At 34.0% G+C, this 393,599-nt stretch carries 353 protein-coding genes, 14 tRNA genes, 2 rRNA genes, 1 other RNA gene, 8 pseudogenes, 1 CRISPR repeat array, 2 riboswitches and 1 other annotated feature (1 of these 382 running past the window's edge); of the genes and pseudogenes, 323 read left to right on the forward strand and 55 right to left on the reverse strand.

The features are described 5' to 3' along the window. From L6651_RS07290 to L6651_RS07350, 13 genes are all read left to right on the forward strand, one after another. Positions 1-401 (forward strand): 23S ribosomal RNA (locus L6651_RS07290) (it extends 2,816 nt beyond the left edge of the window). 31 nt (positions 402-432) lie between these two features. Beyond that, positions 433-549 (forward strand): 5S ribosomal RNA (gene rrf / locus L6651_RS07295). A 5-nt stretch (positions 550-554) separates the two neighbouring features. Beyond that, positions 555-629: transfer RNA gene (locus L6651_RS07300), tRNA-Asn, on the forward strand. Positions 630-634: 5 nt separating this feature from the next. Then, a tRNA-Leu gene (locus L6651_RS07305) sits at positions 635-724 on the forward strand. A gap of 11 nt (positions 725-735) precedes the next feature. After that, positions 736-812 (forward strand) — tRNA-Met (locus L6651_RS07310). A gap of 201 nt (positions 813-1,013) precedes the next feature. Then, positions 1,014-1,090: transfer RNA gene (locus L6651_RS07315), tRNA-Asp, on the forward strand. 494 nt (positions 1,091-1,584) lie between these two features. Beyond that, positions 1,585-1,660, forward strand: a tRNA-Thr gene (locus L6651_RS07320). Between the two features lie 3 nt (positions 1,661-1,663). Continuing rightward, positions 1,664-1,740: transfer RNA gene (locus L6651_RS07325), tRNA-Met, on the forward strand. 397 nt (positions 1,741-2,137) lie between these two features. Next, a tRNA-Glu gene (locus L6651_RS07330) sits at positions 2,138-2,212 on the forward strand. A gap of 8 nt (positions 2,213-2,220) precedes the next feature. Further along, positions 2,221-2,296, forward strand: a tRNA-Val gene (locus tag L6651_RS07335). Between the two features lie 23 nt (positions 2,297-2,319). Further along, a tRNA-Gly gene (locus tag L6651_RS07340) sits at positions 2,320-2,394 on the forward strand. Positions 2,395-2,429: 35 nt separating this feature from the next. Then, positions 2,430-2,506: transfer RNA gene (locus tag L6651_RS07345), tRNA-Arg, on the forward strand. A 110-nt stretch (positions 2,507-2,616) separates the two neighbouring features. Beyond that, entirely contained in the window at positions 2,617-3,813 is a 1,197-nt protein-coding gene (locus L6651_RS07350) for a cation:proton antiporter (RefSeq protein WP_237037297.1), read from the forward strand. A gap of 49 nt (positions 3,814-3,862) precedes the next feature. Here L6651_RS07350 and L6651_RS07355 read toward each other — a convergent pair whose 3' ends face one another. Then, entirely contained in the window at positions 3,863-6,520 is a 2,658-nt protein-coding gene (locus tag L6651_RS07355; protein ID WP_237037298.1) for a cell wall-binding repeat-containing protein, read from the reverse strand. A gap of 218 nt (positions 6,521-6,738) precedes the next feature. Between L6651_RS07355 and argF the strand changes: the two genes are divergently transcribed. From argF to L6651_RS07495, 28 genes and pseudogenes are all read left to right on the forward strand, one after another. After that, entirely contained in the window at positions 6,739-7,731 is a 993-nt protein-coding gene (argF, locus tag L6651_RS07360; RefSeq protein WP_237037138.1) for an ornithine carbamoyltransferase, read from the forward strand. A 103-nt stretch (positions 7,732-7,834) separates the two neighbouring features. After that, positions 7,835-8,959 carry a glycosyltransferase gene (locus tag L6651_RS07365; RefSeq protein WP_237037299.1) on the forward strand — a complete coding sequence of 375 codons (1,125 nt, stop codon included), beginning with the start codon at positions 7,835-7,837 and terminating at the stop codon, positions 8,957-8,959. Next, complete coding sequence (locus L6651_RS07370) at positions 8,956-10,176, forward strand: nucleotide sugar dehydrogenase (RefSeq protein WP_237037300.1); 1,221 nt, start codon at positions 8,956-8,958, stop codon at positions 10,174-10,176. Before L6651_RS07365 ends, L6651_RS07370 begins: the two co-directional genes overlap by 4 nt. A 4-nt stretch (positions 10,177-10,180) precedes the next feature. Next, positions 10,181-11,281, forward strand: coding sequence for a non-hydrolyzing UDP-N-acetylglucosamine 2-epimerase (gene wecB, locus L6651_RS07375; RefSeq protein WP_237037301.1), 1,101 nt, complete (start codon positions 10,181-10,183; stop codon positions 11,279-11,281). Positions 11,282-11,315: 34 nt separating this feature from the next. Continuing rightward, on the forward strand, positions 11,316-12,662 hold the full coding sequence (locus L6651_RS07380; protein WP_237037302.1) for an MATE family efflux transporter: 1,347 nt from the start codon (positions 11,316-11,318) through the stop codon (positions 12,660-12,662). Between the two features lie 8 nt (positions 12,663-12,670). Continuing rightward, positions 12,671-13,633, forward strand: coding sequence for a dipeptidase (locus tag L6651_RS07385; protein ID WP_237037303.1), 963 nt, complete (start codon positions 12,671-12,673; stop codon positions 13,631-13,633). Then, on the forward strand, positions 13,633-13,950 hold the full coding sequence (locus tag L6651_RS07390) for a hypothetical protein (RefSeq protein ID WP_237037304.1): 318 nt from the start codon (positions 13,633-13,635) through the stop codon (positions 13,948-13,950). Before L6651_RS07385 ends, L6651_RS07390 begins: the two co-directional genes overlap by 1 nt. Positions 13,951-14,003: 53 nt before the next feature. Beyond that, entirely contained in the window at positions 14,004-14,918 is a 915-nt protein-coding gene (locus L6651_RS07395; RefSeq protein WP_237037305.1) for an ABC transporter ATP-binding protein, read from the forward strand. Position 14,919: 1 nt separating this feature from the next. Further along, on the forward strand, positions 14,920-15,687 hold the full coding sequence (locus tag L6651_RS07400; RefSeq protein WP_237037306.1) for an ABC-2 family transporter protein: 768 nt from the start codon (positions 14,920-14,922) through the stop codon (positions 15,685-15,687). Between the two features lies 1 nt (position 15,688). Then, complete coding sequence (locus L6651_RS07405) at positions 15,689-16,453, forward strand: ABC-2 family transporter protein (RefSeq protein WP_237037307.1); 765 nt, start codon at positions 15,689-15,691, stop codon at positions 16,451-16,453. Between the two features lie 180 nt (positions 16,454-16,633). Then, entirely contained in the window at positions 16,634-17,044 is a 411-nt protein-coding gene (gene rpsL, locus L6651_RS07410) for a 30S ribosomal protein S12 (RefSeq protein WP_055078613.1), read from the forward strand. A gap of 136 nt (positions 17,045-17,180) precedes the next feature. Beyond that, the gene (gene rpsG, locus L6651_RS07415) at positions 17,181-17,651 is read left to right on the forward strand and encodes a 30S ribosomal protein S7 (RefSeq protein ID WP_237037308.1); all 471 of its coding nucleotides are present in this window, start codon (positions 17,181-17,183) and stop codon (positions 17,649-17,651) included. Between the two features lie 26 nt (positions 17,652-17,677). Continuing rightward, the gene (gene fusA, locus L6651_RS07420; protein WP_237037309.1) at positions 17,678-19,756 is read left to right on the forward strand and encodes an elongation factor G; all 2,079 of its coding nucleotides are present in this window, start codon (positions 17,678-17,680) and stop codon (positions 19,754-19,756) included. A 21-nt stretch (positions 19,757-19,777) separates the two neighbouring features. After that, positions 19,778-20,971 (forward strand): elongation factor Tu, encoded by a 1,194-nt coding sequence (gene tuf / locus L6651_RS07425; protein WP_237037310.1) that lies wholly within the window; start codon positions 19,778-19,780, stop codon positions 20,969-20,971. A gap of 695 nt (positions 20,972-21,666) precedes the next feature. Continuing rightward, a complete protein-coding gene (locus tag L6651_RS07430) occupies positions 21,667-22,878 on the forward strand; it encodes a DUF819 family protein (protein ID WP_237037311.1) in 1,212 nt (403 codons plus the stop codon). Positions 22,879-22,958: 80 nt separating this feature from the next. Next, positions 22,959-24,374, forward strand: coding sequence for a beta-Ala-His dipeptidase (gene pepD, locus L6651_RS07435; RefSeq protein ID WP_237037312.1), 1,416 nt, complete (start codon positions 22,959-22,961; stop codon positions 24,372-24,374). A gap of 13 nt (positions 24,375-24,387) precedes the next feature. Next, positions 24,388-24,483: pseudogene (locus L6651_RS07440) on the forward strand (EF-Tu C-terminal domain-related protein); the annotation flags it as partial. Positions 24,484-24,958: 475 nt separating this feature from the next. Beyond that, positions 24,959-25,390 (forward strand): hypothetical protein, encoded by a 432-nt coding sequence (locus L6651_RS07445; protein ID WP_237037313.1) that lies wholly within the window; start codon positions 24,959-24,961, stop codon positions 25,388-25,390. 22 nt (positions 25,391-25,412) lie between these two features. Next, positions 25,413-25,655 carry a hypothetical protein gene (locus tag L6651_RS07450; protein ID WP_237037314.1) on the forward strand — a complete coding sequence of 81 codons (243 nt, stop codon included), beginning with the start codon at positions 25,413-25,415 and terminating at the stop codon, positions 25,653-25,655. 236 nt (positions 25,656-25,891) lie between these two features. After that, positions 25,892-26,275, forward strand: coding sequence for an ATP cone domain-containing protein (locus tag L6651_RS07455; RefSeq protein ID WP_237037315.1), 384 nt, complete (start codon positions 25,892-25,894; stop codon positions 26,273-26,275). A gap of 154 nt (positions 26,276-26,429) precedes the next feature. Continuing rightward, positions 26,430-27,383, forward strand: a complete 954-nt coding sequence (locus L6651_RS07460) for an NAD(P)-dependent oxidoreductase (protein WP_237037316.1) — start codon at positions 26,430-26,432, stop codon at positions 27,381-27,383. 19 nt (positions 27,384-27,402) lie between these two features. After that, positions 27,403-28,065 carry a hypothetical protein gene (locus tag L6651_RS07465; protein WP_237037317.1) on the forward strand — a complete coding sequence of 221 codons (663 nt, stop codon included), beginning with the start codon at positions 27,403-27,405 and terminating at the stop codon, positions 28,063-28,065. Beyond that, on the forward strand, positions 28,055-28,717 hold the full coding sequence (locus L6651_RS07470) for a hypothetical protein (protein WP_237037318.1): 663 nt from the start codon (positions 28,055-28,057) through the stop codon (positions 28,715-28,717). The genes L6651_RS07465 and L6651_RS07470 overlap by 11 nt, the downstream gene beginning before the upstream one ends. Positions 28,718-28,733: 16 nt before the next feature. Beyond that, on the forward strand, positions 28,734-29,504 hold the full coding sequence (locus tag L6651_RS07475) for a hypothetical protein (RefSeq protein WP_237037319.1): 771 nt from the start codon (positions 28,734-28,736) through the stop codon (positions 29,502-29,504). After that, positions 29,501-30,127, forward strand: a complete 627-nt coding sequence (locus L6651_RS07480) for an ABC transporter ATP-binding protein (RefSeq protein ID WP_237037320.1) — start codon at positions 29,501-29,503, stop codon at positions 30,125-30,127. The genes L6651_RS07475 and L6651_RS07480 overlap by 4 nt, the downstream gene beginning before the upstream one ends. Continuing rightward, positions 30,124-30,672 (forward strand): hypothetical protein, encoded by a 549-nt coding sequence (locus L6651_RS07485; protein WP_237037321.1) that lies wholly within the window; start codon positions 30,124-30,126, stop codon positions 30,670-30,672. The genes L6651_RS07480 and L6651_RS07485 overlap by 4 nt, the downstream gene beginning before the upstream one ends. A 1-nt stretch (position 30,673) precedes the next feature. Further along, on the forward strand, positions 30,674-31,510 hold the full coding sequence (locus L6651_RS07490; protein ID WP_237037322.1) for an ABC transporter permease: 837 nt from the start codon (positions 30,674-30,676) through the stop codon (positions 31,508-31,510). After that, positions 31,500-32,273 (forward strand): hypothetical protein, encoded by a 774-nt coding sequence (locus L6651_RS07495; RefSeq protein ID WP_237037323.1) that lies wholly within the window; start codon positions 31,500-31,502, stop codon positions 32,271-32,273. The genes L6651_RS07490 and L6651_RS07495 overlap by 11 nt, the downstream gene beginning before the upstream one ends. A gap of 25 nt (positions 32,274-32,298) precedes the next feature. Here the strand turns inward: L6651_RS07495 and L6651_RS07500 are convergent, their stop codons facing one another. Beyond that, positions 32,299-33,879 carry an ABC transporter transmembrane domain-containing protein gene (locus tag L6651_RS07500; protein WP_237037324.1) on the reverse strand — a complete coding sequence of 527 codons (1,581 nt, stop codon included), beginning with the start codon at positions 33,877-33,879 and terminating at the stop codon, positions 32,299-32,301. Between the two features lie 191 nt (positions 33,880-34,070). Here L6651_RS07500 and L6651_RS07505 point away from each other — a divergent pair, with 191 nt between their 5' ends. From L6651_RS07505 to L6651_RS07525, 5 genes are all read left to right on the forward strand, one after another. Further along, positions 34,071-34,838: an SDR family NAD(P)-dependent oxidoreductase gene (locus L6651_RS07505; protein WP_237037325.1), complete on the forward strand. Its 768-nt coding sequence runs from the start codon at positions 34,071-34,073 to the stop codon at positions 34,836-34,838. A gap of 6 nt (positions 34,839-34,844) precedes the next feature. Then, positions 34,845-35,498 carry a Crp/Fnr family transcriptional regulator gene (locus L6651_RS07510; protein WP_237037326.1) on the forward strand — a complete coding sequence of 218 codons (654 nt, stop codon included), beginning with the start codon at positions 34,845-34,847 and terminating at the stop codon, positions 35,496-35,498. A gap of 64 nt (positions 35,499-35,562) precedes the next feature. After that, the gene (gene hcp, locus L6651_RS07515; RefSeq protein WP_255784744.1) at positions 35,563-37,194 is read left to right on the forward strand and encodes a hydroxylamine reductase; all 1,632 of its coding nucleotides are present in this window, start codon (positions 35,563-35,565) and stop codon (positions 37,192-37,194) included. Between the two features lie 82 nt (positions 37,195-37,276). Next, entirely contained in the window at positions 37,277-37,477 is a 201-nt protein-coding gene (locus L6651_RS07520) for a DUF1858 domain-containing protein (protein WP_237037327.1), read from the forward strand. A gap of 1 nt (position 37,478) precedes the next feature. Next, complete coding sequence (locus tag L6651_RS07525; protein WP_237037328.1) at positions 37,479-38,021, forward strand: hemerythrin domain-containing protein; 543 nt, start codon at positions 37,479-37,481, stop codon at positions 38,019-38,021. 188 nt (positions 38,022-38,209) lie between these two features. Here the strand turns inward: L6651_RS07525 and L6651_RS07530 are convergent, their stop codons facing one another. The 3 genes from L6651_RS07530 to L6651_RS07540 all read right to left on the reverse strand — a co-directional run bounded on the left by L6651_RS07530 (position 38,210) and on the right by L6651_RS07540 (position 41,228). Then, a complete protein-coding gene (locus L6651_RS07530) occupies positions 38,210-39,241 on the reverse strand; it encodes a M42 family metallopeptidase (RefSeq protein ID WP_237037329.1) in 1,032 nt (343 codons plus the stop codon). A 94-nt stretch (positions 39,242-39,335) separates the two neighbouring features. Next, positions 39,336-40,016, reverse strand: coding sequence for a YitT family protein (locus L6651_RS07535; protein ID WP_237037330.1), 681 nt, complete (start codon positions 40,014-40,016; stop codon positions 39,336-39,338). A gap of 129 nt (positions 40,017-40,145) precedes the next feature. Further along, complete coding sequence (locus L6651_RS07540; protein ID WP_237037331.1) at positions 40,146-41,228, reverse strand: DNA polymerase IV; 1,083 nt, start codon at positions 41,226-41,228, stop codon at positions 40,146-40,148. 159 nt (positions 41,229-41,387) lie between these two features. On the opposite strand from L6651_RS07540, the gene L6651_RS07545 reads away from it, so the two are divergent. Then, positions 41,388-42,263 (forward strand): YitT family protein, encoded by an 876-nt coding sequence (locus tag L6651_RS07545; RefSeq protein WP_237037332.1) that lies wholly within the window; start codon positions 41,388-41,390, stop codon positions 42,261-42,263. A gap of 39 nt (positions 42,264-42,302) precedes the next feature. Here L6651_RS07545 and L6651_RS07550 read toward each other — a convergent pair whose 3' ends face one another. After that, positions 42,303-43,217, reverse strand: coding sequence for a GH25 family lysozyme (locus L6651_RS07550; protein WP_237037333.1), 915 nt, complete (start codon positions 43,215-43,217; stop codon positions 42,303-42,305). A gap of 393 nt (positions 43,218-43,610) precedes the next feature. Between L6651_RS07550 and L6651_RS07555 the strand changes: the two genes are divergently transcribed. The 5 genes from L6651_RS07555 (at position 43,611) to L6651_RS07575 (ending at position 49,886) form a co-directional block, all read left to right on the forward strand. Next, the gene (locus L6651_RS07555) at positions 43,611-44,054 is read left to right on the forward strand and encodes a MarR family winged helix-turn-helix transcriptional regulator (protein WP_237037334.1); all 444 of its coding nucleotides are present in this window, start codon (positions 43,611-43,613) and stop codon (positions 44,052-44,054) included. A gap of 68 nt (positions 44,055-44,122) precedes the next feature. Beyond that, positions 44,123-45,973 carry an ATP-dependent zinc metalloprotease FtsH gene (gene ftsH / locus L6651_RS07560; RefSeq protein WP_416389103.1) on the forward strand — a complete coding sequence of 617 codons (1,851 nt, stop codon included), beginning with the start codon at positions 44,123-44,125 and terminating at the stop codon, positions 45,971-45,973. A 75-nt stretch (positions 45,974-46,048) separates the two neighbouring features. After that, positions 46,049-46,438, forward strand: a complete 390-nt coding sequence (locus tag L6651_RS07565; RefSeq protein ID WP_237037336.1) for a hotdog domain-containing protein — start codon at positions 46,049-46,051, stop codon at positions 46,436-46,438. Next, positions 46,425-48,218, forward strand: coding sequence for an ABC transporter ATP-binding protein (locus tag L6651_RS07570; protein ID WP_237037337.1), 1,794 nt, complete (start codon positions 46,425-46,427; stop codon positions 48,216-48,218). Before L6651_RS07565 ends, L6651_RS07570 begins: the two co-directional genes overlap by 14 nt. Positions 48,219-48,527: 309 nt before the next feature. Further along, positions 48,528-49,886, forward strand: coding sequence for a sodium-dependent transporter (locus L6651_RS07575; RefSeq protein ID WP_237037338.1), 1,359 nt, complete (start codon positions 48,528-48,530; stop codon positions 49,884-49,886). Between the two features lie 23 nt (positions 49,887-49,909). On the opposite strand, the gene L6651_RS07580 is transcribed toward L6651_RS07575, so the two are convergent. Together L6651_RS07580 and L6651_RS07585 are read right to left on the reverse strand one after the other, a co-directional pair. Then, entirely contained in the window at positions 49,910-50,773 is an 864-nt protein-coding gene (locus L6651_RS07580) for a DMT family transporter (protein ID WP_237037339.1), read from the reverse strand. A gap of 3 nt (positions 50,774-50,776) precedes the next feature. Then, positions 50,777-51,046, reverse strand: coding sequence for a DUF1294 domain-containing protein (locus tag L6651_RS07585; RefSeq protein ID WP_237037340.1), 270 nt, complete (start codon positions 51,044-51,046; stop codon positions 50,777-50,779). A gap of 67 nt (positions 51,047-51,113) precedes the next feature. Here L6651_RS07585 and L6651_RS07590 point away from each other — a divergent pair, with 67 nt between their 5' ends. The 7 genes from L6651_RS07590 to L6651_RS07620 all read left to right on the forward strand — a co-directional run bounded on the left by L6651_RS07590 (position 51,114) and on the right by L6651_RS07620 (position 58,552). Continuing rightward, positions 51,114-51,665 (forward strand): DNA-3-methyladenine glycosylase I, encoded by a 552-nt coding sequence (locus L6651_RS07590; RefSeq protein ID WP_237037341.1) that lies wholly within the window; start codon positions 51,114-51,116, stop codon positions 51,663-51,665. Then, a complete protein-coding gene (locus tag L6651_RS07595) occupies positions 51,662-52,408 on the forward strand; it encodes a glycerophosphodiester phosphodiesterase family protein (RefSeq protein ID WP_237037342.1) in 747 nt (248 codons plus the stop codon). Before L6651_RS07590 ends, L6651_RS07595 begins: the two co-directional genes overlap by 4 nt. Before the next feature lie 7 nt (positions 52,409-52,415). Then, positions 52,416-54,083 carry a DEAD/DEAH box helicase gene (locus L6651_RS07600; RefSeq protein WP_237037343.1) on the forward strand — a complete coding sequence of 556 codons (1,668 nt, stop codon included), beginning with the start codon at positions 52,416-52,418 and terminating at the stop codon, positions 54,081-54,083. A gap of 10 nt (positions 54,084-54,093) precedes the next feature. Continuing rightward, positions 54,094-54,795 (forward strand): pseudouridine synthase, encoded by a 702-nt coding sequence (locus tag L6651_RS07605; protein ID WP_237037344.1) that lies wholly within the window; start codon positions 54,094-54,096, stop codon positions 54,793-54,795. A 100-nt stretch (positions 54,796-54,895) separates the two neighbouring features. Beyond that, positions 54,896-56,326 (forward strand): coproporphyrinogen dehydrogenase HemZ, encoded by a 1,431-nt coding sequence (gene hemZ / locus L6651_RS07610; protein WP_237037345.1) that lies wholly within the window; start codon positions 54,896-54,898, stop codon positions 56,324-56,326. Further along, entirely contained in the window at positions 56,304-56,729 is a 426-nt protein-coding gene (locus L6651_RS07615; RefSeq protein ID WP_237037346.1) for a hypothetical protein, read from the forward strand. The genes hemZ and L6651_RS07615 overlap by 23 nt, the downstream gene beginning before the upstream one ends. 248 nt (positions 56,730-56,977) lie before the next feature. After that, entirely contained in the window at positions 56,978-58,552 is a 1,575-nt protein-coding gene (locus L6651_RS07620; protein ID WP_305067685.1) for a cell wall-binding repeat-containing protein, read from the forward strand. Positions 58,553-58,645: 93 nt separating this feature from the next. On the opposite strand, the gene L6651_RS07630 is transcribed toward L6651_RS07620, so the two are convergent. The 3 genes from L6651_RS07630 to mnmH form a co-directional block, all read right to left on the reverse strand. After that, the gene (locus L6651_RS07630; protein ID WP_237037347.1) at positions 58,646-59,071 is read right to left on the reverse strand and encodes a flavodoxin; all 426 of its coding nucleotides are present in this window, start codon (positions 59,069-59,071) and stop codon (positions 58,646-58,648) included. Then, positions 59,013-59,639 carry a DUF3793 family protein gene (locus L6651_RS09490; RefSeq protein ID WP_416389097.1) on the reverse strand — a complete coding sequence of 209 codons (627 nt, stop codon included), beginning with the start codon at positions 59,637-59,639 and terminating at the stop codon, positions 59,013-59,015. Before L6651_RS09490 ends, L6651_RS07630 begins: the two co-directional genes overlap by 59 nt. Positions 59,640-59,748: 109 nt before the next feature. After that, positions 59,749-60,768: a tRNA 2-selenouridine(34) synthase MnmH gene (gene mnmH / locus L6651_RS07635; RefSeq protein WP_331473722.1), complete on the reverse strand. Its 1,020-nt coding sequence runs from the start codon at positions 60,766-60,768 to the stop codon at positions 59,749-59,751. A gap of 64 nt (positions 60,769-60,832) precedes the next feature. On the opposite strand from mnmH, the gene L6651_RS07640 reads away from it, so the two are divergent. Together L6651_RS07640 and L6651_RS07645 are read left to right on the forward strand one after the other, a co-directional pair. Beyond that, positions 60,833-61,534 carry an ABC transporter ATP-binding protein gene (locus L6651_RS07640; protein ID WP_237037348.1) on the forward strand — a complete coding sequence of 234 codons (702 nt, stop codon included), beginning with the start codon at positions 60,833-60,835 and terminating at the stop codon, positions 61,532-61,534. A 1-nt stretch (position 61,535) separates the two neighbouring features. Beyond that, the gene (locus tag L6651_RS07645) at positions 61,536-65,228 is read left to right on the forward strand and encodes an FtsX-like permease family protein (protein WP_237037349.1); all 3,693 of its coding nucleotides are present in this window, start codon (positions 61,536-61,538) and stop codon (positions 65,226-65,228) included. A gap of 47 nt (positions 65,229-65,275) precedes the next feature. Here the strand turns inward: L6651_RS07645 and L6651_RS07650 are convergent, their stop codons facing one another. Next, the gene (locus tag L6651_RS07650) at positions 65,276-65,608 is read right to left on the reverse strand and encodes a hypothetical protein (RefSeq protein WP_237037350.1); all 333 of its coding nucleotides are present in this window, start codon (positions 65,606-65,608) and stop codon (positions 65,276-65,278) included. Here L6651_RS07650 and L6651_RS07655 point away from each other — a divergent pair. Continuing rightward, the gene (locus L6651_RS07655; protein WP_237037351.1) at positions 65,555-66,463 is read left to right on the forward strand and encodes a radical SAM protein; all 909 of its coding nucleotides are present in this window, start codon (positions 65,555-65,557) and stop codon (positions 66,461-66,463) included. The two genes, L6651_RS07650 and L6651_RS07655, sit on opposite strands and share 54 nt — an antisense overlap. 412 nt (positions 66,464-66,875) lie before the next feature. Here the strand turns inward: L6651_RS07655 and L6651_RS07660 are convergent, their stop codons facing one another. The 3 genes from L6651_RS07660 to L6651_RS07670 are packed head-to-tail and all read right to left on the reverse strand — an operon-like array spanning position 66,876 to position 68,743. After that, positions 66,876-67,403: an NYN domain-containing protein gene (locus L6651_RS07660; RefSeq protein ID WP_237037352.1), complete on the reverse strand. Its 528-nt coding sequence runs from the start codon at positions 67,401-67,403 to the stop codon at positions 66,876-66,878. Beyond that, positions 67,396-68,127 carry a 23S rRNA (guanosine(2251)-2'-O)-methyltransferase RlmB gene (rlmB, locus tag L6651_RS07665; RefSeq protein ID WP_237037353.1) on the reverse strand — a complete coding sequence of 244 codons (732 nt, stop codon included), beginning with the start codon at positions 68,125-68,127 and terminating at the stop codon, positions 67,396-67,398. Before rlmB ends, L6651_RS07660 begins: the two co-directional genes overlap by 8 nt. 10 nt (positions 68,128-68,137) lie before the next feature. After that, positions 68,138-68,743 carry a DsbA family protein gene (locus L6651_RS07670; protein WP_237037354.1) on the reverse strand — a complete coding sequence of 202 codons (606 nt, stop codon included), beginning with the start codon at positions 68,741-68,743 and terminating at the stop codon, positions 68,138-68,140. 77 nt (positions 68,744-68,820) lie between these two features. Between L6651_RS07670 and L6651_RS07675 the strand changes: the two genes are divergently transcribed. The 5 genes from L6651_RS07675 (at position 68,821) to L6651_RS07695 (ending at position 74,090) form a co-directional block, all read left to right on the forward strand. Then, a complete protein-coding gene (locus L6651_RS07675; RefSeq protein ID WP_237037355.1) occupies positions 68,821-70,275 on the forward strand; it encodes an alpha-amylase in 1,455 nt (484 codons plus the stop codon). After that, on the forward strand, positions 70,268-70,786 hold the full coding sequence (locus L6651_RS07680; protein ID WP_237037356.1) for a phosphatidylglycerophosphatase A family protein: 519 nt from the start codon (positions 70,268-70,270) through the stop codon (positions 70,784-70,786). Before L6651_RS07675 ends, L6651_RS07680 begins: the two co-directional genes overlap by 8 nt. Further along, positions 70,773-71,387, forward strand: a complete 615-nt coding sequence (locus tag L6651_RS07685) for a ribonuclease H1 domain-containing protein (protein WP_237037357.1) — start codon at positions 70,773-70,775, stop codon at positions 71,385-71,387. The genes L6651_RS07680 and L6651_RS07685 overlap by 14 nt, the downstream gene beginning before the upstream one ends. Beyond that, complete coding sequence (trkA, locus tag L6651_RS07690; RefSeq protein ID WP_237037358.1) at positions 71,384-72,703, forward strand: Trk system potassium transporter TrkA; 1,320 nt, start codon at positions 71,384-71,386, stop codon at positions 72,701-72,703. The genes L6651_RS07685 and trkA overlap by 4 nt, the downstream gene beginning before the upstream one ends. 67 nt (positions 72,704-72,770) lie before the next feature. Then, positions 72,771-74,090, forward strand: coding sequence for an NCS2 family permease (locus L6651_RS07695; RefSeq protein ID WP_237037359.1), 1,320 nt, complete (start codon positions 72,771-72,773; stop codon positions 74,088-74,090). Between the two features lie 34 nt (positions 74,091-74,124). On the opposite strand, the gene L6651_RS07700 is transcribed toward L6651_RS07695, so the two are convergent. Continuing rightward, the gene (locus tag L6651_RS07700; protein ID WP_237037360.1) at positions 74,125-75,576 is read right to left on the reverse strand and encodes a nicotinate phosphoribosyltransferase; all 1,452 of its coding nucleotides are present in this window, start codon (positions 75,574-75,576) and stop codon (positions 74,125-74,127) included. 103 nt (positions 75,577-75,679) lie between these two features. Between L6651_RS07700 and L6651_RS07705 the strand changes: the two genes are divergently transcribed. From L6651_RS07705 to L6651_RS07750, 10 genes are all read left to right on the forward strand, one after another. Further along, positions 75,680-78,028, forward strand: a complete 2,349-nt coding sequence (locus L6651_RS07705) for a heavy metal translocating P-type ATPase (protein ID WP_237037361.1) — start codon at positions 75,680-75,682, stop codon at positions 78,026-78,028. Between the two features lie 9 nt (positions 78,029-78,037). Further along, on the forward strand, positions 78,038-78,244 hold the full coding sequence (locus L6651_RS07710) for a heavy-metal-associated domain-containing protein (protein WP_237037362.1): 207 nt from the start codon (positions 78,038-78,040) through the stop codon (positions 78,242-78,244). A gap of 124 nt (positions 78,245-78,368) precedes the next feature. Beyond that, positions 78,369-78,857, forward strand: a complete 489-nt coding sequence (locus L6651_RS07715) for a CarD family transcriptional regulator (RefSeq protein ID WP_237037363.1) — start codon at positions 78,369-78,371, stop codon at positions 78,855-78,857. Positions 78,858-78,871: 14 nt separating this feature from the next. Further along, entirely contained in the window at positions 78,872-79,954 is a 1,083-nt protein-coding gene (locus tag L6651_RS07720; protein ID WP_237037364.1) for a PIN/TRAM domain-containing protein, read from the forward strand. A gap of 36 nt (positions 79,955-79,990) precedes the next feature. Beyond that, a complete protein-coding gene (locus tag L6651_RS07725; protein WP_237037365.1) occupies positions 79,991-80,263 on the forward strand; it encodes a hypothetical protein in 273 nt (90 codons plus the stop codon). A gap of 24 nt (positions 80,264-80,287) precedes the next feature. After that, on the forward strand, positions 80,288-80,992 hold the full coding sequence (gene ispD, locus L6651_RS07730; RefSeq protein ID WP_237037366.1) for a 2-C-methyl-D-erythritol 4-phosphate cytidylyltransferase: 705 nt from the start codon (positions 80,288-80,290) through the stop codon (positions 80,990-80,992). Beyond that, the gene (gene ispF, locus L6651_RS07735) at positions 80,989-81,480 is read left to right on the forward strand and encodes a 2-C-methyl-D-erythritol 2,4-cyclodiphosphate synthase (protein WP_237037367.1); all 492 of its coding nucleotides are present in this window, start codon (positions 80,989-80,991) and stop codon (positions 81,478-81,480) included. Before ispD ends, ispF begins: the two co-directional genes overlap by 4 nt. 28 nt (positions 81,481-81,508) lie before the next feature. Beyond that, a riboswitch (SAM riboswitch) is annotated at positions 81,509-81,602 on the forward strand. Between the two features lie 47 nt (positions 81,603-81,649). After that, complete coding sequence (metK, locus tag L6651_RS07740; RefSeq protein ID WP_237037368.1) at positions 81,650-82,828, forward strand: methionine adenosyltransferase; 1,179 nt, start codon at positions 81,650-81,652, stop codon at positions 82,826-82,828. A gap of 176 nt (positions 82,829-83,004) precedes the next feature. Further along, entirely contained in the window at positions 83,005-84,855 is a 1,851-nt protein-coding gene (asnB, locus tag L6651_RS07745; RefSeq protein ID WP_237037369.1) for an asparagine synthase (glutamine-hydrolyzing), read from the forward strand. A gap of 38 nt (positions 84,856-84,893) precedes the next feature. Beyond that, positions 84,894-85,649, forward strand: coding sequence for an alpha/beta hydrolase (locus L6651_RS07750; RefSeq protein ID WP_237037370.1), 756 nt, complete (start codon positions 84,894-84,896; stop codon positions 85,647-85,649). Between the two features lie 23 nt (positions 85,650-85,672). On the opposite strand, the gene L6651_RS07755 is transcribed toward L6651_RS07750, so the two are convergent. Then, entirely contained in the window at positions 85,673-87,631 is a 1,959-nt protein-coding gene (locus L6651_RS07755) for a fructose-1,6-bisphosphatase (protein ID WP_237037371.1), read from the reverse strand. 180 nt (positions 87,632-87,811) lie between these two features. Between L6651_RS07755 and L6651_RS07760 the strand changes: the two genes are divergently transcribed. After that, the gene (locus L6651_RS07760) at positions 87,812-89,452 is read left to right on the forward strand and encodes an ABC transporter ATP-binding protein (protein ID WP_237037372.1); all 1,641 of its coding nucleotides are present in this window, start codon (positions 87,812-87,814) and stop codon (positions 89,450-89,452) included. A gap of 40 nt (positions 89,453-89,492) precedes the next feature. On the opposite strand, the gene L6651_RS07765 is transcribed toward L6651_RS07760, so the two are convergent. Then, positions 89,493-90,503: an aldo/keto reductase gene (locus L6651_RS07765; RefSeq protein ID WP_237037373.1), complete on the reverse strand. Its 1,011-nt coding sequence runs from the start codon at positions 90,501-90,503 to the stop codon at positions 89,493-89,495. Between the two features lie 193 nt (positions 90,504-90,696). On the opposite strand from L6651_RS07765, the gene L6651_RS07770 reads away from it, so the two are divergent. The 14 genes from L6651_RS07770 (at position 90,697) to L6651_RS07835 (ending at position 106,677) form a co-directional block, all read left to right on the forward strand. Next, positions 90,697-93,213, forward strand: coding sequence for a ribonucleoside-diphosphate reductase subunit alpha (locus L6651_RS07770; RefSeq protein ID WP_237037374.1), 2,517 nt, complete (start codon positions 90,697-90,699; stop codon positions 93,211-93,213). Between the two features lie 10 nt (positions 93,214-93,223). Further along, a complete protein-coding gene (locus L6651_RS07775; protein WP_237037375.1) occupies positions 93,224-94,267 on the forward strand; it encodes a ribonucleotide-diphosphate reductase subunit beta in 1,044 nt (347 codons plus the stop codon). 113 nt (positions 94,268-94,380) lie between these two features. Continuing rightward, entirely contained in the window at positions 94,381-95,991 is a 1,611-nt protein-coding gene (locus tag L6651_RS07780) for a hypothetical protein (protein WP_237037376.1), read from the forward strand. A gap of 73 nt (positions 95,992-96,064) precedes the next feature. After that, complete coding sequence (dnaX, locus tag L6651_RS07785; RefSeq protein ID WP_237037377.1) at positions 96,065-97,747, forward strand: DNA polymerase III subunit gamma/tau; 1,683 nt, start codon at positions 96,065-96,067, stop codon at positions 97,745-97,747. 10 nt (positions 97,748-97,757) lie between these two features. Beyond that, positions 97,758-98,102, forward strand: a complete 345-nt coding sequence (locus L6651_RS07790; protein WP_237037378.1) for a YbaB/EbfC family nucleoid-associated protein — start codon at positions 97,758-97,760, stop codon at positions 98,100-98,102. A gap of 8 nt (positions 98,103-98,110) precedes the next feature. Next, complete coding sequence (gene recR, locus L6651_RS07795) at positions 98,111-98,710, forward strand: recombination mediator RecR (RefSeq protein WP_237037379.1); 600 nt, start codon at positions 98,111-98,113, stop codon at positions 98,708-98,710. Between the two features lie 396 nt (positions 98,711-99,106). Continuing rightward, on the forward strand, positions 99,107-99,400 hold the full coding sequence (locus L6651_RS07800) for a transposase (protein ID WP_237036857.1): 294 nt from the start codon (positions 99,107-99,109) through the stop codon (positions 99,398-99,400). 11 nt (positions 99,401-99,411) lie between these two features. Continuing rightward, on the forward strand, positions 99,412-100,257 hold the full coding sequence (locus tag L6651_RS07805; RefSeq protein WP_237036856.1) for an IS3 family transposase: 846 nt from the start codon (positions 99,412-99,414) through the stop codon (positions 100,255-100,257). A gap of 252 nt (positions 100,258-100,509) precedes the next feature. Then, on the forward strand, positions 100,510-101,511 hold the full coding sequence (locus tag L6651_RS07810; RefSeq protein WP_237037380.1) for a hypothetical protein: 1,002 nt from the start codon (positions 100,510-100,512) through the stop codon (positions 101,509-101,511). Between the two features lie 884 nt (positions 101,512-102,395). Beyond that, a complete protein-coding gene (serS, locus tag L6651_RS07815; protein ID WP_237037381.1) occupies positions 102,396-103,667 on the forward strand; it encodes a serine--tRNA ligase in 1,272 nt (423 codons plus the stop codon). Positions 103,668-103,754: 87 nt separating this feature from the next. After that, positions 103,755-104,939, forward strand: coding sequence for a D-alanyl-D-alanine carboxypeptidase family protein (locus L6651_RS07820; RefSeq protein ID WP_237037382.1), 1,185 nt, complete (start codon positions 103,755-103,757; stop codon positions 104,937-104,939). Next, positions 104,939-105,014 (forward strand) — tRNA-Arg (locus L6651_RS07825). The genes L6651_RS07820 and L6651_RS07825 overlap by 1 nt, the downstream gene beginning before the upstream one ends. A 512-nt stretch (positions 105,015-105,526) precedes the next feature. Next, complete coding sequence (locus L6651_RS07830; protein WP_237036857.1) at positions 105,527-105,820, forward strand: transposase; 294 nt, start codon at positions 105,527-105,529, stop codon at positions 105,818-105,820. 11 nt (positions 105,821-105,831) lie between these two features. After that, the gene (locus tag L6651_RS07835; RefSeq protein WP_237036856.1) at positions 105,832-106,677 is read left to right on the forward strand and encodes an IS3 family transposase; all 846 of its coding nucleotides are present in this window, start codon (positions 105,832-105,834) and stop codon (positions 106,675-106,677) included. A 152-nt stretch (positions 106,678-106,829) separates the two neighbouring features. Here the strand turns inward: L6651_RS07835 and L6651_RS07840 are convergent, their stop codons facing one another. Both L6651_RS07840 and L6651_RS07845 read right to left on the reverse strand, forming a co-directional pair. After that, positions 106,830-108,596, reverse strand: coding sequence for an ABC transporter ATP-binding protein (locus tag L6651_RS07840; RefSeq protein WP_237037383.1), 1,767 nt, complete (start codon positions 108,594-108,596; stop codon positions 106,830-106,832). After that, positions 108,586-110,307: an ABC transporter ATP-binding protein gene (locus L6651_RS07845; RefSeq protein ID WP_237037384.1), complete on the reverse strand. Its 1,722-nt coding sequence runs from the start codon at positions 110,305-110,307 to the stop codon at positions 108,586-108,588. Before L6651_RS07845 ends, L6651_RS07840 begins: the two co-directional genes overlap by 11 nt. A gap of 247 nt (positions 110,308-110,554) precedes the next feature. On the opposite strand from L6651_RS07845, the gene L6651_RS07850 reads away from it, so the two are divergent. The 3 genes from L6651_RS07850 (at position 110,555) to mscL (ending at position 111,707) form a co-directional block, all read left to right on the forward strand. Next, positions 110,555-110,860 carry a hypothetical protein gene (locus L6651_RS07850; protein WP_237037385.1) on the forward strand — a complete coding sequence of 102 codons (306 nt, stop codon included), beginning with the start codon at positions 110,555-110,557 and terminating at the stop codon, positions 110,858-110,860. After that, a complete protein-coding gene (locus tag L6651_RS07855; protein WP_237037386.1) occupies positions 110,850-111,188 on the forward strand; it encodes a hypothetical protein in 339 nt (112 codons plus the stop codon). The genes L6651_RS07850 and L6651_RS07855 overlap by 11 nt, the downstream gene beginning before the upstream one ends. Before the next feature lie 111 nt (positions 111,189-111,299). Further along, positions 111,300-111,707: a large conductance mechanosensitive channel protein MscL gene (mscL, locus tag L6651_RS07860; RefSeq protein WP_237037387.1), complete on the forward strand. Its 408-nt coding sequence runs from the start codon at positions 111,300-111,302 to the stop codon at positions 111,705-111,707. 32 nt (positions 111,708-111,739) lie between these two features. On the opposite strand, the gene L6651_RS07865 is transcribed toward mscL, so the two are convergent. Continuing rightward, entirely contained in the window at positions 111,740-112,699 is a 960-nt protein-coding gene (locus L6651_RS07865; RefSeq protein ID WP_237037388.1) for a YihY/virulence factor BrkB family protein, read from the reverse strand. Between the two features lie 350 nt (positions 112,700-113,049). Here L6651_RS07865 and hpf point away from each other — a divergent pair, with 350 nt between their 5' ends. From hpf to L6651_RS07895, 6 genes are all read left to right on the forward strand, one after another. Then, positions 113,050-113,580 carry a ribosome hibernation-promoting factor, HPF/YfiA family gene (gene hpf, locus L6651_RS07870; RefSeq protein WP_237037389.1) on the forward strand — a complete coding sequence of 177 codons (531 nt, stop codon included), beginning with the start codon at positions 113,050-113,052 and terminating at the stop codon, positions 113,578-113,580. A gap of 104 nt (positions 113,581-113,684) precedes the next feature. Next, positions 113,685-114,209 (forward strand): hypothetical protein, encoded by a 525-nt coding sequence (locus L6651_RS07875; protein ID WP_237037390.1) that lies wholly within the window; start codon positions 113,685-113,687, stop codon positions 114,207-114,209. Further along, positions 114,210-115,619 carry an alanine/glycine:cation symporter family protein gene (locus tag L6651_RS07880; protein ID WP_237037391.1) on the forward strand — a complete coding sequence of 470 codons (1,410 nt, stop codon included), beginning with the start codon at positions 114,210-114,212 and terminating at the stop codon, positions 115,617-115,619. It abuts the gene before it with no gap. A gap of 158 nt (positions 115,620-115,777) precedes the next feature. Then, positions 115,778-116,671, forward strand: coding sequence for a hypothetical protein (locus tag L6651_RS07885; protein ID WP_237037392.1), 894 nt, complete (start codon positions 115,778-115,780; stop codon positions 116,669-116,671). 389 nt (positions 116,672-117,060) lie between these two features. Further along, the gene (locus L6651_RS07890; RefSeq protein WP_237036857.1) at positions 117,061-117,354 is read left to right on the forward strand and encodes a transposase; all 294 of its coding nucleotides are present in this window, start codon (positions 117,061-117,063) and stop codon (positions 117,352-117,354) included. An 11-nt stretch (positions 117,355-117,365) separates the two neighbouring features. Beyond that, positions 117,366-118,211 (forward strand): IS3 family transposase, encoded by an 846-nt coding sequence (locus L6651_RS07895; RefSeq protein ID WP_237037393.1) that lies wholly within the window; start codon positions 117,366-117,368, stop codon positions 118,209-118,211. Positions 118,212-118,597: 386 nt separating this feature from the next. Here L6651_RS07895 and L6651_RS07900 read toward each other — a convergent pair whose 3' ends face one another. From L6651_RS07900 to L6651_RS07910, 3 genes are read right to left on the reverse strand one after another with little or no spacing between them, the layout of a single operon-like run. Continuing rightward, positions 118,598-118,753: a hypothetical protein gene (locus tag L6651_RS07900; RefSeq protein ID WP_237037394.1), complete on the reverse strand. Its 156-nt coding sequence runs from the start codon at positions 118,751-118,753 to the stop codon at positions 118,598-118,600. 18 nt (positions 118,754-118,771) lie between these two features. Beyond that, positions 118,772-119,374, reverse strand: coding sequence for a methyltransferase domain-containing protein (locus L6651_RS07905; RefSeq protein WP_237037395.1), 603 nt, complete (start codon positions 119,372-119,374; stop codon positions 118,772-118,774). 9 nt (positions 119,375-119,383) lie between these two features. Then, positions 119,384-119,677: an ArsR/SmtB family transcription factor gene (locus L6651_RS07910; protein WP_237037396.1), complete on the reverse strand. Its 294-nt coding sequence runs from the start codon at positions 119,675-119,677 to the stop codon at positions 119,384-119,386. Between the two features lie 106 nt (positions 119,678-119,783). On the opposite strand from L6651_RS07910, the gene L6651_RS07915 reads away from it, so the two are divergent. The 18 genes from L6651_RS07915 (at position 119,784) to L6651_RS08000 (ending at position 138,836) form a co-directional block, all read left to right on the forward strand. Next, on the forward strand, positions 119,784-120,161 hold the full coding sequence (locus tag L6651_RS07915; protein ID WP_237037397.1) for a hypothetical protein: 378 nt from the start codon (positions 119,784-119,786) through the stop codon (positions 120,159-120,161). A 294-nt stretch (positions 120,162-120,455) separates the two neighbouring features. Continuing rightward, a complete protein-coding gene (cysK, locus tag L6651_RS07920; RefSeq protein WP_237037398.1) occupies positions 120,456-121,346 on the forward strand; it encodes a cysteine synthase A in 891 nt (296 codons plus the stop codon). Then, positions 121,339-121,890 (forward strand): serine O-acetyltransferase EpsC, encoded by a 552-nt coding sequence (gene epsC / locus L6651_RS07925; protein WP_237037399.1) that lies wholly within the window; start codon positions 121,339-121,341, stop codon positions 121,888-121,890. The genes cysK and epsC overlap by 8 nt, the downstream gene beginning before the upstream one ends. 709 nt (positions 121,891-122,599) lie before the next feature. After that, on the forward strand, positions 122,600-122,914 hold the full coding sequence (locus L6651_RS07930) for a PadR family transcriptional regulator (protein ID WP_237037400.1): 315 nt from the start codon (positions 122,600-122,602) through the stop codon (positions 122,912-122,914). Beyond that, on the forward strand, positions 122,911-123,531 hold the full coding sequence (locus tag L6651_RS07935; RefSeq protein ID WP_237037401.1) for a DUF1700 domain-containing protein: 621 nt from the start codon (positions 122,911-122,913) through the stop codon (positions 123,529-123,531). Before L6651_RS07930 ends, L6651_RS07935 begins: the two co-directional genes overlap by 4 nt. Then, positions 123,528-124,301 carry a hypothetical protein gene (locus tag L6651_RS07940; protein ID WP_237037402.1) on the forward strand — a complete coding sequence of 258 codons (774 nt, stop codon included), beginning with the start codon at positions 123,528-123,530 and terminating at the stop codon, positions 124,299-124,301. Before L6651_RS07935 ends, L6651_RS07940 begins: the two co-directional genes overlap by 4 nt. Before the next feature lie 116 nt (positions 124,302-124,417). Further along, positions 124,418-125,473: a rod shape-determining protein gene (gene mreB, locus L6651_RS07945; protein ID WP_237037403.1), complete on the forward strand. Its 1,056-nt coding sequence runs from the start codon at positions 124,418-124,420 to the stop codon at positions 125,471-125,473. Between the two features lie 191 nt (positions 125,474-125,664). Then, positions 125,665-126,210, forward strand: a complete 546-nt coding sequence (locus tag L6651_RS07950) for a rubrerythrin family protein (RefSeq protein ID WP_237037404.1) — start codon at positions 125,665-125,667, stop codon at positions 126,208-126,210. Between the two features lie 51 nt (positions 126,211-126,261). Further along, positions 126,262-126,516, forward strand: a complete 255-nt coding sequence (locus tag L6651_RS07955; RefSeq protein WP_237037405.1) for an HPr family phosphocarrier protein — start codon at positions 126,262-126,264, stop codon at positions 126,514-126,516. 114 nt (positions 126,517-126,630) lie between these two features. After that, positions 126,631-127,254, forward strand: coding sequence for a hypothetical protein (locus L6651_RS07960; RefSeq protein ID WP_237037406.1), 624 nt, complete (start codon positions 126,631-126,633; stop codon positions 127,252-127,254). Between the two features lie 82 nt (positions 127,255-127,336). Next, positions 127,337-127,903 (forward strand): O-acetyl-ADP-ribose deacetylase, encoded by a 567-nt coding sequence (locus L6651_RS07965; RefSeq protein ID WP_255784790.1) that lies wholly within the window; start codon positions 127,337-127,339, stop codon positions 127,901-127,903. Beyond that, positions 127,903-129,381 (forward strand): hypothetical protein, encoded by a 1,479-nt coding sequence (locus L6651_RS07970; protein ID WP_237037407.1) that lies wholly within the window; start codon positions 127,903-127,905, stop codon positions 129,379-129,381. The genes L6651_RS07965 and L6651_RS07970 overlap by 1 nt, the downstream gene beginning before the upstream one ends. Before the next feature lie 210 nt (positions 129,382-129,591). Further along, a complete protein-coding gene (locus L6651_RS07975) occupies positions 129,592-131,100 on the forward strand; it encodes an LTA synthase family protein (protein ID WP_237037408.1) in 1,509 nt (502 codons plus the stop codon). Between the two features lie 81 nt (positions 131,101-131,181). Then, positions 131,182-131,610: a hypothetical protein gene (locus L6651_RS07980; RefSeq protein ID WP_237037409.1), complete on the forward strand. Its 429-nt coding sequence runs from the start codon at positions 131,182-131,184 to the stop codon at positions 131,608-131,610. A 349-nt stretch (positions 131,611-131,959) separates the two neighbouring features. Then, on the forward strand, positions 131,960-133,624 hold the full coding sequence (locus L6651_RS07985) for a DNA methyltransferase (protein ID WP_237037410.1): 1,665 nt from the start codon (positions 131,960-131,962) through the stop codon (positions 133,622-133,624). Positions 133,625-133,627: 3 nt separating this feature from the next. After that, the gene (locus L6651_RS07990; RefSeq protein WP_237037411.1) at positions 133,628-136,222 is read left to right on the forward strand and encodes a DEAD/DEAH box helicase family protein; all 2,595 of its coding nucleotides are present in this window, start codon (positions 133,628-133,630) and stop codon (positions 136,220-136,222) included. 9 nt (positions 136,223-136,231) lie between these two features. Continuing rightward, complete coding sequence (locus L6651_RS07995) at positions 136,232-137,947, forward strand: AAA family ATPase (RefSeq protein ID WP_237037412.1); 1,716 nt, start codon at positions 136,232-136,234, stop codon at positions 137,945-137,947. Positions 137,948-137,963: 16 nt separating this feature from the next. Beyond that, a complete protein-coding gene (locus L6651_RS08000) occupies positions 137,964-138,836 on the forward strand; it encodes a DNA adenine methylase (protein ID WP_237037413.1) in 873 nt (290 codons plus the stop codon). 157 nt (positions 138,837-138,993) lie between these two features. On the opposite strand, the gene L6651_RS08005 is transcribed toward L6651_RS08000, so the two are convergent. Beyond that, on the reverse strand, positions 138,994-140,064 hold the full coding sequence (locus L6651_RS08005) for a virulence RhuM family protein (protein WP_237037414.1): 1,071 nt from the start codon (positions 140,062-140,064) through the stop codon (positions 138,994-138,996). A 233-nt stretch (positions 140,065-140,297) separates the two neighbouring features. Here L6651_RS08005 and L6651_RS08010 point away from each other — a divergent pair, with 233 nt between their 5' ends. The 6 genes and pseudogenes from L6651_RS08010 (at position 140,298) to L6651_RS08035 (ending at position 143,716) form a co-directional block, all read left to right on the forward strand. After that, positions 140,298-141,005, forward strand: a complete 708-nt coding sequence (locus L6651_RS08010; RefSeq protein ID WP_237037415.1) for an AzlC family ABC transporter permease — start codon at positions 140,298-140,300, stop codon at positions 141,003-141,005. After that, positions 140,998-141,321 (forward strand): branched-chain amino acid transporter permease, encoded by a 324-nt coding sequence (locus L6651_RS08015; RefSeq protein WP_237037416.1) that lies wholly within the window; start codon positions 140,998-141,000, stop codon positions 141,319-141,321. Before L6651_RS08010 ends, L6651_RS08015 begins: the two co-directional genes overlap by 8 nt. A 317-nt stretch (positions 141,322-141,638) precedes the next feature. Continuing rightward, positions 141,639-142,127: a hypothetical protein gene (locus tag L6651_RS08020; protein ID WP_237037417.1), complete on the forward strand. Its 489-nt coding sequence runs from the start codon at positions 141,639-141,641 to the stop codon at positions 142,125-142,127. 49 nt (positions 142,128-142,176) lie between these two features. After that, positions 142,177-142,347 (forward strand): hypothetical protein, encoded by a 171-nt coding sequence (locus L6651_RS08025; protein WP_004829918.1) that lies wholly within the window; start codon positions 142,177-142,179, stop codon positions 142,345-142,347. 197 nt (positions 142,348-142,544) lie between these two features. Next, a pseudogene (locus L6651_RS08030) lies at positions 142,545-143,030 on the forward strand (PcfB family protein). Beyond that, the gene (locus L6651_RS08035; RefSeq protein WP_331473711.1) at positions 143,027-143,716 is read left to right on the forward strand and encodes a BRO-N domain-containing protein; all 690 of its coding nucleotides are present in this window, start codon (positions 143,027-143,029) and stop codon (positions 143,714-143,716) included. The pseudogene L6651_RS08030 and the gene L6651_RS08035 overlap by 4 nt, the downstream one beginning before the upstream one ends. Here the strand turns inward: L6651_RS08035 and L6651_RS08040 are convergent. The 3 genes from L6651_RS08040 to L6651_RS08050 all read right to left on the reverse strand — a co-directional run bounded on the left by L6651_RS08040 (position 143,625) and on the right by L6651_RS08050 (position 146,193). Continuing rightward, positions 143,625-144,470, reverse strand: coding sequence for an IS3 family transposase (locus L6651_RS08040; RefSeq protein WP_237037393.1), 846 nt, complete (start codon positions 144,468-144,470; stop codon positions 143,625-143,627). The two genes, L6651_RS08035 and L6651_RS08040, sit on opposite strands and share 92 nt — an antisense overlap. Before the next feature lie 11 nt (positions 144,471-144,481). Next, complete coding sequence (locus L6651_RS08045; protein ID WP_237036857.1) at positions 144,482-144,775, reverse strand: transposase; 294 nt, start codon at positions 144,773-144,775, stop codon at positions 144,482-144,484. A gap of 344 nt (positions 144,776-145,119) precedes the next feature. Next, positions 145,120-146,193 (reverse strand): M42 family metallopeptidase, encoded by a 1,074-nt coding sequence (locus L6651_RS08050; RefSeq protein WP_237037418.1) that lies wholly within the window; start codon positions 146,191-146,193, stop codon positions 145,120-145,122. A gap of 395 nt (positions 146,194-146,588) precedes the next feature. On the opposite strand from L6651_RS08050, the gene L6651_RS08055 reads away from it, so the two are divergent. From L6651_RS08055 to L6651_RS08075, 5 genes are read left to right on the forward strand one after another with little or no spacing between them, the layout of a single operon-like run. Continuing rightward, complete coding sequence (locus L6651_RS08055) at positions 146,589-147,128, forward strand: helix-turn-helix domain-containing protein (RefSeq protein ID WP_237037419.1); 540 nt, start codon at positions 146,589-146,591, stop codon at positions 147,126-147,128. Positions 147,129-147,137: 9 nt separating this feature from the next. Beyond that, positions 147,138-148,187, forward strand: a complete 1,050-nt coding sequence (gene potA, locus L6651_RS08060; RefSeq protein WP_255784973.1) for a spermidine/putrescine ABC transporter ATP-binding protein — start codon at positions 147,138-147,140, stop codon at positions 148,185-148,187. After that, complete coding sequence (locus L6651_RS08065) at positions 148,177-149,001, forward strand: ABC transporter permease (protein WP_237037421.1); 825 nt, start codon at positions 148,177-148,179, stop codon at positions 148,999-149,001. The genes potA and L6651_RS08065 overlap by 11 nt, the downstream gene beginning before the upstream one ends. Next, complete coding sequence (locus tag L6651_RS08070; protein WP_237037422.1) at positions 148,995-149,771, forward strand: ABC transporter permease; 777 nt, start codon at positions 148,995-148,997, stop codon at positions 149,769-149,771. Before L6651_RS08065 ends, L6651_RS08070 begins: the two co-directional genes overlap by 7 nt. Further along, positions 149,772-150,818, forward strand: a complete 1,047-nt coding sequence (locus L6651_RS08075) for an ABC transporter substrate-binding protein (protein WP_237037423.1) — start codon at positions 149,772-149,774, stop codon at positions 150,816-150,818. Between the two features lie 902 nt (positions 150,819-151,720). Here the strand turns inward: L6651_RS08075 and yaaA are convergent. Beyond that, entirely contained in the window at positions 151,721-152,434 is a 714-nt protein-coding gene (yaaA, locus tag L6651_RS08080) for a peroxide stress protein YaaA (RefSeq protein WP_237037424.1), read from the reverse strand. Positions 152,435-152,583: 149 nt separating this feature from the next. Between yaaA and L6651_RS08085 the strand changes: the two genes are divergently transcribed. The 9 genes from L6651_RS08085 to tenA all read left to right on the forward strand — a co-directional run bounded on the left by L6651_RS08085 (position 152,584) and on the right by tenA (position 159,169). Continuing rightward, positions 152,584-152,808 (forward strand): FeoA family protein, encoded by a 225-nt coding sequence (locus tag L6651_RS08085; RefSeq protein WP_237037425.1) that lies wholly within the window; start codon positions 152,584-152,586, stop codon positions 152,806-152,808. A 9-nt stretch (positions 152,809-152,817) separates the two neighbouring features. After that, positions 152,818-153,054 (forward strand): FeoA family protein, encoded by a 237-nt coding sequence (locus L6651_RS08090; protein ID WP_237037426.1) that lies wholly within the window; start codon positions 152,818-152,820, stop codon positions 153,052-153,054. Between the two features lie 13 nt (positions 153,055-153,067). After that, positions 153,068-155,212 (forward strand): ferrous iron transport protein B, encoded by a 2,145-nt coding sequence (gene feoB, locus L6651_RS08095; protein WP_237037427.1) that lies wholly within the window; start codon positions 153,068-153,070, stop codon positions 155,210-155,212. Between the two features lie 17 nt (positions 155,213-155,229). After that, positions 155,230-155,379, forward strand: coding sequence for a FeoB-associated Cys-rich membrane protein (locus tag L6651_RS08100; RefSeq protein WP_237037428.1), 150 nt, complete (start codon positions 155,230-155,232; stop codon positions 155,377-155,379). Between the two features lie 70 nt (positions 155,380-155,449). Next, a riboswitch (TPP riboswitch) is annotated at positions 155,450-155,553 on the forward strand. A gap of 49 nt (positions 155,554-155,602) precedes the next feature. Continuing rightward, complete coding sequence (gene thiM, locus L6651_RS08105; protein ID WP_237037429.1) at positions 155,603-156,424, forward strand: hydroxyethylthiazole kinase; 822 nt, start codon at positions 155,603-155,605, stop codon at positions 156,422-156,424. Continuing rightward, positions 156,411-157,052, forward strand: coding sequence for a thiamine phosphate synthase (thiE, locus tag L6651_RS08110; RefSeq protein ID WP_237037430.1), 642 nt, complete (start codon positions 156,411-156,413; stop codon positions 157,050-157,052). The genes thiM and thiE overlap by 14 nt, the downstream gene beginning before the upstream one ends. Continuing rightward, positions 157,049-157,705, forward strand: coding sequence for an HAD family hydrolase (locus tag L6651_RS08115; protein ID WP_237037431.1), 657 nt, complete (start codon positions 157,049-157,051; stop codon positions 157,703-157,705). Before thiE ends, L6651_RS08115 begins: the two co-directional genes overlap by 4 nt. Continuing rightward, on the forward strand, positions 157,706-158,509 hold the full coding sequence (thiD, locus tag L6651_RS08120) for a bifunctional hydroxymethylpyrimidine kinase/phosphomethylpyrimidine kinase (protein ID WP_237037432.1): 804 nt from the start codon (positions 157,706-157,708) through the stop codon (positions 158,507-158,509). Continuing rightward, a complete protein-coding gene (gene tenA / locus L6651_RS08125; RefSeq protein ID WP_237037433.1) occupies positions 158,510-159,169 on the forward strand; it encodes a thiaminase II in 660 nt (219 codons plus the stop codon). Positions 159,170-159,204: 35 nt separating this feature from the next. Here tenA and L6651_RS08130 read toward each other — a convergent pair whose 3' ends face one another. Further along, positions 159,205-159,552, reverse strand: a complete 348-nt coding sequence (locus L6651_RS08130) for a phage holin family protein (protein ID WP_237037434.1) — start codon at positions 159,550-159,552, stop codon at positions 159,205-159,207. Positions 159,553-159,692: 140 nt separating this feature from the next. On the opposite strand from L6651_RS08130, the gene L6651_RS08135 reads away from it, so the two are divergent. From L6651_RS08135 to L6651_RS08235, 19 genes are all read left to right on the forward strand, one after another. After that, positions 159,693-160,379: a tetratricopeptide repeat protein gene (locus L6651_RS08135; protein WP_237037435.1), complete on the forward strand. Its 687-nt coding sequence runs from the start codon at positions 159,693-159,695 to the stop codon at positions 160,377-160,379. 334 nt (positions 160,380-160,713) lie between these two features. After that, a complete protein-coding gene (locus L6651_RS08140) occupies positions 160,714-161,358 on the forward strand; it encodes a hypothetical protein (RefSeq protein ID WP_237037436.1) in 645 nt (214 codons plus the stop codon). 393 nt (positions 161,359-161,751) lie between these two features. Next, entirely contained in the window at positions 161,752-162,297 is a 546-nt protein-coding gene (gene amaP, locus L6651_RS08145; RefSeq protein ID WP_237037437.1) for an alkaline shock response membrane anchor protein AmaP, read from the forward strand. Positions 162,298-162,305: 8 nt separating this feature from the next. After that, positions 162,306-162,611: a DUF2273 domain-containing protein gene (locus L6651_RS09385; protein ID WP_255784815.1), complete on the forward strand. Its 306-nt coding sequence runs from the start codon at positions 162,306-162,308 to the stop codon at positions 162,609-162,611. A gap of 27 nt (positions 162,612-162,638) precedes the next feature. After that, positions 162,639-163,181 (forward strand): Asp23/Gls24 family envelope stress response protein, encoded by a 543-nt coding sequence (locus L6651_RS08155; protein ID WP_237037438.1) that lies wholly within the window; start codon positions 162,639-162,641, stop codon positions 163,179-163,181. 101 nt (positions 163,182-163,282) lie between these two features. Then, positions 163,283-163,846, forward strand: a complete 564-nt coding sequence (locus L6651_RS08160) for a hypothetical protein (protein WP_237037439.1) — start codon at positions 163,283-163,285, stop codon at positions 163,844-163,846. A gap of 72 nt (positions 163,847-163,918) precedes the next feature. Next, positions 163,919-165,148 (forward strand): BaiN/RdsA family NAD(P)/FAD-dependent oxidoreductase, encoded by a 1,230-nt coding sequence (locus L6651_RS08165; protein WP_237037440.1) that lies wholly within the window; start codon positions 163,919-163,921, stop codon positions 165,146-165,148. Then, positions 165,141-166,433 (forward strand): NAD(P)H-dependent oxidoreductase, encoded by a 1,293-nt coding sequence (locus tag L6651_RS08170; protein WP_237037441.1) that lies wholly within the window; start codon positions 165,141-165,143, stop codon positions 166,431-166,433. Before L6651_RS08165 ends, L6651_RS08170 begins: the two co-directional genes overlap by 8 nt. 9 nt (positions 166,434-166,442) lie before the next feature. Beyond that, the gene (locus L6651_RS08175; RefSeq protein WP_237037442.1) at positions 166,443-166,907 is read left to right on the forward strand and encodes a GAF domain-containing protein; all 465 of its coding nucleotides are present in this window, start codon (positions 166,443-166,445) and stop codon (positions 166,905-166,907) included. A 29-nt stretch (positions 166,908-166,936) separates the two neighbouring features. Then, positions 166,937-167,141, forward strand: a binding site (T-box leader). A 66-nt stretch (positions 167,142-167,207) separates the two neighbouring features. Further along, the gene (gene ileS, locus L6651_RS08180; protein WP_237037443.1) at positions 167,208-170,306 is read left to right on the forward strand and encodes an isoleucine--tRNA ligase; all 3,099 of its coding nucleotides are present in this window, start codon (positions 167,208-167,210) and stop codon (positions 170,304-170,306) included. Positions 170,307-170,608: 302 nt separating this feature from the next. Then, positions 170,609-171,031 (forward strand): DUF4418 family protein, encoded by a 423-nt coding sequence (locus L6651_RS08185; RefSeq protein ID WP_237037444.1) that lies wholly within the window; start codon positions 170,609-170,611, stop codon positions 171,029-171,031. Next, positions 171,031-172,221 carry an ABC transporter permease gene (locus L6651_RS08190; protein ID WP_237037445.1) on the forward strand — a complete coding sequence of 397 codons (1,191 nt, stop codon included), beginning with the start codon at positions 171,031-171,033 and terminating at the stop codon, positions 172,219-172,221. The genes L6651_RS08185 and L6651_RS08190 overlap by 1 nt, the downstream gene beginning before the upstream one ends. Then, positions 172,221-172,877, forward strand: coding sequence for an ABC transporter ATP-binding protein (locus tag L6651_RS08195; protein WP_237037446.1), 657 nt, complete (start codon positions 172,221-172,223; stop codon positions 172,875-172,877). Before L6651_RS08190 ends, L6651_RS08195 begins: the two co-directional genes overlap by 1 nt. Before the next feature lie 147 nt (positions 172,878-173,024). Next, a complete protein-coding gene (locus L6651_RS09400) occupies positions 173,025-178,136 on the forward strand; it encodes a cell wall-binding repeat-containing protein (protein WP_305067686.1) in 5,112 nt (1,703 codons plus the stop codon). Between the two features lie 67 nt (positions 178,137-178,203). Further along, positions 178,204-179,919 (forward strand): peptide-binding protein, encoded by a 1,716-nt coding sequence (locus tag L6651_RS08215; RefSeq protein WP_237037447.1) that lies wholly within the window; start codon positions 178,204-178,206, stop codon positions 179,917-179,919. Positions 179,920-179,965: 46 nt separating this feature from the next. Then, on the forward strand, positions 179,966-180,922 hold the full coding sequence (locus tag L6651_RS08220; RefSeq protein WP_237037448.1) for an ABC transporter permease: 957 nt from the start codon (positions 179,966-179,968) through the stop codon (positions 180,920-180,922). Next, the gene (locus tag L6651_RS08225; RefSeq protein ID WP_237037449.1) at positions 180,919-181,695 is read left to right on the forward strand and encodes an ABC transporter permease; all 777 of its coding nucleotides are present in this window, start codon (positions 180,919-180,921) and stop codon (positions 181,693-181,695) included. Before L6651_RS08220 ends, L6651_RS08225 begins: the two co-directional genes overlap by 4 nt. Next, positions 181,682-182,425, forward strand: coding sequence for an ABC transporter ATP-binding protein (locus L6651_RS08230; RefSeq protein WP_237037450.1), 744 nt, complete (start codon positions 181,682-181,684; stop codon positions 182,423-182,425). The genes L6651_RS08225 and L6651_RS08230 overlap by 14 nt, the downstream gene beginning before the upstream one ends. Before the next feature lie 9 nt (positions 182,426-182,434). Then, positions 182,435-183,058: an ABC transporter ATP-binding protein gene (locus L6651_RS08235; RefSeq protein WP_237037451.1), complete on the forward strand. Its 624-nt coding sequence runs from the start codon at positions 182,435-182,437 to the stop codon at positions 183,056-183,058. 84 nt (positions 183,059-183,142) lie between these two features. Here L6651_RS08235 and L6651_RS08240 read toward each other — a convergent pair. After that, positions 183,143-183,229: transfer RNA gene (locus L6651_RS08240), tRNA-Leu, on the reverse strand. Between the two features lie 94 nt (positions 183,230-183,323). On the opposite strand from L6651_RS08240, the gene L6651_RS08245 reads away from it, so the two are divergent. The 22 genes from L6651_RS08245 to L6651_RS08350 all read left to right on the forward strand — a co-directional run bounded on the left by L6651_RS08245 (position 183,324) and on the right by L6651_RS08350 (position 213,023). Beyond that, entirely contained in the window at positions 183,324-184,259 is a 936-nt protein-coding gene (locus L6651_RS08245) for a cation diffusion facilitator family transporter (RefSeq protein ID WP_237037452.1), read from the forward strand. Beyond that, positions 184,240-185,268 carry an L-threonylcarbamoyladenylate synthase gene (locus L6651_RS08250; protein ID WP_237037453.1) on the forward strand — a complete coding sequence of 343 codons (1,029 nt, stop codon included), beginning with the start codon at positions 184,240-184,242 and terminating at the stop codon, positions 185,266-185,268. Before L6651_RS08245 ends, L6651_RS08250 begins: the two co-directional genes overlap by 20 nt. Before the next feature lie 57 nt (positions 185,269-185,325). Then, on the forward strand, positions 185,326-185,955 hold the full coding sequence (gene upp, locus L6651_RS08255; protein ID WP_237037454.1) for a uracil phosphoribosyltransferase: 630 nt from the start codon (positions 185,326-185,328) through the stop codon (positions 185,953-185,955). A 164-nt stretch (positions 185,956-186,119) separates the two neighbouring features. Next, positions 186,120-186,446 (forward strand): hypothetical protein, encoded by a 327-nt coding sequence (locus L6651_RS08260; RefSeq protein ID WP_237037455.1) that lies wholly within the window; start codon positions 186,120-186,122, stop codon positions 186,444-186,446. Further along, positions 186,433-188,412 carry a V-type ATP synthase subunit I gene (locus L6651_RS08265; protein WP_237037456.1) on the forward strand — a complete coding sequence of 660 codons (1,980 nt, stop codon included), beginning with the start codon at positions 186,433-186,435 and terminating at the stop codon, positions 188,410-188,412. Before L6651_RS08260 ends, L6651_RS08265 begins: the two co-directional genes overlap by 14 nt. Positions 188,413-188,422: 10 nt before the next feature. Beyond that, the gene (locus L6651_RS08270) at positions 188,423-188,890 is read left to right on the forward strand and encodes a V-type ATP synthase subunit K (RefSeq protein ID WP_237037457.1); all 468 of its coding nucleotides are present in this window, start codon (positions 188,423-188,425) and stop codon (positions 188,888-188,890) included. A gap of 25 nt (positions 188,891-188,915) precedes the next feature. Continuing rightward, on the forward strand, positions 188,916-189,470 hold the full coding sequence (locus L6651_RS08275) for a V-type ATP synthase subunit E (protein WP_237037458.1): 555 nt from the start codon (positions 188,916-188,918) through the stop codon (positions 189,468-189,470). Between the two features lie 8 nt (positions 189,471-189,478). After that, positions 189,479-190,480, forward strand: coding sequence for a V-type ATP synthase subunit C (locus tag L6651_RS08280; protein WP_237037459.1), 1,002 nt, complete (start codon positions 189,479-189,481; stop codon positions 190,478-190,480). Continuing rightward, positions 190,473-190,781 carry a V-type ATP synthase subunit F gene (locus L6651_RS08285; protein WP_237037460.1) on the forward strand — a complete coding sequence of 103 codons (309 nt, stop codon included), beginning with the start codon at positions 190,473-190,475 and terminating at the stop codon, positions 190,779-190,781. The genes L6651_RS08280 and L6651_RS08285 overlap by 8 nt, the downstream gene beginning before the upstream one ends. 13 nt (positions 190,782-190,794) lie before the next feature. Further along, the gene (locus L6651_RS08290) at positions 190,795-192,567 is read left to right on the forward strand and encodes a V-type ATP synthase subunit A (RefSeq protein ID WP_237037461.1); all 1,773 of its coding nucleotides are present in this window, start codon (positions 190,795-190,797) and stop codon (positions 192,565-192,567) included. Beyond that, positions 192,560-193,942, forward strand: coding sequence for a V-type ATP synthase subunit B (locus L6651_RS08295; RefSeq protein ID WP_237037462.1), 1,383 nt, complete (start codon positions 192,560-192,562; stop codon positions 193,940-193,942). The genes L6651_RS08290 and L6651_RS08295 overlap by 8 nt, the downstream gene beginning before the upstream one ends. Continuing rightward, positions 193,943-194,581, forward strand: coding sequence for a V-type ATP synthase subunit D (locus tag L6651_RS08300; protein ID WP_237037463.1), 639 nt, complete (start codon positions 193,943-193,945; stop codon positions 194,579-194,581). 63 nt (positions 194,582-194,644) lie between these two features. After that, positions 194,645-195,331, forward strand: a complete 687-nt coding sequence (gpmA, locus tag L6651_RS08305) for a 2,3-diphosphoglycerate-dependent phosphoglycerate mutase (protein WP_237037464.1) — start codon at positions 194,645-194,647, stop codon at positions 195,329-195,331. A gap of 189 nt (positions 195,332-195,520) precedes the next feature. Continuing rightward, positions 195,521-195,871, forward strand: a complete 351-nt coding sequence (locus L6651_RS08310) for a DUF6110 family protein (RefSeq protein ID WP_237037465.1) — start codon at positions 195,521-195,523, stop codon at positions 195,869-195,871. Position 195,872: 1 nt separating this feature from the next. Then, positions 195,873-197,945: a heavy metal translocating P-type ATPase gene (locus tag L6651_RS08315; protein ID WP_237037466.1), complete on the forward strand. Its 2,073-nt coding sequence runs from the start codon at positions 195,873-195,875 to the stop codon at positions 197,943-197,945. 108 nt (positions 197,946-198,053) lie between these two features. Beyond that, complete coding sequence (locus L6651_RS08320) at positions 198,054-198,944, forward strand: Ppx/GppA phosphatase family protein (protein WP_237037467.1); 891 nt, start codon at positions 198,054-198,056, stop codon at positions 198,942-198,944. 12 nt (positions 198,945-198,956) lie between these two features. After that, positions 198,957-201,113: a polyphosphate kinase 1 gene (gene ppk1 / locus L6651_RS08325; protein WP_237037468.1), complete on the forward strand. Its 2,157-nt coding sequence runs from the start codon at positions 198,957-198,959 to the stop codon at positions 201,111-201,113. A 310-nt stretch (positions 201,114-201,423) separates the two neighbouring features. Next, the gene (locus tag L6651_RS08330; protein WP_237036857.1) at positions 201,424-201,717 is read left to right on the forward strand and encodes a transposase; all 294 of its coding nucleotides are present in this window, start codon (positions 201,424-201,426) and stop codon (positions 201,715-201,717) included. 11 nt (positions 201,718-201,728) lie between these two features. After that, complete coding sequence (locus L6651_RS08335) at positions 201,729-202,574, forward strand: IS3 family transposase (RefSeq protein WP_237036856.1); 846 nt, start codon at positions 201,729-201,731, stop codon at positions 202,572-202,574. A gap of 1,321 nt (positions 202,575-203,895) precedes the next feature. Continuing rightward, entirely contained in the window at positions 203,896-211,869 is a 7,974-nt protein-coding gene (locus L6651_RS08340; protein WP_237037469.1) for a cell wall-binding repeat-containing protein, read from the forward strand. A gap of 778 nt (positions 211,870-212,647) precedes the next feature. Beyond that, on the forward strand, positions 212,648-212,920 hold the full coding sequence (locus L6651_RS08345; protein ID WP_237037470.1) for a type II toxin-antitoxin system RelB/DinJ family antitoxin: 273 nt from the start codon (positions 212,648-212,650) through the stop codon (positions 212,918-212,920). Continuing rightward, on the forward strand, positions 212,910-213,023 hold the full coding sequence (locus tag L6651_RS08350) for a type II toxin-antitoxin system YafQ family toxin (RefSeq protein ID WP_237037471.1): 114 nt from the start codon (positions 212,910-212,912) through the stop codon (positions 213,021-213,023). The genes L6651_RS08345 and L6651_RS08350 overlap by 11 nt, the downstream gene beginning before the upstream one ends. A gap of 408 nt (positions 213,024-213,431) precedes the next feature. Here the strand turns inward: L6651_RS08350 and L6651_RS08355 are convergent, their stop codons facing one another. Next, positions 213,432-214,529 carry an Mbeg1-like protein gene (locus L6651_RS08355; RefSeq protein ID WP_237037472.1) on the reverse strand — a complete coding sequence of 366 codons (1,098 nt, stop codon included), beginning with the start codon at positions 214,527-214,529 and terminating at the stop codon, positions 213,432-213,434. Further along, the gene (locus L6651_RS08360) at positions 214,529-215,050 is read right to left on the reverse strand and encodes a hypothetical protein (RefSeq protein ID WP_237037473.1); all 522 of its coding nucleotides are present in this window, start codon (positions 215,048-215,050) and stop codon (positions 214,529-214,531) included. The genes L6651_RS08355 and L6651_RS08360 overlap by 1 nt, the downstream gene beginning before the upstream one ends. Before the next feature lie 42 nt (positions 215,051-215,092). Between L6651_RS08360 and L6651_RS08365 the strand changes: the two genes are divergently transcribed. After that, on the forward strand, positions 215,093-215,293 hold the full coding sequence (locus L6651_RS08365) for a hypothetical protein (protein ID WP_237037474.1): 201 nt from the start codon (positions 215,093-215,095) through the stop codon (positions 215,291-215,293). Here the strand turns inward: L6651_RS08365 and mnmA are convergent. Continuing rightward, positions 215,283-216,377, reverse strand: a complete 1,095-nt coding sequence (mnmA, locus tag L6651_RS08370) for a tRNA 2-thiouridine(34) synthase MnmA (RefSeq protein ID WP_255784978.1) — start codon at positions 216,375-216,377, stop codon at positions 215,283-215,285. The two genes, L6651_RS08365 and mnmA, sit on opposite strands and share 11 nt — an antisense overlap. Continuing rightward, complete coding sequence (locus L6651_RS08375; protein ID WP_237037475.1) at positions 216,373-217,461, reverse strand: cysteine desulfurase family protein; 1,089 nt, start codon at positions 217,459-217,461, stop codon at positions 216,373-216,375. The genes mnmA and L6651_RS08375 overlap by 5 nt, the downstream gene beginning before the upstream one ends. Positions 217,462-217,558: 97 nt before the next feature. Between L6651_RS08375 and gloA the strand changes: the two genes are divergently transcribed. Then, complete coding sequence (gene gloA / locus L6651_RS08380) at positions 217,559-217,939, forward strand: lactoylglutathione lyase (RefSeq protein ID WP_237037476.1); 381 nt, start codon at positions 217,559-217,561, stop codon at positions 217,937-217,939. Between the two features lie 788 nt (positions 217,940-218,727). Here the strand turns inward: gloA and L6651_RS08385 are convergent. After that, positions 218,728-218,803: transfer RNA gene (locus L6651_RS08385), tRNA-Thr, on the reverse strand. Positions 218,804-219,042: 239 nt separating this feature from the next. Here L6651_RS08385 and L6651_RS09405 point away from each other — a divergent pair. Next, positions 219,043-223,920 carry a cell wall-binding repeat-containing protein gene (locus L6651_RS09405; protein WP_305067688.1) on the forward strand — a complete coding sequence of 1,626 codons (4,878 nt, stop codon included), beginning with the start codon at positions 219,043-219,045 and terminating at the stop codon, positions 223,918-223,920. Positions 223,921-224,314: 394 nt separating this feature from the next. On the opposite strand, the gene L6651_RS08405 is transcribed toward L6651_RS09405, so the two are convergent. Further along, on the reverse strand, positions 224,315-225,169 hold the full coding sequence (locus tag L6651_RS08405; protein ID WP_237037477.1) for a ribonuclease H-like domain-containing protein: 855 nt from the start codon (positions 225,167-225,169) through the stop codon (positions 224,315-224,317). Between the two features lie 58 nt (positions 225,170-225,227). Between L6651_RS08405 and L6651_RS08410 the strand changes: the two genes are divergently transcribed. From L6651_RS08410 to L6651_RS08425, 4 genes are all read left to right on the forward strand, one after another. Next, positions 225,228-226,355 (forward strand): cysteine desulfurase family protein, encoded by a 1,128-nt coding sequence (locus L6651_RS08410; protein ID WP_237037478.1) that lies wholly within the window; start codon positions 225,228-225,230, stop codon positions 226,353-226,355. Further along, positions 226,355-227,527 (forward strand): tRNA uracil 4-sulfurtransferase ThiI, encoded by a 1,173-nt coding sequence (gene thiI / locus L6651_RS08415; protein ID WP_237037479.1) that lies wholly within the window; start codon positions 226,355-226,357, stop codon positions 227,525-227,527. Before L6651_RS08410 ends, thiI begins: the two co-directional genes overlap by 1 nt. 74 nt (positions 227,528-227,601) lie before the next feature. After that, on the forward strand, positions 227,602-228,192 hold the full coding sequence (locus tag L6651_RS08420; RefSeq protein ID WP_237037480.1) for a LemA family protein: 591 nt from the start codon (positions 227,602-227,604) through the stop codon (positions 228,190-228,192). A 4-nt stretch (positions 228,193-228,196) separates the two neighbouring features. After that, positions 228,197-229,003, forward strand: coding sequence for a TPM domain-containing protein (locus L6651_RS08425; RefSeq protein ID WP_237037481.1), 807 nt, complete (start codon positions 228,197-228,199; stop codon positions 229,001-229,003). Between the two features lie 78 nt (positions 229,004-229,081). Here L6651_RS08425 and L6651_RS08430 read toward each other — a convergent pair whose 3' ends face one another. Beyond that, positions 229,082-229,891, reverse strand: coding sequence for an NAD(+)/NADH kinase (locus tag L6651_RS08430; RefSeq protein WP_237037482.1), 810 nt, complete (start codon positions 229,889-229,891; stop codon positions 229,082-229,084). A gap of 344 nt (positions 229,892-230,235) precedes the next feature. Here L6651_RS08430 and L6651_RS08435 point away from each other — a divergent pair, with 344 nt between their 5' ends. The 8 genes from L6651_RS08435 (at position 230,236) to L6651_RS08470 (ending at position 237,929) form a co-directional block, all read left to right on the forward strand. Beyond that, positions 230,236-230,802 (forward strand): YtxH domain-containing protein, encoded by a 567-nt coding sequence (locus L6651_RS08435; RefSeq protein ID WP_237037483.1) that lies wholly within the window; start codon positions 230,236-230,238, stop codon positions 230,800-230,802. Between the two features lie 27 nt (positions 230,803-230,829). Then, positions 230,830-231,270 (forward strand): hypothetical protein, encoded by a 441-nt coding sequence (locus tag L6651_RS08440; protein WP_237037484.1) that lies wholly within the window; start codon positions 230,830-230,832, stop codon positions 231,268-231,270. Positions 231,271-231,361: 91 nt separating this feature from the next. Then, complete coding sequence (locus L6651_RS08445; protein WP_237037485.1) at positions 231,362-232,261, forward strand: diacylglycerol/lipid kinase family protein; 900 nt, start codon at positions 231,362-231,364, stop codon at positions 232,259-232,261. Between the two features lie 5 nt (positions 232,262-232,266). Continuing rightward, positions 232,267-233,274 carry a LacI family DNA-binding transcriptional regulator gene (locus tag L6651_RS08450; protein ID WP_237037486.1) on the forward strand — a complete coding sequence of 336 codons (1,008 nt, stop codon included), beginning with the start codon at positions 232,267-232,269 and terminating at the stop codon, positions 233,272-233,274. Positions 233,275-233,339: 65 nt separating this feature from the next. Further along, positions 233,340-233,600, forward strand: a complete 261-nt coding sequence (locus L6651_RS08455; protein ID WP_237037487.1) for an HPr family phosphocarrier protein — start codon at positions 233,340-233,342, stop codon at positions 233,598-233,600. A 72-nt stretch (positions 233,601-233,672) separates the two neighbouring features. Continuing rightward, entirely contained in the window at positions 233,673-235,379 is a 1,707-nt protein-coding gene (ptsP, locus tag L6651_RS08460) for a phosphoenolpyruvate--protein phosphotransferase (protein ID WP_237037488.1), read from the forward strand. Between the two features lie 240 nt (positions 235,380-235,619). After that, a complete protein-coding gene (locus tag L6651_RS08465) occupies positions 235,620-236,966 on the forward strand; it encodes a radical SAM protein (RefSeq protein WP_237037489.1) in 1,347 nt (448 codons plus the stop codon). A gap of 117 nt (positions 236,967-237,083) precedes the next feature. Then, a complete protein-coding gene (locus L6651_RS08470) occupies positions 237,084-237,929 on the forward strand; it encodes an aminoglycoside phosphotransferase family protein (RefSeq protein WP_237037490.1) in 846 nt (281 codons plus the stop codon). A gap of 191 nt (positions 237,930-238,120) precedes the next feature. Here the strand turns inward: L6651_RS08470 and ssrA are convergent. Next, positions 238,121-238,469: a transfer-messenger RNA gene (gene ssrA / locus L6651_RS08475) on the reverse strand. Between the two features lie 99 nt (positions 238,470-238,568). On the opposite strand from ssrA, the gene polA reads away from it, so the two are divergent. The 4 genes from polA to L6651_RS08495 all read left to right on the forward strand — a co-directional run bounded on the left by polA (position 238,569) and on the right by L6651_RS08495 (position 242,544). Next, a complete protein-coding gene (gene polA, locus L6651_RS08480; RefSeq protein WP_237037491.1) occupies positions 238,569-241,217 on the forward strand; it encodes a DNA polymerase I in 2,649 nt (882 codons plus the stop codon). Further along, positions 241,204-241,812, forward strand: a complete 609-nt coding sequence (coaE, locus tag L6651_RS08485) for a dephospho-CoA kinase (RefSeq protein WP_237037492.1) — start codon at positions 241,204-241,206, stop codon at positions 241,810-241,812. Before polA ends, coaE begins: the two co-directional genes overlap by 14 nt. Continuing rightward, positions 241,809-242,453 (forward strand): lytic transglycosylase domain-containing protein, encoded by a 645-nt coding sequence (locus L6651_RS08490; RefSeq protein ID WP_237037493.1) that lies wholly within the window; start codon positions 241,809-241,811, stop codon positions 242,451-242,453. Before coaE ends, L6651_RS08490 begins: the two co-directional genes overlap by 4 nt. A 5-nt stretch (positions 242,454-242,458) precedes the next feature. Continuing rightward, a tRNA-Leu gene (locus L6651_RS08495) sits at positions 242,459-242,544 on the forward strand. Between the two features lie 268 nt (positions 242,545-242,812). Here L6651_RS08495 and L6651_RS08500 read toward each other — a convergent pair. Next, positions 242,813-243,757 (reverse strand): Abi family protein, encoded by a 945-nt coding sequence (locus tag L6651_RS08500; protein WP_237037494.1) that lies wholly within the window; start codon positions 243,755-243,757, stop codon positions 242,813-242,815. A 477-nt stretch (positions 243,758-244,234) separates the two neighbouring features. After that, complete coding sequence (locus L6651_RS08505; RefSeq protein ID WP_237037495.1) at positions 244,235-244,435, reverse strand: YozE family protein; 201 nt, start codon at positions 244,433-244,435, stop codon at positions 244,235-244,237. A gap of 145 nt (positions 244,436-244,580) precedes the next feature. Between L6651_RS08505 and L6651_RS08510 the strand changes: the two genes are divergently transcribed. Continuing rightward, entirely contained in the window at positions 244,581-246,044 is a 1,464-nt protein-coding gene (locus L6651_RS08510; RefSeq protein ID WP_237037496.1) for a C69 family dipeptidase, read from the forward strand. A 22-nt stretch (positions 246,045-246,066) separates the two neighbouring features. Here L6651_RS08510 and fic read toward each other — a convergent pair whose 3' ends face one another. Together fic and L6651_RS08520 are read right to left on the reverse strand one after the other, a co-directional pair. Continuing rightward, positions 246,067-246,630, reverse strand: coding sequence for a protein adenylyltransferase Fic (gene fic / locus L6651_RS08515; protein WP_237037497.1), 564 nt, complete (start codon positions 246,628-246,630; stop codon positions 246,067-246,069). A 16-nt stretch (positions 246,631-246,646) separates the two neighbouring features. After that, positions 246,647-247,288 carry a DUF4352 domain-containing protein gene (locus L6651_RS08520; RefSeq protein WP_237037498.1) on the reverse strand — a complete coding sequence of 214 codons (642 nt, stop codon included), beginning with the start codon at positions 247,286-247,288 and terminating at the stop codon, positions 246,647-246,649. A 136-nt stretch (positions 247,289-247,424) separates the two neighbouring features. Between L6651_RS08520 and L6651_RS08525 the strand changes: the two genes are divergently transcribed. The 28 genes from L6651_RS08525 to L6651_RS08660 all read left to right on the forward strand — a co-directional run bounded on the left by L6651_RS08525 (position 247,425) and on the right by L6651_RS08660 (position 280,815). After that, a complete protein-coding gene (locus L6651_RS08525; RefSeq protein ID WP_237037499.1) occupies positions 247,425-248,600 on the forward strand; it encodes an NAD(P)-dependent malic enzyme in 1,176 nt (391 codons plus the stop codon). Further along, positions 248,600-249,778, forward strand: coding sequence for an AI-2E family transporter (locus L6651_RS08530; protein WP_237037500.1), 1,179 nt, complete (start codon positions 248,600-248,602; stop codon positions 249,776-249,778). The genes L6651_RS08525 and L6651_RS08530 overlap by 1 nt, the downstream gene beginning before the upstream one ends. 153 nt (positions 249,779-249,931) lie before the next feature. Beyond that, positions 249,932-251,992 carry an elongation factor G gene (gene fusA / locus L6651_RS08535; RefSeq protein ID WP_237037501.1) on the forward strand — a complete coding sequence of 687 codons (2,061 nt, stop codon included), beginning with the start codon at positions 249,932-249,934 and terminating at the stop codon, positions 251,990-251,992. A 148-nt stretch (positions 251,993-252,140) separates the two neighbouring features. Continuing rightward, positions 252,141-252,602 (forward strand): CtsR family transcriptional regulator, encoded by a 462-nt coding sequence (locus L6651_RS08540; RefSeq protein WP_237037502.1) that lies wholly within the window; start codon positions 252,141-252,143, stop codon positions 252,600-252,602. Between the two features lie 10 nt (positions 252,603-252,612). Further along, positions 252,613-253,188 carry a UvrB/UvrC motif-containing protein gene (locus L6651_RS08545; RefSeq protein ID WP_237037503.1) on the forward strand — a complete coding sequence of 192 codons (576 nt, stop codon included), beginning with the start codon at positions 252,613-252,615 and terminating at the stop codon, positions 253,186-253,188. A gap of 18 nt (positions 253,189-253,206) precedes the next feature. Beyond that, positions 253,207-255,660, forward strand: coding sequence for an ATP-dependent Clp protease ATP-binding subunit (locus tag L6651_RS08550; RefSeq protein WP_237037504.1), 2,454 nt, complete (start codon positions 253,207-253,209; stop codon positions 255,658-255,660). Positions 255,661-256,116: 456 nt separating this feature from the next. Further along, entirely contained in the window at positions 256,117-257,790 is a 1,674-nt protein-coding gene (locus L6651_RS08555; protein ID WP_237037505.1) for an ATP-binding cassette domain-containing protein, read from the forward strand. Further along, positions 257,774-259,399 (forward strand): ABC transporter ATP-binding protein, encoded by a 1,626-nt coding sequence (locus L6651_RS08560; RefSeq protein ID WP_237037506.1) that lies wholly within the window; start codon positions 257,774-257,776, stop codon positions 259,397-259,399. Before L6651_RS08555 ends, L6651_RS08560 begins: the two co-directional genes overlap by 17 nt. A 132-nt stretch (positions 259,400-259,531) precedes the next feature. Then, the gene (radA, locus tag L6651_RS08565; RefSeq protein WP_237037507.1) at positions 259,532-260,896 is read left to right on the forward strand and encodes a DNA repair protein RadA; all 1,365 of its coding nucleotides are present in this window, start codon (positions 259,532-259,534) and stop codon (positions 260,894-260,896) included. A gap of 319 nt (positions 260,897-261,215) precedes the next feature. Further along, a complete protein-coding gene (locus L6651_RS08570; RefSeq protein ID WP_237037508.1) occupies positions 261,216-262,196 on the forward strand; it encodes an ABC transporter substrate-binding protein in 981 nt (326 codons plus the stop codon). A 7-nt stretch (positions 262,197-262,203) separates the two neighbouring features. Then, on the forward strand, positions 262,204-263,073 hold the full coding sequence (locus L6651_RS08575; protein ID WP_237037509.1) for an ABC transporter permease: 870 nt from the start codon (positions 262,204-262,206) through the stop codon (positions 263,071-263,073). Continuing rightward, positions 263,060-263,833, forward strand: a complete 774-nt coding sequence (locus tag L6651_RS08580) for an ABC transporter ATP-binding protein (protein ID WP_237037510.1) — start codon at positions 263,060-263,062, stop codon at positions 263,831-263,833. The genes L6651_RS08575 and L6651_RS08580 overlap by 14 nt, the downstream gene beginning before the upstream one ends. Before the next feature lie 100 nt (positions 263,834-263,933). Continuing rightward, positions 263,934-265,127 (forward strand): elongation factor Tu, encoded by a 1,194-nt coding sequence (gene tuf / locus L6651_RS08585; RefSeq protein WP_237037511.1) that lies wholly within the window; start codon positions 263,934-263,936, stop codon positions 265,125-265,127. Between the two features lie 684 nt (positions 265,128-265,811). Further along, the gene (locus L6651_RS08590; protein WP_237037512.1) at positions 265,812-266,756 is read left to right on the forward strand and encodes a DUF2232 domain-containing protein; all 945 of its coding nucleotides are present in this window, start codon (positions 265,812-265,814) and stop codon (positions 266,754-266,756) included. Beyond that, positions 266,743-268,755: a DHH family phosphoesterase gene (locus L6651_RS08595; protein WP_237037513.1), complete on the forward strand. Its 2,013-nt coding sequence runs from the start codon at positions 266,743-266,745 to the stop codon at positions 268,753-268,755. Before L6651_RS08590 ends, L6651_RS08595 begins: the two co-directional genes overlap by 14 nt. Further along, positions 268,733-269,179 carry a 50S ribosomal protein L9 gene (gene rplI, locus L6651_RS08600; RefSeq protein ID WP_237037514.1) on the forward strand — a complete coding sequence of 149 codons (447 nt, stop codon included), beginning with the start codon at positions 268,733-268,735 and terminating at the stop codon, positions 269,177-269,179. The genes L6651_RS08595 and rplI overlap by 23 nt, the downstream gene beginning before the upstream one ends. Beyond that, positions 269,180-270,541 (forward strand): replicative DNA helicase, encoded by a 1,362-nt coding sequence (gene dnaB, locus L6651_RS08605; protein WP_237037515.1) that lies wholly within the window; start codon positions 269,180-269,182, stop codon positions 270,539-270,541. Further along, the gene (locus L6651_RS08610; protein ID WP_237037516.1) at positions 270,528-271,142 is read left to right on the forward strand and encodes a GNAT family N-acetyltransferase; all 615 of its coding nucleotides are present in this window, start codon (positions 270,528-270,530) and stop codon (positions 271,140-271,142) included. Before dnaB ends, L6651_RS08610 begins: the two co-directional genes overlap by 14 nt. Next, positions 271,132-271,902, forward strand: coding sequence for a DnaD domain protein (locus L6651_RS08615; RefSeq protein ID WP_237037517.1), 771 nt, complete (start codon positions 271,132-271,134; stop codon positions 271,900-271,902). The genes L6651_RS08610 and L6651_RS08615 overlap by 11 nt, the downstream gene beginning before the upstream one ends. Then, positions 271,895-272,860: an ATP-binding protein gene (locus L6651_RS08620; RefSeq protein WP_237037518.1), complete on the forward strand. Its 966-nt coding sequence runs from the start codon at positions 271,895-271,897 to the stop codon at positions 272,858-272,860. Before L6651_RS08615 ends, L6651_RS08620 begins: the two co-directional genes overlap by 8 nt. 15 nt (positions 272,861-272,875) lie before the next feature. Next, the gene (rlmD, locus tag L6651_RS08625) at positions 272,876-274,207 is read left to right on the forward strand and encodes a 23S rRNA (uracil(1939)-C(5))-methyltransferase RlmD (protein WP_237037519.1); all 1,332 of its coding nucleotides are present in this window, start codon (positions 272,876-272,878) and stop codon (positions 274,205-274,207) included. Between the two features lie 287 nt (positions 274,208-274,494). Beyond that, entirely contained in the window at positions 274,495-275,337 is an 843-nt protein-coding gene (locus L6651_RS08630) for an acyltransferase domain-containing protein (RefSeq protein WP_237037520.1), read from the forward strand. A 509-nt stretch (positions 275,338-275,846) separates the two neighbouring features. Then, entirely contained in the window at positions 275,847-276,005 is a 159-nt protein-coding gene (locus L6651_RS08635) for a hypothetical protein (protein ID WP_237037521.1), read from the forward strand. A 280-nt stretch (positions 276,006-276,285) separates the two neighbouring features. Beyond that, the gene (locus tag L6651_RS08640) at positions 276,286-276,744 is read left to right on the forward strand and encodes a GNAT family N-acetyltransferase (RefSeq protein WP_237037522.1); all 459 of its coding nucleotides are present in this window, start codon (positions 276,286-276,288) and stop codon (positions 276,742-276,744) included. Positions 276,745-277,145: 401 nt separating this feature from the next. Further along, a complete protein-coding gene (locus L6651_RS08645) occupies positions 277,146-278,444 on the forward strand; it encodes an ATP-binding protein (RefSeq protein WP_237037523.1) in 1,299 nt (432 codons plus the stop codon). 288 nt (positions 278,445-278,732) lie between these two features. Beyond that, entirely contained in the window at positions 278,733-279,200 is a 468-nt protein-coding gene (locus tag L6651_RS08650; protein ID WP_237037524.1) for a GNAT family N-acetyltransferase, read from the forward strand. Positions 279,201-279,332: 132 nt separating this feature from the next. After that, positions 279,333-279,512 (forward strand): hypothetical protein, encoded by a 180-nt coding sequence (locus L6651_RS08655; RefSeq protein WP_237037525.1) that lies wholly within the window; start codon positions 279,333-279,335, stop codon positions 279,510-279,512. A gap of 553 nt (positions 279,513-280,065) precedes the next feature. Next, entirely contained in the window at positions 280,066-280,815 is a 750-nt protein-coding gene (locus tag L6651_RS08660; protein WP_237037526.1) for a nucleoside phosphorylase, read from the forward strand. Positions 280,816-280,930: 115 nt separating this feature from the next. On the opposite strand, the gene L6651_RS08665 is transcribed toward L6651_RS08660, so the two are convergent. From L6651_RS08665 to L6651_RS08675, 3 genes are read right to left on the reverse strand one after another with little or no spacing between them, the layout of a single operon-like run. Then, positions 280,931-281,635 carry an ABC transporter permease gene (locus L6651_RS08665; protein WP_237037527.1) on the reverse strand — a complete coding sequence of 235 codons (705 nt, stop codon included), beginning with the start codon at positions 281,633-281,635 and terminating at the stop codon, positions 280,931-280,933. Positions 281,636-281,643: 8 nt separating this feature from the next. Continuing rightward, positions 281,644-282,396 (reverse strand): hypothetical protein, encoded by a 753-nt coding sequence (locus tag L6651_RS08670; protein WP_237037528.1) that lies wholly within the window; start codon positions 282,394-282,396, stop codon positions 281,644-281,646. A 1-nt stretch (position 282,397) separates the two neighbouring features. Further along, complete coding sequence (locus tag L6651_RS08675; RefSeq protein WP_237037529.1) at positions 282,398-283,291, reverse strand: ABC transporter ATP-binding protein; 894 nt, start codon at positions 283,289-283,291, stop codon at positions 282,398-282,400. A gap of 126 nt (positions 283,292-283,417) precedes the next feature. On the opposite strand from L6651_RS08675, the gene L6651_RS08680 reads away from it, so the two are divergent. Together L6651_RS08680 and L6651_RS08685 are read left to right on the forward strand one after the other, a co-directional pair. Further along, on the forward strand, positions 283,418-284,113 hold the full coding sequence (locus L6651_RS08680) for a response regulator transcription factor (protein WP_237037530.1): 696 nt from the start codon (positions 283,418-283,420) through the stop codon (positions 284,111-284,113). Between the two features lie 2 nt (positions 284,114-284,115). Next, positions 284,116-285,411: a sensor histidine kinase gene (locus L6651_RS08685; protein ID WP_237037531.1), complete on the forward strand. Its 1,296-nt coding sequence runs from the start codon at positions 284,116-284,118 to the stop codon at positions 285,409-285,411. A gap of 139 nt (positions 285,412-285,550) precedes the next feature. On the opposite strand, the gene L6651_RS08690 is transcribed toward L6651_RS08685, so the two are convergent. Together L6651_RS08690 and L6651_RS08695 are read right to left on the reverse strand one after the other, a co-directional pair. Next, positions 285,551-285,958: a DUF5684 domain-containing protein gene (locus L6651_RS08690; RefSeq protein WP_237037532.1), complete on the reverse strand. Its 408-nt coding sequence runs from the start codon at positions 285,956-285,958 to the stop codon at positions 285,551-285,553. Between the two features lie 285 nt (positions 285,959-286,243). Further along, complete coding sequence (locus L6651_RS08695; RefSeq protein WP_237037533.1) at positions 286,244-287,245, reverse strand: hypothetical protein; 1,002 nt, start codon at positions 287,243-287,245, stop codon at positions 286,244-286,246. A 639-nt stretch (positions 287,246-287,884) separates the two neighbouring features. Here L6651_RS08695 and L6651_RS08700 point away from each other — a divergent pair. The 11 genes from L6651_RS08700 (at position 287,885) to L6651_RS08750 (ending at position 300,558) form a co-directional block, all read left to right on the forward strand. After that, on the forward strand, positions 287,885-288,970 hold the full coding sequence (locus L6651_RS08700; RefSeq protein WP_237037534.1) for an alpha/beta hydrolase: 1,086 nt from the start codon (positions 287,885-287,887) through the stop codon (positions 288,968-288,970). An 83-nt stretch (positions 288,971-289,053) separates the two neighbouring features. After that, complete coding sequence (locus L6651_RS08705) at positions 289,054-290,847, forward strand: serine hydrolase domain-containing protein (protein ID WP_237037535.1); 1,794 nt, start codon at positions 289,054-289,056, stop codon at positions 290,845-290,847. A gap of 459 nt (positions 290,848-291,306) precedes the next feature. Continuing rightward, entirely contained in the window at positions 291,307-291,927 is a 621-nt protein-coding gene (locus L6651_RS08710; RefSeq protein ID WP_237037536.1) for an ECF transporter S component, read from the forward strand. Beyond that, positions 291,927-292,658 (forward strand): energy-coupling factor transporter transmembrane component T family protein, encoded by a 732-nt coding sequence (locus tag L6651_RS08715; RefSeq protein ID WP_237037537.1) that lies wholly within the window; start codon positions 291,927-291,929, stop codon positions 292,656-292,658. Before L6651_RS08710 ends, L6651_RS08715 begins: the two co-directional genes overlap by 1 nt. Next, a complete protein-coding gene (locus L6651_RS08720; protein WP_237037538.1) occupies positions 292,658-293,494 on the forward strand; it encodes an energy-coupling factor ABC transporter ATP-binding protein in 837 nt (278 codons plus the stop codon). Before L6651_RS08715 ends, L6651_RS08720 begins: the two co-directional genes overlap by 1 nt. Continuing rightward, complete coding sequence (locus L6651_RS08725) at positions 293,494-294,309, forward strand: energy-coupling factor ABC transporter ATP-binding protein (RefSeq protein ID WP_237037539.1); 816 nt, start codon at positions 293,494-293,496, stop codon at positions 294,307-294,309. Before L6651_RS08720 ends, L6651_RS08725 begins: the two co-directional genes overlap by 1 nt. Beyond that, the gene (locus tag L6651_RS08730; RefSeq protein WP_237037540.1) at positions 294,306-295,208 is read left to right on the forward strand and encodes a nucleoside hydrolase; all 903 of its coding nucleotides are present in this window, start codon (positions 294,306-294,308) and stop codon (positions 295,206-295,208) included. The genes L6651_RS08725 and L6651_RS08730 overlap by 4 nt, the downstream gene beginning before the upstream one ends. A gap of 125 nt (positions 295,209-295,333) precedes the next feature. Then, a complete protein-coding gene (locus L6651_RS08735) occupies positions 295,334-295,861 on the forward strand; it encodes a GNAT family N-acetyltransferase (protein WP_237037541.1) in 528 nt (175 codons plus the stop codon). Between the two features lie 72 nt (positions 295,862-295,933). Continuing rightward, on the forward strand, positions 295,934-297,409 hold the full coding sequence (locus L6651_RS08740) for a hypothetical protein (RefSeq protein WP_237037542.1): 1,476 nt from the start codon (positions 295,934-295,936) through the stop codon (positions 297,407-297,409). A 209-nt stretch (positions 297,410-297,618) separates the two neighbouring features. Next, complete coding sequence (locus tag L6651_RS08745; RefSeq protein WP_237037543.1) at positions 297,619-298,314, forward strand: ABC transporter ATP-binding protein; 696 nt, start codon at positions 297,619-297,621, stop codon at positions 298,312-298,314. Further along, on the forward strand, positions 298,315-300,558 hold the full coding sequence (locus tag L6651_RS08750) for an FtsX-like permease family protein (RefSeq protein WP_237037544.1): 2,244 nt from the start codon (positions 298,315-298,317) through the stop codon (positions 300,556-300,558). Between the two features lie 169 nt (positions 300,559-300,727). Here L6651_RS08750 and L6651_RS08755 read toward each other — a convergent pair whose 3' ends face one another. Continuing rightward, on the reverse strand, positions 300,728-302,032 hold the full coding sequence (locus L6651_RS08755) for a S41 family peptidase (RefSeq protein WP_237037545.1): 1,305 nt from the start codon (positions 302,030-302,032) through the stop codon (positions 300,728-300,730). Between the two features lie 263 nt (positions 302,033-302,295). Between L6651_RS08755 and L6651_RS08760 the strand changes: the two genes are divergently transcribed. From L6651_RS08760 to L6651_RS08775, 4 genes are all read left to right on the forward strand, one after another. After that, a complete protein-coding gene (locus L6651_RS08760; RefSeq protein WP_237037546.1) occupies positions 302,296-303,027 on the forward strand; it encodes a TraX family protein in 732 nt (243 codons plus the stop codon). A gap of 261 nt (positions 303,028-303,288) precedes the next feature. Then, positions 303,289-304,512, forward strand: a complete 1,224-nt coding sequence (locus tag L6651_RS08765) for an IS110 family RNA-guided transposase (RefSeq protein ID WP_237036510.1) — start codon at positions 303,289-303,291, stop codon at positions 304,510-304,512. A 190-nt stretch (positions 304,513-304,702) separates the two neighbouring features. Then, on the forward strand, positions 304,703-305,182 hold the full coding sequence (locus tag L6651_RS08770) for an NADH-quinone oxidoreductase subunit NuoE family protein (RefSeq protein ID WP_237037547.1): 480 nt from the start codon (positions 304,703-304,705) through the stop codon (positions 305,180-305,182). A gap of 28 nt (positions 305,183-305,210) precedes the next feature. Then, entirely contained in the window at positions 305,211-306,125 is a 915-nt protein-coding gene (locus tag L6651_RS08775) for an alpha/beta fold hydrolase (protein ID WP_237037548.1), read from the forward strand. 29 nt (positions 306,126-306,154) lie between these two features. On the opposite strand, the gene L6651_RS08780 is transcribed toward L6651_RS08775, so the two are convergent. Next, positions 306,155-307,162 (reverse strand): potassium channel family protein, encoded by a 1,008-nt coding sequence (locus tag L6651_RS08780; RefSeq protein ID WP_237037549.1) that lies wholly within the window; start codon positions 307,160-307,162, stop codon positions 306,155-306,157. 359 nt (positions 307,163-307,521) lie between these two features. On the opposite strand from L6651_RS08780, the gene L6651_RS08785 reads away from it, so the two are divergent. The 10 genes from L6651_RS08785 (at position 307,522) to L6651_RS08830 (ending at position 319,742) form a co-directional block, all read left to right on the forward strand. Next, on the forward strand, positions 307,522-308,928 hold the full coding sequence (locus L6651_RS08785; RefSeq protein WP_237037550.1) for a phospholipase D family protein: 1,407 nt from the start codon (positions 307,522-307,524) through the stop codon (positions 308,926-308,928). Positions 308,929-308,944: 16 nt separating this feature from the next. After that, on the forward strand, positions 308,945-310,102 hold the full coding sequence (locus L6651_RS08790; protein ID WP_237037551.1) for a M1 aminopeptidase family protein: 1,158 nt from the start codon (positions 308,945-308,947) through the stop codon (positions 310,100-310,102). A 92-nt stretch (positions 310,103-310,194) separates the two neighbouring features. Further along, complete coding sequence (locus L6651_RS08795) at positions 310,195-311,436, forward strand: DUF2812 domain-containing protein (RefSeq protein WP_237037552.1); 1,242 nt, start codon at positions 310,195-310,197, stop codon at positions 311,434-311,436. Continuing rightward, a complete protein-coding gene (locus tag L6651_RS08800) occupies positions 311,423-311,734 on the forward strand; it encodes a PadR family transcriptional regulator (protein ID WP_237037553.1) in 312 nt (103 codons plus the stop codon). The genes L6651_RS08795 and L6651_RS08800 overlap by 14 nt, the downstream gene beginning before the upstream one ends. A gap of 58 nt (positions 311,735-311,792) precedes the next feature. After that, the gene (locus L6651_RS08805; protein WP_237037554.1) at positions 311,793-312,965 is read left to right on the forward strand and encodes an iron-containing alcohol dehydrogenase; all 1,173 of its coding nucleotides are present in this window, start codon (positions 311,793-311,795) and stop codon (positions 312,963-312,965) included. A 200-nt stretch (positions 312,966-313,165) separates the two neighbouring features. Next, positions 313,166-313,753, forward strand: a complete 588-nt coding sequence (locus tag L6651_RS08810; protein WP_237037555.1) for a TetR/AcrR family transcriptional regulator — start codon at positions 313,166-313,168, stop codon at positions 313,751-313,753. Positions 313,754-313,762: 9 nt separating this feature from the next. Then, positions 313,763-315,832 carry an efflux RND transporter permease subunit gene (locus L6651_RS08815; RefSeq protein ID WP_237037556.1) on the forward strand — a complete coding sequence of 690 codons (2,070 nt, stop codon included), beginning with the start codon at positions 313,763-313,765 and terminating at the stop codon, positions 315,830-315,832. Beyond that, positions 315,825-318,275, forward strand: coding sequence for a hypothetical protein (locus L6651_RS08820; protein ID WP_237037557.1), 2,451 nt, complete (start codon positions 315,825-315,827; stop codon positions 318,273-318,275). The genes L6651_RS08815 and L6651_RS08820 overlap by 8 nt, the downstream gene beginning before the upstream one ends. Positions 318,276-318,379: 104 nt before the next feature. Beyond that, positions 318,380-318,910 carry a DUF1836 domain-containing protein gene (locus L6651_RS08825; RefSeq protein WP_237037558.1) on the forward strand — a complete coding sequence of 177 codons (531 nt, stop codon included), beginning with the start codon at positions 318,380-318,382 and terminating at the stop codon, positions 318,908-318,910. Continuing rightward, positions 318,903-319,742, forward strand: coding sequence for a DegV family protein (locus tag L6651_RS08830; protein WP_237037559.1), 840 nt, complete (start codon positions 318,903-318,905; stop codon positions 319,740-319,742). The genes L6651_RS08825 and L6651_RS08830 overlap by 8 nt, the downstream gene beginning before the upstream one ends. Before the next feature lie 29 nt (positions 319,743-319,771). On the opposite strand, the gene L6651_RS08835 is transcribed toward L6651_RS08830, so the two are convergent. Next, positions 319,772-321,004 carry an MFS transporter gene (locus L6651_RS08835; RefSeq protein WP_416389104.1) on the reverse strand — a complete coding sequence of 411 codons (1,233 nt, stop codon included), beginning with the start codon at positions 321,002-321,004 and terminating at the stop codon, positions 319,772-319,774. Between the two features lie 118 nt (positions 321,005-321,122). Here L6651_RS08835 and L6651_RS08840 point away from each other — a divergent pair, with 118 nt between their 5' ends. The 28 genes from L6651_RS08840 (at position 321,123) to truA (ending at position 353,839) form a co-directional block, all read left to right on the forward strand. Next, on the forward strand, positions 321,123-321,422 hold the full coding sequence (locus tag L6651_RS08840) for a hypothetical protein (RefSeq protein WP_237037561.1): 300 nt from the start codon (positions 321,123-321,125) through the stop codon (positions 321,420-321,422). A 10-nt stretch (positions 321,423-321,432) separates the two neighbouring features. Beyond that, positions 321,433-322,464, forward strand: a complete 1,032-nt coding sequence (locus L6651_RS08845; RefSeq protein ID WP_237037562.1) for a S66 family peptidase — start codon at positions 321,433-321,435, stop codon at positions 322,462-322,464. A 6-nt stretch (positions 322,465-322,470) separates the two neighbouring features. Continuing rightward, positions 322,471-322,986: a DNA-deoxyinosine glycosylase gene (locus L6651_RS08850; protein WP_237037563.1), complete on the forward strand. Its 516-nt coding sequence runs from the start codon at positions 322,471-322,473 to the stop codon at positions 322,984-322,986. A gap of 1 nt (position 322,987) precedes the next feature. Continuing rightward, positions 322,988-323,995, forward strand: a complete 1,008-nt coding sequence (locus L6651_RS08855) for an NADH:flavin oxidoreductase/NADH oxidase (RefSeq protein WP_237037564.1) — start codon at positions 322,988-322,990, stop codon at positions 323,993-323,995. A gap of 30 nt (positions 323,996-324,025) precedes the next feature. Beyond that, positions 324,026-324,793 carry a plasmid pRiA4b ORF-3 family protein gene (locus tag L6651_RS08860; protein WP_237037565.1) on the forward strand — a complete coding sequence of 256 codons (768 nt, stop codon included), beginning with the start codon at positions 324,026-324,028 and terminating at the stop codon, positions 324,791-324,793. A gap of 169 nt (positions 324,794-324,962) precedes the next feature. Then, positions 324,963-326,603, forward strand: a complete 1,641-nt coding sequence (abc-f, locus tag L6651_RS08865) for a ribosomal protection-like ABC-F family protein (protein WP_237037566.1) — start codon at positions 324,963-324,965, stop codon at positions 326,601-326,603. A 13-nt stretch (positions 326,604-326,616) separates the two neighbouring features. Continuing rightward, positions 326,617-327,177 carry a hypothetical protein gene (locus L6651_RS08870; protein WP_237037567.1) on the forward strand — a complete coding sequence of 187 codons (561 nt, stop codon included), beginning with the start codon at positions 326,617-326,619 and terminating at the stop codon, positions 327,175-327,177. Positions 327,178-327,186: 9 nt separating this feature from the next. Beyond that, entirely contained in the window at positions 327,187-328,047 is an 861-nt protein-coding gene (locus tag L6651_RS08875; RefSeq protein ID WP_237037568.1) for an alpha/beta fold hydrolase, read from the forward strand. Between the two features lie 94 nt (positions 328,048-328,141). Next, a complete protein-coding gene (locus L6651_RS08880) occupies positions 328,142-328,573 on the forward strand; it encodes a hypothetical protein (protein ID WP_237037569.1) in 432 nt (143 codons plus the stop codon). Next, positions 328,551-329,117: a TetR/AcrR family transcriptional regulator gene (locus tag L6651_RS08885; protein ID WP_237037570.1), complete on the forward strand. Its 567-nt coding sequence runs from the start codon at positions 328,551-328,553 to the stop codon at positions 329,115-329,117. Before L6651_RS08880 ends, L6651_RS08885 begins: the two co-directional genes overlap by 23 nt. Then, on the forward strand, positions 329,117-330,175 hold the full coding sequence (locus L6651_RS08890; RefSeq protein WP_237037571.1) for a DUF2871 domain-containing protein: 1,059 nt from the start codon (positions 329,117-329,119) through the stop codon (positions 330,173-330,175). The genes L6651_RS08885 and L6651_RS08890 overlap by 1 nt, the downstream gene beginning before the upstream one ends. A 65-nt stretch (positions 330,176-330,240) precedes the next feature. Continuing rightward, on the forward strand, positions 330,241-330,729 hold the full coding sequence (locus tag L6651_RS08895) for an AI-2E family transporter (RefSeq protein WP_237037572.1): 489 nt from the start codon (positions 330,241-330,243) through the stop codon (positions 330,727-330,729). A gap of 178 nt (positions 330,730-330,907) precedes the next feature. Then, positions 330,908-333,670: a CRISPR-associated helicase Cas3' gene (gene cas3 / locus L6651_RS08900; RefSeq protein WP_237037573.1), complete on the forward strand. Its 2,763-nt coding sequence runs from the start codon at positions 330,908-330,910 to the stop codon at positions 333,668-333,670. Positions 333,671-333,673: 3 nt separating this feature from the next. Then, the gene (locus L6651_RS08905) at positions 333,674-335,377 is read left to right on the forward strand and encodes a type I-E CRISPR-associated protein Cse1/CasA (protein ID WP_237037574.1); all 1,704 of its coding nucleotides are present in this window, start codon (positions 333,674-333,676) and stop codon (positions 335,375-335,377) included. Further along, entirely contained in the window at positions 335,358-335,960 is a 603-nt protein-coding gene (gene casB, locus L6651_RS08910; protein ID WP_237037575.1) for a type I-E CRISPR-associated protein Cse2/CasB, read from the forward strand. Before L6651_RS08905 ends, casB begins: the two co-directional genes overlap by 20 nt. Beyond that, positions 335,950-337,029, forward strand: a complete 1,080-nt coding sequence (gene cas7e / locus L6651_RS08915; protein WP_237037576.1) for a type I-E CRISPR-associated protein Cas7/Cse4/CasC — start codon at positions 335,950-335,952, stop codon at positions 337,027-337,029. The genes casB and cas7e overlap by 11 nt, the downstream gene beginning before the upstream one ends. Position 337,030: 1 nt before the next feature. Beyond that, a complete protein-coding gene (gene cas5e, locus L6651_RS08920) occupies positions 337,031-337,720 on the forward strand; it encodes a type I-E CRISPR-associated protein Cas5/CasD (RefSeq protein ID WP_255784856.1) in 690 nt (229 codons plus the stop codon). Between the two features lie 9 nt (positions 337,721-337,729). Then, the gene (gene cas6e, locus L6651_RS08925; RefSeq protein ID WP_237037578.1) at positions 337,730-338,362 is read left to right on the forward strand and encodes a type I-E CRISPR-associated protein Cas6/Cse3/CasE; all 633 of its coding nucleotides are present in this window, start codon (positions 337,730-337,732) and stop codon (positions 338,360-338,362) included. A 1-nt stretch (position 338,363) separates the two neighbouring features. After that, on the forward strand, positions 338,364-339,311 hold the full coding sequence (cas1e, locus tag L6651_RS08930; protein ID WP_237037579.1) for a type I-E CRISPR-associated endonuclease Cas1e: 948 nt from the start codon (positions 338,364-338,366) through the stop codon (positions 339,309-339,311). Further along, the gene (gene cas2e, locus L6651_RS08935; RefSeq protein WP_237037580.1) at positions 339,312-340,199 is read left to right on the forward strand and encodes a type I-E CRISPR-associated endoribonuclease Cas2e; all 888 of its coding nucleotides are present in this window, start codon (positions 339,312-339,314) and stop codon (positions 340,197-340,199) included. A gap of 20 nt (positions 340,200-340,219) precedes the next feature. After that, positions 340,220-341,347: direct repeats of the CRISPR family, unit length 28 nt; unit sequence GTTGTTCCTGCATGCGCAGGGGTGATCC. Positions 341,348-342,257: 910 nt separating this feature from the next. Continuing rightward, positions 342,258-342,383 (forward strand): hypothetical protein, encoded by a 126-nt coding sequence (locus L6651_RS09390; protein ID WP_255784857.1) that lies wholly within the window; start codon positions 342,258-342,260, stop codon positions 342,381-342,383. Positions 342,384-342,804: 421 nt separating this feature from the next. After that, positions 342,805-346,437 carry a DNA-directed RNA polymerase subunit beta gene (gene rpoB / locus L6651_RS08940; RefSeq protein WP_237037581.1) on the forward strand — a complete coding sequence of 1,211 codons (3,633 nt, stop codon included), beginning with the start codon at positions 342,805-342,807 and terminating at the stop codon, positions 346,435-346,437. A 26-nt stretch (positions 346,438-346,463) separates the two neighbouring features. Further along, the gene (gene rpoC, locus L6651_RS08945; RefSeq protein WP_255784858.1) at positions 346,464-350,015 is read left to right on the forward strand and encodes a DNA-directed RNA polymerase subunit beta'; all 3,552 of its coding nucleotides are present in this window, start codon (positions 346,464-346,466) and stop codon (positions 350,013-350,015) included. A 67-nt stretch (positions 350,016-350,082) separates the two neighbouring features. After that, entirely contained in the window at positions 350,083-350,619 is a 537-nt protein-coding gene (locus L6651_RS08950) for a TIGR01440 family protein (protein ID WP_237037582.1), read from the forward strand. Between the two features lie 10 nt (positions 350,620-350,629). Further along, positions 350,630-351,457 (forward strand): energy-coupling factor transporter ATPase, encoded by an 828-nt coding sequence (locus L6651_RS08955; protein WP_237037583.1) that lies wholly within the window; start codon positions 350,630-350,632, stop codon positions 351,455-351,457. Then, positions 351,448-352,308 carry an energy-coupling factor transporter ATPase gene (locus L6651_RS08960; protein WP_237037584.1) on the forward strand — a complete coding sequence of 287 codons (861 nt, stop codon included), beginning with the start codon at positions 351,448-351,450 and terminating at the stop codon, positions 352,306-352,308. The genes L6651_RS08955 and L6651_RS08960 overlap by 10 nt, the downstream gene beginning before the upstream one ends. After that, a complete protein-coding gene (locus L6651_RS08965) occupies positions 352,302-353,102 on the forward strand; it encodes an energy-coupling factor transporter transmembrane component T family protein (RefSeq protein ID WP_237037585.1) in 801 nt (266 codons plus the stop codon). The genes L6651_RS08960 and L6651_RS08965 overlap by 7 nt, the downstream gene beginning before the upstream one ends. Continuing rightward, positions 353,099-353,839 (forward strand): tRNA pseudouridine(38-40) synthase TruA, encoded by a 741-nt coding sequence (gene truA, locus L6651_RS08970; protein WP_237037586.1) that lies wholly within the window; start codon positions 353,099-353,101, stop codon positions 353,837-353,839. The genes L6651_RS08965 and truA overlap by 4 nt, the downstream gene beginning before the upstream one ends. A gap of 17 nt (positions 353,840-353,856) precedes the next feature. Here the strand turns inward: truA and L6651_RS08975 are convergent, their stop codons facing one another. The 3 genes from L6651_RS08975 to L6651_RS08985 are packed head-to-tail and all read right to left on the reverse strand — an operon-like array spanning position 353,857 to position 356,826. Further along, positions 353,857-354,498, reverse strand: coding sequence for an HAD hydrolase-like protein (locus L6651_RS08975; protein WP_237037587.1), 642 nt, complete (start codon positions 354,496-354,498; stop codon positions 353,857-353,859). Between the two features lie 7 nt (positions 354,499-354,505). Then, a complete protein-coding gene (locus tag L6651_RS08980; RefSeq protein ID WP_305067689.1) occupies positions 354,506-355,240 on the reverse strand; it encodes an amino acid ABC transporter ATP-binding protein in 735 nt (244 codons plus the stop codon). Next, entirely contained in the window at positions 355,240-356,826 is a 1,587-nt protein-coding gene (locus L6651_RS08985) for an ABC transporter permease subunit (protein WP_237037588.1), read from the reverse strand. The genes L6651_RS08980 and L6651_RS08985 overlap by 1 nt, the downstream gene beginning before the upstream one ends. Before the next feature lie 174 nt (positions 356,827-357,000). On the opposite strand from L6651_RS08985, the gene L6651_RS08990 reads away from it, so the two are divergent. The 9 genes and pseudogenes from L6651_RS08990 to L6651_RS09030 all read left to right on the forward strand — a co-directional run bounded on the left by L6651_RS08990 (position 357,001) and on the right by L6651_RS09030 (position 365,348). Next, a complete protein-coding gene (locus L6651_RS08990; RefSeq protein WP_237037589.1) occupies positions 357,001-357,549 on the forward strand; it encodes a CD3073 family putative ECF transporter S component in 549 nt (182 codons plus the stop codon). Beyond that, complete coding sequence (locus tag L6651_RS08995) at positions 357,549-358,046, forward strand: CD3072 family TudS-related putative desulfidase (protein WP_237037590.1); 498 nt, start codon at positions 357,549-357,551, stop codon at positions 358,044-358,046. The genes L6651_RS08990 and L6651_RS08995 overlap by 1 nt, the downstream gene beginning before the upstream one ends. 107 nt (positions 358,047-358,153) lie before the next feature. Continuing rightward, a complete protein-coding gene (locus L6651_RS09000) occupies positions 358,154-359,005 on the forward strand; it encodes an aminoglycoside 6-adenylyltransferase (RefSeq protein ID WP_237037591.1) in 852 nt (283 codons plus the stop codon). A 45-nt stretch (positions 359,006-359,050) separates the two neighbouring features. Beyond that, positions 359,051-361,351: an ATP-dependent DNA helicase gene (locus L6651_RS09005; protein ID WP_237037592.1), complete on the forward strand. Its 2,301-nt coding sequence runs from the start codon at positions 359,051-359,053 to the stop codon at positions 361,349-361,351. Between the two features lie 10 nt (positions 361,352-361,361). Continuing rightward, positions 361,362-362,738 (forward strand): MATE family efflux transporter, encoded by a 1,377-nt coding sequence (locus L6651_RS09010; protein ID WP_237037593.1) that lies wholly within the window; start codon positions 361,362-361,364, stop codon positions 362,736-362,738. Then, the gene (gene rlmD, locus L6651_RS09015; RefSeq protein ID WP_237037594.1) at positions 362,735-364,357 is read left to right on the forward strand and encodes a 23S rRNA (uracil(1939)-C(5))-methyltransferase RlmD; all 1,623 of its coding nucleotides are present in this window, start codon (positions 362,735-362,737) and stop codon (positions 364,355-364,357) included. Before L6651_RS09010 ends, rlmD (L6651_RS09015) begins: the two co-directional genes overlap by 4 nt. A 68-nt stretch (positions 364,358-364,425) precedes the next feature. Further along, entirely contained in the window at positions 364,426-364,617 is a 192-nt protein-coding gene (locus L6651_RS09020) for a CD1845 family protein (RefSeq protein WP_465221311.1), read from the forward strand. Positions 364,618-364,687: 70 nt separating this feature from the next. After that, positions 364,688-364,833 (forward strand): annotated as a pseudogene (locus L6651_RS09025) (DUF3847 domain-containing protein); the annotation flags it as partial. A 20-nt stretch (positions 364,834-364,853) separates the two neighbouring features. Next, positions 364,854-365,348 carry a hypothetical protein gene (locus L6651_RS09030; protein WP_072537648.1) on the forward strand — a complete coding sequence of 165 codons (495 nt, stop codon included), beginning with the start codon at positions 364,854-364,856 and terminating at the stop codon, positions 365,346-365,348. Between the two features lie 343 nt (positions 365,349-365,691). On the opposite strand, the gene L6651_RS09035 is transcribed toward L6651_RS09030, so the two are convergent. Then, a complete protein-coding gene (locus tag L6651_RS09035) occupies positions 365,692-366,120 on the reverse strand; it encodes a Dps family protein (RefSeq protein ID WP_072537647.1) in 429 nt (142 codons plus the stop codon). A 319-nt stretch (positions 366,121-366,439) separates the two neighbouring features. Between L6651_RS09035 and L6651_RS09040 the strand changes: the two genes are divergently transcribed. From L6651_RS09040 to L6651_RS09190, 31 genes and pseudogenes are all read left to right on the forward strand, one after another. Beyond that, positions 366,440-366,730: a DUF3847 domain-containing protein gene (locus L6651_RS09040; protein ID WP_072537646.1), complete on the forward strand. Its 291-nt coding sequence runs from the start codon at positions 366,440-366,442 to the stop codon at positions 366,728-366,730. A gap of 334 nt (positions 366,731-367,064) precedes the next feature. Continuing rightward, positions 367,065-368,699 carry a MobQ family relaxase gene (gene mobQ / locus L6651_RS09045; RefSeq protein WP_237037595.1) on the forward strand — a complete coding sequence of 545 codons (1,635 nt, stop codon included), beginning with the start codon at positions 367,065-367,067 and terminating at the stop codon, positions 368,697-368,699. 73 nt (positions 368,700-368,772) lie between these two features. Then, positions 368,773-368,946, forward strand: a complete 174-nt coding sequence (locus tag L6651_RS09050; RefSeq protein WP_180339346.1) for a hypothetical protein — start codon at positions 368,773-368,775, stop codon at positions 368,944-368,946. 325 nt (positions 368,947-369,271) lie between these two features. Then, positions 369,272-369,634 carry a DUF4368 domain-containing protein gene (locus L6651_RS09060; protein WP_237037596.1) on the forward strand — a complete coding sequence of 121 codons (363 nt, stop codon included), beginning with the start codon at positions 369,272-369,274 and terminating at the stop codon, positions 369,632-369,634. Between the two features lie 307 nt (positions 369,635-369,941). After that, positions 369,942-370,568: a TetR/AcrR family transcriptional regulator gene (locus tag L6651_RS09065; protein ID WP_237037597.1), complete on the forward strand. Its 627-nt coding sequence runs from the start codon at positions 369,942-369,944 to the stop codon at positions 370,566-370,568. Positions 370,569-370,572: 4 nt separating this feature from the next. Further along, complete coding sequence (locus tag L6651_RS09070) at positions 370,573-370,842, forward strand: hypothetical protein (RefSeq protein ID WP_002838947.1); 270 nt, start codon at positions 370,573-370,575, stop codon at positions 370,840-370,842. A 43-nt stretch (positions 370,843-370,885) separates the two neighbouring features. Beyond that, positions 370,886-371,176, forward strand: a complete 291-nt coding sequence (locus L6651_RS09075) for a CD1845 family protein (protein WP_237037598.1) — start codon at positions 370,886-370,888, stop codon at positions 371,174-371,176. A gap of 86 nt (positions 371,177-371,262) precedes the next feature. Beyond that, entirely contained in the window at positions 371,263-372,240 is a 978-nt protein-coding gene (locus tag L6651_RS09080; protein WP_048949729.1) for a replication initiator protein A, read from the forward strand. 14 nt (positions 372,241-372,254) lie between these two features. Then, a complete protein-coding gene (locus tag L6651_RS09085) occupies positions 372,255-373,112 on the forward strand; it encodes an ATP-binding protein (RefSeq protein ID WP_202502806.1) in 858 nt (285 codons plus the stop codon). A 14-nt stretch (positions 373,113-373,126) separates the two neighbouring features. After that, positions 373,127-373,618 (forward strand): PcfB family protein, encoded by a 492-nt coding sequence (locus L6651_RS09090; protein ID WP_004829707.1) that lies wholly within the window; start codon positions 373,127-373,129, stop codon positions 373,616-373,618. A gap of 188 nt (positions 373,619-373,806) precedes the next feature. Further along, positions 373,807-374,010 (forward strand): hypothetical protein, encoded by a 204-nt coding sequence (locus L6651_RS09095; protein ID WP_019107276.1) that lies wholly within the window; start codon positions 373,807-373,809, stop codon positions 374,008-374,010. A 44-nt stretch (positions 374,011-374,054) separates the two neighbouring features. After that, positions 374,055-375,056 (forward strand): annotated as a pseudogene (locus L6651_RS09100) (VirD4-like conjugal transfer protein, CD1115 family); the annotation flags it as partial. A gap of 96 nt (positions 375,057-375,152) precedes the next feature. After that, positions 375,153-376,994 carry a recombinase family protein gene (locus L6651_RS09105; RefSeq protein ID WP_237037600.1) on the forward strand — a complete coding sequence of 614 codons (1,842 nt, stop codon included), beginning with the start codon at positions 375,153-375,155 and terminating at the stop codon, positions 376,992-376,994. Between the two features lie 127 nt (positions 376,995-377,121). Beyond that, positions 377,122-377,718 carry a TetR/AcrR family transcriptional regulator gene (locus tag L6651_RS09110; protein WP_237037601.1) on the forward strand — a complete coding sequence of 199 codons (597 nt, stop codon included), beginning with the start codon at positions 377,122-377,124 and terminating at the stop codon, positions 377,716-377,718. A 23-nt stretch (positions 377,719-377,741) separates the two neighbouring features. Then, positions 377,742-380,216, forward strand: a complete 2,475-nt coding sequence (locus L6651_RS09115; RefSeq protein ID WP_237037602.1) for a PEP/pyruvate-binding domain-containing protein — start codon at positions 377,742-377,744, stop codon at positions 380,214-380,216. A 1-nt stretch (position 380,217) separates the two neighbouring features. Then, entirely contained in the window at positions 380,218-381,594 is a 1,377-nt protein-coding gene (locus L6651_RS09120) for an MATE family efflux transporter (protein ID WP_224217993.1), read from the forward strand. A 283-nt stretch (positions 381,595-381,877) separates the two neighbouring features. Next, positions 381,878-382,294, forward strand: coding sequence for a sigma-70 RNA polymerase sigma factor region 4 domain-containing protein (locus L6651_RS09125; RefSeq protein ID WP_002416386.1), 417 nt, complete (start codon positions 381,878-381,880; stop codon positions 382,292-382,294). Between the two features lie 86 nt (positions 382,295-382,380). Then, entirely contained in the window at positions 382,381-382,755 is a 375-nt protein-coding gene (locus L6651_RS09130; RefSeq protein WP_002416385.1) for a hypothetical protein, read from the forward strand. A 315-nt stretch (positions 382,756-383,070) separates the two neighbouring features. Then, entirely contained in the window at positions 383,071-384,711 is a 1,641-nt protein-coding gene (gene mobQ, locus L6651_RS09135; RefSeq protein WP_237037603.1) for a MobQ family relaxase, read from the forward strand. A gap of 73 nt (positions 384,712-384,784) precedes the next feature. Beyond that, entirely contained in the window at positions 384,785-384,958 is a 174-nt protein-coding gene (locus tag L6651_RS09140) for a hypothetical protein (RefSeq protein ID WP_002841910.1), read from the forward strand. A 187-nt stretch (positions 384,959-385,145) separates the two neighbouring features. After that, positions 385,146-385,673, forward strand: a complete 528-nt coding sequence (locus tag L6651_RS09145) for a PcfB family protein (RefSeq protein ID WP_237037604.1) — start codon at positions 385,146-385,148, stop codon at positions 385,671-385,673. A 435-nt stretch (positions 385,674-386,108) separates the two neighbouring features. Continuing rightward, positions 386,109-387,104: an ORF6N domain-containing protein gene (locus tag L6651_RS09150; RefSeq protein ID WP_144398887.1), complete on the forward strand. Its 996-nt coding sequence runs from the start codon at positions 386,109-386,111 to the stop codon at positions 387,102-387,104. Positions 387,105-387,191: 87 nt separating this feature from the next. Further along, entirely contained in the window at positions 387,192-387,905 is a 714-nt protein-coding gene (locus tag L6651_RS09155; RefSeq protein ID WP_237037605.1) for a replisome organizer, read from the forward strand. A gap of 157 nt (positions 387,906-388,062) precedes the next feature. Continuing rightward, positions 388,063-388,248: a transposon-encoded TnpW family protein gene (locus tag L6651_RS09160; RefSeq protein WP_016648552.1), complete on the forward strand. Its 186-nt coding sequence runs from the start codon at positions 388,063-388,065 to the stop codon at positions 388,246-388,248. Positions 388,249-388,259: 11 nt separating this feature from the next. Continuing rightward, a pseudogene (locus L6651_RS09165) lies at positions 388,260-389,075 on the forward strand (VirD4-like conjugal transfer protein, CD1115 family); the annotation flags it as partial. A 151-nt stretch (positions 389,076-389,226) separates the two neighbouring features. Further along, positions 389,227-390,093, forward strand: coding sequence for an Abi family protein (locus tag L6651_RS09170; RefSeq protein ID WP_150867908.1), 867 nt, complete (start codon positions 389,227-389,229; stop codon positions 390,091-390,093). 190 nt (positions 390,094-390,283) lie between these two features. Beyond that, positions 390,284-390,607: a single-stranded DNA-binding protein gene (locus tag L6651_RS09175; protein ID WP_111890497.1), complete on the forward strand. Its 324-nt coding sequence runs from the start codon at positions 390,284-390,286 to the stop codon at positions 390,605-390,607. After that, positions 390,608-390,736, forward strand: a pseudogene (locus L6651_RS09180) (Maff2 family mobile element protein); the annotation flags it as partial. It lies immediately after the preceding gene. A 916-nt stretch (positions 390,737-391,652) separates the two neighbouring features. Next, positions 391,653-392,762 (forward strand): annotated as a pseudogene (ltrA, locus tag L6651_RS09520) (group II intron reverse transcriptase/maturase); the annotation flags it as partial. A 240-nt stretch (positions 392,763-393,002) separates the two neighbouring features. Continuing rightward, positions 393,003-393,323, forward strand: a complete 321-nt coding sequence (locus L6651_RS09525; protein ID WP_465221316.1) for an HNH endonuclease signature motif containing protein — start codon at positions 393,003-393,005, stop codon at positions 393,321-393,323. Positions 393,324-393,474: 151 nt separating this feature from the next. After that, positions 393,475-393,573, forward strand: a pseudogene (locus L6651_RS09190) (Maff2 family mobile element protein); the annotation flags it as partial. Between the last annotated feature and the right edge of the window lie 26 nt (positions 393,574-393,599).

Consider the following 393,599-nt stretch of genomic DNA (forward strand, 5'->3'; position numbering starts at 1 on the left):
ACCTCGATGTCGGCTCGTCTCATCCTGGAGCTGGAGAAGGTTCCAAGGGTTGGGCTGTTCGCCCATTAAAGAGGCACGCGAGCTGGGTTCAGAACGTCGTGAGACAGTTCGGTCCCTATCCACCGTGGGCGTAAGAAATTTGAGAGGAGCTGCTCCTAGTACGAGAGGACCGGAGTGGACAGACCGCTGGTGTATGAGTTGTACCGCCAGGTGCACAGCTCAGTAGCTACGTCTGGAATGAATAAGCGCTGAAGGCATCTAAGCACGAAGTCAACCTCAAGATGAGATTTCTTTGTAGAAATACGAGAGAAACCAGGAAGAAAATCTGGTAGATAGGTCAGAGGTGTAAGAGTAGTAATACTTTAAGCTAACTGATACTAATATATCGAAAGCTTGACCGGGAATATTGTTACTTTTCAAAAGTTGCAAAAAATGGGCGAAGATAGCGGAAGGGATACACCTGTTCCCATCTCGAACACAGAAGTTAAGTCTTCTAGCGCCGATGGTACTATGGGGGAGAGCCCATGGGAGAGTAGGTATTCGCCCGTCTATAATCCTAGGTAGCTCAATGGTGGAGCACCCGGCTGTTAACCGGTAGGTTGTGGGTTCGAGTCCCACCCTGGGAGCCAACCATGCCGGAGTGGCGGAACTGGCAGACGCACAGGACTTAAAATCCTGCGATCCTTAAAAGATCGTACCGGTTCGATTCCGGTCTCCGGCACCAAGGCAATATGACGCGGGATGGAGCAGTTCGGTAGCTCGTCGGGCTCATAACCCGAAGGTCGTAGGTTCAAATCCTGCTCCCGCAACCAAAAATTCAATAAAGTATTAATAGTATATGGCCTTGTAGTTCAGCAGACTGTTTCAGCCAATCGGCTACGCCTCTTGGGAAACAGGTTGCATCAGTCCTACTAAAGCTCACTACGTTCGCTAAGTTAGGTCTAGAAGTTGGTTCCCAACATCTAATCCAAACAGCTTACAATTCAATAATGTTTAATAAAGTATAGATATATGGCCTTGTAGTTCAGTTGGTTAGAATGCCAGCCTGTCACGCTGGAGGTCGTCGGTTCGAGCCCGATCAAGGTCGCCAAAATACTTTATTAAAATAAGACAGATAGGGCAAGCGTGCCAGGCGAGCCTTTACAGACTGTTTCAACCAATCGGCTACCGCCTCTTGGGAAACAGGTTGTATGTGACCTACTAAAGCTCACAAAGTTCGCAAAGTTAGGTCAAAAACGCTTAAGGTCGTCGGTTCGAACCCGATCAAGGTCGCCAATTACTTTATTAAAATAAGACAGATAGCGCAAGCGTGCCAGGCGAGCCTTTACAGACTGTTTCAGGGGGTCGGCTATCGCCTCTTGGGAAACAGGTTGTATGTGACCTACTAAAGCTCACAAAGTTCGCAAAGTTAGGTCAAAAACGCTTAAGGTCGTCGGTTCGAGCCCGATCAAGGTCGCCATTTTATTTTTTTTTGAAATAGATTAAGCTAAATATTAAAAAAATACTATTATTTTGTTAAATTTTATGCTATAATCTAATAGTAACTTTTAGGTTGGTGTAGGAGTACCCTAACTAAATAAATATGCTGATGTAGCTCAATTGGTAGAGCAACTGACTTGTAATCAGTAGGTTGGGGGTTCAAGTCCTCTCATCAGCTCCATGTGGCGGAGTAGCTCAGGTGGCTAGAGCATGCGGTTCATACCCGCAGTGTCAGCGGTTCAAATCCGTTCTCCGCTACCAAATCAAATTGGAAAGTTTGAAGTGATATCGCTTCAACTTTCTAATTTATATGGCCCTATGGTCTGTGGTTCTTGATCCTAACCCAAATCACGAAGTGATTTGTAGGTAGGTCAAATGTCGCGAAATAGAAATCTTTGATTTCGTTATGAAGCGACTAAGACATTTGCAGCGAAGCTGCAATCTTAGAAATACGAATTTATATAATATAATAAACTGTAATAATATGGCCCTATGGTCAGCAGACTGTTTCTACCAATCGGCTTCGTCTCTTGGGAAACAGGTTGCATCAGACCTACTAAAGCTCACTATGTTCGCTAAGTTAGGTCTAGAAAGCGGTAACCGCTATAAAAAACAAAATCTGACAAATCAATAAACATAAATTATGTATATATTTTATGGCCCTATGGTCAAGCGGTTAAGACATCGCCCTTTCACGGCGGTATCCCGGGTTCGAATCCCGGTAGGGTCACCATACAATATGGGCGGTTAGCTCAGCTGGGAGAGCATCTGCCTTACAAGCAGGGGGTCACAGGTTCGAGCCCTGTACCGCCCACCATATTGATTGTACAAATAAAATATGCGGAAGTGGCTCAGTGGTAGAGCATCGCCTTGCCAAGGCGAGGGTCGCGAGTTCGAGTCTCGTCTTCCGCTCCATTAAGACTCAGAATATTTCTGAGTTTTACTTATATGCGTCATTAGCTCAGCTGGATAGAGCGTTCGGCTACGGACCGAAAGGCCAGGGGTTCGAATCCTCTATGACGCGCCATAATGGGAATGAAGTTCTCCCTTGTTAATCTAAACCGCAATTTTGCTGATGACTTCTGCTTAGCGCAGGAGTTGTCGGCTTTTTTTATTGCGAATAATCATGGAGGAAATATGATTTTATCTTTATCACTTGCTCTAATTATGAGCCTTATTGCTGGAAGTATTTGTGAAAAAATAAAACTTCCAAAAAATGTTGGAATGATACTTACGGGAATTCTCTTAGGCCCCTTTGTATTGAATTTATTTGATGAAAAACTTTTAAGTATTTCAGGTGAATTAAGAAAGATTGCACTAATAGTTATACTTTTAAAAGCTGGACTTGCCCTAGATTTAAAGGACTTAATTAAAGTTGGTAGGCCCGCCATACTACTTTCCTTTTTGCCTGCAACTTTTGAGATTATAGGCTATAGTATCTTTGCAAAGTTTATATTTGATATACCACTAGTTGAAGCGGCTCTTATGGGTACAGTGCTTTCTGCGGTGTCTCCTGCAGTTGTAGTTCCTAGAATGGTAAATCTAATTGAAAATAAAATTGGTACTGAAAAAGCAATTCCTCAGATGATACTTGCTGGGGCATCCATGGACGATATTTTTGTAATAGTTTTATTTTCCACATTCTTAGGTCTTGCACAAAATAATTCTTTTAACTACATGGAGCTTTTAAAAATTCCCGTTTCAATAATCATGGGAATAGTCGTTGGAGTTATTTTTGGAATTGTACTTTGCAATATTTTTGAGTATAAATTTAAAAATTCCAATTATATTAGAAACACAACTAAAGTAATAATAATTCTTGCCACATCTTTCTTTTTAGTTTCCTTGGAAGATATTGTTAAAGATTACATTGCCATATCAGGTTTACTGGCGGTTTTAAGCATGGCCATTACAATTAGAATAAAAAGTCCCGACATTGTAGTAGGTAGGCTTTCTGAAAAGTTTGGAAAGATATGGATTGGGGCAGAGTTAATTTTATTTGTACTAGTTGGTGCAGCTGTGGATATTAGATTTACTTTTAACTCTGGCATTGGAGTTGTTATAGTTATTGCCATAGCCTTGGTGTTTAGAACCCTTGGTGTAATTCTATCCACTGCAAACACAGGACTTACACTACAGGAGAGAATATTTTGTACCTACTCATATCTACCTAAGGCAACTGTTCAAGCGGCCATTGGAACAGTTCCACTTTCCATGGGAATTAATTCGGGAGATATAATTCTTTCTGTTGCAGTTGTAGGAATACTTTTAACAGCGCCTATTGGAGCATTTTTAATCGATAGAACTGCAATGAAAGTGTTGGAACAAAGTTAATAAATAAAACCCGGTGGGAGATTCCCGCCGGGTTAATTTTATTTTCTTATTATTTTAACTTTGATACAGATCCATTACCACCAACAACTGAGATATTTTCAATATCTTTTCCTCTAACAAATGTGTTTACAGAGTCTTTGCTATTGTTCTTGTTGGTTAGAATAATATTAGCATCTTCTTTTTGAAGCATTCCAGCAGATACTAAAGCATCTGGATAAACCTCTCCTGAAACTAAGATTATATTCTTAGAATCGCTGTTAAATGTTTTTCCAACATTTAATGAAGTTTCATATCTGTCCTTGCCAGAAGTTCTATCGACTTTAGCTATTTTACCTGCTTCTTTTTCAGTTTCCGCAGTAACAGAGTCTTTACCACCGATTATGTGGATATTTTCAATTTTAGCATCTTTTAATGTCTTTTCAGTTAAATCGTCAATTCCCTTTGTAGAAGCGTATAGTATTGGAGCGTCTTTCTTGAATGAAGCAACACCAGCAGATAGAGCATCTGCAAATCCATTTCCATCTACAAGAACGGCGTTTTTAGATTTTGTTTCTCCAAGAACATACTTTGCAACTTCAGCAGCGGTTTCAAATCTAGTCTTACCTGAAAGTCTGTTTACAGAGTAGCCTTTCAATTGTTCTTCAGCTTTTTTAGATACTGATGAATCTCCACCAAGAATAAATATGTTCTTAGCACCTAGTCTATTAAGTTCAGCAAGTACTTCTTGTGATATTTCGGAAGCCTTAGTCAATAGTACAGGAGCATCTTTCAAATCTGATATAGATGCAGCTACAAGTGAGTCAGCAAAAACTTCACCGCTTGCAATTACAACATTTTCAGCTTTATCATAGTGGTTTCTTGAAACATCAAGTGCAGTTTCATATCTGTCCTTGCCATAGTAGTAACTAGTTGGTGCAAAACCCTTAGCGTTAGTATCAACTTCTTTTTCAATTACAAATGAGTCTACAAGTTTTAGCTCTCTGTCTTCATTTAAGTCTCCACTGATTTGATATAATTCAGTAGTTAATTTTCCTTCGCTTACAATGTATCTTGCAAAGTTTTGAACCTTAGAGTCTCTGTTATTGCTATGGGAGTTTTCGAATTCCTTAGGTTGGGATGGTTGTCCACCATAAGCAAAGAGATTATTGTATTCATCAAGGGTTTCTTGAGTTAACCAGTTTAATTTTTTTCTAACCTTCTTAACATGATCAAGACCCTTGTCATAGATTGCATCATAGGCCTTAGTACCACCAGTGTTTGGAAGAACGAAAGTAGTTCCAGTAGGTGACTTCAAATAGTCTACATTATCAACCTTTTGAGCTTCTTCAGCCACATAGGCATTGAATACGGATTTTGATTTTGGAGCGTATTTCAAAGACTTAGTTCTTGAAATAACATGGTCATGGCCTTGAAGAGCAATATCTACATCAAATTCGTCAATTATCTTCATAAACTCATCTTTAACATTTTGTACGTCTGCATCTTGTAGAGAGTGATAAGACTTAGAGAAGATTGGTTTGTGATATTGTAACACAACCCATTGAGCGCCATTTGCCCTTGCAGCTTTAATATCTGCTTTTATCCAAGCTTGTTGTTCATCTCCAATAGATTTGTTTTCTTTGTTCTTGTAGTCATTTGTATTTAGCACAACGAAGTGAACTCCGTTATAATCATAGGAATAATAAGTTCCACCATCATCTTTTCCATCGGAAGGAACGTTGAAGTGATCAGTATATTTATGAACAAATCTCTCGTCATAGGAAAGACCATACTCATCGTGGTTACCAGAGTTTCCAGCAATTGTAGTCTTCAAGAAAGATTTTTCAGATTGACCCATTAAATCCACCCATTCATCTTCCACTTCAGAAGTTTCCACAAAGTCTCCAGTATGGATTACAAAATTTGTGTTAGGGAACTTTGTAAGAGCTTTGTCAATAGTATCTGCCGCATATGCCGCTTCATCTATAATATTTTCATTCCAGTAAGCGTTTTGAGTATCAGTGTATTGAATGAACTCAAAACCTTCTTGCTTTACAGAAGAAGTTTTAAAAGTACCAACATTTGACTTTCCACCCTTTTCAGAACCGACTTGGTAGAAGTAGGTAGTGCCAGGTTTTAAGCCCTTAACAGTAGATTTATAAGAAAATTCCTTAACGCTTTGAACCTTAACATCATACTCTTCTTTTTCGCTAAGTTCGTCAGATGCGTTCCATCCTTCAGCTCTGTCCTTGTCTGTGAAATATCTTGTCACCATTTTCTTTTCAGTGTCGTAAACACTATAGATGATATAACCTTCTTCGTCCTTTTCTAAGTAGTGAGAGTCCTTTTCGGAAAAGTTTGCCTTAAAAGCCTTTGCGTTAGACATGTCTTCACTTTCAGAAACCCAAACATAAGAATCAAATTTGTCGGTAGTGTACCAGTTGAAACCCATTGAAGTTCTAGTATCATCAACAAAAGTTGCCACAATTCTATTTGGTTTATTTTTAACTTCAACTTTTCCAACCTTTGGTTTTACAGCTTCTACTGAAGTCTTAGTATCAGCGGATAACATTGCAGGGGAATCCTGTCTATGAATCAGTGCGTCAACATGAGCCTTTTCTTTTTCGATTTCTGTAACTTCAGCAGCAAAGGAAACAAAAGGTGCTGCTACAATTTGACTTGCCAGTAAAACAGACATACCAGCGAATAATATTTTTTTCTTTGACATATAGTCCTCCTCTATTTTTTATCAATATCATATTAGCAGAAAAGGTGTAAAACAAAACAAAATCTATATTAATAAAATGTTAAATAATAATGGATATCAAAATATTTTACGCTGATTTTTTTACATCAAAATATAAAATTCAATATTCTATTAGACATTAAATTAATGTATAATAAAATAAGCCTATAGCATAAGCTATAAATAAAAAGGAGGAAGAAATGGGAGTAAACTTAAGAGGAAGAAGCTTTTTAAAATTATTGGATTACACAACAGAAGAAATTGAATATCTAATGAGTTTATCAGAAAACTTCAAAGACTTAAAACGTGCGGGAACACCACACAAGTACTTAGAAGGAAAGAACATAGTACTTCTATTCGAAAAGACTTCAACAAGAACAAGATGTTCATTTGAAGTAGCAGGATACGACCTAGGAATGGGAGTTACTTATCTAGATCCAGGCAGCTCTCAAATGGGACATAAAGAAAGTATCAAAGATACAGCAAGAGTTCTTGGAAGAATGTATGATGGAATCGAATACAGAGGATTCTCACAAGAATTAGTAGAAGACCTTGCAAAATACTCAGGAGTGCCAGTATGGAACGGACTTACAGATATGTTCCACCCAACACAAATGATTGCAGACTTCTTAACAGTAAAAGAAAACTTTGGACAATTAAAAGGACTTAAATTCGTATACCTTGGAGACGCAAGAAACAACGTAGCAAACTCACTAATGATAGCATCAGCAAAACTCGGAGTAAACTTCGTAGGATGCTGTCCAGACGAATTAAAACCAGAAGAAAGTTTAATAGAAGAAGCTAAGAAAATAGCAAAAGAAAATAGATGTACAATCGAATTTGAATCAGATGTTATGAAGGCGACAAAAGACGCACATGTACTATACACAGACATCTGGGTATCAATGGGAGAACCTGCTGAAATTTGGGAACAAAGAATAAAACAACTTAAAGCTTACCAAGTTAACAAAGAAGTTATGGATAACGCAGACGAAGACGCAATCTTCTTACACTGCTTACCATCATTCCATAACCTAGAAACAACAACAGCAGTAGAAGTAAACGACAAATTCAACATTCCAGAAATGGAAGTAACAGACGAAGTATTTGAATCAGCTAAATCTAAAGTTATGGATCAAGCTGAAAACAGAATGCATACTATAAAAGCAGTTATGTATGCAACATTAAAATAAAACTCAAGCCCGGTTCGCCGGGTTTATTTTTTTATTTAGACGACCTTTTATCAAAGCCACTTATTTGTGATATAATTTTATCTATGATACAAGAGAGGATAGAATGAAATACTGTTTTTTACTTAACTTTACACCTCACCCAAGAATTATAAAAAGAATTGATCTCGTTAGGGATTACTACGATACTTTTGCCATATATTGGGATAAGGGTGAAGACAATTTTGATTTTAAAAATGACATAAAAAAAATAAAAATATCTGTAAAGGCCAATAGAAATAATCCTATTAAGAGAATTATTCCTACTTTTAAATTTTCAAGCCTTGCATATGAAAAGCTAAGGGAAGAAATGCCTGACTTTATTCATCTGCAGAGCTTCGACATGCTTAGGATTGCATACAAGTATAAGAAAAAAGTAAATCCTAATTGTAAGATAATATACGAAGTTCCAGACATTCACAAGTACTTAACCGACGACAAAAAGGTTTTTTTAGAAAGCATTATATCATCCTACATCAAAAGTAGCGAGAAGAAGATGCTCGAAAGTGTGGATATTTTAATCCTTACGTCCATGAAGTTTTGGGAGCACTTTGAAGGCAAGTTCGATAAAAATAATATGATATTTATGCCAAACATTCCAAACCCAGAACTTTTTAAAGACTACGAGGTCCTTAGGGAAGAAAATTCTAATAGGAAGTTTACCATAGGCTACATTGGAGGACTAAGATACCTTGAAGAATTAAAATGTCTCGTATCTGCCATAGAGGACTTGGACATTAGACTATTAATGGCGGGCTTTGAAGATGGAGATTATTTTAAAAGGCTTGCAGAAGAAAAGGACTTTATAGAGTATCATGGTAAGTTTTATTACGATGACGATATTGCAAGACTTTACTCCAATTGTGACATAATCTTTTCTGTATACAATTCGGATATGAAAAATGTAAGGATTGCACTGCCAAATAAGCTCTATGAATCCATTATTGCAAGGCTTCCAATAATTGTTTCCACTAACACCTACTTACAGGAGCTGGTGGAACAGTGGAAGGTTGGTTTTGCAGTAAATCATCTTTCATCAGAGGAGATGAGGGAAGTTGTTATAAGGCTAATGGAAGAAAAGGAGCTTTATAAAGAAATTCAAAGAAATGAAGAAATAGCATGGAAGGAACTAAACCCTGCTAGGAATAACGAAAGATTATTAAATCTCATAAGAGAGAAGGAGAATATATGATAAATGTAATTGGATTGGGATATATAGGACTTCCCACCGCTTTAATGCTAGCGAAGGCGGGCAACAAGGTATATGGAACAGATATAAAAGAATCTACTGTAAAGAAGCTTCAAGAAAGGAAACTTACCTTTGAAGAAAAGGGAATGGACGAGCTATTTAAAGAAGCTTTAGACAAAGACATACATTTTGGCGTTAAGCCTATTGAAACAGATATGTACATTATCACAGCTCCAACACCTTATGATAAATATACAAAGAAACTGGACTGCTCCTATGTTGTAAAGGCTGTAGAGTCTGTTTTAGACTATGCACTGGAAGATTCCATTATAGTTGTGGAATCCACAGTGTCTCCTGGAGCTATCGACAAATATATTAGACCAGTTGTGGAAAGCTACTGTAGCGAAAATAAAAAAACAATTCATCTATGCCATGCACCGGAGAGAATAATTCCTGGAAATATGGTATATGAACTTATAAATAACTCAAGAACCATTGGCGCAGACAACGAAAAGGTAGCAAAAAAAGTTAGTGATGTGTATAAGACATTTTGTAAGGGAGAGATAAACTTTACAAATATTCCAACTGCGGAGATGACAAAGGTAATAGAAAACACCTTTAGAGACGTGAACATCGCCTTTGCTAACGAGCTTGCGAAAATTTGCAAACAAGGTGGCCTTGATGTAAATGAAGTTATAAGGATTGCAAACAAACATCCAAGGGTAAACATTTTAAAACCAGGTCCTGGAATTGGTGGTCACTGTATTCCTGTGGATCCATGGTTCTTAGTGGGAGACTACCCACTAACAACAGAACTAATCTACAAAGCAAGACAGATTAACGACTCTATGCCAAACTTTGTATTAAACGAAGTTTACGAAATAATGCAAAAAGAGGGCATAAAAGATTCTTCAAGAGTTGGACTATATGGACTTACTTACAAAGAAAACATAGACGACATAAGGGAGTCACCAACACTACAGATTTTGGAACTACAAAAAAGACATCTTGGAAATCCACTAAAAACCTACGATCCATGGGTTAAGGAAAAGATTACAGAAAATCAAGTCTTTGACATCCATGAGTTTTTAGACTCCGTTGACATGGTGGTAGTATTAGTTGCCCATGATGAAATTGTAAAACACCAAGAACTTTTAAAAGATAAAGTTGTGTATGACACTAGAAATGTAATAGAAGGGGATAAAGTTTACAGACTGTGATTATATGAAGAAAATAATGGTAGTATTTGGCACAAGACCAGAGGCCATAAAGATGTGCCCCCTGGTGCTTGAACTAAAAAAGAGAAAAAAATTTGAAACTGTAGTTGCGCTTACGGGACAGCATAACGAAATGTTAAGCCAGGTTATGGAAGTTTTTAATATAAAAGAGGACTACAACCTTAAGGTCATGAAAAAAAACCAAAGCCTTACAGATATTACGGTAAATATAATGAAGGGCATGGAGGACATCTTAAAAAAAGAAAAACCAGACCTAGTACTTGTTCATGGAGACACTTCCACGAGCTTTGTAGTTGCCCTAACTTCCTTTTATAACCATATTCCCGTGGGACATGTGGAAGCGGGCCTTAGAACATATAATAAATATAGCCCATATCCAGAGGAGTTCAACAGACAGTCCATTTCGTCACTTTCAGATTTACACTTTGCACCAACACAAAAGGCGAAGGAAAATCTTATTAATGAACAAAAGGACCCAAAGAGTATATTTGTAACGGGAAATACCGTTATTGACGCTTTAAAAACTACCATAAAAGATGATTATTACAACAGTGAGCTAGACTTTGCAAAGGGTAAGAAGCTAATACTTTTAACTATGCATAGAAGAGAGAACTTGGGAGAAAAAATGATGTCTTCATTTAAAGCCATAAAGAGAGTGGTGGATGAAAATGAAGACATCGCCGTACTATATCCCATACATCTAAATCCAAAAGTAAGACAGATTGCAAGAGAAGTCTTTAAAGACAACGAAAATATAAAACTTATTGAGCCAGTGGACGTGTTCGACTTTCATAATATTATGAAAAACTCGTACTTAATTTTAACCGACAGCGGTGGTATTCAAGAAGAGGCGCCGGCAATTGGAAAACCAGTTCTAGTTCTAAGAGACACCACGGAAAGACCCGAGGGAATCAAGGCAGGCACGTTAAAACTAATTGGTACAGAAGAAGACAAAGTGTACAAAGAGCTAACGCATATCCTTTCAGATAAAGAAGAGTATGAAAAGATGACAAAGGCACAAAATCCATATGGAGATGGGAGAGCAAGCATTTATATAACAGACATAATAGAAGATTATTTTAAGTAGAGTATCCTTATATAAGGTTAGATAGGAAGATTTAATGATAAAAGAAAAGAAAATTTATTATAGACACGCATTTGAAATGGCCTGGCCATCGGTGTTGGAAAGTTTTTTCATAGCCATGGCGGGGCTAATAGACACCTACATGGTGTCTTCCCTGGGAAGCTTTGCAGTTGCAGCAGTTGGACTGACAAACCAACCAAAGTTTATTGGCTTTACAATATTCTTTGCAATAAACGTTGCAGTTTCTGCCCTAGTTGCAAGGCGTAAGGGCGAAAGGGACAAGTATAGGGCAAACGAAGCCCTACTTACGGCCTTTTTAATTACCATGATATGTGTAGTGTTTATAACAATAATAATGGTGAAATTTGCATCACCATTACTAAAATTTTCAGGAAGTAACAAGGACACCCACGCCCCAGCAATGATGTATTTTAGAATAATCATGGGGGGAATGGTATTTTCAACCATAAGCATGGTTATTAACGCCGCACAAAGGGGAAGTGGAAACACCCAAATTGCATTTACTACAAACCTTGTATCAAGCGTTGTAAATATAATATTTAACTACCTTCTAATAGGAGGGAATTTAGGATTTCCAAAACTAGGTATCGCAGGTGCAGCAATAGCAACGGTGCTTGGAACTGTGGTTGCAACAATAATGAGTATAAGATCTCTATTTAAGAGAGATTCATTTGTACAAATTAGGTACATGATAAAAGAAAAGATAAAACCGGGAGTAGAAACTGCTATAAGTATTGCAAAACTTGGAGTAAACCTACTGGCAGAAAACCTTGCAGTTAGAGTGGGTTTTATGACTACGGCGATGATGGCGGCAAAACTTGGCACCGACGCCTTTGCATCCCATAACGTAGGAATGAGTTTACTAAGCCTTGGCTTTGCATTTGCGGACGGAATGCAAGTGGCAGCAGTTGCACTTACAGGTTCTGCCCTAGGTGCTGGTAAAAAAGAAGAGGCAAAAAACTATGGAAAGACCTGTCAGACAATTGGACTTGCTATATCCATAGTACTTTCCATAATACTCTTCGTATTTGGAGAATCCATCTTTAGACTTTACTTTAAAGAAGAACATATTATAAAAATGGGAGTAATGATATCAGAGTTTTTAATGATAATAATACTTCTTCAAATTTCCCAAATAATATACGGTGGCTGTTTAAGAGCCGCAGGAGATGTAAAGTACACATTATTTGCATCAATAATATCCGTAACCATAATAAGAACCTTCGCAACCTACTTTTTAGTAGTTGTAATGGACCTTGGACTAAAGGGAATATGGCTTGGAATACTTTCAGACCAATTTACAAGATACATCCTAATGTCCTTTAGATTTAGAAGAGGCAAGTGGGTGGATATAAAAATATAGGAGGACCTATGTATATAGATTTACACTGTGACACGGTTTTAAAATATATAGAAAAGGGAGACCCAGAAGAGATATACCAGGGAAAAAAGTCACATCTTGGACTAAAAGAGCTACATGACCTAGAAGTAAAGGCGCAGTTTATGGCGATTTTTCTTCCAAGCGAAGAAGAATTTGAAAAAGTAAAACTTAAAGGCATATCCGACTGGGACTATGTGGAAAAATGTTTAGACTTCTACAAGCACATTGAAGAGACATACCCTGACAAATTCAAAGTCACAAAAGATTACAACGAATATACAGAAAATAGAAAAAATAATATAGTAAGCCTATTCCCAACTATAGAAGACGGAAGGCTAATTTCAAAAGTAGAAGATGTAAAGACTTTAAGACAAAAGGGCCTCACACTTATAACACTACTTTGGAACAACGAAAACTCTCTAGGTTTTCCACATAAACTAGAAGGCTATGACAATGACTATGGATTAAAAAAATTAGGCATTGAAGTTATTAAAGAGATGGAAGAACAAAAAATAATTATAGACGTGTCCCATCTAAACGAACATGGCATAGAAGATGTTTTAAAAAATACCACAAAACCATTTATGGCAAGCCATTCAAACGCAAGGGCTATTACAGACGTAACTAGAAACCTCTCCGACAAACAACTAAAAGACCTAGGAGAAAGGGGATGCGTGGCAGGCCTTAACCTCTGTCCACGCTTTGCGACAGAAGAAAGGGCGGCAATCTTCAGTGACTACGAAAAACACATTAGACATATGTTAAACCTTGGAGGAGAAGACCTAGTTGCAATAGGAAGCGACTTTGACGGCATAGGCGGCGAGTTTGAAATCAAAAATCCACATAAGATGATTGATTTTTTAAACTACCTTAATATGAATGGGGTGTCTGCTGATGTGGTGGACAAAATAGCCTATAAGAACGTAGAAAGATTTTTCAAAGAATATTACTAATGAAATTTTTTTATATAATCTGGGGAATTAACTTAATTGTTTGGATTATATCTATAACAATGGGTTACTACCTTGAAAACATAAAGACAAATGAAGAAGAATTTAAAAAGTTGGACCAGATGTTTGGGGCTTACCTTAGCAGATTTTCCTTGGCGCTACTGCCCATAATAATCTTGTCCATCTTTTTATCTAGGGGAAAGAGTGATATTGTAGTTGCGATTGTGGGAGCTTTTATTTTGCTTTTACAAATTGCACTGCCATCAATGCTTATACTTTTGTTTTTGAAATCTGATAGTAAAGATGATAGAAAGTCTTGATTTAAATGATGATAGATTTTGAAAAAAAGTTTAAGATAAAATAGGAGAAGCTAATGATAGAACTACAGAATGTATCAAAGACCTATGATTATAAAAAATCCATAGGCTTTCTAAAAAAGGAACATGTAAAAGTTAAAGCGGTGGAAGACATAAGCTTTAAAGTAGATGAAGGAGAAAAGCTGGGATTAATAGGACTTAACGGAGCTGGAAAGTCTACTACAATTAAGATGATGACAGGGATACTTGAAAGAGACTCAGGAAATATATCTATAAATGGTTACGATCCATCAAAGAGAGAAAGAGATTTACTGAATAACATCGGTGTCTCCATGGGACAAAAGTCAACTCTATTCTTTGATATAAGTCCGTTGGACTCCTTTAAATATTACAAGGAAGTTTATAGAGTTTCTGATAGTGACTTTGAAGATAGAATGGAGAAATTTTCAAAAATTTTAAAACTTGAAGAAATATTACATACGCCAGTTCGAAAGTTATCCCTGGGACAAAAGAGAAGATGTGAAATAGTTTCATCCCTTATTCATATGCCAAAAGTATTGTTTTTAGACGAGCCAACCCTTGGCCTTGATGTGGTGACACAGGGAAATATTATGGACTTTCTGGATGAGATTAATAGAGAGTTTAATATAACAATAATCCTAACAACCCACGAGATAAAAAACATAGAGAGATTTTGCAAGAGGATTATCATATTAGAAAAGGGGAAAATTATCTATGATGGTGATCCTAATAAATTTGCTGATAGAAATAATTTTAGAAAAGTCAGAATACCTATAGAAATGATGAAAGAGTTTCCAATTGAGCCAGATAAGATTATTCTAGACAAGGTAGAATATGTTATTGATTTAAACCAACTTGAAAAAATGGATTTGAGCAGATTTAAATTTTCAGAGTATACCATAGAGGAACTATCCTTGGAAGATGTTATATGTATGAAGTATGGTAACTAATATGAAACTAATACTAACATCAATAAAAATTCAAATTAAAAAGATAAGAGCATATCCAAACGAGGCAAAGATGCTATTTTTGTATGCTTTGTTCAACGTCTATTCCATAATGTTTTTCTGGAGCATGATATTTTTAGTTACAGGAGTAAACAATAAAGATAGAAATCTCATATATTTGTTAGTAATGATGGGGACTTTGTCCCTTGGCATAGGAGAAATATTCTTTGGGCTTAGAGATTTTGAATATATGGTTCAGGACGGAAGTCTCGACAAGTATCTATATAGACCTAGGAATATGCTAATGATGATACTCATGGAAAAAGTACCATTTACAAACATGGTTCAGCAGATAATAATAGGTGGATTTGGAATTCACTATATAATAACAAAATTTGACATTGACGTACAAACAGTAAATGTATTTAAAAGCATGGGATTACTTTTATTTGGAAATATATATTATCATTTGATTTATGGGATGATTACAATGTTAAGCATTTGGATAGAAAAAATATCAACTTTAAGAGATTTAATATTTAATTTTTCAATTGCAAAAAACTATCCTTTAAAAATATTTCCTAAAACCTTACAAAATCTATTGACCTATGTAGTGCCAATAGCACTTACAACATATTATCCAACAGTAGTACTTATGGGCGGAAGAGTTAAGGAGTTTAAATACATTATAATTTCTTTCTTTTTCTTATGCTTCCTATTTACAAAGGTCTACAGAAATTGTATTAAGAAGTACAGTTCAAATGGAGGTTAAAATGCAAAGATATTTAAATAGATCCAAGATAGAAATATTAAAAGCAAGAGAATATGCTCTAACTTTTTTTACATCTATGCTATACGCTCCAATAAGCATATTGATACCGTTTTTTCTATGGAAATATATTTATAAATTTCAAAATGATTTGTCAGGAATGGAACTTAGAGAAATTCTATTTTATTTGATAACCATTGAAATTGTTCAGCTATCCTATTCAGATTTGATGGCGGAAGTTTATTATATTTTTCAAGATATAAACACAGGTGCTTTAGACATTGCAATTACAAAACCTATAAATTACTTATTAAGTAGATATTTTTCTGCTGTCGGAAGAGTTACAATAACATTACCCATGGGACTTATAAGCTTTATAGCTGTAGGGATATTTTTTAAAGCTTTAAATATAAATAATATAATATTTTTTACGCTATCACTGTTTTTAGGATTCACAATATTTTTTACAGTCCTTGGAATCTTAGGAATCTCTACCTTTTGGCTCAAGTCAGTACTAACATTAAGAGATATATTTTGGTTTATACTCGCAATATTTTCGGGACAGATATTTCCCTTAAAGATAATTGGAGATGGATTTTTCAAACATAATCCACTTGCTGGAATCTACTATATACCAAGTATAATAGTTCAAGAAAAAGACAAGATTTCACTTCTATTAGAACAGTTAATGTACTTAGGGATTTTTGTTGCTATACTTATGATAATGTGGAAAATTGGAATAAAAAAATATGAAAGCCAAGGCGGCTAAAATAAAAAAATAGAAATGTCACACAAATTTTTGTTTACTTTGAAAAAATAAGTGAAAACCATGTAAAAAACATTGAAAAACTTGACAATCACAAGCTTCGATGTTAAAATGTACTGGTGCAAAAGTGAAATGTTAGACATTTCTATTTTTTTGCTAAATAATTACACGGAGGTGAAAAATTTGCCAACAATTAATCAATTAGTTAGAAAAGGTAGACAAAGTAAGACTTACAAGTCAAAATCACCGGCTTTATCTGTTAATTTCAACACTTTGAAGAAAAGAAATACAACAGTTAACTCTCCACAAAAAAGAGGAGTATGTACTGCCGTTAGAACTGTAACACCTAAGAAACCTAACTCAGCCCTACGTAAGGTTGCGAGAGTTCGTTTAACAAATGGTATGGAAGTTGCTTCCTACATTCCAGGTATCGGACACAACCTACAAGAGCACAGCGTTGTTCTTATAAGAGGAGGAAGAGTAAAGGACTTACCAGGGGTTCGTTACCACATCGTTCGTGGTGCACTAGACACTGCTGGAGTTTCAGGTAGAATGCAAGGACGTTCTAAATACGGAGCTAAAAAGCCTAAATAAGAGATGGAAAAAAGATGCTTCAATGTTAAAATTTTAAGATAAATTCAGTTTATACTTTAATATACATTTGAGCACAGCGACAATGACAAATATGTCGAGTACCAATGAAATACTATATAGTAAGGAGGGAAGCGAAGTGCCAAGAAAAGGACATGTACCAAAGAGAGATGTAATGCCTGATCCAGTCTACAATGACAAAGTGGTTACAAAGCTAATCAACAACATTATGTTAGATGGAAAGAAGGGTGTAGCACAATCAATTGTTTATGGTGCTTTTGAAAAAGTAGCAGAAACTACTGGAGAAGACGCTTTAGAAGTATTCTACAAAGCATTAAACAACATTATGCCTGTTCTTGAAGTTAAATCAAGAAGAATAGGTGGTGCGAACTACCAAGTTCCTCTAGAAGTTAGACCAGAAAGAAGACAAACACTAGGTCTTAGATGGTTAACAACTTACTCTAGAAAAAGAGGAGAAAGAACTATGGTGGAAAGACTTTCAAAAGAAATCTTAGACGCGGCTAATAACACTGGTGGTAGTGTTAAGAAGAGAGAAGACGTTCATAAGATGGCAGAAGCAAATAAAGCATTTGCACATTATAGATTCTAATTACTGGGAAGGAGTAATAAGTTTTTATGGCAAGAGATTATTCTTTAAAAGATACTAGAAACATCGGAATAATGGCTCATATTGACGCTGGAAAGACTACAGTTACAGAACGTATTCTATACTATACGGGAAAAATCCATAAAATCGGTGATACTCATGACGGTGCAGCTCAAATGGACTGGATGGTCCAAGAGCAAGAAAAGGGTATTACTATTACTTCAGCTGCTACAACATGTATTTGGAAAAATAATAGAATTAATATTATTGATACACCGGGACACGTTGACTTTACAGTTGAAGTTGAGAGATCGCTTAGAGTATTGGACTCAGCAATAGCTTTATTTGATGCTAAGAGCGGTGTAGAACCTCAATCAGAAACCGTATGGAGACAAGCGGACAAATATGGCGTTCCAAGAATTTGCTTCATCAACAAGATGGATGCAACAGGAGCCGATTATTTCGAATCAATCAAGACAATAAAAGATAAATTAGGAGCTAATCCAGTTCCTCTAGAAATACCTATAGGAGCAGAACAAGATTTTGTAGGTTGTGTAGACCTTATTAGAATGAAAGCTATAATCTACAAAAACGACCTTGGAACAGAAATTGAAGAAACAGACGTTCCAGAAGATCTTAAGGAATTAGCAGAAGAATATAGAGCAAATCTGCTTGAAAACATAGCAGATCATGACGAAGATTTAATGATGAAGTACCTTGAAGGTGAAGAAATCACAGAAGAAGAGATTAAAAGAGCAATCAAAACTGCAACAGTTAATCTTTCAATGAACCCTGTATTCTGTGGTTCAGCATATAAGAACAAGGGTGTTCAACCACTACTTGACGCAATCATTGACTATATGCCATCACCATTAGACGTACCAGCAATTAAGGGAATTGACCCAGATACTGAAGAAGAAGCAGAAAGACATTCTTCAGACGAAGAACCATTCTCAGCACTTGCATTTAAAGTAGTTACAGACCCATATGTAGGAAAGCTAACATACTTCAGAGTTTACTCAGGGGTATTAGAAGCAGGATCATATGTATATAACTCATCAAAGGGCAAGAGAGAAAGAATGGGTCGTATCCTAATGATGCACGCAAACAAGAGAGAAGAAGTTGACGCAGTTTACGCAGGAGATATTGCTGCAGCTGTAGGACTTAAAGACACAGGTACAGGAGACACACTATGTGACGGGGACAATGAAATCGTACTTGAAAAGATGGAATTCCCAGAACCTGTAATCTCAGTTGCAATCGAACCAAAGACAAAAGCATCACAAGAAAAGATGAGTGTTGCACTTTCTAAACTAGCAGAAGAAGACCCAACATTCACAACACATACAAACGAAGAAACAGGTCAAACAATAATCTCAGGTATGGGAGAGCTGCACCTTGAAATTATCGTAGACAGACTACTAAGAGAATTCAAAGTAGAAGCTAACATCGGTAATCCACAAGTAGCTTACAGAGAATCTATCACAAAAGAAGCTGAAGCTGAAGGTAAATACATTAAGCAATCAGGTGGTAGAGGACAATACGGACATGCTAAGATTAAGATTGAACCACAAGAGCCAGGCGCAGGATTTGAATTTGTTAACGCAATCGTTGGAGGGGTTATCCCTAAAGAATATATCGGTTCCGTACAACAAGGTATCGAAGAAGCAGCTCAATCAGGTATACTTGGTGGATACCCAGTACTTGATATCAAAGTTACACTTTACGATGGTTCATACCACGACGTTGACTCTTCAGAAATGGCCTTCAAGATTGCAGGATCAATGGCTCTTAGAGCAGCGCTTGCAAAGGCAGGCCCAACACTACTTGAACCAATGGAAAAAGTAGAAATTACAACTCCAGACGAATACCTAGGAGACGTAATGGGAGATATCAACTCAAGAAGAGGTAAGATTCAAGGAATGAACCCTAAGAATGGAGTTCACATACTTGATGCATATGTACCACTTTCAGAAATGTTTGGATATGCAACAGACCTACGTTCAAACACACAAGGTCGTGCAACATATTCAATGATGTTTGATCACTACGAAAAAGTACCAAATACAATCGCAGAAAAAGTATTAGGCGATAAAGATAAAGAATAACTTCAATTTAGGAGGATTAAAATGGGAAAAGAAAAATTTGAGAGAACCAAACCGCATGTTAACATAGGAACAATAGGCCACGTTGACCACGGTAAAACAACATTAACAGCAGCAATCACATACGTATTAAACAAGAGATTCGGATCAGGAGAATTCGTTGACTATGCAAACATAGACAAGGCTCCAGAAGAAAGAGAAAGAGGAATCACAATCTCAACATCTCACGTAGAATACGAAACAGACGCTAGACACTATGCACACGTTGACTGTCCAGGTCACGCTGACTACGTAAAGAACATGATTACAGGAGCAGCACAAATGGACGGAGCAATACTAGTAGTATCAGCAGCAGACGGTCCAATGCCACAAACAAGAGAACACATTCTACTAGGAAGACAAGTAGGAATTCCAAAGATAATAGTATTCCTAAACAAAGAAGACCAAGTAGATGACCCAGAACTAATCGAATTAGTAGAAATGGAAGTTAGAGACCTACTAAACGAATACGACTACGACGGAGACAACACACCAATCGTAGTAGGATCAGCACTAAAAGCATTAGAAGAACCAGACGGAGAATGGGGAGATAAGATCGTTGAACTAATGAAAGAAGTAGACGAATACATCCCACAACCAGAAAGAGACACAGACCTACCATTCCTAATGCCAGTAGAAGACATCTTCTCAATCACAGGAAGAGGAACAGTAGCAACAGGAAGAATCGAAAGAGGAACCCTAAAAGTTGGAGACAACGTAGAAATCGTAGGACTAACAGAAGAAAAGAGAACAGTAGTAGTAACAGGAGTAGAAATGTTCAAGAAGCTTCTAGAACAAGCAGAAGCAGGAGATAACATCGGAGCACTACTAAGAGGAGTTCAAAGAGAAGAAATCGAAAGAGGACAAGTATTAGCAGCTCCAGGAACAATTCACCCACACACAAAGTTCGAAGCAGAAGTGTACGTATTAACAAAAGATGAAGGTGGAAGACATACACCATTCTTCTCAGGATACAGACCACAATTCTTCTTCAGAACAACAGACGTAACAGGAGATATTCAATTAGAAGAAGGCGTAGAAATGGTAATGCCAGGAGATAACGCAAAATTCACAATCGAATTAATCACACCTATCGCTATAGAAGAAGGACTACGTTTTGCAATCAGAGAAGGTGGTAGAACAGTAGGAGCAGGTGTTGTTACAAAAATTCTTGGATAATTAAATTTAGAGAGAGTCCCTATGGGGCTCTTTTTTTCGTTAGCTTTAGAGATCGAGCACTCAGCCCACTTATTGATTTAAGATTCTTAATAGAATTAAATTATAAAAGTAAGATAAACTTTGATTTTAAAACTGAGTGCTTGGTTTTCTGTCAAGCACTCAAATTGTTATACTAAAATTTTTTATTACCACAATGCTTGCTTAATTGAAATATTTATTTTCAAATAGTGGGTTGAGTGCTCGATGAATGGAATTCAGCCCCTGATTGATTTAACATTCCGTATATAATTAAAATTTGAAAGTATGATAAACTTTGATTTCAAAACTGAGTGCTTGGTTAAACAACAAATAAAAACTATCATAAAGAAATATTATAAGAAAGTGGACCAGTTTTCAATTATAAGAGTGGACTATTTTTCAGTTGACATTTACATGTTTTTACTGCGTAATATCTTGTTTGCAATGTGTTTGGTAAATATCAGTGTTTTTTTGGTACAATATTATTCATAGAGAGTATCCTTTCTTTTGTTTTTTGATTACTTCAATTATAAAGGATATCTCTCTATTTTTTATTTAATTGGTCTCACATCAATTGTAACGCTACATTAAAAAAATTAATTCAAGGAAAACACTTGCACGATTTATTTATTTGTATTACAATTTAATTAAATAAAATATTTTGAAGGAGGATTCTTATGGGATCATTTATTAGTGCCGAAAGTACTTGGATACTTTGGGCTGTGTTGGCATCATGTGCTGCTCTTGCAATATTCTTGGAACAAAAATATACATGGGCAAGCAAGGTTACAGGATGTATTTTGGCTTTGACTTTTACTTTAATTTTGTCAAACCTTAAAATTATTCCAACAGAAGCACCTGTTTACGATGCTGTTTGGGATTATATAGTTCCTTTGGCTGTACCAATGTTGTTATTTAACGCTGATATCAAAAAAATTGGTAGAGATTCAGGAAGAGTTTTAATTATTTATTTATTTAGTGGTATTGGAACTGTTTTAGGTGGATTTGTTGCATACTTTGCTTTGAAGAATGCAATTCCTGCTTTGAACAACATCGTTCCAATGTTTGTGGGTACTTATACTGGTGGTTCAGTAAACTTCGTTGCAATGAGTCAACAGTACGAGGTTCCTGGAGCTACTGTATCAGCTGCATTAGTTGCAGATAACTTACTTATGGCTTTATATTTCTTCACATTGATGGCGCTTCCAACAATGGCTGTTATCAAAAAACATTACAAGATGCCTCTTGTTAACGCTTTGGAAGAACAGTCAGAATCTGACAAGGAAGCTAATAAAACTATGGCTGCAAAATATTGGGGAGCAAAAGAAATCTCCCTTAAAGATATTGCTTTCACAGTAGCATTATCATTTGTTATCGTAGCTATTTCTGACAAATTAGCCACTGTTTTTGGAAACTTATTCTCAGGCGAAGGAGCTGGAAGTGCAATTTTAGGTGGATTATTGGGAAATAAATACTTGTTAATGACTACATTTACTATGATAATTGCATCAGTATTCCCTAAACAAATTTCATCTATCAGAGGTAGCCAAGAAATTGGTACTTTCTTGATTTATTTGTTCTTTGCAGTTATTGGAGCTCCAGCTTCAATAGGATTGATTTTGAGAGAATCTCCATTGTTATTAATATTCGCATTAATCGTTGTATTAATCAACTTAATAGTTTCATTGATATTTGGAAAACTTTTCAAATTCAACATCGAAGAAATCATTATCGCATCAAATGCGAATGTCGGTGGACCAACTACTGCAGCAGCAATGGCTGTATCAAAAGGTTGGACAGAACTTATCGTTCCTGCACTTCTGGTAGGTACTTTAGGTTATGTAATTGGTAACTATTACGGTGTTCTTTCGGGAATATTGTTACATTAATTTAGAAATATGAACACATTCTTTGGGTTAACCTCAAAGAATGTGTTTGTTTGAAGAGTAATTTGAAAAAAGGAGAAAATATGTTAGAAAATTTAAAACCAGAAAGAGTGTTTCATTATTTTGAAGAATTGACTAAAATTCCTAGAGAATCTGGAAATGAACAAGCAGTGAGTGATTTCTTGTACAAGACTGGTAAAGAACTAAGACTTGAAACAATCCAAGACGAAAGCAACAATATTATTATTAGAAAACCAGCTCATCCAGACTATGTGGATCATCCTTCAGTTGTAATTCAAGGCCACATGGATATGGTCGCAGAAAAAGCTGACGGAGTTGAACATGACTTTTCAACAGATCCTATTCCTCTTGTTGTAGATGGTGACTGGGTTAAAACAGAAGGTACTACTTTGGGAGCAGATGATGGTATTGCAAGTGCTATTGGACTTGCAATCATGGAAGATAAAAATGCTAAGCACCCTGCACTTGAGTTGTTGGTTACAACTAATGAAGAAACTACAATGGTCGGTGCGAGAGCTTTGAAGAGAGAAAATATCAAAGGCAGAAAACTTTTGAATATTGACGCCGAAGTAGAAGGAATTTTGTTGTCTGGTTGTTCCGGTGGACACAATATAATTGGTACGAAAAAACTAAATTATGTGGACAATAAAATGAAAAACACTTTTGTGATGAACATCAACAACATGCTTGGTGGTCACTCAGGAATGGAAATTCACCAACAAAGAGGTAACTCCATCAAATTTGCACGTGAAGCTTTGAAATTGGTAGAAGAAAAATCTCCTGTAGCACTTGTTAGCATCGAAGGCGGAACAAAACACAACGCTATTCCAAGAGATGCGAAGGTTGTGTTCAGTTCTAACGAAGACGATTACGATATTGATTTTTCTGATTTGATTGCAAAATATCCATTGGATAAGGATATGAGAGTTAAAATCGAAAAATGTGAAAATGCCGAAAAAGTTTTGGATGAAAATGACAAAAAAGATATCTTATCTTTCATAGAAGATGTTCCTCACGGAGTTTACAGCATGATGAAGGAATACCCAGATATCGTTGAATGCTCAAATAACTTGGCGATTTTCGAAATAAAAGATTATGTGTTGAAGGTAACCATTTCTCTTAGAAGTTCAAACCCAGAAACTTTCGATGCACACACTGAAGATGTGTCAAAAGTTTATGAAAAATACGGATTTGAAGTTAAAAAGGAAGATTATTACAAACCATGGGCATTTGCAAAAGATTCTGAATTGAGAAACTTGGCGCTTGAAACATATAAAGATTTGTTTGGAAAAGAAATGAAGGTTGAAGTAGTTCACGCAGCATTGGAACCAGCAGTATTTATCGACACATTCCCAGACATGGAAATGATATCAATAGGACCTACAATGAAAGACGTTCACAGCCCTAAAGAAAGACTTTCGGTAGAATCAACACAAAGAACTTACGAATTTGTGAAATCACTTTTAGAAAGACTTTAATATTTGATAATAAATCACACCAATCGCTATAGAAGAAGGACTACGTTTTGCAATCAGAGAAGGTGGTAGAACAGTAGGAGCAGGTGTTGTTACAAAAATTCTTGGATAATTAAATTTAGAGAGAGTCCCTATGGGGCTCTTTTTTTTAACCTACAACTCAAGATTGATTAATTTTATATCTTGAGTTGTAGATTAATCGAGCACTCAGCCCCCTGATTGATTTAAGATTCTTAATAGAATTAAATTTTAAAAGTATGATAAACTTTGATTTCAAAACTGAGTGCTTGATGTTTTTAATTTTATCAAGCACTCAAATTGTTATACTAAAATTTTTTATTACCACAATGCTTGCTTAATTGGAACATTTATTTTTAAATAGTGGGTTGAGTGCTCGAAGTGCTCGACTTGGTTTTTTGCGAACACACAAATTTCCAACCTCTAATTTCTTATTTCTCACTTCTGTACAACAGCCCAGCACGAGAAAATATTTACAAACTTACAAGACAATCAATGAAAACGTTTTGTAAAAAAACAAAGCTATGATATAATAATATAAATTTAAATAAAACATAAAGGAGGCTACTATGAAAAAACAAAACAGAATAATTGTAATACTGCTATGCTTTGTTTCAATATTCCTAGTATCATGCGGAAAAGACGGTGGTTACAAAAAGAACTTTGCAAACAAAGACTATGTGCATCTCTTTACACCGGAAGACAAAGAATACTTTAGTGGATCCATAGCAAACGCCATTATGCTTAAAGAAGACAAATTAATAATAAGTGAAATGGTTGAAAATGAAATGTATAAGCAAAAGAAAAGCAAATCAGAATCAGGGCCGGAATTTTTTTTAAACGAAAGAGAGTACTTAAACCCAGTTTACGACAAAGAAAATAATCAAATAAAAGCAGATGAACTAGAAGAGATAATCAAAGTAAACGAAAAGGGCGAAATAGAATATAAAGGAAAAATTTATATAAACGACCCAGGAGTAAAAGAAACAGAAAATAAATAACTATATTTAAATAGGAGAAGCTATGAAAAAGTCAAAAATATTATTTCATTTACTGTCAATACTGCTTTCGGTATTGCTACTACTTAACTACTATAAGGTTTTTTACAAAGCATTCCCTACTCGTGCAGGAATGGAAGAGTTAGTAATAGCACTGTTCACAATATATGCTATGGAAAAAATCTTAAACTTTATTAAATACTTAATTGAAGGAAAAGAAGAAAATGTAGAAAGTTTTTTAGATTCCTTAAAAGGAGAAGACGTATAATTAAGTAAAATGAAGACCAAACACTAAAACTTTGATGGTGTTTGGTCATTTTATTTCTCGAGTCTAGTTAAGTGAGTCAAGTCGAGTCGAGCACTCAGCCCACTGTAAATGAATTTATAATTATCATTAGAGCAAATATTATAGGAACAATAAACTTTAGTCAAAAACTGAGTGCTTGAAGTGCTCGACTTGATTAAAATTGAAATAGCGTGGTATATATAAATAAGGAGGAGAGTATGAAAGACTTAACAAAAATATTATTAGAATACTTCGAAGGAAACAAAGTTAGCCCAAACGAAGTTTCATCCATACTAGAAGAATTAAAAATAGACGTTCTAGACAAGATGTTTGGCGATGAAGGAGAATGGGTTCTAAAAAAACAAGGTAATGTAGAAGCCTTCGACAAAGAAAAGATTTATAATTCCATTGCATCCACATCAGATGAAGCGGGAGCAGGAATGACAAAAGGAGATATTTCACTTATTACAGAAGATGTTCTTAAAAAAATGAAATCCATAAGGAGAAATGTCTACCCAACAAAAGAAATTAGAGGCTATGTGAAAGAGGCTCTAGAAGAAAACGGATATAATAAAGTACTTAATCAATATAATAAAAAGTAAAAAAGTCTTCAAATGAAGGCTTTTTTCTTTTTCTAGGTAATTTCTACAGTTAATCCAAAATCAACAACATTTCAACAATTAATTTTTGCCCATTTTTTCAAATAAAAATATGATACTATTATTATAACGATAGAAAAATTTTCAAGGAGGCATTATGAAGATAACAATTTTAGAACCTCTTGCTGTTAAAGAGGATATATTAAAAGATATTTTTAAAAAGCTTACTGAAAGTGGACATACATTAGAAATTTATGATCATCTTGCAAAAGACGAAAAGGAACAAATTGAAAGGGTAAAGGACACTGACATCCTAGTTATTGCAAATAGCCCTCTTAGGGAAGATGTTATAAAAAGTGCGAAGAATTTAAAGATGATTGCAGTTGCATTTACTGGCTTTGACCATGTGGATATGGAAGCTTGTAAGGAAAAAAACATTCTTGTTTCAAATGCTTCCGGATATGCAAATACTGCCGTGGCGGAACTTTCCGTTGGGATGGCCCTTGAACTATATAGAAATATAATTGCAATGGATGAAAAAACAAGGGACCTTAAGACAAAAGCTGGATATAGATTTAGAGAGCTTAAGGGAAAAGTTGTTGGTGTTATAGGAACTGGGGCAATTGGTTCTGAAACTGCAAAACTATTTCATGCCTTTGGTTGTGATATTCTTGCATATTCAAATAGTGAAAACAAAGAGGTTTTAGATTTAGGCGGAAAGTATGTAAGTCTTGAAGAACTTTTAAAAAGTTCAGATGTTGTAACGGTTCACCTACCTTATAATAAAACCACGGAAAGACTTATTGGGGAAAAGGAATTTAATTTAATGAAGGAAGACGCAGTCTTCATTAACTGTGCAAGGGGTCAAGTTGTGGAAAACGAAGCGTTAAAAAATGCACTTAATAATGATGTGATTGCAGGAGCTGGAATAGATGTGTTTGATAAAGAGCCACCTCTTTTAGAAAATGATCCAGTAATAAATTCCAAAAATGTTTTGGTAACTCCACATATAGGTTACTTTACAGAAGAGGCCATGATAAGTAGAGCAGAGATTACTGTAGACAATATTGTTGGATTCTTGAATAATAATCCAATGAATGTGGTTTCATAGGTAATGGAGAAAAAGACTTATGAAAAGAGAAGAGGCTAGAGATTTTTTATTTTGGATTCTTTTTATTATCATTTGCTTTTTCTATATTAAGACTGAAGGTTCATTTATGTTTAAAAAGATTCACATCGGAGATGAAACTTTAACTTATAACGAAGTTCAGGGTAATTCCGTATTCTCTACAGGAAAAAAGTTTGGTATTGGAGAAAAAATTACAGGTAGATACTTGGATGTAACACTACAAGATGTTTCGGTTACATCAGATATTTCCAATCTAAAAGTTCCTGGAGGAGAGATGGACCATGTTATAGATGGAAGACTTGAAGAAGGATATAAGGTGATTAAGTTACGCTTTAAGGTTGATAGTAAGAGTGATGTGACTGAAGAAATATACTTCAGTGATGAGTTAAAGCTAAGAGATAAATTAAAATTAAAAGGGGCTAACTCATACTTGGTTTTACAAAGTGAAGTAAATAAAGAATTACCCAATCAACCAGCTTTAATAAAATTTCCGCCTAATGAAAGTAAAGACTACTATATGGCATATATATTTCCAGAATCAGAAATAAACAAGTTTTATGGTTCAAATGCGACTTTTAATTTATATTTGCCATTAGAGGAAAAATATAAATATGACCAAGGTGAGAAAATAGTTTTTAAATTGGAGGAAAATTATGTTAAATAAAAAGAAAACACTAATTCTTATAACCATATTAATTTTAGTAATACTATCACTTGCGTATATATTAACTGGAGGAGGAACTTCTCTTAACAAGGTTGAAGTAGGTGGAAAAACTTTGAAAATCAAGGACAATGAAGGTCTATCTGGATTTACAAGTGGAGAAAAATATGGGATTAAAAATACAATAGTTGGAAGATATTTAGATGTAACTTTAGACGGTGTTGAAGTTACAAAGGATTTGTCCAATATGAAAAGTCCCAATAAAGATGATGAAGAATTTTTAGAAAACGGGAACTTAAAAGATGGATATAATATTATTCGCATGGATTTTACTATTAAAAACAAAGGGGATCAAGAAGAAGAGTTAAATTTATTCAGCTATTTAAAAGGAGAAGAATATTCTGAGTGGAAAAAGGTTGCAACTGAGCTAAATGAAGAAGATTTAATTCACAGTCCATTTTTGTATAAAATGAAACCAGGAGAAGTTAAAGATATATCCATAGGATTTGTATCTTCTGATGAAGATTTTGAAAAAGCAAAGAATAGTGAATTAAGTTATCAGATTCGACTACCTCTAAGGGAAAAAGTTAAAGATAAGGAAGAAGATCAAGTAGAATATCAAGTAGAATATTTTTATTTTAATATAGACAAATAATTGTCGGGAATAAGAGATGAAGCAATTACTAAAAAATAATTTAAAAAACAATTTAAAACAATTTATGCCCTTAGTAATTCTTGCCATAGTAATAGTTTTGAAATTTTCTTCTATAAGTGGTGGAGAGTTAAGGGACTATTACTTTTATTTTTATGAGGGAATGGATTTGTTCGAACCAGGTGGTTCTCAAATTTTTGAGTTGCCATATATATGGTTTTTGTTACACTCATATATACTTTTTCTTGTAGGCCGAGACTGTAGTGACGAACTTAATGTACTTGAGACAAAATTATTATTTGAAAAGGGAAAGTTTAAGTTTCAAATTATGAAATTTGTATCGTTATTACTTAAAGTGCTATTTTCTATGATTTTATTTTTAGGATGTATTTTTATTTTTAAAGAAACCATAGGAAGATTTATACAAAACTTTGAAGAGATAAATTATTTTAGTGAAGAATATTTTCCTGTGGAGCTATATAAGGATGTTGTTCTATATAAAACAATTATGTGTTCAGTTCTTGGCATATTGATATTTGGATCTTTATTACAGATTTTATCCTATTTCACAGATAGCAAGATAGCATTTTTAATAATAAATCTTATTATGATAACAGGTCTATTTACTGGAAAATCTTTTTTACTGATAAATGGAATGATGATAAGGAGATATTTTTACTCTTTATCCACAGGGGTATATTTATTGTTATTTGTAGCTATTTGTTTAATAGCCACTTTGACAATTAAATTTAAAGAAAAACATAGAGACTATTTGGGAGTGTTTAGATGATTAAAATAGTAAATGTAACAAAAAAGTTTGGAGAAAACAAAGTTCTTGATGATGTGAACTTAATATTTGAACCAGGCAAGATATATGGAATACAAGGGAAAAATGGTTCAGGAAAAACTATGCTTATGAGAGCAATTTCAGGATTGCTATCATTAAATGAAGGCGAGGTTGAAGTCTTTGGAGAAGTTATTGGTGTTGACAGAGATTTTCCTAAGAGTGCAGGCATACTGATTGAACACCCAGGGCTTCTACCGGAAATTTCTGGTTTTGAAAATTTAAAGACGGTAATGAGTATAAATAAAATTGTAAGTGATGAGGAAATTAAGAAGGCTATGTCTAACTTTGATCTTGATCCAAACTCTAACTTAAAAGTAAAAAAATATTCCCTTGGTATGAAACAAAAAGTTGGAATCTTGATGGCTATTTTGGAAAGACCACAGGTTGTTATTTTAGATGAACCTACCAATGGGTTGGATGAAGCTTCTGTTGAAAAGTTTAAGGATATGATTTTAAATTTAAAAGATGACTCAAGAGTTATTATTGTGGCTTCCCATGACAGGGAAGGGCTTGAAGAGATTAGCGATGAAATAATAAAAATGGAACTTGGGAGGGTTATAAGTTGAAAAAGAGGCACTTAAAATTAACTCTTCTGATTGTAATATCGCTTTTTCTTTTATATGTAATTATTGGAGCTTATAGGATAAACAAAAAATATCCAGATTATATAAATGAAAACTACAAAATAGGAGATGTTTTTCCTTTTGGTTTAAATGAGGATATTATAATCAAGACTACAGACATGAGGTTTGAAGATTATCCTGAAGAGATGAAAGAAAATGAAGATTTTGAAAAAGTGTTATTGGTGGATTTTGAACTAGAGAACAAGAGTGACAAGGAACTTGGATTTACGCCATTATTATGTTCTTTTAGAAATGATAGAGGTTATGTAAACGGTGTAAACTATGAACTTTTTTTTTACTATAATTCAGAGGAAGAATATAGCAAATTCGAAAAGCAACAATTTAAGGGCAAAGCAAAAGCAAAAATTACTCTGGCATTTACTACGGACTACCATGAGAGCAGGGAGTTATCAGAAGAAGAGCTTGAAAAATATTATATTGTAGTGGCAAAATATCCCAAGTATCAAAGAATTTTTTTAAGGAGATAGTATGGAAATTTTTAAGATTGAATTAAAAAGAGCATTTAATAATAAAAAGTTTTGGATTGCCATAGGGATTGGTTTTTTGCTATCAATATATAACTTTTATTCTAATTTTGGGCTTAATGAGTTCTATGAGTTTGGTGTAGAGTATCAAAAATATACTTTGGAAGCACCAAACAACTTATTCGTTTCAAATATAATAAGTTCTCCATTGGAACTTCCAATTACACTTTTTTTATATTCTGTAGTTATACTTGGAGCTTTACCATTTGCAGATTCCTATGTGGAAGACAAGGTCACAGGTTATAGTAAAAATCTTTTAAGTCGTTCAAATAGAAGAGATTATTTTGTTTCAAAGTGGATTAATGTATTTATAACTGGTTTTGTAGTTTCAATGACAATAATCATCTTTAACTTCATGTTAAATATTACAATAATGCCACTGCTACATCCATTTATTGAAGGTGCAGGAAATAGTTACGATCAAGAAACATCAGAGTTTTTAAAGTTTCTATTTGTTGAACATCCAGTGTTACATCACTTTTTATTTGCAACCTTATTAAGCCTATATGTGGGAACTTTTTCAAGCTTTGGACTACTTACATCTGCTTTTAGTGACAACAGATTTATTGCTATACTTACACCATTTTTGTTAACTCAAGCCATATCAGTTATTCAAAATTCATTAAGAATAGCAAATCTTTATACACCTAAGGATATAAACACTGGAAATGGTCAGATAAATTTGAAGTTTGCAATACTTGAAGTGGTAGTGCTTTCCATTATCTCTTTTGTAGTTTTTACATTTGTTGAAAACAAAAGGAGGCTTAAACTTGGAGTTTAGATTTAAAATGAAATATTTTCTTTCCACCTGTATATTACTATTTGTTGTAATATTCATATTGAGCTATTTAAAATACACAACAATGATACTTCCTTATTCAAATCCAGGAACACCCCATTGCTATATGGACCTTGTAAACTTTATTTATAATGAATCAACATTTTTTGGATTTTTTATGCTCTTTCCAATTTTTCTGGAAGAGATACTTGAAAGACGTGAACTATATAGTGAATCTATGATAGTAAGACATAAAAGTTTTAAAGAGATTTTTGGAAGGGAAATAAAAAATATTTTTCTAAAGAACTGCGTATATATGCTAATTATAATTATTTCTATTTTTTTAGTTGTAAAGTTATTAGGAGAGTCGCCTAATATTATTAACTGGAATGTGGAAGAGTCTTTTTTTGTGAAAAGTGGAAACCCATCTACAAATAATTTGGGCTTAACAGTGACATTATTTTTCACTGCAATATTTTTAATCAACTTTCTAGTGAGTTTTATTACAAAGCTTGGATATTTTTATAATAGAAACTTTTATCAGGGATTTGTTTTTTGCTTTATGATGATGGTTCTTGATATTTTAGGTTCGAACTTTTTGAAAAAAATGATTTTCCCAGTACTTGGATTTAGTAAAGGTTTTGTAGTTTCAATAATAAGTCAATTGATTTTACTACTCTTGATAATAGTAGTAACAAAATTATTTGAAAGAAAAGGTAAGGAAAGATATTTGAACAATATAATAAAAGATAAAAACATGGATTAAAAAAGACATCTCGTGAGAGATGTCTCTATTTAAGTTTATTAAAGTCAATAACTTCATCAAAGCTATTTAAGTATTCGTCAGTGTAGTGGTGGGTGATTACAATTTTTATTGGAACTTCGATGTCTGCGATAAGTTTTGTAATTCCCTCCACATTTACAGGGTCCAGGTTTGCAGTGGGTTCATCCAGTATTAGGCAGTATGGATTGTCCAAAAGTGCCCTTGCTATTGCAATTCTTTGGTACTCTCCCGATGAAATATATTTTCCTTCGTTTCCAAGGCTTTCTTTTTCTATAAATGAGTCATCAAAGCCAACGAGTTTAGCAACTCTCCTAACCTCGCTCTCTGGAATATCTCGATACATTCTGATATTTTCTTTTATGTTATCGTTTAGGATAAAGCTATTTGTTCCAATATAACGAACGTATTCGTTTAAACTTGACGGCTTTATATCTCTCTTTTCGGTGCCGTTATAATAAATATCTCCCAAGTAGTTTTCGTAATAGCCAGCCAGTGATTTTGCCAGTACCGACTTTCCTGATCCAGATGGACCTATAATTGCATAGGATTTATTTGGTTCGAATTTAAAATTTAAATCCTTCAAAACTTCCTTTTCATCAAAGCTTATACCATAATCTTTTAGAATAATTTCGCCCTTGCTCATTTCGGTTCCCTTTTCATCAATGTCAACTAAAAATGGTTCAAGCTTATCTCTAATAACTTTATTTGACTTCATAAGATTACGATATTGTGCAATTTCACTAATGGGGCTAAAGACAAAGTTTAAGATTTGAACAGCTGCAATAAGCATTCCAGTTGTGATTTCACCTTTCATAGTAAAGATTGCACCAATCATCATGCAGCCTATATGTGAAAGAAATGAAATTCCTGAAATTGCGTATAGGGTTCCATAGTCTGCAAGCTTTTTATTCATTCTTGCATTTTCCATCTTAGCGTCTTTAGATAAAATTTTGTTGTAAATTGCCTTTGTAATATTAAGTAGTTTGATTGACTCAAAGCCAGAAAGAATATTGTCCAGCTCCTCAACATAGCTTTCGTACTCATTTGAAAAGTTTTCTGCTGCTCTAGTTTGTATTCCAACAAAGAGCTTAGGGACTAGGGATACTATAAACATCATGGCTAAGAATAACAGTGACATTTTTATGTTTATATAAAAAAGAGCTGCCAAACTTACAATTAGTCCACCAAGGGAAACTATTATCTCATATGTGAAAGAAAGGTAGTTTGTGTTAATCTGTTCCAGGTCTTGAGTCAAGGTGTTGTAATAATACGAAACCTTTTTCTCTTGAAACTTGTAGATTGGACTTGTGAAGATATTTTTAAAAAACTTTTCCTTTGTGTCAGTAAGTATCTTTTCGCTAAACTTTCCACCAAGGTATGAATACAATATACCAAGAACAATAATTGAAACTAATATGACGACTGCATATATACCGATACTTTTTAAATCCTTTGCAGTGCCCTTGGTAATGGTGTCAATAATTGATGCCAATATGTAAGCTACGCCTATGTTTGCTGCTTTAAGTAAAATTCCCACAAAGATTGTAAGAAGCCATAGGGCTCTGTGTTTTTTAATTATATTTTTCATTGCGCCTCCTTTTGTAAAAAAACGATTACATATGTAATTGTAAACTAATAGCTATAAAAAGGCAAAGACATCTGTGTTTTATTTAAAATTATTTAACTTTTAATTTCTTATATCTAACTTCTCACCTCTCATTATTTGGGTATAAAAATAATAGTTGGAAAATAAGTAAAGAAAAAATAAAGGAGGATATTATGGCATTTTCAATGAAGGACAAGAACGTAGTCATTACTGGTGGTAATAAGGGAATCGGTGCAGGTATTACAGAAGTTTTCTTGAAAGAGGGAGCAAATGTAGTCTTCACTGGAAGAGATGAAGAAGGTGGAAAGAGCTTTGAAGATGAGTTAAAAGAAAAAGGTTATAATGCAAAGTTTTTTAAGGCTGATGTAACAAGTGAAGAAGATACTAAGAAACTATATGAATATGCTGAAAAGGAAATGGGAAGTATTGATATAATTCTTCTTAATGCGGGATATTTTCCAGAAATATCTTTAGAGGAAATGTCTGTAGAAGATTGGGATAATGTAATTGGTATAAATTTAAAGGGAGTATTTTTAAATACTAAAGAAGGTGTTAAATATCTTAAGGATGGCGGAAGAATTGTCGTAACATCATCCATAACTGGAAATAGAGTTGGAAACTCTTCGCTAGTTCACTATGCTTCTGCAAAGGCTGGTGTAAATGGATTTATAAAATCAGTTGCCCTTGATCTTGCTAAGAAAAACATTACAATAAATGGAGTGGAACCTGGAAATATTATGACTCCGGGAATGGAAAATGTACTTGGAGAAAGATATATTGAAAACCAAGAGAGGGTTATTCCAATGGGATACCTTGGAGAACCTGAAGACATTGCCTATGCAATAATGTTTTTAGCATCTGATGAAGCGAAGTATATTACTGGACAAACTATTGTTGTTGATGGTGGACAAATCCTTCCAGAGTCACCACTTGAAATGTAAATAAATATGCCAAATATTTCGGATCTTTTTAAAAATTTAACAAAAGAAGAAATTGATTCTTTTATAAAAGAAAATAAGGGTCTTAGAATAAGTCTTAAAAGAGGGGAAGAGGTTTTTTCTCAAGGAAAGATTCCAAACTATTTATTTATACTAGAAGAGGGTTCTGTTGTTGTAGAAAATATATCTGAAAATGGCAACAGATCCATTGTAAATAGGTTTTCAAATCCGGGAACTGTTTTTGGGGAAGTCTACCTTTATCTTCCAGAAAGGCCCTATGACTACAGCTGCGTTTGTGATGTTGATTCAACAATACTAGCCATTCCAAAAACTGCATTTGTTATGAACAGTGACAATTTTAAGAATAGCAAAGTGGTTAACAATATGCTCTTGATTTTGTCACAGAAAGCTTTTTACTTAAACCAAAAGCTTCTTATACAATCGGGAAAGACTTTACGGGAAAAGCTGTCTCGTTTCTTTTTAAGTAATTCAAAGGAGTCCTCTTTGGAACTTGAGTTTAATAGGGAAGAGCTTGCAGATTTTTTGGGTGTCACTAGACCATCTATTTCTAGAGAGATTATGAATATGAAAAGGGATGGTCTTATTGATGTGGTTGGAAATAAGGTAATCCTTAATAAAGAAAAATTAGAAAATCTTTTTTAATGTAACAATTGTTACAGAACTTGCCTTCTTATAATTGATAAAATCAATAACAGGAGGGGAGAATATGAATAATATGTTTTGTTATCAATGTCAAGAAACTTTTTGTAATGAAGGATGTGTAAAATCTGGAGTGTGTGGAAAGAAGCCAGAAGTAGCTAATAAGCAAGACTTACTTATATGGCTTACTAAGGGACTTTCTCAAGTAACCACAGCTCTTAGGGCTGAAGGTAAGAAGGTATCTCAAGAGATTAACTCCCTTGTTACTCACAATCTTTTTACAACTATTACAAATGCGAATTTTAATGAAGATGCAATCGATGAAAGAATTGAAAAGACTATTAAGACTACAAAGACTCTTAAGAGTGAGTTAAGTGAAGAAGTATTTAGTGAAGCTTCAAACTATGAAGATTTAAACAGGGATAATTGGGCTGAAATTTCCAAAAAAGTTGGAGTTTTAAGCACAGAAGATGAAGATGAAAGATCACTTAGAGAGCTAGTAATCTATGGATTAAAGGGGCTTTGTGCATATACTGTACACGCAGAAGTTCTAGGAAAGACAAATGAAGAGATAGATTCATTTATTCAAAGAGCGCTAAGTGAAACTCTAGAAGAAAAAAGTATTGATGAATTATTTAACCTCGTTGTTGAAACTGGAGAATATGGAGTTAAGGGAATGGCTCTATTAGATGAAGCCAACACTTCAAGTTATGGAAATCCAGAAATAAGCAAGGTAAATATCGGCGTTAGAAATAACCCAGCCATACTTATATCAGGACATGATTTAAAGGATATGGAAATGCTTTTGGAACAAACTGAAGGCACAGGTGTTGACGTATATACTCATAGCGAGATGTTACCAGCTAACTACTATCCTAAGTTTAAAAAATATGATCATTTTGTTGGAAACTATGGTTCATCATGGTGGAATCAAAGGGAAGAATTCAAATCCTTTAATGGACCAGTGCTATTTACAACAAATTGTATAGTGCCACCACTTGATGAATATAAAGATAGAATCTACACTACTGGAGCTGCGGGCTTTAAGGGCTGTAAACACATTGAAGGTGGTGTTGGAGAGAAAAAGGACTTTAGCGAAATAATAGAACATGCAAAGAGATGTGAACCTCCAAAGGAAATAGAAAAGGGAGAAATAGTTGGTGGATTTGCTCATAACCAAGTTATGGAGCTTGAAGACAAGGTTGTTGAAGCTGTTAAGAGTGGAGCCATTAAGAAGTTTGTCGTAATGGCAGGATGTGACGGTAGACAAAAGGGAAGAAACTACTATACAGAGTTTGCAAAGGCCCTACCAAAGGACACTGTAATACTTACTGCTGGATGTGCCAAGTACAGATACAATAAATTAAACCTTGGTGATATTGGAGGCATACCAAGAGTTCTTGATGCGGGACAATGTAACGACTCATATTCTCTTGCGGTAATTGCACTAAGACTAAAAGAGGTATTTGGCCTAGATGATATAAATGACCTTCCAATTGTATATAATATTGCATGGTATGAGCAAAAGGCAGTAATAGTTCTTCTAGCGTTATTATCACTGGGAGTAAAAAATATACATTTAGGACCTACACTACCGGCGTTTTTATCAGAAAATGTAACTAAGGTGTTGGTGGATAAGTTTAATTTAGCACCGATAAGTAATGTTGAAGATGATTTAGCCCTACTTGGGGTAAATTAATAGAGATGAGAAGTTGGAAAAGTTTATAAATCTCACAAACAATGATATAATAATGGTGAATTATTAATAAAGGAGGCAAAAAATGAGCAAAATAGATAAAGATATGTTAATAGGTCAACTTGTTGCAGAATATCCACAAGTGGCACCAGTTCTAATGGAAATTGGAATGCACTGCCTAGGATGTCCAGCATCTCAATCTGAATCAATTGCTGAAGCAGCTATGGTTCACGGAGTTGATGCTGACGCATTAGTTAAAGCTTTAAACGAAGCGGCACAAATGTAATATGAAAAGTATAGATGTGCTTGTCAAGGAGCATGAAGAGATTTCAAAACTTCTTGACAGGCTTGAAGTAGAGTGTATAAAAATACTTGAAGGTTCTTCTATTGACTATCCTTTTTTTGAAGCTTCAATAGAGTTTATAAGGGACTATGCAGACAAGGTCCACCATAAAAAGGAAGAGGATATTCTCTTTAAGTATATGGTGGAGGAGCTTGGAGGAGCTGCGCAAAAGCTTATTCAACATGGTATGCTTGTGGAGCACCAACTGGGCAGACATTATATTACAGAACTTGAAAAGCATTTAAATGAATATGAATCAAATGGGGATGTGCATGACAGGTTACAGATTATTTCGTACACCATGGCCTATGTAAATATTTTAAGAATGCATATTGAAAAGGAAAATTCTGTAGTATATCCATTTGGAGAAAATAATTTAGCATGTGGAACAAAGGAACTTATTGAAGAGGAAACTAAAGAAAGACTTAGTGAAGATGAAAAAATTTCCGAAAGGAAGGAAGAACTTTTAAAGATAATATTTAAATAATTGGACCGAGGATTACCTTGGTCCTTTTTTTGCAAATAAAAAAGATGCTATTTTATTTCAATGGCATCTTTTTGTTGGAGGCAAATAAAATTATCTTACATATATATTAGCACATATTTTTGCTTTTGCAAACCTTTTCTCGTAAAATTTGCGTAAAAAAACACTCACCAAATGATGAGTGTATATTTTTATTTTGTTTCAATGTATTTTAAACAAAGGTCAATTGTTGCTTGAATACCTTCCATGTGGGTTCTTTCCATGGCATGTGAAGCGTCAACTCCCGGTCCAATCAGTGCAACTCTTACATCTTCTCCTGATCTAAGTGCCGCTGAACCGTCTGATCCATAGTATGGATAGATGTCGATTCTATATTCGATGTCATTGTCCCTTGCAAGTTTAACAAGTCTATTTTTTAGTTCTAAATCGTATGGGCCACTGGAGTCTTTAGGGCATACTGTACATGCAAATTCTGAAGAAGTTTGTCCCATGCCAGGAGCTGCCATATCCACAACTATAAATTCGTCTGTTTCCTTTGGTAGTCCTGCACAAGCTCCATGACCTATCTCTTCGTAGTTAGAGATAAAGAAGTTCATTGTGTGTTTTGGCTTAATATTGTTTTCTACTAAGTGCTGTGCAACTTTATAAAGTATAAATACACATGCCTTGTCGTCTAAGTGTCTTGACTTAACGAAGCCTGATTCTGTTATTTCAGTTCTTGAATCAAGATAGATAAAGTCTCCAACGTTTATTCCTAAATTTTCAGTTTCTTCACGGGAGCTTGTAACTTCGTCAATTCTTATTTCCATTGTGTCTTTATTTCTATCTGCTGTAGCTGCGTCTCTATAAACGTGGCAGGAAGCGTGCTCATGTAGACAAGTTCCTGTGTATTTCTTTCCGTCTATAGTTGAAATTGTAACGTACTCGCCCTCTACTGCAGGGTAGCCATAACCGCCAATTAAAGTTGTCTTAAGTCTACCATTGTCTTTAATCTCTTTAACCATTAGACCTAAAGTGTCCACATGGGCTGCAAAGGTAGATTGTTTTTCGTCACTTTCTCCCCTTAATGTAGCAATCATTGCTCCCTTGTTTGAAAAGTTGATTTCAAGTCCCAAGTCTTCAAATTTTTTTCTTACGATTTCCATAACTGCTTTGGTATCGCCACTTGGTGATGGGGTGTTTAAGATTTCTTCTAAAAATTCAATGTCTTTAATTTTTTCCATATTTCCCTCCTATATTATCAAGTATATTATACCCTAAAATATTAGAATACACATTTTGATATAAAAAAACCGTTAGCTAGTAACGGTTAATTGACTATATTTTTTCTGAAAGTCTTCTATGAGAAACGAAGTCCTCTTTCATTTCCTTTTCTTTTTTATGTTGAACTTTGTATTCTTGCTTAACTGACTTTTGAGTAAGTCCTACAAAGCCCTGCATAAATAATAATGAGATTAGTGAATATATTCCTGTCATTAAATCAAATGTAAAAAATCCGGCTAATATAATTGATCCATCAATCAGTAAAACAGAAATATTTAGTGGTATGTTTGTATAGTTTGTAAGTGACTGTTCAAGTATTGCAGTTCCTCCTGTGGAGCTTCCTGCTCTAAACACAAATCCAAGTCCAAGGCCTGCCATTATACCACCAAGTACTGCCGCCATTAGTTTTGATCCAGCAAATGGAGCCATTCCATTTGTTGCCTTAACCAAAGCTGGAAGTAAAAATGAACAATAGATTGTGTTTATTGTATATTTTTTTCCAAGTAAGATTAGGCTAATGGCCATTAGTGGGAAAGTGGTCCAAAAGATTGTTGATTCAGCTGTAAAACCAAAAAAATGTTTTAATATAACTGCAACTCCCGTCACTCCACCGGATACTAGGTTAAAGGGAACATAGAATAAATTTACGCTCATTGCGAAAAGTAAAGTTCCCAGTGACATCAGTATAAAGTTTTTAATAAAATGTTTAAAGTCGTTTTTCTCTCTGAATTTCATGACATACCTCTCATAAGAAATGTTCTAGAAAACATTGTATCATATTTGACAAAAAATGTGAATATTTTAAAAACTTCGTTAATTTACCACACAATAGCGAATTGCTATTTAAATGTATTATTATTTTCTCTATTTATCATAGGGAGAGTTTAATTCATTAAAATCCCAAAGGCTAATCTGAACTATATCATCATCGGTAAGGTTTGAAGCGGTCAGTCCAAGTAGACGAACTGGCCTTTGTATATCCACTGTTCTTAAGAGGTAGTAGCCTCTTAAGTAGATTTCTTTAAATTCATTTGTGGGATTATCTAATGTCATGGATCTTGTTATGGTTTCAAAATTATTAAATTTTATTTTCAAGGTGATGGTGTGGCCAAGAATATTTCTCTTTTTCAAATCGAAAGAAAGCTCCTCTGCAAAACTCTTTAAAAGTTTTACAAGCTCCGAAGCCCTGTCTATGTCCTTAGGAAAAGTTCTTTCTATACCAAGGGACTTTCTCACTCTAGTGGTTTCAACGGCTCTTTCGTCTACGCCGCGAATTCTATTATAGATTACCTCTCCCTGCTTACCGAAGTTTTTCTTTAAAAAGGGAAGGGACAGCTGTAAAAGTTCACTAACCTTATAAACTCCAAAGGCATTTAATTTTTCCTTGGTCTTTGTACCAATTCCTGCAATTTTTTCAATGGGCAGGTCCTCCAGTATCCTTGGGACCATATTTTTTCTTATTACAAAGACGCCTTTTGGCTTATTCCAGTCCGATGCGAGTTTTGCCAGGGACTTGTTGTAGCTTATTCCAATGGAAAGGGTCAGGCCGGTTTCTTTATACACATCCCTTTGAATATACCTTGCAAGTTTAACTGGATCTTCATCAATGTGGCTAATGTCGAGACAGGCTTCATCAATGGACATCTTTTCAATTGTATTAGAATATTTCTCCATGACCTTGAAAACCTGGTCGCTCTTCTTTCTGTACTTTTGATGATTTGTTGGAACGATAATCACATGGGGGCAAAGTTCTTTTGCCATAAAAATGGGCATGGCAGAATGGAGGCCATATTTTCTCGCCTCATAATTTGCAGTGGTTATTATACCTCGTCCACTTTTTCCGCCAACCACCATGGGGTGACCCTTTAGCTTTGGATTGTCTAGTTCTTCCACGGAAGCGAAGAATGCATCCAGGTCCATATGTAAAAAATTTAAATCATCTCTCATGAAATCACCAATATCATTATATCATTGAAAAAATATTATTTACCTTTGTGAATAAACTTTGTTTAAATCTTTAAAAATTTCATTAAATAAGTTATTATATATCTAAGAGATGCTAAGGAGGTTACATCACGAATCCAAATGGAGAACAATTCTAATCAATTGAATGAAAAGGTTGCTGAGTTTCTTGGAAGTAAAAGAGAGTTTGCAAGAACCATAACCGCAACCATTATAGGAGATTTTATTTGTGCGTTTGCAATGACGTACTTTTTCCAACAAAAAGGTTTTTTGAGTGGAGGAGTAGGAGGTATAGGCCTATTACTTAAGTTTTTATATGACATACCAACAGGTATTACGGTGTTTGTACTAAATGTTCCACTTGTAATATTGGGATATTTTTTAATAAATAAAAAGTTTACCACATATGCCATGGTATCAGCATTTGTTTTATCCGGCGCACTTCTATTCTTTGACCAATTCAACAATCCTTTTTTGCTTGATGACAGTTTCTTAGTGGCTGTAATCGGTGGAGCTATAAATGGAATTGGAATGGGAATGCTATTTAAAAATGGAAGCTCTCAAGGTGGTCTTGACATAGTGGCTGCCATATTTAAACAACGTTTTAATGTAAATATAGGAAATGCACTTTTTGGCATGAACATGGTCATAGTGTCCATGGGATGTATTGCATTCTCACTTGATAGGGGACTATATACAGTTATAGCTATGTATGTTGGCTACAATTTGTTAGATAGAATTCAGATGGGCCTTGGCGAAAGAAAACAAGTTATGATAATTTCGTCCCAATATGAAGAAATAAAAAGACAGATTATACAAAAGGTTAATAGAGGAGTTACCTTCCTTGACGGATCCGGTGGCTACAAGCACACCAATTACAAAGTAATCTATACCGTTGTGGGAAGAAGACAGCTTGCTCAAGTAAAAGAGATAGTTGCCCATGCAGATGGAAATGCATTTATGGCAGTTACCGATGCATATGAAGTAAGGGGCAAGGGCTTTAATACTTCAGAATTATAAATAAAAAAGGTAGTAAGAGAATTCTCCTACTACCTTTTTTTAATATTTACTTTTTAGTTTTTCTAAAACTTCCATGTCATTTCCACCGTAAAACTCATTTACATAGGAGCTGTGACTGCTCTTACTTCCACCAAGGGCAATTATTTTATAATTTTTAAACTTGGAGTAGTCGAAGTAACCGGACATGGTCTCCACTAGATAAAAATTATTTTTTGTCACATCCCTCAAGTATTCTATGGACTTTGACACATCCACAGACTTAAGCTTTGAAATAAGAACAATCTCCTTTGGTTTTGAAGCGGGCTTTGCGGTGTTAAGATTTTTACTTCTTATTATTTTAGGATAATCTCTAAAACACACATTCATATCAAGTTCTCGTCCCGCCATGCCTATGCCTACAAAACTTCCCTTATTTGTATACTGCCACATTCCAGTATTTGAATTTACATATCTGGAAGTGGAATTTTTATTGTGGGTCCAGTGGGCAACCCAAAAGTCAAAGTCATTTAAAGTTTTGCCTTTGTAGCGGTGGTTTAATAAAAACTTTTCTCTAAACCACGACCCCATGGAATAAAGTCCCACATAGTGGCCACTACTTTCAACCTTTAGCAAAAACTCAATTGCAATTTCAGTTAAAGTAACCCTGGAAAGTTTTGACTGTGATGGATCTTCAAGGTCAAGATAAAGAGGATATTCAAAAGTTTTTCCAGAAACTGCATTTAAAAACTTGTCTGCTTCATACCTTGCCCCACTAACATCTCTCGCATAAAGATACCAATAGGCTCCCTTTGCAAGTCCCGCACTAACGCAGCCGTTATAGTTTCTTTCAAAGGAAGGATCTTTTACAGTTTTGCCACTTCCCGCCCTAAGAATTGCAAAATCAAGGCCATTTGCCTTAGCCTTTGCAAAGTTCGATGGACTATTCCACATGGATAAATCAACGCCTAATTTCATATAATCACCTCCAGGTATAGATGTAAAAAAAGATATTTATTTACTATAAAAAGATTTTAATTATTAAGATTTCGCGTTATAATATATTTATGGATTAAAAACTTATCCTCGCAAGTTGAAAGTAAAGGCTATATACATTTTAACTTAAAGAAACTGCAAATATTATTTAATTAATAAAATCTTGTGCTTACAATTAGGAAATAAAAATTAAGACTTTTTTCAGTTTTGTTATGTAAAATCTTAATTGATGGAATAGATGTTAATTGATTAAGTAATATTATGACGGGTATATATCATTTATAGTATAGTGTGTTAAAGGTTGAGAAAATATATCTGTTTTATCTTAATTGAAAGCCACTACATTAATAAATTTTTCAAATGGAAGGTGATTTTATGGAATGGAAAGATTATGGAACAGAAACTGCTCAGTTAGTTAGAGAAGCAGCAAGAAAAATAGATGCTATACTTCTTCCAATAGCTGCGGCAAATGGATTGACTAATATGAAACTTAAAGTACTTATTGAAGTTTCAAGATTAGAAAATGCAACAATAGGAGAACTTGGTAACTCTTTAGGCGTTGCAGGCGGAAATATTTCTAATATGTGTAAGGGACTTGAAAAAGAAGGTTTCTTACAAAGAACAAGATCTTTGGAAGACGAAAGAGTTGTTCATGTTGAAACAAGTAAAAAGGGAAATGAAATAATAAAAGAAATTGGAGATGAATTAAGAAGCAAACTTCATGACAAATTAGGTTCTATGAATGAAGCTAAGTACAAAGAACTTGTAGAAGTGCTAACAGAACTTAATGATAGTTTAGATCTTCTTAGTAGAAACTAGAGGAAGGTGAGTGGATGAAAAAAGGGAATTCAAAATTTCCTAACGATTTTAGACCCAATTCCATCACTATGATTTTACTTGGACTTATTGTATGGAGCTTGATATTTTCTGCAATACTTCCTATGTTTTCAAAAGGCGCAGTAAGTGAAGTGACCTACGATAAGTTTTGGACCATGCTTGAAAAGGGACAGGTAAGCTATGTGGAGTTAAGTGACCCACTGGAGTTTACTGCAAAGGACAAGGATGGTACTGAAAGAAGATATAGGACGCCATACACAAACTTCGGATACGATAAAGATCTTATCCCTAAGATGAAGGAAGTGGGAGGAGTCTCTTGGAAATCAGAAGGTTCAAATATATTTACTAAGGTTATCATACCTTATATATTACAAATTTTAGTGTTCTTGGGGCTTATTATGCTCTTCTCAAGGTTCTTGACCAAGAAGATGGGCGGAAACTCCATGAGCTTTGGAAAGAGTAATGCAAAAATTTACGTTCAGTCCAAGCCGGGAAAGAGATTTACAGACGTGGCAGGACAGGACGAGGCGAAGGAAGATCTTTTAGAGATAGTAGACTTTTTGCATGATCCAAAAAAATATACTGAAATCGGGGCGGTGCTTCCAAAGGGGGTACTACTTGTAGGACCTCCAGGGACAGGTAAGACTTTACTTGCCCAAGCGGTGGCAGGAGAAGCTAATGTGCCATTTTTCTCCATGTCCGGTTCAGAGTTTGTAGAATTATTTGTTGGGATGGGTGCTTCAAAAGTTAGAGATCTTTTTAAGCAAGCAAAGGAAAAAGCACCTTGTATTGTATTTATAGATGAAATTGACGCCATTGGTAAGAGAAGGGACACCCATGGAGTTGGTGGTAATGATGAAAGGGAACAAACCCTTAATCAGTTACTAAACGAAATGGACGGTTTTGAAGGAAACACTGGAGTGGTAATTTTAGCTGCCACAAATAGGCCAGAGATACTTGACCCTGCCCTTACAAGACCGGGACGTTTTGACAGACGTGTTCCAGTGGAACTTCCAGACCTTGCAGGACGTGAAGCCATATTAAAGGTTCACGCAAGAAAGATTAAGGCAGAAGAGGATGTGGATTATAGACAAATCGCCCTAATGACTGCCGGAGCATCTGGTGCACAGCTTGCCAATATTATAAATGAATCTGCACTACTTGCAGTTAAACATAGCAAAGCTAAGGTTTCTCAAGTGGAACTTACAGAATCTGTAGAAGTTGTAATAGCGGGACAGCAAAAGAAGGGCATGGTTATATCACCACGAGAAAAGGAACTTATTGCATATCACGAAGTTGGTCATGCACTGGTTGCTGCAACTCAGACCCATCAAGCGCCGGTTACAAAGATAACCATTATTCCGAGAACTTCGGGAGCACTTGGTTACACTATGCAAGTTGAACAGGAAGAAAAATTCCTAATGTCAAAGGAAGATATATTTAACGAAATAGTTACACTAACAGGTGGTCGTTCTGCAGAGGAAGTGGTGTTTAATACAAAGACAACGGGAGCTTCAAACGACATTGAAAGAGCTACAAAACTTGCCCGTGCCATGATAACACAATATGGTATGACTGAAGAGTTTGGTATGGTTGCACTTGAAACTAGAACAAACCAATACTTGGATGGAACAACTTCAAGTACAGCATCACCTGAAAAGGCGGCACAGGTTGACAATATGATTGAAAAGATTATAAAGGATGCCCAAGCTAAGGCTATTTCAATTCTTGAAGAAAATATAGACAAGCTTCATGAGATATCTAAGTATCTATTGAAAAAGGAAACCATAACTGGAGAAGAGTTTATGGAAATCTTAAATAGAAAAGATGGCGAAGCAGAAGAAGTTCAAAATGAAAATGAAGTAGAAAAAGATTTTGAACAAGAAAATAATGAAGAGTAAAGAAGAGGGGCGACCCTCTTTTTTGTTGCTTTGCTATAAAATAACAAAAGTGATATTATTAATTGTGGTGATTTTATGACTTATAGAGAAACTTATGAAGTAGAAGTAACAAAAGAAATGTTAAACTATTATGACTTTCTCCATGGTGGAGAAGGTTTTAAAATTATGGATCAAACTGCGGGCTATGTTTCAAAACACTATATTGACGGTGAGACGGTTACAGTTGCCTGTAAGGAAGTGGTCTTTAAAAACTCCGCTTATCATGGCGAACACATTGTCTCTACGGGAACTATTTTGAAGATAGGAAACAGTTCCATTACCGTTGAAGTTACAAATGTAATTAAGGAGAGAGGAGTAACCGCATCTACAGGTGTTTTTACAATGGTAAGTGTTGACGAAAACTTTAGACCAAAGAAGATTGATAAAGACAAATTAAAATTAGGAGGTAATATTGAGGAAGAATAATAAAGTTCATTCAAATAGAGAACTAATAAGTATATTCGCTCCATACTTCAAACCTTATAGAAATATTTTATTTTTTGACTTGTTTTGTGCATCCCTTACTACGGTAAGTGAAATTGTACTACCACTTATACTAAGGTACATGACAAATATGGGGCTTGAAGATAGGGCTTCCCTAACCATGGGAATTTTATTAAAATTAGGATTTTTATTTTTGGTTATTAAGACCATCGAAGTCTTTGCTGGCTACTACATGCAAAGAACGGGACATATTATGGGTGCAAGAATTGAAACTGACATGAGAAAGGATCTCTTTGATCATCTTCACAAATTGTCCGACTCATACTTTAATGATGCAAAAATCGGACAAATTATGGCGAGGATTACAAATGACCTCTTTGATGTTACGGAGTTTGCCCACCACTGTCCTGAAGAGTACTTTATAGCCGCAATAAAGATGATAATTTCATTTATTATCTTAGTTAGGATAAATGTTCCTCTTACAATTATTATCTTTGCGCTTATTCCAATAATGATAGTTGCCACAACCACCTTTAGAAAGAAGATGAGAAAGGCCTTTAAAGCACAGAGAAATCATATTGGAGAAATAAACTCACAAGTGGAAGATAGTTTACTTGGAGTAAGAGTTGTAAAATCATTTACGAATGAAGAGGAAGAAACTAGAAAGTTCGATAAGGGTAATAGAGAGTTCTTACAAATCAAGAAAGAGTCCTACAAACAGATGGCAGGCTTTAATGCAGTTACAAGAATATTTGAAGGGCTAATGTACCTAACGGTTTTAATCCTTGGTGGATACCTAATGATGAAAGGTTCAATCGATCCAGGGGACCTTGTGGCATATGTACTATTTGTAACTACTCTGCTTACTACAGTTAGAAGAATAATAGAGTTTACGGAACAATTCCAAAGAGGAATGACTGGAATCGAAAGATTTTCAGAACTTATGCAAACTGACATCGAAATATTTGACGAGGAAGGAGCCGTTGAACTTAAAGAAGTTAATGGCGACATAGTACTTGATGATGTATCTTTTAAATATCACGACAATGATGAATACATTTTAAAGGACTTAAATATGACAGTGGAACATCACACCAATGTTGCGCTGGTAGGCCCTTCCGGTGGAGGAAAGACCACCATATGTAATCTTATTCCAAGGTTCTATGATGTAACCGATGGCAAGATAACCCTTGATGGCCGAAATATAAAAGACTTTACACTTAAGAGCCTTAGAGAAAAGATTGGAATGGTACAACAGGATGTGTATCTATTCTCTGGAACAGTGTTTGACAACATTGAATACGGAGCGCCAGGTTCATCAAAGGAAGAGGTAATAGAAGCTGCAAAACTTGCAGGAGCCTATGACTTTATAATGGAACTTCCTGAAGGTTTTGAAACCTATGTAGGTGAAAGGGGAGTTAAACTTTCCGGTGGACAAAAGCAAAGAATTTCAATTGCAAGGGTGTTTTTGAAAAACCCACCAATTCTAATACTGGACGAGGCAACTTCTGCCTTAGACAACAAGAGTGAAAAGATTATACAGGACTCACTGGAGAAGTTGTCAAAGGGAAGAACCACACTAACCATTGCCCACAGACTTACTACTGTTCAAAATGCAGATAAGATTATTGTGCTTACAGAAGATGGCATTGTGGAACAGGGAAATCACAGTGAACTTATGGAGAAGAAGGGTTATTACTACAATCTCTATACACAGGGTGGAAAGTCACTTGATACAATGGACTTGGAAAATTTCAAATAGAAAAAGGCTGGCCCAAAGGGTCAGTTTTTTATTTTAAAAGAAAAAGTCAAAGATGTATAAATGGTGAATAAATACTCAAAAAAAGAATAGAAAAGCAACTTGATGAAAACGATGGCTAAGGGTGGGTTTTAATATAATATGCAATTAAGGATAATGTATAAAATAATGGATATTAAAGACTTTGTGACAAAGCGGCAGAGGAAAAAAGGATAAATATTAATTAAAATTAGAAAATTTACGGAAAAAGACTTGCAAAATAATAAAAAATAGTTTAAAATTATTCGTAATTATTATTATGAGGAGAAAGCTATGAAAAAGAGACAGGGATTTAGTTCATCCGTAGGGATGATGATGGCAACCGCTGGCTCCGCGGTTGGAGTTGGAAATATATGGAGATTCCCCTATATACTGGGAGAATATGGTGGAGCGGCGTTTTTGATTGTCTACCTACTAATGGTTATGCTAATAGGTATTCCACTAATGGTTACAGAGATGGCCATAGGTAGAAGAGGTGGAGAGGATGCATCAAAGAGTTTTAAAAAGATTGCGCCAAATACAAAGTGGTATTTGTCAGGGCTTCTTGGAATAATTGCAGCCTTTATAATACTTGGATACTATAGTGTTGTTGCGGGGTGGACTTTAAAATACATCGTAAATTCAGCCACAAATGTATTTACCAGTTCAATTACACCACAGCAGACAACATCTCTATTCCAAAATTTTGTTTCAGCAGGCCTTGAACCAATTGTGTACACATTTATATTTATGGCTGCCACAATGTTTATTGTTTACAAGGGAGTTGAAGAGGGAATTGAAAGAGCGTCAAAGATATTACTGCCAATACTTGCATGTATTTTAGTTATACTTGCTGTAAGATCTCTAACATTACCTGGAGCATATAAGGGAATAGAATTTCTTATAAAGCCTGATTTTAATTTATTTTTTGAAAAGAAAGACGCAATACTTGTTGCAATGGGCCATGCCTTTTATTCACTTAGCCTAGGTATGGGAATAGTTATTACATTTGGTTCATATACACCAAAGGATGAAAATCTTAGCAAGATAGCTTTGAAGATTGCAGCTATGGACACTGTAATAGCAATACTTTCAGGACTTGTAATATTCCCGGCGGTATTTTCCTTTGGACTTGAGCCATCTCAAGGGCCAGGACTTGTGTTCATTTCATTACCAAATGTGTTTGGTGGAATGGTTGGAGGAAGAGTGTTTGGAACATTATTCTTTATGTTACTTTCCTTTGCAGCACTTACATCAACAATTTCACTACTTGAAGTTGTAGTTTCCTATTTAATTGATAGCAAGGGCCTTAAGAGATCCACAGCAACCCTATTATCAGGAGGATTAATATGTATAATCTGTGTGCTATCAAGTCTTTCAATGGGAAGTCACCTTGGAGATTTTACACTATTTGGTAAAAATATTTTTGACTTCCTTGACTATATAACTGCAAATATATTCCTTCTAATATCTGCGTTTTTAGAAGTGCTATTTATAGGATGGTTTTACAAGAAGGGCGACTTTGTTGACGAGATTACTGAATTTGGCGTTGACAAGTCAAAACTTACAGACTTTATATACTTTTCAGTAAGATTTGTAATACCTGTAATGATTGTAGTTTTATTCATTGCAAACAATGGATTAATAAAATAAAAAACTCGAAGCAAGTCTTCGAGTTATTTTTTTACCCTTCTTGACCTTCTGTATTGAAGGTATGAGGAAGTGAAGATTATTAAGATTCCAATAAGTGAAAATATATTTATAACTTCTCCGAATAGGACAAAGCCTAGAATGGTCGTAAAGACAACAGTGAAATAGTTGAATATACTAACCTCCGAAGCTTCTCCAACCCTGTAAGAAAGGGTTATGAAAATTTGTCCAAGGCCAGCGCATATGCCTATGCCAAGTAGGAGTAAAAGTTCTTTTGTCGTTGGAACTACAAAGGAGTTCACCATCAGTGGAATAGACACTAAAAAAGAAAACAGCGAAAAATAAAATATGATTGTATTTGGCTTTTCGTGTTTATTCAAATGTGCCAACACCGTATAGGCTCCACCAGCAAATACTGCAGATAGCATACCAACTACTGCAGGACCAAAGTCCATATGAAAAGAAGGCCTTATTACAAACAACGCTCCTATAAAGCAGAGTATTAGATTAACTAGCTTTCCCTTTGTCATCTTTTCCTTTAAAAATAAAACTGCAAAAATAGTTACAAATATAGGTGATGACTTTTGTAAAATTGTAGCGTCCGCAGAGTCCAAATGGTTAATTGCATAAAAGTATGTTACCATTCCTAAATAGCCTAATGCGGAACGAGCAATCAACTTGAATTGATTTTCCTTTTTACCAAGTAATGGATCACCGTTTTTTAAACATAGATACCCACATAAAAAAAGTGTTACTAAATTTCTGAAAAATACCTGTTCAAAAAGTGGAATTGTCCCTCCAGTTAGTTTCACAAAAATTTGCATAAGGGCAAACCAAACGCAGGACAACACCATGTAAATAATTCCTTTTCTTCTATTTTCTATTTCCAAAACTTACCTCCCGTTAATATAATAAAAAAGAGCAGAGTATATGAGAACTGAAAGTATAATCACCAATTTAAAATAAACTTTTTTAGTCTTATGGTGAAAGTGCTTCATGCCAAGGCTACTTCCCACAAATCCTCCCAGTAGGGAAAGGGAAAGTAGATATGCCTCGCTAATTCTATATCTATTCTTTATTGCACGCCTTTTGTCGATGCCATATGAAAAATATGCAACGACATTGATGATTAAAAAATAAGCATAAATAATTTTATTATCCATAAATTTCTCCTTTGAACCATTCAGTGTTATTATAGCAGATAGATAAGTATATGCAATGAGGTGAGTTATGGAAAAAGTTTGTCCATGGGCTTTAAAGACTAAAGAGCTTAAAAAATACCATGATGAAGAGTGGGGTAAAATTTCTACAAGTGAAAATTATCTCTTTGAGATGCTTGTGCTTGAGTCGGCGCAGGCGGGGCTTAATTGGGATACGATTTTAAAGAAGAGAGAAGGCTATAGAAAATCATATAAAGGCTTTGACCCGTCTAAGGTGGCTAAGTTCGGCGAAGTAGAGTATAATAGATTAGTTAGTGACAAATCTATTATAAGGAATAAGAGAAAGATTGAATCATCAATTAACAATGCCAAGGCCTTTTTGAAGGTACAAGAAGAGTTTGGAAGTTTTTATAATTACATTTGGAGCTTTACAGATGGAAAACAGATTGTAAATGAATTTGAAAGGGAAGATGAAATTCCAGCAGAAAGTGAACTTTCAAGATGCATTTCAAAGGACATGAAAAAAAGGGGCTTTACATTTGTTGGGCCCATAATAATATATTCCTATCTACAGGCTATTGGGGTTATAGATGATCATATAAAAGGATGTGTTTCAAAATGAGTTTAGTTTTTGCTCACAGAGGAAGTCGGGGAAACACTCCCGAAAACACGCTGGCTGCTTTTAAAGAAGCTGTGAGGGCCCTAAGTGACGGCATCGAGCTTGATGTAAGACAGACCGTGGATAAAGAGATTGTAGTTATTCACGACGAAACAATTGACAGAACCACCACAGGAACGGGGCTTGTGGAGAAGATGACTTTAAAAGAAATTCAAAGCTATGACGCAGGTGTGTATTTTGACGAAAAATTTAGAGGGCAGTCCATTCCTACTTTAAAGCAGGTACTAGAACTTCTTGAAGAATTAAATTTCAAAGGTATTTTAAATATCGAGATTAAAACTGAAAAGTATTTCCATAGGGGCCTTGAAAAAAGAGTTGCAAAAATCGTAAATGAAAGGCCGCTGCCATTTAAAATAGTCTACTCTTCCTTTAATAAAAAGAGTCTAAAGTTAATTCGAAAGTACGACAGAAAAAATGAAATATATCTTTTATTAAAGGATGTTCCTAAAAATAAAAAGATTATTCTAAAGGCCCAGAGAAAGAATCTTTATAATGGAGTTCATTCAAGCTTGGGCAAGAGTATAAGAAATATAAATTTCTTGCCTAATTTAAAGAAACCCACAAGACTTTGGACCATAAATAAAGAAAAGGATATGATTTATTGCTTTAAACAAGATTTTGACATTATAACCGACTACCCACATATGGCAATAGAACTAAGAAAAAAGCTTAATAAAGGAGAATAAAAAATTAATGATAGAACTAAATGATATGAAGCTGTCAAAAGAAGTTATAAAGGCGGTTTCAGACATGGGATTTGAGGAGTTTAGCCCAATACAAAAAAGCTCCATACCACTACTTTTAGAAGGTCGTGACGTAATCGGACAGGCTCAAACAGGCACGGGAAAAACTGCCGCATTTGGCATACCGATTATTGAAAAAGTAAATCCAAGGTTAAATAAAGTGCAGGCCCTTGTGCTATGCCCAACAAGAGAACTTTCCATACAGGTTTCGGAAGAAATATCAAACCTTTCAAAATACAAGAAAAACATTAGAGTTATGCCAATATATGGTGGCCAACCAATAGAAAGACAACTTCGCGGACTAAAACAGGGAGTTCAAATAGTTATAGGAACACCGGGACGTGTTATGGACCATATGAGAAGGGGCTCTTTGAAACTTGATAACCTTAACTTCTTTGTGCTTGATGAAGCGGACGAGATGTTCGACATGGGCTTTAGACAAGATATTGAACTTATATTACAAGATGTTCCAGAAGAGAGACAATCATTATTTTTCTCTGCCACCATGGCAAAGGAGATTATGAACTTTGCTAAAAAGTACCAAAACAATCCTGAAGTTGTAAAGGTTGTAAACAAAGAACTTACAGTGCCAAAGGTTAAACAAGTGTACTTGGAACTTAGAAATGATATTAAGACAGAGATACTATCAAGGCTTTTAGATATAAAAAATCCAAGACTAACTGTAGTTTTCTGTAATACAAAGAAAAAAGTTGACGAGCTTACTTCAGAACTTCAGTCCCGTGGTTATTTTGCCGATGGTCTTCATGGTGACTTGAAACAAAATCAAAGGGACACTGTAATGGACAAGTTTAGAAATAACACCATCGACATCTTAGTTGCCACAGATGTTGCCGCAAGGGGAATTGACGTGGATGATGTGGATATGGTGATAAATTACGACATGCCACAAGATAATGAGTACTATGTGCATAGAATAGGACGAACTGCAAGGGCAGGACGTACAGGTACTGCAATTTCCTTTGTAACTTCAAGGGAGTATGGAAACCTAAGACAAATCGAAAAGTATACTAAGACAAAAATAGAAAAAATATCCATTCCAACGATAAAAGATTTGGAAAAAAATAGAAGTTCCATACTTTTAGATAAGATTAGACTTATTCTTGATGGAGATAATTTTGAAAAAGAACTAAAATTCTTATCCCTACTTGAAGAAGAGGAATATTCTCAAAACCATATTGCAGCGGCGGTACTAAAGATGTTTTTAAATGAACAAAAGTCATCTAAATATAAAGAGATAGACTCTGTGGACAACAACAAGAGGGCAAGGTTTGGAAACAAGAGAGATAGAAATAAAAATACTGGAAGGGATAGAAATAATAGGCAAAGGGACAAGAGAAATAAAAGAACTGGTGGACCAAATAGCACGAGAATTTTCATAAGCACTGGAAAAAAGACTGGGGTTTCTGCAAATCATATTCTGGCAGCTCTATGTAACGAAGGAAAAATTCGTGGAAAAGATGTTGGTCAAATAGATATCTTTAATGACTTCTCCTTTGTAAATGTGGATTCAAAAGTTGCGGCAAAGGCAGTGAAAAATTTAAACAATAAGCATATTAGAGGAAAGAGAGTAACTGTGGAGATAGCAAAAGATAAATAGTGGTGAGAAGATGAAAATCAGAGTGGACAAACTTATAGCAAACATGGGCTTTGCTACAAGATCTGAAATAAAAAAGGCGTCAAAGAAGGGCGCTGTCTTAGTAAATGACGAAGTTGAAAAGAACTTTGGCAGAATTGTAGACACTGATATAGATAGGGTTTCCTACTTTGGAGACCCTGTGGAATATAAGGAGTTTATATATCTTCTTATGAATAAGCCAAAGGGAGTTATCTCCGCAACGGAAGATTTCTACGACAAAACCGTAATAGACCTTCTTTTAGAGGAACATACTACATTTAATCCATTTCCAGTGGGAAGGCTGGACAAGGACACCACAGGGCTTTTATTAATAACAAATGATGGAGAGTTAAACCACAACCTGACATCACCAAAAAGAGAAGTTCCAAAGACCTACAAAGTCACCCTGGAAAGTGATATAGAAGAAGAGGATTATAATTCTACTTTTGAAAAGGGAATTAAACTTATGCCAGAAAATATAATAACAAAGCCAGCCACCATGGAAGTCATAGATAATAGACATTGCTACCTTACGATAAAAGAAGGAAAGTATCATCAAGTGAAGAGAATGTTTGAAAAGGTTGGAAATAAAGTTATAGAACTGGAAAGGGTAAAGTTTGGTGCCTTAGAACTCCCAAGTGATTTAGAACTTGGTGAGTACATTGAAATAACAAAAGAAGATATAATAGATTAAGAGAGCGTGTTGCTCTCTTTTTTTATGGTTACATCCCTTCGATTTAAAATACAAATCCATTTAAAAGTGTTTTTGGTATAATTAAGAAAAGGCGGTAGATATGAAAATAAAATTATTAAGCGAAAAAAATAGACTTGAAATATATGAAACACTAAGCATTTTTATGGCAACTGAAGACATCGAAATAACCTTTGATGATATTGATGAGGGACTTGTCATAGATACTGAAGGTGAAATTAATATATCCTATTTAGAAGAAGGAAAAGTAAAATATAATTTAATTAAAAGAGAGGAAGACTTGAAACTTGACAGTCACTTCGGTTTCAAAATGGCCGTGAAGTATTCTATTATAAAGTTTTTCGAAAAATATTTTAAAAAAGAAGCTCCATGGGGTGTGCTAACTGGCATAAGGCCTGTTAAAGTTGTAAGAAGCCTTATGGAAGAAAAAAGTGAAATTGGAACAATGGAGTACTTGAAAGAAAAATTACTTATTAATAATGAGAATATTAAACTGTTATTGGAAATTTCAAAAATCCAAGATGAAATCATTAGAGATATTAAAAAAGATTCCTATAGCCTCTATGTGAACATTCCATTTTGCACAGGAAGATGTTCCTACTGCTCCTATTCCACATTGATTTTGGAAAAGAATGGAGAAAAGGTAAAGCCATATATTGAAGCGCTAATAAAGGAAATGAAAATTTTAAAGAGATCCTATGGTTATAATCCTACTTCTATATATATAGGAGGAGGCACTCCAACTTCGTTAAAAGAAAATGACCTTAGAAGGCTTTTAACTGAAATGGGTAAAATTTTTGATTTTAAGTCCTTGCAGGAGTTTACCGTGGAAGCGGGCAGGGAGGACTCATTAACGAAAGAAAAGCTTGAAATTTTAAAAGATAATCATGTTTCAAGGCTATCACTAAATCCACAGAGCTTTAAAGCGGAGACTTTAGAAAAAATTGGTAGAAAGCAGGACAATGACAATCTAATAAAGATGTATAACGTTGCAAGGGATATGGATTTTTCATGTATCAATATGGATTTAATCATTGGACTACCAGGGGAAGACTTAAATGACTTCAACAATACCTTAGATGTTATAAAGAAACTAAACCCAGACAACTTAACAGTTCATACCCTGGCCATTAAAAAGGGATCAAAGATAATGCAAGAAAATTCCATGAAAGAAGAATACCTGGAAGCGGAGAAGATGATGCAGCGTGCTTTGGAATTTGCAAAGAAAGAAAATTATCTTCCTTATTATCTATATAGGCAAAAGAGAATTTTGGGCAATCTTGAAAACATAGGTTTTGCAAAGAAGGATAAAATATGTAAGTACAATATCTACATGATGGAAGAAGTTCAAGATGTGCTTGGCGTAGGCATGGGCTCAGCGTCAAAGTTTTTAAAAAGCAATGGCCTTATAGAAAATCATAGAAATTATTTAAATATGAGGGACTATTTAGGAAAGCTTGATGAAATAATAGAGGAAAAGGAGAATTTAATTGAAAAAGGAAGCAGAAGTTAAAAAAATAATAAAGTATCCCATTGACAAAGTTTATGAAATTTTCACAAATAGGGAGGACTACTCTTGGCGAAATGAAATTTCCGAATTTAAAAAGACAGGAGAGGACAGTTTTGAAGAGACAAATCACAATGATTTAACGACAAGATACAAGATAATTGAAAAAAGACCACTGGAGTATTTTAAAATTGAAATGGAAAATAAAATTATTGATGGATTCTTTGATGTGAGCTTCAAAAAGATAGATGACAACTCTACGGAAGTTTCGCTTCATCAAGTTAATATATACAAAAACTTCCTTTCATACTTGGCAAATTCTATTTTTCTAAGTCTTGATAAAGTGCTAAATCTCTACATTTATGAGGTGGAAAGGGAGCTAAAGAACAGAAATATTACAGAAATGTAATAAAAACCTTAAGAATTTTGTAATAATTTTGTAACTCTTTTGTAACCTTTAAAAAATCAACCAAAAGGTTACAAAAAGTGTTACGTTTTTGTAATAATCATGTGAAAACTTCGAGGAAAACAGCTAAAAAACCTTTATTTTTCAGCTTTAGAGGCGTTTTTGTTGACATGAAAACCTCCTTGGGCTAAAATATCCACGTAATGAAAAAAGGTTACAGAATAGTTACAAGATATTAAGGAGTGTTTTATTTGAAAATAAAAAATAAAATTGCTGGAGGGTTATTGGCTTTAGCAGTGACTATAAGTCCTATGACAACAACTTTGGCAAATGAAAATTTAGATTTAATAAGTGTTAATTCAAAGGAGCTGTCGGAAGTTTCTGAAATGATTACTAACTCAATAGAAGGATTGGAAAATGTATATATTTTAAATTCTGACAAGTTAGTAGATGGAATTTCAGGGGGAGTTCTAGCAGGTGAAAACAATGGAACAATTGTACTTTTAGAAAATGGAAAACTTTCTGAAAAGTCAATGAACATTGTAAATAGTGCAAAAAATGTTTATGCAATAGGTGGAGATCAAACAGTTCCTGAAGATGTTGTAAAAGGCTTAAACAACTACAGAGGAAGAATTTCAGGATTTTCAAGATTTGATACAGCTGCAGAGCTTGCAAAAAAACTTGATAGCCACAGAAACATAATGATAGCTGACGGAGAAGCATTAGCAGACTCACTTTCAGCAACTGCATTCGCTGTTAAGAATGATATGAATATACTTTTAACAAGTGGAGAAAATGTTCCGGAAGCTACTGAAAAGTACTTAAAGGAAAACAGTGTTCAAGAAATCTACTTTGTTGGTGGAGAATCTTCACTTCCAAGAGCAGCGAAAGAAAAAGTTTATGAAATAGCTGGTAAAGATAAATCAAGAATTGATGACAATACCATTTATGGAAAAGACAGATATGAAACTTCACTTGCTCTAATGAATAGATTTGGAGAATTTAACAACATTGTTATAGCAAATGGTAACAACTATGCAGATACAATCTTAGCTACAGTAGTTGGATCAAACAAGCAATCACCAATGTTACTTGTTAATAACAACAATGTTTTAGAAGGTGTTAAGAATTTAAATGTAGATAAAATCTATTCAGTATCTACAAATAACATCTCAAACAACTATTTAAAAAACTTTGTTGAAAAAGTACTTGATAAGTCAGGCGTAGAAATGCCAATAAAGGACTTAGAAGGAAATGTTATAGATAAGATTGAAAAAGAAGTTCAAAGAACTGGTTGGGTTTCACAAAACTTAAATGTAAGAACAAGCCCAAGCACAAATTCAAAGGTACTTGGAACATTAGCTAAGGGAGAAAAAATCTCAGGCTTTATCCAAGGAGACTGGTTAAGAATTTCTTACAACAATGGAACAGCTTATATTTCAAACAAATTCATTTCAGATACAGAAGTTAAGAAAGAAGAACCTAAAGAAGTAGAAGTTGCAGGATCAAACGAAAATAATGACGGCAAAGACTTCAGCTATAGTAAGGTAATGACAGTTAAAGCAACTGCATACTCAATGCACGAAGCTGGACTTAGCTGGCAAACAGCTTCAGGTATCGACCTTAGAAAGAACCCTAAAGTTATTGCAGTAGATAGAAGAGTTATCCCTCTAGGAACAAAAGTTTATGTAGAAGGATATGGATATGCAATCGCTGGCGATACAGGTGGAGCAATAAAGGGAAATAAGATTGATGTTCATATGAACTCAGTTGGAGAATGCTACAATTGGGGAGTAAGAACAGTAAAATTATATATCTTAAAGTAATTGAGTCGGAGATTAATTCTCCGATTTTTTTATTTTAATACGCAAAAAAGAACCCGAAGGTTCTTTTGCGAGATTTGGTTAAGATATTAAACTCTACTCAGCTAATGCCTTTCCGAGTTCTTTACATTTTTCAATTGCTTCTGCATCTGGATCGTCATAGGCAGGAAGAGGTGGATAAACTAGTTTTGCACCTTTACCATTTACTCTGCTTTCCCAGTCTACCATCCACTCACCATTGTTCCACTCGTAGGAACCAAATATGGCAATCTCTTTTCCAGATAATTTTTCTTCACAAGCTGTAAACATAGGCTCAAAGCTTTCTTCTTCAAGCACTTCGTCTCCCATTGCTGGACAGCCGAAAGCGACCCTGTCAAATTCGTCCATTTTTTCGGCGCCAAAGTCATCTGATTCAAATAGACTTACATCTGCTCCGTTTTCCTTTGCTGAATCAACTATGGCATTAGCCATTTTTTCTGTATTGCCCGTTCCTGACCAATACACTACTGCTATTTTCTTCATAAGTACCTCCATTATAGTTTTTTATAATGTCCATTGTCTCATAGCCTTTGTTATACAAATCCATAAAACAACTTTTGCAATTACAATAAGATTCAAAAATTTTTTTAGAAGACTTTGCATCTCCATACACTTTCCAAAGTCCCGTCACGATAAAATTATTTCCCTTATTGTTAATAAATCCTTCGACATCACATAGGGGGTAGTCTAAAAATATCCCTATTTCATGTGGAAATTCATCTTCAGTAGAAAGCCTTTCTTTAAGTTTTTCAAGTAGGCTGTCCTTATGAAAATCCGAATAGCCGAAGGTATGTAAAAATGCTCTAATTTTCGGACAATTCATCTTTTGTTCTAGTAGCTTTTCGTTGTAGACATAGATTAAAAAGTTTTCTTTTCGCTTCCGCACTATTTCGATTTGAATATCAATTGACCTAAGCTTTAAATTCAAATCTTTTATTTCCCTTTGTACTACAAACTCTTTTTTTATGCTGAACAGACTCCCAAGTTTTATTCCCGCCAGGGTAGGAGCGCAGCATTGGATTAAAAGTTTTTGAAAAATTTTCCTCACCACCTTAAATAACGATAATCATTATCGTTAAATTAATAATACCTATTTAAAATAAGAATGTCAAGGGAAAAGTAAAAAAATTTAGAAAAATAAAAAAAGAGGCCTAGCCTCTTTAATTTTTTGCCTCATAGATAGCAATAAGTTTTTTTACCGATTCTTCTTCGTCAATGTTTAAAATATTAATGTCCACATCTCTTTTTTTATATTTTTTGTCATAATAGTTTTCGCAAAGTTTTGTTGCAACAATTTTCAAATTGCCGTCAATAATATGTCTTTGAAATTCTTCGATATTTTCTTTTGATATATAACCTTGCAGAAGTCGTAGGGAGTCGAGCAATTCTTTTTTATAATCCAACTTTCCATATTCTTCTACTAAGTTTGAAACTCTATGATCCAGTGGTGAGTCTACGCCAATGCAATAGGATTTTTTCATGTTTTGTATTAATTGCTTAGGTAAATACACATCACCTATTTTTGAAGATTCCCCTTCTATAAAAATCTTTTTGCCATCATATTTTAAAAATTCTTCCAGTAATAATGATTCAAACATCTTTTGTGAAGGCTGGGGCATTAACCCTACATGACCCAGATTTGATCCTCTGTGTCTAGCGAGGCCTTCAAGGTCTACAACTGGGTAGCCTTTATCCCTAAGTGAGTGTAATATTTTTGTTTTTCCACATCCTGTATTTCCCGTAAGAACTATTAGGGAACAAGCTTCACAAATTTTATTTAAATTTTCCCTAACATACTTCCTATAGCCCTTGTATCCACTTTCAAGTCGGTGGACTTTTATATCCATGGCATTTAAAAGACTTGCAAATGACTTCGATCTGTAGCCGCCCCTTTGGCAGTATAGCACGAGGTTGTTGTATTCGTGCTCATACTTTAAAATTTCTTCAACAAGGAAAGGAAGCCTTTTTGAAACATAGGACACAGCCTTTGACTTAGCAAGTTCCTTTGAATGTTTCACATAGGTTTCTCCAACTACGCTTCTCTCTTCATCATTTAATAGATATAGATTTACTGACCCAGGTATATGTTCACTTTCATATTCAATTGGTGAACGCAGGTCTATATAAATTGTATTTTCAAGTCTTCTACTGTCTTCATAACTAATATCCCAATTCGTAATACCACCTCCTCATGTGGTAAAATATAATTATAAGACTAAATTAGAAAAATGTACAGGTGATTAGATGAGTTATGTTGAAATGATAAATAATGTGAAGACCTATCAGGTAGGTAGCAATAAAATATATGCAAATAACGAGATAAGTTTTTCCATAGAGAAGGGAGAGTTTGCCATAATCGTTGGGCCTTCCGGAGCAGGAAAGTCCACGGTATTAAACATCCTTGGAGGCATGGACACCAATGACTCGGGACAAATTCTAATAGACGGAAAAGATATTTCAAAGTATGATCAAACTGAACTCACCCAGTATAGAAGAGATGATGTGGGTTTTGTTTTTCAATTTTATAATCTAATTCCAAACCTGACTACAAAGGAAAATGTGGAATTGGCATCACAAATTGTTTCTGATGCAGAGGATGCGGTGGAGGTTTTAAAGCAAGTTGGTCTAGAACATAGAATGGACAACTTCCCGGCACAGCTTTCTGGTGGAGAACAACAGAGGGTTGCAATTGCAAGGGCCCTTGCTAAAAAGCCGAAGTTACTTCTATGTGACGAGCCTACAGGGGCTCTAGACTATAGGACTGGAAAGTCCGTACTAAAGCTATTACAAAACACCTGTATCGAAACGGGAACAACCGTAATTTTAATTACTCACAATCAAGCCATAACTCCAATTGCGGATAGAGTTATAGAGATTAATGATGCGAAGGTTAGAGATATTATTATAAATGAAAATCCAAAATCCATAGATGAAATAGAGTGGTAGTATGAAAGCGATAAATAAAGACATTTTAAAAGAGGTTAAAGGGTCTAAGGGACGTTTTTTATCCATTTTAATTATGGTGACCATTGGTGTTTTAGTGTTTGTGGGCCTTAAGGTCACAGGGCCCATAATGATAAGACGTGGAGACCAGTTTCTAGAAGACACCAACATGGCGGATATAGTTGTAAAATCCAGCCTTGATATGGATAATGAGGATTTGGACATTATCAAGGGCTACGAAAACACCAAGGACTATGAAAAGACATTTGAAAAGGACTTTTATAACGGCAAAAAGGTTATGAGAGTTTCTTCTTTGAATGAAAAAATATCTAAGCCACTTCTTGTTGAAGGTAATTTACCCACAAAAGATGACGAAATTGTGCTAAATATAACCTCTAGAGAAAAATATAAAATTGGCGACAAGATAAAATTAAAAAAAGAAGAGTTAAACCCCTATGGATTTGAAGAGGGTGGAGAAGAATATATTCTTAAGAACTATGAGTACACAGTCACAGGTTTTGTTAAAACTCCAAAATACGTTGATACTGTGGATCTAGGTTCCACAAACCTTGGCGCCGGTGCAGTGGAGGAACTAGGTTTTATTTTAAGGGACAATTTTAACACTGACGAGTTTACATCGGTGGACATTGTTTTAAAGAATATTAATGATAGAGGGTTTGAAAGCGAAAGTTATAGCAACATATTAAAGAAGTCTCGAGCAGACCTGGAAAATCTTTTTATAGATAGACGTGCAGAGGTATACGAAAAACAGCGTACTGAAATAACTGACAAGATTAAAGACGGTGAAAAAGAGATACAGGACGCCAGGGACAAGATTAAAGAGGGCAGAGACAAGATAAATGACGGCTATAAAAAGCTTAACGAAGGTTACGACACATATGAAAAGCAAAAGGAAAAGTATGACAATGCCCTGGTTGAAAATAAAAAACAACTTGACGAAGCAAAGGAAAAATTAAATTCTGAAAGGCCAAAGCTTAGTAAGGGTAAGAAAGAACTTGACGATGCAAAGAAGAAGCTTGACGACGCAAAGGGTGAAATCGACAAGGGAAGGGCAGAACTTGGCAAGGCAAAGGCAGAATATGATGCAAATGTAAAAAAGGTTGAAGACGGATTTGCTCAAATAAATAGCAAAGAGAGCGAGATAAATAACGGCATTGCTCAAATAGACAGTGGAATATCGCAAATTCAAGAAGGGAAGAGCAAACTTCCAGAACTACAGTCAAAGCTTAGTCAGTCCAAGCAGTGGAAGAAGGACCTTGAAACGGGAATTGCAAATTTGAAAGCTGGTATATTACAGGTTACTCAGGAAATAGCAGAAGTTGATGCAAAAATAAATGCACTAGAGGCTAGCCTTGACCCAGAAAACCCTGATGAAGGGGTTAAAGCAAAAATTGAAGACCTTAAAGGGCAAAGAGATGCACTTGTGAAGCAAAAGGCTGACCTAGAGTCACAACTTCCAGGACTTGAAGCAAGACTTACTGAATTAAATAATGGAATTACACAGTTAGAATCTGCCATTTCAATGATTAGTGGTGGAGATGCAAAGATTGAAGAATTAAAATCAAAAAGAGCCCAAGCCGCCCTAGGACTTGAAAGGCTTAGGGAAGAGAGAGGAAAGCTTCAAAATGCAAAGGAAGAACTAGCTAAAGGGAAAAGTACTCTAGATGAAAAAGAGGCTGAGTTTAAAAAGGGCCTAAAGGAATATGAAGACAATCTAGCAAAATGGGAAAAAGAAAAGAAAAAATTTGATGATGGATACGGAAAATTTGAATCATCAGAAAAGATTTTAAACGACAATATAGCTCTTTATGAAAAGGGAAAGGCTGAAGGAAAAGCCCAGCTCGACGATGCACTAAGAAAGTTACAGTCTTCAGAAAAAGAGATTAAAGAAAATGAAAGAACTTTAGACGACAAAGAGAAAGAGGCTGAAGAAGAAATTTCAAAGGCACAAACAAAACTTGATGATGCCAGAAGATTTTTAAAAATACTTCTTGAACCACAGTTTAGTGTTGTAAGTAGAGATAGCGACGCTGTGCTTTACAACTTCTTTGACGAAGCCAGTCGCCTAGAGATTATAAGTAATGTATTTCCTGTGTTTTTCTTCTTTATTGCAATTTTGGTTTCCCTTACAACAATGACCAGAATGGTGGAAGAAGAGAGAATTCAAATTGGTACACTAAAGGCCCTTGGATATAGCAACCTAGACATCATAAAAAAATATTTCATATATGGTGGTCTAGCATCATTAGCAGGGTCCATACTTGGTGTTATTCTAGGCCATAAATTAATCTCGCCTATAATATTTTCTGCATATGCATCACATTATATCTTTGAAAGCGGAAACATTCCATACAATTTAAAATACTCCATGCTCTCAATTGCAATAGGAGTGCTATGTACCACATTTGCAGGAGTAATCGTCACTACAAATTCACTTAGGGAGAACGCGGCGTCACTACTTAGACCAAAACCTCCTAAGTCAGGAGTGAGAATACTTCTTGAAAGAGTTGGCTTTATATGGAAGAGACTTTCATTTATGCAAAAGGTTACAATGAGAAATCTTTTCCGTTATAAGAGAAGGATGTTAATGACCATAATAGGCATATCTGGATGTACGGGACTTATATTTATGGGATTTGGCATAAGGGATTCACTATCATCCGTTCTTGAAAAGCAATACAGTGAAATCTACAAATACGACACCATTGCAGTTTATAATGAGGACCTTAGTCCAAATGCATTTAAAGAATATAAAGAGCTTTTAAAAGATGACAAGAAGATAAAGAATTCCAAGTCAATCTATATCGACAACTTGTCAAGTGAAGCGAAAAAGGGTCCTGATCAACAGATAACCCTTATAGTTCCAGAAAATACAACGGACTTAAAGGACTTTATAAAACTTAGAGAGAGAAAGGGTGGAAACACCGTAAATCTAAAAAAAGACTCCGTTGTAATAAATGAAAAGCTTGCAAAGCTATACGACCTAAAAATTGGCGACGAAATAGATGTAAAGACAGAAAAGAATAAACATTATACGCTAAAGGTTGGAGGAATATCAGAACTTTACGCCGGCCACAATATGTATATGCCGAAGGACTATTACGAAAAGGTATTTGGGGAAGAGTTTGAAACCAATGCAGACCTTATAATTCTTCAAAGAGATAAAGATGGAAAATCCTCGGACTTAATTAGACAGATTAACGACAACAAGTCGGTGGTCTCCATTATAAATATAGAAAAGCACTCAAATATTTTTGATGCCCTAATCGGCTCACTGGACATGATAGTGTTCGTTATTATAACCTTCGCCTGCATACTTGCATTTGTGGTGTTATATAACTTGACCAATATAAATGTATCAGAGAGACTACGAGAGCTTTCCACCATAAAAGTTCTAGGCTTTTACGACAAAGAGGTCACAGCCTATATCTATAGAGAGACATTTCTTCTAACCATCCTTGGAATACTCCTTGGATATTTAATAGGCTATTTAATGCACAAAATTATAATAGAAAGACTTATTCCAGATAGCGCAATGCTAGATCCGAAATTACAAATATCAAACTTCCTATTGTCAGGAGCCATTACACTTCTATTTGCAGTAGTTGTAATGTTTGTAATCCACAATAAACTTAAGAAAGTTGATATGGTAGAGGCGTTAAAGGCAATAGAATAATTAAAATTTAATAGAAATAAAAGCCACTCCGCGGAGTGGCTTTTAATCTAGAAGCCTATTTCTTTTCCTTCATAGATGTATTCTAATATTTTCTTCATGTCTTCAAATTCAGTTTTTCTTGGATTAGATGATGTACAAGCGTCAGCTACAGCTTCCTTTGCAATTCCATCTAATTTTTCTCTAAATTCTTCTTCGATTATACCGAAGTCTTTTAAATTATTTTTAATATCGAATTTAACAGCGTTTATCTTTAAAATTTTTAGTTTTCTACTTCCTGGACAGTAAGTCCATTCTACATTAAAATAATAAATAGAAAGGAAATAGAAATGATAAAAGGTTTTTACGACAAATACATGTATACTCCAATGCCTGAGATGCATAATGAAATGATTCCAGTAACCGACGGATGTTCCTATGGCAAATGCATTTATTGTGACTTGAATATGGGCAAAAAGTTTCGCGTATTTGATTTAGAAGATATAAAAAAATATATAAGGAAAAGAGCGAGGTTCTACGAAGATAAGAGATTTACTCCAAATAAATTTACCCTTCTTGAAGGAAATCCACTTTGCCTTAAAACAGAATTTCTTGCAGAGATTTTGAAGGAGATAAAAGTGAATTTTCCAAATATGAAATATGTCTCCTGCTTTGCCCGTTCTGAAGATGTACTTAGAAAAACTAAAGAAGATTTAAAGTATTTAAAGAGCTTGGGACTGGATAGACTTTGCCTTGGCATAGAATCGGGAGATGATGAAGTTTTAAAATTTCACCATAAGGGAGTTACCACAGAGGAACAACTAAAGGCCATTAGAATGCTTGAAGAAGTGGGTATAGACTATTCATGCTATATTATGCTTGGCCTGGGAGGAAAAGAACGTTCAAGGGAACATATACTAAACACTGCAAAATTTTTAAATAAGACAAATCCATTTGAAATAGTAGTGGTAAACTTAGTGATTTTTTCAGGAGCAAATTTAGTTGATTATGTTAAAAGTGGAGAGTTTAAAAGAATTTCATTAAAAGAGCAGATAGAAGAGGAGATACTACTTCTAGAAAATTTAAAAATTCATACAATTTACAATGGAACCCATAAGACAAAAATACTTCCCCTTACAACGATGATTCCAGATAGAAAAGATGATTTGTTGAAACTATTAAGAGAGGAAGACAAAAAGACAAATAGAGAATTGTTAAAGGAAGAAAAAAAGAAATGGGGAGTATGGGATAAAGAATAGTGGAAAGTGAAACGAGATCGACATTTGACCTACTACGAAGACTTCGTCTTCTGTTAGGTCAAGAATACTTCGACTACAATTTTTACTTCGTAAAAATTTTCGCTCAAGATGACATAAGAGTGGATAATATTCCTAGGAAGAAGGAGTACAAAATACACTATGTGCCGTAGGCACAAGCAGGAAAGCCTTAGCTTTCCAACAACTTTTTAAAAGGGGTCTTGGGGATATCCCCAAGTCGTTGGGAGGTAAAGGGGGTTCTCAAGGGGGATAGGAACCGTACGAAACGGTGCCTTTTCCCCCTTGGTAGAATAAAAAGAAAACATATATTAGAAATAAATAGGTAGTAGGGCAAAGCCCTACAAAACAAACCCTGAAAGTTAAACTTTCGCAATTAAAAAGTGAGGGCATTCCCTCACTTCTTTAATTGCTTTGCTATTTCGTCTAGGATATTTTTTGTTTTTTCATCTAATGTTACCATGTTCTTTTGTTGATACTCTGGTTCTTTTACCTTCATTCTGGTCATTTGGTTTTTCAAATTGTTGTATTCTACCAACAGCTCTCTTGATGAAAGTCTTGTTCCACCACGACTAAGTATGGTCTGTTGTATAAGGCTGTCGTCGGTGGCAACTCTAATAACATCTCTTTTTCCTGTAAGATCCAATACTCTTTCTATGTATTGGTCGGCGGTTTCTTTTTGTTTTGTAAAGTAGACTGTAATGTTTTTACAAACTCTTTCGCCGATTGTTCTCTCTCCTGTGGCAAGGTAGGCGTCGAATACGAGATATACTTTTTCTTCCCCTAGGGACTGATATTCTGAAAGTATATTTATAAGCTCTTCTCTGGAAGCGTCAAGGCTAATATTGTCTTTTATGGCAATTAGTTTTGGCCATGCGTTTATAATGTTATATCCATCCACAAAGATGATTTTCTTTTTAGACATCTCTTTGCCTTAGGACTTCGTAGCAAACCACTGCACATGCATTTGATGCATTCAGTGAAGTTATCTTTCCACGCATAGGTATCTTGATTAAATCGTCGCAGTTTTTCTTTATCTGCATTGAAATTCCCTTGCCCTCGTTGCCGATAACTATTGCAATTGGTCCTGTTAAATTGGTTTTATTGTAATAACTTTTCGCATCGCCATCTGTTCCATAGACAAATATATTTTTTTCTTTTAGTTCATCAATGGTTCTATTTATATTTGTCACTTTGGCAACTTTCAAGTAGTTGCATGCTCCCGCTGATGATTTATAAACCGTAGAGTTGATGCTTGCAGATCTTCTCTTTGGAATAATCACACCATGCACTCCTGCGGTTTCACAGCTTCTTATTATTGCACCAAGGTTATGTGGGTCTTCGATTTCGTCCAGTATGACGATGAAGGGGTCTTCTTCTCTATTCTTTGCCTCGTTTAAAATATCTTCAACTGATGAGTATTCAAAAGAAGATATTGAAGCGATAACTCCTTGGTGAACTTCGCCTTTTGCCATATTGTCCAAGGTCTTTTTATCTACGGTCTTTATTATTACATTTTTATTTTTTGCCCTGCCAATTACTTTTTCAATTGAGCCTTTTAAATTGCCCTTTTGGATGTATAGCTCTTCAACTTTTCCTGTGTTCAAAGCTTCCAAACAGGCATTTCTTCCATATATTAATTCGTCCATTTTCTCTTCCTTACTTAGCTTCAAAATTCATTATCTCTAAATAGTTTTCGGTACTTTGTGAACCTTCAATTTTTTCTCCCGAACTAAGAACTATTGTTGGGATAAGATTTATTCCTTCTGATTTTGCTATTTTGCTATCTTCTAAAACTTTTTCTAAAAGTGTATCGTTTTTTAAAATATTTTCAACATCGCCGTTTAATTCTAATTTATTTAAAACTTCTTGTAGTACCTTTTCATCGTTTATATTTTTTGCTTCCACAAAGTAAGCTGTAAATATTTCGTATGCAAGGTCTAGATATTTTTCGTCATTTTCAAAGTTTTTCAAAAGCATATGTGCCTTTGTGGTGTTTAATTCATCTATTTTTAAAAAATCCACATCAAGTCCTTCACTCTTTAATGTATTTGTTGGTCCCATGGTCATTTGCATCGCTTTTTCCATGTTGACATTGTACTTTTTACTTAAACTTTCTATATAGTTAACATTTTCTTTTAATTTAGGACTTAATCTAAAGGATGAAAGTTTAAAACCTCCTAATTTACTGTCCTTTAAAGCCTCTTTCATTCTCTTGAGCCCGATTAAACAAAAAGGGCATGTAAAATCCATCCAAACTTTCATTTCTACCTCCTAATGTTCCTATTATATCATTCTTTTATTATTTTAAGGCATATTATACAATTATGTTGGAGGTAATTATGGAAAACGCAGTTATTTTACAAGGATTTGAATGGTACTTGCCGGACGATGGCAACCATTATAATAAATTAAAGGAAATGGCGGAACATCTTGCTGAAGTTGGATTTAATGCAATATGGCTTCCACCATTTTGCAAGGCCACTGGAACAAACGACGTAGGTTATGGAATTTACGATTTATATGACCTTGGTGAGTTCGACCAAAAGGGCAGTGTTAGGACCAAGTATGGCACTAAGGAAGAATTAAAGTCTTTAATAGACACTCTTCATGAAAAAGGCATTTTAGTTTATGGAGATATTATTTTAAATCACAAGGCAGCGGCGGACGAAGAGGAAGTCTTTAAAGCTATTCAAGTTGACGAAAACGATAGAAATAAAGAGATTGGAGAAGTACATGACATCAAAGCCTGGACCAAGTTTACATTTCCTGGACGAAAGGGAAAGTATTCTGAATTCACATGGTTTTTTGAACACTTTACCGGCGTGGACTACGACTCTTTAAATGATGTTAAGGGAGTTTTTAAAATTGTCGGCGATGGTAAGGGATGGGACTGGGGTGTGTCCAATGAAAAGGGCAACTTCGACTATCTTATGTTTGCAGATATTGACCACAATCATCCGGATGTTAGGAAAGAACTTTTCAATTGGGGCTATTGGATTATTGACGAACTGGGCCTTGATGGAATGAGGTTTGACGCCTTAAAACATATTGGAGACCAGTTTATTTTAGATTTTTGCAATCATATTAAGGCGAAGGAAGATTTAAAGGAAGGCTTTTATCTATTTGGCGAGTACTGGCTAAGTGACCCGGGCACGGTGAATGGGTATCTATATGACACCAAGTACGATATAGATTTATTTGACGTTGGGCTTCACTACAATATGGTGGAGGCATCAAAGAACGGCGACTACGATATTAGGCGTATCTTTGACAACAGCTTGGTAAAGGAACATCCTGGCCTCGCCGTTACATTTGTGGACAACCACGACTCACAACCGGGACAGGCACTGGAGTCCTTTGTGGATGATTGGTTCAAAAAGATTGCCTATGGAATAATTTTATTACAGAAGGATGGTTATCCTACAGTGTTTTGGGGCGACTACATGGGCATGGGAGAGCCTGTAAATTCAAATGGCCACAAAGACATGATTGAAAACCTTATGTATATTAGGCGAGAGTTTGCATATGGAGAGCAAGATATGTACTATGAGTCAGACAAGCTACTTGGCTTTGTAAGACATGGGGACGAAGAGCACAATAAGAAGCTTGCGGTACTAATATCCACTGGGGACATGGCCACCTTGAGGATGTTTGTAGGAGAAGAGGAAGCTGGAAAAATTTATAAGGAATATACTGGGGACAACTTAAATGAAGTAACCATTGACGACGAGGGCTTTGGTGAATTTGAAGTTGGCCCGGGAACTATAACTTGTTGGAGTGAGAAAGATGAATAAAAATAAAACTAGAAATATTACACATTACACCATGGAGGAGCTTCGTGAAGCAACACATAAGAAGCTTCATGACAGAGATGTTCATGTACAGGACATTGCAGACATCGTGTTTGAATTGCAAAAGGATTACTTTGAAGACCTAACACCGGAAGTTTGTAGGGAAAATGTTATGGCGGTGCTTTCAAAGAGGGAAGTTTGCCACGCCATATTAACAGGCATTGCCCTAGACGAAATGGCGGAGAAGAACTTACTTGAAGACCCCCTTCTTACAATTGTAAAAAATGATGAGGGGCTTTATGGAATTGACGAAATAATTCCCCTTTCAATTGTAAATATATATGGATCCATTGGTCTAACTAACTTTGGTTATCTGGACAAGGAAAAGCTTGGAATAATAAAGGACTTGGATGAAAATAAAAATCCGAAGACTGAAGTGAACACATTTATGGACGATATTGTGGCGGCACTGGCGGCGGCTGCAGCAAGTAGGCTTGCCCATGGCAGGAAATAATTTTTATGCAGTAAAGGTTGGAAGAAACCCCGGTGTGTATAGAACTTGGGATGAATGTAAAAAAGAGACTGCAGGTTTTAGTGGCGCCGTGTATAAGAAATTTAAGACCAGGGAAGAGGCTGAAAACTTTATTAGTGGTGAAAAGCCTTTAAATAAAGAAGTGGAGTGCCACCATGTTCCTGAGGACGAATTAGTTTCATACGTGGATGGCTCATACAATGTTAAGACTGGTGTATGTGGCTACGGCGTGGTGTTTTTATTAAAGTATGGAGTTAAAGAACATTTTGGCAGGGTAGAAAGGCCTGAGTATGCACAGTATAGAAATGTTACTGGTGAAATTTATGGAACAGTCTACGCCATAAAAAGTGCTATCGACATGGGCTTTAAAAAAATCCACATCCACTACGACTACGAGGGCATCAGTGCATGGGCACTGGGAAATTGGAAGACAAACAACGAACTAACTGCCTCATATAGCAGGGAGTTTCAAAGGCTTAGTAAGAATATAGATGTAAAATTTATAAAGGTAGAGGCCCATAAGGGCGTAAAATATAATGAACTGGCAGATAAATTAGCAAAAAAAGGTGCGGGAGTTAAATGAAAATATTAATTGTCGGTGCAGGAAAGCTTGGTGTTTACCTTGCCAGCTTTCTTGAAGAAAAGGGTCATGAAGTAGATATAATCGAAAATGACAAAGATAGATTAAGTCGTGTTTTAAAATACGATACATTTAATATAAGCCTTGGAGATGCAACGGAGACCAATGTGCTTGAAGAGTCTGGTATTGAAGATACCGATGTGTTCATAAGTACAACGGCCAATGGGGAAATGAACATGATACTTTGCCTTATGGCGAAAAAACTTGGGGCGAAGAAGACAATTTGTATTTGCGACAACGACAGATACCTGGATCATGTGGAGTTTATGGGAGAAATTTTAAACATAGATTTGATTATAAATCCAAAGCTTGAAACAGCCAGGTACATTCTTCGTGAAATCTATTCCCCTGAAGTCATAAGGGTGGACACCATCGACCACGGCAGGATGCGTATGGTTGAGATGAAGGTTAAAAAAGATGACGAGATGGCGTCTAAAAGTCTTTTAGAACTTTCCAACATACTACCAAAGCACATGCTTGTAGCAGGTATATCCAGGGATTCAAAGGTAATTATCCCTCGAGGTGATGACGTAATTTTAGAAGGAGATATAATTTATCTCATTTCAAATAACGACAACTTCATTAAGTTCTTCGGTAGGAGAAATGGAATTGAACCTGGGGAGACCTTCTTTATAATTGGTGGGGGACTTTTAACCTACTTCCTTGTGGAAAGGCTTGAAAGGTTTGGCCACCAAGTGAAGGTTTTAGAGAAAAATAAAAGATTATTAAACCTTTTAAGACGTGACTTCCCAAATTGTGAAGCGATTTACGACGAAGGCTTTGACATCAATGTGCTTGAAAAGGAAGATATTACAGACTATGAAAATCTAATCTTACTTTCAAAGACGGACGAAGTCAATATGACCCTTTCACAAATTGCAAAAAATATTGGGGTTAAGAGAGTCTATGCAAATATCTACAGTAAAAAAATTTTAGAGGACATTTCACAAAATTCCATTGACCTGGCCTTTTCAGAGCAGGATGTGGTTCTAAATATAATTAAAAACTTTATTGAGACCAACCAAAGTACAAAGGATTTAACCATAGACACTTTAAAGAACATCTCTAAATCAAAAATCAAGATAGAAGAGGTAGTGGTGGAAAAGGACAGTGAATATGTAAATAAATTAATTTCCGATATTTCCATTCCAAAGGAAAAACTTATTGCATTTGTGTCAAGGAAGAATAAAATATTGATTCCAAATGGAGACAATATTTTAAAACCTAAGGACGTGTTAATAATAATTTCCAAAAGATAAAAAAATAATGCAAGAAATTTAAATATCTTGTATAATTTCTTATGTAATCAATATTAGGAGGGGAGAAATGTCAGAAAAATTAACTAAGTTTTTTAACCTTAATGAAAAAAAGACAGATGTTCGTACTGAAATCATGGCAGGTATTACTACATTTATGACTGTGTCATACATACTTGTTGTAAATCCATCCATACTTTCAGATGCTGGAATGGACAGAGGTGCAGTGTTTACAGCAACCATACTTGCGTCAGTAATTGCAATTTTACTTATGGGGCTATATGCCAACATGCCATTTGTATTGGCGCCGGGCATGGGACTAAATGCATTCTTTACCTATTCCGTTGTACTTAAGATGGGAAAGAGCTGGCAGTTTGCACTAACGGCAGTATTTTTAGAAGGATTAATATTTATACTACTATCATTTTTCAAAGTTAGAGAAGCAATCTTTAGTTCCATACCACTTTCACTAAAGAAGTCGGTGTCAGTAGGTATTGGTATGTTTATTGCCCTAGTGGGACTTACTTCAGCAAACCTTATTGTTCAAGGTGACGGAGTTATACTTGCCCTTGGGGATATTTATTCCAAAGAGGCCATAGTTTTCTTCTTTGCATTTTTAGTTATGGGAATACTTTCCACAAGAAATGTAAAGGGGTCACTATTAATCGGTATAGTTTTATCCACAGTGCTTGCACTTATACTTGGAGTAACAAAGCTTCCTGAATCTGGAAGTATCTTTTCACTACCACCAAGCCTAAGTCCAATTGCATTTAAACTTGAACTGCACAATGTATTTACATGGGAGATGTTGATGGTTGTATTCACATTCCTGTTCGTAGATATATTCGACACAGTTGGAACACTTACTGGGGTTGCGGCAAAGGCGGATATGCTGGATGAAAATGGAGATTTGCCAGGTGTATCAAGGGCATTAATGGCAGACGCCATTGGAACAACATTTGGTGCACTACTTGGAACATCTACAATTACAACCTTTGTTGAATCTGCTTCTGGAGTTGCAGAAGGAGGAAGAACAGGCCTTACATCACTATCAGCAGGGGCACTATTCCTAGTTTCACTATTTTTATTCCCACTATTTTCAATTGTGCCACCGGCAGCAACATCAGCGGCACTTGTAATAGTTGGAGTGTTTATGATGAGTCCAATTTTAGATGTGGACTTAAATGACTATTCAGAAGCAATTCCATCATTTATAACAATCATAATGATGCCTTTTGGATATTCAATAGCTGAAGGTATCTGCTTCGGTATGATATCATATGTAATTTTAAAACTTGCAGGAGGAAAGAAGAAAGATGTTTCTCCTCTAATGGTAGTACTTGCCATAGTATTTTTAATAAAATTACTTGCACCAAAGATTTTTGGATAATAAAAGGGGGTTACCAATGGGTAGCCCCTATTTTTTAAAATATTTTTGTTTTATTAATCATTTCATTTTTCATTTCCCAAAGTTTTTGAGAAAGGTCCACGATGTAGATGTGTGGAAATTCAAAACGTTGAACTTCTTCCCAAAGTGTATTTACTTCTCTTTCCTTGTTCTTTTTAATATCTTCAAGGGAAGGTAGATTATAAACTAGCTTTCCGTTTTCAAAGATTGGAACTAAAAGTTTTTTTGCGTGGAAATTTGTTAAAGTCTTTCTCTTCCATGTGTGCACTGGATGAAATATTTCGATTTCATCGTCAGTTATCTCTTCTTCATGAAGACATACAAGATCTGCGATGGCCTTGTTGTCGTCATTGTCATAAAATCTATAAACCTGTTTAAAACCAGGAGTAGTTATCTTTTCAACATTTTCACTGATTTTTATCTTTGGAGATATGTTGCCATCTTCTTCCGTTGCAACAAGTTTATAAACGCCACCAAACACTGGATGGGACATGGATGTAATAAGTCTTTCACCAACGCCAAAGGAGTCCACCTTTGCGCCTTGGTCCAGCATATCCTTTATCTTAAATTCGTCTAGAGCTGAAGATGCAACTATTTTACAGTCTTCATATCCAGCTTCGTCAAGCATCTTTCTTGCCTTCTTAGATAGGTAAGCGATGTCGCCGCTGTCAAGTCTTATTCCCACAGGTCTTTTGCCCATTGGTTTTAAAACTTCGTCAAATACCTTTATTGCATTTGGTATGCCTGACTTCAAAGTGTCGTAGGTGTCCACGAGTAATGTAGTGTCGTCAGGGAAGGTTTCGGCGTAGGCTCTAAAGGCTTCATATTCGTTTTCAAACATCATAACCCATGAGTGGGCCATTGTACCAAGGGCTGGAACGCCATATAGCTTGTCGGCATATGCATTGGCACTTCCCACAACACCACCGATATATGCGGCCCTTGCACCAATTGTGGCAGCGTCTGCACCTTGGGCCCTTCTTGAACCAAACTCCATAACAGCACGTCCATCGGCGGACTTAACAATACGATTAGTCTTTGTGGCAATTAGAGTTTGATGGTTAATTAGTATTAGTGCCATGGTTTCAATCATCTGTGCTTGAATGGCAGGGCCTCTAACTATAAGAAGTGGTTCATTTGGAAATACCACAGTTCCCTCTTCCATTGCCCACACATCACATTCAAATTTAAAATTTTTCAAATAGTCGATAAATTCATCGGAGAAGATGTCCTTGCTCTTAAAATATTCAATGTCATCCTCTTCAAAATGTAAATTTTCAATATACTTTACAAACTGTTCAAGACCTGCGAAGATTGCAAAGCCTCCCTTGTCGGGAACAGATCTAAAATATAAATCAAAATAGGTTATATGTTCATGTACTTTTTCTTTTAGGTAACCATTTGCCATTGTAAACTCGTAGAAGTCTGCAAGTAGTGACAGGTTACGCTCCTCTTTCCAATTAATCATTTCGTCCTCCTTATGGGTATAGATATATTATACCCCTTTTATTAAAAGCTGTAAGGGGTATAATATAAGTAGTAACAATTATCAATGAAGGAAGGGTGATGCTTTGAAAAAGTTAAGTATAAGAGTAGAGGGAATGACATGTGAAGCATGTTCTGCGAGAATTGAAAAGGTACTTTCAAAAATGGAAGAAGTTGAAAGTGTAAATGTAAATTCTGTCACAGGACTTGCCACAGTGGAATTAAATTCGGAAGAAAATATAAATGAAATTCCACAAAAAATTGAAAAGGCAGGGTATGAAGTGCCTATGCAAACCGTAAAGCTAGATATTACAGGTATGAGCTGTGAGGCATGTGCCGCAAGAATAACAAAATTATTAAACAAGCTTCCCATTGAAGAAGCCGTTATAAATTCAATAACAAACTCTGGCGTGGTACGTTTTAAAAACGGCCTTGTAACGGAGGAAGAAATAATAAAGCAGGTTGAAAAGGCGGGATATGGTGCTACTGTTGTTAAAGATGAAGACAATGTTATAAATCGTGATGACAAAGAGCTAAAGGGATTAAAGAGAGATTTAATTATTTCTTTAATCTTCACCATACCACTTTTTTCTGCCATGTTTTTCCACATGGCGGGCATGCATATATTTTTATTAAATGGATGGGTGCAACTTGCCCTTGCAATTCCAGTGCAGTTTTACATTGGAAGAAGATTTTATAAAGGTGCCTTCAACTCCTTAAGAGGTGGGGGAGCCAACATGGACGTACTAATAGTCATGGGGACTTCTGCGGCGTTTTTCTTTTCACTATATCACACCATTATTGGATCAAGTGAACTCTATTACGAGTCCTCTGCGGTAATTATAACTTTAATACTCCTAGGAAAGTATTTTGAAAAGAGGGCAAAGACTAGAACCACCGATGCCATTAATAAGTTAATGGAGCTACAGGCAAAGACTGCGGTGGTGGAAAGAGATGGCGAAGTTATAGAGATTCCCATAGAAGAAGTTGTTGTGGGAGATATAATTGACGTTAGACCGGGAGAAAAAGTTGCAGTAGATGGAAAAATTATTTTTGGAGAAACCTCCATTGACGAGGCCATGGTAACTGGAGAGTCCATACCAAGGGAAAAGACAGTTGGCGATGAAGTTATTGGTGGAACCATAAATAAAAATGGTTTTATAAAGTTTGAAGCCACCAAGGTTGGTAAGGACACCATGCTTTCACAAATCGTAAAGCTAGTAGAAGAGGCGCAAGAACACAAGGCGCCGGTGCAAAGACTGGCAGATAAAATTGCGGGAGTTTTCGTACCATCCGTAATTGTAATTGCAATTTTAACCTTCGCCATTACTTGGTTTGTAAAAAAATCAATTGACCCTGCCATAATGCACGCAGTGGCAGTTCTAGTAATCGCCTGCCCATGTTCACTGGGCCTTGCCACACCAACGGCCATTATGGTTGGAACGGGACGTGGAGCAAACCTTGGAATACTAATAAAGTCCGGCGAGTACCTAGAGAGGGCATGTAAAATTGACTCGGTGGTATTCGACAAGACTGGAACACTAACGGAAGGAAAGCCTGTAGTAAAGTCTGTTGAAAATTATTCGCACATGAGTGAAGAAGAAATGCTTAAAATATTTTCATCATTGGAAAATGCATCACAACATCCACTGGGAGAAGCTGTGGTGAACTATTGTAAAGAAAATAAAATCGAAATGGTGGAAGTTTCAAACTTTGATTCACTTACTGGAATGGGAGTTTCTGGGCGTATTGATGGAGTTCTTTACTTTATTGGAAATAAAAAGTTAATGAACGAAAAAAATATTCCATACTCTGCTGAAGAAATAGAAAGATTGCAAGAAAAGGGTGAGACTCCACTAATGCTCTTTGATGAAAAGAGTCTTCTTGGAATAATCTCCGTTGCAGACGAAGTTAAGGAAAGCTCCAAAGAGGCCATAGATGGGCTTCATGAAATAGGCATAGAAACCTATATGATTACAGGAGACAGCAAGAGGGCGGCAAATGCAATTGCAAAGAGCCTACACATCGAAAGAGTCTATGCAGAAGTGCTGCCACAGGACAAGTCGGACAAGATAAAGGAAATAAAGAAGGAAGACAAAGTTGTTGCCATGGTGGGAGATGGAATAAACGACGCACCAGCACTGGCACAGGCAGATATTGGATTTGCCATTGGCACAGGTACCGACGTTGCCATAGAGGCCTCAGACATAACCATAATAAATGGAGATATAAACTCAGTTGTTAAGGCGATAGAACTTTCAAAGAGAACCATGAGAACCATAAAACAAAATCTATTTTGGGCATTCTTTTATAATGTAATCGGAATACCAATTGCAGCCCTAGGATTTTTAAATCCAATGATTGCCGGGGCAGCAATGGCATTTAGTTCTGTTTCAGTTGTAACCAATTCACTTAGATTAAAATCATTTAAATAGGAGGAATATATGGAAACATTATTAATCGTTGATGGAATGACTTGTTCACACTGTGAAGCTTCAGTGACAAAGGCGCTGGAAGAAGTTAAAGGTGTGGAGAAAGTAGATGTGGATCTTTCCACAAAAGAGGTTAAAGTAACTCATAATGATGTATCAAATGAGAAACTAAAAGAGGCAGTGGAAGACATTGGCTTTGACGTTTCAGAAATAAAATAAATGTGGGGAAGTGAAATACTTCCCTATTTTTTATAAAAATACTTGACATATGCTTTAAAATTTGATGTAATATTATGTTTACCAAACTTGATTTATATATTATAATGATAGTAGAGGTGAAAAAATGTTTGAAATAGGTGACAAAATAGTCTATCCAATGCATGGTGCTGGAGTTATAGTTGAAAAGACACTTAAGACCATACTGGGCGTGGAAAAAGAATATTATATTCTTTCAATTCCTGTTGGAGAAATTAAAATATCTGTACCAATAGACAAGATTAACGACATGGGAATACGAACAATTGTAGACGAGTCTGAAATCGAAGACATTCTAAGTACGTTGAAGTTAGAAGATGTTGAAATCAATTCTAATTGGAATGCAAGATATAGAGAAAACTTAGAAAAACTTCGTCTGGGAGAACTTAAAGGCATTGCAGAAGTATTTAGAGATTTATACACTCTCGATTTGGACAGAGGACTATCAATGGCAGAAAAGAAACTTTTACACAGTTCAAAGAAGATGCTAATTTCAGAACTTTCAGTTGTGGAAGGGAAGAAGGTAGCAGAAGTTGAAAAAAATTTAGAGAACCTATTTAAAAATGAAAACAAATAGAAGGAGGTGCTACTTTGGCTAAAAGAGTAGTCAATGTACTAATGACTCTCTTAGGGGCGATTTTTGGTTTTACCATAGTCTACTTAATTGACAAGACAAAGGTTGTTTCAGGGTTACCCACCTACTGGAGAATTGGCATATATGCTATAGGAATTATACTTTTTGCTATTATTTTTTATAAATTCTTTCCAAAGATGCTACAAGGATTGGAAAAATCTGCGGAAAGAGCTTCGACATATATGAAAGGACTCTCCGTTCAGGAACTTATTAGCACAGCAGTGGGAACGATTTTAGGAATTTTCGTGGCGTTTTTAATCTCCATGTTAATTATCCAAATCAAATTACCTGTTGTTGGTAATGTTCCATTTATTATACTTTCAATAATAATTTACATTACCCTGGGCTACATTGGAATGAGACTTGGTATGCAGTGGTTCAAAGAAACGGGAAGTATTTTTGAAAAGATTAAGGCGGGCATAGACAGACCGGCAAAGGAAACGGCAGACGGCCTTATAAAAATACTTGATACCTCTGTAATCATTGACGGTAGAATCAAAGACATAATAGACACTGGATTTTTAGATGGAAAGATTGTAATACCAATATTTGTATTGGAAGAGCTACAACATATTGCAGATTCTGACAACGACTTGAGAAGAAAGAAGGGGCGAAGAGGCTTAGACATTCTTCGTATGATCCAAAACGAATCAAGTCTACCGGTGGAAGTGTCCCATAAGAGATATCGTGAAATTAAGGAAGTTGATTCAAAACTTCTACAGATGGCAATTGACGTTGGTGGAAAACTTGTAACCAACGACTACAACCTAAACAAGGTTGCAGCAGTTAGAAATGTTCAAGTATTAAACATAAACGAACTGGCAAATGCAATGAAGTCCATAGTTATACCTGGGGAACAGATGACGGTTACCATAATCAAAGACGGTAAGGAGTCCAATCAAGGTATTGCATACCTAATAGACGGCACCATGGTGGTGGTGGAAGATGGTAAGAAATACATTGGGCAAACTGTGGATGCAACTGTTACATCAGTTCTTCAAACTGCAGCGGGCAAGATGATATTTGTAAGAATTAACTAGGACCTTTTGGGTCCTTTTTAATATTGAGGAGGAGACATGTTAACAGAAAAAAATATTTCGAGATTTTTATTTCTCGTTGGAATTTTGATTTTAATTATTTCTTTTGTATTTAAAGATGCGAAACTTTCTTTTTTAGGCGGAATTAGACCCATAGGACTTGCAACGGTAATTATCTGTCCAATCCTTGGAGTAATAGGTCTATTATGTGCAAGGAGTCAAAGGGACTATGCATTTATGTTTCTAAATTTTCTACTTATAATTTCATTTTTCATAATTATGTCAATTGGATACATGATTGCGGGAGCATAGGTAGATATATGGTATAATTTTCATATGGACGATAAGATTTTAAATAAAGGCATCTCCGTTATTATTACTGCTGCCGGTAGCGGCACGAGAATGGGAACGGAGCTTCCAAAACAATTTTTAAAACTTAATAATCGAGAGATAATTCATAGAACTGTTGGAAAATTTTTCCACCTTTCCTTTGTAAGGGAAATCATAATAGTTGTTTCAGAAGGGGAAATTGAAAGATGTTCTGAAATATTGAAGGAATACTCATCAAAACTAAAATTTGCAAAGGGTGGAGACACAAGAGAAGAGTCTACCTTTAACGGGCTAAGTCAGGTGTCAAAGACTTCAGAAATCGTAATTACCCATGACGGCGTAAGGCCATTTGTAAAGACGGACACCATAATTGGTGCATTAAAAGAAGTTAAGGAAAACGAAGCTGTGGTGGTATGCGTTCCCATGAAGGACACCATAAAAAATGCAAAGGCGGGCTACATTGCATACACGCCCAATAGGGAAGAGCTTTACAACGCCCAAACGCCACAGATTTTTTATAAGGACTCCCTAGTAAAGGGATATGAAAAAGCCTTTAAAGAAAATATAAAAGTTACCGACGACTCCTCATTAATGGAAGTTATTGGACAAAAGGTAAAAATATATATTGGAGAATACGACAATATTAAGATTACAACTAAGGAAGATTTAATCATTGGAGAAATTCTTGCAAAGATGGAGGACGAAAATTGAGAATTGGATTTGGATACGATGTTCATAAACTTGTGGAAGGAAGAGACTTAATCCTTGGAGGGAAAAAAATAGAATTTGAAAAGGGACTTCTTGGCCACTCAGATGCAGATGTGTTGGTACATGCTATAATGGACGGCATACTTGGGGCGCTTTCAATGGGAGATATTGGAAAGTTATTCCCCGACACGGACATGGAGTATAAGGACATAGACTCTATGATACTTTTAAAGAGAGTATTTAAAGTTATGGACAAAGAGGGATATAAAATAGGAAATATCGACTCCACCATTGCATGCGAAATGCCAAAGATATCTCCACATACCATTAATATGAGAGAAAATATTGCGAAAGTTTTAAACACGGATGTGAAAAATATTTCCATAAAGGCAAGTACAACAGAGAAGATGGGCTTCGAAGGAAGAGGCGAAGGCATAACTTGCTATGCGGCGGTGCTATTAGAAGAAAAAGTTGAACATCAATATAAATAGTGTTATAATTTAATAACGAATTGAATATTACTTATTAAGAGTGGTGGAGGGAAAGGCCCTGTGAAACCCGGCAACCTATTAAATTAGGTGCTAAATCCTGCAGTTTATCTGAAAAATAAGATTTTAGAACCTTGCTTTTCAGCGAGGTTTTTTTTATGAAGGAGGAAAAATGACAAAAAAATTATTCACATCAGAATCAGTAACAGAAGGTCATCCAGATAAGATTTGCGATCAAATTTCAGATGCAATACTGGATTCAATATTAGAAAATGACGAAAACGCTCGTGTTGCCTGCGAAACCCTGACAACAACAGGAGCGGTAATAGTAGCTGGAGAAATTTCCACAAACACATATGTGGACATACCGTCAATAGTTAGAGAAACAGTTAGAGAAATCGGTTATGACAGAGGTAAGTATGGATTCGACTGCGATACCTGTGCAGTATTCACTTCAATAAATGAACAGTCAAAAGACATTGCCCTTGGCGTTGACAACTCCATGGAAGCAAAAGAGGGAGACGAAGACAAATTCGATAAAATCGGAGCGGGAGACCAAGGTATGGTGTTTGGTTACGCTTGTAACGAAACAAAAGAATTAATTCCACTTCCACTTTCACTTTCACACAAGCTTTGCAAAAACCTTACAAAACTTAGAAAAGACAAAGTATTAGACTATTTAAGACCAGATGGCAAGTCTCAAGTTACAGTGGAATACGAAAATGGAAAACCAACAAGAGTAGACGCAGTAGTAGTATCATCACAACATGATCCTAATGTAACAACAGAGGACTTAAGAAAAGACATTAAAGAAAAATTAATATTAAAGACAATTCCACAAGAACTTATAGATGAAAACACAAAATTCTACATCAACCCAACAGGTAGATTCGAAATCGGTGGACCAATGGGAGATGCAGGACTAACAGGAAGAAAGATTATCGTTGACACATACGGTGGCTTCTCAAAACATGGTGGTGGAGCATTCTCTGGTAAAGACCCAACAAAGGTAGATAGATCCGGTGCGTACATGGCAAGATACATCGCTAAAAACCTTGTTGCATCAGGACTATGCGAAAAGGCAGAAGTGGGCCTTGCATATGCAATTGGAGTTGCAAAACCAGTTTCAATATTTGTAGATAGCTTCGAAACAGGAAAGGTATCGGACGAAAAACTAGCAGAAATAATTAGAGATAACTTTGATACAAGACCGGCGGCAATAATAGAAAACCTAAATCTAAGAAGACCAATTTACAAAAAGACTGCAAGCTACGGCCACTTCGGCAGAGATGACGAAGGCTTCCCATGGGAAGAAGTAGACAAGGCAGAGGAATTGAAAAAATATTTATAATAGGGGTGCGAAGGCACTCCTTTTCTTGTGGTGAAACATTTTTTGTGACAGATTAAAAAATAATTCAAAATTTTTCGCAAAAACTTTTATTAAACTTCCCCTTCACCTGCTTCTTTCGTTGATTTTTATCAATTTTCACTTTATAATCAAATAAGAATAAGTATTAAGGAGATATTATGTGCGGTTACGTTGGAATATATAAAAATAATTCATATACAGAGGAAGATGATGAATTTCTAAAAGTTATGTCTCAAGAAATCGAGCACAGAGGCCCGGACTCTGATGGATATTTTTCTGATGACAGTCTTGGCTTTGGCTTTAGAAGGCTTGCCTTTTTGGATTTAACTCCAAATGGAAGGCAACCTCTATTTACTGATGACAAGAAGAAGGTAATTTGTTTTAATGGAGAAATTTATAATCATGATGAAATAAGACAAGAGCTTATTAAGGAAGGTTATACTTTCCACACCAAGACTGATACGGAAGTCCTATTAAAGGGATACGACAGATATAAAGAAGGTGTTTTAGACAAATTAAGGGGCATGTTTGCTTTTTCTGTGTGGGACTTGGAGGAGAAGGAACTTTTTATTGCAAGGGACTTCTTTGGAATTAAGCCAATGTACTATACTCAAAACACTAAGGACGGTTCCCTTTTATTTGGTTCTGAGATAAAGGCCTTTTTAAAAAATCCAAATTTTAATAAGGAATTTAATGAAAAGGCATTAAAACCTTTCTTGACCAATGAATACTCTGCCTATGAAGAAACTTTCTTTAAAGGTGTTTATAAACTTGAAGCTGGTCACTACCTAAAGATTAAGGATGGCAACATGGAAAAGGTTCAGTATTTTAAACCTGACATAAAGCCAACTAACAAGTCTTTGGACGAGTATGTGGAAGATGTTGAAAATGTGGTTAAAGAAACTGTTGAACTATATAAGAGAAGCCATTCTCCTCTTGGATGTTTCCTATCCGGTGGTGTTGACTCTTCATATATCTTTTCACTGGCTCAAACTGACGAGACTTTCAGTGTAGGATTTAAGGATTATGACAAGGACTATAACGAAACTGATTTGGCAAAGGAACTTTCTGAGATAAATGGAAAGAAAAATTACAAGGTTTTAATTGATGCGGATGACTGTTTTGATGCTCTTCCACAAATTCAATACTACATGGACGAGCCTCATGCAAATCTTTCTGCAGTTCCAATGTTCTTTTTGTCAAAACTTGCAAGGGAACATGTAAAGGGTGTGCTTTCTGGAGAAGGTGCGGACGAATTTTTCGGTGGCTACTTCAGTTATGGTGAAACTGCAAATATGCATAAGTATAGAAAATTACCATTTGGATTAAGACATTTCTTAAGAAATAGAGCCATTAATATGAAAAATGGTAGAGTTAGAAGATTTTTAATTAAAGGCGGATCTGAGTTACATGAAGAGTTTATAGGTCAAGCAAAGGTGTTTGAACCAGAACATGCAGACGCAATTTTAAAACCTGAGTACAGAGATGCTCAAAATCCATTTGATGTGGCAAAGAGATTTTACAAAAGCGTTCAAGGCAAGACTAAATTACAAAAGATGCAACTACTTGATATGAAGTATTGGCTTCCAGGAAATATTCTTTTAAAGGGAGACAAGATGAGTTCATGTTCAAGTCTTGAAGTTAGAACTCCATTCCTAGATCCAAAGGTTTATGAAGTGGCTTCGTCAATTCCTGACAAGTACAAGATAGACGGAGACGACTTTAAGATTGCACTTAGAAAAGCTGCGGAAAAAGTTATGCCACCGGACTGGTCCAATAGAAAGAAAGTTGGTTTTCCTGTACCAATTAGATATTGGTTAAGACAGGACAAGTACTACAACATGGTTAAGGAAGAGATTACTTCCGATGTGGCAAAGAAATTTTTTGACACCGACGCCCTTGTGAAGTTACTTGATGACCACTACCATGAAAGGGCAATGAACCAAAGATATATTTGGACTGTTTATGCTTTCTTGATTTGGTATAGAGAATATTTTATTAATAGATAGGGCATGTGCAAACATGCCTTTTTCATATGGAGGGCAATATGGAATATAAATTTATTGAAATCAAAAATAAAGATAATTTAAAAATTCGTGGCGTGTTAAATTATAATGGTGAAGTGGACAATAAGAAGATTATTTTAATTCTACATGGATTTACAGGCAATAAACTTGGAAATTCCTTTTTCTATGTTCGCATGAGCAGGGAGTTTGTAAAGAGGGGCTACAAGGTGTTTAGGTTTGACTTTACTGGCTCAGGAGAATCGGAAGGGGACTTTAGTGACATGACCCTTAGCTCTGAAATAGAGGACCTAGACTCTATTATGAACTATATTAATGGTCTTGACATAGCAAAGGACAATGAAATTTATATAATGGGCCATAGCATGGGTGGACTTATTGCAACACTTACTGCGTCAAAATATAATCCAGACAAGATGGTGTTACTGGCGCCGGCAAATAATATGCTGGACCTAATTGAAGATAAGATTAGGGAGTTTGATAGAAAAGAAAATAGAAAAGTGGAAAGCTATAAACATCTTGGCATGCTTGTAAAGAGAGAGTTTATGGAGGACTTAAAGAAGTATCATCCAATTGAAAAGGCGAGGGAATATAAAAATCCTGTGTTGATTATGTTGGGAGACAAAGATCCAATTATTACTAAAAAGATTTGCGAAGAAACAAAAAATTCCTTTGGAGAGGAAGCCACGTTAAAAATAATTAAAGGCGCCGACCACAGCTTTGTGGACTACGACATTAGAACTGAAATGATAAAAGATATAATAGAATTTTTCGAATAAAAAACCAAGTCGAAAGACTTGGTTTATCTATTTTCCTTTATTGTACCTTGTTTATATGCATCCAGTAAATTTGTTAGGTCATTTATCTTTTCTTCCATAATTGGTCCCTTGTCCGTATCCTTTACCAAAAGCCTTTGAGGAAATCTTTCGGTGATGTATAACTTTGGTGTATAGGCGCCGTGAACCGACTGCATAACTTCATAGTTGCTATGTTCTGCAAGGGCAAGGTAATGTGAGTTATAGATTAGGGTGTAGCCTGCAATGCCCGTAGTTGGTTGGTAGGCCTTTGAGATACCACCGTCTATTACATACATCTTTCCATTTGCAGAGATTGGTTTTTGTCCGTCTTTGTACTTAACAGGTATATGTCCATTTATAATGTGACCACATTCTGGATCTAAATCAAATTCCCTTAATATCCTATCAACATGGTCTTCTTCTTTGCTAAGTGTAAAGTAAGGGTCTGAAATCTCCTTACTAATAGGAAGCTTTCTACCGATAAAGAAGTTTTCAAATGTAGACATCTTATGCTTTCCAAATAGTGGAGAGATTGGTCCACACCACATATACCAATACAAATCCAGTACCTTTTCCCTCTCTTTGGAGTAGTATGAACGTGGTATATATGAAGCTTCCCTTGCTTTTTTATCGAAAAAGTCCATTAAACTTCTTCCTGAGTAGTATTCATTGTCATATTTTAAAACTCTAAAGGCTCCATCTTCATTCATTGGAACGCAGCCATGATAAAGAAGGTTTTTATTTGTCACCTTGTACACAGAGCCCTTGTCTAATAAAAATTTCAAATGCTCCTGCATCTTTAAACTATGTCTAAAGGATGTATTTAAAGCTTCAATAACTTCCACTTCCCCTTCCGTTAATTCGTAAGGGTTCTTAGGGTCAACTGTTGGGAAGTTTTTATCTAGCATTGGATACTCCTTGCCATCTTCAGCCTTGTAAATTCCCTTTTCAAAGTCTACAAAGTTAAAAGATTTTCTTCCTTCCATGGCAAACTCAGGGTTTCTGTCAATGGCTTGCCCTTCCAGCTTAAACTGAATTATGGAAATTGCCTTGTGCATCTTTGCAGTGGCATATTTATTTACAGAATAGAACTTGTTTTCATCTACAATCTTTGGCATAAACACTTCACAAGGATCTTCTCTATAGGTTTCCATTGCAAAAGAGTATAGAGGTCTTAGGTTTATACCATATCCATCTTCAAGGGAGTCAAAGTTATTATAGCCCAGGGCAATTCTTACAACACAGGCAACCAGTGGTCTTGACCCAAGGGCTGCACCCATCCAGATGATGTCGTGGTTACCCCATTGAATGTCCACATTTTTATGTTCCATCAATACGTCCATAATAATATCGGGACGAGGTCCTCTGTCGTAGATGTCCCCGACAATGTGTAGAGTATCTACAGAAGTGTCTTGAATGATGTGACAAAGAGTTATGATAATCTCCTTTGACGCATGGATTTCTATTATAGTGTCCACAATGGTATCAAAATATTCTTGCTTGTTTAGTTCCACATAGTCAATGTGGAGCATCTCGTCAATTAAATCCTTATAAACTGCAGGCATCTTACCACGAACCTTGGTCCTTGAGTACTTTGAAGTAACCATCTTCAAAAGGTCCAAAAGCCTTACAATGGTTGCCCTTATCCAATCGTTTGTAAACTTTCCAGACTTAATCTTCAAAGTGATAAAGTTTTCCGGTTCATAAATAAGGTTTGCCAGCTCGTTCATCTCTTCTTCAGCCATTTGGTACTTAAATTTTTGAGAAATCTTTTGTCTTAAGTTTCCAGAAGAAGACTTCAATATTCTTGTAAAAGAAGTGTACTCACCATGCAAATCTGAAAAGAAGTACTCAGTCTCTTTTGGAAGTACAGAAAGAGCCTTTAGCCTTACAATTTCACTTATGGTGTCTTCCACTGTAGGATATTCCTTTGAAAGTTGCTTTAAATATTTTTCGTAGTCCATATACTCCTCCTGCTTATATAATATATAATAATGAGAATAAAATAAAGTGCATTAATGAAGATTGGAAGAAAAATAGTGAAATTTTGCCAAGAAATATGATAAATGTTAAAATATAAGGAAGTTATATAGATGTTTTAAATATAAAAAAGTGTTTTTATTAGTTTGAAAGAGGAGAAAAAGTTGTTTAAAAAATATTTCAAGATTTTGGGCTACATAGGTCCTTACAAAAAAAGACGAACATTTATTATTATCCTAAGCTCCATTGCAATGATTGCAGGATGCTTTCTTCCATTTTTAATAGGTAAACTTGTGAATATGATAAATTCTGGTGTCGAACTGGACGAGATAATCGGCTTTGGTATTAAGGCTGGAATCGTTTCGATAGTAGCTGCCATATTGGAGTCTCTTCAGTATTACAACTGGCATATGTATGCTGTAGAGTACATAAATTATTTTAGGAGTTTGACTTTAAAAGCAGCTCTAGGAAAAGATATATCATACTATAGAGGAAAGCAAGAGGATTTTTCCACAAGAATTCTAATGGACGCTTCGATGATAGCAAATGATATAAGTGTTGGTTTTCCTGTTTTAATATTGAATGTTTTAAATCTCTTAGTTGTGTTTGGATTCATGTTCTATATGAATGCAAAGTTGACTTTGATTCCACTTTTTGTGGTCCCCATATTCATTGTCCTATTTCATTTTATAGACAAGGGGATTAGAGAGAAGTCAAAGACCGAAAGAAGACAGTTTTCTGAACTCTCCGATATGATTAAAGAGTATCTTGACGGAATTTTTGATATTAAAATTAATAAAAAAGAAGAGTACTTCATAAATAAATTTTCAGAGGATATTTCAAAATATACTTCAACGGAAAAGAAAATAAAATTGTACACAGCTCTGTCCTATGGAGTGAATATGATTGTGAAAAACCTCTTACCCATATTGGTGTTACTCTATGGTGTTATTCTTGTGAGCAGGGGAGAGCTTGAAATAGGTTATCTATTTGCATTCTATACCTACTTGGGATTTTTATATGAACCAATGTCTAATCTTGTGGATTGGTATACTTTAATAAATGTTTCTCTGGGCATGAGCGATAGAATTTTAGATTTTTTAGAAACAGAAGAAAATAATTTTGAAGGAGAAAAGATAGACAAGATAGAAAATATTAACATAAGAGATTTGAATTTTTCCTATGATGATGAAAAAACAATTTTAAATGATATAAATATAGATTTAAATAAAGGAGATGTGCTTGCTGTAGTTGGCCCTTCTGGATCGGGCAAGTCAACCTTTGTGGAAATACTTTTAAAGATTTGGAAAAATTATCATGGAAATATAAAAGTGAATGGAGTTGAACTGAAAGATATCGACAAGTCTGCATTTTATGATCAAGTAGCTGTGCTTGAGCAAGAACCTTTTATATTTTCTGGGACGATTGAAAATAATATTGCATTTGACTCTATTAATCCAAACTTAGAAAATATAATTCCAAGATCCAATTTAATAAATATAATTGAAAGCAAGGGAGGTCTTGGAGCTAAGATACTAGGAAGGGGAAAGAATCTCTCTGGTGGCGAAAAACAGAGAATAGCCTTGGCTAGGGTTTTATTTAAAGATGCAAACTTAATTTTTCTAGATGAATTTACTTCTTCATTAGACCTTGAAAGTGAGAGGGAAATTGTAGAAAATATAGAAAAGTTAAAGGCAAAAGACAAAATGATTATTCTAATAGCACATAGGGAATATCCACTCAAATTAGCAAATAAAATTTTGAAACTGGAAGATGGTATGGGTAGGGTAGAAGAAATTGTATAATAAAAGGTAGTGATTTAAATGTCACTACCTTATTTTTATTCTATCCCAAAACTGTCGCCACATTTTCAAGCATTTCTATAATCGGCAGATCATATGGACATCTCTTTTCACAGATTCCACATTTAATACAGTCGCTGGCCTTTTTTTCAAAGCCATTGTAGCGGGACATTGCCCAGTCCTTTAGGTCGTACCTTGTGTAGTAGCCTTCCATTAAAAAGTTTGTCGGGATGTCGATGCCAGCGGAACATGGGGCGCAGTAGCCACATCTTCTACAGAAGTTCTTTCCAAGGCCCTTTGTAAATGAATCCAGTTTTGAAATCTCTTCTTCGGTTAGTGGTTCTAAATTGTTTCCCACTGAACAGTTTTCTTCTATCTGTTCTATTGTATCCATTCCAGGGATGGCACAGGTTACATTTTCGTTATTCAAAACGAATTTCAAACATTCCTTTCCCATGGGGATGGCACCTCCCGCAAGGGGTTTCATAATTAAGACGCCGATATTTTTTTCCTTTGCCCTTTTAAATAATTCCTCTCCCTGTGTTTCAACAAAGTTATATGGAAATTGGATGGTGGAAAATTCATCTGTTTCTAAAAGCTCACTAAGGATGTCCACATTGTGACTTGTGATTCCAATTTCTTTTACAATGCCCTTTTTCTTCATTTCTTTTATTGCTTCTAAGGCGCCGCCTTTGCCAAGTAAAATATCCATGTCCTTCTTCTTGCTCACATTGTGAAACTGAAATAGATCTATGTAATCAACTTTTAAATTGTTCATGCTGGTGGCAAGTTCTCCTAAAACCCCTTCTGAAGTTCTTGCCATAGACTTGGTTGCAATGTAAAACTTGTCCCTTCCCACAACTTCCAGTGCTTCTCCAATACGGGTTTCGCTGTCGTTGTAGCCCCTGGCTGTGTCAATAAAGTTTATTCCCATATCTAAACATTTTTCCAAAAGTGTAGTTGCATCCTTCTTTGAAACATTTTGTATTGGTATGCCTCCAAGGCCAACAATTGAAATTTCAAATCCGGTTCTTCCTAAAACTCTTTTTTCCATAATTCCCCCTATTTTTATAAAAAATTATTAAGTTTTCTACTTATTAATATATCATAAGTGGCTAAAAAATACTTTATTTAGCCCTTGGTAAGGCTTTCAAACGAAAATAAAATAAATTTGTGTAAGTCCTACATATTGGGTATACTTTAATTATGCATTTTAAAAATATACAACATGTAGTAGGAGGGAAATTGTGAAAATAAAAAAGAGAAGCGGCGCTATTGTGGATTTTGACGTTGAAAAGATAATTGTTGCCATGAACAAGGCATTTATATCGGTGTCAAAGCCCGTTGAGAGAGAAGAGCTTGAAAAGATGGCAAATCAGGTTTGTGACAAGATTAATTCAAACTTTTCAAAAAATCATGTGGTAACTGTGGAAGAAATTCAAGATATTGTAGAGATTGTATTGATTGAAAATAAATATATAGAGGTTGTAAAGTCCTACATTCTTTATAGAGCCAGCCACCACAGGCTGAGAAAGACTTTGGAAGACTTTGCAGAATACTTTGACGAAGATGTATTAGATATTATGAAGGGAGTACAACAGGACTTTAAGGAAGATGTGTACGACCTACAGTTTTTATTTAACAAGTTCTCTTCATTTTTAACAAGGGATATGTCAGAAAGGCAACTGCTTGATGTACTTGTAAAGGCATCTTCTGAACTAACTTCAAAGGAAGCGCCTAAGTGGGAATATATTTCTGCAAGATTTTTAGCCCACAGCATCGAATTAAATATAAAAGTTGAAGAAGAAAAAATTGGAATTAATTCCTTCTATGAAAAGATAGACTACCTAACAAAGGAAGGTCTATATGGAGAATATATTTTAGAAAATTACACTAAGGAAGACATTGACGAACTTGAAAGCTATATGGACTTTTCAAGAAATTATAGATTTAACTTCTCTGGCCTTGACCTATTGAAGTCAAGATATTTAATTAAGAGTGGGGAAGGGATAATCCTTGAAAAAATCCAAGAGATGTTTATGGGAATTTCTATGCACTTAGCAATGCTTGAAAAGGAAAAAATATTTTATGCAAAGAAATTTTACGATATTTTATCAAAACTTCAAGTTACTATGGCAACGCCAACAATGTCAAATGCAAGGAAGCCATTCCATCAACTTTCATCCTGCTTTATAGACACGGTGGACGACTCCCTTGATGGAATATACCGTTCAATTACAAACTTCTCACAGGTTTCAAAACATGGTGGAGGAATGGGACTTTACTTTGGTAAGGTTAGAGCTGTTGGCTCCGACATAAGAGGATTTAAAGGAGTTGCCGGCGGTGTAATCAGATGGATTAAGCTTGCAAATGACACGGCAGTTGCAGTGGATCAGCTTGGTGTAAGACAAGGTGCATGTGCAGTTTACCTAGACGTATGGCATAGGGACATGCCAGAGTTCTTACAACTAAAGACAAATAATGGTGACGATAGGATGAAGGCCCACGACATCTTCCCTGCAGTTTGCTATCCAAATTACTTCTGGGAACTTGCCCGTGACGACATAAACGCAAATTGGTATATGTTCTGTCCACACGAAGTTAAAACCATAATGGGCTATAGCCTTGAAGACTATTACGGCGACGAGTGGGTGAGAAAGTATCACGAATGTATAAAGGAACCTCGCCTTGAAAAGCGTGTAATGACTGTAAAGGACATGGTAAGATTAATACTAAAATCTGTTATTGAAACTGGAACGCCTTTTGTGTTTAACAGAGACGCGGTTAATAAATACAATCCAAATCCTCACAAGGGCATGATATATTCATCAAATCTTTGTACGGAAATTTGCCAAAACACATCTGAAATAAAATCTGTTTCAACTGAAGTAATTGAAGTTGATGGAGAAGAGATTGTTGTTGAAAGAACTAAGCCGGGAGACTTTGTAGTATGTAATCTAGCTTCCCTTGTGCTTGGAAATATCGACCTTAAAAATGAACTGGAAGATGTTGTAAGTACAGTGGTTAGAGCTTTAGACAATGTTATAGATTTAAATTACTATCCTGTTGAATATGCAAGAATTACAAATAAAAAATATCGTTCACTAGGACTTGGTACTTCAGGGTATCACCACGCCATGGTTAAAGATGGTATAATGTTCTCAAGCGAAGAGCATATTAAATGGGCAGACAAGTTATATGAAGATATAAACTACTACGCTGTAAAGGCCTCTGCAGAAATTGCATCTGAAAAGGGATCCTACCCTTACTTTGAAGGTTCCGACTGGGATAGTGGAGACTATTTCGAAAAGAGAAACTACAAATCTGAAAGATGGAATGAACTAAGGGACTATATTGGCGAAAATGGAATGAGAAATGGATATTTAATGGCTGTTGCACCAACGGGATCAACATCAATAATCTCTGGCACAACTGCAGCTGTGGACCCAGTTATGATGAGATACTTCCTTGAAGAAAAGAAGGGACAAATCCTTCCAAGGGTGGCACCGGACTTAAGCCCACAAAACTTCTGGCTATATGAAAATGCCCACGAAGTTGATGGCCAGTGGATAATACGTTCTGCAGGAGCAAGACAAAGACATATTGACCAGGCACAGTCGGTAAATATCTATATCACTTCCGAGTACACAATGTCCATGCTCTTAAGGCTTTATATACAAGCTTGCGAAGAAGAGGTAAAGACAATTTACTATGTAAGAAACAAATCACTTGAAGTTGAAGAATGTGATTCATGTGCATCTTAAGGAGGATTAGATGGCAAAATTAATTAGAAAGGCACTATTTAACGAAAACGGCGACATAGAACTTTCAAAAAGAAGAATGATTAATGGTAACACCACCAACCTAAACGACTTTAATAATATCAAGTACCCATGGGTTAGTGACTGGTACCGTCTGGCAATGAACAACTTCTGGATTCCAGAAGAGATAAACCTAAACCAAGACGTGAAGGACTATAGAAAGCTTGACGAAAACGAAAAGAGAGCCTACGACAAGATACTTTCATTCCTTGTGTTCCTAGACTCAATCCAAACTGCAAACCTACCAAATGTTTCAGAGTTTATAACTGCAAACGAAGTGAATCTATGTTTAAACATTCAAACATACCAAGAGGCAGTTCACTCACAATCTTACTCATATATTTTGGATACTGTTTGTTCACCGGAAGAAAGGGACGAAATACTTTATCAATGGAAGGACGACCCACATCTACTTGCGAGAAATAAATTTATAGGAGACGAATACAACGACTTCTACGAAAATAGAACAAAATTCAACTTGGTTAAGACTTGCTTTGCAAACTTTATACTTGAGGGAATCTATTTCTATTCAGGATTTATGTTCTTCTACTCCCTTGGTAGAATAGGCAAGATGCCGGGAACAGTTCAAGAGATAAGATATATTAATAGAGATGAAAACTCACATCTATGGCTGTTTAGAAATATAATTCAAGAGCTAAGAAAAGAAGAGCCTGAAATTTTTACAGAAGAAAACAATGCCTTCTTTAAAGAGATGATTAAGAAGGGCGTTGAAGAAGAAATAGCTTGGGCAGAGTATGCAATTGGAGACTCAATCCAAGGGCTAACTATGGAAATGGTGTCAGGATATTTGAAATATCTTGGAAACTTGAGAAGTAAGGCGGTTGGACTTGGAAAGATTTACGATGGACATGACAAAGAACCAGAGTCAATGACATGGGTAAGCGAATATTCAGATCCAAACTTCGTAAAGACCGACTTCTTTGAAGGAAAAGTTTCAGCATATTCAAAGTCATCAGTAATAGAAGACGATTTATAGAATAAAGGAAAAAGAAAGTCTGTTGTGGTTAAACTGCAACAGGCTTTTTATTGTACTTATCTAGTTTTTAAGTTATATTAATTATAGAAATTAAAATATGGACAGGTGATTTGATGAAGGACATAGGTGAAGAAAAAAATTTAAGCATAATGAATTTGAATATTTCAAATGATTTCAATGACATATCTTCATATGACTACTGGAAGAAGTACAGGGAGTTTTATGAAGAGATTTCATCTGTCTTAAAGGACAATATTAATAAGACTTTAAAGAAGTTTGTGGTTACAAATTATTCTGCCATACCCTTGGATGTTTTAAGTTTTATTGTTGAAAACTTTCCCATATTTGAAGAGGGAAATATAAAAAGTGAAATAAAAAAACTTCCAAACTTTGAAGTCTACGACATAGCGGACTTGTCCAACAAAGAGAAGTTGGACTTTTATAAGACGAGGATGGAGATATACTTTTTACTTAAGAAGGGTTCCCTTAACTTTAATGAATATGATATTAGATTTTCCCATGGGGCAAAGCTAAACCACAAAGACAGGGATCTACTTGGACTAAAGGCGTCTTTCTTGACTTTGAAGGATATTGAAAGGGAAGAGGACTTTTCACATTTAAAGACCTTTTTAGAAAGATGGGAGTTTCCAAATTCAAAATTTTATGAAAATTATTTAAAACTCTTGGAGGAAAAGAGTACGGAAATTGATTTTGAAGATGTAAGTGTGGACCACTTGCCACTATATTTGGAAAACTTTTTAGAAGGCTATGTGTATTACAATGCAAAGGAATATGACACAGCCTACGAAATATGGCTTGAAGAAAGGGATAAAGACCCTCTTACAAAGACGAAGAAGAGATATATTTCAAGGATTTATGAGTACCTGTCAAATAATCTGGTGGACTTTTTAAGGGAAGAGGGAATTTTAAATGACTATGTGCATATTCCCGTTAAGTTTTCAGATATAAAAAGGCGCAGCGACTACGCTAGGGAGATTTCAAATTGGAAGGAAGCTCTAAACTTCAATTTGCTCTTGGAAGAACCTAGCCTAAAGGATGAGGTTTTAAATTATCTTCGTGAAAATTACAAGGTACTTCCAAAGGAAGTTGTTGAGTATATTATAAGAAAAGTTCCAATTGCTCCTTACGAAAATGTTTCAAAGGAAGAGTATGATGACATTGTGAATCTTCCAAATTTAAATTTCAAAAATCCAAATATCATCGAAGAAGTTGAAGAGGAGTTTTATAAAAAGAGATATGACTATTTTGAAAAGATTTTAAGGGGAAACTTTTCATCGGACTACGATGGTCTAATAGAATATGGCTTTGATTATTCAACGGAAGTTATTAGAGTTTCTGAGCTAATAGCAGGGGAAGTTTGGAATGAAAGGGAGTTTAACTTTAAAGACGCCAAGGGAAAAATAGAGGATATGAGATCCTTTGAAGATGGTAGCACCATAGAGTTTTATAAAATATATATTAGGGCCTATGAAGAAAATTCTATTTCAAAAGAGGATATGGATACGGTACTAAATATAAATCGTGAAGAGCTTGTGGTACCGCAGTTTCTATACGACTTTATTATGGCAAATTTATATAAGATTTATGGCGACAGGGAAGAAACTAAAAAGTATGTGGAGAAACTTCCTGATGAGTTAAAGGGCAAGTTTAAAATATCTATGCCAATTAAGAAGGGCTTTTTTAAAAATATTTTCAAAAAATAAGGGAGCAATCCCTTTTTTATTTGGAAAAAATATTTGCCCTCATATGATATAATTGTATCTATGTGGAGGGAATATGAGAAAGGCGATTTATAGAGAGTATAGACCAAAGACCTTTGACGAAGTTCTGGGACAGGAACAGGTTACGGAGGTTTTAAAAAATCAAGTTAAAAACAATTTAATATCCCATGCATATATCTTCTCCGGAACAAGGGGAACGGGAAAGACCAGCTGTGCAAAAATCTTGGCAAGGGCGGTAAACTGTCTTAACCCACATGACGGATCACCATGTAATGAATGTGAAAACTGCAAGATGATTTTAAGTGAAGAGAGTTTTGACATAGTTGAGATGGACGCGGCGTCAAATAGACGTATTGAGGACATTCGAAACCTTAGAGACAAAGTAATCTTTCCGCCGGCAAATCTTAAGTACAAGGTATATATTATAGACGAGGCCCACATGATTACAAATGAAGGATTTAATGCCCTTCTAAAGATTATGGAGGAGCCACCAAAACATCTTGTGTTTATCCTTGCAACTACAGAAATTGAAAAAATTCCTCAAACCATTCTATCCCGTTGTCAACGATTTGAGTTCAACAGGATGGATTCAAAGTATATCATTGAAAATATAAAAAAGATTACAAATGACCTTGGTGTTAAAATAGACGAGGAGTCTCTGGTAGAGCTGGCAAATGAAGCAGACGGCGCCATGAGAGATGCCCTTTCAAACTTGGATCAGGTTTTATCCTTAGGAAAAAAAGAGATTACCATAGATGACCTTGTAGTGGATCTTGGCCTTGCAGATAGAAGAAAGATTTTTTATCTGGTGGAAAAGATAATTGAAAATGACTACAAAAAGAGTCTAAAGCTGTACCGAGAAATAACAAAGGACAAGGTAATTGCAGGGGTTTTCAAAGATATACAAAATCAGTTTAGAAACCTACTTTATATTAAAGAAGGACTAGATGACTTTGTGGAAGAGACAGTTGAGTCGAAGAAGCTTTTGAAAAAGCAAAGCGAACTGATATCCACAAATAGGATTGTGGAATCTTTAAATATACTTTTGGATTACGAAGTAAAATTAAAAAACACTCAAAATCCAAATATACTTGGAGAAATCCTTATAGGAAGGCTCATTGACTACTACGAACCAAAGGAGGACTCAACAAAGATAAAGTTCTTAATGGAGAGAGTGGAAAGCCTTGAGAAAAAGTTAGAACAACTTAAGGACAGGCCGGTGTATGTGAGCAAAAGTTCTAGTGTAGAGCCTGTTGAAGATGTAAAATTACCGGTTCAAGAAGAATCTTTAGAAATTGAAGCAGAAGTAGACCCAGAACAGGAAACTGAAGAAACTTTTGACGAAGTTAATGAAGAATTAGAAAATATAGATAGTTCTGAAGTTTTAGAAGAACCAAAACAAATCCCTGACAAAAAATATAGAGAAATTGAAAACTGGGATGAACTTTTAGAAAATATCCCTGGCAAAATGCTTGCAGGTTTCGTGGACTCAGCAACCCATAAATTTATTGATGGCAAGAGGGTCTCCATATTATTTAGAAACAAAGACACAAGAATGGGCATGATAATAAATAATAGGGAGAAGGTTGAAAACGCAATAAAGAAGACATTGGGCAAGGACTTCAAACTATTTATTGGCCTTGAAGAGGACTACGAAGATCTGGCAAAGAAAAGAAGAGAAGAGAATATAGAGACGCTTAAAAATGTCTTTGGAAAAGAAAATATAGATTTTATATAGGAGGATTATTATGGCAAAAAGAGGTGGATTCCCAAGAGGCGGAATGCCAAACATGAACAATATGATGAAGCAAATGCAAAAGATGCAAAAGGATATGGAAGAGGCTCAAGAAAAGGTTGAACAAACTGAGTTTACTGCATCTGCAGGTGGTGGAAGCATAGAAGTTACCATGAATGGTAAGAGAGAAGTTGTATCTGTAAACATAGACAAAGAAGTTGTAGACCCTGATGATGTGGAAATGTTACAAGATCTATTAATGGTTGCAGTTAATGACGCACTAAACCAAGTTAATAACGCAACTGAAGAATCCATGGGTAAATTTACCGGAGGTTTAAATATTCCGGGATTATTTTAGGTGATTAAATGGCACTATATCCAAAAGATATGGAAGAGCTAATACTTAAACTTTCAGCTCTTCCTACAATAGGTAGAAAATCAGCAAGAAGACTTGCCTTTAAAATAGTTGAAATGGACGAGGCGGAGGTTCTAGACCTTGCCAAGACCTTAGTAAATGTAAAAGAAAATATAAAGCCGTGTAAGGTTTGTGGAAATATTACAGATGGCGACCTTTGCGACATCTGTAGCGACGACAGTAGAGATAAAACTACGATTATAGTTGTGGAAGATAGCTCCAATATAATCTCCCTTGAAAAAGCCAGAGAGTATAGAGGACTGTACCATGTAATAGGTGGACTATTGTCGCCAAGAAATGAAATTGGTCCAGAGAATTTAAATATAGACTCATTAGTTGAAAGAGTAAAGACGGGAGAAGTAAAAGAAGTTATACTTTCACTGTCCTCAACAACAGACGGAGAATTTACATCGGGACTGATTTCAGAAATATTAAAACCATATGGCGTAAAAGTTACAAAGATTGCCCAGGGTATACCAATAGGAGTAAGCCTGGACTACTTTGATGAAATGTCAATATTTAGAGCGATTGAAGATAGAAGAGAGATATAATCCCTCTTCTTTTTATTTCCTTATTGTTTTCAAATTTTTATAAACTTTAGGAAATAATATTCTACAACATTATTATTTCTAATTTTAGAGGCAGGAATTGGTAGTAAAGCTAAGGCTTTCCCTTTTTGTGCCTTACGGCAAATGATGTATCTCGTACATCTTCTTCATAGAAATGTTAATCTCTCCGTGATGTCATGTTGAGCGAGCGAGAATGGTATAATGAAATCATATACATCGCTAATGACAGACTAAATGATTTGCTGGCTCTTAAATTCTAGTTTTTTCAAAGAACCCGTCAAGGATCGCTTCGCTTTTCTCCTTGACAGAACCTTTAGAAAAAACTTCATAACAATTAAGAGCAAATCATTTTAATTACAAAATAGAAGGGAAAATTAAATGTCAAAATTAAAAAGAAGAACATTCTCTCAAGAATTTAAAATCAAAATAGTACAACTTAAGCTTTTAGGAAACATGAAAACATCAGAAATATGTAAAATGTATGACCTAGATAGACAAACAATCCATAGATGGGTTGATGAATATAATAAACATGCTGAAATAGGAATGTCTGGAAAAGGAGTAGTTCCAGGACGAGATCTTGAAATATATCAAAGATTAAAAGAACTTGAAATGGAGAATGAAATATTAAAAAAAGCCGAGGCATACTTTGCGAAGAAGAAGATAAGATAGTAGACTTTGCGGTGGAACATCTAACAGAATATCCAGTGCGCATAGTATGCCGAGTATTGAATATTAATGAGCAAAGATACTACTACAGAAGAAAAAACCCTAGGAAACCAAGATATACTGAAGAAGAAAAAAATCTAGTTAAAGAAATGTTCATAAAGCATAATAGAAGCTTCGGAAGAAGAATGCTTAAAGTGTGTCTACAAAGGGATAATATAGTTTTTTCAGAGAAGAAAATAAGTAACATTATGAAAGAACTAGGGCTAGTAGGTAAATATGGTAGACCTAGAATAAAGAACGTATATACATGTGAAGAAACTAGTGAAAAATACGTATCAGAAAACATATATAACGAAATGCCAGAAGAAGAACAAGATAAAGTAAATGCTTGGGCAATAGACTTTACAGAACAAAAAACAGCTGAGAAAAAGGTATATACTTGTGCAATAATAGACATAAAAAGGAAGGTGCTTGTAGGAAACAAACAATCATTTAAAATGGATGCACAGTTTGCGGTTGACACATTAGAAGAAGCGATAAGAAAGTATGGTAAGCCAGATATGATACTTTCAGATAGAGGACCACAGTTCACAAGTAAGTTGTTTCAATCAACTTTAAAAGAAAATGGGATAATTAGCAGTATGTCCAGACCATATAGACCAGTAGATAATATATTCATAGAAACATTCTTTAAGAGCATGAAAACAGAAATAGGGTCAGTGAAACATTACACTGTAGAACAATACAAGATGATAGTAGAATATTGGACTAATTATTACAATACTGAAAGACCTCATAGTTCAATAGGATATTTGACTCCGCATGAGTGTTTTTATGGGAAGCAAAGTTTTTGTCATTAATTTTAAGAGATTTATTTGAAAAAGGGGTACCATTTTCAGCGACAGCGAGTCGAAACATCTCGTGAACTTTCTAAAAGAAAGTTCACGCTAAAGTTTCTTAATATGTTATTTTATAGGTTTAATCTAACGTCGTATGAATTTCAATTTGCTTTATATTGACAAATATTCAAAACAAGGTAATTATTTTTTAATGATGGTATAATAAATTTAATTAGAATAATTCTAAAACTTATATAAAGAAAGGAAGAAAAAATGTCATACCCTAAGCCCCTATCAGAGAAGTCAATTGAAAGACTTTATAAACAATCTGGATTATCAGAAGAATCTCGAGATTATTTAAATAAATTTTTCTCAGCATGTGCAAATCTCTATGGAATAATTGAACTTAGACATGTGTGGGAAGTGTTTAAGGGTTTAAAAGATAAGCCAAATCTTCGTAGAAAAGATATAGTAGAATTTGCAAAGATAGCAAGAAGAGAGGTTAAACCATATTATATATACAAATTTTGTGAGCTATTCATCGATGAAGTTGACGAAGATCTTAATATGTTTATAGTGTCGGAAAAGCTTGTAGGTCGTGGTTATGGAAAACATGCATCAATATATATTCTTCTTGAAGAACGTCACAATAAGCCATATGCAATGCCTAAAGATTTTCTTTCGTATGCAAATCCTAAAAAGACTCAGGAAGAAATTAATCTATATAATTTTCTTTCAAATTTAAAATCTACCGCTAAAACAATAATTGTTGATTATAAAGAAGAAATTCCAAATAAAAACAAAGGAAAGAAACTTTGTAAGTTCTCCTTTTTAAATTTACATGAACGCTTTGAAATAGATTATACAAAAAGAAAAAGTGAAAAAGAGTTCTTACGCCAAAAATATTCAGGAACAGAAGCGGAAAAGATTATGAGAAAAACAAATTATAAATTAAATATTGGTCATTTCAATCCATTAGAAATATTTGAACATATTACAGATGAACTCTCTGAAGTGGGAGTTGAATTGACAGTAAAACAATTTGAAAGACTTACAGAACTTTTTCAAAAGTACAACAACAATACTCGCATGTGGTGTCAAAAAGGCTGGAAGCCATCAGAACAAAGAGCTAACCTTGACCCTAATAATCCGCCTACTATCGCCGTAGGACCGGGAATAAGAGAAGCCATTAAAAATGGTACTATAGATAAAGAAGAATTTATTAGAGGGATTAGAGAACAAGGATTTGAAGTTGACTTTGATTTGCGATATTAGAAGTAAGAAGTGAAAAGTGAGAAGTTAGAAGTAGGAAGTTGGAGATTTATATTTCGCGGGTTAAAGTACGAGATTCTTCGACTCGCTCCGCTCGCTCAGAATGACATAGCGGAGTATTTTATTCCTAATTTACAAAAGGTGTCTTAGAGATATTCTGTAATAGAAGTGAGAAGCTAGATGTGAGAGGTTGGAAAGATGTACACATTTGATAACTCAAATGTGAGGTCGCCTTCTGACACTTTCTTTCAGAAAGTGAAACGAGATCGACATTTGACCTACAACGAAGACTACGTCTTCTGTTAGGTCAAGAATGCTTCGACTCGCGGATGACAGTACCGAAGGAGTTACATCCTTATATAGAAGCATTATGTGCCGTAAGGCACAGTAAGGAAAGCCTTAGCTTTCCTACCACTTTTTAAAAGGGGTCTTGGGGATATCCCCAAGTCGTTGGGAGGTAAAGGGGGTTTCCAAGGGGGAAAGAAACGTACGAAACGGTTCCTTTTTCCCCCTTGGTGGAATAAAAAGTGAAAATATATTAGAAATAAAAAAAGTCGTAGGGTATAACCCTACAAAATAAAAACAAAACAAAAGAAAGATAGCAAGGAAAGACATTTCCTTGCTTCTTCTTCACGGCTATGATATACTAAAGTAAATTAATATTGATGTTGAAAAGAAGTAGTAGGTAGGAATGCTTTTTAGAGAGTGGCCGGGTGGTGCAAGGTCATATGCTGAACTATTGAATCCGTCTTGGAGTCAAGCCAAATTAAGTGACATTTTGTAATTAGGGTGGCAACGCGGGTAATCTCGTCCCTTGGTGGAGCGGGATTTTTTTATTCCAAAATATTAGAAATTTTTGAAAAAAATAGCTTATTTGAGGAGGAGTTATGTTAGATATTAAGAGGATTAGAAATAACAAAGAGGAAGTTGTTAAGGCGCTTTCTACAAGAAGAGGAGACTTTCCAATTGAAAAGGTAATTCTTCTTGATGAAAAGAGAAGGGAAATCATAGCTGATGTTGAAAGCAAAAAGGCGGAACAAAATCGTATTTCAAAACAAGTGCCTATGATGAAAAAGGAAGGCAAGGACACTACTGAAATCTTTGCTCAAATGAAAGAGCTTTCAAATGAAATTAAGGAAATGGATGAAGTTGTTAATGACCTTGATGAAAAAATAAAAGAGCTTCTTCTTTCAATTCCAAATACTCCTGACAAGTCTGTTCCTGTTGGTGAGGATGACAGTGAAAATGAAGAGATGAGAACTTGGGGCGAACCTACAAAATTTGATTTTGAACCTAAGGCTCACTGGGATATTGGTACTGATTTAGGTATTTTAGATTTTGAAGCAGGTTCAAAGATATCTGGAAGTAGATTTTCTGTGTTTAAGGGAATGGGTGCAAAGCTTGAAAGGGCATTAATGAACTTTATGGTCGACCTTCATGTTGAAAAGCATGGCTACAAGGAAGTTTGGGTTCCTGCACTTATAAATAGAAAGTCAATGTTTGGAACAGGTCAACTTCCTAAGTTTGAAGAGGACATGTTCTATGTACCGCAAAAGGACATGTACCTAGCTCCAACTGCAGAGGTTCCAGTGACAAATTTACTTGCTGATGAAATTATAGACGGAGAAGAACTTCCGATTTACTACACTGCATACACTCCTTGTTTCAGAGCGGAAGCGGGATCTGCAGGAAGGGACACGAGAGGTCTTATTCGTAACCATCAATTTGACAAGGTGGAAATGGTTAAGTTTGTTAAGCCAGAAGATTCCTTTGATGAACTTGAAAAATTAACTGACAACGCAGAAGAAGTATTAAGACTTTTAAAAATTCCATATAGAGTTGTAAAACTATGTAGTGGTGACTTAGGTTTTAGTTCAACCATGACCTACGACGTAGAAGTGTGGATGCCAAGCTATGGAAGATTTGTAGAAATTTCTTCATGCTCAAACTTCTTAGACTTCCAAGCAAGACGTGCCAATATAAAATATAGAGATGAAAACAAAAAGGTTCAATACCTTCACACTCTTAATGGATCAGGCCTTGCCATAGGAAGAACCTTCGCAGCCATATTAGAAAATTATCAAAATGAAGATGGCTCAGTTACAATTCCAGATGCACTAGTTCCTTACATGAGAAACTGCAAAAAAATAGAAAAATAATTATGAAATAGTCCTTATATAAGGGCTATTTTCTTTGCAAAGACCTCCTTTGTGATATAATATAATATATTGTTATTGGGAGGAAATATGAAAAAGAGGATTTTATCATTAGTCTTAGCTTTTATGTTACTTGTTCCACAAGTTGCATTTGCACAGTCTCCACTTCACTTTGGCCCAAGAACCAAGGGATATATGATCTTAGACTACGATACAGATAGCTTTATAAGTGGAAACAACATGGACGAAGAAGTGTACATTGCAAGTATCACAAAGCTTATGACATATATAATAGTAAAGGAAAAAATTTCCACAGGAGAACTAAAAGTATCCGACATTGTAAAAATTACAAAGGACATGGCACAAGTACCAGGATCTTCAATGCATTTACAACCTGACATGGAAGTAACTGTAAATGATTTACTAGAAGGACTTATAGTAGTTTCAGGAAATGACGCTGCATACACATTGGCAGTTAAAGTTTCAGGAGACGAAAAGAGTTTTGTAAATCTTATGAATGAAAAAGCAAAAGAGATTGGACTTGAAAAGGCAAACTTTATAAACTCAACTGGCCTTCCAGAAGGAGACATAGAAAACTCCATGACAGTAAGAGATGTTTATAAAATGTCCAAATACGTTCTAGACACATACCCTGAGATTATTGAACTTTCATCAATGACAAGATATGTAAATACAAAATACAAAATAGATAAACCGACCACAATTCCACTAGTTGGCATAGAACCAGGAGTGGACGGACTTAAGACAGGGACTACAGACCTTGCAAAATACTGTGTTATTTCTACATTTAGACCATTAAAAAATGAAACCTTAAAGAATGAAAGATTTTTAGCAGTTATAATGGGCGCAGGAAGTCCACAGGACAGACAGAAAATAGTTGGAGAGATAGTAGACTATATTACAAGAAACTACGTTAACGGACCAATCATAGATAACGACAAAGTGTATCAAAAGATATATGTAAACTCAATCGACCAAGGATATATAGACATCTATCCAGAAACCGACCAAAAAGCTGTTTACGACAAGAACAACAACTTTATCGTAGGACAGAAATATCAAGTGACAGAAAGCGGACCTTTCAAAGCTGGAGACAAAGTCGGGGTATTGAATATTACAGGCAATAATGGTAAAGTATATGATGTTGACCTAGTTGTTAGACAAGATTACAACAAAGCCAGCTTTTCAGTTAGACTAAAAAGACTTGGCAGAGATGTACGTCTAAGAACAAAGAGTCTACTAAATATATATTAGCCCCCATAATTAAGCTGGATATAATACTCCCCTCCTAAGGGAGATTCACTGGTTCGAGTCCGGTTGGGGGTGCCAAGAATAAAAAAGCTCTTTAAAGAGCTTTTTTTAATGCAGAATTTTATTTGTGTTATGTAGGGCTTTACCCTACGACCTTTTTATTTCTAATATGTTTTCACTTTTTATTCCACCAAGGGGGAAAAGGCACCGTTTCGTACGGTTCCTATCCCCCTTGGAGAACCCCCTTTACCTCCCAACGACTTGGGGATATCCCCAAGACCCCTTTTAGAAAGTAGTTGGAAAGCTAAGGCTTTCCTTTCTGTGCCTTCGGCACTGTAAATATGTTGAACATCTTTTTTTGTACAAAGCCAATACACCTCGCCATGTCATTCTGAGCGTAAGAGAATGGTATAATGAAATCATATACATCGCTAATGACAGACTAAATGATTTGCTGGCTCTTAAATTCTAGTTTTTTCAAAGAACCCGTCAAGGATCGCTTCGCTTTTCTCCTTGACAGAACCTTTAGAAAAAACTTCATAACAATTAAGAGCAAATCATTTTAATTACAAAATAGAAGGGAAAATTAAATGTCAAAATTAAAAAGAAGAACATTCTCTCAAGAATTTAAAATCAAAATAGTACAACTTAAGCTTTTAGGAAACATGAAAACATCAGAAATATGTAAAATGTATGACCTAGATAGACAAACAATCCATAGATGGGTTGATGAATATAATAAACATGCTGAAATAGGAATGTCTGGAAAAGGAGTAGTTCCAGGACGAGATCTTGAAATATATCAAAGATTAAAAGAACTTGAAATGGAGAATGAAATATTAAAAAAAGCCGAGGCATACTTTGCGAAGAAGAAGATAAGATAGTAGACTTTGCGGTGGAACATCTAACAGAATATCCAGTGCGCATAGTATGCCGAGTATTGAATATTAATGAGCAAAGATACTACTACAGAAGAAAAAACCCTAGGAAACCAAGATATACTGAAGAAGAAAAAAATCTAGTTAAAGAAATGTTCATAAAGCATAATAGAAGCTTCGGAAGAAGAATGCTTAAAGTGTGTCTACAAAGGGATAATATAGTTTTTTCAGAGAAGAAAATAAGTAACATTATGAAAGAACTAGGGCTAGTAGGTAAATATGGTAGACCTAGAATAAAGAACGTATATACATGTGAAGAAACTAGTGAAAAATACGTATCAGAAAACATATATAACGAAATGCCAGAAGAAGAACAAGATAAAGTAAATGCTTGGGCAATAGACTTTACAGAACAAAAAACAGCTGAGAAAAAGGTATATACTTGTGCAATAATAGACATAAAAAGGAAGGTGCTTGTAGGAAACAAACAATCATTTAAAATGGATGCACAGTTTGCGGTTGACACATTAGAAGAAGCGATAAGAAAGTATGGTAAGCCAGATATGATACTTTCAGATAGAGGACCACAGTTCACAAGTAAGTTGTTTCAATCAACTTTAAAAGAAAATGGGATAATTAGCAGTATGTCCAGACCATATAGACCAGTAGATAATATATTCATAGAAACATTCTTTAAGAGCATGAAAACAGAAATAGGGTCAGTGAAACATTACACTGTAGAACAATACAAGATGATAGTAGAATATTGGACTAATTATTACAATACTGAAAGACCTCATAGTTCAATAGGATATTTGACTCCGCATGAGTGTTTTTATGGGAAGCAAAGTTTTTGTCATTAATTTTAAGAGATTTATTTGAAAAAGGGGTACCATTTTCTAAATTTTTGCAAAGCAAAAATTGAAGTCGAAGAATCTCAGTTGCTTTTCAATGAAAAGCAACTGTAAAAGTCTCCTGAATTGTTTTGTAAGGTAACCCTACAACCTTTTTACTTCTAAACAGTTTTATCTTTCTTTTCTTTCATATTAAGTTCATAATACTTTCCACGTTTTTTCATTAACTCTTCATGTTTTCCAATTTCTACAATTTTACCTTTTTCCAACACAATAATTTGGTCACAGTCTTTTATTGTAGAAAGTCTATGGGCAATAATAAATGAAGTTCTTCCCTTCATTAGGTTTTCAAGGCCCATTTGAATAAATTTTTCTGTCTCTGAGTCAATTGAAGCCGTTGCTTCGTCAAGTACTAATATCTTTGGGTCCATTAATATGGATCTTGCAAATGTTACAATCTGTTTTTCTCCTAGGGACAGTCCAACTCCTTCGCCATTTAAGTTACTATCAAGTCCGTCATTTAACTTTGAATACATGTAACTTCCACCGGATAACTTAAGTGCTTTTAAAATTTCTTCGTCACTATGTTCATATCCAAGGGCAATATTATCTCTAAGGTTTCCTTTAAATATAAAGGGATCTTGCAACACCAATGACATATGTTTTCTAAGTTCGCTGGAACGAAAATCTTTAATATCCCTTCCATCAATTAAAATCTTGCCGCTATCCACATTATAAAATCTAAAAATTAAATTTATAATGGAGCTTTTTCCAGAGCCAGTATCTCCTACAATTCCTGTTTTAGAACCTATTGGTGCATGAAAGTTAATGTTATGAAGAACGGGAAGTCCTTCAACATAGGAAAAGTTAACATCTTTAAATTCTACATCACCACTAACATCTTTCAACTTATTTTTTCCTTCATACTCAAATTTTTCATCTAAAACTTCTGTAATATGATGGGCAGAACCAAGGGCCTTTTCAAGTATATTCATACGTCTCAATGTATTTGTGATATTTTCATAGATGCTATTATTATATTGGATTAAAAGTAGCATAAAGCCAACTGTCATTACAGGGCTATCATTTAAAATTCCCTTGCCCACCACATACACAATAACAACTGTGGAAAGCATTCTCAAAAGGTCCGACAAGTTCCAAGAAAATAGCGAGTCAAACACTTCGATTTTAAGTCCAATTTTATAGAGCTTCTCGTTTTTTTCTTTAAATTCATCATAGGCTTCATCGGTCACTCCAAATGCTCTTATAATAAAAACTCCATTTAAGTTTTCGTTTAAATCTGCAGTTATCTTAGACCTCTTTTTACGATATCCAATGTGTAACTTTGCAGAATATTTATTATAGACCACAATCAATATAATCATAATTGGTACTGGAACACATAGTATAAGCCCGGCATAAAAGTCTTTGCTCATAACATATATAATTGAACCAATTATAAAACAGACTGAGGAGAATGCAGTGGCAAATCCATAGAAAAATATTTCCTTAACCTGGTCAATATCGCTAACCACCCTAGAGGATATTTTACCAACGGGAGTCTTGTCATAAAAAGATAGGGGAAGTTTCAAAGTGTGAAAGTAAAGTCTTTCCCTAAGGCTGTGGGCAGCCTTGTTTGAAGTTCTTTTAAGTTGCAACACCTTAACATAATCGAAAACATTGGTAAATAAAATTGACCCCATATACAAAAGAGAAGTTACAATAAAAGACTTTTTATTTACTATTCCAACCTTTGGAGAAATCTCCACATCAATTAGTTTCTTTAAAATAATAGGCGATAGAAGGCCTAAAAAAGTCGCCACTAAGGACAGGACAATTCCAAGGAATAAATCAAATCGTACATTGGAAAGAGTATCCAACATAAGTCGTCCAGTACCTTTTCGAAACTTCTTTTCATTATTTTCCATTTAATACCCCCTGACTCAAGGCCTGTTCATAAAACCATTTTTTATTTTTAATTAGGGTTTCAAAATTTCCTCTTTCAACAATCTTTCCATCATCTATTACAAGAATTTCGTCAAAATCTTTAATTGCACTTATCTTATGGCTTGTCATAACAACAATCTTATTGTTGAAACTAGATGAGAGATTATTTAAAATATTTTTTTCAGTATTGTTGTCAACGGCAGAAAGTACATCATCAAGCACAAGTAAATCAACATCGGTTAAAACTGCTCGTGACAGTGAAACTCTTTGTTTTTGTCCCCCGGACAAACTAACGCCAAGTTCACCACTTAAAGTGTCGATGCCATTGGTAAGATTTTCTAAATCTTTCTCAAAGTCAGAAATTTTTATGGCCTCCATTACACCTTCGCTATCCACATCTCGAAAGAATTTTATATTGTCCCCAATGGATTTACTAAATAAAAAGTGTTCTTGAGGCACATAGCCTATTTTCTTTCTAAGAGTATCAAAGTTAATTTCTTTAACAGCAACGCCATTAATATAAATTTCGCCACTAAAATCAGGGTACTCCCTTATAATCATACGAAGAATAGAGGACTTACCACTTCCAGTTTTTCCTACAACACCATATCTTTTGCCTTTTTCGAGACAAAGGTTAATTTCAGATAGTTTGAAACTGTCATTTCCAGGATAACTAAAGGAAAGATTTTTAAATTCCACAGAATCAATATTAGAAAGTTCAATGCCTTTGTCATATTCATCTTCAATTTCAATTAAATTTTCAACCCTCTTCAAACTGTTCTTTCCCGATTTAAAAATTATAATGCAGTCACTAATGGCAAAAGCAGGCCAAGTTAAGTACATTAGATACATGGAAAAAGTTACAAGGTCCCCATAACTAATTGAACCTTCCTTAATAAGTCTTGCACCAAGCACAAAAGAAACAACCGCCGCAATTCCAGAAATAATTTCAACAATTGGCATATATAAAGTGTTTATCTTTTGTAACCTAAGTTCCTCATCCAAGTTCTTATCAACCTTCTTCATAAACATCTTGCCCATAATAGAAGACAGATTAAAAGTCTTAATCACCTTAATACCGTTATAGGTTTCAAGTGCCGACTCATGTAAAGAGTCCATGGACTTCTTCAAAGAAAGATATCTCTTGTCATAATTTTTACTAACCAAAGTTATAAAATAAACCATAATAGGTAGGGCGATAAGAGGAACCACAGTTAAAATTGGCGAAATATTAAACATATAATAAAATACGAGGATGGGAAATAAAATCCCGTCCATCAAAGTCATAAGGCCATAGCCCGCCACATCAGCAATATTAGCAGAGTCTGAAGTAGCTTTGTTAATAATATCGGAAATTGGATTTACCTTAAAAAACCCCGGACTTTGGGAAAGGGCCTTAAAAAAGATTCGAACACGAACCTCACTGTCCACATAGTAGTAGTTTCTAAAGAAAATATAATTCCAAATTCCATTTGCTATGTAATTAAAAATCCCCACAGCTAAAATAATTAATGAATATTTTTTTATAATCGCTAGACTTAAGTTTCCAGACTCAATATAGCTAGTTAATGTTCCAATGATTTTTGGCAGTAATAAAGTTGTAAAAAGAGTTAATATTCCAATAACAAATCCAAAAATGATTTGCCATTTAAAAACTTTTACAAAATTAAAATACTTTTTTAAATCAGACATTTTACACCTCCAATAAAACTAGTATAAAACAATGTTGTAAATTAAGTAAAGGCTTTTTTATTTTACAACATTAAATTAAAGAATAAGCAGATAATCTATTTTTAAAAAGCTTTGAATTAATTCTTTAGGGTATAATACTATTACCAAACAAAGGAGGGCTATTATAAAAAACAAGGAAAAGGTTTTAGGGTTACTTCTAGTAATCTCTTTAGGCTTTAATGGTTTTTTTGCATATAAGTTTATAAATTTGGAAAAGACCGTTGCGAAAATGTCCATGGAAGAGCTAATTACAAATGTGGATAAGGCACAGCCTCAAGACCACAGTGGCACGGATGATGCCATGGAAGCTCTTAAGAGTGAAGAAAATGCTACTATAACTGAAAATAAGACTAGTAAGGATGTAACTGAAGAGTACAGGGATGAGCTATTAAAGTTATATGATAACAAGGATTATGACGGAATAACAGAATTTATGATTGAAAAAGATATTTCCATAGGATATGGTCAAAAATCTGAAAATAATTTAGATCCAGGGGATCCTAATGCATTTTAAGAATAAAAAGAATTTTATCTTGTGCCTTTCTCTAATTTTAAACTTAATTTTAGGAGGAAGTCTAATTTACAAGAACATAGAGATGGAGAATGTTAGAGAGGAAGTGGCTTTAAACACTTTTCTTTCTAATAACAATGAAAACAACGAAATACTTAAAAATGTTTTAGACAGATTCGCCGATGATGAAGATGTAAAAATTTTAAACAGCCAAAGTGAAGATGTTACTTCTGTCTATAAAGAAACCTTTCTTGAACTTAGGAAGGAAGGTAGGTTTGAAAAAATACAAGAAATAATTCTTAGTGAAAATCTGTCCATAAGCTTAGATTAAAAATCTCCCTAGAAGTGGGAGGTTTTTTTATGATTATATTTTATTTTTAAAATTACAATTATGTTTTAAAACATTTTTTAGGGGTAAAATGAACTAGGAAGGAGGGATATTATGTTAAAAGAATTTAAAGAATTTGCCATGAGAGGCAATGTAATGGACATGGCTATAGGGGTTATTATAGCTGGCGCTTTTGGTAAAATTGTAGAATCAATCGTAACTATTTTAATGAATATCGTATCTGCAGCAACAGCAGGGGTTAAGTTTGAAGATTTAATGGCAACTGTGGCAGGTGTTGAAATACCATATGGTGCAGTAATTCAAGCAATTATAAACTTTATTATCATTGCATTTATATTATTCTTGATTGTAAAATCAATGAATAAATTTAAGAGAAAAGAACCAGAAGCAGATCCAACAACAAAGAACTGTCCTCATTGTGAGACAGAGATACCAATAGGAGCTACTAGATGTCCTCATTGTACTTCTAAACTTGAAGGATATCAAAATTCATTAGAATAAAAAAGAGCCTTGGAAGTCCAAGGCCTATTTTTTTATATATCTTCATGATAGTCTTTTTGTTTTGATATAAATGACGATATTTTTTTCTTCTCAATTTTTCTTTCAAGTTTTTCTGTTTCATTTATTCCATAGCCATAGATCTTGCAAAGTATTGTGGCAATAAATTCTCCCGAGATTAGTATGCTAAGGACGATGTAATTTATCCAAATCAAAAATATCATTATACCTACCAGTGGACCGTAGATGGACTGCATATTGGAAAACTTTGAAACATAAATTCCATATCCCACACTTACTAAGGAGCAAAGTGTTGTTGCTAATAGTCCTCCTAAAAGGGCTGGTTTTAAAGGTATTCTATTTTTAATTGACTCCGATGCACCAATTAAATAGACTACGGTAAATACTAAAATCATCACTCCAAGTGGAATTAAAATTCTTAGTAAGTTTATAAATTGCTCGTTTATTATTTCCCTTGGAATATTTAAAACCTTTAGTATCTTCTTTAATAGTTCTGGGCCTGAAGCCATTCCAAATATAAGTGCCACTATAACAAGTGTGAGAAGCAGTGTAAAAAACACTGACAAAGCCTGGTCCTTAATAAATGATTTGCCATAGTTATCCTTATTGAAGGACTTGTCAAAAGCCTTTCTCATTGCCTTTATACCTCTTGACGCCGTGTAGAATGCGGCTAAAACTCCGACGGAAAGTATTCCTGTGGACCTTTGGGTTATTATAAAGTCAAGAATTGAATTTAAAAAAGGCTGTACTTGTTCTGGAAGTTTGTTCACAAGTTCATTTATATAGGCTAAGTTTTCAGACATAAATGCAATAATTATATTTATAATAATAACGAAGGTCGGTATGACCGCAAGTAGGAGATTGTAGCTTACTTGATAGGACATAACCATAATATCGTCAACTTTAATTCTAGTTAATAACTCTTTGAAAAAATCTTTAGTGAAGATTATTTTATAGTCTTTCTTTTTCTCCATTAAATCACCTATCTAATATAATAAAAGTTCTCATCTATCATAACATAAGTATGAAAAATTTCATAAGAATTTATTTTATGCTGTAAAAGGGCAATTAACTTATTCATCTTTTACACAATTTGTATAATTTTTACCTCAATTTACATACTAAAATAAGTTTTCCATAGACTTATAAACATAAAAGGGGTGAAGAATAACAGTTTTCCACAAAGTTATCCACATTATCCACAAGGAAATAATCCCAAGAAAAATTTAGAGATTATTGAATAAATATAGGGTTATAAATTTTGCCTTTGGGTATAAATAAAATACAACAAATAGTTAAAAAAACTATTAGAGGAGGTATTAGTATGAAATTTACTCATGTAGGAAAAAATTATAAAGTTGGTGACAACTTAAAAGAAATGTCTGAAAAGAAAGTAAGCAAACTTGAAAAGTACTTTGCAGAAGACATTGAAGCAAGAATCACTTATAGCAAAGAGGGAAACTCAGAGAAAGCAGAGGTGACCATACTCATACCAGGTGCAGTTTTGAGAGCGGAACAAGCTTCCGATGACATAAGAAATTCTTTAGACAGAGTTGTAGATTCCCTTGAAGCTCAAATTAGAAAGCATAAGACAAAATTACAAAAGAGATATAATAGTGGAAAGACTATTAGATTTGAAAATATAGAGGAAAATGAAACAAAGGCTCAAGAAGCTAAAAAAATTGTAAAAGTTAAGAAATTTGGTCTAAAGCCAATGGACTCTGAAGAGGCAATTCTTCAAATGGAACTTATAAGCCACGACTTCTTTGTATTCCTAGATTCAGAAACCGATGTGGTTAAAGTGGTTTATAAGAGAAAAGATGGAAACTATGGACTATTGGAACCGGATTTTTAATGAAAAGGTTGACAATAAGTCAATTACAAGTTAAGGTAATAAGGTAGAAAAGAGATATTTTAATATCTCTTTTTTAGTATTAAATTAAATGAAAGGAAGTACAAATGAAAAAGCAATCACAAATAGTGCTTATGGCAAGTTTACTATCACTTCTTAACCTTTCCATAGGCGAGACAGACCTAAGAGTTTCTATGGGTATTATAGTTATGGTAGTTGGAATTTTACTTTTTGAAGACATAAATCCAATATCCCTTTCATGTGCCACAGGATTGGGCGTATTTATAATGAGACTAATAGAAGCTTCATTTATAACAGGTCTAGACGGTAAAATTATTTTATCTTACTCACTGGAAATCTTCTTCTATATTGCATATGGACTTTTATTTTATATTCTTGTTAGAAAAGAAGATCCAAAACAAAATAACCCAATTATCCTATTACTTATGATTTGTGACTTCGGTGCAAACGCAGCAGAATCACTGATTAGATTCTCAGTATCTGATTTTGGACTAGTTACTGAAAACTTTTCCGCAATATTTTTAGCAGCATTCGTAAGATCTGCAATCATATGGGTAATTTGGAGAATATCAGAAAGATATATAAAGAACAAGGAGGAAAGTACTAACTAAATGGAGTTAATCGAAAAAGTTATAAAAATTATAAACATTGCTCTTTGGGACTATATACTTTTATTTGGACTTGTAGGACTTGGTATCTACATGACAGTGCTATTGAAGTTCCCACAGTTCAAGAGAGTATTCCCTGCACTTAAGAGGATGATTAAAGATATAATAAATAAAGTTGAAGTACCAGCAGGTAGAATGACGCCATTCCAATCACTTTCAACGGCAATTGCAGCACAAGTTGGAACAGGTAACATAATTGGTGTTGCCACAGCAGTTGCATCTGGTGGACCGGGAGCAGCATTTTGGATGATGCTTTCAGCTTTCTTTGGAATGTCAACCATATTTGCGGAAGCGGTACTTGCACAAAAGTATAGAGAATTAAACAATGGAGAACTTGTTGGGGGACCAGCATATTACATTAAAAATGGTTTAAAAAATAAGACGCTTTCATATATATTTGCATTCTTCTGCGTAGTGGCCCTGGGAGTTGTAGGTATAATGGTACAATCAAACTCAGTTGCAGTATCAGTTAGTACATCATTCAACCTACCAAAAGTTTGGGTTTCACTAGGACTACTTGCAGTTGTAGCGGCAGTTCTTACAGGAGGAATGGAAAGAATTGCAGGCTTTACAGAAAAGGTAGTACCTGTAATGGCCTTTGCATATGTATTTGGAGCAATATTAATAATAATATTCTATAGATCAAACATAATACCAGCAATAAAGATGGTTTTCCAAGGAGCATTTAGCCCTAAAGCCATTAACGGTGGTATTCTTGGAATTGGAATACAAGAATCTATTAGATTTGGAGTTGCAAGAGGACTGTTCTCAAACGAAGCAGGAATGGGTTCAACACCACATTCACATGCGGTTGCAGGAGCAGACCACCCAGCAGAACAAGGTTTTATAGCCATGATAGGAGTGTTTATTTCAACTTTCCTAATCTGTATGTGTACAGTTCTAGTTTCATTAACATCAGGAAGCTATGACCCAACAATACCTGCAGCGACAATGGAAAAGACAGCGACACTTATGACACAAACTGGATTCGCTAATGGATTTGGTTCATTTGGAGAAATTTTCCTATCAGTAGCATTGTCCTTCTTCTCACTTACAACAATAGTTGGATGGTACTTCTTTGCAGAATCAAATGTAAAACTATTAGTGAACAAAAACAAAAAAGTAGTTGGAATGTTTAAATTCGTTGTACTTGCGTTCTTACTTTATGGAACAACATTACAAGAAGGTTTCGTATGGGACCTTGCAGATACAGCAATGGGACTAATGGCATTACCAAATGTTATAGCAATATTCTTCTTAGGAAAAGAAGCGAGAGATATATTAAGAGACTATGACAGACAAGTAAAATCTGGAAAGCCACTACATTTTGACTTCGAATTTGAAAAAGAATAAAACAAAACACCTGAGGATTACCTTGGGTGTTTTTTTATTGTGAGGTGAGAAATAAGAAGCGAGATGTTAGATGTTGGATGTTAGAGATTTTATATCAAATTATAAAATTATTTTTTTGATGGGGTATAATAATATTAACCACGAGATAGGAGGCAACTATGAAAACAAGAAAAAATTTGCCGGTTTTAATATTACTAATACTTTTAGTCCTTATGCCAAGCACTGCCATGGCAGATATGGGACCGAAGCCATCGGTGAATATTGAAGTAAATAATTTAAAAGAAAATCAAGAAGTATACATAACACTACTTTCAAAAGAAGAATCTACAGGACCATTCTCTAAGGACACTGAACTGCAAAGTCACGAAGATTATTTAGAAGAAGGTTTTAATAAATTTAAATCCATTAAAGACAAGGACGAGTACTACTTTTTAGGCAACTTAGACTTGCTTAAAGGTAACGGCACATACTCCTGGTCCTACTATCCACCACAAGATTTTAAAATTGCACTTTACTTTCCGGAGCAAAACCTCGCACTTATCTCAAAACCATATAGTCGCTATGCATTTAATTCGAATTTCAAGCTAAACTATAATGATATGGACTTAAAAGATGAAGTTTATTATTTTGATAATGAAATAAGTATTAAAAAGGTTAGGGATATAAATAAAGAGATAAAAAGTTTCATACTTAGACTTGTACTAACAATAATAATTGAATACCTTGTGGCCTTAGCGATGTTTAAACCGACAAAATATCAAACAAAGCTCATAATAAAGACAAATATTTTAACACAAGTTTTACTAAACCTTGCAATAAGTTTGATTTTGTATTTTTATGGCTTCCTCGCATTTGCCATAATACTTATACCATGTGAGATAGCGGTGTTTATAATAGAAGGAGTTATTTACAAGAAAAGACTTAATCAAAACTTGCCAGAAAATAAAAAACCTGCCATGCCTATGCTATATGCCTTTATAGCAAACCTAATTTCAGCAGGAGCCGGATATTATTTAGTAAGATACTTCGAATTCTTTAACAATATGTTGTAAGGCAAGAGTGTTTCAGCTTGTCTGACATAGCAGAGCTAATATTTCTAAAGAATTGTCGCTGTTAGCGACACTTTCCTAACGGAAAGTGAGATCTTTCGACTCCAAAATTTCTTCGGAATTTTTCCGCTCAAGATGACAGTAACGACATGGATTCTTTGTTATATGGCGAAAATCTTTCCTGGATGTCATTCTGAGCGGAAGAGAATGGTATAATGAAATCATATACATCGCTAATGACAGACTAAATGATTTGCTGGCTCTTAAATTCTAGTTTTTTCAAAGAACCCGTCAAGGATCGCTTCGCTTTTCTCCTTGACAGAACCTTTAGAAAAAACTTCATAACAATTAAGAGCAAATCATTTTAATTACAAAATAGAAGGGAAAATTAAATGTCAAAATTAAAAAGAAGAACATTCTCTCAAGAATTTAAAATCAAAATAGTACAACTTAAGCTTTTAGGAAACATGAAAACATCAGAAATATGTAAAATGTATGACCTAGATAGACAAACAATCCATAGATGGGTTGATGAATATAATAAACATGCTGAAATAGGAATGTCTGGAAAAGGAGTAGTTCCAGGACGAGATCTTGAAATATATCAAAGATTAAAAGAACTTGAAATGGAGAATGAAATATTAAAAAAAGCCGAGGCATACTTTGCGAAGAAGAAGATAAGATAGTAGACTTTGCGGTGGAACATCTAACAGAATATCCAGTGCGCATAGTATGCCGAGTATTGAATATTAATGAGCAAAGATACTACTACAGAAGAAAAAACCCTAGGAAACCAAGATATACTGAAGAAGAAAAAAATCTAGTTAAAGAAATGTTCATAAAGCATAATAGAAGCTTCGGAAGAAGAATGCTTAAAGTGTGTCTACAAAGGGATAATATAGTTTTTTCAGAGAAGAAAATAAGTAACATTATGAAAGAACTAGGGCTAGTAGGTAAATATGGTAGACCTAGAATAAAGAACGTATATACATGTGAAGAAACTAGTGAAAAATACGTATCAGAAAACATATATAACGAAATGCCAGAAGAAGAACAAGATAAAGTAAATGCTTGGGCAATAGACTTTACAGAACAAAAAACAGCTGAGAAAAAGGTATATACTTGTGCAATAATAGACATAAAAAGGAAGGTGCTTGTAGGAAACAAACAATCATTTAAAATGGATGCACAGTTTGCGGTTGACACATTAGAAGAAGCGATAAGAAAGTATGGTAAGCCAGATATGATACTTTCAGATAGAGGACCACAGTTCACAAGTAAGTTGTTTCAATCAACTTTAAAAGAAAATGGGATAATTAGCAGTATGTCCAGACCATATAGACCAGTAGATAATATATTCATAGAAACATTCTTTAAGAGCATGAAAACAGAAATAGGGTCAGTGAAACATTACACTGTAGAACAATACAAGATGATAGTAGAATATTGGACTAATTATTACAATACTGAAAGACCTCATAGTTCAATAGGATATTTAACTCCGCACGAGTGTTTTTATGAGAAGCAAAGTTTTTGTCATTAATTTTAAGAGATTTATTTGAAAAAGGGGTACCATTTTCGAAATTTTTTTGGAACAAAAAAATTGTAGTCGAAGAATCTCATATACAGTAAGACCTTGGTTGGAAATAAGAATCTGGTAATAATAATTTGTTGGAAACATAACTACAAAAACAAAGAAAATCCAACAAGATTTTCTTCATTTTTCACTGGGGTTTGGGGTGTCCCCAAGCGTTTTAAGGGTGTAAAAGGATGGGGTTTTAGGGGCAGGATATGAGGGGAAATCGCAATCTCCTTCATCCTGCCCCTAAAATTAGGAACGATATTGTTAATAAAACAAAATTTTTAAAAGTTAAAAAAACTTTAAGTAATAAAAAATTTTCATGGAAAGTTTTTTAAAACTTTCCACCCCTATTTGTATGCTGTTATTGTTGAACTCCTAATATAGTCCTTCAAATTAACTTCAGTAATACCCCACTTTGCGGCGTATTCATCAGTAACATCTTTAGTATCTATATCAATATTTACAAAGCCTGCATTTTTAAGAATTTCTACTAACCTATCCAAGGTTACAGATCCTGCAACTCATGTTCCATACATTCTAGGATTATCCAATACTGATTGAGGTAGCGGTTTTGCCTGTGTTATATCTGAAATTCCAATTCGTCCACCCTTTTTTAAAACTCTATGAATTTCATTGTAGACCTGTTGCTTTTGAGTGGATAGATTTATAACGCAATTTGAAATAACAATATCCAAAGTATTGTCCGCCACAGGAAGGTATTCAATTTCTCCAAGACGAAAGTCAACATTATTAAACTTTCTTTTCTTACCGATGTACCTTGCCTTTTCAACCATATCAATACTTGAGTCTACGCCGATTACATAACCTTCATCACCAACGGCCTTTGCGGCAATAAAAACATCAAAGCCCTTTCCACATCCAAGGTCAAGCACTGTTTCGCCTATGGCTGGCTTTGCCTTTTCATGAGGATTGCCACATCCAAGGCCCATGTTAGCTTCTTCAGGAACAGATTTAAGTTGTTCCTCTGAGTAGCCAAGGGCTCTATTAAGATTGTCGGAGTCAACCTTTGTCTTTTCCTTTCCAGTTGCAATATTAGTATAAAAATCTCTAACGGATTTTCTAATTTCACTTTCACCTAAAGTTTTATTTTTTTCTTTATCCATAAGACCCTCCTAACATTCACTTCTTTTTTTATCTGAGTACTTTAAATCATTTATATAATTTTTAAAATCTACAAAAACATCTTTATCAATCCTGTAGTAGGACCACTTTCCTACCTGTCTTACCTTAACAAGCCCACACTGAAGCATTATCTTCATATGATAGGACAGGGTAGACTGGGATATGTGCAAAAATTCTAACAATTCGCATGCACATAACTCTCCATCTCCAAGATAATTTAAAATTTGGAGCCTATTTGAATCGGAGAGGCATTTGAAAATTAAAAGTAGTTGTTTTTCTTTCATTTCACACCTCACATTGATATCTATCGATATATTTATTATATAACTCACATCGACAGTTGTCAATGTATCTGTGAAAATATATAATTATTTCACCAAGGAGGTAAAGATGAAGAGAAAAATTACTTTAATAATTGGAATATTGATTGTCCTTTCAGTTGCTTTTTATTTAAAAAGAGAGAACATATCAACCATAACTTTTTACAACAAAACGGAAGAAAGCATAGAAAATTTTGAAATAAAATATAGCAGTGAAGAAAACTGGAAAAAAGTTGGAGAGATAAAGGCAAAGGAGAAGTTAAAAATAAAATCAATACCACCAGAAAACTTTCAAGAAGGTACCGTGGATTTAAGATATTTTGATAAAGCAGGCAATGAAAAAATAGAAAATATAGTTGGCTACACTGAAAAATTGTTAAAATTTCATGGGAAGGTGGAAATTTTATCTGTAGACAAAGATGGAGTTTTTAAATTGGAAATAAGATAAAAAATTTAATGGGGTATTCCCTTAGGAAAATCTAAAGTTTTTTGAATTATACTTGACAAATAAAGTATAGAATAATACAATCGAAACATATTGATGAGGCGATAAAAATGAAAAACTTAAATAACTTTAAAAATTTCACAAGCCAAGCATTCTGTTGTTGTTCTATAAAAAATTTTATAGGACTTATTTGAATGTGAATCAATATTTTAAATTTTTTTAAATATTAAGAAAGATTTTAAGATTATATGATTCCATATAATCTCTTTTTTTTTAGAATTTATTGGAGGGAAGAAAATGACAAAATTATTAGATACAGTTGGAGAATCAAAGTTAGTACAATTAGAAAACATTGGTGGAGGAAAGATCTTTGTAAAAGTAGAAAAATCTAACCCAGCAGGATCAGTTAAAGACAGGGCAGCCCTTTACATGATTAAAGGTGCCATAGAAGACGGATCACTAAAAGAAGGCATGGAAATAGTTGAACCGACAAGTGGCAATACTGGCATTGCCCTTGCTATGATTGGCCGTGCACTTGGTTACAAGGTAAATATTGTAATGCCAGAATCTATGTCAATTGAAAGAAGAAGACTCATTGAAGCCTTTGGTGCCAACCTAATCCTTACAGGAGAAGGTGGAATGCAAGGGGCAGTGGATAAAGCAAAGGAACTTGTTGATACAGGAAACTACTTCATGCCAAACCAATTTGAAAATAAATACAATGCTGTGGCACACGAAGAAACAACAGGTCCAGAAATTTATGAAGACTTGAAGGACATCACAGGCTTTATGGCAGGAATTGGAACTGGAGGAACTGTAACAGGTGTTGGAAGATTTTTAAAATCAAGGGATGAAAATATAAAAATTTGGGGACTTGAACCAGATGAATCTCCACTTCTTACAAGAGGAGAAGCGGGACCTCACAAGATTCAAGGAATTGGAGCAAACTTTGTCCCAGGAGTTTTAGATACAAAATTATTAGATAAGACAATTACTGTTAAATCTGAAGAAGCAATAGAAATGGCAAGAAGACTTTCTCGTGAAGAAGGACTACTTGTTGGTATATCAGCTGGCGCTAATGTTGTAGGTGCACTAAAAATGCAAGAGGAACTTGGTGGAAATATTGTTACAGTGGCACCGGACACAGCTGAAAGATATATGTCCACTGAACTATTTAAGAATGATTAAGTATTTAAAAAAAATTAAGAAATATGGGGAATTTATATTACTAAAGGACCCAGCTTGTAAAAGTTTATTTGAAGCAATCTTTATGTATCCCACAGTTTCTTGCGTCGTGAGACACAGGATTGCCCACTACTTTTATGAAAAAAATCACACTACACTGGCAAGATGGATTTCAAAAAGAGCCAGGAAGAAAACAGGCATTGAAATCCATCCAGGAGCAAAAATTGGCAAGAACCTCTTTATTGATCACGGCATGGCTGTGGTCATTGGAGAGACTGCGGAGATTGGAGACAACTGTCACATGTACCACAACATAACCCTTGGAGGAACAGGTAATGAAAAGGAAAGGAAAAGACATCCTACGGTTGGCAACAACGTAATAATTGGAACAGGTGCAACTGTCCTTGGTCCAGTGGTAATTGGAGAAGGAGCAAAAATTGGGGCAGGTGCCTTAGTTCTCACAGACATTCCTGCCAACTCAACTGCAGTGGGAGCTCCTGCTAAGGTAGTTAAATTTCACGACCCTAGCGAGAATAAGTTCCATTAAACTTTTAGCAAGTTTTTTATATTATTAAATTTTATTTTATAGATGTAATATGTTTAAAGTAGATTTCCATCTTTCTACATCAGGGGACTACACAAATATGTGAAAAGATGGAGTTTACGAAATTGAATTAAAATATATAGAAGTAAGAAATGAGAAGTTAGAAGTTGGAGAAGCAGAACGCATTTGATAAATCAAATGCGAGCTTCTTCGACTTCAATTTTTTTACAAAAAATTTTCGTTTAGAATGACATTCATGGAAGAAAATAGCTATACTACAATGAAAATATTTCGTCATTGTCATGTTGAGCGAGCGTAGCGAGTCGAAACATCTCTGAAAAAAATTGAGATGTTAGAAGTGAGACAATAGAGAAAAAGAAAGTCTCCAAAACACAATTATAAAACTAGAAGAAAATCCAACAAGACTTTCTACTTCCTTTACTGGGGTTTGGGGTATCCCCAAGCGTTTTAAGGGTGTAAAAGGTTGGGTTTCAGGGATAGGATATGAGGGGAAATCTTAAGTCCCCTTCATCCTGTCCCTGAATGTTAAAAGAGAAATTATACTAGAAATAAAAAAAGGTAGTAGGTCCTAGACCTACAAAACAAAAAAATAAACTTTTCATAGAAAGTTTTTGAAACTTTCGCTCCTATTTTTAATTTGGTATCTTGCATTACACGGTAGCATGTATTATAATGTAATCAGGAGGTAGGGATGAATATACAATTCAAAAAAGGTGTACTTGAACTATTGGTACTTGCTCTCCTAAATGACAGGGACTGTTATGGTTATGAGCTAGTGGAAGAGATTTCCAAGTATGTGGATATTTCTGAAGGTACCATATACCCCCTTCTAAGACGGTTTAGTAATGGTGGATTGGTGGAGTCCTACTTGCAGGAGTCGGAGTCGGGGCCACCGAGAAAATATTATAGGCTTACGGAAGAGGGAAAGGAAAATTTCAAAGTACAGATTAATCAGTGGAATGACTTTATAAAAGGCGTAGAAGAATTATTGGGGAGGTTAGTATGAAAAGGGTCGAATTTATGGACCTATTAAGGTATTATTTATCAGAACTGCCTAAGACGGTGGTGGATGAAATTTTAGAAGAATACAATTTACATTTTCAAGAGGGCATGAGCCATGGCAAAACTGAAGAGGAAATTTCTAAAGATCTCGGTTCGCCAAAGACTATTGCCCATGAGTATTTAAATTATGAAAGCAGAAAACCAAAAGCTTCAAACTCTAGTACTTCTAAAAAATCAAAGGGATTTTTTAGAGATGGTGCGGGCAATTTAAACTGGGCGCTTATATTACTTTTAATTGTACTTTCACCATTTTGGGGTTCAATTGTAATTGCTCTTGCTGCTACAATTTTTGCGGTTATTGTTACTGTAGGTGCCTTAGGAATTTCAGCCATAGCGGCGGGAGTTGCAGTTTTAGTTGCAACACTATTTCCGTTTTTACCCTTTGTAGATGTAGGACCAGGGTTTACAATGTTAAGCCCGATTACAAGAACATTTTCTTCACTGGCAGCCCTTGTGCTAGGTGTGATTGTAATAAAGCTTATGATAAATTTAATTGCATTTTTAAGTAAGAAGATTAGAGACAAATACCGCACTTACAAATGGAAAAGGAGCAGAGAATGAAAAAGTTTAAAAATTTAGGCTCAAATGCAAAATTAGCCATTATATTTTTTATTTTGCTAGGCCTTTCAATAATATCCTTCTTTATTTTTGACTTTCAAAATGTAATGGCAGAAAGTTATAAGTATGATGATGGAGATGGTTTTTATATAAACTTAAAAAATAACAACGGAAAGATTAAGTATAAAGATGGAGAGTTTTCAATTAATACATCAAAGGGTTCTTCCCATGATGGAAAGACAATTGAAAAAGATTATGATTTAACTGGAATTGAAAACATAGCCCTTGATGGAAATTCCATTGATGTAGAAGTTATAAAGTCGGATAAAAACAACATGAAATTAGTGGCAAAAAATGAAAAATTCAAGGAAAATATTAGTAACAATTCCATTTCTTTAAGCACAAAGAACAATGACCTTATGGAAGTTGAAATCTACACCAATAACCCAGGCAAAGTTCACCTTATTTTAAATGGAACCAATATCAACCTAAGTAATAACATAGACTTAAGATCATTAGACATCGCTGGTACGAGTATTGATGTTGAAAGCAGTTCTGAAAACTCCTTTGACATAGACATAAATGGCACCAATGTTGATGCTGAAATCAATGTTAAAAATAATAACTTTGACATTGACATCAACGCAGTTCAATTTGATTTTGAAAGTCCACAGGGATCAAGTGATGGCATGGGTGAAATGAATAGAAAGTTTGGTACAGGGGAAAGTCGATTTGTAATTAATAGTGTAAATGTAGATTTGGAAATGAATTAAAAATAAAACACTTCGTCTATGATGGAGTGTTTTTATTTTGTAAAAAGAATTATCCTCTTATATTAATGGCCATTTTGTGATATATTTAAACTAGTATTTAGAAAGGGAAAAAAAGAATGGCAGATTTAAGAAAAAATATAGCAATAGACCTTGGGACGGCTTCCGTTTTAGTTTTTATGAGGGGAAAGGGAGTCGTAATAAACGAGCCTTCAGTTGTTGCAATGGACAGCTACACTGGCAAGGTTATATCTGTAGGTAGAGAAGCCAAGAAGATGCTTGGAAGAACTCCAGGTAACATCATAGCCACAAGGCCTATGAAGGACGGTGTTATTGCTGACTTCAACACAACTGAAAAAATGCTAAAATATTTTATCGAGAAGGCCATTGGAAAATCTTTCTTTAAACCAAATGTGGTCATATGTGTGCCTTCACAGATAACCCAGGTGCAAAGGCGTGCCGTTATTCAAGCTTCAAGATTTGCCGGCGCCAACAACACCTACCTTATAGAAGAGCCTCTGGCAGCGGCCATTGGCGCAGGGGTTGACATCTCCGACTCCGGTGGCAATATGATTATCGACATTGGTGGAGGAACCACTGACGTTGCAGTTATTGCCCTTGGTGGAATCATAATAAATAAATCTATACCAGTTGCAGGAGACGAATGTGACAAGGCAATTTCAAACTATATAAAGAAGAAATACAATATGATTATTGGCGAAAGGACCGCCGAAGACATTAAGATAAATGTGGCAAAGGCAAGCTCGCCAAATGACAACGACCTATTTGAAGTGAAGGGTAGAAATCTTATAAACGGACTTCCAATGCATGTGTTTGTAACATCCAGTGACATTGCAGAAGCACTTCACAAACCACTTAATCAAATTGTTGAAACCGTTCATTCAGTACTTGAACAGACACCACCGGAACTTGCGGCAGACCTTTTTGAAAGAGGAGCCATAATGACTGGAGGCAGTTCACTAATAAAGGGACTGGACAAGAGGATTGAAGAGAGAATCGGAATTAAGGTTCAAATAGCTGAAAACCCTGTACTAGCCGTTGTTAGGGGAACAGGCAAGTCACTTAACTGGATTGAAAAATTAGACTCCAGCGAAATGGGCGAAGAGTCCATGAGAAAAAAGGCAATTGAAGAAAGGCTTAAGAGGGACAGTTAATCAAAAATTAATAAAAAGCATATTTTAAACATAGATATTTCCCTTAATTAATGATAGAATGAAAATAGCAGTATAGAGCAATGAAGTGCAGAAGTATGTAATCATTACAAAGTTGGACTAAATACTGGCATTATAAAAAATTTTATGCTAGTATATAATTGTACAAAAATTTAATAAGGGGTGTTTTGTAAATGAAAGATATGACTCAAGCTAATTTAAGATCAGCATTTGGCGGAGAATCACAAGCAAGAAATAGATACGACATCTGGGGAGATGTTGCAACTAAAGATGGTTTTCCAAATGTAGGAAGATTATTCCACTGTACTGCTGACGCGGAAAAGGTTCACGCAGGCCTACACTTCAAAGCTATGAAGGATGTAAAAGGGGACTTCCTAGTAGCAAGCATGGCAGGATTCGGTATCGGAACAACTTCTGAAAACTTAGAAGCTGCTAAGGGTGGAGAAGTTTTTGAATATACAGAAATGTATCCAGCTTACATTGAAGTAGCAGAAATGCAAGGTGAAGAAGCAGCTGTTAGAGCAATGAGATTTGCAGTAGCAGCAGAAAAAGTTCACGCTGAGTTATTCGGAAAAGCTAAAGAAATAGTTGATTCTGGAAAAGACTTAGACGATGGAAAAATTTACTTATGTCCTGTATGTGGATTCGTATCACTAACAGGTGAAGAAGACAAATGCCCAATCTGTGGCGCAAAAAAAGAAGTATTTATTGAGTACTAAATTCTAGGGAAGCTTGGCTTCCCTCTGAATTTATTTATAGGAGGGAAGAAGTTGGTTGAGGAAAAGGTTACCTTGAAAAATGACGAGGGTTTATACGCAAGAACAGCTGCAAAGTTTTTACAAAATGCAGTTAAATTTAAATCCCAAATAACTTTAACTAAAGATGAGAAATCATATGACGGCAAAAGTATTTTATCAATACTTAGTATGGCAGGTTTTAAAGGAGATGAAATCGTTATTTCTTGTGAGGGAAACGACGAAGTGGACGCTCTCGACTGCCTTACAGCTTTTATAAACAGTATTTAAACTTAGTGATGTTACATATAGGTCTATTTCCATAGACCTTTTTTCTGTTTCCTTTGTAATTTAGAAATTTTTTATTTATAATGTAAATAGAAAAATCAAAAAATTGGAGGTTATATGAGAAAGTTAAAGTTTTTTTTAGATCCAATAAGTCAATTAGCCCCCTGGTTAAATAAATGGGAAAGTATAGGCTACACCCTAGCCAATGTAGATAAATATTCATATATATTTAAAGAAGAAGACAGAGAAGTTTTATACGAGACCATATATGTGGGAGATTATGAAATAAAAGAGCTAGACGGCTATAAAAAATATTTACAGAGTCAAGGTAAGAGATACTTTCACATTCCACTGGACCAAGGTGGTCTAATAACCGGAGACCTAGGTTTCCTACGACCTTTTACAAGACAGGCGGAGAAACTGGAAAGCACATTCTCCACAAAAAATAGAGAAGTTTTAATAATCGAGTCACCAAAGTCTAAGCCGGAAAACCCAGAAAATAACTATGCACATCTAAGCAAGGAGTATAAGTCAATAAATAAAAAATATATTGTCTCAATGTTATTTGTGTTACTTGGAATATTTTTAGTTTTAAGATCTATCTATAAAGATGGATTTAGACTCCTTGCAGGAATTGCACTAATACTTCTTGCAATATTTCTATTTGACTACCTAGTTTTAGTTATCTTTTCAAATAAAAATGCAGAAAAGTATAGAAAAAAAGCAAAGGAACAAGTTTAAGTTTTTTTAAATTCGGGTAAATTAATATTAATACTTAAGACATGAAGAGCCTAAGGGCTCTTTTTTTAGAATGGAGGTAAGTATGGAAAACTTTTTATCCGAAGAATTAAAAGAAATATTGAAGAGAGAATACTCTAAGGGAAATATTATTTTAAACCTTGGAGACATTACAAAGGTAGAAGTGGACGCCATTGTTAATGCCGCCAACGAAACATTACTGGGCGGAGGAGGAGTTGACGGAGCCATACACGCTGCTGCCGGCTCAGAGTTACTGGAAGAGTGCAAGACCCTTGGAGGCTGTAGAACTGGAGAAGCAAAGATTACAAAGGGATATAACTTGCCGGCAAAAAATGTTATTCATACCGTTGGACCAATTTATAACACCGACAAAAATGTGGAAAAGTTACTTTCCGACTGCTATACAAATAGCCTTAAGCTAATAGTAGAAAATAACTTAAATTCCATTGCATTTCCAGGAATTTCCACGGGAGTTTATGGATATCCAAAGGAAGATGCAGCTCGAATTGCCATAGAGTCAGTGCTATCTTTTCTTAAGAACCACAAAGGAGACATAAAAGTAATTTTTGTTTCATTTAGCGAAAGGGATTTTGATATATATAAGAAAATATTTGAGGAGAGCATGAAATAATGGATGGACTTAATATAAGAAATTTAAAAAAGTACAAAGACTTTAGCAAAAAAGAACTAGGCATAAGACTGGCAAGGTTAATGAGAATAGCAGAAACAGAAAAAATTCCAGTACTAGTAATCATTGACGGCTTTGAGTCCTCAGGCAAAGGCTATGTAATCAACGACTTAGTAAAAGAACTAAACCCTAAGTTCTATGACGTGGATGTGTTTGATAAGGCGTCAGAAGAAGAAAATCTATATCCATTTATTACGAGATTTTGGAAGAAAATTCCACGAAAGGGACACACAAAAGTCTTCGATAGGTCCTTCTACTTTGACGTTATGAGTGATCCAAACATGTCCAAGAAAAAGACTAGACAAAGACTTGAAAGCATTAGTGGCATCGAAAAAAATCTCTATGACGACTATACGGTTATAGTAAAAGTATTTTTAGACATATCACAAGAGACACAAAAAGAAACCATAAAAAAATATTTAGACTCAGAATATAATGCGTTTTACGTTGATAAAATCGACCTTGAACAAAACGAAAATTACGACAAGTACAAAGAACATATAAAATACGTTCTAGAACAGACCAACTTCGACTTTGCTCCGTGGAACATCGTAGACTCCACCGAAAGAAAACTTGCCTCAAAAGATGTGTTGGGACTAGTAATAGAAGAACTGGAAAAGGGAATCGAAAGAGTTTCAACAAAGAGGGAAAAAGGCATAAGGCTTAAGAGAAGTTACGAAGCAAAAAATAAGCCACTGGACGACCTGGACATGGACAAGTCACTAAGTGAAGAAGAATATGACGAAGTTTTAAAAGACTTACAAAAACAGGCAAGCTCACTATCTGCCCAGATGTATGTTAAAGGCATTCCAACCATGTTGGTGTTCGAAGGAGTGGACGCCGCAGGAAAGGACGGAGCCATAAAAAGACTTGTTAAGAGAATGGATCCTAGACTATACACAGTACACGCTATCTCAGCGCCGGACGAAACAGAAAACTCCTACAATTACCTTTGGAGATTTTACAACAAGATACCAGCCAAGGGCTACATGGGAATATTCTCCAGATCCTGGTATGGACGTGTCATGGTGGAAAGAGTGGAAGGCTTTGCACAGGACAACGAATGGGAAAGGGCCTTTGATGAGATGTTAGACATGGAAAAACAATTCCATGACTCACATGGGCTAATATTAAAATACTTTGTAGTAATAGACAAAGACACCCAATTGGAAAGATTTAAAGCAAGAGAAGAAGAACCAGATAAACAGTACAAGATAACAGAAGAAGATTGGCGAAATAGAAATAAATGGGATGAATATATAACCGCCATGAACGAAATGTTAGATAGAACCGACGTAGACTACGCTCCATGGATTGTAGTTGCAGGAAACGACAAAAAGTATGCAAGAATAAAAGTTCTAAAAGAATTTATAAAACATGCAGAAAAGAGAATTAAGGAGATAGAACAAGAAGAAAAATAAAAAAATATCATAAAAGAGTGGTTATTTAATGAAAAAAGATAAATTCGTAAGAATTTTGTAATATTTTATCGAACTATTTGGTGTATAATGGTACTAACAACAAAATGTTAATATAAAGGGAAAAATTTGTAAAATTTTCTTGAGAATATTAAAAAAACATCAAAATTGTGTTAAAATATATTTTCGTTAGAAATGAAATGAGGGGAAAGAATGAAAGAAAATAAAAATAAAAAAGCAAATTTGACATTTGTGGTTATTATTATGATGCTGTCCACCTTACTTATACTTACTACTCTTTATTTGACCTTAAACTTTAGAAACAAAGGAATTAAAGATTTAATATTTCAATTGAAAGGTGGAGTTGGCGGAACCGCACCCGTAGTGGTATGGGGTGTAATATTTGCAAACATATTACCATTTATAGGTATTATGGCGGCACTACTGGTACCAATATGGATAGTTTGGAAAAAGACAGGATTCAACACAAAAAGATCTAGAAGAATAAAAGCATTTTACCCAGCAGGAGTATTTATAGTTTCATGCTTGGCATTTTACATCTTCCTAGACGGTCCAGACTACCTAAAAGCAGTATTTCAAGAATCCACAATGATAGAAGAAAATTACGTTAGACCAGAAAATGTAAATTTAAAATTTCCAGAAAAGAAGAGAAATCTTATCCTAATCTACGCAGAGTCCATTGAAAGTACAGTTATGAACAAGGACATAGGCGGAGGATGGGAATACTCCATAATGCCAGAACTTGAAAAACTTGCATTAGAGAACACATTCTTTTCAAACACAGACAAAATGGGAGGCTTTTACCAAACAGAAGGAGCCTCATGGAGTATTGCAGGAATAACAGCAAGCCAAACAGGACTTCCAATAAAAGGATTTGTAAACAACCAATATAAATCAACAAACTTCTTAAACGGAGCCTATTCACTGGGAGAAATCCTAAGACAACAAGGCTACAACAACGAAGTAATAATGGGAAGTAAATCAGAATTTGGTGGTAAGAGACAATTCTTCAAAAACCATGGAAACTATGACATCTTTGACCTATACCATGCAATTGCAAATGGCTATATGACATACGAAGACAGAGTATGGTGGGGATACCAAGATAGCAAACTATTTAAGTGGTCAAAAGAAGAAATTACAAAACTTGCAAACAAAGACGAACCATTTAACTTTGTAATAGAAACAGTAAACACACACTTTACAGATGGTTACCTAGAACCAGGAGACGTACAAAAGTTCCCAACACAATATGAAAATGTTCACGCCCAATCATCAAAACAAATTGGAGAATTTGTAGAATGGGCTAAACAGCAAGACTTCTATGAAAATACAACCATAGTAATAGTTGGAGACCACTTGGGAATGCAAGACAAATGGTACTATGACAATATGGTTAAAGGTTACGACAGATCAGTTTATAATACATTTATAAACTCTGCAGTTCCAGCAGCAAACAATAAAAATAGAATTTCCACAACAATGGACTTGTACCCAACAATCCTAGCAAGCCTAGGAGTTGAAATAGAAGGAGATAGAATGGGGCTTGGAACAAACCTATACTCAGGAAAGAAGACGCTTGCAGAAGAAATGGGTTACAAATACTTTAACGACGAATTAAAGAAAAACTCAGCATTCTACAACGAACAAATTCTACAAGACGACGCACAAGATGCAATCACATTAAGAAAAAAGAAATAATAGCAAAAGACCATGGTAGAACTGTGGTCTTTTTTGTACACTAAACAAAGACATAACTATAATAAAATCAAGGAGATAGATATGGACAGATTAAAAGAACTACAAGAAGCAAGAGACCAAGCAGTCATAGTTATAGAAAAAATAGACAGAGCATTAGACACCCTAGACAACGCAAAGTTTTGGGGAATGTGGGACATGTTTGGAGGAGAGTTTTTCTCAAGCTGGAAAAAGAGAAATAAAATAAAAGAAGCTAACCAATACATCGAAGGCATTACAGATTCAGTAAAAGACCTGGAAAAAGAACTAAAAGACGTGGACATGGTCCTACCAGAAGAAATTAGCAACACCATGGGCGACAGAGCCCTCGACATTTGGTTCGATAATATCTTTACCGACATGAGAGTCCAAGGAGAAATAAAAAGTTCCATAAGAGAGTTGAGAGACTTTAGAGATGTGGTGGAAGACTTGGTGATAAGACTGGACCATGAGATTGAAAAGCTTGGGAAGTAAGGGATCTGTTGGGAACATAATGAGGTTTAGCATTTAGTAAAAATATGTTATTACTGTAACAAAACTTGGCAGTTGAAAAAGCCGAAACTTGGCAGTTGAAATCTTTAAATTGTGAGTTATGGAGAAAAATAAAAAATAAAAGCTGTTGAAAGGTATTGATAATGGTACTTACTTCAACAGCTTTTATTTCTATTTAAGTCTTTTAATGTGTCACTGTAGTTAATAAGCACCAGAAGTATGATAAAATATAATTGCGTCAATTTTTTTATATCGACGAGAATAATTTATAATAAAAAATACTATAATATTTGATAAATAGATGAATATTTCGAAATGTGTGAGGGAGAGTATGAAATTTTTAGACGAATTAGAAAAAGTGCTAAGTTCAGATAAACGATTTATTGGAGAAGATAATCAAATAATTAAGACAAAAGTGTCAGATGCGGCAAGAAGTAATGACGGAGAATTATTAAAGGCATTATTTAAAAATAAATTACTAAAAGAAGTCTTTTTTACAAAAGTTGATGATATTTATGTATTTGATAAAAATAAATTTGTATGGGTTTTAGAATCAAAAGAATTTCTTCCCGATTCATATACAATGTACAAAAATAAAATTGGTCTTGTAGACGCAATTAATAATATGATTAGTAAACAACAAGATGTGTCATTGGTATGGCCATATAAGGACTGTGTATTAGAAGGTGGACAAACTAAAGAAGATCAAAAGAGAGATGAAATTTTTTATAATGAAACTTTAGCACCGGACCAAGTAAATAGACTTCTTGCTCTAAAAGTTTTAGGGAATGCTAAAAGATATACAAAAGACGGTGTAGAAGAAGATATAGAGTTTAATGAACATGATAATTTAATTATTAAAGGGAATAATTTGCTTGCTTTATCTTCGCTATTGGAAAGATATGAAGGACAAGTCAAATGTATTTATATAGATCCACCTTACAATACAAGTACTGACAGTTTTGGATATAATGACAATTTCAATAGGTCTACATGGTTAACTTTTATGAAAAATAGATTAAAATTAGCTAGAAAACTATTGTCAGAAGATGGGGCTATTTATGTGCAATTAGATTATCATCAAGCGCATTATTGTAAAGTACTAATGGATGAAGTTTTTGGTGAAGACAATTTTGAAAGAGAAATAATATGGAGAATAGGCTGGATTTCAGGTTACAAATCAGTGGATAATAATTGGATTAGAAATCATGACACTATTTTATTTTATTCAAAAGATAATAAGAGACTAAGATTTATAAAAAATTATATTTTAAAAAATGAATTTAAAGAAATTGCAAAAAGTGAAGCTGAGCGTTATCCAATAGAAGATGTATGGAATGGAAATGAATATGATAATTTAAACAGTATTGCCATAACGTCGTTTTCTGGAGAAACAGTATCTAAAATGCTGGAAAAGTCAGATGAAGTTAAAGGTCAGAAGTCTGAAAAATTGATAGAAAGAATATTTAAAGCTCATACTACCAAAGGTGATTTAGTAATGGATTTTTTTCTTGGGAGTGGTACAACTGCTGCTGTTGCACACAAGATGGGATTAAGATATATAGGTATAGAACAACTTGATAAACACATAGATATTTCCTTACGAAGATTAAATAAAGTCTTATTGGGAGAACAAAGTGGAATTTCAAAAAAACATGATTGGAAAGGTGGAGGTTCATTTATTTACTGTGAACTTCTAGAAGACAATGAAAATCTTGTTAATGAACTTGAAGATGCCAAGGACTCAAAAGCCGTTAAAGAAATTTTAAATAAGGCCATAGATAATGGAAAGTTAATTCCATCTATCCTACCAAGTGATTTGAAAAACACAGAAGAAGAATTTAATAACCTTAGTCTTGATGAACAAAAAAATCTTGTTATGGAGCTTTTAAATAAGAATAAATTATATGTTAACTTATCAGATATGGATGATGAAGATTATGACGTTAATGAAGCTGATAAGAAGTTTACTAGAAGCTTTTACAATAAGGAGTAGTTTATGAGTGAACAATACTTATATCAAAAACTAGACGCTTTAAAAGAGATGGGTTTTTTAAAAGAAATACCATCATATATTGAATCAAATTTAAATCCTAATATAGTTCTTCGTGATTACCAGGAAGAAGCTTTTAAATATTTTATAACCTATGTGGAAAGTGATTTAATTAAAAACAAACAAATTCATAATCTTTTTCATATGGCAACAGGATCTGGAAAGACCGTTATAATGGCGGGATTAATTCTTTATTTATATGCGCAAGGTTATAGAAAGTTTTTGTTTTTTGTAAATCAAAATAATATTATCGAAAAAACAAAGGAAAATTTCTTAAATCCTTCTTCAATAAAGTATTTATTTACAGATAATATTGAGCTAATGGGAGAACAGGTTCAAGTTAAAGAAGTGGATAACTTTGCTTTTTATGATAAAAACGCAATTAATATTTGTTTTACCTCAACTCAAAAACTTCATTTAGATATGAATTTCCCAAAGGAAAACTCTCCTACCATTGAAGATTTTGAAGATGAAAAAATTGTTTTAATATCAGACGAGTCCCATCATATAAATACTGTGACAAAGGGACTTACAAAAACTGAAAAAACAAATATAGAAGAGAATGTTAAAAGCTGGGAGTATACTATTGAAAGAATTTTTAGGGCAAACAGGGACAATGCCCTATTAGAATTTACTGCAACGGCAGATTTGAAAGATCCAAAAGTGGAGAAAAAATATTTAGATAAGATTGTCTATGACTACACTTTGTCCAAATTTAGGGAAAGCGGATACACCAAAGACTTTAAAAATATGCAGGGAGATTATGATAGATGGACCAGAACTTTACTTGCTCTTGTTATAAGTGAATATAGGAGACATCTTTTTGGTGATAGTGGTCAAAATATTAAACCTGTTATTCTTTTAAAATCAAAAACCATTAAAGAGTCTAAAGAGTTTTATGACGAATTTTATAGTAGATTAAATAGTCTTAATCCTGATGATATATTAAGCTTTAAAGACTCTGACAATGAATATTTGAGAAATGCCATTGAGTATTTCTTAGAAAAAGATTCAAGTTTAAGATCTCTTGTTGCTGATATAAAACTTGGATTTGAAGTTGATAATTCTATAATTTTAAACTCTAAAAGTGAGTCTGAAGAAAAAGAAAAACAAGTTGCCGTTAATTCCCTTGAGGCGAAAAATAATCCTTATAGAATAATTTTTACAGTTGATATGTTAAATGAAGGCTGGGATGTGTTAAATCTTTTTGATATTGTTAGACTATATGAAACAAGGGATGGGAGAAACGGAAAGCCGGGAAAGACAACAATAAGTGAAGCTCAATTAATTGGTCGTGGGGCGAGATATTGTCCATTTAAAATTGAAGATGACCAGCCTAGAAATAAACGTAAGTATGATTTTGATGTTACAAATGAAAATAGAGTATTGGAAACTCTTTTATATCACTCAATGCAAGATTCAAGGTATATTGGTGAGCTAAGAAATGCTCTTAAGCAAACAGGTTTATTAGCTGATGCTCCAATGGAAATTGAATATATATTAAAGGACGAATTTAAACAAACGGACTTTTACAATAATGCATTTGTATTTTCTAATAGAAGAGTTGAGAAGTCGAGAAACAAGGTTATGGAAATTGATAAAAAAATCCAAAATAGTTTTTATCAGCACAAAGTATCCACGGGAAGTTCTTTTGTTTATGAGCTGTTTTTTGAGGATAAAGTTCAAAATTATGTTATGAAATACATTTCACAATTTAAATTTAAAGACATTCCATTAAATATTATTGAAGGAGCGATGGATAATTTTGAAATTTTAAAATTTAATACTCTTAAATCTTATTTTCCTAACCTAAAATCAAAAAGAGAGTTTTTGCAATCGGATAATTATTTAGGAAATATTACACTTCAAATTGAAAGTCCGTTTGATAAGGCACAGGCAAAAGATTTTTATGATGCAAGTGTAAAAATTTTAAAAGACATATCGTCATATATTCAAAAGATTGAGACAGAGTATGAGGGTACAAAGGAATTTTACTCTAATAGTATTCGTAATGTAATAAAAGATAAGAAAATTTATGTGGATAATCCTCATGGAGATGGATTGGGAATATCACAAGCTACACTTGTAAATGAGAATAGCTTGGATTTAGAGTTTGAACCTTGGTATGTTTACAATGATAATTATGGAACTAGCGAAGAAAAATCTTTTGTAAAATATTTTAAAGGAATAGTGAAAGAGTTAAGAGAAAAATATGATGAAGTTTATTTAGTGAGAAACGAAAGAATACCATCACTTGCAATTTATGAATTTGATACTGGAGAAAGATTTGAACCTGATTTTTTATTGTTTTTAAGAGATAGAGGTACAGATGGATATATTCAAGAGCAAATTTATATTGAACCTAAAGGAGGCCATTTATTAGATAAAGATAAATGGAAAGAAGAGTTTTTATTAAAAATAGAAAGTCAGGGTATTCCTGTAAAAAAATATGTAGATGATAATAAGTACAGTATATTAGGACTACCTTTCTTTAATAAGGAGCTTAGGATGGAAGAGTTTGAAAATTTTATATTAAAATAGGAGAAGAAGATGAGATTTTTAGCTAAAGAAATTCAAATTAAACATTTTCGAAAAATAGACAACCTTACTATAAATTTAGGTGATAAAATAACTGTATTATCGGGTATTAATGGAGTAGGAAAATCTAATATTATGTCTCTAATAGCGATGTCATTTGGGAAAATGGGAAGTCGAATTGCAGGAGGAAATTTTTTTCCTCATTTTGATGAATATTTTATAATAACGGAAGATGAATATAATAAACAAACTAGTAATAAGTATGAAGCTTATTTAAAGATTTCAGCAGATGATGGAGTTGTACAAAAAAGACTTGGTTTAAAAAATGACATTAAACAAGGCAGAGGGATTAGAGTATTACCAAGATCAACAAATTATTTTACAAAAGATAAAGCCTCTACTGAAGTCATTAGAGAGACAAAAGACAAATTTAATATTGGAGATTCTGCTAGAGTGCCAGTCCCCACGATTTTTATATCTCTATCTAGACTATTTCCAATGGGGGAAACAGAATTAGATGAAAAATTAATAAATAACAATAATGAAATTATAAAAGATGGAGTGGTAAATAAGTATGTAGAGTGGTATAATCGAGTGTTGCCACTATCTATAGATGTGAATAAGTATAAGACTAGCAATATAAAAAAAGTGGTTAATGCAAATGGAAGAATTCATGTAGAACTAGTTGATTCAGATGCAAGAACTGAATCGGTAGGTGAAGATAATTTGGGAACTATTATTTCTGCATTGGTTGATTTTTTCTATTTAAAAGAAAAGCAGAAAAGTGAATATGTTGGTGGGATTGTTTGTATAGATGAAGTAGATGCATCATTGCATCCTAGTGCTCAAATTAGATTGTTTGAACTATTAGAAGAATTATCAGAAGAACTTAATTTACAAATATTTATGACTACACATTCCATGACTATGCTTAATAAAATAATAAAAAAGCAGAATAGAGATAGTGAAAATTTCAAGTTAGTTTATATATTAGACCCAAGAATACCAAGAATTAAAGAGAATATCAATTCAATTGAAGATATTAAAGCAGATATGTATGATGAAAATACTTACTTTAAACCGATAATAAAAGTTTATTGTGAAGATATAGAAACGGAGTTTATTTTCAATCAACTAATAAAAATATTAAACCATGAAGAGAATCTTGCTTTGCCTGAATATAAAATATTTCCAATGGCTTTAGGACATACTCAATTAGAAAATTTAAGAGAATTTGATAAATATTTTGAATCGACAATAATTTTAGTAGACGGTGATGCTAAGAGCCGAGAAGGGGTTAATTTTCTAAACAAATATCTGGATGAAGATATTAAAGGTTTAAACCCTAGAGAGCTGAAGGAAAATGTATTGTCTCTACCATCATTCTTAGCACCAGAATCATACTATTATTATGTTTTGAGAAGACTTTTAGATGATAAACCTTTTTGGCAACAATTAGGAAGGCAAGATTTGCGAAGAGATTACACTTCACGTAATTTAAATATCATCTTAGATAAAGTGAAATTAGATAATGAAAATAACATTAAAAATGATGAACTAAAAAAAGTATTCTCAGGAGAGAATTTGAATCGAATAAAAGAATTCATAGATGAATCTCAATTGTTAACTTATTATTACAAAAAATATCCTGAAGAATTATTAGTTTTTAAAGAAGATGTAAAGAGAGTATTTGATATTATAGAAAATAAAGTTAAGGCGAATTTATAAAGAAGGAGGTTGTGCCATGCCAAGAACTTATTCGCCGTTACGATATCCTGGGGGTAAAACTCAATTATCAAGATTTGTAATGCAACTTTTGGAACTTAATAAGCTTGATGATATTGTTTATACTGAACCATTTGCAGGTGGATTTGGTGCTGGATTGGAATTATTATTTAAAAACAAAGTAAAGTCTGTAATAATAAATGATTATGATATTGCTATTTATTCAATATGGTATGCGATATTGAATGAGACTGAAAGATTTATTAATGATATAAACAATATTAAGATAACCATTCAGGAATGGGAAATTCAGAAAGATAAGTATAATAAATTATTTGAAGAGAAAAAGTACTCTTATGATTTAGCTTTAGCAACTTATTTTTTAAATAGGACTAATAGATCTGGAATCATAACTGGAGGACCAATCGGAGGGAAAAATCAAAAAAGTAATTATAAACTGGATTGTAGATTTAATAAAGATGATTTGATAAAAAAGATTTTAAAAATAAAAGAATATAAAGAGAAAATTCAATTATATAACCTAGAATCTAATGACTTTATTGAAAAAATAATTTTAAAATACAATCCAGATGACATATTTGTTTTTTTTGACCCTCCATATTATGAACAAGGCAAAAATTTATATACGAATTTCTTTAAACATGATAATCATGTAAAACTACAAAAAAAAATAAAATGTTTAACGGAATATTATTGGATAATGACTTATGATAATAAACAAGAAATTAGAAATATATACCAAGACTATAAAAAATACCTATATAGTATTAATTATTATGCTGCTAATGTTAGAAAAGCAAAGGAAATTCTAATTCATTCTGATAAGGTTGTAGTTAATAGTTGCAATGGGATTAATATGGAATCTATTTAAAATGTTGCAATCTAAAAACCATTTAACCATTTTATATTCCTAAACTTCACCAACGCATATTAAGCACAACTTAGTATGCGTCTTTTGGTTTTAAGCCTCTCTCTAAAAAATAAAAAATAGAGCATTCCATTAAGGTCTGCTCCATTTTTCAAGCGTATTATTCTTCTTCTAAATCTTTCGTATTATCTTCAAGTTCTAAGAACTTATCAAAGTCACTTTTGTAAAGTCTATCTTGTATAATTCTATATTTTTCAAACTCACTTTCTGCGTGCTTTTTTGCAAGAGCTGCAGATACTTTTCCTGCATCGTTTAAGATTTCTTTATCCCATAATTGTAAAAATCCATTTAGTCTATTTTCCCAATCTTCCATAGTCATTGGGATATGTCTTTCTGCTTGCATTTCTGCCATATCTAAATAAGCAGATACTATTCTTTGCATTTGTCTTAATTCTTTTTCGTTTAGATAATTATTTGCAACGACTACATCATATGTATGAATTTTTGAATCTGGAGAGCCTTCCCAAGTTGTAAGTCCCATATTTTTAGTTTTGTGATTGGCTCTATCTACAATTAATTCGGCTGCAGTTTTTCCATGAATTGCATAGTGCAGTTTATTTTGAATAGCAGCAAAAAATCTTTTAGTTGCCTTTGCAGATGGATCGTAGTCTAAAGATGTGGCATAAATATCTGTGATTTTTTGATAGAATCTTCTCTCGGATAATCTAATTTCACGAATTTTTACAAGTAATTTTTCGAAATAATCTTTGGTAAGTTTTGTGCCAGAATTTTTTAATCTTTCATCATCCATTGCCCAACCTTTAATTGTAAAATCTTTTACAATTTGGTTTGCCCACTTTCTAAATTGGACGGCACGTTCGTTATTTACTTTAAAACCTACTGCAATAATTGCTTGTAGGTTATAGTGTTTTGTATTATATGATTTTCCGTCGTTTGCAGTTATTAAGTATTTCTTAATAACTGAATTTTCGTCTAGCTCGTTATCGTCAAATATTTTTTTTAGATGCTGATTTATTGCAGAAACACTAACATCATAAAGAGCTGCCATCATCTTTTGAGTCAGCCAAATATTTTCATCTTCATATCTAACTTCAATAGCTTCTTTATCATCACCCTTAGCTGCAATAAAAGTCAAGTATTCAGCCGCGGAAGACCTAATTTGAAGTTCTTTTTTATTTTGGTTTTCATTTTTATCCATTTCTTTACTCACAATTATCCTCCAAGTACAACTGTAATTATAAACTTAAACTCGAATATTTTATGAAATTTAATTAAGTGTATTATAATTTGTTATATTTGTAAAGCTTGTTGAGATGAATTTGTTTTAGTGCAGTATCACAGTAAAAGTATGGTAAAATATATTTGAATTAAATTTTTAAAAGCATGGAAGCCTTTGGATTTTTCTGGGGTTTTTTTAAATCATAGATTAGAAAGGGGGTACATATGAGTAACAAAGAAAGAAATCATGGATTTAATAGACATGAGTTTAGCCTGGCCTTTAGAGATACTATTCCCATAATGGCGGGATATGTTTTTATTGGATTTGCATTTGGGATTTTGATGATTGAAGAGGGCTACCCAATATGGTGTCCAATTGTTATGAGTATTTTAATTTATTCTGCAGTGCTTGAGTTTGCGGCGGTGCCTCTACTATTACTTCCCTTTGATCCTCTAGGATTATTTTTTATTGGGGTTATGCTAAATGCAAGGCATTTATTCTATGGCATACCTCTACTTAGAAGGTATCAAAACATGGAGAAGGCAAGGCGTTTTTTAATCTTTGGTCTAACTGATGAAGTGTTTTCAATTCAATCTGCAAATATGAGTAATCCAGAAAAAAATAAACAGTATTGTATTTTTGTGACAATGTTTGGATATTTTTATTGGAATTTAGGAACTCTTTTAGGTTCTATCAGTGGGAAATTAATAACTGCAGACCTCTTTGGCCTGGACTTTGCACTAACGGCACTTTTTATAGTGATGTTAATAGAGCAATCTAAAAACAAATCGGGAAAGTTGAGTGGAATTACGGGAATAGTACTTTCTATTTTTGCACTTTTGGTGTTTGGTAAGGACAACATGGCCATTGCGTCTATGATTTTAATTTTAGTTACACTTATTTTAGGAAGGAAGGTATTTGACAATGAATAATAAAGAGATGATAATTGCAATTATTATACTGGCTATTTCCGTTCAAGTTACTAGGGCGCTGCCATTTATTATTTTCAGAGATGAAGCCAAAATGCCTCCTGTTATAAGTTATTTGGAGAAAGTTCTGCCAGCGGCAGTTATGGGAATGTTAGTTGTGTATTGCTTTAAAGATTATGACTACTCTTCCTTTCGAAATGTAGTTCCGGAAGTGTTGTCGGCGGCGGTTGTGTTTGGTGTGCACTTGTGGAAAAAGAATATGATTTTAAGTATTATATTGGGAACGACTTTGTATATGGTGTTAATTCGAGTGATATAAGTGATTAGAAATGAGATGTTGGAAGTGGGAAGTAAGGAACAAAAAAGCTTTGTTTTTTTAGAAAATTTTGTCTAAGTGTCTTAAAATGTTATGAAGGTATAGCCTCGCTTCGCTCGGAGATGTTTCGACTCGCTGTCGCTCGCTCAACATGACAATACTAGGCTTTACATTTCTAGTAAGGAAAAAGACGGGTCGCCTTCTGACACTTTTCTGTCGAAAAGTGAAACGAGATCGACATTTGACCTACAACGAAGACGCCGTCTTCTGTTAGGTCAAGAACTCGCTCACGCTAGCTCAGAATGAGGAGTAACATTTCTATGAAAGATAAGGAAGAAGTGGGAAGTGAGAAGTTAGAATTGAGAGGTGGGAAATTGCTAAAAATAATTATTTTACTATTTTTTATTACAATGTCCATATTAAATTATCGTCGTAAAAGAGAAAATATTGTAAGTGTAAAGAAACAGCCTATTATACTTCTTGGCATAGCTTTGTTTACAGTTATAACAAGCTACATTTGCTATAGATTCGACAATTCAGTTTTAGGATATATTATTGTTCTGTCAGCAGTAATCTGTGCGTGGACTTTTGCTTTTTATCCTGGAATCACAAAAGATGGAGTTAATATTTTTATGGGAAGTACACCAATTATTACATTTGCCAAATTTTCAGAGATTAAAAAAATTGATATTGTAGAAAATAAAGATAATGTTAAATTAAAAATAAATGTTTTTGGGAGTACATTTAGTCAGGTTTATAGATTAGAAGATAGAGATAAAGTAATTGAGAAAATAGAAAAGAAGAAATAGAGATTAGATGTTTTTATAAAATCAGAATTTGACAATTTGGAGGAACGAAATGTTAAAAGGAATTGGTTATCTATTATTTGGTATAGGTTTAGGTTTTATGTCTCCTAAATTTATCAAGCAATATAAAAAAGACAAAAACATTGAAAATACACTTGAAGTTATTGGAGTTTTATTATTAGCAGCTTCAAGCATTCTTTTAGGTGTTTTGGAATTTATGTAGAATTATAAATCCCAGTTTGCCAGATTAACAACTAAATAAAAATTAACAGAGTAACAGTAAATCAAAAATGGTTTACTGTTTTTTCTTTGCTCAAAAATAGAAAGAGAGGAACACAGAAAATGAAAAGCATAGAAGAAAAATCCATCAAGAGAAGTTAAGAAAATACAAAGAGTTACTTTTATATGGAGGTGGAATAGATGATTAATGAAGAAGTATCCAGGTCAAGTCTTAATCTTGAAGTAAGACTTGCAAAAGCAACAAGTAAAGCAATTCTTGATGCCTTAAAGAAAGTACACAAGCAAATAGAAGAACAAGGAGGTTTGAAAAATGTAATAAAAAATAACGGAGAAGAGGTAAAACTAAAAGATATGGTTAAAAAGGGACAGTTAGAAGAAATTAATCTAAAAGATCCTGAGTTAAAAGAACTAAAGAAAATTTTAAATAAACACGGAGTGAAGTTTTCTGTTATGAAAGATAAGGAAACTGGTAACCACTCTGTGTTTTTTCAATCTAAGGATATAAAGGTAATGGAACACGCCTTTTAAAAAGCAGTTAAGGCTTCTGAAAGAAAGGCCGATAGGAAAGATTCAATAACGAAGACTATAAATAAAATTAAGGATATGTCTAAGGACACCATCAGTAAAGATAAAGTTAAAAACAAACATAAGGAGCAAAGCTTATGATAAGTAATTTAAAAACATTTGAAAATAAGAATTTTGGAAAACTCACTGTTATAGAAAAAGACGGTGAGTTTTTCTTTATAGCAAATGAAGTAGCAACTATGCTAGGATATGTCAATCCAAGAAAAGCTGTTTATGACCATGTAGATGAGGAAGATAAGGGTGTAACGAAATGGAACACCCCTGGAGGAATACAGAATATTTCAATAATTAACGAATCAGGATTGTATTCACTTATCCTTTCATCAAAACTACCACAAGCAAAAATATTCAAAGCTTGGGTAACTAGAGAAGTCTTACCAAGTATTAGAAAAAATGGAGGATATATAGCTGGTCAAGAAAAGAAAACTAACGAAGAGCTACTTGCAGATGCAATTCTTGTAGCCAATAGAATTATTGCTGAAAGAGAGGAAGAAATTGAGGAATTAAGACCAAAGGCAGATTATTATGACAAATTAGTAGATTATAACCTACTTACAAACTTTAGAAATACTGCTGGTGACACTTTCCTGACGGAAAGAGAGATTCTTCGACTACAATTTTTACTTCGTAAAAATTTCGAAAATGGTACCCCTTTTTCAAATAAATCTCTTAAAATTAATGACAAAAACTTTGCTTCTCATAAAAACACTCGTGCGGAGTTAAATATCCTATTGAACTATGAGGTCTTTCAGTATTGTAATAATTAGTCCAATATTCTACTATCATCTTGTATTGTTCTACAGTGTAATGTTTCACTGACCCTATTTCTGTTTTCATGCTCTTAAAGAATGTTTCTATGAATATATTATCTACTGGTCTATATGGTCTGGACATACTGCTAATTATCCCATTTTCTTTTAAAGTTGATTGAAACAACTTACTTGTGAACTGTGGTCCTCTATCTGAAAGTATCATATCTGGCTTACCATACTTTCTTATCGCTTCTTCTAATGTGTCAACCGCAAACTGTGCATCCATTTTAAATGATTGTTTGTTTCCTACAAGCACCTTCCTTTTTATGTCTATTATTGCACAAGTATATACCTTTTTCTCAGCTGTTTTTTGTTCTGTAAAGTCTATTGCCCAAGCATTTACTTTATCTTGTTCTTCTTCTGGCATTTCGTTATATATGTTTTCTGATACGTATTTTTCACTAGTTTCTTCACATGTATATACGTTCTTTATTCTAGGTCTACCATATTTACCTACTAGCCCTAGTTCTTTCATAATGTTACTTATTTTCTTCTCTGAAAAAACTATATTATCCCTTTGTAGACACACTTTAAGCATTCTTCTTCCGAAGCTTCTATTATGCTTTATGAACATTTCTTTAACTAGATTTTTTTCTTCTTCAGTATATCTTGGTTTCCTAGGGTTTTTTCTTCTGTAGTAGTATCTTTGCTCATTAATATTCAATACTCGGCATACTATGCGCACTGGATATTCTGTTAGATGTTCCACCGCAAAGTCTACTATCTTATCTTCTTCTTCGCAAAGTATGCCTCGGCTTTTTTTAATATTTCATTCTCCATTTCAAGTTCTTTTAATCTTTGATATATTTCAAGATCTCGTCCTGGAACTACTCCTTTTCCAGACATTCCTATTTCAGCATGTTTATTATATTCATCAACCCATCTATGGATTGTTTGTCTATCTAGGTCATACATTTTACATATTTCTGATGTTTTCATGTTTCCTAAAAGCTTAAGTTGTACTATTTTGATTTTAAATTCTTGAGAGAATGTTCTTCTTTTTAATTTTGACATTTAATTTTCCCTTCTATTTTGTAATTAAAATGATTTGCTCTTAATTGTTATGAAGTTTTTTCTAAAGGTTCTGTCAAGGAGAAAAGCGAAGCGATCCTTGACGGGTTCTTTGAAAAAACTAGAATTTAAGAGCCAGCAAATCATTTAGTCTGTCATTAGCGATGTATATGATTTCATTATACCATTCTCTTCCGCTCAGAATGACAGAGCTGGGAGTAATATTTCTATGAAAAGGTACTCTAAGGCTAAAAAAGGAATAAAATTTTAAAAGCATTGGATATCCTCTGCTTTTTTTATTTGGAAAAAAACTTGCCAGCAAGTTAATGCCGGCAAGTTAATAAACTTTATTTTTTTAATATCTTTTTAATGTTCTCGTCGTTTAGGTTTTCAATTACTTTTACTGCCAGGTCAACTGCAGCTTCAAAGTCTGAAAGTCTGGCAAAGTTGTAGTGGCTGTGGACAAAGCGAGATGGAACGCCTAGAACTAGAACTGGAACTCCTTCATTTGATAGGTGGATGGCACCTGCGTTTGTTGAACCTGCTCGTCTAATGGCTGATTGGCAGCTAATATTATTTTCTTCCGCTAGGTCCTTGGTAAGTTTTATATATTCTGGATTTCCAATATAGGACTTGTCAAAGTGGCGGATCTGAACTCCTTTTCCCAAGACACCTTGAGCTTGTTTTTTTGAAAAGTACAAGTCGTCAGCTGGGGAACCTTCAAAGACTATGGCAAGGTCTGGTTTAACCTTTTGGCTTGTGACTTTAGCTCCTCTCATACCAACTTCTTCTTGGGCTGCAAAGGCTCCAACTAAGTTGACGTTTAAGTTTTTATCTTTAAGTCTGTTCATTGTTTCCACTATACAGGCACAGCCAAGTCTGTTGTCAAAGGCCTTGCCGCGGATTAGGTCGTGGGCCTCGTCGTATCTAAAATCTACTATTGGAGCCACCGGTGCCCCTGGCTCAATTTTAAAGTCTTCTATAACTTCTTCATAGGACATGGCTCCAATGTCTATAAACATTTTTTCAATATTTAATGGACTGTTTCTCTCCTCTTCAGTCATAAAGTGGGGAGGGGTTGATCCTGTTAACCCTTCAATTATTTTTCCGTCTCTATTTCTAATGCCAACTATGTGGGCAGGAACATTTGTAAGTACCCAGCCCCCTAGGGGAACGATTGATAAAGTTCCATTGTCTAAAATACTTTGCACCATAAAACCAACTTCGTCAGTGTGGGCGTCAAGTTGAACTGTAAAATTTTTCTTTTCTGAGTTTTTGTACTTGGCATAGACATTGTTCATTGAATCATTTTCTACGTCTAAGTCCACTAAGTTCTTCTTTAAAATTTCTACAAGGTCTTCTTCAAAGCCTGAAGGCCCAAAGGCTGTTGTAAGTTTTTCTATTAATTTTATCTTGTCCATAAGTCCCTCCATTTATAATTTCATTATAGCTTATTGGTTGTTTGCTCTCAATAGAGGAAGGGTTTTAAGTAGAAGTGAGAGGTGAGAGTAGATGAACAAAATAAGCAAAGCTTTTTTTAGAAAGTTTTGTCTAAGTGTCTTAAAATGTTATGAAGGTATAGCCTCGCTTCGCTCGGAGATGTTTCGACTCGCTGTCGCTCGCTCAACATGACAATACTAGGCTTTACTTTTCTAACTTTAATCATCTAAACTTAAACCTAAGCACATGTTTAATATCTTAAGTAAAAAAGTAAAGTTTATTAAATTTTCTATTGTAATTTTTTGCTGAGTTGCTATAATAATACTTGGGTTTAATATAGTAAACAAATTGTTTAATATCATGTGGAGGAGGAAGTATGGAAATAGGTTCAAGAATTCGAGATAGAAGGGTTTCTCTTGGTTTAACTCAGGAGGAATTGGCGGAGAGGTCTGATCTTACTAAGGGTTTTATCTCTCAGGTTGAACGTGATTTAACTTCTCCTTCTTTAATATCTCTTTGTGACATTTTGGATGCTCTTGGTACTAATTTACCGGAATTTTTTAAAGAGGAAGAGGATCCGAAACAAATTTTTTCAAAAGATGACTATGTGGTTATGGAGGACGAGGACAATGGAAGTGAAATTAAATGGCTTATTCCAAGTGCTCAAACTAAGTCCATGGAGCCGATTATTATAAAGATTAAAAAGGGTGGCTCCAGCAGAACTCTATCTCCAAGTGAAGGGGAAAACTTTGGTTATGTACTAAAGGGAGATATTAATTTATATATTGGCGACAAGAGTTACTGTCTTTCTGAAGGAGATAGTTTTTACTGTGGCTGTGAAGTTCCTAGAAGAATTTCAAATACTAAATGTAGCGAGGCGTTGGTCCTTTGGACAACGAATCCTCCAAGTTTTTAAAGGGGTGACATTATGGATTATATTTTAGAGCTTAAAAATGTTTCAAAGTCCTTTCAAGATGAATTGATTTTGGATAATTTAAATTTGAATATTAAACAAGGTGAGTTTTTAACTCTTCTTGGTCCTAGTGGTTGTGGAAAAACTACCACTTTAAGAATTATTGGAGGTTTTTTAAAGCCAGATGAGGGAGAGGTTATTTTTGATGGCAAGAATATTGCAAATCTTCCCCCTTATGAGAGAAATATTAATACGGTGTTTCAAAAATATTCTCTTTTTCCAAATATGAATATCTATGACAACATCGCCTTTGGATTAAAGATTAAGAAGATGCCAAAGGATGTTATCGATAAAAAAGTTGAAGGCGCATTGGAGCTTGTATCACTAAAGGGATATGGCAAGAGATCCATTGAGTCCCTTTCCGGTGGGCAACAACAGAGAATTGCCATAGCAAGGGCCCTTGTTAATGAACCAAAGGTACTTCTTTTAGATGAACCTCTTGGAGCCCTAGACTTAAAACTAAGACAGGTTATGCAGACGGAACTTAAAAGGATTCAAGAAGAGGTTGGCATTACATTTATCTATGTTACCCACGATCAAGAGGAAGCCCTTAGCATGAGTGACAAGATTGTTGTAATGAATGGTGGACTGGTTCAACAAATTGGCAGCCCAATCGACATTTACAATGAACCGAAGAATGCTTTTGTGGCAGACTTTATCGGCGAAAGTAATATTGTTGATGGTGTTATGTTAAAAGACTTGGAAGTTGTATTTTCAGGTCACAAATTCGTCTGTCTTGATAAGGGCTTTAAACCAAATGAAAATGTGGATGTTGTTATTCGTCCTGAAGATATCGACTTGGTTAAGCCAGAGGATGGAATGTTACAAGGTGTGGTTGAAAGTATTATCTTTAAAGGCGTTCACTACGATATTACTGTGAATGTAAAAGGGGAGAGATATTTAATTCAATCCATTTATGAAAAGCAAGTTGGTGAAGAGGTGGGAATGGTTATAATTCCTGATCATATTCACATTATGGAGAAGCAAAGAGATGAAATTTAGAAAATTATCATATCCATATTTAGTATGGATGGGAATTTTTATCTTAGTTCCACTTTTTATGATTCTTTATTACTCCCTATCAATAAAAGGTGTGGACGGATTAACTTTTGCAAACTTTAAGGAGTTCTTTGGGTCCATAAACTTGGTGGTGCTACTTCATTCAATTAAGATTGCATTTATAACTACGATTATATGCCTTTTAATTGGTTACCCAACAGCATATTTAATTTCAAAGGCGCCACTAAAGAGAAGGTCCATCATGCTTATTTTAATCGTTCTACCAATGTGGATGAACTTCCTATTAAGAACCTACGCATGGATGAATATTTTAGCGAAGAATGGAATTTTAAATAACTTTTTTAGATTTTTGGGGCTTTCTCCAAAGACCATGTTATATACACAGGGAGCAATTGTTGTTGGAATGGTTTATAACTTCCTTCCATTTATGATACTTCCAATATACACAGTGCTTGAAAAGATGGACCACTCCTTGGTGGAAGCGGCAAAGGACCTTGGGGCAAATAACTTTCAAACCTTTGTAAAAGTAATTTTTCCCATGAGTTTAACTGGTGTTATTACAGGAGTTACCATGGTGTTTATTCCAGCGATTTCAACCTTTGAAATATCGGCGTTACTAGGTGGAAACAAGGTAAACTTAATCGGTAATGTCATTGAAAACCAATTTAGAGTTATTGGAGACTGGAACTATGGGTCTGCAATTTCCATGGTGCTAATGGTTATAATCTTTGTAACAATGCTTGTGACTAACAAGTTCAATCCAGATGACGAGAAGACAGGAGGGGGACTATGGTAAAGAGATTAAAGAGATTTTATCTGTTTTTAGTTTTTGCATTTCTATATGCACCAATAGTCTTTCTTATGGTGTTTTCATTTAACGACTCAAAGTTAAAGTCATCATGGAATGGATTTACTTTAAAATGGTATGGAGAGCTATTTCAAAACTCCGAGATACTTTCATCCTTTTATAACAGTTTATTAGTTGCTGTTCTTGCCACCATAGTTGCAACAATTTTAGGCACAATTGCTGCAATTGGTATCTACTATATGAAAAATTGGCAAAAAAATATCGCCCTAAACGTAAACTATATTCCAGTTTTAAATCCAGATATTGTAACTGCCATATCACTGATGATACTTTTTAAAGTGGCAAGCATGGAGAATGGATTTTTAACTGTGTTAATATCCCATATTATGTTTACAACGCCATATGTGGTTTTGGCAGTACTACCAAAGTTAAAGCAGATGTCAAAGGCCCTGCCAGAAGCTGCCATGGACCTTGGTGCAACGCCAATGTACACACTTAGAAAGATTATTTTACCGGAAGTTAGCTCGGGTATTTTTTCAGGGGCAATACTTGCGTTCACCCTTTCCCTTGACGACTTTGTAGTGTCCTACTTTACAACTGGAAACGGCTTTACAACACTTTCGGTAACAATATTCGGCATGGCGAAAAAGGGAATAAACCCTGCCATAAATGCACTTTCAACACTTATGTTCTTGGGAATATTAATTTTATTACTAATAGTTTACAGGACCTCCAAAGATCCTGATGAGGAGAAATAAATGAAAAGATTTAAAATTTTAATCTGCCTAATCATTTCTGTAGTCCTACTTGGTGGATGCGGAAAAAACAAAGACATTGCCGGAGAAAAACTATATGTGTACAACTGGGGCGAGTACATTGACGAATCCATATTAAAAGATTTTGAAAAAGAGACGGGAATCAAAGTTATATATGAAACCTTCACCCAAAACGAAGATATGTATATGAGAATAAAGGAAGGTGGATCAAATTACGATGTGGTAGTTCCGTCGGACTATATGATTGAAAGAATGATTAGTGAAGATATGCTTATGGAAATGGATATGTCGAAGCTTTCGAACTTCAAAAACATAGGCGAGGACTATTTAAACATGGAGTACGACCCAGAGCAAAAGTATTCAGTGCCATATTTTTGGGGAACCGTAGGAATACTTTATAACAAGAAGATGGTAAAAGAAAAGCCCGAGTCATGGAGCGTACTTTGGGACAAAAAATATAAAGACAATATTATAATGATGGACTCAACAAGGGACTCCATAGGAATTGCGCTAATAAAAGACGGTTATTCAATGAATTCTAGAAATATGAAGGAACTTGAGCAAGCAAAGAATGATTTGATTGAGCAAAAGAAAATAGTTATGGCATACCTTGTGGACGAGATAAAGAGTCAAATGGTAAACGAAGAAGCAGCCCTTGCACCGGTTTATACGGGAGATGCTATAGTTGCAATGAACGAAAATGAAAACCTGGATTATGTTATACCAAAAGAGGGTTCAAATATTTGGTTTGACGCCATGGTTATACCAAAGGAAGCAAAGAATGTGGAAAATGCATATAAATTCATCGACTATGTACTGCGTCCAGAGGTTTCAGCAAAGATTGCAGAATATGTTGAGTACTCTACACCAAACACCGAAGCCTATAAGCTTTTAGAAAATGATTTGAACTTTAAAGAAGTGGCCTACCCAGACTTGTCACAGTATCCAAACTTAGAAGTATTTAAAAATCCTTCAGACTACAATAAGGTTTTTACGGATATATGGGCAGAAGTAAAAGCAGCAAGATAGGGGAGGAAAGTTTTAAAAAAACTTTCTATGAAAAATTTTGTTTTGTAGGGTTTCACCCTACTACTGCTTTATTTTTTATAAGCTGCCTTATTCTAAAAAAGGGCGAGGGACTTAGGAACGTTTCGTATGTTCCTATCCCTCGCCCTTTTAAACCCACACCCTGCACCTCCAACGATTCAGGACTGGCCGTCCTGAAAACCTGCTTAATAAGAGGAAGAAAATCTTGTTGGATTTTCTATTTGTGCCTATCGGCACATTATTCTTTTTCGTTATACGAAGTATGATAGCCCCACTTGTGTCATTCTGAACGGAAAATTTGCGTAGCAAATTTGTAGCCGAAGAATCTCGGACAGTTTTTATAAAAACTGTCCGTTTAAGTCTCCTGATTTGTTATCTAGTGTGTTACCATACAACCTTTTTATTTGCCTTCTGGCATTGTTATGAAAGTTTTATAAACTTACAGCAATATTTTTATACAATTTATTTTTTTCTAATCTCAGGGTAAGGATGAATGGGATTGCGATTTCCCCTCATATCCTTACCCTGAAACCCGAACCTTTTACACCCTTAACACGCTTGGGGATACCCCAAACCCCAATGAAAGAGGAAGAAAATCTTGTTGGATTTTCTTCTATTCTTTATTTTTGTTTTGTAGTTTTCAACCTACCTAGGAATATTATCCTCCCGCTATGTTATACTGAGCGAGCGAATGCGAGTTCTTGACCTAACAGAAGACGGAGTCTTCGTTGTAGGTCAAATGTCGATCTCGTTTCACTTTCCGACAGGAAAGTGTCAGAAGGCGACCGAAGTATCTCGAACGCTTTTTTTAAAAAGTGTTCGCTAAAGTCTCATAATATATTTTTCAAGGTATAATAAACTTATAACTTCCAACTTCCAAATTCTTATTTTACAAACACAAACTGCCCTTTATCCGACAATTCATCATCGTACTTATACCCATCCACATCAAACAACTTTATTTCTTCCAGGTTCGCAATTTTGTTTCTACAAATATAATTTAGCATTGCTCCCCTTGCTTTTTTTGATGTTGTTGAGTGTTGTTTTAATTTGCCTTCTCTTCTTTCGAAAAATTCAAAGTCATACATTTTAAATTTATTTCTATCTAATAGGCTTGAAAACTCATTTGATGCCAGGTTTAAAATCACTTCTTCTTTATTAAAGGCTTTATTGTATTCCTCTTTCCAAAAGTTTTTTAAACTTTCGCCATTTACTTTTAACTTTGTATTAAAGTCCAGGCGATATGGCCTGACTAATTTTTCAGGGCATAGAGGACCATAAAATGTGGAGAGTATTTTTAAATGTTCATCCATATATTTTCTTTCGTCTTCTTTTAAGCTTGTAACATCAAATGAACGAAAGGCCAGTCCATTATACATCTCTATTGCTCTATAGCTTTCGCTCTTTTCAAAGTCTTCTATATACATCAAAACTTCTTTTGCAACTTTATCTGAAATTTTGTAGATTTCTCTTATTTCTTCTTCTTTTAATTTTTTTAATTCATCAATTATAATTTTAGTTTTTTCATTAAATTCAGTTTTTTCTTCTATTGGTCTATTAAAAGCCATTTCTTTACTTGGGGAAAATATTATTTTCATTATCCACCTCCAAGATAATTATAACAAAGTTAAAAATTTTTTTTAATTCACGACGAAAGCATAGAAAAGTGAATAGATTTGTGTTATTATATTGATAGTGATTAAGGTTATCAATATCAGGGTATTTATTATCAATTAGAGGTGAGTGAATGAACTTATTAATGGCACCTTTGGAAAAGGAGCTAGAAATAATAAAGGTAAGAGATAAGTTTGCTGAACGCGAAGACAATGATCGCCATTTGAGTAATCTTGGGTTTGTTGAAGGAGCTAAAGTAACTATCATATCTGAACAAGGTGGTAATTTAATTGTGAAGGTAAAGGGATCAAGAGTTGCCATCGGTAAAGATATAGCAAAAAAAATTATAGTAGCTTAGGAGGTACATATGACTTTAAGAGAGGCAAAGGTTGGTTCTTATTATGTGGTCAAAAAAATTGAAGGCAAGGGACCACTAAAGAGAAGAATCATGGACATGGGAATTACAAAGGGAACAAAACTTTATGTTAGAAAGGTTGCACCTTTGGGAGATCCTGTCCAAATAAACATAAGAAATTATGAGTTAAGCATCAGACGTGACGATGCAAACATGATTATTGTTGAAGAAACTGTGGATAATGATTAAGGAGAATTGAGAAATGAACATAACAATAGCATTAGCCGGAAACCCGAATAGTGGTAAGTCAACACTATTTAATGCCCTTACTGGTTCTCATCAATATGTGGGTAACTGGCCAGGGGTAACTGTAGAAAAGAAAACCGGTATCTACAAAAAGGATAAGGAAGTAAGTATAACTGACCTTCCAGGAATTTATTCTTTGTCACCATACACTTTGGAAGAGGTTGTATCTAGAAATTACTTAATGAATGAAAAGGTAGATGTAATCATAGACGTTGTTGATGCAACTAATATTGAGCGTAACTTATACCTTGCAACACAACTTTCTGAACTTGGTATTCCTCTTGTTATAGCTTTGAACATGATGGACGTGGTTAGAAGAAATGGCGAAGTGATAGACTCAAAGGAAATCGAAAAGAAATTAAATTGTAAAGTTGTTGAGATATCAGCACTAAGAGAAGAAAACATAGATAACCTGATTTCTACTGCAAAGTCTTATGCAGGCACAAAGCACTCTGAAATTAAGACATTCGATGAAGATGTAGAAAAGTACTTAACTGAAATTGAAGAAATTGTTGCTTCAATTAAAAATCACCCTTCAAAGAGATGGATAGCAATAAAGTTATTTGAAGAGGATGAAAAAATCACCGAAGAAATTGCAATAACTCTTGATGAAAAAACAAAAGTTGACGAAGTTATTAAGAGAGCCTGTGAAGAGTTTGATGACGACGGTGAAGGTATTATCACCGATGCAAGATATGAATATGTATCTGGAGTTACAAAGGACACTGTAAAGAAGAAAAAGAAAGGCCTTTCAAGGACTGACAAGATAGACAAAATTGTTACTAATAGATTTTTGGCAATACCAATTTTTGTAGTTGTTATGACATTTATTTATTATATAGCAGTTGAACTTGTAGGTGGTCCTGTAAACGACTGGTGGGCGGACGAACTTCTTGGAGAAACAATTCCAAATGCAGTTAATGGCTTTTTAGAAAACCATGGGGCATCACCAATGGTTTCATCCCTTGTAGGTAATGGTATAATCGGTGGTGTTGGTGCAGTACTAGGTTTCTTACCTGTAATTGCAACAATATTCTTCCTTGTATCCATCTTGGAAGATGTGGGATATATGGCAAGAATTGCATTTATCCTAGACAGAGTATTTAGAAAGTTTGGACTTTCAGGAAAATCTTTCATTCCAATCCTTATAGGAACTGGATGTTCAATTCCAGGAATCATGGGAACAAGGACAATTGAAAACGACAACGACAGAAGAATGACCATAACTGTTGCTTCATTTATGCCATGTGGAGCGAAGACTGAAATCATAGCAATGTTTGGTGCGGTTTTAGGTGGAGTTTGGTGGTATGCACCTCTATGGTACTTTGCGGGAATACTTGCGGTAATAATTTCTGGAGTTATCTTAAAGAAGACAAGCAGATTCCAAGGAGACCCGGCACCATTTGTAATGGAACTTCCAGAGTACCATATGCCAAGTATGAAAAATGTATTTAAAGCAACTGGACATAGATGTAAGGCATTTATTGTTAAGGCGGGAACCCTTATCTTACTATCAGCACTTGTAATTTGGTTATTTACTAACATCTCAATTCATGGAGAGTTTATAAGCTTTGAAGATAATGGAACAGAATCAATCCTTGCATTTATAGGAAGAAAACTTTCATTTATGTTTGCACCTCTTGGATTTGGAGACTGGATGGCAACAGTTGCAACCTTCTTCGGACTTGCTGCTAAGGAAGTTGTTGTAAGTACCTATGGTGTAGTTTCAGGAATAGGCGCTGAAGCCGGTGGAGATGCTATGAGAAGAGTAATCCTTGAAAACTTCAACACCGTTTCAATGTTCTCATTCATCCTATTTAACCAACTTACCCTACCATGCTTTGGAGCACTGGGAGCGATTAAAGAAGAAATGGGATCATCAAAATGGTTTAGATTTGCCTTACTATATCAACTATTCTTCTCCTACACAATAGCTTTCATGGTTTATCAAATTGGTGCATTTGCGGTTTTAAAAACAGGATTTAATATTGCAACTGCCATTGCATTTGTAATATTAGCGCTATATCTATACCTAATATTTAGACCAAATAAATATAAGAATAGCCAAGGAGCTTTAAACTATTCAGTAAGTGAATATTAAAAGAAAGAAGTGGTAGAATGATTGACTACATTATAATTGGGCTTGTAATAATATTAGCCATATTTGCAATAAGAAGAGTTATAAAGAACAAGGGCACTTGTGACTGTGGATGTGAATGCAGCAAAGGCTGCCACGGTTGCCCAGTAAATGAAAAAAAAAAATATTAAGCGTTCGTCTTATGATGGACGCTTTTTATTTGCCAATTTATTCCATAAGATATATAATTTATGTGAATAAAATTTAATACAGGGGAGCTCGTGTGCCGGGCTGAGAGGAAGTCAGAACTTCGACCCTTATACCTGATGTGGATAATGCCGCCGTAGGAAATTGAAATTAGGAGGACCTACGTGTCCTCTTTTTTTTATAAAAATTATTTGATAAGGAGTTAATATGTTTAAAGAAATTTTTGAGAATGTTAGAGAAAATGCGCCACTAATTCATAATATTACAAATTATGTAACTGTAAATGACGTTGCCAATATGCTTATAGCCTGTGGAGCAGCTCCAATTATGGCAGATGATAAGAAAGAAGTTTGTGAGATAACATCAATCTGCACTGGATTAAATATAAATATTGGTACATTAAACGAAAGGACAATAGACTCCATGTTAATTGCAGGAAAGAAGGCAAATGAAATGGGACACCCTGTCGTACTAGATCCTGTTGGAGTGGGAGCGTCAAACTTAAGGACGGAAACAGCGATAAAACTAATTGAAGAAATTCAGTTTGATGCTATTCGTGGAAATATTTCAGAGATAAAGACCCTTGCCCTTGGTAGTGGTAGGACAAAGGGAGTTGACGCTGATGCGGCGGATGAAATAAATGAAGGCAATATGGACAGTGTAATTGAAATGGCGAAGAGTTTTTCTAAAAACACCAAGTCAATTATTACCATAACTGGCAAGGTGGATATTATAACTGATGGCGAAAGGGTTTTTAAAATAAGTAATGGCCACGAGAAGATGTCCCATGTTTCAGGAACTGGATGTCAACTGTCAGCAGTAAGCTGTGCATTTATCTGTGCAAATAGAGATAGAAAGCTTGAATCGGTTGCAGCGGCAGTTAGCGCCATGGGCCTTGCTGGAGAAATTGCATATAAAAGGCTTGGAGAGCTGGATGGTAATTTAAGTTATAGAAATTATATTATTGACGCCATGTATAATTTGACTCCATTAGCACTTGAAGAAGGAGCAAAGTATGAAATTATCTAATACACATATGTTACTCTACGCAGTTACAGACAGGAGATGGAGCGAAGGTACGACTCTTTATGAACAGGTTGAACAGGCTCTACAAGGTGGAGTTAGCACACTGCAACTTCGTGAAAAGAACTTAGGTGACGAAGAGTTTTTAAAGGAAGCCTTAGAGATAAAAGAACTTTGCAAGAAATATGATGTTCCACTGATTATAAATGACAATGTGGAAGTGGCGATTAAATGTGGTGCCGATGGTGTTCATGTTGGTCAAGAGGATATGGAAGCTTCAAAGGTTAGAGAAAAAGTTGGACCTGACATGATAATTGGAGTTTCTGCCCATAATGTGGAAGAAGCAAGAAGGGCAGTTTCAAATGGGGCAGACTACCTTGGAGTTGGTGCAGTATTTAGTACATCCACCAAGGATGACGTGGATGTGTTAAGTAAAGAGACTCTTAAAGATATCTGCTTGGCAGTTGACGTTCCAGTGGTTGCCATAGGTGGAATAAATCAAAATAACATCTTAGAACTAAAGGGAACTGGTGTGGATGGAGTTGCTGTTGTAAGTGCCATCTTCTCATCAGAAAATATTGTAGAAACCTGTAAAAAACTTCGTAAGCTTTCAGAAGAAATGGTAAGGCCATGATAAAAAATATTATATTTGACTTTGATGGAACGCTTTTTGACTCCATGATAATTTGGGAAGATCTTGGAGAGAGATTTATAAAAAAGCTTGGCAAGAAACCAAAGGAGAATTTAAGTTTTGAAATAAGAAATATGAGTATGAAAGAATCTGCCATCTACCTTCAACAAGAGTATGATATTAACATTTCAGTGGAAGAGATAATTTCAGGTATTAATAAAATGTTAGAAGATTTTTATATAAATGAAGTTTTGCCAAAGGAAGGCATTGTAGAGTTTTTAGAAGAACTTAATCAAAGAAAAGTCTCCATGTGTATAGCCACAGCTACGGACAAATACCTTATTGAAGCAGCGTTAAAAAGATGTAATATTGAAAAGTATTTCAAAGAAATCTTCACATGTGGAGAAGTTGGAGAGAGCAAATATAGCCCAAAGATATATAGGGAAGCTTTAAAGTTTTTAAATGGAAATAGAAAGGATACCTTGGTGTTTGAAGATGCGGTATATGCGGCGGCAACTGCAAAAGAAGATGGATTCAAAGTGGTTTCCGTTTATGACAAGAGCGAAGAAAAACAGGAATTATTAAAAGAGATTTCGCAATTTTATTTAAAAGACTTTTTAAGTATAGACAGTTTATTAAGACAGATGGAGGAATAGATGAAAACAGCATTAACAATAGCAGGCTCTGACAGCAGTGGAGGAGCGGGAATTCAAGCAGATATAAAGACTATGACAATGAATAATGTGTTTGCAATGAGTGCAATTACAGCCCTAACTGCGCAAAACACCCAGGGAGTGAAGGGGATTTTAGAATCAAGTCCAGAGTTTTTAAAATCACAACTTGACTGTATCTTTGAAGATATATTTCCCGATGCTGTTAAAATCGGAATGGTGTCTTCAGGTGAGTTAATAGAAGTAATTGCAGAAAGGCTTGTTCACTACGATGCAAAAAATATTGTTGTGGACCCAGTAATGGTTGCAACATCAGGATCAAATTTGATGAAAACAGATGCCGTTGAAAAACTTGCAAAGCTCCTTTTTCCAATTGCAACGGTTATAACGCCAAATATTCCAGAAGGGGAAGTGCTTTCAGAAATCAAAATAGAATCTGAAGAAGATATGCTAAAGGCGGCCCAAAAAATTGGCGAAAAATACAATGTGGCTGTGCTACTAAAGGGCGGACATAGCATAAATGATGCAAATGACCTTCTCTATGAAGATGGAGAATTTACATGGTTTAAAGGAAGTCGCATTGAAAATCCAAATACACATGGAACTGGATGCACACTATCCAGTGCAATAGCATCAAACTTAGCAAAGGGATTTGACTTGAAGGAGTCTATTAGAAGAGCAAAGGACTATATCTCAGATGCCCTTGGAGCCATGCTAGACCTTGGTAAAGGCAGTGGACCAATGGCGCATAACTTCAATTTAAATGGAAAATATTCAAAGGAGGCTTAAATGAAGACAACTGAAATTTTATTGGAAAGAACAAAACAAATATGGGATAACTACAATGAACATCCATTTGTAAAAGGCATAGAGGAAGGAAGTCTAGATAAAGAAAAATTCAAATTCTACATCGTTCAAGACTATCTCTACCTGGAAGAATTCGCAAAGGCCTTTGCCCTAGGAGTTGTAAAGGCAAAGAGTTTAAAGACTGCAAACCTATTTGCGAAATACATTCCTGTAATGAATGGAGAGCTTGATGTTCACGATGGATTTTTAAAGGACTTTGGAGTAACGGAAGAGGAAATCAAGAATACAAAGCGTTCATTAATAAACCTGTCGTACACTTCATATATGTTAAGGGTTTCCTACGAAGGCGGAGAGGGAGAAATACTTGCTGCCATACTTTCCTGCGCATATAGTTACGAAGTTATTGCAAAGAAGATGATAGAGAGAAACCCTGACTGTGTGAATCATCCTTTCTATGGGCACTGGATAAAGGGATATGCCAGCGAAGAATATGGCAGGGATAATGTGGTGCTACTTGAAACGCTGGACGAAATTACAAAAGATTATACGGAAGAAGAAATAGAACACTTAGTCGAAATATTTGAAGCATGTTCAAGATATGAAATGGAATTTTGGGAAATGTCTTGGAATATGAGTTTGTAAAAAAAATAAGCTATTGGGCGACCAATAGCTTAACTTTATTTATGAAGTTTTTCTCCTGGAATAAGTGCATCAACACCACCAAAGATGATACCACCTATAAGTGCACCAAGTATTGATACAGTAAAACCAGAAATAAGTTTACCAGTAATAAAAAGTATAAGTGCAGTTACTAAAAATCCAGAACAGCCCTTAGCACTTCTTGAAAGTCCAAAGGCGGAGTCTAAAATTTGTTGAACCACTGCAATAGCAATTGCAATAAGTGCAAGGGTTTTAAAACCTCCAGCATACTTCATTCCTGGAACGAAAAATGCAGTAACGGCTACAACGACCATTGATACTACAAGTCTTAATAATAAATCAATAATTAAATTTCTCTCTTTCATAATTTTCTCCTTTCAAATCTTTATATTAATTATACCCACATAACAATTAATTAAAACAATTGGATATTAGATAAAATAAAAATTTTTTGCAATGGAACTTTGATGGTAAAATAGAACCAAGAAAGAAAATAGGAGGAAGTATGAAAAAGAAATTTAAAATAATGATAGGACTAGGTCTTGCCCTGGGAGTTCTATTATTAATTTTACAAAATGTTTTAAAGATAGATCCATCTACATTTATGGACTACTACTTGAAATTTGGTGTAGCACTAATTTTACTTATATTAATTGTAAACACTGTTTATTTTGTAATTATGTCCGCTAAGATAAAGAAAAAACTTGTGCTTTTCCATGAAGGTAAGTACGGTGAATTTAATAGTGCGATGGAAGAGATACTTAAAAAAGCAAAGGGCGAAAACTTAAAAAACATAATAAGGATTAACCTTTCAGCAGGATATATAGAAGATAAAGAGTATGAAAAGGCAAAAGAGACTCTGGAAAATATACATCCTTTAAAACTTAGGGACGAAAGAGTTAGACTTGTGTACTATATAAATTTATGCGTGTGCAATTTTAAATTGGATAACTACGAAAAATTCAAAGAACTGTATGGGGCAAATAAAAATTTATTTAAGAATTATAAAGATGAAGAAGGCTACAGCGAGTCGCTGGCGCAATTAGAAATAACCCACTATATAGTAGAAGAAGAACTTGACAAAGCAAGAGAGCTTCTAGAAGTGACGAGAGAAAAATACAAAGACACTAAATATAAAGATGATTATAATGAGCTGGAGAAGTTGATTAATGAGAATAGAAGTGAGAAATAAGAAGTGAGAAGTTAGAGAAGAGGAAACAAAAAGCATAGCTTTTTGAGGTCGCCTTCTGACACTTTTCTTTGAAAAGTGAAACGAGATCGACATTTAACCTACAACGAAGACTTCGTCTTCTGTTAGGTCAAGAATCCTTCGACTCACTACGCTCGCTCAGGATTACAAGTATGCTATGGTTTCGTTGTAATATAGCGATTTTATCTCCTGGATGTCATTCTGAGCGGAAAAATTCCGTAGGAATTTTGGAGTCGAAGAATCTCTTAAGAGAGGTTAGAGGTTGGAGAAAATGTACGCATTTGACTGAAGAGAAGAGAGAGGTGGGAAGTAAGAAGTGAGAAGTTGGAAGTTTGAGAAGAGAAAAATCAATAAGGAAATATCGAAAAAACAAAAAATAATAAACACATTAGAAATAGTTCTATTAGGAATAGTTTTAGGAATTTTTTCAAAGTACATTGAAGTGTTGCCAATAAATGAATTTCCGAAATTTTTTGAAACATTAGACATACCAAACTTTTTATCAGATTTTCCTTTTTGGATTTGCATTGCCATATTTATTTCGGTATTTAGTACTTCGCCAAAAAGAGCATCTGTAAATGTATTTTTGTTTTTTTGCGCCATGATTATAGGGTATTATTTTTGCTATGCATATTATGGATACAACTTACCAAGATCATATATATTAATATGGACGGCGTTTACATTTCTTTCACCTATTCTTGCATATATAACATGGTATACAAAAGGAGAAGATAAAATATCACTAATAGTTTCAGTATTAATTATTACGGTTATGTTTATTGCTAGCTTTGCAATGGGAGCTTTTTATATTGATATTAAATCCCCACTTCATACCATAACATTTGTTTTAACATTAATAGCTTTATGGAGAAAGAAAATTTTAGAAAATGTAATGATGATAGGACTAGGAGTTGCCATAGGATATTCTGCAATTTTAATAATAAAATATCTATTTTGAGCTTGAATAAAATTTAATTACTAATATGGAGAAATTCTTAGCTTTAGGATTTTCTCTTTTTTTAATGAAAGTTATTGTGAAGTTCAATTAATTTGAATTTGTTTTGTTAAAAATTAGAATGAGTAAAGAAATGCAATTCGCATTTCTTTTTTTTAATATATTGTTTGAAAATTTAATCCATCGGGTAAATTTATTTTGAGTCGAAATGAAAGGACTTTACTTCTCTAGATAAAACAAAAGTAAATTTAAAAATAAATTATTTATAAAGATATAAAAGTATAACAAAAGAGAGTTATCAAAACAAGATAAATTATAAAACTTCAAAAAATATGTTTAGAATTTATTTTGTGGGATATATATAGACTAGATAGTTGAAAAACATGGAGGTGTTGAATGAGAAAGTGGAAGAAATGGTTTAATGCGATATTGTCAATTATATTACTTTTAACCTTATTCACAACCTACTTTATTATTTTTGATTATGGAAAAGTTACAACCTACTTATTGAATATAAGTACTAAAAATTGGTTTTTCTACTTTTTAACAACCATAACCATAATAAGTGGATTGATTGGACTGTTTATGCTACTAAAAGCGATAATTAGTCCAACACTTAAAAATTATATTGTAGACAAGGACGAGACGGGACAGATTTTAATAACGCAAAATGCTTTAACTTCAAATGTAGAAAGTACTCTTGAAAATTTTAGACAAGTAAAGAACTCGGAAGTAAATGTTTTGGTTAATGAATCAAAATCTAATGAAATAACTGCGGACATCTTATGTGGTGTCTATGCAGGAGAGGACTTAGCGACACTTGGAGCGGCAATACAAAGATCTGTGAAAGATGAGCTTGAAAAATTTTCTGGCTATCCTGTAGAAGCGGTGAAAGTAGAGTTTTATAATATAAAATCAGAAACTGGTAAAAGAGTTGTATAGGAGGACATATGGATAATAGATTTAATAATTACCCTGAAAACTTTAACAATCCTCCACAAAACTCGGAATTAAATAAAAAAGAAACTGTATTTTCTGAACCGGAAAAGAGGATTAAAAATTTTTTAAAGTTTCATTGGTATGAATTTAAATGTGCATTAGCGGGGTTAATCATTGCAATACTTTTTTTGACCCTAGGATTTTGGAGAACTATATTAACACTATTACTTGTGACTATAGGCAAAGCCATAGGACAAGTAAAAGATAACAACCCAAGAATATTGTTCTTTTTAAGAAGGATATTTAACAAATATTAAAATATAAAATATAAAGGAGATGTAATTATGGCAAGTCAAGAAAAATATAATGAAATAGCAGGAGTAAACAAAAAGGCAGAAGAAAAGAGAGAAGCAAAGCAAAATAGAGAAGAATTTGTTGAAAATCTTAAAGATGATGTTAAAGATTTAGGTGAAAAAGAAGAACCAAAACATGAATCAAAATTAACTTTTGATGATTCAGTAGTTGAAAAGATTGCAGCTATAGCATGTAACGAAGTACCAGGTGTACTTGACATGAAGGGTGGATTCTTCTCAGGAATTTCAGAACAATTTGGTGGATATAATCTAACAAAAGGTATTAGCGCAGAAGTTGGCGAAAAAGAAGCGGCAATTGATGCATCAATCATATTAGAATATGGTCATTCAGCACCAAAGGTATTTGAAGAACTAAAGAGAAATATCAGCCAATCTGTTGGTCAAATGACTGGCCTTAAAGTTGTAGAAGTTAATGTAAGAGTTGATGATGTAATGACAAGAAAAGAATATGCTCTTAAAAATAAAAAAGAACAAGAATCAAATAACTACAACCAAGGTTCAAATTTAAGATAATAAAATTTACCTCTATCCACTGGGATAGGGGTTTTTTATTTTAAAAAACAAAACTATCATACCATCACTGTAGCGTGGTATAATATACTTGAGGTGATAATATGAAAAGACATAGTATTTTTATTGTACTTATTGCCATGTTACTTTTTGTATCATGCCAAGGAAAAGTTAATACTCAAAAGGAAATGACCATAATGCCATATGAATTTAGCCAGGTTGATGGTGGAATATTTAAATCATTAAACCCTGATTCTGCGGTGGTAAGTTATAAGCTAGATGACAAAATCGGAAATATTAAAATAGAGTTTTGGTCTGTGAAGGACTCCAAGTTAAATAAGGAAGATGTGCTTGAAATGGGCGAACTTATGAATAAAGAAGGAATCATTGCAGTAAGTATGCGTAAATCAAACCTTGATGTTTCTGTAACAGACATGAAGGGAGGATATACAAGCACATATAAAATGGAAAATCCCTACACAGAGCTTGAAGGTGGTTTTATAACTGAAGGCGCAGAGGAAGATGAAATAAAATCTTCTAAGCCCATTGCGATTTTTAAACAATATGAAAGTAATTCTACAATAACTTTTCAAGAATTTAGTGAAGAAAGTGTCGTAAAGCAAGTTAAAAATGGAAATTTTGTAGTTATTACATTTGAAAACAAATAAAGGCAGCCATGGAGGCTGTCTTTTGCTTTATAAACGACTTCTTTTAGTTTATACTTTAATGTAGGAGGAGTTATGGCGAAAATTGGAATTATTGGAGGGGGAGCCTCCGGAGTTTTTGCATCTATTCAACTTGCAAGACTTGGTCATGAGGTTCATATATTTGAACGAAATGACAAGCTTTTAAAAAAGATTTATGCAACGGGCAATGGAAGATGCAACTTTACAAATTCAAATATTAGTATAGAAAACTTTCATGGGCAAAATGAAAAGTTTCCCATGTCAATTATAAATAATTTTACTTACGACGACTGTGTAATGTTTTTTAATGGCCTCGGTGTAAAGGAGATTGAACTGGAGGATGGAAAGGTCTATCCAATGAGTCTTCAAGCAAAGACCATAGCCCAGGCTTTAATACAGGAGGCGGAAAATCAAAATGTGGTTGTGCATTTAAATTCTTATATAAAGAAAATAGATTTTAAGAGAAATGTAAGAATTTTAAAGTATGATAACAGTGGATATACTTTTGATTATTTAATCGTTGCAGCTGGGGGCAGAGCCATGGCAAAGTCTGGCTCCGATGGAAATGGTTATGGCCTTTTGGAAGACCTGGGACATAGTATCACAAAAACTTACCCTGGCATTGTGCAGCTTAACACCAAGGAGAGTCTGTACAAGACTATTCAGGGCACGAAGGTTTTAGGTGATGTGTACCTTGTTAAGGATGGAAAGAAGATTTTAAAACAATCTTCAGATATTTTATTTACCGACTATGGAATTTCTGGGCCTGGAATATTACAGATATCGGGAAGGGCAATTGCTGATATAAAAAAGGGCGAAAGGGTTTTTGTTTCTCTCGACCTATTGTCCCATATGGAGATGGAAGAGCTTTTTAACTTCCTTATCTCGTCCATAAGTCAAAATGGTTATAAGAGCCCAAGGGATTTATTAAGCTGTATACTTCATGATAATATTTCTGATTTAATCATAAGGGATTTAAAAATATATAAAAATCATGTTAGTGAACTTACTAATGAAGAAGTAAAATCAATTTGCCATAAGTGTAAGGACCTTCGTCTTGAAGTGACTGGATATAAGTCTGAAAAGGACGGACAAATAACTTGTGGTGGAGTGGACACTAAAGAGATTGATTCAAAGACTCTAAAATCAAAAATATATGATAAACTTTACTTAATTGGTGAAATAATTGATGTGGATGGTGACTGTGGTGGTTACAATCTGCACTGGGCTTGGGCATCGGCATTTGCATGTGCCCAGGGAATAGACGAGGTGGAAAATGTTTAAAATGACAAGAAAACTACAGGAGCTTACGGATAGAGGAGAAGAATTAAAGATTGCTCTTGTAGGAAGCGGCAAGATGGGTACGGGACTGGTTAATCAAATCAGTAGAATAAAGGGAATGAAGACTTCGATTATAGTAGAAGAAAAACCTGAAAAGGCAAAGCATGCCTACCTTTCTTCTGGAGTTAAAGAAGAGGATATTATCTTTACAAATAAAAAATCTCAGGCGGAGCTTGCCATGAAGAAGGGACAGTTTGTAATCACTGAGAACTATGAACTATCATATGGGCTGGACAAGATTCAAGGAGTTGTTGATGCAACTGGAAACCCTCCCTTTGGTGCAAAGCTTGCCATAGAATCAATTGACAACTATAAAAATATAATTATGTTAAATGTAGAATGTGACGCAGTGGTTGGACCAATTATATATGAGAGAGCAAAGAAGAATAAGGTTGTGTACACAGGTTCTGCTGGAGACGAGCCAGGAGCCATAATGGAGCTTGCAAACTTTGCAGTGGGAGCGGGCTTTAAGCTACTTGCAGTGGGCAAGGGCAAGAACAATCCCCTTAACTACTATGCAACGGAAGATGACCTTAGGGAAGAGGCTTTGAAGAAGGGGCTTTATCCAAAGATGTTGACTGCCTTTGTAGATGGAACAAACACAATGATAGAGCTTACTTCAGTTGCAAATGCCCTTGGATTTACTCCAGACATTCCAGGATGTCATGGACTAACCACGGACATAAAGAGCGTGGCAAGTCAATTTACCTTAAAGGAACAAGGTGGTATTTTAAATAGCTACCGCATTGTGGACTTTTGCTTCGGCATTGCCCCGGGAGTTTTTGCAGTGGTAACCCATGATGCAAATGAAGTGCATGACCTAATGGGATATTTGTCCATGGGTGATGGACCAAACTATGTACTCTATAGGCCATATCACTTAACAAGCCTTGAAACGCCCATTACAATTTATAATGCCATAGTTGAAAAGGATCCGACAATAGTTCCTGAAAAGGGACAGATTTCTGATACTATTACGCTGGCGAAGAGGGACCTTAAGAAAGGACAAACCCTTGAGGGAATTGGTGGCAAGGATGTGTATGGACAAATTATTAGCCATATTGACCAGAGAAAGAAAAATTTACTACCTATTGGACTTATAACAAAGAAGACAAAGTTAAAGGTGGATGTTAAAAAGGACGAGCCGATAACATACGACATGGTTGAACTTGAAGAAGACCAAGTGATTATAAAACTTAGAAAAAAACAGGACGAACTGGGACTATAGGAGATGAAAATGGAAAAATATGATAAAATTTTAGAAAATTTTGTAGATGAATTACAAAAGAGAAAATCCATAGACGACAAACTTATGTGGGTTTCAGAAATACTTTTCAGTAGCATAGAAAATGTTATATGGGCAGGATTTTATCTAATGAATAGAGACGGCGATTTAATTCTTGCACCATATGTGGGAGAGCCAGCTTGTATAAAGATACCTGTGGGAGCGGGAGTTTGTGGAACTGCTGCACTACTTATGGAAACAAAAAAGGTTTATGACGTGTCAAAGTTTCCAGGACATATTGTATGTGATGAGTCTGCAAAGTCTGAACTTGTAGTGCCTCTAATAAAAAATGACGTGTGCTATGGTGTAATCGACATCGATTCAGATATTATAAATAACTTCACAGTTGAAGACCAAGACTTTGTGGAACAAATTAGAACGCTTCTTGTAAATTCAATAGACTTTACAGATAAATAACTTGACAATTATATGTACTAATTATAAAATATAATGCATTGAAGACTGAAGAGTACGTTCTTTCGTGGAGGCTATAGAGAGATTCGGGTTGGTGAAACGAATTGCCAAAGTGTTAGATGGATCAACTTGGAGTCGGGTATTCGATATGTAGAGTATCCCGTTAAACGCGTTAAGTTTTTGAGTGGTGAAAAAAATTCACAATTTGGGTGGTACCGCGGAAATTTCGTCCCTAGTTTTGACTAGGGATTTTTTTTATTTTCTAATCAACCAAATTGTAATATAGAATGAAAGGAATAGAGAATGGCAAAATTTAAAGACCTTTCCAATAAGCCAGTAAGAGAAAGAGAGATAGCTACTGCAGAGTATTGGAAAGAAATTGACTTATTACATGAGACTGTAAAGCAAAGACCAAAGGAAAAAAACTATGTATTCTTTGACGGACCTCCTACAGCAAATGGAAAACCGGGAATACATCATGTTATATCTAGAACACTAAAAGATATGAACTGTAGATATAAGACCATGAGAGGCTACAGAGTTAAGAAAAAAGCAGGTTGGGACACACATGGACTTCCTGTTGAAATTGAAGTTGAAAAGAAATTAAACTTACAAAGTAAAAAAGAAATAGAAGAGTATGGCGTTGAAGCCTTTAACAAAGAATGTAAAAATTCTGTGTTCACATATGAAAAGGCGTGGAGAGAGATGTCTCATAGAATGGCTTTTATGGCGGACATGGATGACCCATATATCACTTTAGACAATGACTACATCGAAACCGTATGGTGGTTACTTGACAATATGTTCAAGAAAGGGCTTGTATATGAAGGTGCAAAAATACTTCCATACTGCCCAAGATGTGGAACTGGCCTTGCATCCCACGAAGTTGCTCAAGGCTATAAGAATATAAAGACTGAAACCATCACCGTGGCATTTAAGAGAGTGGACCATGATGAATACTTTTTAGCATGGACAACTACACCATGGACACTGCCATCAAACGTAGCACTTACAGTTGGCCCCGACATAGACTATATATTAGCTGAGTCCAATGGAAATAAGTTCTATGTGGCAAAGGCATTGGCAGACAAAGTTCTTGGAGAAGGTTACGAAGTTATAAAAGAACTTAAGGGCAAGGACATGGAGTACATGGAGTATGAACAATTACTTCCATTTATTAAACCCGACAAGAAGGCTTTCTTTGTAACAGTGGCAGACTATGTATCCATTAGTGATGGTACAGGTATTGTACACACTGCGCCAGCTTTCGGGGAAGATGACTATCAAACAGGTAGAAGATACAACCTACCACTTATAAACCCTGTTAATGAAGAAGGAAAGTTTGATGAAACTCCTTGGAAGGGCATGTTCGTAATGGACGCTGACCCTGAAGTTATTAAATATCTTAGAGAACAGGACAAGGTGTTCAAAAAACAAAAGGTTGAACATAACTATCCACATTGCTGGAGATGTAGCACACCACTAATTTATTATTCAAAACCATCATGGTACATTGAAGTTACAAAACTTAAAGATAAATTTATAGAGGAAAATAACAAAGTAAACTGGTTCCCAGAATTCGTTGGAGAAAAGAGATTTGGAAACTGGCTTGAAAACCTAAATGACTGGGCTATTTCAAGATCCCGTTACTGGGGAACACCATTCCCTGTATGGAAGTGTCCAAATGGCCACACCACATCCGTAGGTTCAAGAAAGGAACTTAAGGAAAGAGCAATCGAAGATATATCTGAAGATATAGAACTACACAGACCATATGTTGATGATGTTCACCTAAGATGTGAAGAGTGTGGAGAGATAATGACGAGGGAAAAAGACGTTATTGACGTTTGGTTTGACTCTGGGGCAATGCCTTTTGCACAACATCACTATCCATTTGAAAACAAGGAAAACTTCTTTGAAGAACTTTTCCCTGCGGACTTTATTAACGAAGGTATCGACCAAACAAGAGGATGGTTCTATTCACTACTTGCAATATCAGTGTTAACTACAGGCAAGGCGCCTTATAAAAATGTTCTTGTAAACGACCTTATCCTAGACAAAGAGGGCAAGAAGATGTCCAAGTCAAGAGGAAATACATTGAACCCAATAGAGTTATTCGATGAATTTGGTGCAGACGTTGTAAGATTTTATTCACTATATGTGTCTCCACCATGGGTACCAACAAGATTTGACGTGGACGGCCTTAGAGAAGTTGAAAGTAAATTCTTTAGATCATTTAAAAACACCTATAACTTCTTCAAGCTATATGCAAACACAGACGACATTGACCCAAGAGAATTTTATATAGAACCAAAGGATAGACCAGAAATAGATAGATGGATTCTTTCAAGATACAACAACCTTATTAAAGAATACAAGGCAGATATGGACATATTCGAAGTAACAAAGGTTGTAAGAAAAATATCTGACTTCGTTATAGAAGACCTTTCAAACTGGTATATCAGAAGAAACAGAAGAAGATTTTGGAAGACTGAGGTTGATGACGACAAAAAAGCGGTTTACAACACAACTTACGAAATCTTACTCGGACTTACAAAGTTAATAGCTCCAATAACACCTTTTATGGCGGAAGAAATGTATAGAAACCTTACAGATAAAGAGTCTGTACATCTTGACTTCATACCAGAAGAAGACGAGTCACTTATCGACATAAAACTTGAAGAGAAGATGGATATCGTAAGAGAGCTTGTAACTCTAGGAAGGGCTTCAAGAGAAGAAGTAAATATAAAAGTAAGACAACCACTAAAGGAAATTGTGGTGGATGCAAAATATAAAGAGATTATTGAAGATTTAGTTCCACTTATAAAAGAAGAGCTTAACATAAAGCAAGTGGAATTTAGAAAAGATCTTTCAGAGTTTATGAACTATGAATTAAAACCAGACTTCAAAGTTGCCGGAAGAATTCTTGGAGGAAAGATTAAAGACTTCCAAAAGTTCTTGCAAGAAGTGGACGCTAAGGAATTTGTATCAAAACTAAACGAAACTATTCAAAAAGTTAAGCTTAAAGATGAAGATACAGAAATTAAGAGAGAGTACGTTGAAGTTAGAGTCTCAGCAAAAGAGGGCTTTGACGTAACAATGGACAACAATCTATTCGTAATCTTAGACACAACCATTACACCAGAGCTAAAGGCAGAAGGATATGCGAGAGAATTCATTTCAAAGGTTCAACAAATGAGAAAGTCTAACGACTACGACATCTTAGACAACATCATAATAGAGTACACACCAACAGCAGAAGTTGAAAGTGCCGTTGAAAAGTTTAAAGAATTTATTAAAGATGAAACTCTAGCAGTTGAAATAAAAGTGAATAATGACTTAAGTGAAGATTTTATAGACTTAAATGGTGAAGAGATTAAGATAAGATTAATAAAGAAATAAAAAATTTTCCCTTACTGTGAAAACAGTAGGGGATTTTTTTTATTAATGCTAATGAATGATTAATCTTGAAATAGTAATAATATGTTGATACAATACAATAGAAAAGAGATTATTTAAAAACCAAATATATAGTGGGAGAAAATTGATGGCAAAATAATTATACATATCTAATCAGCAAAAATAGAATGGGATTTTTAAAAAGGATAGAGCCATATGAATTAAATCAAGAGTTAGTTCCCCATTAATAATTAATATGCTTTCAAAAGTAGAAAAAAATATAAACCTAAAAAGGAATGATAAAAATGAAAAACAACATGAAAAAAAATTCTAGCAAAATTTATAATATTTTGGCAATAGTTGCATCAGTAGTTCTTATTATTGGACTAAAGACATTTGCAACACCATGCGATGGAATGATAGAGACAGCTAAGGGAATGGAAGTTCCTATGAAGTGCCATTGGACAGATGTAGCACTACTTTACTTAGGAATTGCCACAGCAGTTGTTGCCATTGCAAATATAATTAAAAACTCAAAGTCTACACTTGAACTTTTAGGCATGGGAGTTTTATCGATTGCCATAACCATGGACAATGTAGGTATTGGAGTATGTAAGATGGAAGGCATGGCATGCCACACAATGAAGACATTTGCTATTGTAATAGGCGTGGTGTACATAGTTCTTGGAATTTTACAATTACTTATTAAGAATGAGGTAGAATTATAGTGTTTAAACTGGCATTAAAAAATGTATTCAGAAGAAAAAATCAAGTTTTACTGGCAATCTTTGTGACCCTTCTTTCCACCCTAGTTTTTACCGTTGTGTACAACATCTATAGAGAAATTGACGATGGTTTAAAGCTAAACGAAGAGAGAATGGGTGCAGACGTTGTAATCTATCCAGCTGAAGCAGAGAGCAATCCTCAGGACTTTCTATATAGCGGCGCTGCTGAAATGAAGTACATTGAAGAAGATAAACTAATGGAAAGACTACCTAAGGACAAAATTGAAAAAGTGACTAATGAATTCTTCATAAAAACTCTACCAGGAGGAGTTTGTTGCGGAACCGACAAGACCTACAGAATTGTTGGAGTAGATGGTGAGTCTGACTTTTTAATAAAGCCATGGCTTGAAAATGAAAAAATAGAAAAAATCGAAGATGGCATGATGGTACTTGGCCAAAATATAGGTGCGGAATTTGGCAGAAAGGCATTTCTTTTAAATAATGTCTTTGATGTAAAGGGAAGACTTTATAGAACAGGAAGTGGATTTGACGAATCCATCTTTATGGACATAGACACCGTAAGAAAGCTAGGTAAAAATACATTTTCTTCCGACTATTTCGGCGAAAAAGATCCAGGAAAATTAATAACCACTTCATTTATAAAACTAAAGGATGGAGTGGATGTAAATGAATTTATAGACAGTTTAAAAATTGAAGACTTAAAAGCTGGCGTAATTCACGTTTCACAAGTTAGGGATATGGTAAAAGAACAAGCAAACACATTTCTACAACTCTTTTTAATATTTGCGATATTAGTGTTCTTAACAACTGCAATAGCCGTATCCACCTTATATAATATGATGGCAAAAGAGCGAAAGACGGAAATAGGATATCTTCGCTCCATCGGACTTAGCAAGAAGAAAGTGCTACAAGAGAGCTTCCTAGAAGTTTTAATTCAATCGGGAACAGCCGGACTTATTGGAGCAATTCTCGGTGGACTCTCAACGGTGTTTATAACAGAGAGAATTAGAAAACTTATGGCACTACCACTGGGCATGGACGTGAGACAAATAATTATTTCCATGGTGCTAAGTCTAGTATTTGCCATACTGATTTCACTACTTGCAACCATAAGACCAATAATGAAGAACTCATCCATAGAACCGAGCCAAGCTATTACAGGGGGTATATAATGTTGGAATTACAAAATATAACAAAGACATTTACAACTGGAGAAGCTGTAACCCCAATAAAAAATATCGACCTGAAGATAGAAAAAGGTAAAATAACAACAATTTCAGGAGAGTCGGGAACGGGAAAGTCCACACTATTAATGATAATAGGAGGGCTTTTAAAACCAACAGAAGGAAAAGTTCTAGTACAGGATAAAGACATTTGGAGCTTAAACGATGAAGAGATATCAAATCTTCGTTCAAAGACCTATGGCTATCTATTTCAATCCTCAGTAATGATAAAGGCGCTTACGATTGCTGAAAATATAGAATTTGCAGCAAAAGTATCAGGAAGAGAAATCTCCCAAAGTGAGATAGAAGAACTTCTAGACATAATCGGCATAAAAGATAAAAAGAATAGCCTTCCACATACACTTAGCGGAGGACAACGAAGAAGAGCAATGCTTGCAATAAACCACGCAAGAGACCCAGAAATAATTATTGCCGACGAGCCAACCAACGACTTAGACAAACACTGGAAGGAAAAGACCTTAGAATTTTTCAAACATTGGAGGGATATGGGCAAGACCATTATACTTGCAAGCCATGATCCAGAAGTAGAAGCCTTAGGAGAAATAAAGTACAAGATAGTTGATAGTGAATTGAAATTAAAATAAAAAAGCAGGAGATGAAATATTCTCCTGTTTTTTTAAATAAATTTTAAAAGAATGTAAAGTCTGATTTAATTTAGCCTGTTAATATGATATAATTATATATGCATGACTATTATTTAGTTATGCTATAACTAAACTTAGGAGGTTTTGATGAGAAAGGTAAGAAACTATTTTATTGCTCTATTGTGCCTTGCATTGTTAATCTTTTCACCTGAAAAAAACCTTGCAAAAGAAATCAATAGAATTGCAGGACCTGATAGGTATAAAACTGCGGTAGAGATAAGTAAAAGGTATGTTAAAAATACTGACAGAGTTATAGTCCTGTCTGGAGAAAATTATCCTGATGCAATATCAGCATCTGCACTTTCGTGTGAAAATGAATATCCTATTCTGCTAACAAGAAAGAATAAGGTATCCAAGGAAGTTGTTGAAGAAATCAAGAGAGTAAAAGCAAAAGAAATTATCTTGATAGGTGGAGAAAGCACAATTTCGAATTCAGTTGAAAAAGAGCTTTCAAAGGTAGCAAAAGTAAATAGAATTGCAGGAAAAGACAGATACCGTACTTCCATAATGGTATTTGAATACAAGAAAAAGTTGAATCCAAATTCTACAAAAGTAGTTTTTGCAAGTGGGAAAAACTTTGCTGATGCTCTTGTAGCAGCACCTTATATCTATAATGAAGGTTCAATAATACTTTATGATGATGGATGTGGAATAGATATAAACAGGTATAATCCTAAACTAATACTCGGAGGAGAAAGCAGCTTAAAAGGATTTAAAAATGTTAAAAGAATTTCAGGAAAGGACAGATATGAAACTTCATTAAAACTTGCAAAAGAGTTTAAAACTGAAAATGTAGTTATTGCAAGTGGAGAGGATTTCCCAGATGCACTTGCAGGTGGACTTGTAGCTAAAAAAAATAATGCCCCAATTGTCCTTGTAAAAAAGGACGAGATAAAAGACAATATCGTAGATTATTTGAAAGAAAAGAAATTAGAAAAAATTGTTATTCTTGGTGGTAAGACAACAATATCAAAAGATGTAGAAAATAAACTTGGGGAAAGTTCAGAAGCTGGTAAAAATGAAGGTAAAACAAAACCAACTAAGCCAAGTAAACCAACTGAGCCAAGTAAACCAACTGAGCCAAGTAAACCAACTGAGCCAAGTAAACCAACTGAGCCAAGTAAACCAACTGAGCCAAGCAAACCAACAGAACCAAGTAAACCGACAGAACCAACTAATCCAGTTCCAGAATTAAATAAAGCAAACTTAGAAAAAGAGATAGAAAAGGCTAAGGAAGTTTTAGGACTTGATATGGCTGACTCTGACAAAGATAAACTTCAAAAGGAAATATCTAACGCAAGTGATGTTTTAAAAAATGCAAAGTCACAAGATGAAATAGATAGCGCAGTAGAAAAACTTAAAAAAGCTATTATGAATTCAAGAAAAAAAATCTTTGTTGAAATAGAAGATCCATTGTTTAGAAAAGTATTAAATAAAAATATTTCAAGAGAGAGAAAAGATGATGATCCTATAACAAAAGAAGAGATGGAAAATTTAAAAGAAATTTCCATATTCTTAGATAAAAATGGCAATCCAACTTTTGGAGAAAGCTTTACTTATTCTATTTTAGGAGAACCAAAGAGCTTAACTGGAACAAAAGATTTTAAATTTGCAGTAACAAGAGGCATGAAGAGCATAAAAGGGATTGAGAATTGTGTTAACCTTGAAAAGTTAAAGGTAAATGAAAATGAAATCTCTGATATTACTCCTCTAAAAGATTTAAAGAATTTAAAATATTTAGAAATTCAAAGAAATAGGATAACAGATGTTAAGCCATTGGAAAATTTAAAAAATTTAGAGTTTTTAAAACTTTACAATAATCTAATAGAAGATGTATCCCCTCTTGCAGGCTTAACTAATTTAACGGGCCTTGATTTACATTACAACGTAACTGTGGAGGGAGATGAAAATAATAAAATAATTTCTAAGGGAATTACAGATATATCTCCACTAAAAAATCTTACGAAGTTGGAATTTCTTGATGTGTCAGCAAATAGAATTGATGACGTATCAATAATGAAAGACTTCTCAAAACTTAATCATATTGATTTTACTGGTAATAGAGTGTATGACTATACAGAATTGGCAGATTTAATTTCTAACCTTCTACCAATGCAAGATATGGGAATGGCAAGTATAGGTTTTTGGGGTCAAAAAGTTGGAGTTCCTGAAAAGTTAGTTTTCTCTTCAAATCCTTTAGCTTTTGATAATCCATATAAGGGCTTTGATAAACTTGAAAAGAAGCTTGGAGAAGTCTTTGAATCTGATGAACTAAATATTATGGAAAATATTGAAGCGGATGTTCCTGGTGTAACTGCTCAATATGATAAAGCAACAAATAAAATAAATCTTGAAATAGATAATGATACACTTTATGCAAATAGAGGAAAAGAATTAAAAGTAAATTTAAAAATTACTTTTGCAGGTGCATATATATGGAACATTGGTGAAATAACTATAGAAGTCCCAAATGACATTAAGTTAATGGACAAAGAAACAGAAGATTTTTATAAGGGACTATTGAATGATTATAGTAATTTCTATGGCAAGTATACAAATTTAACGGATGAAGCGAATAAAAAATTTTCAAAGGCCAATAAACCAATAGGTAATAGAGAAATAACTCCAGAAGACTTGGAGATGCTAAAGACATTTAAAGTGAAGGGCAGAAATGTAACTGATACACTGGTGAGCCCATTAAAATATGCGAAGAACTTAGAACAGTTCCATGTAACTTTAAATGACGCTTCGCTGAAGAGGGAAGTAAAAGATTTTTCTTTTCTAAAAGAAATGCCTAAACTTAAAGAATTTTGGTATATCAATAATGATTACAAAAACCTCCAAAAGGAAACGCTAAGCACAATAGATTTTTCCGCGAATAAAGAGATAGAGCATATTAATATACAAAACACTACTCTTTCAAATTTATTTGGACTTAGAGGAACTAATCCTAAATTTTTGAGCTTACAAAGTAATAATATAAGAAATATCTCTCAAATTGCAAAAATGACAAATCTTACAAGACTTGACTTAGATAGCAATAAAATAACTTCAATTAAAGGACTTGAAAATTTAAAGAACTTAATTACACTTTATCTTCGCGACAATCCTATTGAAGATATTTCAAATTTGAAAGGAGTTGAAAATTTAGAGGCATTACATTTAAGAAATACAAAAGTAAAGGATATAACACCTCTAAAAGATTTAACAAAACTTCATAGACTTTATATTGACGAAAATGAATTGAATGAAGACTATTTCGAAACTATTAAATCCTTCAAGGGATTAAATACATTGTTTGTAGATAAAATAAACATGGATGATTTTACATGGCTAAAGGAAAATAGTATAAGACCAGAGGACGAACCACCGGCTACTGAAGGTGAAGACCAGGCGAGAATGGCTACATTTAAAGAGTTAAGTGTTGAACTTACAGCTGATAAAAAAGATATAAAGAATGGGAAATTGACTATTTCAAATCCTATAACTGATTTTGAAAATAAACCAGTTGAACAGACTGATATGGATGAAGTGGGAAATCCAATTGAAGCAAATTCTAATTTACAGTTTGTTGGGGATAAAATAGAAATTACTGTTTCAGATGATGCAATAGAAAAGGGTAATATAAGTGAGTCTTACTCAATTTATTTTGAACATCCAGAACTTTTATTTGGTGAGTTTGGTGGACAACATCCAAGTGTTTTTGGAAAAGTAATATTAAACATTGAACTTACTGAAAGTGAAGAACCTGTTAAGGAGTTTGAAGCAGACGGAGTGACTCCTGTTAAATATGACCTAAGAGAAAAAGGGTTTGTAACTCCAGTAAAAAATCAATACAAGGATGGTTCATGTCGTTCATTTTCTTCCCTTGCAGCGCTAGAATCTTTTTATAAGAAGAAAACAGGGAATGACATTGATCTTTCAGAAAACAACTTTGAAACAAGACAGGGATTAGTATTTAATAATAGATCAAAATATGACCAACCAAGAAATGGGAGAGATAGAAATTCTGACTTTGGTTATTTGATGTCAGGTAATGGACCAATTCTTGAAAAGGAAGATCCATATAAACCATTTTCACAACCAGATATTAATATACCAAATTCTATAAGTGAAAGTGCTTATAGAGCTGGACTAAGTAATAATGGACCTGTTGAAACAAACCCTGCTCTAAGTGTAATGGGATTTGAGTTTTTAAGGGATATAAGTAAAGCTGATATAACTAGTCCAGAAGATGAAAATTTAAAACAAATTAAACAGGCAATAGTTAAATATGGTGCAGTGTCATCTAATATCTATATGTCTCATGATGGACAAAAAAGATTTCCATATCAAAATGACAAATGTTTCAACAAGGAAAAATCAGCGTATTATGTGAAGAAAGAAAAAAATATTGCTTCAAACCATGCCATAGCTATAGTTGGATGGGACAATAACTTTTCAAAAGATAATTTTGTAAGTACTAATAAGCCAACAATTGACGGTGCATGGATTGTAAAGGACGCACAAGGAACAGAATTTGGTGATGGTGGATATTTCTATGTTTCTTATCAAACTGAAGGAATCGGTGGAGACCCTTATGTGTTTACAAGAGTTGAAAAGGAAGAAACTTATGCGGGAATTTACCAACATGATGAAATGCCTTTTACAGGCTTTATAAGTTCAGGTGCTTACTCAGATATGGAAGATGGAAAAACTATTTTATTAAATGCTTTTAAATCTAATGTAGGTGAAGAATTAAAAGAAATAGGATTCTATACTACTAAAAGAGATGCAGAGTTCGAAATATATTTAATTGAAGACTTTGATAAATTTAAAAGGGAAGCATCAAATTGCTTTGATGAAGAAGAGTATGAAGATCTTATAAAAGACTATAAAATCTATGATAACAACATGGACAAAAAAGGCGAACATGTATATGCAGGTTATCATACTATTAAGTTAAGTGATTTAAATAAAGAATTAAAATTTTCTAACAATAAAAAGTTTGCACTGGGAATTTGGGTTAGAAATAATGATAAAGAAGATCCTAACCATGAATGGGATATGGTTGTAGAAAGCAAATCCCCATCTACAGGGAAATATGCAGAAGTAAATAATGGAGAAACTTTTGCATTTACTTTTAACGGATTTGCCGATGTAGGTAATTTTAAAAAAATAAATGCATGTATTAAAGGTTATTTCACCAATCAACATTAGAGTTAATATGTAGACATATTAAGAAAATTAATGTAATATAATATTTGTGAAAATTAAGGAGGAATTTATGCAAAATAAATCATTGAAAAAAATATTGGTTATGCTTTTAGTTTTCTCATTTGTATTGGCACCACTATCTGCCTGCAAAAAGAAAGATAAGCAAGGGGAAACAAATCAAAACGCAGACAGCACTGAGGCTGTTGCAGGAAAAACAGAAGAAAAGAACATGGATGAACTTGTATATGGTATTACATCTTCACCTGAAGGAAACTTTAATCCACTTTTCTCAAACACTCAATACGATGGAAATGTAAATGGATTAATTTACGATTCATTATTACAACTTAATTCTAAAATTGAGATTGAACCAGCAATGGCTGAAAAGTATGAAATGACAGAAGATGGTAAGAAGATTACTTTTACTTTAAGAGATGGACTAAAGTTTCATGATGGAGAACCTGTAACATCCGCAGATGTTAAGTTTACACTTGAAGCCCTTGCAAACAAGGACTATGAAGGAGATTTAGCATCTTATGTAGGATCAATTTCTGGATTTGAAGCTTTTAACAAAGGAGAAGCTGAAGAACTTTCAGGAGTTAAGACTCCAGATGAAAAGACTGTTGAAATAACATTTGATGTTCCTTATTCTCCTGTTTTAATCAACATAGGGACTTTAGGAATAATTCCTAAACATATTTGGGAAAAAATAGACTTTGCAGATTGGTCAAAATCTGAAAAGGAACTTACAAATCCTATAGGATCAGGTCCATATAAGATGGAAGAGTTCAAACAAGGTGAGTTTGTAAAACTAACTGCTAACGAAGATTATTATGGTGGAGCACCTAAATTAAACAAATTTACTTTTAAGGTTGTTAATGAAGACACTGTAACTGCAGAACTTATAAATGGAACTGTAGATTTAGCAGATGTTTCTGGAATTAAGACTGATGACGAAGAAAAACTAAAGGGAGAAAATGTAACTGTTAATAGATATCCTAACTCAAAGATTCAGTACATGGGCTTTAACCTTAGAAAAGATGAATTACAAGATGTTAAGTTAAGACAAGCTTTTGCATATGCGATTGATAGAGCTTCTATTGTTGAAGGACTTCTTGAAGGTAACGGAGAGGTTATAAACACTCCTATGGTACCAACATTATGGTCTTACCCTAAAGAAGGTTTAGAAGAATACAAATATGATGTAGAAAAAGCTAAAACACTTCTTAAAGAAGCGGGATATGAAGATACTGATAACAGTGGCTTTGTTGATAAAGATGGCAAGGACTTAGAACTTACACTTACTGTTCCAACAGGGGATCAAATTAGAGAACAAACTGGAACAATTCTTCAAAACTTCTTAAAAGAAGCAGGTGTTAAGATAAATCTTGAACCTATGGAATTTAAAGCTGTTATGGATAAGGTTGTAGGAAATCACGATTTCGATCTATACCTAATGGGTAACACTCTTGATGCAGATCCAGATCCAACTCCAAACTGGAGATCAACTCAAGCTTCTGACGAGCCGGGAGTTTACGGTTGGAATATTGCAGCTTTCAGAAATGAAGAAGCAGATAAGCTTATGGACTTAAATAGACAACAAACCAACCTTGATGAAAGAGCAGCAACTCTTAAAGAATTTGGTAAATTATTAAATAAAGAACTTCCATGGATTCCGCTATATGCATCTGACATTGTTAAAGCATATAATCATGGACTAAAGAACTATGAACCAAATACATTTGTAGATTTTTACAATGTTCAAAACTGGGAACTAGAAAAATAATTATTGGGGCTGGCCATAAGGTCAGCCTTTTTTAAAAGGTGGTAATATGAAAAGAGTTTTAAAAAAACTTATAAGTATAATAGTAATGGTTATGGGGATATCCATGTTAATGTTTGTTCTTATGCAGATGATACCTGGAAACCCATATTCAAGTTATATAAAACAAGGAATGACTCCTTCACAAATTGAAAATATGTTACAGTCAAAGGGATACTATGACCCTTTACCTGTGAAATTTGCAAAATGGTTCACATCCTTTATAAGACTAGATTTCGGATACTCAATTCAATATAACAAACCTGTAATAAAACTAATACTAGAAAGACTTCCAAATACCTTGAGATTAACAGTTCCGTCTTTAATCATTGCAATAGTATTATCTATTTTTATTGGAAGATGGGCGTCATTTAAAGAAGGATTTAGATACAAGGCGGTTGATGTGATTTCAATGATTGGTATATCCATGCCGACATTTTTAATTTCAATCATACTTATAAAATGGCTTGCCTTTGATCATAAAATATTTCCTATATCAGGAACGGGAGAGTTAAGTAAATCAAGCGACTTACCTCTATGGCTAAATAGGATATACCATGGTGTTCTTCCGATTATTGTCCTTACCTTTATCCAGTTTTCATCAATTGTTAGATATGTAATAGGCTATATGAAAAATGTGAAAAACGAAGATTATATCAAAACTTATAGAGGTTTTGGGATGACGGAGTACGAAGCTTACAAAAAGATTGGATTTAAAAATATTGTTCCAAAGCTAGTTATTTTGATACTTATGGAAATACCAGGAATAATTTCAGGGATGTTAATTACAGAAACAGTTTTTGTGTGGCCTGGAATAGGTCGTCTTAACTATGATGCGGCAATGGCGAGGGACTATCCTTTAATCCTAGGAATAATAACTATCATATCTTTTCTTGTGCTAATATCTAATAGACTTGCCGATGCACTTAGCCAAAGACTAGATAAAAGATTGGAGGTAAACCAATGAAAAAAGTATACAAGACAATAATTGCCCTGCTTTTAATATTCATTTGGCTTGGACCTGTCTTTTATAAAGTTGATCCCACTAAGCAAGATTTAAGAAATATTGAAAGTAAGCCAAGTGTAGAACACCTTTTAGGAACAGATGGACTTGGTAGAGATATAATGATAAGACTTATGCATGGTGGACAAAAATCTGTGGTTATTTCATTTACCTCCACAGTAATCAAAGTAGCTTTATCTTTGATTCTGGCATTCATAGCAAGTAGTGGGAAGAGATTTGAAAAAATAATAATGTCCATAGTCGATATTTTTATGTGCTTTCCGTTCTATGTGCTTGCCCTATGTGTGGCTGCATTTATAGGAGCAAATGTAAAAAACTTAATATTTGTAATAGTCATATTTACATTTGCACCTACCACAAGAATACTTGTAAACGAAATAAAAGTACTAAAAGAAATGGAGTTTATTCAGCTTTTAAAAATAAATGGAGTTAGAAATACTAAAATACTAACAAGACATATTATTCCAAATATATCACAGACACTCCTTGTTGTCTTTACAAGCTCTATGGCAACTGCCATACTTATGGAAGCGAGTTTATCCTTTTTAGGATTTGGAATAAAAGAGCCAGAAACGAGTCTTGGTACAATACTAGCGGTTGCACTAAATATATTAAATGTTAAAGACAAATGGTGGTTATGGCTTCCAGCAGGAGTTTTAGTTGTTCTTTTAGTATTTTCAATTCAAGGATTGGGTGAAGAATATGCTAAAAGTTAATAATCTAAAAATCTCATCTGACAAAAAGAGTTTAGTAAATGGAATAGATTTTGAAATTGAAAAAAATCAAATACTTTCAATAATAGGCCAGTCAGGGTCGGGTAAATCATTAACGGCTACTGCAATAATGGGTCTTTTGCCTAAAACTCTTAACAAGAGTGGAGAAATCATTCTAAATGAAAAAAACATAATGCAATTAAAAGACAAAGAAATTGCGAAGATTAGAATGAAGGAAATGGCTATGATATATCAAAATCCATTCAATTGCCTTGTGCCAGTAATGACAATTGAAAAACAGTTGAAATACATTTATAAAATTCAAGAACTTCCATATGACATAAATAGAATTAGGACTTTGATGGATGAAGTTAGCCTGCCATTAGAGTATTTGAAAAAATATAGCTTTGAACTTTCTGGAGGGGAGCTACAGAGAATTGTCATCCTAATGTCCATGCTGTTTAAACCTAGTCTCTTAATTTGTGACGAACCGACAACAGCGCTAGACAGTGAGACTGGGCTTAGAATTATAAATTTAATTAAAAATCTTAAAGATGAATATGGAATATCTGTACTTTTTATCAGTCACGATCTTCAATTAGCAGAAATTATAGCAGATAGAGTTATGATAATGCAAGAAGGAAATATTATTGAGCAGGGCGATGCTAAAGACATTTATAATAACCCTAAAGAGGACTATACAAAAGCGCTCCTTGAAGCTTCGAGATTTTAGGAGGATTTTATGACAAAAAAATTAATCGTAAAAGACCTTTCTGTAAAATATAATGATAAGAAGGTTTTAAATAATATTTCATATGAGTTTGAGACAAAGTGCTATGGTCTAATGGGAAAGTCAGGTAGTGGAAAATCTACTTTTTTAAAATCGGTACTTGGTCTTATACCATATAGTGGTCAAATTTTTTTAAATGATAAATTAATAGAAAAAGACAGAAGAGGATTTCAAGTTGTGTTTCAAAATTCATTTAGATCTTTCGATCCTACAAAAACTATAAAAAAATCCATAGAAGAACTTGAAAAGGAAAACAATACTAATTATGATTTGGAAGAACTTTTTGAAAAGTTTGGAATGAACAAGGAGTTGTTGAATAAAAAGCCTAAAGCCTTGTCCGGAGGAGAACTTCAACGTTCTTCCATCATTAGAGCAGTGGCACAAGATCCGAAAGTATTGCTTCTTGATGAGCCGACAGCTTCACTTGATGTAATAAATCAAAAGAAAGTTCTAGAAATGATAAATAAAATAGAAAACACAATTATAATCCTTGTTAGTCATGACTTGAAAACAATAAACTATGTTAGTGATGTGAAACTAAAACTAGATGAAGATGGAAAAATCAATTTAATATAAAAAGCAGGAGATGAAATATTCCCCTGTTTTTTATTGCTAAATTAAAAAGCACATTTTCGTATTTTTACAAAAGAAAATGTGCTTTGGTGCCGGAGGCGGGGGTCGAACCCGCACGATGTTGCCACCACGGGATTTTGAGTCCCGCGCGTCTGCCAATTCCGCCACTCCGGCGGGTCAATTACCTAATTATATTAACACATTTTCAAATGACCTTCAAGATTTTTTCGTGATATAATATTAGTATTAAGAATTTTGAGAGGAATACATGAAAAGATTAGAAAATATTTTTATAAATTCTAATGACGACTTAGAAAATCCCGATGTAAGAAATGGATATATTAGAAAGTCCGGCTACATAGGAGTGATTTTTAATTTAATACTATTTGGTATAAAGCTTACTGTGGGGCTATTTGCAAATTCCATCGCAGTTATATCAGATGCTTTCAATAACTTGGTGGACTCCCTTTCTTCCATTGTAACCATTGTTGGTGGTTACTTGGCAGGAAAGCCCGCCGACGAAGAGCATCCCTTTGGCCATGGAAGGTATGAGTACATTGCATCCTTTGTAGTTTCCATACTCATACTTTTAACGGGAGGTTTTTTATTTAAATCATCTTTGGAAAAGATTATCGAACCAAAGGCGCTAAACACTTCGTTAATTTCTTTAATCATGTTGGTGGTGTCCCTTTTCATAAAGATATTTTTATACATCTACAACAAGGTTGTAGGTGAAAAGATTAACTCCCTTGGCATGATAGGGGTTGCGGAAGATGCGGTTAACGACGTTATTTCATCCATTGGAATACTTGTTTCAATTTTGATATTTATTTTATTTGATATCAACATAGATGGATATGCGGGAATTTTGGTTTCTATTATTATATTTAAGTCGGGAATTGAAATATTAAAACATTCCACATTTTATATTTTAGGAAAAGCTCTCCCGAAGAATACCCAGGAAAAGATTATGGGAATTGCTAAAAGTGGAAATCATGTACTTGGGGCTCACGACCTGGAGCTACACGACTATGGCGAAGGAAAGGTTGTTGGCTCAATTCATGTGGAATTTCCCAGTGATTTGATTTTCAAAGAGGTTCACGAAATTGCCGATGGTTTGGAAAAGGAAATTTTAAAAAAGACAGGAATAGAGATTGTAATTCATATGGATCCGGTGAATGTAGATGAAGACAGAAATAATTAATGAAAATAATAAAAATGTTGTAAAAGAGGCTGTAAAGTTTATAACGCAAAATGAACTGGTTGCCATTCCCACAGAGACGGTTTATGGCCTTGGTGGAAATGGACTTAGTGACGAAGCTTGTAAAAAGATTTTTGAGGCGAAGAATAGGCCATCGGACAATCCGCTTATTCTTCATATATCAGAAGTCGAGGAACTAGACAGACTGGTTGAACAGGTCCCAGAAAAAGTAAAAAGGGCTTTAGATTACTATTGGCCAGGCCCCCTTACAATTATTTTAAAAAAATCAGATATCATTCCACACACCGTTACCTGTGGAGGAGATACTGTTGCTATTAGAATGCCCAATAAGGAAATAACAAGGCGAATTATAAGGCAGTCAAAAGTTCCTATAGCGGCGCCTTCTGCAAATCTTTCTGGAAGGCCATCGCCAACAACAGCCCTTGATGTGTATGAGGATATGCAGGGGAAAATTCCTCTAATAGTAGATGGTGGAGCTTGCAATGTGGGAATAGAGTCTACGGTTCTTGACTGCACCTGTGAACCGAATTTAATTTTAAGGCCGGGTTTTTACTCTAAAGAGGATTTGGAAATTTATTTTGGCCCTGTAGAATATGATAAATCTATATTAAAAGAAGGGGAAATTCCAAAGTCCCCTGGACAAAAGTACAAACATTATGCTCCAAGTGGTAGTATGGAAGTAATATTGGGTAATAGATATAGAGTGAGAGATTTTTTTAATCAAAGAGCTAGAGAATTAAAAGATAAGAAAACTGCACTAATAACTTTTGAAGATAATAGTGACTTAGCTAATTCCTTTTACAAATTTTATTCTTTAGGAAGTAGGGATAACCTACTTGAAATGGCGTCACTAATCTTTCGCATACTTAGACAATGTGACGATGACGGCATAGAAAATATTTTATGCGAAGGCGTGGAAGAGAAAAACTTAGGAATAGGAATAATGAATAGACTAAAAAAATCTTGTGGAGGCAATGTAAAGATAATTTAGCTTTTACAAAGGACCTTATTTAGTGTTATTATATTAATATAAATAGGAGGTAAGGATATGGATAATGTAACAATTTTTAATCATCCAGTTATAACTCACAAACTTACAATACTTAGAGATGTTAATACTGGATCAAAACAATTCAGAGACTTGGTTTCTGAAATTTCTATGCTTATGGCATATGAAGTAACAAGAGATTTTTCCATGGAAGAAATTGACGTAGAAACTCCTTTGGTAAAGACAAAGGGAAAAGTTCTTTCAGGCAAAAAAGTTGCTTTAGTTCCTGTACTTAGAGCGGGCCTTGGCATGGTTGATGGTATGCTTAGCATCATTCCAGCTGCAAAGGTTGGCCACATTGGTCTTTACAGAGACCCTGAAACATTGGAACCAGTTGAATACTACTGCAAGTTACCTACAGATATTTCAGACAGAACAGTGCTTGTTCTAGATCCAATGCTTGCAACAGGTGGTTCAGCAGCGGCGGCTATTCAATATCTAAAAAACAAGGGAGCAAAGAGTATTAAACTTGTAAATATAATTGCGGCACCTGAAGGAGTTGAAGCAATTCACGAACTTCATCCAGATGTTCATATTTACATTGCTGGCCTTGATGAAAAACTTAATGAACATGGATATATCCTACCTGGTTTAGGAGATGCTGGAGATAGACTATTCGGCACAAAATAATACTGATTTTTATTGAATAAAAGTTAGGAATATGTTATTATAATCGTATGGCTTAGTTTAGCACTTTAAAGCCTCAACAACTGATGGTTGATGGTTTGTGTTGACTAAACCAGAGATTATATATATTGTGAAATCGTTATCTAATATATAGGGGAGGTGAATGTATGACTTCAAATATGGTTGAAAAGATTAGCGAAGCTGAATCTAATGCTGACCAATTAGTAAAAGATGCTAAGAAGAAAGCAGATGAAATTCTAGAGCAAATCAAAACCGTAGGCAAGAAAGAGTACGACAGCATTATAGAAGAAGGAAAAAGTGCCAGAAGGGAAATGTTAGACAAGGCTCAAAAAGAAGGTGAAAAGAAAGAAGCACCTATTTTAGAAGCCTCCCGAGAAAAGGTTAAGAAAATACAAAGCATGGAGGACTCAAAAATCCAAAGTGTTTCAAATTCAATTGTAGAGAGGATTGTATCAGAATATGTCAATGGTTAAAATGAGTAAGTTTAACTTACTTGCCTTTGATTATGATAGAAGTCGACTTCTCAAAGAATTACAGGAATTTGAGTATGTCCATTTCAATAATCTAAATGACGAAAAGGTTCAAAGTGTTGAAGAGGTTTCAGGAAACGAACTCTTAGAAAGGGTAGTTCCAGACACTGAACTTCTACAGGCACAAGAGGAATTGCAAAGAGTTAGTTGGGCAATAGAGCTTCTTTCAAAGTATGAAGAAAAGAAATCTAAGCTCAAGGCTATGAAAGATGGTGTTCAAAATTATTCTTTTGAAGAAATAACTGAAAAAGGGAAAGATTTTGATTTCAAACCGATTTATGCCAAACTACAGGACTCTCAAAAGATTATTGATGATGCTAAACAGGATATTCAAAACTCAAAGCAAAGGATTGAAGATTTAAGACATTGGGATGGCTTAAATATTCCTGTAAAAGATCTTTACAATATTAAAAGAAGTTTTATCCAAACTGGAACAATACCAAACAAGTCCATTGAAGAACTAAAGATGGAACTAAGTTCTTTTGAAGATGTGTCTTTAGATGAAATGTCTCAAGAAAAAGATGTTTACTACGTAATCTTTGCAGGTCTTAGGGAAAACAGAAGACGAGACATGGAAGTTTTGAGAAGACATGGATTTACTCCAGTTACAATTGGAGCAAATAATATTGTAAGTGAAGAGATTTCTGAATTATCAAAGGTAATACAAGAAAAAGAAAATGAAATAAAAGTGGAAGAGGAAGTTTTAAAGGGCGAACTTGACAAGCTGGAAGACTTAAAGGTTTACTACGAATACGTTGAAAATCAAAGGCTTATTGAAGAAGCACCTGAAAACTTCAGAACAAGTAAAAAGGTAAACTTGATTCAAGGCTATGTGCCAACAAGACTTTTAAGCGAGTTCGAAGATAAATTAAAACAAATCCTTGGTGACAGATATTCAATGGAAGCAGAAGATGCAAAGAAGGATGACCCAAATGTGCCAATCATTCTTGAAAATGGCAAATTTACCGGCGCCTTCCAAGGTCTTACAGAGATGTATTCTCTTCCAAAGTATAACGAAGTCGACCCAACACCACTATTTGCACCATTCTATGCGTTCTTTGCGGGAATGATGGTAGGAGATTTAGGGTATGGACTACTGTTATTTATACTATGTATAGTAGGACTTAAGTTCTTCAACTTGAGAGAGGACTTTAAAAGAAATGTCAAGTTCTTTATGTTCCTAAGCATCCCGACAATGCTTTGGGGACTTATATATGGTTCATTCTTTGGAATAGCTTTACCATATAAACCGTTACTTGATCAAACTGAAGACTCCATGTTAATAATTTTAATATCACTTATACTTGGAGGTATTCATATATTCTTTGCACTGGGAATAAAGGCCTATATGATGATTAGGGACAAGGATTTAAAAGGTGCAATATTTGATGTAGGATTTTTATATGTAGTGCTTATAAGCATAATCTTATTTGCTGCATCAGGACCACTAAACCTATCACCAACAGTAAAAAATATTTCAAAATGGGTTATGATAGCTGGCATAGTTGGAATATTCTTAACAGCAGGAAGAGCATCTAAAAACTGGGGCGTACGACTTGCCGTTGGACTAAACGAAGTCTATGGACTTACAGGCTATATAGGAGACTTTGTATCCTATCTAAGACTTATGGCCCTTGGACTAGCAGGAGGATTTATAGCCCTAGCCATAAACATAATAGTAAAGATGCTATTTGGTGGAGGAATTATCGGAATAATTGGAGGAATTATAATATTTGTAGTCTTCCAACTATTTAACTTATTCTTATCATATCTAAGTGCATATGTGCATTCAGCAAGACTTATATATGTAGAGATGTTTAACAAATTTTATGAAGGCGGAGGAAAAGCCTTTAAAGGTTTAATTAATAAACCAAAATATTTTGATTTAGAAAAAAACGAAAACAAATAGGAGGAATAGAATGAAGGAGTTTTTTATTGAAAACGGAGGACTTATATTTACCGCATTGGGAGCTGCTTTAGCAGTATTCTTATCAGGTGCAGGATCCGCAAAGGGTGTTGGAATAGCAGGGGAAGCCGCTGCAGGAATTGTTATAGAAGAACCAGAAAAATTTGGTAAATCACTTGTTATCCAACTTTTACCAGGTACACAAGGATTATACGGATTCGTAATTGGACTTTTAATTCTTTTCAAGATTGAAGCAGGTATTCCATTAGAACATGGTTTATACTATGTTGCAGCTTCACTACCAGTAGGAATTGGCGGACTTGTTTCAGCTAAGTCACAAGGTAGAGTTGCAGTAGCAGGTATGAATATTCTTGCAAAGAATGAAGAACAACAAGTTAAAGGTATAGTTTACGCGGTAATGGTTGAGTTATACGCCATATTAGGTTTCGCATTCTCATTCTTAATGCTAACAAGAATATAGTTCTTGAGCTAAAGGATGTGATTAGATGTCAAATTTAGATAATATATTAAATCAAATTTTAAAAGATGCAAAGTCTGAGTCTGACCAAATTATTCAAGAAGCTGAAGAGAAAAAAGATAAAGAAATAGAAAAAATTATTGTCGAAGCTAAAAATGAAAAATCAGCCATAATTCAAAAGGCTGAAACAGAATCACAAAATCTTATTGAAAAAATTGTAAACTCTGCAACCCTTAGAGCAAGAGACGAAGAGCTTTCTGCTAAACAAACAGTGGTAGATAGAGTTATAGAAAAGACAAAAGCAGGCTTAGAAAAAATTGATGAAGATACCTATGTGTCAATTTTAAAAAGCGCTTTAAAAAATGCTAACATATCAGAAGACGCTACAGTTTCAGTACAGGAAAACATGGTGGACGCCTACAACAAACTAGGCCTTCCATACAAGTTATCCAAAGAATTTGTAAAAAGCGGATTTAAGTTTTATGATGGCAAGTCAATTATAAACAATGACTTTTCAAAGATTGTAGATTCAAAAAGACAGGATTTAGAAAGCTTTATTGTTCAGAACTTATTTAAAGAATAGGAGGTATTATGGATAGACAAGATTTTATCCAAGCTTCAGTAACTACTAGAGTTTATGAAAAAGACCTTCTTAATGAAAACTTCTTTGATAGAATGGCAGAATCGGAGAATCTGGAGAGTGCCATAAGACTTTTAAATGACACTTCTTACCATGAGTACTTTGCAAAGCTAGACAGACCAGAAGATTATGAAGTTGCTTTAAAAGAAGCCCTTCAAGATATTTATAGCAAATACAACAAGATGCTTAAGAAGTCAAAGGTAATTAAATTCTTGACATTAAAATATGAATATCACAATCTAAAGGTTATGCTAAAAGAAAAAATAAGCGGTATTGACTACGATAGAATGTTTATTGACGTTGGAAGCTTTGACTATGAAGAACTTAGAAAGGACTTTGAGTCAGGTGACAGAGCGAAGATAGACACTAGATACTCAGGAGTTGTAAATAGAGTTTATGATGAATATCTTGAAGATAAAGATCCTCAAAATATAGACATATATGTTGACGCAGAGTATTTTAGAAACCTGAAACAACTTGCACAAGAGATTGATTCAGAACTTTTAATGCAATATGCGGAAGACTTAATCGACTTTACAAATGTCAGAACGCTTTTAAGAGTTCAAAAACAAAATGTGGACTTACCATTCTTAGAAAAAATTATTATTCCAGGTGGAACCATAGGTGTAGAAAAATTCAAAGAAAATCTATTTAACAAAATAGACGAAAGCAGTACATTTATTAAATCTGCAAGAATTTACTACTACCTAAGGGACAGCATAAAGGAATATAACAATACACAGAGTCTATCCGCCTTTGAAAAGAGCATGGATGACTATATAGTAAGTCTTACTAAAGAAGCAAAGAAGATAAACTATGGACCAGAAGTTCCTTTTGCATATCTAATGGCAAAGGAGAACGAGATTAGAAATCTTAGAATACTATTAGTGTCTAAGCTTAATAATCTACCGAAGAATTTCATAAAAGAAAGGTTACGTGAGACATATGCATAAAGTAGCCGTAGTAGGAGATAGAGATTCTGTCTTAGGTTTCAGAGCTTTGGGAGTAAATGTTTTTACAGCATTTGAAGCGGACGAAACAAGAAGAATCGTGGACAAGTTGGCAAAGGATAACTATGGGATTATTTTTATAACCGAACAGCTTGCCAATTTGATACCAGAAACTATTGAAAGATATAATAACGCAGTTGTGCCGGCGGTTATATTAATTCCATCCAACCAAGGAACACTAGGAATTGGTATGGACAGAATTAATAAAAATGTTGAAAAAGCCGTTGGATCTAATATTTTATAAAGGAGAGCTTATATTGAAAGAAGGAAAAATAATTAAAGTATCCGGACCTTTAGTTGTTGCCGAAGGTATGGATAATGCCAATGTTTATGACGTTGTAGAAGTTTCAGAAGATAAGCTCATCGGAGAAATCATCGAGATGAGAGGCGACAAGGCCTCTATCCAAGTATATGAGGAGACTACAGGAATTGGACCTGGGGACAAGGTTGTAACAACAGGTTCACCTTTGTCAATAGAATTGGGCCCTGGCCTTATTGAACAGATGTTTGACGGTATACAAAGACCTCTTCAAGCACTACAAGATGCAGCGGGAGATTTCCTTTTAAGAGGTGTTTCTGTAAAGGCGTTGGACAGAGAAAAGAAATGGGATTTTGTTCCAAAGGTTAAAGTAGGAGACAAAGTTTCACCAGGATTTGTAATAGGTACTGTAGATGAAACTCCAATAGTAGAACACAAGATAATGGTTCCGATGGGTGTTGAAGGAACAGTTAAAGATATAAAATCAGGTTCTTTTACTGTTACAGACACAGTTTGTATAGTTGAAACAGCAAATGGTGACAAAGAACTTACAATGATGCAAAAGTGGCCAGTAAGAACAGGTCGTCCATATGTTAAGAAACTTGACCCTACAGAACCTCTTGTAACAGGACAAAGGGTTATAGATACCTTCTTCCCAGTTACAAAAGGAGGAGCTGCAGCAATACCAGGACCTTTCGGTTCAGGTAAGACAGTAGTACAACATCAGCTTGCTAAATGGGCTGACGCAGAAATAGTTGTATATGTAGGTTGTGGAGAACGTGGAAACGAGATGACCGACGTACTTGGTGAATTCCCTGAAATCATCGACCCAAAGACTGGCGAATCACTAATGAAGAGAACCGTTCTTATTGCAAACACTTCAAACATGCCGGTAGCAGCCAGAGAGGCATCTATCTACACAGGTATAACAATTTCTGAATACTTCAGAGACATGGGATACTCAGTAGCCATGATGGCGGACTCAACATCAAGATGGGCGGAAGCACTTCGTGAAATGTCCGGTAGACTTGAAGAGATGCCTGGTGACGAAGGCTACCCTGCATATTTGGCATCAAGAATTGCAGACTACTATGAAAGAGCTGGTAAAGTTATCTGTAAAGGTGAAGACGAAAGAGTTGGAGCACTTACAGTAATCGGTGCCGTATCACCTCCAGGAGGAGATATTTCAGAGCCGGTTTCACAGGCGACACTAAGAATCGTAAAGGTGTTCTGGGGACTTGACTACGCACTTTCATACAAGAGACACTTCCCAGCAATTAACTGGTTGAACTCATATTCACTATATCAACCAAAAGTTGATAAATATTTAGACGAAAACATCGACTCTGAGTTCTCAAAACTTAGAATGAAAGCAATGGCACTTCTACAAGAAGAGTCAGGACTATTGGAAATTGTAAGACTTGTTGGTAGAGATTCACTTTCTGAAACTGACCAACTTAAACTTGAAGTTACAAAGTCAATCAGAGAAGACTTCTTACAACAAAACGCCTTCCACGAAGTAGACACATATTGCTCACTAAAGAAACAACACAAGATGCTTGATTTAGTTCTTGAATTCTATGACCTAGGACTTGACGCCCTTGACAAAGGTGCATACATGTCAGAAATAGAAACAATGGACGTAAGAGAAAGAATAGCAAGAGCAAAGAACATTCACGAAGATGAATTAGATAAATTTGAAGACATTAAAAAGGAAATGGAAGAAGAATTTTCTAAACTAGTAGCTAAAGGAGGGACTATAGATGCTTAAAGAATACAAATCGGTTTCTGAAGTTGTAGGACCTCTAATGGCCATAGAAGGGGTTGAAGGAGCTAAGTTTGAAGAACTTGTAGATATTGAACTTCAAAATGGAGAAAAGAGAAGAGGTCGTGTTATAGAAATTAACGGCGACCAAGCCATGGTTCAAATCTTCGAAGGATCTTCAGGAATTAACTTAAAGGAAACCACAGTAAGATTTTTAGGAAAACCACTGGAACTAGGTGTTTCAGAAGACATGATTGGTAGAGTTTTCGACGGACTTGGAAACCCAATGGACAATGGTCCAAAACTTATTCCAGAAAAGTCCATCGACATTAACGGTACACCAATTAACCCAGTAGCAAGGGACTATCCATCTGAGTTTATCCAAACAGGTATCTCAACAATAGATGGACTTAACACACTTGTAAGGGGACAAAAGTTACCGATATTCTCTGCATCAGGTCTTCCACATAACAACGTTGCAGCGCAAATCGCAAGACAGGCAAAGGTGCTTGGTGGAAAGGACAAATTCGCCGTAGTATTTGCTGCCATGGGTATAACATTCGAAGAAGCTCAATTCTTTATTGATGACTTTACAGAAACAGGGGCAATCGACAGAGCGGTATTATTTATAAACCTTGCAAACGACCCTGCCATAGAAAGACTTGCAACACCAAAGATGGCACTTACTTGTGCAGAGTACTTGGCATTTGAAAAGGACATGCACGTTCTAGTTATACTAACAGATATGACTAACTACGCAGAAGCCCTTCGTGAAGTATCTGCAGCTAGAAAGGAAGTTCCAGGTAGAAGAGGATATCCTGGTTATCTATACACAGACCTTTCAACAATATACGAAAGAGCTGGAAGAATTAAAGGAAGAAAGGGTTCCATAACTCAAATCCCAATTCTTACCATGCCAGAAGAAGATATCACTCACCCAATCCCTGACCTTACAGGATATATTACAGAAGGACAAATCATTCTATCAAGAGATTTATACAAATCAGGTATTGAACCACCAATATTTGTAATCCCTTCACTATCACGTCTAAAGGACAAAGGTATTGGAAAGGAAAAGACAAGAGAAGACCACGCAGATACAATGAACCAAATCTATGCAGGTTATGCTTCCGGTAGAGAGGCGAGAGACCTTGCGGTTATCCTTGGTGAAACTGCCCTATCAAATGCAGATAAGGCCTTTGCAAAATTTGCGGAAGAGTTTGAAAAAGAATATGTAAATCAAGGTTATTACAACAACAGAACCATTACAGAGACACTTGACCTAGGATGGAAGCTGTTAAGAATAATACCTAGAACAGAACTTAAGAGAATTAGAGATGAATATTTAGACAAATACCTGGATGCTCAAGGGGATGATTAGATGGCAAGACTGAATGTTAACCCTACAAGAATGAAATTGTCAGAGTTAAAAACTAGACTTGAAACATCTACAAGGGGACATAAACTTTTAAAAGATAAACAAGACGAGCTTATGCGTCAGTTTATTAGCCTCATCAGAAAAAACAAACAACTTAGGGAAGAGGTAGAAGAAGAGCTAAGTAAATCATTTGGAGATTTCTTACTTGCTTCAGCCATAATGAGTCCCGAGTTTTTGGAAGAGGCAGTTTCATTTCCAAAGCAAAGTATTGCTGTTGAAATAGAAGAAAAAAATATTATGTCCGTAAATATTCCCGTAATGGAATTTAAAAAGAGCGAGTCGGAAAACTCTACGGGCATCTACCCATATGGTTATGCTCAAACTTCTGCAGAGCTTGACAGTGCCATTGACGGTCTCAATAGCATAATGGACAAGCTATTGGAACTAGCAGAAGTTGAAAAAGCATGTCAACTTATGGCAGATGAACTTGAAAAGACAAGAAGAAGAGTTAACGCCCTTGAATATAGAACAATTCCTGACTTACAGGAAACTATAAAATACATCAGATCAAAGCTTGATGAAAACGAAAGGGCAACTATAACCAGACTTATGAAGGTTAAAGATATAATCAAAGATAGATAAAGGGGTGTAATACCCCTTTTTTTATGATATTATTTAATTAATATAATAAGTAGAGGTGTGTAAATGAAAAAATTAGTATTGGTAAGACATGGACAAAGCGAATGGAATTTACAAAATAGATTCACAGGCTGGGTTGACGTGGACTTATCCGAAAAAGGATATAGTGAAGCAAAAGAATCGGGAGAGCTTTTAAAAGAAGCAGGCTTTGAATTTGACTTAGCATATACTTCCGTATTAAAAAGAGCAATTAAAACATGTAATATCATCCTTGAAGAGATAGATCAACTTTGGGTTCCAGTAAAGAAATCATGGAGACTAAACGAAAGACATTATGGTGCACTTCAAGGCCTTAACAAAGCAGAAACTGCAGAAAAATATGGCGACGAACAAGTGCATATTTGGAGAAGATCATATGATACACTTCCTCCACTACTAGACGAAAAGGACGAAGGATACCAAGGACATGACAGAAAGTATCATGACCTACCAAAGGGCACAGTACCATTTGCGGAAAATTTAAAAGTTACCCTTGAAAGAGTTATACCATATTGGGAAGACGAAATAGCACCAAAGCTACTGGACGACAAACAAATTTTAATTGCAGCCCATGGAAACTCACTTCGAGCTCTAGTAAAACATATTGAAAAAATTTCCGATGACGAGATAATGGGACTTGAAATTCCTACAGGACATCCAATGGTTCTAGAACTTGATGACGATTTAAACTTAATAAAGAGATATTATTTATAAACTACAGGGACGAAAGTCCCTTTTGTTTTATACTAAATTAAAAATAATTTTAAAATATTTATTAAAGACAGGCTATTAAGAAGCCTGTTTTGTTTGAAAAGATAGATAACAACTCGCAATATCATTGCAAAATCAAAAAGATAGAGCTATAATATATAGTATAAATAAAGAAAAAATGGGAGGTAAAATATGAAAATTAAGAAAAAAGCATTAAGCACAGGTATTGGTATAGTGGTAGGAGCTGTTGGAGGTAAAGTTTTAACTTCAAAAGTAGCTAAAAAAGCAGCTGTTGCAACAGTTCAACAAGGATTAAAAGCTAAAAAAGCCGTTGACAAGACAGTAGAAAATATTAAAGTTTCAACTGAAGACATAGTAGCAGAAGCTAAAGTTAAAAATGAAATGGAAGAAAAGATGGAAGCTGAAGCTAAAGCTAAGTTAGACATTGAAGAAGTTTCAAAAGAAGATCTTATAAACGATTTAAAAGCAGAAATAATAAGTGAAATAAAGAAAGACTTAAAAGAAGAAACAGAAGAGGAATAGGATGAAAGCATCCATAAAAGCAAGAACAATTGGAAGAACTAGATTTTTATATGAAGACTATCTAAAGGAATCCAATGTAAATAAATTAAAATACAAAATTGAAGAACTAGATGGAGTAAAATCTTGTGAAATTTCTTATATTACTAATTCTATAATTGTAAAGTACGATGAAAAATATATAGGAAGTATTGCAAGGTTTATTCTTGATTTTGAACTTAATACTCTGGATGACTTTGAGATAGATGATGCGGACTTTGTTGAGCAAGAAGAAAGGACCGTATTTCATATAGTAAGAGACGCGGCATATAAAAGAATTCTATTTGGACATATTATGCCAATGCCTCTTAGACCATTTTTTACAGTAATACGTGCAATTCCATTTATAAAAGAGGGATTAAAGGCCATAAAGGCAAGAAAATTAAATGTTGAACTACTTGATGCAACAGCTATTTCAGTTTCACTCTTAACAGGAGAATTTGGTGATGCTGCAAGCATAATGGCACTTCTATCTCTTGGGGAAGATCTTGAAGAATATACCCTAAAGAAATCTAGAGTTAACTTAAGATCTTCCCTTGCTCTCAACATAGACAAAGTATTTGTAAAAGACGGGGAAGAAAGAGTTCTAAAAGATTTAAAAGATGTAGAAATTGGAGACCTTGTTTATATATCCATGGGAAGCAAAGTTCCCGTTGATGGAGAAGTTGTAGATGGATTTGGAATGGTTAACGAAGCTTCCTTTACAGGGGAAGCCATCGCAATAGAAAAGAAACATGAGTCAACAGTTTTTGCAGGAACAGTTCTTGAAGAGGGAGAGCTCTTAGTCAAAGCAACTAAAAAATATGACGAATCCCGATTAAATCATATTATGAATTTAATTGAGGACAGCGAGAAGAATAAATCACTTTCTCAAATAAAGGCTGAGTCCATGGCAGACTCACTAGTTAAATATTCTTTTATAGGTGCAGGTTTAACATACTTATTGACAAATAATTTCATAAAAGCAAAATCATTCTTAATGGTTGACTACTCATGTGCATTAAAATTGACCATTCCAATAGCTTATATGAAAGCAACAAGTCAAGCAGGTGAAGAGCAAGTCTTAGTTAAGGGTGGGAAATATTTTGAAAGTCTAGCAAAGGCTGATACAATTATTTTTGACAAAACCGGAACTTTGACAAAGTCTGAACCTGAGGTTAAGAAAGTTATTTCCTTTGGCATTGACGAAATGGAAGCTTTAAGAATTGCAGCTTGCCTTGAAGAACATTTTCCACATTCAATAGCAAGGGCGGTTGTAAAAAAAGCCAAAGAGAAGAACTTAAAGCATGAAGAGATGCATTCTAAACCTGAATACATTATGGCCCATGGCATAAGGTCCACAATTGATGATAAAGTTGCCTTAATTGGTAGTGAACACTTCATATTAGAAGATGAAAAAATTCCAATTACATCAAAGCAGTTACAGTTGATTGATTCTTTAAAAGAAGAGTATTCGCTACTATTCATGGCATACGACAATAATTTAATGGCTGTACTATGTATTGAAGACCCACTTAGGGAAGACGCAAGACAAACCATAGACTCACTTAGAGAACTTGGCTTTGGCCATATAGCAATGCTTACAGGAGATAACGAAAACGCCGCAAGGGCAGTAAGTGAAAAACTTGGTTTAGATTATTACAAATCACAAGTTTTACCTGAAGACAAAAAAGATTATATACAAAAGATGAAAGACGAAGGCAAAAAAGTAATAATGATTGGCGATGGAGTGAACGACTCCATAGCTTTATCAACAGCTGACGTTGGAATATCCATGTCTAAGGGCGCAGACCTTGCTAAAGAGATTTCAGATGTATCAATTAAAGCTGATTCTTTGAAAGAGCTAATAGATGTAATAAAACTTTCACGACAAGTAAGTGAGAGGGTAAAAAATGATTATCGAGGAATAATTGCAATAAATTCACTCTTAATATTTCTTGGATTAGGTTCATTTATTACAAATACTCAATCAGCTCTGCTTCACAATATGTCAACCGTAGCAATTGCAAGCAAGAACATGAGACAATATAATATTTAATAATCGATAAAAGACTATGAACTACGCATAGTCTTTTTCTTTACGAAAATTTAATAATAATTAAAAAAAGCTTTAACAAAATGGGTATATCTTATACAGAGGTGAACTATGAAATACGGAATAATAGATATAGGATCAAACACAATCAGATTAAATCTTTACCTAGTAGATGAAGATAAAAATATAATTTCACTTGCAAATAAAAAATACGTGGCAGGTATTGCGTCATATGTTAATAAGGGTTACTTAACAAAAAAGGGCGCAGACAAAATTGTGGACATATTGATTAAGCTAGAAAAGCTATGTGAAACATTTGGCGTAGAAAAGGTCTATCCATTTGCAACTGCATCCATAAGAAATATAAAAAACAAAGACGAAGTGCTTGAATACGTAAGCAAAAACGCAGGCATTCATATAGACCTTGTGTCAGGGGAAGAAGAGGCCATGCTAGGCTACCTTGGAGTAAAACAGGACTACAACATAGATAATGGCTACATCATAGACATCGGCGGTGGATCAACGGAAGTTACACTTATGGAAGATGGAGAAATAAAATATTCAAACTCGCTACCAATAGGTTCACTGTCCCTACAAAAGACCTACTGCAACAAGATAATTCCAGACCACGATGAAGCAAAGAAGATGGCAAAAGAGACAAAAAAATTACTAAAGAAGTCATCCATCCCAAAGGTTAAAAACCCAGTGGCCTATGGAATAGGAGGCACCATAAGAGTTTGTGGCAATGTGTGTATGGAAGTTTTTGAGCTACCAAGCCCCATGGAACTTGACACCGACCTTCTGGACTCCCTATATAAAAAGATAATTGACGAAAAGAAAAAAGTCTTAACCAAAGTGCTACAAGTTAACCCTGCAAGAATTCATACCATCACCCCGGGAATGATTATTCTAAAAGAGTTGTTAGACTATTTAAATATAAAAACCATCTATATCAGCAAGAAGGGCGCAAGGGAAGGATATTTAACAAAAGTTTTGAAATAAGGAGGCCTTTTTATGAGTAATGAAGATAATATTTCGAAAGATAAGACGGCAATTTTTAATTATTCGAAAAATAGAGAGATTTCATGGCTTGGATTTAACCAAAGAGTCTTGAGGGAAGCCCTAGACGATGACAATCCACTATATGAAAAGTTGAAATTCATAAGTATTTTCAACAGCAACTTAGACGAGTTCTATAACGTGCGTGTAGGTTCCCTTAACGACCTTACTCTACTTAAAAATCCTCCAAATGATAACAAGACCGGCATGACACCACAGGAACAACTTAATGCCATCTACGAAAACACCAGATACCTTTTAAAAGAAAATGATGAAATCTACCACAAAGTAATGGCAGAACTTGAAAAGTACGGCATAAAATCATATAGATTTGACGAACTGGATGGGGAACAAAAATCCTTTGTAAACGATATTTATGAAGATCAGATTAAACCCATATTGGCGCCACAGATAATAGACCAATTTCATCCATTCCCATTTATAGAAAACAAAAGCATCTACATTATCTGCGAACTAAGCTACAAAGACAAATTTAGTCTTGGACTACTTCCAGTTCCATATTCACTGCCTGACTATTATTTGTTGAGCGACAAGAAATGGATTAGGACAGAGCTCATAATAAAGGAAAAAGTCGGTGAAATATTTTCCAACTACAATGTGAAAAAAGTCTATATAATGAACCTTCACAGAAATATGGACCTAAACTATGAAGACCATTTGGAAGATCAAGTGGATGACTACAAAATCCAAATGAAAAAGCTTCTTAAGAAGAGGACAAGGCTTCAAGTTGTAAGGGTAAACACCGACAGCGAACTGGATGAAAAGACAAAGAGCTTTTTAAAAGAACATCTTGATATAAAGGACTACCAATTCTTCACAAGAAGTTCACCATTTAAAATGGGTTACGTATTTGCCCTGGAACAAGGCTTAAAAACAAAATGTGACCCAAGTATCTTCTATAATTCCTTCACACCAAAAATTGGCGAGATGATTGACCCGAACAGGTCGCTATTTGAACAGATAGAAGAAAAAGATAGACTACTAATCTATCCATACGAAGACATAGGAAGCTTTTTACAACTGCTTGAAGAAGCGGCGGAAAACCCCGACGTAATTTCAATAAAAATAACCATCTACAGACTTGCAAAAAACTCAAAAGTTGTAAAGAACCTTTTAAAGGCTAGAGAAAATGGAAAAGACGTTACAGTTATGATGGAACTTCGTGCAAGATTTGATGAAGAGTCAAACATAAACTACTCACAAGTACTATATGACGAGGGATGTACAATACTTTATGGTACAGAAAATTATAAAGTCCACTCCAAAGTTTGCCTAATAACCTATAAGGACAAGGGCGGAAACATAAAGTACATTAGCCAAATAGGTACAGGAAACTACAACGAGTCCACATCAAAGCAGTACTCAGACATTTCCCTTATGACCGCAAACAAAGAAATAGGAAACGACTGTTACAACTTCTTTAACCATATTAACCTAGAAAATGTAAACAACAACTATACACATCTTCTAGCAGCACCATATTCATTAAAAGTGACACTTCTACAAAAAATAGAAGAGCAAATACAAAAAGGTAAAGACGGTAAACTATTTTTCAAATTCAACTCACTAACAGACAAAGATATTATAAGAAAACTAGAAGAAGCCTCCAGAAATAACGTTGACGTTAGACTGATAATAAGAGGAATATCATGCCTTAGACCAAGAGTTCCAGGCTACACCGACAACATCGAAATCAGAAGCATTGTAGGACGCTACCTAGAACACCCAAGAGTATACATCTTTGGCGACAACGAAGACATCTACATCGGATCAGCAGACCTTATGACTAGAAACCTAGACAGAAGAGTAGAAGTTATAGTTCCAATATATGACGAAGATATAAAGAAAAAAATTGTTGAATATATGGACATACAGTGGCAGGACAACACCAAGGCAAGAATAATGAATAGAGATGGAATTTACGAAAAAATTCCAGTAGAAGAAGGGGAAGAATTAATAAACTCCCAAGAGCGTATGATGGAACTTGCCACAGCAAGGGAGAAAAAGAATGTGGAAAAACAAAATGAAGTAAAAGAAAGTAAGGAGCTTTCATTTATGGAGAAAATAAAAAATTTTTTTAAAAAGAAATAACGACTCAAATGGGTCGTTTTTTTCGTTATTAGAAATGAAAACCCCGTACTGTCATTCGAAGCGAACGCCCCTCTTACTGTCATACGAAGTAAAAACCCCCATATTGTCATCCTGAGCGGAAGAGAATGGTATAATGAAATCATATACATCGCTAATGACAGACTAAATGATTTGCTGGCTCTTAAATTCTAGTTTTTTCAAAGAACCCGTCAAGGATCGCTTCGCTTTTCTCCTTGACAGAACCTTTAGAAAAAACTTCATAACAATTAAGAGCAAATCATTTTAATTACAAAATAGAAGGGAAAATTAAATGTCAAAATTAAAAAGAAGAACATTCTCTCAAGAATTTAAAATCAAAATAGTACAACTTAAGCTTTTAGGAAACATGAAAACATCAGAAATATGTAAAATGTATGACCTAGATAGACAAACAATCCATAGATGGGTTGATGAATATAATAAACATGCTGAAATAGGAATGTCTGGAAAAGGAGTAGTTCCAGGACGAGATCTTGAAATATATCAAAGATTAAAAGAACTTGAAATGGAGAATGAAATATTAAAAAAAGCCGAGGCATACTTTGCGAAGAAGAAGATAAGATAGTAGACTTTGCGGTGGAACATCTAACAGAATATCCAGTGCGCATAGTATGCCGAGTATTGAATATTAATGAGCAAAGATACTACTACAGAAGAAAAAACCCTAGGAAACCAAGATATACTGAAGAAGAAAAAAATCTAGTTAAAGAAATGTTCATAAAGCATAATAGAAGCTTCGGAAGAAGAATGCTTAAAGTGTGTCTACAAAGGGATAATATAGTTTTTTCAGAGAAGAAAATAAGTAACATTATGAAAGAACTAGGGCTAGTAGGTAAATATGGTAGACCTAGAATAAAGAACGTATATACATGTGAAGAAACTAGTGAAAAATACGTATCAGAAAACATATATAACGAAATGCCAGAAGAAGAACAAGATAAAGTAAATGCTTGGGCAATAGACTTTACAGAACAAAAAACAGCTGAGAAAAAGGTATATACTTGTGCAATAATAGACATAAAAAGGAAGGTGCTTGTAGGAAACAAACAATCATTTAAAATGGATGCACAGTTTGCGGTTGACACATTAGAAGAAGCGATAAGAAAGTATGGTAAGCCAGATATGATACTTTCAGATAGAGGACCACAGTTCACAAGTAAGTTGTTTCAATCAACTTTAAAAGAAAATGGGATAATTAGCAGTATGTCCAGACCATATAGACCAGTAGATAATATATTCATAGAAACATTCTTTAAGAGCATGAAAACAGAAATAGGGTCAGTGAAACATTACACTGTAGAACAATACAAGATGATAGTAGAATATTGGACTAATTATTACAATACTGAAAGACCTCATAGTTCAATAGGATATTTGACTCCGCATGAGTGTTTTTATGGGAAGCAAAGTTTTTGTCATTAATTTTAAGAGATTTATTTGAAAAAGGGGTACCATTTTCAAAAAATTTCGAAGAAATTTTGAAGTAGAAGAATTCTTGACCTAACAGAAGACGAAGTCTTCGTTGTAGGTCAAATGTCGATCTCGTTTCACTTTCTGAAAGAAAGTGTCAGAAGGCGACCTCGGTTAATAGAGGTTAGATATATGATGTTAGAAAAGATGAAAAAAAAAAGCTTTTGCTTTTTTGAGATCCTTCGAATCGCTTACGCTCCCTCAGGATGACAAGTACAACATATTTTTGCTGTAATAAATTAACCTTCTTTCCACCATTTTTTACCACATTTCATTATCCTTTCTTAGAAGTAAACTACCTCCTACTGTCATTCTGAGCGTAAATTATTTCGAAGAAAACCCCCTCATACTGTCATTCTGAGCGGAAATTTTTACGAAGTAAAAATTGTAGTCGAAGAATCTCGAGATTTTCTTTTGGAAAATCTCGCTAACCCTCGTCATGCAAATTATTTCTCTAACTTCTAACTTCCCACCACTCACCTCTTATCAAGCAACTACCCTAAGCCCAATAAAACCCATTATTGTTACAAAATTGTAACAATTATAAATATACATCCAAAATAAAATACAAACAGCTAAATCAACGGCTTTAAATAAAAATCGAAAGGACTAAAAGGTATGTATTGTATAATTATGTTATAAATATGAAAAAATGGTAAAAAAAGACAACCAAATACCAAAAAGTAGTTTACAATAGTTAACAATTGTGTAAATATAAACAAAGTAAAATTGTAATAACTTCACAATATGATATAATTACAGATAAAGATAGGTTTTCATATGAATAATAAATTTTTAATTTAAAATTAAAACTTATAGATTTATTTCCGCTAATTTGGGGCTATAAGTTTATGACTTTAAATTTTTTGTATTTGAAAACTATCTAGGAAGAAAGGTTTAATTATACTATTGAAAGCTAAGTTAGTATGCAAAAAACTACTTGCTATGTAAATGTAATATATCTTATAGCAATTATAATGTATAACTTTATAAGCGAGATGGATGCCAAACTTAACTCAACAGTAACTTAATCTACTTCCTCAATGCAAGTTTAAGAAAGTGGCTTATCTTGCTAAATATTACATTGATTTGTCTTTAATAAATCATTGTTATGTAAAACCACTGACCATACTTTATTAAAGAAGGAAATTACTTCTTTAGTAAAACCAAGACATATAATCCTATTGTCTAGAGAGGCTAAGCCTTTGTATCCATGGACCAGTCCAAACCATGGAGAGGATATGGACAAATATAATATAAGAAAGGAAAGATTATGGAAAATTATAACAAAGGTAGCTTTAAGAGAATATTATCTTGGCTACTAGTAGTTGCAATGCTAATTGGCGCAACGCCAGTAAGAGCACTTGCAGAAACTCAAAAAGCTGACTGGACAATTAACGAAGAAAAAGCAGCAGAGATGAGTTATTGGAAGTTAGCTAACAAGAACAAAATTCTTGTTGTAGCTAACGCAGAAGGTATAAAGACGCCTTCAGTAAATTATATTGGAACATATATTAATGAAGAAGGACGTACTGTAATTAGAGTATCTTTTAGAATGTTCCAAAACTTAGCTTCAGGTGTATGGAATAAAGCTTTATTTAAATTTGATAATGATTTATATAATTTAATAGACTTTAAAAATCCAAAGACTGGTATGTACAAAGGTGCAGTAAATTATGGATGGCATGATGCAGCTGGTTATAGTGAAGTTTCAATGTTTACTAATGCTGGAAGCTCATTATCAGGTTCAGTTAATGTAAAAGAACAAAATCTAGATAATAATAAAAATAAAGTCGGTGCATCTTCAAGATTAGAAATCCCTATAGATTTAGTACTACAAGAAGGTAAAACTATAGATGATATAGTAGGTCAACCTCATATACAAATGAGAATTACTAATAAAGACTATACAGAAGTATTTTGTGTGGCAGGTACAGGTAAGGCTAGTTCTGACCCTAATAATAAAGATGATTCTAATGTAGATAAAGATACACTCATAACTCCATATAACTCATATACTTTTATGACTTATATCCCTTCAGCTAATAATAATGCAAACGTAGGCACTGTAGAAGATTATAGAATTGATGTACAATTTTACTGTGCCAACTCATATGCAAAATATAATGAAGCTGGTGGGTATCTAGATGTTTTCCATAAACAATCAAAGAAAGCCTCAGGAGATTTAATTGGTGGAGAAGCTTTTGCTTTTAGACAAGTATTTAACGAGAAATTTGCCAAAGTTTTAAAACCACAAGATGAATCAGGAACAGTAGCAGAAGTATTCCCAGCATCTCAACAAGGGGATCCGTGGAGTAATGTAGAACCTATTAAGATTACACAATCTGATTTAAATACTTCAGCAAATAGTGATTTAAACCCTGGTTTTACAGGAATTCAAGTAGCTACAAATAAAGAAGGAAATATTCCACAAAAATTTGCTGGATTAAATACTGTATTTACTACTGCAAGTGCTCAAAGTTCATATCTGAACAATACTACAACTGAATTTAACTCTGGTTTACCCACTATAACTAGATACTATGTAGATTCTGAAAAATTAGCATCAGCGGGATTAAGAAAAGATGACCTAGCTGCGTTTGACTTTTATTCTACCTTTATATTAGAAGGTACTAGAAAATTTATAGAGTATTCAGCGACTAATGACACTGGTTCAGATATAGTGATTCAACCAAATACAAAATTAACTTTAACTTATGATGGTGGTAAAACGGTTGCTCCAGATTCAAATGAGGATAACTATTCTCTAACATTTGGTGAAGAGCCTTATAAAATAGAATTAAGATCAAACTTCAAACATATAGGAAAAGCAGGAAGTACTTTCGGACAATTATACGAATATACTTTAATACCAGGTATGACTATTAAAGCTGGGGAAAAAATTATATTCAGAACAATGAAATATAAAACAGCTCCTAATAATGTAACTTTAACAATACCTACTAATGATGGAGATAAAAGCATTGTTCTAAATCCTGGCGAAAATGGTCCTGAAATGAACACACCTAGAAGACTTAACTATATTACAACTTATGCAGGTGGTTCAGCTACTCAAACTGCACTAAATCCAGATATTGACGAAATCTTTACAGACTCTACTAGTATCACAGGTAGAACTAAATATAGATTAGCTAAAATTAAGATAAACCTAAATAATAAAGATTTCGAACTATCTGCTGGAAAAGATGAAAAACCAGTAAGCATTAATGGTGTAGATAAAATAGGTGAAGATGAATTAATGGGATATATCTTCACTACTGAAGGAATAGAAAAATTCACAATGCCTACTGACCTTTTAAAGGATACACCTATAGGAATTAGTAATGAAGATATACAAAAGGTTGCTATAGCAAGTAGTTATGCAATAGAAAAGGTTCAAGCTAAAGTAACGTTTGATTTAAATGGTGGTAAATTACCAACTACTACAAAATCATTTGAAGGATTTGACACTGAACAGAAATCTGGAACTGAGTTTGCTTATAAATTAGAAAGAGCGAATGAAACAGATTCTGTAGTAAGAATTGCACCAATGAATGAGAAATATCTCTATATAGTAAAAAGCGATCTTGATGGATTTAAAAAAGAGTTATCAACAGAAAAGAACCCTGATTATGTCCCAAATGGATTCGAAGGTGAAAATGTAAGTTTAAAGGACCACAATGATGATGATTTAGTTGGCGATGCTTTAGAACTTAGAAAAATAGTAAAAGAAAAGCCAGAGCTAGCAGAGAGAAGCTTCCTAGGATGGACAACTCAAAAATTAGAAGGTACTCCTGAAGAAGTAAGTACTGCATTCAAAGCACTTCAAGAAGCTACAACTGCTGATCAAGTAAACAGTAAAGAAAACTTCAAGTTCGTAGCAACATCACCAATTACTGAGGCAACTACAGTATACGCGGCATATGGCCCGGAAGAAAAAGACGCGGATAAATATGACGTAAAATACGAAGAAGAAACAGGAAAAGTTGGAGAAAAAGTAACAGTAACACCAACTGTTATAGATAAGGACGGAAAAGCTACAAAAGTACCAGAAGGAACAAAATACACATTAGGTAAAGATGCTCCAGAAGGTGTAAAAATTAGTGATAAAACTGGAGAAGTAACTTACACACCAAGCAAAAAAGACGCTGGTAAGCCTGTAGAAATTCCAGTAGTAGTAAATTATAAAGACGGTTCAAAAGATGAAGTAACAGCAAAAGTTAATGTAGCAAAAGCACAAGAAGAAAGTTCAAAACCTACAGCTAAAACTATCGAAACTGTAGTTGGAGAAGTTCCAGATGCTAAAGATGGAATAGAAAATCTAGATAAACTTACTAACGTATCAAAAGTTGTATGGTATGAAAATCCAGACGTAAGTAAGGTTACAGAAGAAGGTATACCTACAAAAGGTACAGCTATGGTTATTTATGAAAATGGAACATTTGACAAGGTAGAAGTTCCAGTAACAGTTGTTGCACAAAAAGACACAACAGCACCAAAGATTGATAAAATTGGTGACCAAACTGTAGTAGAAAAGAAACCAATCAAAGAAATCGAAGTTAAGACAGATGACCCAGATGCTGAAATTACAGTAGAAGGACTTCCAAATGGAGTAACTTACGATAAAGATTCTAAGAAGATTACAGGTAGTCCAGACATCACAGATTGGAATGATGCTGACAAAGAAAACCCAGAAGAAGTCAGAGAAGTTACAGTAACAGTAACAGCAAAAGACGAAGCTGGAAATGAATCAAAAGAAACATTTACAATCACAGTTCAAAGAGATACAGACGGTGACGGTACACCAGATATCTACGACAAGGACGATGATGGTGATGGAGTATCAGATGAAGATGAAAAGAAAGCTGGAACAGATCCAAAAGATAAAGACTCTAAACCAGAGGAAAAAACAACAGTAGATGACTCAAACAAGAGACCAGTAGAACCAAATGGTAAAGACCAAGGTACAGGCGTTAAGGTAGAAAACAAAGACGACGATACTAAGGTAACTGCAAAAGATAAGAACGAAAAAGACGTACCAGCAAAAATTGATCCTGATACTGGTGAAATCATTGTAACTCCAGGCGAAGATACTGAAGGACCAATCGATGTAACAGTAACAGATCCAGACCTACCAAATGGCAAAACTGACGTTGAAATCGAAGTTAAAAAACCAGAAGACAAAGACACCTATGTTACAGGAAAAGCTACACCAGTAGATCCAACTGATGAAGAACAAGGTACTGGCTATGTAGTTAAAAACCCAGACAAAGATACAAAAGTATCTGCAAAAGACGAAGACGGTAATGATATACCAGTTAGAATCGACGAAAATGGAAACATCCTAGTAACACCAGGTAAAAATGTAGATGGACCAATAAAGGTAACAGTAGAAGATCCAGACCTACCAGACGGTTCAATCACAGTAGAAGTACCAGTAAACGGTCACGAAGCTGGCAAAGACGACAACAATTCAGATACAAAAGTTGATGAAACAGGTAAAAAACCAGTAGACCCAACAAATGATCCTCAAGATACTGGCGTTAAGGTAGAAAACAAAGACGACGATACAAAGATATCTGCTAAAGATGAAGACGGTAAGGATGTACCAGTTGAAATCGATGAAGATGGAAAAGTAATCGTAACACCAGGTGAAGACGTAGATGGACCTATCACAGTAACAGTAGAAGACAAAGACCTACCAGATGGAAAAGTTGACGTTGAAGTTGAAGTAAATGGTCACGAAAAAGGTAAAGACGACAACAACTCTGATAAAGTTTGTCTAACCCCACAAGGTTTAAGAGAAAAAGTTAAACCTGAAATTGAAGCTATGTTCGAAGGAATTAAGGGCAAAGACAAAGTATACGAAGGTACACTTGATTCTAAGAATGAAGAAGTTGTTGTAAAGATTCTTGACAAAACTCAAAGTGCTAAAGACTTAAGAGGAACTGGACTTGCAACAGGTCTAGAAAAATTATTCAAAGAACACAACCTAGTTAAAATTAAAGTTGGAAGCCAAGAAGAAAAAGACTTAAGACAACTTGCATTAGCTCAACCGACTTCAGGCATGACACTTCAACAGCTATTTGCATTAAACTTTGGTGCAGATGTAATGAATGAAGTTCAAAAAACTGGAGACAAGACAGGTAAACTAGCTGACTTTATAGATAAAGAAGTTAAACTAGTACTTTCATTCCAACAAGAAGGTTGTTCAGAATTTACAAGCTTAACTTACACAATTAAGGGTGTAAATGGAGCTAAAACAACAGTTGATAATTCAAATGTAACACCAGTAGATCCAACCAAGGATCCTCAAGATACAGGTATTAAGGTAGAAAACAAAGACGACGATACAAAAGTATCTGCAAAAGATGAAGACGGTAACGATGTACCAGTTGAAATCGATGAAGATGGTAAAGTAGTTGTAACACCAGGAACAGATGTAGATGGACCTATAACAGTAGTTATTGAAGATCCAGACATTCCAGATGGTAAAGTTGAAGTTGAAGTACCAGTAAATGGTCACGAAAAAGGTAAAGACGACAACGGATCTGACAAAGATACAACAGCACCAAAGATTGATAAAATTGGTAACCAAACTGTAGTAGAAAAACAACCAATCAAAGAAATCGAAGTTAAGACAGATGACCCAGATGCTGTAATAACAGTAGAAGGTCTACCAAACGGTGTAACATACGATGAAGAAACTGGAAAGATTACAGGTAGCCCAGATATCAAAGATTGGAATGACACAGACAAAGAAAATCCAGAAGAAGTCAGAGAAGTTACAGTAACAGTAACAGCAAAAGACGAAGCTGGAAACGAGTCAACTGAAGAATTCACAATCACTGTTCAAAGAGATACAGACGGTGACGGAACACCAGATATCTACGACAAGGACGATGATGGTGATGGAGTATCAGATGAAGATGAAAAGAAAGCTGGAACAGATCCAAAGAATAAAGATGATAAACCAGCTGACAAAGATACAACAGCACCAAAGATTGATAGAATTGGTGACCAAACTGTAGTAGAAAAGAAACCAATCAAAGAAATCGAAGTTAAGACAGATGACCCAGATGCTGAAATTACAGTAGAAGGACTTCCAAATGGAGTAACTTACGATAAAGATTCTAAGAAGATTACAGGTAGTCCAGACATCACAGATTGGAATGATGCTGACAAAGAAAACCCAGAAGAAGTCAGAGAAGTTACAGTAACAGTAACAGCAAAAGACGAAGCTGGAAATGAATCAAAAGAAACATTTACAATCACAGTTCAAAGAGATACAGACGGTGACGGTACACCAGATATCTACGACAAGGACGATGATGGTGATGGAGTATCAGATGAAGATGAAAAGAAAGCTGGAACAGATCCAAAAGATAAAGACTCTAAACCAGAGGAAAAAACAACAGTAGATGACTCAAACAAGAGACCAGTAGAACCAAATGGTAAAGACCAAGGTACAGGCGTTAAGGTAGAAAACCCAGACGACGATACTAAGGTAACTGCAAAAGATAAGGATGGAAACGACGTACCAGCAAAAATTGATCCTGATACAGGTGAAATCATCGTAACTCCAGGCGAAGATACTGAAGGACCAATCAAAGTTGTTGTAGAAGACCCAGACTTACCAGATGGTAAAACTGAAGTTGAAATCGAAGTTAAAAAACCGGAAGACAAAGACACCTACGTTACAGGAAAAGCTACACCAGTAGATCCAACAAATGAAGAACAAGGTACTGGCTATGTAGTTAAAAACCCAGACAAAGATACAAAAGTATCTGCAAAAGACGAAGACGGTAATGATATACCAGTTAGAATCGACGAAAATGGAAATATCCTAGTAAAACCAGGTGAAAACGTAGATGGACCAATAAAGGTAACTGTAGAAGATCCAGACCTACCAGACGGTTCAATCACAGTAGAAGTACCAGTAAACGGTCACGAAGCTGGCAAAGATGACAATAACTCTGACACAAGTGTTGATGTATCAGGTAAAAAACCAGTAGACCCAACAGATGAAAAGCAAGGTACAGGTGTAATCGTTAATAATCCAGACAAAGATACAAAAGTAACTGCCAAGGATGAAGACGGTAAGGACGTACCAGCAGTAATCAATCCAGACACTGGTGAAATTGAAGTAACACCAGGAAAAGATGTAGATGGACCTATCGATGTAACAATCACAGATCCAGATCTACCAGGCGGAAAAGTTGAAGTTGAAATCGAAGTTAATGGACACAAGAAAAACCAAGATGACAACGGATCTGACAAGAAACCAGACATACCAACTCCAACTCCAAATCCAAATCCAAAACCGGATCCAAAACCATCAGAAGACTCTCCAAGCAGAGAAACTGATAGAACTAAGGGTAAGGACAGAGTTGAAACAGCTATTGAAATTTCTAAGAAATACTTTGGACAAGCAGACACAGTAATAGTAGTAGATAGTAAAGATTTCCCTGACGCAATGACTGCATCAGTATTATCTAAGCTATTAAAGGCACCTATCCTACTAACAAATACTCATAAGCTTGACCCTAGAGTAGCTGCGGAAATTCAAAGACTTGGAGCAAGAGACGTAATAATCGTAGGTGGAAACTCATCAGTATCAGAAGCAGTTAAGAAAGAATTAGCTAAATTTGATAAAGACAATGTAGAAAGAATCTACGGTAAAGACAGATACGAAACTTCAGCACAAGTTGCAAGAAGAGTAGTTCAAATCACAGGAAAAACTGGACACGCAGTAGTAGCATCAGGACAAGTATTTGCCGACGCACTAGCAGTAGCACCTTACGCATCAAGAGAAGGCTATCCAATACTACTAGTAAAAGCAAATAACTTACCAAAATCAGTTAAAGATGTTATGACAGAACTAGCTATAAACAAAGTAACAATAGCAGGTGGATATTCAACAGTTAACAAATCTCTAGAAGCTTCACTACCAACAGTAGTAGAAAGACTAAGAGGAGACTCAAGATACGAAACAGCTATTGCTATAGCAGACAAGAAATTCAGCGGTTCAAAAGAAACATTCTTAGCAAATGGAGAAGAGTGGATGGATGCACTAGTAATAGGACCAGTAGGCGGAATGTTAAATATGCCAATCCTATTAACAGGAGCAAACAGCGCACCAAAATCACTAAAAGACTATATCGCTAAATCAAATATCGAAAAGATAACTGCAATTGGTGGTAGAAGTATGGTAAGTGATAGGGTTCTAAACGAGCTAAGTAAATAGGAATAAGAAAAAAGAGCTTGAGGGAAACCTCAAATCTCTTTTTTTGAATTTTTTGAAAAATTCAAACTTAAAATTTTGTTTTTGTAGGCTTTATCAAACCATTTTTTAGTTCTAGTATATTTTATCGTTTTATTCTACAAGGGGAAAAAGGCACCGTTTCGTACGGTTCCTATCCCCCTTAAAAACCCCCTTTACCTCCCAACGACTTGGGGCCAGCCCCAAGACCCCGTTTGGAAAAATGTATGAAAGCTAAGGCTTTCCTTACTGTGCCTTCGGCACTATAGTTTGAAGTAAACATACCCTACTATGTCATCCTGAGGGAGCGCAAGCGATTCGAAGGATTCTTGACCTAACAGAAGACGTAGTCTTCGTTGTAGGTCAAATGTCGATCTCGTTTCACTTTCTGAAAGAAAGTGTCAGAAGGCGACCTAGCATTTAACTTGACAAAAGCGTTCCTTTAAAGGATTTTTATTTAGGAGAAATTAATGTATGAATATTGTAAAGGAGTAATTGACAATTTACAAAGCTATAATATATAATGTAAAAACGAATTGAAAACAATAGTTTTGCGGGTGATGCATTTATGCGTCACTCGATTTTTTTATGCAGATTTTAAAAGATTGGTAAGTGACTGATGAGAAGTGAGAAGTTGGAAGGTTGGAAGATTAAAGTGAGATGAGAAATGAGAAGTTAGAGTAATGGTTAGCACGCAATTATAATGATGTTGTATTGACAATGCACGAACTTATGGATATAATATTTCAAAGGAGATGGTGTTATGGCTACAACTAATTTAAATATAAGAACTGATAAAGAAATAAAAGAGGCGGCGGAAAAAATATATGCTAGCTTAGGTTTAAATATGACTACTGCAATTAATATGTTTTTAAGGGCTAGTATTAGGGAAAGTGGAATTCCTTTTGATTTAAAACTAAATGTACCAAATGATGAAACTATAAAGGCAATAGAAGAGGGCAGAGCTATAGCAAGAGATAATAATATTAAGTCTTATGATAGTATTGATGATTTGAGGGCGGACCTTGAAGTATAAAATAAAGTTTACGGCGAGATTTAAAAAGGATTTAAAACTAGTTAAAAAACAAAGAAAAGACATTGATAAGTTATTTGACATAGTTGAAAGAATAGATGAATAATTATATGTTATGAGACTTTAGCAGATGCTTTTCAAAGAAAAGCATCTGAGATTCTTCGACTCCAATTTTTTGTGCCAAAAAATTTCCGCTCAGAATGACAGAGCGAGTGTTTTACGTTCTCATGTAGGAGAAAGAAGAAAGGATGTTACTGCTCGCTCAGTATGACTGAAGAGAGGTGGGAAGTGAGAGGTTGGAGGTTGGAAGATAGGGAATGATTACATGTTATGAGGCTTTAGCATTAACTTTCTAAAAGAAAGTTAATGAGATCCTTCAGCTACAATTTTGCTACGCAAAATTTTCGTTCAGGATGACAATACAGGGGCTTGTACTTCCATGAAGGGAAATAAGATTATTGCATAACATGGTGAGTTCTTAAAAAAAGAAAGCCTATACCAGCTTTCTTCTAAATTATTTTCTATTTTCGTTTCTCATTTCAACATAGTTTCTACTTGCGATTTTTAAAAGCTCTGTCACTCCATCGATAACTATTTTTCTTTGGTCCGATGGTAGGTCTTTCAATGATATGGTCAGTTTTCCTAGGGTTTTTATAACATTTCTATTGGTTAAATTCGGATTGAATTCGGTTTTTCCAATTTGCTCGAACAGGTCGTAGACTGCTTCGAAGAAAAGCTCCCTATTTTCGCTAGATATTTTTGAGATCCATTGTTTCAGTGTGAACTCTGCAAATTCGCTTTCTTTTGAAAGGTGGTCCAGATATAAAAAGTCTCGCCCTGATATTTGCCAATTATACATGTCATGTTGTTTTATCGGATCTTCTTTTGATGAAACTATTTTTACTTTGCCTTCTCTTTCTAGCAATGTTCCTACAATGGAACTTTGTGGTATATAGTTTGTCATTTTTTCTTTTGCTCTATTTCGAACTTCTTCTGTTAGGCTATCTTCTGTTAGGCCCGGGCCGTCAAAGTTAAATGCTTTGATTACTTTTTCATAGACTTCGCTTTTGCATTTTGTTAGGCTATATAGTGACAGGTTTCCACCTTTTGAGTGTCCGTTTATAATTATATGGTCATATTCTTTTGCGACTTTTTCTAAATAGTTCAGTGCAGAAAGTTGCGATGGAACTGAGTCTAAAAAGCTCATATTAAAGTCTTCTTTCCATCCAATAAGCTCCCTGTTTGTTCCTCTAAAGGTCACCATGGCAATTTCATTTGGTAGTAAAAAGGTCATGGCGGCAAATTGTTTTTGAATTTCTATATCGGTTTCGCTTTCAAATTTTACAATTTTAATATTTTCAAATCGCTTTGTCTTAATGACTTCTTTTAAAAGTTTTTTGTCTTCTGGGGTAACTAGATATTCTTCAAGTTTATCTTTTTTTAAAAGTTCATCTCCCATATCTTTTATGCACATGGATGAAAAGTCTGTTATAAGTTCCATTGGCATATATGACAGCCTTGCTAAAATCGATGCATCTACTGGGCTTAGTCCGTCCAGGTCTATGGTAATGTCGCCTCTAAAGTTTAAATAGTCGTAGTAGTGGTAGGGCATTAATCATCCTCCCGAGTTTTAATTTTTCTTTTTACTGCAAAGTAGACTCCAAATATTACAATGGCAAAGCAAATCAAGGCGTAGATGCTATTGTAAATAATTTGGTTTGATGTCTGTGACACTATATCTACTTTAATGTCGTCAGAAGCTTTTGAAATATCGTAGGTGATGTGGCTTCTGTCGTTGTCTTGATGTATTTTATAGTGGTCCAATTTTTCGATATTGTAATAGACCGAGTCCCTTGTATAAAGTTTGAATAGAAGGCTCTTGTTGTAGGTAACTGCTGTGTATGTGTCCCCAGTTTTAAAAATCAAAAGATGTGATGATTTTGTCTTTTCATCTAGTAGGAGTTTTGTGTCTGCCTGGTCTTCTGGAACGTATTTCAGTAGAAAATTAACTGCGTCCTTTTCTAAATTTCTTTTTGAAATTGTGTAGACTTTGCTTCCATCCAGGATAAAAATAAATATAAACACTGAAAGGACCATTAGCAGTACAATCTGTAGTCTCTCTTTATTTTTCATTAAATCGCTCCTTTAATGATATAATCAAAATAGGTGATTATTATGTTAAAAATTCTAATTATTTTGTTTATGATTGTTCTTGTAAGGGAAATAATTGAAACTTTGAGGAGTAAAAAAATTCCCTTCCCACTAAATAAAGTACTGAAGAGGGATAGATTCTATATTTTGTATACAGCTACTTTAACTTTAATACTTGCAGTACTTTTATTAGTTTATTTTAAGGGAAATCTTCCTACAGTTTAAGTTTGTGATTATCTCTCCACACTTCGTCTATAATGGCGCATCCAAGGCAGATGTCATCTTTATATAGCACTGCCGCTTGGCCCGGAGTAACCGACTTAACATGGTCGTAGGTTATTTCCACATGGCTTTCGTCTAAAAATTTTACATGAGCAGGGATATCTTTTTGTCTATACCTGAATTTTGCTGTGCAATCAAATTCCTTTGGAAGTTTTTCAACCAGTGGAGTTGAAAATTGTGATGCTAGCAGTCTATTTGAAAATAGATGTTCGTTTTCTTTTCCTTGGCATACGATTAGTTCGTTTTTTTCGATATCTTTTCCACACACAAACCAGGCTTCGCCGTCGCCGCCTATTCCAAGGCCACGTCTTTGTCCGATGGTGTGAAACATTAGCCCTTCGTGTTCTCCCATAACTTCGCCATCAACTGAAACCATTTTGCCCTTTTGTGCTGGCAGGTAGTTTGAAAGGAACTCGTTGAAGTTTCTTTCGCCTATAAAGCAGATTCCAGTAGAGTCTTTTTTTTCTGCTGTGGCAAGCTTATGTTTTCTTGCAATTTCTCTAACTTCAGATTTTTCCATGTCGCCAATGGGAAAGATTACATTTTTTATTTGCTCTTGTGAAAGCATGCTTAAAAAGTATGACTGGTCCTTGTTGTTGTCCACGCCTCTAAGAAGTAGCTTTGATGAGTCATCTGCCTGCCCAATTCTTGCATAATGGCCCGTTGCAACTAGGTCGAAGCCAAGGTCGTAGGCAAAGTTTAAAAAGGCTTTGAATTTTATTTCCTTATTGCACATAATGTCCGGGTTTGGTGTACGTCCCTTTTTATATTCGTCTAAAAAGTAAGTGAATACTCTGTCGTAGTATTCCTTTTCAAAGTTTATGGAATAGTAGGGGATTTCCAGTTGATTACAAACCTTTATAACGTCTTCGTAGTCCTGTTCTGCGGTACAAAATCCGTTTTCGTCTGTATCGTCCCAATTTTTCATAAATATGCCAGTAACGTCGTAGCCCTGCTCTTTAAGCACCACTGCCGCAACAGAAGAGTCAACGCCACCGCTTATTCCTAAAACAACTCTCTTTTTAATTTGAATCACCTTTTCTAATGTAAATTTCTTTTATCTTTTCTGCTGTATATTTTACGTCTTCGGTATTATTCGTAAAACCAAAACTAAATCTAATGGATCTTTTTGCCCTTTCCTCTCCATAAATCGCCTTTATAACATGGCTTTCTTCCAGTGACCCTGCGGAGCATGCAGACCCTGCAGATGCACAGATGCCATTCATATCAAGATAGGTCAATAGAAGATCTGACTTTATAAATGGAAAGTATAAATTTAGTATGTGGTCGCTGGAATTTTCCAAATCGCCATTAATTTCAAATGGAATTTCTAGGGATTTTAATTCGTTAATAAAACTTAATTTAATCTCTTTTATTAAATCCCTTTCCAAAACTATTTTATCATAGGACTTTGCCATGGAGTAGGCGCCCATAACAAAGGAAGTTCCACCACGACGCTTCTTTTCCTGTTCGCCAGCGTAAATTAGGTTGTGGATGTTTTTATTACAGTAGAGAATTCCAAAACCATTTATGCCGCCGATTTTATGTCCAGAAAGGCTTATGGAGTCGGCCCTTTCAAAGTTGAAGTCCATGTGGCCATAGCCTTGCACATTGTCGATGTGAAGGTGAACATCTCTATCTTTTAAAATGGATGAAATTTTATTAAGGTCTTGGCAAACTCCCGTTTCGTTATTAACAAGGGTTAGTATTACTACGGTTTTGTCATCCAGCTTTTTTTCCAAATCATCGATAATGATTCGTCCATGTTTATCAAGCTTTAGATATGAAAAATCTGAATTTAAATTTTTAAGTGAATTTATCACAGAAGGATGATCCGTTTCTGAACATAAAAATTTGTATCCAATATCAGTGAAGTGTCTAATAATGGTGTTGTTACCTTCAGACGCTCCAGAATTAAATATTATATTGTCTTTATTAACGCCGAGGGAGTTTGCGATTTTCTCCCTGGAGTCTTCTAAAACTTTGTGAGACTTTCTTCCCATTCCATGAAGGGAGTGGGGGTTAGCGTCAAATTTTTCAAAATTATTTAAAACATCCTCAAATATTTCTCGTCTTTTTATTGAAGTTGCTGCATAGTCAAAGTAAATCATAATACCTCCATAAATACTTATTTTATCACATTTTGGTGATGTACTTCCATAGGTTAAAAGCTTTTATAAGGGGTATATGATAATAGAGGTGATATTAATGAAATTTAAACCAATACACTCATGTATTAGAGTTGTTAATTTAGAAAAATCTGTAGATTTTTACAAAAACGCATTTGGATTTATTGAAACGAGAAGAAAGGACTATCCAGATGACAAGTTTACCCTTGTGTATATGGCGCCGGAAGAAGGAGCATTTGAAATAGAACTTACCTATAACTATGGACACGAGCCATATGACCTAGGTAATGGCTATTCACATATTGCAGTTGAAGTGGAAGACCTTGAAAAAGAACACGAAGAACATAAGAGCAAGGGATATAGAGTGACAGACCTGGGAGGCCTTTCCGATGCAAAGAGACCAAGCTTTTACTTTATAACAGACCCAGATGGATATGATATAGAGGTGATCAGAGCTTAGTAGGGAAGCTACGCACCCTGTCATCTTGAGCGGAAAATTTTTGTAGGGTTTTCACCCTACAACTTTTTTTTATTCCTAATCCACTTCCTTATTTAACCAAGGGGAAAGCTAAGAAACCTTTTCGTATGGTTTCTATCGCTTTCCCCTTGAAATCCCCTTTTTCTTACCTTCCAAACGATTCAGGACTGGCCGTCCTGAAAACCTGCTTAGAAAGAGGAAGAAAATCTTGCTGGATTTTCTTCAGTTTTGTAATGTGTTTTTGGATGTTTTTGTCTTTCATAGAAATATAACTTCCCAGTATTGTCATTCTGAGGGAGAAAATTTCAAAGAAATTTTCGAGTCGAAGAATTCTTGACCTAACAGAAGACGAAGTCTTCGTCGTAGGTCAAATGTCGATCTCGTTTCACTTTTCGATGAAAAGTGTCAGAAGGCGACCTCAGTTGCTTTTCGATGAAAAGCAACTGTAAAAGTGTCTTAATATGTTTTTTAGGGATAACATCGCTACGCTCGCTCAACATGACATTGCAAGGTGTAAATGCTCTTAATACAGTGCCGATAGGCACAAACAGGAAAGCCTTAGCTTTCCTACCGCTTTACAAAAGGGGTCTTGGGGATATCCCCAAGTCGTTGGGAGGTAAAGGGGGTTTTAAAGGGGGATAGGAACCGTACGAAAAGGTTCCTTTTCCCCCTTTTTAGAATAAAAGAAAAACATAATCTAGAAATAAACTGGTCGTAGGGTAGAACCCTACAAAATAAAACAAAAAAAGACATCCCAATTGGAATGTCTTTGGAGCTCACTGCCGGAATCGAACCGGCGACCTCTTCCTTACCATGGAAGCGCTCTACCTACTGAGCTAAGAGAGCATATAGTAATCATTATATAGTAGGGATTTTATTTTGTCAATGAGATTAAATTCCATTTATTTCATGTAAAAATATCCAACTAAATCTATAAGCTTTCTCTTGTTTTTAATTTTATTTTAAGTTAAGATTAAGGAGGAAGAAATTTTAAGAGAGGATGTGTAATATTGAAAACTCATTTCAAACGAGTGACCTCATGTTTTCTTGCATTTGCGATGATATTATCGACATTTGTAGGGACAGTGAGTTTTGCTCAAGAAGATGAAAAGGATTTCGGGAAGAGATTCAGCGAAAACCAAAACGTTGAAGAAATTGCCGAAAGAAAGATTGACTCTGACATTAAAAAAGCTAAAGATGATGAAAATGTTAGAGTTATTGTTGAACTAAAGTCTGATTCTATATTAGACAAGGCTATTAAAGAGAAAAGGTCAGTTTCCAGCATGTCAACAAGATCTGTTGGAAGAATGGCAAAGGCTTTAAGTAACGAACAGGAAAAGGTTACAGAGCAAGCTAAGGACGATGGAGTTGAAATGAAAAAACTAGACAACTTCACTGTTGCTCTTAATGGCTTCTCTGCGGAACTTAAGGCTAAGGACGTAGAAAAACTTGCTAAGCAAGAAGAAGTTGCAAGAGTTTATATTGCAAGAGAATACGAAAAACCTAAAGCACTTATGAACACTTCTAAAAATCTTATCAATGTTGTTGAAAGTGTTTGGGGTGAAAATTTAGAGTTTAAAGGAGAAGGCGCTGTAATTTCTATTATAGACTCTGGTTTTGATATTAAACATAAAGACTTTAACATAACTGATAAGTCAAAGGTTGCCCTTACTGAAGCTAAGGTTAATGAAATAATTGAAGCTTCTCAAAATAGACCTAGACCTCTTGCTGGTAAATATGGTAATGCAAAATTCCCATACATCTATGACTACCAAGATCTTGACACAAATGTTAAGGAACATAAAGACGGCGGACAACATGGTCAACACGTTGCCGGTACAGTAGCTGCAAATGGAGAAATTAAAGGGGTTGCACCGGAAGCGCAAATTCTAGGAATGAAAGTTTTTGGCGATGACCTAAACAACAGCACTGTTTTTTCTGATACTTATATTAAAGCTATTGAAGACTCTATTTTACTTGGCGCAGACGCTATTAACATGTCACTTGGATGGCCTGTAAGACCTTATGACAAGACTTCTTACGCAGTAGAAGAAGAAGCGCTATTAAAGGCAGAAAAAGGTGGTATATTAGTTTGTCTTGCTGGTGGTAATGATGGTAACTCTGGTTCTGGATTAAAAGGAAAAAGCGAAAACAATCCTGACCTTGGAGTACTTGGAACACCTGCAATGTATGAAGGACCACTTACGGTAGCTTCTTTTGAAAATGACTATACAATTGGATCAAAGGTAGTATTTAATGGTCAAGATATGGCAGGTTCCATATTTAACAGCGATGCAAATGAAAATCTTCCTTTGAATTTAGAGTATGTATATGTTGGACTTAGCAAAAGTGATGACGATTACAAAGGCAAAGAAGTAAAAGGTAAAATTGCTCTTATAAAAAGAGGAGACAACTCTTATACTGAAAAGAAAAACTTAGCCGTAGCACATGGAGCTAAGGGTATAATCATCTTTAACCACGAAGATGGTGGAGATGAACTAATGAATATGCTTATTGACCCTCCAGTGGATATTCCTGTTATCTTTATAGGTCATAGCGATGGTATGAAGTTAGTAGATGCTTTAAAAGATGGAAATCCTAAAGTTGAAATAGCTGAAATAGGACAAATAGATAATACTAACGCAAAGAAAATGAGTTCATTCTCATCATGGGGACCAACTTCTGACTTAAGATTAAAGCCAGAATTAACAGCACCTGGTGGACAAATTTACTCAACTCAAAACGATAACAAATATACAACAATGAGTGGTACATCAATGGCTACTCCTCATGTTGCAGGTGCAGTGGGACTTGTAAAACAAGCTCTTATGAATCCTGAAAAAGCTGGTTTAAATTCAAGTGCAATGTATAACAGAGCTACATTTGCACAAATTGCAAAGACAAGACTAATGAACTCTGCAGTTCCTCAAAAGTCTCCAGCTGGAGATTACTACTCCATTAATAGACAAGGTGCAGGTATGATGAATGTGGGTAATGCCATAAAGACACCTGTAAGAGTATATGCAACAGGAACTAACGACGACTTAGTTGATGCAAAACTAAACTTACAAGAAATTAACGGTTCTTTTGAAGCTACATTAGAATTAAAGAACGACAGCGATAGAGAAGTAACTTACAATATTTCAGTTATAGGACTTAAAGAAGGTACTGCTGAAGTAAGAGACAAAAAAGGTAATTTACAAAAGATAGTTTTAAATGAAACTACAGAAGAAATAGATGTTGATGTTAAAGGAGAAACTAAAGTTACAGTTCCAGCAAGTGGAGAAGCAAAAGTAAATCTTAAAGTTTCTTATAAGCCAGCAGAAGTTGGAGCTAACCAATTTGTAACAGGATTTATTCAACTTGAAGACGCTAACAAAAAAGAACCAACACTATCAGTTCCATATATGGGCTTTAATGGAGACTGGACTGAACTTGATGCACAAGACGGCTTCTTCCAATACGGCGAACCATGGGATATTGGTAAGGCTGGATTTGCATTTAATAACTTTAATGCAAAAAAAGGATGGAATAGTGGACCATATCTACCTTCAGGCACTGAAAAGATAGATGCAAATGGTAAGGTGACAGATGGGGAAGGTAAAGAAACAGATGTTGTTTACTTCGGTAAAGAAACAGGAGTTGTTCCAGTACTTTCTCCACTAAGAAACTTAAATGGTCTTGAAATATTTGTTGGAGACCACAACGACAACGAAATCTTTAAATTAGTTAGTAAGGGACTATTCTCAAAAATTAGTAGAATTGACCAAGGTAATAATCCATTTGTACCATTTGCTCCATGGGATGGAAAGCTTGATGGCGAATTTGTTCCAGAAGGACAAGTTTACAATATGATTATTAAGAGTAAACTAAACTATAAGGATAAAGTACAAACTAAATCATATCCAGTAGTTGGAGATTATCATTGGCCAGAAATTGAGGACGTTAAAGTTGATAAGGAAACAGGAAAGGTAACTGCAAATATTACCGATAATCTTTCAGGAGTTTATCATATTTGGTTAAGAACTCCAGATGCTGAAACAGGTAAAAATATAGATTTTAACATTTTTAGCTGGGGTAAACTTACTGAAGATGCAAAGAAAATAGGTGCTAAATATAATCCTGAAACAGGAGAAATTTCATTTACAATGCCAAAAGAATTTAGAGGCAAAGATGTTTTACTATGTGCAGAAGACGGAGTTTGGAACTGGGCATGGTATGAACTACCTGAAGTTAAACCTGAAAGAAAAGATATAAGAATTTCATTTGAAGAACCAAAAGTTTTAGGACAAACTAGAGGAGACGTAAATGTTAAGGGTCTTCTTTGGAATATAGGAGAAGAGGAAGAGCCAAAAGTTCTTATTCAAGAAATAGATCCAAAAACTGATAAACCTATTGGAGATCCGGTAGTGGCTGAAGTTGTTTGGAATGACAAAGACAAGAATTTTGAATTTAAAGCACATTTGGATTTAAAAATCTTAGGTCATACTAAGATAAAGGCAACTGTAACAACAAATGAAGAAAGAACACATGGGGCTGTTCTAGATTTATTTAATGATACAGAGCCACCTACAATAGAAATCTTAAAGATAGAATGTCTAGAAAACAATAAGGTTAAGTTTACAATTAAGGTAACAGATAATTACTGGTACACAGAAATTAAATTGTTCAGAGATGGATCTAAAACACCTGAAGCGGTAAAAAATTTCGACAACTCTTGGGGAACATTAGAAGGTAGACCTGTAGATGAAACATTTGAAGTAACTTACAATCTACACGAAGGCAACAACGAATTTAAATTTGTTGTAAATGATGATCACGGATTTGAAGCAGAAGTTACTAAGACCGTAGATCCTTTAAAATGCGAAGTTCCTAACAAGCCATCAGAACCAGAAAAGCCAGCTAATCCAGAAAAACCAGTTGAACCAGAACAACCGGCAGATCCAGAAAAGCCAACTAATCCAGAAAAACCTGTAGAACCTGAACAACCAGCAGAACCAACACAACCAGGAGATAAACCAAATACTCCATCTGTTCCAAAAGAAACAGATAAAAAAGAAGAAGAGACTGCTAAAGAAACAGTTAAAACTGAAGAAATATTTGGCAAAGACAGATACCAAACAGCTGTAGAAGTAAGCAAGAACACATTTGACAAGGCTGACACTGTTGTACTTGCATCAGGAAAGAACTTCCCAGACGCATTAGCAGCATCAACATATGCAGGAATTGCTAAAGCACCAATACTATTAACTTCAGATAGTGAAATAGCTCCGGAAGTATTAAAGGAAATTGAAAGACTTGGAGCAAAGAATGTAGTTGTAGTTGGTGGTACTTCACTTATTCCAGATAAAATACTAAAGGTATTAAAGGATAAGGGAATAACAGTTGAAAGAATATCAGGTAAAGACAGATTTGAAACAGCTATTAAGCTATTCAATTCAAAGGTAACAGATAGAGAAAATATTATAATTGCAAATGGAGATAACTTTGCTGACGCGCTTTCAATTGCACCATATGCTGGAATAAAGGGATATGGAATTATCCTAACAAATGGAAAGACAATTGATAAGTCAGTACTAAAAGATGCTAAGAATGTTACTATCGTTGGTGGAACATCATCAGTTTCAGAAGAACTTGAAAAAGAATTAAAGGATATGAAACTAGATGTTACAAGAGTAAAAGGATCCGACAGATACGAAACATCATTAGCAATTGCAAAGAAATTCTTTGGCGACGCTAAATTTGCAGTAGTTTCAAACGGACAAGACTTCCCTGACTCATTAACAGGTGCGGTTATTGGAATTAATAAAAACGCTCCAATGCTACTTGTTAAGAACAACGAAATCAACAAAGATATTGTTAAGTTCTTAGAAGAAAAAGACTTAGAAGAAATAACAATAGTTGGTGGTTCAACATCAGTGGGAGAAAATGTAAGAAAGAGTTTGAAATCAATAGAAAAGTAGAGAAAAAGGAATCTTCGGATTCCTTTTTTGATTTCCATGTTTTATATTATTTTGTAGGTCTATGACCTACGACTTTTTTGTTTCTAATAAAGTTTTTCTTTTAACCAAGGGGAAAGCTAAGAAACCTTTTCGTATGGTTTCTATCGCTTTCCCCTTGAAATCCCCTTTTTCTTACCTTCCAAACGATTCAGGACTGGCCGTCCTGAAAACCTGCTTAGAAAGAGGAAGAAAATCTTGTTGGATTTTCTTCTGGCTGATAATTTTGTTTTGTAGATTTTTATTCTGCTTAGAAATATAAATCCAGTATTGTCATTCTGAGGGAGAAAATTTCTGAAGAAATTTTCGAGTCGAAGAATCTCTTTTCTCCAACTTCTAACTTCTAACTTCCAATCTCTTATCTCTTATCTACGCTTTCTATAGCTGCCATGGCCAACCTTTTCACATTGTCTATCTTTATATTTTCCACAGCTACAGGGTACAGGTTTTTGTTTAACATAGGGAAGTTATCATCTTTCAACCCCAGGTCTGTTATAACGCAGGTGCCTATGGTGTTTTCGTCCAAGTATCCCTTTATGGTTTTAAATCGAAGGACGTAGTTTGAGTTCTTGCTAAACAAGATAAAGCAATCATACTCAAGGTTCATATTTATAAATTCTCCCATGTTTAATAGCTCTATATCAAAGTAGTCCCCTTCTTCTTTAAAGCTATAGGGGGTCATTTTTATATTTTTATTATAAATTTCCAATTCCAATTCTTTTTTAATCAAATCTTTTTCTACTTCTTCGTAAAGTTTATATAGATTTTTTATATGTCTTTCTCCCTGATGCAAAACTTTTTTTAATGCACTTTCATCATTTTTCTTTTCATATGCCTTTATAAGTTTTATTACTTCTTTTGCTTCCAGTTCAGAAGCTTCCTTTGATGTGAAGTAATTATACACATCTTTAAATTTATGGCTCTTAAGTTCCAGTAGCTTGTATGATTTTAAAAATGAATATAGGTCGAAGTTCTCTTTTACAGAAATTCCATTTGCATTTAGAAATGGTATGTCAAAGCTGTTGCCATTATAGGTAATAACTTCTAAATTTTTTATATCTTTTTCAAATTCTTCTCTGTCTTCTGGAAATTTATATTGTTTTAAATTTTCGCCGTCGTATAGGTTTAAAAGAAAGATTCTATTTTTATTTCTGTCTATTCCCGTTGTGATTATGCTTAAAGCTTTTTTATCATCACCAAAGCTTTCATTCATTTAATATCACCTCTCTTAGTGTTATAATTATTTTAACATAGTATGAAGGGATGATTTAATGATTTATTTTGATAATGCTTCTACTACGAGAGTTAGACAGGAAGCTGTTGATATAATGGTGAAGGCCATGAGGGATGATTTTGCAAATCCGTCTGCACTTCACAGTTTTGGACACAGGGTTGAAAAGGAGGTAACGGTAGCAAGGAAAAAGGTTGCGCATGCCCTTGGTGTTTCTGAAGATGAAATTTATTTTACTTCTTGTGGAACTGAGGGAAATAATATTGCAATTGCAACTTTCCATGGAAGTACGGGAGAGTTTATAACAACTGAGCTTGAACACTCTTCTGTTAAAAGGGCCTATGAAAATCATGATATTAAAAATTTAAAGATTCTTACTGTTGATAAACATGGTAAGATTAACCTTGATGAACTTAGGGACTCTATTAATGAAAACACTAAGATGGTTTCTGTTATGCATGTGAACAACGAAATTGGAATTATAAATGAAATTGAAGCCATTGGAAAGATTATTAAGGAAAAAAATCCAGACACTCTATTTCATGTGGACGGCATTCAAGGTTTCGGCAAGGTGCCCCTTGATTTAAAGAAGTCATTGGTTGATGTGTACACAATTTCTGGCCATAAATTCCACGCACCAAAGGGCATCGGCGCCATGTATATTAAAGAAGGTGTGAATTTAAAGCCTGTCATATATGGTGGTGGTCAGGAGAAGGGAATGTCTTCTGGCACTGAAAATGTTCCGGGAATTCTTGCCATTGGTGAAATGTGCGAAATCATGAGTGATAATTTGGAAGAAAATTATGAAAATGTAAGTAAGGTAAAAAATTATTTGATTGAAAGATTAGAATCATTGGGAGATGTTATTATAAATTCCAAGGGAGAACATCACAGCCCATATATTTTAAATGTATCTTTAAAGGACGTTAGGGGAGAGGTTTTACTTCACTACTTGGAGTCAAAGGAGATGTATGTGTCCACTGGTTCTGCATGTAATAAAAATAATGTTAGCCCGATTATTCAAGCCATAAAGGTTCCTAAGGAATATGGCCTTGGCACTGTAAGGATTTCTTTTAGTGACGAGTCAACCATTGAAGAGGCCGAGGAGTTCTTTGTTGAGTTTGAAAGAGCGGTTAATGATATTAGATCTATTGTAGGGAGAAGGTAATGAATTGGTATTTATCTGTAAGCTTTGGAGAGCTTGCACTTAAGGGAAAGAATAGAAAAACTTTTGAAGACAGAGCCGTTAAAAAAATTATGGATTCTGTTAAGGATTTTGAAATAGAAGATTTTTATAAGGATCAGGGAAAGTTATATATTAAGGCAAATAAAGAAGACTTTGACGAAATGATTGACCATATAAAAAAGGTCTTTGGAATTGTGTATATCAGTCCTGTAATTAGGGTTGGAAGATCCGTTGAAGAAATTGAAAAGGGAGCGATTCAATTAATTGAAAGCAAAAATGTTACAGAAAAGACTTCCTTTAAGGTTGAAGCAAAGAGATCTGACAAGAGCTTCCCAGTTAAGTCACCGGAATTAAATCCTAAAATAGGTGGAGCAATATTAAAAAAGTTCGGCTCTAAGATGTATGTCGATGTGCACAACCCAGACATTATGGTATATATTGATGTGAAAAATCATATTTATATTTACTCCGACAAGATAAAGGGCTATGGTGGCCTTCCAATTGGTTCTTCAGGAAGGGGACTGCTTCTTTTATCTGGTGGTATCGACAGTCCAGTTGCAGGATTTTTACTTGCAAGGCGAGGAGTTGAAATATCGGCGCTACACTTTCACTCATATCCATTTACAAGTGACCGTGCCTTTGAAAAGGTTCATAAACTTGCAGAAGAACTTTCATATTACACAGGTAAAATTACCATGTACTCCATAAATCTTCTTCCAATTCAAAGAGAGATTAATGAAAAGTGTAGAGCAAGGGAGATGACAATTCTCTCAAGGCGCTTTATGATGAGGATTGGTGAAGAGATTTCTAAAAAGCATGAGTACAACGCCCTTATAACTGGTGAGAGTCTAGGACAGGTGGCAAGTCAGACCATTGAGTCTGTTGGTGTAATAAACCAAGTTGTATCTATGCCCATATTAAGACCATTAATCGGCATGGACAAGACGGAGATTATTGAAATATCTCGTGATATTGGAACTTATGAAACGTCAATCCTTCCTTTTGAAGATTGCTGTACCGTATTTCTTCCAGACAGGCCAGTAACTAAGCCGAGACTTTCTGACATCTTAAAGAGCGAAGAAAATCTTGATGTGGGCAAGCTTGTGGAAGATGCAATAAACAGCATGGAGATTTACGAAATAGAAGTGGAGTAATGGGTTACTAAACTCTATTTGGGTAAATATATTATAGGTATGAACCTAAATTGATTAGAAAAAGGAGTGATAACATGAAAAAAGCTGGCGGAGGAGTGCTTGCAATTGTTATTATAGTTGCTATTTTGGCAATTGGAGCATTTAGCACATACAATGGACTTGTAGGACTTGACGAAGAGGTAAACAATTCTTATGCAGATTTACAAACAGCCGTTCAAAGAAGGGCAGATTTAATTCCAAACCTTGTAAATACTGTTAAGGGATATGCAAGTCATGAACAAGAAACTCTTACAAAGATAACTGAAGCAAGGGCAAAGGTAAATGAAGCAAATGGACCTAAGGAACTTTCTGAAGCAAATGCAGAACTTACTAGAGCCATTGGCGACATCAATGTGGTTGTTGAAGCTTACCCTGATTTAAAGGCAAATCAAAACTTTATTCAACTTCAAGATGAACTTGCGGGAACTGAAAACAGAATTGCCGTAGCAAGAAAAGACTACAACGGCGTTGTTAAGACTTTTAACAGCAAGGTTAGAAGATTTCCTACAAATATCTTTGCAAAGATGTTAGGATTTTTACCAAGGGAATACTTTGAAGCAGATCCTGGTGCAGAAAATGCGCCATCAGTTAACTTTGGTTACAAAGTTATAAACGTGATTGGATAATATTATGAAGGATAGAAAATTTAAAAGATTTTTTCCTATCCTTCTCGTCCTTACAATAATTTTTTCAACTACATCGAGCTTTGCAAAACTAAATTTGCCAAGTCCCACAAAGGAGTTCTACTATTACGATGAAATGGGAGTTATTTCAGAAGATTTAAAAAGTGAAATACTAAAGACCAATATAGAACTTCACGGAAAGACCAAGGCACAGGTTGTTGTTGCAACGGTGGATGACCTACAGCAGTACCCAGTTGAAGAGTATGCCCTTGAGATGTTTAGAAAGTGGGGCATAGGCGATAAAGAGCTTAATAATGGAGTGCTTATACTACTAGGTAAAGAACCTACTACAGACAAGTACTCTATCTACATTTCAACGGGCTACGGCCTTGAAGGAAGGCTTAATGATGGTAAGGTTGGACGAATTATAGATGAATTTTTTATTCCTAATATAAACAGGGACGACCCAACTAGCTTCGACGAAGCTCTTAGAGAGACCTTTAGAGCGGTAATATCGCAGGTTATTTTGGAGTATGATGTGGAGCTTGATGGAGATTATGAAAAGTATATGGACAGGCTGGACAGTTCTGAAGAGGTGAATGGATGGGTAATCCTTCTAATCTTTATAATACTTATTCTCCTTTCAAGATACAGAAGGCCAAGGGGACCTCGTGGTAGAGGATATAGAAGAGGATACTACCCAAGAAGTTATGGAGGATTCTCTTCAGGTTCTGGTAGAAGCTCAGGTGGATTTGGAGGCTTTTCCGGTGGAGGAGGTTCCAGCGGAGGCGGAGGAGCAGGAAGAAGTTTTTAATAAAAGATAGGGAAGCTACGGCTTCCTTTTTTAATGAAAAAAACGAGCTTCTATTATGTTAGAAACTCGTTAGTAAGCTTATATGAATTTGTCTTTAATATTTAACCAATACCAGTTGTTGTTAAATTGTAATTTGTTAATCCACTTGTCGGAAGTCTTAATCTTTATGCTGTCAAAGTTGTCGCATAGTACATTTAGTCCGTCGTTAATAACCAGTGTTCCAGCCTTGTCCTCAGGACGTCTCTTTAAAGTAAGTACAGAGTCACTTGGTAACACCAATGGGTTTAGTAACGAACGATAGGCCTTGGAGTTAATAGGTGCAAGGGGCGTAAGTTGATAGCCCTTTAGTGATCTGTATAGCACGGCACCTCCGGCAGAATAGTTATAGGCTGTGGAGCCAGATGGTGTTGAAACTAAAAGTGCGTCTCCTGCAAAGGTCTGTAGATGGTTGTCGTCAATAAACACATCTAAATGGATTATAGAAGTGTCTTCAGATCTAATTACAAACTCATTTAGTGCGTTATGAAAATATTCCTTATGTTCTCTAGAATAGACTCTTCCTTCTAACAGGTCGAGCTTCTCCATGTCGTAGTCACCGGCAACAAAGTTTTTTATAAATTTATCTATTTCAAGAACGGATATTTCTTGGAAAAATCCAAGGGTTCCTGTGTTTATACCTACATATGGTGTGCTACTAAAACCGGTTTTGTGAACTGCCCTTAAAAAAGTTCCGTCGCCTCCAACGCAAATATTTAAAACTGCATTTTCATCTATGTCATAATTTGCCGTATATCCTAGGGCTTCAAATTTATGTTTTAACTCTTCTGCAATGATTAGAGATTTTTCTGAACCATTGGTCATTAAATTTATAATTTTATTTTCACTCAAAGGTATTACCTCCTAATATTTAAATTATAACAGAAATCAAAAAATTATGTTTAAAATGATTTCCTTGGGTATATATAAACAGAGTGGGTTAGAAAAATTAAAAAAATATAATAGGAATTTGAAATTCTACCTTGTATTTTATATAATAAAGGTAGCCTTAGTGACAAGTCCTGTTATATAAACCTACACTGACTATAAGGGATGACGGAAGTTCTTACTTTGATGGAAAGCCCCCAAGAGGGGACTTCAGAGATTTAAGACAGTTAACCCACCTTCACATACTGAAGGTTGTTATTTTGCAGGAGTCGCTAGGGTTTTTAATTTAAATTTTTTGGAGGTAAGAAATGAGTATAATTGATTACATTGATGAAAAGAGAAAACAAAAAGAAAGAGAAATCAGAACAGAACTAAGATTAAAACAATTAGAAGATGGACTTAAATCAGTTTCAACTGTAGCAGCTGGAGCATTAGCTGGACTTGCTGTTGGTGTTTTATTTGCACCTAAATCAGGAAAGGAAACTAGAAAGGACATCGCTGATTATACAAGAGAAACAAAGGATGCATTAGCAGATGAAATCGGAAATGCAAAGGATGCTATTGCTACAAAGACTCAAGAGATTAGCGATGACGTTAAAGATAAATATGACGAAATGAGAAATAAAGGATACACTGAACTTGAAAAAGTAGCAGGAGAAGTATCTGACAAGGCTCAAAACTTTGCTGACAAAACTGCTGACAAGGCTGAAGATCTTGGTAAAGATGTAGCTGACAAGGCTGAAAAAGCTGGTAAGAAGGTTGCAGAAAAGACTGAAGAAGCTTCTAAAGAAATAAAACATGACACTAAAAAAGCAGGAGATAAAGTTTCAAAAGCTGCTGATAAAGTAGAAAAAGAAGCTAAAGACAACAAATAGTCTAAGATATTAGAAAGGAAATAGATAATGGATTTAACACAATATTTTCTAATCTTGGTTTATGTGTGCTTAGCGGCGTTTCTTGTAGCATTAACGGTGTTTGTGTTCAAATTAGTTGCAACAATTAAAGAAATTAATAGCACAATCGAAAGAAACCGTAATGATATTGATGCCTCTTTGCGCAGTGTAAGGGAAACTACAGAAAATGTTTCGCTTATTACAAGAAAATCAGACAGATTGATTGAAGACATTTCTCCAGACGTAAGAAAGATAACAAACTCTGTATCAAATGTATCATCAAATGTTGATGGAGTTGTTTCTGATGTTACACATACAGTTGAATTTGTTGCAGAATCTGTAGTAGATGGAGTTGACAATATTAAAACTAAATTCACATCACCATCTAGAAGCATTAAGTCTGCATTTTTCGATAGCTTGAGTTCTGTGATTTCAATCTTTAAGAAATAGAATGTAAAGGAGGGCTATGCTCTCCTTTTGTTTTTTTTAATGCTTATTGATAAATTTTCAAATATTTGATAATATTTTATTGGTGAGAATAGTGCAAAAAATTAAAATAATATATAATCCCACTTCGGGACATCAATTATCAAAAACCTCTGCACATAACTTGGCACTACAATTATTGGATTTAGATTATATGGTGAAGTTGTCACCAACAATGAATGAATCCAGTGCATATGACGAAGCTATAAGTGCTAATAAGGATGGTTTTGATATAATAATTGCCTGTGGTGGAGATGGTACTGTAAATGAAGTCGTAAATGCTATGGCAGAGTCGAAAAGTTCCATGAAATTAGGTATTTATCCTACGGGTACTGTAAACGATTTCGCTACATATCTTGGACTAAATGGATTTACAAGAGACCTGGTACGACTTATAAAAAACGATTTTTATATTCCAGTGGACTTGGGGCAGGCAAATGATAAATATTTTGTAAATGTGGCAGCTGGTGGAAAGATTGCAAGCATCGCCCATGAAACCGACAAGGCATTGAAGACGGTTTTTGGGAAACTTGCCTACTATGCGGAGGGTGCAAAGGCTGTTCCCGATGCATTATCTTCTGGATTTAGGATGACCTACACAGTGGATGGAGTAAAATATGAAGACAACGCTTTAGTGTTTCTCGTATCAAATTCATCTTCCATTGGGGGATTTTCTAAAATAGCCCCTAAGGCATTAGTTACAGATGGTTACTTAGATGTAATAATCATAAAAGACACAGGCAATGTGAGAGATGTGGCCTCAATATTTTTCAAAATATTCTCTGGTGAGCATGTGGAGGACGATAGGGTTGTTTACTTCCACGCTAAGGACATACATGTGGAGTCGGAACAACCGGTGGAGCTGGATATTGATGGAGAGGCCTTTGGTACAACGCCTATTGATATTAAAGTCGCAGACTATAAACTAAAAGTTTTTACAAATATAAAGGAGTGAAGAAATTGTCATCACCTACAATAAAAGATGTGGCAAAACTGGCGGGAGTTTCTATTTCCACAGTTTCTAGGGTAATGAATGACTCAAAACCAGTAAGCCCAGAGTCGAGAAGAAAAGTTCTTGATGCAATTGAAAAACTAGATTTCAAACCAAATGAACTAGCAAGATCTTTAGTTATGAGAAGATCTAATCTTATTGGCGTTGTCGTAAAAGACATAGCCATTTCCCATATGACCGAAATGGTTAGGGGAATTGAAGAAGTTGGTAGAATGTATAATTATGACATTCTTCTATCCAGTTTTTATGGCGACTTGGACTTGGCGAAAAAAATTATAAACTTTATGTTCACTAAGCAAGTTGAAGGTATTATTCTTGTTTCTGAAGATGCCAACCCAGAGCTTGTTTATATGTTAAACAGCCACAAGGCTCCATTTATGCACCTAGACAAGTTCTACGACACTGACGACACATATTCAGTAAATGTGGACTATGTTAAGGCGTCAAAGGACATGACTGAATTCTTAATTGAAAAAGGTCATAAGAATATTTTATTCATCAAGGAATACAGTAATGCCAAGATTGGCCTTGAAAAATCAAAGGGATATAACGAAGTTGTAAAGGAAAATAATTTAAAATCATTTGAAATTTCTGTAGATGGTGTAACCGACAGAGAAGGTTATAATCATGGTGAAGAGATTTGGGAAGTAATTGAAAGGGAAGGCATAACGGCTTGTTTCTTCTCTGAAGATGAACTTGCCATAGGATTTTTAAACTATTGCTATGACAATAACAAAAATGTTCCTGAAGACATTTCTGTGGCTGGCTTTGGAGATATAAAAACAGCTTCTCTATATAGACCAAGACTTACAACTGTTAGGGAGCCTTATTATGATTATGGCGCCGTAGCCGTAAGAAAGATTATAAAAAATCTTAAGGATAAGGAAGACATGGATAAGGTTACAATTCTTCCAAGCAGTTTAATTGTTAGGGAAACGGTAAAGGATTTAAATTAGTTATTGTTGATAATTTATAAATCAAGTGATAGACTAATTATAAGGATAAATTTTAGGAGGAAAAAATGGTAGAAAAAACCTTAGTTGTAAAAAATGAAACAGGTTTACATGCAAGACCTGCTGCATCATTAGTTCAATTTGTTAAAAATTTTGAAGGCACTGTAGAGCTTATTAAAGATGGAAAAACTGCAAATGCTAAGAGTATTTTCAACGTTATGGCACTAGGTGTTTCAAAGGGTTCTGAAATTACCGTAAGAGTTTCAGGTGAAAACGAACAAGAAAACTTAGACAAGCTTGTTGAGTTCATAGAAAACTTAGCAGAGTAAAAAGTAATATATATTTAAAGGATGTTTATCATCCTTTATTTTTTTACTTGGCAAAGCTAATTGAGGTGAAATATGGCAAATACATTAAAGGGTATTGTTGCGTCAGAGGGAGTTGTTTTAGGAAGAGCATATCTCTTTATTAAGGACAAACTTGAAGTGAGCAATAAAAAGATTGACGAAAATGAAATACCTGAAGAAAAAAATAAATTTACAGATGCATTAGATGATTACCGTGAATATTTAAGTAATTTAGAAACCGATACCGATGCTCAAAGAAATGTTGTTGAAGCCCATATTGGAATGCTTGATGACCCATATCTAATTGACACTGTCAATGGAAAGATTGATGTAGGAGAGAATGTGGAAAGTGCTTTAGTAAATTCCATTTCAGAAATGGTTTCTACTATTGAGGGCTTGGACGATCCATATTTAAAAGAGCGTGCTGTAGATTACAAAGACATTGGGGAGAGGCTTCTTCATATATTAAAGGGAGTAAAGCCACAAAAATTATTTCCACTGCCAAAGGATAGCATAATTGTTGCACAGGAGTTAACTCCAACGGACACATCGGTAATGGACAGGGACAATGTTATTGGTTTTTGTATGGACCTAGGGGGAAAGACTGCCCACACTTCCATAATTGCACAGACATTGGGCATTCCGGCACTGGTGGGAATGAAAAATGTTACAAAGGTTGTTAAGGACGGGGACTTAATTATAATTGATGACTACAAGGGACAACTTATTGTAAACCCTGACGAAAAGACCGTTGAAGAATATAAAAAACTAATACAGGAGCAAAAGGAAGAAAAGGAAAGACTTGAGAAGTATAAAAACGAAGACTCTATTACCCCGGACGGAAAAAAAGTGGAAGTTGCAGTTAATATTGGAAATATTGAGGACCTTGAAGATGGAATTGAAAAGGGTGCAAGTTCTGTTGGACTTTTTAGAACGGAGTTTTTATACATGGGCAATACTCACTTTCCTACGGAAGAGGAACAGTTTAAAGTGTATAAAAGGGCGGCAGAACTACTAAAAGGAAACACTTTAGTTATAAGAACACTGGATATTGGTGGAGATAAGTCCCTTTCATACTTTGAGTTCCCTCAAGAGGACAATCCATTTTTAGGATGGAGAGCCCTTAGAATTTGTTTTGATATGTGTGACGTTTTTGAAACACAGCTTAGGGCAATTCTTAGGGCGTCAAAACATGGCAATGTAAAGATACTTCTTCCAATGGTTATCTCCGTTGATGAAATAATTAAATTTAATGAAATTCTTGAAAAAGTAAAGAGTGATTTAAGGAAAAGGCAGGAAGAGTTTAATGAAGATATAGAAGTAGGTATTATGGTGGAAACGCCGGCTTCAAGTATAATTGCAGACGATTTAATAAAATATGTGGACTTCTTTAGTATTGGAACCAATGACCTAACACAATATGTGCTGGCAGTTGACAGGGGAAATGAAAAAATTTCAAATCTTTATTCAACTTATAATAAGGCAGTTCTTCGAATGATAAAAAGAGTTATAGACATATCCCATGAACATGGCAAATGGACAGGAATGTGTGGAGGCTTTGCAGGAGATGAAAAAGCAACTAAGATGTTACTTGGTATGGGCCTTGACGAATTTTCGGTGCCTGGACCAAAGGTTGCAAAGATAAAAGATATTATAAGAAACACCTCTTTAAAAGAAGCAGAAGAGTTTTCAAATGAAATAATAAGTTTAACAACTACAGAGGAAATTGAAAAAAGAATAAAAAAAGAAACCCAAAGATAGATGGCTTGCCTAGGCAGGCCTTTTTAATTATAAAAAAATATTGAATTAGCTTTTATAACATACTAAAATATGGTATAATGAAATAAAATAACAATATAAACGAGAACATCAATATTTTTAAATGCAAAACTGATAGCAACTATTAAAAAAAGATACATAGATTATTCAATTTATCGTGTTGCAGACTTGGATTATAAAGATGATAAGGTTTTCGTTTTAATTTCAAGAAAGAGGGATATTATGTTAAAAAAATTTGCAGCAAAACAATTAATTTCTTATGTGAACTCAGATCCGGAGGAAAGTATTCCAAAATTAATAGAAAATGCAGAACGCTTTCTTCCAAATGTTGAAAAGGACGAAAAGTATAAAAAGATAAAAGAGTTTGCCATGGATAAGGATTCAAATTGGTATAAGTTAATTGAATCCCTATGGACTGATATTGATGACGAAGTTAGAAAGACGCTTATTGAAAACTTCTTTATCAATGGATATTTGGAATGGGCTGATAAGAGACCTAAGCTTATGAAAAAATATGGATGTAGTATTCCGTGGACCATTCTTATGGACCCAACCAGTGGATGTAATTTAAAATGTATTGGATGTTGGGCAAGTGAATATGGAAACAGACTTAACTTAGAATATGAGACATTAAACTCCATTGTTGAGCAAGGTAAGAAGCTTGGAATCTACGTATACCTATTTTCCGGTGGAGAGCCGATGGTTGCTAAGAAGAAAATTATAAGACTCTGCGAAGAACATCAAGACTGTATATTTATATCGTTTACAAATGGAACCTTGATTGACGAAGACTTTGCCAAGGAAATGTTAAGGGTTAAAAACTTTATTCCTACAATTTCCGTTGAAGGCTTTGAAGAGGCAACTGACTCAAGAAGGGGAAAGGGCGTTTTTAAACAAATAGAAAATGCAATGGATATTTTAAAGAAATACAAATTGCCTTTTGGTGCGTCATGTTGCTACACAAAGACCAATGTGGACTCACTAAGCAGTGAAGAATACTTTGACTGGCTTGTTGAAAAGGGAGCTAAGTTTGCCTGGTTCTTTACATTTATGCCAATTGGTATAAATTCAACACCGGAACTTATGGTAACTCCTGAACAAAGGGAAAAGATGTATCATAAAATAAGAGGATACAGAAAGACAAAACCTATCTTCACAATAGACTTCTGGAATGATGGTGAATTTGTAAATGGATGTATTGCAGGTGGGAAGTATTATCTTCATATAAATGCAAATGGCGATGTTGAACCTTGTGCATTCATTCACTATTCAAACATGAATATAAAGGAACACAGTCTAATAGAATGTCTTCAATCAGACTTGTTCATGCAGTATCAAAAGGGACAACCTTTTAACGACAATCTTCTAAGACCTTGCCCACTACTTGATAACCCGGGTAAACTTTCAGGTATGGTGCATGAATCAAATGCAAAATCAACGGATATGGAAGCGCCTGAAGATGTTGATGAATTAAGTAAAAAGACTTTAGAAGCGGCAAAGGCTTGGGCTCCAACAGCTGACAAACTTTGGAATGAAAGTCATGGTAAGGAAGAAGCCAAAACAAAATAAACTTAATCTACAATTAAACATTTAAAGAAGAGCCGACATGTTCGGTTCTTTTTATTTGAAATAGTTTAATAATATGTTAAGATTAAGTTGTATTCCTCATACATAGGGGGCTTGAAAATGAAAGAACAAAATTTGATAAAAACTTTAAAAAATTACAATATAGATGACATCAAAAATATTAGAGAATTAGACAAAAATCAATATGAAATCCTATTAAACTCCAACGAGAAATTTATCTTAAAAATTTTTTCAGGAGATGATTTGGATGAAAAGATTGAAAGGATGAAAAGTTTATTTGAAAATAATAAACTTGCGCCAAAGTTTCTTTATGGAAAACTTTCGGAAGACGAAAACTTTTTGATGTGGAAAGAGGGAAGTCCATTAAAGGAAAAGAGTTTTGAAATTGGTGAAGAACTTGGAAAGTTTTTGAGAGACTTTCATGGTGAGTTTCAAAACAGGGATGATGAATGGAAGAAAAACTTTGACCACAGAATAGTTTTACTTTTACACAACTACTATATGTCAAAGCACGAAGGGCCAAAGGACTACATCATCTTAGACTATTTAAATGAAAATAAATATTTGATTTCAGACAGAAAGCCAAGCTTGTTATTGGGGCTTCAAGATGTTTTAAATATCAATCTCGATGATGAAGGAAGGCTTTCAAATGTAGATTTAACTTTTGGACAAATGGCTGATCCATATTTTCAGTTTAAAAATTTAAATTTTTTGAAAAGTGAAGATTTGGATTATGTTAATGGCTTGATAAAGGGATATTTTAAAGATGGTTCCACGATTTTATTTTTTAAGACCATGGCCGTTTATACAATAGTGGAATATCTTTATGATGAGTTTGAAGACCATGAAAGTATAAATCATGAAAGAATAAATGAAAAAGTTGATAGAATATTAGAGATGTATGACGACTTTACAGATATCTATCCAAATTGGTATAGGAAGTAATATGGCAGGGGAGACCCTGCTTTTTTTGTAAATTATAAGTATTCTACCAACTTTCTACCAACTCTTGTGCCAACTTTATGCCAACTTTTTTTATTAATATATACTCCGTTAGACTTTAAGTACAAACAAAATAAAAACAGAACAGCTATTTTAAACTGTTCTGTATCACTACAAATTCTTGTAGATTTTAATGGTGGAGATGAGGAGAGTCGAACTCCTGTCCGAAAATACATCCAAGGGAAATTCTCCGAGTGCAGCTTATTGTGTTTTGTTCCCTACTACACTAAACAACAAGCAAATACATGTAATAGGTAGTTTCTAATACTTAATTCAAGGCGAAACGAACTTGAATCAGTGTCTCGCTAAATTTGAAGTCAGGCCTTGGACTGCGAGAAAGCCAAGGCGGACTACCGCCATACTAGGCAGCTAATGCTAAATTATCTTCAGCGTTTATATTTAGTTGTCCTTTTTTTACGTTTGTAGACGAAAACGACTCGCTATTCCGAATTCAGTATCCCCGTCGAAACCAGGTTCATCCCCGTATAAATTAATTATAGCTTTAAAGTCAGTAAAAGTCAATGTTAGAGGATTTTCTTTAATCGTCAACATATTATATAATAGAGATAATTGGAGGATTATATGAAGAAAAAATTTATGATAATTGATGGCTCAAGTTTAATCTTTAGAGCCTTTTATGCAATAAGACATTTAACTACTAAGGACGGAATTTTTACAAATGGCGTGTATGGATTTTTGTCAATGTACTACAAGGCCATAGATATGTATAAGCCTGATCATATTGCCGTGGTGCTTGACAAGTCGGGACCGACCTTTAGGGTTGAAGAGTACAAGGACTACAAGGCCAATCGTGACAAGGCTCCTTCTGAACTGTCTTCACAGTTTGGCATATTGAAAGACATTTTACAGGCCATGAATGTGTGTTATGAGGAAGAGTCTGGCTATGAGGCAGATGATATTGCGGGAACCCTTTCAAAAAAAGCATCTAAAGAGGGATACGAAGTACTTTTAGTTACGGGCGACAGGGACTACTTGCAATTAATAGATGAAAATGTAAATGTAATATTAACCGTAAAGGGAATAACTCAAACAAAACGATTTGGCATTGAGGAAGTAAAGGAAAAATATGGCGTAACGCCGATTGAATTAATTGATGTAAAGGGACTAATGGGAGATAGCTCCGACAACATCCCTGGTGTGCCTGGAGTGGGAGAAAAGACTGCCCTAAAACTGATTAAGGAATATAAGAGCATCGAAGAAGTTTATGAAAATATTGAAAATATTTCTGGAAAGGCACTTAAGAAAAATCTAACTGAAAATAAAGACATGGCATTTTTAAGTAAGAAGCTTGGAACCATCTTTACTGAAGTGCCAGTTGAGAGAGAACTTGACGATTATGTTGTTCAAGAACCAAATGTGGAAAAGACAAGGGAGATTTTCGAAAGACTTGAATTTAATTCCTTTTTAAAGGAGCTTCCTGGAACTGAAAAGGAAGTAAAGTTTGAAAAAGCTTTTCTTTCAAAGAGAGTTTCTTCTACTTCTGAAATAGTGAAAGAGCTTTCTGATGAAAAAAATATAACTTTCCATATGTTTTACAATGGGGATAACTATATTCACAGCAATCCTGAATATATTGCCCTTAAAGGCGAAGACAAAGATGAAGTTTTAATTTATGAATTAAAGGATGAAAAGGAGCTAAGTGAATTTAAAGAGCTTTTCTCATCAAAGGATAAAAAGTTTTTGTCCTACCATATAAAATCAGATCTCTATTATCTTTTGAGAAATGGAATTGAAATAGACTTTGAGTACGAAGATATTTCCATAATGGAATATTTAATTGATCCTTCAAACACTAACTACGAAATTAATAAGACTTGTGACCAGTACCTTAATAGAAATATAAAATCTGAAGAGGAAGTTTTTGGTAAGGGAGCAAAGAAAAAGGCTTTAAATGAAGTTGAAGATAAGGAATTAGATGAATACATTTCAAGTTTTATTTCAGTTTGTGAAGATTTAAGAAAGCCGCTTTTAGATATTATTAAAGAAAGGGACATGGATAAACTCTTTTATGACATAGAAAATCCACTTGTAAAAGTTTTAGCAGACATGGAAAATGTTGGATTTAAAGTGGATAGGGAATACCTTGACGAACTAGGAGAGAAGTTTAATAGCGAAATAGAAGAACTTGAAAAGTCCATTCACGATGATGCAGGGGAAGAATTTAATGTAAATAGCCCTAAGCAACTGGGTGAAATATTATTTGAAAAGATGGGCCTTCCTGTAATAAAGAAAACCAAGACAGGTTATTCCACAAATGTGGAAGTGCTGGAGAAACTAAAAGGCGAACACGAAATCATAGAGAAGGTGCTTCGTTTTAGAAGCATAAAGAAACTTCAGTCAACCTATGTTGAAGGACTGTCAAAACTAATATCAGAGGATGGAAGAATTCATTCAACCTTCACACAGACAATTGCAGTTACAGGAAGAATAAGCTCCATCGACCCGAATCTACAAAATATTCCTATTAGAACGGAAGAGGGCCGTCTAATTAGAAAGGCCTTTATTTCTGGAGATGAAAATACTTTAGTAGATGCGGACTATTCACAAATCGAACTTAGGGTGCTGGCACATTTAGCACAGGACGAAGTTATGCTTGAGTCCTTCAAAGAGGGAGTGGACATTCACGCAAAGACTGCGTCGGAAGTGTTCCATGTGGACCTGGACAAGGTAACAGCTCTGGACAGATCAAATGCAAAGGCTGTAAACTTTGGGATCGTCTATGGCATTGGAGACTTTAGTTTGTCACAGGATTTAAATATAACACGTAAAGAAGCGAGAAAGTATATCGATAACTATTTAAATACCTATGAGGGAATTAAAAAATATATGGAAGATATTGTAGAACAGGGAAAAGATATGGGATATGTTCACACAATTATGAACCGTAGAAGATATATTCCAGAGCTTAAGTCAAAAAACTTCAACATCAGAGCCTTTGGAGAAAGAATTGCACTTAATACTCCTATACAGGGTTCCGCGGCGGACATTATAAAACTTGCCATGATTTCAGTTCACAACGAACTTAAAAAGAGAAATCTTAAGAGTAAGCTTGTACTTCAAGTGCATGACGAACTTATTATAGACGCTTATAACGATGAGCTTGATGAAGTGAAGGAGCTTTTAAGAGATTTAATGGAAAATGCAGTTAATCTGGATGTGGATTTAAAAGTTGACATCAGTACAGGAAATAGTTGGTATGAATCAAAATAAAAAAAATTACATCATCACAGGGGGAATTTGCTCTGGCAAGTCCACTGTGATGAACTTCTTAAGAGAAAATGGATTTAAAACCTTCAGTGCAGATGAAATAGTTCATGAACTCTATGAAAGAAAAGAGGTTGCCATTGAAATTGCAAAAATATTTGACGGAAGAGATGTTTTAGATAGAAGAGGACATGTTGACAGAAAAAAACTTTCAAAATATCTATTTGATGAAAAAGAGAAAAGATTAGAACTTGAAAATCTAATTCATCCCATGGTAATAAGAGAGATAATCTCATTGGGAAATGAAAACAGACATGAGGCATATTTTTTCGAGATACCACTATACTCTCTAATAGAGGAGAGGTTACAAAATAGCCTTCTTTATGATATAATTTCTGTTGATTGTAAGAAAGATACACAAATAGAAAGATTAATGAAAAGACAAGATATTTCCCTTGAGGAAGCGGAAAAGATTATTTCGGTGAACGATATTTGGAGAAAATTTAAACAAAAACCACTGAAAATAATTTATAATGAGAAGAGCTTACAAGAAACTCAGAGGGAACTTAAACTCTTTTTAATAGAGGAGAAATTATTATGAAAAAATTTTTCAAAGGACTGTTAAAATTTATAATTGCCATACTAATAGTTGGGATACTTGCATCCTTTGCAGTTGTTGCATATGGAACTAGTACAAGACCTGTGGAACATGTGGAAGAGATAAAAAAATATAGTGAAGAGTATGCGGTGGATCCACTGTTGGTGCTTTCAGTTATAAAAGTTGAAAGTAACTTTAACGAAAAGGCACAGTCACACATGAATGCAGTTGGATTAATGCAACTTATTCCAAAGACTTCACAATGGATTTGTGAAAAGATGGGCATTGAATACACAGAAGAGATGTTACAAGATCCAGATACCAATATAAAACTAGGAACATATTATCTGTCCTACCTACTAAACCACTTTGGAGACACAGACCTTGCCATAATCGCCTATAATGGAGGTATGGGAAATGTGCAAGAGTGGCTTGACAAGGGAATAGTTGGAAAAGGTGGAGAAGGATTTGAAAATATTCCAATAGACGAAGCCAGATACTACGATGTAAAAGTAAAGAAGAACTACGAAATTTATAAAACATTCTACGAAGACAAAGAACTTAAAGATGGAATGCATAAGGATTTTAAAAACTGGCTTAACAACTATGGAAGACAGTTAAAGGAGTTTAAGAGAAACTTTTAAACTAAGCAGAGGTGGTGGAACTGGTATACACGCTATCTTGAGGGGGTAGTGGGAAATTCTCGTGAGGGTTCGAATCCCTTCCTCTGCACCATAGACCTTGTAAGTGGCTATTTCAAGCGATTGGAGTGTGCGAAAAGGGTCAATTGTTTGCTACCTGGTTGCTACCAGACAAACTGATATAAAAATAAAATAATAAATGCCCAGTCTTGTACTGGGCATTAGTTGTATATAAATAATGTTTTATGTTAAGTCCCTTCTATAATTTTATTTAGACTATGTTACTATTATTTGTTTTTCTCCGATTATACTCTTTACCATTCCTATTTTAGCTGCAACTAGTAGGGGACTTTTTATTATACTTATTTTTGTTCTATCTTTGGTAATCTCTCTGTAAATCCCAAATCATTTACAATTTTGTTGTATGCTAAAGGATTGATTTTTCTTTCTAATTTTCTAAACCTTTTACTAATTGAATTATTTAATTGCTTAAATTCTTGGTCCAATAAAAAACATTTCATTGTAATAAAGGCATTGAATATGTCGTTTCTTGGGGAGTCTTTTAACACTCCGTAAGATTCGTGCATAAAAGAATTAAATCTATTATGGTTTCTAAATTTATAATCTATAATTTTGTTGTTATGGGCTATTTTATTTCTTAATTCAACCAAGTTTATTAAATAAGATTCTAGTTGAACAGATTCCAATATCACTTTTTCACAAGTTGTATTAACTTTAAGAAAATAAGAAAGATCTTTTGCTATTCTATTTTTAAGACTCATGGGCATATATGAATATAACTTAGAAGTTTGCCCAAAGGTCAAGTTGTTTACTAAAACCCACATAGGTACATCTTCGTGTTTCAAAACATAGTGTTCTATCGAATTGTTCTTTTGCTTAATATTATTTGATATAATATTTGATAATTGGGATATGAATTTTGAAACATCCAAAATTTTATCGGTATCATAGTTATTAATATCCAAATATGGATATCTAATATCTTTGAAGTATTCACTATATCTATATGCAAAAATAGACTTAAAGGTTTTTTCGGACTCTATTAGATATGTGAAAAATATTGTTTTAATATTTTTATCAAAATGGTGCACATCAATTATATTTTTAAAATCAGTACCATCTATGTATTTCCCGTTGGAAGATAAGAAATATTTACTATAGCAGTTGATAATATTGTAGTAATTGTTATGCAACAGATAAACTTTTGCTTCTTCTTTGTTTGTAAATAATATATTTCTGTCTTCTAATATTTCAATTTGTTCATCTAGTGTTTTAAATGGTTTCATAAAAAAATACCCCCCATAATAATGGAGGGTATTTCCGCACGCATGTTCCCTTGGGAAGTATGATGCTAATCTCTAACTCCATTATATGATTAATTTGAAAATTTTACAAGTTTTCTTAGATCTTATACAAGTTTTCTTAAACTAAAGATAGTTTTTCATTAAATAAATTTCTTGCAATATTACGTTATACATTACAACTTTTCCTATTATCTCAACATTTTCTTTTGCTAAGTAATATACCATGTCTGTAAAAACAGAGGAAGTTGATTCTGGTTTAAATATAATTCTAGATTTGACTTTGTATTGTCTTTTGCACTAAAGTTATAACATTCATCATTAAATGTTACTATATCATAAACTTCCATCATATTAAGCTTCGAAGGTTGTATTCTAAAAAGGACTATTTTCCTTATGAATTGTATAGTTCTTTTCGCGTATTACAAAGCACTCCAGCAACCATTGGTCACTGGAGTATTTTTATTTAGAATATTCTTCCCAAGCCTTTTCAAATTCTTCTAAAACTTCAGGGCTTATGTTTTTAACTCTTAAATAGATTAAGATTGAATCTTTATTATCATCCTCTGGAAAGTTAGAGTCTGATTCTATTAGTTTTACAAGTTCACTAAATTCTTCTTTTGAATTTTCTGCCACCCAATTTTTAAAATTAATTTTGTTCAAAATGAACACCTCCTATTAATGATATTATATCATGGTAAAGTAAAAAAATAAAAATTGATTTAATAATTGTTATCATAATTTACATCTGCAATTTTTAGGAGTAAACTGTAAGTGTACAGAAAAATTATTTAAAAGGAGGACGATTATGGCTTGTACAACTTTACTTGTAGGTAAAAATGCTTCTTATGATAACTCAACTATAGTTACAAGAAGTGAAGATTCACCTTCAGGGGAATATAATGCGAAGAGATTTATTGTGGTTGAACCTAAGGATCAACCTAAAAGATATAAATCTGTAATTTCAGAATGTGAGTTTGATCTTCCGGACAATCCACTTAGATATACTGCCCATCCAAATTCAGATCTTTCAGAGGGAATTTGGGGATGCAATGGAACTAATTCAAAAAATATTTCAATGACTGCAACTGAAACCATTACTACAAATCCAAGGGTTTTAGGTGCGGATCCACTTTTAATAAACAATAAAGACAAAAAGGAAGGTGGACTTGGGGAAGAAGACTTTGTAACTGTTGTGCTTCCATATATTTCATCTGCCAGAGAAGGTGTTGAAAGACTTGGAAAACTTTTGGAAGAACATGGAACTTATGAATCAAATGGAATTGCCTTTCAAGATGAAGATGAAATATGGTGGCTTGAAACAATTGGCGGACATCACTGGATGGCAAGTCGTGTTCCTGATGACTGCTATGTAGTTATGCCTAATCAACTTGGTATAGACTACTTTGACTTTGAAGATGCATATGGCAAGAAGGAAAACTTTATGTGCTGTGAAGACTTAAAGGAATGGACTGAAGAACATCATCTTAATTTAAATAAGGACGACGACTTTAATCCAAGATTTGCATATGGCTCTGGAGAAGACTCTGACAGAGTTTATAACACACCAAGGGCTTGGGGTATGTTAAGACATTTCAATCCAAGATCCTTTGTATGGGATGGAGTTGATGCAGACTTTACACCTGAAGATTTAGACTTACCATGGGCAATGGTACCTGAAAGAAAAATTACAATCGAGGACATGAAATATGTACTTTCATACTACTACCAAGGAACAGAATTTAGTTCCTATGGCAAGGGAGAAAAGAGGGGCAAGTACAGACCTATAGGAATTAATAGAAATAATGTTACTGTGTTTACTCAAATCAGACCATATATTGGCGAAGGAAACAAAGTTGTGGAATGGCATGCCCTTGGATCAAATGCATTTAACTCTGCAGTTGCCCTTTATGCAAATGTAAGAACAACTCCAGACTACTTCGCAGACGATTCAAATACTGTAACTACAAATAACTTCTACTGGACAAATAGACTTATTGGCGCGCTTGTGGATGCACACTATAGTGATGCAATAGTAGAAGTGGAAAGATATAATCAAAAGATTATGGCAAAGTCCCACGAAATGCTTATAAAGACAGATAGAGAAGTAAAGGAAAAAGATTTAAAAGGCGACGCTCTACATGAAGTTTTAGAAAAGGCAAACCAAGAAATTTCTGACTTCACAGAAGGAGAAACTAATAAACTTTTAGACAAAGTTTTATATATAGCGTCAAATAATATGAAGAATGCCTTCTCAAGAAGTGATAACTAAAAAAGGGCCCATAGGGGCTCTTTTAGTTTATTTCATCAAGGTCTATTTTATCCAGGCCTTCATAATAATAGGACTGTTGTATTCCTCTCATATATACATTTCTATTCTTTATGTCTTCTGTTAGTGCACTTTTAAGTAGATGTTTTAGCTCTAAAGAGTTAACTGGAGAACGCTCCATTGCACTTAAATAGGAATATTTATCTATTTTTTCCCAATCTACACATTGACCAATGCTGTCTTTAAGCATTATATCTAGCCAAATTCTCATTGAACGGCCATTGCCTTCCCTAAAAGGATGGGCCACATTCATTTCCACATACTTATCAACTATTTCATCGAATGTATTCTGTGGCATCTTTTCAATTATTTTCAAATTGTCATTTAAAAAAAGCATTGGAGCAAATCGAAAATTGCCCTTAGAAATATTTACATTTCTAATTTCTCCAGCAAAATCAAAAACATCTTGGAATAAATATTTGTGAATATCTTGAAGACCTTTTAATGTACCTGGTTCGATTTTTTTAATTATATCTTTATCCCAAAGTTCTAAAGCCCTTTTTTTACTTAATTTTTCTTCATCTAGCATAATTTCACCAAACTTTCTATTTCTCAAATTCTATATTAAATAAAGCCTCGTCTCCAATCTTACTTCCGTTTTCGTCCAGTGCCTGTGGGATTACAAGTTTTAAGTTTTCATCTTTCGTTACGAATTCATCCACGAAAAAGGTCAAGTTTCCTTCGTCCATGGAGTTTCCGTTAAAGTCGCCATCAAAGTTGTCGGACTTTGTCATGTCGGGAAGGTACTCTTTATTATTTGAATCAACTATTTTTGCGTTTTTCATGTCCAGACTATGAACTTCCTTAGACATATGCTCTACAAAAATATTTACATTTAGGAAGTAAATCATCTTTTGACCTTTAAATTCATCTAGATGTTCATCTTTTACTTCGAGACTACTTAACTGAACTGCATTTAATTTAAAATTAAACGGGCCATTTGAAATTGTTTTATCCATTTCGTCTAGACTTTTAAGTATAGTCCTCTTTCCTATTTCAGTTTCAATCTCTTTACCTGTTACATCATGTTCGTGTTCATGATCATGTTCATGGTCATGTTCGTGGTCATGGTCATTTATATGATTTTCGCTGCTCTTTATATTTGATTCCACATTATTTTGGACTTTGCACGAAGCAAGGCCTATAAAAAGAAATAACAATAGAATAAATTTTGTAATTTTTTTCATCAATACCTCCAAGTATAATTCTAATACTATTTTATCATAGTGAATAAAAATATTGATTATGATTTTATGTTTTATCCTTGTGTTATAATTATAATGTTAAAACAATGAATTTATTGCATACTATGGAGGAAATAGAATGAAAGATGTTTACGAAAGAGCCTTAGAAGCTCACAGAAATTGGAAGGGAAAACTTAGTGTAGAATCAAAGGCAAAGATTGATTCCAAGGAAGAACTTGGACTTGCATACACTCCTGGAGTTGCGGAGCCTTGCAGAGAAATAGCAAAGGACAAGGACCTTGCTTATGAATACACTTGGAAGGGCAATTCAATTGCGGTTATCTCCGACGGTACTGCTGTGCTTGGACTTGGTGACATAGGACCTGAAGCGGCACTACCTGTAATGGAAGGAAAGTCAGTGCTATTTAAAAAGTTTGGTGGAGTAAATGCAGTGCCAGTGGTTTTAAATACAAAGGACACTGAAGAGATTATTCAAACTATAAAGAATATTGCTCCAACCTATGGTGGAATCAACCTAGAGGACATCTCCGCTCCAAGATGCGTTGAAATAGAGAGAAGACTTATTGAAGAGCTTGACATTCCAGTGTTTCATGACGACCAACATGGTACTGCCATCGTTGTTACAGCTGCACTGATAAACTCATTAAAGCTTGCTGAGAAAGAGGCGAAAGATGTTACCGTTGTTATTTCGGGAACGGGAGCTGCAGGTTTTTCAATAATTAATATGGTGAAGAGACTTGGTGTTAGAAATATTTATGCCTTTAATAGAAAGGGTGTATTGAAGAGATCTGAAATTGCATTTTATAACTTTGTAGAAAAGGAAATTGCAGAGATTACAAATATAGAAGACGAAGACATAACAATGGAAGAAGCCATGAAAAAGGCAGATGTCTTTATAGGAGTATCTGGGCCAAATGTTATTAACGCCGAAATGGTTAGAAGTATGAAGACTAAGCCTATAGTATTTGCCATGGCAAATCCTGAGCCGGAAATCCCATATGAAGAGGCCATTAAAGGCGGCGCATTTGTTGCTGGAACAGGTAGATCAGACTTCCCTAACCAAGTTAACAATGTACTTGCATTCCCAGGACTTTTCAAAGGTGCATTAAAGGCGAGGGCAAAGAAGATTACTGAAGAGATGAAGATGGCGGCGGCAGTTGGAATTGCAAATTTAATTCCAGAAGATGAATTAAATCCTGAATATGTTATACCTTCAGTTTTTGATGAAAGAGTGGCAGACTTTGTGGCTGAAGAAGTTATTAGGGTTGCTGAATTGGAAAGTAGGAGAAGTTAATGAAGATAAATTTTAATAAAGAAGACAATACAAAGCTCTTCTACAGACTTTTAACGGTCTTTATTTCCATACTTTTCTTTTTTATAATCTATCGCTTTGACGGTTTTAAAAAGGGATTTGGAAATATATTTAGTATACTTTCACCAATTATTTATGGTGGGGTTATTGCATATATACTAAATATGCCCATGGATTTTATTGAAAGAAATTTAAATAAGATAAGTGGATTTAGAAAGCTTTCTTTTAAAAAGAAGAGAATGATATCTCTAATAATTACTTACTTAATCGTAATTATTTTAATAGTTGTATTCTTCTCCCTTTTAATTCCACAAATAGTTGACTCGGTTTCAAAGTTAAGCGACATGATATCTGATTATTTAAAAAATAATGAGTTTGAGTCATGGGGAGAGTTTTTCAACAAGTATGGTGTTAATGAAAAAGTATCTGACTTTTTAACAGAACGAATAGCACAGTTAACAGAATATTTAAAGAGTATTTTATCAAAGGTTGGACCAAAATTAACCTCCTTTGCATCTGGATTTGTTTCAGTGCTTTTCAAACTTGGAATTGGACTTATAGTGTCACTATACCTTTTAAATGACAAAGAACACTTTGGAGCAATGTCAAAGAAAGCGACCTTTGCAATCTTTCCTAAGAAAGTCGCAGCAAAGTTAATAAGCATTGCAAGGGACATTGGAAAGACCGTTAAACAAACTTTAACAGGTGACCTATTGGCATCAATTATTTTAGGTATAGAAATATCTGTAGTATTACTTGTCCTAAAGGTTGAAGGCGTAATTATCATGGGAATACTAATCGCACTAACCAATATGATTCCATATATCGGACCGATTATTGGAGCAATCCCAGTGTTTATAATGATTGGTGTTCAAGATATAAAGGCGGCATTTATATTCTTAATAGCAATTGTAATAGGGCAACAGCTTGATGGAAATGTTATAAAGCCAAGAATTCACTCTGACTCCATAGGAATAAATTCATTTTGGATACTGTTTGCAATTATAATTGGTGGATCCATGTTTGGAATAATAGGAATGATTATAGGTGTTCCAATTTTTGCAGTCATTTTCGGCTTAGTAAAAGAACTTATAGAATACATCCTAGCTAGAAAAAACCTACCAGTAAACACATCTGAATATGAAGTTGATAAAAAATAGAGAAGGTCGGTACATTGTACCGGCTTTTTAAATGTAGATAATACATCTTTATAACAAAGCTCTATTAATCAATCATAAAAAAATTAGATTTTAATACAAAAGAAATTGTTTTCATGGTATAATCAGAGTAAGGTAAATTAACGGGAGGTAAAGATGAAAACATATACAACAGATAAGATTAGAAATTTATGTTTAGTTGGGCATAGTGGAGTTGGTAAAACTAGCTTAATCGAATCGATGTTAAACATCACTGGCGTGACTAAACGTATAGGTAAAGTTGAAGAGGGAAACACCGTTTCTGACTTTTCAAAGGAAGAGATAAAGAGGGGCTCTTCAATCAATACAACCGTTATCCCAATAGAATATGACGGTTTCAAAGTAAATCTAATAGACACTCCGGGATATTTCGACTTTAAGAACGAAGTTTACTCAGCACTAAGAGCTTCTGAAGCGGCACTTGTATTAATAGACTCTTCAAGTGGAATAGAAGTTGGAACTGAAAAAGTTCTTAATTATACAAAGGAAATTCAATTACCAAGAATAATATTCGTAAATAAGATGGAGAAAGAAAATGCAAATCTAAACAAAATAGTCTCCGATCTTCATATAAATTTTGATAAAAAAGTTATTCCTTTTACACTTACAATGGGTGAAGGCGAAAACTTTACAGGACTTATTGACGTATTAAACAAAAAAGCATATGAATATGATGGATTTACAAGAAAAGAAGTTCCTATTCCTGAAAATAGAGTTGACGAAGTTGAAGTTGTTTATGGCGAAATAGTTGAAATCGTTGCAGAAAGTGACGAAGAGCTTATGAACAAGTATTTCGATGGTGAAGAGTTTAACCACGAAGAACTTATGGAAGGTATAACAACTGCGCTTCTAGAAGGATCAGCAGTTCCTCTAGTGGCAGGTTCAACAGATACGGGAGCAGGTATCGATATACTTCTTGAAACAATAACCGAATTTATGCCAGCGCCTTCAGATGAAAGAGCAAAATATGGATTTAGACTTGAAGATGGAAACTACAGAGGAGTTCATCCTGATGAACCACTTTCAGCAGTTGTATTCAAAACTATAACTGACCCATTTGTAGGAAAGATTTCCATATTTAAAGTTGTTTCAGGAAAGCTTACTAAAGACACTGAAATATATAATGCAAATAAAGACAAGACAGAAAAAATTGGTAACCTATTCTACATTAGAGGTAAAGAGCAAATAGAAACAAACGAAGTTGTTGCAGGGGACATTGGTGCTATTTCAAAACTTAGCATTACAGAAACTGGGGACACACTTTGCACAAAGGCTCATCCAATAGAGTACAAGGCGCTAAAGGTTCCAAAAGCATCATACTACATTGCCATTGAACCGGTTTCAAAGGGAGATGAAGACAAGATTTCATCTGCACTTTCAAAACTACAAGAGGAAGATCCAAGTCTTAATGTTGAAAGAAATCCTGAAACAAAACAACTTGTAATCGGTGGACAAGGTAATGTTCAACTACAATCAATACTAAATAGACTTAAAGATGAATTTGGCGTTGGAACAGAAATAATTCCACTTAAGATTGCATATAGAGAAACTATCAAGGGCAAATCAGATGTTCAAGGTAAACACAAGAAACAATCTGGTGGTGCAGGACAATATGGTGATGTATTTATTAGATTCGAACCAACAGAAGAAGACTTTGTTTTCGAAGAAGAAGTATTCGGTGGTGCAGTTCCAAAGAACTACTTCCCTGCAGTTGAAAAAGGTTTAATAGAGTCACTTGAAAAGGGACCATTGGCAGGATACCCAGTAGTTAATATCAAAGCAACACTTTATGATGGATCATACCATCCAGTTGACTCAAACGAAATGGCATTTAAGATGGCAGCGCAACTTGCCTTCAGAAAAGGTATTAAAGAAGCAAAACCAGTACTACTTGAACCTATAATGAAAATAGTTATTACAGTTCCAGAAGAGTACATGGGTGATGTTATGGGAGACATGAACAAGAGACGTGGTAGAATTCTTGGAATGGATTCACAAGAAGACGGAACACAAGTTGTTACAGCGGAAGCTCCACATGCAGAACTTTTTGAATACTCAATTGACCTTCGTTCAATGACACAGGCAAGAGGGGACTTTGAAATGGAATTTGAAAGATATGAAGAAGTTCCATCAAATGTTGCAGAAAAAATTATAGAACAAGCAGGTACGGAAGAATAAAATTAAAGGTCGACCCATATGGGTTGACCTTTTTTGAAACCATTTTATTTCTCATTATTGAAAATTTATCTCATTATGATATAATAAACATACAGAGAAATTTTTTTTATAAACTAGGTCAAAGAAAGTCAAAGTTAGGGGTGGAACCATGGCAGGATTAAGTAATTCAATAGAAAGTTTTTTAAAAGAATTACTCTCACAAACTGAAGATGGAATTTTGGAAATAGGTAGAAATGACTTGGCAAGTCAGTTTAACTGCGCTCCTTCTCAAATAAATTATGTACTAACAACAAGGTTTACTCCATACAAGGGATATTATATTGAGAGTAGACGAGGAGGAAGCGGGTATATAAAAATTACAAAGCTTGCTTTTAGTGAAGTTGGTTATATTGATGAGCTTATAAACGAAGTTATTGGCACTAGTATAACTAAGGACAAGGCCAATAGTATAGTGAAGAGTCTATACGAAGAAGAAGTACTAACTAAAAGAGAAGGCAGGCTTATTATACATGCACTTGAAGACACTGCACTTACAAATGTGGACAACAACATTAGAAATGTTGTACGTGCAGATTTACTTCGTAACATGCTCTTAGCTTTTCTAAGATAGGAGGTAACTTATGAAATGCGATAAATGTAATAATGAATCTACTTTTGAAATTCATTTTTATGATGGAGAAAAACATAGAGTGATGAATCTATGTAAGGATTGTTATTCAAAATATATGAATGAAATATTTCCGCAAGATGAAAACGGAATAGATTTTAGCAAGTTTAAAGATTTTATTAAGAGTGATGAAGGTCAAGCTATTACAGATCTTTTAAAGGAAGCTCTTAATGTGAAGATAAACTTCGACATTATGAATATGAAAAATAATAGAGAAGAGCAAAAGACCTTGGATAAATGTCCAAATTGTTTTAAAACTTTAGAAGATATACTTGAAGACAAAAAGTTTGGCTGTTCCGAATGTTACACAACATTTAAGGACAGGCTTGATGACGAATTTTTAAAGAATATGGCAAATGGTTCTGAAGCCAACGAAGAAGAAAATGTGGAGATTAAAATTCTCGTTAATAAGATAGAAAAAAAGGAAGAGGCTCTAAAAGATTCTATTGAAAAGGAAGACTTTGAAGGAGCTTGTGAACTTCGAGATGAAATAAATAAGCTTAAATCGGACTTGGAGAACTTAAAGTAGTCTAAGAAAGGAGCTATTATGGCGAAAAATTTTGGAAATGTTGAAAAGCTCTTGAGCAGAGCTGCCCAGGAAGCTTTTAATTTTAAACACGACTATATTGGTACGGAACATGTACTGCTTGCCTTTATGAAACTGGAAACAGAAGATACGGAAATTTTGGAAAGAGCTGGCGCGGTATATGAAAATTTATATAAAGTAATCTTACAGAGCATTGGAATAGGAAATTCTGTTTCAGTTCCAGAAACTCTAACACCAAGGGTTAAGAGGATGATGGAGAGTAGCAGAAACTTTGCAAGAAATGCAGGCTCAATATTTGTTGGAACGGAACATATTCTAATGGCCCTTGTTGATGACGATGACTCATTTTCATCATACATGATGAATGTGACTGGAGTTGACAAAGATTTAATCAGACAGGAGTTAAAGAAACACTTCTCCGACAAAAAAGAATCTAATCAACAGACTGGTCAAGGTAAAAAAAAGGAAAAGTCCTTGGTGGACAAGTTTACTAAAAATTTAAATGAACTTGCTAAAGAGGGCAAGATTGATCCAGTTGTTGGAAGGGACAAGGAGATAGAAAGATTAATTCAGGTTCTATTAAGAAGAACTAAAAATAATCCAGTGCTTATTGGAGAGCCTGGAGTAGGTAAAACTGCAATTGCAGAAGGTCTTGCTCAAAGGATTGTTGAGGGAGATATTCCTGAAATTATTAAGGATAAGGAGATTGTATCTCTTGACCTTGCAGGAATGGTTGCAGGAACCAAGTACAGAGGTGACTTTGAAGAGAGAATTAAGGGCGTAATCGAAGAGTTGATGAAAAAGGATGATATAATCCTATTCATTGACGAGTTCCACACTTTAATCGGCGCCGGAGGATCAGAGGGAGCCCTTGATGCGGCAAATATATTAAAGCCAAACCTAGCGAGAGGGGACTTACAAATCATCGGCGCAACAACCATTGATGAATATAGAAAGCATATTGAAAAGGACCAAGCCCTTGAAAGAAGACTTCAACCAATAGTTGTGGAACAACCTAGCATCGAAGAATCAAAGACCATCTTAAAGGGAATAAGGGATAAGTTTGAAGCCCATCATAAGGTTAAGATTACCGATGAATCAATAGATGCGGCGGTGGAACTTTCTGCAAGATATATTACAGACAGATTTTTACCGGATAAGGCAATAGATTTGATTGATGAAGCCTGCTCAAAGATAAGAATAAAAAATTATATTGCACCACCTGATATAAAAGACATGCAAGAAGAAGTTGATATGTTAAAGAGCAAAAAAGAACAGGCAGTATCAACTCAGGACTTTGAAAAAGCGGCTAAGCTTCGTGACGAAATTAGAGAAAAGAGAGAGACTCTAGAAAAAGTTCAAGAGGAGTGGAAGATGCAAAAGTCCACAAGAGACATGAGCATTGGCTTTGAAGACATTGCCATCATTGTTTCTGACTGGTCAAATGTACCAGTAACTTCCATGACCAAGGAAGAAAGCGAAAAATATTTGAACTTAGACAAGAATTTAAAGAAGATTGTAATTGGACAGGATGAAGCTATCGACTCCATTTCAAAAGCAATAAAGAGAGCAAGGGTTGGACTTAAAAATCCGGACAAGCCAATAGGATCCTTTATATTTGTGGGACCAACTGGAGTTGGTAAGACCTACTTGGCAAAGAGCCTTGCAAAGGAACTTTTTGGTGGCGAAGAGGCCATGATTAGAATCGATATGTCAGAGTATATGGAAAAATTCTCCGTATCAAGACTAATAGGTTCTCCTCCAGGATATGTTGGTTATGAAGAAGGTGGACAGTTAACGGAAGCAGTTAGAAGAAAGCCTTATTCAGTGGTACTATTTGACGAAATTGAAAAGGCACATCCCGATGTATTCAACACCCTTTTACAAGTGCTTGACGATGGTAGACTAACCGATTCACAGGGTAGAGTCATCGACTTTAAAAACACAATTTTAATAATGACATCAAATGTGGGGGCAAGTGACTTACAAAAGAAAAACAGTTTAGGATTCTCTTCTGGAGAAGATGTTGAAAAGGAAGAGTATGAAAGAAATAAAGAAATAATCAGTGAAGCACTTAAGAGAAACTTTAGACCAGAGTTCTTAAATAGACTTGACGAGACAATACTGTTTAAAAACCTTACTGAAAAAGATGTGGCAAAGGTGTCTTCAATTATGCTAGATGAAATGGCAGAAAGACTTCAAAAGCTAGACATCAGCGTGACATATGGAGATAGTCTTGTTAAATTTGTTGCCAAGGAAGGCTTTGACAAGGAGTATGGAGCAAGACCTCTTGAAAGAGTTATTAGAACAAAGATAGAGGACTCACTGGCAGAAGCGGTACTAAGTGGAGAAGTGAAAAAATCTGACTTAATTGAAATAAAAGTTGTTAAAGGCAAAATCAAATTTAATAAAAAAGAAGAACCAAAAGAGGATTTGGAAGAGATAACAGTTTAGAAAGAGGGCCATGGGCCTTCTTTTTTTGACTTTCTATTATAGAAAATTTTTTAGCTTTAGTATGGTAGTAACTTAAAATTAAAAAATAAATGAATATAAATTAATTTGACTTAACCAATTAACTATTGGTATTATGAATATAATATAAAAAAGAAAGTAGGATCATCATGTTAGAAATAATTAATAGAAATATATAAATTGTATTTCCGTTATGTGGTATGTGATTGGAGCATGTGGCATTGGAACAGATCCTACAGGTTTACATTAATAATTTTGATTTTAATAATGAAATTAATCATGATTTTAGATTTATATATAAATTTATTTTCTTGAGAAGAATAAAAAATAAAAATGCAAAATGGAAATATTACTAATTCAGATATGACAAATGCACAAATTAAGATTAGTAATACATGCAATTTAACGGTTTATTAGATAACATGGAGGCTATAATTAGTGGAAAAAATTAAATTTAATTTTAAAGATATTACTATTTTTTTCTTGGTTTCTATTATTTCAAATTTCTTAACAATAAGATTATCCTTTATTTCAGGAGATATTATTAATAAGATATATGACAAAACTTTAATGGATAATTTGCTAATTTATAGTATGAAGTTAATTTTAATTGTAGTTCTTGCCATGGGTAGCGTCACAATTAAAAATTCATATAGAGTATATTTAGTTAGCAACAAATCAGGAAAATATAGGACTATTTTATATAACAAGATATTAAACAAGAAACTTGGTGAGTTTAAGAAAAACGCTCCGTCATATTATCATAATTTATTATATAGTGATATTGAAACACTTAGGGGTAATTATTTAAATTCTAAACTATTAATGATGGACAGTGTGTTGCTGTTATTAGGGGCATCAATTTCCATAACCAACATACACTATGTATTTTTAATCATAGCAATTCTTTCTGCCTTTATTCCATATTTAATACCAAAGTTTTTTGAAGGTTATATGGATAGACAAAGAGTCGTAAATTCTAAGGCATCTGAGGATTATATTTCTTTTGTCAAAGAAGGAGTTTTAGGCGTTGAAACTATAAGAGATTATCATATAGAAGATAATTTTATAGAAGATTTTTCAAAATACAAAAATAATTTATTAGAAAGTGGAAATAAGTTGATGGATATTCAAAATTTAATTGTCGCATCATCCATATTTTCTGGATTTCTAATGTATGCAGTTATTTTGTCAAGTGGTGTACTCTTACATAATAGAGGTTTAATATCAATAGGTGCAATTTTTGTGGCTTCCCAACTTACAAACAGTATTAAATCTCCAGTTATTGATATTATTAATAACAAAATTTATATGAATTCAACTAAATCTATTAGGGAAAAATTATTAAGTGAATTAACCGAAGATAAAATCATAGAAAAAGACAAGAATTTTAGTTTTAAAGATAAGATTAGTATTGAGAATTTAAGTTTTTCCTATGATGGAGAAAATAGAATTTTAGAAGATGTAAATTTAGAAATTTACAAGAACAACAAATATCTTATCATAGGAGAAAGTGGTAGTGGAAAATCTACGTTTTTTAAAATATTAATGAAATGGATTGAAAATTTCTCAGGTAATATTTTTGTAGATAGTAAGAATACTAATGAAATAACAACGCAGGAATGGAATAAAGAATTTGTTCCTGTATTACAAGAAACTTATATTTTTGAAAAGTCGGTTGGATTTAATATTACATTTGAAGAAAATTATGATGAAAAAAGATTAGCAGAAGCTATAAAAACATCTGGTCTTTCAGATTTTGTATCAAAATTAGATAAGGGTATAAACACAGTCATTAAGGGAGATGGTTCAAATATTTCTGGGGGAGAGAAAAAGAGAATCGGTATTGCCAGAGCTTTGTATAAAAATGGAAATGTATTGCTAGTGGATGAACCTTTTTCGTCAATAGATAAAAAGACTCAAGAGCAAATTGAAAAAATGTTATTAAGTCTTGAAGACAAAACAATATTAAATATAAGCCACAGTTATGATGAAAATTTTATTAGACAATACGATTATGTAATACATTTTGAAAATGGAATAGTTAGAGTTTTTGATTCAAAAAGTTACTGTTTAAATGATAAGGACGATGCATATGATAAAAATAAGTAAAAAATCTAAATTGATTATTTTTTCAATGCTTTCTATTTTAATTTACACAGCATTAAATATTTACGTGGTTTTTTCCCTTAAAAACATATTAGATTTAGTGGAACTGAAAAACAATTTAATGTTTAAAAATTCTGTACTGAAAGCTTTAGTAATAATATTTCTTATGTCTCTTTCGTATTTTTTAAAAAGCTTTATGCAAAGGAGGTTAACTGCCTTTGAACTTGGAGAAATTTCAGAAGAAATTTATTCTGAAATTTTGAGGTCTGCAGAAGTTAATAATTCAGGAGAAACTATTTCATTTTTAACAAATGATTTAAATCTTGCAGTTTCATCTAAAATAAATATGTGCTTTTCTATAGCTGAAAATGGTGTTTTGCTTATTTTTGCAATTATAAGTTTATATTATTTAGACGTAAAAATAGCATCTATGGTTTTGGTTTTTTCCATAATCTTAAGTATTCTTCCAAAATTATTTAGTAAAGGACTAAGTATTAGAAGAGAGGTTCAAGTTAAGGATATAGGAGAAATGAATAACCAAATTTCTAATACCTTAAATGGCATAGAGACGATAAAATCTTATTCTATTGAAGATGTGTTGGTTAGGGATGCATATTCATTTATTGAAAAATCTGAAAAAAGTTTGTTTAAATATAGTAGATTTAGCCAAATAGCTAATAATTCTCTTTTTGGTATTACTTTTATCAGTCAAATTTTAGTAATAATATTTACGGCAATACTTATTTTAAAAGGTTATTTAAGCATAGGGGTAATTTTACTAATAGGACAATTAATGAGTTTTATTCAGGAACCTATATCGAATATTTTAAGTTCTAAAAACGAACTAAATGCAAATAGTGAGATATTTAAACAAATAGAAAAAATAAAAACTCAAGATAGAAGGTATGGAGACAAGGAAAAAAACAATTTAGAAAATTCTATAGTTTTAAATAATGTGTCATTCTCCTATGGGGAGCATCAAATATTTTCAAATGCAAACTTAATTTTTGAGAAGAATAAGAAATATGCAATATTAGGAAAATCTGGCACAGGTAAATCAACTTTATTTAAACTGTTGATAGGTGAATTAACTCCTACCCAAGGAGAGATTTTAATAGATGACATTAAAGTTAAAGATCTTAATAAAAAAGCTATTAATAACATCTTTCAAAAAGTTAGTCAGAATCTGTTCATGTTTTCTAATACTTTAAAATATAATATTTGTCTTTACGATTTTTATTCTGATGAAGAATATAAAAAAGCTCTAATTAATGCAAACATTTATGATAGAATTAATAGTCTTCCAGAAAAAAGCGATACCATATTTGCGGAATCAAAAATTACTTTATCTGGAGGAGAAAGACAAAGAATTCAATTAGCAAGAGCGTTACTTCGAGATAGTGATGTATTTTTATTTGATGAAATAACATCAAATTTAGATATTGAACATGCATTATCAGTAGAGAAAACAATTAACAGTTTGGATAAGACTGTTATCTCAATAAGACATAAGATAGATGAGAGTTTAAAATACTATGATGAAATATTGCTTTTAGAAAATGGAAGCCTGAAGAAAATATCTTATGAGGATGTATTAGAAAAAATATATTAATACATTTAGATAAAAAAGAAGAACCAAAAGAGGATTTGGAAGAAACAATAGTTTAGAAAGAGGGCCATGGGCCTTCTTTTTTTACCCTTTAATATTGTTCAATTATCTTATAGAATAAGAGGGAGGTGCTATATGAAGAAAAAGACAACTTTTAAATGTAATAAATGTGGATATGAAACGGTGTCATGGACTGGCAAATGCCCTTCGTGCGATACATGGGGTTCACTAAAGGAAGTTGAAACCTTTGAAGAAGTATCTGCAGGAAAAAAATTAAGTACAGAATATAAAAAGCCTTTAAAGTTAAAGGATGTTGAAATAGATAACTCAAAGAGAATTATAACAGGCTCAAATGAATTCAACCGTGTGCTTGGTGGGGGAATCGTTCGAGACTGTGTCACAATACTTACGGCAAGGCCTGGTGCGGGAAAGTCCACACTGTTTTTGGAACTGGCAAACGACCTTTCTAAAAAGGGTATTAAGACACTTTATATTTCCGGGGAGGAGTCGGTGTCACAAATAAAGTCTAGGGCAAATAGGATTATGGATGAAATTAGAGACAATATTTGGATTGTGTCAACAAACTCCATGGACAATGCACTATTATCCATTAGAGATATTGACCCAGATGTAATCTTTATTGACTCCATTCAAACCTTTACTCTGCAAGAGTATACATCAAGAGCAGGTTCTCCAATACAAACTGTTGAGTGCGCCAATGCATTGGTGGAAGTGGCAAAGAACAAGTCCAGGCCAAGGGCGGTGTTTATGATTGGACACATGACTAAAAATGACGAGATGGCAGGACTTAGAACACTGGAACATCTTGTTGACACTGTAATTTACCTCGAAGGGGAGTCTGACGAACCGCTAAGGGTTTTAATGGCAACCAAGAATAGATTTGGTCGAACTGGAGAGATTGGTCTATTTAATATGACTGAAGATGGAATTAAAGAGATTGAAAATATGGCGGACTTCTTTATAACAAAAAGAGAAAACCCTGCGCCGGGATCGGCACTGTCAATTATAAAAGAAGGCTCCAGGATGATGATTGTGGAGATTGAAGCACTGGTTTCAAAATCATTTGCTCCATACCCAACGAGAATTGGGGACAGTTTACGAAAGGATCAACTTAATACACTTATCTCTATTTTGGAAGAGAGGGGTGGCGTTTCCCTTTACGACAAAAATGTAATTATAAAAGTAACGGGAGGAATTAGACTTTCGGAACAGGCAGTAAACCTTGCAATCATTATGAGTATTCTTTCGGCTATGTACAACAAGCCAATACCACTGGGCACTGTGTTTGTGGCAGAAGTTGGACTTACAGGAGAATTAAAGAGGACACCGCAAATTGAACAAAGGCTTTTGGAACTGGATAGACTTGGATATAGCAAAGCGATTATATCTAACAGCCATGAAAATTTAAAGTCATTTGAAAACTTAAAAGTCATTCAATGTAATAATTTAAAAGAGGTAATGGGAAAAGTTTTTAATTAGTATTGACAAAAATGTTTTAATGCTGTATCATGATAAAAAACCGATGATAGAGAAGAGTATATGTAAAGATATTTGACAGCGAGTTGCCGTAGGTGGAAGGGCGATGAAATTATTTGCATAGAATGGTCTCTGGAGGGCAGAGGGAAAGGAAACGAGTACTAGCTGACGGGAGCCTCATCCGTTATCAACGAGGGGGATATTGTGGTGTTTCTAATTGTATCCTTGGAAGAACTTACGGGTGGTATAACAAATAACTTTTGTCCCTTTTGGGATGAAAGTTTTTTTTATGATTTCTTCCAAGAAAATATAGGAGGAAGAAATGAAGAAAATATTAGGAATTTTATTAAGTTTATTGGTATTAACATCTTGCAATCAAAATCAAAATGGTGGTGGAGATAAAAATTATTCCATTGGCATCAATCAATTTGCACAGCATCAGTCGCTAAACAACTGTAGAGAAGGACTTATTGAAGGCCTTAAGAGCGAAGGTATTGAAGAGGGAAAGAACTTGACCATCGACTATAACAACGCAGACGCGGATGTGTCAATTGCAAACCAAATCGGTCAAAAGTTAGCAAGTGGCAAAAATGATTTACTAGTTGCAATAGCAACTCCATCTGCCATGGCAACTTATAATGCGGCTATGGATAGTGATATACCAATGGTGTACACTGCCATTACAGATCCTGTGGAAGCAAAACTTGCAAATGAAGACAAAAGCCCAACGGGAAATGTAACTGGAACTTCAGACGAACTACCAGTGGAAGCACAACTTGCTACCATAAGAGAGATACTTCCAGAGGCAAAGAACCTTGGAATACTTTATACCAGCTCTGAGTCAAGTTCAATTTCAACTATAAAAATATATGAAAAGTATGCAAAGAACTATGGATTTAATTTAGTTGCACAGGCAGTTACTCAGTCTTCAGACATACCAATGGCAACTGATAATATTCTTTCAAAAGTTGATGTAATGACAAATATTTTAGACAACAATGTGGTAAACTCACTTCCATTAATACTGGACAAGGCAAATGAAAAGAAGATTCCAGTATTTGGATCAGAGATAGAGCAGGTTAAACTTGGTTGTATTGCAGCGGAAGGCATAGACTATTTGGAACTTGGAAAGCAAACTGGAATTATGGCGGCAAAGGTACTTAAAGGGGAAATAAAAGCGTCAGAGACAAAGTATGAAATTTTCAAAAACCCAAATCTATATATAAATAAATCTACTTTTGAAAAGCTTGGTATAGAGCTTACAGAAGAGATTGAACAAAGAGCAGTAGAAAGTTTTCAGTAGGTGAATGATGAATATATTACTTGGAATTTTAGAACAGGGACTAATCTTCGGAATAATGTCCTTGGGAATTTATATAACATATGAAATATTAGACTTTCCAGACCTTTCAGTGGACGGGACCTTTCCGCTGGGAGCTGCCATATCCACCTATTTTATTTTAAATGGATTTAGTGGAGTTGTTTCAGTTTTAATGGCAATTGTGGCAGGAGCCTTAGCAGGTTTTATAACTGCCATAATAAATGTAAAACTAAAAGTACAAGATTTACTTTCAGGAATAATTGTAATGACGGGGCTATACACCATAAATTTATTTGTTGCAGGAAAGTCTAATGTAGCAATATTTAACGAAAAGACAATTTTTAACAACGACTTTGTAAACAATTTAAAGTTTTCAGGGCAATATAAAAGGCTATTAATTTTATTTTTAATAGCAGCAGTTTTTAAAATATTTTTGGACCTTTATTTAAATACAAAGTCAGGATATTTACTAAAGACCACTGGGAACAACCAAACACTTGTAATACTTTTAGGAAAGGACCCGGGAAATATAAAAATACTTGGCCTTTCCATGGCAAATGCCCTTGTATGTGGGGCAGGAGCCATAATGATGCAGCACCAAAGATTTTTTGAAATCTCTATGGGAACAGGGACAATGATTATAGGCCTTGCATCAGTTATACTTGGAATAAAATTATTTAAAAAGTTTCCACTTAAGGACAGTAGCAAAGTTATCCTTGGCGCTATAATCTATCGTGGAATAATTGGGATAGCCATAATGATAGGCCTTTCACCAAATAGTTTAAAACTTATTACGGCGATTATTTTCCTAATAATACTACTAATGAGCAGAAGGGGTGAAGAAGATGTTAGAGCTTAATCACATATATAAGACTTTTAACAAAAACAAAAACCCCAACGAACTATTTAACGACCTTAACTTGAAAGTAGATACGGGAGAATTTGTAACGGTTATTGGAAGTAACGGATCAGGAAAGAGTACAATATTAAATTTAATCTGTGGTAACACCTTGCCCGACTCGGGAGAAATTATTTTTAATGGAAAAGACTTAACAAAGGAAAAGGAGTACAAGAGATATAGACAAATTGGAAGGGTGTTTCAAAACCCTGCACTAGGAAACTGCTCCAATATGACTGTACTTGAAAATTTAATGCTTGCAGAAAATAAAAACAAAGCATGGAATTTAAAAAAGATGAAGGACAGTTCCAGAGAAAAGTTTGTGGAGATGTTAAAGCCACTGGGACTTGGTCTAGAAAACAAAATGGACAGTACTATAAACGACCTCTCTGGAGGGCAGAGACAGGCGGTGTCACTTCTTATGACCACACTATCAGACATTGAGCTACTTGTGCTTGACGAACACACTGCTGCCCTAGATCCAAAGACAGGGGAGAAGGTAATGCAGATAACTAAAAAAATAGTTGAAGAGAGAAACCTTACGACAATTATGGTAACCCACAACCTGGAGCATGCCCTAGCATATGGAAATAGAATTATTATGCTTCATGAGGGGGAAATAATTTTAGACCTGTCGGGAGAAGAAAAAGAAAATACAAAAATGGATGACATATTAAATCTATTCAATCAGATATCAATTAGACGAGGAAACTCAATTTAGATGGAAATTTGCGATTTTATCATAGATTTATGCGCTTAAAGTTGATTATTTTTCAAGTCTATATTAGAATAAAAGAAAAAGAACCAATAAGGGGGAAAAAATGGGAAAAGAAAAATTTGAGAGAACCAAACCGCATGTTAACATAGGAACAATAGGACACGTTGACCACGGTAAAACAACATTAACAGCAGCAATCACACATGTATTAAACAAGAGATTCGGATCAGGAGAATTCGTTGACTATGCAAACATAGACAAGGCTCCAGAAGAAAGAGAAAGAGGAATCACAATCTCAACATCTCACGTAGAATACGAAACAGACGCTAGACACTATGCACACGTTGACTGTCCAGGTCACGCTGACTACGTAAAGAACATGATTACAGGAGCAGCACAAATGGACGGAGCAATACTAGTAGTATCAGCAGCAGACGGTCCAATGCCACAAACAAGAGAACACATTCTACTAGGAAGACAAGTAGGAATTCCAAAGATAATAGTATTCCTAAACAAAGAAGACCAAGTAGATGACCCAGAACTAATCGAATTAGTAGAAATGGAAGTTAGAGACCTACTAAACGAATACGACTACGACGGAGACAACACACCAATCGTAGTAGGATCAGCACTAAAAGCATTAGAAGAACCAGACGGAGAATGGGGAGATAAGATCGTTGAACTAATGAAAGAAGTAGACGAATACATCCCACAACCAGAAAGAGACACAGACCTACCATTCCTAATGCCAGTAGAAGACATCTTCTCAATCACAGGAAGAGGAACAGTAGCAACAGGAAGAATCGAAAGAGGAACCCTAAAAGTTGGAGACAACGTAGAAATCGTAGGACTAACAGAAGAAAAGAGAACAGTAGTAGTAACAGGAGTAGAAATGTTCAAGAAGCTTCTAGAACAAGCAGAAGCAGGAGATAACATCGGAGCACTACTAAGAGGAGTTCAAAGAGAAGAAATCGAAAGAGGACAAGTATTAGCAGCTCCAGGAACAATTCACCCACACACAAAGTTCGAAGCAGAAGTGTACGTATTAACAAAAGATGAAGGTGGAAGACATACACCATTCTTCTCAGGATACAGACCACAATTCTTCTTCAGAACAACAGACGTAACAGGAGATATTCAATTAGAAGAAGGCGTAGAAATGGTAATGCCAGGAGATAACGCAAAATTCACAATCGAATTAATCACACCTATCGCTATAGAAGAAGGACTACGTTTTGCAATCAGAGAAGGTGGTAGAACAGTAGGAGCAGGTGTTGTTACAAAAATTCTTGGATAATTAAATTTAGAGAGAGTCCCTATGGGGCTCTTTTTTTAATCTACAACTCAAGATATAAATTTAATTAATCTTGGGTTGTAGATTAATCGAGCACTCAGCCCCCTGATTGATTTAATATTTTGTATATAATTAAAATTTGAAAGTATGATAAACTTTGATTTCAAAACTGAGTGCTTGATGTTTTTAATTTTGTCAAGCACTCAACTTGTTAGGCTAAAATTGATTGTTACCACAATGTATACTTAATTGGAACATTTATTTTCAAGTAGGGGGTTGAGTGCTCGAAGTGCTTGGTATTCTGAAGGGAACTCAGCCCCCTGATTGATTTAACATTCTGTATATAATTAAAATTTGAAAGTATAACAAACTTAAATTTTAGAACTGAGTGCTTGATATTTTTAATTTTGTCAAGCACTCAAATTGTTAGGCTAAAAATGATTGTTATAACAATGTATACTTAATTAGAACATTTATTTTCAAGTAGGGGGTTGAGTGCTCGACTTAGTTTTCTTAAGGAAAATCAGCCCCCTGATTGATTTAACATTCCGTATATAATTAAACTTTGTAAGTATAACAAACTTAAATTTTAAAACTGAGTGCTCGACTCCAATTTTTGCAACTTATTCCCACTATGTTGTATAATAGTAAGGAGTTATGGAGGTGTGAACTATCGAAAATAAAGATATGATTCCGACGAACCTGGAACTTTTAGTTTCAGTACTAAGATCAATTACATTTGGGATTATTGGAACAATTTTTCCAGTGGTTTCATTTTTAATTTTCTTTATGCCTTCTCCTGCCATATGGCTTGGAGTTAAGAGAGGCGTAACTAAGGCACTACTATCCACACTTATAGTTTCTTTAGCTATGGGACTCATAGGTGGATTTACTTTTATGGCTATGTACTTATTCGTAGCAATACCAATAGTATTTATAACCATCACTTTAATTAAAGAAGAGAAAGAGAGCTATAAGATTATAGCCATTAATATGCTGGCAATAGTAATAATGGCAGTTGTATTTTTTATAAATTTCAAATACATTATGAAGATTGATGTAATTGCTGCTATATCCAAATCAATTGACACAGCTGCAAATGACTTTATAAAGATTATAGAAGAAAGAGGTATGCCCAACATTGCAATGAGCAAGGGAGAAATTCTAAAACTTGTTGATTTAATTAAACTTACTCTACCAGGTTCTTCTATAATATGTGCAATATCATTTGTGTTTTTGTCTTATATATATGCACTGAATATGCTTAGAAGAGACAATTACAATGTGAAGCATAGACTTAGATTTATCGACATAAGAATGCCGAAGAAAAGTCTTATTTTAATATTTGTAGCGGGGACTGTTTTAGCCTTGCTATATGCTTTAAAAGCACAATATTTTGATATAATCTTTATAAACACCGTTTCAGTAATAGGATTTTTATATATGATGGCAGGCATATTTACAATAGACTACTACTTTATAAACAAGATGCCAAGGGCCCTTCGTTTTATAATTCCGATGCTTGTAATAATTTTATTTTACGGCTCCTATTTGTATATGTTAGTTGGGCTATTGGATAGTTTTGTTAATTTCAGAAGGAGATTTGAGAGGGTAGAAAATGAAAAAATTTAATATTTTTAACTTAGGTGAATTGATACCTTTTTATATCTTTTTAGTTATACTTTCAGGTATTCTTTTTTACTACAATAAGATAATCGGTGTAATAGCCCTTATCGTTACAGCTTTTTTATTGATATATGAAATAAGAAATCTTTCTGACAAAGAAGAGCAACTTGAAAATTATATGGAAAACTTCAACGACAAATTTGATGAGATAACGAGAAGAGCAATTTTTTCAATGCCTTTTCCACTTGCTATCTTAAACCATGAAGGAAAGATTATTTGGCATAACACCAACTTAAAGACCATGGTTGACGAAGAGGAGCCGGTGCTAAATCTCTTTGTGAATGAAGTCTTTCCAGAAGTGGATGTAGAAAAACTTCCAGAGGACAATGACTATTTAAATATCGACTATAAGAACAAGAGCTACAAGCTATATGTAAATACCTTTGAAGATAAAAGGCATGAAAAGAATATTTTAATCTATATAGTTGAAAGTACTAAGGAAAAGAATTTAGAAAATCTTCTTTTAGATGAATCAATAGCTGTAATTAATCTAAATGTTGATAATTATGACGAGTTAATTGAAAATACCGATAGCTCCAATATACCAATGGTAAGGGCAAAGATTGACAATGTTATAAATAACTTTGCAAACGATCATGAAGGCTTTTCAATTAAGTATGAGCAAGAAGACTATACCATTATAATGTCCTACGAAAACCTATTAAAGGCCATAAAAGGAAAGTTTTATTTACTGGACGATGTTAGGGAGATTGAAGAGGGAAACAGAATTGCAGCAACACTAAGTATTGGTGTTGGAACTTTGGAAGAAAGTCCCCTTGAAGCATATAAATCTGCCAGGGCATGTTTGAATGTTGCCCTTGGACGTGGTGGAGACCAAGCTGTTGTTAAGCTTGAAGACCACTATGAATATTTTGGTGGAAAGAATCAATCTGTTACTAAAAACTCAACTGTTAAGGCTAGGGTTATGGCAAATGGTATAATAAAGCTACTTGAAAGATCAGGAGATGTTCTTATAATGGGCCATAGAAATCCCGATATGGACTCCCTTGGATCATGTCTAGGAGTAATGGAACTTGCAAAGAGAATGGACAAAAATTTCTATATAGTTCTAGACAGAGTAACTCCTGCAATTGAAAAGATATATAATGCACTTCTATCAGACTATCCGAAATCTGAAGACTTTGATATAAAGGATATATTTATTAAGCCAAATGACGCTGTAAATATATGTAAAAAGGAAACTGTAGTTGTGGTTTTAGATCACCACAACAAGTACAGTTCTGAAGCGCCGGGCCTTTTAGAAATTTCAAAAAATATAATTCTTATTGACCACCATAGAAGAGGTTCTGACTATATTGACAATGCAATATTAACTTACCTAGAACCCCATGCATCTTCAACTTCAGAATTAATAACAGAGATTTTATTCTATTCAACAGATAGACTTAAAATTCCAAGAGTTATTGCTGAAGGACTGCTTGCAGGAATAACGGTGGATACAAAGAATTTTATACTTCAAACAGGAGTTAGAACATTTGAAGCCGCATCCATATTAAAGAGACAGGGTGCAGATAGCATTAGAGTAAGACAGTTATTTAGAAATGATATAGAAACTGTTAAACACAAGGGAGAAGTTGTATATAATTCCGAGATTTATAAAGACAAAATTGCCATCGGAACACTAGAGCAAGATTCAGACGACAACATACTAATTGCAGCGCAAGCCGCAGATGAGCTACTGAACATGAATAATATTGAAGCGGCATTTGTACTTACAAATGTTAAAAATAAAATTCATATTTCAGGGCGTAGTCTTGGAGAGATATCCGTACAGTTGATTCTTGAAAAGCTTGATGGTGGTGGCCACTTGACAGCGGCGGGAACTCAAATGGAAATCTCCATGGATGAAGCGATTAGAGAGTTAAAACAAGTAATAGACGAATATTTACAGGAGGACAAAGATGAAAGTAATACTGATAGATGATGTTAAAAAACTTGGGAAAAAAGGTGAGCTAGTTAATACTAAAACTGGTTACGCTAGAAACTTTTTATTTCCAAACAACTTAGCAATAGAAGCTACAAAGGAAAACTTAGCTAACTGGGAAGAAGAACAAAAGAAAATTGAAGCTAAGAAGGAAGCTGACAGACAAGAAGCTTTAAAATTAAAGGAAGAACTTGAAAAATCCCAAGTTACAATCAAAGCTAAAGCTGGCGAAGGTGACAAACTTTTTGGTGCGGTTACTGCCATGGACATCTCTAAGGCTTTGAGAGAACAAAAGGGTATACAAATTGACAGAAAGAAGATTGAACTTAAGGAAAATATCAAAAATATTTGTGTAGTTAAGGTTCCTGTAAAGCTTTATTATGAAGTAACTGCCGATTTAAAAGTGGAGGTTGTAAAAGCGTAAATGGAAGGAAATTTGGAAAGCAAAATATTTCCAAATGACATAAATGCTGAGATGTCCGTTTTAGGGTCTATGATTTTGGATAAACATGCCATAGATACTGCAACGGGCATTTTAAAATATGATGACTTTTATGCAGGAAAAAATGCAGAAGTCTTTAGAGGTGTAATCAACCTTTATGAAAAAGGGGAACAAATTGACTTTATCACCCTTTCTGACGAGCTTAAGAAGGAAGGAAAGCTTGATTTTGTCGGTGGCATAGAGTACCTTATGACACTTACTGAAATGGTACCAGGTCCAACTAATGTGGAAGCCTATGCGAAGATTGTTCACGAAAAGGCAACCCTTAGGTATTTGATTAGAACCTCTGATGAAGTTATGAAGATGTCATATGGAAACAAAGAAGCTATGGAAGTGTTGGAGTTTGCGGAAAGCTCCATCTATAAGTTGAGCCAGTCCAATTCGAAGTCAGATCTTGAAAAGATTTCCCATCTACTGGGAAAAACTTTGGATCAAATAAATGAAATGAGTTTAAGAGAAGGCGGAATAACAGGAATTACTACGGGACTAACGGATCTAGACAAGCAATTGTCTGGTTTTCAAAAGTCAGACCTTGTACTTATTGCTGCAAGGCCGTCCATGGGTAAGTCCACACTGGCATTAAACATGGCACTATCCGCTGCACTTGAACAAAAGTCCGTTGCTATTTTCTCGCTAGAAATGAGCAAGATGCAGTTAACACAAAGATTTTTATCACAGTTGTCACATATAAATCTTCAAGATATTATCAGCGGAAAGATTCCAGAAGAGTCCTTTGAACAACTTGGTCAGGCCATAAATATTTTGGAAGATGCACCTATATATATAGACGACACTTCAAGTATATCTTTAACAGAACTTCGTTCAAAGGCTAGAAGGCTTTCATCTAAAGAGGGTCTGGACATATTATTTATAGACTACTTACAACTTATGACCGATGGTTCAGGTAGAGGAGAAAATAGACAACAGGAAATTTCAAATATATCCCGTGGCCTAAAGGGCCTTGCAAAGGAATTGAACTGTCCTGTTATAGCTTTGTCACAGCTTTCAAGAGCCGTTGAACAGAGGTCCGACAAAAGACCAATGCTTTCAGACATGAGGGAGTCGGGGGCAATCGAGCAAGACGCGGACATAGTTATGATGATTTATAGGGACGACTATTACAATCCTGAAACCACCGACAGACCAAATATAACTGATTTAATAATTGCAAAACATAGAAATGGTCCTACAGGATCAATTCAAATGTACTTCAATAAGGAACATTCTAAATTTACCGACGTAGAGTTTGACTTTAATGACAATGGAAGTTATGGACAGGAATAATATTATAATCAAAGACGATGATTTGGTTATTGATAAATTTACCCTTGAAGATGCCTTTTCAATGAGTAATTGGGATAACCATGACAACGAACTCTTTATTGACTACAATTTTAATGGCAATAACGAAAGCTATCTAACCCTTTGGTACCATTCAAAGAGAATTGGCTTTCAAAATAAGTATTATGGCGTAAATTTAAATGAAGAACTCATAGGTTATATTGCAATAAAGGAAATTAAATTTTTCAAAAAGACTGCTATTTTAGGTATTGTTTTTAATCCAAAGTACTCTTCCATGGGTCTTGGATATAGGTCAATGAGACTGTTTTTAGACTATTATTTTTACGAGTTAAACATGAAAGAGTTAACACTTGATGTAAATCAGTTTAACTACAGGGCCATTAATCTTTATAAAAAACTTGGATTTGTGTACAAGTACGCATACCTAGGTCTTTTTGAAAATCAGAATATAGATTTTACAAACCCTTTTTATGCACAGTTTAAGGATGATTTTGTTATAGATAAAGGGCGTATCTACTCTATAATTCACTTCATGACTTTAAACAAAATAGATTACGAAAGGAGTTGTAAAGATGACTTTTAACATTGACGAATTTAATATAGATTTAGGAGAAACCTCAATTGAAAATCTGTTTTTAGATTTATTTATGCCTTTAGCATCGGGGGATGATGTTAAGGTGTATCTATACCTATATAGACAGGTTACAAAAGAGGGCAATGGTTTTAAATTTGATAAAAATATAATTTCCAGAGACTTAAATATGTCCGTTGATGAAATAGATTTAAGCATAAGGCACTGGCTTGAAGAGGGAATTATAAAAAGAGAATTAAAACCAGGAACTAAGGAATACTCCTACTCCTTCTTATCCATAAGGGAGCTACAACTGGGACAAAAATCATTTTATGAGTATGACCAAAGGGACGACAATCCAAAGAGCTTCAACGAAAATGTAGAACTGTTCAACTGGATTGAAGAATTTTTAAGTATTCCCCTTGGTGCAAGTACGATTATGGAAATAACAGAGTTTCAACAGGAGACTGGAATTGAGTCGGAGCTTATAAAAAAAGCATTTCAATACTCCTTTGATAAGAGAGAAAAGAAAAATCCAAACTATGTAATGGGGATTTTGAAAAACTGGGTTGTGGACGGAATAAAAACAGTTGAAGACTACAACAAGATGATAGAAGAAGAAAAGACTCGAAAAGACAATATGAAAAAGAGAAGATCCTATTACAGACCTTCAGACAGCGACAAGGCAAACAAAGAAGTGGAACAAAGTCCTGAAATGGAAAACCTAATCAAGAAACTGAGAGAGAAAAAAAGGAACTTAAGTGATGAATGAATACGATAGAGCGGGAAAAATTTTAGAACAGAGAAGACTTCGTGGAGCCTTGCTTCAAGAAGAGAGAATAAAAGAAGTTTCTGAAAAAATCCCCGAATACGATTACTTAACAAAAAAAATCAGTCAACTTAATATAAAATATCTCTACGAGATGAGAAGTCCATCAAAGGAAAAAGTTCAAGATATTTTAGATGAAATAGAATCACTAAAAGAAGAAAGGGACAATCTCCTAGTTAAGAATGGATTTCCAAAGGACTACACCGAAAGAAAATACTTTTGCAATATTTGCAAGGACGAAGGCCATGTTAATGGAACAATTTGCAAATGTAAAAAAGATTTGGTGGTAAAGGAAAAAATAAAATCATCTTCACTTCATTCTGGAGTTAAAGAGGAGAACTTTGAAAACTTTAACTTTGAAATTTTTTCCGATGAAAAGGAAGAAAATAAACCATTAAGTCCGAGGGACCTTGCAAAGTTTTACTATGAAGAATTTAAAGAGTACTGCGAAAACTTTTCAAAAGACTCACGCTCGCTATTTATTTCAGGGCCAGTGGGTACGGGTAAGACCTATTTTTGTAACTGCATTTCTTATGAACTAGTTAAGAAAAATGTTAACGTGGTCTACTTAACTGCGCCAGACCTAATGAAGAGGCTTAGAAATTATAATTTAGGATCATTTGAATTTGAAGAGCAGTACAGACAGGACTATGACCTTATTGTGGACTCAGATCTTTTAATAATTGACGACTTAGGGTCAGAACAAGTTAGTCAGTACAATATGGCAAGTCTTTTCAACCTTATTAACGAAAGACTTATAAGAAAAAAACCGGTCATAATCTCAACCAATGTTTCATTTAACGACATAAGAGATTTATATGATGAAAGAATTTACTCAAGACTAAAGTCATACGAACTATGTACCATGTATGGCGATGACTTGAGAGACAGGGTATATTAGTCCATAGGAGAAGAAATGGATATAATTATAGAAAATTTAGAAATAATTGATATTACAGAAGAAGGCAAGGGCGTGGCAAAAGATTCAGGAAGAGTTTACTTTGTTGAAAACGCAAGCCTTGGAGAAGTAATAGATGCGAAAATTACAAAAGAGAAGAAAAATTTCATAGAAGCGGCAAAAACAAGGACTTTAAAACAAAGTCCTTATTTTGTAGAACCAATTTGTCCCTACTTTGAAAACTGCGACGGATGCACAACCATGAACTTGAGCTACGAAAAAGAATTGGAATTAAAAGTTCAAATGGTAAAGGATAAGCTGGAGAGAATTGGGAAGACAAAAGTAGATGACATAGACATAAGTAAATGCCAAAATAGAAAACACTTTAGAAATAAAATTGAACTGAAAGCAAATGCCCAGGGAGAACTTGGATACTATCTTTCAAGAAGCCACAGCCTTGTTAGCATAGACAAATGTATTGTAGCAGGAGAAAACACTAATAAGTTAATACCTGTAATAGAAGAAGAAATAAAAGAGCTTGGACTAAAGGGCTATGACAGAAAGAGTAAAAGTGGAGAAATAAAAAACATAACCATTAGAGAAAATAAGTTAGGAGAGTTACAAATTACATTAACCCTATCAGAACTTAATAAAAAGGTGGAGAAGCTCTTTGAAAAACTAATTGAAGAGAAAAATATAATTGAAATTCACTACTCCATAAATAAAGATCCACGCTCAGAGATAATGAAAAATACTATTTTAGTCCATAGAAAAAGAGAATACAAAGATAGTATTGATAACCTTCAATTTAAAATCTCACCAAGATCCTTCTTTCAAACAAATAGCATTATGACAGGAGAGCTTTATAAAGAAGCAGTTCGTCAAATGAATTTAACAGGAGAAGAAAAACTTCTGGATTTATACTGCGGCATAGGAAGCACAAGCCTATACTTTGCTAATTACGCTAAAGAAGTTATCGGCGTTGAAGTTGTAAAAGATGCAGTAGAAGATGCTGTTTTAAATGCAGAATTAAATGAAATAGACAATGTGAAATTTATCCTCGGAAAGAGTGAAGATAAAATTTCAAAATACTTAAAAGATGTGGACATCTTAGTGGTAGACCCACCGAGAAAGGGCCTGGACAAAAAAGTAATAGAAGAAGTTTCAAAGTCCAACATAGAAAAAATAATGTATATCTCCTGCAACCCAAGCACCTTAGCAAGAGATGTGGCGCTATTTAAAGAAATAGGATTTGAGATTAGGGAAGTGAAATTGGTGGATATGTTTAGTAATAATTTACACGTTGAGACGGTAGCATTAATGAAAAAAGTGGAGACTGAAAACGAATAAATATCAAGAGTAGTGTATTTATGAGCGTTTTTGAGACTAGGTAAAAGCTCAGGAAAGTCCGTATTTCTTATAGGGCATTGAAGACTGCGTGTGTTATTATGTTTTTAGCGGAATTACAAATCGTAAGTTGACGAACTGATAATCAACCTGAATTTTTGATATTCATCGCCTATGGCGCTGTAATAAATACACCTATGAAATGGTGGTTCATTATGAAGAATAATAATTTTGGTGTGTGGAGGACGCACGGTAAATAATCCTCCAAAACTAATTATGGAGGACACAGGATGGTATTAGAAACATTACTTCCTCAATTAGAATTTCAACCTAACATTGAGGATGCAGTAAAGCAAAAAATGATTAAAAGTAGACGGCAAGTTGAAGAAATCGCAGCAACCGCCTACAGTAGCAACGATTTTGATTTTCCGCTATGCAGACGAATGCCACTAACTCGCTTGGTGGTAGTTATATATTTATTGACGCAAAAGTATGCCGAGTATAAAGCCATTGGTGTAACAGATGAAATAATTTTGGATACTTTTAGAGATGTCTCACTGCGGGCAAACTTGTACTATAAACAGCATGGCAAAATTGGCATTTCTAAAGATGATGTTATTTGGTTCCGCCACATTATGAATGTGCACATTTTCAAAGTTGGAGTATTGCAATACCAAACATTCAATATGATTTATTTGGACGAGGAAACCATTGGAGAGCCTTATATGGTGTTTTCACAAGAACAGAAACGGACATTGCCCAATGGAGCGCCTGTGATAAATTGCCATATTCAAAAAGGTGCGAATATTAGCGATAGCTTAGTCGAGAAATCTCTTGACCAAGCAAAGGCGTTTTTCAAGGATTGCTTTTCATCTACAGAGTATAAAGCTTTTCTTTGTTATTCTTGGTTACTCTATCCTCCGATGCTAAACATACTTCCAACGGATTCGAATATCAAGCAATTTGCAAAACACTTTTCTATCATTGGTGCGTGCAACGATTCGGAACAGGCTAAAGAGAATTTATTTGATTACGGCAAGCATAATTTACATTGCAAACCAACAGTTCTACAAAGGATCGCAAAAGAACATAAAGAACTTCTTGGTTATGGGTGTGGAGTAATTATGCTATAGAGTACAGCAAATTCAAGTTTGCAAAGATGCAAATATTGGATAACTTACCAATGACACATGATATCAATGTTATTGCCTCAGGCCACGTTGAAGCCCTAACCCTATTGGTACGAGATTCTCAAAGCGAATTGAAGTAGCAATAGAGGTAGATCTCATGCAAAATTTTATTATCATCAGAGGTATGAAAATTACATTTAGATTCTAGTTTGTTTAGGCGTTATTTTCAAATTAAGGTTGAAAATAGTGCTTGTTTTATTAAATAAAATTATCAAGAGTATTCACAAAGAAAAAAGGTTTAGAAATTCTATCATGGTGATATAAATTAATATTTTGAGTACAAAATCTCCATAGAGGAGATATTAACTCATTAAATAGTTGTAATATCGCTCTAATAGGGATATAATCTATTAATACTAAATACTGCCAAAAGATAAATAGAAGGCTATGAAATAGACTTTATTTGTAAAAAAAATGAGGAGATAATTTATATTCAAGTAAGTTTGAGCTTGATGGATGAAAAGACTAGAGAGCGTGAATTTAGACCTCTTAAAATGATAAAAGATAACTATCCTAAGATTATATTAAGTTTAGATACTCTTGATTTTTCAAAATCAGGTATAAAGAATATTAATGCAGAACAATTTTTGAATGGTGAAATAGATTTATAAGGTACCGATACTAAGAGTCACATACTATTCTTATTAAAAGTTTCAATGGATTTTCCATTATGTCTACTATAGGTGCGTTTAAAGCTCTAACCCTGATTTCGCGTGATTAATACAGTTAATCGATGCGAAAAAGTGGTAGGTTTCATGCATAGCTTTCATAAGAGATACGGCTTGTGTAGCATCGATTGGAAAGAAAGCGAATGCTGAGAGTATAGTATTGATGACAAGAGCAAATTTGCAAAGAGAATTTGAAAGGTATTAGAAATTAATAGGTGAAATAATGAAATACACTTTTGAAAAGCTTAACAAAGATAATTTTAATAAGTATTATGATTATTTATCATTGGCTAGTAAACTGGAACCAGAACTTATGTGTTCCTCTGATATAAATAAAGAAGAACTTTATGAAAGATTGGATGATGAATTAGCAAAAAGAAGCACCTCAATACTTGCTATGTATGAGAGCAAAGTGGTCGGAAGAATAGAATATCATTTTTATTCTTGTTTTCAAGATGGATATAGAATATGCTATGTTGATTGGTTATATGTATTACCAGAGAATAGAAGTAAAGGGGTAGCGAAAAATCTGTTTAATGAAATGACTAAGGACTGTGTTAAAAATAATATTGATGAAATTAGATTAATAAGAGCTACAAATAAAAATGCGAATGGCTTTTACGAAAGTTTTAAATCTGCCAAAATTTGTGAAATGCCATTTTTTATACAACATTTACATTAAAATATTTAGATATTCAGGCAAAAGATTTTTTTTGAAAGTTCTAACCTACTATTAATATTTAAATCTTATAAATATAGAATAACATTGACAGTACCCGACACGCTTCTCTTTATTAAAGAGGACCAAGTCGGGTCTTTTAGTTGCAAAAAATTATCTACGACGTACGTTAACAGCTTGTTCATAAGTTTTTAGAATATAAAGATCTAAATATAGAACAGTGACCAAATACTTGAAGATAAATAGATAAAATGCTTTAACGAAAAAGTATAAAACAGATTTAAAAATATGTCCGATATGGAATTATTTCTAAATAGATTGAATTATATGACCTTACACAGTAAAATATACTTAGATTAAGTTCCAAAACGGAAATAAATCTAAATAGGAAGAGGTGTCTATTTATGGAAATAAAGCGTGATTACTATCTAGATAAATTAATACGGAAAAAAGATAATGGATTTATTAAGATTATTACAGGAATAAGAAGAAGCGGGAAATCTTACTTGCTTAATAATATATTTTATAATCATTTGATCCAAAGTGGCGTTGATGAAAACCATATTATAAAATTTGCCTTTGATTCAGGTAGGGATTTGTTAAAAATTGACGAGGATTTAATGAATTTAGATGTACTAAGTGGTGAAAGATTGGTAGATCCTAAAAAGTTTTTAAACTATATCATGAGTAAAACTAATGATAACGAAAAATTTTATATCCTCTTAGATGAAGTTCAATTGCTTAAATCTTTTGAGCAAGTATTAAATGGATTTTTGCATCAAGATAATTTCGATGTTTATGTTACCGGGAGTAATTCTAAATTCTTATCTAAAGATGTCATTACTGAATTTGCAGGTAGGGGTGATGAGATTCATATTATGCCCCTTGTATTTTCTGAATTTCTTCAGACATTTAATGGCGACAAAGAAGACGCTTTTGCTCAATATCAAGTTTACGGTGGATTACCAGCTGGAGCTTTAATGAAAAGGGATGAAGATAAGATGGATTATCTAAACATGCAACTTGAAAATGTATATTTGCGAGATATTGTTCATAGGTATGACATACGTTTAACTTCTGAACTAGAAGACCTACTTAATATTTTAGCATCAGGTATTTCAAGTCTTACGAATCCAAGTAAAATAGCTTCAACTTTTAAGTCCATAAAAAAATCTAAAATTTCTGCAAATACAATTGATAAATTTATAGGCTATTTTGAAGATTCTTTTATCGTAAAAAGAGTCTATAGATATGATGTTAAAGGGAGAAAATATATAGGCACACCTTATAAAATATACTTTGAAGATGTAGGACTTAGAAATGCAAGATTAAATTTTAGGCAGATAGAACCAACCCACTTAATGGAAAATATTATTTATAACGAATTAAGATATCGTGGCTATATGGTTGATGTAGGAATGGTCATGAAAAGGGAAAGTGTTAATAATAAAGATATAAAGAAGCAGCTGGAAGTTGATTTCATAGCTAACCTAGGAAGTAAAAGATATTATATTCAATCTGCATATAGTCTTCCATCCATAGAAAAAACAAATCAAGAAAAAGCATCCTTGTTAAATATTGATGACTCATTTAAAAAAATTATTATTGTGAGAGATCGAATAAAACCATTTTTAGATGAAAATGGAATACTCACTATTAATTTATTTGACTTTTTGTTAAACAAGGAAAGTTTAGACTTGTGATGAATAACTTAACTTACTAGTTATGGATATATTCCCACATACAAGGATTTTTAGAAATATGAAATTGTGTTCATATTGATCACTCAATCCATGTGGAATCAATATCTTTTATCAAAAAAATCAATAAATAAATTATAAGAATTTTGAAAGAACTTTAGAAGTCTTTTTATGTTAAAATTATCTTTCCTTAATATGAAATTTAATTTTATTTCATAAGGAATTATTATACCCAATTTAAGTAATTATTGAATACGTTTTAAATGAATTTTTAATTTTAAGGAGCAAAAAATGGTTAAGATATATATTCCAAAATATAAAGACCTATGGTTTAGAGAAAGGTTACTATCAGATTCAGATACTATGTCTTATAATAACGCATGGGGAGGAACTATTGATTTTTCGGAATCTAAGTGGCAAAGATGGTATAATTTTTGGATTGAAAAGCCAGAAGGAAAAAGGTTTTATAGATATTTGGTTAATGAAAATAATGAATTTGTTGGAGAGATAGCTTATCATTTGTATGATGAAGAGAATAAATATTTAGCAAGTGTAATTATCTATTCAAAATATCGTGGGATTGGTTATGGACGTGAAGGTTTGAAACTGTTATGCTCTTCAGCAAAAAATAATGGATTAAGAAACTTATATGATAATATAGCTTTGGGAAGTAGCGCTATAAATCTTTTTTTAGAATGTGGATTTACTGAAGAGTATAGAACCAAAGATATAGTTATGCTTAAAATAGATTTAGAGTAAAGACCTAAAACTTACTGGGTCTTATGTATAAATATGATAAGACTATTTTATTTAAGGGTAACTTTCTTTAGAAGACAGATTTGGTACGAATATCTTTAGTTGATTGTATTAAAAATAAAAGAATGAATTAAAATGATAAAAAAGAACTTATGGTTGATATTAGGGGTAGTTGCGTTTATCACACTTATAATGTCAATATATATGTCATATAAAACAGGAAAAACTGAGTATGCATGGATAATTGGCTCTATGCTTTTTGGTATAGGATGTGGAAGTAAATATAATAAGAAGAAGAAAGAAAAAGAAAATTAGAGGAAGTTGTGTGGTTAATAATTGGAATTGGGGTCATAATATTTGCAATTTAAATGTGACGGCAACAATAGAAAATAAAAATGCAGAACAATTTTTAAATGGTAAAATAGATTTATGATACGCCAACACTAAAATTTTTAAGATGTTTTCTGAAAAGTAATAATGGTATTTTATTCATAGTATGATTTTAGGCAAGTGGAAATGGTAGCGTTGTTAACAAGAAAATACACCAAAGGCTTACAGATGAAAGAAGCTAATGATATTATTAAAAATAGGGAGATAATATGAAATTTGACAAAATAATTAGAAAAATTTATTTCTTTTTAATTTTTTATGTTTTATCTAACTTGCTTAGTATAGAAGATGAATTTTTATATAGGCTTTTATATTCTGTGTTGTTAGTATGCACCGGATTTTATTTTTTTGAGAAATCTAAAGAGTAAGTTGATAGTGTAAAAAGTTAGTGATTGAAAAAGTACTTTATTACATGAGATAAAGATATTGAATAGGTTATAAATAATTTGAAGGGTAATAGAAATTAATAGGTTAATTTATGATAATAGACAGTTATGATAAAGACACAGAGCCGGTTATAAGTCTAAAAGACTTTTACGGAGAAAAGAAAAATATTGCAGAAAAATGTTTGATAATATTTTCGAAAAGCATACTAGAATATTTGCTTGATAACTTTGAATGCCAAGAAATTGGTAATATAGAATCTGTAAATGGTTCAAGGCCAGTATATAAAAGTACCTTTGAAGGTCAGGAATTTGCCTTCTATCTTACTATTATTGGTTCAGCTCTTTCATCAACAGATTGTGTAGTAGTTAATTGGATTACAGGTGCAAATAAATTTATTATGTTTGGCTCTTGTGGCAGTCTTGATAAGGAAAAGACTTTTGGAAAGTACATTATACCTACTGAAGCTTATAGGGGTGATGGGGCATCTTATTATTATAAAGCTCCTTCGGATTACATTGATATTAAAAACCATAATAAGGTAGAGGAGTTTTTTATTAGGGAAAAAGCTCCCTACACTAAGGGTAAGGTCTGGACTACAGATGTTATGCTTCGTGAGACTCGTGGACTTGTTTCAAAGAGAAAGTCGGAAGGGTGTATAGCTGTAGAAATGGAGCTTGCAGGCGTTCAAGCAGCTTGCGATTTTTACGGACTTGAACTTTATAACTTTCTTGAAGCAGGAGATGTCTTAAATGAGAGCTCTTATGAAGTTAAAGGACTACATAGCGCAAACCACGATCTTGGGAAGTTGTATTTGGCTTTAAAATTTTTAAAAGAAATATAACATTTGGGAAGTTTAAGTTAATGGTTCTATACAAAAACGGAGTAAATGGTCTTGTTGTCAAAAAATAAAATAAAAAAGGGACTGGCATTTAAATAATTTTGCCGGTCTCTTTTTATTATTTATTTTCGTATTTCAAAAATTTGTTAGAGAGGTATAGGAATATTATTAACTCTATTGCTGCAAAAAGAGTCAGTAAGCCAAAATCATGTGCGTTTATATATCTAAAGTTGTTAGCTTCAATTGCTAAAAAACTTAGTCCTACTATTTTTAAAGACCTAAATGCTGTAGCAAATCCAAATATTGTAAATATGCTAGATAAAAGGACTGTTATACCAAAGGACTTTATTCTTATGGCAAGTGAGCCAAAAATTCCTATGATGGGAAGTGCTAACAATATGCTAATTCCTATATAATAAAAATAGATACTAAAGTCTATGCTTGAAAAATTTCCTATATATTTTCCACCAAGGTAAAAAAGTATTATAAAATATATTTGACAAAGGCAAATTATAATAAAGGCTAAAATTAATTTAGCTATTACAAAGGCCATGTTTTTCTTTGGACTTAATCTTATAAATTTAAGACCAGCTTTATGTTCTGTCTCCCAAAGACTTGCTATGACAATGGCAATTAACGGTATATAGAAAAAGGAAAAATAAAATAAACTTACTTGTGTCCACAGACTTTGCCACTGGTTAGTTAATGTTTCTTTATTGCCCAAATAGTTTATGAGTCCAAATGCATTGGCTAATAAGGGGATTATAAGACTTACTAGCAAAATATTCATAAATTTTATTTTTTTAAATTCTAATTTTAACATTTTTCCTCCTATTCTTTCCACAAGTTGTAAGATTTCATTGCTTTCAAATAAATAATACTTAGTATTAAAAGTGTAATGGCAATGATTAATGTATAGAAATTTATTGGGTTTAATACTTGAACAAACTCATTTCCATCTTTTACATAAGAGATACTCATAAGACTGGACATCCAAGCAAATGGATTTAGATAGGATAAAACTTTTGATGTAAGCATGGTGATTATTCCTGTAAGCCCTCCTACTATAGAAATGAATGAAAGGGTGTAGACTTTTTTTGTCTTCATTTCTATTATCATAAAAATCCCTAGGAAGAATAAATTTATTATTAGAGCTGATATGTTAATTACTCCAAATCTTAAAATTATTTTGCTATTTATATTGAAATTAATAGACCTATTTGCCATCACAAGGAAGACAGTTGCTTCTATTATCTGTAATAAAATTAGTTTTAGAGATAAATTTTTAAACTTATCAAGAAGAATGGAATTGATTTTTTCACCAAGGATTATTTGCATCTGCCACATCTTGTTTTTTTCTTCTATTTCAATCACTTTTTTTACAAGCGATGATATTAATATTGGGTTTATCAGTAAAGATATAAACAAATAAGTGTCTAGGATGTAGGATAGTGGATATTTGCTATTTGAAAAAGATTTTGAAAAGCTAACTCCTGCAACCATTAGCATTTGAGCAAAGAATACTATTATTATTAAGAAGTTTATTCCCAGTCTTTTATATTTTTTTCTTTCTAAGTTTTTCATACTAAGACCTGCTTTCTTCGATAAATAGTTTTTCTAGACTTTCTTTTTCTTCTTCTATTCTATAAATATCTACTTTGCCAGCTAAAAAGTTTACTATATCTGCAATATCTTGATTAGTCATCTTACCTAAAATTATCTTTTTTCCATCTATATTATCTTCACCAAGGTCTAAAAGACTTAAAGTTTTTTTATTGTCCGATGTGAGTAAAGATATATATGGTGGATGTAGTCTTCTATATTCTTCTAGGCTTCCGTTATAAGTTAAATTTCCGTTTTTAAGTATACCTATGTGAGTGGAAATTTTTTCTATTTCATCAAGAATGTGTGAAGAGATTAAGATGCTTGTAGAAGTGTTTTTCACAATATTTTTAAACAAATTTCTCATTTCTTCGATTCCTTGAGGGTCTAATCCATTTATGGGTTCATCTAAAATTAAAAGCTTGGGACTACCTATTACTGCCATGGCTATACCAAGTCTTTGCTTCATTCCAAGTGAATATTCTTTAGCCTTCTTTTTACCTACATTGTTAAGACCGACCAGGTCTAAAGTTTTTAAAATCTCTTCCTTTTTTATTCCCTTCATCTGACATATTATTTCCAAGTTTTCATATCCAGATAGATGGTCATAAAATGAAGGGCTCTCAATTAGAGCGCCAAGATTTTTATTTAAATCTTTTTGGTTATTTGAATTTGTCTCTTGTCCGAAAACTTTTATTTCGCCGTCATCTTTTTTGACAAGACCTAGAATAAGCTTCATAAGGGTGGACTTACCGGCTCCGTTTTTGCCTATTAGTCCATAAATAGACCCTTCTTCAATTTTTAAAGAGTCAATATCTAAAACTCTTCTATTGTTATACGATTTTTTTAAATTTTTTATTTCCAATATTTTTTCCATAATCATTCCTCCTAAAAAATATAATAACCACCATAGATAAAAATAAAATTTACACAAGGTCACTTTTACATCACAAAGGCAAATTAATTAAAAGAGTATTGTATAATAGGGTTTGAGGTTGATTAAATGGATATTAGAAGAGAATTTAGTATATTAATAGTGGATGATGAAAAAAATTTGCTAGAAAATCTATATAATTTTTTAAAGGATAAGGGATTTAATAAAGTTTTTACAGCAAAAAATTTAAAGGAATCTAGGTTTAAATTAGAAAACAATAAAATTGATTTAATAGTTTTGGACTTAATGCTTCCAGATGGAAGTGGTTTTGACTTATTAAAGGAAGTAAGGCAAACTTCTGATATTGCTGTTATTATTTTATCTGCCCTTGATGGAATAGATGACAGGAGAGAGGGTTTTGAAAATAAGGCGGATGACTATATTGTCAAACCATTTTTACCCGACGAACTTCTCTGGAGAATTGATGCGGTTTTAAGAAGAAGTAAAAAGATTAAAAATGAAGAAAAAATAGTTTTGGGAAATGTAATTTTCGACAAATCTAAGGGCGTTCTTGAAAAAAATGGTGAAGAAATCCCATTGACTGCCACACAATTTAAAATTTTAGATTACTTGTCTGAAAATATAAATATGATAGTTTCAATTGACCGAATCTTAGATAATATTTGGGAAGATTCTTATGGCTATGAGAATACATTAATAACACATATATATAGACTTAGAGAAAAGTTAGAAGATAATCCTAGAGATCCTAAAATCTTAATGACTATTAAGGGTCTTGGTTATAAACTGGTTAAAGAGGAATAAAAATGTTTAATTATATTTTAAAAAGGTTTAAAAAAATTATCATTAGAATACTTTCTTTAATGTTTTTTCTAATACTTTTACTCATGATTTTTCTATACTTAAATTACAGGTTAAATGATGAATATCCAAATCCTAATGATATTTATTCATATGTGGAAAAAAATAAAAGTCAAACTTATCTCAATGAAAAAAATAAAGAGTTTTTAAAAGAAAAAGATATTTGGTCAATAAGACTTGATAAAAATGGGAAAGTAATAGAAAGTTTTAATAAGCCTAAAGAAGTTCAAGGCAAATTTGAAATTACAGATGTTGCAAGGTTCACAAGATTTTATTTGGCCGATTATCCTGTATTCACATACATTGTGGGAGATGGTTTAATTATATTTGCCTATCCAAAAAATTCTTTGGATAAATTTCCTGTGAATTACTATAATTATAAGAACTTTATTTTTAACCTAGAACTAGTATTGCTGTTTTTCATCTTGTTTTTAATATTCGTCTATATAATTTACAGGGTTGATGTTAAAAAAATTTTAAAAAACATATTACCATTTCAAAGAGCAATAGATAATCTATATGAAGATGATTATGAAAGGTTAGATGAATATGGTGAGTTAAAAGATCTTGCCATTAGCATAAATAGAGCAAACGAAAAATACAACAATTTAAAAGAGTCTCAAGAAAAGTGGATTAGAGGTGTAAGTCATGATGTGAGAACGCCACTTGCAAAAATTTCATGGGAACTAAGTAAAGAGAATAAAGAAGAATTTGACACCAAAAATATACAAGACCAGGTCATAAAAATTTCAAATATCTTAGAGGGATTAAATCTAACTATATCTCTTTCTAACATAGATAAAGAAAGTTTTAGAGAAGAAAGTCCATTAAAAGTAATACGAAAACTTATTGTAGATAAATTAAATGAAAACCCAGAAAGGGAAATTATTTTTAAAAATAATATAAAAAACCAAAATGTAAAAATAAAAATGGATCCGAATTTATTTTACAGAATGCTTGAAAATATTTTAAAAAATTCATTAATTTATACTGAAGGGAAAATTAGAGTTAAAATTTCAGATTCTGAAGATACATTAAAAATTTCTATTATAGATGAAGGTGGGGGAGTTTCTGAAAATATTATAGAAAAAATTCATAATGAAGATTTGACTAACATTACCACACATGGACTTGGAATTTTTATTTCGAAACAAATTACTGAACTACATGATGGAACTTTTATTATAAAAAATAATCATCAAGGTCTTGAGGTATCTTTTGTTTTTGAACACATGATTTAAAATTGTATTATGCTATAAACTAAAATAAGCAAAGTAAAAACCAGCGACAATGCGCTGGTTTTTGCTTGGGTTGGACTATCCACTTTGGATAGTCATGATTAGAAGGATAATCTAATCGAGAGAGTGATTAATAAAGAAACTATAATGAAAAGTTTTTTTTATTATAGTTGGTAGTTATTACGGGAACTCCCATGTATTTTGCATCGCCAAAACCAAGTATGGCATAGAAGATAGGAGTTAATAATATCAGTCCTGCAACAAAACCTCCGCCTTTTCCAAAGGACTTTGCTAGTTTGATTTGGGTTTTGATAAGTATAATGATGTTTACAATTGGTATAAGTAGTAGAAGGAATTTCATTCCGCTTCCCCATGTGATTTTAAATAGCACATATAGATTGTAAAGTGGAATTATAGCTGCCCATCCAGGCTCTCCTGCTTTGGTGAACATCTTCCACATACCAATAACTAATACAATTGCTACTACAACACTACATACAATACTGAGGGTACCACCTGCGCTTGAGGTTAATTCTTTAAAATTATCCATAATATACTCCTTTCGTTTTTATTTGCCATGTAAAATTTTTAAGATGGCTTAATTTATTTATAGAAACAATCAGCTTTTAATACTTAGATAGCTTATGTTGTCTATCGTGATATTGCTTAAAGCTCCTCCCAAATGTTACTTGAAAATTTTTTGTTTTTTGTATTTAAAATGGTTTTACCTTCAATTTACTTACTCTTCGTTTTGTTCTAGAAATTCTGCATTTTCTATAATGGTAGAAACCATGTCGATAATCTTTTGTTTGTTATTTTCGTCAGCTTTGTCAGCTTAGTTATCGCTTTCTATAGAGGTGAACATATCGAACACAGCTCGTTCGCCAGTTTCACCAGTGCCACATTCTACGGTTATCTGATCTTTTATATTTTCAAAATTGAATCGCATTGCTGCTCTATAACCTGCAATTTCAATTTCTTCAAAGTCGCCTTCATTTACAGTAGGATCTGGTCCAAAATAGGCTTCATCCATGTAATCTACACCGTCATTTTCTTCAGGGTCATAAATGAAATCGCTGAAGAGGTCAGCTTTGTAAAGGATATCTTGCTTTTCTGGATCTTGATATTCAAATTTTACATATACTGTTTTATTTCCTGCATAACTTTCAGCCTTTATTACTCCGTTTTCATAAGGTATTTCAAATGGCCATTTTACTACAAAGCTTCCTGCATAGGCTGCATCTGAATGGTCTGGTCTGCCTTCATAATTTTTGTTGTATTTGAAGCTGTTTATAACTGTATTTTCTATTTTTTCTAGCAGTTCGGCATCGCCCTTTTGTCCATCTTCCAGAATTCCATTTGGCATTATATATATCTCTGCTACATAGTAGCCATCTAGATAATCATCGAGGCAAGTTCCATAGGTGATATAATTGTCGTCGTGTTGATATCTTGCCCATTTAATTCCATTCTTTGCTTCCACCACGGTTTCGTTTTCGTCGGTAGGTTCTTCTCCATCAATAAGAACATCTTTATATATGGATGAACCTACAGTAACTGCTCCGTTGACAGTCCAGCTGTTTTTAGCGTCTAAATCCTTACCCTGGGGATAAATTGTATGACTTACCGTTGTTCCGCCACCATCAAAGTCTGACATTTCCCAATCTTTTTCAGTGCCAGGCAAGTTAAAACTAATTTCCATTCCGATTCTGTCGTTTCTAATTGTAAATTCTGTAACCTCATCAGATTTGCCGCCGCATGAGGAGAGTGTTACCATAATCGTTGTTGTTAAAATAAATGCAATAGCTTTTTTAAATGTAGAAAAATGTTTTTTCATGTCAAACCTTCCTTTCTTTTATTAATAAATTGGTTTAATGATGATGCCTTTCTTTTAGCTTAAATAAATTATAGCAACGATATCACTTTCCCACATCACTCTAAAGTATGATATTTGAAAAATTTTTTAAGTTTTTTACAAAAAAAATCATGCAGATTGAAATAGATTGTTAAATAGGGCTTCAACTAAAAGTTTTTTTGGTAGATTATTTTCGTGTTTCAGTAAAATCTAATTATAAAAACTTAAAGAAAATTTCTTGAAAAAACGGGGATAATGCACTAATCTTAATGTGAGGATATATTAAATAATAAAGTAAAAGGAGATTAAAGGTATTGATACTAAAAAAGAGTCATAAAAGTCTTTTATGAAAACTCAAAGGAGGTATGACTGTCAAAAAAGTAAGAAGAAGAAAAAAGTTAAGTAATAAAAGAAAGATACTTATTTTATGTATCATAATACTATTGTTATTTCCATTTCCAATAGGAAATAGGCAGGGTGTAGTGTCTTCCTACAAAGCGGTTTTGTATTCCTACACCACATATCGAGTAGTAGGCAAGGATGATTCCTATCACACTACTAGAGAGTTTTTAGTTTTCCCTTTTAACTTATTTAGATAAAAGGCAGGAGTTGCAAAATATCATGAAGAAATCTAAAAGAAAAATAGTACAAATTGTTTTGATAACTATATTTGTGATAATTATAGGTGCACTGTGGTTTTTGTCAGCATCTATTTATAATGATAATATCAATAAGCGTTTTGAAAGTTACAAACCGCTAATGTATAGGACCCAAGACTTTGAAGAATTGAATTGCTCCAAGTATGAGTTTCCTTCAGATAAAGGGCAAATGCTTATGGGATCACTATATAGTGCAGGAGAAAATCAAAAAGGAATAATTATTGTGGCACATGGTTTTGGTGGAGGTGGCCATAATTCGTATATGGACTGCATAAATTACTTTGCAAAAAATGGATACTATGTATTTGCCTACGACGCCACCGGAAATGATGAGAGTGAGGGAGAAGGCGTAGGTGGATTTCCACAAGGAGTGATTGACTTAGACCATGCTATTTCATTTGTGGAGGATAGCGAAATTTTACCGAATTTACCAATGGGACTGTTTGGACATAGTTGGGGTGGTTACAGTGTTTCCAGTGTACTTTCATATCACCCTGAAGTTAAAGCAGTTATCGCATGTTGTGGCACCAATAGTTCCTCTGATATCTTTAAAGCGGGAGGAAGAGAACAGGCGGGAGATTTTATTAATGTTCTGATGCCATTTGTAAAAGTCCATGAGTTTATGAAGTTTGGGAAGTATGCTTTGAACACAGCAATGGACGGTTTTGAAAGTAGTGATGCAAAAATTTTGATTGCCCATAGTGAAGATGACGATATGGTTCCCATAGAATATGGATACGATCTATTCTATGAGAAGTATAAAGACGACAAAAGATTTACATTTTTACACTTCACTGACAGGGGTCATAGTGATTTCTTCATTGATGGCAAAAATACTTACAAAGAGGAATTCAATTCTCTATTTGATAAATGGGAAAAGTCCCTTGACTATGATTACAAAGTGGAGGAAAACAAGAAGCGTTTTATGAAGGAAAAGGCAGAGTTTATCGAAAAAAATCTAGATAGAAAAAGTTGGAGTGAGAGACTGGATGTAGAACTGTTTGAACAGTTTGTGGACTTTTATGATGAGGCTATGACCTTAAATTAAAATTTACTTTAGTTTAATCATTATTTAACATGAAAATGAAACAAGTGTGTTACTATACTATAAAAGTATTGCGGAGGCGTATGATGAAAAGTTTAAAAGGGACATTTAGCAAAGTACTAGTATTCTTTATGTTGATTAGTATCATTAGTCAGATTACTATAGCTGAGGCTGCTGAAAAGACTTTGCCTTCAGGACTAAAGTATAGTGAATTACCTAGGGCAATGGAAGATTATGTGAAAGAACATAGTGACACGACTTGTGGAATGAATGTTATTGTTTATGATAGTGATGAAACAATTTATGAAAACTCATTTGGTTATGTGGATAAAGAAGCAAAACTAAAATCAGAGTCAAATTCTGTATATGAATGGGGTTCAATATCCAAACTGTTTATATGGGTAAGTGTTATGCAGCTTTATGAACAGGATAAAATTGATTTAAATGAAGATATAAAAAATTATTTGCCTGATGATTTTCTTAAGAATTTGAGTTTTGAAAAACCAATAACTATGCTAGATCTTATGAATCATAAAGCTGGTTTTCAAGATACATATTTTATTCAAACGCCAAATGCCTCTGACATAAAAAGTCTTGAGGAAGCCATTCGAGTAAGACAGCCAAAGCAAGCATATGAACCAGGGGAGCATACGGCTTATTCAAACTGGTCAGCGGCACTTGCAGCATTTATTGTACAAAGAATTTCTGGAATGGATTATGTGGACTATGTGCATAAGAACATTTTTGAACCACTAAATATGAAGCATAGCTCTATAAGTCCAATATATGCGGACAATGATTGGGTAAGGGAACAAAGGCTTAAGTTAAAGTGTTATGACAATGAAGGTGAGATTATTGATGGTGTGGGTATGTACTATATTCATCTTTATCCCGCAGGAAGTGCAGCTGGAACTATAAATGATTTAAAAGCTTTTGCTCAAGCAATTACGCCTAATAAAAAACATCCATCACCACTATTTATAAAGCAAAGTACTCTAGAAGAAATTTACAAAGCCACAAGTTTTTATGGATCCACAAAGATCCCAAAGAATTATCATGGTTTCTTTTCAAGTCAATATGGTGTAGAAACAATTGGTCACGGAGGAAACACTTTTGGATGTTCAGCCATGTTACAATTCGATCCCAAAAGTGGAGTTGGAATGGTAGTTTTGACAAATCAAGCCCATGAAACCATTTACAACTACGAGATGTATGAACTTGTTTATGGGAAATTCAAAGACTCTAAGCTTGCTCAAATCAAAAGGGAAGTACCAAGTGGTCTCATTCTAAATTCACGTGGAATACTAAAAGGTCCGCTGTCATTTTTGGGAGCCATGGGGGTCAGTTCCTACAGCGAAGAAGATTTAGAGAATTGGTGGTATGAGGAAGATGGAGTTGTTGAGACGCAGTTTTCAGACTTTATTACATCTACACCAAAGGCTATAACAAATGTACTGTGCATGTTGTTTTTTATAATTGCGGGAATCTATGGAATAGTTAAACTTATTGTTGGTGGTTTTATTATTGATGTAATAAAAAATAAGAGTGTAGGATTAAAAACAAAACCTATTCGTAAGTATTCCTATATTTTATCTGCATTAATGGCATTAACATTAATAAATTTAGTAATAATTTTTATGCGCCTTAATAAGGGATATAGAACAGGAGATATTGGTAGCATAGAATCCTATATAATTCAAAGCGTGGTATTTACTATCTTATTGATACTTATGGCTATTTCCATTTTTGTGGGGATGAAAAAATATTACAAGGACTCAACAAAGAAAGAAAAGCATAAGTTTTTTATTACAAGTCTTTTTGCCATAACACAGTGCTTTGTGATTTTAAGTTTTGAAATGTATAAGTTTTGGGGATTTTAAAACATCATGAAAAGAAAAATAATTAAAATACTACAAATTATCAGAGGATTACTTTAATAAGGTTATAGCACCAAAAAAAGAATTATATATAATGAATAATACAACACACGCACTTATGATATCAAAATCACAAGAGTTTTCAGATATACTTCACGATATTAACAAAAAATTTAAAAGATAGAATTACGAGGGGAAATTTACGGAATCTTCAATTATAGAAAATGAAAAAATAAAAAAAGCAGTTGAAGAAGAGATAGAAGAAGAGATACATGAAGAAACAAAAAGGAATAGAGAATAGAAAAGAGAGCGAAAAAATAATTAAAGAAAGCTGTTGGAGATAAAAGTCTTCAACAGTTTTTTGTTTAAAATTTATTAATCATAAAAACGATATTATATTAATTTAAATTATGATAAGATTAAATTGGCGAGATATTCGCATAAAAATTTTAGGAGGGAATTATGAAAGCAAAATCGAAAACTAGCTATAATTTATCGGTTATTTTACTTATACCCCTTGGTATAGCAATTAATTTTGTAGGTGCAAACTTAAATGCCGCTTTAAAACTACCAGTGTATTTGGATGCAATAGGAACTGTTTTCACTGGTGTACTATGTGGGCCTTGGATAGGTTTTCTTACAGGTGTGGTAACGAATATCGTTACATCTGTTACTAATCCAACTCAGCTACCGTACTTAATTGTAAGTGGTGCCATTGGTATAATTGCAGGTATTTGTGGTAAAAAGGGAATGTTACAAACGCCTGTCAAAACATTAATTGTAGGAATTATGATCTGGTTAGTGGCCATGATAACTTCTGCGCCAATTACAGTTATCGTATTTGGTGGAGTTACGGGAGCCAGTGGAGCAAGTGCAATTACAACATTTTTAGTTGCCACTGGAAAGGGGCTATGGCAGTCAGTAATTAGTTCAGTTCTTCTTACAGAGACATTGGACAAGTTCTTAACTGTATTTGCAGTGTACTTTTTAATAAAGTCTATTCCAAACAGAAATCTTTTAAGATATCCTAATGGAATCATGTATATAAAAGAGAAGAAGAATAAATATGTGAGAGGTGCATAATGATTTCTAAAGTTTTTCCAACGACAAAATTATTTATTGTTATAGTTACATCTATAATTGCATTGGTTTTACCATGGCAATTTGCATATCTATTTGTGCTTCCACTTTGTTTGATACTTGCACTAATGGATAAAAAGTTCAAACCATATGCAAAGAAGCTTTCAATCACTCTATTATTTGTACTACTTATAATGTTTTTATTCCAATTATTCATAGACGAATCGGAAGAGTTTGTTTATTTAGATTTAGGATTTATTAGAGTAACCTTAGGTGGAATAATAAATGGACTTGAACAAACAAAATTTATTTTGACACTTATAACATTATTCTTACTATTTTTTGAAACAACGGACATTGAAGATTTGATGATAGCACTTCAACAAAAGCGAGTTAGCCATGTAACTAGTTATGTAATGATGGCTACAATGACCATGATTCCTGAAATGATAGACAAGAGTTCAAAAATAATGAAGGCTCAAGAGGCCAGGGGAATTGAAACAAAAGGCTCACTAAGAAACAGGACAAAGGCCTTCTTCCCATCCCTTGGACCACTTATTATATCTTCACTTTCTGAAATTGATGAAAAGACAATTACATTAGAAGCACGTGGATTTTCTTCGGAAAATGAAAAGACTTGCTTAAAAGAAATAAAAAAGACCACAACAGACAGAATTATTTTTTATGTATATATAGCATTAGTTGTGCTTGCATTGGTGTGGAGGTTTAAATAATGATAGAACTTAAAAATATTTCATTTAAATACGAACTTCAAGAAGAAAAAACTCTAAAGGATTTGAACCTTCATGTTAGAGAAGGAGAGTTTATTGGAGTTATTGGAAAAAATGGTGCTGGCAAGACCACTTTGTGTAACATTATCAGAGGGATAATTCCAGACTTTATCCAAGGAGAAATCTCGGGAGATATTTTAATTGACTCAAAAAATATTAATCATATTGAACGTGGCGAGATGGCTGAGCTAGTTGGGTTTGTATTCCAAAATCCATTTAGTCAAATCTCTGGAATTAAAAAGACTGTTTTTGAAGAGATAGCCTATGGCTTGGAAAACTTAGGCGTTGAAAGAGAAGAGATGAAAAGAAGGGTAAAGGATGTTATCCAATTACTAAAGATAGAAGACCTTCAAGACAAAAATCCTCTTGAGTTATCCGGTGGACAATCACAAAGGGTTGCCATTGCGTCAATTATCGTTATGAATCCAAAGATTTTAATATTTGACGAACCAACTAGTCAGCTTGATCCACTGGGAACGGAAGAGATATTCGACATTTTAAAACTTCTAAAATCTCAAAACAAAACAATAATTCTAGTTGAACACAAAATCGACTTAATATCAGAATATGCTGATAGAGTTGTTGTAATGGATGAAGGTGAAATTGTATTTGATGGAGAGACCCACGAAGTACTATCAAATAAAAAAATCGAAGATCACAATGTATCCATGCCAATAGTTTCCAAGCTCGCATACAGTTTAAACGAAGAAAGAGCCGGATTTTTCAAAAATATTCCTATTACCTTAGAGGAATGTAAAAGAGAATTGGAGGACAATTAATGGGCAAATTAGAATTTAAAAATATTAATTTTAGCTATCCAAATGGTTACAAGGCCATAAATGATTTGAGTTTGACTATAGATTCTGGAGAAAAAGTTGCCATTGTTGGACAAAATGGTGCTGGGAAGTCCACATTTGCTAAACTTATGAATGGATTACTAAGGCCAAGCTCTGGTGAAATTCTATTAGATGGCAAAAGCACAAAAGATATGACCACAGCTCAAATCTCCAGAAGAGTTGGCTATGTGTTCCAAAATCCCAACGACCAAATCTTTAACTCTACGGTTTATGATGAAGTTGCATTTTCACTAAGGGCCTTAAAGGTGGAAGAAGATGAACTAGATAGACGTGTAAGAAAGGCTTGCGAAATCTGTGAGCTTTCAGAACTTTTAGACGACCATCCATATGATCTTCCATTTTCAACTAGAAAGTTCATTACAATTGCGATTACAATTGCAAACAATTGCGATGTGTTCATATTTGACGAACCAACAGCGGGGCAAGACGCATATTCTATTAGCTGTTTAAAAAGAGTTATTGACCATTTACATGGCTTAAACAAAACCATAATTACAATAACCCACGACATGGAGTTTGTTGTGGAAAACTTTGACAGAGTTATAGTTATGTCCAACAAAGAAATAATAATGGATGGGGATAAAAAAGAAGTCTTTGATGAAGATGAAGTGCTACAAAAAGCCTACATCCAACCACCGGTTATAAAAAGACTTTGCAACTCCATTTCATTAAACGAGAAGTTGTTATTAGTAGATGACTTTGTAGACTATGTGAAGAAGATGGAGGGAAAAAAATGATTAATTGTATATTGGATTTTGACCCAGGAGTTGATGATGCAGCTGCATTATTTGTAATGAAGAAGGCAAAAAACCTAAATCTACTTGCCCTTTCATCAGTAAATGGAAATGTGTCTTTGGACCATACAACAAGAAATATGCAGTGTCTTGCAAAACTTTTAGATATAGACGTTCCAATGGCAAAGGGACAAGAGGTGCCATTAGTAAGAGAGCCTTTCTTTGCAACGGTTCATGGCAATGACGGAATGGCAGGCTTTAGACATATGATTGAGTCAGATGACGTTAAGGAACTTACAAGTGAAAACTCAGTTATAATGATGCATGAGATTATTCAAAACTCTAAGGAAAAAATTACAATAATTGCAGTGGGACCACTTACAAATATTGCATTACTGTTAAAAACTTTTCCAGAAGACAAGGAAAAAATTGAACAGATTAGCATTATGGGTGGATCAATCACCTCAGGCAATGTAACAAGCCTAAGCGAATTTAATTTCTATGTGGATCCAGAAGCTGCAAAGATTGTTTTCGAAAGTGGAGTAGATATTATAATGGCAGGGCTTAATATAACGGAAAAAGCAAACATAACAAGAGAACAGATTATGCTATTAGATACAATTGAAAATAGAAAATCAAAATTTGCACATAGAATACTAGACTACTATCTATCAAATGACTCGGGAATTCACGACCCATGTTCCGTAATCGTATTAGACGACCCGGAAGTTTTTGAAATGGAAGACATGTATATTAAAATAGATGTACAAAATGACGAAACAAGGGGAATGAGCTACAGAGACTTGCGTAAGGAAAGAAATGGTCACTACAACTGTAAAGTAATTACCGAAATAGACATAGAAAAGTTTAGAAAAATATTAATGGATGCATTTACAGAATAAAAAACTGTTGGCGATATGGAAATATATTGCCAACAGTTTTTTTGTGGAGACTTTATACCAATTCTTTAATTCAATACTAATCAACAGCACAATTTGGTATAATTATTAAAAAGTGGAGGGCTAATGTGATTATAAGAAAGGCAGTTTCAAAAGATATTGATGCAGTGGTTTCAATTTACGACAAGATACATACAGCGGAAGAAAAAGGCAAAGTTGTAATCGGATGGAAAAGAGATATTTATCCAATAAGAAAAACTGCGGAAGATGCTACTCTAAGAGACGACCTCTTTGTAATGGAAGAAGATGGGTTTCTTTTTGGCAGTGGAATAATCAATAAAGAACAAGTAGATGTATATGAAAAGGCGAAATGGAATCATGACGCAAAGCCAGAAGAAATAATGGTACTTCACACCCTTGTAATTGACCCAGATAAAAAAAGAAAGGGCCTGGGAAAGAGTTTTGTAAAATTTTATGAAGAGTATGCAAAAAATAATGGATGCAAGTACCTTCGTTTAGATACAAATGAAAAAAATGTTAATGCCAGAGCAATGTATAAAAAATTGGGATATAAAGAAATTGGAATTGTGCCATGTGTGTTTAATGGACTTAAAGATGTTAATCTAGTTTTAGTTGAAAAGGCATTGGAGATATAAGTTTGGATTTTTAAATTGTTAACCGCTAGGGAAAGTGTACACATTAACTTTAATTAAATCTTAAGGAGGTAGATGAAAATTAAAAGATTAATAAAGGTAGTTTTACTCTTGGTGTTGGTTTCAGTTGGAGTAACATCTTGTAAGTCATCTAAAATGGAAAATTTAAGTAGTGGAATTAGTTCACAAATTCAAAATGAACAAGAGGAAACTGAAAAAAAGGATAATCCAGCTTCAAAAAAAGATCAACTTGAAGTTGTAAAGGGAGCCAAAGAAGGTTCTCTATCAAATCTAGTTGTGGATAGAGAAGCTTGGACCGAATTTATGGATGAAAAGTATTTTGCTCAGGCAAAGGGACCTAGGGATGGATTTCATATTCCAAAAATCCTTTTAAATTCAAAAGATGCACAAAAGGCAAACCAGGAGATAGAAGAACTTGCAAATGGTTTGAAAAATTCATATGAAACATATCAAGATGTTGAAAATGATGATGAACTTGATATCTCTTCTACATTTTCAGTATACCAAGATGAAAATATTTTAAGTTTGCGAATACAATATACTGACATAAGTGAATCGGCAATAGAGCTAAACAAAATTTACAATTTTTCTCTTCCAGATGGCAAACTGCTTAGTGATGATGATATGTTAGATAAATTTGACGTTGACAGGGAAGAAAAAATCTCTTTAATGGAAGAAGGAATTTTAAATGATTACAAACTCTATGAAGAAGCTTTTAAAAGATTTGTAATTGATGACTTGTTTATATATAATCTTAGAAATTTGGAGGGGCTTGCTCTAAATCATCTATGGGATACGGCTAATGATGAATCTGGAAAAGTTTTTGTGGATGAAGTTGGAAGGCTGATGTTTTTGTATAGAATGTATACATACACAGATGCTGAAATGCAAATGGCAACTACAGAACTAAAAAAAGGATCTGTAAATAGCACTCCTTATTTAAAGGAATATGTAAAAATGGCAAGACAACTTGGTGTAGATGTTGAAGACGAAAATAGCAAGGCCTTTATGATATACCTAGGATCATCGATGGATGAATATAGTCTAACTGAAGTTCTTTCAAAGCTCTATCCTTGGCAAGAAGTATATTATGAATACGAGGACCCTTCTCTATTATTGAATTTAAATGAAAATGAAGAAACATCTGAATATGAAATTATGGGACAAGAATATTATCTTTTAATCCCTAAGTTTAAAAATACTAGCATAGCTTTAAAGGAACTTGAGATTTCAGATGGAGGAGAGTTAAAGGAAAAAACAAATTACACTTTAGAAAAAATGTCTTTAACAGGTCCTACTGTAATATGTCAAAATATAAGTGAAATAGCACCAAATGCAAAAATAGTTATGAGATATAAAGATGATGTATATGAATTCTCCCCAAGCATTAGTTTAAAGGATGGAAGTGTAGTGCTTCCAGAGGAAATAATAAATGCTGAAAACATATTGGACTGGAATATGTTGAGTAGGGAAGAAATATATTCAAATAATATCTTTGAAAAAATTGTTTCATTAATGGGTAGGGGATAAGACAAAAAATACGGACTGACTTCGTGAAGAAGCTCAGTCCTTTTTTATTTTTTATTATCCTCAAGAAAGAACCGCAACTTGTTTATTTTAGAACTTTATCACAGAAATGTATTGATAAAGGTTATCAGCAGGAGTATAATTAACTCAAAGAGAGAACCGTTATCAATGGGATTTAGATTGTATTAAGTATTAAAAAGGAAGTGAGTTTTATGATTAAGGTTTCAAATTTACATAAGTGTTATGGTTCGGGACAGGGACGGATTGAAGTCCTTAAGGGAATTGATTTAAAGCTTGAAGATAAGAAAATAATTTGCGTTCTTGGTCCATCGGGATCAGGGAAATCAACTCTTTTAAATATTTTAGGAGGCATAGAAAATATTGATGGTGGAGAGGTTGATGTCTTTAATAACAAATTAAGTAAGATGTCAAAAAGAGAATTGGAAAATTATAGGCGTGAGTACTTGGGTTTTATTTTTCAGTTTTACAACTTAATCAGTGACTTAAATGTATTTGAGAACATTGAGGTTGGAAAATTTTTATCTAAAAATCCAGTGGATATAGATTATTTGATTGATGAACTTGGGCTTACTGAGCATAAATATAAATATCCAAATGAAATTTCGGGAGGTCAAGCACAAAGGACATCAATAGCAAGGGCAATTATAAAAAGGCCAAGGCTTTTGATTTGTGACGAACCTACTGGTGCCCTAGACTATGACAGCGCAAAAGATGTTTTAAGGATAATAGAACAACTTAATAGAGATTATGAATCAACTATTATTATAGCCACTCACAACGTTCAAATTGCAAAAATGTGCGATTTGATTTTATCTTTGCATAGTGGAAAGATAAAGAGCTTTGAAGTTAATACAAATAAGCTTTCCGCAAAGGAAGTGGTATGGTAAATGAAAAATCCTATTAATAAGAGAGTTTATAGACAGATAAAATCAAAGCCCTTCAAAGTTATTCCAATTTTTATTTCACTGGTATTTATAGTAGTGTTTGCATCTTCTTTCTTCATATCTCAAGAGTCTGTTAAGAATCTATATTACAGTCAAATTGAAAAGGGCAAGGTTGAAGACGGAAACTTCACTACTATTTATGAATTATCAGATGATTTGAAGGAAAAAATAGAAAAGCTGTCTTTAAAACTATACGATAATTTTTATTTTGAAGCTGATGTTAAAGGCAATAAGAGCTTAAGAGTTTTTAAAAATAGAAAAAATATAAATAAAGCGCAAATTTACGAAGGTCGACTTGCAAACTCAGAAGATGAAATTGCAATTTCTGCAAACTATGCAAGGGCAAATCATTTAAAGGTAAAAGATAGTTTCAAAATAGGAAGTAAAAAATTTAAAATTACAGGCCTGTTTTCATTGCCAGACTATTCGTCACTGCTTAAAAACAGAGATGATCTAGTTATGGATACTGGCTATTTTGGAGTTTGCCTTTTAAACGATTCAGGATTTAAAAAATTTTCCAATGAAAAGATAACATATAATTACTCTTATCACGCTGAAGACGATTTAAACGAAAGGGAAGCAAAGGAAAAACTAAAGGATATTTCAAAGGTTGTAAACAAAGAAAACTTGATGATTGATGGCGTCACAAGGTTTGATAACAAATGTATAACCTATATAATTGATGATATGGGAGGGGATGTTCCAACTATGACCTTGACATCAATACTACTGTTTATTGCAATTGCGTTTATAAGCGCGGTGCAAATAAAGAGCTTGATTGAAGAGGAAGCTCCAATAATTGGAACACTACTTGCATCTGGATACAGGAAAAAAGAGCTTTTACTTAATTACATGGCAATGCCACTTTTCATCGCCCTAATATCATCATTAGTGGGAAATATAATTTCATATACTTATTTGTATAAAAAATATGCAGCCCTTTACTATGCATCCTTTGATCTACCGAAATTTGAAGTGACCTTTACTGCTCGCTCATTGGTCATTACATCTTTATTACCAATGATAATCTATTTGGTAATAAACTATGTTGTGATTAGCAGATGTTTACAATTTAGTCCTGTGAATTTTTTGAGAAAAAATTTAAAGAAGACCAAGAGGAATACAAGACTAAAGCTAAAAAACATTTCATTTTTAAGGAAATTTAAAACGAGAATTATATTTTCTAACAAATTAAATTTCATAGCTCTTTTATTCGGAGTATTTTTAGCAAATTTAATTTTAGTATTTTCACTTTCGGCAAAGCCTGTATTTAAAAATTATGCTAAAAATATGCAAACTGAGATGAAGTATAATCACATTTATTTTGTAAAGCAAAAGCAAAACAAAGATGTGAATGCGGATGTCGCAACAGTGGTTAAAGCAGAATTGGTTGATAGTGAAAACAAAGAGATTCAATTTTATGGTGTTGACAAAAATAGTAAATACAAAAATCTAAAAGTAGAAGATTTGAAAGAAGATGAAGTTATAGTTTCTTCTGGATTTTCAAAAAGATTTAATTTAGAAAAATCAGATACATTTAGAATTAGGGAAAGCTACAACAGTAAGATAAAAAAATTAAAAATAAAAGACATAGACAAGGACAATAGTTTGTTTCAAATTTTTACAACTAGAGAGGCTTTAAACAAAATAATAGAAAAAGACAAAGATTATTTTAATAGTTATATGTCAGATAAAAAGTTAGACATTTCAAAAGACAATCTAATTACTGAATTAAATAAAAATGGAATGTCAAAATTTATGGACCATTTCCTAGACTCCTTTGGAGTTGTATTTACCATGTTAATAGTAGTCTCCTTAACATTTTATTTTATACTAACCTCAATGATCTCGTCCTTAATAATTGACAAGTCAAAGGTCAATATAACATATCTTAAAATTTTTGGATTTAGGGACAGAGAAATTTCAAAAGTTTATATAAATACCATATTTTTAACCCTAATAGTGTATCAGATAATTTTAATACCTATTTTGGACAAGCTCATAAAATACATGCTATTTATATCCATGGAAAAATTTGATGCATATTTTGATATTCCAATTCCGAAATCAATATTTATATTGGCCTATGTACTTAGCATAGTAACATTTATATTGGTCCATCTAGTAGAGAAGATAAAAATATCAAGGCTAAATATGGTTAAAGAATTAAAAATAATAAACGGATAAAAAAGTGGACTGACTTCGTAAAGAAGTTCAGTCCTTTTTGGTTTTGTTATACACATAAAAAAAATGAATGATAATTGCCTATGTTTTGGCTTACTAAGTTCTTTTAAGATTTCTTTAGTATTTTTTGAAATTAGTTAGAAAATTCTAAATGTTTTTTGTGTCTTGTATTTTACCTATTGATTTTAGCATCTTCAATAACTGCCTGAATAATTTTTTGGTCTAAAAAATTCGAATATATATCTGTAATGTTTTTTTCGACTATTATATCAGGACTTGTCTTATCAAGTTCATTTATAGATCCTGATGATGTAACTCCTAAATTATTTGGAAATCGCAAAACATATCCACTGTTAGGTAGATTAATTTGGATAGGATCAATTCCTATACCATCTCCTCCTGTTTTAGTTCCAACTAATTTAGCTAATCCAGTTTCCTTACAAAATGAAGCCAAGGATTCTGAAGATGAATAAACGCTATCATCTACTAAAAGATAAATATTTCCTTTGAATTTTATTGAATTTATATCAGGTTTTACTATCATTTTGCTTTCAAGATAACAATCAAATTCTTGTAAAATTCCTTTTACTTCATTATTGAAATTAGTCCTGTCTAAAAAGGCATTAACATCTGTCTTAAAATTTTCCCTTTCTCGGATATTTTTGTTAAGCTTACCTGACTTTATAAATAAATAGAAGGTTGTTTCATAATCTCTATCTATAATTTTTGGTAGTAAAAATTTTTGCCAGTACTCAGTGCTTCCACCAGTATTGTCTCTTATATCTAAAATTAAGTTGTTATAGTCTTTTATTTCTTTTAGGAATTTTTTCAAAACCTTTTTATCGTTTTTAATATATAAGTCATTTAACATGGAATTGACTCTAATATATGCAAGTTCATCTTCTATAATCTTATGAGCAATTAAATTTCCTTGAGGAGACATGGTTGAGTCATCATTATTTTTTCTTTCAATTATATACTCTTCAATCGTTTCATTGTTGATATTGTATCTTCTTCTAACATCATCTTTTTCATATAATGTTGAAATATCATGACGCCAATTGGAAGAAGGCAAATTATAATAACTTAAATACATATGCACACCATACGATTCTGGAATTAGTTGAGTATGTGGATTATTGAGTTCATTTAAAACTTCATTCATTCTTTGATAAAATAAGATATCGTTTGTTGAATTAGAAATATAAGATTCATACTTTTCCTTATTATCAAGCCAATTGATGTTGTTTAATTCACTATTTAACTCAAAAAATGGGTAGTATTCTTTTAAAGTTTTATATACAAAATCAAAATCTTCTATGTAGTCCTCTTTACTCAAGTTGAAATCTTTAGGTTCTAATTCTTTTAAATTAATGGAATTAATATCGCTTTTGGTTTTAAATTTATAGTAGGAAAAAGATCCTATCAAAATAAGCAAAATAAAAGAGGATAAAAAAATTCTTGTTTTTCTTTTCATATAATCACCAAATTCATAATATCATAAAATCAAAATGCATTGAATGAAATGGCTTATTAATTCAAGGTCTTGGTGTCTGATAAAACCACTATTTACTTTATATAGTTGATAAAAATATAATTTGATAGTAGAGTATGATTTTAATTTTGTTTAAGCTAAAGGACAATTTAAATACATATCCATAAATTTGTCTTTAAAATATTATTTATTGACAAAAGCATATTGGCGTGCTAAAATTTAAAAATGTTTTTACAGGAGGAATTATGGATACAAATAAAAGATTTGAAAATGAAAAGCTAAAGAAGTTCCAAGTTTTAAATGGGGCGCAGCTAAAGTATATTGCATTTTTATCAATGCTTATAGATCATGTTAACAATAGTTTGATAACGCCTTTTCTAGATGGAAAGGGATTTTTACTTCATCTATCTAATCTGTTTTCAATTTTAGGTAGAATTGCTTTTCCATTATTTATATTTTTTGTAGTGGAAGGCTTTTTCAAGACGAGAAATAGAAAGAAATACTTTTTAACTCTTTTAATTTTCGGTTTTATAACTGAAATACCTTTTGACATCTTTACGTCAAAAACAATTTACCAACCAAATTGGAATAATATTATGTTTACTTTGGCTCTTTGCCTTCTTACAATTTGGATTATTGACAGTATAAAGGACAAAATTAAAAACAAGGTGTTATGGTATATTGTTTCAATAATCATTGTGGCGGTCTTTGGATTCATTGCCATGGAACTAAGTCTTGACTACGACTACCATGCCATAGTTATTGCATACATTTACTATATCTTCTACGACAAGCCACTACTTGGGGCAGGCCTTGGATATCTTTCAGTTTTAAAAGAACTATATTCGTTTTTAGGTTTTGGTATGACCCTTACCTACAACGGCGAGAGAGGAAAGCAATACAAATGGTTAAATTATTTATTCTATCCAGTTCACATGTTGATACTTGGACTAATTAGAATCTATTTTAATCTTTAAGAGATCACCCTTAGGGGTGGTTTTTAGTACCATAAATAGTGTAAGAAAGGAAGTAATTCCTATCTTGCACTATTTTTGTATAATGAAGATGTAGTATGACGAGGCGTTTTTAGGGTTGAAACATCCGCCAATAAAACTGTCAACTACCTTTTCATTATTCATATTCGGTTAAGCAGGTTGGGCAAAACGTCCGTGTCACAAGCTAAAAAGAGTGTAATGGTGCAGGTAGAAACTACAAAATAATAAGAAAGAAGGAAAATTATGATATCTGTAGGAATAGACATATCAAAAGAAAAAATAACAGTTTGTGCATTAGAACAAGGAAACAAAATAATTTGGAAACCCTTTGATGTTTCTCTTAAAAAAACAAAAGTAGAAGAATTAATAGAGAAACTAGAAAAATTAAAAGAAGAAGTAAAAATAACAATGGAAGCAACAGGAAAATATCATCTACCAATACTTTATGAATTAAAAGATAGAGGATACTTTGTAACAGTAATAAATCCATTAAAAATGAAACAATATTGTCGAGCATTAAACTTTAGAAAAGCAAAAAATGACAAGATGGATGCAAAACAAATAGCAGAATATGGACTAATGTATTGGAAAGAATTAGAAGAATACAAAGTAGATGAAGAAAACTACAGAGTCTTAAAAGAATTAAACAGAAACTACCAACATTACATGGAGCTAAGAATCGATCAAATGAACTACATAGATCAAACAATACATCAAACATTTCCAGGCATAAAAAAACTAATACTACATAATTCAGGAGACTTTTCAAAAGACAAACTCTTAGACTTTTTAGAAAAATGGTGGCATAAAGACCTAGTATTAAAAAAAACAGAAAAAGAATTTATAGAAGAATATAAAAGGTGGGCAAAAGAAAAGAGATACCATCCAAATGCAAACAAAGCAAAAGCCATTTACCAATTAGCAGAGGATAGTATCTCAACACAACCTTCCCATAACTCAAAAATAGAAACAAATATCAGAGAAGGAATAAACCTGATAAAACAAATAAATCAGATTCTAAATAGAATTTTATCACAAATGATAGAAATATCCGAGCCCTTAGAAGAATATCAAGAAGCAAAAAAATTCTCAGGAATATCAGAAAAATTAGCAGTACAAATAGTAGCAGAATTTGGCGACCTATCAAAATTTAAAAACAAAAAAAGCCTAATATCCTTTATAGGAATAGACGCACCACCATATGAATCAGGAAACTTTAAAGCAGATCAAAGGAAAATAAGTAAAAGAGGAAATGCAATACTAAGAAAAGTAGGCTACCAGGCAATGAAATGTATGATGAGTGCTAAAAAACCAGAAAATGAAATATATAAGTACATGATAAAAAAAGAAAAAGAAGGAAAAGCCAAAAAAGTATGTAAATTTGCAGGATTAAACAAATTCTTAAGAATCTACTATGCAAGAGTTATGGAATCAAAAGCTCAAAAACAAGAATTAAAAGTAGCATAAAATCTAAAATTACACTAAACAAACCGATTGATTACACTCGGTTTGTTTGCCATGCAATAATTTAATTACTCAAATAATCAAATAACCTGAAATTAATTTCAGGTTATGCTTGACTTTTGTTAGCAGGTTTTATTGCAGATAATTAATCCTTTTTGGGTATAAAGAAAGTATAATAATAGAGGGTGGTAGTATGTTAGAAGGTAGTAATGAAGAACTTATATTTAGGGAAAAGCTAGAAGAAACTGTTCTAAGTTTTGGTAAAGGTAGTCAAGAGGGGGCGAAGGTTTCAATTAGAAGTTGTCAAGATGATTTTGGATATGTATCCATTAGTCATCAAAAACAAATTGCAGATGCCTTTGGTCTAGATGAAAAAATAATTAAGACCATAATCAAGTTTATGCCCTCCATTAAGGAGTCGAAGGTTGAGTATGAAATTATTTGTTGTACTGGACCGAGATGTGCCAAGAATGGCTCCATGGAAGTTTTAAAAACTGTGAAGAGTACACTTGGAATGGATTTTAACGAGACTTCTAAAGATGGTCGCATTAGACTTAGGGCACAAAATTGTTTTAAAAAATGTAAAGATGGGCCGAATATTATGATAAATGGAAAATTCTATCATCATATGGATGTGGAAAAGACAAAAGAGATACTCGACCAAATTAAATAGCGTAGCTATGGAGGAATCGGGTGAGGTTATGAAATTTTTCAAAATTATATCGATGTTATTTGTCTTTCTACTTATTACCTTTTCGATTAATAAGTATATGCTTATAAAGGAGAAAGATAAGATAGTAGACTATGGAGAAAAGATTGAAATAAGGGGCAAAAAAATAAATATTGTTGAAAAGGGTCCAAAGGATAAAAAGGTTATTATCATAGATCCAGGATATGGAACCACAGCACCGGGCCTTGATTTTTCGCCTCTAATTAATGAACTTTCAAAAGATTTTCACGTTATTGCAATTGAACCATTTGGCTATGGTGACTCGGATGTTATTGGCACACCTAGAACAGTGGAGAACATCGCTGAAGAGTTACATGAAGTTATTCAAAAACTTGGATACAAGAACTATATTCTATGTTCCCATTCAATTTCTGGGGTGTATTCCATTTACTATCTAAACAAATATGAAGATGAAGTGGTAGGTTTTATTGGAATGGATACGTCGGTGCCACATCAACTGGAGTACACTGGCAATACTTTTCTTCCAATTCTTAGAAAGTGGTCAAATAAGCTTGGCCTAATAAGAATTGCATCGTGGATAAATCCAAAGTGGTTTATGGCGGACAACAACTATTATAGTGATGAAATAAAAGCACAGATACGATATAGGCTATATAGAGACTTTGCAAATGAGGACAATTTAAATGAGGGACGAAACTTTGCAAATAACTGGAATAAAATAAAGGATTTACATTATCCAAGACAGACACCAAAAATATTTTTCCTAACAAAGAAAGAGGACAAGGATAAGGACTGGAGATATATCGAAACTAAAAATGCCTTTGAAGAAAATTACGGAGAAATATATTTAATGAGTGGAAGTCACTACATCTTTAGGGAAAATTTCATGGAGATGTCAGAAATAATAAGAGAAAAATTTTTGTAGGCATTAAAAGAGGCTATCGAGTGATAGCCTTATTTTATTTCGTCACCTAAGTGTCTTAACTTATCAACCTGTTCTTCCCTTCCCAGTACAATTAGCACATCGCCAATTTTAAAAGTGTAATCCCCTGGAGGGTTGAAGAGCATCTTACCGTCTTCAATCTTTTTTATTGCAAGGACAATAAGCCCAGTCTTCTTAGGTATTTGTGCTTCAATTAAATTTTTGTTTTCTAAGTAAGAGCCGTTCATAACAACAACTTCTTCAAGGTCCAGCTCCACTTCGCCAACCCTTGTAAATACATCTAGGAATGAAATAATATTTGGTTTTATCATTAGTGACGCCATTCTCTTACCACTTATTTCTGTGGCAGATAGAGTTTTGTTTGCGCCAACCTTTAATAGTTTTTCACTTCCCGACTTGGTAATTGCATTAGCAATAATATATATTTCTTTATTTAAATCCCTAGCAGTAAGAACTGTTACAATATTGTCTACTTCATTATCCAAAGTTGCAACAAGACCTTTAGCTCTTTCAATTCCCGCACGTTCTAAAACGCTCTCTTCAGTGGAATGACCTTCTATAACCAAAATATTATGGTGACTATAGTCGTCCAGGTCTTCATGCTTGTCGGTGATAACAACAAAATCTAAATTTTCATGTATAAATTTATTTATGATTACCTCTGCCAACTCTCCAGAACCACAGATTATGTAGTGATTATTTAGAGCAGAAATTTTTTTATCCATCTTACTTCCCTTCCACAAATCTACAACCTTACCTTCAACAAACATGGCAACCACCGTTGTAAAGGCATATCCAACTACACCAACACCTAAAAATATCATAAATACGGAAAATATTTCCGATAGGTTACTGGTGGTACCAATTTCACCAAAACCTACGGTGGATATAGTTATGACTGTCATGTATAGTGCATCTACAAAGTCTACTTTTAAAAGGATTTTATAACCTATTACACCAATAACAAGTAGAAGTGCAAATGCATAAAAAATAAATTTGAGTTTTCTTTTTTCGTCCATAGCCTCTCCTTATTGATTAGATTATACTCTAGTTTAAAGTAAAAGACTAGGATAAATAAAACCTATTAATTAGTTTTACCAATCAAGAGGCTGTCTTAACTACCTTATTACTTTGAATCCTAATATTTCCACATCTTTTGATAAATAGTGATCCTTTACAGGTTCATCGCCCATAAGGTCTTTTGATAAATGTTTTTTATTGTCGCCCTTTTATGTGAAGTCTATTTGAACCATAGGAGTTTTTACTATAGGATTGTTTAAATCTTCAATTGTTCTCATTTATCTTCCTAAATGTTATAATAGATACATAAATTAAAAATACAATGTATTAAATAAAATGAAAACTCGGAGGAGTTAAAATGAAAAAGAAGATTATTATAGTAGTCGTATTGGTACTTTTGATAGTTCCATTTATATATAGCTTGACTACAAAAAGCTACGACAAGTCAAATACTGACGGAGAATTTTACGCGGCGGAAGATGTGGAATTTTTATATGATTTAAGATATAAAAAAGACGGTGAAATAAAAAAAGAAAGTGTCATTTTCAAAAAACAAATGGAAGCAATTAAGGAAGCGAAGGACTTTATCGTTCTCGATTTGTTTCTATACAATGATGAATACGATAGAAAGAAGATGAGTTTTGACAATCAAGTTGAAGAAATGACTGACGCTCTAATTGAAAAGAAAAAAGAAAATCCTGATATGGATATCGTGTTTATAACAGACGAGCTTAACAATTTTTATGGTGCATACACTCAAAAAAATATAAAAAAATTAATGAAAAATGGCATTGATGTGACCATAACAAATCAAAGTCAAATTAGGGATTCAAATCCACTTTATTCTGGATTTTATAAATTTTATTTAAATTGGATGGGTTCCCCAGAAGGTGGCAGAATAAGAAATCTATTTGACCCAAAGGGCCCAAAGATTTCAGTAAGGTCATTCCTAAGGCTTTTAAACTTCAAGGCAAATCATAGAAAGGTGTTGGTCACTGACCAAAGGGCCATTGTTTCATCTTCAAATCCTCACGACCCAAGTTCGAACCACTCCAATGTTGCCATTAGTTTTTATGGCAAGGCCATGGAGGACCTTATAAAGTCGGAGCTTGGTCTGGTGGAAAAAGATTATCCTAATATAAATAGCTTTAAAGCAGAGAATAAAAAAGATCCTGACGTAAACTTAAGAGTTATAACCGAAGGAAAAATTTATGACGCCCTTAGAGAAAATATTTCTAAGGCAGAAAAAGGCGACAAAATAAATATTGCTATATTTTATATTGCTGACAGAAAATTATTAAGTGAACTAGCAGAGGCTTCTAAACGTGGCGTAAAAGTAAATATAATTGCGGATTTAAATAAGGACGCCTTTGGAATTGAAAAAAATGGAAGTCCAAACAGGCCAGCACTTAGTGAGCTGGTGGATAAAAATCCCGATATTAATGTTAGATGGTACGAAACCCATGGAGAGCAGTTCCACACAAAACTTGCCTTCTTCGACTTTTCTAAGGAAGATGCAAGGGCTATTTTAGGAAGCGCCAACTTCACAAGAAGAAATATTCAAAACTATAACCTTGAAACGGATGTTGAAATGATTCTTCCGCATGACGGAAAAATTTACAAAGACATTAAGAGTTATTATAATAGAATTTGGAATAACAAAGACGGAGAGTATACAGTACCAATTGAAAAATATTACGAAGATGGATTTATTTTAAGAAATCTTTGGAAGTTCCAAGAAAAGACGGGGCTTTGTACATGGTAGAAATGGGGGAAATAATATGAAGCTAAGTGTGGAGTGTGACTTTGTTTCAGAGGAAATAATTGTAGTTTGTGAAATTGATATATCTAAATATTTAAAAGAGAAAAATAATTTTTGTTTCGCTTTGGCAAAATCTTTCAATATTGAGAAAATTTTATTAAATGATAAGAATTTAGAATTTAATAAAGAAGATTATAAAATGGAATTTCTGCCTGAGATGATTAAATATACTGTAACTTTACCAAAGGATAAGGAAGGCAATTTAATAATTAAGTATAGAGGAAAGTTGTCAGGTTATTATAGGTATTTTGAAGAAAAAATCATTCATTTTTCACTATATAACGGATGGTATCCAATAGGATTTGATGCAGATACAAATTTTGATGTTAGGATAAAAACATATAAAAATTATGAACTTGTTAAGGGAGAGTTTGACGAAAGAGAAAAAATTTGGAAAATTAATTATACAGATCCTGTAGTTGACGATTGTAACATAATCCTTTTAAATAGAGATTTTTATAAGATAAAAGAAAGTGAATATCTTAAAATATACTATGAGGAATTTCAAAGGCCATATGTAGAATATATTTTTAAAAATCACAATTTGGCAAGAAAATATCTGGAAGATCTTTATGGCAGAAAAACTTGTAATAAAGAAGACATGGTTATTCTACCTTACAATGAGATTTGGGAAGATTCTGCATATAAGAGGAAAGATCTTGTTGTAATAACTTCGGACAAAGATTATGTTGACTTCGAATCTAGTTCATCATTTAAGGGACTTGCCCATGAACTTGCCCATAGCTATGCGAAAGGTGCAAATGTAAATTCTTGGGAGGATTGGTTAAATGAAACGATAGCGGAATGGTCCGCATACTTATTTGTTCTAAACTGTGAAAAAAGAGATATTGAAGAATTTATAGAACTTCATAGGGATGAAGTTGGTAATAAAAAACTTATATTAAATGAACTAGGTAAAAAAAGACCAGAAGAAGTTCATAGTGTAGGAACTTTAATATTTTATGAGATATATAAAAATTATGGAGTAGAAGCCATAAAAGATTTATTAGTTGCTTTTGATAGAATTGATGTTAAGAATACTAAAAACTATTTGGAGTATTTGGATAATCATAATAATAAAAAGATATCAGATGAAATTAGAAAACATATTATATAGAGATTAGGTGAGGGCCTAATCTTTTTTTATTGACAAGTATCGACTATCGATATATAATTAAAGTATCGATAGTCGATACTAAGGAGGGAGTTATGTTACGATTTAGATTTTTAACGTATGCAAATTTTGGACTCTTTGAAAATTGGTATAAAGAGATGGCGAAGAAGGGCTATGAAATAGAAAAAGTAAAATTTTCTTTTATGCACTTCTTTAAAAAGACTGAGCCTAAGGACGTGGATTATAAATTTGTTATTTCAAATAACGAGGACAAGTACAATGCATTTTCAAAACAGGAGCTTGATGACCTAAATGAAATGGCAAAGGGATATGGCTATGATTTTATTTTTAAATCTTACAATATGAATTTGTATAAAACTAGAGCAAAAGATAAAAGTTTATACAATGACGATGTGGAAGAGCTAAAAATATTACGAACATCTGTAAAAAGAGAAATCATTTCAACTGCCATTTTGTCCGTGGTGCTATTACTTTTACATTTTTTCACCTTTGCAAACTTTTTATCTGAAGAGTTTTATTATTCTAACTATAGTATGGTACTTGGTCCATCCGTACTTTTAATGTTGATTTTCGACTTGTTGGCCCTTGTGGATTATTCTGTGTTCTATAGAAGAAATAGAGATGTAAGTTATACTAGGGATTTGAAGTTTAGTAAGGTTAGCTTTTCAAAGTTCTTTGTATATCTTATAATGGCGAGTTTAATTTTGATAATAGTAGGCATAACTTTACAATTTGTTGATGTTAATCCAACCCTAGGATTAAAATACACTTTGCTATTATGGACGCCATTTGTTTTGATGTGGATTTTAGTGTTTCTTTTCAGAAAGAAGATTAAGACTATGAATATCAGCACAGCTTCAAAAAAGAAAATTTTTGCTCTAATCGTTGTTGCAATCTTTGGTATAACCTATTTTATGAATTATAGTATTGCAAATAAACTGCCCATTAATAAAAATACTGAATTTAGTAAGGGATATGAAGTTACCGAACTTAGTAAGGGAATGTTTTTAAATGAACACAAAATCTATTCAAATGAAGAGTTTAGTGTTGAAAGAACTATTTCCAAAGACGAAGGCACTTCAAAAAATCTTTACAAGAGGATTATAAAAAATGCAAAAAATCATCCGTACTTCGGAGAACATGTAAAAGATATTTCTAAAGAATATGATTATGATAAGACCTACAAGCTTTCTGAAGGAAATAGATATGCCGTTTTAAAGGGCAGAGTCATATTAGTTGTAGAAGGAGAGATTAATAATCCCGAAATTAAAGAAGAAATAGATAAATTTTTAGGTGATGCAAATGGCAAGGAATAAGTTTCAAACACTAACTGAGCCCATGTACTATATACTACTTGCCCTTTGTGAAACGAGAAATGGTTCGGAAATAACCTCATGGGTTAGTGAGATTACAAATGGAAGAATAAAACTTGCTCCGGGAACTCTCTATGCACTCTTGGCGCAGTTTTTGCAAGAAGATATTATTGAGAGGGCAAAGGCCGAAGGGAGTGGTAAGTTCTATATCATCACAGATGAGGGACGAGAACTTCTTGAAGAGGATAGAAATAGAATCATGATGATGGTTAAGGATTTTGATAAATTTTATAAAAGCTAGAAGGATAGTATCAAGTAAATCAAACTGGGTATATTAAATTAAGATAGGGGGAGATAGAATGAAAGATTTTAATTTTAATATTGCAACCAAAATTTTATTTGGTAGAGACAAGCTTGATGAAATTCTTGAAGAAATTAAAAAATATGGCAACAAGGTACTACTTGTTTATGGACAGGGAAGTATAAAAAAGATTGGCCTATATGATAAAATTGTAAAAATTTTAGAAGACGCCAATATTTCATACTATGAACTTTCAGGTGTAGTTCCAAATCCAAGAATCGATAAATGTCGTGAAGGGGTGGAGTTGGTAAAGAAAAATAATATTGACTTTATCCTTGCCGTAGGTGGTGGTTCTACAATTGATACGGCAAAGCTTGTGGCTGCTGGAGCTAAGGCCGACTGTGACCCATGGGATATAGTTATTGGAAAACATAACCCAGTTGACGCAGTGCCTCTTGGATCAGTACTAACTCTTTCAGCAACTGGTTCCGAAATGGACGTGGCTTCAGTTATAACAAACGAAGAAACAGGACAAAAGTTAGGCTGGGGCAGTGAATATGTATTACCAAAGTTTGCAGTAATGGATCCAGAAGTTACATTCTCCGTTGATAAGTATCATACAGCAGCGGGAACAGCGGACATTATGAGTCACACAATGGAAAATTATTTTTCATTAAAGGACGGGGCTTACTTACAAGATAGATTTGCAGAAGGCGTTTTAAAAACCTGTGTAAAATATGGACCAATTGCAATTGAAGAACCAGAAAACTACGAAGCAAGAGCAAATTTAATGTGGGCAGGCAGCTGGGCAATAAATGGACTACTTGACAGTGGAAAGTCCACTGCATGGTCAGTGCATGCTATGGAACACGAACTTTCTGCGCTTAAAGACATTACACATGGTGTTGGACTTGCAATACTTACACCATATTGGTTGGAGTATTGCTTAAATGAAGAAACGGAAGAAAAGATTGCGGATTTTGGACATAATGTGTTTGATTTAGAAAGAGGAAACTCCTTTGAAGAAGATGCAAAGAAGGCGATAGAAGAGTTGAGAAAGTTCTTTGTATCAATTGGTATTCCAAAGACTTTAAGAGAAGAAGGCTTTAATGAAGAAGATCTTAAAATTATGGCAAAGAACTGTATGGCAAATAGAGAAAAGCCAGAGATAGCAGGCTTCGTTCACTTGGAAGAAAAGGATGTATTGGAAATTTACAAAATGGCGTTATAGATTATGAATAAGGGGGAGACCCCTTATTTTTTTGTGAAAAATTAAAAAATATTGTTGAGATTTCAATCTTTAATCACAATTACAAAACCACATATAAAAAAATATATGATAAAATTTCATAAAAGGTATTGAACAATGTTCATTTTAGTGTTATTATTATTCTTGTCGAAAATGAACAGTGTTCAATTAGGTGGGAGATTATGCTAAATAAAAATAAAAATAAAAGAGAAAAAGAAAAAAGAATAATGGAAGAGACAATAAAACTCTTTGAAGAAAAGGGGATTGAAAAGACTTCCATTAGGGATATTATGCGAAGTACAAAGTTTGGTCTAGGAACTTTTTATCTTTATTTTAAAGATAAGAAGGACCTGGAAGAAAAGATTGTCACAGATGTAATGGTTGATGTGCTATACGATGCAGAGAAATCTTGCAAGGGAAGTAGCGCTACTGAAAGATATAACTCATTTATTGGTTACATCATCGATTATATGGTGGAACATCCTATGGAACTTGAACTGATTTCAAAAAATATGAATTGGGTTTTATATTCCAAGGTTGAAAATGACGAAAGATTTAAGGACGCCGACTGTGCTCTTAAATTTATACTGAGCAAGTATCAGGAGCTGTTTTCTGAAAGACATACTGAAGCGGAGCAATTATATATTTTATCCCTAACTATGCACATAGTTATTTCAACATGCAAGTCTTCCATGATGGAAGGTTCACTGCTTAATGTAGACGAAATGAAATCTGTACTATTTAGAATAGTAGAAAAAATTTTTAGATAAGGTGAGAATATGAAGAAATTTTCAAGATTTGTTTCTCATCACCCAAAGTTAGTCCTACTAATAATGACTTTACTTCTTATACCATCATTTATTGGTTATAAGAACACAGATGTTAATTATGATATACTAACTTATTTACCTTCAGACCTAAAGTCTACAGAAGGACAAAAGATACTTGATGAGAACTTTAATAATGCTGCAACCGGGATGTTAATCTTAGAAGGTTCAGACCAGGATGCAGAAAAATTAAGAGAAGAAATTTTAAAAATAGAAGGAGTTGAAGATGTAATTTCAAAGTCTTCCATAGTTGGAGAAGGCATACCGAAAGATTTTTTACCCAATGAGGTGAAGGATGTTTTCTATTCCGAAGACAGTACATTGATGCTTGTAAAGTTTAAAAATTCTTCATCTTCCTTTGTGACCATGTCAGCAATAGAAAAGATAAGAGAGCTTGACTCAAAACCGATGTACCTAAGTGGGATTTCGTCACTGGTAAAAGATACAAAGGATGTTATAGATAAAGAAACTCCTATATATGTGGCACTGGCAGTAGTACTTGCTTTAATTGTGTTGTCACTTACAAATGAATCTACGGTTATACCGTTTTTATTTTTGCTCACAATAGGCTATGCAGTTGTATATAACTTTGGAACCAATATATTCCTTGGAGACATTTCCTATATAACCAAGGCCATTGCGGCAACACTTCAACTGGCGGTAACAATGGACTACTCCATATTTCTATATCATAGATTTGTTGCAGAAAAGAAGAAGAGAGAAAACATTAATGACGCCATGGAGAGGGCAATTCAAAATACAATTTCATCCCTATTTGCTTCTTCCTTAACCACATTTGCAGGATTTATTGTTCTGATTTTGATGGAACTTGGACTTGGTAAAGACATTGGACTTGTAATGAGTAAGGGAGTTTTAATAGGACTTATATCAACGGTAACTGTACTTCCACCGATGTTATTACTGACAGACAAGGCAGTAAGTAAGTACAATCACAGAGTGCTTATGCCATCTTTTGATAGACTATCAGAATTTAACATAAGACATAAGAGAGTTATTTCCCTTGTGTTCCTATTACTTTTCATCCCAGCGATTTATGGATCCATAAATACAAATGTATACTACAACCTAGATAGATCACTACCTCAGGACTTGGACTCCATAGTTGCACTTAAAAAGATGAAAAAAGATTATGATATGGCAACAACTCACTTCATTATAGTTAAAGAAGATGTTTCAAATACTTCTATAAATAAGATGATAGATGAACTGGAAGATGTTGATGGAATAAACTCAGTTATTAGTACAAGCACCATGATTGGTTCTAGCGTGCCAGATGAGCTCTTACCTAAGAAGTTACAACAAAACTTTGCAAAAGATGGATACAAGATGTTAATGGTAAATTCCAAGTATCAAACAGCTTCAAAGGAAGTTAGAAATCAGATAAAGGAAATGAGAGATATTATAAATAAATACGATGACGAAGGATATTTAACAGGAGAAGCGGTTTTAACCGACGACCTTACAATTATTTCAAACTCCGACTTCAAAAGGGTAAACATCGTATCAATTGCCGTGGTCTTTCTAATCTTGGTATTTGTGTTTAAGTCCCTTGCTATTCCAATTGTGTTAATTGCTGCAATAGAACTGGCAATTCAAATCAATATGGGAATTCCATTCTATTTAGGACAGACAATACCATTTATAACTTCAATAATCATAGGAGTTATACAACTTGGTTCAACAATAGACTACTCAATTCTATTGACCGATAGATTTATGCATGAATATAGTAAGTCAAATGACGTTGATGGCTCTTTAAAGATTGCCACAAAGGAAACTTCAAAGTCCATCGTTACATCCGCATTGTCATTTATGGCTGCTACAATCGGCGTGGGACTATATTCAAAGATGGAGATAGTATCAACAATTTGTACCTTCCTTGCAAGAGGTGCAATCATAAGTATGGCAGTAATTATTTTTCTATTGCCAGCTGTGCTTTCAGTAGTATTTCCATTTATTAAAAAGACTACAAAAGGATTAAGAGGAGGAAAAAATGAATAAAAATTTACAAAGGGCTCTTGCAGTTGCTCTTGCATCCTCACTTGCAATTGCAAACACAAGCTTTGCAGCCCAAAGTACAATAAACAAAAGTGAAACAGTTTATGTAATCAAAGAGGACAATAAGGTTAAGGAAAAATTGGTTTCTGTTTGGTTAAACTCAGATGAAAATATTAATGGTAAAGACAAGACCGATCTAAATGATATAAAGGATTTAAAAACTGACGAAAAGATAGAGGGAGAAAATGGATATATAAACTGGAATAGGGATAAAAAAGATGTTTATTATCAAGGTGTGACTGAAAAAGATATTCCAGTAGATGTGGAAATTGAATATTATCTCGATGGAAAGAAAGTAAATAACAAAGATCTAGAAGGAAAGTCTGGAAGATTAAAAATTGTAGTAAACGCAAAGAATAATAATTTTAAGAATGAAAAGATAGATGGACAAAATAAAAAGATATATGCACCATATGTTGTAATGAGTGCAATGACATTTGGTGAAGAAAATGTTTCAAATATTGTCGCAAAAAATTCTAAAGTTATAAAAGATGGAAAGAATCAAGTTGTTACAACAGTTCTTACACCAGGACTAAAAGACAACTTCAAAGATATTTTAGAAGAAAAGCAAATGGAAGAGTTTAAAGACAGTGCTGAAATGGAAATGGATATTAAGGACTATGTGCCTATTGAGTCATATGTTGTAATATCCAACGAGCTATTCCAAGAAGATGTTAAAATGGACTCAATTGGAAAACTTAGAGATGGACTTCAACAGCTTGAAGATAACTCTGCAAAGCTTGTAGATGCATCAAAAAAACTTACCGATGCAACAGATAAGTTAAGTGGAGGAATTAATGAACTATCTAACGGTGCAACAAAACTTAAAAGCGGTTCAAAGGAACTTTATGACAAGACTGGAGTTTTAGAAAACAAACTTGGGGATGCATTAAATCAAGTTAAGTATTTGCCAGGAGTTATTAATCAAATGGCAGATGGATCAAACAACTTGGCATCAGGCATAAATAAATACACTGAAGGTGTTTCAAAATTAAATGAAAACACTCCAAAGCTAGTTGAGGGATCAAAACAATTAAATGAAGGATCAGAAAAACTTGACGAAGGCCTTGGCAAATTAAAAACCGCCACAGGTCAACTAAGAGAGGGATCAGAAAAACTTGGAAATTTAGAATGGGAAAAAGATTCTGTTGTAGCAAAAGTTAGTGAACTACAAAATGGAATTTCAAGTCTATCTAATGGGGCAAAGAGTCTAAACGGTGGATTAAATGAAGCTGTAAATAGTTCTGAAAAACTTTATGCAGGTAGTACCGAACTAAACAATGGAATACAAGGACTAAATGAAAAAGTACAAGGCATGTCCATTCCAGATATGTCAGGACTTTCAAATATAAATGTGTCAGATGACCTTGGAAATATCGCATCAAATGCAAATGCCATTGGAGGAAATATTCAAGGAATTAAAAACTCCATTGGAACACTTAAACAAGTGGCAGCTACTTTAGAAGCAAATGGTGAAAGTGAACAAGCTTCTCAAATATATGTAGTTATAAATAGCCTTGGAGAAGCTTCACAAAATATTGGCGCAAATGCACAAAATATTGGTGCATCAACTCAAAATGTTGCAAATACATTAACAGGACTAAAGGGCATGGAACAAAATATGGGAGCCCTTGCAGGTCTTGGTGAGTTAAAAGAAGCAACTGCAAAACTTGCAGAAGGTTCAGCAAATTTAAATAATGGATTGTCACAGCTACCTGAGGGTCTTCAAAAGCTTGAAGAAGGCTCAGCAAGATTAAGTCGTGGCGCTGATGAAATAAATCTTTCAATAAACCAAGGAATTGAAAAACTTGAAGGAGAAGTTGATCCAGCAAAATTATTAAATTTATCAGACTCACTTGCAAAGCTTGATGAAGCCACAGGAAGTTTAAAAGAAGGTTCAACTAAACTTGCAGCAGGAACAGCAGAAAATGTTAAGGGCGTGGAAGCTTTTGCAGATGCAATAAAGGAACTGGATAAAAATTCCGAAGCATTAAATAAAGGTGCAGGCGAACTTTCCGGTGGACTAAACCAATTCAAAGAGAAATCTCAAATGCTTGGAGATTTAACAAAGGTTAATTCACAAGGGCTAACACCTTTAAGAAATGGTATAAAGCAACTTGATGACGGAATAGGCGCTCTATCAACAGGAGCAACTAAACTAGAAGATGGAAGTAAGTTATTAAACACCAACATGAATCTATTTAGTGAAAAGCTTATGGAATTCAAAGACAAGGGAATTGATGAAATAGATAGAAAGACCGACAAGTTACCACAGTTTAAAGAAGTGTTGGACAAGATGTCAGAAATGGCAAAGGATGATTCTTCATTTACAGGAACATCTGAAGGATTTGAAAGTAAGTATAGAGTAATTGAAAAAATAAAATAATTTTAATTAGGCAGGGCGAGGGCTCTGCCTTTACATATGTAAAAAATTATGATATAGTTTTTAAAACTAGGTAATATAGTAATTGAAAAATAAAAGGAGCAATCATGGAAGGTTTAAACAAGATAAGAGAATTTAAAAAAATAAATTGGGAGGACATCCCGGACTATGGACTGTACTCAGAGCAATTAATAAAATACATTGAAGACTCGCTAATGTCCTATTTTATAAATTCATTAAGCCTTAGTCCTAGCATGATAAACAACTATGTAAAGAATGGTGTTATACCAAAGCCAATAAATAAAAAATATTACAGAGAACATATTGCAAATTTAATTGTAGTTGTTATTTTAAAATCCGTAATACCAATTAATAGCATAAAGGAGGGGGTGAAGCTACAAAAAAATATAATGAGTGAAAAAGATAGTTTCAATGAATTTATGAACACACTTGAAAGGACTTTGCAAAATATTTTAGATTCATTGGAAGAAAAAAATAATTTTATATATGAAGGATTTAAAGCAGATAGAGAAAGTATATCCTTGACACTGGCAATAAATGCATTTTGTTTTCAAACGGTGACAAGTGAAATTTTAAATATAAATGGAATTTACAATAAGGAGAGAGAGTATGAATAAAATTGCAATACTATTGGATTCTGGTTGCAATATAAAAGAAGATATTGAGAAGGGCATTTTTGTAGTGCCCATATATGTTAACTTTAAAGACATTTCAAAAAGGGATTTGGTGGATATAGATCCTAAAGAGTTATATGAAAGAATTGATGAAGATGTTCAAACTGCAGCACCAGGCATAAACGACTTCATGAGCAAAATTGAACTTATAAAAGAACTGGGCTATGAAAAGATTTTGGGAATAACAATTTCACTGGCCCTATCAGCCACATTTAACTCTATGAAGCTGGCTCTGGAAAGTTCCGACATGGAATATAAAATCTTAGACAGCAAAGGAGTATCTATTTCATCTTCTGTAATCGCACTGTATGGCAGCGAGTTAATTAATAGGGGATTAGAGCTTGAAGAAGTTTATATTAAGCTTGAAGATAAAATAAAAGATGTAAGACTTTTTGTGGTAGTTGAAGATTTGAAATATCTTATTAGAGGTGGAAGGATTAGCCATGTAAAGGGCGTAATAGGAAGTGTTATGAAAATTAATCCAATCCTATCTATCAATGAAGATGGAAAAATTTATAACTACAAATCCATAAGAGGAAGGGCAAATGCTTTAAAATATCTAACGGATTTAGTGAAGAGTGATTTGAAAGATAGAAAGAATTATTATTTTTCCACAGCCTATGCTAAGGATAAAAGTGATATAGACGAACTCAGAGAAAACTTAAGTGAAGAGATAAAAAATGCAAAAGTCTATATAGAAGAGCCGATAACGGCGGCCCTAGGAGTTCATGCAGGACCTACCGTATATGGCGTTTGCTATATGGAAGTTGATTAAAGACAGGTGTGATGCCTGCCTTTTTTGTACTATTTTTTAGAAGATTTTAAATAAAATGGAATTGCAAGAAGCTGTGCAATAATTGAAACAAAAACCATCAACATAATATTTTTTTCATATAGCACACCCATAAGGGCGCTTCCTAAAAACCAAAACACGCCAAAGGAACATTCAAATATTCCATAACCGGTGGCACGACTTTGTTTTGGGACGATAGAAGTAACCGCCGCCTTTAATATGGACTCCTGAGCGCCCATGCCAACACCCCAAAGGGCAAGGCCTATAAAAATGGAAGCTGTGGTGGTCTTTGTAAAAATAAAAACCCCAAAAGGTGCGGATATAATTGTGGATAGCACCAATGCCTTTACACCATTTCTGTCATACATATAGCCAAACACCATTGCAGCTACAGCGTCAATTAACATTGCTCCCGCATATAAAAGGGGAATTGTTTCGCTGTTGATTAAGGACGAAGTTACAACACCTTGTCCTAGGGCGCCAAAGGTCTTTGAAATATGCATTACAATAAGTGCATAATCTATAAATCCAAAGGCAAATAGACTTATACCAATGATGTAGTAGATAAATTTGTCCTTTAATTTAAATGGAATATACTCCTTAGGCTCAGGTTCAAAATGTTCAGGGTTTGGAAATTTATATTTTGTTACAAAGAGCATAATAATTGTAATTAGTCCAGGGATTAAAAGAAAGGCAAAACAAGTTTTATAAATTTCAAAGGTGCTGCCTTCAGTTTTAAAAAGCATTACCACATAGAGAAGCACAGGGCCGAGAAAGGCACCGATTTGATCCAGTAGTTCTTGTATTCCAAAGCTCTTTCCAACTCCCTCTCCTGAAGCGGCAAAGGACATAATGGTATCCTTGGCAGGCTTTTTAATTGCCTTACCCATTCTTTGAATCACAAGTAAGATTGACGCCGCAATCCAACCATGCTCTCCCACAAGGGCCAGGGCAGGTACGGCTAATATATCTAAGATGTAACCAAATATTGTCATTGTCCAGTACTTGTGAGTCCTGTCGGTAATTTTTCCAAATACATATCTCATGGAGTAGCCAATAAGCTCACCAAGTCCCGAAATAAAACCTATGGTACCAGCGGAGGCACCAATCAGTGACAAATATGCTCCTCTAATACTGGAAGCTCCCTCGTGGGTCATGTCTGAAAATAATGACACTATTCCAAATAGAATTATAAACACCATTGCCGGTGAAAATTTTTTTGATTTTTCTTTCAACTTTCTCATCTCTTTCATTAAACTAATACTATTATATCAACTATATCTTTATATACAAAAGAAAATTAAAGTGAATTTGAAATACAGAGATATTAATAGTAAAATTTAGTGTAATAAAGGAGGGCGTATGGTAGAAAAAATATTAGCAAGCAAATTTATAAAATACATTATTCAATTTGCAATACTCTATGGATTAATATTTGTGGTAGAGCTTAGTTCAAACAAGAAAGTTCCAAAGGCATTGAGAACTGTTATTACGATTGTTATAGGATTTTTCTACGTTATTTCAATAGCTACAACTGGCGCGTATACAATTTTTGGAACTGGCGAAGCGGTTTGGAAAAGGGTTATGACAGGATTAATCACAATTGTACTTGTGTGGTTTTTATATAAGATCGTAAAGAAGTATTGGAAGAGTATTAAATAGAAGGAGTAATATGAAAGTTAAAAAAGTAGGAGTTGTAAGTCTATCTTCAGGTATTCTTGGGGAAGACTTTGCGGCACACCAAGTTGAAATTGGAAAAAAGAGATTAAATGATATGGGGATAGAGGTTAAGTTTATGGAAAACTCTTTAAAGGGACTGGACTATCTTGATAAAAACCCTTCAAAGAGGGCGGAAGATTTAATAAACGCCTTTAAAGACGACTCTATTGATATGATTCTTTGTGCAATTGGTGGAGAAGATACTTATAGACTATTACCGTATTTATTTGAAAATGATGAACTAAAAAATGTTGTAAGTCAAAAAATATTTTTAGGTTTCTCCGACACCACAGTAAATCATCTTATGCTTTATAAACTTGGTATAAAAACATTTTATGGACAGGCCTTTCTAACGGAAGTGGCTGAGATAGATGATGAAATGCTTCCATATTCAAAAAGCTATTTCAAAGAGCTTATAGAGACTGGTTCTATCAGTGAAATTAGACCAAGTGATATTTGGTATGACGAAAGAACAGATTTTTCAAAAAAGGCAGTTGGGACTAAAAGACCAATGCACAAAAATAATGGGTATGAATTATTACAGGGAAGTGGAAAGTTTTCTGGAGAGATTCTTGGTGGATGTATCGACACAATATATCGAATAATTAGTGAAGACTTCAAGGAAGCCTTTGACTTGGCAAATAAGTATGAAATATTTCCAAGTGCAGAAGATTGGAAGAATAAGATTTTACTTTTAGAGACAAGTGAAAATAAACCTGATCCTAAGCTTTATAGAAAGATGATAAAGACATTAAAGTCTACGGGGATTTTCGATGTAGTTAATGGCGTTATTATTGGAAAGCCACAGGATAATAAGTACTATGATGAGTATAAAAAGATTTTGGTTGAAGAGATAGATAGTGACTTAAGCATTTTATATAACTTCAACGTTGGACATGCGCTACCAAGATGTATAGTTCCATTTGGCGTGGCATGTGAAGTGGACTTTGATAATGAAGTAATAAGATTTAATAATGAAAAGTAGGAGATTATGACTGAAAAAGAAAGTAGATATGAAACCATAACCCACACTCTAGAGCCGCTTTATAATAGTGAGTCGAAAATATTAATTCTAGGTTCCTTTCCATCAGTAAAGACTAGGGAATATGGATTTTTCTATGGCCATCCACAAAATCGGTTTTGGCCTGTTAAGGAAAAACTTTTCAATGTAGAACTAAGTAGAGACATTGACGAGAGAAGAGATTTTTTATTAAGTCATAACATTGCAGTTTTCGATTCCATATATGAATGTGACATAATCGGTTCAAGCGATGCAAGTATTAAAAATGTAAAGCCATCTAACTTGGTGGACATAGTTAATGCGGCAGACATAAAACAGGTTTTTTGCAATGGAGGAACTTCCTATAAATACTATAAGAAGTACCACGCAAAAAAGCTTAATCTAAAGGGAGTAAAGCTTCCTTCCACAAGCCCTGCCAATGCAAGGTATAGACTTGATGATTTATTAGAAGAGTGGAGTGAGATACTGAAGTATCTAGGGAGGTAAAATGAAATTATTTGAAGAGTATACTGATGACAAAATTAAACTAAAAAACCATTTGGTTATGCCACCAATGTGCATGTATCAATGTAAGGAAGAGGACGGAGTTCCAACTGACTTTCATGTTGCCCACTACGGAGCGAGGGCAATAGGACAAGTTGGAATGATAATTGTTGAAGCAACTGGTGTTATGGAAAACGGACGAATTACTGACTATTGCCTTGGCCTTTGGAATGACGAACAGCTTGAAGGGCATAAGAGAATAGTTTCATCCATAAAGAACAATGGAAGTTATGCAGCAATACAACTTAATCACGCTGGAAGAAAATCTGAAACCAGTGGACTAAGACATATTGGACCAAGTGAAGTAGAATATAATGACAAAGAGCTAGACTATGAAGAAATGACTTTAGAAGATATTAATGAAGTAGTTTTAGCTTTTAAAGATGCGGCGAAAAGAGCAGACGAAGCAGGTTATGACGGCATAGAAATTCACGCTGCCCATGGATACCTAATACATCAATTTATAAGTCCTCTAGCAAACAAGAGAAAAGATAAATATGGAGAAGATAGATTCTTGTTATTAAAAGAAATTGTTTTTGCAATTAAAGAGGTATGGCCTAGTGAAAAGGCAATTTGGATGAGAATATCAGCTACAGATTATCATGAAGATGGAATAAAGGTAGAAGACTGGATTGATTTCTTAAATGAAAACAAAGACCTAGTTGACTTTGTGCATGTGTCAGCAGGAGCAGTTGTAAATGTGCCAATAAAAGTTTATCCAGGATATATGTTGCAATTTGCAAAGAGGATAAAGGAAGAAACTGGTTATAAGACAATTGGCGTTGGAAAGATAAAGACATTGGAGCTTTCAAGCTACGCATTAGAAGAAGGAGCTTGCGACCTAGTTGCCATAGGTAGAGAACTTCTTAAAAATCCAAACCTATATCTAGATTTTGTTGAAGAGAGGGGCAAGGGTGAAATACCTTTCTACTACAAGAGAGCTTACAGATAGCTTGACTAGTTAACACATTAGGAGAAAGATATGAAAAAAATAACTTTTGTGTCAGAACTTGCAGATTTTAAACCAAGGATATGGAGAAGATTTGAAGTTTCAGATCAAAACACAATTCAGGATTTAATGGATATGGCTATGGTCATGTATGCAATGACTAATTCACATCTTCATCATCTATCAATTCCCGTAAAGGTAAATGATTTTGTGCAGGAAAACTTAGATGAGAATGGAAAACTAAAAAATCCAATTCCAAAAAAACTTTATGATTTTGAACAAAATTATAGACCAAATTTAAATGTATCTAAGCTCAATGTTTATGGAGAAGAGTACGATTTGGATGAGTTATCGGAAATGTTTGATGATGATTTTGATGATGGATATGATATTAGAAACTTTGATGTAAATAATGGTCCAGATCCTAACTTTTTAAATTATATGAAAAAACAAGACGATAATATATTATATATGCATCCAAGAATTACGAGGAGAGCCAGAAAGAAGAATAATCCTCTTAAAGAGTTAGAAGAGTTAAATCTAAGGGTTAGAGATAGACTTGACTTCTACTACGACTATGGTGACGATTGGCATATTAGATTTGATGTGGAAAAAATTGAAGAAGTAGAGGAAGATTTTGGTCCAGTTCCAAAGATACTTAGAGGTAAGGGTCATGGAATAATTGAAGACATTGGAGGAACATGGGGCCTTGAAGAAGCTTTTGAAGAAGAGCCTATATTAAAGATATTTGACAAAGAAGATCTTCAGGAAGCACTAGATGATATTTTTAGGGAATATTAAAAACATTTAAAGGGAATTCGAAAGGATTCTCTTTTTTTATACCACTAAAACGATTCTTCATGATAATATATAGAAAAGGATAAGAAAAGAGGGATCATGATGGCAGTAACTTTCTAACAAAAATTAAATGCAAAATAAAAATTGAATAGCGAAATTGTTAGGAGGTTATATGAAACTTTTAGACATGAAAAACATCTCCATGGCATTTGGAGATAGAAAACTTTTTTCTTTTGACAGTTTGGAAATATGGTCAGGGGACAAAGTTGGCCTAGTTGGTGTAAATGGATGTGGTAAGACAACTCTTTTTAAAATAATGCTTGGAGAGTTAAAGCCTCAAGATGGACTTGTGAAGCGAAGTGGAAATTGGAAGGTGTTTAAGCAATTTGAATCCATCGAGAAGTTTAGTGAGATTGATGGAGAGCATAGCGGAAGATGGAATGTAAATGAGATTATAAAAAGAGACCTTAAAAAGTTTTCCGGTGGCGAAGAGACAAGAATAAGGCTTGCAGACACCTTTAGTGAAGATGCAGACTTAATTTTGCTTGACGAACCAACCGCAAACCTCGATATTAAAGGCATTAAAAAATTAGAAAGTGCTTTGGAGAAATTAGACTCCTTTGTGCTAATTTCCCACGACAGAAACCTATTAGACAAGTTGACAAATCGAACCATAGAGATTAGTGATGGGAAGATTTTTGACTTTAATGGCAATTACTCACAATATATGCAGTGGAAAGAGGAAGATTTTTCAAGAAGACAGAGAGAATATGAAAACTATGTTGACGAGAAAAAAAGACTTCTACAGATTTCTGAAAATCAAAAGCAAAAGGCAACTAAGATGCGTGCAAAGCCGAAAAATCTTTCAAATAGTGAAATAAAGCAGAGGGCATATGGAGCTGTAGGTAAATCCTTTGGTGGAAAGGAAAAGAGTTTTCAAAGGGCTGCAAAGCATACTGAAAAGAGGATTGAACAGCTAGAAAAAAAGGAGAAGCCTTTGAAAAATCCTATTATTCGTCCAAACTTTAATCTAACAGACCCTCCAAATAATAGATTTATTATTGAAGGAGAAGGTATAAATTTTTCTTACGGAGATAGAGTTATATTTAAAAATGCGAACTTTAAATTAAAGAGAAATAAGAGAACTGCACTGGTTGGAGAAAATGGATGTGGTAAGACAACACTTCTTAAACTTATTGAAGAAGAGTACGAGGGTATTAGAATAGTTCCAAAGGCAAAGCTTGGAATCTATAGGCAGTCCTTAGACCAAATTGACGAAGGGAAAAGTTTACTGGAAAATATAAATTCAGTTTCCATTCAAGAAGAGGAAGTGAATAGAAATGTACTCATAAGAATGGGTTTTAGAAGACAAGACTTCCACAAGAGCGCTGCAGTTTTGTCCGGTGGAGAAAAAATAAAACTTACATTTGCCATGCTATTTGTTTCTGATGTAAATGTGCTATTACTTGATGAACCTACAAACTTTTTAGACATTGACTCCATAAAGGCCATAGAAAATTTGTTTTTAGACTTTGAAGGCACAATGTTATTTGTGTCCCACGACAGGCATTTCATAGATTCCCTTAGTGATGAAATTTTTATTATTGAAGACAAAAAAATAAAATCATTCCCAGGAAATTTAACTGAGTATGAACAGTCTAAGAAAGTTAAGTCAAGTAGAAATGAAGACAAGTTATTACTTGAAATGAAGAAAACTGCATTAATGGGCGAGCTTAGCCTTGGCCTTAGAAATAAAGATGAGATAATCAAAGAACTTGATGAAGTAGAAAAGAGGCTTAAAGAAATAAAATAAAATGGAGGTATAAATGAAAAAGACATATAGAAAACTTTTAATTGGAATTTTGTGCTTAAGTTTATTTACTTCTTGTAAATATGACAAGTTCAAAGAGGGAGTTGAAAAATTATCCACAGAGGAAATGCAAAGCACAGAAGTGGCAAAAGAACCTACCAAAACTACAGAAAATAAAGAAACTGAAGAAAAACAGTATAATAACTTGGTTGAAAAAGATGGGCAATATCTTGCTTCAATATATGCTCCAAAAAAAGGAGAGGTTGACGAATACAATATGGCTTCAGTATATGAAGTGTCGTCAGATGGAGACATTCTTATAGTAAAGGGATCATTTAATTACAATGAAGAAGTTAATAATATGATGGATTCTGATGACGAAATACTTGAAAATAGTGAATATAGTTTTAAAATTGATGAATCCACAAGATATTTTGCAGTTAGTGGACTGGCTAAGCCAGAAGATATGGGTCTTGAAAGATTTTTAAGTTATTTCAAAGAATGTGAAGAAACAGGACTTGGACTTGGCATTATTATTGAAAATGGTGTTGTAACAGAAGTCTCTATATCATCATAAGGAGTTAGTATGAAAGAAAATTTTAAATTAAAAAGCTCCTCAGGAGTAGACTTAGATGTAAGTTTTTTTAAAAGTGATGAATCAAATGTCCTTATTCAAATTGTTCATGGCATGCAGGAACATAAGGAAAGGTACGATGACTTTGCAAATTATCTTTGTTCAAATGGATATGATGTGGTTATTCACGACCACCTTGGCCATGGCGAAAGTATAAATGAAGAGCATCCTCTAGGAGATTTGGTGTCACTGGAGAATTTAATTACCGATATTCATCTTGTTAGAAAAGAAATAAATTTTAACGGAGAATATATTTGCTTTGGCCATAGCATGGGATCTTTTCTTGCGAGAATCTATTCGTCAATTTATCCAGTGGACAAGCTAGTTGCTTGTGGTACAGGACAACCAAGCAAGATAGCAGCTAGCTTTTTAAAGTTTTTATTAAAATTTCAAAAAGAAAAAACGCCACTGCCAAATATTCAAAAGCTTGTTATTGGACCATATGAAAAAAAGTTTACAGAACCTTCCACATGGATTTCTTATAACGAAGACAATAGAAGGGCGTATATGGAAGATGAACTTTGTGGCAATCCCTTTACAAGAGAGGGTTTCGAAACCTTGGCAGATATAGTTATAAGGCTTAATGATGAAGATACATTTAAAAACTGCACTGCAAAGGAAATACTTTTAATTGCAGGGTCTTGTGATCCAGTGGGGGATTTTTCAAAGGGCATAAAGAAAGTGGAAGATAAATATAAGAGTTATGGAAAATCAGTTCAAAAAATAATTTATCAAGACATGGCCCATGAAATTTTAAATGAAAAAGAGAATAAAAAAGTTTATAAAGATGTTTTGGACTTTGTAAACAAATAAAGAGCAGGCAATTTGCCTGTTTTTTTTTCATTGACAAGTGACATGGTGTCATATATAATAAAAAACAAATGACACAGTGTCATAGGAGGTAATAATGAAAAGAAAAACATTGATTTTATTAGCAGCATTAATTTGGATGATGGCAGGGACTATGGTTATTAAATCTGGAATATCTGCATTCCCAGAAAGCGGATTTAAATATATCTACTTTGGAATTTCTGCTTTAATATTTGCACTATTCTTTTTTAAGGTTTTTTCGCCACTGGCAACAAAAAATAAAAATCGCATTATGCAGTTAAAAGATGATGAAGTAAAATTTTGGAAGTTTTTAGATATAAAAGGATATTTGACCATGGCCTTTATGATGACTTTTGGAATTCTTTTAAGAAAAAGTGGAATGGTTAAAGATCTATATATCTTTGTGTTTTATATTGGACTTGGAGCAGCACTATTCTCTGCAGGAATAAAATATATATATTTGTACTTTGAGGAAGGAAAAGAATATGCCAAAGAAGACATTTTATAATCTTAGCGATGAAAAAAAAGAAAAAATCATAGAGGTTTTGAAGAAAAATTTTGAACAAAAGACCATCTTTGAAGCAAATGTAAAAGAGATTGTTGAAGAACTTCAAATTGCTAGGGGCAGCTTCTATCAATACTTTGAAGACTTGGAAGACTCATACTTCTTTATTTTAGATATGGAGACAATCGACGTGCATAAATTGTTTTTAAAAGTTTTAAAAGAAAATGATTTTGATACTGTTTTGGCGCTGGAAAAGTACGGTGAGATGGTGTCTGAAATTATTTTTTCAAAGGAAGCTTACAACTTGTATAAGAATAAATATTTATATTGGAATTCGGAACTTGAAGAGAATTGGAAAAAGTACAAAGAAGAGGATGTCAATATAAACGAAATTTCAAAACTGGACGAACTAAACACGGAAAAGATGAAATTTGTTAAGGCTATTGTTCACGATTTGATAAAGAGAAATTTTAAAGAACAGTGGTCTAAGGAAGACTTTTTAAAGCATTATAAAATTTATATGGACTGGATAAAAGGAGGAATATAATGGCAGTTTTTGAATCACTATTCGATATTATTTATTTAGCAACGGTAATTGCAATGGGAGTTAAGCTTTTATTTTTAGATAATAAAGAATCTAACTTGGTTGGCATAATGGCACTTATACTTGGAATTGGAGATTCATTCCATCTATTACCAAGAGTGTTTTCACATATGAGTGCAGGAGGTTTTGAAAAGTTTGCAAAGTCATTGTCATGGGGACAATTTGTAACAGGAATAACAATGACTATTTTTTATGTAATATTTTATTTTTACTATAGCAAACTTAGCGGTGACAGAGACTCAAAAAAGAAGATAACAATATTTGCACTAGCCATAGCAAGAATAATTTTATTACTTCTACCTCAAAACAATTGGGGAGGAGAAGGAAATTACAAAATGGGCATTATAAGAAATATTCCTTTCTTAATTATGGGGATACTTTTAATCGCTTGGACCTATAAGAACAGAAGTGCTGAAGGACTAAAAAAGAGTTATCTATGGATCTTACTAAGCTTTTTATTTTACATCCCAGTAGTCCTATTTGTTGACAAAGTTCCAGCAGTTGGCGCACTTATGATGCCAAAGACAATAGCATATGTACTTTTAATACTTGAATGTTTCAAACACTATAGTAGAGAGTTTAATCTTAAAAGCCTATATGACATGTCATTGACCTTTTTAATAATGGGATTTGCAGGAGGAGTTTTCTATAGAGAATTTACAAAATACAATTCATTTACGGGAAACACACATCTAGGAAAGGTCCATGTGCATACAATAGTTTTAGGATTTGTAGTTACAATGTTACTTTTCTTAATCATTAGAAACCAAGGAGACATAACGAAAAACATTTTAACACCATTTAAAATTTATGTGGCAGGACTTGTTCTAACAGTTTGCAATATGATGGTATATGGAATATACGATGTTATTGGTGCGGGGAATGATTTGATTTCAATACCAATGCTTGTGGGCTTTGCTGGAATAGGCCATATTCTATTATCGGTAGGACTGGTATGGGTACTTTTAAAAATTAAAAGAGATTTAAAAATTGAAGCATAAAAAAAGAGCCATTTGTATCAAGTGGCTTTTTTTAATGGGTATAAATATAGAAGGAAGGTGAGAATATGGATAGAAATTTTTTAAAAGAATTTATAGGACGAACAGGAGTTGGAATTGTAAAGTATGTTAAGGCTATAGTCATATCGTCATTAATAAACTTTATAGTTTTGTTATTTGGACTCAAATATGCAAATGTTTCATACTATGGACTAATAGCCTTTGCCATAGCAGTGGTAGATGTGTTACCAGTACTAGGTGCAGGAATTGTTTTAATACCATGGGCAATAATAGTTTTAATACAGGGCAGTACCAGCCTTGCCATAACACTTATAGTACTTTATGTAATCACATTTGTATTAGAACAAATAATTCAACCGATAATACTGGGCAAATCCATTGGACTAAAACCGCTTTACACTTTAGGAATAACCGTGGTTTGTATGTTTGTCTTAACCCCGGGAGTTGGTGCAATAGTTGGAGCGCTAGTATCAATAATGGTTGCTGTGTTTATTGATATGAAAAATGGAAATATTTTTGGTGAAGATAGGAAATAAATTAAAAAAATTAATTAAAGAATTTTTGGAGCTTAACTTATAATAGTTGAGCTTTTTTTATTAAAAATATTGTACTGGTATTTTTAATATGATATCATATAGATAAGAAAACAAGAACATATGTTTGAGATGGACGGTGAATATGTTATTAAATACTAAAAATTTCAAGGAGCATTTTATGGATTTAAGTTGCTTTTGGGCAAAGAAAAGTGATAGAGATGGCACGCCGAAGTGGCTTCCATTAATAGAACATCTTAAAGATACTGCCTATGTAATTGATAGACTTTGGGAAATTTGGTTGGACGATAGTCAAAGAGTAATGATTGTGAAAACACTTTCATCTATGGATGAAGGAAAAAAACTGGCAAAGTTTTTGGCCTATGCCCATGACTGCGCGAAGGCTACAGCTTCCTTCCAAACTAAAAAGAGTTTTACTAACTCTCCAGACTTAGACGAGATGATTTTAGATAAACTTGAAGCGGCTGGGTTTAATGGAATTAAAGATTTACAACTTGCAAACCCTACAAAGAGTCATCACTCCATTGCGGGACAAGTTATTCTCGAAGAGTTTGGAGTAAACACAGGTGTTGCAAGTATTGTGGGAGCACATCATGGCAGCTCTGTTGATAGTGTTGATGTTATAAAATCTCAACTGTCAGCTTACTCTGCAAATTATTACGGTGAAGAACTTAAAGATGAACAAGGAAATCTTTTTAAAAAATCTCAAGATGAACTTTTTGTGTGGATTCTAAAAACAGTTGGATACGATTCGGTAGAAGATATTCCTGAAATAACAGTTCCCGTTCAAATGATACTTACAGGACTTTTGATTATGGCGGACTGGATTGCTAGTAATGAATTATATTATCCGCTTATTCCCATAGATGAAAGAGAAGTTTTCAATAGAGAGGAAAGAAATGTAAAAGGTTTTGAAAAGTGGAGAAAGTCTGAAAGCTGGACTCCATATGAAATTTATGATGCTTTAGAAATTTACAATAAACGTTTTGGATTTGATTCGCCAAGGGAGGAACAAAGAAAAATATTTGATGTAGTTGATGAAATAGAAGAGCCGGGCATAATAATTTTTGAAGCGCCTATGGGAATGGGAAAGACGGAAGCATCCCTAGTTGCTGTGGAGCAGATAGCATCAAAGCTTGGAAAAAGTGGACTTTTCTTTGGACTTCCAACTCAAGCCACAAGCAATGGTATTTTTCCAAGGATAAATAATAAATGGCTAATGAGTATTTCAAATGAATTTGAAAGTGAATTCCCTATTAGACTATCACATGGGAAGGCATATCTAAACGAAGATTATAGAAAGATTTCAAGAAGACCTTCATCAAATATTTATGAAGATGAATTTACTCCTGGCACATTTGTAAATGAATGGTTTTCTGGAAGAAAGACTTCGTCCCTTGATGACTTTGTTGTTGGTACTGTAGATCAATTTTTAATGATGTCGTTAAAACAAAAGCATCTATTTTTAAGGCATCTAGGTTTTAGTAAAAAAGTTGTGGTAATTGACGAGGCCCATGCCTACGACACTTATTCGTCAGAGTACATATACCAGTCTGTTAAGTGGGCTGCAGTTTATAATATCCCTATAATAATACTTTCTGCAACGCTTCCAGCCAGTAAAAGAAAATTACTTATAAAAAACTATATGATTGGAAAGGGAGCAAATACAAAAGAACTTCGAAAACAAATTTCTACCCTGGATACAACTTCCTATCCACTAATAACGTATAATGATGGATTTGAAGTAAAGCAGTTTAAAGATTTTGATATTAAGCATGATAAAACTATAAAAATTATTAGAGCAGAGGAAGAAAATTTAACAAGTTTATTGAAAGAGATTTCAAAAGATGGGGGAATAATCGGCATAGTTGTAAATACCGTAAAGAAATCTCAAAAATTTGCAGAAGAATTGTCCAGTATTTTTGGTCCGGAAAATGTTTTACTATTACATTCTTCGTTTATTGCAACACAGAGGACGAAAAAGGAAGAGGAGCTTCTGAGATTAATAGGTGGAGGAACAGAGGATAGACCTAAATTTAAAATAATTATAGGGACACAGGTTATTGAACAGTCACTGGATATTGACTTCGATGTTATGATATCGGACCTTGCACCAATGGATTTATTGATTCAAAGGATGGGAAGACTCTTTAGACATAAAAACAAAAGGCCAGAAATATTAAAAGATCCAAAGTTTTATGTGCTTGGATGTTCAAAAAACTTGGATTTCGACAAGGGATCCATGGCGGTTTATGACGGTTACATTCTCACTAGAACAGAAAAGTTTTTGCCAGATGAAATAAGAATTCCAGAAGACATCTCACCACTGGTCCAAAAGGTATATGGAGATGAAGAGATAGAATTAAGTGATGATTTAATAGGAACTTATGAAGACTTTAAAAATAAATATATAGCCTACAATGAAAAGAAAAAGGAAAGGGCTTCTAATTTCAAACTTGGAGAGCCGTATCAAAAGAGTGCCTTTGTCGATAACAATAACCTAATAGGAATACTTTCGGACAAAAAGGACTTTAGAGGAAAGACAGAGGAACAGATTTATGCGCAAGTTCGTGATATTAAAGAGACCATAGAAGTTATTGCCTTAAAAAAAATTGGCGATGGATATGGAATTTTTGGAGAAGATGTAGATTTATCAAAGGAAATAGGAAATTCAGATGTTCAAGTTGAAATTCTAAAAAACACATTGAGACTTCCACAGGCTTTGGCATATAGCCCTAGTCAAGTAGAAAAAAATATTAAATTTTTAGAAGATTACAATATAAAAAATCTACCCCAGTGGCAAGAGACAACTTGGTTAAAGGGAAGCTTAGGGATTATATTTGATGAATATAATGAATTTATAATTGGAGAGTTAAAGCTCATATATGATGAGAAGTTGGGATTATTATATGAAAGGTTGTGAAAAATGGGAAGTTATAATTTATTGGACGAAAAGTGGATTCCTGTTCTTCTAAATGAAAAGGGAGACAGCGAAAAGGTTTCAATTATTGAGCTTTTTGAAAATGCGCCGAATTATATTTCGCTTGCTGCAGACACACAGACTCAAAAATTTGCACTGCTTAGATTTTTACTTTCAATTCCTCAAACTGTGTACTTTAGGTTTGATGTAGAGGGAAATCCATATGATTACTTTGATGTGGGTGAAAGGCTTAGGCAGATTGAAGAAGTGGAAGAAGAGGACGTGGAAGACTTTAAGTTGGACCTGGGTCGTACTTGGAAAGAGCTTTGGAATTTAAAGAGTTATTCTAAAATTCTCTTTGATTATTTAGAAGTCTGGAGAGATAGATTTTATTTATTTGATGATAAGTATCCCTTTTATCAAGTTACAGAAGATGTTATTGGTGAAGATAAAATAAATAAAGCAAAGGCAACTACCATTTCAGGAAAGACAATTAATAGAATTATTTCAGAAAGTGGTAACAAGATAGCGCTATTTTCACCGAAGTATGAAAATGATAGCAATAAAGAAGTTTTGTCGGAGGATGAAATTGCACGTTGGTTAATAACTTTCCAAGGCTACGTTGGAACAGCGGACAAGGTTATGTTTGGAAAGGAAAAGTACACCGCTTCAAAGGGTTGGATATATGACATCGGTGGAATTTATCTGGAGGGAGACAACCTCTTTGAGACACTTATGCTTAACACAATGCTTGGAAATAGAAAAGATTTTTACTTCAAAAAGCAAAAACCTTGTTGGGAGTTCTCAGGGGCAGAAATTATAAATAGATATTTAATCGACAATAATCCTGATAACTTGGCAGAACTATACACAACTTGGAGCAGGGCGGTCTTTATTGATCCTGACACAGATGTTACAAAGCCTTTTGAAATGCAGGTTGTAAAAGTTCCTGATATTGACCATAGAGATAAATTTATTGAACCAATGACTATGTGGAGAGAAAATAAAACTGGGCCTAGTAAGGACAGTATTACACCAAAAAAACATCCTTCAGACAGAGCTATGTGGAGATCTTTTGGAAATATATTTTTAATGGGACAATCAGACAACAAAGTTCCAGGAATAGTTAAATGGTATTCAGAAATATCTCAAAATATCGCAAAAGATAAACTTGTAACAGTAAATGCCATATCAATGAAGGATGACGGCAATGCAACGTCATGGATGCCTGTAGGAGAGATTCATGATAGGCTAAACTTACATGACATAGTCCTTAAGGATAATAGAGATGATGGTTGGAACTATATAGTTAACGATGTAGTCGAAGATACAAAGGAATGTATAAGTTCAATATATAGAAGACTTCTTACGGATATTAATGAAATTAGAAATAACAAGAATCCTTCTTATGTAAATCAAAATATTGAAGAGATGTACTATATTATAGATTTGCCATTTAGAAATTGGCTCTACTCAATTGACGAAAACTCTTCGAAGGAAGAAAAGGTATTTGAATGGAGAAAGACGTTAAAAGAGCTAATAGAAAAACAGGCGCGAAGATTAGTGGAATTTGCCGGCGCAAGGGACTATAAGGGAATAGAAAAAGAGAAAAGAATTAAAAACATAGCCACATCCTATTCCTTTTTTAAAGCTTGGTTAAATAAAAAATTAAAGATAAAGGAGGAAGAATATGCAGGAGAAATTGAATAAGCGAAAACTTGTGTACTCAACTACGGAAAGAGTAATCTCAAACCTTTCCGACAACATGGACAGTTCAAGGACAAAGGCCATGTTATCCAGCTTAAGAAACTCCATAGGAAGGCCACTGGAAGAAAATATTGAATCCATAAGTTTAATCTATCAGTATATGCCTGAAGAGTTCTATTCGAATTTTGGTGCTTTGACCTATGAAGAAGAAGCTATAATCACAACACTGCAACTTTATGCGATTCATCAACAGTCAAAGCTAGATAGTGTAAGTGGCAAACAGGAAAAGGAAGTTTGGGATAATATTGGGAGTTCTTTATCATACTTAAGACTTGGAGAGAGTTCACTTCCATTTGATAGGAGATTTAACGCCCTAATAACTTCACAAAGTTTTGATGAGCTTTCAAATCACTTGAGGCAACTTATAAAAATTTTGAAATCAAAACAGGACAATATTAAGATAAACTATCCAAAACTTGCACAAGATCTATATGATTTTGCAAGAGGTTACGATGAGAGAGTTAGATTAAATTGGTCAAGAGCATATTATAGTAAAAATTATAAAGGAGAAGAAAATGAAAAATAGACTTTTTTTAGACGTTCATGCAATTCAAACATTGCCACCTTCAAATATTAACAGAGATGATACAGGAAGTCCTAAAACAGCACAATATGGAGGAATTAGAAGGGCTAGAGTTAGTTCCCAATCATGGAAGAGAGCCATAAGAGAATATTTTTATGAAAATAGCGCTCAAGAAAATGTGGGAATAAGATCTTTAAATGTTGTTGAATATGTGGCGGACAAAATAATGAAACTTGATAGCTCTTTAAGTAAAGAAGATGCATTAAAAATGGCGGACAAAATTTTTAATGATGCAAAAGTAAAAACCAAAGACTATAAGGCAAAGGCTTTATTTTTCTTAGGAGAAAGCCAAGCGAATAAACTGGCGGAAGCTGCTGTAGGAGGAGTTACTAACAAGGATACGATACAAGAGATTTTCAAGTCAAATCCTGCCATAGATATAGCGTTATTTGGAAGAATGCTTGCAAATAATCCATATTTAAATGAAGATGCATCATGTCAAGTGGCCCATTCAATATCCACACATGGAATTCAAACTGAGTTTGATTTTTATACAGCGGTAGATGACCTAGCTCCTGAAGACAACCCTGGGGCAGGAATGTTAGGAACGGTTGAGTTCAATTCATCAACAATGTATAGATATGCAAATGTTGCAGTACATGAACTTTTAAGGCAACTTGAAAGCAAAGAAGCCACAATAAACACATTAAAGATATTTGTTCAAGCTTTTGCAAATTCACTTCCTACAGGAAAGGTAAATACGTTTGCAAACCAAACGCTACCTCAATTTATTATGGTTAATCTAAGGGTTGACAGACCAGTGAGCTTGGTGAGTGCCTTTGAAGAGCCAGTTAAATCAAGCGAAGGTTTTGTAGATAAATCAATAGAGAAGTTAGTTCAAGAAACTGAAAGAGTTGAGAAGTTTGTTGAAAAACCAATTTATACAATTGTATTAAATACAAGGGATATGGAGTTGAAGGAAGAATTTATAAACTCTGACAATATGAGAAATTTATTAAATAAACTTGGGGAAGAATTAGAGGGAAATATAGACGAAAGTCAAGGTGAGTAGATTGAAGACTTTATTGTTGAAATTTTCTGGACCACTGCAGTCTTGGGGAACGGATTCTCATTTTGAAACCAGATATACTGACTTCCATCCTTCAAAAAGTGCGGTTATTGGCCTAGTTGCAGCAAGCCTTGGATATAGGAGAGATGAGGATGAAAAAATTGCAAAGCTAAATGATTTGAACTTTGCAGTTAGAGTGGATCAAAGGGGAAATCTCTTAAGGGACTATCAAATCGCAACTGCCTACAAGCCAGACGGAAGATTTGAAAGAAACTATGTTACAAATAGATATTATCTTGAAGATGCAGTATTTGTAGTTGTACTATCTGGGGGAGATGAACTAATAGACGAAATAGAGTTTGCAATAAGAAATCCCTATTTCCAACCATTTTTTGGAAAGAGATCAAATCCTGTAAATCCAGATATAATAATAAAAACTACAACTGAAGATATAGTTAAAAGTTTAGAAAAATTAAGCTGGCAGGCAAGTAACTTTCACAAAAGAGAATTTAAAGGTAATGAATATGTGGAGTTAGAAGTTTATATCGATGGAGATTTAATAGAGACTTCAAGTTCTAAATTTAGAAAAGACAGAGTAAAATCTTTTTCTCAAAAACATAGACAGTTTGGTTATAGAGGAGAAAAGAGTTTTATAGTAAGAGTTACAGATGAACATGATGCATTTATGTTCTAGGAGGAGAAGATGTATTTATCAAGAGTTGAAATAGACTATAAAAACAGATTGACATCAAAAGAACTGAATCATCTGGGAGCGTTTCATAATTGGGTGGAGCAAAGTTTTCCAAAAGAAATGGAACAAAATAAGAGAAGTAGGAAACTTTGGAGAGTTGATAACCTACAAAATAGGTCCTACCTTTTAGTTTTAAGCGAAGAGGAACCTAATCTAAATATGCTTGAAAAGTATGGAGTTAAAGGTACAGGAGAAACAAAAGAGTATGAACAATTTTTAAATTCTTTAAAAAATGGAGATAGAATGAGGTTTAGAGTGGTCTTAAATACCACGAAATCAATTTCAGATAGAAGTTTAAAAAGAGGTAAAGTAATTCCTTTAACTTCTGAAGAGGATCAAATTAAATATCTTCTAGATAGAAGTGAGAAGAATGGATTTAAACTAGATCCCCAAGACTTCTATTTAGTCAGAAGTGGCTTTGAAAAAGTTTTGAAGCATGGAGAGAAAAAATTAGAATTAATTAAAGCCGAGTTTCAAGGAGAACTTACAATTATGGATAAGGATAAATTTAAAGAGACGTTGACTAAGGGCATTGGAAAGAAAAAAGCCTATGGATTTGGAATGATGACAGTAATACCGATGTAAAATGAAAAAACAAGTAGGAGCAAAGAAAACAGAATTAAAAGAGCTTCCTAGAATTGGGGACAGGGTGAGCTTTATCTATATTGAACATTCCAAAATAAATAAAATAGATAGCTCCATAACGGTGACGGATAACAGAGGTACCGTTAGAATCCCTGTCTCTATGATAGGAGTTCTACTTTTGGGACCGGGTACAGACATAAGCCATAGAGCAGTCGAAATAATTGGAGATGCAGGAACAAGTATAGTTTGGGTTGGAGAAAGAGGTGTTAGAAACTATGCCTATGGAAGGCCCCTTGCCCATTCATCAAGACTATTAGAAAAGCAGGCAAAACTTGTGTCCAATAAAAATACAAGAATCGCAGTTGCAAGAAAGATGTACCAAATGAGATTTAGAGGAGAAGATGTTAGTAAACTTACCATGCAACAACTAAGGGGAAGAGAAGGTGCAAGAGTTAGGGAAGTCTACAGAAATCTATCCAAGAAGACGGGAGTAAAGTGGGATGGCAGAGACTATGATGTAGATGACTTTGAAAACTCTGACCTAGTCAACCAAGCTCTGTCATCGGCAAATGTTTCGCTCTATGGAGTTGTAAAAAGTGTAGTGGTAGCCCTTGGAATGTCCCCGGGACTTGGATTTGTCCATACAGGACATGATATGAGCTTTATATATGATATTGCAGACCTTTATAAAGCAGAACTTACAATACCAATAGCCTTTGAAATGGCGGCGACAATAAAAGAAGATGAGGATATTGGATCAGAAACTAGAAAAAGAGTGAGAGATGCCATGGTTGACGGTAAAATAATGGCACAGATTGTAAAAGATTTACAATATTTAATGGAAGTGGAAGAGGATGACCCTGAATATTTTGCCATTGAAACATTAAGTCTTTGGGATGACAGAGGGGAACTTGTAAAACATGGTGTAAGCTATAAAGAGAGTGATTAAATGCCATTTACAGTGATTACTTTAAAAAACACGCCTAATTCACTTAGGGGAGACCTGTCCAAGTGGATGCAGGAAATAGCAACGGGAGTATACGTAGGAAATTTCAATAGCAAGATTAGAGAAGAACTTTGGAAGAGGGTTGTAGATAGCTCTGGAGTTGGAGAAGCTACCCTTTCATATAGAGATAGAAACGAAATAGGCTATAACTTTGAAACACATAACACAAAGAGAGAGGTTATAGACTTTGAAGGTATCCCACTTGTGTTAATAAGAAGTGAAAGGAAAGAACCTTCCCAATCTCAATATGGATTTAGTAAAGCCTCAAAATATCATAAAGCAAAAAAATTTTCAAAGCCAAAAACAAATGAAAAAAACATTTCATTAGTTGTTCTGGATATAGAAACAGATGGACTAGATGAAAAGACAAATAAAATAATAGAAATAGGAGCCTTAAAAACAGATACAAAAGAAGAGTTTCATAAACTTATAAAAATCGACTCGAAACTTCCTGAAAAAATTATAGAATTAACAGGAATAAGAGATGAAGATTTGAAAAATGGAGAGGATATTGTAACAGCGCTAAAAGAGCTTAAAGAATTTATTGGAGATAGAGATATTGTAGGATATGGGGTTAAATTTGATATCAAATTTATAAACAGAAATTTAAAAGTAAATAACTTAGAAAGACTTACCAATAAATCGTGGGATCTTTTAGACTTTGTAAAAAGAGAAAAGACTTTCTTAGAAAATTATAAATTAGAAACGGTACTTAAGTCGTACGGAATTGATGAAAAAGTCCCCCATAGAGCTTTAAAAGATGTTAAACTTATAAATGAGCTGTCGACTAAAGTGAATAAATTTCAAGAATTTCTAAAAAAGGATCGTTGAAAAATAAGGGATCGTTAAGTGTTGTTCCTGCATGCGCAGGGGTGATCCTGGATAAATACACTCCTTTTGACCATGGGGATTGTTGTTCCTGCATGCGCAGGGGTGATCCCACTAAGCGACTGTAAGACAATAAGTGATTGTAGTTGTTCCTGCATGCGCAGGGGTGATCCTAACTTTAGCAACCGTTTGTGTTGCGTGAATGTGTTGTTCCTGCATGCGCAGGGGTGATCCCCTATCGGTGAACGTTTTAAATCCCCATGGTCAGTTGTTCCTGCATGCGCAGGGGTGATCCTGGAGATATCAAAAAAAAGGACAATCAAATATCGTTGTTCCTGCATGCGCAGGGGTGATCCCTAAAATTTGATAGCAAAAAAAGAAGCTTTAAGATGTTGTTCCTGCATGCGCAGGGGTGATCCCAGATAATTGAAACCTTTAGCAATGCAGAATGTGTTGTTCCTGCATGCGCAGGGGTGATCCCACTTGAAGAAATTTATAGAAGATGGTCAGAAGGTTGTTCCTGCATGCGCAGGGGTGATCCCATTGCATATCTACTGGCCAAGTTATGATATAAGTTGTTCCTGCATGCGCAGGGGTGATCCTTAAGCCTCTATCGTTCCTCTTTCTTTTAGGATGTTGTTCCTGCATGCGCAGGGGTGATCCTATGAATCTAAGGAAGCTGAGATGGATACGCTTGTTGTTCCTGCATGCGCAGGGGTGATCCCAACTGCCACCGTACCTTTTTCTCCACGTCTAAGTTGTTCCTGCATGCGCAGGGGTGATCCCCATATTGTCAGTATGATTACCACTTGCCCCGTGTTGTTCCTGCATGCGCAGGGGTGATCCCGCTGGAAAAGGGACAGGAACTGAATTGTGGCAGTTGTTCCTGCATGCGCAGGGGTGATCCCGTGCTTGTGCAGCTCTTCTCGCATTTTCACTTGTTGTTCCTGCATGCGCAGGGGTGATCCGTTTTTCATTATTGTACGTTGTATTCGTTGTAAGTTGTTCCTGCATGCGCAGGGGTGATCCTTACAAAAGACTATGAGGAGTATATCAATGGAAATTGTTCCTGCATACGCAGGGGTGATCCTGTACGTCTAAAGTCGTGTAGACCAAAAGATTTGTTGTTCCTGCACACGCAGGGGTGATCCTAGTTTTACAATAACTAAGTAGGATTGTTCTGTATCGTTCCTGTATATGTAGTAGTAATCCTATTTTTTTAATTTACTTTTAAATGAGTTTGATATATAATACCCTTTAGAGGAGAAACCTCTCATTTCTTAAAAGGAATCTGCTATTAATTTTATGATGCTCAGTAGAGTTCCTATCTCTAGAGCAAGCTTTGTAATTTCATGCACGATTTTACGAAGCTTTTTTATTTGCTCTATTAACGTTGTTCCTGCATGCGCAGGGGTGATCCTGTTGTTCAACCTCTACTAATCGAAAGAGACAAATTGTTCCTGCACACGCAGGGGTGATCCCAATGGGCAATAGATAGGGAACTAGATAAGAAAATTGTTCCTGCATGCGCAGGGGTGATAAAAATGAGTAGTAAAAAAGATAAAAAAAAGAAGTCCCAAAAAATGGACTTTATATATTAAATTAATCACTGCAATGATTAATTTAATAGTCCAAATATTGGCACTTCTATTAACTCTAAAGGAGTTAGGGCTTATATAAGCCCTGCCCCTCACTACTCAATACAAGTATAACAAAAAAACTAAAAAAAGTACAGTAAAGAGATGACTTTATTGAAAAAGATTTCTAGACATCAGAGTATCAAAGAATGGCAAGCTAAAGGTAGACCGAAAAAATAAAAAAGAAATAGGTATAGCAGCTCTAACTCTTCAGCAAGGTCTTTCGCAAGATATCACGCAAAAAGCCTTGATGATATAAAAGAATTAGAGGAAATTTTAAAAAAAGAAAATAAAAATTTTAAAGGAAAAACGGGAAACGAATAGGAAATATTAGAAACAAGTCAAAAAGTGTTAACGATTGTGGAGAAGAGGGCTTTAATATAATTACATAAGAATATTTAAGAATCAGATAAGGGGGAAGAGAATGGAAGAAAATGGAATGACAAACGAACAATTCAACAAGGTTTTAGAAATGATAATCACGATAATAAAGTTATCAAAAAGTAAAGAAGAAGCAATCGAAGAAATAAAAAAGTTGTTGAAAAAGTAGATAAAACGCAAAAAGGAGAGTAAAAACTCTCCAGGTTAATCAGGTAGGTGGACTTGCCACCACATACCTTGATTATATAAAAAATATTAAAAAGTGGCAAGGGAAAAATATAAAAAAATTGAAGAAATCTGCAGAACATATCGACTAAGTTTAATGTCGGTGTGTTTTTTTATTCATTAATCTTGCAGTCTTAGCTATTATTATTTAACTCTTATTATAATGTAGGAAAAAAATTTAATTACTTAAAATCATCGCTACAAGTGGCGTGGTGTGATATAATAATTTAATAATATTATTGTTGATTTTCATATTCTTTTATGTTACAATACTAGAATGTAATATTGGAAAATGGATAAGTATGCTATATTTTTATATTTTACATACTTATCGGTCTTTTTAATCATAGAGAGGTGGATCGCTAATGCACAAAGAACAGTATGGAACTACTGAAAGAGTTACGTACTCTCGTATTCAAAAAGTTCAAGATCTTCCAAATTTAATAGCAGTACAAAAGGACAGTTATAACTGGTTTTTAGAAGAGGGGCTTAGAGAAGTTTTCGACGATATAAGTCCTATTTCTGACTATGCAGGTTCTCTTGTACTTGAATTTGTTGACTATTATTTGGAAGACACTCCAAAGTATTCCCAACAAGAGGCTAAGGATAGGGACGCAAACTATTCTTGTCCTTTGAAGGCAAAGGTAAGGCTTATTAATAAGGACACGGGAGAGGTAAAGGAACAAGAGGTATTCATGGGAGATTTCCCTATGATGACAGATAGTGGTACTTTTATTATCAATGGTGCCGAAAGGGTTATTGTCAGCCAGCTTGTTAGATCTCCAGGGGTTTACTTTGCACAAGAGATTGACAAGTCAGGTAATAAGCTATTTTCATCAACTGTAATACCTAACAGAGGTGCTTGGTTGGAATATGATACTGATTCTAACGGAGTGATTAGTGTAAGGATAGACAGGACTAGAAAACTTCCTGTAACCACTTTATTAAGGGCATTAATATACCCTACTGATGAAGAGATGATTGAAGCTTTAGGTGATACTAAGGAGCTTAATGTAACTTTGGAAAAGGAATCTTCTAAGACTAGAGAGGAAGCTATTCTTGAAATTTACAGAAAGCTAAAACCGGGAGATCCCGCATCTCTTGAATCTGCTGAACCTTTAATCAACAATATGTTCTTCGACCCAAGAAGATATGACTTGGCAAAGGTTGGTAGATATAAATACAATAAAAAACTTTCACTTGTTGACAGAGTTACTGGTCACTATTTAGCTACTGATGTGGTTAATGAAGAGACTGGAGAAATCCTTGGATCTGAAGGTGACTTTATAACTTCTGAACTTGCTGAAGAAATTGAAAATGCAGGTATTTACTTCCTTGATATAAAGGCTGGGGAAGAAACTGTTAGAGTTATTAGTAACAGATTTGTAAGTCTTGAAGCCTTTGATCTTAGTGTGGATGTTTCAGATTTAAGACTTTCTGAAAAAGTTTATTATCCTAAGATGAAAGAAATTTTGGAAGAAAATGAAACTGATGAAGATATATATAATGCAATAAAGGAGTCTGTGAAAGAACTTTCTCCAATGCATATAACTCTAAATGATATTCTTGCAAGTATATCTTATGAATTTAATCTATTCCAAGGTGTGGGAAGTGTTGATGACATAGACCATCTTGGAAATAGAAGGGTTAGAGCCGTTGGCGAACTTTTACAAAATCAATTTAGAATTGGTCTTTCAAGAATGGAAAGAGTTGTTAAGGAGAGAATGTCTACACAAGACCCAGACCTTGCAACTCCTCAAGCACTTATTAACATTAGACCAGTAGTGGCTTCTATTAAGGAGTTCTTCGGTTCTTCACAGCTTTCTCAATTCATGGACCAAACAAATCCTCTTGCAGAGCTTACTCATAAGAGAAGAATGTCTGCACTGGGACCTGGTGGTCTTTCAAGGGATAGAGCTGGGGCCGATGTAAGGGACGTTCACGACTCTCACTACGGTAGAATTTGTCCAATTGAAACTCCAGAAGGACCAAACATTGGACTTATAACTTCAATGACTACCTATGCAAGTCTTAATGAATATGGATTTATTCTAACTCCATATAGAAAGGTAGTGAATGGTAGAGTTACTGACGAAATTCATAAGTTAACAGCGGACCAAGAAGACCTTCACATTATCGTTCAAGCAAATGAACCGATTGATGAAGATGGATATCTTGTAAATGAGAGGGTTTTAGGTCGTGGTTACTATGGAGAAAATGATATTTATCCTAGAGATACAGTTGACTACATGGACGTAAGTCCACAACAAATTGTATCTGTTGGTACAGCTATGATTCCTTTCTTGGAAAACGACGACGCCACTAGAGCGCTAATGGGTTCAAACATGCAAAGACAAGCAGTTCCTCTAATAAAGACTGAAGCTCCGGTTATCGGAACAGGTATAGAGCATAGAGCTGCAAAGGACTCTGGAGTTGTTATAGTTGCAAAGTCTGACGGAGTTGTAACTAAGGTTTCCAGTGATGAAATTCAAATCACTAGGGACGAAGATAAAAAGGTAGAATACTACAAAGTTTTAAAATTCAAAAGATCAAACCAAGGCACAACTTTGAATCAAAGACCTATTGTAAAGAAGGATCAAGTTGTTAAAGCCGGCGATGTTATTGCCGACGGACCAAGTACAGAACTTGGAGAAATAGCCCTTGGTAAAAATATATTAATTGCATTTATGACATGGGAAGGATATAACTTTGAGGACGCCATGTTATTAAATGAAAAACTTGTTATAGATGACGTATTGACTTCTCTTCACATTGAAGAACACGAAAGTGAAGCGAGGGAAACAAAACTTGGACCTGAAGAGATAACTAAAGATATTCCAAATGTTGGAGAAGATATGAGAAAGAACCTTGATGATAGGGGAATTATTCGTATCGGTGCAGAAGTTACCAGTGGAGATATTCTAGTTGGTAAAGTTACTCCAAAGGGAGAAACTGAACTATCTGCAGAAGAAAGACTTCTAAGGGCAATCTTTGGTGAAAAGGCTAGGGAAGTTAGAGATACTTCTCTTAGGGTACCTCATGGTGAAACTGGAATTGTCGTTGACGTTAAAGTTTACACAAGAGCAAATGGAGATGAGCTTTCACCAGGAGTTAATCAGGTTGTAAGAGTTTATGTAGCAACAAAGAGAAAGATACAAGTTGGGGACAAGATGTGTGGTCGTCACGGTAATAAAGGGGTTGTATCCAGAGTGTTACCAGTTGAAGACATGCCATATCTTGATGATGGAACTCCAATTCAAATAGTGTTAAACCCACTTGGGGTACCTTCAAGAATGAACCTTGGACAGGTACTTGAAGTTCACTTAGGGCTTGCAGCTAAAAAGCTTGGATGGAAGGTTGCAACACCGGTATTTGACGGGGCATCTGACCAAGACATTCTAGATGCACTTAGTGAAGCGGGTTATCCTACAAATGGAAAACTAAGAGTTAGAGACGGAAGAACTGGGGAAGCTTTTGATAACCCAGTAACCGTAGGATATATGTATATGTTGAAACTTCACCACTTAGTTGACGAGAAAATTCACGCTCGTTCAACAGGGCCATACTCACTTGTTACGCAACAGCCACTTGGTGGTAAGGCACAGTTCGGTGGACAAAGATTTGGAGAGATGGAAGTTTGGGCACTTGAAGCCTATGGAGCTTCTCATACCCTTCAAGAGATTTTAACGGTTAAATCAGACGATGTTATTGGCCGTGTTAAGACATATGAAGCCATTGTCAAAGGAGAAAATATTCCTGAGCCAGGTATACCTGAATCATTCAAGGTATTAATAAAGGAATTACAATCTCTTGCCCTTGATGTAAAATTACTTGACAACAGTCACGAAGAAGTTGAAATCAAGGAAAATATTGACGATGTATTAGATTTTAATTCTGTGGAATATGAAAAGGGCGAACAAATTATAAATGATTTTGAAGAGTCTAAGAAAACCGACGAATTAGGATTTTCCGTTATAGAAAAAGACGAAGACAATTAGAACTGAGTTAAGAAGGGAGATACTCTTTGGAAGAATTAATTACTTTTGACTCAATGAAAATAGGTCTTTCCTCTCCAGAAAAGATTAGACAGTGGTCTTATGGAGAGGTTAAGAAACCTGAAACTATAAACTATAGAACTTTAAAACCGGAAAAAGAAGGACTTTTCTGCGAAAAGATTTTTGGACCTACAAAGGACTGGGAATGTAACTGCGGAAAGTATAAAAGAGTGAGATATAAAGGCGTTGTCTGCGAAAAGTGTGGAGTTGAAGTTACCAAGTCCAAGGTTAGACGTGAGAGAATGGGCCATATAGAGCTTGCTGCACCGGTTTCACATATTTGGTACTTTAAGGGAATTCCTTCAAGAATGGGTCTTTTACTGGACATGAGTCCAAGAGCCCTTGAAAAGATTCTTTACTTTGCATCATATGTTGTAATTGACGCAAAGGACACCGATATGTACAACAAACAGCTTTTAACAGAGTATGAATACATGGAAGCTTGTGAAAGATACACAGAAGGTGTGGACTTTAGAGCGGGCATGGGAGCTGAAGCTGTTAAGGAACTTCTTTTAAACGTAGACCTTAATAAGGAATACGAAAATTTAAAGGAAGAGTTAGAAGATGCAACAGGACAAAAGAAGGTTAGAATTCTTAGACGACTTGAAGTTGTAGATGCATTCTTAGAATCGGGAAACGACCCTTCATGGATGATTCTTGATGTAATTCCTGTAATTCCACCGGATTTAAGACCAATGGTTCAACTTGAAGGTGGAAGATTTGCAACATCAGACTTAAACGACCTTTATAGAAGAGTTATAAATAGAAATAATAGATTAAAGAGACTACTGGACATTGGGGCACCGGACATTATCGTAAGAAATGAAAAGAGAATGCTTCAAGAGGCGGTGGATGCTCTAATAGATAATGGTAGAAGGGGAAAACCTGTAACAGGACCTGGAAATAGACCATTAAAATCACTTTCCGACATGCTTAAAGGAAAGACTGGTAGATTTAGACAAAACTTACTTGGTAAACGTGTTGACTATTCAGGACGTTCTGTAATAGTTGTTGGTCCAAGTTTGAAATTCTATCAATGTGGTCTACCAAAGAAAATGGCACTTGAACTATTTAAGCCTTTCGTAATGAGAGAGCTTGTAGTTAAGGACATTGCACATAACATTAAAAACGCAAAGAAAATGGTGGAAAGAGAAAGCGACGAAGTTTGGGATATACTCGAAGAAGTAATTAAGGACCACCCTGTACTTCTAAACAGAGCGCCCACACTTCACAGACTTGGTATTCAAGCATTTGAGCCAGTTCTTGTGGAAGGAAAGGCTATTAAGCTTCACCCACTGGCATGTACTGCATATAATGCTGACTTCGACGGTGACCAAATGGCGGTTCACTTACCACTTTCAGTGGAAGCTCAAGCGGAAGCAAGACTTCTTATGATGTCAACCAATAATATATTGGCACCAAAGGATGGAAAGCCTATTACTACTCCTTCACAGGACATGGTACTTGGAGCTTACTACTTGACTTATGATGGTGACGAGGAAGAAGAAGTAAGATGCTATAGTGACTATGATGAGATGATTAGAGCTTATGAAAGCAAGATTATCCACATGCACACCATTGTTAAAGTAAGGATTAAAAAAGGTGAAAATGATAGAGGAAAGCTAGTTAAGTCAACTGTTGGTAGATTTATTTTCAACAGTGGTATTCCTCAAGACTTAGGATATGTGGATAGAGAGTCAGATCTATATTCACTTGAAGTTGACAAGATTGTAGACAAGAAGACTTTAGGAAATATAATTGACAGATGTTTCAGAAAGCATGGCAATATTGAAACTGCAAGACTTCTTGACTATATCAAAGCAACAGGATATAAATACTCAACAATAGCAGCAATAACAATTTCAATGTCTGACGTAGTTGTACCGGGAGAAAAGGATGAAATCCTTGCGAAGGCAGATGTTGAAGTAAATAAATATGAAAAACTTTTAAGAAAGGGTCTTGTATCAGAAGACGAAAGACATGATTTCGTTGTAGATATTTGGAACAAGACTACTGATGAAGTTACAGAAGCACTTTTAAAGGACCTAGATCCTAGAAACAACCTTGCAATCATGGCTACATCAGGAGCCAGAGGTTCAACTAACCAAATTCGTCAGTTGGCAGGTATGAGAGGGCTTATGTCTTCAGCATCAGGTAAGACAATAGAAATTCCTATAAAGGCAAACTTTAGGGAAGGTCTTTCAGTACAAGAGTTCTTTATATCCACCCACGGTTCTAGAAAGGGTCTATCTGATACAGCCTTAAGAACTGCGGACTCAGGATATTTGACAAGACGTCTAGTAGACGTGTCTCAAGATATTATAGTAAGAGAAGACGACTGTGGAACTGATAGATATATCGTTGCAAAGGACTTTATGGAAGGCAAGGAACTTATCGAAGACATGGCGTCAAGAGTTACTGGTAGAACTGCATTTGAAGACATATTGAATCTTGAAACTGGAGAGTTAATCGTTCAAAAGAACGAAATTATAACTGAAGACTTGGCTGAAAAGATAAGACAGTCAGGCGTAAAGGAAGTAAAGGTAAGATCTGTTCTTGGATGTAAGTGTAAACATGGAGTTTGTGCTAAGTGTTACGGTAGAAACCTTGCAACAGGAAAGCCTGTTAATGTTGGAGAAGCCGTTGGTATAATTGCAGCTCAATCCATTGGTGAACCGGGAACTCAGCTTACAATGAGAACTTTCCACTCTGGTGGTATCGCAGGAGTTGGAATAACTCAAGGTCTTCCGAGAGTTGAAGAGCTTTTCGAAGCTAGAAAGCCAAAGGGACTTGCTTATATAACTGAAATTGACGGTAAAGTTTCCATATTGGATAACAAAAAACGTCATGACATTTTAGTATCTGGAGAAGACGGAGAGGAAAAGATATACAATATTCCTTACGGAGCTAGAATAAAAGTAAAGGAAGGCGACTTTATTAAAGCCGGAGACTTACTAACAGAAGGTTCTGTAAATCCTCATGACATTCTAGATGTTAAGGGTACTGAAGGTGTTCAAGACTATATAATCAAAGAAGTTCAAAAAGTTTATCGTCTACAAGGTGTTGATATAGATGACAAACACATTGAGATTATAATAAAACAAATGCTTTCTAAAGTTAAGATAGAAAAGTCTAACGATTCAGAATTCCTTGAAGGATCAATGGTTAATCTAAGAGACTTCGAAATTGAAAACGAAAGACTTGAAGAGGAAGGTAAAGAGCCTGCAGAAGCATCAAGAATACTTCTTGGTATTACAAAGGCATCTCTTGCAACAGAATCATTCTTGTCTGCAGCAAGTTTCCAAGAGACTACAAGAGTTCTTACAGAAGCTTCAATCAAGGGCAAGGAAGACAATCTATTGGGACTAAAGGAAAATGTAATAATTGGTCAACTTATTCCTGCCGGTACAGGTGTTAAGTTATACAATTCAATAAAAATAGACTACGAAGGTATGGCTGAAGAAGATAATCCAGTTGCAGAAATAACTGAATTAGAAGAAGCTGAAACTGTAGAAGAATAAAATGCCGGGCCTTGTGCTCGGCTTTTTTATCGTAAGATTATTAAGAGTTTGGAATGAGGAGGAAAAAATGGATAATTTAAAACAACAATTAACCGATGCATTTGAATCACTAAAAGAGCAAAGTAAGTTTGAAGATGGAAAAATTTTAGTTGTAGGATGTTCTTCAAGTGAAATTGTAGGCTCAAGAATAGGAACAAACTCAAACTTAGATGTGGGACATACTGTGGCATCAACAATGCTTGAACTAACATCACAAAACAATCTCTATTTAGCGGCACAGTGTTGTGAACATATAAATAGAGCTTTGGTGATTGAAAGAGAATGTGCACTAAAGTATGGTTTTGAAATAGTTTCAGTAGTTCCTCAAAAGAAAGCTGGCGGATCTTTTTCAACAGAAGTGTACAAACTTATGAAAGACCCTGTATGCGTAGAGTTTATAAAGGCGGACTATGGCATGGACATAGGGCAAACCATGATTGGTATGCACATGAAACATGTTTGTGTGCCCGTAAGACTTAATCCAAATAAAATTGGAGAGACGACTGTATCTGGGGCAAGGGTAAGACCTAAGTTAATTGGTGGAGAGAGAGCAAAATACGCTTAAGGAAGAATGAATGGATGATATTTTAATTGAGGTGAAGGACCTGAGCTTTAAGTACGAGGATGAAGCGAAAAAACTTACCCTTAAAGATGTAAACTTGAATGTAAAAAGGGGAGAGTTTGTTGCAATTCTCGGACATAATGGCTCAGGTAAATCCACCTTGGCAAAACTTATAAATGGACAGATGGCGCCAACGGAAGGCGAAATAAGAGTAAAGGGACTTAAGACCACAGATGAAGATCATCTTCTTGAAATAAGAAAGACATGTGGCATGGTGTTTCAAAACCCTGACAACCAAATAGTTGCAACAATAGTTGAAGAGGACGTTGCCTTTGGTCCAGAGAACTTAGGAGTTCCTATGCCAGAGCTTAGACATAGAGTTGACGAAGCCCTTGAAATAGTGGAGATGAGTGACTATAAGAGACATTCACCTGCACTACTTTCGGGAGGACAAAAGCAGAGGATAGCCATTGCAGGAATTCTTGCCATGGACCCAGATTGCTTACTGATGGACGAGCCGACGGCCATGCTTGATCCACTGGGACGAAAAGAGATCGTAGACACAATGCTCAAGCTAAATGAAAGAGGAAGGACCATTGTCCTAATAACTCACTTTATGGACGAGGCCATACTTGCGGACAGGGTTATTGTGTTTAACGAAGGTGAAATTGTCATGCAGGGTAAGCCTAGGGAAGTCTTTTCAGAATTTGAAACCATAAAGTCAAATGGTCTTGACGTGCCACAGGTAACAGAACTTGCATATAGACTTAATCAAGATGGTTTTGATATACCAAAGGATATACTTTCTGTAGAAGAGATGGTGGAGGCGTTATGGAAATAGAATTAAAAGATGTTTCACATATTTACAACGAAGGTAACGCCTTTGAAAAGGTGGCGCTGAAAAATATAAATTTAAAATTTGGAGAAAATGAATTTATCGGTATTATCGGCCACACTGGCTCTGGTAAATCCACATTAGTTCAACATCTAAACGCCCTAAGTCTGCCAACTTCTGGAGACGTAATCGTGGATGGCATAAACACTAAGGAAGATGGACAGAACAAGAGGAACATAAGAAAAAATGTGGGCCTTGTTTTTCAATATCCAGAGTACCAACTGTTCGAAGAGACGATTTACAAAGACATTGCCTTTGGACCGGGAAACCTTGGATGCAGTGAAGAAGAGATTGACGAAAGAGTCAAATGGGCATGTGAAATGGTTGACCTGGACTTTGAAAGGGTTAAAGAAGTTTCTCCCTTTGATGTGTCAGGTGGACAAAAGAGAAGGGCCGCCATTGCAGGAGTTCTTGCAATGAAACCGAAGTTCTTGGTGCTAGACGAACCAACAGCAGGACTTGATCCAAAGGGTAGAGATGAAATTTTAAGAAATATAAATAATCTCTACAAGGAAGAAAATATGACCATCATACTTGTATCCCATAGCATGGAAGAGATTGCAAGACTTGTAAATAGAATTGTGGTGCTTGAACATGGCGAAATTTTAATGGATGGAAAGCCAAAGGAAATCTTTTCAAGACATAAAGAGCTAAGGGAGATAGGACTTGATGTTCCTCAAATCACAGAGCTTATGATTAAGCTTAAGGAAAAGGGAATGGATATACCTACGGATGTGCTTACGGTTGAAGAGGCGGAGTTGGTTTTGAAAGAGTATCTTAGGAGGTCCAAATGTTAAAAGATATTACATTAGGTCAGTATTATCCGGGAAATTCTTTCGTTCACAGACTTGATCCAAGGGTTAAGATATATGGGCTGACAATTTTTTTGATTTCAATATTTATAGTTAAGGACTTATACATGTATATTCCACTGGCCCTTGTACTTATACTTGTGATTAGAAATTCAAAAATTCCCGCAAGGTTACTTTTAAATGGAATAAAGTCCCTTAGGTTTATAATACTTTTGACCTTTTTCATAAATATAATTGCAACACCGGGAGAAGTGGTGTTTAAGTTTTGGATATTTAATATAACAAGACAGGGCATAGAGTTTGCAAGCTTTATGGCGCTAAGATTAATTTTTTTAGTTACATCAAGTTCTCTACTAACCCTAACCACATCGCCAATTGCACTTACAGATGGACTTGAATCCATAATGAAGCCCCTTTCAAAAATCGGTTTTCCAAGCCATCAACTGGCAATGATGATGACAATTGCCCTTAGATTTATTCCAACACTATTTGACGAAGCAACAAAGATAATGAAGTCACAAGCAGCAAGGGGTGCAGACTTTGAATCGGGAAATATAATCAAAAGGGCAAAAAATTTAGTTCCACTGCTAGTTCCTCTATTTATAAATTCATTTAAGAGGGCTGATGAACTTGCGACTGCCATGGAGGCGAGATGCTATCATGGTGGAGAGGGAAGGACTAGACTTAATGCGCTTAAGTACGACAAAAAAGATTATATAACAATGGTATGTATAACAATTTTCTTAGGATTATACATCCTTCAAAGGATTTTCATATGAAGAATATGAAGATAACCGTAGCCTATGATGGTACTAACTATTATGGTTGGCAAAAACAGGATGGATATAGAACCGTTGAAGGAAGCATACTAAGGGCCATAGACAAGGTTATGCATAGGGATGTTAGACTTGCCACAGCGGGGCGCACCGACAAGGGGGTTCATGCCTATGGGCAGGTCTTTAACTTTCAAGTTGCTGACAACTACACTGAGGATAATGTTAGACGAGGACTAAATTCATTTTTAACAGGGGACGAGATACTTATAACAAAGGTTGAAGAAGTAGATGACTATTTTCATTCTAGGTTTTCTGCTAAAGGTAAGCACTACAGATATATTTTAAATACAGACAGGCTAATGCATCCAATGTATCGAAACTACAAGGGAAATACTATTCACAGTCTCGACTTAGAGAAGATGAGGGAGGGGGCAAAACTTTTAGTGGGTCACCACGACTTTCAGTCCTTTACCAATTCAAAACCTGACGAACCTATAAACACCATGAGGACCATAGACAGCCTTGAGATAGTTCAAGATGGAGATGACTTTATCTTCGACATAAAGGCGGAGTCCTTTTTAAGAAATATGGTTAGAATAATCGTTGGCACACTACACGAAGTTGGAAGGGGAAAGAGAGACTTAGTTTGGCTTGAAAATGCAATAAAAAAAGCCGACAGAACGTCGGCGGGACCTACCATATCAGCGGCAGGACTATATTTAATAGAAGTATATTATTAAGGGGGAAACCCCTTTTTTTATTTGAAAATATCAAGAATTTCCATAGGGCTATCAACTACATAATCGGCGCCTGCATCTTCAAGCTCTTTTCTATCACCAAAGCCATAACTTACACCAATGGTCTTAAGGCCCCAGTGCTTGCCACCGTTAATGTCGTAGTTTCTATCACCAACCATATAGGCTTTAGAAATTTCACAATCATAATTATCTAAACAATATCTTATGACGTCGGTCTTGTGACTAATCTTGCCATCAAGACTTGCTCCAGCAACATGGTCGAAGTATTTATAAACATCGAAGTGTTTTAAAATCTCTATTGCAAAGACTTCCGGTTTTGAAGTTGCAACAAGAAGGTGGTTTCCGTCATCTTTAAGATTTTTCAAAACATATTCTATTCCATCGTATAATCTATTTTCAAACTTGCCCTTGTCGCTATAGTAAACTCTATAAGTGGTAACTGCCTTTTTAGCTTCTTCATCATCTAGTGAAAAAACTCTTTTATAAGAGTCGCTAAGAGGGGGACCAATAAAAGTGTTAAGCACTTCGTCACTTTCGTCCTTAAGGCCAAGTTCCTTAATTGTATACCTAATTGCGTTTTTAATTCCTTCTCCAGAGTCGGTTATAGTTCCATCTAAATCAAAAAGTATGAAATTACTCATATTCCTCCTATTTTATAAATCTTTGTAAGAACTCTTTTGTTCTTTCTTCCTTTGGATTTTCAAAAAGTTCATGTGGGCTATTTTCTTCTACAATTACACCCTTGTCCATAAAGCAGACTCTATTTGAAACATCCCTGGCAAAATCCATTTCGTGGGTAACCACAATCATGGTCATTCCAGATTTAGCCAAGTCTGTCATAACTTCTAAAACTTCACCTACAAGTTGTGGATCCAGCGCAGAGGTTGGTTCGTCAAACAAAAGCACTTCAGGATTCATACATAGAGCCCTTGCTATGGCAACTCTCTGTTTTTGTCCACCGGAAAGCTGTGAAGGCTTTGCGTCCTTTCTATCTAACATTCCAACGGATTCAAGATATTTTAGTGCAGTTTTTGAAGCATCATCTCTATTAATTCCATGAACCTTTACCTGTGCGATGATACAGTTTTCAAGTACCGTCATATTTTCAAATAGGTTAAAACTTTGAAATACCATTCCAACCCTGCTTCTATATTGACATAGGTCATATCCCTTTGTAAGAATGGACTTGTCATGGTATAGTATGTCGCCACCGGTAGGCTCTTCAAGAAGATTTATACATCTTAGCATGGTGGACTTACCAGAACCAGATGGACCGATTATGGAAGCCACTTCGCCCTTTTCTATTTTTAAATTAACATCCTTTAAAACTTCGATTTGACCAAAGTTCTTTTTTAAATGCTTTAATTCTAAAATTGTACTCATTAATTTTCACCTCCAGTAACTGATGAAAGGTTAAAGGTTGATTGCTTAAACAATTTATATTCAATTAATCTTATCAGTCTTGTCATTGCAAAAGTAATTACAAAGTAAATTATAAGTACTATTACATAGGTTTGGAAGTATTTGTTAGTAGTTCCTGATACAGATCTTGCCATAAAGAATAGTTCAGTTACAGAGATTACTGAAAGAACTGCAGTATCCTTTATATTTACAACAAGCTCGTTACCTATGGAAGGTATTATGTTTTTAATAGCTTGAGGTAGTATTACATATCTCATTGATTGACCATGGGTCATACCAAGGGCCTTACAGCCTTCACTTTGTCCCTCGTCAATGGAGTTTATTCCACCACGCACAACTTCAGAAAGATATGCACCGGTGTTTATGGAAACAACCACAAATGCAGTTAGTGTTGCATCGGTATGAATGTTAAACAAATATGGTAGTCCATAGAAGAATAAAATGGCTTGAACCATCATCGGTGTGGATCTAAAAATTTCAATGTAACAAGATAAAATAAAATCAACTATCTTCTTTAGTACATACTTAACCTTGTTGTCCTTAGAAACTTTTAAACTCTTTATTGTGGCAACTAGTAGTCCTATTAGAAATCCGATTGTAGTTGCTACTGCTGCAAGGGCAAGTGTAACACCAATACCTTTGAAAAATAGTGGCTTGTAGTTATTCCAAATATAAGTTACATCTTCCCAGAAAGAAGTATCTCTTTCGCTATTTTCAGAAGTTTGCAACTTAACTTTCTCAGCCATTATCTCCTGTCTATCATCTTCAGAGATGCTGTCAAGAACTTCATTTACATCGTCAGTAAGAGTTGTGTTTTTTCTAAGACCAACAGCGATTGAAGTGTCTTCAGGATCTACTTCAAAACCTTCACCTTCGTCAAAGTCTATAAAAGTAAGATCTTTGTTTGCAGTTACTGCAGAAAGTGCTCCCGGCCTTTCAGAAACATATCCGTCAATCTTTGATGTCTTTGTATTTAAAATCAAAGTGGAGAAGGTATCCATAGGCTCTTGCTTATTAACCCCTTCAATTTGATCGATTACATCATAGTGAAATGTGTTTAACTGTCCTGATATTTTGGCTCCCTTTAAATCTTTTAAAGATTTTGCAGATTCCAACTCAGAACCCTTCTTTATTACAATTACTAAATCTGAAGTGTAATAGTTTGAAGAAAAGTCTATTTCCTTTTTTCTTTCTTCAGTTGGTGACATACCTGCAATTATTGCATCAATCTTTCCAGATTGCAGTGCAGGAATAAGACCGTCCCACTCAATCTTTACAATTTCCAGTTTCAAACCAAGACCGTCGGCAATTCGCTTTGCCATTTCCACGTCATATCCGTTTGCAAATTCACCTGGGCTATTTACAACTTCATAAGCCCCATTTTCTTCCGTTACTTGGGTCCAATTGAAAGGTGCATAATTAACTTCCATTCCAACTCTAAATACGCCGTCGGTTTCCACCTCAATGGCATTGGAAAAAGTGAATAAAAAATTAATAAAAATAAGTACACCTAAGAGAACCGTAAAATTCTTTCTTAACTTTTTCATTTTTCTCCCCTCAAATTAATTGAAATTGAAATCATTATATCATAAAACTTGTGAGATATTAAACTAAATTGAAAAAATTAACGAAAAAATAACAAATAGTTTCAACATGGCACTTTACAAACTACCAAAATAAGTTATACTATTCTTAAGAATATTAAATAAAAGGAGGAAGTTATGGATAAAACGAATAGTACGAGAAAAATGGTCATGTCCGCATTTTTTGTGGTGCTAAACATTGTTATGGGATTTGTAGTAGGAGCATTAAAAATTCCGCTACTATTTATGGACACCATAGGTACTGTTTTTGGCGCCGTATGGTTTGGACCGGTTTGGGGAATGGTCATAGGAGGTCTATCAAATGTACTGTTGGCAGTGACTAAAAACCCAAAGGACTTGCCATTTGCGTTGGTTAACATAGCAATAGGTCTAGTGGTTGGTCTTATTGCAAGAAAACACGAATTTGATTTAAAGACTGCTATTATAACAGGACTTCTCTTAGCTGTAGTTGCACCTCTAATAGGAACACCAATTGCAGTTTATGTTTACGGTGGAATAACAGGAGACTTTAATGATGTATTCTTTACAGCTTTAAAACAAGGCGGAAGTACAATTTTTTCAGCAGCCTTCCTCCCAAGAATTGCATCCAATATCGTGGATAAGGTATTAACATGTGTAATAGTTACTCTAACATTACCTAAGATAAGAAAGGGAATAAAATCTTAATGGACAAAAGAGAAAAACGTATTGTGTTTTTATGTCATTGTATTTTAAATCAAAACACAGTGGTGGAGCCACTGGCCAGGGCCAAGGGTGGCTACAACCAAATAATTTATGAAATCATAAAAAGAGATATTGGTATTCATCAGATGATTTGTCCAGAGTTTGAATTCTTAGGACCATCTAGAAAACCGATGAACTACGATGAATACGATGCCCTTGAAGGCTTTAGACAGAAGTGTCAAAAAGAGGCACTCAAGGTTTATGAAAATATTAAAAAGTATTTGGAAAATGACTACAAAATTATTGGCATCATTGGTATAAATGAAAGTCCAACCTGTTCTATTTCAGGACAGAGGGGCGTCTACATGGAAGAGCTTTTTAAAATTCTTGAAGACAGGGACATTAAACTTCCTTCCATAGAGGTTTCAACAAAGTATATGGAAGATGAACAGAATGATTTAAAAATATTAATAGATTTTCTTAATGGACAGGAGCCTTAAAAGGTTCCTGTTTTTCTTTGAAATATCAATAATCATAACGCTTTTTTATTTGATTAAATTGTGCTTATCATTTAAAATAAAGATAGCTATATGAAAAAGGTGTGATTATGAATAAAGAAAATTTAATGAGCTACATGATGCGTGTAGTTCTTGGAGATAAAAACTTAACAGCACTTTTAGAAACCGGTAGAAGAATGAATCTCTCACTAAGACAAGATGACATGCCGGATTTTAAAATAATAATTGGAGTAAAGGATCTTAATGAGATTGCTCTGTTGGAAGCTTTTCAAGAGCTTATTGAAGATGGTGTTATATTTCATAAAAAAAAGGGCTTAAACATGATGAACAACCACTTTGGAAATGTATTAAGATATATTGTAATACTTCCTGACATAACAAAAGTGGACTTTACATTTATGAAAAACACAGACTTGCAGTCCTATATCAACATCGACAGTTTGTGTAAGGTTCATATTGATAAAGAGAGTTCTCTTGTTGCAAATGCAAAGATTACCGATGCAAAGTATAGACAGCTAAAGCCAACACAAAAAGAATTTTTACAATGTTGTAATGAGTTTTTTATAAAGGCTGTGTCCATAACAAAGGCAATTAATAGATCCGATTTATTCTATTCTTCAATATTATTCGACAAATTAAGACATGAATTAAATTTAATGACCTGTTACTATATCGGTTCTAAATATGATTTTGCAGTAAACATTGGGCCAAGCTTTAAGTCATTTAAGACCTATCTAGAAAAGGAACACTATGAAAAGTTTATGGAAGTATATCCATCTCCAAAGGCTGAGGAACTATGGACGGCACTTTTTAATGCATGCATGCTATTTAGAAAGGCAGGCCTAGAGGTTGGAGAAGTTTTAGGTTATGATTACCCTAAACGAACCGATAGGGATATCGTAAAATTTATAAGGGAAAGTTGGAACAGTTCAATAAGATAAATAGGGAGCCTTCAATTTAAAAGTTGAAGGTTTTTTGGTGGAAACATGGAAGATTTTAAGTTATCCGTTAGGGGTTTAATAGAATTTGTTATGAGAAGTGGAGATATTGACAACTCCTTTACCGACAGAGGTAGACTAAAGGAAGGTCAAAGAATTCATCAGAAGCTTCAAAAGGAATATGGCAAAAATTATGAAAAAGAGGTTCGTCTAGTAAACGAAACCTTTCATAAGGAATTGCTTTTTAAAGTGGAGGGGCGAGCTGACGGAATTTTTAGAGAGGGTGACCACGCGCTTATTGACGAGATAAAGTCTACCACAAGGCCTTTAAAGGAACTAGAATATAATACAAACCCACTACACTGGGCACAGGCAAAGTGCTACGGATATTTTTATTGCATTCGTGAAGAACTTTCAAATATAGATTTGCAACTCACTTACTACAATGTGGAAAATAGTGAAATAAAGAGAATTGTAAAAAACTTTTCATTTTTTGAACTAGAGGAGTTCTATTTAAACTTGCTTGATTTATACTTAGACTTTTCAATTATGATAGTTGAGTTTAGAAAGAAGAGGGACGAGAAGATAAAGTCCACCACATTTCCATTTCCAGTTTATAGAAAGGGACAGAGGGAACTTGCAGTTGCAGTTTACAATGTAATTTCTACCGAGAGTAGACTCTTTGTAGAAGCGCCAACGGGAATAGGAAAGACCATGTCCACAGTGTTTCCTTCAATAAAGGCACTGGGAAATAAATTGACAGACAAGATATTTTACTTAACCGCCCGCTCCACAACAAAGGAGGAAGCCAACAAAGCGGTGGTTAGACTAATGGATAGAGGACTGGAACTTAAAACACTAACCATTACTGCAAAGGAAAAAATCTGTTTAAATGACGAAATAAAATGTAATCCCAAGGACTGTCCATATGCAAAGGGACATTTTGACAGAGTTAACGAAGCCATATTTGACATATATGAAAATGAAGATGTACTTAACACCGAAACCATACTGTCATATGCAAGAAAGCATAAAGTCTGTCCCATGGAGTTTCAACTTGATATGGCAAACTTCTCCGACCTAATTATCTGTGACTACAACTACTGCTTCGACCCAGCGGTGTACTTAAAGAGGTTTTTTGATGTAACAGTTGAAAGCTATACTTTTTTAATTGACGAAGCACATAACCTTGTAGATAGAGCAAGGTCCATGTACTCGGCGGAGTTTTCTTTAAACAGCCTTCGGGAAATGACAGAGCTTTTTGAAGAAAAGCATGTAAAAATAATTAAGCAAATTGAAGAGCTTATAAAGTACTTAGAGAGTTTTAAACTTAACAACAAAACCACGGAAGTTGTAGAAGAGTATATTAACATAAATTTTTTAGACGATTTAGAGATAACCCTTCGAATGTTGGAGAAGTTTTTGTCAAAAGAAAAAGAAGCGCCAAATTATGATAAAATTCTAGAAAATTATTTTACACTTAAACATTTTTCTAGAATAACCGACTACTATGCAGATAACTACAGAACCTTGATTAGAACAGAGGAAGATGATAGAATTATGCAGTTACTCTGTTTAGACACTTCGCCAATATTAAAAAACATATTGAAGCGAGCAGAGTCGTCGGTATTTTTCTCAGCCACATTGTCACCAATGGACTTTTATGTGGATGTGTTTGGATGTAAAGATTCGGCGTATTATAGACTGAAACTTCCATCACCATTTAATCCCGACTATTTTAAAGCGGGCATAGTACCACTTTCAACGAGATATTTAGACAGAGAAAAAAATTACGACAAAATTACGAAGGTATTAGAAAAATATGTAAATAGAGATGGAAACTTTTTGCTCTTCTTTCCATCATATAAATTTATGACAGAGATTTATAATCGATTTGATAAAAGTGATAAAGACATTGCAGTTCAAAATAGAGTTATGACGGAAGAAGAAAGAAGGGAATTTTTAAGTCTCTTTACACAAAAGTCAAATAGAGTGGGATTTGTTGTGCTTGGTGGTGTTTTTTCAGAAGGAATTGACCTAGCGGGAGAAAGGCTTAAGGGAGTTGGAATAGTTTCCGTTGGTCTTCCAGGAATTTCTACACAGAGGGATTTGATTAAAGACTACTATGACGAAAAGGGCAAAAGAGGATTTGAATATGCCTATATCTACCCTGGCATGAACAAGGTGTGTCAGGCCTCTGGTCGTGTTATAAGAACGGCACAGGACAGGGGAGACTGCGTTTTAATAGACGACAGATTTCAAAATTATCCATATAGAAACTTATTACCTTCACATTGGAAAGACATAAGACTTTTCAGAAGACCAAGAGACTTAGACTATTTTTTATAAGGAGAAGAATATGCTAAAATCACAAATCCTAATGAAAGGCGATATAAAATCTGCCATAGTTAGAATGGCCATGCCCCTTATGGGAATAGCATTTATACAAATGGCATACAACCTAGTGGATTTAATTTGGCTTGGAAGACTTTCAACAGATGCTGTTGCAGCAGTTGGTACAGTTGGGTTCTTTATGTGGATGGCAAATGCAATCACACTTATTATAAAGACGGGAATGTCCGTGGAACTTGCCCAAGCTTATGGAAGAGGAAACAAAGATGAGATAGAAAAGATAACAATAGGTGGCCTACAACTAAATATCTTGCTATGGGCGCTTTTAACAACTTTTTTCATACTGGGAAGAGAGCATATATATGGATACTTCCATTTAGAAAAGGAAGTTTTTCGACTTGCACTGGACTATCACCTAATCATATCCATTGGACTTATATTTACATTTTTATATCCATTTTTTAGTTCCCACTTCTACTCCCAAGGAAACAGTCATACGCCATTTAAGACTTCAATAATCGCCCTTATTTTTAATATCATAATGGACCCGATTTTAATCTTTGGCGTTGGACCAATAAAGGGAATGGGAATAAAGGGTGCGGCCCTGGCAACTGTCCTGGCACAGGCTCTGGCAGTTTGTATTTACATCTACATTGGAATTAAATATCGAGAAGCCTACATGAAATACAATTACTTTAAGAAGATCGAGTTTCAAAATGCAAAGGAGATTTTCAAACTGGGCATAGCACCATGTGGCCAGTCACTTATACACAACTTAGTTTCCATCAAGCTAAACAAATACATCGCCATATATGGAACTGTAGGCCTAGCAACCTACGCCATAGGATCACAAATAGAATCCATATCGTGGATGTCTTCAGAAGGGTTTGCCACAGCATTTACCACATTCTTTGGACAAAACTATGGCGCAAAAAATTACGAAAGACTTGAAAAGGGTAAATGGGTCTGCATAAAGCTAACACTTATAATCGGTATAATAGCCACAGCAGTACTAATGCTTGGATCAAAGAGCCTCTTTAAAATATTTACGCCAAATGATCCAAGGGTTATAGCAGAAGGAACAATCTATCTACTAATTTTAGGTTCAACAACCATACTAATGTCACAGGAAATAGGTGTTTCGGGAATGTTAAACGGACTGGGACTAACTAGATACCCTGCAATGGTTTCAGCTGTGTTCAATGTAATGAGAGTGCCAATGGCATACTTCCTAATGAAGGTTTTTGAACTAAAGGGAATTTGGATAAGCATGTCCGCTTCACAAGCGCTAAAGGGAATATTCCTATTGGGAATACTTGCATATATACAAAAGAAAACAGACGGATTTAGAAATAATATGGAAAGGTATATAAAAAAGAGATGAGAAAGAAAAAAGAGATTATAGCAACAATTGCATCAACAGAATTTCCAAACAAATCCATAGTAAAGCATAACGATAGAATATATAAATTCAAAGGTGGAATCCCGGGGCAAGTTGTAAAGATTTTACCAAAGAGAAAAAAGAATAGCTACACTGAAGCAAAACTTGTGGAAGTTTTAGAAAAATCTGAATTGGAAACCCACGAAACCTGTGATGTGTTCGGAAGATGTGGCGGATGTGCATACCAATCCATATCTTATGATGATGAAATCAAAATAAAAGTAGATGGAATAAAAAAACTTTATAATGGGCTATACGATGGTGAAATTAAAGTAAACCCAGCAAAGTTCATAAAGGGCTACAGAAATAAAATGGAGTACTCCTTTGGTGATCAAGAAATAGGCGGGCCAATCTTTTTAGGAATGCATACAAAGGGAAAGTTTTATGAAATAACACCAACATTAAATTGTAATATAGTTCCAGAAGGCTTTGAAATAATACGTCAAAAGGCTCAAGAGTATGCAAGGGAAAAAGAATTCGACTTCTACAGAATAAAAACCCACAAGGGATTTTTAAGACATTTGGTTTTAAAATATTCCTTTAGTGAAGACGCCTACATGATTAACATTGTAACATCATCCCAGGGAGAACTTTATAAAGAAGACTTTTTAAAATCTTTAGAAGAACTTGAAATAAAAGACAAAATAAAAAGCGTTCTTCACACAACTAACGACTCCATGTCTGACTCAGTACAGGCAGATAAGGTAGAAGTTCTATTAGGAGACAGCTACCTAGTGGAAGAGATGTTTGGACTAAAATTTCATATAGGTCCATTTTCATTCTTCCAACCAAACCCTATTATGGCAAAAGAACTTTACAAAATTGCACTTAACATGGCGGGAGATATCCACGACAAAACAGTATTCGATTTATACTCAGGTACAGGAACCATTAGCCAAATATTTTCAAAAAAAGCAAAGAGAGTATATGGAATTGAAATAGTGGAAGAAGCGGTGGAAAAAGCAAAAGAGTCAGCAAGACTTAATGAAATAGAAAACTGCGAATTTATTGCAGGAGACGTCCTTGAAAAGATAGACGAATTAAAAGAACTTGCAGACATAATAGTCCTTGACCCACCAAGAGAGGGAATCCATCCAAAGGCAATTAAAAAAATAATTGACATAAAACCAGAAAAATTTGTCTATATTTCATGCAATCCAGTAACACAAGCAAGAGACCTTGAGATAATGAAAGAAAATGGATATGAAATAGAAGATGTGGAGATACTTGATCAATTTCCAAGGACGACACATTGTGAGACGGTAGCTCTGTTGTCCAAACTTGATGTCGATAAGCATATAGATGTTGAAATTAAGCTGGATGAGCTTGATTTGACAAGTGCAGAGAGTAAGGCTACTTATGCACAAATCAAAGAATATGTTTGGAATAAATTTGGATTAAAAGTACCTACACTATATATTGCTCAGATTAAAAAGAAATGTGGAATAGAATTACGAGAACATTACAACAAGTCTAAAAAGGAGAAACAAATTATTCCACAGTGTACACCTGAAAAAGAAGAAGCCATCATGGATGCTTTGAGACACTTCAAAATGATTTAATAGAAAAGAATGACAGCATATGACTTTCTGCATTTATTACATTCCTACTTGGTATTGGAACCGCGTTGTTGTATATCATTATGGTGTTCTGCTTATTTTGGGCGTTATTTTCTTTTATTCAAGGAGAAGTCGGAATAGGTATTTTTGGTTTGGTTATTGGTTTCCTATTTAGTCCTTACGGACTTCCGATAGTAGGAGTAACTGTGATAGCGTTTATTGAATTGATAAATGATAAAATTAAAGCGGTTTTGATAAATTAGTATTTGTCAAGGAGGGAATATGGATTTTAGTAGGATGATTCCTGAATTATCAGTTTTTGATATTAATCTGAAAAGAACTCATAGTCTAATAACAAGAGGAGCAATCTTAGAAAGCCTTATAGAAAATGTAGAAGATTTAACAGATGAAGAAATAAAAATCCTAGAAAAGCAACAAAGACAAAAGAATTTAAAAAAACACCTAGAATAATAAGATAAAGAGGAGGTAAACTAAATTAATGAAAACACTTGGTATGTTAACAATCATCTGCTTAACAACATCAATTATGATGGTGAATTTTATACTTATTATACCAAAATTTGGCTCGAAGCATTTCGGCGCACCTGATGATATCAAAGTTATGATGAGTAAGTTGCCAGATAAACCGATTTGGGTCAATATAATCGGCGGACTTATCATGATACTTGGATTGCTAGCCATTGCAGCCGTTCTAGGCTGGGCAATTGTTGATACAGTAAAATTTAATTTAACTTTTCAGCAAGCCTTTGTTAGATTTTTAATACTATTTGAAGGATATAAGCTTTTTGATATTATATTTTTTGATTATCTCATGCTTACCAAGTTAAAATTGCCGACTAAAGTTTACCCAGAGACGGTTGGTGCTAAGGGGTATGATAATTTTGGTTTTAATGGGAAAAGTCAGATTGCAAAAATTATAATCTTCTTTTTCGTGAGCCTAATTTTGGCATATTTACTGACCGCTTTGGTTTAACTAAAAATTCATAACTTGTAATGTTAAGTTCAACTTATTGGCTATTTGTTTTAAGGGGCTGTAGCTTAAAAAGAACCAATTATCAGAAATAGATAGAAGCCATGAACAGTTATATGAAGATAGGTTAGAGGGAAATATAAGTGAAAGAAACTTCAATTTAATGAATGTGAGCATATCTAAAAAACAAGACAAGAACCATTCCTATAGGAATGGCTAAATACTGACACAAAAAAATGTATCAACCTTTGCCCTTTTATCAGGATTTAGGTTGATACACAAAATTATTTATAGATCCTAATTATAGGATGACAGTAATTCAAAGTTTTGCAATAGTTTATTTTGCCTATTTAAGGCTTGATTCCACAAACCAAATTTGTTTGTTGTAGTCCTCTATATGATTTTCCATAGCATTAGCTACAGGGAAATTATCAGCTTCATCCGCTTCTTTTCTAATCTCTAGTGCGAGTTCTTTTTGAAGTTTTATGTCAGATAGGACTATTTCTAATGCTTCTTTAATAGATATTTCTTTAGAAGTTTCAATCTCTTTGATTGTAGAAATTTCTAAATATTCTTTTAGATTAGCAACTGGAAATTCTCCAGATATTCTGATAAGCTCAGCAACTTCATCAAGTCTTTCACCAGCCTTATCATATTCAGATTCAAGATACTCATGTACAGATACAAATTGAGAGCCTACGATATTCCAATGTAGATTATGGATTTTAATGTTTATTACTGCAAGATTTGCAAGATATGTGTTTAATTTTGTCATTTTATTCCTCACTTTCAAATGATTTTAATTATCATTATTATATGCAATAATAAAAAACAAGTCAAGTCTATAATATTGAATAAAATTACTAGAAAATATTTATTATTTCATCCTAATATCGTAAAAATGAACAGAAGAAAATTATTTCAGAGATACAAAATCACATCATGCAACAAAAAGGAATAGATAGAAAGATAGAATCTATACAAAAGGAAATATTAGATATTATCGAAAAGAGTATTATATAAATTTAATAATGAAACTTTGAAAGGGATAGCAGAAATGTTATCTCTTTTTTAATACAAGAAAGGAGATCAGTATGAAAAAATTAGAACAAATAAGACAAGAGTCAAAAGAAATAAAAGATAAAATTGATGATACAGAGGAAAGATTAAGGCAACTAAAAAATCAAGAAAAGAAGATATTAAAACAAGACATAGAAAAAAGAAGAAAAGAAAGAACTCATAGGCTCATAACAAGAGGAGCAATCTTAGAAAGCCTTATAGAAAATTCAGAAGAACTAACAGATGAAGAAATAAAAATCCTATTAAAAGAAGCAACAGAGACAAAAGAATTTAAAGAAACAATAAAAATAATCAGAGAAAATTAGGAAAAATAAAATAATCAAATCTCCCTTAGATTTTCTAAGGGCGCAATTATACACCCTAAAGGGTGCTTGCGTCCTGCGGAGCCAAACCCTTGCAGCGACCAACAACCATTCGCTTTTTAAAAGTCAAGGGTAAATAAACTCGCTAACGCTCGCCCTTGACTTTTAAAATTTGAAATGAACAAAACAATTAAGCCGACATACTGAAACAACAAAAATTAATTCAGTAGTCGGCTTTTTCTATTCTATCATTTCAAAACGCTCATTCACAAAGAGGATATAAAAATCTATTAAGCCTCCACCTAAAACAACAAAAAAAGAAAGGAAGTGATAAAAAATGGCAGACAGTTTTCATTTTTCAGTAAACATAATATCAAGAGGAAAAGGAAAAAGTGCAGTAGCAAGTGCAGCATATATAAGTGGAGAAAAAATAAAAAATGAATGGGACGGAGTAACCCATGACTATACAAAAAAACAAGGAGTAATTAGCAAAGAAATATATTTACCAGATCACGCACCAGAAGAATATAAAGACCGAAAAACCTTGTGGAACTCGGTAGAACTATTTGAGAAAAACTCTAATGCCCAACTTGCAAGAAACTTTATCATATCTTTACCAAAAGAGTTAAGCATAGAAGAAAATAAAAAGATGATAGAAGAATATGTTCAAAACAATTTTGTAAAAGAGGGAATGATAGTAGACCTAGCAATTCATGATGAAAGTAGAGAAGGAAATCAAAACATTCATGCTCATATAATGACCATAGTAAGACCAATAAATGAAGATGGAACATGGGGGCAAAAAAGTAAAAAAGAATATATCCTAGATGAAAAAGGAGAAAAGATTTTAAACAAAAATGGAAAACCTAAGACAAGAAAAGTAGAACTAACAAGCTGGAACGATAAAGGCAATGTAGAAAAATGGAGAGAAAATTTTTCAGACCTTTGCAATGAATACCTAGCAAAAAACAAGATAGAAAAAAGAGTAGACCATAGGAGTTTTAAAAGACAAGGCATAAAACAAATACCAACAATACATCTAGGAGCAAGTGCTAGTGCAATGGAAAGAAAAGGAATAAGAACAGAAAAAGGAGATATAAATCGTGAAATAAAAAAACAGAATGAACTATTAAAAAACATAGGTAATGAAATAAAGAAAATAACATCATGGTTAGCAGGCTTCAAAGATAAGCTAAAAGAATCATATAGGGAATATAAAGACCAAAGTAAAAAGCAAATAGAAAATGAATCAGGGCTCTTTAACCTCTATGAATATTTAAGCTTTTATCAAGAAATGCAAGAAAACAATAGAGCTGAATTATCATTTTATGGGAAAAGAAATAAAGCAATCTATGATCTAAAAAGATATGCAAGTGGAATAAATTATCTAAGAGAAAACAAAATAAAAACCATATCAGACTTACAAGGACATATAAACACCCTAAGAAGTAAAAACTCTGATATATATAAGACCATAAAAGAAAACAGTAAAAAGATAGAAGACCTTAATAAATGTTTAGCCTATTCAAAGACTGTAAGAAAAACAAAAGCAACCTATCAAGACTATGAAAGCAAGAAAATATTCAAAGAAAGCTTCTACAAGAATAATCAAAAGGAAATAGACCAACATATAAGGGCAAGGAACTTAATTGGAAAAATAAGTGGAAAGAAAAATTTAAGAGAAAAAGAATGGTTAGGAGAAATCAAAAACTTAGAAGATGAAATCAGTAAATTAAATACAGAGTCAGAAAAGATAAGGGAAAGATACAAGGAAATAAATCATATTAAATATGCAGTAGAGGTAGTGAATAGAGAATATGGTATCGACCTATCAATAGAAATTGACAAGGCGATTAAGAGGGGAGAAAAAGAAAGTATCATAGAAAAAATAAAAGAGTATAAGCAAGATAGTGATAGCTTTAATAAAAAAAGACAAATGACTAAAGACTATTACAAAAATCAAGAAAGATAAGACCTGGTAAAAATATCTTATCCAAGCTATAATATGACCAAGAAAATAAAGGCAGATCTAGGAGGTAATACAGATGAATAAAAGGCAAGAGCTAATAGATGAACTCATAAAAGCAGATCAAGATGGAACATACAAAACCTATAAAAGCACAGAAGAAATAAAAGCAATGAACAATGAAGAAGTGCAGATTTTATATTCCAACATGAAAAACTATCTATCAGACAAAAGAACACACATAAACTACTAAAGGTGGAAAAGCCGGATTTAAAAGAGACTGGTTAGGCAGAAAAACAGATAAAAGGCGTCCACCTAAAGATGAATATATTTGTTCAACATATAACTTAGCAAAAGGGAATTTTAAAGAAAAATGTTTATCACACTATATCAGGAGCGAAGTTTTTAATAAATTAGTTTTAGAGACTATCAAAGAAGTAAGCGAGTATGTAAAGTTGAATGAAGAAGAATTTTAAAAAAAAGTGTACTCAACCTCAAAAGAGCAACAAGAAAAATAATCAAAGGCATTAAAGAAAAGACTGGCAAAAGAAGAAAGAAGAATAGTAGAGATAAACAGTTTGATAAGAAAGCCATATGAAAATAATGTAAGTGGAAAACTATCAGACAAGCATTTTGATATTATATTGAAAGACTATGAAAAAGAGCAAATGGCATTAGAAAAATCCATTGAACATTCAAAAAGTATATTAAAAAACTTTGAGGAAGATAGTATTAGAGCAGATAAGTTTATATCACTTGTAAAGAAATATACTGATTTTAGCGAACTTACAACTCCAATGATAAATGAATTTGTAGATAAGATACTGGTTCACGAGGGTAAATGGGATAACTATGAAAGAACACAGGAAGTTGAAATATACCTGAACTTTATTGGCAAGTTTGAATTGTCACAAGAAGAACCTAAAGAACTTACGCAATAGCAACTTGATGAACTAGAGAAGCTAAGGAAAAAGAGAGAGAAGAAGCGAGAGTATAATTACAGATATTTAAAAAAGAAAAAAGCCAGTATGGAAAAAAATTATGACTTTGTGGTCGGCGTAGTTTTAAAACTGCACCGACTATTTTATTTCATACAAATTAATATGTAAGACAGTAAATTTTCAAAAAACATCTTACAACTATTGTTAGATAAAACTAACTGATGTATAATCAATAATATCATTATTGATAATTTGATTATTGATTATACTATTAAAATTAAAGTTTTGTAAGAATGGAGGAATGGACATGGCAAATAGAAACCATGAACTTGATAAACCAATCATTGAAGCTGCTAAAATAGAGTTTTTGCAAAATGGATTTCAGGCTGCTTCAATAGGCAATATTGCTAAAAGAGCGGGAGTTACAACGGGAGCAATCTATACAAGGTATAAAGGGAAAGATGAACTTTTTTATAGTTTGATAAAAGAATTTTTAGAAGCTATAAGTGTGAAAAGAAAAGAGAACGAATACTCGTATAGGGAATACTGCGTAGATAAAAACTTTGATCATTTTTTGCGTAGCATTCAGAAAGAAACCAAAGGATATATAGATGTGTTATTTAAATATTACGAGGAGTGCAAACTAATACTTTGCTCAAGTAAAGGCAGTTCTGTAGAAGCAATATTTCGTGAAATGATGAATAAAAAAATTTCCATAACAAAACAATTTATAAGGGAAAATATAGACCCGAATATAAGTGAGATGAAATTAGATTTGGTAGAGCTTTTGATGAATCAACAATTTAGTGCTTTTAAATTAGTGATTGAAAAAGGATATAGCAAAGAGGAGACAATCGAGTACACAAAAATGCTCGGCGAATTTATTGGGGCGGGTTGGGAAAAGATATTTGATGAAATTATAAATAGGTATTGAATTTATGTACGATAAAGGCAAGAAGGACGAAAATATTTTAGATTTTAAAATAGATTTTTCCTATGAAGGCAAAAAGGAAAAGTCGTTAGATGATGTAATTGGCAGCATATCAAAAGGAGATTGCATAGTTCTTTGTGGCGAAAGTGGATGTGGGGACAGTGATATAATGATGACAGATACAATAAATCCATTAAAATCAAAGTTTAAAGGCTTCCACAAAACTTTTAAACAAGACGATTTAGGATTAAGTCTGTCATCTTTTTTATTAAATTAGAAAAAAAGAAAAGAAAACATAAGTAATAAGGATTGAAGAGAATATGATAATATTTAGAATTTTTTTCAAAATCATATTGTTTCCTATTAGTATAGCGTTAAGTATCATCACTCTATTTTTAACGTTTTTATTAGGACTTAGTACAATATTTTTTAAACTGATTTCATTTATCGCTATTATGGGATTTTTGGGATCTGTTTATCATGGAGAAAAAGCACTCGCTATAGAGGCAATTATACTAGCATATCTTTTTAGTCCTTATGGTTTACCAGTGCTAGGATATTTTATTATAGAAGTGATAAAAGGGGTGAATGAAAGAATAAAAGTAATTTAAATATAAAAATAAATAGATTAAAACGATGAAAAAGAGATAGCAAAATCAAAGCTATCTCTTTTTATATGAAAAGAAAGGGGGTTATGATGAAAGAAATAGTTAAATTTGAATATTATTATGGCAATGAAGCAGAACAATATTCATTTTTTAGGATTCCCAAAACTTTATTTACCGACTTAAATTTTAAAAAACTATCCGTAGAAGCAAAAATTCTTTATGGAATTCTACTCGATAGAATGAGCTTGTCAATTAAGAATAAATGGTTAGATGAAGAAAACAAGGTATACATCATCTATACCATAGAAGAAATTATGGAAGTATTAAATTGGGGGAGAAATAAATCGGTCAAAGTAATGAAAGAAATTGAAGAGATAGGATTATTAGAAAAAAAGAGGTTAGGACTTGGAAAGCCAAATTTACTTTATGTAAAGAACTTTATTTACACAGAAAATAATAAAACTACAGAAGTTTCAAAAGCAAACCTCAAGAAGTTTAAAAAACAAACTTCAGGAAGTTTAGAAAACAAACCTCAAGAAGTTTCAAAAGAGGACTCTAATAATACTAATATTAATAATACTGAAACTAATAATACTGATTTTAATAATACCACCCCCATATCCCCCTTAGAAAAGCTAGGAGAAAAATCAAAAAAAACTTTGGAGGAGGAAGAATTAAAAGAAACTATAAAAAAGAATATATCTTATGAAACCTTTGAAAAAGTAAGAATAGAAGAAAAGAAGCAAGTAGATGTAATGATAAATGTACTTGTAAAAGCCTTAACTAGCTTTACAAACATTAAAATAGGAGGGAGGCATATATCCAATGAAAATTTTAAAGAAAGATTTCTAAGTCTTAAGTATAAACACATAGACTATGTTTTGAAATACCTAAGAGAAAATGCTCCAAAGGATATTAGAAACATTAATGCTTATCTACTGACTCTCTTATACAATGCAGATGAAAGTATTAGAAACATAGAAGTCATAAAGAGAGAAGATCAGAAAAGAGAAAACTATGACTATAGTAACGATGAGGATATTTGGAGAGAATTTTTAAATACTTGATAGGAGAGGCGCATATGGAATTAATAAAAGAAATCTTAGAACAGAAAATAAAAAATGCAGAAACAAATAGTCCATCAAAAGATGAAGAAAATAGGAGTTATATAGATCAAGAAACAGGATTAAAATATTGTGCAAAATGTAAAACACCAATTGAAAAAGAAATAGACTTCTTTGGAGAAATAAAAAAAGTTGGTATTTTATGTCAATGTAAAAAAGAAAGACAAAAATTAGAGGAAGAAAAAAGAAAAGAAAATAAAATGCTTTTAAAAATTGAACGCTTAAAAAAAGAGTGTTTTTCTGATCCTATCCTATTAAATTGGAATTTTAAAAATATGGACAAAGATAGTGAACATGAAAAAGTAGCAAAAAACTATGTGGAAAAATTTGATGAAATATATGAAAATAATATAGGATTAATTCTTACAGGGAATGTGGGATGTGGAAAAACATATCTTGCAAGTGCTATAGCAAATGCTTTACTAGAAAAAGAAATATCAGTCAAAATGACAAATTTTTCAGTAATTTTAAATGATATGACTAACTTTGAGATTGATAAGAGTAAGTATATAGATAACCTAAATCATAAGAAACTATTAATTATTGATGATTTTGGAATGGAAAGAGATACAGATTTTGCAGCTGAGCATATCTTTAACATAATAGATAGTAGATATAGAAGTGGGAAACCTCTAATTATAACAACAAACTTAAATATATCAGCTTTAACTAATCCTGAAACTATAAAAGATAAAAGAATTTACTCAAGGATACTTGAAATATGCAGTCCAATTATATTTACAGGAGAAAATAGAAGAATAGAAAAAATGAAGGAGAAATCAAAATTAGCCTATGAAATATTAAAAAAAGAATGAAAGTAGGTGAGTGAATGCAAAATGATGATATAAATAGCAGAACAATAGCCATAGTAAAAAAAGCAAGTATAGTAACAGCCAAGCAAGTTATAAATTTGATGAAGAAAATATTAGAAATAAATAAACATAAAGCGCAGACAGAACAGTCAAGACCCTTAGAAAAATTTAAAAAAGTAAAAGTAAAAGATCTTGTAAAAAAAGGTAAAGTAGAAACCTTAGAATTAAATGACATAGACTTAAAAGCATTGAAAAAAGAATTAAAAAGATATGGGGTGAAATTTTCCATAAAGAAAGATTTAGAAAATGGAAACAACATTATCTTTTTTCAAGCAAAAGATATAAAAGTAATGGAACAAGCTTTTAAAAAGACAGTCCAGAAATTTACTAAAGATAAGTCAAGAAAAAGAAAATCTTTAATAGAAAGGCTTAATAACTTCAAGGATAAAGTCAAAGATACTATTGACAGAGATAAGGTTAAACATAAACATCAGGAACAAAGTTTATAATAAAAGAACTTAGATATATAATATATATGATGAGAAGGCATGAATAGCTGTATTGTTGAATACTATGAAAAAGAAGATTGGAATCATCCAGTAGAAGAATTTCTCTTATCTATAGATAAAAAATGAGAGCAGAAGTATTAGGAAAGAAACTAAAAGCTACCTTTGAAAGTAAAGTATAAGTGTATGAAATGAAGAAAAATATTTGCCCAAAATGTAAAAGAAAGATGAAACAACAATTTATAGGCCTACTACATTGCAAGTGTGGTATAAGCTACCATAAAGATTTAGGATATTTTAAAAGAAATGAAAATATGATTTTTGTCTTGGAAAGAAAAAAGATAGGTAAAAAAATAAAACAAGTTCCAGTAATAAGATATAAAAAAGATAAATAAAATACTAATGGGTAGAGAAATCTACTCTTTTTTATGGAGAGGAAGTGATTAATTCGAAAATACTAAATGAAATAATAAAAGATATAAAAAATGTTTTTAAGATAAGAGATAAGAAGAAATTTGTATTAGAAAATCTTCCTTACCTCTTATTTTTTTATATAGGAAATATCTTTGCAAGCCATGTCAACTCTTATGTAGGAGGAGATATAATAGATAGAATTCTAGTAGCTTTTAGTCAAATAGATACTTTAAAATATATTCCATCATTAAAAATAAAAAACCTTATACCCAGTCTAATTCTATCAGTAGTTATTAAGTTAATCCTTATACAGAAAAAGAAAAATGCAAAAAAGTTTAGAGAGGGCAGAGAATATGGATCGGCAAGATGGGGAAATGAAAAAGACATTGAGCCATACATTGACAAGAAGTTTGAAAACAATGTGCTACTAACTCAAACTGAAAGACTTACCATGAACAATAGACCTAAAAATCCAAAATATGCGAGAAATAAAAATGTAATGGTAATTGGAGGTTCTGGTAGTGGTAAAACAAGGTTTTTTGTAAAGCCAAATCTCATGCAAATGCACTCTTCATATGTAGTAACCGATCCAAAAGGAACATTAGTCTTGGAATGTGGGAAAATGTTGGAAAGAAATGGATATGAGATAAAAATATTAAACACAATAAACTTTAAAAAATCCATGAGATATAATCCCTTTGCATACTTGAAAAGTGAAAAAGATATTTTGAAATTAGTACAAACAATAATTGCAAATACTAAGGGAGAAGGAGAAAAATCAACTGAGGATTTTTGGGTGAAAGCTGAAAAACTCTATTACACAGCACTTATAGGATATATCTGGTATGAAGCTCCTAAAGAAGAACAGAACTTTACAACTTTACTTGCTATGATAGATGCAAGTGAGGTAAGAGAAGAAGATGAAAATTTTAAAAATGCAGTAGACTATATGTTTGAAGCATTAGAAAAAGAAAAGCCAAATCATTTCGCAGTAAAACAATACAAGAAATACAAACTTGCAGCAGGAGTAATAGAATTAAGGAGAACACTTAATCACTGTTTTAGTGAAATATGTACTTCTTAATTCTTTTTTATTTAAGAAATTAAGAGGAAGGAGGAAAAAGTGAGGAATTTTGAAAAGATAACAGCACTCTATGAAAGATTAAGTCGAGATGATGAACTTGAAGGAGAAAGTAATTCAATCGTTAATCAAAAGAAAATCCTTGAAGAATATGCAAGTAAGAATAATTTAACCAACATCATCCATTTTACAGATGACGGAATAAGCGGGACACAGTTTGATAGACCAGGCTTTATGGAAATGATGAATGGAGTAAATACTGGAAATATCGGTTGTATCATTGTAAAAGATATGAGCAGACTTGGCAGAGATTATCTCAAAGTCGGTCAATGTATGGAGATACTAAGACAAAAGGGCGTAAGACTAATCGCTATCAATGATAATGTAGATAGTTTTTACAGAGAAGATGATTTTACTCCCTTTAGAAATATCATGAATGAATGGTATGCAAGAGATACATCAAGAAAAATACAATCGACTTTCAGGTCAAAAGGCGAAAGTGGGAAACATACTGCAAGCACACCGCCTTATGGCTATATCAAAGATGAAAAAGATAAAAACAAATGGATTGTAGATGAAAAAGCAGCAGAGATAGTAAGGCGAATATTTAACCTGACCATGCAAGGCAATGGTCCGTATCGAATAGCAAAGATATTGGAGAGTGAAAAAGTAGATATACCCGCCTATCATCAACAGAAATTAGGCTATGGACTATATCAAAGCAAAAACTTTGAACATCCCTATCGTTGGTGCAGTTCAACTATAGCAAGCATTTTAAAGAAACAAGAATACTTGGGGCATACAGTCAATTTCAAAACCAGAAAGCACTTCAAGGACAAGAAAAGCAAATATGTATCCGAGGATAACTGGCTTATTTTTGAAAATACACACGAGCCAATCATAGACCAAGAAACCTTTGATAATGTGCAAAGGATAAGAGGAAATGTAAAAAGGTATCCTGATGGTTGGGGCGAATATCACCCACTAACAGGATTGATGTATTGTGCGGATTGTGGGAGCAAGATGTATGTTCATAGAACAAGCAATTATAAGAATATTCCCTATTACACTTGCAGTGCCTATACCAAAACACCTTGTGGCACACTTTGTCCATCAGCACACAGAATAAAAGCAGAAGTAGTCTTAAATCTTATTAGGGAAACACTAAAAGATATTAAAAAATACCTTTATGAAGATAATGAAGCCTTTATCCGTTCCATTCAAAATGAAATGGAAGAAAAGGAAAAAATAGAGATAGAAAAGAAATACACAAGGCTTATTGACAGCAAAGGAAGATTACAGGAATTAGAAAGACTGATGTGTCGTATCTATGAAGATATGATCCTTAACAAAATACCAAATAGCAGATATGAAATGCTAAATAACCAATATGAAACGGAGCAGATAACTTTAAGTAAAGAAATTAAGGATTTGGAGCAGCAGGTATCAAGATATGAAAAAGAAACAGACAGAGCTAAAAAATTTATATCTCTTATCAGTCGTTATGAAAACTTTGATGAACTTACAACTACAATGATAAATGAGTTTGTAGAAAAGATTATCGTACATGAAAGAGATAGAAAAGGAAGTCAGACATCAAAGCAAAAGATAGAAATTTACTTTAATTTCATAGGCAATTATGAACTGCCACAGGCGGAGTTAAGTGATGAAGAAAAACAAAAACTTGAGGAAGAAGAAAGAAAAATCGAAGAAAGAAAAGACAAGCTACATCAAAATTACCTGAAACGAAAAGCAAGCGGAAAACAGAAAGAGTATGAGGATAAATATAAGGCAAGAAGGGAGCAAAAGAAACAGGAGAAATTAAAGGTTTTGAAAAGGGGAGGGATACCGGTATGTGAAATGCAGAACATTTTAATTGAATAATATATCTCAGAAGTCAATGAATAAAAAATAAAATATTCATTGACTTCTATGTTTGCTGGGGTTATAATATCTATGAATAAAAAATGAAAAATTCATAAAAGTATTTATAATATTTAGGAGGCTTAAAATGGCAAAAGCATTTACAGAAGAAGAGAAGATTAAAATAAAAGAAGATATTATGGAAACGGCTCTTGATTTATTTCATGATAAAGGGACAAAATCACTTAGCATTTCGGAATTGACAAAAAGAGTCGGAATAGCTCAAGGGAGTTTCTATAATTTTTGGAAAGATAAAGAATCTCTTGTCATTGATTTAATGGCATATAGATCAATACAAAAATTGGAGAACATTGAAAAAGAATTTTCAAATTCACTTACGAATCCCAAAAAATTCCTTTCAGAGGTAATTTTTAAGTATTCGATAGATATGACTGAGAAAATTAAAACTCAGCCAATTTATAAAGAGGCATTTAGAATATTTGCAAGTCAAGATTCAAAGAAAGTGAATAGAGTAGAAAATCTATATGGTGATTTTTTGGATAGGTTAATAGATTATTGGTACAAAAATAATGTAGTAAAAAGCGTAGATAAGCAAGGCTTATCAAATGCCTTTGTTGGCAGCTTCGTTCTATGTTCAAATTATTTCCATTTTAATAAAGATACCTTTGAAGAAGTGCTTAATATTTATATACAAAGCATTGTTTTTAAATATATAGAAATTTAATTGTATAAGGGAAGGTGATAACAATGATTCTGGATTTTAATGAGATAAAAAAGGAAGATGTATTAGTTGCTGGAGGTAAAGGTGCTAATCTTGGAGAAATGACTTCTGCTAAAATAAATGTTCCAAGTGGATTTGTTATAACAGCAGACGCATATAGAGATTTTTTAAAAGTAAATGGGATTGATATTCTCATTGAAAATGGAATTAAAAAATCAGTAGATGATAAAAGAAAACTTCTAAATGAAGCTGAGCATTTTAGAGGAAAGATAAAGTCTGGAAAATTTCCTGAAAGGTTAGAGAATGCAATAAGAGAAAAATATTTTGATCTTGGAAATAATACAAGAGTTGCAGTGCGTTCTTCAGCAACGGCAGAAGATTTGCCAGATGCCAGTTTTGCAGGGCAACAAGAAACTTATTTAAATGTTCAAGGTATTGAAAGTGTATTGAATGCAGTGCGTAATTGTTATGCTTCGCTTTGGGGAAATAGAGCTGTAAGTTATAGATTTCATCAAGGTTATGATCAAACTTCAGTTTCTATTGCAGTTGTTATTCAAGAAATGATAGAGAGTGAAAAATCAGGAGTTTTATTTACCGTAAATCCAGTAAACAAAAAAGAAAATGAAATGCAAATAAATGCAAGCTTTGGATTAGGAGAAAGTGTTGTAAGCGGAAGAGTTACAGCTGATAGCTACATTATTGATAAATCAGGGAAAATAGCTCAAGTAAATATTGGAAGCAAGGAAACACAGATTATATATGGGGATAAGGAAACTGTTGAAGTAGCAGTAAGCTCTGATAAAAGAAAAACTCGTGCATTAAATGATAGAGAAATACTTGAACTTATGAAGTGTGGTTTAGAGATTGAAAAACACTATCGCATGCCTATGGATATTGAATGGGCAATCAAAAATGATATTGTATATATTTTACAGGCGAGAGCGATTACCACATTAAAAAATTCCGGAAATGATATAACTGGCAATGATTTAATAGAGAAGTATATAAAGGGTAAAAAAATCAAAAAGGATACACGAGAAGTAATGTCATTCTTTTTAGAAAAAATGCCTTTTGCACATAGAGTCCTTGATTTCGATTATTTAATGGCAATTAATGATCAGAAAGTAAACATTTTATCAGAAGGTGGGATTATTTTACCAAGAAATCCAATTATAGATGATGATGGCATACAAACTTTTTCTGATGAAGGAAAGCGAATTGGAAAGAATATTTTCAATTTTTTTAATATCTTAAAGAACATGAAAGATTTTGAGTTCTGTTATAAGAAGTGCAAAGATTTTATGAATATATATGAAACTGAGATAGAAGAAATCAAGCACTTAAATTTTGAAAATATGACATTAATGGAGTGTGGAAATTTTTTAGAAGAAAGTTATGCTCTTTTGCAAAAGCTTGCTTATGATAGATTTAAGTATGCCTTATTTCCATCAGTATTAAATAGCAAGAAATTTACCAAAATAATAAAAAAAGTAAATAGCAATTACTCATCGTTTGATTTTTATTGGGACTTAGATAATAAAACATCGGTGATTACAAATGATGTCTATACAATGGCTTGTGATATAAGAAAAAATGAAGCTTTAAAAAGAGCGATAATTTCCGGAGATAATTTTAAGGAATTATATAAAAAGTTTAATGATTTTAAGAATATATCAGATGAGTTTATGAAAGATAATGGCTTTAAATCTGATTATAACTGTTATTGTTTATCTGCAAAAACATTTCTCGAAGATCCTGATAGGCTAACAAATATATTACGACCTATATTAAATGAAAATAGTAATGAAAGTAAAGATACAAAGGATTTTTCTAAGCTTATGGAGAGTATAGAGGGAATCTATGGTAAAAAGTATCAGGATATAGAAAAACAGATAAAATATTTTAGATATTTTCATGTGGTTCGTGAAGAAAGTCAATATTTGTGGGAAACACTATTTTATTATGTAAGGAAGTGTGTTAAAAGAATTAACTTTATACTCTTGGGTGATGAAAACATAGAAATAGGAGTGGCTAATCTTTTTCATAAAGAATTACTTAAAGCAATTAACAGAGGTAATTTAAATGAATCAGATAAGGAAAAAATAAATAGGAGAAACGAAAAATTTCCTTTAGCAATGAAAGTATGGGAAGCTTCAAAGTTATTGATTTTTAAAACGGATGGTGATGTCTTAAAAGGAGTAAGCGGAAGCACTGGTATTGCAGTTGGAAAGGTGTGCCTGATAAATAGTCCCAAAGAATTTTATAAAATGAAAAAAGGAGATATATTAGTTTGTCATCTTACAGATCCTGAGTGGACTCCATTATTTAAGCTGGCAAGTGCTGTTGTGGCAGATACAGGTTCTGCTTTAAGCCATGCTGCAATTGTTGCAAGAGAATATAATATACCGGCAGTTCTTGGAGTTGGTTTTGCAACTACCAAATTCAAAGATGGGGATATGATTCAAGTAGACGGTAATAAAGGTGTAGTTAGAGGTTTGTAGTATGAACTCAAGTAATAATAAAAAAGAATTGAAAAGAAAAGCCATTTTAAACGATAATCTTCTGCCATTATTAGTGAAAACTTCTATTCCTACCATTATAGGTATGCTTGTCATGGTAATTTATAATCTGACTGATACATTTTTTGTCGGTATTTTAAATAATAAATCCATGACAGCTGCTATCGGTATCGTGTTTAGCTTTATGAGTTTTATTCAAGCTATTGGATTTTGGTTTGGGTATGGAAGTGGAAACATAATGTCAAAAAAAATTGGAGAAAATGAAGAAAGAGAAGCAGAAATTATATCGTCTATTGGAATTCTCTTTGCTATTGTCATTGGTATTTTAATAGCTATTTTATCATGGTTTTTTGTTTTACCGCTGTCAAAATTTATAGGTGGAAGTGCTTCTGAAAGTTTGTTGAATTTTACAGTGCAGTATCTAAAGGTGATTATTGTCAGCATACCATTTGGTCTTTATTCTATTACTCTTTACAATCAATTAAGACTTTGTGGGAATGTGAAAGATGGAATGATAGGATTATTGATAGGAATGGTTGTCAATATAGTTCTGGATCCTGTATTGATGTTTGGGTTTAAATTCGGCTTTATTGGAGCTGGATATGCAACATTGATAGGACAAATTACAGGTTGCATCGTATTAACGAATTTATCAGAAAAAAATGGAAATACTGCTGTTGATTTAAAAAAAGTAAGAATAAATAAAGATAGAGTATATCATATTCTGGCAGGAGGAATGCCTAATTTTTCAAGACAATTTATCACAAGTATCGCTTTAATTTTACTGAATGTTGTAGCCGCAAAATACGGTGATGGTGTTATAGCAGCATTAACAATAAGCTCAAGGATATTAGCATTAGCATATATGATAATGATAGGCTGGGGTCAGGGTTTTCAGCCTATCTGTGCGATGAATTACGGGGCAAAGCAATATGATAGAGTTAAAAAGGCTTTTAAATTTGCAGTAACAGGAGGTACTTTATTTTTAATTATAGCGGCTATTTTGTTATATGTTTTTTCTGAACCGCTTATTAGAACAATGTCAAATGATAATGAAGTTATTTTAGCCGGTACAGAGATACTGCGTATGCAATGTATTACAATGCCACTTTTAGGATACTTTGCGATTAGTAGTATGCTAATGCAAAATATTGGACAATATTTTTGGGCATCAATAATTTCAATTTCACGACAAGGAATATTTTATATTCCGTTATTGTATACTTTATCAAATATATTTGGGCAATTTGGAATATATTTGCTTCAACCAGTGGCAGATGTTTTGTCATTTGGTTTAGCTGTTATCTTAGTTAGGAAAATAAAATTTGCCAATGATAAATGCAAAAAAGATGGCATTTAAAGTTTATAAAAGATTTATTTAGGAGGGAAAAATATGTAGCTAAGTAATGGAGGGATAAATAATGGGAACACTAAATTCTGTTAGTCACATAAGATACATTTATCCTTTTTTATGCTTGGAATTGCTTACACGTAGCAATAACACTTTACCAGAAACAACAAAATAGAAAATCATATAAAATATTAGTTTTTAAGCCGAGAGGACTTTTTACGTCAAAGTGTAGAAGTCCTCCTTTTTTATTCTCAAAAAGCAAAACAGAGAACTTAAAAAGGAGGATAACACAATGCCTAATAAGGAATATTACCTTTATGTCAAAGGGGAAGCTATACCCATAAGTGAAGAAGTCTACAAAGCCTATTGGAAGATAACAGAGCATGAAAAATATCTTCAGAAAAAGGATTGCAAGTATGGAGTTATTCCATTTTCATCATTAGATCATGATGGACACTTTGTAGATAACATCATAGATGAAAAAATAGACTTAGAAAAAATTGTAGAAGTCAAAATGCAAATTGAAGAACTGCATAAGGCATTAGCTACACTGACAAAAGAAGAAAGAGAGTTAATGGAAGCCATCTTCTACAGAGAAGAAAGTCTTAGGTCAATCAGCAGAAAAGAGAAAGTTACACATCAGGCAATCGGACAAAGGAGGGATCAAATTTTAGAAAAACTAAGAAAGATTTTAGAAGATAAAATCTAAAAAATGATGAAAGGTTAAGTATCAAAGAAAGGTGCTTAGCCTTTCTTTGTTTGGAACACAACAATATTGAAATGGAGGAATGAAAAATGAAAGAGTTAGAAAATGTAATGAGCCAGTTGGAAAAAGAAACTAAGAAAAAAGAACAGGTAGAAAACAAAATTAAGCAACTAAGACAAAAGAAATCACAGCTAAAAAGAAAGGCGGACACGAAACGAAAAGTAGAAAAAGGAGGCGTGTTTGAGAAATTTGAAAAACAGATAACCGGAGCAGAAGAAAGTACCGACAATGATTTAATCTATGCCTTTTTAGATTATGTACTTTCCGATAATCGAAATAGAGAAAAGCTAAAAGAACTTACAGAAATTCATTTAAAAGAAAAAGAAATCTCTTTAGAAGAAAATCCAAATCTTAAAGAGGAAAATGCAAATGATGATTTTGAAGAACTGACAGAGGAAGAATAAGGAAAACAGAAAATGTATTAGAAACTGAGATGGAGCAAAGTGAGAAACATTTTAACACTTTGCTTTTTTGTGGATTTGAAAAATCTACAAAAAACAAAGTTCACAGGGGTCTAAGGGGGAGTAGCCCCCTTGAACAAATAAAAATGCTTTAGCGTTTTTGTTTCCTTAACGGAGCTATAAGCTTTCCGCAGGAACGCAAAGCACCGTAGTCAAACGGTGTATCTTTGCGCCCTTTGAAAAAGGGAGCGAAGATACGACCTGAACATTAGGATAGTAAAATCCCAAAATTGAAAACAGATAAAGGAGGAAAAGACAATGGAAATCAAAAGTTTGCATACCCATGTAGATATTGTGGCAAGGTCAAAAGGGCATAGCGTGATTGCAAAAGCTGCATACAATGCAAGAGATAAATTACAAGATGAATACTATGGAAAAACACATGACTATTCTAAAAAAGAAGACCTTGTATTCTCAAAAATATTTCTGCCGGAACATATCCCGAAAAAGTTTTCAAACAGAGAATACCTATGGAATAGTGTTGAAAAAATAGAGAAAAGTAAAAATTCACAACTTGCAAGAAATCTGCTCTTTACACTTCCAAGAGAATTAAATGAACAGGACAGAATAAAATTAATCAGCGAATTTATAGAAGAAAACTTTACTTCTAAAGGTATGATAGCAGACTGTAATATTCATAATCCTATGGCAAGCGATCATGAAGAACAACCACACGCCCATATCCTACTTACCCTTAGAGAAATAGACGAAAAAGGGAATTGGAAACCGAAATGCAGAAAAGAATATATCCTTGATGAAAACGGAGAAAAGATAAAACTGAAAAGCGGAAACTATAAATCAAGAAAAGTAAATTTGAACGATTGGAACGAACCTGACAAAGCAAAAGAGTGGAGAGAAAACTTTTCAAAGAAAGCAAACGAATACTTGGCAAGAAACAACATAAATAAAAGGATAGATCCACGCACCTTTAAAGAACAAGGCAGAGAAGAACTCCCGCAAATTCATTTAGGCACAAGCAGTTATCAGATGGAGAAAAAAGGCATACAGACAGAGAGAGGAAACCAAAACAGAAAAATCATCGCCTTGAATTTAGAATTTAGAAAATTAAAAGAGGAGCTATCCAAACTTACGTCTTGGATAGGCTCGTTACTTGGAAGTCTGCAAGTAAAATATGATGAATACAAACAGGAGAAAAAAGAAGAATATGAGAACAAGGCGGAACTCTTTAATCTCTATGAGTACATCAGTATTTATTATGACTTACAGGGAGAAAAAGCAAGAAAGTTAAATCCCTATGCAAGCAACAAAAAGATAGGTGCAGACCTAAGACGATTTTCCAAAGCAAGAATATATCTGAAAGGCAACAATCTTAAAACCATAGCCGACCTACAAGAAAAGATAAGCACATTACAATCCCAAAATAAGAAAATTAGTCAAGACATTAAGGCGAAAACCACAAGAATAGAAAACTTAAATAAATGCTTTGCCTATGCGGACATCATCAAGGATAACAAAAAAGTCTTTGAGGAATGGAACAGTAAATCCCTATTCAAAGACAGCTTTTACAATTCCCATAAAGATGAGATAGATAAATATAAAAGAGCAAGGGCAATTCTTGAAAAGATAACAGGCTCATCGGCGATTAAGTCTAAAGACTGGAAAAAAGAAATCCAAAGCCTTGAAGATGAAATATCGAAACTCAACAGACAATCACAATCAATCAAAGAAGAGTACGAAAGTATCAACCATATCAAGTATGCAGTCAAGACAGTCAATGACGATTATGGCATAGACCTAAGTATTGAAATTGACAAGGCAATCAAGAGAGGAGAAAAAGAAAGTATCATAGAAAAGATAAAAGAGTATAAGCAAGATAGTGATAGTTTTAATAAAAAAAGACAAATGACTAAAGACTATTACAAAAATCAAGAAAGATAAGACCTGGTAAAAATATCTTATCCAAGCTATAATATGACCAAGAAAATAAAGGCAGATCTAGGAGGTAATAGAGATGAATAAAAGGCAAGAGCTAATAGATGAACTCATAAAAGCAGATCAAGATGGAACATACAAAACATATAAAAGCACAGAAGAAATAAAAGCAATGAACAATGAAGAAATACAGATTATATATTCTAACATGAAAAACTATCTATCAGACAAAAGAACACACACAAACTATTAAAGGTGGAAAGGTATTGTAAGCTATTTAAAAGTATAAAAGGTATAAAGACCTAAGAAATATATAAAAACATCTAAAATAAGCATTCCACCACCAACAACAACAACCAAATAAAAACAAGCAAAGGGAAGTATAGAAAAATTAAAGCCTATACTTCCCTTTTTTTAATTCAAACAAAGGAGATAAAAGCATGATAAACGAAGAAATAAGCAAAGAAGCAGGTCAAGCAGCACAAACCATAATATCATACACAATAAAGGCAGCAAAAGAAACAATCAACTTAGACAAAGAAATAAGAAAAAAGATGAATGATACTTTAGAAAAAGCAAACGGAAACCTCAAAAGTCTTATGGGCGATGAAATGAAAATAAAAGACCTCTACAAGAAAGGACAACTAGAAAATATAAGCATAGATCAAAGCGACCTCAAAGACTTAAAAAAAGAACTAAACAAACTTGGAGTAAGTTTCTCAGTAATGAAAAACAAAGAAAGCAAAAACTATGAAATATTCTTCCAAGCCAAAGACATAAAAGTAATGGAATATGCCTTTAAGCAAGTCATAGCCAAGGAAAATAAAAAAGAAAAGGAAAGTATCCTAAAGCAAATAAAGAAATACAAAGACCTATCCAAGAACAAGGATAAGACAAAAGAGAAAGTCAAAAGAAAAGTAAAAGAAAAAGTAAAACCAAGCAAAAAAGATATGACCAGAGAAATCTAAGGGAGTAACGAAAAGTTACATCCTTAAATAACCACAATAACAAGACTTCCGAAAAGCAGAAGTCCAGAATTCCGAAAATCGGAAATCAAGAATTTCGATTATCGAAAATCAAGAAAGGAGTAGATATGGCAACAAACAAAAGATATTATTGGATAAAATTAAAAGAAGAATTTTTCACAGACAAAATAAACAGAGGACATTGTCCTTAATGAGTCCAACCCATGTCCGACAAGAGATAGAGATATAGATAGATAAAGATATAGAGATAGATAAAGAGAGAGGGAGAGATAGAAAAGATTTAATATTTTTGGTATAATTATAGAAATTAGGCTTTGAAAATATTATGGATAATTGGCTTAAGATCTGTAAGCTAAATGAAATAAAGAGAAAATGGCTACAACTTGTAGCCCCAAAAATATATAGGAGGTGAATTTTGTGGCAGAGAAAAATAAGGAAATTGTAGTTATAGATGAAACTACAATTAAAAGTAAGATTTACTATATACGAAATCAAAGGATTATGCTTGATTTTGAGTTGGCTGAAATCTATGGGTATACAACGACAAGATTTAACGAACAAGTAAAAAATAATTCGGAGAAATTTGATGATGATTTTATGTTTCAGTTGACGAAATCAGAGTTTGAAAACTTGATATCGAAAAAATCGACATCAAGTTGGGGCGGTCGTAGAAAACTACCTTATGCTTTTACAGAGCAGGGTATTTATATGCTTATGACTGTATTAAGGGGAGAACTTGCCGTTAAACAGAGCAAGGCTTTAATACGAATGTTTAAGCAGATGAAAGACTTCATCATTGAAAACCAAGATTTTATCGGTTCAAAAGAATTAGTACAAATAGCAATTCAAACAAATCAAAACACAAATGATATCGCAAGGATAGATAGTAAGATTAACACATTAGCTACTAAAGAAGATTTGAAAAAGGTAATGGATAATTTTATAGACCCGGAAACATATAAACATTTCCTCTTGATGAATGGAGATAAGATAGAAGCTGATGTTGCCTATACAAAAATATATAAATCAGCAAAGAAAAGTATTTATGTTATAGATAACTATATAGGACTTAAAACATTGGAACTTTTAAGAGCTGCAAGAGATAAGACTCAAATCATAGTCTTTAGTGATAATGTTAAGAACAAGGATATGCTTACAAAAAATATCTTAGATGATTTTAGAAAAGACTATCCTAACATAGACCTGAAACTGAAGATAGCAGGTAAAAAATATCACGATAGATATATAGCAATAGACTGTGGAACAGAAAATGAAGCCTTTTATCTTTGCGGAGCTTCGTCAAAGGATGCGGGAAATAAAATATCAAGTATTACCAAGATAGAAGAATCTTCTAAAGATATGTACCATGATATGTTTAGTAAGATGTTAAATAATAAAGATTTAAAAATTTAATATATAATTAGAAAAAACCATAGCAATACGCAAGGCGGTAGAAGTAAAAACTATCGTCTTTTTTTATTTGAAGAAAGGTAGGAGAGCATGGCAGATAAAAGAATGTTTTCACTAAAGATAGTGGATAGCGACTTATTTTTGGATATGCCACTAAGTAGTCAATGTCTGTATTTTCATCTATCAATGCGAGCAGATGATGACGGTTTTGTAAATAATCCTAAGAAAATCATCAAAATTATAGGAGCAAATGAAGATGACCTAAAAATACTTATAGCAAAAGGCTTTGTAATAGTCTTTGATCAGGGAATTATCGTCATTACTCATTGGAAGATAAATAACTTTATTAGAAAAGACAGATATAAGCCAACAATGTATATAGAGCAGAAACAACAGCTTTATCAGACGGAAAATGGAGCATATATTTCAGAAGAAAAAGTTGGTTGTCATCTGGTTAACCAAAGGTTGTCAAGTGGTCAACCCAGTATAGATAAGGGTAGATTAGATAAGGTTAGTATAGATAAGGGGAGAGGAGAAAAAGAAAACCAAGCAGCCCCAGTTTCTTTTTACGGAAAATATCAAAATGTTCGATTAACTGAAGAAGAATATCATAAGTTAAATGATAAGCTGCAAAGTCATACAGATACAATGATTGAAAAGCTATCAAGATATATTAAAAGCTCTGGGAAATACTATAAAGACCATTATGTAACAATCCTTAATTGGTATGAAGAAGATAAAGAAAAACTAAGACATAAAGGAGGAAATAAAAAAATGAACTATGACGTAGGCGAATCTTTATAGGTAAAAGAGGTGGAAAGGCATTATTAAAGACTTTAAGTATGAAAAGGTATCAAAGTATGCCAGAGATAATAAAAATGTAAATATGACACTTAAAAGGCGATTAGAAAATTAAAAATCTAATCGTCTTTTTTATTGAAACAAACAGGAGGAAAAATATATGCACGAAAATAAAAATGAACAGAATACAGGGATAAAAACTATAAAGAAAATTGGTAAAGCAACTTATGAGGTTGTTGTTCACTTTAATGAAAATGCGACAGAAACAATGCAAGACAAATTAAAACGCATAATGCTTAGAGAAATGGAGAGAGAAAAACATCAAAAAGTCGATAAAAATGATTAGAAAGTCCTTGACAAGTTGTTACTGGAAAAACTGCCAAATCAATCCTTATATCCTGTGGAGCAAGGCTTGCTCCATTTGATATCGAAGAACTAAGGGACTTAATGAAAGAAGATGAACTGGAGCTTGATACACTTGGAGAAAAGAAAACAGCTTTATTCGTAATAATATCGGATACAGATGATACATTTAACTTTGTAGTATCAATAATGTACTCACAATTATTTAATCTATTATGTGATAAAGCAGATGATGAATATGGCGGAAGACTTCCTGTTCATGTGAGATGCCTACTTGATGAATTCGCAAATATCGGCTTAATTCCTAAATTTGAAAAGCTGATAGCAACTATTAGAAGTAGAGAAATATCAGCTTGTATAATATTACAGGCACAATCACAACTAAAAAGTATCTATAAAGATAATGCCGATACCATAGTTGGCAATTGTGATTCTACATTATTTTTAGGGGGCAAAGAAAGAACAACATTAAAAGAATTATCTGAAAGCCTAGGCAAAGAAACCATAGACCTATATAACACATCAGAAACAAGATCAAATCAAAAGAGCTTTGGTTTAAATTATCAAAAAACCGGTAAGGAACTTATGAGTCAAGATGAAATAACTGTAATGGATGGTGGTAAGTGTATATACCAACTAAGAGGAGTAAGACCTTTCTTATCTGATAAATTTGATATTACAAAGCATAAGAATTACAAGTTATTGGAAGATTATGATAAGAGAAATATATTTGACATAGAGAAATACCTGCAGAGAAAAGATGAGGTTAAGTTAAAAGAGAGTATGGTAGTTGAAATATTATATGAATAAATTTAAAATTAGAAGTAAGATAGATATTTAGGAAAGATTAAAAGGAAATACTTGACAAAAAATATTTTATAACATATAATAATTTCAACAGCACCCGACACGCCTCTTAACAATGCGGACCAAGTCGGGTCATTTGATTTTAGGAGAAAAAATGAAAAAAATCTATCAAGAACCGATTAGTATAGAAAATCAAGTAAAAAATTTAATAGATTTAGGACTTTTAGTAGAAGATAAAACTTATGCTAAGAAAATTCTTGGAAGAATATCCTATTACAGGCTGATTAAAGCTTATAGTATCACATTAAAAAAAGATGGAAGATATATATCAGGAATAAGTTTTGAAGATATTGTAAGTTTATATAAATTTGATAGAGAACTTAGACAACTCATATTTGAAATAATAGAACATATTGAAGTTTCTTTAAGAGCAGTTATCACAAACTATTTTTCTTTAAAATATGGAAATTTTGGCTACAAAGATTTGTCAAATGTGGGAAAATATAAAAACAGATATAAAGAAGCATTAAATGATTTAGAAAGAGAAACAAAAAGAAATAGACGCTCACCCTTTATAAAAAACTTTAAAGACAATTATGAAGGTGGAGAAATTCCACTCTATGCAGTGATAGAAGTAGCAAGTTTTGGAACTTTATCTAAAATGTATAAGAATATGAAAAATGAAGATAAAAGTAAAATTGCAAAAGTCTTTCATACAGACTACCATTACTTTGAATCTTGGATAGAAAATTTTGCCTATATAAGAAATATATGTGCCCATTATGGCAGGCTATATGGAGCAAAGCTTACAAAATCACCAAAGCTATATAAAGAATATTTAAAAAAGAATATTTCAAACAACACAATATTTGCTACATTAGTAAATCTTAAAATAGTTTCTGAAGAAGAAAATTACAAAAAATTTTATCATGATCTAACGGAACTAATAGCAAGATATGAAAATATTGAACTAAGGCATGTTGGCTTTATAGAAAACTGGAAAGAATTACTAAAACCATAAAATTAAATAGAGAAATTTACACCGAAAAAAACATTTCGGTGTTTTTTTATGCCCAAAGGAGGAAGAATGAAATATATACGAGATGAGCCGAAAAAATAAGATACAGAGAAAAATGAAATATTAATGAATTAGAAGTAGAAGCGATAGAAAAAACTATCGCTTTTTTTATGGAATAAAGGAGATAGAACAAATGGAAAGAGAAATGCTAAATATTAATGGAAATCTAGTAGGAGAAATAAAAACAACTTCAATAGATACAAAGGAAGGAGAAAAAGAAGTAGCTAACTTCACAATAGTTAGAAAGAACAAAGAAGAAGGAAAGGTTAAAAAAGAATATATCTACTGTAATCTCTACGGGGAAAAGGCAAAAAGTGTGAAAGAATTTAAAAGTGGAGAATACATCCATATTTTTGGATATTTTAAGGAAACAAAAAAAGAAGACAAGACATTTAAAAATTTTATCGTAAAGCACATAAATAAAATTGAAAAAGAAGAAAAAGAGGAGGAAATATAAATGGAATTTTTTACACAAGCAGTAAATGTATTAAAAATATTAGTTACAGCAATTGGTGCAGGGCTTGGAGCATGGGGTGTTATCAACCTAATGGAAGGTTATGGGAATGACAACCGTGCGACACGTTCATAAGTGAAAAGCTTATGCACTAAGTCGAAGGACTGAAAGTTCAAAACTTAGGAGAACTGGCAATCTGATAGGTAGAATGACGGGGTAACGCCCTGAAATGCCTACACTGATACTCCGATTGGCAATGAAAATTAGACTATTTCATTGTCAAAAGCTCGGTGAAGTCGGCAGAGAGTAGCCGTAAGACTGATATTAACATCAGACACGAAAGCTGTTCAGAGGTGGACGGTGCTACCTATATGTCGGGTGTCGAATACGCATGGTGAGAATGTGTATACCAAAGCACTGACGTACTTCCGAATGTAAGGGTCTAAACGTTTGAATTTGCCTAACGGCAATTCCCATCAAAGATGGGGTGTTTGTGGATGAGTAAGAATGGTTGTTATGAAAATCCATATATCGTTACAGGCGATATGGTGAAAACTAAACACAGGCTTAGAGGAAGAACCTAAACGTATTCAAAGATAAGATTGTCGGAACGTGGTAAGCCAAGAGCATGGAAGCAGTCTAATGCTAATGAAGTGTTGAATGGGAAAATGACTGTAAAAAACAGCATATAACCATTCTTTATCTCGGTGAAAGTGGTGGCACAGTACCTATGAAGCGAAAATAATAAGTTCGTGGAGGGATAGCCACCAGTCACAGGAAAGTACAAGAACTGAAATTAAGACAAACACAGCTTCGAGTATGACAAAGAAAATCAAATCCGAAAGGAGATGGTGACTGTGTCCACTTCGAAACAAACACTGAAACAAAACAAAATCCGTTATACGGAATACTATGACTTGCAAAAAGTCCTTGATGATTTATATGAAGATAGCGGTAATAATAAAGTATTTTCAAATTTAATGGAGTTGATAACTTCAAGAGAAAATATTAAACTTGCCTATCGCAGTATAAAAGGGAACAAAGGAAGTCATACGGCGCTGGGGTAGATGGCAGAACAATAAAACATCTATCAAGGCTAAATGAAGAAGAATACATTTCTCTCATACAAAAACAGTTTCATTGGTATAAGCCACGCCCTGTAAAGAGAGTGGAAATGCGAAAGCCTAATGGGAAAATTAGACCTTTAGGAATACCAACTATTGTAGATAGAATTGTACAACAATGTATCTTGCAAATATTAGAGCCGATATGTGAAGCCAAGTTTCATGACAGTTCCTATGGGTTTCGACCTAACAGGAGTACGGAACATGCTATTGCAGAATGTGCAAGACTAATGCAGATACAGCACTTACACTATGTAGTCGATATTGATATACAAGGATTTTTCGATAACGTATATCATGCAAAGCTCATAAGGCAGCTTTGGAATTTAGGAATCCAAGACAAAAAGTTACTTTGTATCATTAAGGAAATGCTTAAAGCAGACATAGTTATGCCCGATAAAAAGGTAATTACACCAACAAAGGGAACACCACAAGGCGGAATATTATCACCGCTACTATCTAATGTAGTCTTGAACGAATTAGATTGGTGGGTTTCATCTCAATGGCTGACAATGCCTACGCATTATCCATATAAACAGAGAACGAACAGTCAAGGAACAGAGATAAAAAGCCATACTTACAGAGCTTTAAGAACAAGCAACCTAAAAGAAATATACATTGTAAGGTATGCTGATGATTTTAAGATATTTTGCCGTAATTACTACGATGCAAAAAGAACCTATCAGGCAGTTACAAAATGGTTGCAAGACCGATTAAAACTAAATGTGAGTGAAGAAAAATCTAAAATAACAAATCTAAAACAAAGGTATTCGGAGTTCTTAGGATTTAAGCTTAAGGTTAAACCAAAAGGCAAAAAGTTTGTTGTACAGTCGCATATAAGTGATAAGGCACTGAAAAATGCAAAAGAAAATATTTCTAAATGTGTTGCGGATATAAAAAGACCTGCAAACGAAAAGGAACAGTACAAAGCAATAGCCAAGTATAATGCCACTGTTTCAGGCTTGCATAATTACTACCAAATAGCAACAAATGTAAGTTTGGACTTTGCTAAAATAGCCTTTCACATTAAAAAGCAGATGAACAACAGACTTGATATTAAAACCAGTGGAACGCTAAACAAAGGATTTATCAAAGAAAAATATGGAAAAAGTAAACAGCTTCGCTTCCTTAATGGACATCCGCTAATTCCAGTTGGATATATTAGGACAAAGGACGCAAAACACAAGAAAAAGGTTGTAAATAAATACACTGTAAAGGGTAGAGCTTTTATTCATAAAAATCTGCAAATTGATGTAGATACACTTGTTTGGTTGATGAGACATCCTGTACTTGATAAGAGTATAGAGTTTGCAGACAACAGAATCTCGCTCTTTGCAGCTCAATATGGCAGATGTGGGGTAACAAGTGTAAAACTTACACCAAACGATATACATTGCCATCACAAGATACCGCTTGAACAAGGCGGTACAGACAGTTATAGCAACTTAATTCTTGTTACAGAAGCAGTTCATATACTTATCCATGCAACAAAAGAAGATACAATCCAAAAATATATAAAAGAGCTTGGCTTAACGGTCAAGCAGATCGAGAAATGTAATAAGCTTAGAAAAATGGCAGGATTGCCACTAATTTAGAAAAAAATAATTTGTTACGAAGTGTGTAAGTCTTAGTTAAAACGTGAAAATCTTTCTTGTGATGGAACGCCGTGTGCGGTGAAAGTCGCATGCACGGTGTGAAGTGGGGGAAAATCCGGAGATAACATCAAAGGATTACCTATCACTATCTGGTGCTAAATCTCAAGGTATTAAGCAGCTTATGGCTGGAGGGGGAATTGTACTCATAGGTTTAAAACTAATACCGCTATTAGCAAACGTGTTAAAATAAAATGTTTAATATAGTAGATAAGATCA

This window comes from Mediannikoviicoccus vaginalis (genome assembly GCF_928097925.1).
In the GTDB taxonomy this organism is placed as follows: domain Bacteria; phylum Bacillota; class Clostridia; order Tissierellales; family Peptoniphilaceae; genus Mediannikoviicoccus; species Mediannikoviicoccus vaginalis.

What these genes read in the sequence shown, in the direction of transcription:
- L6651_RS09035 (WP_072537647.1), bottom strand. Translation starts at nt 366,120, where the DNA reads ATGACAAAATTAAACACATATCTTGCAAATCTTGCAGTAATAAACATT.
- L6651_RS08090 (WP_237037426.1), top strand. Translation starts at nt 152,818, where the DNA reads ATGACTTTAAGAGAGGCAAAGGTTGGTTCTTATTATGTGGTCAAAAAA.
- L6651_RS08760 (WP_237037546.1), top strand. Translation starts at nt 302,296, where the DNA reads ATGGATACAAATAAAAGATTTGAAAATGAAAAGCTAAAGAAGTTCCAA.
- L6651_RS07590 (WP_237037341.1), top strand. Translation starts at nt 51,114, where the DNA reads ATGGAAAAAGTTTGTCCATGGGCTTTAAAGACTAAAGAGCTTAAAAAA.
- L6651_RS08410 (WP_237037478.1), top strand. Translation starts at nt 225,228, where the DNA reads ATGATTTATTTTGATAATGCTTCTACTACGAGAGTTAGACAGGAAGCT.
- L6651_RS08235 (WP_237037451.1), top strand. Translation starts at nt 182,435, where the DNA reads ATGACAAAAAAATTAATCGTAAAAGACCTTTCTGTAAAATATAATGAT.
- L6651_RS08260 (WP_237037455.1), top strand. Translation starts at nt 186,120, where the DNA reads ATGACTTCAAATATGGTTGAAAAGATTAGCGAAGCTGAATCTAATGCT.
- trkA (WP_237037358.1), top strand. Translation starts at nt 71,384, where the DNA reads ATGAAAATATTAATTGTCGGTGCAGGAAAGCTTGGTGTTTACCTTGCC.
- L6651_RS08755 (WP_237037545.1), bottom strand. Translation starts at nt 302,032, where the DNA reads ATGAAAAGAAAAACAAGAATTTTTTTATCCTCTTTTATTTTGCTTATT.
- L6651_RS07855 (WP_237037386.1), top strand. Translation starts at nt 110,850, where the DNA reads ATGCATTTTAAGAATAAAAAGAATTTTATCTTGTGCCTTTCTCTAATT.
- L6651_RS07935 (WP_237037401.1), top strand. Translation starts at nt 122,911, where the DNA reads ATGAAAAGGGTCGAATTTATGGACCTATTAAGGTATTATTTATCAGAA.
- mscL (WP_237037387.1), top strand. Translation starts at nt 111,300, where the DNA reads ATGTTAAAAGAATTTAAAGAATTTGCCATGAGAGGCAATGTAATGGAC.
- L6651_RS08860 (WP_237037565.1), top strand. Translation starts at nt 324,026, where the DNA reads ATGAAAAAAATAACTTTTGTGTCAGAACTTGCAGATTTTAAACCAAGG.
- L6651_RS08810 (WP_237037555.1), top strand. Translation starts at nt 313,166, where the DNA reads ATGCTAAATAAAAATAAAAATAAAAGAGAAAAAGAAAAAAGAATAATG.
- L6651_RS07540 (WP_237037331.1), bottom strand. Translation starts at nt 41,228, where the DNA reads ATGAGAGATGATTTAAATTTTTTACATATGGACCTGGATGCATTCTTC.
- L6651_RS09050 (WP_180339346.1), top strand. Translation starts at nt 368,773, where the DNA reads ATGAATAAAAGGCAAGAGCTAATAGATGAACTCATAAAAGCAGATCAA.
- L6651_RS09085 (WP_202502806.1), top strand. Translation starts at nt 372,255, where the DNA reads ATGGAATTAATAAAAGAAATCTTAGAACAGAAAATAAAAAATGCAGAA.
- mobQ (WP_237037603.1), top strand. Translation starts at nt 383,071, where the DNA reads ATGGAAATCAAAAGTTTGCATACCCATGTAGATATTGTGGCAAGGTCA.
- thiD (WP_237037432.1), top strand. Translation starts at nt 157,706, where the DNA reads ATGAAAACAGCATTAACAATAGCAGGCTCTGACAGCAGTGGAGGAGCG.
- L6651_RS07845 (WP_237037384.1), bottom strand. Translation starts at nt 110,307, where the DNA reads ATGTCTGATTTAAAAAAGTATTTTAATTTTGTAAAAGTTTTTAAATGG.
- L6651_RS08580 (WP_237037510.1), top strand. Translation starts at nt 263,060, where the DNA reads ATGTTAGAGCTTAATCACATATATAAGACTTTTAACAAAAACAAAAAC.
- L6651_RS07555 (WP_237037334.1), top strand. Translation starts at nt 43,611, where the DNA reads ATGGAATGGAAAGATTATGGAACAGAAACTGCTCAGTTAGTTAGAGAA.
- L6651_RS07480 (WP_237037320.1), top strand. Translation starts at nt 29,501, where the DNA reads ATGATTAAAATAGTAAATGTAACAAAAAAGTTTGGAGAAAACAAAGTT.
- L6651_RS07355 (WP_237037298.1), bottom strand. Translation starts at nt 6,520, where the DNA reads ATGTCAAAGAAAAAAATATTATTCGCTGGTATGTCTGTTTTACTGGCA.
- L6651_RS07885 (WP_237037392.1), top strand. Translation starts at nt 115,778, where the DNA reads ATGAAAACAAGAAAAAATTTGCCGGTTTTAATATTACTAATACTTTTA.
- L6651_RS07830 (WP_237036857.1), top strand. Translation starts at nt 105,527, where the DNA reads ATGTCAAAATTAAAAAGAAGAACATTCTCTCAAGAATTTAAAATCAAA.
- L6651_RS08950 (WP_237037582.1), top strand. Translation starts at nt 350,083, where the DNA reads ATGGATAATTTAAAACAACAATTAACCGATGCATTTGAATCACTAAAA.
- L6651_RS07840 (WP_237037383.1), bottom strand. Translation starts at nt 108,596, where the DNA reads ATGGAAAATAATGAAAAGAAGTTTCGAAAAGGTACTGGACGACTTATG.
- L6651_RS07455 (WP_237037315.1), top strand. Translation starts at nt 25,892, where the DNA reads ATGAAAGACTTAACAAAAATATTATTAGAATACTTCGAAGGAAACAAA.
- L6651_RS08770 (WP_237037547.1), top strand. Translation starts at nt 304,703, where the DNA reads ATGTTAGAAGGTAGTAATGAAGAACTTATATTTAGGGAAAAGCTAGAA.
- L6651_RS08965 (WP_237037585.1), top strand. Translation starts at nt 352,302, where the DNA reads ATGTTAAAAGATATTACATTAGGTCAGTATTATCCGGGAAATTCTTTC.
- mobQ (WP_237037595.1), top strand. Translation starts at nt 367,065, where the DNA reads ATGGCAGACAGTTTTCATTTTTCAGTAAACATAATATCAAGAGGAAAA.
- metK (WP_237037368.1), top strand. Translation starts at nt 81,650, where the DNA reads ATGACAAAAAAATTATTCACATCAGAATCAGTAACAGAAGGTCATCCA.
- dnaB (WP_237037515.1), top strand. Translation starts at nt 269,180, where the DNA reads ATGGAAGGAAATTTGGAAAGCAAAATATTTCCAAATGACATAAATGCT.
- L6651_RS07915 (WP_237037397.1), top strand. Translation starts at nt 119,784, where the DNA reads ATGAAGAGAAAAATTACTTTAATAATTGGAATATTGATTGTCCTTTCA.
- L6651_RS08270 (WP_237037457.1), top strand. Translation starts at nt 188,423, where the DNA reads ATGAAGGAGTTTTTTATTGAAAACGGAGGACTTATATTTACCGCATTG.
- fusA (WP_237037501.1), top strand. Translation starts at nt 249,932, where the DNA reads ATGAAAACATATACAACAGATAAGATTAGAAATTTATGTTTAGTTGGG.
- rlmD (WP_237037519.1), top strand. Translation starts at nt 272,876, where the DNA reads ATGGATATAATTATAGAAAATTTAGAAATAATTGATATTACAGAAGAA.
- L6651_RS08315 (WP_237037466.1), top strand. Translation starts at nt 195,873, where the DNA reads ATGAAAGCATCCATAAAAGCAAGAACAATTGGAAGAACTAGATTTTTA.
- L6651_RS09000 (WP_237037591.1), top strand. Translation starts at nt 358,154, where the DNA reads ATGAATAAAGAAAATTTAATGAGCTACATGATGCGTGTAGTTCTTGGA.
- L6651_RS08320 (WP_237037467.1), top strand. Translation starts at nt 198,054, where the DNA reads ATGAAATACGGAATAATAGATATAGGATCAAACACAATCAGATTAAAT.
- recR (WP_237037379.1), top strand. Translation starts at nt 98,111, where the DNA reads ATGGCACTATATCCAAAAGATATGGAAGAGCTAATACTTAAACTTTCA.
- L6651_RS07350 (WP_237037297.1), top strand. Translation starts at nt 2,617, where the DNA reads ATGATTTTATCTTTATCACTTGCTCTAATTATGAGCCTTATTGCTGGA.
- L6651_RS08815 (WP_237037556.1), top strand. Translation starts at nt 313,763, where the DNA reads ATGAAGAAATTTTCAAGATTTGTTTCTCATCACCCAAAGTTAGTCCTA.
- tuf (WP_237037511.1), top strand. Translation starts at nt 263,934, where the DNA reads ATGGGAAAAGAAAAATTTGAGAGAACCAAACCGCATGTTAACATAGGA.
- L6651_RS08345 (WP_237037470.1), top strand. Translation starts at nt 212,648, where the DNA reads ATGGCTACAACTAATTTAAATATAAGAACTGATAAAGAAATAAAAGAG.
- L6651_RS09525 (WP_465221316.1), top strand. Translation starts at nt 393,003, where the DNA reads ATGAGACATCCTGTACTTGATAAGAGTATAGAGTTTGCAGACAACAGA.
- L6651_RS07470 (WP_237037318.1), top strand. Translation starts at nt 28,055, where the DNA reads ATGTTAAATAAAAAGAAAACACTAATTCTTATAACCATATTAATTTTA.
- L6651_RS08500 (WP_237037494.1), bottom strand. Translation starts at nt 243,757, where the DNA reads ATGAAACCATTTAAAACACTAGATGAACAAATTGAAATATTAGAAGAC.
- L6651_RS08895 (WP_237037572.1), top strand. Translation starts at nt 330,241, where the DNA reads ATGGATAGAAATTTTTTAAAAGAATTTATAGGACGAACAGGAGTTGGA.
- L6651_RS08545 (WP_237037503.1), top strand. Translation starts at nt 252,613, where the DNA reads ATGAAATGCGATAAATGTAATAATGAATCTACTTTTGAAATTCATTTT.
- tenA (WP_237037433.1), top strand. Translation starts at nt 158,510, where the DNA reads ATGAAGACAACTGAAATTTTATTGGAAAGAACAAAACAAATATGGGAT.
- L6651_RS08725 (WP_237037539.1), top strand. Translation starts at nt 293,494, where the DNA reads ATGGGCAAATTAGAATTTAAAAATATTAATTTTAGCTATCCAAATGGT.
- L6651_RS08455 (WP_237037487.1), top strand. Translation starts at nt 233,340, where the DNA reads ATGGTAGAAAAAACCTTAGTTGTAAAAAATGAAACAGGTTTACATGCA.
- L6651_RS07660 (WP_237037352.1), bottom strand. Translation starts at nt 67,403, where the DNA reads ATGTCTAAAAAGAAAATCATCTTTGTGGATGGATATAACATTATAAAC.
- L6651_RS07880 (WP_237037391.1), top strand. Translation starts at nt 114,210, where the DNA reads ATGGAGTTAATCGAAAAAGTTATAAAAATTATAAACATTGCTCTTTGG.
- L6651_RS07465 (WP_237037317.1), top strand. Translation starts at nt 27,403, where the DNA reads ATGAAAAGAGAAGAGGCTAGAGATTTTTTATTTTGGATTCTTTTTATT.
- L6651_RS09075 (WP_237037598.1), top strand. Translation starts at nt 370,886, where the DNA reads ATGATAATATTTAGAATTTTTTTCAAAATCATATTGTTTCCTATTAGT.
- L6651_RS07985 (WP_237037410.1), top strand. Translation starts at nt 131,960, where the DNA reads ATGAAATTTTTAGACGAATTAGAAAAAGTGCTAAGTTCAGATAAACGA.
- L6651_RS08440 (WP_237037484.1), top strand. Translation starts at nt 230,830, where the DNA reads ATGGATTTAACACAATATTTTCTAATCTTGGTTTATGTGTGCTTAGCG.
- L6651_RS08355 (WP_237037472.1), bottom strand. Translation starts at nt 214,529, where the DNA reads ATGCCCTACCACTACTACGACTATTTAAACTTTAGAGGCGACATTACC.
- L6651_RS08805 (WP_237037554.1), top strand. Translation starts at nt 311,793, where the DNA reads ATGAAAGATTTTAATTTTAATATTGCAACCAAAATTTTATTTGGTAGA.
- L6651_RS08875 (WP_237037568.1), top strand. Translation starts at nt 327,187, where the DNA reads ATGAAAGAAAATTTTAAATTAAAAAGCTCCTCAGGAGTAGACTTAGAT.
- cysK (WP_237037398.1), top strand. Translation starts at nt 120,456, where the DNA reads ATGACAAAATTATTAGATACAGTTGGAGAATCAAAGTTAGTACAATTA.
- L6651_RS07685 (WP_237037357.1), top strand. Translation starts at nt 70,773, where the DNA reads ATGGCAGGAAATAATTTTTATGCAGTAAAGGTTGGAAGAAACCCCGGT.
- L6651_RS08330 (WP_237036857.1), top strand. Translation starts at nt 201,424, where the DNA reads ATGTCAAAATTAAAAAGAAGAACATTCTCTCAAGAATTTAAAATCAAA.
- L6651_RS08035 (WP_331473711.1), top strand. Translation starts at nt 143,027, where the DNA reads ATGATAAGTAATTTAAAAACATTTGAAAATAAGAATTTTGGAAAACTC.
- L6651_RS09170 (WP_150867908.1), top strand. Translation starts at nt 389,227, where the DNA reads ATGAAAAAAATCTATCAAGAACCGATTAGTATAGAAAATCAAGTAAAA.
- L6651_RS08070 (WP_237037422.1), top strand. Translation starts at nt 148,995, where the DNA reads ATGGTAAAGAGATTAAAGAGATTTTATCTGTTTTTAGTTTTTGCATTT.
- L6651_RS08775 (WP_237037548.1), top strand. Translation starts at nt 305,211, where the DNA reads ATGAAATTTTTCAAAATTATATCGATGTTATTTGTCTTTCTACTTATT.
- L6651_RS08650 (WP_237037524.1), top strand. Translation starts at nt 278,733, where the DNA reads ATGGTTAAGATATATATTCCAAAATATAAAGACCTATGGTTTAGAGAA.
- L6651_RS07640 (WP_237037348.1), top strand. Translation starts at nt 60,833, where the DNA reads ATGAGTTATGTTGAAATGATAAATAATGTGAAGACCTATCAGGTAGGT.
- L6651_RS09110 (WP_237037601.1), top strand. Translation starts at nt 377,122, where the DNA reads ATGGCAAAAGCATTTACAGAAGAAGAGAAGATTAAAATAAAAGAAGAT.
- L6651_RS08855 (WP_237037564.1), top strand. Translation starts at nt 322,988, where the DNA reads ATGAAATTATTTGAAGAGTATACTGATGACAAAATTAAACTAAAAAAC.
- L6651_RS08055 (WP_237037419.1), top strand. Translation starts at nt 146,589, where the DNA reads ATGGAAATAGGTTCAAGAATTCGAGATAGAAGGGTTTCTCTTGGTTTA.
- L6651_RS07445 (WP_237037313.1), top strand. Translation starts at nt 24,959, where the DNA reads ATGAAAAAACAAAACAGAATAATTGTAATACTGCTATGCTTTGTTTCA.
- amaP (WP_237037437.1), top strand. Translation starts at nt 161,752, where the DNA reads ATGAGAAAGTGGAAGAAATGGTTTAATGCGATATTGTCAATTATATTA.
- yaaA (WP_237037424.1), bottom strand. Translation starts at nt 152,434, where the DNA reads ATGAAAATAATATTTTCCCCAAGTAAAGAAATGGCTTTTAATAGACCA.
- L6651_RS08170 (WP_237037441.1), top strand. Translation starts at nt 165,141, where the DNA reads ATGTTTAAAATGACAAGAAAACTACAGGAGCTTACGGATAGAGGAGAA.
- L6651_RS07725 (WP_237037365.1), top strand. Translation starts at nt 79,991, where the DNA reads ATGTTAACAGAAAAAAATATTTCGAGATTTTTATTTCTCGTTGGAATT.
- L6651_RS08550 (WP_237037504.1), top strand. Translation starts at nt 253,207, where the DNA reads ATGGCGAAAAATTTTGGAAATGTTGAAAAGCTCTTGAGCAGAGCTGCC.
- L6651_RS08665 (WP_237037527.1), bottom strand. Translation starts at nt 281,635, where the DNA reads ATGTTAAAATTAGAATTTAAAAAAATAAAATTTATGAATATTTTGCTA.
- L6651_RS08635 (WP_237037521.1), top strand. Translation starts at nt 275,847, where the DNA reads ATGGATGAAAAGACTAGAGAGCGTGAATTTAGACCTCTTAAAATGATA.
- L6651_RS08690 (WP_237037532.1), bottom strand. Translation starts at nt 285,958, where the DNA reads ATGGATAATTTTAAAGAATTAACCTCAAGCGCAGGTGGTACCCTCAGT.
- L6651_RS08195 (WP_237037446.1), top strand. Translation starts at nt 172,221, where the DNA reads ATGTTGGAATTACAAAATATAACAAAGACATTTACAACTGGAGAAGCT.
- L6651_RS08300 (WP_237037463.1), top strand. Translation starts at nt 193,943, where the DNA reads ATGGCAAGACTGAATGTTAACCCTACAAGAATGAAATTGTCAGAGTTA.
- L6651_RS08700 (WP_237037534.1), top strand. Translation starts at nt 287,885, where the DNA reads ATGAAGAAATCTAAAAGAAAAATAGTACAAATTGTTTTGATAACTATA.
- gpmA (WP_237037464.1), top strand. Translation starts at nt 194,645, where the DNA reads ATGAAAAAATTAGTATTGGTAAGACATGGACAAAGCGAATGGAATTTA.
- L6651_RS09090 (WP_004829707.1), top strand. Translation starts at nt 373,127, where the DNA reads ATGCAAAATGATGATATAAATAGCAGAACAATAGCCATAGTAAAAAAA.
- L6651_RS08975 (WP_237037587.1), bottom strand. Translation starts at nt 354,498, where the DNA reads ATGAGTAATTTCATACTTTTTGATTTAGATGGAACTATAACCGACTCT.
- L6651_RS08710 (WP_237037536.1), top strand. Translation starts at nt 291,307, where the DNA reads ATGAAAGCAAAATCGAAAACTAGCTATAATTTATCGGTTATTTTACTT.
- L6651_RS08520 (WP_237037498.1), bottom strand. Translation starts at nt 247,288, where the DNA reads ATGAAAAAAATTACAAAATTTATTCTATTGTTATTTCTTTTTATAGGC.
- L6651_RS08185 (WP_237037444.1), top strand. Translation starts at nt 170,609, where the DNA reads ATGAAAAACAACATGAAAAAAAATTCTAGCAAAATTTATAATATTTTG.
- L6651_RS08825 (WP_237037558.1), top strand. Translation starts at nt 318,380, where the DNA reads ATGGAAGGTTTAAACAAGATAAGAGAATTTAAAAAAATAAATTGGGAG.
- epsC (WP_237037399.1), top strand. Translation starts at nt 121,339, where the DNA reads ATGATTAAGTATTTAAAAAAAATTAAGAAATATGGGGAATTTATATTA.
- L6651_RS08405 (WP_237037477.1), bottom strand. Translation starts at nt 225,169, where the DNA reads ATGAATGAAAGCTTTGGTGATGATAAAAAAGCTTTAAGCATAATCACA.
- L6651_RS09390 (WP_255784857.1), top strand. Translation starts at nt 342,258, where the DNA reads ATGGAAGAAAATGGAATGACAAACGAACAATTCAACAAGGTTTTAGAA.
- fic (WP_237037497.1), bottom strand. Translation starts at nt 246,630, where the DNA reads ATGCTAGATGAAGAAAAATTAAGTAAAAAAAGGGCTTTAGAACTTTGG.
- L6651_RS07930 (WP_237037400.1), top strand. Translation starts at nt 122,600, where the DNA reads ATGAATATACAATTCAAAAAAGGTGTACTTGAACTATTGGTACTTGCT.
- L6651_RS07800 (WP_237036857.1), top strand. Translation starts at nt 99,107, where the DNA reads ATGTCAAAATTAAAAAGAAGAACATTCTCTCAAGAATTTAAAATCAAA.
- L6651_RS07695 (WP_237037359.1), top strand. Translation starts at nt 72,771, where the DNA reads ATGTCAGAAAAATTAACTAAGTTTTTTAACCTTAATGAAAAAAAGACA.
- L6651_RS08985 (WP_237037588.1), bottom strand. Translation starts at nt 356,826, where the DNA reads ATGAAAAAGTTAAGAAAGAATTTTACGGTTCTCTTAGGTGTACTTATT.
- L6651_RS07500 (WP_237037324.1), bottom strand. Translation starts at nt 33,879, where the DNA reads ATGAAAAATATAATTAAAAAACACAGAGCCCTATGGCTTCTTACAATC.
- L6651_RS07655 (WP_237037351.1), top strand. Translation starts at nt 65,555, where the DNA reads ATGATAAAAGGTTTTTACGACAAATACATGTATACTCCAATGCCTGAG.
- L6651_RS09005 (WP_237037592.1), top strand. Translation starts at nt 359,051, where the DNA reads ATGGAAGATTTTAAGTTATCCGTTAGGGGTTTAATAGAATTTGTTATG.
- L6651_RS07535 (WP_237037330.1), bottom strand. Translation starts at nt 40,016, where the DNA reads ATGAAATTCAGAGAGAAAAACGACTTTAAACATTTTATTAAAAACTTT.
- L6651_RS07780 (WP_237037376.1), top strand. Translation starts at nt 94,381, where the DNA reads ATGAAGGACATAGGTGAAGAAAAAAATTTAAGCATAATGAATTTGAAT.
- L6651_RS08365 (WP_237037474.1), top strand. Translation starts at nt 215,093, where the DNA reads ATGTTAAAAATTCTAATTATTTTGTTTATGATTGTTCTTGTAAGGGAA.
- L6651_RS08280 (WP_237037459.1), top strand. Translation starts at nt 189,479, where the DNA reads ATGGATAGACAAGATTTTATCCAAGCTTCAGTAACTACTAGAGTTTAT.
- L6651_RS08490 (WP_237037493.1), top strand. Translation starts at nt 241,809, where the DNA reads ATGAAAAAATTTTTCAAAGGACTGTTAAAATTTATAATTGCCATACTA.
- L6651_RS08705 (WP_237037535.1), top strand. Translation starts at nt 289,054, where the DNA reads ATGAAAAGTTTAAAAGGGACATTTAGCAAAGTACTAGTATTCTTTATG.
- hpf (WP_237037389.1), top strand. Translation starts at nt 113,050, where the DNA reads ATGAAATTTACTCATGTAGGAAAAAATTATAAAGTTGGTGACAACTTA.
- mreB (WP_237037403.1), top strand. Translation starts at nt 124,418, where the DNA reads ATGGCAGATTTAAGAAAAAATATAGCAATAGACCTTGGGACGGCTTCC.
- tuf (WP_237037310.1), top strand. Translation starts at nt 19,778, where the DNA reads ATGGGAAAAGAAAAATTTGAGAGAACCAAACCGCATGTTAACATAGGA.
- L6651_RS08780 (WP_237037549.1), bottom strand. Translation starts at nt 307,162, where the DNA reads ATGGACGAAAAAAGAAAACTCAAATTTATTTTTTATGCATTTGCACTT.
- L6651_RS08530 (WP_237037500.1), top strand. Translation starts at nt 248,600, where the DNA reads ATGAAGATAAATTTTAATAAAGAAGACAATACAAAGCTCTTCTACAGA.
- L6651_RS08880 (WP_237037569.1), top strand. Translation starts at nt 328,142, where the DNA reads ATGAAAAGAAAAACATTGATTTTATTAGCAGCATTAATTTGGATGATG.
- L6651_RS09080 (WP_048949729.1), top strand. Translation starts at nt 371,263, where the DNA reads ATGAAAGAAATAGTTAAATTTGAATATTATTATGGCAATGAAGCAGAA.
- L6651_RS08730 (WP_237037540.1), top strand. Translation starts at nt 294,306, where the DNA reads ATGATTAATTGTATATTGGATTTTGACCCAGGAGTTGATGATGCAGCT.
- L6651_RS07965 (WP_255784790.1), top strand. Translation starts at nt 127,337, where the DNA reads ATGGAAAACTTTTTATCCGAAGAATTAAAAGAAATATTGAAGAGAGAA.
- L6651_RS07505 (WP_237037325.1), top strand. Translation starts at nt 34,071, where the DNA reads ATGGCATTTTCAATGAAGGACAAGAACGTAGTCATTACTGGTGGTAAT.
- L6651_RS08980 (WP_305067689.1), bottom strand. Translation starts at nt 355,240, where the DNA reads ATGAGTACAATTTTAGAATTAAAGCATTTAAAAAAGAACTTTGGTCAA.
- L6651_RS08420 (WP_237037480.1), top strand. Translation starts at nt 227,602, where the DNA reads ATGAAAAAAGCTGGCGGAGGAGTGCTTGCAATTGTTATTATAGTTGCT.
- L6651_RS07385 (WP_237037303.1), top strand. Translation starts at nt 12,671, where the DNA reads ATGTATATAGATTTACACTGTGACACGGTTTTAAAATATATAGAAAAG.
- L6651_RS07575 (WP_237037338.1), top strand. Translation starts at nt 48,528, where the DNA reads ATGAAAAAGAGACAGGGATTTAGTTCATCCGTAGGGATGATGATGGCA.
- L6651_RS07395 (WP_237037305.1), top strand. Translation starts at nt 14,004, where the DNA reads ATGATAGAACTACAGAATGTATCAAAGACCTATGATTATAAAAAATCC.
- L6651_RS07940 (WP_237037402.1), top strand. Translation starts at nt 123,528, where the DNA reads ATGAAAAAGTTTAAAAATTTAGGCTCAAATGCAAAATTAGCCATTATA.
- L6651_RS08800 (WP_237037553.1), top strand. Translation starts at nt 311,423, where the DNA reads ATGGCAAGGAATAAGTTTCAAACACTAACTGAGCCCATGTACTATATA.
- L6651_RS07670 (WP_237037354.1), bottom strand. Translation starts at nt 68,743, where the DNA reads ATGAAAGTTTGGATGGATTTTACATGCCCTTTTTGTTTAATCGGGCTC.
- L6651_RS08995 (WP_237037590.1), top strand. Translation starts at nt 357,549, where the DNA reads ATGGACAAAAGAGAAAAACGTATTGTGTTTTTATGTCATTGTATTTTA.
- L6651_RS08010 (WP_237037415.1), top strand. Translation starts at nt 140,298, where the DNA reads ATGAGTAACAAAGAAAGAAATCATGGATTTAATAGACATGAGTTTAGC.
- L6651_RS08045 (WP_237036857.1), bottom strand. Translation starts at nt 144,775, where the DNA reads ATGTCAAAATTAAAAAGAAGAACATTCTCTCAAGAATTTAAAATCAAA.
- L6651_RS08020 (WP_237037417.1), top strand. Translation starts at nt 141,639, where the DNA reads ATGAAAGATAAGGAAGAAGTGGGAAGTGAGAAGTTAGAATTGAGAGGT.
- L6651_RS07765 (WP_237037373.1), bottom strand. Translation starts at nt 90,503, where the DNA reads ATGGAAAAAAGAGTTTTAGGAAGAACCGGATTTGAAATTTCAATTGTT.
- ispD (WP_237037366.1), top strand. Translation starts at nt 80,288, where the DNA reads ATGGACGATAAGATTTTAAATAAAGGCATCTCCGTTATTATTACTGCT.
- L6651_RS09155 (WP_237037605.1), top strand. Translation starts at nt 387,192, where the DNA reads ATGGCAGATAAAAGAATGTTTTCACTAAAGATAGTGGATAGCGACTTA.
- rplI (WP_237037514.1), top strand. Translation starts at nt 268,733, where the DNA reads ATGAAAGTAATACTGATAGATGATGTTAAAAAACTTGGGAAAAAAGGT.
- L6651_RS08510 (WP_237037496.1), top strand. Translation starts at nt 244,581, where the DNA reads ATGGCTTGTACAACTTTACTTGTAGGTAAAAATGCTTCTTATGATAAC.
- L6651_RS07550 (WP_237037333.1), bottom strand. Translation starts at nt 43,217, where the DNA reads ATGAAATTAGGCGTTGATTTATCCATGTGGAATAGTCCATCGAACTTT.
- L6651_RS09010 (WP_237037593.1), top strand. Translation starts at nt 361,362, where the DNA reads ATGCTAAAATCACAAATCCTAATGAAAGGCGATATAAAATCTGCCATA.
- L6651_RS08160 (WP_237037439.1), top strand. Translation starts at nt 163,283, where the DNA reads ATGAAAAGACATAGTATTTTTATTGTACTTATTGCCATGTTACTTTTT.
- L6651_RS07680 (WP_237037356.1), top strand. Translation starts at nt 70,268, where the DNA reads ATGAATAAAAATAAAACTAGAAATATTACACATTACACCATGGAGGAG.
- dnaX (WP_237037377.1), top strand. Translation starts at nt 96,065, where the DNA reads ATGAGAAAGGCGATTTATAGAGAGTATAGACCAAAGACCTTTGACGAA.
- pepD (WP_237037312.1), top strand. Translation starts at nt 22,959, where the DNA reads ATGTTAGAAAATTTAAAACCAGAAAGAGTGTTTCATTATTTTGAAGAA.
- L6651_RS08655 (WP_237037525.1), top strand. Translation starts at nt 279,333, where the DNA reads ATGATAAAAAAGAACTTATGGTTGATATTAGGGGTAGTTGCGTTTATC.
- serS (WP_237037381.1), top strand. Translation starts at nt 102,396, where the DNA reads ATGTTAGATATTAAGAGGATTAGAAATAACAAAGAGGAAGTTGTTAAG.
- L6651_RS07820 (WP_237037382.1), top strand. Translation starts at nt 103,755, where the DNA reads ATGAAAAAGAGGATTTTATCATTAGTCTTAGCTTTTATGTTACTTGTT.
- L6651_RS08375 (WP_237037475.1), bottom strand. Translation starts at nt 217,461, where the DNA reads ATGATTTACTTTGACTATGCAGCAACTTCAATAAAAAGACGAGAAATA.
- L6651_RS08955 (WP_237037583.1), top strand. Translation starts at nt 350,630, where the DNA reads ATGGATGATATTTTAATTGAGGTGAAGGACCTGAGCTTTAAGTACGAG.
- L6651_RS08225 (WP_237037449.1), top strand. Translation starts at nt 180,919, where the DNA reads ATGAAAAAAGTATACAAGACAATAATTGCCCTGCTTTTAATATTCATT.
- L6651_RS08135 (WP_237037435.1), top strand. Translation starts at nt 159,693, where the DNA reads ATGAAAAAGAAATTTAAAATAATGATAGGACTAGGTCTTGCCCTGGGA.
- L6651_RS08630 (WP_237037520.1), top strand. Translation starts at nt 274,495, where the DNA reads ATGGTATTAGAAACATTACTTCCTCAATTAGAATTTCAACCTAACATT.
- L6651_RS07380 (WP_237037302.1), top strand. Translation starts at nt 11,316, where the DNA reads ATGATAAAAGAAAAGAAAATTTATTATAGACACGCATTTGAAATGGCC.
- L6651_RS08740 (WP_237037542.1), top strand. Translation starts at nt 295,934, where the DNA reads ATGAAAATTAAAAGATTAATAAAGGTAGTTTTACTCTTGGTGTTGGTT.
- L6651_RS07910 (WP_237037396.1), bottom strand. Translation starts at nt 119,677, where the DNA reads ATGAAAGAAAAACAACTACTTTTAATTTTCAAATGCCTCTCCGATTCA.
- L6651_RS08425 (WP_237037481.1), top strand. Translation starts at nt 228,197, where the DNA reads ATGAAGGATAGAAAATTTAAAAGATTTTTTCCTATCCTTCTCGTCCTT.
- hemZ (WP_237037345.1), top strand. Translation starts at nt 54,896, where the DNA reads ATGAAAATAAAATTATTAAGCGAAAAAAATAGACTTGAAATATATGAA.
- hcp (WP_255784744.1), top strand. Translation starts at nt 35,563, where the DNA reads ATGAATAATATGTTTTGTTATCAATGTCAAGAAACTTTTTGTAATGAA.
- L6651_RS07755 (WP_237037371.1), bottom strand. Translation starts at nt 87,631, where the DNA reads ATGGACTACGAAAAATATTTAAAGCAACTTTCAAAGGAATATCCTACA.
- L6651_RS08540 (WP_237037502.1), top strand. Translation starts at nt 252,141, where the DNA reads ATGGCAGGATTAAGTAATTCAATAGAAAGTTTTTTAAAAGAATTACTC.
- upp (WP_237037454.1), top strand. Translation starts at nt 185,326, where the DNA reads ATGGATAATGTAACAATTTTTAATCATCCAGTTATAACTCACAAACTT.
- L6651_RS09175 (WP_111890497.1), top strand. Translation starts at nt 390,284, where the DNA reads ATGGAAAGAGAAATGCTAAATATTAATGGAAATCTAGTAGGAGAAATA.
- rlmD (WP_237037594.1), top strand. Translation starts at nt 362,735, where the DNA reads ATGAGAAAGAAAAAAGAGATTATAGCAACAATTGCATCAACAGAATTT.
- L6651_RS08680 (WP_237037530.1), top strand. Translation starts at nt 283,418, where the DNA reads ATGGATATTAGAAGAGAATTTAGTATATTAATAGTGGATGATGAAAAA.
- L6651_RS08840 (WP_237037561.1), top strand. Translation starts at nt 321,123, where the DNA reads ATGGTAGAAAAAATATTAGCAAGCAAATTTATAAAATACATTATTCAA.
- L6651_RS08990 (WP_237037589.1), top strand. Translation starts at nt 357,001, where the DNA reads ATGGATAAAACGAATAGTACGAGAAAAATGGTCATGTCCGCATTTTTT.
- L6651_RS08525 (WP_237037499.1), top strand. Translation starts at nt 247,425, where the DNA reads ATGAAAGATGTTTACGAAAGAGCCTTAGAAGCTCACAGAAATTGGAAG.
- L6651_RS07905 (WP_237037395.1), bottom strand. Translation starts at nt 119,374, where the DNA reads ATGGATAAAGAAAAAAATAAAACTTTAGGTGAAAGTGAAATTAGAAAA.
- L6651_RS08765 (WP_237036510.1), top strand. Translation starts at nt 303,289, where the DNA reads ATGATATCTGTAGGAATAGACATATCAAAAGAAAAAATAACAGTTTGT.
- L6651_RS08835 (WP_416389104.1), bottom strand. Translation starts at nt 321,004, where the DNA reads ATGAGAAAGTTGAAAGAAAAATCAAAAAAATTTTCACCGGCAATGGTG.
- cas7e (WP_237037576.1), top strand. Translation starts at nt 335,950, where the DNA reads ATGAAAAATAGACTTTTTTTAGACGTTCATGCAATTCAAACATTGCCA.
- L6651_RS08695 (WP_237037533.1), bottom strand. Translation starts at nt 287,245, where the DNA reads ATGAAAAAACATTTTTCTACATTTAAAAAAGCTATTGCATTTATTTTA.
- L6651_RS07650 (WP_237037350.1), bottom strand. Translation starts at nt 65,608, where the DNA reads ATGCATCTCAGGCATTGGAGTATACATGTATTTGTCGTAAAAACCTTT.
- L6651_RS08220 (WP_237037448.1), top strand. Translation starts at nt 179,966, where the DNA reads ATGAAAAGAGTTTTAAAAAAACTTATAAGTATAATAGTAATGGTTATG.
- L6651_RS07405 (WP_237037307.1), top strand. Translation starts at nt 15,689, where the DNA reads ATGCAAAGATATTTAAATAGATCCAAGATAGAAATATTAAAAGCAAGA.
- L6651_RS08790 (WP_237037551.1), top strand. Translation starts at nt 308,945, where the DNA reads ATGAAGCTAAGTGTGGAGTGTGACTTTGTTTCAGAGGAAATAATTGTA.
- L6651_RS07990 (WP_237037411.1), top strand. Translation starts at nt 133,628, where the DNA reads ATGAGTGAACAATACTTATATCAAAAACTAGACGCTTTAAAAGAGATG.
- L6651_RS07585 (WP_237037340.1), bottom strand. Translation starts at nt 51,046, where the DNA reads ATGGATAATAAAATTATTTATGCTTATTTTTTAATCATCAATGTCGTT.
- L6651_RS08610 (WP_237037516.1), top strand. Translation starts at nt 270,528, where the DNA reads ATGGACAGGAATAATATTATAATCAAAGACGATGATTTGGTTATTGAT.
- L6651_RS07810 (WP_237037380.1), top strand. Translation starts at nt 100,510, where the DNA reads ATGTCATACCCTAAGCCCCTATCAGAGAAGTCAATTGAAAGACTTTAT.
- L6651_RS07605 (WP_237037344.1), top strand. Translation starts at nt 54,094, where the DNA reads ATGAAAATCAGAGTGGACAAACTTATAGCAAACATGGGCTTTGCTACA.
- L6651_RS08025 (WP_004829918.1), top strand. Translation starts at nt 142,177, where the DNA reads ATGTTAAAAGGAATTGGTTATCTATTATTTGGTATAGGTTTAGGTTTT.
- L6651_RS07595 (WP_237037342.1), top strand. Translation starts at nt 51,662, where the DNA reads ATGAGTTTAGTTTTTGCTCACAGAGGAAGTCGGGGAAACACTCCCGAA.
- radA (WP_237037507.1), top strand. Translation starts at nt 259,532, where the DNA reads ATGAAGAAAAAGACAACTTTTAAATGTAATAAATGTGGATATGAAACG.
- L6651_RS09095 (WP_019107276.1), top strand. Translation starts at nt 373,807, where the DNA reads ATGAAGAAAAATATTTGCCCAAAATGTAAAAGAAAGATGAAACAACAA.
- L6651_RS07865 (WP_237037388.1), bottom strand. Translation starts at nt 112,699, where the DNA reads ATGGAGAAAAAGAAAGACTATAAAATAATCTTCACTAAAGATTTTTTC.
- L6651_RS07460 (WP_237037316.1), top strand. Translation starts at nt 26,430, where the DNA reads ATGAAGATAACAATTTTAGAACCTCTTGCTGTTAAAGAGGATATATTA.
- L6651_RS08685 (WP_237037531.1), top strand. Translation starts at nt 284,116, where the DNA reads ATGTTTAATTATATTTTAAAAAGGTTTAAAAAAATTATCATTAGAATA.
- ftsH (WP_416389103.1), top strand. Translation starts at nt 44,123, where the DNA reads ATGATTTTACTTGGACTTATTGTATGGAGCTTGATATTTTCTGCAATA.
- cas2e (WP_237037580.1), top strand. Translation starts at nt 339,312, where the DNA reads ATGCCATTTACAGTGATTACTTTAAAAAACACGCCTAATTCACTTAGG.
- L6651_RS07790 (WP_237037378.1), top strand. Translation starts at nt 97,758, where the DNA reads ATGGCAAAAAGAGGTGGATTCCCAAGAGGCGGAATGCCAAACATGAAC.
- rpoB (WP_237037581.1), top strand. Translation starts at nt 342,805, where the DNA reads ATGCACAAAGAACAGTATGGAACTACTGAAAGAGTTACGTACTCTCGT.
- L6651_RS07490 (WP_237037322.1), top strand. Translation starts at nt 30,674, where the DNA reads ATGGAAATTTTTAAGATTGAATTAAAAAGAGCATTTAATAATAAAAAG.
- L6651_RS07980 (WP_237037409.1), top strand. Translation starts at nt 131,182, where the DNA reads ATGGACAGATTAAAAGAACTACAAGAAGCAAGAGACCAAGCAGTCATA.
- L6651_RS08750 (WP_237037544.1), top strand. Translation starts at nt 298,315, where the DNA reads ATGAAAAATCCTATTAATAAGAGAGTTTATAGACAGATAAAATCAAAG.
- L6651_RS08890 (WP_237037571.1), top strand. Translation starts at nt 329,117, where the DNA reads ATGGCAGTTTTTGAATCACTATTCGATATTATTTATTTAGCAACGGTA.
- L6651_RS07950 (WP_237037404.1), top strand. Translation starts at nt 125,665, where the DNA reads ATGAAAGATATGACTCAAGCTAATTTAAGATCAGCATTTGGCGGAGAA.
- L6651_RS07630 (WP_237037347.1), bottom strand. Translation starts at nt 59,071, where the DNA reads ATGAAGAAAATAGCAGTAGTGTATTGGTCAGGAACGGGCAATACAGAA.
- L6651_RS07715 (WP_237037363.1), top strand. Translation starts at nt 78,369, where the DNA reads ATGTTTGAAATAGGTGACAAAATAGTCTATCCAATGCATGGTGCTGGA.
- L6651_RS07520 (WP_237037327.1), top strand. Translation starts at nt 37,277, where the DNA reads ATGAGCAAAATAGATAAAGATATGTTAATAGGTCAACTTGTTGCAGAA.
- L6651_RS08175 (WP_237037442.1), top strand. Translation starts at nt 166,443, where the DNA reads ATGGAAAAATATGATAAAATTTTAGAAAATTTTGTAGATGAATTACAA.
- L6651_RS07390 (WP_237037304.1), top strand. Translation starts at nt 13,633, where the DNA reads ATGAAATTTTTTTATATAATCTGGGGAATTAACTTAATTGTTTGGATT.
- argF (WP_237037138.1), top strand. Translation starts at nt 6,739, where the DNA reads ATGGGAGTAAACTTAAGAGGAAGAAGCTTTTTAAAATTATTGGATTAC.
- L6651_RS09140 (WP_002841910.1), top strand. Translation starts at nt 384,785, where the DNA reads ATGAATAAAAGGCAAGAGCTAATAGATGAACTCATAAAAGCAGATCAA.
- L6651_RS07975 (WP_237037408.1), top strand. Translation starts at nt 129,592, where the DNA reads ATGAAAGAAAATAAAAATAAAAAAGCAAATTTGACATTTGTGGTTATT.
- L6651_RS07565 (WP_237037336.1), top strand. Translation starts at nt 46,049, where the DNA reads ATGACTTATAGAGAAACTTATGAAGTAGAAGTAACAAAAGAAATGTTA.
- L6651_RS08595 (WP_237037513.1), top strand. Translation starts at nt 266,743, where the DNA reads ATGAAAAAATTTAATATTTTTAACTTAGGTGAATTGATACCTTTTTAT.
- L6651_RS07700 (WP_237037360.1), bottom strand. Translation starts at nt 75,576, where the DNA reads ATGATTAATTGGAAAGAGGAGCGTAACCTGTCACTACTTGCAGACTTC.
- L6651_RS08570 (WP_237037508.1), top strand. Translation starts at nt 261,216, where the DNA reads ATGAAGAAAATATTAGGAATTTTATTAAGTTTATTGGTATTAACATCT.
- L6651_RS07370 (WP_237037300.1), top strand. Translation starts at nt 8,956, where the DNA reads ATGATAAATGTAATTGGATTGGGATATATAGGACTTCCCACCGCTTTA.
- L6651_RS08165 (WP_237037440.1), top strand. Translation starts at nt 163,919, where the DNA reads ATGGCGAAAATTGGAATTATTGGAGGGGGAGCCTCCGGAGTTTTTGCA.
- L6651_RS08640 (WP_237037522.1), top strand. Translation starts at nt 276,286, where the DNA reads ATGAAATACACTTTTGAAAAGCTTAACAAAGATAATTTTAATAAGTAT.
- gloA (WP_237037476.1), top strand. Translation starts at nt 217,559, where the DNA reads ATGAAATTTAAACCAATACACTCATGTATTAGAGTTGTTAATTTAGAA.
- L6651_RS07450 (WP_237037314.1), top strand. Translation starts at nt 25,413, where the DNA reads ATGAAAAAGTCAAAAATATTATTTCATTTACTGTCAATACTGCTTTCG.
- L6651_RS08745 (WP_237037543.1), top strand. Translation starts at nt 297,619, where the DNA reads ATGATTAAGGTTTCAAATTTACATAAGTGTTATGGTTCGGGACAGGGA.
- L6651_RS09125 (WP_002416386.1), top strand. Translation starts at nt 381,878, where the DNA reads ATGCCTAATAAGGAATATTACCTTTATGTCAAAGGGGAAGCTATACCC.
- L6651_RS08660 (WP_237037526.1), top strand. Translation starts at nt 280,066, where the DNA reads ATGATAATAGACAGTTATGATAAAGACACAGAGCCGGTTATAAGTCTA.
- L6651_RS08295 (WP_237037462.1), top strand. Translation starts at nt 192,560, where the DNA reads ATGCTTAAAGAATACAAATCGGTTTCTGAAGTTGTAGGACCTCTAATG.
- L6651_RS08830 (WP_237037559.1), top strand. Translation starts at nt 318,903, where the DNA reads ATGAATAAAATTGCAATACTATTGGATTCTGGTTGCAATATAAAAGAA.
- L6651_RS08130 (WP_237037434.1), bottom strand. Translation starts at nt 159,552, where the DNA reads ATGAAAGAGAGAAATTTAATTATTGATTTATTATTAAGACTTGTAGTA.
- ileS (WP_237037443.1), top strand. Translation starts at nt 167,208, where the DNA reads ATGGCAAAATTTAAAGACCTTTCCAATAAGCCAGTAAGAGAAAGAGAG.
- thiE (WP_237037430.1), top strand. Translation starts at nt 156,411, where the DNA reads ATGAAATTATCTAATACACATATGTTACTCTACGCAGTTACAGACAGG.
- L6651_RS08250 (WP_237037453.1), top strand. Translation starts at nt 184,240, where the DNA reads ATGAAGACAGAAATAATTAATGAAAATAATAAAAATGTTGTAAAAGAG.
- L6651_RS08905 (WP_237037574.1), top strand. Translation starts at nt 333,674, where the DNA reads ATGGGAAGTTATAATTTATTGGACGAAAAGTGGATTCCTGTTCTTCTA.
- L6651_RS07645 (WP_237037349.1), top strand. Translation starts at nt 61,536, where the DNA reads ATGAAAGCGATAAATAAAGACATTTTAAAAGAGGTTAAAGGGTCTAAG.
- L6651_RS07960 (WP_237037406.1), top strand. Translation starts at nt 126,631, where the DNA reads ATGAGAAAGTTAAAGTTTTTTTTAGATCCAATAAGTCAATTAGCCCCC.
- L6651_RS08645 (WP_237037523.1), top strand. Translation starts at nt 277,146, where the DNA reads ATGGAAATAAAGCGTGATTACTATCTAGATAAATTAATACGGAAAAAA.
- L6651_RS07995 (WP_237037412.1), top strand. Translation starts at nt 136,232, where the DNA reads ATGAGATTTTTAGCTAAAGAAATTCAAATTAAACATTTTCGAAAAATA.
- L6651_RS08885 (WP_237037570.1), top strand. Translation starts at nt 328,551, where the DNA reads ATGCCAAAGAAGACATTTTATAATCTTAGCGATGAAAAAAAAGAAAAA.
- L6651_RS07530 (WP_237037329.1), bottom strand. Translation starts at nt 39,241, where the DNA reads ATGGAAAAAATTAAAGACATTGAATTTTTAGAAGAAATCTTAAACACC.
- L6651_RS08285 (WP_237037460.1), top strand. Translation starts at nt 190,473, where the DNA reads ATGCATAAAGTAGCCGTAGTAGGAGATAGAGATTCTGTCTTAGGTTTC.
- asnB (WP_237037369.1), top strand. Translation starts at nt 83,005, where the DNA reads ATGTGCGGTTACGTTGGAATATATAAAAATAATTCATATACAGAGGAA.
- L6651_RS07675 (WP_237037355.1), top strand. Translation starts at nt 68,821, where the DNA reads ATGGAAAACGCAGTTATTTTACAAGGATTTGAATGGTACTTGCCGGAC.
- L6651_RS07890 (WP_237036857.1), top strand. Translation starts at nt 117,061, where the DNA reads ATGTCAAAATTAAAAAGAAGAACATTCTCTCAAGAATTTAAAATCAAA.
- L6651_RS08785 (WP_237037550.1), top strand. Translation starts at nt 307,522, where the DNA reads ATGAAAAAGAAGATTATTATAGTAGTCGTATTGGTACTTTTGATAGTT.
- L6651_RS09145 (WP_237037604.1), top strand. Translation starts at nt 385,146, where the DNA reads ATGATAAACGAAGAAATAAGCAAAGAAGCAGGTCAAGCAGCACAAACC.
- L6651_RS08575 (WP_237037509.1), top strand. Translation starts at nt 262,204, where the DNA reads ATGAATATATTACTTGGAATTTTAGAACAGGGACTAATCTTCGGAATA.
- L6651_RS07970 (WP_237037407.1), top strand. Translation starts at nt 127,903, where the DNA reads ATGGATGGACTTAATATAAGAAATTTAAAAAAGTACAAAGACTTTAGC.
- casB (WP_237037575.1), top strand. Translation starts at nt 335,358, where the DNA reads ATGCAGGAGAAATTGAATAAGCGAAAACTTGTGTACTCAACTACGGAA.
- polA (WP_237037491.1), top strand. Translation starts at nt 238,569, where the DNA reads ATGAAGAAAAAATTTATGATAATTGATGGCTCAAGTTTAATCTTTAGA.
- thiI (WP_237037479.1), top strand. Translation starts at nt 226,355, where the DNA reads ATGAATTGGTATTTATCTGTAAGCTTTGGAGAGCTTGCACTTAAGGGA.
- L6651_RS08720 (WP_237037538.1), top strand. Translation starts at nt 292,658, where the DNA reads ATGATAGAACTTAAAAATATTTCATTTAAATACGAACTTCAAGAAGAA.
- L6651_RS07600 (WP_237037343.1), top strand. Translation starts at nt 52,416, where the DNA reads ATGATAGAACTAAATGATATGAAGCTGTCAAAAGAAGTTATAAAGGCG.
- fusA (WP_237037309.1), top strand. Translation starts at nt 17,678, where the DNA reads ATGGCAAGAGATTATTCTTTAAAAGATACTAGAAACATCGGAATAATG.
- L6651_RS07475 (WP_237037319.1), top strand. Translation starts at nt 28,734, where the DNA reads ATGAAGCAATTACTAAAAAATAATTTAAAAAACAATTTAAAACAATTT.
- abc-f (WP_237037566.1), top strand. Translation starts at nt 324,963, where the DNA reads ATGAAACTTTTAGACATGAAAAACATCTCCATGGCATTTGGAGATAGA.
- L6651_RS07510 (WP_237037326.1), top strand. Translation starts at nt 34,845, where the DNA reads ATGCCAAATATTTCGGATCTTTTTAAAAATTTAACAAAAGAAGAAATT.
- L6651_RS08435 (WP_237037483.1), top strand. Translation starts at nt 230,236, where the DNA reads ATGAGTATAATTGATTACATTGATGAAAAGAGAAAACAAAAAGAAAGA.
- L6651_RS09120 (WP_224217993.1), top strand. Translation starts at nt 380,218, where the DNA reads ATGAACTCAAGTAATAATAAAAAAGAATTGAAAAGAAAAGCCATTTTA.
- L6651_RS09385 (WP_255784815.1), top strand. Translation starts at nt 162,306, where the DNA reads ATGGATAATAGATTTAATAATTACCCTGAAAACTTTAACAATCCTCCA.
- L6651_RS08870 (WP_237037567.1), top strand. Translation starts at nt 326,617, where the DNA reads ATGAAAAAGACATATAGAAAACTTTTAATTGGAATTTTGTGCTTAAGT.
- L6651_RS09040 (WP_072537646.1), top strand. Translation starts at nt 366,440, where the DNA reads ATGAAAAAATTAGAACAAATAAGACAAGAGTCAAAAGAAATAAAAGAT.
- feoB (WP_237037427.1), top strand. Translation starts at nt 153,068, where the DNA reads ATGAACATAACAATAGCATTAGCCGGAAACCCGAATAGTGGTAAGTCA.
- L6651_RS08155 (WP_237037438.1), top strand. Translation starts at nt 162,639, where the DNA reads ATGGCAAGTCAAGAAAAATATAATGAAATAGCAGGAGTAAACAAAAAG.
- L6651_RS08620 (WP_237037518.1), top strand. Translation starts at nt 271,895, where the DNA reads ATGAATGAATACGATAGAGCGGGAAAAATTTTAGAACAGAGAAGACTT.
- L6651_RS09130 (WP_002416385.1), top strand. Translation starts at nt 382,381, where the DNA reads ATGAAAGAGTTAGAAAATGTAATGAGCCAGTTGGAAAAAGAAACTAAG.
- rlmB (WP_237037353.1), bottom strand. Translation starts at nt 68,127, where the DNA reads ATGGACGAATTAATATATGGAAGAAATGCCTGTTTGGAAGCTTTGAAC.
- L6651_RS08115 (WP_237037431.1), top strand. Translation starts at nt 157,049, where the DNA reads ATGATAAAAAATATTATATTTGACTTTGATGGAACGCTTTTTGACTCC.
- cas3 (WP_237037573.1), top strand. Translation starts at nt 330,908, where the DNA reads ATGGATTTAAGTTGCTTTTGGGCAAAGAAAAGTGATAGAGATGGCACG.
- L6651_RS08075 (WP_237037423.1), top strand. Translation starts at nt 149,772, where the DNA reads ATGAAAAGATTTAAAATTTTAATCTGCCTAATCATTTCTGTAGTCCTA.
- L6651_RS09115 (WP_237037602.1), top strand. Translation starts at nt 377,742, where the DNA reads ATGATTCTGGATTTTAATGAGATAAAAAAGGAAGATGTATTAGTTGCT.
- thiM (WP_237037429.1), top strand. Translation starts at nt 155,603, where the DNA reads ATGTTTAAAGAAATTTTTGAGAATGTTAGAGAAAATGCGCCACTAATT.
- L6651_RS07875 (WP_237037390.1), top strand. Translation starts at nt 113,685, where the DNA reads ATGAAAAAGCAATCACAAATAGTGCTTATGGCAAGTTTACTATCACTT.
- L6651_RS08820 (WP_237037557.1), top strand. Translation starts at nt 315,825, where the DNA reads ATGAATAAAAATTTACAAAGGGCTCTTGCAGTTGCTCTTGCATCCTCA.
- L6651_RS08715 (WP_237037537.1), top strand. Translation starts at nt 291,927, where the DNA reads ATGATTTCTAAAGTTTTTCCAACGACAAAATTATTTATTGTTATAGTT.
- L6651_RS09070 (WP_002838947.1), top strand. Translation starts at nt 370,573, where the DNA reads ATGTACGATAAAGGCAAGAAGGACGAAAATATTTTAGATTTTAAAATA.
- wecB (WP_237037301.1), top strand. Translation starts at nt 10,181, where the DNA reads ATGAAGAAAATAATGGTAGTATTTGGCACAAGACCAGAGGCCATAAAG.
- L6651_RS08670 (WP_237037528.1), bottom strand. Translation starts at nt 282,396, where the DNA reads ATGAAAAACTTAGAAAGAAAAAAATATAAAAGACTGGGAATAAACTTC.
- L6651_RS07710 (WP_237037362.1), top strand. Translation starts at nt 78,038, where the DNA reads ATGGAAACATTATTAATCGTTGATGGAATGACTTGTTCACACTGTGAA.
- L6651_RS08560 (WP_237037506.1), top strand. Translation starts at nt 257,774, where the DNA reads ATGATAAAAATAAGTAAAAAATCTAAATTGATTATTTTTTCAATGCTT.
- L6651_RS07525 (WP_237037328.1), top strand. Translation starts at nt 37,479, where the DNA reads ATGAAAAGTATAGATGTGCTTGTCAAGGAGCATGAAGAGATTTCAAAA.
- L6651_RS08845 (WP_237037562.1), top strand. Translation starts at nt 321,433, where the DNA reads ATGAAAGTTAAAAAAGTAGGAGTTGTAAGTCTATCTTCAGGTATTCTT.
- L6651_RS08265 (WP_237037456.1), top strand. Translation starts at nt 186,433, where the DNA reads ATGTCAATGGTTAAAATGAGTAAGTTTAACTTACTTGCCTTTGATTAT.
- L6651_RS07400 (WP_237037306.1), top strand. Translation starts at nt 14,920, where the DNA reads ATGAAACTAATACTAACATCAATAAAAATTCAAATTAAAAAGATAAGA.
- L6651_RS08065 (WP_237037421.1), top strand. Translation starts at nt 148,177, where the DNA reads ATGAAATTTAGAAAATTATCATATCCATATTTAGTATGGATGGGAATT.
- L6651_RS08085 (WP_237037425.1), top strand. Translation starts at nt 152,584, where the DNA reads ATGAACTTATTAATGGCACCTTTGGAAAAGGAGCTAGAAATAATAAAG.
- L6651_RS08465 (WP_237037489.1), top strand. Translation starts at nt 235,620, where the DNA reads ATGTTAAAAAAATTTGCAGCAAAACAATTAATTTCTTATGTGAACTCA.
- L6651_RS08100 (WP_237037428.1), top strand. Translation starts at nt 155,230, where the DNA reads ATGATTGACTACATTATAATTGGGCTTGTAATAATATTAGCCATATTT.
- L6651_RS08000 (WP_237037413.1), top strand. Translation starts at nt 137,964, where the DNA reads ATGCCAAGAACTTATTCGCCGTTACGATATCCTGGGGGTAAAACTCAA.
- L6651_RS08275 (WP_237037458.1), top strand. Translation starts at nt 188,916, where the DNA reads ATGTCAAATTTAGATAATATATTAAATCAAATTTTAAAAGATGCAAAG.
- L6651_RS07430 (WP_237037311.1), top strand. Translation starts at nt 21,667, where the DNA reads ATGGGATCATTTATTAGTGCCGAAAGTACTTGGATACTTTGGGCTGTG.
- L6651_RS08615 (WP_237037517.1), top strand. Translation starts at nt 271,132, where the DNA reads ATGACTTTTAACATTGACGAATTTAATATAGATTTAGGAGAAACCTCA.
- L6651_RS09030 (WP_072537648.1), top strand. Translation starts at nt 364,854, where the DNA reads ATGAAAACACTTGGTATGTTAACAATCATCTGCTTAACAACATCAATT.
- L6651_RS09160 (WP_016648552.1), top strand. Translation starts at nt 388,063, where the DNA reads ATGCACGAAAATAAAAATGAACAGAATACAGGGATAAAAACTATAAAG.
- L6651_RS08675 (WP_237037529.1), bottom strand. Translation starts at nt 283,291, where the DNA reads ATGGAAAAAATATTGGAAATAAAAAATTTAAAAAAATCGTATAACAAT.
- L6651_RS09065 (WP_237037597.1), top strand. Translation starts at nt 369,942, where the DNA reads ATGGCAAATAGAAACCATGAACTTGATAAACCAATCATTGAAGCTGCT.
- ppk1 (WP_237037468.1), top strand. Translation starts at nt 198,957, where the DNA reads ATGAGTAATGAAGATAATATTTCGAAAGATAAGACGGCAATTTTTAAT.
- L6651_RS09400 (WP_305067686.1), top strand. Translation starts at nt 173,025, where the DNA reads ATGAGAAAGGTAAGAAACTATTTTATTGCTCTATTGTGCCTTGCATTG.
- ptsP (WP_237037488.1), top strand. Translation starts at nt 233,673, where the DNA reads ATGGCAAATACATTAAAGGGTATTGTTGCGTCAGAGGGAGTTGTTTTA.
- L6651_RS08795 (WP_237037552.1), top strand. Translation starts at nt 310,195, where the DNA reads ATGTTACGATTTAGATTTTTAACGTATGCAAATTTTGGACTCTTTGAA.
- L6651_RS08015 (WP_237037416.1), top strand. Translation starts at nt 140,998, where the DNA reads ATGAATAATAAAGAGATGATAATTGCAATTATTATACTGGCTATTTCC.
- L6651_RS07775 (WP_237037375.1), top strand. Translation starts at nt 93,224, where the DNA reads ATGGCAAAATTAATTAGAAAGGCACTATTTAACGAAAACGGCGACATA.
- cas1e (WP_237037579.1), top strand. Translation starts at nt 338,364, where the DNA reads ATGAAAAAACAAGTAGGAGCAAAGAAAACAGAATTAAAAGAGCTTCCT.
- L6651_RS08310 (WP_237037465.1), top strand. Translation starts at nt 195,521, where the DNA reads ATGAAAATTAAGAAAAAAGCATTAAGCACAGGTATTGGTATAGTGGTA.
- L6651_RS08230 (WP_237037450.1), top strand. Translation starts at nt 181,682, where the DNA reads ATGCTAAAAGTTAATAATCTAAAAATCTCATCTGACAAAAAGAGTTTA.
- L6651_RS08960 (WP_237037584.1), top strand. Translation starts at nt 351,448, where the DNA reads ATGGAAATAGAATTAAAAGATGTTTCACATATTTACAACGAAGGTAAC.
- L6651_RS08850 (WP_237037563.1), top strand. Translation starts at nt 322,471, where the DNA reads ATGACTGAAAAAGAAAGTAGATATGAAACCATAACCCACACTCTAGAG.
- L6651_RS08215 (WP_237037447.1), top strand. Translation starts at nt 178,204, where the DNA reads ATGCAAAATAAATCATTGAAAAAAATATTGGTTATGCTTTTAGTTTTC.
- coaE (WP_237037492.1), top strand. Translation starts at nt 241,204, where the DNA reads ATGAATCAAAATAAAAAAAATTACATCATCACAGGGGGAATTTGCTCT.
- truA (WP_237037586.1), top strand. Translation starts at nt 353,099, where the DNA reads ATGAAGAATATGAAGATAACCGTAGCCTATGATGGTACTAACTATTAT.
- L6651_RS08470 (WP_237037490.1), top strand. Translation starts at nt 237,084, where the DNA reads ATGAAAGAACAAAATTTGATAAAAACTTTAAAAAATTACAATATAGAT.
- L6651_RS07365 (WP_237037299.1), top strand. Translation starts at nt 7,835, where the DNA reads ATGAAATACTGTTTTTTACTTAACTTTACACCTCACCCAAGAATTATA.
- L6651_RS08050 (WP_237037418.1), bottom strand. Translation starts at nt 146,193, where the DNA reads ATGGACAAGATAAAATTAATAGAAAAACTTACAACAGCCTTTGGGCCT.
- L6651_RS08360 (WP_237037473.1), bottom strand. Translation starts at nt 215,050, where the DNA reads ATGAAAAATAAAGAGAGACTACAGATTGTACTGCTAATGGTCCTTTCA.
- L6651_RS08245 (WP_237037452.1), top strand. Translation starts at nt 183,324, where the DNA reads ATGAAAAGATTAGAAAATATTTTTATAAATTCTAATGACGACTTAGAA.
- L6651_RS08340 (WP_237037469.1), top strand. Translation starts at nt 203,896, where the DNA reads ATGGAAAATTATAACAAAGGTAGCTTTAAGAGAATATTATCTTGGCTA.
- cas6e (WP_237037578.1), top strand. Translation starts at nt 337,730, where the DNA reads ATGTATTTATCAAGAGTTGAAATAGACTATAAAAACAGATTGACATCA.
- L6651_RS07750 (WP_237037370.1), top strand. Translation starts at nt 84,894, where the DNA reads ATGGAATATAAATTTATTGAAATCAAAAATAAAGATAATTTAAAAATT.
- L6651_RS08590 (WP_237037512.1), top strand. Translation starts at nt 265,812, where the DNA reads ATGATTCCGACGAACCTGGAACTTTTAGTTTCAGTACTAAGATCAATT.